The sequence below is a fragment of the Psychrobacter sp. 28M-43 genome (genome assembly GCF_014770435.1).
In the GTDB taxonomy this organism is placed as follows: Bacteria; Pseudomonadota; Gammaproteobacteria; order Pseudomonadales; family Moraxellaceae; genus Psychrobacter.
The window spans coordinates 2478648-2940020 of sequence record NZ_CP061739.1; the positions used below are offsets into that span (position 1 = coordinate 2478648).

Here is a 461373-nt window from a genome sequence, read left to right on the forward strand (position 1 = left end):
CAGCGGCCGCACTGCTACCAAGGCTATCGCTAGCTGCATTATTAATTGCAGCGCCTGTGCTACTTACATCATTTAGCGAAGCTGATTCTAATGTCGAGGTCGCGCCAGCACTGTTGATAGATTGATTAGCAAGTAAACCGCGTAACATATCGGCGATATGACCAGCACTAGCATACTTTAAACGAAAGACACGTAAACCACTTAAACGTCTGGTCGGCGTAGTATCCAATTGATTGACCATTTCTTGGACTTTGGCAATCATTTCAGGACTGCCCTTGACTAGCAGTCTATCGCTCGACGTATCAGCAATCACCTTTAGCTGATTGTTGCCACCTTGAGCTTGTCCACTACCCGCACTTGAGACTAAGGCGCTAATCAACTCCATCATACGTTCGGCATCGACGTGGCGTAGCGGTATCACTTGCAAGCTGTCATTCACATTGCTGTCTAAATCACGGATAAGGGCCGTCAGTTGATTAAGGCTGTCTGCTCGATCGGACAAAACCAGCGCATTGACACCAGGTACAGCGGCCGCGTGAGCCGACTGCGGCATTAATGGGCGAATAACCCCTAACACTTCTGCAGCTTGGGTGTTGGTCAAATAAATAACTCGAGTGGCGAGCGATTCGCCAACACTATCACCGCGTAAATCAACCGCCACACCAGATTGCTTAGCGATATTATCTGGTACCAGTTTTGTCGTCGTTCCCGATTCAATCGCGGCGATACCATTCACTTGCATCACGCTCAGAAATAGCTGATATATCTCATCACGGGACAGGGCTTTGTTGGAGATGACCGTGACGTTGCCATTGATACGCGGATCAAGTACAAAGTTTTGATCCGTGATGGTCGCGACCTCATTGATAAAGGCTTTGATATCAGCGTCTTGCAAATTGACTTTCCAGCTCTCAGCATTGGCAAGACCAACACCAGCAGCCCATAATGGCACTGCCAGACAAAGTGAACGACACAGGCGCATCAAACCCTGCAGGCTACGGTACAAAGGCGTGGCTGAAAAATTCTGAAAACTTACCATATTGATGATTACCTACAGTGATATTGCTTACTATGTGCTGAGTTTTTTAAGGAGCAATTTTGCTAAAAACCTACCTTGCTAGAACTGCTGGCGAATCGTAATAACTTGCTCACCACGTTGAACCTCTATCTGCGCTTCACCTGCTTGCTGTACTTGCTGAAGTACACCAGCATCTTGCGCAGGGTTATTACCCACGCTCTGTCCGTTGACAGTTAGTACTTTATCGCCTGGCTCTAGCCCTAAACGATTACGTAGGCCAGCAGGCATCGCCGCTGTGACTTGATAGCTTTCACCTGATGCCATCACCCCCATCCTACTTAGATAACTGGCAGGGTTTTCTTGCAAGGCCGTAACCGCTTCTTCGATAGCTGATTGTGGATTACTTGAAGTGTCTGCGCCAGTTGTCCCCTCTGCCTCAGGAACAGCGTTTTGTACTGGCTGGGGCGCTGTAGGCAACATGCTATTATTTGGCAAACGCTGATTACTTATTCCGCTTGCTAGCATATCACTTTGGTCTAATGGCATCGCCTCTGGCATTTTAATAACGGTTTCTTTATCGTTAGCATCAGCGATAATGACTGAATTCCAATCAACAGCCACGAGCGTATAATCGCTGTCTTTTAGCCCATCACCGATGCGGTAATTTTTGACTTCGCCATTGACATTCAATAAGGCGGAAGACATGCTCTCAGGCATGGCTAGCAGTACGCCTTTGAGCTCAATGTTGGGAGGTGGTTGCACGGCTGCAGTGATAGGATCGGGATCAGCAAAGATTGCAAATAAGCCACTATAATCGTTGGTAGATTTGGCACTATTTTGTAGAGTTGCTAAAGGCAATGCAGGTGCTAAAGGCGCTGCTAGCAATAGCCATAAAAGGCGGGCCGCTGTCCAGCATAACCAAGCAATGGCTAACAATAATAGCCAACCTGAAAAGCGATTAAGAGTATTGATAATAGGTTTTAGGCTTGCGGCGATATTAAGCATTTAGTTCGCCCCCAAACCAGCTAACAATGGCTGGCGCACACTGACAACTGGCGTATCTTGAGGGGCTTGTCCTTTATACTCAGGCATGTTCTCTAGCAAGCGCTGCGTCAGACTGACATCGAGCATATTATCGCTGTCGAGATACAGATCTCCCAAACGCTTATCTTGATTATTCAATAAATTGATATGCAGCAAATCTCTATTGTCTTTTTGCTCTGTACTAAGCTCAGCTCTTAGAGCAGGCATCGTAATATAAAAAACTTTGCCACCACTAGGATAGCCTACCTCACCACCAATCCAAGTCAATTGACCATCCGCTGCACTAAATCCGCCAACATCTTTAGCAGGCTCACTATTAGATGCGTCATTTTTATCAGACTGGCGCGTTAACGATACATTGTTTACTTGAATAGGGGTATTTGGCAGCTGCCAGTTGACCATACTCGCTAGCGTCTCAGGTGCAATTTTCCCACTCATGTTGTCAACTTGCCATGAGTTCAAACCAAGTTTAACTTGCCCATTCAGACGTGTCTGTGCTGAGTGGATATTAACATCCGCACCTAGCTTACCTATGAGTAACTGCCAAGGCTGCCATGACCATTCTGCCATACCTGTAAGCGACGTCGATGACATAGGCAATTGCCAAATGGCAGCACCTTGCCATACGTTGCCAGATACATGCTGGACATAAGGCGTATCTGGCGCGTATTTCTCAAGTAACCATGCTGCTGGCATTTGCAAAACAGCAAATAGCGCAAACAACACAAACCCCACTAGCCACCAGAGCTTACGGGGACGTTTATGAGAAAACTCAGATACTTGGGCCACAGTCGTACAACTCTTATATAAGACAAAAACGTCATTATCATAACAAACAATGGCATATAGATGACAGAAAAAAAGCCAGTATCTTTTTGCCAAAATACTGGCAGTAAAGATACTGGCTTTTATTTTCTCGAAAGCAGCTCTATCTATCGCTAAATGATTGTAAATAAACCATTATCAATAGCAATTTCAAGCTGGCTCACAGAAAGGTATTTTATAAGAAAACAGCTAATTAAATAGCAAAATCTTCGATATCACGACCTGCTGCTAGCGCTTCAACCAACCACGTTGGCTTACGGCCACGTCCAGTCCAAGTTTCACTATGATCATCAGTATTGCGATATTTAATACTGCGTTTTTTCTCTAACTTTTCACCAGCTTTCAGTATCTCTTCGATCGTTGCATTGCTATCTTCTGCAATCTGCTCGAACTGCATATAGGCATCATACAAACGTTGATGTTGTTTTTTAGCGATAAGTTGTTGAGCGTTTTCAGTGATAGCACGTAACTCATCTACGTTCAAATTTTCTAAATCAATTGCGTTATTTTTGCTCATAATAAATCCAACTATAAAATAAGAGTGTGGCCTCTATTGAGGTATTGTTTTTCGTGAAATAATGCAGTGAACAAATTATTCATTAGCCATTAAATCTATTCATCAAATATAATTAATTCTAAAGAATATTTAATTTCTAATAACAGCCCGAACAATCCATTATAAATAGAAAATATATAGCGATAGATGCTCATTGTATCCATTTTAAATAAAATTAGTTTTAGATAAATCTAAACACACAAGTCATCATTCTTTATATATTACTATTATAGCTTCGAAATCACTTTCTAATAATAAAATAAAATTCTAGTATTATAACTACTGCTAGAATTTCACAATACTATTTCGACAAAAATCTACTGTTAAAATAATAGAGTAGTAAGTCAATGCACTATACTCTCAAATACTGCTAATCTTGAGGGATAGTTTTGCATTAGCTCTATAACTTGCTATGTCGTTCCTATAGTGCTTTCTGAAGAAGTTAACCATTTCATATAAAAATCTATTATCCAAATAGCTTTCGATTTCTTAATAAGAAACAAGTAAAACTTTGGCTATTATCATCGAAATTTATTTTATTTATATACGATCAATATATTAACTATACGCCATATAAAGTCAGTATAGCAATTTTTAAAACCAAACGTCACTAATCATAATTATTTTTTGGTATAAACGGTCAATATAGAGTATAGAAGGTAGTAAGTATACTAGCTAATGTAATAATTAATAGTATTAAACCAGTACTAAATAAACTTAAGTTTAATCGTTTAAATATTAAGAGTATATTATATAAATTAAAAACATTTTTAATAACAAATTAGTTTAGTTATGTTAAAAAGCATCAATTTAATTATATTTTTGGATATAGTTAATCCTTTATAAAAGAGCTACAGCGTTAACCTCGCTTAAAGTATGACATATACATCTGCACTCAGTTGCCTTAGATCTTTTTTAAATTGAATCAACTATAGCAAGCATTAAAAAAGCCCTGCAGTTGCAGGGCTTTTTTAGCATTTTTACATTCTATGTCTTATCATCATCAGAACGGAATATCATCATCTACAGGGCCGTCTGGCATTGCTGTAGGCTTAGATTGTGCAGGTTTCTGTGCTGGCTGATTGAACTGGTTTTGCTGAGCAGGCGCTTGATTATTAAAGCTATTCTGACCACCTTGAGCAGCTGGTTGGTTGTAGCCGCCTTGATGTGCCATCTGATTATTTGCTTGCTGACCAAAGTTATTTTGATTGTTTTGGCCACCTTGATTATTATAGCCGCCACTCTGACCTTGGTTTTGACCACCAAAGCTATCTCCACCTTGACCACCGCCAGTTTGACCATCAAGCATCTGCATTTGTTCAGCACGAATCTCAGTAATATAACGGTCTTGACCACTTTGGTCTTGGTATTTACGTGTACGCAAACTACCTTCGATATAGACTTTGCTGCCTTTGCGCAGGTATTGCGCTGCGATTTCACCTAGACGGTTGAAAAGTGCGATACGATGCCACTCTGTCGCTTCTCTTTTTTCGCCGCTTTGTTTGTCTGTCCACTGCTCTGATGTCGCAACCGAGATATTGGTTACGCTACCGCCATTGCTGAATTGGCGTGCCTCAGGATCTGCCCCGAGGTTACCGATGATGATAACTTTATTGACTCCGCGCATGATACCGTCCTTTTACTTATGAATAATTTAATAAACTGTTTTAATCGTTATCTGATAGCATCATTTGATACTATCGATTGTATAATTTTACTTTAACCAATTTTTATCGAAATATCTATAGGCTACCTATGGTGCACGTCAGTATATGTCGCTTAGATACTCTATCTTGGTACATTAGTCGTATTGTAGAGTTCAATAGATAATAGATAAATATGCTGCTATTTTGCCATTTTAAGACGCTGAAGAACACCGTCTACCTTTATCAATATTGCATAGCACCTAACTTATTATCAAATGATTTAGAAATTTCTAGTTAGCATCGGAAGGCTTGCGATGCATGCTCAATGTCACGCTACCCAGCTCTACGCCAAATTTTTTCATCACTGAGCGATTGAGCATGACATCCTCATTGATAAGAAACATCCAATCATCGAACGTTACTTTGTAGGTTTTGTCCTCGACAGGTAACTCTAATAAGTAATTCCAGTGCAACGTATTGCCAACCACTTTCCCTGTTGCCTCGCCAATAACATCACCTGCCACACCTTTCCAGCTGCCATCTGTCTGCTCAGTCAGACGCCATATACGCTGCGATTTCGTGCCATCTGCCCACGAGAACTTCTCGTTTAAGATAATGACATCATCTCCCTCATGGGTTGCATCAATGTCGACATAAAAGCGCTTTTTGACTTCGCCATTTCGACCTTGGAACATACCCCAACCATCGATTTGACCCGAAAAAAACTCATGCATGTTGAGCGTTGGTGTGGCGTTCTGATATGCCTGAATATTTTGCGTAGCGCAACCAGAGGTCAGCAGCATGGCTGATAAACCAAGACCTACGGTTAACTTGGCTATTGAGCGATGCACCTTCTTTCTACCCTCGATGACACTACCAGACAACATCTTAAATTTACTCATATTAATTCCTTTTAAATAGAGATAAATAGTTAGTTTCTACTTATTGATACTGATGGTTTATGAGATTGCTGTCTGTGCAATTTTTGCTATTTGGCTTCACTTCCGTATACAACTACAAGTATAAAGCTGCTATATATCTAGCGGACTCTGCGCCAAACTCGATAGCTGCTGACGTGAATCGTCCGTCAACTGTGTTTTATCTAACTTTAGATAGGCGACTTGCTCTTTTGCCATGACGACCAGCTCGTCAACGCCATCTACTGCTAGCATTTGTCGTGACCAATCTTGGATATTGATATCTTTGGGAATAGTAACCGTTGTGCTCGATAGATAAGGTGGCTGAGAGATGGGAATGATGATAAGCAATGCGGCACCCATAATAATAGCCAGTATGCCCCATGCCAACAAATTAGGTTGGCTTAATAACAGGCCGCCCATTGCCCCGCCTACAAATGCACCAAAGAACTGACTAGAAGAATTAAGCCCCATTGCGGTCGCTTTGTTGGCGACTGGTGCGCGCTTAGATATCCATGAAGGAATCGTCGCCTCAAGTAGGTTAAAGCCCATAAAGTACAGCAGCAAACCCAATATGATACCAACACCGACCTGACTACCAAGCGCGAGTATTGCTAAAGCGGCGGTCATTAATGCAATTGCACCCAAAAACACCTGACGCATTTTGCGTTTCTTTTCGGCGATGATAATAAAAGGTATCGCGATGGCGAAACCAATAAACAATAGTGGCAAATACACCATGCCTTGCTGACGTACTGACAAGCCAAGTACGTCACTGAGCTGGTGCGGCAATATCACAAATATCGCCGTCATCGTTAGGTGTAGCGCAAAGATGCCGATATGTAAGCGGTTAAGATCACCAATCTTGAGGACAGTAGCCAACTGTTGACCAATGGTTTTGTTATCTAGATTGTGCTTGAGCACGCGCATAGGTGTCGGTACTACTACTAATAGCAGCATCGCCAATATAGCAAATCCTGATGTTAGCCAAAACAGTCCAGAGATACCGAGCGAGCCGACTAATAATGGCCCAAAAGCAAAAGCCAGCATGATAGAGGTCGCAATCGTCAGACCCATCGTGGCCATCGCTTTGGTACGCATTTCCTCACGAGTCACATCAGCCAGTAACGCCATCAGCACAGCAGAGACCGCGCCACTACCTGCCAGCGCCCGACCAATGATCACTTCGTAAATATCTGTCGCATTTGCCGCAATCATGCCGCCGACAGCGAATAGTATCAATCCCAAAAAGATAATAGGCTTACGCGGAAATTTATCAGCAGCCAAACTCATCGGTATCTGAAAGATGGCCTGCCCTAATCCATAAATACCAACGGCCAACCCAATCAAAAACGGCGTCGCGTGTGCGTAATTGTCACCGTAGACAGAAAATACCGGCACAATCATAAACAAGCCAATCATACGTAAGGCAAAGATGCCACCGACTCCGAGGATTGCCCGTTTCTCTACGCTATTCATACTTGCCTCACTGGTTGATCATTGCTGGTTGCTCATTGCTATCTTTCGCGACTAACACTTGCGCCATACCATGATTTATCACTACTGGTTTATCAAGGCATTGGCCTATAAATCAAGCCCCCTAGTATAAGACATTCGCCGTTTGGTTGCCGAGACTTTTGTCTTACTGGTGCAGTAACGTATGCGCCCTCAACCCAAGCCATTCATATTACGAGATTATTTTGTTACCAAGTGCATCAGATGTACAGTCATGCCTTGAATAATGCTGTCACCATGACAATAAAGTAAAACGTTATCAGCACAATTAATGGCTAACTCACCATATCCACGTAACGACGAACGCTTCTATAAAATGACATTTTTGGTCAAAACCATAACAAATGATGCCTGTTACTTAACACTGATTTGATTTAGATTTGCTTAGTCCTATAAAAAATCATCATAGGAGCGACAAGCAACATAAAGCCAAACAACAATAGAAAATGAATAACTAGGCTGGCATAACTTTTACCTTATCAATATATGTACCTTTTATAACGACACTATTTATAACGACTGTTTTGTTTATAACGTTACCCTTTATAACAACGCTACTTATAACAACACTATTTATAACAACATCATAAATTTAGAATTATTCACGTTTTAACCAATCATTTTATTGATCTGTACTTACTTTTTGATTTGAGATATTTCCCAATCCCCTTTTAGCAAATAGGAAACCTGTAACCGATGGCACATGACCATATCGCAATACGCGGCGCACGTACTCATAATTTAAAAAACATTGATTTAGACATCCCACGAGATAAATTTGTGGTAATCACTGGCCTATCTGGCTCTGGTAAATCTTCATTGGCATTCGATACGCTATATGCCGAAGGGCAACGTCGTTATGTCGAAAGCTTATCGGCATACGCGCGTCAGTTCCTCTCGCAAATGGAGAAACCTGACGTCGATAGTATCGAGGGTCTATCCCCCGCGATTGCTATCGAGCAAAAATCAACCAACCATAACCCACGCTCGACCGTCGGTACGATTACCGAAATTTATGACTATCTGCGCCTGCTATATGCACGCATCGGTACGCCATATTGCCCTGAGCACGGTGAGCCAATGGTCGCGCAGTCGGTCACTGAGATGGTCGATCAGGTCATGGCCTTGCCAGATGATACTAAGATTATGATTTTGGCACCGGTCATTCGTGAGCGTAAAGGTGAGCATACCGTCTTGCTTGAGCAGCTGATTGGTCAAGGTTTTGTCCGTGTGCGCGTCGACGGCGATGTCTATGACACTGATGAGCTACCGACCCTAGATAAAAAGAAAAAACATACCATCGAAGTGGTAGTCGATCGATTTAAAGTTCGTGATGACTTGGGCAACCGTGTCGCTGAGAGCTTAGAGACGGCGCTACGTTTGGGACAAGGACTGGTCACGCTGCATTTTATGGATGGTAATCCAAAAGAAGGCGGTGACGAAAACCAAGTGATGTCAGCCAAGCATTCATGCCCTGTCTGTGATCGTGCGGTGCCTGAGCTTGAGCCACGTATGTTCAGTTTTAACAACCCATACGGTGCATGCCCAAGCTGTGATGGCCTCGGGAAACGTCAATATTTCGCCGCTGAAAAACTGATTACTCATCATGAGAAGTCACTTAACCAAGGCGCAATCAATGGTTGGGACAAACGTCATGCGTACTATTTTGGCTTGCTTAGCACGGTCTGTAAGCATTTCAAAATCGATATGGATGCGCCGTGGCAAGATCTGTCAAAAGAGCAGCAAGACCTAATCATGCAAGGCTCTGGTAAAGAAAAGCTGACTTTCAACTTTACTGATGAGCGCGGTCGCAAAACGAATAAGACCGTACCGTTTGAAGGTGTGCTTCCTTATCTAGAGCGTCGTTATGCCAAGACGCAAAGTAACCTTGTGCGTGATGAGCTGGCAAAATATCTGGCTGATACTACTTGTAACGTCTGTGACGGCGCGCGCCTGAATGAAATCTCACGCAATGTCCGTGTTGATGATCAGACCATTGCAGAAATCGTTAAGCTGTCTATCGGTGATGCGGCAGATTATTATAAAACGCTAAAGATTGGCGGCCATAAAGGTGAAGTCGCCGAAAAAATCTTTAAAGAGATTAATGAGCGCTTAAACTTCCTCGTCAGCGTCGGGCTTGATTATTTAACACTAGCCCGCTCCGCCGAGACACTATCGGGTGGTGAAGCACAGCGTATTCGTCTGGCTAGCCAAATCGGTGCAGGTTTGATGGGTGTCATGTACGTACTTGATGAACCATCAATCGGTCTGCATCAGCGTGACAACGATCGTCTGCTAAAAACCCTAACGCGCTTGCGTGACTTGGGCAATACAGTACTGGTCGTAGAGCATGACGAAGATGCGATTCGCCAAGCAGATCACGTGATTGATATCGGTATCGGTGCAGGCGTACATGGCGGTCATATTATCGCTCAAGGTACGGTCGATGACATCATGGCAAACAAAGAATCGCTGACTGGGCAATATATGTCTGGTAAGAAAAAAATCGAGATTCCAACTGTGCGTCATAAAGCCAAAACTATCGATGTAGAAGTCAAAGGTAAGGCCAAAGCCAAGAAAGTACCGATGACTATCGAGCTAAAAGGCGCGTCAGGTAACAACCTACACGATGTAGATTTGACCATTCCTGTTGGTATCATGACTTGTGTGACGGGTGTCTCAGGTTCGGGTAAATCAACTTTGATTAACCGTACGCTTATGCCATTGGCAGCGACACAGTTAAACAACGCCTCAACGCTGATTGCCGATAAATTTGAAAGCATTAGCGGTCTTGAGCATTTGGACAAAATGGTCGATATCGATCAAAGCCCAATCGGTCGTACGCCGCGTTCAAACCCAGCGACTTATACTGGCGTGTTTACCCCTGTGCGTGAGATGTTTGCCCAGACGCAAGAAGCGCGCGCCCGTGGCTATAAGCCTGGTCGCTTTAGCTTCAACGTAAAAGGCGGACGCTGTGAGATGTGCCAAGGTGATGGTCTTATCAAAGTTGAGATGCACTTCTTGCCTGATATGTATGTGCCGTGTGATACCTGTGAAGGAAAGCGCTACAACCGAGAGACGCTAGAGATTCATTATAAAGGCAAAACCATCGCTGATGTGCTCGATATGACCGTTGAAGATGCCGTTGAGTTCTTCTCAGCGATACCAGCCATCTATCGTCGTCTGCAAGCACTGATGGATGTCGGTCTGAGCTATATTCGCTTGGGTCAGTCTGCGCCAACACTATCAGGTGGTGAGGCGCAACGTGTCAAACTGGCGCGTGAACTTGCTAAACGTGATACGGGACAGACGCTTTATATCTTGGATGAGCCAACCACTGGTTTGCATTTCCATGATATCGATAAGCTGCTCAATATCCTGCATGCTCTACGTGATAAAGGTAATACTATCGTCGTCATCGAACATAACTTGGATGTTATCAAGACGGCCGATTGGGTAATTGATCTAGGCCCTGAAGGCGGTAAAGGTGGCGGTATGATCATCGCTGAAGGTACGCCTGAACAAGTGGCTGAAGTCAAAGAATCCTACACGGGTATATTCTTAAAGCCAATGCTTGAGCAAGGTATGAAAGAAGTCAGCTAATACCCTTAGTCCTGATTGATAAAAGGCCACTCTTTATAGGGTGGCCTTTTTTATTGGTTGGTATAAGGCAAAGCGCAAACTGTAAGCTATGAATGGAAATCGATATATAAACTAAAACTTAAGTTACTTCGCTATGTTACCTTTCTTAATATTTATTAAAAATACTTAAAAGTTAAATGCGTTAATATTTAACTGGTGAGATATGACACGTAAGCGCATACGATATAGAAACAACTGGTTAATAACGGTATAGCACGTACGAATTGACGCTACCCACTCTTGTACGACCCCTGAAACTCTTAAGGACTTCTTATGAAAAAGTTACTATTTATTGTATTAGCATCTACTGTTGGCGTTAGCGCCTGCGCATCAAGCGGCACGTCAAATGGCGCAAGCGATCGCAATCATCAAAGACCTGCGATGTCCGCTGATATGAAACAAGCGATGGATGATTGTGCTCAACGAGCTGGCGTAAAAATGTCTAAAGAGAGTCGTCCAAGTAAAAGTGATATGAAAAAACTAGAAGCCTGTATGACGGCTAAAGGCTATAAAAAACCTGAAGGACATGGTCAAGGCCGTCCGCAATAACTAATACTTTTTAGATGACTGATGATGAAAGGCTACTCTTTAGGGAGTGGCCTTTTTTTGTTGGATTAGGTTTGGTTGATGTTGACATATAAAAACACTAAGCGAAAACTTGCCTAGGGTTTCATTTGATTAAGCATAAAATATTTAGTTGTTTGAGAGTAAGTCATAATTTTCTGAAAAATCTGGATGTATTTTATCGACCGTCTCAAAAAACTCTTCTTTTGTTTTAGACAGTTTCATAATAGTAGTAACAGATGATACTAATTGCATTAGTTCTGGATGACCTTTGTCCGGAGTCAATACCTGATGTAATCTAGTGCCTTTATTACCTAGTTTTTTAGCTCTATTTTTTAGCTCTGGCAAAATTTCAGGCGCTAGTTTTTTGTATATAACTTTATTAGTCACATGTCCAAAAAATCCTGGACGCTTTACCTTCCCATTTTCAGGGGGATATGGCATGTCGTATAATCTAAACAATTCTTTATAATAGTCGTCAGGAAAAGTTTTAATCCAAGCTTGCAACTCATTATCTACGAACTTTTCGAATAGCTTAGCAAGTGCATCTTTTTTACGAGCTTCCTGATAGCCTGTAACTTCATCGACTAAACTAGTCATTCCTACTTGCGATAATGCTCTCACTAGTATTTCCGCTTTTTTAGCGGTGCCTATTTGAGACGGGTGCAATTTCTCCTCTTCTCTAGCTTTTAAATAAAGATCAGCAACTAGTGGAAGAATATTCGCATCATAACCGCTTTGAATATTACCTTTTAAATCGACATACTCAATCTTCTTAATTACTTTCCTTAAGTCATCAGATACAAAGGGCTGAAGATTTTTAGCATCCATAAAAGTAGGAATATTGACTAATCTTGCATTTCCTCTTCCGGGTCTATCAAGCGCATCAAAAACAGCGTTCTGTCTAATAACACGTACATCCCCTTCAATTACTGCTACATCTAAACTATTATCTCCGATCTTTATCTCACCTTCATAACCTGCTTTAGGCAAGCTAGCTCTATGTTTTCTTGCTTCTACTCCTTTCATAGCACGAGCCTTACGCTCTGATGTTGTCATTTTTGAAGCCGTTGCTTTACCACTGTTTTCGCGTCCCATACTTTTCAACTCCCTATTGGATAAAATTTAATTATATATACAAGTAAATTACTTGTAAAACTAAATTTTAAGTTAATTACTTGTATGATTGTATTACAAGTGATTAATCGGCAAAAAGCCAGCTCGTAGATTAGCTTGACGAAGGAAACCCAACAATCCAATATTAAGCTAAGTTAACATTGAATCTGTCGTAGGTTGGGTTAACGAAGGAAACCCAACTGTCTCGTATTCATCAAAACCAATTCGTTGGGTCTCATCCTTCGACACCAACCTACAATTTAAACGTGGAATCACCTACAATCCGTAGGTTGGGTGGAGCTTGCGACACCCAACAAAATTAAGTAATATCAGTTATTAGTTATAATTTGTAGAATAGCATGCAGTATCGAAGGCACTATCAAAAAGGAGCAACCTACTTTTTCACTATCAACCTAGCTGATAGGTCTAGCGATTTGCTAATCAAAGAAATTGCAACACTTAGACACTCCTTCAAACTTGTTAAACAAAAACACCCTTTCTACATTGATGCCATTGTTATCTTGCCAGACCATTTGCATATGTTATGTACTATGCCAAATAATGATGCAGACTTCTCTAAACGAATAAAACTCATTAAATATTACTTTTCTTATAACATTGCCAAAACAGAATCTATTTCGAGTAGTAGACTTAAAAAAAGCGAGCGTGGTATTTGGCAACGTCGATTTTGGGAGCATTGCATTCGCGATGAATCAGACTATCGAGCACATATTGATTATATTCATATGAACCCTATTAAACATGGGTATGTTAAACAGGTTAAAGACTGGCCATATTCCTCATTCCATCGATTTGTGACGGATGGCTTGCTTCCTATTAATTGGAGCGGATGAGGATATTTTTTTAAAGTAAATGTTGGGTGTCGCAAGCTCCACCCAACCTACAAATTAGACATTTTTCAGACTTAAGGTAATTAACGTTTAACCTAAACAAACTCCTTCTCAACATTCATCAACCGTGCATCTACCGTACGTTCTAGCTTTTCCTCAATTTGACTACATTGCGACTCAACCTCACGTTTAGACAGGCCAACGATCACAAACGTCCATTCGCTGGCATCATGCCGATCACGCTCGCCGCTCTCACAGACCGCAACGCTTGGCGTATTGCCAAAGCGCGCATGCAAGCCGCCCATACGGTGGCGTTTCTCTTTTAGCGAACCACAACTGGGCAATGAAAACGTCAAAGTCAAAATAGCGATGTGCATTTTATACTCCTTGCCAAAAATTTTTATAATAACAGCCAACATAATATTCGATAATGACTGATATTGTCTGCGCGTCAGCACCTATACCCTTTATAATAGTGTATCAATACCAACCAACCTGCGTATCTAACTCATGACCTCTATCAGCTACGTAAAGCAGCAACGCATTACTCGACTATGTGTACGCTGCGGATTACTCCTTATGCAGTATGGCGCTGAGTCTGCTGTGGTGGTGGACTTGTCCAAACGCTTGGGGCTTGCCTTGGGGATGAATAGCGTCGAATGTTCGCTGAACTTCAATGCTATTACCTTGACGACCATCTGTGACGAGCGCTGTATCACCACTACCAGAGACACCATCAATCAAAGCATCAATGTCAATTTATTGGTACAAATCCAGCAAATCGTCAATAAAACCGAAGCCACTGTCGATCATAATGACTTGATTAACCGCACTACCCTCGCCTTTGATGAGTTGGATAAGACCGTATATCCAACATGGCTCGTAAGTATATTTGTTGGTGCGTCTTGTGCCGCATTTGCTTATCTGAATGGTGGTAGTTGGTCGATTACGGCGGTGACATTCATCGCGGGTATGGTAGCGATGTTTACTCGTATCTATCTCTCCAAGCACCACTTTAACCCTTTTATCACGGTCATTGTGACCGCTTTTATTGCCTCACTAATTGGGGCAACGACCTATTATTTTGATATTGGTAATAACGCCGATATCGCTGTTGCCTCTAGTGTGTTGCTCCTGGTGCCTAGCTTTCCTTTGATTAACTCTTTGTCCGATATTCTAAAAGGCTATGTCAATATTGGCGTTGGGCGTGCGGTCTTTACCTATATGCTCACCTTATCCGCGTGCGTCGGTATCGTGATGGCATTGGTTTTACTGCGCATACAGCACTGGGGGTTTTAAGATGTGGTTTATTGAGACCGTCGTACTGTCTTGTATCATCACCCTTGGTTGGACGCTGATGTTTAGCGTACCCAAACGCTATATCTTACCGTGTCTGCTGATGACCGCATTTGGCTTTGGGTTAAAGACAGCGCTTGTTTATCAACACATTCATATTGTAGTTGCTAGCTTTTTTGGCGCGATGCTTGCCAGCTTTTTGGGTGTGTATTTTTCTAAGAAATATACCCTACCGCCCAAGGCGCTTATCTCGCCTAGCGTCATCTGTATGATGCCCGGTATCGCCGCTTATAAGGCGATGGTCAGTATGGTACAGATTGGTTACTTTGGCTTTTCAGATGAGTTATTTAGCCAAATGATGGTGTATTTGTTTGAAGCGCTGTTTGTCACCTCAGGATTGGTGCTTGGCTTGTCTATTCCAGGGCTGTTATTTTATAGACGTCGTCCTATTGTATAAATGGGTTTGAGTGAATTTAAATATCTAAATGCTAGGCTTTTCTTAACCAAGCACCGTTTATAGTCAAGCGATTCAACATACGCTAACCATAAAAAACTTGTAAGATGGATGATAAGACCCATTACAGTAGAGTCGGAAACAGCACCAATAACAATTTAATAAAGAGACCGTATTATGACCAAACATTATGACTATATCTCTATTGGCGGCGGTAGCGGCGGCATCGCGTCACTCAACCGTGCAGCCAGCTATGGCAAAAAATGCGCCATTATCGAAGCCAACCAACTGGGCGGCACTTGTGTGAATTTGGGCTGTGTTCCCAAAAAAGTAATGTGGTATGGCGCGCAAGTCGCTGAAGCTATCCATAAATATGCGCCAGACTATGGTTTTGATGTCGATGTTAAAGGTTTTGACTTCCAAAAGCTGGTACAGAGCCGTCAACAATATATTGAAAATATTCACCGCGCTTATGACAATAACTTGGCTAAAAACGGCGTAGAAGTGATCAAAGGCTTTGCTAAGTTTGTTGATACCAATACCGTAGAAGTAAATGGCGAGCTGATTACCGCAGACCATATTTTGATTGCTACCGGCGGTCATCCTATTCAGCCAGATATCAAAGGCGCAGAATACGGCATCGACTCTGACGGCTTTTTTGCCTTGAATCATTTGCCAAAACGCGTGGCGATTGTAGGTGCTGGCTATATCGCTGTCGAGATCGCAGGCGTGTTAAACAGTCTGGGTGCCGAGGTGCATTTGTATGTACGCAAACACTCGCCACTACGTACGTTTGACCATACTATCGTAGAGACTTTGCTGATAGAAATGGAACAAGCTGGCATCACATTACACACCAACACGGTGATCCGTGAAGTCAACAAAAATGACGATGACAGCCTCGATTTAACCACTAACGATGGCGGTGAAGACTGTATCGATACTGTCGATTGCTTGATTTGGGCCATTGGTCGCGCGCCATCAACTGACGGTATCAACCTGCAAGTGACAGGGGTCGAGACAACCGAGACGGGTAAAATCAAAGTTGATAAATTCCAAAACACCAACGTCGATGGTATTTATGCGGTTGGCGATATTATCGAAAACAGCGTAGATCTAACGCCCGTAGCGATTGCCGCTGGTCGCCGTTTATCTGAGCGTTTGTTTAACAACAAACCTAATGAGCACTTAGACTATACGTTGATACCGACCGTGATTTTTACCCATCCAGCTATCGGTACGATTGGCCTGTCTGAAATCGACGCGGTAGAACGCTATGGCAAAGAAAACATCAAGTGTTATACCTCAAGCTTTACCGATATGTATAGCGCGGTCACTCAGCGTCGTCAAAAATGCACCATGAAGCTAGTATGCTTGGGCGATGATGAAAAAGTTATTGGCTTGCATGGCATTGGTTTTGGCGTTGATGAGATGATTCAGGGCTTTGCCGTCGCTATTAAAATGGGCGCGACTAAAGCTGACTTTGATAATACCGTTGCCATTCATCCAACTGGCTCGGAAGAGTTTGTGACGATGCGTTAAGCTTAATGGACAGTATTACTCTTATTCTTAGCTATTATAAAAAAGGATGCCATTTGAGCGTCCTTTTTTATTGTCAGTCATGACGCAAGCATATATTCTCGTATACCTAAAACGTCTTATAACTTTTATATCGCCCTGATAACTACTGTATTTTCCTAATCATTATTTGCATTGAAAAATTTAAAGCAAGGCATACTGACAGCGCAATCCCGATGCTGTTATGATGCGATTAATACTGACCGTTGAGAGATGACTGTGTGGCAGGTGTACTTATTTATATTACCGATTGGGCTTGGCATCATGACCTTGGCAGCAAGCCTATTGTTTTTGTTCGCTTATCTAATGTCGGATGATAATGCCACGCGCTTGCCAGCATTTAACTGGTTCAAGCGCTTAATCATTGTGGCATTTGTGCTGCTGAGTATTGGTCTGTTTATGACCTTTGGTCATTTTTGGGGTTGAGCGAGATAGAATATTTTTTATTGTTTTTTACTAAGCCAACTTGGTTAGCTAACGATTTTTTCGAGTTCTAATAGCTCTAAATCATCACGCTTTGGCTCGCCATTATTGCCATCATTTGGAAACGGCATTTTATTGCCATTGAACTGATAACCACGGCGCTGATAGTACGCTAAAAGCTCAGGACGATGACTTAAGATAGACATGGTCAGACGGCTAGGCTGATTCAGTGACTGTAAATGACGATCTGCAAAGGTCTCAGCCGCTTGTAAAATCACGTTGCCGACACCCTTCCCTTGTAACACAGGATGTACCGCAAACATGCCGATATAGGCTTTTTTGTTCGAGTCAGCATCGGTTTTGATATCGACAGCGATACAGCCAATTATCTCACCTGTTTCTTCTCCATCACGGTCGCCCGTTGTGGTTTTCGGATAGACAAAGTAATAGTGATTAAGGTCGTTGATAACAGCAGCGAGCTCCGCTGATGTAGTCCTGATACCACCGATTAAGTCGGCCTCATTGGTCCAACCTGCTGTCTCGCGATAGCAGCAATTCAATAACTGCTCAAGTGCGCCAATATCATCTAATGTCGCTTCACGTAGAAATACCGACTCTTTATTAAAGTGGTCTGTTTTTACATTGCTGTTATTTATATTATTTTCGCTCATATTATAACTTTTCCTTTTCCGCCTATGTATAGTTACATTCAAATGATTTCGATACAAGAAAAACGAATGCAAGTTATACATTAGTATACTTAACGAAGATGACGATGTAGCAGATTTATATGAATTTGACTATAAAAAAACTGGCTTAGATCACTAAGCCAGTCTAGGGTATGTCATTACTTAGATTGTGCAGCTTAAAATGAGAAAAATTGTAGATAAACGAGGAAAAAATTGCCGTTAATATGAACATATTTGCAAGATTTCTGACAATGTTTAGCAAAATTTAGCCATTTTAAGACCACTAAATGTATTTATGTGCTAATTGATGACATGCCCCAGATACTAATAATTATTGCTTGATAGTACTAGCGCGATAATGCATGCGCTTGCTCAATAATGTCAAACCCTGCATTAAGCTGCGCGCGCGTCGGTGTATGACCACGGCGTAATAGCTCAGAGAAGGCGACCAGCTCTTTATCACGTCCAAGCGTACTTGCTGCACTAGCCCGTGTATCCTCGCCTTCATCATCAAAATAGTATTCGATATAATCATGCGTATCTGGCGTACCAAGTAGGATATTGTGATCTGGTGTCTCGGCATGACCGCTATAGCGTAGGCTCTTGCCATATTGCATGGTCCAAAAGAAAGGAATACGCGCCTCTAATGAGTCAACACTGTCGTCATTTAGGATTGCAGCAGCTGTGACAATGCCATGCTGCAGCGCCACGCGCCAATGCTCGATACGCATGCGACCCATTTGGTTGCTAGCTTTAGCGATATCACCTAGCGCGTAGACGCCATCGCGCAGCTGTAGATGCGCATCGACTTGCACACCATCTGGATCGTTGACTTCGCTCAATATCTCTGTACGTGGAGATACGCCAGTACCCAATATCACGATATCGGCGTCAATATGCTCACCATTCGCCAGCGTGACACCGCCTACATTTGAGAAAGCCTGATTATTATTATCTCCATCCTTGTCCATTTGACGGTCAACCTTAGTAATTTCATTGACGGTTGCGTCAAACACAAAATTGATGCCCTTCTCTTCATGCAATTTAATTAAGGCGTTACTCACCGTTTCAGAGACAATATTGCCCATCACACGGCTACCTTGCCCAATCACTGTAATAGAAGCTGTCGTACCAGCTTGTGCTAATGCCGAAGCGGTCTCCATACCGATAAAACCTGTACCAATGATTACCACGCGCTGATCATGACTGGCCGCTTTAATTAATTTGGCATCACTCATGCTACGTAGCGTATATACGCCATCTATCTCAGCACCTGTAATAGGTGGTAAGTTTGGTTTAGCGCCAGTGGCGACGACCAAGAAGTCTGCAGTTTGTCGCTCGCTGTTGCCATCATTATCCTCTATGACGACGGTCGCTTCATTGGGTAGCACTTCGCTAACCGTTTGGTTGAGGCGTAACTCAATATTGTTATTATCCGCCCAGTCAACACCGCCCAATAGCAGCTTATCCTCGTCCATCTTACCTGCCAAAAACGCTTTGGATAATAAAGGTCGGTTGTAAGGAGCCTTATCCTCTTTACTAATCAACGTAATCTTGCCGCCATAGCCACCCTGACGCAACTGGTCGGCCGTCATAAATCCTGCACCGCCACCACCAACGATAATAGTATGGGTGTCAGTTAATTTGTCATTTTCGACCTGCCCCGTTACCTGCCCCGTTACCTGAGCTGAGGTATCGACTGTCAAATTATCACCATCATGAGTCAGCTCATACTGGGTCAAACCTTTTGTCGCTATCGGCTCTAATAGGGTTCCATCACGACTATCAAAAGTTGCATGATGCCAAGGACAAACTACCCGATTGCCACAGCGTAATCCATTACCCAAATCCGCACCTGCATGTGGGCACTTACCATCGAATGCACGGAACTCATCGTCATCTCGAGTGATTAAAATGATACTATCGTCTTCTTGCTTATATGATTTCATGCCACCGCTTGGAATATCCGCTTTACTGATGGTGACTGTGTTGATCGTTGCGTCGGTCATAATGCTTCCTTAACAGTTATAATGATGTCTAATGACAGCAGGTTGAAAATGACCGTAACCAACCAGACAAATTCAACTTATCCTATTGTTTTTAATATGCTATGCATTGATAGTAGCAAGAGCGCCTCGCACACGATGTTTTTTTGTATGTTTGCTGCGTTGCAAAACGTAATTATGCAAATTTTCTTTCCGCACTCCTTTTACTTCTAATCATCATTAATAAACAAAATAAAAGACGACCTTATGACTTCTCAAGACAACCAAAACGAAATCACTATTACTTCTCAAGATAGTTTAGATAGCCAAGCTGCTACTATAAATCCAACAGCTAATGATCAAAACGTTAATGAACGAACAGCCAGTGAGCAAATTGACCTAGCTCATATGGATATCGCCGCTATTACAGATACTGCAAATTTGCCACAGCCAAGTTTGCAGCCAATACAGCAAGCGACTTATAAAGCCAATACGACTGATTTTATCGTTAACGAGCTATTGCCATTAGATTTCACTGGTGAAGGTGAGCATTTGTGGCTACATATCGAAAAATCAGGCATGAATACTGCTTATCTGGCGAAACTACTATCAGAGTGGGCAGACATTCCATTACGTGATGTTGGCTACTCAGGGTTGAAAGACCGTCACGCGTTGACGACTCAGTGGTTTAGCCTTCGTATACCAAAAAAACAATTACCGCCTACTGAGTTTGCACCAGTGGACATTGGCGAAAATGAGTCTGTCACTATCCTTGCGCAGCACTGGCACAATAAAAAACTCAATCGCGGTACGCACCGTGCCAATCAGTTTGTTATTACTTTACGTGATATTCAGTTTGCGAGCGCTAGTGACGAAAATAACGTATCACCCGAGCAACTACTATCTGCAAAAGAGGCCGTCGAGCAGCATTTAACGCGCATTGGTGAAAATGGCGTACCCAATTATTTTGGTCCACAGCGTTTTGGTCGTCAGGGTAATAACGTCAGAGAGGCTTTATCACTGTTTTCTCGTCCGCCGCGAGAGCCTCGCCCACAACCAAAAAAGAGCAAACGTAAGCGTGCCCCGCGCGAGCAAAATACGATGGAATTGTCTGCTGCACGTAGCTTGATATTTAATGAAATATTGGCAGCGCGAGTACGTGATAGTAGCTGGAACACCGGCCTAGCAGGCGAAGTATTTAATTTAGATGGTTCAGGATCGATATTCACTAGTGAGACACTAGATGATACGTTGCATGCTCGTATTGATAGTGGCGATATTCACCCAACTGCTGTGCTATGGGGCACGGGTAATGATAAAGTTACCGGTAGCGCTGCAGATTTAGAGACCGAGGTAGTACAACACAGCCCACTACTTATGCAATTGGCAACTGGATTAGAGCAGCGTGATATTAAGGCGCAAAGACGAGCGCTACGCCTGCCGATTGAGGCGTTAAGTTGGGAGTGGTCGGACGATCAGACGCTAGTATTAAACTTTACTTTGACGACAGGTAGCTTTGCCACAAGTGTGCTCGCAAGCTTGGTGCAGCAATTAGCGTCCTGATTGGATGGATTAATGAAACTGGCATCTAAATTGGACTAAGCAATAGAATATCAGCCATGCCGATAATACTTATACAGTGTTAGCGGCATGGCTGATCGTTAATAAATTAATGGCTAACGGCTTTTGTAAAGCGATTGCTTACCGCCTTCTTTTTCGGCCCACATCTCATTTGCACTGACAACTTGATTGCGACCACGGTGCTTGGCTTCATATAAGGCTTTATCCGCTATGCTAATAAGTCGTTGGCAGATATCACTAGGCAGCTTTTGCATTGAGGCGATTTTGCTTTCCGCGCGCTGAGTAGCAATTGGCTTGATAAGAGGTGACGTTCGAGCGACAGTCTTTTGCTGTGTGATCGTTTTGTAGCCTTGCGCAATACAATCTCGCTCTTCATGAGTTAAGGTATACAATCCAAAACTTGCTGTCACATTAAAATCAGCCAGACCTTCAATCTTCATGACATGCTCAGCAATATTGAGGCGTAATTGCTCGGCAATCATCATAGCACTATCATGCTTCGTATCTGGCATTACAACCAAAAACTCTTCGCCGCCGTAGCGACTAACGATCGACTCATCTGTTAATGACTGCGATAGCGTCTGTGAGATTTCAATTAGAACCTGATCACCTACATCGTGACCATAGTTATCGTTAATCTGTTTGAACCAATCCAAATCTAACAGCATGACGCTTAAATCTTGATATTCTCGCACAGTAGCCAAGGCATACTTCATCTTTTTCAGACCGTAGCGACGATTTTTAAGCTGGGTAAGCTCGTCCTGATTGGCATGTCGTAAGGTCTCAAACCGACTATCATCTAATACCAATAGCAAAGCACGGAACATATAAACGATAAAAATCGCTTTTGGCAGCGCTAAATATAAATGCGTCGACCGCCAAAAAAATGCGGATGAGCGCTGTAGCTCGTTGATACTATCCCAATTTAAGACGTTGTTCTCAAAAGCCAACGCAGCAACCATATTTTCAGCGGCCATAATCTCGTTATAAGTTAGATAGTTATGACTCTCAAGCATGGGATGAATAACGGTAAACTGGCGTAAATTGGGCAAACTGATACCAAAGTAAGGTGACATGATCGCTAATAGCATCAAGATAATATGCAGCCAAAACATACGCCAAGCATAGCGGCGCCTGATCAACATCATACCTAGCATAGCAGCGCCGACGAGCGACACGCCTGCAAACAGACTGCTGTACCCTATCATCACAATAACAGTAGAAATGTAGGCGGTGTAAACCAAAACCAAAGCTATCTGCCATCGACTTAAAACAATTTCATTGTCATTGCTCGAATGAAATAAGCCTTTGACCATGCATAAAAAGAACAGTCCAACAAAGCTAATCCCAAGCCATAATGGATATAAATAATGTATGTTCACATAGGTGTTTAACGCATCCTGCTGCCACCAGACATACAAGCACCAGAACCAATGCAATGACACTTCTAACACGATAAATAAGGCCATCAGCGATGTTCGGTCAGCAGCCTGCCACTCAAAAATCATTTGAGAGATTTTGTTGTAACCTAGATGGGATATCGATACAGCCATAGAAGGGCTACCGCAGAGAGTATAAATACATTAAAAGGTATAAATGCGTTGAATATATAAGTGCTAAAACCAAAGCCAAATCATATTATCCGCTCTGAAATTTTCATATCAAGTGTTACAAGTTCTTGCCTTATTATCAATCTATTTTACGCATTTATTTCCCAATAATTTCTCTATGAATGCAATTTTGTTTACTTACCCATTCTTAGCCTTATTCATCATGATAAATAAGGCCCTATCGCTACTGAAAATAACCTTATTAGAAGTAACTGTAACAAGGTAAATCCTATTCACTAAGCAAGCGTTGCAAAAGATTCCCAAACTCCTTGCTGATCATTATTTAAAGTAGGAACATCGCCCAAACGTCGCCAAGGCATGTTACTACCATGAAAGTCACTACCAATAGATGCCGCAAGACCATGCTCAGCAATGCTACGGTCGACCATTCTGCGAGTACTAATTGGCTCACTAGTGGCTGGTAGTTCACAAGCATCTCCGCCAAGCTGCGCAAACTCTTCGATCAGTTTACGCACGCGTGTCGCTGATAGTTGATATCGCGTGGGATGTGCGAGCACCGCTTTGCCGCCGCAAGCATGAATCAGCTCGATACCATGCTGCATCGTTAACGCCTCGATTGCTACATAAGCAGGTTTATTATCTGCTAGGTACTTATCAAAGGCTTTTTGAACGGTTTTGACTTCACCGCGCTCAAACAATACCTGTCCAATATGGGCGCGCCCGACTGCTTGTGGGTTGCCGCCTGCTTTATCGAGCACTGCTTGCCATAGCTCATCATAATTAATATCTAATAACTCACTCAATTTTTCAGCGATACGCTGACCACGAGTGGCTCGACTGTCTTGCAGTTGCTGCAACGTTGCATGCATTTTTTCGCGATCAGTAAAGTCCAGTCCAAGTACGTGAATAATTTTATTGGTGGATTTGTTCTTTCCGTAACCACCGCTTAACGTATGTTCACAGCTGATTTCAACACCATTAATAATTTGCATATCGCAGGCACTGGCAGCGTCTCTTGCCTCATCAATCCCTGCCAGCGTGTCATGGTCAGTCAATGCCAATACATTGATACCCGCTGCATGGGCACACTGTATGACCTCGGTCGGTGCGTAGGTACCATCTGAACAAGTACTATGGCAATGTAAGTCAATTTTCATAAGCTGAGCCTTAAAGTGTTAAATAAAATAAAAGTAGAATAAAAATTAGGTAGCAGACAGTCATTGTTACGATTATGTGCGTTGTAGTTTGTCTTGACGATTCTGTAGATTTAGCAGTTGTCGGTGCTGTATTCGTGTTTATATTTGGCCAGTGGCATGATCATCAGCCGCAATAAGAAAGTATTACTCTGTAGGTTGCGTATATCGCATGATTATCGTGTTGATTGCTTTTTTTTGGTGCGGTAGACGTGTAAACTACCCCATACGTTTTTGTTGGATATACCCTTTGCTATGAAAGCATTATTAGACTTTATTCCCTTAATTGCCTTTTTTATCGCGGCGCGTTATAACGGTATTTTAGCAGCGGCAGGGGCTTTGCTAGTCGCCACTATTATCGTTTACGCCATTCATTTTATTCGTCAAAAAGGTAAGTTTGATAAGCAGCAATGGGTTGTCCTATTATTAACGATTTTATTCTGCGGCGGCACATTACTGCTGCGTGATGATATTTATTTGCGTTGGAAGTCGCCCATTATCAATGGTATTTTTGCATTGACGCTATTCATCAGTGCCGCTATTAATAAGCCATTGATGCAGCTTGCTATGAAAGAGGTATTTACCCTGACGCTTAGCGGCTGGAAAAAGCTGACCGTTGCTTGGGCATTGTTTTTTGCCCTAATGGCTGTACTACATTATATCACAGCGTTCACAATGTCAGATGAAGCATGGATCAACTTTAAGACCTATGGCTGGATTCCGATTATGCTGGTGTTTGTCGTGGCTCAGTTTGCCGTGTTGAAAAAGCATCTCAACCCTGCGCTGACGGACAAAGCCACTAAATAGTTTCTGTTGCCTTGTCATAGCAGCAATCACTTTGTCGCTATGATCTTTATACTAAGCTCATTACTACTTTTTTATTATTCACTAAGGAAGTCTCATGTCTTTATTTGCCATCATTGGTCATGACGTGGCTAATAGCAGTGCACAACGTCTGATCACTCGTACTGAACATATTGAACGCTTAAAAGCGCTACACCAAGAGGGACGCCTCGTTATCGCAGGTCCAACGCCTATCGAGCATGGAAAAAGTGATATGTCTGGCAGCTTAATCATTGCAGACTTTGACTCTATCGAAGCGGCTCAAGCATGGGCAAACGATGAGCCTTACTTACGTGATGGCGTGTATAGTCATGTCGATATCAAACCATTTATTCAAGCATTGCCAGCACCAACTGATAGCAACAATCAAGTAGCTGCATCGTGATTCAGAGAGTCTCTTTTTCACCTACCCGTTTCTACAAAAGTGCCCTGATTGGTCTTATGTTAGTGATAGCTGTTTCGGCGCAGGCTGCACCCACTGCGCCCATAACACCTGCTGTCGATGCAACCGATCCGACAGCAGTGCTGCCGTTGACTGGGCCAGTAGCGGCGCGCGCTTTACCAACGAAAAACTCAGCGCTAGATATCAATGATACCTTGGCGGCACAGTTGCAACCATCTACTAAAGCATTGTCAGCTGCCAATCAAGAACTGCTCAGCCGTAATGCACAGCTGCAGCGCCAAGTGAACGACTTGCAGACCCAAGTAAATGTCTTGGTTTACGAAAGTAAAGGACAATTGTTTCTATACGGTGCGTTTACCGTTTTGATCAGTCTATTAGTCGGTATTTTTGTCTCGTGGTTAGTATTTGTCCGTCGTGAGCGCTGGTAGTGTAAGCTTTGCTAGCACTGACTTGCATTACTCTACTTCGCTACGTCTAACCAAATGTCGATATCATTGATCCGTCACTGCTGACCGTTTAGCTACCGTTCCTGATATTCCTAAGAAGTGCCTCATGTCTACCGCTAATCATCAAAACTCTGAACACTTAAACGTTATCACGCCTGCCAAGATTGACTGGCAAACGGATGATACCGGCAATATGGTGCCAGTATCAGGTGAGTTTGGGGATGTGTATTTTTCTCATGCAGATGGTTTGGCAGAGACGCGTCACGTGTTTCTAGAGCACAATCAGTTACCAGAGCGTTTGGCACACCTTGCACCAAAGCAATGCTTTACGATTGCTGAGCTAGGCTTCGGAACTGGGCTTAATCTACTAGCGACGTGGCAATTGTGGCGACAATTACGTGAAACCAACCCACAGCTAGCAACGGCTCGTTTACACTTTATTACTACTGAAAAGTTCCCTATACCGCTAGCAGATCTGACGCAGATACTTGCGCTATGGGGTGAGCGTGCGCCTGAGCTAATGGCATTTATTAAGCCACTTTTGGCTGCATATCCGCCCCTAATTGCAGGCTGTCATCGTTTAAGTTTTTCTCATGATAACTTAACTGTCGATATGTGGCTTGGTGATGCAGCAGAAAGTCTAAGCAAACTGGTATTAGACCATTCTAACCAGCATACGCCTTGTATTGATGCTTGGTTTTTGGATGGTTTTGCGCCCTCTTGCAACAGTACGTTGTGGGCTGACAGTATCTTTGCACAAATGCAGCGCCTATCACGCCCTCATACGACTGCCGCTACTTACAGCTGTGCAGGTATCGCCAAGCGTGGACTAAGAGAGCATGGCTTTCAAATTAAGAAAGTCAGAGGTTTTGGTCGAAAGCGAGAAATGCTAACGGCCATTATGATCGATATAGAAAGTAGTGACCTTACTAGCGATAATAAAAGTTGTGATAATAAAAGCCACGATGCAAAGCAGAAAACAACTTACAGCACATTCGATAATACTGTCGTCATTGGTGCAGGTGTATCAGGGTTGCTCACAGCTTGGTCGCTTGCCAATCGTGGTATTACCGTCACCTTATTAGATAAATTAGCGCCCTTGGCAGGTGCATCAGGCAATCCTAGAGCGTTACTTGCGCCCAAAATGACGCCGATTCACCATGTTGACGAGCATCTGCATACTATAGGTTATCTCCATAGCAGCAGGCTATATCGAGACCTTAATCAAATAGCTGTACAGCTTAATACAGCACCGGTACTTGAACTGACTGGCGCCCTTGATTTACTCATAAAAGCCAATATCGGTACGGAACAAATTGCCGACTATCCTGACGAGATGGCGACCACCCTATCGCATGAGCAAGCACAGGTTACTAGTGGCCTAAAAGAGCAGAACTTATCAGAGAACTTGTACTTACCTCAGTCTGGTCTGGTCAACCCGCAAGCATTAAAAGACATCATACTGACTCATCCACTCATTCGCTTTCAGCAATTAGAAGTGAATAAAATCAACGAGATTGAGCAGCAGGTTCGTATCGAAGGTATTGATGGAAACCGTAATAATGTCACTGTGACTGCTGATAATATCGTCATTTGCGCGGCTTTTGAAAGTCATCAATTGGATCAGCGTATTTTTGATTGCCGTAAAATTCGTGGGCAGCTGTCTTGGTTTACGCCAACCCCTGAGCAGTACGCTAAGCTGCCTAAAATACCACTCAAATATAGTGGTTACTGTACGCCATTCACTGCCCAAGCAGATGACGGACAATTAAACGATTTTACAGAGTGCAGCCCTCAGTTTCTACTAGGGGCAAGCTTTATACGTAATGATACGGACACTGATATACGTGACGAGGAACATCAAATTAGTCGTGATAAGCTCATTACCGCCATTCCTGAAATGGCATCTGTCATTCCGGCAGATACGAGTCTATGGCAGGGACGAGCTGGCATTCGCACCCAAACGCCTGATTACCATCCTATCATTGGACAATTGGCAAACAGTCAGCGGATATGGACAATGAGTGCGATGGGCGCAAAGGGTTATGCATTAGCACCTATTTGTGCTGAAGCATTAGCAGATATGATGCTAGGGTCATTTGCACCACTGTCAGAGGCAATGCTCGCACGCCTATCACCCAATCGTACACGTTTACAGACGCCGCTTGTTTAATATTGTGGAAATTAGTTCTCGTGTAAATAACAACAATGCCCTCTACGGTTTATTCTGTCTTATGATATCTTAATTTGATGTCGACTCTAATAATGAGATATACCCTATGAGCTATTACCAAACCACTCTTACTCTACCCGCCTATGCGCGTGGCATTCATATCATCACTCCGAGGATTGAAGAAGCGATTTCTCAGCTGTTACCTCACTCTGCCAAGGTAGGGTTGGTTCATCTGTTTTTGCTGCATACGTCAGCCAGTCTTGCGATCAATGAAAATGCTGATCCAGATGTCCGACTAGATACAGAGGATTGGCTTAATAAAATCGCACCAGAAGATCAGCCAGAGTATCGCCATACCTTAGAAGGCTCAGACGACTTGCCAGCGCATCTCAAAAGCATGATGCTTGGGGTTAGTTTGACTATACCGCTTGTCGATGGTGAGTTAGGTCTAGGCATGTGGCAAGGTATTTACTTATGTGAGCATAGAAACCTGCAAGAATATGGCGGACAGCGCAAGCTGGTGATTACGGTAAATACGTAATAATATACTGTCAATAAATAGCAGGTTGACCCTTGCAAATTACCACATTTACGTAGAGCGCCATTAACGGATAAAGCTGATTATGAATACTTCTCTCTCAGAAAAACTAAACTTACGAAAATCTAAACTGCTTTATCGTACGGCTCCTGCTATTTTCTTCAGCCTGTTGCTACTGACTGCTTGTCAAAAAGATCCAGAACCTGAAGCAACTGATACAACTACAGCTGAAACCTCAACGCAAACCACGCCCGTAACGACCAATATCAACGTTGATGCAGCCGAAGATAGCAACGTAGATGATGCTCAAAATGTAGCGCAGACCGATACTGATTCAGAACGTGATATGAGCTTAACAGAGTTAGATAAAGATCTTGGTGATACTACGCTCACTGCAAATGCTAGCGCTGAAAAACCTAATCCAGAACAAGCTATCAAAGGCGCACAAATCACTGATGTCCGTTATAAAAGTGCAGCAGGTGAGAGTTTGTCCGTGGTCTTTGAGACGTCGGCAGCTGGTATGCTGAACGCGATCATTACTCGTCCCAACCAGCCAAAAACAACCTTAAGCGCACCCGAAGGCCAAGGCAATAATCCTACCTATCAATCAGCTGACGGTAGCATCCAACTCGTCAGTCATGCTGGTGGCGGCACTATCGACCTTATCCGAAACAATAAAGTCACTAGCTTTGATGCCGTTAGTGCTGAAGCAGAAGTCATCACTGAATAAAACCTGCTTCGCCTTCTGTTTTAATACCCTATTTAAAACCATAAAAAAGGCGGCAAACGTTATTGTCGTTGCCGCCTTTTTCGTTTCTGTGTATTGCTCTCTACTGAATTGTCTCTACTGAGCTATCTGATGAGTGATTGTATTCACCCAAACCCAGTCGATTGCCCAAAAAGTCCGACCAACCAACTTATCAATGTCCATATCCCCCAGCCGACAAATACAATGACTAGCAGTCCAAGAAAATCAGGGATATGCAGATATAACCAAGCAACGATTGGATTGCGCCAAAAAAACCCAAAACGGCTTTGCTTCTGCTTGTCTTCTAATGATTGGTGCAGAAACGGTCGATCCATATGCATGGTTTCGGTAATACCATACTCATGATGTAGATGCTCGTGCACGATACCCAGTGCCTTACGGCTAGGGCGAATAAAAATATCTAATAGCGTACCAATGCCAGGTACGATACCAACGACCATATCAATAAGTGCTAATCTAACCGCTGGCGTCATTTTATGAGCAGGCACACCTAACTGACGCCCTAATATAAATGCATAACTGGTCAACGCCAATCCTGCCAAATCTCCTGCGAGTGGAATGGTCGAAAGCGCCGCATCCGCACCCATTCCTTGCTTGGTAAAAGGCACTCGTACTAGTGAATCCATGGTGTTAGCAAATTTTGCCAGTTTACGCTCAGTTGCGATAACTTGCTCGCGAGTCAGCCCATTTTCGGCAAGTTTAGCTTGATAGTCTAAGACTGAGGCATTCGTATCAGACAGTTTCTTTGATTTGAATCTCGGTAATTTATCGAAATTATCCATTTAGCGTCGTCCATATGCAAGTAACTGCGATGAGCGCAAAGACATAGCGCCCTACCCAGATATTGGCCAAGAACGCCTGAAAGCAGGCCAAAGGGTTACGACTGGCACAAGCGCTGTTTTGTTTGGCAAACATCATCGCAACTAGCGCCAATCCAAATACTGGGGTTACGCCTAATGTGGTCGGGGCAAAGTAATGCCACATAACCGCGCCCATCGTCAGCAAAAATAGCATCTGTAATATTGAGATGATAATCACATCATAACGACCGAATAGTATCGCTGTTGATTTCACGCCAATCTTTAAATCATCCTCACGGTCAGCCATGGCGTACTGGGTATCGTAGGCCACTGTCCAACACATATAGGCTAAGAATAGCAGCCAACACCAAATATCGGGAGCACCTTGCACCGCCACATAGGACATCGGTATCGCCCATCCAAAAGCAGCTGCTAAAAATACTTGCGGCAAATGCGTATAACGTTTCATAAATGGATAAATAAATGCCAATACAACAGCACCAAGCGACCAGTAGAATACTGCTATAGGCAGAAAAAATAGCAGACTGGCGCTTAATAGCACCAGTACTAAGAATGCAGCGATGGCTTCTTTGCCAGATAAGCGTCCATCTGCTAACGGGCGGCCTTTAGTGCGAGTCACATGACCATCTACTTTGCGATCAGCAAAGTCGTTAATCGCACAACCAGCCGCTCGCATAAATATTGCACCAAGGGCAAATATCGCAAATACTTTGATACTTGGTAACGCTGCCGTCATTCCTTGCTGCTGCGCTTGACCCATTGCAGTGAGTAGTACGCCCCAAAGCGTTGGCCATAAGAGCAGCTCAATGCCGACTGGCTTATCAAAACGGGTTAGCTGGATGTAGGCTTGTAGCTTGTCTTTAAATGTCATGGCTTTTTATTATCATTGTTTGAATACTTTTTATGTGCGCTTATATACTTAGCTCAGAACAACTAAATTAATTTTTGAAGGGGCTGGTTACTGAGTTTTAATAGACTAATTACTAAGTTAATGGCCTGGCTACTGAATTTGTTGCCATAATTTATTCGCTTCGATCAGTGATAGCTCAGGATATTGCTTGCGCAAAGCTTTCAGCGCTGGGACTTTGTCTTTCTGTTTAGCTTGCTGACGTAAAAATGTCAGTTGCTCTTGTGGATTACTCAGTTCTTTTAACCGTGCCTCAAGCCGAAGAATTCGAGTACGCAGCATGATATTAATCAACAATAGAATTGCACCCATAACCCAAATGATTAACGCTGACATTCCTTGCTCCTAAAACCATTAATTCTGCACATATAAGCTGATTAATTGCGTACATTTATACTCGTACATTAGTTATCACAAACAGCATCTGTCAGACAAAATACCCATCAAAGCGTACGGCTTCATTATGCCAGCTTTCGCTAGCAGGCTCGTCAGCGAGCAGCGGTGCATACTGTGGACGCTTTACGACCACGCGACCTTGACCTTGCGTACTTTGTTTAACAACGACCTGCGCACTACTTAGCAGTTGTCGCTCTTCATCTAACGTTGGTGGGCGAGCCAATTGATGCAGTGCTTGCATATGCTTACCGACTTTTGCCCCTTTACCTGTCTTACTATCTTGATAGCTATCCTCTGGAAACATCGGATCCAAATAGACGACATCGACTGCCATAGCATCGTCTATTGCGGTGCTTGCTTCTAGATTCGCAAAATAACTGAGCGCATCAGCATTAATAATCTGTAGACGGCTCATGAGCTTTTGCCAATTGGGTAGCGCACTCATACGCTGCTGCTCTACAAGTAATAGCAATGCCATCAACGGCTGTTGCTCAAGCATAGTAACTTGGGCACCAGTACTGGCCAATATCAAACTATCATGCCCAAAGCCAGCAGTTGCATCAATAATGTGACTATCTGATGTGATTTTGGCCGCTTGTAATAGCAGCTCAGACTTACGGCCAGCACTCACTACACGGCGCTGCAACTTGTCCCACTCAGGTGCCACACTAAGCCCATCACTTAACCATGATAGCTTGTCTTTATCATCTAATAATAAAATAGGCTGAGTAGATGCTTGGCTCAACTGCTGACGGTGCTTTTGAGTTAATTTCTCTGTAGCGACTTTAATATCTAAGATAATTGGTAATGTATGCTCAGCTATCAATGACTGTAGACTCTCAACCTGTGCTTGCTGGCTGTCATTGACGTAGAATAACTGACAATGTACAACAACACCTGTCTCGTCATACGTTTGGGGCACATCGGTCATAACCATCATCCTATTTGCTGATTATTTTCACTATAAATTGCTGGCGTGTTAAATCATAACGCAAATCTAGCCAGCCATTTGATAACCAAAGCCCCAAGCGGCGACCAACACAATAACACCCGTGATAATGCGCAACCAAGCAAAAATAGTAAAGTCACGGCGACTTACCCATGCCACAAGTAAGCGGATACAGAGTAGCGCTACTACAAATGATACGATGGTTCCGATACCTAGCACCAGCCAGTCTTCACTGTTGGTTAATACGTCACCATGTTTGATCAAATCTAATAATGCCGCGCCTACAATGACAGGAATACCCAAAAAGAAAGAAAACTCAGCAGAAGCCTTACGTGATACACCTAACCACAGCGCGCCAATAATAGTGGCACCTGAGCGTGACGTCCCTGGTATAAGAGCTAAACATTGGAACAAACCAATCATCAACGCAGTTTTTATGCTGACATCTTCCGCTTCTTCTGCAATGACCGTTTTAGGACGCTTTTCCACGTAAAATATCAGTAGACCGCCGATGATGAGCATAATGGCAACGACGATAGGATTAAACAAATAAGCTTTGATTTCATCGGCAAAGGTAAAACCAACAATCATCACAGGAATAGTAGAGACAATCAGACTCAGTCCCAACTGTCTAGGATTGGTCATGCCCTCTGCTTTGCCAGTCAGTAAGCCCATCAGCGCTTGCCACAATCTACCCCAATAGTCATAAATCACTGCCAAAATAGCGCCAAGCTGCACAACAACAACAAATAAATCAACTTTTTCTTTAGTCCAGAAACCCATCACATCTGCTGATAAGATCAAATATCCCGTACTAGAGATGGGTAAAAATTCAGTGATACCTTCAACGATACCCATGATGACAGCTTGAACGAATAAAACTATATCCACAGTGACTTTCCTAGAAACAGACTGGCCTAAAAAAACTGGCCTAAAAACAGACCTATTGGCTGTCCTATATTAACGTTGATTTTATATTGGTATGCACTTGCTAAACACTAAAAAGCTAGCTGCTATCAATTGACGCTGCAAAAAGCATATTTATAAAGCTATGCTTTACCTTGCTCTTTAAGTGTTTTCCAAGCTTGATTACGTAGATATTTTGGCAATGCCTGTGATGCTTCCGTACCACCATCGTTTGCAAACTGAGCAATACCAAGCTGCCCAATGACAACCGCATCTGGCCAAACATCTTCATGGCAGTCTTGCTGATCATGTCGTGCCAATAGCGGCGCGCCATTACCAACGATAGGCAGGTTGAGCTCTGTTTGGCTATCATAATCTAATAGCTGCTCTGTACTATCGCCACCATCAGCCAAGACTGGCTGCATAATGCTATAACCTAATTGGTCGTCAGTTACCAACTCATACTGTCCAAAATAGACTTGCTGCATACGAGCATCAAGGGCACTGTATAGATGTGCTAGACCATACTTCTGATACGCGCATTGTGCGATTGCTTGCAGGCTTGAGACGCCAACACAAGGCAAATCATGCGCTACAGACAGAGCCTGTACCACTGCCGTATTAATGCGGATACCACTAAACGCACCCGGCCCGCGATTGAATATTAAAGCCTGTATATCAGCAAGACGTAACTGCGCCTCAGACAATGCAGCATCAATCATCGGTAAAATCTGTTGAGTCTGCTGACGCTTACCTGTTTCGGTATGGCTCGACAATACCTGTCCGCTCGAATCTAAAATCGCGATCGAACACTGATCGAACACGGTATCCATTGCTAAAAACATCACAACCTCGGCTTTTACTTTTGGCGTTCTAAATTGATTTATCAGATTTTACTATTTTTTTATAACGATCTATCATTCATGTCCTATAATAATCTAGACAGAGTGAAGCAGCGCCTATCATAGCATTTAGGGTACACGAATTTTATTAATTTCTATATTTTTCACACTTTATCCATCAGTGTTTATCTACAACTGATAACGATAAAAAGCCCCGAAGCTTCATTGGCTTCGGGGCTTTGCTCAAACTTCTTAAAAATAACTAGTTGTTATCTAAAAGCGGGTTTTGAACTTCTTTGGTGCTTGGTTTTGCATTTCTTGCATTTGCTTTTGCATCTCTTCGGTGCTTGGCATGTTGTTTGGATCCAGTCCCATCTGCTTGGCCATTTGTTCTGGATTCACGTCTTTAGCGCCACCTTGCTGACCGCCACCAAACAATGGACCGCCGCCACCGCCAGCACTACCGCCACCCATGAGGCCTTGCATAGACTTCATCATTTTACTGATGCCTTCAGGCTTTGAGATCATTTTCATCATCTTTGCCATCTGCTTGTGTTGCTTGAGCAAGCGGTTAACATCTTGAATCTCACGGCCTGAACCTGCAGCGATACGGCGCTTACGACTTGGATTAATCTTGTCAGGGTTTTTACGCTCAAATGGTGTCATTGAATTGATCAATGCTTCCATCTCACGTACTTTTTCTTCTGGCTTAGCATCTTCGACCGCTTTTTGCATGTCTGAGCCGCCCATACCAGGCATTTTGTCTAAAAATCCTGCCATACCGCCCATGCTCTTCATCTGCTGGAACTGGGTCAATAGATCTTCAAGGTCGAAGTCACCGCCCTTTTGCATCTTTTTCGCCATTTTTTCGGCTTTATCACGGTCAATTTTTTGCTCAACTTCTTCGACCAAACTCAGTACGTCGCCCATACCAAGGATACGCTGAGCGATACGCTCAGGGTGGAACAGCTCTAGCTCATCTAGTTTTTCACCGCGACCCAAGAACTTAATTGGCTTGCCAGTGATAGCGCGCACAGAAAGCGCCGCACCGCCGCGAGCATCACCGTCAGTCTTAGTTAAGATAACACCCGTCAATGGCAATGCATCATTAAAGGCTTTTGCGGTATTGGCGGCATCTTGACCCGTCATTGCATCGACGACGAATAGCGTCTCAGATGGGTTAACCGCAGCAGTTAGCGCCTTAATCTCATCCATCATGGTATCGTCGATATGTAGACGACCCGCGGTATCAATGATCAGAATATCTTGATATTGGATTTTGGCTTCTTCAATCGCACGCTTTGCGATATCAATTGGATTTTCATCTGTGCTTGAGTTCACAAACTTAGCATTCACTTGACCGGCTACTTGCTCAAGCTGTTTGATAGCCGCTGGACGATAAACGTCGGCAGAAACTAGCATCACTTTTTTCTTTTGACGCTCTTGTAAATATTTGGCCAACTTACCTGCTGTAGTCGTTTTACCTGCACCTTGCAAACCTGCTAGCAAATAGACAACAGGCGGTTTACCTGTCATCTCTAACTGCTGATTGGCACTGCCCATCATTTCGGTCAGCTCGTCGTGTACGATTTTGACAAAGGCTTGGCCTGGCGCCAACTCTTTTAGCACCTCAGCACCAAGCGCTTGTTCTTTGACGCGTTTTACAAAATCACGAGTGACAGGTAGTGCTACATCGGCTTCTAACAACGCCATACGCACTTCACGTAACGTGTCTTTGATATTGTCTTCGGTCAACTGCCCGGTACCGACGATGTTGCGTAGGCTCGACGATAAACGTTCTGTTAAGGTATCAAACATAAATAACTCTCAATTAAAATGGTTTTCAATTAAATAATACGCAATTAAAATAACTCTAAATCAAACCATTAAAATGGTTCATAAATAATATTAGGATACGCTATAAGATATTAGGATATTGCATGACAAGGGACATGATAAAAGAATTATATTATCAATACTATAGCATTAACATGATTCAAAACTTATAGTCGTTTCGCAAAGGACACAGCGCTTATAATTGTAGTCAACTTTTTATAGATGACATATTTTATGTTTTGCGCTATGCAGCACTACCGATCATTTATAAGTTATAAGCAAGATGGTGCTCAATTGGCACCCATTTTATGATAAATTGGACGATTATTCTAATCATTCTGATAATACCACTTTAGCGACACATTGAGCGGCAGTTTATGCTCAGTATAAGATGAGGCTTTTTATCTGTGCACTTTGCATTCTTATTTGCTAGCATGGCTTATGTCTTAGTCAGTATCCATATTGGTTGGGCGCTGGTTCAGGACAAACCTATCCACAAAAGCTTCAGTTTGGGCTTATTGCTGGTTGGCATGGCTGCACATGCGGCACTGCTATATCCATACGTTGTGACGCTGTATGGTTTGAATTTCAACTTATTCAATATAATCAGTCTGACCAGTTTATTTTTCTTATTCTTTTACCTGTTGTTCTGTTTATATCGCCCTATTCTTAGTCTTGGTATTTTGGCAGCACCCACTGCGTTGATAGGTATGACTATCGGTTATGTCGGCCGCGCCCCTTATCAACCACTAACGGATGTCAGTATCGGACTTGAAATCCATATCATATTATCATTAGCTGCCTATTGTGTGCTGTTGATGGCGGCGGTACAAGCGCTATTTCTACGTCTACAAATACGTGAGCTCAAGCATCATACCATTCACCGCTTTTGGGTCAATAAGCTACCCTCCCTGCAAAGTATGGAGAGTTTATTATTCGATATGCTCTTGGTTGGCTTTGTATTGCTCAGTATCGCACTGGGGATTGGATTTATATACGTAGAAGATTTGATGGCACAGCACATCGTACACAAGACTGTTTTTAGTTTGCTGTCGTGGTTATTATTTGGTGTACTACTATTTGGTAATTGGCGTGCAGGCTGGCGAGGCAAACGTGCGGCCAATATCACTATTTATGCCTTTATTCTATTAGCCATTGGCTTTGTTGGTAGCAAGTTCGTCTTAGAAATGCTCCTATAAAATATATGTTCAAAAAAGGCGGTCAGCAACACTAGTTACTGACCGCCTTTTTCTATTCTTAGCAGACTCACTACTCATTTTTCTTAGTTAAATACGACTGTCTTATTACCCGCCACAATCACACGGTTTTGCACATGCCAGTTTACGGCACGTGCTAATACGTTGCGTTCGATATCACGGCCGATAGCACGCAGCTCTGTTACCCCTTGGCGATGCGTCACACGGTGTACGTCTTGCTCGATGATAGGCCCTTGATCAAGCTCTGCTGTGACATAGTGCGCAGTTGCACCGATAAGCTTAACACCTTTATCATAAGCCTGACGATAAGGATCTGCGCCCACAAATGCCGGTAAGAATGAATGATGGATATTAATAATCTGCATTGGCCAACGTTTGACAAAATCTGATGACAATATTTGCATATAGCGCGCCAATACCAGCAAGTCGTTACCTGCCATCAGCTTATGGATTTGCTCTTCTGCCTCTACTTTATTATCCTTGGTCACTGGCACATGATGAAAAGTAATGCCAAAATTTTGTACTGCTTGCTTTAAATCAGGATGGTTGCTGACCACGCAAGTAATCTCGCAATCGAGCAGTCCACGCTGATGTCGCCATAATAAATCTAACAACGCATGATCAAACTTAGATACCAAAATACCGACTTTGGTCTTCGTTGCATTATTATGTAGACGCCAATCCATATCGTGTCGCTTAGCAACCGTATGCGCAAAGCTGGCCTCAAAATTCTCGATAATATCGCTCAATCCTGCCAAAGCAAACTCTAAACGCATGAAATATTGACCGCCTTCATGCGCCGTTGAATACTGGTCAAGCGTAATGATATTAGCGCCATAACGATGAATAAACTCAGAGACTGCTTGTACGATACCTGCCTGATCTTTGCATTTGATGAGCAACGTGGCTGTATCAATAGCGCTAGGAATCTGTTTGCTCTGAGAAGCTATGGTCGATAATGAAACCGTTTTAGTGTTGTCTGACATAATTCGCCCAATATAAAAATGATGACTTATCGCTGAAAAATTGCTGACAGCGTAGTAAACCAGTTATTTTAATCTTTTTTGCGGTGCTTTGCTGAGCGAGTTGGTTGTTTTTGGTTATTTAGGATGATTTAGTTGTTTAGAAGAATAAAGCAAAAACCCCTGACATGTGGTCAGAGGTTTTTAGTTTATCAAACAGGATAGATTTTCTAGAAAATTCGAATTGTAGTATTTTTTGACGTTGGTGCTGGGGTAGTAACTGATAGCTTAATACTATCACCATTAGCACAACCTTCAGTTGAGACGATATAACTAACATCATCGCTACCTTCGAAGAAGTTCTGATTCGTAGTACCATCTACTCGATTTAATGCAACAAGCGCAGGTACGGTCATATTACCATCTGTAATTTCTGGCTCACAAGTGAGATCATTATCAGTATTATCTTTAACGATTAGACTCAGAGCAGTTCCTGAAGGCATAGACACTGTTTTCAAACTGCTACCATACATCTCAAATAAGATAGAACCTGGCATTACTTGAAAGTTGTAAAAAGTTGGAGTGTCATTAGCAAAACCCATAATAACTTGTTTGCGTAATACTGTTGATAATGAATCATCACATGTGGTCTCAGTTTCATTAGGTTCAACTACAAAATTTGGTAAATTGGGCTGAGACAAAGTACTTGCAGAGCAAGACTCAGTTTTTGAACCTTCAGGTAACGCCCCTCTTCTATAGACAAACTCGCCCGGAGTATATTTTAGATCTTCGTCATCATCGCGGAAAAAATGACCGATATTGTCTAGTAGTTTATCTACTCCTGCAGTGTATACGTTATCTCTGTTCAAATCCGAATACGCTTTATCCCCTTCTACATAGGCAATAACACTCACTCGACCATTTGCAGGTCTAGGGTTTTGCGATGTGAATGTTACCGAACAGTTACCACCAACAGTTGCACAATTGGGTGTCACTGTCCCGCCTTCAGATACGAAACTTACTACGGTTCCATCGGGAACAAGGTTACCTTGGCGATCCGTTAGATATGCTGCTATATTTGTAGTATCGATGGCATTATCAGCCAAGACATTTTTGCCTATTGCTAATGTGACACCATTTTGAGTAGGACGGCCCGTCGCTACAGATATATTTTTCGCCAATGCAAAAGTATTAATATTTGATTTTAAGGAAGCTTTAATTTCCACTGGTCCTGGAATGTTCCCAGGATATAGATTTACCGTTACTTTTCCTGAAGCATTACTTCTTATCGTTTGCGTGCTACGGTTGTTTGGTGATATGAATGCAAAGTCAGACGGCGATGACTCGTTTAAACTAAGCACTACTTCTTGATTTGCTGCAGGCACACCACTAGCGTAGACAGTAAACTCTACTTGGCTAGATGAAGACGAGCCGCTGTTTTTTGCACCCAATATAACTGCATTGGTAGTTGTATATACAATAGAGCTTGCCTCGATAGCTTTAATATTGACATTAATACTTTGCGAGGAAGAAGTGCTATTTGCAGCAACTGCAGTGATCGTTTGAGTACCTTCACATAGCTTACCGTTACTATCAATAGCATTATAAGTTGTGCTTACATTCCCTTGATTAGAAGAGCTTACGCTAGCCTCTTCAAACGAACCACATGTTGATGACAGATTAACAGTCACATCATTTTGAAATTGATCAGTTACTGTGTCTTTGGTTTGCAATGTAACAATTGTAGAACCGCCAGACTCCAAAAGACTTTCACCCGTAGAAAAATTTACTAACGTAATATCAGCTGCTTGTAATGAATAGTTATAACTAGCAGTGGTTGCACTCACATCGTCATATGTTGCTGTCGCAGACAAGCTGTAACTACCAGTATCAGTAGAAGATAATGGTACGACAGATGTTGTTGCTACGCCTTCAGCATTAGTCAGTACGGCTCCATTAGATGTACCAAACCTAACTCCTTCGCCACTAAATGTCACTAAAGCACCACTTACACCATTACCTTCAGAGTCTGTAACAACAACTCTAGCCGTAACACCCGACATAGAAATTACTCTAGTCAGATTAGAATTCGCGTCTAGTAGAGATACCGTACTAACATTCAAAACGTCTCCAATATCCCCACTACCTACGCCACCGTCGCTAGTACCTACACTTACACCTAAATCAGGCGCTGGCGCAATCGTATCAGTGCCATCACCACCACCACAACCTGCTAATGCTAATGCGCAAGTCAAAGAAGTGAGCTGAAACAACTTAGAAGTAAGGGGTAGAGAGCTATATGACATTTTTTGACTCCGCATGAGCAGTAATTTATCTGAGCAAATAAGCAAAAAATCATTACCCAGAATCAAAAGAGATTGGTAATGATACATAGATTTACAGTAATACTGGCGTATTAACAGATTGTATTAAATATATAACAGCAACTTTACTGACTTTTGTTATAACTTACAACTAAAAATTAATCTTTACTATTAAACAATCAACAACATAGAGCGCTCATTTCAGGGTATAATAGCCCTCCTTTAATTCGACAGTTATTGTAAAAATATTTGAGTATTCATCTGTTTTATGGTATAAATGTCGGCTTTAAAATTTTCTGAATTGGTCAGCCTGTTATTTGCCTTTAGATAGCAGCAAAACCAGCTCAACCTTCATATAGTTTTGTTTGGTGCAAAGCTGCCGCTTGCTGTGTCCATGCCGCAAAAACGTGCAACTTGCCCAGACTGGTATGAGAAAAACTCATACCTCATAGATTAGGAGTTCGCCATGTCTCGAGTTTGCCAAGTGACTGGAAAGCGCCCTATGGTGGGTAATAATGTTTCGCATGCAAACAACAAAACCCGTCGTCGCTTTCTACCAAACCTTCACAACCATCGTTTTTGGGTAGAGTCTGAAAACCGCTTTGTACGTCTACGTGTGTCTACCAAAGGTATGCGCATCATTGACAAACTTGGTATCGATAAAGTGTTAGCGGATCTACGCGCACAAGGTCAAAAAGTTTAAGTTAAAAATAGCAGCTGGATGATGACTCTCATCATTTAGGCTGCTGTTTTGCTACATTAATTGTGGCAACTCACTCTTTGAGACACGTACCTATCGTTTGAAGACCCCTCATTTACAGGAAAGCTATCATGAGAGATAAAATTAAATTAGTATCAACAGCTGGTACTGGGTATTACTACACCACTACTAAAAACAAGCGCACTATGCCTGGCAAAATGGAAATCAAAAAGTTTGATCCAAAAGTACGCCAGCATGTGATCTTCAAAGAAGCTAAAATCAAATAACTGCCATCATTTGTAGAAGGTGTTTTTATAAATACTTTCTATAAAGACGTTATTTGAACAAAAAAAGGGCTTATCAATTGATAAACCCTTTTTTTTATGGCTGTAGTTTCATGTTGCTAAGCTACGTCTTCAATTATTCGCTTTAATTAGTGCTCAGAAACAACTAAAAATTAGCTGTAGTGTTTTGGTTCTTTATCATATACATGCGCATGCCACTTACTCATTTGCTTTTGCATAATGACCTGAATCGCAGCATGAATCATATGTTGACCAATGGCTTGAGTATCGCTACCAAGTAGTTCTTTTAGCTTGTCAGAAAAATCAATAGTCATCAGCGGCGCTTCATCTTGTTCAGCATCACGCAATAACAACCTACCGTCATCAGCTTCCACCAGCTCTAACGTGGTTTCTTTGGCAAATCCTGCAAATTGGTCGGTATTCTCGTTATCTACTTCTATATCATTATCGATATCGTATGGCATTAATCTGTTCCTTATTATCCCGTTTAGTACTGGTAGAGAAACTAGTCATTGCAAAGCAGTCATTTCTTAAAAATAAACTCATTCGGCAAATCTATCGTCTTACAGTAACGCGGGTAAATCTGTCTTACTCATACAATGGACGCTTTAACATTGAAATTCAAGGGCTGTCACATAAGTCTTCGCTATAAAAGCAAACTTGAATGCCATGTCATTTGTATATATTAGTGCCAATAACGTAACTTTCCTAATGTAAATAAGAAGGCCACAAACATTCCAAGGTAATAAACCAGCTTTAGCTCAAGGCTAGGATCACGATATTTAAATGGCAGTGCAACGGTGGCAGTCGCAGTGGGCAATATCAGCAGCATAAGCAGCCAGTTTTCAATGACATTTAGCCAACCTTGTAAATCGGTTCCGTGACGTAATGACGCCAATCCCATTAATAAACAAGCGATAATTAAGCTGGTAAATAAGCCATTTGGTAAGTCTTTAGGATAGATAATTTTAGCAATACTGGCTGGTACGATTCTCATATAAAATTCCAGTCATGCTTGTAGAACATGGCTTAATGATTAAAAATATAAAATATTACGACACTGTATAGGCGTGAATAAACAATATAGATGCGAGTAAAAAATACAGGTGCGAATAAACAATACAGGCGTGGAAAAGCATTATATTTACAGCGAAACTACTTAACTATAAGTACCCATCAGCCATAGCATCGATATACAAGAGGTCAAATAACCCAAACTAATCGCATTCCAACTCTCGATATGCAGGCCTTTAACTTTATTGAGTATGCGAGAGCCTACCCAAAAAAACAGCGGAATGCCTAGCATAAATGCAGGCACAATGACCGCAGCATGACGCAGTACGGTTTCGACGTCATCACCTACCATCAGACGAAAGCCATAACCTGCCAAACTAAGTACCAGTGCAAACATGGCTAAGCCAATAGTGATACCTCTAGGCACCAAACTGCGCTGCGGTGTTTCACTTTCAAGTGACTGCCTTGCCTGCTGATTCAACGCTTCATGAGAGTTTACTTGCTCAGAAGGTTCTGTTGAACGGCTAGAATTGTTTGTGTCCATATTTCACCTTTACGTGACTGACCGTTATATAGAATTGATTCAATTTAAAAGAGATACAAGGCAACTGAGCGCAGATGTATACGTGATACTTCAAGCGAGGTTAACGCTGTAGCTCTTTTATAGAGGATTAACTATATAGTCATAAGTTATACAGCACATTCTAATATTATTATGGCATGGCTAATAGCGTTTATTAACCATATCACACTCGCTAGCTGTTGTTGGCTAATAACAACTCTGCGCGCATCTCATCGATAGCCGCTTTATAATCTTCTTGATTGAATATTGCAGAACCCGCAACGAACATATCAGCGCCCGCTTCAGCAATCGCACGTATATTACTGGCTTTGATACCGCCATCAACTTCCAATCGAATATCTCGACCACTGGTAATGATACGCTGACGTACCTGACGGACTTTATCCAAAGTACTATCGATAAACGATTGACCACCGTAGCCAGGGTTCACACTCATCAATAAAATCTGATCTACTTTATCCATAACATAATCAAGATAATGTAATGGTGTCGCTGGATTCAATACCAAGCCACACTCCGCGCCGCCATCTTTGATCAACTGAAGTGAGCGATCGATATGAGCGCTGGCTTCAGGATGGAAGGTAATGATACTAGCACCCGCTTCCAAAAACTGCTCAATCATACTATCGACAGGTGAAACCATCAGATGCACATCAATTGGCGCTTCAACACCATAGTCACGCAACGCCTTACAAATCATGCTACCAAACGTCAAATTGGGTACGTAATGATTGTCCATTACATCAAAATGAATCACATCGGCACCCGACTCTAGTACCTTCTCCACTTCTTCGCCCAACCGCGCGAAATCAGCTGAGAGTATCGACGGTGCAATAAGATAAGGTTTAGCAGGACTGTTCATAATTGAGCTACCTAATTCATGTTTATATAAGATACTGATAAATTAAAAAGAAAATTTCAAGCGGCTCACATATGCTGAGAGCCTTTTATATAATGATGTTAAATACTTAATGGTTTAGCGCTGCTTATATTGAGTTTTGCAATAAGCACGGCCAACTTCGAAAGAGCGCTTTGCTTCATGCTTGGTAGCGCGATTGCTCACTCTCTGACGCCATAAGCGAAAAGATGACGGCTTTAGCTCTTGGCGCATGAGTTTGATAACCCCAGTCTCATCGAGACCATAGCTATGCTCTATAGCGCCAAATGGCGTTCTATCTTCCCACGCCATCTCTATCACGCGAGATATTTGCACATCATCAAGTACTCTATCGCCAGCGTCGTTGACGGTTTTTGCAATCAGCTCGTCAGACTTAACTTGAGACACTTCATCACTATAATCAATGTTACGTTGTTTGTTTTGTAGAGCAGCATCCATATCAGCTTGCATAGTCGCTTTTGTAGAGCTCGTATCTGCTGACTTATTCTTCGAATTAGAAGCGGTCAAATCTTGATAACTTGCCATAAAAATCACCTGTTGAGCATGAATGGGATAGCGAAAAATGTATCACGGTCATCTGAAAGACATCTTAGCTCATTTGAGCCATATGCCAATGATGTTCGATATGATCATTAATTACCGTTTGGATAAAATAATAGCTGTGGTCATGCCCGGCTTGGTAGCGTAATGTTAAGGGCTGTTTGGCTTTTGCACAAGCATCTTGTAGTTTAGATGTCTGTAGCTGGCCTTCTGCTAAGAAGTTATCAGCCGCGCCTTGATCAACCAAAATGCTCGAATACTGCTGACCAACCTTTTCAATCATCTGTGAGGCATCGGCTTGCGCCCATAGAGATTTATCATCACCGAAATACTCTGTATAAGCGGCTTGCCCCCATGCAGACTCACTCGCCGCACATACTGGCGATAAAGCCGATACGCTGACAAACTTACTTGGGAACTTAAACCCTAGCAATAATGCGCCGTGACCACCCATTGAGTGTCCTGTGACACCGATGCTGTGAATAGGAAACTCTGAACGTAGTAAGTCATATAGCTCATCAACGATATAGCTTTGCATATTGAAGTTATCTGACCACGGCGCTTGGGTCGCATCAACATAATAGCTAGCGCCTTGCCCGACAAAATAGCGATCATCGTTTGGTACATCGCTGTCTTCACTACTTCTAGGCGAAGTATCAGGTGCGATAAGTATCATACCAAGCTCGCTGCATTTTTGCTGAAAATGCGCTTTATGAGTGACATTATCAGCATTACATGTCAAACCTGATAGGTACAATATCGCAGGACAACGTCGTCCAGCCAAGGCTTCATCAGGTAGATAAATACTAAACGTCATAGAGGTTTTGGTAGATGTCGACTCGTGACTATAATAATGCTGCTCACCGTTAAAGCAGCGATTCACGCTTTTTTGGGTAAGCTGTTTATTGGTAGATAAACTATGACTATAGGAATTTTGCATGAGTGATATCCTTTTATTCAAAATAGAACCAATGGTGATGTTTAATAAATGCTCATCATCTAATAGTAAATCTAATATTGGCAGTTATTAAATGCCAAATCATACTTTGTATGTATTCAGCTATTCAGCAGCTATCTCTACTTCGTCTACCGACAGATTAGTAGCGCTGTCAGGTAGAATATTAACCGTTGTAGAAGTAGCATTATTTGTAATACTAGCAACGGATGGGCGCGCCTTATCAAACAATACTTGCTCAAACGCAGGCAATGCCGTCTCCATTAAGCTACCAATGACCATTTGCGGCTCCGATGGCTCAAAGCCCATGGCGCTCTCACGCTCATTGACCCGTATACTGGCATCCTTAAAAGCCGACTCAAAACTGGTATTCCCTCGTAGACTTTCAGCAAAAAACGCTTGGCCAAAATAGGTCATTTCAGCTGTGTTTGTGCAGCCAAACGATGCTTTGTCAGCGGCTGATGCAGTAATAACTACCGTGGTTGGCGATGCCAATTCGTCAATAAACGAACCTGAGTAACAGGCAGACACCACAATCACACGCCAGCGGATACCAGATGCGTCTAGCGCGTCACGCAACCATGTAGCATCTAAATTATCCATCGCAAGCGGTGGATTTGCCAACTGAACGATATCCTGATTACCATGTGAAGACAACGTCAAAAACAATACATCTTCATCAGCATTCATCTGCTGACCGATTTTCTTTAAGCCGCGCAAAATACTGGTCTTAGTAGCAATTGGTTCGTCTAACCAGCTATAAGTATTGTTAATCAGCGATAGTGAATGCCCACTGGTACCAAAGCGCACATCAAACAGCTCGCGCACCTTGTTAATCTCAGAGCGAAAGACGTTTTGATCAGAGAATCCTGCGACTCCCATAAAGTACCAGTCGGTTTTGCCATCGATACTTGAGTCTATACTATCCAATGCTTGCTGTAATAGACGTGGCTGCTGATACAGTGCCGCCTCTTCTAATACAGGCTCTACAGGTATTTGCTTAAAGATCGGCTGATCAGCGACATTACGTTGCCAAATAGTCAGCAACGCTACCGCGCCAACTAATACAATGATTCGCTCCCACCATGGTATACGCAGACGTCGGGAAAATATCCAAAGTAACGCTAGCGTTTGCCATAAGAACAATACTAAAAACAGTACTGGTAAGAACGAATAACTCCAATTTGGCAACCAACCATAGCTACCAAAAAACTGCACCAAGCTCTGTAATAGGGCTGACAATGTATCAGCAACCAGCCAAAGTACTACTGGTACAAATACCAATGCTTGGTTGCTGGCTCGCCGAGCCAAAATGATACCACCAAGCAAAATAATCATCGGCCAGATCAAATAACTGACCAATCCTTGCTCATTAAATATGCTGCCACTTTCAGCAGCTAACCATGAAAATAAGACATTACTACCAAGCGCCAATAGTGCAAATACGGCAAACTGTACAAAAGTAGGTTTAACCCAAGAAAAAGCCCGTGTTGAGCCCACCAGCATCCATAAGGTTGCAATAATATTGGCAGCGAAATTGAGCGAAAAACGCTGAAGCGAGACGGTTTTTAACGACGTAAGTGACAAAGACTTAGACCTCTAGCCAGTCGAGAAAAATAAAATGACTCAATGATAATTATCTTAATGTAACAGCCGCGCGGTGCAATCAATTGACGATTTTTTGTACAGCATGCAGACATCGATTTATATTGAATTCACGATGGAGTGATTATAGAAGATGACTAGCACTGCTTAATATTTTAGCTCGCTAATCTATCGCGATTGTAACGGATTGTCGGTTAAGAGGATAAGGCTGATTTGTAAAATTCACTCAAATTCGGCCAAAAATTCAAATAAAAAAGGAGGCCTCTTATATAAAGCCTCCCTTTTTTACTCATTACTAAACATTATCTCATCAATAGCTCATTGACGCGTTTTAGGTAAGCGGCTGGATCGTCTAGCTGACCGCCATCTGCCAATAACGCTTGATCAAAGATCACTTGCGCCAGATCATCAAACTGCTCACTGCTCTCAAGCTTCTTGATGAGTGGATGATCAGGGTTTACTTCTAGCGTTGGCTTACTTGCTGGTACGTCCTGACCCATTTGCTGTAGCATCTGAATCATTTGTGGTGATAGCTCACCTTCACCAACGACCAAACAAGCTGGACTATCGACTAAACGAGTAGACACTTTGACGTCTTTAGCACGCTCGCCCAATGCAGCTTTTAGTTTATCAACAACAGGCTTTAGCGTTTCTTGGGCTTTCTCCGCTTCCGCTTTTTCTTCATCATCCTGCAAGTCGCCTAGGTCTACTGCGCCTTTCGCGATGTTTTGCAGCGGTGTCTCATCGAATGAGGTCAAGAAGTTCATTGCCCATTCATCAACACGGCTAGTCATCAGGATAACTTCGATGCCTTTTTTCTTGAATAACTCAAGTTGCGGGCTGTTTTTCGCAGCGGCTAGATTATCAGCGGTGAGGTAATATATAGCTTTTTGGCCATCCTTCATACGGCCTTTATAGTCTTCAAAGCTTGTCACCAGACCATCTTGCGTGCTGGTGGCATAACGCAATAACTTGGCAATACGTTCTTGATTGCCTGCGTCTTCGCCTAGACCTTCTTTGACAACATCACCAAACTCTGCATAGAATTGGGCAAATTTCTCTTGCTTGTCACTGTCTTCGCTATTAGCAAGGCTTGCGAGTAAGGTCAAGATACGGCGAGCGTTACCATCACGAATAGATTTTACATCACGTGACTCTTGTAATAGCTCACGGCTCACGTTCAATGGCAAGTCTGCTGAATCGATCACACCTTTCACGAAACGCAAATACATCGGTAGCAATTGCTCAGCTTCGTCCATGATAAAGACGCGCTTCACATAAAGCTTTAGACCATGCTGCTGCTCACGAGTGTATAGATCAACTGGCGCTTTTTTAGGGATATATAGTAGCTGCGTATACTGTACGCGACCCTCTACACGGTTGTGCGTCCAAGTAAGCGGCGCATCCATGTCATAAGAAATATTCTTATAAAAATCGACATACTCATCATCTTCAATTTCAGAGCTAGAGCGAGTCCATAGTGCACTGGCTTTGTTGATTGTTTCCCACTCATCAGTGAGTACCATCTCGCCACCAGCAGGCGTGTCGTCGTTCTCGTCTTCTTTTACATCTTCTTGCCAGATCTCTTTACGCATTTGAATCGGCAAACTGATATGGTCAGAGTATTTATTAACCAAGCGCTTGATTTTGCTGCGATCCAAGTAGTTATCTTCACCCTCGCTATATTCTTCTTTTAGATGCAAAGTAATCGCCGTACCGCGCGTGTCTTTGGTAATAGGCTCAACAGTAAAGCTACCAGTACCATCTGATACCCAGCGCACGCCTTTATCAGCAGGCTCACCCGCTTTGCGTGATTCGACACTGATGGTATCAGCCACAATAAAACCTGAGTAAAAACCAACACCGAACTGACCAATCAATTGACCGTCTTGTTTCTGTGATTCAGACAATTTATCCAAAAATGCTTTGGTACCTGATTTAGCAATCGTACCTAAGTTTTCGATTGCATCGGCTTCGTTCATACCAATACCATTGTCGGTAAAGGTAATAGTTTTGGCGGCTTCATCGACAGCGATGCGGATTTTTAATTCGCCATCATCTTCATAGAGGCTATCATCATTTGTGCCTTCAAAGCGCAACTTATCACAAGCATCCGACGCATTAGATACCAACTCGCGGACAAAAATATCAGCGTTAGAATATAGTGAATGCGTTACCAAATGCAGTAACTGCGCCACTTCCGCTTCAAACGTATGTTTTTTTAATTCTGGATTCAGACCTTCAGCTTGAGTTGCTTCACTCATAAAAACTCCTTTAAATTCTATGAAAGACCTATTATCAGATAACAATATACTCACTAAAGCCGTTCTCGTAATGTTAGAGAACTTGCCGTATGTAATACCGTTAAACTGTCTATACTAATAGGGGCAACGAAAAAAAATTCAAGCTCAAAAGCCCTATTCAATAAAAAACACCGCGCTTGTTTACTAAGGCGGTGTTCTGGTGTCAGTTATTTGCTTACTAGGCTATTTACTTGCTTCGCATTTAATTGCTCAGTTATTTTCTGATATAGCAATCAACGCGCAAATAACAGCGACTATTCTGAATATGCTTCTATCAATATATCCCAGAGAGTCGTCAGCTTTTTTGAAAATTGAGTATGGGTTTTCATAGTAACCTCTATGTCGATTAACATCGGCTTGTTAGTAATATTATCTTTTTAGTAATATTATCTTTTTAGTAATATTATCTTTTTAGTAATATTATCTTTTTAGTAATATTATCTTTTTAGTAATATTGTCTTGTTAGCTACTATTAAAACCATTTCTCTATTATTTGTATAATTAATTGATTACAACGTATTATTTTATTTTACAAAACTATAAACTGACTGACTCTTAGCCTTTTAACGTGGCATCGGACGAATAGTAAGGATTTGCTCACTACGACCAAAAGGGCCGTATACATCGTGCAATACCGCACTGGTCAATCCGATACCATCATCGCCATATTGTTGTACAGCCTCGATACCGAGCCAGCGACCTTTTGGCGAGCGATGCATATGGATTTGCAAATCAGTATTGGGAAACATCCATTCTAACTTAGATAAACCAAGACCCAATCTTGGTACAACACCATTGGCAGTATCGACCATACCTAATAGATGCACCAAGTCATCAGTCGGCTCGCCTTCTACCATGTCTAGATCATTGGTAATCCATACCATACCACGACCAGATCGACGGTCTTCTGTCGCTACTAGACGTACGCTTTCAATAAAGCCGCCCGGCCAGCCTTTCATACCTTCCCAAACTGGTAATTCTTCAGGTTTATATTCTGCTGGTTGATCTTCAAGTCCGGCAATCTCGCTGGTATCTTGAGTAATTAGTCGCCACGCTCTTGCAATGATAGCATCGCGGCCACGGCTACTCATGACCGCTTCGACCAGCTCAATAGTCTTACCCGGTCGGATACAGCGAGTAGTGATAGTAAAATCGTCAAGCGGTATTAGCCCCAAGATATCGAGGCTCACACGTGCGATACGGGTATTAGGTTGTGGCGCGAAGCTGTTAATCTCGGCTGTTAATAGGCCTGTTGCTGGCGCCATGTGCTGCTCATGCTCATTCCAAGCACCTTGAGCATGCTTGGTTGGCTGATAATGCGCCACACTGATACCGTCTTCTTGTAATTCTCGTTTAATAAACTTGTAATAAGCAGTCATAGCTATCCTATATTTGGCACTTTCATCTGTATTTTTTATTTAAGCTTGTACTTTTTATTTGTGGATAAGCTCTTGTTTTCTTAGCGTGAGAATACGGCGCGCCTTTTGTAAGAAAAATAACAAACAGATCATGACTACTGCGAGCATCGCATAAAAAAAGCTTTTTTCTGCCATAAACTTCATGATATTCATAAACAATACGAAAACCACTGCTGCCATCACTAGCATATTGAGTTTTAGTTGCTTATTGACTTCAGCGAGCGTGGCCTCTGCCAATACAAATCTGGCTTTTGGTTCTTTCATGCGACCTTATCCATATCAATGATGGTTCATACAAATATAAATACAAACACGAATATTAGTTACTTACCGACCTGAGTGACAGGTATCCGCAACGCTTTTGGCAGACTAAACGTCACATTTTCTTCAATACCAGATAGCTCACTAGGTAGATCGCCACCCCAGTCTTGCAGCTGTTGCAATACTTCTTGGATCAACACTTCGGGCGCGGATGCACCAGCGGTCACGCCTATACTATGCACACCATCTAACCAACGCTTGTCCATCTCACTGGCATTATCGATTAAATACGCTCGGCAATTCATACGCTCAGCCAGCTCACGCAAGCGATTAGAGTTTGATGAGTTTGGCGAACCAACTACCAAGACTACTTCACAGCGACTGGCCAAATCTTTTACCGCATCTTGGCGGTTTTGAGTGGCATAGCAAATGTCGTCTTTGCGAGGGCCTTGGATACTAGGAAACTTTTCACGCAGCGCATCGATGACGCGCGCAGTATCATCCATCGACAAGGTTGTCTGAGTCACAAATGCCAAGCGTTCGGCATCTTGTACAGTCAATGCAGCCACATCACCTTCATCTTCGACCAGATGAATCTGCCCACCATGGCGACGATTAAAGCGCCCCATAGTGCCTTCTACCTCTGGATGTCCTGCATGCCCTATCAACACCGCATCCATCCCATCTTGCGCAAACTTTGCCACTTCGATATGTACTTTAGTCACTAACGGGCATGTTGCATCAAAAACAGTAATATCACGGCGACTAGCCTCATCTTCAACTGCTTTAGAAACCCCGTGAGCAGAAAAGATAACAACAGATCCATCTGGCACTTCGTGAAGCTCTTCAACGAATACCGCACCACGATTGGCCAAGTCTGACACCACAAACTTATTATGCACAACTTCATGACGGACATAAATAGGCGGCTCGAAACGTGTCAATGCTTCATTAACAATCGCAATTGCACGGTCCACACCAGCACAAAATCCACGGGGATTGGCAAGATAAATTTGCATAAAAAGGCCTATCATTGGATAATTTATAGTTAAAACGTATTTTTGAATTTTTTATTCAAAAGTTGGGGCGAAATCAATGCTCTACTTTAGCATAATTTGCTTTTGTCGCTCTCTAAAATAGCTGTCTGCTCATAGCAATATTTTGTAGGCAAACCTCAGCATACTTACGACATATTGCAAAACCAGCTTTAACTTGTATAAAAGCAGTTTATAATAATGCATCTATTATAATTTCTATCGCCATACATGATGGCGTTTTTTATTTTTTCCAGTCTTTGTTTTTGACTGAGGCACTGCTTAACTTTTTATCAACACGCATTTATTACAATACATTTTACGAGTTACTAAGACACCTTCTATTAGGATAAATTGTATGACAGGTTCATTATTCATCGTTACTGCCGCTTCAGGTACTGGCAAGACCTCACTGGTTAAGCAATTGCTTGCTACCACCAATGACTTGACTGTCAGCGTCTCTCATACCACTCGCGCACCACGCCCAGGCGAGATTGACGGTCAGCACTACCATTTCACAGATACCGATAGCTTTACCAATGGTATCAATGCGGGTCTATTTCTAGAGCATGCTGAAGTATTTGGTAACTATTATGGCACGTCAGAGGAAAGTGTACGTACTCAGCTAGCGGCGGGTATCGACGTTATTTTGGAGATTGACTGGCAAGGCGCGACGCAAATCAGAAATATCTTTCCCGATGCCATTATGGTTTTTATTCTACCACCTAGCATTGCGACATTACGTCAACGTCTCTCAACCCGCGCGCAGGATTCTGTAGAAGTTATAGAGCGCCGTCTAGCTGGCGCGGTCACCGAAATGGCACAATACGTGAATGCTGACTATGTAGTGATCAATGATAATTTTGACGTAGCATTAGCTGAGTTAAAAGCCATTATCGTGGCCGACAGACAGACGCTTGGTCGTCAGCAGCAGCGCTATCATCGCACGATTAGCAACTTGCTAAACACTCAGGTAGAAGAGTAAACTAAGCACAAGCAGCTAATCTCGTAAGTAGATATAAAAAGCAACTACGCGGCTTGGCAAAAAATGCTATAATATTTAGCTATCCCCCTTTATATTTTTGATATTATTTTTATTGAGTGGCGGGCAAGGTCCGTTACTAATAGAAACAACCGAGGTAGCTATTTATGGCACGAGTGACGATTGAAGATTGTTTGGATAATGTTGATAATCGCTTTGAGCTAATTTTGGTCGCAAGCAAACGCGCCCGTCAATTGGCCAAAGGTATTGCCGAGCCGTTGGTTGACGTTGATAACGACAAGCCTACAGTATTGGCACTACGTGAAATTGCCGCTGGCAAAATCACACGCGACATCCTAAATCAGCCAGAGCATAATTTTGCTACTAGCTCATTAGATTTAGCATTGTCAGGCGACCACAGCTTCTAATAAGTTGTTTTGATAAGATGTATTTTATAGAGCCAATAGCGTTTTTATAAAATAAGTACACATCTTGATCAACTATAGAGACCACAGCATAGGCTGTGGTTTTTTGGTTGTAATAATAATGTATTGGCTATTTTGGTCACCATTTATCCCCAAAATAGACCACTGAGTGAAATTTTTTCATCGCCCATACGCTTATCAGTTGACATTGAAAGCGATTTGCGATTAATTAGAGAATGGCGTACTCATCCTTAAGTTTTGTATGGTAGGTCATTATTTAGCCTCCATTTGCTTCGGTAAGTGGCCCAACAAGTAGGTCATGGAAAATAGGATCATCATTTTATGAGTCAAACCCTACCCAAACTCAGTCATCACCTCGTCGATGATGCTCAATATAATTTACTACGTTCGGTAGGTTATCTCACTGCTGCTGAGCGCCGTGATATTGTTGATGCTTGTGAGTTCGGAGATATTGCGCACATTAAAGACAAGCGCAAATCAGGGGAACCTTATATCACGCATCCAATCGCTGTCGCTGAGATACTAGCGGGCTTTCGCTTAGATCGAGATACCATCATTGCAGCAATTTTGCATGACACGGTCGAAGACACCGAAGTTAGCGATGAGCAAATCAAGCAGCGTTATGGCGAAATTGTATCAAGACTGGTCGATGGTGTGACCAAGCTAAAGTCCTCTTCACATAACAAACAGCAGAATAAAGCGGCCACCTTTCATAAAATTTTGACCGCCACCCTTGCCGACCCGCGTGTACTCATTATCAAGCTTGCTGACCGTCTACATAATATGTCTACGCTTGACGCGGTACGTCCTGAAAAACAGCGTACTACAGCTCAAGAAACCTTGGATTTTTATGTGCCATTTGCACGATTAATGGGTCTGAATGATATTGCTGACTATATCGAAGTATTGTGTTATCGCAATTTAGACTCTGATATGTACAACAAGCTGTCTGATAAACTGCTACAGCATGGGCTTGGACGAAATTTTCAAAGAGAGTCGATTCATCGTTATTTGAGTATCGTACTAAACAACTTGGATCTCAATGGTCTAGTCAAAGTCTTAGACAATCGTGTGGTCATATATCGTCAGTTTTTCCGCAATCGCGGTGAAATTAATGCGCTACTGCGTCACTATGCGTTTGAAATCGTCCTCGACAATATCGAAGCATGCGACAAGCTGGCCTATTATTTAATCAAAAAATATCAGATTGATGATACCCATATTGCGGATAATATTCGTCGACCGCTGCCAGGTGGTAACCAATCCCTCACCCTCATCTATGAGCGTGACAATGACGTGGTAAAGGTCACTATATTGACTAAGCAAATGCAAAGCGCTGCGAGACTTGGTGTCATCGGGGCAGAGCACGCGTCTGATGTTAGTCAATCGGTTATCCAAGCATCATTGCGCAACATGAAAGATTTGGTCGACGAAGACAATCTAAATGAAAACAGTCCTGATTTCTCAGCAGCAGTCTCTACCATCAATGAGCTGATGGATTATCTGCACTCTAGTAAGATCATTTGCTACAGTCCTCAAGGGCGTGCTTACGAGCTTCCACAGGGTGCAACGGCACTAGATTTTGCCTACGCGGTCGGGCCTATGATTGGTAACGTTGCCGTTGGTGCAAATATCGACGGTAAAGCTGCAAAGCTTGGTACCGTGGTAAAAAATGGACAGTCCGTTGAGATAGAAGTGAATAGCCACTCAGAACCAAAAGCGGAGTGGCTAGGATTTGTAGTGACTAACAAAGCTCGTGAAGAGATTTTACGTTGGTTCAAAGACTTGTCTGTCGCTGACAAACAACACCATGGCAGGCAAGCATTAGATCGTGCGCTCAGAACGCATCAGAAAAGTTTTGACGACTTGACAGATGCTGACTGGAAAGACCTGACTGAATGGCGTGGCCTAACTGAAAAAGATGCGTTATTTGAACAAATAAGCTCAGGTACGCTACTTCCTCAGCTAGTAGTGACACGTTTATTTAGCGATGAGCTGAGCGACCTACAGGCGAAAGTACATAGCGATGACATGACCCAACCGCAACAGCTGATTGCAAATGCTGCTGGCGTCGAGCTTGATTTTGCTAATTGTTGTCATCCAATATATGGCGACCCTATCGTAGGGCATTTATCGCGTCATGGTTTGGTCGTTCATCGTCATAAGTGTTTCTCACTGGATGATATCCGTAAGGACAATCCTTATCAGGTCATCCAATTACGTTGGCGCAATGACAATGCAGTCAAACAAGGCGACATCGGCGAGCATGACCTAAAAAATAGCGGCAAGATTCGTTTTCCTGCTTATTTAAAGCTCTCTATTGCGCTTAGTGACGAGCAAATCAGTGAAGTTATCTATCACTTACGCCAGCTCAATATGGGTGTGGAAACCGTTGATGTTCGCAATACTGATACCATCATTCATATTGTAGTACGTAGTCGCAATCACTTAGCACAGGGCATTCGTGAACTACGCTCGCTGCTAGGTTTCCCTAACATTATACGGTTATATCAATTATAATAAGCGCATTTGCTGATTTGCATCACTGATATAGTCGTGATGCAAATAGCTAAAATAGAACTGCTATTCTAGTAGCAATGAATCACTCACATAAAATATAAAAGGGATACCCCATGACTCGTCAAACCATCCAAACTGATAAAGCACCTGCAGCAGTTGGCACCTATTCTCAAGCTGTAAAAGTCGGCAATACTGTTTATATCTCAGGTCAGCTTGGTTTTGATCCTGACACTATGGAGCTAAGAGAAGGTTTTAAAGCACAGGCTGAGCAAGTATTTGAAAACATCAAAGCTATCTGTGAAGCAGCTGGTGGCAGTCTAAATGACGTGGTCAAATTCAATGTATCTTTGACTGATTTGAGTGATTTTGCCGTCTTGAACGAAGTGTTTGTCGCCAATCTAAGCGAGCCATACCCTGCCCGTGCTGCCGTCCAAGTAGCTGCTCTACCTAAAGGTGGTGTGGTAGAAATTGAGTCTATTCTTTATATTGAATAAGACGATATTTGATGCTTAATATTAGGTACTAATTGTTAAGCGCTCATTATTAAGTGCTAGTTTTAGCAACAGCCTATAAGTTATATCACCATAAGCTTAGCATCATGCTAAGCTTATTGGTCTCCGTTCTATTATTCTGATCTCATGTTCACCTAATAAGACTGTGAAGCCGTTTATGTTGGTACAAGTTGCTCTGCCCGTTCCCCTTTATCGGGTGTTTGACTATAGCTTACCAGCTGATATGCTTGCTTTGCCAAACAGTGCGATACCGCAAATTGGCAGCCGTGTTGAGGTTTCGTTTGGTCGTCAGACTCTGATTGGCATTGTGATTGCTCATATTTCACAAGACGATAGCAGCGTACCTGTCAATAAAATCAAACCTATTAATAAATGTCTAGACGCTGAGCCTATTTTGGACGCGGACATGCTCAAGCTTGCCTATTGGTTAGCGCGCTATTACCACTATCCACTTGGCGACGTGTTAGCAGTTATCCTGCCAAGCCTTGTCCGTCAAGGCAAACCATTAGACTTGCTGATTACCCATTGGCGGATTTTGCCTCATATCACTGATGATGATTTTCGAGCCAATGCCAAGAAACAAAAGCAACAGTTCGACATGCTAAAGCTACATGGTCAGCACGGTGCAAGCGAAGATGTATTGCTACTAGAAGGGATGCAACGAGCATTTTTAAAGACGCTAGAAGACAAAGGGTTAGTCGAGCGCTATATTCAGCCAAAACAAGCACCTACTCCAGTCAAACTGGCAAAAATGCCACTTGATCTCAATGAGGAGCAGAAACTTGCTGTCGACGCTATTATTGCTGCCCATGAGTCCGATACTTATACTGGTTTTCTGCTCAACGGCATTACTGGTAGTGGTAAAACCGAGGTCTATCTGCAAGCGATGCAAGCTGTACTAGAAGCTGGTAAACAGGTTCTTATTTTAGTACCAGAGATTGGTCTCACACCGCAAACGCGGGCAAGATTTGCCAGTCGGTTTGCCGCCCATATTGTGCTATTACACTCTGGCATGACTAACACTCATCGCTTACAAGGTTGGCAAGACTGCCGTACGGGTCATGCACAAATCGTAATCGGTACACGTTCAGCTGTGCTATACCCCTTTGCAGACTTAGGCCTGATTGTTGTTGATGAGGCGCATGATGGCTCGTACAAGCAACAAGACACATTGCGTTATCATGCCGCTGATGTCGCTCTCTATCGAGGTTTGCAGTACAAAATCCCAGTGATACTCGGTACTGCCACACCTTCTCTCGAGCATTTAAAACTGGTCGATGATGGCAAACTGGCAGAATACCAACTGCTTACTCGTCCGGGCAATGCCAAACCTGCAACCATGCAGCTGATCGATGCTCGCTTGCAAAGCACCCATCAACAGGCACAAGATGACGGTGCGCGCTATGATACAGGGCTGACGGATGCCATGATCGGGGCGATACGGCAAACGCTAGAAGCTGGTGATCAGGTATTGATCTTTTTAAATCGTCGTGGCTATGCGCCTGTTCTATTGTGCGAGGCTTGTGGCTGGCAAGCAGATTGTCCGCGCTGTGACGCTCACCTGACCGTTCACTATAATAGCCAATCCCAGCGAAACAGTTATTCAAGCAACTCTTATTTGAAATGTCATCATTGCGATTGGCAAGCCTATATCCCTACCGTATGCCCTGATTGTGGCAGTCAAAATCTGGATGCCAAAGGTATGGGAACGACAAGGCTCAGTGAAAATCTACACGCAATCTTTGCTAACCCCCAAACCAGCAAAGAGCTCTATCCAATTATTCAAATAGACCGTGATACCACAAGACGCAAAGACAGCTGGGGAAATATTTATGAGCAAATCAATAAAGGCAACCCAGCTATATTGGTCGGTACACAGATGGTTGCCAAAGGTCATCACTTCCCCAATGTCACGCTGGTTTGCTTACCCAATGCCGATCGCGGATTTCTATCAGCAGACTTCCGCTCACCAGAGCATACTGCACAGCTCATGATTCAGGTGGCTGGCCGTGCTGGTCGAGGTGACAAAGCTGGCCGCGTATTGATTCAAACGTTGCAACCTGATAACGAGTTACTATTGAAACTGGTCAAAGACGGCTACTTGTCATTCGCGCGCGAGTTATTGCAAGAGCGTCAAATGATGGGCTTACCTCCTCATCGACATGCTGCATTGATACGCTGTGAAGGCAAAACATTAGCAGCTACTACTCAAGCGCTCAAGGATGCTATTGCGCATTTGCCGAAAGCTCATAACCTCGCTGTTCTCGGTCCTATTGATGCGCCCATGAGTAAAAAGAACAGTCGCTATCATGCTCAGCTTTTGCTATTGGCTAAAGACCGCCGTCAATTGCACCATGTGTTGGGACAGTGGTGGCAGCCAGTGCTTGCCCTACCAAGCGCTAAATACCTTAAGCTTACTTTGGACATTGATCCTGTCGGTTGGTAGTTCTCACTTAGTTCTCAACAAATAGGTGTGTATCTTTCTGCTCCTCCTCTCATCATGTTTACTTCGTCGTTACAGCTTCTCATGCTTGGCTATGTTAAATTTATAACCATCAAATGGTATGCGGCAAAGGCTCTACGCCTACTCTACCCATAGCAAGCATCACTTATTAGTAAACGTCACTTATCAGTAAACATCATCTATCGAACGCAACTATCAGCGAATTTGAGTATTATTATGAATGCAAATAATCCAAACTCTGACGAGCACAATCATAGCCAACAGCATGATAATACGGATGTGCCTAAGTACGTTCGCGAAGATGAAGAAAATAACTACACTCAGGGAAATCAAGGCCATCACGATCATGATGAGCATCTAGAACAGACAACCACAGCACGAGATACCAAAGGCTATCAGCGTACGTTGTTGTTCAGCTTTATTATCATTACTGGTTATATGTTTATCGAAGCCATTGGTGGTTGGCTTACCGGTAGTTTAGCCTTACTATCTGATGCAGGGCATATGTTAAGCGATGCGATAGCGCTCGGTGCCACTTTGGTCGCGTTTAAAATTGGCGAAAAAGCGGCCACTCACCAGAAAACTTTCGGCTACAAGCGCTTTGAGATATTAGTTGCTACGGTAAATGGTGCAACACTTGTCATAATCGCTTTGATGATTTTTTATGAAGCGATCAAACGCTTTAACTCACCGCCAGAAATTGCGACCCAAGGCATGCTTATCGTGGCCACTATCGGCATGCTGATCAATATTTTGGTCGCTTGGCTAATGCACCGAGGTAGTCAAGGTGGCGAGTCACACGGCCATAATCATAGTCATGGTACGGATGATGCCAAGGTCACAGAGCAGAAACCTAATAATGCAGAACCCGTTAACCTCAATATGCAAAGCGCCTATTTGCACGTATTGAGCGATTTGTTAGGGTCAGTGGCTGCGATTATCGCTGCACTGCTCATGATGGGTTTTGGTTGGGTATGGGCAGATGCAGTGGCATCAGTAATCGTTGCTGTGCTTATTTTAATCAGTGGCTACCGCGTCGTACGTGATTCTGTGCATATATTAATGGAAGGAACGCCTGCCAATATATCGCTAGTCGATGTGGAGCAAAAATTACTCGAAGACTCTCAAGTACAAAAGGTACATGACCTACATGTTTGGAGTATTACTAGCGGACTTAATGCACTCTCTTGTCACGTGGTAGTCGATGGTGAAATGAGTATCCATGAATCAAATATTCTAATTGCCAGTCTCGAGCAAAGACTGCTGGAGCTTGGTATTCATCATGCTACTATTCAGGTTGAAAGCTCGTCTCATCCACAGAATATCTCACATAGCGATGCATTGGTATGTGATATTTCGGGACAGCTACCTGATGGTAATAGTCATATTGGTCATAACCATTAACGATACATTTTCAGCTAAGTGATTGAATAAAGGAGTTAGTAACTCGAATCATAACCTAGAAAATACAAGTATATGCATCTGTTACTGGCTCATACTAAAAGTTACGTAGAATTAGAACTAGAATCTAGATCACATTAAAGCAGTCGTGATTTGCGACAATCTTTTGTTTTATTCAACTTAAAAAAATTAAGTCCGAATCGGCTTATGTGGTTATAATAACTATTATAAAGTTTTGTTTAGCATCCCAGTTAATTTTTATAATTATACTTTTTGGTATTTTCACTCTATCTATTGATGATACAACACTATGTCTAGACGCTCAGCACCCTTTGTCGCCCCAGACTATATCGATGATCCTGCATCAAAAGATGGCAAAAAACACGCCAAAGTTTTGTTATCAACGCTGCAAGAAGACATTGCAAACTTCCGTAATGAACAGTTCCCACCTGATATTTTGCGACAAATCCGCGATATGCCTATTTATGAAGGTAACTTAACCGAAGTCCAAACGTATCAGCAACGTTGGCAAAACCTGCTTGAGCGCGCAAAGGATTTTTATCCAGCGGCCAACATGCCACCTGACTATCTACCGCTTCCAGCCAGTCTTGAAATACCGCAATTTATCTATCATGTTCAGCGCTTACATTTGACTAAGACACGTGCTAAAGAGTCCAAAAGCTTTGGATCAGTAGGCGCCCTGACCGATAAGTGTGGTCAATATACGGATGATGAAATTGAGCGCATGACAGCGATATTAGACACTAACGATGAAGCTCGACTGGTAGCGCATCGTGAATTTATCGATTTGCGTGCTTATGTTTTTTGTCGTGATAGCAAGGGTGAGATGCTAGAGCCTGAGCGGGTACGCTTTTATCGTACTGGTCTCATTGTACATGCTCTGCCTGATTTTAAGATTGTAGATAGTCGCCAGACACCACGTAAACGTCGCAACGATGCTTATAATAATCCGCTTGCAGACAATGGTGTGTGGAAAATTTATCGCAAAAAATAATAGATACTAGCGCGATATTGTTTTAGCCATACTTATTTTAGTCACGTCCATTTTATATTGTGTATTTTATTCAAATTTTTAAGGAGCCCAGATGTTCGCTGCTGCCGCCGGCTCACCAAATCTCATGTTGCAAGCTACTATCTTTTTGGGAGCAGCATTGCTCTTCGTACCCCTTGGTAAGCGCTTCGGCATTGCAACGGTTTTAGGCTACCTCATCACTGGACTCATATTGGGCCCAAGTGGCTTGGATGTGGCAGGCGACGCTGAAAGTCTATTGCACTTTTCAGAGTTTGGCGTGGTCATGTTGCTGTTTATTATCGGGCTTGAGCTCCAACCTTCGCGGCTCTGGGCATTGCGCCGCTCTATATTTGTATTGGGCGGTTTGCAGGTCGGTTTGACTGGTACGCTACTGATGTGGCTCCTACATCAATTTTTCTCCTTACAACTAGATACCGCCTTTATCGTTGGTTTTGGTTTAGCGCTGTCTTCTACCGCGTTTGTACTACAGATACTAACTGAGAAACAGCAGCTTTCGAGCACGCATGGTCGAGAAGCTTTTACTATTTTATTATTCCAAGATATTGCGGTCATTCCATTGTTGGCAGTCATTCCGTTTTTATCAGGGGTGCGTGAGCAAAGCTACGACTTGATTTATTTTGGTAAGGTATTTGCTGTCTTTGCCGGACTGATTTTCGCCAGCCGATATGTGGTTCGACCCTTCTTTAAATTTGTGGCTTCTAGTGGTGCCTCAGAACTACTGACAGCGGTCGCGCTATTTATTGTGATGGGCGTGTCTATCTTAATGGGCCAAATTGGCCTATCAATGGCATTAGGTGCATTTTTGACAGGTGTGTTGTTAGCAGATTCCGAGTATCGCCATGAGTTAGAGGCCAGTATCGAACCTTTTAAAGGATTGTTATTAGGTCTCTTCTTTATGTCGGTCGGTATGCTTACCGACGTCAAACTCATTCTGGCAGAGCCTATCTTTATCATTGGCTGCGCGCTCGCCTTGATGTTTATCAAGTTTGCAGTGATTGCAGGGATTGCAAAAGTATCGGGCAATCGCTGGCCGACCAGTATCCGATTGGGCGTAACCCTAGCTCAAGGTGGTGAGTTTGCCTTTGTCCTATTCAGTGTCGCCACTGCCCAAAATGTCTTACGACCTGAGCTTGCTAACACCCTTAACCTTGTGGTTACCATCTCGATGGCGCTGACACCTCTGGCATTCTTGCTATTAGAAAAAGTAGGTGAGCCATTATTTGCCAAGAGCAAGCCGAGCCGCGAATACGATACCATTCCCGATCATGAGCATCAGGTAATTATTGCAGGCTTTGGCCGCGTCGGTCAGATTATTGGCCGTGTACTGCGCATGCATAATATCGAATTTACCGCCATCGAACGCTCTGCAAACCGAGTAGATTTTGTAAGAAAATTCGGTAACCAAGTATATTATGGCGATCCAAAAAACCCCGAGATTTTACGAGCGGCAGGTATTCAAAAAGCGCGGGTGTTTATTCTTGCCATCGATGACTTAGAGCGTTCTATCACCACCGCTCAATACTTACGTAAAAATTATCCTGAACTGATTGTATTGGCAAGAGCGCGCGATCGTCAGCACTATTATCGTTTGCGTGAGGTTGGCGTGCGTCATATTTGGCGTGAGACTTATTTGTCGTCTTTGGACATGTCACGCGAATCATTACAATTATTAGGTATCTCACCAGAAAAAGCGCGAGAAACAGTAAAAACATTCCGTGACTATGATGATGACTTGATCGAACGCCAACAAGCTATCTATGATGATGAAGCCAGCATGATTGAATCCGCACAATCAGCAATGGCTGAGCTTGAAAGCTTGTTTGATGAAGACATTGGTAAAGCACGAAAAATGGATTTGACCGATTTTTATGAGGCGTTAAAGAGCCAAGCAACACCAGTTGAGGAAAAGAATGATACTGCAACGGACTCTAAGCATTAGCTCTCAGTACTAGCAGCATCTACAAACACTCGTAAAGCACAGCCCCTAATCAGCTATGCAGTTTTTAGGGGCTTGTTTTTTATTCAGTGAGCTGGTGCAATCCCAGTTATCACTATCTGGTATATGATAAAAGACCAGCGTCTGCTCGTTTAAGTAGCGTATTGGAAACGTCACGTTTTGAATCGTTGCCACTACCGCACAGTCGGTTTCTGTCACGCCAGCGGCCTGCGTATCGACATGCATACGTATTTGCTGCTGCTCGGTACTCAGGGGCAGATTTACTGGGCACTGCCCTGTCTGCTGATAAATCAACGCCACTCGATTTTGGGCATTCTTTGCAATATCATAAGCATCAAACAAAACTTCGTTTGCTTTTGGCTTGGCAATAATCGGTAAGAACTGCACCTTAATCACCAATAACGAAAATGCAAAAAAACCAAACCCTAATGCCAGTCCAAATAAGCTAACACTACCTTCTCTTTGCAGATGCGCCTTCTGTGCTGCCTCATCTCGCGGATGATCATTTATCGCATCAGCGATTTCACGCCTTGCCATTCGGTAGTAATACGCATCTGTCCAACGTGCCACCATAAACGACCAAAACAGCCAAATAACGGCAGCAATACCGATACGTGTTGCCATTTGATAAGCGTCTGGTACATAGGACATCGCTATAAATTCAAAGGCGACTAGCATTAATGCCACATTAATCTGGATAAAAGACCACCCTGCGACACTATAGACGATCGCATCCATATAGCGCTTGCGATATAGCAACCAAGGAAAAGTGATTAAAAATGCAGCCCAATGCCATTTTGGTGACAGATAACCTTGCTGATCAAACTGCTCAAAACGTTTGAGATAATAACGCTGGGTACGATTACCGATGAACCACTTGTCTAACTGCTTACGTTTAGCAGGTGTTAACGACTCTTGATAAAATGGTGGCGGTGAATCTGTCTCGATAAATAACATGGCAACACGCTCTACTTACTGACTCTTAGGAAAAGCATTTGAAAAATACCATTATATGATAACGCTAAAACCCGTGTGTAACAGAGAGAAACCACAGCACTGACCAGCAAATACGCGAAAATAGGATTGTCCGTTCACAGTTGTATGGATTTGACTTATAATAAGCAAACATCACCCACCTAATTAAGCCTTACGAATCCTATGAGTCAACATTCTGATATCAATGACAACGTCAATAGTACCGATACTACTGATGAGCAAACCCTTAATAGCACAAGCGAGCCTATCGATATCGATAACAGCACTAGCCAAGAGATAGAACCGACCTCTGAGAAGCATATCCGCATCGTCAATACGTTTATGAAGCGCCGTACGCACATGAACAAAAACGCCGAGCTTGCATTAACTGCTCCAGAGTTTTCTGAGTATTTGGTCAATAACAGTTTTGGTGATGGCGATCTTACCGGTATTGACAACTTACGTACGTTATTTGCTGATAGCCCTAACGGTCCAGATGCGCCGCTTACGGTAGAGATTGGTTTTGGCTTGGGTGATTCGTTTATTGAAATGGCGGCCGCTGACCCTACTCGTAATTTTGTCGGTGTAGAAGTGCATGAGCCTGGTATTGGTAAATGTGCGTATATGGCTGGCACCCAAGATTTGAGTAATGTGAAAATCATCAATGGTGATGCCATTCAATTGCTCAAGCAGCTACCAGAAAACCATATCGACCGTATTCAGCTATACTTCCCTGATCCATGGCAAAAGAAGCGTCACTATAAGCGTCGTTTTGTCAGTCCTGAACGTATGACCATCGTTACGCGCAGCTTAAAACAAGGCGGCTGGTTCCATACAGCAACTGACTGGGAGCACTATGCATTTTGGATGGTTGAAGTATTGGATGGTTTCGCTGGACTGACTAACAAAGCAGGTACAGGTAACTTCACTGAACGTCCTGACTTTCGTCCAATGACTAAGTTTGAGCGTCGTGGCCTCGATCGTGGGCATGGCGTCTGGGATTTGATCTATATCAAAGACTGATTAATACAGCTCTACTTTTAAGTGTTTTGACAAAGCGGCTATCTGATGTAGCCGCTTTTTTGTGCCCTTCTATAGGCTGTAGAAAATATCTCTAAAAATACTAGACATCCTATACATAACTATGTCTACTGACATCTTAGATGTATATCTTGAGTCACACTCCTGACTTTTAATGCCTATAGTATGATTATGCATAAAAAAAGATAAATTTATAATTTGTGAAACATAGCGCTCATAGCGTTGTTTGTAGACAAAACTGCTTCTCTAAAGTGATTAGAAACGAAATATAGAATCCATTCCTAATACTAATAATCTACGTAAACTTATGTATTATAAGGCTTTACAGAGTTCTCCCCATAAGCTGTGGATAACCCTGTGCATAAGTCACTACTTGACAACTTTATAGCTAAGCAACTTAAAGGATAAGGTAAAATCGTTCATTTTTTGTACAATTTATAAAACCTTTAAAATCAGTTACTTACATTAAATTTATACACATAAAAAATTATTTTAAATAATTTCTAAAATAATTTAATTCTTAATAATGTTTCACAATCAGCAAAAATAAGCCTTTTATTTGTTGTGGACAACTCCCAAATCTATTGACAAGCATAGTCATTATCAGGTTCAAAACAACAGCGAGCTATAGCATCATTTTTGTAGATTTTTAACCTCATGCCATACGACAGATAGTGTCGTCTAGCATCCCTCAACGCTCATTATAGTGCTTTGCTTTTGTTATAATTACCTTATCAAATCAACAGTGTTAAGAAGTTGAGTCAAGTAATTAGCACGCCAAGTCTGACTTAAAAACAACGATAACGACAGTGTATTACGGACTTATTTTTACTTCTCTCGCTATTTAATTTTACTGTATAGTAGAACGATACATTCGATACTACTACCTATACCAGTCACGTAACAACCTATTTTTTGATAAAACAGCCAAACAATAATTGCCGACTTCATAACAGTCAGTATGCGTTTGCCAAAAGTTTTAACCGTACCAATATTTTATTTATAGCATCAACTTAACTACCGAAAATAAGGAATCCAATATGGACGACAATAAAGCCAAAGCCCTCAAAGCGGCATTAGGTCAAATCGAAAAGCAATTTGGTAAAAACACCATCATGCATCTAGGCGATGACTCGGCCATTATGGATGTCGATGTGGTCTCTACAGGCTCTCTAGGATTAGACATTGCGCTTGGTATTGGTGGTCTACCAAAAGGCCGTATCGTTGAAATTTACGGTCCAGAAAGCTCAGGTAAGACGACGATGACCCTGCAAGCTATTGCAGAATGTCAAAAGCAAGGCGGTACCTGTGCCTTTATCGATGCTGAGCATGCGCTTGACCCTGTCTATGCTCGCAAGCTTGGGGTAAACACTGATGACTTATTGCTTTCTCAGCCTGACAATGGCGAGCAAGCACTTGAAATTACCGATATGTTGGTACGCTCAGGTGCAATCGACATGATCGTAATTGACTCAGTAGCTGCATTGACACCACGTGCCGAGATTGAAGGCGAAATGGGCGACTCGCACATGGGTCTACAAGCGCGCCTAATGAGCCAAGCCCTACGTAAAATCACTGGTAACGCCAAACGCTCTAACTGTATGGTGGTGTTTATTAACCAGATTCGTATGAAAATTGGTGTTATGTTCGGTAGCCCTGAGACTACGACTGGTGGTAACGCGCTGAAATTCTACGCCTCTGTACGTATGGATATTCGCCGTATTGGTGCGGTCAAAAACGGTGATGAAATCATCGGTAACCAGACCCGTGTCAAAGTTATCAAAAATAAAATGGCACCACCTTTCCGCCAAGCTGAGTTCGAAATTACTTACGGTGAAGGTACGAATCACTTAGCCGAAGTCATCGACTTAGGTGTGGAGATTGGGGCCGTTGGCAAAGCAGGATCTTGGTACAGTTATGGCGACGAAAAAATCGGTCAAGGTAAAGCCAACTCTGTGCTTTTCTTAAAAGAGAATCCTGCCATTGCTCAAGAAATCGAAGACAAGATACGTGACGAAAAGCTTGGTACGAAGAAAAATAGCAAAGCCGATGAAACTGAAGAAGCAGAACAGGCTTCTGAACCTGTACAATAATGGTTTAATGATTAACCGTTGTCAGTAACTATGATTTATTATGAAAATTAAAACCTTAGCTGAAATCCTAGCTGAGTCGGGTGCCGACTCAGCTGGTTCTGTTGATAGCAAACCAAAAAAACTATCTAAGAACTCTTATACTAAAGAGCCTAAAAAACTAAGGAAATCCAGTAAACGGACTGTCCGTTCAAGTAAAGATGATTCAGTCACGAATGACGCTACTATTGATACAGCGTTTTTTGAAGACTCCTCCCCTAAGTCAAAGAAAACTTCTAAATCTAAAAAACGTAAAAAGTGTTTTCACCCAGCGGCTAATTTTACCGCTGAGCCTAGTGACACCCCTACATATCAACCCCCTGAAGCGCAAACCATCAAAGAGATGCTGGCAGAAGTCAAACTCGACATTCAGAATGACGAAATTGACAATAGCTTAGCAACAGATAAGGGTCGTAGCACTGAGCCATTTCCGAAAAACTCAGAAAATGAAGCTGAACTTTTTGCTATCAATGGTAGTGAAACAGACAGCCAAAACGATAACATACCAGCCGCGCTCAAAGCTTACTTACGAACCCCTGAACAAAAACAAGCAGAAATCGATGCGATCAAAGCAGAAAGTCGATTGCGTTGGCTCGCATTTTATTATTTATCACGCCGTGAATACGGTAAGGCTGAGCTAAAGCAAAAGCTGATCGACAAAGAGCAAGACCCAGAGAAAGTTGACGCACTGCTAGATGAGTTTGAAGAAAAAGGTTATCAGAGTGATTACCGCACTACCCTAATGCTGATACGTGAGAATATTCGTAAAGGCCGCGGACGTGGTCGGATCAAACAAGAGTTCTATCGCAAGAAGATTGCTATGCCAGGTAACATCGATGAGCTAATCGATATGGCAAATACTGAGTCTGATGAATTTAGTGAGTTTGTAGATGATGATGCAGACAACTTAGTCCATGGTGTAGATTGGCTAAAACTGGCGGTGATAGCTCGTACCAAAAAATACGGTAATGAGATACCAGTTGAGCAAAAGGAAAAAGCTAAGCAGCTACGTTTTTTACAGTATAGAGGGTTTAATACCGATATCTGCTTTGCCGCACTTAACCATACTACAGAGTCGCTAGACGAACGATTTTAAGGGCTTACTATCGCTATCCCTGTCAAACGGTATTTATCGACAGTCATACTCTTGTGATAGACGTAAAAAAGAGCACGTTATATAACGTGCCCTTTGATCAATACTATCAATTATTTTAATCTACATGACTTCTAAGAATTCAGTTAGAAATTTTCGAATTCTAAGCTGACAAACTACTTAAAATTACCAAGACGGCTAGATAGCTGGCTAATGATTTGATCTATCTCTTCATTGGCTTCAGACTCATTATCTAGATTACCATTAGGCGTTAGCTGATTCATAACCTCAGGCAACAGCTCAGCAAGTCCCTGTCTTACCTCAGTTTCATTAGCACCAGTATGAGCGGCCACTTGCTGAATTTCATTTTCGTCAAATAAACGGTTAATTTCGTTTGGATCTAAATTATCATTTGCTTCATTATTACTCATCCAAGAGCGTGCTTGACCTTCATAGCCCATACCAGTGATTTTCGACAATGCACCGCTCAAACCACCGTTACGTTTGATCCAGCTAAGAACCATGGGCATCAATGCTGCAACGAGCATACCTTTACCACCAAACCCACTATTAGTACGCTGACCACCTAACACACTACCTAAAATATCACCTAGTCCGCCAGCACCTGAACTCATACCGCCGCGCTGACTACCGCCCGTGAGACCACCAATGATGTCATCTAAGCCAAAACCATTATCTGCTTGACGGCTATTTTGTTGAGGGCTATAACCACCTGCCTGACTGCCACCGCCCAGCACACTACCTAAAATATCACCTAGTCCGCCAGTCTGCCGTGTTTCAGTACGTTGGTTAACTGGATTGCGCTGAGCGTCGTCTGGATTCATTGCACTACGTGCCACTTGGCTCACTAAATTCCCTAATAAGCTCATTATCTATTCCTCTTTTTATCGTATTGTTTAGTACAAAAATACTGCTAAAATTTATGAAACCTCATATCTGCCTATATGTTCTTTAATAACGGGACAGCAGAATTACGAGTTTTATTTTCTATTTTTAATATAACAGATTTTAATATAACAAACCTCTTTGTCCTTGGAGTTAGCTATTTTGTTATGACGTGTAGGGATTTCTCATCGTAAAAGGAGAAATATAAGACCAATAAATACTCAGCTATCTAATATTACCCTTACTGATATTGGTTAAAATATTTAATTGTCGCCATTGCTCAGAATTTACTTGGTCGCGGAATATAGTAGTCGAAAACGATCTTTGATAAGGTTCAACGATATCGAACTCGATACTCATTGCCCACTTATAACAATTTATATCGACTAACTCTGCTTGCCATAACTCATCGCCGCGACCCGTTCGTATCAGTAACTGCCATTCTTTATCGTCACGCTGACTGAGCGAAGGCTGACCAATATGTAATAGTATCGGTCTCGATATAATCAGATAACTTGCAACTGCTGCCGAGACTATTAAGATTAGTAAATACTGCCACAAAGTCAAAGATGCAAACCATGCCAATATCATCATAACGCCAGTCAAGCCTACATATAGCAGCGCGCGTACATAACTGGCAGGCTTGATAGCTGTATCAATACGTAGCGAAGTTACTGGCGTCATATAAGCGTACCATGGGAAACGTTAGATATTGTACTGACCCATTCTTTAAAAGCTAAACCAAGTCTTTGGTATGGCGCCATGTTTTTATCTTATTGACCAACGCCCAGATGTCATCCTCTTCTGGACGATTTTGATTGGTAAAATAGTCTAGCAAGTCTGGGTCTTCATGAGTGAGCATTTCTGCAAATGTTGCTTGTTCAGTAGCATCTGCTGTCAGATATAGCTCTTTAACGTAAGGATCAATATAAAAATCCAATTCTTTTAATCCGCGGCGAGCTTGATAAATGATACGGCGCTGTTCATTGGTTGGTTCTGGCTGAGTTGTACTTGTCATAGATTTACTCTTATTAATTGAGATAGTTTTATTGGTTTAGATAGTTTTATTGGTTTAGATAGTTTTATTGGTTTAGATAGTTTAAAAATAGACGTTAAGCATAGCGTATAGAATATTTATAGTCTTAAAATCTCACTATGCATTCGGACATGTAGAATGAAATTAACAACGATATGCTGACAGTTGACTCCATAATGCCACTGCTTGCTGCATCATCGCCACATTATGCGTACGAATGATACTTGCGCCTTGTTGTAGCGCAAACAACCCAGCTGCCGTTCCTGCCGAATCACGTTCCGCCGCTTGCGTCGTACTTACGGATTGCACCCCACTTTTGGTCAATACTTCTGCTAAAAATCGCTTACGAGAAATGCCAAACATCATCGGCAACCCTAATGTCTGCAAGCTACTCAGCTGGCTTAATAATGCGCAGTGATGCTCATAGTTCTTAGCAAAACCAAAACCTGGGTCGATAATGATATTGCTTTGTTTGACGCCGATGCTAACTACTTCGTTAATACGGTCGAGCAGCTCTGTACGCACTTCATCGATCACATCATCATAGTGTGCCAGATTATTCATTGTCGTTGGCTCACCGCGCATATGCATTAGCATAACAGGTATATTAAGCTTAGCCGCCAGCTCTGCCGCACCAGTACGTTTCAGTGCTCGTACATCGTTCCAAATGTCAGCACCTTCATTAAACGCTGCCTGCATGACTTCAGGGCTGCTAGTATCAATCGATAACCAAATGGCATTACCACAGTGCTGACGAATGGCTCGGACCACTGGTACAACTCGCTGTATCTCATCATCAGTTGCCACAGTTTGCGCATTTGGACGAGTAGATTCACCACCGATATCAATAGTAGTAGCGCCTTCATTTATCATCTGCTGACAGTGCGCAACGGCTTTGTCTACTGCGTTAAATTGCCCACCGTCTGAAAATGAATCTGGCGTTACGTTCAGGATACCCATGATATGCGGCTGCGACAAATCTAAGGTTTTATCACGGCTAAATACTTGGTAGTTGGGTAAAGGTTGGAATAATGACATGAATAATCCATCACAAGTAAAATTTATAATGCAGCTTTAGGACGTGTTGAACATTCGACCATGGCACTGACAGAGACTATTTTTTAGACAGTTCGACGTTAAAAATAGTAAGTTTAGTCATTCTAAGCGTGTATTTTTAACAATGAAATGGCAAAAAAGAGTCCTGTTTTCTTCTGTTAATATTAGAGCTGAGCCTAAAACTGCCCCCAGATCCATACAAGCAGTACGTTGCAAACCTATTTAAGGCTGGAGCATTACCGTCACTTTATGCCTTGTCTGGAAAGGTTTTAGCGATTAGCAGTGCCTATTTGTGAATGTTCAACACGCCCTATTTATTGTTATCTACGCTTATAATACCAGTAAATCTTATGGGGTTCTAAACCCTTCATAAAATGATGACAATAAAAAAGCCCTTTATCATAAAGGGCTTTTTATAAAACATGAATACGCTAGCACTTACATCGCTGGTAATGGTGGCGGTGTAGCACCCGTTGCTTTAACATCGTTTTTTGACAAGTTTACTTCGTTATGCTGGTAAACTCTAGGTGGACGCGGTTCTTCACCTGCTAAGATATCTTGCAGTTGGTCACGATCAATAGTTTCCCAGTTCATCAGCGCATCAACCATTGCATGCATTTTGTCTTGGTTAGCTTCAATCAATTCACGAGCGATATCATACTGCTCTTCTAGCATACGACGCACTTCTTCATCAACCTTCTGCTGCGTGGCTTCAGAGATAGTACGACCACCACCACCGAAATATCCTTGCGAGTTGTCGTCATCTTCGTACACCATGATACCGAGTGCATCAGACATACCGTACTTTGTGACCATTGCACGTGCCATTTTGGTAGCACGTTCAAAGTCGTTCGAAGCACCCGTTGACATCTGATTGATAAACACTTCTTCAGCGATACGACCACCGAACAAAATAGCAATATCGCTCAGCATTTTCGACTTATACATACTGGTTTGATCATGCTCAGGCAACTGCCAAGTCACGCCAAGGGCAAAGCCACGCGGCATAATAGTAACTTTATGCACCGGATCTGTACCTGGCAATAGCTCAGCTACTAGCGCATGACCCGCTTCATGATATGCAGTTGCACGGCGCTCTTCTTCGCGTATCACCATGGACTTGCGTTCAGGACCCATATATAGCTTGTCTTTTGCATCTTCAAAGTCATTCATATCGACGCTGGTCTTGTTGCGACGCGCGGCGAACAATGCAGCTTCGTTTACAAGGTTGGCAAGCTGTGCACCACTGAATCCAGGCGTACCACGAGCAAGAGAACTGGCATCTACACTAATTGTGTTTGGCAGTTTTTTCAAATGGACTTTTAGGATTTGTTCACGGCCTTTGATATCTGGCAAGCCTACTTGTACCTGACGGTCAAAACGACCTGGACGCAGTAATGCTTTATCAAGCACGTCAGCACGGTTAGTTGCGGCAATAACAATAACGCCTTCATTGCCTTCAAAACCATCCATCTCGACCAATAATTGGTTCAATGTTTGCTCGCGCTCATCATTACCACCGCCCATACCGGAACCACGATGACGACCGACTGCATCAATCTCATCAATGAAGATGATACAAGGAGCGCTTTTCTTCGCCTGTTCGAACATATCACGGACACGAGATGCACCAACACCAACGAACATTTCAACAAAATCAGAACCTGAAATTGAGAAGAATGGCACTTTAGCTTCACCAGCAATGGCTCTCGCTAACAAGGTTTTACCTGTACCTGGAGGACCTACCATCAAGATGCCACGAGGAATCGTTGCACCCAGTTTGGTAAATTTGTCTGGATCACGTAAGAACTCAACCACTTCAACAACTTCTTCTTTGGCTTCTTCACAACCGGCCACATCTTCGAAGTTAACGTTGATTTGATCTTCGGTCAGCATTTTCGCTTTTGATTTACCAAAGCTCATTGGGCCGCCGCCTTTACCGCCAGCGCCGCCTTGCATATTACGCATAAAGAATAAGAACAGACCAATAATCAATAGAATTGGGAAGCTGGCTATCAGTAGTTGCATTAGTACGCTTTGGCGCTTTGGTGCAGTTCCTTGAACTTCGACTTGGTTCTCACGTAGCATTGGCATGAGCTGGTCATCTGACACAGCTGGTCTAATGGTCTCAAAAGATGAACCATTTTTCTTTTCGCCGGTGATCTGTTCGCCGTCGATCTCGACACTGGCTACTTGGTTTTCTGACACTGCGGTCACAAACTCAGAGTAGTTAAGGTTATCCGGCTCAGAGGATTGATCAAAGCCGCTAAACACCAGCACCAAAACGCCGATTACCACCAGCCACAATAAGGTATTTTTTACCATGTCGCTCACTAGTTATTCCCATCCCTTACTTATTGGTGTGTTTATTAAACACGTGACGTCTATAAACGTATTGCTCATTTTTAACGAATATCCCGATAATAAAAAGCTACTAAATTAAACTTATATGATTTATAGGTAGCATAAAAATTGTTTTTATAAATAATCAGTATGAGATAAACATAGATATACGATCATTGAGCTTGTAAAACGCTTATTATCAGACGACTTTGCCTAAAACGTATGCTAAAAACAAAGGTAATATACCATGATATGTGGTGCTAACCCGCATAATTCAAGCAGGTTTCACGATTATTCATTTAACAATTGACGTAGCTTTTATATCGCGATAATAACACTTTATGGTGGTTTACCTTCACGCTTACAAGAGCAGCAACCTATTGATGTTAAAACTATTTAATCGCTATCCAAAACATCTCTTTTGAGCGTGGTCGTGACGCACCTGGCTTTATACTACGAATCTTACTAAAATCCTGCTGCATCTGCTTGCGTAATTCTTGTGTACCCTCGCCTTGAAACACTTTCATAATAAGTGCGCCACCTTCTGGTAAGGTTGCAAGCGCGAAGTCTACAGCCAACTCACATAAGTACATCATACGTGGCTGATCGATAGCACTGTTCCCAGCGGTATTGGGTGCCATGTCAGACAATACGACATCAACTTGCCTATCACCCACTTCTGCCATAATGGCGTCAAACACTTCAGCTTCACGAAAATCACCCTGAATAAAGGTCACATCAGGCAAGGTATCCATCGCCAAAATATCAGAGGCAATCAAGATACCATCGTCACCTACCAATCGACCAGCGACTTGTGACCAGCTACCAGGCGCACTGCCCAAATCTACGACCGTCATGCCTTTTTTGATCAGGTTGGTTTTTTCATTAATCTCTAATAATTTATAAGCGGCACGGGCACGGTAGCCATCTTTTTGAGCTTTTTGTACATAATGATCGTCAATATGCTCTTTCATCCAAGCACTGCTGCTCTTTGATAGTTTTTTGTTTTCGATACGCGTGGCCAAAATACCTGCTCCTATTGCTTTACTAAATCTAGCTGCTTTAATTGCTCTATCACTTACAAACTGATATTAATCCGTTGCGGATTATTCTAAATACGGTGTTAATCAGATTTTTTATTCATGGTTGGTTGCAAACTGACCAAATTCTATTAGTTAAATAACTGTTTTATAAGGCAGTAGCGTTTATAATGTACCAAACATTCAGTTTAACATTTTCGTCACGTAAAATCGTGCAAAATCCTGCTGATCTCATGCAAGATGGTCACAGATTATCTATAATGATCAATAACTGTTTTTGACAGTACCATTTTTATTTTTACCAACACTTAGGAATTCTATGCAACTCGATAACGCTACCATCAAACGTCTAAAAGGCATCGGTCACGAGCTAAAGCCTATCGTTATGATCGGCAACAAGGGTATTACCCCAACCATTACTGAAGAAATCGATCGCGCTCTAACAGATCATGAGCTTATCAAAGTGAAATTGCCTGCTGGCACGAAAGAAGAGCGTGACATCGTTGGCGCTGAACTTGCTAAAGCGGCTAATGCGTCTTTGGTTCATTCTATTGGTCGTATGGCATTATTACTACGCAAAAACCCAAATGCCAACCCAAAACTGTCTAACCTAGCACGTCACGCGCAGTAATATGTCATGATAGACTGGCATTAAGTGACTGGGTTTTATGTTCACTTATATCATAGCCAAACGATAATGAAATACAAAGGCCGCGACGCATCTTGCTCGCGGCTTTTATGTTCTCCGATAGTCTCGGTTATACTTACCATATAGTATTAGTGTCCTTAATCAGTATAATTTCTCTTGTCACTATCACCTCTTTATTATTACCGTCGAGATGTACTTATAATGAAACAAGCTTTTAACCTCCGTCTAGCCACCGAGACGATAGCGAAAGATGCTCAGGAATTAGGCGTGTCTATAGAAGAGCTTGAGAATATCTCTATCAAAGTAAGTGCAGAGATCATCCAGCAACCAGCTTTGCAACTAGTGCTGACCTATCAAGTGACTCTGCCTAGCCAAATTCTAGCCAATCAATTCAATTGGCCAACATGGCAACAAACTCAAGTAAATTTCACTGATTACCTATGGGAAGAAACCTGCCTTGAATGTTTTATTGCTGGCAGCAAGATTGTGGGCTGTAAGACTGATGGTGAAGATGTCGTAGCATCTGACCAGACCGAACCTCACAAGATACCACTTCAGCAAGCAACCGCTTATATAGAGATCAATACTAGCCCTGACGGCCGCTATGCACTCTATCAATTTGAGAACTATCGTAACCCTGTGACACTACCGCCAGTACCGTTGTACGAGACCGACGGAACCACATGCGCATCTATTAATTGGCATAACTGTAAAGAGCTAGCAGATATATCAGGGGAGAACCCGTTATCTAGCACTCCAATGGTAGCGCAGACAGCCTTTCGTTATGAGCGCAGCTTTAGCCTGCCTATAACTCAACTACCGAATCAACAATACGCTATTGCAAACATGAGGATCGAACAAATACATCCTTGTGTCATCTTATGGTTTGGCAAAACTGACTTATACTTTGCCTCGGGCCATGCCTCTCCGCCTGATTTTCACAATCGTGATTATTGGCCAAAATTTGAGCTTTGATTTGGTTATATGAGCTGTACTCACTTAGGCATCCCAGTTTAAAGCACAAAAAAAACCCAGTAATGTCATAAAGAGCATTACTGAGTTTGGAGAAAACTTTAGTCTTATTTAACTGATACTTACTTCATTTAACCGATCTTTATTTGTCAGCCATCGCAAGGTAGATACCACGATCTGATGCATCATCAACATACTGCGAATCACGCCATGTCGTATAGCTGTATGTACCGCTATAAGGGCTGATGCTGTTTTGACGGAAGTCAGATACCCAGTCATTGCCATCAAAAATCTGAATATGACCATGTGGACGGCTTGACGTGCGGTTATAGACAACGACATCACCAACTTGTGGTGCCATGTCGTTACTGATTTTGGTAAAGCCGGCTTGGGCTAGCGTGCCACGAGAGGCGTACTGATAGGCTGAAGGGTTAGGCGTAAATTCGTAACCTGCTGATTGTAATGCTTTACGCACATAGCGAGCACAGTAGCCAGAGCTTCTAGATAGAGCGACGCGAGAGGCATTTGCTGCTGCAATAGCAGGAGCAGAGTTGCGGTCAGGTACGCGGCTTGCTTGCTGCTGACGTTGCTCATAAGACAAACGACTGGTCAGTGAAGCGAGCTGATATTCTTTTTGCTTAGCATGAGCGCTTAGATTGTCAATTGCTTGACTGATCTCATCGTTGCTATATACATGTGCACCACTGTTAGTGCTATAGATATTGCGACTAGAACCATAGTTCGCAGAAGTAGAAATATTTGTGATGGTATGACTCAAGGTATTATTTGGTTGAAAGGTTGTTTCGGCAGCACCACTCGTCTGTGCGATACCCATTCCCAATACTGACAAAATTAATAAAGCTTGTTTCATAAATTTACTACCTATTGTTAATACAAGTCTGCTCGTCATCCGTAACGAAGCATCAATTAATTTAGAGGATATAATCATCAAATAGACGTGATAAAATCCCTATTACAACGGTTCATTCTTTTCAAATAGTGACTAGTGCCAGTAGTACTTCCCACCTAGTCAACTATCTTATAAGCCATCTGCTATATATTGCTTTTAGCATGTCTGTTATGAGTATCGAGTTTGTCACCTATTAGATGAGTACTTACGATGTCAAAAAAACAGCCTAATCGGCTTGCCCAGCTTATAGATCATCAAGCATTTGCTGGTAGCGCGCTACCTCAAACCCTTGCTAACAACATGCGACTATATATAGAAGCAACCAACGAGATAAAAGAGCTATTGGTAGACTGTCTACCTGAAGAAATACTCAATACCTGTTGGGTTGTAGGCTTATCACCTGAGCAGTTGATATTAAGTGTTAGCTCAATGACAGCAGCAAATCATATTCGCTATTTACATAGCTCGTATTTGCAAATACTAACAGAGCAGTCAATTACATTTAAACAACTCAAGCAAATTCGCGTCGTTGTGGCTAAAAACTCTACTGATAATTATTCATCTAAACAATCATCACTGCACTTACCAAATTCTCGTAAAGCCAATGAAAATCAGGCGCTTAGCCAGAACACAAAACGGACTATATCACAGGCCGCAGAGCATGTCACCACTGATGAAAATCTCAAAAAAGCTCTTTTGCGTTTGATTAATCATTAAAAATACTGACCATTAAATGTAAAGTTATGTAAATAAGAGCAGGTGATGGCATTGATAAAGATGGATTTTTGTAATGTATCAGATAAAAAAAATCCTTCGTTAGCTACATCCAGATTATGGATATAGCTAACGAAGGATTTAAAAACCATCTACAGCTTTTGTATTATATGCCTTAACAGAAAATTCATATAATCATATAGATAATATATTCAAAATTTAGCATATTATATAAATGTAATTATGGGCTTCCTATGTAATATTGCGTAAATGTTTCGATACTTCCTGTATATTCCTGTATTTATCCTTCAATAACCAAATCACTAAGTGGTAAATACTCGATAGGACAGGTTACATTGTCATCAAAAGTTACAATTTCAAAGTTATCTTCGTCAGATAGTATTTCACGTACTAATAAATTATTTAGAGCATGACCAGACTTATAGGCGTTAAAACGACCTAAAATTGGGTAGCCAATCAGATGCAAATCTCCCAAAGCATCTAAAATTTTATGACGGACAAACTCATCGTTAAAACGTAAGCCTTCTGCATTAAGTATGTTGGCATCATCGATAACGATGGCGTTTTCCATACTGCCACCTAATGCTAGGTTATTTTGACGTAGCGCTTCTATATCACGTAAAAATCCAAAAGTACGCGCAGTGCTTAATTGTTCGATAAAGTTCTGTGTAGAGAACTGCAACTGTGCATGCTGAAAGTTCTTATCAAACGCAGGATGATCAAAATCAATTTCGAAATTTAATTCATACCCTTCATAAGGACGTAGCTCTGCCCACTTATCTTCTAGCTTTACTCGTACTGGACGTATAATTTTAATAAACTTTTTGGCCGCTTCTTGCTCACAAAATCCTGCATCTAGTAAGAGCGCAACGAAAGGCGCAGCGCTACCATCCATAATTGGTATCTCTGAAGCAGAGACCCGAACTAACAGATTGTCTACTCCTAGACCAGCGATGGCACTAAGCAGATGCTCAACCGTGCCCACTCGCGTACCACCAAACACTAAGTTCGATGACATCATCGTGTCTTGTACTAAAAACGCACTCGCTGGAATTGGTTGACTACCTTCTATATCAGAGCGCTCGAAAACAATACCAGTGTCAATCGGCTGTGGATGAAACTCCAAGTCAACAGGCTGACCACTATGTAGACCAGTACCCGTAACGGCTATTGCTGTTTTTATGGTTCTTTGGTTCATGGTTGTCTTCTCACATATTTTGTTACAATTGACATAGTGTACCATTACCGACCCCTTATTCGCTATATATAAAAAGCGCTAATTTTCTTATCTCCTTGATTGATAACACTTATCGTCAATATTCTATTGCTGATTTTTACTTTATATGGCCTACCTAATGCTATAAAACAACGAGGCTCATATACGTTTCGACAATCATATACATATAGATTACATAGAAAATTGTCATAATTTTTCTTATACAAGACGTTTCATTTTTCCTTAACCACAAAAAAACCAGCGTTAAAACGCTGGCTTTTTCTTACTCACAGTAAATTAGAAGTACTATTTATTCTGTTGACGCTTTAAATAGTCTTGAATACTGTTTGTTTTCGTCTTAGGCTGCTCTTGAGGTGCACTTGCACTAGGACGTGCAACGCTATCTTGATACTGCTGAGCTTGAGACTGCTTCTGACTATTTAAAGCGCTGGTATGCACATTAGGATCAACAGGTTGCGTGCTATTAACAGAAGGTACTGGCTGCTCTACTACTTCTGGCTCTTGTCCAGCATTCTCATCTAACGTTAAGCCAGTTGCGATAACGGTTACATGTAAGTCGTCACCCATTTTTTCATCAATCACAGAACCGTAGAAAATGTGAGCGTCGTCGATGTCAGTAATTTCTTCGACTATTGCACTGATTTTGCTCATCTCATCTAGTGACAATGATTCTGAAGAAATAACGTTAACCAATAGGCCTTTTGCATTTTCTAAACGCAAATCATCAAGTAGTGGTGATCTGATGGCTTTTTCAGTCGCTTGACGCGCACGATCATCACCGCTGGCACGGCCAATACCCATCATCGCATGACCTTTCGCAGTCATTGCCGTACGGATATCGTTAAAGTCGATGTTGATCATACCTTCGCTAGCAATGGTTTCCGCAATACCTTGAACAGCATGCAGCAATACATCATCCGCTTTTTTGAAAGCATCTTGCATAGAGATGTTGCCGTATACACTCATTAATTTATCATTTGGAATCGTGATAATTGAGTCGACAAAGTTAGTCAGCTGCTCAATACCTGCTTTAGCAGCTTTGATACGCTTACCACCTTCGAATTTGAATGGCGTGGTCACAACCGCAACTGTCAGCACTTCCATTTCTTTAGCAATACGAGCAACAACTGGCGCTGCGCCTGTACCAGTACCGCCGCCCATACCAGCAGTGATAAATACCATATCCGAGTGCTCAAGCAATGCGCGAATCGCTTCTTCTTCGCTCTCTGCTGCTTCACGACCCACTTCTGGATTTGCGCCTGCCCCTAGACCACGGTTCGTTTTTGCACCCAGTTGCAGTTTGTGCGGTGCAGTAAGACGATCTAGCGCTTGTTTATCTGTATTGGCACAAACGAACGTTACACCTCTGATGCCTTGCTGTACCATATGTTCAACTGCATTACCGCCGCCGCCACCAACACCGAATACAGTGAAGCTTGCTTGGCCATTGTTTTGAAGCTGATTATCATCTGGCATGGTGTATTTTGACATAAAAAAGATTCTCCAGTTGCAGATAGCGTGTAAGTCGATACATAGTAACGCACTCATGTGGCGCGCTATCGACATACTATATATAAATGTATTTAAATAAAACAGGGTATGGCTAAAATCGATCAGTATAGACAATAATATGTCATTATTACTTAATACTTTATTTTTAAAACTAATTTATTCGCAATGTTACTTTATTTTCTTGCTTAACCAACTTAGAGGTATTCCATAATGTATGAATGCTCTAGATATGAGGTTAAACAGATCTATAATATTTTCTTTAAAACATTTGCAAACCGTTGACCCGCACTCCGAAACACGCCTGATACTCGATTGTTTTGAATCGCTTCAGGTTCGCTTTTTTCGCTACGGCGGAATTGCTCACTTTGACTATATAGCAATGTGCCAAAAGCTGTCTGATAAGCACGGTCATTCACTTGACTATTTAATAGCTTAAATGACTCATCATTATCAAAATGATTATAAGCGCTGATAGCAGGATGGGTGTTTGTTAGTACGACAGGCATTTTTAGTAGCTTTTTGGCAAAGGGTATCATACCTTTAATCGTACTACCGCCGCCAGTCAACACAATTCCTTTATCGATATAGCCTATCAAACCTGCTTCGTGTAGTTGACGCGCTACTTCAGTAAATATCTGAACGTAACGAGCTTCAATGATGCGTGCTAGGTTATAGATACCAATATTGATTTCGTCACCCGATCCTTGAGGCTTGAATAAAAAGAAGGCGCTTGGATCGACACTATTAACATCAGCTGTACCATGAGACTTCTTCAGCTTTTCAGCTTCAATCATGGAAATACCAAAATCAGCTGAAATATCCATTGTCACTTCATGACTGCCTGTTGCTATACAGTGTGTAAAAATCAGCTTATTCTCTTTATAAACACAAATGCTGGTCGTACTGGCACCGATATCAACCAAGCAAACGCCTTGCTGGCGCTCCTCAGTCATCAAACTATACTCAGCGCTGGTCACTGCATCGAAAACAATATGATCAATGCCGACGTCACAACTTTGTAATAGCTTTTGGATATTCTGACGGCTGGCAACAGGCATCATCATCATGTGGTACATTACGGTGATATTGTGTGCCATCATCTCGATGACATCATCCACCATAAAATCTTGCTCATCGACATAGATACCTTGCTGACAGCAATGCATCAAATAATAATCAGATGATAAATCACGCGATTTTGCATTGGCCAATGCTTGTACCATATCTTTGGCACGTACGACTTCATCTTCTACTTTGACCTCTCCAGCACTGTTTTTGCTGGATAGCTCAGGGGTCGCAAGCGTTAACCAAACACTGTGCACACGGCAGTTAGCGGTGTCTTCTGCTTCTTGAATGGCTTGCTTAATAGCACCTTGCAGACGTTCACGATGCTTTATTTGACCTTGATAAAAATCGCTGTTTTTAACTTGTCCTACGCCCAAAATACGAATGTCTTTTGCAGAGACAACATTGCCTATGACGACATATACTGCCGTGGCACTTAGATGGACAACAACCAGATTTTCATTATTTTTCATGGTACCAGACAAATTATCGCTAAATAGAAGAGCAAGTAATGCTCTTCTATTGAATCATTAAAAAAAGCGTTACTAATACGCTATGATGTTGTACATGTTTTCTTCAAACTAAATAAACCGTATTAGCTCACATCGGTTATGTATAGATGTAATGCTTACTTAGGCTATTCTGATTCAGCACTCTGTGTCACGTTCCAAGCGATGGTAAAGCCATTTTTGTATCGTAAATCTACAGACTGCATGTCATCTCGACGCGTCCTTAACTGATTGCCAAGCAGTTGGCTTAGATTCAGTAGTTTTTGCGCCGTATTTTCATTGTCGACAATCACACGTAATCCATTGTCAAAGCGGATTAGCCAAGTCATTCTCGGTGACAGAATGATATCTTCGACCTGTATACCAAGCGGTGCATACCAATCATTAACTTGCTGCATCTGTTGCATAATAACTGGCGCTTGAGACATCTCACCCTGTAAGGTCGCAAAACGCTCTTGTGTTAAATCTCTACTATCAGCAGGAACAAATACCGCCCCTTTTGCATCGACCAAACGTTCTGTACCAAAATTGGCAACTGCCTGTTTGGGTAATGCGTTGACGACGATGCCACGTTGCCAATCACGAGAGATACTCACTTGGTCTACCCAAGCTAAACCCATCGTGATGTCTCGCAATGCTTGCAAATCAGAAGTAAAAAAGCTACTTACTTGTTGTTGTTCCATCACATCTTGTAATGAGCGATACTGAGCAGCAGACAAACCTTGATTACTGACATAAATATTTGCTGGCGGCGCATCACGCAGCGCTTTGCCGCCCATCATTAATATTAGCACTAGCAAACCTAAGACAAGTACCATAAATAGATACTTTACCGTTGCCGGTATTTGGATCTTAGATTTTGGGCGACCGGCTTTATCACTCATCAAGTCAGTTACCTCGTTGACAGTTTGAGCCATAACGACCTTTGTCCCTATATTTGCATAAAACTGATCATGCTATTTATTGATATAAATCTGCGTATTTTTGGCAGAAGCTTATTAAGTCGATATGTTATCAAATTTTATTAAAAATATAGCTTATATACAGCGATTAGGCTCATTTAAACGTAACATTTTTCTTAAATTATGAATAAGTGATCAGTTGTATTCACAAAACAACATAAATATCACCGAAATAGACCTATTCTTACAATATTAACGTATTTTATGGTTAAACAATAGCCAAACACCAACTAGCAGCAGCGAATTTACACAAGTTTACATGAAGCTGTGGTATAGCAGCTCTAGTGACACAAAGAGTCGTCACTATCTGCTCAATTTGGTTGATTTAACAGTTATAGCGTTTGTGCCAAAATATGCCAACATAGTGCATCAAAATCTAGTCCGCGAGCTTTGGCCGCCATTGGAACCAAACTATGACTGGTCATACCTGGTACGGTATTAATTTCAAGCAACCAAAAATTGCCTGCTTCGTCTTGCATGGCATCGATACGTCCCCACCCTTTTGCATCTACTGCACGAAATGCTGCAAGGCTTAAATCTTGCAAGTGCTTTTCATCAGCAGCGCTCAATCCACAGGGGATATAGTAACTGGTATCGTTACGATTATATTTGGCTTCAAAATCATAGAAATTAGTGATATCAGCTGGTTCGAGACGAATAACTGGATAGGCTTCGTCATCGATAATTACAATCGTAAATTCGCGACCTGTAATCCAGCGCTCAGCCATCACCGCATCACCACATTCCACTGCAGTTGCATAAGCGGCAGGCAGCTCATCAAGATGATTGACCTTAGTCATGCCAATACTTGAACCTTCATGAACTGGTTTAATTATAAGTGGAAGACCTAACATATTAACCACTTGCTGCCAGTCAGTATCAGCTGTCAATAATGAAAATGGTGCAGTTGAAAGGCCGCAACCTTGCCACAATTGCTTGGTACGTACTTTGTCCATACCTAGTGCAGAAGCTAGAATACCTGAGCCTGTTTGCGGTATGTCAAACCACTGTAATACGCCTTGCAACAAGCCATCTTCGCCGCCACGACCATGTAACACATTAAACACGCGGTCGAATTTGCGTAGCTCAGTGATGTCTTGGTGCTTTGGATCAAAATGAGTGGCATCAACGCCTTGGTTTTGGAGCGCTTGCAATACTGCCGCACCACTGTCCAAAGACACGCTACGCTCATTGCTACTGCCACCATAAATAACGGCTACTTTGCCAAATTGACTGGCATCTTTTGCATGAGTCGTCGTGTCTAAAGATGTATCGTTGATAGCTGCATTTTGAGTGCTATTATTGTCTTTATTGTCTTTATTGTCAGTTGTCATGAGGATCATCCCTAAATTTTAGCTTACTTAATATAAAGGTTATTGGCAGCCAAATCGATAGCAATTTGCCCAACATTACCAGCGCCTTGGGTAATCAGCATATCGTTGGCTTTTAACAAACGCTGCATAACAGGGGCTAGATTGTCTTTATCAATAATAGTCGGTTCAACTTCACCGCGCAAACGGATACTGCGCGCTAGTGACTTGGTATCAGCGCCCGTAATCGGGTTCTCACCTGCTGAATAAACATCTAATAATAATAGCTCATCAACGCTCGATAGCACTTCTACAAAATCATCGTAGCAATCACGGGTACGGCTATAACGATGCGGCTGAAATAGCATCACTAAACGACGATCAGGGAAGCTTTGGCGAGCGGCTTTGATGGTCGCATCAACTTCTTTTGGATGATGACCATAATCATCAATCAATAAGACATTGCCATCATCGATATCGACAGAGGCATGCTGCTCAAAACGACGACCCACGCCTTCAAATTTCTGCAAGGCACGCTCAATCGCTGCATCATCAACGCCTTCATCGGTCGCCATCGTGATGGCAGCAAGCGCGTTATAGACGTTATGTGTACCAGGAATGTTCAACGTCAGGCGTAACGGCTCACGGTCACGGCGCAATACGGTAAAGTGTGTCTTGGTTCCTTCCGTTACCAAGTCTACAGCTTGTACGTCATTGAACGGCTCAAGACCAAAGGTCAATACTGGACGACCGATATCATCGATCATTGCATACAACTCAGGATCGTCACCGCAGACCACTGCCAAACCGTAGAACGGCATGTTTTGTAGAAACTGGATATAAGCGGCTTTTAATTTATCAAAGCTGTTTTCGTAGGTTTCCATATGGTCTTGGTCGATGTTGGTCACAATCGCGGCCATCGGATGCAATGACAAGAATGACGCATCAGACTCATCAGCCTCTGCTACCAAGAAACGGCTGCTACCCAATGCCGCGTTTTTGCCTGACGCATTTAACTTACCGCCGATAACATAAGTAGGATCTAGCTGCCCTTCTGCCATCATTGTGGTTAGTAAACTCGTCGTTGTCGTTTTGCCATGCGCGCCAGCAACTGCGATACCATGACGATAGCGCATTAGTTCACCAAGCATATCGGCGCGGCGTACTACTGGCAGACGAGCTTCAAGCGCCGCTTTTACCTCAGGGTTGCTACGATCAATCGCTGATGAGACAACGATAACGTCAGCATTGGCAATGTTTTTGGAGTCATGGCCAATCGATATCTCAATACCAATCTGCTGTAAACGCTTAGTCACTAAGCTTTCTGCGATGTCAGAACCGCTGACCTGATAGCCTTGATTGTTCATAACCTCAGCGATACCGCACATGCCTGAGCCACCAATACCGATGAAATGCAAATGCTGAATGCGGCGCATTTCTGGTATTTCAATCAAACGCTTAGGTAGAGCTTTCGCAGAGGTAGGCATAAGGATCTCTCTTTATTAAAGGTCAATAAAATTTAGTAAATTCAAATAAGGGGTATAAACGACAGACTATAGCGCTTGCCAAATGATGTCGGCAACTTGCTTACTCGCACTACGGTTGGCCAATGCATGGCCTTTTTTTGCCATGGCTAAGCATTTCTCTCGATTGAGTAAGCCAAGCTCATCACTGAGACTTTTGGCAGTTAGCTCTGACTGTGGCAATAAAACTGCAGCATCATGGGAGGTCAACGTGCGTGCATTAGCCGTCTGATGATCATCCACTGCATGCGGTAGTGGTACAAAAATAGCGGCTATTCCGACATTTTGAATTTCGGTCACGGTCAATGCACCTGCGCGGCAAACGATGATATCTGCCCAGTTATAAGCTGCAGCCATATCATCAATAAAAGGCTGTACAGTAAACCGATGGTTGTTTAGATTTTGCTCGCTATAAGCCGCTTGCGTGGCTGCTTCATTGTTGCGTCCACACTGGTGTAGGACTTCAAATGGTTGATCTAGTAATGCTAACGCTTTTGGTACTGTATCATTTAATATCTGAGCGCCAAGTGAACCGCCGACTACCAACAGTTTAAGCGGTGAACTATCATTTACATCGTAGCGTACCGTTGGCTCTGCGACACCAGTGATGGCATTACGCACAGGATTGCCCACTGTCTCAAGCTTGGCATCTTGCTGACTATTAGCAAAGGTATTCTCGAACGCTTGTAACGTTTTGGTCGACAGTTTAGATAGGTAGCGGTTGCTCATGCCAGCGATGGCATTTTGCTCATGGATGATCAAAGGCGTATTAGTCATGCGCGCAGCGATACCGCCAGGTGCAGTGACATAACCACCGAACCCAACGACCACATCGATCTGATTACTACGAATCACTTTCACGGCAGCCATCGTTGCTGATAGCAGAGTCATTGGTAGCTTCAATAATCGACCAATGCCTTTACCACGAAGCCCTTGCATATTAATAGCATGAAAAGGATAACCTGTTGGCTCAACCAACCCATTTTCCATACCGTTTGGCGTTCCTAACCAATGAATCACCGCACCGCGCTGGGTCAACTCGTCGCTCACTGCAAGCGCTGGAAAAACATGCCCGCCCGTACCAGCTGCCATCATCAATATATGCGGTGTTTTCATGAACGCCTGCCTATCTTTACTTTATTTATATGAAGGGTTTATCTCACTGCTGCAGTGGCAATTATGAAAAATAATGACCTAGCCAAAGCCCGCATAGTATAGAGGAAATCATTGTCTTATATACAGTATTTTATGCAGTAGAAATAACAAAAATCCAAGCCATGATCGGTCACAGCTTGGCGTCGTGTAATGCTAATAAACGGTAAGAAAACCCAATGACTAACAATACCTCAAAATATGGGTTTTACGTAGTCAAAATATTCCTGAACTCAAAACTTTCCTGAACATAGCTAAAGCTATGCAGTAAATTTATTCTCAATCGCCATGATAAAATCGGTCGCGATATCTGTACCGCATTGATCATCAATCTCACGTACGCATGTTGGGCTAGTAACGTTAATCTCAGTGATACGTCCACCGATCAAGTCTAGACCAACGAACATTAGGCCTTTTTCTTTGACGATTGGGGCCACAACTTCTGCTACTTGGCGTTCGATATCAGTCAATGGCATAGCAACACCGCTACCACCAGCTGCTAAATTACCACGGGTCTCGCCTTTGGTTGGAATACGAGCCAAACTATAATCTACTACGACACCATCGACGATTAACACGCGCTTGTCGCCCTCTTTGATTTCTGGCAAATAACGCTGCGCCATGATAGGCAAAGTTTCAAGCTCAGTCAGCACCTCTAACGTCACTCCGATGTTTGGGCTATCAGCAGTCAAACGGAAGATACCAGTGCCGCCCATACCATCTAGTGGCTTGACGATTACATCCTGCTGTTCAGCAATGAACTTACGAATGTGTGCTTGTTTGCTAGTCACAATCGTTGGACTCATATAATCGCTAAACCATGTCGCAAATAACTTTTCATTGCAGTCGCGAATCGCTTGCGGATCATTGACTACGAGCACGCCTGCTGCTTTGGCATGGTCAAGCATATAAGTGGCATAAATAAAGCGCATATCAAACGGCGGATCTTTGCGCATCAAAATTACGTCATAGTCGCCGACTGGCCCTGTGCTTTTATCACCCAATGTATAGAAATCTGCAGGATCACGCTTTACTGTAAGCGGCTGCGTATCAACCATCAACTGACCACGGTCCAACCACAGGTCATGAATCTGACAATAACCTAGCTGATGGCCACGGTCTTGAGCGGCCCACATCATAGCGAGACTGGTGTCTTTTTTATAATTGACCCGCTCGATAGGATCCATAATAACGAGTATTTTTAGCGATTTTTCTTGTTTTTGTTGGCTCATGATAAGACTCACTTACGTTATATTGTTGATATGAAACAAACTTATTAAACAACATCAGTGCCCAACTATACGCCGTACTGCTCACGGTAGTGTTGCATTTTGGCTAACTGGGTCGCGCCTTTATGCTGGCCGTTTTGTGCACCATGGTCATCGGCCAAATAACTGATCAAATCATCAATATCAACCAATGCACGTACGGGCACTTCTAGTGTCGCGGCAAGCTCTTGAATAGCAGAGTGCTCTGCTTGACCTTTTTCTTTACGATCAAGTGCGACGAGAATACCAGCAACGCTTGCGCCTGCTTGCTCTAAAATCTCGACCACTTCGCGCATGGCTGTACCCGCTGTGATGACATCGTCAAGCACCCAAACGGCCTTGCCACTTACGTCAGCACCGACCAAATTGCCGCCTTCGCCGTGAGTTTTGGCTTCTTTACGGTTATAGCCCCATTTGGCATTAATGCCATGATGTAGCCATAACGCTTGCGCTGTCGCTGCGACAAAAGGAATACCTTTATAAGCCGCACCAAAGATGACCAGCTCTTGCGCATCAGCACCATCATTTGCTGCACTCATTTGTTCAGCCAAGGCATCTGCATAACCACGTGCTAGTAACGACAACATCTCACCAGTCGCAAGCAAGCCTGCATTAAAAAAGTATGGACTGATACGACCAGACTTTAGGACAAACTCACCAAACTTAAGCACTTGGTTGTCTAGAGCCAGTTGAATAAATTGATGAGATGAAAACGTAGGGTCTTGAGGGCGTGTTACATGAGACATTATGACATTCCTATCAGCAAAAAGAGGGGACAAAAAATTTGCATTATTGTACGCATTATTGATCAGCTTGACCAACCATTGATCTCATAATCCTGCATATTGGCATAGCGAGTCAGCAAACCACTACGCGATGAGATATTAAAATAGCTTTGTCCATCTGCTCGGACTTGTATCTCCCAACCCAAATGATAAGCGGCAACAATAATATGACCAGCAAATAGTCGAATCTGACGATATGCGTGGCGCTGTGACGGCTCACAAATGATCTGACTGAGCAAATAGCTACGCATATGCTGACATATTTCTGCGGCGCTATAACTATGATTGATACTCTTACGGGTACTACATTGCTTCAGCACATGGACGGCCACACTACATGCCATGATATCCGTGGCCAAACTGCCCTCGCCTGTTTCAAACTGCTGCGGTTGTAGTATCACTTGCCAATCGTCGGCATACAGACTATTGAGCAGCTCATCAGGATTATAACGTTTGGTCAATGCGCGCATAGATGATGCAGAATTTTGAGCTTTGCTGTCATTATTTGAGTCATTATCTGAATCGTTGTTTGACTCAACCCCTGTAGCGCTATCAGTCGGCAAAAACCCATAACGGTTCAGTTTTGGATAAGCCCGAATTGCCTGTTGAATATCCGACATGTCTAACAATGTCATATCCGATAATGTCGGTATTAGTGGCTGCTCACTATGATTCTGATAAAAGCTATCCGGCAATTCGATAAGCTGTGCCGCATTCAGCAACGATAAATGCTCAGCCAGTGCTTCTGAAGCAATCAGCGACCACTTCGATAAGCTGTCTGCATTGGGCTGATAGAACCGAGTCGAGTTACCATAAAGCCTGCGCAGTTGACCATTTAGGCGACGAGCAGGCTCAGGTATATCACTTAATGGTCTGGCAGGATCAAGAGGAGACTGTTTGGGATCAAAGTTAGGATGTACGATCGCAGGTTGCTGTGAATCAGCTAATATAGACGATTGCTCAGCCTTTTTTTGGACGTGACCTTCTGCCAGCTGCCCACCTTCTGTTGCCAGATTAGCATGGGATAAACGGTCATCAGAAGTAGAAGGCTGGGACATGAAATCTCCATAGACTGTAAAATAAATAAGAACGATTACACCAAGGGCTATTTTACTCTTTAGGGCTCAACTCTAAAGGCTTACTCTTGATGATTCAAAATATCACGGTAACCTGTCTGCCAGTCAGCATAATCAAGCCAAGCTAACGGAATGTTGCTGTGCAAGCGTTTTCCTGTCACTGAGGTTTTTGTATTATCAATAGTAGGAGGTGTCTCGCCAACCTGCTCACTAAGCCAAACCCCTAGCTCAAACGTAGTAACAGGTCGATAGTCCGTCGCTAGATAGACAGGCTTTGGTACTTTTATCGTCAACACTTTGGCGAGGATATTGACCAAGTCGCGATCCATAATACGGTTGCTCCAATGCTCAACTGGCACTGGTTCTTTATTTTGCTCACGAGCCTTGCGTAGTCGCATTAAGCGCTCGCGACCGTAGATACCACTGGGGCGAATAATAATGGCTTTATCACCAAAGCCTTGTTGCAGTGCTTGTTCTGCTTGCAATATGAATTTCGAGGCTTCACGCGCAGGCGTAACAGGTGCAGTATGCTCATCAATCCACTCACCATTGTCTTGACCATAGACACCAGTAGAAGAAATGAATACCACACGTTCAAGTTTAATAAGCTGTGGAGCAAGCGTTGCTAAATGCTGACTAATCGCTAGATAACTGTCGTGATAACCGCTGGTCGAGTACTCGTCAGGGGTGACGATAATCGCAATATGAGTAAATGCTTGTAGCTGCTCAGCCCTCAAAGTCAACGCATCAGCCTGTAAGAAATCTGCACTATCTATCAAATCATAATGGTGGCGCTCACTACGAGCAAGCCCAGTCACACAATAGCCATCTTGGGCAAGTTTATTGGTCACTGGTAGGCCGATATCACCTTGTCCAATAATTAGTAAATTTCGCGTACTCATAAAGCATGTTTTCCTTTATACAACTTCCTTTATACAACTATGACAGCGCTTAGAAGCCATTTTTTTAAATTAATACCTAAATCAACGGCTAACTCAGTGTCTAAACCAATATCTAAATCAGTGCCTAAAAATACCGTCTGTACGATAGCTGTATATCATCATTGGCATCGATACGTTCTTGCCATTCGTAATTGGCATTGATACGTAGTGCTTGTTTTTTATCAATATCGTATTGCAGTCCTAAGCTTGAGATTGGTTGCCAATAATGGCCACGGACATTGGATTCATCGCTGCTGCCATGATACCAATATGGCAATTGCAATTCAGCTTGCGCGCGTAACTGATTGTTAATCTGGTAACGGCAGCCTGCATTGATACCTGCGCCTAGACGAAAGCCTTTATTGATACCACGTCCTACTTGCCCCGTACCTGCCAAAAACGTATAGCACAGTTGCGGCGGCATCTCACCAGTACCTGCAGCTGGTGTACCAAATGCCCATGACCAGCCTTTTTCGTAACCCACGCTACCGACCAAATGATCCGTACCTACCTCTCGCGATCCATCATTTACTCGCGTCGCCTCGATATTGGCGCCCCAAGTATTGCCTTTTTTGGCAGCATTAACAGGGTTAAAAGAGCGGCCACGAATCAAAGTGACGTTTTGCAATACCACACTGTCTGGCTGATTCGGCTTACTGTCATCTGTGTCATACAATCGTAATGTCGCAGCCAGCCCTTCTAAATTAAAAAACTGTGGATACCCTGAAGCGTGGTCAAGCGTATCATGAAATCCCGCTCGAAACCCAATATCCATATAGTCATCGTCACCACGCTGCCCTATACCTATCGTGCCCAATTGTAGCGGATGCCTGTCTATTGGATTATTATCCCATACGTCGATTTGACGCTTGAGCAGTGTTTGCCCATCAGCTGACATGCTCGATACAGGGTTGAGCTGCGCAGACTTGATCTCATTCACGGTTTGTTTGGCACTATTGTGATAGCCCAACTGCGCGCGCTGTTGTTTTTTCTCATTGATCTGAGCTTGACGTAAGGTATTATCAGCAGGCGTATAAGTGGTACTTGCCAGCAACTGCTCATCATTTAATAGCTGAATCACGTCAGAAGGCACGACTGCGTAAGACAATTGGCTCAGTAAGTTTTGCTGCGGACGGACCACATCAATAAGACGCAGAATCTCAGAAGCACAATTGTCCGTGGTAAAGTAATAAGGCATTTTTAACGCTTTGGTTTCCCAAACGTGGCGCATAATCTGCTGAACTTCCGCTGGCGTCAGACTCAACTGATATGTCCACGTATCACGTTCATCATCTTGCAGGTATTTCGCTAGCATCTCTGGATAAGGGTCAATTTCGATAGCGCTGTTGTAGCTACCAATCATTGACTTAGTAGCATAGACTGGGAAACTATCGTTTGGATCACCGTCTACCGTATAATTCAGCGCATAAGCCTTATCAATTTGGTTTGGATCAGCAATGCTCGCTTTTGAGTCAATGCGTAGCAACGTATGAGCAAATGCAGAGAGCGGATTGTCCAAATACTCCTGCGCAAACATAATAGATAGCTGCTCAGGCGCCAATGTCGACATCCACTCATCCAATTCTGGACAGTCAGCAGATAGACTTGCAGCATCGATCGATAGCACCTCTGTCAACCATGCCACTCGCGCTGGAAAACGACATAAGACAGAATTATTATTGGTATCAGTTTTTGCTTGGTTGTGCTCAGTTACTGATGATGCCAACTCTTGTGCAAGTGCCGCGAGCATCGCATCCAACTCTGCACCTGAATCTCGTTGACCATTTTTACTTAAGAAAAAGCTTGGATCATCAACCAAACTCTCGGTTTTCTTTTTACCGAATACACTGTTTTTATCATCGTAAAAATACAACAAGCGTCGCCATGTTGTATGCTGTGCCAATTTGTCTGCTTTTACTTGTTGACGCCATGTCGATAGCAGCTGCTCTGTCTTTAAGCTTGATTCAGATAAAGTACTATTTTGAATATTAGGTTCAGCACTATTAATATTATCCGGCTCGGATAATGCATCTGAATTAGAATAAGTAGGTGCTATGCTAGTAGGTACGATGCTAGATGCGTCAGGTGACAATGCATCTGATTCAAGGACGGACAGTGGCGTTGGTAGAAATGCCTGTGTTTGAGCCGAGAGCAATAACCCTGCTACAGCTAATGGCAGACGTGCTCGCAGGCCAATGGTCATTAGCGTACAATCGATAGGTATGGACGTCAGTTTTATAGACATGAGGTAGAATCTCGCACGTTATTATTCATACGCTATCAGCGTTATTAAAGTTTCTGGGTCAAAAAACCAAACACATCGCCCACTATCATTTAACTATTTAGATAGATTGTTTATCACACCATTATCAATACTAGTATAAAAAGAGAGCATTATGTCTGCATCATTGCCAAACTCATCATCTACGTCGCCAATGACTATCAAAGATGGTCTACTATCAGCAGCCATTTGGCTAGCCTCACCTAATTACAATGTAAGGCCAAAAGGTTTAAGTATTGACGCAATCGTCGTACACAATATCAGCCTACCACCGAATGAATTTGGTGCCTGCGACACTAGTGGCACACATTATGTGAAAGCATTATTTACTAATCAATTGGACTGGGATGCTCATCCTTACTTTCAAACAATCAAAGGCGCAGAAGTATCAGCGCATTTATTTATCGAACGTGATGGCGCTATCACTCAGTTTGTCAATTTCAACGAACGGGCGTGGCATGCTGGGCGGTCTAGCTACTTGGGTCGACCTGAATGTAATGATTATAGCATTGGCATCGAACTTGAAGGGTCGGATTTTGTGTCCTTCACCTCTGCTCAATATGAGAAGCTAGCCGACGTAATTGCCGCCATCTATAAGGCCTATCCCAAAACACGTCGCCACTTGACAGGCCATAGCGATATCGCGCCTGGGCGTAAGACTGACCCTGGTGATTTTTTTGAATGGGCAAGGTTGCGCCAGTTAGTTGCTAATGCAACGAAAAACGATGCACCGTCACATAAGTGATTTCCACACTCAATCCATTTATCTCAATGATGAAAGTGATATAATTCGTCAGTTTTTCATCCATATCACATCAGCATATAACTCAATATACAACTTAGCAAGATAGGTTCTCATGGCAAAAAGTCGGTTATTTCGTTCAACCATGGTGGTCAGCAGTATGACCATGTTATCGCGTATTTTAGGTTTGGTACGTGATGTTGTATTGCTAGGGGTTTTTGGTGCAGGTGGTTTGATGGATGCCTTTTTGGTCGCCTTCAAAATCCCAAACTTCTTACGACGACTGTTTGCAGAAGGTGCGTTTAGCCAAGCTTTCGTGCCAGTACTGTCCGAATACAAAGAAAAGTACAGCTTGCAACAAGTGCAGATTTTGGTCAGTCGCACCTCGGGCGCATTATTGCTAGTGTTATCGATGCTTACGGTGGTGGTCATCTTAATCGCACCTTGGGTGGTGACATTGTTTGCCCCTGGGTTTGCCGATCAACCCAACAAATTTGCCATTACCGCTGAGTTATTGCGTCTTACCTTTCCGTATTTGCTATTCATCTCTATGACAGCTTTTGCGAGTGGTATTCTACAGAGCTACGGTCGTTTCGCCGCGCCCGCCTTTGCGCCCGTGTTATTGAACCTATGTATGATTGGTGGCGCACTGATTTTTGCGCCGATGTTTGATACACCCATTATGGCGCTTGGCTATGCCGTTGCTATCGCAGGTTTGCTACAGTTTTTGATTCAACTGCCGCAGCTTTGGCAACAAAAGCTGCTTGTCGCGCCAAAGATTGACTTCCAGCACGAAGGTGTTCGTCGAATTTTGAAACTGATGTTACCTGCTATCTTTGGTGTCTCTGTCACTCAGATAAATTTACTATTGAACACTATCTTTGCCTCATTAATGATTGGCGGTTCCGTCTCTTGGCTCTATGCAGCTGAACGTATGAGCGAGCTACCATTAGGTCTGATTGGCGTAGCGATTGGTACCGTCATATTACCAAGCCTATCAAAAAGTGAAGCTCAAAAGGACGACGTCAGTTTCAAAAAAACCATCGACTGGGCAGCACGTCTTATCATCTTGGTCGGTGTGCCTGCCTCAGCTGCCTTATTTGTACTGGCAGATGTATTGATGCAAGCGCTGTTTTTACGTGGTGAGTTTACCTTACGTGATGCCCAAATGAGCTCACTGGCCCTACGTAGTATGGCAGGCGGTATCTTAGGATTTATGCTTATTAAGATTTTTGCCCCTGCATTCTTTGCGCGTCAAGACACCAGAACCCCTGTTAAAATCGGCATCATCTCTGTCATCGCCAATATGATCTTTAGTGTTATTTTTATCGGGATATTCTATTTCTTAGAGATACCGTTACATGGTGGTCTGGCATTGGCTACGACTGGCGCTGCTTTTGTAAATGCAGGCTTGCTATATTACTTCTTGCACAAGCGTGATATTTTCCGTTTCGGTCCGCATTGGAAAAAGCTGTTTACGCAGTTTGCTATCTCGACTGGCTCTATGATTGGCGTGCTTTATTTTATGCTGCCTTACTTTCCTACCGATCAGGCTCAGTGGCAACGTATCGTCGCGCTGATTATTATGTGTGCCGTCGGAGCGCTGGTTTACGGTGTAGTATTGCTAGCAACTGGTTTCCGTCCGCGTCAGCTAAAGCACGGTTAGGATAAAGTAAAAGTAAATCCATGACGGGCTTACGAAACCAAAACAAGCCTGTTATGAGAAATGACAATGCTCGCTGCTGATAATTGTCATAATAGATCACTAATGAATACATGACATTTGAGGTTTGATATGACAACGAAACAGCCAATCTTCCAGCGCTTACCAATTTTGCTAGCAACTGGTGTACTAAGCACTGGATTACTTATTAGCGGCTGTAGTAACAATGAGCCGGCTGAAACTGCTACCGAGAATGAAGATGTGGCAGCGACCGTTGATACCTCAGAAGACGCTTCATTGGATAATGATACGACTTACCAAACGATGACCGATGACAGTGGTAGCGAAGCAGGTGAAATTGCAGATAGCGCTGAAGATAAGACAGCGATTGATAGTGATAATATTAATCCAGTCACTGATGTGACCAAACAGAAAAGCCTAGTAACCAATCCAACTCAAACCGGTACGCCAGAGGATACTGTCAAGCAAGCACTAAACAGCTTATATTATGGTGACGTGAAGGATGCGGCGTCATATTACCAAGTTGATATGGCAAACTTCGAAGAAGAGCTTGCCAATACCCAGTCTGCGTTTCAGCAAACGGTGGATGGCGTTACGATTACCGATACCAAATACAACGATGACAAAACTCGTGCCACCATCACTGGCGAGCTGATGCTAAAAGGACAGAGCGAACCTGCACCACTGACCTACCAGCTACAGAAGATAAAAGGTCAATGGAAGATTTTGGGTTAGAGCATATTGATTTAAATCATTTCAGGCGCTTTATCTGAGATATCGTCTGATGTCACTGATTTACCAAGCATCACAACATCAGCGATGAACCCTTCCATATCGCAAACTTCGGGCATATAGCCCCATTGTTCAAAGCCAAGCTTACGAAATAATCCTAAGCTTGGATGGTTATGAGCAAAGACAAGAGCGATGATATTTCGAATACCTAGACTTGGTGCTTGCGTCAACATCCAACGGGTTAGCAAACTGCCTAATCCTTTGCCTTGATAATCTTGATTTAGATAAATGCTAATCTCAGTACTGATATGATAAGCCGTACGTGCGTACAAATCACTAAAACTGCCCCATGCGACTATCGGTGCCTTTGTTTGATCTATGTCATCTGATGGTAATGCCTTGACCACATATATCGGTCTAGTTGCGCTATCCAAATGCTCTTCAAACCAAGTGGCACGCTCTTCTAGCGTAACCAATGCAAGATTGGCTGTTGCTTGTTTGCCCGGTATGCTTTGATTATAAATGGCTAAGACTTCTGCTAAATCTTCTTTACTTGCACGCTGCACAACGAACTGATCGGTGAGCTGATATGTCGATAGTTCGGTTGGTATAGTATTTAAGGCAGCAGCAGACATAAGATCTCCATCGTTGTCGAGATTGTTGTTAGGATTGGTATTAGCATCATTGGCAATAAAGAATAGCCACCCTATGCGCCATAGTTGCATTACACGTAGACTATAGGATGTTAGTGTGGCTATTTTACTTTATAATGGCTGGTTTTAGACACATCAATTTTAAGCATAGATGTGTTTTTTCGTTTTTTATTTGGTCTCATCATAGCTGAAAACTTATGAAAACCTATTTTCTTGAGCAACTGATTTCGTCGCCACACATCTCATCTACGGACACTGTCCCAGTAGAGTTGGCATCTTGCGTGCTAACTATCGGCAATTTTGACGGTGTGCACCTTGGTCACCAAGCCATGCTAGCCCAAGTTCGTGAGATTGCACATACCCAAAATTTGGGTGCGGCGGTCATGATATTTGAGCCGCAGCCACGTGAGTTTTTTGCACCTGCTAAAGCGCCTGCGCGCCTGACCAATCTGGCAGAGAAGCAAGCACTGCTAGCAGAATATGGTGTTGAAACATTGATCGTAGCAGGTTTTGATACAGAATTTCGCTCGCTATCAGCACAAGCGTTTGCCGATATATTAGCCAAGCGTTTGAACGTCAAAGCATTAGTGCTAGGTGATGACTTTCGCTTTGGCCATGATCGTACTGGCGACAGTCAGTTTTTGCGTGGCTATGGTTTGGATGTGACCAACCTGCATACGGTCACTGATAGTAGTACTGATAGCGACATTGTTGATAGCGACAGTATTGATACGACCGATAACGACGCTGCCCGTATCAGCTCTACTCGTGTTCGTGATTTACTATTGGCAGGTGATATTCAAGCAGCCAACCGGTTACTTGGTCGTGACTATGCAATCACTGGAGTGGTTGTGCGTGGCGACCAAATAGGTCGAACGATAGACTTCCCTACCGCAAATATCGATTTGCAACGAATAAAACCTGCCTTACATGGTATTTTTGCAGTCGATGTGGTGAGCTTAGATGACAATGGTAATGTGATCGCTAATGGTTTGACTGCGCTTGCCACCGATGGTCATACAGGTGTTGCCGGATTGCGTCCGCATAGTTTGTTCGGCACGGCTAATATTGGCAAAAGACCTTCTGTTGATAAAGGTGATGACTGGCGACTAGAAGTCCACTTTCCACAGTTGCAAGCTGATTTATACGGACTGAACTTACACGTACGTTTCCTACACTTTTTGCATGGTGAGCGTCGCTATGATGGATTAGAAGCATTAAAATCTGGTATTCATCAAGACGTTGCAGACTTACTTGAGTGGCGCGACAAGCAAATTTGATGTTTAGTGTTACTCCAGACATAAAAAACCCCGCGATATTAAGACTATCGCGGGGTTTTTTATGTCTATAAATCTTTATGCGTCAGGATGCAAACGGACATTTAGCTCATCGATGGTCTCTACCCATGCGGCATCTTTTTGCCATTCTTCTTGCAGGAACATACGCTGATTGTCTGTCCAAATGCTAGCCTCTGTTAGTTTTTCTTCGCTAGCTAATTGGTTTGCTGCGATAAAATCATCAATTGCTTCATTAGAGCTGTCTAGACCTAACTGAGCAAATAATTCATTCATACTGTATTCTGGTTCACCCAACATAACTTTCTCCTTAAATGGTACGAATAGGATCGTACTTATAGTTTAATGTGCTTATTATTCAAATTGACACATTCATTGTAGCAAGCTTTAGTTTAATAGCTGTTAATCAACGTTTATCTAACGTTATCAATTGTATTAACGGTAAACTGCTTTTATCCATTTAAGACAGTAAGCTAAATTGCTCTCATTTGCCTATTTCTTATAGACATAAAAAAAGCCCTCATATTTCAGAGGGCTTTTTTATACTACTTAAATCATAGCTTACTGAATAGCAGCTTAGATTTACGGTAGTAAGTGTGCTACTGCATCACGCTCTTCACTAAGCTCTTGCTCAGTGGCAGCCATTTTCTCTTTCGAGAAATCTGATGATACATCAACGCCGTCTACAATAGACCAGTCGCCGTTAGTGCATGTGCATGGGAATGAGTAGATCAAACCTTCAGCAATACCGTATTCGCCGTTTGAGTAAACGCCCATAGATACCCAATCGTTCTCATCAGTACCTAGCGCCCACGTACGCATGTGTGCGATAGCAGCGTTGGCAGCAGAAGCCGCAGATGATGCACCGCGAGCTTTAATGATCGCAGCACCGCGCTGTTGTACTTCTGGGATATAAGTCGCTTCGTACCATTCGCGATCAACTAAATCTAGCGCAGGCTTGCCGTTTACCGTACAAGCGGTTAGATCTGGATACTGAGTTGACGAATGGTTGCCCCAGATGATCATTTTTTTCACGTCATTTACAGTACTGTCAGTCTTGCCAGCCAACTGTGCCATAGCACGGTTATGGTCTAGACGCGTCATTGCAGTGAAGTTGCGTGGATCAAGATCTGGTGCATTGCGCTGAGCGATAAGTGCGTTCGTGTTGGCAGGGTTACCGACTACCAATACTTTTACATCACGGCTAGCGACTTCGTTCAATGCTTTACCTTGCGCTGAGAAAATCGCAGCGTTGGCTTCTAGCAAATCTTTACGCTCCATGCCTGGGCCACGAGGACGTGCACCAACCAGTAAAGCATAATCGATATCTTTGAATGCGACATTAGCATCGTCAGTTTGGACGATACCAGCCAACAATGGGAATGCACAGTCTTCTAGTTCCATGACCACACCCTTTAGGGCGTCAAGAGCTGGCGTAATTTCAAGTAATTGCAAAATAATCGGCTGATCTTTACCTAGCATCTCGCCAGATGCAATACGAAATAGCATCGCGTAGCTGATATTACCAGCGGCACCAGTGACGGCAACACGTAAAGGCTGTTTCATTGACATTGAATACTCCCTAATTAATTATTAGATAATTCTAATGAACGATTATCATTTTAGATATCGACTTGTTTGCCGCATAGCAGCATGTATAAACCGAGAGCTAGTGTAGCACTTCATCGCAGTGACCGTCTAGATACAGTCATAGACCCATCAGGGATTATATTGTTACATTTTATACGAGAGGAGTTCTATAGAGGCTAAGCGCTTACGGATAAAGCGCTAGAGGGCTTTGGTACATGATAACTAAAGCATATTTTCACTATGCTATACGTAGATATAATGGTCAAAATAGGCAATTTGCACCATTAAATTCGGCTAAGTGAAATGGAAAACGGTATCAAAAAAGAAGTTTGAGCAGGTAAACAAGCAAAGGCTATCGTCCACCTGAAATGATAAATTTACTGCCACAACTATCTACAACGTCATGACAAGTGCCAAAGTCACTACCTTCATAACATACGTGTATATCAGTGAGTATCGATTGGCGACGGCTGCCTTCTTGACAGATGAGGTCCACACTATTGGAAGACATACCACTATTGAGACGGGTCATTTGACTGATAAATCGTGATTTGGAAACAGTATAACTATTACCCGTATTTAACTCGTTCGGTAATTTTAATCCACCTGCATAATTGGTAATCTGGCGGAAGTAACTGCTGGCGCTAAGCGGACTACAAGCTCCATAACGTTGCCACGTTTGGCTACGTACCGTTGTGTCAGGCATGATGCGGTTAACGACTTTTAGTTGCAGCGGGGTAAGGCGTGGCTCACTACCACGACCGCAGCGCTCGCCATATCCCATATCCAGACCAGATACAGTCAACGAATACCCTTCTAAACACTGGCGCATACGTGCCCGCGTCGGCTGCATATTACACAATGCTGGGGTCATCTCAATCATCAATACGCGCTGACCAGTCTTAACCGTGTTAGCCGCCTGTACTGGCAGCAGTACAACACCTTGTATAAGCAGTAAAGCGCCGAAGCTCATCGTTGCTTTAATACTACCTAAACTGTGTTTACTAGCCAACCCTGCACGCAATTGCACCATAGAATTAGCAGCCTTGTTGCTCAGGTTTGTATCTGTCTTTGTATTTGCCTTCGATAGAGAGCATATCCGATTAGATAACGAATATTTGGTTTTTGGCGACGTAGACTGACTAAAATATTTTTTGATCATAGGACTGAAGGCAGTTAGTTAGCAATGATAAGACATAGGCTATAACTTAAATCATTAGACGCGATACATAAAACACGCATTGACCTAAGAACAAGACTGAAAAATAGGGTTTCCCATTAAGGCAATGGTAACAAAACGTTTTTTTTAATCTATAGCAAAAACGTAAACGTTGACGACATCGTCAGGAATCTCGATAAATGTTGATAAAGTACTGAAGGATAAAGACTGTGAAATTTACCTTAGCCAAATGAATGCTACTTTGGCAAATCAGAGTTGATCAATTGACAATTAGCAAAGCAAATTAGCAGATAAAAATAAACCACTAACAATGAATCATTAGTGGTTTATCAAATGCAAGTTCAGTGATCAAAATCCAGCTGGCACCGTACCCATACGCTGAGTAATCGGCTGACCACGACCCAACAGACTGCTATAAATAGTGGCGTTTTCCATTACGTGTTTGACATAGTTACGTGTCTCAGGAAATGCAATCGACTCTACATATTGATCTGCGGCCAGTGAACCATAAACTGGCTGCCAGCGTTTGGCGTTATTAGGACCAGCGTTATAGCCTGCGGTTGCCAGTACTGGCTGATAATTGAGTTTGCCCAAGATATCACCCATATACCACGTACCATAGCGGATATTGGTATCACCACTGTTGGCACGGCTCGCACTATACGTCTCGCCTAGGTTGCGAGCGATATATTTTGCGGTATCAGGCATGACTTGCATTAATCCACTCGCGCCTACGTTTGAGCGCGCAGAAGATACGAAACGGCTTTCTTGACGCATGATACCGTACGCCCATGCTGGATCAATACCTGCTGACTCACTATAACGCACAACTGCGCTTTGATGCGGCATCGGATGCGAGAGTGCGAGACTATCCACTCTATCAGTATTATCAACGGCATAAATCGCTCGATCGAGCCAACCCATATCATAGGCTTGACGAGCAGCGGCAATAATCAAATTGTCATCACGATTATCACGAGCTTGCTTCACCGCCCAGTTCCACTCGCGGTTGGCATAAGCACGACTAGCTTCAGAGTTATACAACGCAAACGCACGAGCAAAGTTGGCATCTTGCATGACGCGCGCGCGATCAGCGGTACTGACATTAGGCAAATTACTACCGCCTAGGCGGCTAGCATCAAAACGCTGCCCTATTTTATCTTTTGCCATTAAGCCATAATAGTCATTGCTCTTTGCTAAGTTCTGATACATTTTTTTGGACGTATTGCGCTTACTACTATCGCTTGACTGCTCATACGCACGAGCAAGCCAATACTGCCACTGGGCTTCTTTTTGGGTTTCGCCGTCCATTTTTGAGATAGCTTCTACCACATCATCCCAACGACCGAAGCGAATCGCCGCCATAGCGTAGTCTTCTGCTTCTTCAAAATTAAAGTCATTGTCCAAACTGTTGCGGAACCAATCCACTGCTTCAGCGTTAAAGCCATCATCAGTGTTGTGATTCATACGCTGTACGCCAAGCGTACGATAAGCATAGCGTCGCGTTTCGTCATTCAACAATTTGACAGCGCGCTGATTGTCTTGTTTGATATCAAAGTCTAACTGTAGCGCCGCCTCACGATAAGACTTGTCAGCCATACGGCCGATTGCATACATATATAGGTATTGATTGGTTTGGCTAGCAGGTTCACGACCAAAACGGCTAAAGAAAGAAGACGGATTTAGCTGAATTTCACTGAGCGCCGAATAAGCAATTGGCGTACCAAGACGCGATGACAATGCCATAATATCGCCTGTCTTGCCTTTACGTAGCATACGCTTAAGACGAGCCGCACGATCTTGATTACTAATTAGCGCGTTATTGTTCATCTCCATCGCTAGCTGATCGCACAATGCTGGTTGCTTTTTGGTGGTCAGCCAAACATCAGATTTGGCTGCCATGGCACGCATGGTGTCACCACCATTATTAAACCCAAGCGCAACCGCACAGCGCTCACTGGCATCCGCATTGGTAATCAAATTGGCTACCTGTCTAACTGAGGCATAATCATTCGATCCTGCTTTGGTCTCCGCAAAATCAGCCACTAATTTCTCAGCCATAACCGTATCTGGATACTGACGCACAAACTGTGAAACAGCTGCTGAACTCTGTGAATTAAGATCTAAATTCATGCGCCAATAGGTCGGATACATCGCAAACAAGCCACCGCTCATGACTTGCTCATAGTTATAGAGCGCACTCACATCACCGCGATCGGCAGCGATAGCGGCTGCCATAAATGAGTCGATACTGCTGTCTTGTTGATAGTTACTTTCTTGTTGGTAGCTTTCCTCATCGCCCCACGTCAACTCGGCACAAGCGACTTGTGACACACCAAGTGCACTTACCGCTGTTGCCACGCTCAACGCGCTCAACCGTAGCGTACCTACTGTGATTCGCTTTGACGCGTGTTTTTGACTGATAGACTCTTCATCCTTGATGCTATGCGCAACACGCAACTTTGTCATACTGACTCTCTTTATGATATCTCTACAAATATGTGAATAACGGTTCGCTAAGTACCGCCAAGGGTATAGCAATCATCATACTATACTCATTGTGCTTTCAACTATCTCCTTTACCTTTTGTTAATAAATAGGACAGCACGGTGTAACATAGAAGTGATAACGAGCCGCAGTTTTTATGAATAGTAATATGAACGCCAGTAAATAATTGATACTGCTATGAATTATTTATCATATTGATACCTCATCGCTCGTGCTAATTTTTCACATTGGCACAGGGTTGTGATAAAATACGCCACCTGTTAATCGGCTACTCCGCTATATTTTTGGTCAATCATGGACTTATCCTTATGAGTGTTACTGTATTCAATCCCCGCATCGATGACGATGCTGTTGCTGAGACGACTGTCACCGCACGTGCTGTCACTGCACTCAAAGAAGCAAGTTCAGCCCAAGCGCCCGTCGAAAAAGCAGCGACAAAAAAGGTCTTTGTCACGACCCAAGGCTGTCAGATGAATGTCTATGATTCTGGCAAAATGCTAGATGTATTGGGTGACTCGCATGGTATGGAAGTCACTCATGACATCGATGAGGCCGATGTACTGCTGATGAACACCTGCTCTATTCGCGAAAAAGCGCAAGAAAAAGTCTTTTCGGAATTGGGTCGCTGGCGCAAACTGAAAGAGAAACGCCCTGATCTCGTCATTGGTGTTGGTGGTTGTGTGGCCTCACAAGAAGGCGATAATATTCAAAAGCGTGCGCCTTATGTCGACATGGTATTTGGTCCACAGACACTACATCGTCTGCCAGAGCTGTACGATCAATCAAACGAACAGCGTGAAATCGCGCCTAAGAATCGTATCGGCACAATTGATGTGTCATTCCCTAGCATTGAGAAGTTTGACTTTTTGCCAGAGCCAAGAGTAGAAGGCTACAAAGCATTTGTCTCTATCATGGAAGGTTGCTCAAAGTATTGCTCATTCTGCGTGGTGCCTTATACGCGCGGTGAAGAATTATCACGTCCACTAGATGATGTATTGGCTGAGATTGATAGCCTTGCCGCTCAAGGTATCCGTGAAATCAACCTATTGGGTCAAAACGTCAACGGCTATCGCGGCGAAAAAGACGATGGCAGTATTTGCCGTTTCGCTGAGCTGTTGCACTATGTCTCGCATGTCGATGGTGTCGAGCGTATTCGCTATACGACCAGCCATCCGCTAGAGTTCACTGATGATATCATTGATGCATATGCCCAATTGCCAGAGCTAGTATCGCACTTACATCTACCGGTTCAGAGTGGCTCAAATGCTATCTTGGCAGCGATGAAACGTAACCATACGATTGACGTTTATATTAATCAGATTAATAAGCTAAAAGCCATTCGTCCAGATATTCACTTGTCGAGTGACTTTATCATTGGCTTCCCTGGTGAGACCGATCAAGACTTCCAAGATACCTTAAACTTGGCAAAAGAGTTGAACTTCGATCACTCTTACAGCTTTATCTACTCTAAACGTCCAGGCACGCCAGCCGCTGAGTTGCCAGATGATGTGAGTTTCAAAACTAAAAAAGAGCGCTTGGCAGAATTCCAAAAAGTCATCATTGACTCAACGCTAGCGAAAACGCATGAGATGGTCGGCACCACGACACGTGTGTTGGTGGAGCAAGTTGCCAACCGCCATCCTGACTGCTTAATCGGCACGGCGGATAATACCCGTACCGTTATGTTCCCTCATGATGTTGAGAAAATGGATGAGCTGTTGGGTAAACTTGTGAGCGTACGTATTACCGATTTCGTCAGCCCGCACATGGTAAAAGGTGAGCTAATCGAAGTATTGGCCTAGTGGTTAAGGTAACAATGGTTAAGTTATAAGTTTGAGTAAAAATAAAAAAGCCGTTCACTATCATAGCGAACGGCTTTTTTGTGGGTGAATATTAACTATCACTATTCTGATAACCAATCTGTCTGCCGTAACTGCTGCTTGGTCTCGCGGCGACGTTTTTTTCGGACAATATCGATATCCTCTTTTTCATGGATGCCACCCTTTCTGAGTAGTGGATCCAGAGCCAAATAGTTGCGCGGCTTGACTGTACCTAGCGAATGCTGTGTACCTGTCATATTTTGACGTTCTCTAAAAGTATTTTCATCTTACCTTACAGTCGCTTATATCATAAAACTATTGATGACTTCAGCCAATAAAGCAGCGGCAATAAGGATAAATATCACCCCGCAACCACGATTGAGCCAAGCTAAACGATTACCAACATCAAGCCAACTTGCCAGCTTTTTGCCACCTAGTGTATATACGATTTGCCAAATCGTTTCACTCAAAAACAAGCCAATGGTCAATAGGACATATTGTGGCCATAGTGGCGCACTAAAATTGATAAATTTAGGAAAAAATGCCGCAAAGAACAAGATAGCTTTCGGATTAGATAATGACACCCAAACACCAGTACGAAACAAGGTCGTATTGCTCGGCGCTATTTTAGTAGCAGCGCTAGAGAGCGAACGCGGCTGTGGTGTACTGGGTACGCCGTCAGTGGCAGCATAGTCTGCTGCTACCTCGGCACTCAACTCTTTGGCATCACTCATCAAGCTACCGTCGCCAGCATCGCGCCAAGAGCTGATACCCAAATAGATTAAGTATGCCGCGCCCACGGCTTTGATGATCGTCAACAGCCACGGTGACTGGCGACTGATTACGTCCAAGCCAAGCAGTGTCGATAGCAGTAATACAAACAAGCCAAGGCTCAGACCTGCTAGCGTCCATAAGGTTCGTTTGACGCCATAGTTCATGCCGTACTGGAATGCCAGCAGCATATTAGGACCAGGGGTCGCTGAGATAAAAAACGTACTTGCGAAAAATACTGCAAACAGATGCCAAGACATCAACCCACCCCTACTTTGTCATGTGTAAATGGTTCTAATACGAACGGCTATACGACTTAAATACGCGACTAAAAAATAAACACCGCCATTAAGACGGTGTCACTTATACCTATATATCAAAAGGTCTCGCAAAAATTATTAAAGAAACTACGCGCCTACTACTGGATAATTATGACTGCATGGACGGTTGAGTCGTACAGCTATCTAACAGCTTCTTTAAGAATGCATCACAGCGTTCAATTTCGCTAAGCTCTACATACTCATCCGCTTTGTGCGCCTGTTCAATACTACCAGGGCCACAAATAATTGTTGGGATGCCTGCATTGGTAAACTGACCGCCTTCAGTCGCGTAAGCCACTTTATGACGCTCATCATCTCCTGTCAGCGCAGCGATCAATGATTGCAACTCAGCACTATCGTCATCTGTCATTGCTGGGACGCTTTCTTCTTGCATCAGCTCAATGCCAGTCTCTGGCGCACGTGCTTGCATTTGGGCATTTAGCTCAGCGACTTTTGCCTGAATGGGCGCTAGTATATCGTCTTGCGTCATGTGCGGCAGGTTACGATAGTCAAAAGTAAACTCGCATAGGTTGGGCACGATATTGGTCGCTGTACCACCATGTATGGTACCTACTGACAATGTCGAATAAGGCACTGTAAATAATGCATCGTTATCATCACGAGCACTCAGCTCTTCAGCAAGCGTATCTACATAGCCCACCAATCTGCTGGCGTAGCTAATCGCATTGACACCTTGTGCAATCAGTGACGAATGCGCCGACTTACCATGTACACGGCAACGATAAACCGCGATGCCTTTGTGTGCAACTACCATGGCCATGTTAGTCGGCTCACCAACGATACAATAATCAGGCGTGATACCGCGTGCTTTTAGGTCTGCCAAAATCAATGGCGCACCCAAACAGCCAACCTCTTCATCGAACGACAATGCCAAATGCAACGGACGACGTAGCTGACCATTGTTTGACAACTGCACGGCTTGCGGCAATATCGTTAGCGCACAAGCGATAAAGCCCTTCATATCACACGCACCGCGTCCATATAGCTTATCACCACGTATCGTCGCGGTAAACGGCTCTGAAGACCACGCTTGTCCATCGACAGGTACAACGTCAGTATGACCTGATAAGATCAGACCGTTATTGATAATATCAGCGTTTTCACCAGCTGGTACAGTCACAAACAAGTTAGCTTTGGTCTTAGCTTCATTAAAGGTTAAATCAACTGTAAGGCCCAACTGTTCACAGTACGACTTTACATCGTTAATCAAAGCCAAATTAGAGTGACGACTGACCGTATCAAAGGCGATGAGACGTGTTAGCCAATCGAGACTCTGAGTAGGATGCTCAGCATTTTTCAGCTGGACATCGCTGCTACTATCAACATTATCGCTATTACTACTGTTATTTTGGATCATAAAATATCCTTACTACAATTTTCAGAACTATGATGTGTCAGAGCTGACTTACGATGGATTGTCATGATTCATCACATCAACCACTGGCGGCATTGGTTTTGGTAGCTTGCCTTCTGCCTGTAGCTCTTTGGTTGTTTTGGCATCGATAGACAAACCCGCGATGAGCGCGATATCTTTGACAGCCTTACGTTTACGCGTGGCAAAGCTTACTGGTACCATACGAGCAAATTCATAGATATAAAGATAAGACTCTTCGCCACCTTCAAAATCTTCATCATCTTCGAGACGAATTGCGCCAATCTTAGCCAAATCAGATAGCATCTCGTTTTCTTCACTGGTCAAACCACAATCAGTAATACCGAAACCCGTCATAAAACCGTTTGCCCACTGTTTCAACGCCATCACGCGCTCGTATAAATCATGTTCATCATCTGGGATGAGCGGCATATACGCGTAGGCATCATCTTTGTCTTTTAGCTGAAAAACGATGTCTTCCGCTTCTTCTGTCAGCAAGGTCAATGCAGGCTCTGGTAGCGGGGCAAAGCTGAGCTCTTCAAACACCTTAGCCCAAGTTGCTTCGTCGGGTGCATTACAAGCCGTCATAAGCCCTGTCATCATGCCATGCACTTCGCTGATAGACACGTCCGTCCAATCATCAAACGCAGTCAGCCAAGTATTCCAGCCAGAGATATTATCATTCATAATAGATGTCCTAGTAATTGATTACTGCTCATAAAATAAAAATAGTCGCGATAAAATGTCATAGACAAATCATCGATAAATAAAAGTAAAAAGACAAAGCCTGATGCTTGTAATTACTTTGTTGATATAGATATTATGCGGTCACCTATGGCATTATTAAATGCAGCGAACAAAATTCATTCACGCTTACTTGTTAAGGATAAAAACTGACTATGTATGATCAACTTAGAATATTAGAAAAAATGGTACTCGACATTAAAAAACAGTATCAGCTTGTCAGTGCTGAACTTAGCAGCTTAAAACAACACCCTGTTACTGATTCAAAAGAATTTGCCGCACTAAAAACCAAATTAGACAACAGTCATAACGAACGTGACGGTGCCAAAAAACAACTGAACGATCTTGATAAGCGCTATCAAAGTCTTGCAGAAGCGCACCATATGATCGGTGAAGAACAAGACAAACTGCAAAAACAGATCAGCCAATTACAACAACAAAACAGCGAGCTGCAACAACACAATAATGAGCTAAAGCAGCAGTATAGCGATATCAAACAACAAAACAGTGAGCTGCAAAAGAAGAACCAATTGGCAGCCGAGCGTACGCAAGTCGTATTACAGCGCCTAACCCGTATCGATCAAGCAGAAGGCTAACGTTTTCTTGTAGCATATAGCAAAGACGTACTGCTTATTAAACTGCCAAATGCTATTTGTAAAATCTGATATCACTCATTTCACTGACCAGACATTGTAGGATTTATCATGACCGATGACCAAAGCAAATCGATAGAAAAACAACCAAAAAATACTCAAGCGCCAAGTGCACCAGTAATAAGTGCGCCAGTACCACCGCAAAAAACAGCACCAGCGGCATCAAATATATCAAGCGCCATGGCACAATCTAATACCAAGACACCTAAAGCACCAGAACCACAAATCAAGAAAGTCGATATTGCGATTGCTGGTGTTACTTATCCAATCTTTTGTCCAGTACATGAGCAAGAAGAGCTACTGTCAGCGGTTTCGTATATCAACAACTATGCGCTCGATTTAAAAAGAGATGCGCCAAGCCTCAGCCAAGAAAGCATACTGGTACTGTGCTGCTTAAACTTGTATGAAAAAATCCATGCCAATCAAAGAAGTGATGAAGATCGTTTGCAGAAAGACAAACAGTCTGAGGCATTGCTGAATAAAATCATGAAAGATGCTCATTCTATTCTATAGATGCATCGTACTGTACTAAACTCATAAGCGCCTAGCCAATAAAGTTAGGCGCTTTTTTATGGTCAATCATTTATCTATTTATGCATAAGGCGTGTAGGTCTTGCCTGCGTGAAAGTCTGCCTGATGCTCATAATTGCAAAAAAATAACTCTTGGTTCGCTTCAACATTGCCATCGGTAGCTGTACTTGGTTTGGTTTCAAGTACACCGCGATATTCAGCCAAGCTGTTGCCACAGAAATTGCACTGACGCGGAGTGGTCACATCCCCTTCTTTTGGCATCATACTCTTAGGTGCACGCGGGTACATAAACTTATAAAAAGCCCACATTGAAGCCCAAATAATAAGGATGACGATAATAACAGCAAACACGGCAGTGCTCCTTCGATTACGGGTAAACGCGAGAAATAACGAAATCTATTAAATAAGATTATTTGATGCGTTTTGATAGCATAAATTTTACCGTCAATAATAGCGATAATACAATGCCTTTACCGTTTAATTGCTGATTGCGTTAACGGACGAGTTATATCCACTAGATAAACCTACTAACAAATCAGTCAACTGTACAACAAAAAAACCTGGCCATGATAAGCCAGGTTTTTTATCAGAAGTAACCGTCAAGTTAAAACAATAATCAAGTTAAAGTAATAATCAGCTTTTATCAGGGTTACAGCTGTAGCTCACTGATATCAGCTACCGTCAAGAACAAGGCGCGAACCTGTTTGAGCAATGCCAAGCGATTGTTTTTAAGCGCAGCATCTTCACTGTTGACCATTACTTGATCAAAGAACTGGGTCAACGGCTCATCTAAGCTAGCCAGCGTTTGCAATACTTGCGTATAGTCTGCTTGCTCAAGCAATGGTTGTACCACTGTCTGTGCTTGCTTCACATTTGCATATAAATTTTGCTCAGCAGGTTCAGACAGTAGCGCTTCATCGACTGTATCAGCCACGCTTACTTCTGACTTGGCCAATATATTAGCAACGCGTTTGTTTGAATCCGCCAACATCGACGCCTGTGATAGCTCGCTAAATGCTTGCACTGCACGGATACGCTGATCAAAATCAAGCGGCATATGCGGGTTAATCGCTTGTACTGCTTGAATCGTATCGACGCTAACGCCCTGCTCTGTATACATCGCACGATAGCGCGAGTTTAGGAAGGCCATGACTTGGGTAAAAGTATCACCCATTTTGGCAATCTTACTACCTTCAGCATCGCTATAGCCTTTAATCGCTTGCTCAACGAGCGCAACCAGATTAATCGGCAACTGCTTTTCGATCAAAATACGTAAGATACCAATAGCAGAACGACGTAAGCTAAACGGATCCTTTGAACCTGTCGGTGCTTGGTCAATCGCAAAAATACCAACCAATGTATCCAAACGATCAGCCAATGCTAAGCAAATACCAATCGGTGTCTGTGGCAATACATCACCACTGAATTTCGGCAGATACTGCTCTTCTAAACTGGCGGCAACCGCTTCTGGCTCATCGTTTAGACGCGCATAATAAGTACCTGCGATACCTTGTAATTCAGGGTATTCGCCGACAAGCGAGCTGGCCAAATCTGCTTTAGACAAAATGCCCGCACGTACGGTTTCATCGACATTGATATCGTGGCCTTGCTGCTGCATCAACGCGGCGATGAATGCTGCCAATTTAGCAATACGCTCAGACTTCTCCCAAATCGTACCCAGTTTGTCTTGGAATACGCGATTTTTTAGGCTTTCTGTGAGCGCAAACAAGGGCTGCTTTTGATCTTGTAAGAAGAAAAACTCTGCATCAGCCAAACGTGGACGTACAACTTTTTCATTACCTTCAATAATCTGGTTAGGATCTTTTGATTCAATATTGGTAATAAAGATAAAATACGGCTGCAATTTGCCAGTCTTATCCGTCAAGCAAAAATACTTTTGATCCGCTTGCATGGTCGAGATAAGCGCTTCTTGCGGTACTTGTAAAAAGCGCGCTTCAAAGCTTGCTCGTAGCGCAATTGGGAAATCGACCAATGCGGTGACTTCGTCTAACAAATCCTGCGGTACGATGGCATCAGAATTGACTTCATCTGCCAATGCTTTGACTTGGTTTTTGATCAGCATTTGACGCTTATCAAAATCTGCCACTACTTTTAGACCACTTAGTAACTCTTCATAATCATTGGCATGAGCAATGTTATGGTAGTCAGGGCTGTGGAAGCGATGACCACGCGTTTGCGTACTAGTCTGATGACCTTGGATAGTAGCATCGATGACAGTATCATCCTGCATCAATACTGCCCACTGTACTGGACGCACAAACTCGTTACGGCTAGCACCTGAGCGCATACGCTTAGCAATTGGCAAATTATCTAGCGCGGTCTGGAAAATAGCAGGCAGTAACTCAGTAGTCGCTTGACCACGGATAGTCTGCTCAAAACCGACATAGTCACCTTTATCGGTATTAATCGTCGTAAGCTCGCTGGCTTCAATACCCAAACCTTTGGCAAAACCCATGGCCGCACGTGTTGGGTTACCCTCTGCATCAAACGCCGCTTTAATCGCTGGTCCGCGTTTTTGCTCAGTGCGATCAGGCTGCTTATCGCTAATACCTTGAATCTGAATTGCCAAGCGGCGCGGAGCAGCAAAGGCTTTGATGCTATCAAAGGTAATATCTGCTGCTGTTAATTGCTCAATAACACTGGCTTGTAGCGCATCACGTAATGGTTTTAGGCTCTTTGGAGGTAGCTCTTCACACCCCAGTTCAAATAGAATAGTACTCATGACAATCTCGGTTTATTAAGAATTTTTTATATAAAAATTGAATGAATTATAGCAAAGTCGTGGCCATCAACAGTTGATGATATTATCATGGGACACTGTTTTCATATTGTGAAGCCATTAATGATAAACCATGAAAGACTACAGACTCTAGTTAAACAACTCTATAATACCGTTAACGAACTGGAAAATATGTTTCCTGGTCGACACTTCACCCCAGACGGTCATTTAGTGGGTAGCTTGGGTGAATGCTTGGTAGCAGATGCGTACGATCTGAAACTATTACCTGCAAGTAACAAAGGCTACGACGCTATAACGAAAGACGGTTTAAAAGTTGAAATAAAAGCCACCCAATCTAAGTCTGTTTCCTTTAGAAGTGAACCTGAACACGCAATTATTATTAAAATAATGCCAGATGGCACATTTGAAGAAATATATAATGGCTCAGGCTTACTTGTATGGGAACAATTTGCAAATAAAAAGCGACCTAGCAATGGTCAGTTTCAAATCTCTATTACTAAACTCAAAGCACTCAATGAAATGGTTTCCGACCATGACCGAGTGCATAGGATTAATATCTAGAATTTAAACTACTTATTCTCACCATCTTCTTTTGGCAAATACTTATCAAGCGCGGCTTGGCGATGCTCTTCATCAGCCAACGGGAAGCCCAGTTTGGCACGAGCTTCTACATAACCAAAGGCAACCTTACGAGCAAGCGTACGCACACGCAGGATAAAACGCTGACGCTCAGTCACTGAAATAGCGCCACGTGCATCAAGCAAGTTAAAGGCATGAGATGCTTTTAATACCATCTCATAAGCTGGCAATGGCAATCCTGCATCGACCAATTTGTCGGCCTGTTGCTCATAGAAATCAAACATCTCGCCCATCATTGGTACATCAGCGTGCTCAAAGTTGTAGGTGGACTGCTCGACTTCGTTTTGATGAAAGACATCGCCATACGTGACACGGCCAAACTCACCATCTGCCCAGACCAAATCATAAACGCTATCAACGCCTTGTACATACATGGCCAAACGCTCAAGCCCGTAAGTGATTTCGCCAGTGACTGGGAAACATTCAATGCCACCGACTTGCTGGAAGTACGTAAACTGCGTGACTTCCATACCGTTTAGCCAAATCTCCCAACCAAGTCCCCATGCACCAAGCGTTGGCGATTCCCAGTTGTCTTCTACAAAACGCACATCATGCACCAATGGATCAATACCAATGGCTCGTAGTGAGTCCAAATACAGCTCTTGGATGTTCGGTGGGTTTGGCTTTAGCACGACTTGGAACTGATAATAATGCTGCAGGCGGTTCGGGTTATCACCATAGCGCCCGTCAGTAGGACGACGTGATGGCTGTACATACGCTGCATTCCAACGCTCAGGACCTAACGAGCGCAAAAACGTCGCGGTATGAAAAGTACCTGCACCGACTTCCATGTCGTAGGGCTGCAATACCACGCAGCCTTTATCGGCCCAATAATTTTGCAAAGTTAAGATTAAATCTTGAAAAGTCATCGGTTGAGAGTCTTTATCTTGTGTCATCGAGGTTATCGCTTGGGATGTCATAGTTTCGGTTTTCATAGTAAAGCCACTGTGAAATGAGTATTATTAAATAAATCTCTGATAGCGCTCGCGCGACCTATTCGGCAACGACTCTATCTGCCTGCTCACCTTACTAAAAATTGACTATTTTATCCATATTTACATCAACTAAATTTGCATAGTGAGCATAAAACCTCGGTTGTATAGCGTATTTTTAGGCAAATCATCATGGAAGTCGCACTAATACAATAAATAAAAAAATACCCAAATGCGCTAGCATTCGGGCAGGAGGAAAATTGTATCTTGGGCATCCTGATTGATCAGGCTTTTTATTTTTTGGAGGTCTACTGTTTTTAGCAACTACGTCTAACTTAAACTTGACTCTTTAACTGGTTCAAAAAACCTAATTTTAAAAATGCCTATCAGGCTCCTATTATTGATAAGACTGACTATTGGCTTTTGGCATAATTATCCATAGGATGATATAAATCAAAATGCCTGGTACTGCTGCGCTTAACGATGAGATGATTACGAATAATACTCTCACCCATGTTGGCGACCAACCAGCATACTCTGCAATGCCACCCATCACACCTGCTATCATGCGATTGTTTGGTGAGCGATGTAATTTTGCTAACTTAGCCAAATCAAATACCTCTCTATTTTCTATTCTTGTTTATTTTTTATTCTATTTTTCTGATTGTCTTACGTATTTAGCCAAAACATTATCTTGCTTTGCTAACTTACGAATTAGTATATCAATAATTCAGGATTTATCTGTTGAAGGTATAGCAGTACTTTGTGAGTTTATGCTACTCAAGCTTACCCTAATCTGTCATCGCACCTTGCAAGCCCCTGATTTTAAATAGTTATTTCAAAATGTTTCAAAACCACCTTTGTTGCTATAACATTGCAATTTAGCTTTACATATCTTGTTACTTTTAATTTAATCAAAGAGATAAGCTCGCTTCATAACGCTAAAATTTAGTTAAACTTTTGATAGTCTGAATAATCTTTTAACTAACCAATTTTGCTCATTTAAGAAATTCTCAATCAAAAAACGTGCGATTCCGTGTACGTGCGATATACCTTATTTTTACAATAACCCACCTGCAAATACTCCAAAAGCTTTATACCATGCTGATAAGCAACTTAAGTTTTCAGACGTTCTATGATGAAAGTTATAACACTGCTCAACTGTTATTTAAAAACACCTTTACGAAGAGCATTAGAAGTAAAGAACATGGTTGGTATTACGATTCTTAATAGACTTCTGATTTGGATCTTGATAGATGTCTAGTTTGGATCCTTTAACTTAGACAGCATCAGCCATATTTTTTGGAATAGAGATAGAACACTAAGATTAAAATAAAAAAATAATAAGGATAACTATGTACGACACTGGACTGATGATTGGACATTTCGAGTCGCTGCATTTAGGGCAGATGCGCAGCATATTGGATGCAGCAGGACAAGCCAAAACCTTGCATATCGTTATTATGGCGCATCCATCGCCTCATCCAGATTTTACTATCACCTTACAAGACAAAGCGCGCTGGCTACAGATGGCCTGTGCCGATTTACCCTTTATTCATATTCATACTACTCATGAGATCGAGCTACCGCTGCACGAACATCTGTATAGTGCCAGTGATGATGTCAGTATCGATGTCGCTGCTAGTAATGCCAAATTGCAACGCTTAATGGACGCACTATCACTATCAGCAGAGACTGTATTGTTTATGGCGGAAAACCATCCGCTCACTCGCAATGACATACAAGAGCAGCTGCTTTTACCAGTCGTTACTACGCCGCTACAGTCTGAATTTGACTCTTATGCCATCGCTCATGATCCAGTCGCCCATTGGTCAGAACTTCATCCGCAAGCGCGCGTCGACTATACCAAGACTATCGCTATCGTCGGCGGTGAAAGCTCAGGCAAGACAACGCTAGTCCATAAGCTTGCCAACTATTATGGTGCCAGCTTTGCCCTAGAAATGGGCCGTCTGTATGTCGGTACAGATTTGGGTGGTAGCGAGGTTGGATTACAGTACAGTGATTATGGCCCTATTTGTCTCGACCATGCTGAGGCAATCCGAGAAGCTAAAGCCAATGCAACTGCCCCTATCACCATCGTTGATACTGACTTTGTCACTACGCAAGCATTTTGTGAAGAATACGAGGGTCGCACGCATCCTTTTGTGGCTGCTTGTATTGATGAGTTTCGTTTAGACCACACCATCATGCTAGATAACAATACGCCATGGGTCGATGATGGTATGCGATCTTTGGGTACGCCTGAAGCGCGTGGACGCTTTGAGCAGCGTTTGATAGATATTTTTGCGCGTCACGATATTACGCCGCATATGATCGATCAGCCCGACTATGACGCTCGCTACCAGCAAGCATTGTTATTGATTGATCAATATATCTATGGCAAAAAATCATAAACTGTACTGAGCATATTTATAATAATTTATTCACTAGCACATGTTATTCAACTAGCACATGTTATTCAACTAGCACATGTTATTCAACTAGCACACGTTGTTTAACTAATACATGACAGTTAGCACTATATTGATATCAGTATTTACTTTAGGGGAAAAGCGATGCGTATTCAGCTATTGGACAACATCACCGGAAAATGGGCGATGCAATGGATTATCATTTGGTTTATTTGCGGTGTCATTGCCTTATCCGCAGGTTTTTGGCTCACGACAGACCATACCACGCTTGACTGGTTTTATTTAGCGGTCTCGTTCATTGGTTTGGTTTGCGTGGTCTCGTTATCATTCCGCAAAAACGTCATGGGCAATGGCTTTGGTATGGGGGCAACGGCTGGCGAAGTCATTGTGCAGGCAACGTCTGGCGCAGTTGGTTTGATGCTTGCTCCACTATTTAACTTTTTTACCCATGTTTACGGTATCTTTTATTGGTCCAAACACACCGATCCTGATGGCGACATGATACCCAAATCAGCGAGTAAAGCTGTTTGGTTAATCACTGCTGCATTTATTATTATTGGCCTTGCCTTGTTTCCCACGATAAATGATTTATTAGCAAGCTATGGTTATGCGGTGGTACAGGATGATAGTAGTCTGTTTTTGGGATTTATCTCTTTCTTTTGGATTAACGTCATTGCCTTTGTTCTTTCTATTACCGCTCAGGCAGCTATGATTCTGCGTTATTCGTTTAACTGGTGGTTGTGGATTATCGTCAATTTTGTCTGGCTCATTGTGAATCTGATGTCTGGCAACTATATCTTTGCTATTCAGACTATGGTGTATCAAGTAAACGCCTTTATCGGCCTTTATGAGTGGCATCGCAGCGAGCAAGGATAATGCGTCTCCTATAGAAAAACCCCTTGGAAGTTTGAATAAAATCTTGCTGATATAGTATCAATAGTACGATTGAAATTGACTGTGCCGTCTATCAGATAACGTGGTAGACAGGCGCAATTAGTGCTACAACTGATATTAACAATTGTCTTCATACTGAGATTAGTAGCGAGTCCATTAGCTAGTATGAGTTACTCATCTTATTTACTAACAGGGAGGTTAGTATGTCTCGTCAACCAAAAATGTCCAAACGTACGCTAGAGCAACCGCAGGGGAGGTTATCGTACAGGCAACGTCTGGCGCAGTAGGCTTAATGCTTGCTCCATTATTTAACTTTTTTACCCATGTTTACGGTATTTTTTACTGGTCGAAGCACACCGATCCTGATGGCGACATGATACCTAAATCAGCAAGTAAAGCTGTTTGGTTGATTCCCGCTACCTTCATCATCGTTGGTCTTGCCTTGTTTCCCACGATAAATGATTTATTAGCGAGCTATGGCTATGCGGTCGTAGAGGATGATAGTAGTCTGTTTTTGGGATTTATCTCTTTCTTTTGGATTAACGTCATTGCCTTTGTGCTTTCTATTACCGCTCAGGCAGCTATGATTCTGCGTTATTCATTTAACTGGTGGTTGTGGATTATCGTCAACTTTGTCTGGCTCATCGTGAACCTCATGTCTGGCAACTATATCTTTGCTATTCAGACTATGGTGTATCAAGTAAACGCCTTTATCGGTCTTTATGAATGGCATCGCAGCGAGCAAGGATAATATGTCTCCTATAGAAAAACCCCTTGAAAGTTTGAATAAAACCTTGCTGATATAGCACCCATAGTACGAGTGAACTTGACTGTGCCGTCTATCAGATAACATGGTAGACAGGCGTAATTAGTGCTACAACTGATATTAACAATCATATTCATACTGAGATCAGTAGCGAGTCCATTAGCTAGTATGAGTTACTCATCTTATTTACTAACAGGGAGGTTAGTATGTCTCGTCAACCAAAAATGTCCAAACGTACGCTAGAGCAATGGCTTAGTGAGTACTCGGTCAGTCATCAAAACTTGGTCAATAAAAAAATCCATTGGCTATGTGTGCCGACGATCTTTGTCAGCCTGCTAGGTATGGGCATGTCACTATCCGTGTGGTTTACCTTGGTATTAAGCGCATTGGTATTATTATTCTATATGCGTTTATCTACGCCACTGTTTTTAGCCATGGGGATGTTTATTCTTATCTGTCTATCAGTGATGGCAGCGATGCCATGGGGCTTTAAAGCGTGGGCAGCGGTATTTGTCGTTGCATGGATTGGCCAGTTCATAGGGCATAAAATCGAAGGCAAAAAACCTTCTTTCTTTAAGGATCTACAGTTTTTGTTAATTGGTCCAGCATGGGTGGCTAACAGTTTGATGCAGCGTAAATAGTTGTCAATCTCTGCGTAATTTCTGCAGGAACCTAGCTTAGCTGTAGGCTATTGATAACCTCTACAATTCTCACCCTCAATAAGAAAATATTACCAATAAAAAAACGCCACCCAGAAATTACTGAGTGGCGCTTTTTGTTTTACGTAAACTTTTGGGGCTATTAAGATTTTAGGACTATATAAAATAGACTACCCTATCTTACGCACCAAAAACTTTCATACGCTCTTCGACTGGCTTAAATGCTTTTTCACCCGCTGGCTGCTCGATCGTTCCAAATACCAATTGTGCATTTAGCGTCCAGTCTTTATCGATATCCCAAGCGCTAGCTACTTTTTGATCGATTACTGGATTGTAGTGCTGTAAGTTTGCGCCAACATCGATACTGGCTAGTGCCGTCCAGATAACATACTGATGCATGGCACTGGTTTGACTTGCCCAGATTGGGAAGTTATCAGCATATAGTGGCGCTGCTTCTTGCATGCCTCTGACGACTGCTTGATCTTCAAAAAACAGCACCGTACCAGCACCGTTACGGAAACCATTGACACGCTCTTTGGTCGATTTGAACTTCTCTTCGTCACCAACGATTTCGCGTAACGTATCTTCGGTCATGTCCCACAACTTACGATGGTCATCGCCAAACAATACAACGATACGCGTCGATTGCGAGTTAAAAGACGATGGCGTATGCAAAATAGCATGCTCAACTATTTTTACGATTTCGTCGTTAGCTACTGGCAGTTGGTTGCTTAGCGCATAGATAGAACGACGTTTCTCTGCTAGCTGCTGTAGTGTTGTTAAATCTGACATAGTGTTTCTCCATGTTGTTAGTAAAATAGTTATTAATAAGAGTAATTTTTAGCGTTAATATTTATTGGTAAGAGTACTTTAATTGATAAAGCACTTTGCTATCCGATGACTACATAAATAGCGGTACTTCCATCACTAGCACACGGCTAGCTACTGTTGCGTCCATCGTAAAGCTCTGAGTATCCCAAATGCAAAGGCCGTCACGAATAGACAGGACTTGGCCATCTATCACGACTTCACCACTGATGACAAATACGTAGACACCGTTGTTAGAGACATTTAACTGATAAGTTTGCGATATACCTTCGTCAAAACTACCCATGCTAAACCAAGCATCTTGATGAATCCAAACACCTGCATCATCGGCATTAGGTGATAGCACTTGGCTAAACTCGTTAGGTCGCATGATATCACCCATATGCACTTGCTGATAACGCGGTGCGACATCCATTTTGTTTGGTATCACCCAAATCTGCAAAAACCTCACAGCCTCTGCATCGTCACCGTTCATTTCACTATGGATAATGCCTGTACCCGCTGACATCACTTGAATTTCACCAGTTTCTATGACGCCCTCGTTGCCGATACTATCGCCGTGAGCGAGCTTGCCGGATAGAGGAATACTGATAATCTCCATGTTACGGTGCGAGTGATTGCCAAACCCCTGACCGCCAATGACAAAGTCATCATTAATAACACGTAAGGCACCAAAGCCCATACGCTCAGGATTATGATAATTGGCAAAGCTAAAGGTATGTCTGCTTTTAAGCCAGCCATGATTGGCATCGCCACGTGAGTCTGCTGCATGATAGATTGTTTTCATAATTTATCCTTAGCTATCAACAGATTAATCCTCTATATACTTATTATCGATTAATCTATTTAAACAATGGGCTTATTATAATTATTAATTCTACATAGATAAACAACGCTAAATGCAATTAACTATTCTTTTTTATAGAACAATCAGAGCGGTTTTAACGCACTACAGATCTTTTACATATATTAGCACAGCTAATTTTATATAAATTACTTTAAGTTATGCTTATATAAAAAACTGTCTGATGTTGAGATTTTCTGTGAAAATGTTCATGATGCTCTTTATTTGAAACTACCCCTTTATGATTGTTCTTCGTAAGCGTATAAGAGGTAGATCAGCTACTGCTTGCTTATCGCTTATTGTCTATTGAGTAAGCACCCGCACCATGAGCAAAAATCATCAAAAACCCACCTGCGATCGAAATATTTTTCATAAATGAGATCATCTGTGATTCGTCAGTCCAGAACTGATGAAAAATAATAGCTGACACGATGCTAAACCCGGCAAACAAGAAAGCAATTGGGAGAGCTTTATAACCTAGCAAGATAGCGATACCACCTAGTACCTCAAACGCGATTACCAATGGTAATAACATACCAGGCACACCTACTGACTCCATATAGCCTTGAGTAGTCGCATAATCTGTGATTTTACCAATGCCTGCAAAGATGAAAATGATTGATAATAATAGACGACCGAGCGGTGCGCTAAATTGCTGTAATTTGTCCATAATGATGCTCCAAAAGTGTGTTTGATCATGTCTCTAAGTAGAGAATAGCGCGATTATAGGCGTTGACTAGCATGGGATAAACAGCAATAATCACAAATATAAGTTCTTGGGGTAAGAACAATCATGAGGCATCGATAATGGGTCAATTAGAAGACATGGCGATGTTTGTACGCATTGTTGAGGCAGGTAGTATTACCAAGGCTGCTGAGCAGTTAAATATTGCAAAATCAGCCGTCAGTCGCCGACTTAAAGAATTGGAAGAGCGTTTAGGCAGTCAATTAATTAGCCGTACTACCCGCCAATCTAAATTGACGCAAGCTGGTGAGCAATATTATCAGCAAGTGAATAATATCTTGCGTGCGGTTGACGCTGTCAATGAGCATGCTACTGACGCTCCTATGCGTATTGAAGGTACGCTAAAAATGACAGCGCCGTTGTCCTTTGGACTCATGCATCTGAACGATGTAATTGATAAATACGCCAATAAACATCCCAATCTGAGATTCGATCTGGATTTTTCTGACCGACGTATCGATTTGATTGAAGAAGGTTATGAGCTGGCCATTCGAATCGGAGAGCTACAAGATTCTAGCTATCAAGCAAAAAAGTTGGCATTGATTCGTTGTGTGATTTGCGCCAGTCCTGATTATTTGGCAAAAATGGGCACGCCTGAGACGCTAGACGATTTAGACAACCATGCGCTGTTGCAATACAGTCTCGGTCAAACCAATAGTATAAACTTGGTGGATACAGAAGGCAGAAGTCATCATCGTACGATAGATGCCAAAATCAAAGCCACCAATGGTGAGTTCTTAGTGGACTTAGCAGTTAAAGGTCATGGCATTACTTTTGTGCCGACTTTTATTGCTTATAAACAACTGGCGCTGGGCGAGCTGGTACCTGTCTTCAAACACTATCAACTGCCAACCCTAACCGCTTATGCCGTTTACCCAAAAAATCGTTTTTTGTCACAGCGTTGTCGTTACTTGATTGATTTTATTGCCGAGCAATTCGGTGATAATCCGTACTGGGATCAGTATTAGCCCATGTTTCTGTTATTCCTAACGATATCAATTGCTATTGATTTTGGGTCACCTTCCCCTCTTCTACTCTACTAATCGTCAGCCCCGTAAACCCGAATAGCAGCGTCAATAGCAGCGACAAATAGCAGAAGAACGCATAAGGCAAGTAGTCCAATACTGGCACCCCTAACGCCTGACTGATAAACACCCCGCACACACTCCAAGGTACCAGCGGATTAATCACCGTTCCTGCATCCTCAATCGTCCGCGACAAATTCTTTGGATGTAAGTGTAAGCGCTCAAACGTTAACCGAAATGCCGTACCTGATAGTAGAATACTCAAATACTGCTCACCAATCAGCACGTTAATGCTCAGTGCCGACATCGCTGCCGCAAAGATAGCTCGCCCTGATGTCGTCAGTGTGTCTTTAATACCAGATAGCAGTGCTGGTAGAATCCCTAGTGCCGTTAGTAACCCGCCCAAACTCAATGCCAGTATCACAATCGCCTGAGTGAAAAACATACTCTGTACACCGCCGCGCGACAGCATACCACCCACCTCACCTAACTCTAATGACTCAGCAGGTGCATAGCCTGCAAACAGATAGCCGCCCAGTTGACCAAAGCTTGGTGAACTGTGTACATAAGTAATAATCAATGCCGCGGCAATCGTACAAATAATCGTATAAATCGCATTGACGCGAAACAGTGCCAATCCGACTAATACGATAAAGGGTAATACCGAATATCCATGTACCAAACCACTGTCTATTAACTGACCTTGCAATATGGTCACTTGACTTAGATCAGCACTGGTCGTCTGTCCGGAGAACATCCAAAATAAGATCACCGTCAGTATCCACGCAGGGACTGTTGTATACATCATATTGCGAATGTGCTCAAACAGATCGATACCAACGACAGAAGACGCAATCGTACAAGTATCAGACAAAGGAGACATCTTATCACCAAAGAATGCACCTGATACCACTGCCCCCGCCGCTATCGCCACATTGGCATCAAAGGCATTACTCATGCCAATAAACGCCACGCCCAAGGTAGCTGCAGTCGTCAAACTACTACCCAAAGCAATACCAATAATAGAGGTCAAGATAAAGGCAGAGATATAGTAATACTCAGGCGAGATAAGCTGAAAGCCTACATACATGAGTGTAGGTATAGCACCTGACATCATCAAAGCCGCAACCATCAGTCCGATAAAGAAGAACAAATAGATGGCACCAATACCGCGCATGACACCTGAGGCCATTTGCGCTTGCATGTCATCAAAGCTGAGTCCTTTGTACATACCGATAGCCAGTAACACACAAATAGCTAGAATAAGAGACAGGTGCGGCACCCAGCCAAAGCCTATCATGGTGATGCCCATGATACCGATGACGATGGCGGATATGATAAAGGCGAGCTTGGCGCTGATTAATGTAAGCGGTTTTGGTGGCATTGGATGCCCTTATGTTGCTATAGGTTTAATTCGTTCAGGTATTAGTATGTGCGCATCTGTTTTTCAATAGTGATAATTTCTGTCTTGCTGATAGTTAGCGTCGGGCGTTACTTTCTATATTTCCACTATTAGCTGACTTAGGACAGATTTTACACATAAAAAAAAGCCTCACTGTGAAGTGAGGCTATTTGCGCTTTTTCAAGCCATATTTGGAGCGGGAAAAGAGATTCGAACTCTCGACCCCAACCTTGGCAAGGTTATGCTCTACCACTGAGCTATTCCCGCTTAGTATCAATCCGTAGTGTTGTTAACAACTACTCCGTCTCGATAGGCTGGCTATTTTAGCAAATATTCTGTGGGTGTCAACACCTTTTTTAGAATTTATTTCTAATATTTTTAGCTAAATGCCCTTTTTATCGGATAAATCAACATAAGCAATTGATTTAAAAACAGGAATTAATTTCAATTAAATGAAAAATATTTCACATTAATTATAGAACTTTAAGTCTGAGCTCTACTTCCTTTAGCTTCATAGTGGTCATAAGACAATCGATAAAGTAAAAACTCACTATTTACACTCTAATAAAAAGATATCGCACTTACAATCATACGCTTTATTGTTACTTTTCCTATCTTGGTTTTAGGTGGTTAACATTATTATACTTATGTCCAATGGCAGTTAAGGTAGACTTTTACTGTTTAAGCGGATAAATGAGCACTACTAAAAGATTAATAAACACGGCTCCCACATCTGCTGCACTATTTTTTAACTTGTTTGACTTTATGTTTTTCCATCTTATAGAGAGGATATTTTTATGAAGAAGTTATTAACCACGACAGTGATGGCCGCTTCGTTGTCAGCACTCACCTTAACTGGTTGTACCAGCACTACCAATTCTGGCGCAGTTGGTGTTGATCGTCAGCAGTTGCTATTAGTGTCTAGTGAGCAAGTATTGGCACTGTCTGCCCAAAGCTATGCCAAAACAATACAAGACGCAAAATCAAAAGGTGTGCTAGATACCAACACTGCTCAGCTAAACCGCTTGAAAAATATTGCGAATCGCTTGGTTGGTCAAGTTGGCGTCTACCGCGCTGATGCAGCCAAATGGCAATGGGAAGTACACACCATCAAGTCTAACGATTTGAATGCATTTGTGGTGCCAGGTGGTAAGATCATGTTTTATTCAGGCATCATCGATCGTCTGAACCTCACTGATGATGAGATTGCTGCCATCATGGGTCATGAAATCTCTCATGCACTACGTGAGCATTCGCGCGAGCGTCTATCACGCGAGTATGCAACCCAAACTGGTATCGGTCTTGCGGCCAGTATATTTGGCTTATCACAAGGACAGGCTGAGTTAGCTGGTACTGCGGGTAATTTAGGCTTGAGCCTACCCCACAGCCGCACTCAAGAAAGTGAAGCTGATCAGATCGGTCTTGAGCTGATGGCACGTGCAGGTTATAACCCTCAGGCGGCTGTTACGCTTTGGCAAAAAATGCAAAAAGCAAGCCAAGGTGAGCCACCACAATTCCTCAGCACTCACCCAACGAGCAGCAGCCGTATCGCAGAGTTACAGTCATTGATGCCAAAAGTTACGCCTCTATATCAACAGTCGCGCCGCTGATAAGTAGCTAATTAGCGACTTTTAAACTTCAGCAGTACGCATTTAGATATCATAGAAGCAAAGTGCAGCCAAAGCGTTGTGCTTTGCTTTTTTTAGTTATAGCCAGACATTACAGGCTTTATAATTGACAAGCATTGTAGTTGATAAGCACTGTAATCGGCAGGGTTTGCAATTGATCGATTTGGCAATCGCACTCTATCCCGCTTATTGTGTCTGTTATAATACCGATAAATATTATTTGCAGATTGCCCAATCAAATTGTACAAAATACATTGAAGGATTGTTATGAGTACCACACCTACTGCCGACGCACTTCATGCCGAATTACAAGCGCTTGTGCCGCAGCATATCGAACTGATCAATGAGTCGATGTCGCATGCCGGTTACTTTGAAGGTAAAGAAAGCCACTTTAAGCTCACTATCGTTAGCGATGCATTTGAAGGCAAAAGACTGGTCGGGCGTCATCAGCTGATATATGGCCTAGTAACGCCTTTGCTCACCTCGCAAGGCGGCCAAGTGCATGCCCTCGCTATCCATGCCTATACTCCGACAGAATGGCAAGGTCAAAGCCCTGCGAGTCCATTATGTGCTGGTCAAAACAAATAGCCGACTGGATTTGAATCGCAACTACATATTTTAAATTAGCCTATATACTGCAGTTTTAGAGGGAGCAATATTCAATGAAACATCTACATATGCTGATGGCAGCGCTGACAGTTGCGCTATTTTTATATCAAAGCTACTTAGTACTCAGCGCAGATAGACGCGCACCACGAGCAGTCAAAATAGCCACACATATTATCTATGCCCTGCTTATCCTGTCAGGTGCAATGATGCTAATGCAATTGATGGGTGCCAACGCTCCTGTACAGTGGGTGTTTGCCAAAATCATCTTACTGATCGCTGCTATTAGCTCAAGTATCAAAGCGTTTAAGGTTGATGCGACACCTGTGCAAAGAAAAACAGGTATTCTTATCGCTGCCGTTGCTTATATCGGGATCGTAATACTTGCCTTTGCCAAACCAGCAAATTTATTTTAATAAGCGATTTTCTGTTTTAATAAGCAACCGTTTTAGAAAGCTGTCGATATGTTGATGACATGATACGAAAATTTTTCATCATCGATGGATTTTCAATATCTTAATCGCGCTATTTTTGCTATCTTAAATAGATATAAATACAATCACTTAGCCACTGGAGCCATTATGAAAACGTTTACGACAGCGACACTACTAGCTGGCATTTTTGCGCTCTCAGGCTGTGCCTCTACTGGTAACATCACCCCGCAATATGTACCGCCAAGTACTTATCAAAATTATAATTGCCAAGCACTTGGCCAAGAGTACACTCGCGTCAACCGCTATGTCGAAGCGGCTCGCAATGAGCAATCGACCCTATCGGCATCAGGCGTCGGTGTTGGCGTCTCTGCTGGACGCTGGGGTATTTCGCCGAATATCAGCTTTGGTCTAGGCAAGAGTAACAGTACCAAAGCACGTGATGCAAAATTATCGCGTCTCTACGGTGAGCGTGATGCAATTGTCCAGTCGGCGCGCATTCAGCGTTGTAGCTTTGCCAATGGCATCAAGATTTATGGTGAATAAGCTTAAGCAAGTGCAAAGCTATCTACACGGCTAAAACAGTGTATGACACCGTAAAATAGTACATGACACCATAAAGTAGTACATGAAATAGCAAAAAGCCAATATGCATATCACATACTGGCTTTTTTATTGCTACGGTTTTTTATAAGAAAACATAGGTATTTGGATAAATAGCTTGGAGAAAAAGTAATCTAGCCTGACTAATACTACGATTGTAAGCTTTGCACCCATTGGATGATTTGATGACTTGGTAGCGCACCTGATTGACGTGCGACTTCTTTACCATTTCTAAAAGCAACCATCGTTGGTAAGCTGCGAATATTATAAGGCGCGGCTGCCTGCTCGTATTTATCCGTTTGCACCTTGGCAAAGACCACTTGTGGCAATTGACTAGCAGCGCTCTTGAACTCTGGCGCCATCATAATGCAAGGCTGACACCAACTCGCCCAAAAATCCACGATAGTCAGTACATCGTTCTTTTGGATAATCTTATTTGCTGTTTGCGCATTGAGCTCATGCGGACTAGCAGTCAATAATGGCTGACCACATTTACCGCATTTTGGCGCAGCGCTTAATCGTGCAGCAGGCACACGGTTGGTTGCTTGGCAATGTGGGCATACTAGATGAAAACTTTGCTCACTCATTATTTAATTCCTATTTTAATTATTTTGTTATTTCAAATACTGTTCATGAACCATTTTATATAAAAGCTAGTTACGTTGCTCGCTGTAGTTATAGTCGTCGTCGCGTTGATTGGTAAATAATTTTAGCATAGTTAATTGGGCTTATCCTTTATGTCAGTTGCTGTGCCACACCGCTATACACATAGCTCATTGGTCTTGGGCCGGGCAAATACGCTTCGCTCAACTCGTCAATAGCAAACCCACCTTCTCTGATAAGCGCTGGAATATCGCGATCTAAATGACATCCTCCCGCTATAGGTTTCCAAAAAGGCGTCAATCGATGCTGCCAACGCTCAACAGAAGAATCTGGTGCCAGTCCGTGCTCACAAAATAATAAGCGTCCGTTAGGTTTTAGCACGCGCGCCATTTCTCGGAGTGCCGCTACTGGATCATCAATACTGCACAAGGTAAAAGTCATCACAATCGTATCAAATTGATCCGTATCAGCATGGATACCTTTTACATCGACGGCTATCACTTCAACCGGAATGCCAATGTCAGCTGCACGCTCACGAGCCAGCGACTGCATTTGAGCCGCTGGATCCACACCGATAATAGAAGAGACTTTATTAGCATCATAAAACTGCAAATTCAAACCGCTACCAATGCCAATCTCCAACACCTTACCGAGCGCTTGCGGAACAATTTTAGAGCGCGCTTTCATGACATTGCCCGTACTACAAGCAATATCTATCATCTTTGGCAACACATAGCGCTCGTAAGGGTTCATCGCTTTCTCCAGTTATTGCCGCACTTAGCGCTTGCAGTTGGTCATACATAGCATCTAGAAATGGACAGTCTACAGGTTAGCATTCTTATAGATATCAATCATACGATACTTGCGTAGTGCTGCATCAGGTAATGATCTTCAGTTATTAAACTGTTTAACTTATCCACCGAGGACATTGATCGGAACTTTTAGATAACGTGTACCGTTGTCTTCTGGCTCTGGAAAATGTCCTGCATCGATATTGATTTGTACAGCAGGAATGATAAGGCGAGGCATATCTAGAGTCGCATCACGGCGCTCACGCATCTGCACAAACTCTGCTTCGTTTATACTGTCCTTAACATGGATATTTTCTAGTTTTTGCGCGGCTACTGTCGTCGTTGGGCAATGCTGACGACCTTTGCTTGGATAATCATGACACAGATACATGACGGTATCTTCAGGAAGTGCTAGCAGCTTCTGAATAGACTGATAAAGCGTTTTGGCATCGCCACCAGGAAAATCACAGCGCGCTGTACCGACATCAGGTGCGAACAATGTATCTCCAACGAATACCACTGTTTTCTCATTATCAGCGGCTAGATAAGCCATATCGGCACGTGTGTGACCGGGTACATACATCGCAGTGATAGTAATATTGCCAAGCTCTAAGGTCTCGCCTTCGTCTGTCAAGATATCAAACTGGCTGGCATCAGTGCGGAAACTCGTGTCAAAGTTAAAAATTTGCTTAAAGATTTTTTGTACTTCGGTGATATGCTGACCAATGACTAACTGTCCACCAAGGCTTTCTTTTACATGGATGGCCGCCGATAAATGATCTGCATGCGCATGGGTCTCGATAATATACTTGAGCGCCCAATCTTGCTCACGTACAAACTCAATCACTTCATCGACACTGCTGGTATTAGTTCGGCCTGACTTAGCATCGAAGTTCAATACAGGATCGACAATGGCACATAATTTTTGCTCAGTATCAGCAAGTACGTGGGTATAGGTTTCTGTATCGCTATCTAAAAAAGAATGAACTTGCATGGCGGCCTCTTTGATTATTTATACATAAGTTATTTATACATATTTTGGTTATAGGAATTTTTATCTTTAATTAACCCTTAAGTATGATATTCAGTCGTATATAATGCGTTCCTACGACTTATCTGATGCCACCAATATAACAACCACCATACAATTTATCAATTTATATAATGTAATTAATGATAACTTGCTATGTGGCGTGATATCATTGATAATCAACTATATATTGTTCAAAACATCATGGCATTTGTTACCATCTAATGTAAGGAATTTGTTCTGACTACTTCTATTTCAGCCGAAGGTACACCTACTCGCAGCACCACTGACGATGGGTCATCTGATACTGCAGATTTAGTACCTGCCGATCTTGCCAAGCAAATGCAGCAAGCATCGCTACAAGCCAGCCAACTACTAAAGTCGCTATCGCACCCCGATCGCCTACTTCTTCTCTGTCAATTGACCCAAGGTGAATATTGTGTCGGTGAGCTGGAGGATTTGGTCGGGGTTGGACAGCCGAGCTTATCGCAGCAATTGGGTATATTGCGTAAAGACGAGCTGGTCGCCACACGCCGCGAAGGTAAGCAAATTTACTATAGTATCGCAAGCGAAGATGCGCTAGCTGTACTCGATCTACTGTATCAACGTTTTTGTGCCAAAGCAGAATAACGCCGCCCTCGCCTAATTATTTATACTATCTACTGTGGTGATTGATATGTCCTCTATCGTCGCTCGTCTGATTCCAGCTTGGCTGCGTCAATACCAGCTCTCAGCGTTGCCGACTGATCTCGTCGCAGGCATAGTGGTGGGCGTGTTGGTCATACCGCAGAGCTTAGGTTACGCAGTGCTTGCAGGACTGCCGCCTGTCTATGGCCTATATGCAGCGATCGTACCTGTCCTCGTTTATGCGTGGCTCGGCTCTAGCAACGTGCAAGCTGTAGGACCGGTTGCCATTACCGCTATTATGACAGCCAGTGGCCTACTGCCATATGCCGAGCAAGGCACTGAGCAGTATGCACTGATGGCCAGCCTATTGGCACTGATGGTAGGTGCACTGCTATGGATTGCAGGCAGATTAAAACTTGGCTGGATCATGCAGTTTATCAGTCGCGGCGTGTCCGCAGGGTTTGTAAGCGGTGCAGCGGTCCTTATATTTGTCAGTCAGCTCAAATATCTGACCGACATTCCAGTCACTGGCAATAGTCTGATTGGGTATCTATCTACCATGCAACGCTATGCCAGCCAGCTGCATCCATTGACCTTAGCGATCGGTATTACCGCATTTACGCTATTGGTTGCCAATCGCTATGCAAGTAAGTGGATATGGCAGACGTGGCTATCATCGTCATATGCCAAATGGGCAGAGCGCTTATTTCCGCTTATTTTACTTGGCGTCGCTATTGTACTCAGTATGGCACTGCATTGGAGCACACATGGCGTTGCGACCATCGGTCGTATTCCACAAGGGCTGCCGAACTTTACGTTACCGCATATCTCAGACTTACAAGAGGCGCTGAAGCTCTTGCCGACAGCAGGATTGATGGCACTTATCGTATTTGTGTCGAGCAGCTCAGTTGCCAGCACCTATGCTCGCTTGCGTGGTGAGAGTTTTGATGCCAATCGCGAGCTGACTGGACTTGGGCTGGCCAACCTGTCTGGTGGACTGTTCCAAAGTTTTTCGGTTGCAGGAGGCTTTTCGCGTACGGCTATCAATGCCGACTCAGGCGCTAAGACACCACTTGCCAGTCTCGTCACCGTACTGGTAATGATGGCCGCGCTCATAGCCTTTAGCAATGCGCTTGCTCCACTACCCTATGCACTACTGGGTGCAACTATCATGGCCTCCATCATTGGCCTGATAGATATTGCGACGTTGAAATCTGCATGGCAGCGTGATCGCTTAGATGGTGCTAGCTTTTTGGCTGCGTTTGTCGGTGTACTTATATTTGGACTAAACACGGGGCTGGTCATTGGTCTAATGGTGTCATTCGCCAGTCTCATCTGGCAGTCGAGTAAGCCACATGTGGCTGTCGTTGGGCAATTGGGCGGTACAGGACATTTTCGTAATATCAATCGCCATGACGTCGTAACTTTTGACAACTTATTGATGTTGCGTATCGATGAGAGTCTGTTCTTTGGTAATAGTGAATCTGTACATCGACGCATCCTCAATGCCATGCAGCAATATCCCGATGCCAATGAAATCATATTGATTATGGCGGCCGTCAACCATATAGATCTGACCGCTCAAGAAATGCTTTGTACCTTAAACCATGAATTGGCGTTACAGAACAAGCGCTTACACTTTAGCTTTATCAAAGGTCCTGTGATGGACATCATCGGTCACACCCCATTGATTAGTGAGCTATCAGGGCAGGTCTATCTGAGTACCTTAGATGCTGTCGATGCATTAAAATAATCTATAGTTTGACCGTAATGAAGTCGCTGATACATTAATTTCACTCAATCTCAATCACTATTGTCGCCTACAACACAATATCGCTATGATAGCGCCTGTGTTATGCTAGACGCACTAAATAGGGAATCAATTAACCTATAAATCCGCCTAAAGAATGCTGGTGTATAGTCCTTTGATATTCTTAGCCCAACCCTCAATAATAAATATACTTTAACAAATATAACTGAACCTATTTTATGACCGATGATTTAACGATTTATAAGCAAATATATCCAAGCCAGTGCGTTAAAATTGCTGAGCTGGGTTATCGCTCAGTGCTTAATATTCGCCCAGATGCCGAGATTGAGACACAGCCTAATAGCTGCGATTTGGCAACGGCTACTGAACAGGCAAACCTAGCGTATCAGCATCTGCCATTTGATGATGAGCGTCTAAGTATGCTGACGGTTGAGCAGTTTGCCGATTTTTATCACTCAATGCCCAAGCCTATATTAATGTTTTGTGGTACTGGGGCACGCGCCAAGCTACTGTACCAAAGCGCATTGATGCAAGGTCTGTTATAACAACCGTCGCTCTAACCAACACGTTTTATAAACCCAACAACACCAATAAAAAAAGGAGCTCTTATGAGCCATGAAGTTAGCTTTACCGGACAAATCACGCCTGACCAAGTGCCTATGATTGCCGAAAATGGTTTCAAAACCATTATCAACAACCGTCCTGATGGTGAAGAGCCAAATCAGCCAACCAGTGCCGAAATCGAAGCAGCAGCCAAAGAAGCTGGACTTGCTTATAAAGAGATTTCTTTTGCAGGTAATGAGCTAAATCAAACTCACGTCGAAACGTTTGCAGATTTCTTTAATCAAGCTGAGCAGCCAATGCTGATCTTTTGCCGCACAGGTAACCGCTCAAACGGTATCTATGAAGCAGCTAAGCAAATGGATTTACTAGATGACTAGTGCAACATAAGTAGACTAGAAAGTTAGCGTATTTAGCCCACAGAATCTTGTGGGCTTTTTATTGCGCTTATCATTATGCTCAAAGCGTCATTAGCCACAAACAACCTAATCACTACCTAGTCACAGCCCAATCATTTCCCGATAGCTGCACAGCAACCTCAATAGTCACGACAAGTGGGTTACTATACGAGCGTAATACCGCTATTATCATTTGATAGGCTTGATCTAGCTTAGTGGTTAAGACACTTCATTAGCTAGACGATTAAATACCAAAACACATGGAATGTGAGCAGCTGTATAGTGACCAATGTTGCCCCGCTGCTATTTACTTTCAAAACGCCATCTTGGTATGGCATTTTAGTTTTACAAGGAATGTTTGATGAATAATACCGCGCTAGCATTACTGCCACTAGCCCTTGCCTACATTATGTTCACTCTAGGAGCAGGGCTAAAACTGAGTGATTTTAAGGTCATTGCCAAATATCCAAAAGCGTTCTTTGTTGGCTTAATCAATCAAGTTGTGTTGGTACCGTTGGTTGCGCTCGCAGTCGTATTGGTGACGGCTCCGCCACCAGCCATTGCTTTTGGGATTATGCTGATTAGTTTTTGTCCCGGCGGCGTCACTAGCAACATGCTGACCTACTATGCCAAAGGAAATGTCGCTCTCTCTATCGCGTTGACCGGTGTGGTCAGCATACTATCGGTAATTACATTACCTATCTTAATTACGTTGGCTTTTGATCACTTTATGAAAGATCAGGCGAACTCTATTAGCGCGATAAAGATTGGCCTAGTCATGTTCTTATTGACCACATTGCCCGTATCTCTTGGTATGCTTGCTCGCCACAAATTTACTGGCTTTATGGTACGTCGTAGCAGTCTGCTTAACGGCTTGGCCAGCGTATTTTTTGTCTTAATTGTCTTCGCTGCTATTGCCTCTAACTGGCAACTACTACAATCACAGTTCACTCAAATTGGTTTAGAACTTATCTTTATCATCGCTATTTTATTTGCTATTAGCATCTTAATCTCTAGAGTCCTAAAGCTCAGCTGGTTTGATACCAAAACCATCTCGATAGAAACCAGTATCCAAAATAGTACAACGGCTATTACCTTAGCTCCTATCATCATGGGTGTGAGCACACTGCCCGTTATCGCGCTGCCTGCTGCTTTGTACGGTGTGCTGATGTATGTCGTTGCGCTGCCCGTTATTTTCCTAATCAAAAACAAAAACTGATGATAGCGAATGTAAGAAATAAAAAGCGCCCTTCTCAATAAGTGCCCGTCTAAATAAGCGCCCTTCCAAACATTGGATGGGCATTTTTTTGTAATATGATTTACATGATAGAGACGTGGCTCGGGTTATAGACTGGTCAATACTCAATATTGAGTACATAATAAAATGCTACTGTTATCGCTTAATAGGACTCTATAATGCAAAAACCGCTATTAATTATTGGCAATAAAAACTACTCCTCTTGGTCGCTACGAGCGTGGCTGTTGCTTAAAGCATTTAATGTTGATTTTGATGAGCAGCTTGTTGAGTTGTTTCATCCATCAGCACGTCCAACGCTCGAAGCGCATTCGCCAACGGGTAAAGTACCTATTTTAGTCTATGGTGAAAAACATGATAAAGTAACCGTTTGGGACACCTTAGCTATTGCTATGCATGTTAATGAGTACTTTACGGATATTGATATTTGGACAGGCATTGTTAAATCTAACGCTGAAAAACGCAATAATAACCAAAGTAGAGTAAATAGCGCCTATTGCCAAAGCATCGTGGCTGAGATGCATTCAGGATTGACAGGCATTCGTAATGAAATGCCGATGAATATACGAGCAACGGCTAAGATACAACCAAGTAGTGTTTGTTTGGCTGATATCGCTCGTATCGAAGACATCTTTGCCGATTGTTTAAAAACTCGCTCAGCAGACAGTTTCTTATTCGGAGATTTCACAACAGCTGATGTGTTTTTTGCTCCAGTGGTGCTGCGATTACAGACTTATGCTGATGCATCTAATATTACTTTGCAACCACTTACCAAGCAGTATTGCCAAACTATGCTAAATCATCCACACATACAGGCGTGGCAACAATCAGCACTGACAGAAACTCGAATTATTGAAGAAGATGAAGCAGGCGAGATCATGTCGATAGTTGGCGTATTGGCGAATAACCATTCATTTTAGGCATAAATAATATCTTGCATAAAAAAACCACTTTAACTCAGTTAAAGTGGTTTTTTTTATAAGACATAAAGCGTACGGTTACTACTGTTTTTGGTCTAACGCTTCTTTCACTGCTTTTTTACCCCATGCGCTCAAATCGAGATCCAACTTCTCATACTCTTGCGCATCAAATAACGGCTCTTTAACCCCTGATTTTAACTGACTTGCAAAGTCGTCAAGTAGACGCTTAGCTCGTGGAAATAACATTATCAAGGCCAATAAGTTTGCTAGCGCTAGCACGCCCATCAACGGATCAGCGAAGAAGAACACTGCGGTTGCTGCAGGAGCCACTGCGCCCAAGAATAATACCGCAATCACCACAACTCGCAAAACCAGAGTCGCCATTTTAATATTCTTTTTAATCAAGAAATTAATGGCATTTTCACCCATATAATAGTTATACATAATAGAGCTTAGGGCAAATAGCAATATCGATATGGTCAGGATATACTGTGCCCAATCCCCAAGCTGGGTCGTTAGCGCTTGCTGTGCCAGTACAATACCATCGACTTCAGCACCTGGTTGATATACGCCGCTCAATAAAATCATAAATGCGGTGGCACTACATACGATTATCGTATCAATAAACACAGACAGTGACTGCGAGATACCCTGACTAACAGGATGAGTGGCGTAAGCGGTGGCGGCAATATTAGGCGCAGAACCCAAACCTGCTTCATTAGAGAATAAACCACGCTTCATACCTTGCTCAATTGCCACACCAATACCACCGCCCACGACAGACTCAATGCCAAAAGCATTTTTGACAATCATTACCATTAGTGCAGGCAGTTCTGTAAAGTTAAACGCGATAATAATAAGTGCCATACTGATATAGATTAATGCCATAACAGGAATGACAACGTCGGCTACTTTTGCAATGCGCTGAATACCGCCAAAGACAATAAATCCGCCTGCAATTACCAATACCACACCCGTTATCCAGCGGGCAATCCCAAAGCTTTCAAGTGCTGAGCCTGCTACCGTGTTGCCTTGGAACGCCACAAACCCGATAGAAAAAGACAGTAGTAGCGAGATCGCATAAATAACAGCAAGCCAGCGATAGTCTTTACCTAACCCATGTAAAATATAGGTCGCAGGGCCACCGCGAAAGTTACCATCATTGTCTCTACGCTTGTAAAGCTGGGCTAAGCTACATTCCACAATGCTGGTCATCATGCCAATTAAGGCCACAACCCACATCCAGAATACCGCTCCCGGACCCCCTAAAGAGATGGCAACAGCAACACCAGCAATGTTACCGCCGCCTACACGTCCACCGATAGAAACGAGCAACGCCTGACGGGCAGAGATTCCGTCGTCTCCTACTTCATCCGTTTTGAACACACGGAACATACGTTTAAAATATCTAAACTGAGCAAACCTACCTACGATGGTAAATAATAGACCAAAGATAATTAGCATAGGCACGAGCGCCCAGCCCCACGTTAGATCCCCGATTAGGGCGAAAAAAGCTTCAATGTATTCCATGCCTACTTTCCTTATAGTTCATGACGCTATGATAGGTTTTATTGCATACATTATTGCATCAACAACACGAGTTTGTAATGCAAATGTCGAATTTGTAACGTAAATACTGATATTTTCTGAGTGAAATCGCGTTATTGGCTCACGCAAATGGCTATTTCTTAAATATTAGGATTTTTTCTATATAGGCGTATTTATGCGATAGCATAAAAAAACCACCTCAACCGAGGTGGCCTTTTATACTGAAACTACACTGAACAGCTTACTGCATGACTAGGTATTCAAAGGCTGACAATGCCGCTTTACTACCTTCACCCATCGCAATGTTAATCTGCTTAAATGGTACGGTGGTTACATCACCACAAGCGAAGATACCTTTACGATCTGTACGGCAGCGCTCATCGATTTCGATCTCACCAAAGCGGTTTAGATCAACGAAGCCTTTGATGAATCCAGTGTTTGGTACTAAACCAATCTGTACAAACACCCCTGATAAATCACGCTCATGAGTCTCACCTGTGCTGCGATCTTGGTAGACGATAGATGATACTTTGCCATCAGTCGCTTTGATCTCTTGTGTCGCTGCACCGGTAATAAACTCGATGTTTGTTTTCTCTTTGGCTTTATTGATCAGTACTTGGTCAGCTTTCAACTCATCAGCGAACTCGAGTACAGTAACGTGATTGACGATACCTGCCAAATCTAGTGCTGCCTCAACGCCTGAGTTACCACCGCCGATCACTGAGATATCTTTACCTTTAAAGAATGGGCCATCACAATGCGCACAGAAAGCCACGCCTTTACCGATATTTTCTTCTTCGCCCGGTACACCAAGCTTTCTCCACTGAGCACCTGTCGCCAAGATAATACTACGAGTATTAAAAGTCTCACCAGTGTTTAGGTGGATACTGTAGTTCTCTTCTTCAGTCTCACCGATTTCTTTAACACTCACATGCTCTTTTAGTGTGATGTTGTATTCGGCCAAGTGCTTGACAAAGTTAGTCGATAAATCTGTACCATTGGTTAGCGGCACTGAAATCAAGTTCTCAATGTCTTGCGTGTCTTTCACCTGTCCACCGATACGGTCAGCGACCATTGTAACTTTTAAGCCTTTACGCGCTGTATAAATAGCAGCAGCCACACCTGCAGGGCCAGCACCGATGATAGTGACGTCTTGCTGCTCTAATTGCTCAGCATCGTCTTCTACTTCTGACAGTAAATCAGGGAACTGCTCTTGCAATTTTCCAATCAATTTAGCAGTGTCGATCAGACCATTAGCAAATGGCTTACCGTTTAAAAATACAGCTGGTACGCCTTGGATTTTGTTCGTCTCTACTTGCTCTTGGAACAATGCACCATCGATCATTTCATTGCTGATACCATCATTTAATAGCGCGAACTGGTTCAATGCTTGAACGACTTCTGGGCAGCTATGGCATGACAGTGACACGTAGGTCTGGAACTGTAGCGGCTTATTAAAGCGCTTAACTAACTTTTGGATGCCTTCGTCCAACTTTAGCGTATGACCACCCGCTTGCAGAATCGCCAAAATCAATGACGTAAACTCATGACCACCTGGGATACCGCTAAATACGATACCAGTGTCTTTTGATGCGCCATCAATGTGACTGACTACTTTGAAACTAATCGCACTAGGCAAACTATCGTCAGTTGCTTCTGCATCGAAATTGATTTTGCCTGTTGTTCCAGCAATCTTGGTCAAAAAATCTACCAATTCTGCACGTTTTGCATGCGTACCATTACCTAATACAAAGGTAATTGGGCGTGTCATGTTTTCGCTATAGCTCTTAACGGCATCTAATAAATTCTGATCTATCATGTTTGTTCCTCATTATGACTGAATATGTAACGGCAGCTGTCATGCTACGCGTCTAAATATGAAATGGTTGGTGTTAATAATTTTGTATAAAAGGTTATATATATAGTGGGCTCTTGCCCTTTGATGTGTCTATTATCAAGCGTTTAGCGAGTTTCGGCAAGCTGAGAAACTCAAACTTTATGTTTTATAAAACCAATCGTTTATTGTTTTAAATAATTAAATACAAATACACAAACAAATGATAGTGATGGTACATGGTCTATTTTTTCGCTACAATCGAATGGTACTGATAGCAATATGCATTATCAATATCGTGAAGTAACTACCTTTATTACCATTAAACTTTCACCCCTTCCAAATAAAGTCTCACCATCATAAGCGTCTTAACCATAACGTGCTTACGCTTATTCTAAGCTTGTACTAAATAACAAGGATGACAACATGACAATGACAGACACATGGCAAGATCACAGTGATATTATCGATGAGCTCAAGCAAAAGGACACGCATTTTGCGAGTATCTTTGACGAGCATACGACTCTAGATAGGCAAATCAATAAGCTTGAAAACGATGTAGTCAAGCATGCCAGTCGCGACGAAGAAATCGAACAGATGAAACGACGAAAGCTACAGCTTAAAGACGAGATTTATAAAACCATTGATAAAAATAAGGCACAGTCTCGCGCTTAATATTGCGTCTATACTTAGAGATATGCTAAAAAAATAATTCTAACAATACCTATGTTTAAGACGTAAAAAGACCCCATCAACTTATGTTAATGGGGTCTTTATTTGTAGCACTGCCTTAAATCAGGTGTTTAAGATACAGCGCTACTTTTATCTAAGTATGAAATACCTACTTAGATTTTACCAACTAGGTCAAGACTTGGCTTCAATGTGTCGCCGCCTTGTTCCCAAGCTGCTGGGCAAACTTCGCCATCGTTTTCGCGAACATATTGTGCTGCTTTCACTTTACGTAGCATGTCTTTTGCACTACGGCCGATACCGCCAGCATGGATTTCAGCTACTTGGATCAAGCCATCAGGATCTACTAGGAATGTACCGCGCTCAGCCAAGCCTGCTTCTTCAATCATGACGTTAAAGCCACGAGTGATTTTACCAGTAGGATCGCCAATCATTGGGTATTGTACTTTACCGATAGCTTCTGAAGAATCATGCCATGCCTTGTGCGTGAAATGCGTATCAGTAGATACTGAATATACTTCAACACCAAGGCCTTTTAGCTCGTCATAATGAGCGGCCATGTCTTCTAGCTCAGTTGGGCAAACAAACGTGAAATCAGCTGGGTAAAATAGGAAAATCGCCCAGTTGCCTTTTACGTCTTCTGAAGTGATGGTTTTGAAATCACCGTTTACGTATGCATCTGCTGAAAATTCTGGGATTTCTTGATTGATAATAGACGCCATTGTTGGCTCCTCTATAGTTAAGTAAATTGAAAATTATTTATATGGTTTTTTCAATTAGCCCTCTAGCTCTCTGGGCTACCTGACAAACTATACGCGAATTCTATAGTTAATCCAGTTAAAAGTTTTTAATGTGATGTTTTGTTTTATTAAACTTGTTAAACTATTATCTCTACATTTTATCATTGGTGCTTAATTGGTAATTTGCTGCCTTATAAAGGTTGACCAAACATAATAAATTGCATTAAAAACCCATTAAAAGAGAGGTTTTATGATTACTTTACGACAACTTGAGTTTGCCCTAGCCGTCGCCAAACATCGTCATTTTAAACGTGCTGCTGAGGATTGCAATATCTCACAGTCTGCACTGAGTTTGGGTATCGCAGAATTAGAAAAACAGCTAGATACTCAGATTTTTGAGCGCAATAATAAACAGGTATTGATTACCCCTATCGGTCAAGACATTCTCACGCGGGCGCAGCGAGTGTTTTCTGAGGTCAGCGATTTGACCACACGTGCTCATAGCCATCAGACGCCACTTGCCTATCCTATGACTGTCGGTATTATTCCGACAATAGCGCCTTATTTGCTACCAAAAGTACTGCCTGCGCTGCGTGCTCAATATCCAGAGTTCCGCATGACTATCGTCGAACAACAGACAGAGCGTTTGCTTGAGCAAGTACGCTACGGTCATATCGACACCGCTATCATTGCGCTACCTTATGCGGTAGATGGGCTACACAGTTTTGAGTTTTGGAGTGAAGACTTTTTTGCCGTGTTCCCAAAAGATGACATACATGCCAAGCTCGATACCATCAATGCTGACGAACTGGCGACTGCCAACCTGATGTTACTTGGCGAAGGACATTGTTTAACTGACCAGACGCTGTCTGTCTGTCATTTCGACCGTACACAAATGAAATCAAGCTTTTCAGATGCCAGTCTAAATACTTTGATTCAAATGGCACTTGCCAATATGGGCACAACGCTAGTGCCTGAAATGGCGCTCGATCAGCTACACCTGCAAAACCAAAATGCCGTCGCCATACCATTGGCTGAAGACGGGCCGCATCGCCATATCGCCTTTGTCACCCGTTTGAACTATGCGCGTGTCGATGATGTTAGCTTGCTTGGTGAGGTGTTTAATAAGGCATTTAAAGATGCGGTAACTAATAAAGAATAATCAAACCATTTTTACCACGGTCATAGTGAAAAAATAACATATGAAAGCTGTCTCACATAAGCATAATGAGCTTGGCAAGTGCTTTGCACAGCATTTGTCAACTATGACCAGTGATATCTCGCCAAAGCAAATAGATAGGCTTTGGCAGGATATCGTGACGCGCTATGGCGAACCACAACGTGCTTATCATACACTCAATCACATTGAGCAGCTATTGGTACAGTTTGATAATATTAAGCACGTTCTGGCTGAGCCGCATATCATTGCATTGGCACTGTACTATCATGATGTGATTTACGACCCAACACGCTCCGACAACGAGCTAAAAAGTGCAGAATTTGCGACAGATGCTTTGAGGCCTTATCTCAATCCAAAGCAATGTCGACAGATCCACGCTCTCATTATGATGACGGCTAATCATCAGATAGATATGTTGGTAGAAAGGGACAAATATAACGATGCGGCATATCTGTTAGATGTGGATTTAAGTATCTTGGGCGCGCCGTGGTCTGCATATGAACAGTATGCAAAGGCGATACGCCAAGAATATAAATATGTCGCCGATGACAACTACCGTGATGGGCGCACTGCAGTGTTACAAGGATTACTAGCACATCCCAAACTTTATCTGACTGATCATTACTATAATCAGTTAGAAACACAAGCTCGAGCTAATATCAAGCTCGAGCTTACTTCGCTCGCAGCTTTATAAATAGCTCACTACCCTGCCGTGCTAGATGTGAATTATAGCTAGGTTGCATAATATTAATATCAAAATGACTTTGAAAACGCTGTTGGTACTCTTCCTTGCTGCCGCCGAATGGTGGTTCTTCTCGTCCAAAATCCGTGTCAAATAACAATCCAACCAGCTTACCTTGTGGCTTTAACAACCTTGCCATCTGTTGCACGTATTCATCACGTCTCGATGGATTAATCGCACAAAAAAACGTCTGCTCAAGTATCCAATCAAATTGATATTGCTCAGCTGCCAAGCTAAAAAAATCCGCACAGATCAGATGTTCAGAGGGAAAATCAGGATAGCGCTCTGCAAACGCTTCAATCGGTGCAGGGGCAAAGTCAACCAGCGTGACATTGGTAAAACCTTGCTCATATAAGTAACCCACTTCATAGGCGTTACCTGCACCTGGCACTAGTATCGCCTGATTTTTTGCGCTTTCAGGTAACTGGTCAATATAAGCTTTGAGCGGTGGTGATACCTGCCCCATATCCCAACCGATGCTGTTCTTCTCATAACGCTGCTGCCAAAACTCCGCTTGGTTGACGTTTTCCATATAACATCCCTGTATATAAACCTGTTGATTAAATGAAACAATTTGTACCGTTATTCCTTATCATATCAGGCTTATTCAGACGTGTCCTTATTTTAAAAATAATAACGGAAATGGGATGATAAGCCTCTACACAGTGAAAGTTGCTCAGATGATATTGAGGTGCTTACTAGAACTATTTAGCTGATTAGATGGTTAAATAGTTAGATGATACGTTTAGTCCAGCTGCCCTGTTTTGCCCGCTAGGATATTATGCCATTGCTGATAATCTGGCATCGCTGTTGCAACCGTTTGCCAAAACGCTCGGCTATGATTGGCATGATGCAAGTGGCACAGCTCATGAACAATTACGTATTCGGTGCATTCGATAGGATAGGCAGGAAGATAAACCGATAGCCAAATTCGTTTTGCGCGCGTGTTGCAGCTGCCCCAACGTGTGTGCATTTTTTTTAACCGTATTTCATTGGCGTAAGCGCCAACGATTGGCTGCCACTTTTCAAATAGTGCAGGAGCGACTTCGGAGAGTTGTTGCCGATAGTAGGTGATTTTTTCATCAGGACTGAGCGTAAATGATTGCTCTGTACCCCATAATAAAACTGAATTATCAGCAGCTGAAGGGTCAGACGACCTGCTCTGTCTACGTTTGTATTGCTCTAATACTTGCGGGTGATTTGCAATAGCCCACGGCACCCGCTTAGCCACAGCATGCAACATTTGTGATGCGCTGACATGCATCGGTGCAGAGACCATCAACGTATGGGGCTTTAAGCGAAAATTGATATTTTTAACACGCTTTTGACTGATATGTAGCTCGATGCCTGCTTGTGCAAGCCGCTGTCTGACAGTGTCTAAATTGGTGTCTAAGCTAATGCTCTATCTCCTTGGCTGACTATTACTGTCATTCTAGTAATAGTCATTATTAATCGCCATGCCTATTCGTCTGTCGCTCTTGTTCAATGTCACTTATTATAACGCTTGTAAGTGGTTGTCAAACGACATCATGTGCAGTTGACTGTCTTTGATAATCCGCTCATGAGGTTCAACGTCGTTTACGTCCAACTTTACTTCTGGTAAAGCATTTACTCTTAACGCAGTTAACTGCCCTTGACCATCACTGACGATAAATCCTGTCGGCTCGGCATGTTTATCAGTTTTACTCATTGAAGCACTAGAATTAGCTAACACCGAAGCCCCTGCACAATCTGGCAGACTTACATCATCAATTAGCTTGCGAGTATGCAAATCATAAATCGCCGCACAGCCACCAATCGGTGTGGTCACACACAGTAAGTTACGCTCACTATCCACCGCCACACTAGCGATATATTGGTGGAAACGTTGCCATTGATTGTTTGGCATAGTGAGTGGTGTAAAGCTGGCGTCACCACGTTTATGAGTCAATACCAATGGGACATTGATATGTTTTTCACCTTGGAACTGAATACCGACCATCACTGTGCCGTCATCGTGCATGGCTAAGTGGCGCACACTCATCTGATTATGCTCGGGAGTCACTTGCTCAAGCAGTGTACCATCATGACGATTCAGATAAACCAGTGATGGTCGCATGGTATCTAGATTTAGCTCTTCGCGTGAAGCCTGCTCGGTTTTGATACCACCATTTGCAATGACGAGCGTTTCGCTATCAGGATGCATAATCAGTTCATGCGGGCCGATACCATATGAATCAAACTCTGCTACTTTTTGATAAGCATCATGGGCATCATAGATACCAATTTTGCCTGCCAAACTCACTGTGTCGTTCTCAGTTACATAGAGCAAGCTGCCATCTAAACTGTAGCAAGCATGACCATAAAAGTGACGGTCTACATCAGCTGTAATCGCATGTTGTACTTGCCCATTTGACGTATTAAGCACCCAGAATTTTTCGCTTGGACGGCGACCCATGACGACGACATCACGTCTTTGATCCACATTGCTATGCTGAGTTTGAGCTTCATATATATTGACAGGCAGAGGCTGAACAACGATGTCATGGACACGCTCAGGCATAGTCGTCTGCCAAACGATTTGTCTGTCAGCATCAATACCTACCACACCAAAGTCGTGCTCATTCTGGCTTGATGTGGCATGATCTTTTGGCAGTGATGCGACGCCACTGACCCAACTGACTGGTCGTGCCAGCATCGTTGTCGTATGCATGACAGCAAAGTAAGGCGTGTTACTTTTACCATCACCTACAGCATGATAAGCCTGCTTCCATGTTGCCGCTGCTTGCTCACAAGCATAGCGCAAGCGCGAAAGCTTCGGCATTGAATCAGGGCCAGCTCGTAATACCTGCAACTGTGTACAAATACCATCTACATAATCTTGCAGACTGGCATCTGGATGCTGCTGCTTACGATAACGATGGTGAATACCGACCAGCGCCGCCGTACCCACTGCTGTCAGCACTGAAGTCGTCAAAAGCTCATGAGCTGACGAAGTTCTCCCAGACCGATTAGACCTGTTCATCTGGTCATGAGTCTGGACTGCTGACACTGCTGTACCCGCTTCGATAGTAGACATTGTCTAATCGCCATCAGTGCTGTTAAAGCCCACACGGATACCAAGTGCTGGGATTAACTGGCGTTTAATCAGACGAGTGACATCAGTCAGATGATCGTACAACGCTTGTTGATCGTCCTTATTCGCTTGTGATAAATCTTCTGGCATTTGTGCCAATAATGCGGTTGTATCAGCAAGTGCAGTTGATAAATTATCTGAAACTTTGTTCTCGTCATTGCTGCCAAGAATAGCTGTCAGTACTGGGTCAGTCATGGCTTTATTAATCGTATCTAACTTAGCATTGATGATAGCGCGGCTTTGACCAGCAGTAGCAGCAGGTAAATGACCTTTTGCTTTACCTGTTAGACCGAGTGGCTGATCAATAGCGTTAGACTTCATAGTCTCAATCAATGACAGTAGAGAGTTAATCCACTGATTTAGGCCTCTATCGCTTTCTGCTGTTTTGTCTATCGCCAATAAATCAGTCGCGTTTTGCTGCCAGTTTTTCTCGATGGCTTTTAGACGCGTGCTCAACGCACTACTAGCGCTAATCACGTAAGCACACTGACCAGCGTCTAGACTGTCATTGGCAAACAATGCCTCTTCCAACCCTGGTACACCTTGTACGATAGCACTCTCGCCAGCAAGCTGCTCTGGCGTTAGTTTTGGATTGGCTGCGATTAAGTCAGCCACGCCACTATGTACGAGTCCGCGCTCGTCAGGATAATAGTTAATGTATAGATTGCTCATGCTAGCAGTCGCAGGACCGAAGTTGACCATCTCAGCACTCGACCATGCTTGTGCCAACACTAGCCACTGTGCACGTAATGCTTGTAGCTCATCGCCACTTACTGGAGCTTGGGTACAATGCTTCTGCGCCAATTCGTTCAACAGATCGCTTTGCTTGGCCACATCAGCATACGCAGGAATCACGATATCGTCTGCCACATGCGTCAAATACGTTTTTGCAGTCTCAGGGCTGATATCTACTGCAACGATTTGCTCAGTACTTGCTTTGCTGTTCTCTACTGAGCTGTCAGTAGCTGCACTGTCTTGCACAACTTTTTGGCTGTCTACATCTGCAGTTTTGTTGTCATCGGCAGGTTTGACACAACTGATCAACAGTCCAGCACTCAATGCAGATAGCGCCATTGCCAAAGCGTGGTTTATTTTCATAGGTTTCTCGGTAATGTTATAGGTAGTAATTTATAGCGTTTTTATACTGATTTTATAATAGCGACTTTATTACAGTGATTTTATTATAGCGACTTTAGGAACGCATTAAGCTCTGCGCGACCTTGTTTATCTAATTTCAATACTTGTTGCTTTTGCTTTTCGGCTTCTCCGCCATGCCACAAAACAGCTTCCATCAATGTACGGGCACGGCCATCATGCAAAAACGTCGCTTGAGGATCAACTGTCTGCGCAAGCCCTACGCCCCAAAGTGCTGGTGTACGCCATTCATAAGAATTGGCTAAAAATTCAACTTGGGCATCTTTTGGTGGTAGTTTGCCAGCAATCGTACGATCAGCGAGATCATCGCCCATATCGTGCAATAGCAAATCTGTGTAAGGATAAATCACTTGTCCATGCTGCTCAAGATGATCATCGTCAGTTTTTGGCAACTGATATCTTGGCGTATGACAGCTTTGACAACCCATGTCATAAAAACGCTTTTTTCCCGCTAGCACAAGCTTATCATCTGCATTACGGCGATGCGGCACTGCTAGATTGCGAGTATAAAATTCTACAAATTTAGCAACCTCATCGTTTACTTCAACAGGTGATTTACCATTGCCCTGTTCATCAGCACCTGTCGCTGCATTTAGGCATGCGGTCTGCGTTGGCATACATGACTCGTTAGGACGGATGTTGGACGTCAGACCCATGTCTTCGTTAAAGGCACTTTGGTTTTGGGTAATCAGCTTAGTTTGACCTGCTTTCCACCCAAATCGTCCAAGCGCACGCTTGCCCGTTTGCGGATCCATGACCCAGTTAAATTTACCACTGATATCACCATTGCTACTGTCGCTGGCTTGCTTTTTAATATCATCATCAGGTATTTGCTCTAGTAGCCCAAGTCCAATCATTGGTAGCGCCACACGCGGTGATACCATCATGTCATCATCAAAAGCACCGTAACCAGGTTTGGTCAAATTAAACGTTGGCACACGCAGCGTCTCGACATATCCGTCAGCAAAGGTCACTGGTTTATCTGTCCACTGCACCGCAATTCTTGCTTCAGCAGGCACGCCCTGAATACCGCGATCTTGTAGCTGCCCACCATACATAGGATGAACCACTTTTTCAATCAGCGAATCCTGTATCTGCTGGCGCTGCTCATCAGTCGTCGCTGGCATAGACAGACGAATCAATAAACTATCAGCATCGTCATCGGCAGTCATCGGCGCGTGACCTCGCCCGTCTTTGACATGACAAGACTGACAAGCGGCCACATTGAATAATGCGCCCAGTCCATCACGACTATCAGTACTAGCAGGTGCAACGACCCATGGCTGCTTGAAGAATGCGTTACCAATAAAGAACGACCCTTTGCGAGAAGCTGCTAGGTTTGATGAAGGCTTCGAGTAGCTCTCAGCACTGCTAATGCTAATACCAGAGTCACCGCCCTGCTTGATCTCTTGAGGGTCAAAGCTTACCAACTGCTGCATCGGCACGCCTGCCAGTGCTTCTATATTTTTAGTGTGTTCGGACGACAGCGATTGGCTGTTTTCACTGCTGCTTTCATTACTTGAGGCCTGCTCTGAAGCATCGCTAGAAGTGTCATCAGAAACGCTGTCAGATGGTTGACACGCACTGATAGCCATTGCACTGGCGATAATTAACGCAAGCTTAGAGGGTATATGTCGTAGGATTTGAGTAGCAAGAGGAAAATCAGAGGGGTTAACATAATTGGCGTTCATAGAAATTCAGTGCCTTAGCGCTAGAGTAGAACCATTAAAATTTTGTCATACCATCTCATTATATGTCGTCACAATCATTGCTTATCGACATATAATGGGGTGGTACACCGGCCAATTGGCTTATTTAATGCTCGTAAAAATGCGTTGCCAACGGTGGCTGACAACGCACGTATTATATCTAATCTAAGTATCTAATAAACAGCGGTTACTGACCTACAACGACTAATAAAACGTCGCAAAGCCAATGAAAGGCTTTTAAATAAGTGCCGCTAGCTTAAATTTTTCTTAAAACTGTGACCCTGCATCTGCGTCTAGATTATCGATACCAACTGCTTTTGCAGCGTTTTCGATACTGGCCGTCAGCTCTTGTAAGCTAGTGATGCCCGCTTCAACCCATCCACGACGGACGTTTTGTTCTTCAGCAGAGATACCTTCTTGGCTGGCTTGACCGACAGTTGCAATCATCTGGTCAATCTTAATGCCGTCTTTTTCGCCTTTTTCAACGATAACGTTGAACGCGCCTTCTACTTTATTGAACTCAGCAGCCAATTTATCAGCAGCTTCTGTGTGGCCGTTATCCGTTAGATAATCTTTGATACCGTAGCCGCCCACTGTCTTACCAGCGACTGTTGTATAGCTACCATTAAAGACGTTTTGGATACCGCGCGCATTATTGGCATAGCTCAAATGAGTCAAATCACTAAAGCATTCGTGCTCATCTTCAGTAGAGCCAGTAACAAAAGCGACCTGCATACGCTCAGAAGCAAGCTCTCCTAATGCTAGACTGCCCATTTGATACATAATTTGGCGCAGACCATTATCATATTTGCGCGCTATCAAATCACTACGCAAAGTATTTTCAGTATCAGGCTGCCACTGGGCTTCCATCGCGGTCAAATCATCGACCAATAGTTGAGTTGCAGCAGTTAAGAATTCACCACGGCGCTCACAGATACCGGCATCTTCATTGACGGTCTCACCACTAGTACACTGTCCGGCTTCAGTCACATAATCAGTGACTGGGCGATTACCTGCGCCTTCTCTTACGCCATTGTTGTCTTGACCCCACAGCATAAATTCAATCGCATGATAGCCAGTCGTTACATTGGCTTCACTACCACCGATTTCATTCATTTCTGCAAGTAGCTCAGGTGTGATTGTACTGGTATCTTGCTTGATACTACCCACAGTAATGCTGTCGCTATTGATGATGTTCTCTTGGCTGTTATATTCGCCTTCATAGTCGTCACCGACATAATCAATCAATGCTTCATCAAGTGGCCAAGCATTGATCTGCCCTTCCCAGCTATCGATGCTGTTGATAGCACGTTTGTCATTGGCAGTCACAAAGCCTTCATCAAAACGGAAAATTTCAGTTTGTGAATATGGCTGACGTGCTGCTTTATAGGCAGCCTTTGCAGCATCAAGGTTTTCTTGTGTTGGAGTGGCTACGTAAGTTTCTACCGCAGTTTGTAGCGCTTTGGCCGTGTCCAACGAGTCTTTATAAGCGGCGTGTGCCATATTTGCATAACTGATAATCAATCTATCAATATGTGCTTTTTCGGCAGCAGTCATCTCTGTATTATCAGCCGTCTCTGTGTTTGCTACTTCTGTTTGTGTTTCTGTCGCAGCATTGGTGTCTTCATCGGCTTGCTTTGTACAGCCCGACACCATTAACAATCCTGCAAGTGCAACAGCTAAAGTAGTTGGTAAAAGCTTACGGCTCGTTACTGTGGTAATCGTCATACATATCCTCAAGAAATATAGCAAAAAATTCGTTTTGGTTAAGTAGCCTCAATTATTTTGATAATCAAGCCATGTTACAGCAGGCTATCTTAGCCATGCACATTGACTCTCAGTGCGCACGATAAGACGTTTAATATTGCATTGATAGCAAACACTGACAAATTATAGTGTTATTGATAATCATTATCAATATTTAATTTAATATTAACTATATCTATCAATCATCACTGTTTTATTCAAACTGAAAACACAAAAAAAGAGCCAGCATATTGCTGACTCTTTTTGAAATACATGTGCTCAAATATCTAGCACATACTTAATAGCTATTTATTAGTTTACGCTCTGTGGTGCGTTAACTGTTAGCTCAACACGGCGGTTTTGACCACGGCCATATTCAGTGTTGTTGTCTGCGATTGGACGTGACTCACCGTAAGCAACAACGTTTACGCGGTTTGAAGCAACACCGCGAGCTGTTAAGTAGTTAGCAACTGAGTAAGCACGATCACGTGACAGACCCATATTGTAAGATGCTGAACCTTTGCTATCAGTGTGACCAGCGATAGTAATTGTGTTTTGGTTATACTGGTTCATCGTTGAAGCAAGCTTATCAAGCGTTGGCTTGAATGATGAGCTAAGGGTTGCATCATCAAATGAGAACGTGATGCTACCTGGCATAACCAAATCAATGTTACCAGTGGTTGGGTTTTGCTCAACAGTTACGCCTGTACCAGCCATTTGCTGCTCAAGTTGGCGAGCTTGACGCTCCATGTAGTAACCAACACCTGCACCTAGTGCTGCGCCGATAGCCGCATCACGACCAGTTTTGTCGCCGCCTGTTGCTTTTGAAATAGTTGCACCACCTGCTGCACCAACTAAACCACCTAGAGCAGCTTTATTTAGACGCTGTTGTCCAGTGTTTGGATCTGTTGTACAACCACTAAGTGCTAGACCTGATGCTACTGCTGCAATCATTAAAGTATTACGCATAATATTTCCTCTTAAGTTTAAAAAATCGTGCTTTTTATAAAGATTGTCCATTAATCTTTTTTAAGTACTTATCTACATTCCCCATTATTATGGCAACTACAACCTATCTCTGTGTAATATTTTGTCATACCTATGTATGAGAAGTGCAGGTTATATTTCAATGATTTTATAGGTCAAATCTTCGTGCCTTGCTACCACTAGTCACGTTTACAGCCGTACACTACAACATGTTTCTGCTAAAATTATATTGCTGAATTTGTCGGCTTTAAATAGTCATAATTTAAAGCTTTACGTTCATAATATTCTTGACTTGATGACTAGGACAAATTCAGCGACATACGGCTTATTATTAATCAGATAGACTGAAAAGGATTGAGCATGCGATTGACATCTACCATTCGAAAAATGCATAAACGTTCGCCTAAACTGGGCAAAGCTGTGTCGCTTGCAACGGCCACTGGTGTCATCGCCGCCAATAGCTTCGGTGGTAGTATTCCTTTATGGCTAATGGGCGTTGGTAAGGTCATTACTGGCGCCTCTATTGCAGACAAAGCCGTCATCAAAATTGCTACTCACTGGATCAGTAGCAACAGTGCCTTGATCGATAACATGTTGCCTCGCAAAGATTGGCGTATCAACCTACCGGACGATATTCATACTAATGGTAAATACCTGCTAGTGAGCAACCACCAATCATGGGTCGATACCAGCATCGTGCAGTATATTGGCGAAAAACGCTTGCCACTTACGCGATTTTTTACCAAGTTTGAGCTGATCTATATCCCTATCGTTGGTCAAGCTTTTTACTTTTTAGACTTTCCAATGATGCGCCGACACTCAAAAGAAGCCATTGCCAAAAACCCTGCGCTAAAAGGCAAGGACATCGAAGAAGCCAAACGTGCCTGCGCCCTACTAAAAGACAAACCGTTTACCTTATTAAATTATTTGGAAGGTACTCGTTTTACCAAAGCCAAACAAGCTCAGCAAAAATCGCCTTATACGCACTTATTAAAACCTCGTGCAGGCGGATTATCATTGGCTATCAGCGCACTAGGTGAAGATATCGATGGCATACTAGACATGACCATCGTATATCCTGATGGTGTGCCAAGCTATGGGGATCTTTGGAAAGGCAATATCAAACGCTTGGGCGTTGATTTGCGCTACATCGACATACCAGATGCCTTGTTCGAAAGTATCAAGCAAGGTGGCTACGAAAATGATGAAGACACAAAAGCTCAAATGTTCGACTGGGTTGAACAGGTGTGGCGTCAAAAAGATGAACGCATCAGCACTATGTTGGCAGATTTTGAAACCAATCCTAAAACGTAAAATGCCTAATGAGAATGCTCAGCAATACTAAATTGGCTGACCGTCAACTCTTATAAAATACCAAGCACAGTCTATGCAAGCGTACTAAGTAGTAAATATCGATAATGAGATAAAAAGTTATTGGGCAATAAAGTTGCGGGTACAAATGTCACAATAGTCATATCTTACTTTTGATGTTTGCTGTTAAAACAGCCATGCATCATAAGTAAATTTTAATCAAAGATGGGTTGTTTTTTAGCCTTATTCATTGATAATGTGACTAATCATGAACTCATAGATTTTCGATGTCTACTTTCATAGTAAATGGTAGTAAATATCGATTTCTGACCCATTCTTTGTGCCATTTATTACTTATAAGGTATGACTGTGCCCACCTCTACTACTAGCTCGCCGTTAGCTACCGAATCTGTTTTGAGTCAGCCTCCTTATCCAATAAGTGATGAGCCGCCAAAACCGAACCATCCAAAGCCGAGTCGCTTTAAGCTCACTTACGATATTGTCATGATTATTGCCATCAGTATTGATCTGCTATTGATCAGTATTGATGCTATTTTGATGAGCAATTTTAGTAGTAATGCTGCAGAATGGCTAACCATCAGTGAAGCGCTCAATTGGTATCAAACAACCCTACATGATCCTCTACGCACTGCTGGAGGATTTTTTACTATCTTTTTGGTCGTTGAGTTGCTATTGCGCTGGGCGATTGCCATCAAACAAAAAGTCTATTATCGCTGGTTCTTTTTTCCCTTTGTTCATTGGTATGAAGTATTAGGCTGTTTTCCGCAGCTACGTGCTTTACGACTGCTGCGAGCGGTGGTTATTGGACGACGTCTATATCAGCTTGGCTACCAAGTACTGCCCCAGACGTGGATCAATCGAATCAAGTTCTATATTGACCTACTGTTAGAAGAGCTCTCCGATCGCGTTATTTTGACAGCGATACAAAACTTTCGACAAGAGCTAACCAGTTCAGACACGCATAAATCATTCATTGAGTCGACGATTGCAAAAAATCGAAATGAGATTGAAGCGGCCGTATTATCCGTGCTGCGTACAGAACTTGCACCGAAGCTGCAGGAACTGACTGCCTCATCAGGTGGCGGCAGTATATTGGCGAGCGAAATGGGTAATGCTATTGAAGAAGGATTGGCCAACACACCTGAGTTGCGCCGCTATCTACGCATGATACCGATCGCGGGCAGCCTTATTGAATCACAGCTACATCACGTCGGGCACAATATCGGTGAGAACGTCGTAAATGCATTAAACAAGCGACTTTTAGACCCTAAGCGCTTGGATATATTAATGATGGAAATTGCTAGCGGTATTGCGCAAATAGATACCAATAATACAGCGCTAGATACCTTAATTTCTAGTATCATTGATGACAGTTTGACTGCGTTTGAAGCGCAAGTAAAAGTGCAGCAATGGAAGCACCAAGATATGCTAAATCTATAGTTTAGCTATCTAATAGCATGATGTAATAAGAGACATAATACTGTGACAGAATTATTTTTAAGGGTTTGTATATGACAGTTTCAGCTAACGATAACCAGACTGCACCAGCGCTAGCTTTCTATGGCAAGATGCTGACGTTTTCACGCGTACAGTTTAGTACAAGCGATCTAGCAGCTATAGAAGCTCAGCTAACTGAAACGCTCAGCAATAAATCGAGCAATATTCCTATCCTTATTGATAGTGACGTTGAGCAGGATTTATCAGCACTAGTAGAGCTGTTATGGGCATGGGGATTGCAGCCTATTGGCGTGGTGACAGGTATGCTTGATGCGCAAGCACGTGAGCAGCGCTTAGCGATATTCCCAGCAGATGGTAAGCGTATTGAGCGTATTTTACCAAGTAAAAAAGCCCCCGTTCCTACCCAACCATCACCAGAAAACGATAACGCCGAAGCAGTTAATGCTCATAGCGTCGATGATACTTCTACCACGAGCGAACCTGCTACTGAAACCACACTATCTAATATGCCCAACGAGACATTGGTAAGTACTCAGCATATTACTAGCTTAATCTATGATCAAATGCTGCGTTCAGGACAAAGCCTCAATCACGTTGGTGGCGACTTAATTTTGACCAGTAGTATCAATAGCGGGGCTGAAGCGATTACTGATAATAGCTTACATGTATATGGCCGTGCACAAGGGCGTTTGGTGGCAGGCGCAACAGGGGATAAAGATGCCCGTATATTCTGCCAAGTTTTTAATCCGTCACTGGTGTCAGTAGCAGGAACCTATTGCTTACGAGACAACTTACCTGAGCATGTCATCGACAAGTCAGTGCAAGTAAAATTTGTAGAAGGCGAAGGCCTAGTATTTACCGTGATGGATGAAGCTTAAGACGCTATTAAAAATAATACACCGTGAAGTGACTTTATAGAAAACTAAGGTAGTTAAGCTGCTCTATTCGACAAGCCAAAAAACATAGTTATAACCCTACTAATACCACGCAGAGAGGCTAATTGAGCGATACATAGGTTGTTTTTCTGCTTTAGTATCGAGCTGCTATAAATTTTTGTTTATTTATGCTAGGCTAGCTTCGAAGATAGTGTATATATGTTAGGTGAATAACATGTAATTTTGCTATTTATATAAAAGATATCCCATTGATTCATAGGAGTGTGCCATTGTGGCGAAGATAGTTGTAATCACTTCAGGTAAAGGCGGTGTGGGTAAAACCACGACAAGTGCTTCTTTTGCCGCTGGTTTGGCGTTACGTGGCTATAAAACGGTTGTTATCGACTTTGATGTAGGTCTACGTAATCTAGACTTAATCATGGGTTGCGAAAACAGAATTGTTTATGACTTCGTAGATGTCATCACTGGAAATGCGCGTTTGTCGCAAGCACTTGTCAAAGACAAACAGCTTGAAAACTTATATATCCTGCCAGCCAGTCAGACACGCGATAAAGACGCACTGACAGACGAAGGGGTATCAGAGGTAATGGCTGAACTCTCTAAACAGTTTGACTATATCATTTGTGACTCGCCTGCCGGTATCGAGCGCGGTGCACAGCTAGCGATGTATCATGCGGACGAAGCTATTATTGTCACTAACCCTGAGATCTCTTCAGTGCGTGACTCAGATAGAATCATCGGCATTCTGCAAAGTCAGACGAAAAAAGTAGAAGAGAACCAAGGCACTGTTCGCGAGCATTTGATTATCACTCGTTATAATCCTGAACGTGCTGCTGCCAATGAGATGATGGATATCGATACTATCTCAAATGATATCCTAAAAGTTCCACTACTTGGGGTTGTTCCTGAAAGCCATTCAGTGCTTGAAGCGTCCAACCATGGCGAACCAGTTATTCATTATACCGACTCTGTTGCTGGTCAATGTTATGAAGACATTGTCGCCCGATTCTTGGGTGAAGAGCGTCCACTACGTCATATTGACGTGAAGAAAAAGAGTCTATTACAGCGCTGGTTTGGGGGATAATGATGACTAAGAAAAAAGGATTTTGGAGTAGCCTATTTGGTACTGACGACAACAGTAACGCAGGTAGCGCAAATTTAGCAACTGAGCGTTTAAAAGTTATCGTTGCTAGCGAAAACAGATTGAACAATCGCTTAACGGTTGATCGTATCGAGAAAATGAAACGTGAAATCTTAGAAGTCGTGAACAAATACGTTAACGGTGTGCAGATTGATGATGTCAATATCAACCATCGTTCTGAAGACAGCTTAGATGTGTTAGAGATGAATATCAATTTGCCTGAGCATAAGAAATAACGTTCTAACAGTACGTATTTCTACAATGGATAAAAAAAGCCCCAAGTTTGATACTTGGGGCTTTTTAATGTTTATCGATTATTTCATACGGGCAATAAGATTGTCTTTTTTGACAAACTGATGGTATAACGCGGCTGCTATATGCAAGACCGTAAAACCAATAATCATTGGCCAGATAATCTCAGTATGCAAGTTATTGTAAAAACGAGCCAAGCTTCTATCTGGGGTTACGAATACAGGGATCTGAAAGATACCGAAAATATCAACCGGTCGACCGCCATATACTGCCATCAGTAAGCCAACCATTGGCATAGCAATCAGTATGGCATAGAGAGCAAAATGTGACAGCTGAGATATGAGCATTTGCCATTTTGGCATGGCTAACGGTGGTGGTGCCTTAGTAAAAACGCGGTTGATGACTCGGGCAATCATCCAAAATAGCAGGCTCACACCGAACGCTTTATGATATCCAATAAACAGATTGCTATCTAAATTCTCATATAGCAGTATCATTATCCATGTGGTTAACAGTAAGGCTGCACTAATCCAATGAAAAATACGGCTACTAACCGACCACTTTGATACATTCGAGTTGGCATTATTCATGAGTGACTCTACTACCTTTATCAGGAATTATCTCTAATCAGTTTTATTAGCCAGTTAATAACTCTTCAATAGATGAAGTCATTAACATTACTGGCTCACTATTTATAGAATGGAGAATACCTTAAATACAGGTGAGAATCTAGCCATCTAAATCAATCAGGTGATAGGCAATTTTATCCAAATCTGGCACTAAATAGATTTCGTCATCAATCATCACTGTTTGATATAGGTAGGATGAGACGTCATTTTTATCGAAATACTCTTCCCTACCTTCGATATTAGCACCACTAAGTTGTTCAGGTGTCTCTACGTCTTTCACTTCAGAAATTCGTGCTTGCAGCTGACGCAAATCACCTGCCGTCTGTAAGGCAAAACGGTGGTCAGTCGTATTACCTTCCAAAACAACCATTTTGTCTGGGGTTTGATCTTGCAGTAGCAAATGAAATACAGCCAAATCTTGCTGTTGCCAGTCGTATCTAGAAACTTGCTGCTGAGACTCATCCACACTCAAAATCAGGTTACTTGGAATGATCCAGTCCGGCTGGTTAACGGCTGGAACAATAGTGACGTCAAGCATACCGTTGTTGGTAGTCAACAGACTCACAGCCTCAAACGAATGTTTTAAAATTTGTGTCATACGTCACTCGCAATAAGTTAATGTGAACGGCTAGCTGCCCTTTCACCAATGTAATCGGTTAGTTTTTTTGCTAAATCGGTAGGGCTACCAACAAAGTTGCAATAGCCTGAGTCAATGATAGCCTGAGGCTGACTTGGACATGCACTCAAGCTCGGATCTTGTGCCCATAATTGACTGTTATTGTCTTGGATTAAGTCTAGATACTGAGAGCCATCATTACCCATACCTGAAAATATAATATTAATAAGCTCGCTACCATGAACATCACTGGTATTTTTGAGCAGCTGCCCGATTGCAGGCTTATATTCACCATGCCAATCTTGATCCAATAGTATCACGCGACCTGTTGAATCACAGACAACTTGCTTATCAATAGGAACTATCAGACACTCTCCTGCACGTAGCCGCTGTGAAGAAGCGATAATCTTACAGCGCCAGTCATTATGACGGTTAAGTATGCGGGGCAACGTACCAATCATAGCTTGATTGAAATGATGTGCCAATAAAATACAAATTGGCAGTGTGGCTGGCACATTATCTAAAAATTCTTTAACCGCGCTAGGACCACCCATAGAAGCACCCAAAAATACGACATAATGCCAGTCAGTATCAGCACTCTTGTAAATTGGAGCATCTACCAGTATTGGCAAGTCAAGCAGTTGAGCAAATTTACGCTTTAACTTACGCTGCCATTTTGCATATTCTTGGGATTCATTTAGATACGGAGCTTGACTGAAACCCACTAGTACTGCTGCTGGTTTAGATGCCACCGTCGCTATTGCCACACTGTCATCATAATCACTGTCTATCAGCCAAATATCGATAGCTGAATTAGAAAGCTCACCTGTTTCCTGCCACTGTGCTCGTGACACACAGCCGACTAGCATAAAGCCGAACCCACGTACCGTATCTGAAAAAGCCATGCGCTGGCGGTGGTCTTCTGCCACCACCATCACTTTAATATCGTTTCTATTTTTTTTTCGCAGCGCTAAAACACGTGCATTATCCTTCATTAGTCAGGCTGACCCCTTCACCTAGTAATTTTTGCATTTTATCAAGCAGCTCTTTTTCTTGGAATGGTTTACCCATATAGTCATTCACACCAATCTCTAAGGCACGCTCACGATGCTTTTCGCCAGTACGTGATGTTATCATAATAATTGGAATTTGCTTTAAACGATTGTTATGTCTGACTTGAGTGGCGACCTCGAAGCCGTCCATACGAGGCATTTCGATATCAAGCAATATCATGTCTGGTGTCATATCTTGCAATATTTCAATTGCGTCAATACCATCTTTAGCGACTGCCACATTGAACCCTTGACGCTCTAAGAAACGTGAGGTTACTTTACGTACCGTCACTGAATCATCGACGACTAGAATAGTAGATTTAGACTCTATACGTCCTCTTTTAGCATCAGCAGCTTTCGTAATATTCTTGACCAATTGCGCATTACGCATAAGAGCAATAAGATCTAAGATGAGCATGACCGAGCCATCACCCATGATAGTAGCAGCTGAAACCCCTGGAATATTTGATAACTGTTGGCCTAAAGGTTTGACAACAACTTCTATGCGCGAACCTGCAATCTGATCCACTTGCAAAGCAATATTCTGTCCGGTACGGTTTTTAATAATGATAAGCGGTAAGCTAGTATTGGTATTTACGACCAACTCATTTAACTTATTGCCTGATAAAATTTCATTTAGATAACGTACTCGATACTCAGTGTCTTCAAAATTCAATGTGGCATCATTTGATTGATAATAGTCATAGAGCTTTTCTGGGTTCACTCGAACCACGCGCTCAATCTGTACCAATGGAATCGCATAGTAGCGATCTGCCGCACGAACAACCAACGCGTCAGACACGGCTACTGTCAATGGTAGGCGCATTGTGAAGCTTGAGCCTTTACCCAACTCTGAAACGACGGATACCGCTCCACCTAGTTGGCGAATCTCACTAATAACAACGTCCATACCAACGCCGCGTCCAGAAATCTGAGTTACTTGCTTACTCGTACTCAATCCAGCGTTGAAGACGTATTGCATAATATCAAGGTCTGACAAACTATTATCGTCCGCATCAATTAGACCCTGAGAGATGGCTTTACTACGTACTGCTTCAACATCAATACCTCGCCCATCATCTGTTAATTGAATGACAATTTCACTACCTTCACGACGGACCTCAAGCGTAATACGACCGCTACGCTCTTTGCCTGACTTCAGACGAGTTGACGTGGTTTCAATACCATGGTCGACAGCATTACGTAGCATATGCTCAAGCGGTGACGTAATGCGCTCTAGGATGGTTCTATCCATCTCGTCATCAGCATTAATGATGGTCAGTTCAACAGACTTATTAAGCTCATTAGCTGTTTGACGTACGATACGTTCCAGACGTGGCGTCAAGCGCGTAAATGGCACCATACGTGAATTCATCAAACCGTCTTGCAGTTCCGTCTGGGTACGAGATAGCTGTAGTAGCAGGCTTTCGCTATCACGTGTCTTTTCTAATAATGTATGGTTAATATCAACCAAATCCGAGGCTGACTCTGTTAAAGATTTAGACAGCTGATTCAAAGATGAGTATTGATCCATTTCTAGAGGGTCAAAGTCTTCATTATCGATAAGCTCCTCATCTATCTGAGACAAAATCTGTGCTTCTAGCTCGATCTCCATACGACGTAGCTGATCTGCCAAACGTTGTACTGTCGTACCCATCTCTTCAATACTGTTTGTTAAACTACTGATACCCATATCGATACGAGCACGGTTAATCGCTGACTCACCAGATAGATTAATCATGTGCTCAATCAAACCACCTGAGATACGAATCATCTCATTGCTACTAGCGCTCTGATCTTCCTCGTGAGTATCTCTAAGCATAGACGGCATTTCACTGATGTCTTTTGCAAGATACTGTGAATCTTGGTTTTCTTTGGCAATCAAGATTGCTTCACGCTGGGCTTGTATAGACTCTTTAGGTATCGTTTTTAGGCTATCAGGGTTTCTACCAAATTGCTCCAACGCTTCAATCAACAACGTAGGCGTTGGTGGGTTAACATGTTGTTGAAGAATAAATACTGCATCAGCTAGCCAGTCATGACTCGCAACCAGTAATTCTAATACTTTTTTGGTGGCTGGACGTCGATTACTGACAAAGTCTGTATAAACTGACTCCATTTCATGAGCCAAGTCAGCAATACCAGAGGCAGTGACCATTCGTGCGCCACCCTTTATAGTATGCAAGTCACGTTGGAGTGCTTGTAACGCTGTGGTATTACTTGTGTCTTTTAAGAACAAGTGCAGATACTTATTACGATTGGTAAGCTCTTCTGCCTCTTCTAAAAATACTGCCAATATATCAGGATCAGGGAGTCCGTTAGCCCATGATTGCTTAATCATGCTATCCAGACTTAGGGTACTCAATGCCTCGTTATCACTGTCAACAACATTGGCAGCAATGCTACGCTCTGTAGGTGCAAAATGATTTTTCGGTACTGGTATGACTAGATCGACTGCCTCTGGTAACATTTTTGCTTTTTCAAGCTGACGCAACTGTTCAATTAACTCTGGAGTAAAGAAAGATTTCTTATGACTCACAATATGCATCACTTGTAGTGACATCGTGTCTTGCACCATTTGCATGATTTCAAGCCACTGCGCGGTTGGCGCTCTTCGGTTTTCTACAAACGACTCATAGACACTTTCTGCTTCGTGAGTCAAATCACCAATACTACGGATACCAGCCATCCGTGCACCACCTTTGATCGTGTGCAAATGACGCTGTAGAACTTTCAGCGCATTGGTATTTGTGATATCGGCACGCCATTTATTGAAACTTTCATCTAGTGCAGTATCAAGCTCTTGTGCTTCTTCTAAAAATATTTCTAATAGCTCGATATCAGTATCAATAGTCTCAAACTGTAGCTCAGTTGCTGGAACAACTCTAACGGTGAAGCCAACGTCCTCGTTTTCATCCTTTTCTTGATAAATACTCTGTAGATCATCAATGACTTGTTTATCTATTTTTAAGGAAGTACTTCCAGCTAAGGCATCAAATAAGCCAATTAGCTGAGCATGACCTGCATGCAATATCGCTTGAATGTCTTGATTTTGAGCTATATCGATATGATTACTTAAATAACGATACGCATTACCCAGCTCATCTAAAATTGTGACGAATTTTGGAAATGCTTGCGCTTTTTCCTTGAGAGAAGCTATTTGAAAGACTTGCTGCTCTATATAGTCTTGAATCTGCTCTATCTCAGTATGATTCAACGCATCATCTAATTCCCACTCAGCATCGAGCAACGTATCAATGTTACTGTCTAATAACTCTTCTATCGTCGGTTTTTTATTCGTTGTAATGGTAGTGTCATTAGCCACATATTGCTCACCAAGCATGGCCTGCAATGATGCTATGTCATGCTGACTCTGCGAACCATCGTCCTCTGTTGATACATTGTGCGGTTCTATATTTTGCTTATAATTATTTAGATAACCATTTATTAATGTGGCCGACTGGGCTAATGCTTCTAAGTGCTGAGAATTCATACCTATATCTTGTTGTTGTAATGACTCCAAGCTATGCTCGATGGTCGCACTGACTTCACTGATAGCGACCAAAGCACTAGAACCCGAAGCGCCGCGCAAAGTATGAAATGCGCGTACGATTTCATCTGTAATTTCTATATGATGCTGTTCTGTATTGTCTTTGACAAACTGTTCAATACAATCAAGCAGCTCTTCCGCTTCATCAATAAATATCTTACAAAATGCTTGTTCTTCCTCAGTTTGAGGGGTAAGGACAACCGCTGCCTCGGCCATTTTTTCATTGACCGAATGAAATGTCTGTAAGGTAGAGTCTATAGCTTCATTACTATTATCATCATAAGCATTGCCAGTCTCAGCTGTATCAGACAGTGGCATTGTTTCTTCAATCTTATCTATAGAACTACTTACTGACTGTGCAAACAACGCAGAATAACTAAACCCATTACCTTGCTGTTTGCTATACGCATCAGCACACGCAATCCATACTGGAACTACAGCTGGATAGTTTTGAGTACCCTGTTCAAATGCTATGAGCATCTTGGGGTAAGCTGCCAGTACATCTGTAATTAACTGACATATATCAGCTGAGATAGCGACACTGTTATCTAGAATACGGTTAAGCATGTTTTCTATAGACCATGCTAATTCCGCTGTATAGTTAGCGCCTACCATGCGGCCTGAACCTTTCAAGGTATGGAAACCACGGCGAATATCTTTCAAGCCCTCTAGATCGGTCGAATTTTTCCGCCAACTTTCATACAACGGCACAATTTCTACCAATACTTCATTGGCCTCTTCTATAAATATCTCTTTGATATCAGGATCTGCATCATTGGCATCAGCTGGTAGTTGATTAGTCTCTCTAATAAAAGGTGCAAGGCTCTCTGGAATATCCAATGTAGATAGATATTCGTTGGTATTTGCTTCGTTGTTATTCGAGTCAGTAACCAACTCAGTACTATCTTTATTAGAATCGTTATCAACATCATTAATTTCTAGTAGCGATTTTTCTAATTCTGCATCATCTGACATAACCTCTTTAGGAGCAAGTTCAGCTAGCGTCAGTCCAGTGTTGACCGGCTGCTGATTCATAAGATTGCTACTTTGTAAGATAGCAATCGCAGGATCAAAACTTGGTGGTCGCTGCGCTGAAAAATCTGCTACCAATGCTGGTAGAATTTTTGTGGTATCAACCACTAGATTTACCACATCATCTGTTACTGGCAATGTTTTATCTAATAAACGATTGAGTAGGTTTTCGATTGACCATGCTATCTCGCTGATACTAAAGGCACCAACCATACGACCTGAGCCTTTTAGAGTGTGAAAACCTCTACGCACTTCAGTCAATGGTGTTAGGTCTTGTGAATCTTGCGCCCAGATAGGAAGAAAATCTTCAAGATCAGTGATGATTTCAGTCACTTCTTCAATAAAGATATCATGGACATCTTCATCTGTTTCAAAGTTATCAGGCTTTACGTGTTCACGAGCCTGCTTTAGTGCATCACTTTCAATACTGTTGGACAGACTCGCATTATCTTGTTCAACTATATTTGCATCGTCTAAATTGATAACAGGGCTGATCTCACCACTATCATCGTAACGTACAACATTCGTCGCAGCTGATTCTTGAGCTAATACAGTCTCGTTAATCGTTTCTGGTGAATCGATGTCAGTATCAAGAAGCTGTGTTGCTCTGGCTGTATGTTCGTTTGCTAAAGTAAGCAACTGCTGATCGAAAACCTGCTGCGCAAGATAATCAAGTAATAGCTCCATAGACGTTAAGCTCTCAGCCAACGCCTGCACCAAACTCCAGCTCGGGGTAGTAATATTACGAGTAGTTAACTGTGTAAATAAACTACCGATATCATCCATAGTATGACGAATTTCTGGCAATTCCATATCGTCAAAAGCTTGACCAATACTGGTAAAATCAGTAGACGCTGGTAATAACCCAATATCTTGATGTTGTATATAATCGTTGAAATTTTGCTTTATCTCTTCTACTGCAATTCGAAGCTCACGTAGACCATCATCGGTAGGAATAGAGTCATGTTTACCTATTAATTCTGTCTCATTGCTGCTTATCACTTCAGGCACAGTAGCGAAAGAGGTCGCCTCACCAATCTTAAGTGAAATAGTTTGCTCAGTACTATAAATAGCGTTATATAACTCTTGCAGCTTGCGTTCAATTTGCCACTGCTCTTGCGCAAAACTTGTTTCTGATACGAGAGACTGTTTTAAATCTGCAAGGATTGATTCCACCTGAGACACATAGTAAGTCCAGCCTCGGTTTTTGAGCTGTTCTTTGATATGTTGTAAAGGAGCTACCAAGCTATCTGGCTCATCCAGTTTGAAAATAAGCGCATCAAGCTGAGTTAATAATTGCGGTAAAAAACGAGACGCTGTCGTGGTGCTTTGAGATACTTTATCCAAAATAGACTGGGTACGTTTGCTACTGTGCGCTAGATAACTCAATTCGACATAGATTGCGGTGGTCAATCTTACAACTATAGTTGAAGGTACTTCATTTGACTGGGCACAAGATTCTATAACTTGATCAAGCTGACCTAATAATGGTGCATAACGCTCAGGAAGTGGCGTCTCGTTTTGGGCCAGATCACTTAGCAATAACTCAGTCAAACACCATAGTCTTTGTAAACCACTATCTTGTGCTGTCTGCCTAAGATACTGGCTAGCTTTTTCTAAGGTACTGAGTGCTGATGACTGATTTGTATTAGTGATTAGTAATGCTTGTACTTGCTGACGCCATACGAGTAGCAACTGCTGACACTGTTCACTTGTCAAGCTAGCAGTAGCTTGTTCTGTCGGCACGGCGGCTTCAATACTATTGATAATATTTTCGTTATTCGCATGATCATTCGTGTATTCATACTGAATATCGCTAATGTTTATAGGAATGTCAGTTTCTATATTTCGTTGAGACAAGGTTTGGGTCAGCTCATCAATTGCTCTACTTATTAGACCTATATGATAGATTCCTGTACGCGCATACTGATTAATCTCTCGTTGTAATAATCGATGAGAGAACTGACCTATACGGCGCTCTTTAATAGAAAAATCGTCACAACTTTGTAATCCTGCGAGTTGACTCAACTTACTAGCAACACCCGCTAATAAGGGAAGTTTAAGTATGATGAGCGCACCGCTAATCTGATGATAACTTGTTATCAGCTGTTCATGGTCGATGCTAGATTCACCTAATTGCCAACCGTCAGATATCTGTGTTAACTGCTGATTGAATAATGGTAGCAACCACTGAAACGTCACGATGTCATTGGGCTGGTTTTTCATAGGTTTATCCTAACTCGTCTATGCACTAATTTAGGCACTAATTTTTTGCCACACATTAACCTGTGGGTGCGCAATACGGCGCATATTTGAAGGACGCCAGAACAACGCCTCACCTGGAGCCAATATAATATATCCCTCTAACGCGCACTGCTCTGATAACCGTGCCAAAATATCACGCTGATCAAATTTACGAAAATATAGCAGCATGTTTTGGCAAATAATCACATTCTGAAGATGCGTAGTGGGTGGTTTTTTTTCAATGATATTGTGTATAGAAAAATTGACATATGGCTGCAATACAGGCGCTACCTGCCAATTTTCCTGCATACTATTAGCCGCTTCTGGTATGCTAGGCTTCGATCTATTTAATGTACTCTTAGATGGCAGCGGCTGAACAAACGGCTGACACGATTGCGGGATTAAAGTTTGCTGCCTGTTATCATATTGCCCCAACCGTGCGCTTTTAATAGCCTCTTCGCTGATGTCTGTCCCTAATATTTCATAGCCTTGACATCGCTGTGCGGCCAAGCTCATGGCCAATGACCAAGATTCTTGTCCACTTGCGCAGCCAACACTCCAAATACGAAACAAACTATCAATGTTGTCCGCTTTACGATGCTGCAATGCATATTCTGTGACAAAGTCAATAGAGGGTCTATGTCGAAAAAACCGACTCTCATGAATGAGTACTTTGTCTAACAACTGCTGACGCAACTCATTATTTTTCGATAGTTGATACCATAATTGTTGAACGCTCAATCCGTTCGACATCGCTGTACAGTCAATTGCATTGGCCAACCACTGTAGCTGTATGTCTGGCAGCACAAATCCAGTCTCTTGCTCTATGTACTTCTGCCATCGTTGCACATCCAAACTGTCGACTTTCATCAAAGTATTACCTAATGTCAGATCAACTGTATAAGCAGATGATTTGGCTTACCAACATTACTTAAGCTAGACAAATCACCTACTATAATTACGGTTTCTTTTTATCACTCTTACAGCAGCAAATTTGTTCAATATGCAGAAAAATAAAATGCTACCAATCTCGCTCTAAGAGAATAACTAATCACTAAACGCTTTCTTTCAATGCGCCTTCCGTATCTAACACTTCATAATCTACTAGCTCATCGTCGTTCGATACCTTAAAGCCCGTTACCGATTCCTGTAGTGCTGCTGCCATTTCACTTAGCTCACCAATAGAACGGGCTGTTGCCATCGTTCCGGAAGACGTTTGTGAGGTAATATCTTGAATGATGTTCATGGTATGAGAAATATGACCCGCAGACTCAGCCTGTTGTAAGGCAGCGTTTGAGATGTTTTGAATCAAGTCAGCCAAAGTATTAGAAACGCTCTGTACTTCTTCTAGTGCTTCACCCGCATCTTTCGCTAAGCGTGCGCCGCGTACAACTTCAGAAGTTGTTGACTCCATTGACATAACCGCTTCATTGGTATCAGCCTGAATAGTTTTTACCAACGTTTCAATCTGCTTAGTAGCATTAGCTGAACGCTCAGCCAGACGCTGTACCTCATCAGCAACAACCGCGAAGCCTCGGCCCGCTTCCCCTGCCATAGATGCCTGAATAGCGGCGTTCAATGCCAAAACGTTGGTCTGGTCAGCAATATCGTTAATTAGTCCAACGATATCACCAATCTCTTGCGAAGATTCACCAAGGCGCTTAATACGCTTTGACGTTTCTTGAATCTGATCACGAATAACGTTCATACCCTCAATAGAGCGTTGTACAACTTCTGCCCCGTTATGAGAAATAGCAACTGAACGCTGGGCAACCGTTGCAGATTCCGCAGCATTGTTTGAAACCTGATCAATTGAGACAGTCATCTCATTAATAGCGGCTGATACACCAGCAATCTCTTGTGCTTGGTGTTCAGAAGCTTCGGCCAGTTCAACAGCATTCATCTGCGTTTGATCTGAAGACTGTGAGACTCGGTCAGCAGTGCTGTTAATAACCAGTACCAACTGTCGTAATTGGTCAATTGCAAAGTTGACTGAATCAGCAATCGCCCCTGTAAAGTCTTCTGATACAGTCGCATTGACTGTCAAATCACCTTCTGCCAAATCACCCAACTCATCAAGCAGACGTAAAATAGCGATCTGGTTACGTTCGTTTTCTTCTTGAATTTGACGCGCTCGCTCAGACTCAGCTTCTGCTTCTTGACGACGACGCAAGGTTTCTTTTTCAATAAGCGATCGCTCTGATCCACCACGGTTTTTCAGTAGCTGGTACAAAGCAAACAGAATCCCTAATGCGCCGATTGCAAATACAGCCGCTGGCAAAATAACGGATTGATTGAAACTATCGAAATACTGACTTACCGATGATAGCGAGTTAACTAGCCAAATCAGACAAGCCAAACTTAATAGAACAAAAAATCCTAACAATAGCTTCCAAGTACTATCAGCGTCTTTGCCATCTGCTGATGTTTTAGCCATACCAGCTACAGGTTTTTTTATCACATCACTCATCTTGCGTCTTCCTTTCAAACAGTCATCAAAGTCTAATTGTGGCTGACTTTGACAATCGTATTGTTATCTAAACAATGATTAGCAAAGCCTGTATAAATGCTGACATCGAACCCTATTATGTCAGTCGCTATTTCTCTGTCGTTACTTAACAGACAGGTATTTTATAGTTAATAGCTATATCGCAGCATCTGAATACTGAGGATCCTGTGCGAGCAAACTTGGCATAAATACATACCAGTCTTGGTCGTTTTTGAAAAACTTGCCATGGTTATAAGGCGCAAATGGCGACTCTGGATCTATGGCTTCTGGACGATACTGTTCTTGTGTGAACTGTTCGATACCAAGTACTTGATCAACCAGCAGTCCTGAAAAGTTATTGTCATAATCAATAACGATAACTTTCCGTTGGCTCATTTGTGTCAAGCGACTAGGTACTTGCAAAAAATGCGACAAATCCGTTAAAGGTAATAGTCGCCCACGAATGTTGGCAATACCTAGCATCCATGGCTTTACTAGAGGTAGGCTAGTATATTCTGGCATAGATAATACCTCTGATACCTGACCCATAGGGGCAACTAAGCGCTGCCCACCAATTTCAAATACCACACCTTGCCAATCAAACTCTTGGCCACCGCGACGACCGCTTTTGCGCGCGCGTGCCAAATCTGCTAAACGCAGAAGCTCGATAAATCCTCTAGAAGCCACAGGTTACTCCATCACTTTGCGAATCATATTGACCAATCCACTTTCATCAACTGGTTTGTTCATATATTCTTTGGCGCCTTGACGCTTGCCCCAAACTCTATCTGTCTCTTGATTTTTGGTACTAATCATGATGACAGGGATATGAGCAGTGGTTTTACCGCGGGTAATCTTACGCGTGGCCTGAAAACCATTCATTTCAGGCATTACCACATCCATCAAGATCACATCTGGTAAATGTTCAGCTGCCATCTGGCAACCCTGCTCACCATTGGTCGCTTCCAACACTTGGAAGTTATTTTTAGCAAGCATATCGCGAAATTTCGCCATTTCTGATGGCGAGTCGTCAATGACTAAAACGGTAGTCATAGGAGGTTCCTTTATGTTCTAAAATATCTGTGAAGATATATTGATATATGGTTCAGATAAAATGATCAAAAATAGCACTTATAAATCGACTGGTAGCCATTCTTTAATCATAGTTATTCAGTATTGAATAATCTGGAGCGATAATATCAATCACTCCCTGTAAGTCTATATTTATTCGATTAACGGTACTGATTAATGGCATCAAAAAGCTCATCTTTACTAAATGGTTTGGTCAGATACTCATCAGAACCCACAATACGACCACGTGCCTTATCAAATAGACCATCTTTAGATGACAACATGATTACCGGTTTATTGGCATAATCAGGGTTATTTTTTATCAGCGCACAAGTCTGATATCCATCTAGACGTGGCATCATAATGTCGACAAAAATAATATCTGGATTGTTATCTACAATCTTTGCTAACGCATCAAAACCATCGATAGCGGTCACTACTTCACAGCCCGCTTTTTGTAATAAAGTTTCTGCAGTACGGCGAATGGTTTTTGAATCATCAATTACCATTACTTTTAAACCTTCAAAATTATTTTCCATTCTCATTGTCCTGTAAACGACTATTTGTTCGTAACGCTATCTAACAATACAAAATTTGCTTGGCTATTTTAAACTTTTATATCATCTATTGTCAGATTGATATAAGTACCTATATTTGCATTGTCTGCGTTGAAATTTGTTATAACAGCGAATCTTCTACAATTGATGCCTACTGACTAATCGCGGTATCAATATAGCGTACTATACGCACTTTATAATTATTAATCTTACAAAATCTAGCGTTATTTAAGTGCCTTGGATAGGTTAACTTACCCTTCAAATACCTAATAAGAAAGTCAAATATAAAAATTATTCCAACTAACTATAAATCCAATTTTTAATATATATATATAGATTGAAATGTGAATAGAAGGCAGCGCTATTATATTTTTATATTGTATATAACTGGCAATGATATTACTGAATAATTTTCATTTGTAATAAAAATGTATCAGTATATTTTATAGTGTTTGTTTTAACATAGTTATTATTGCTTTTCCAGTAATTAGCAAAATTATGTTCGAACTCATTGGTATCACAATAGCTGTTCTTATCTATTAAAGATGTAACTTCAACTCTGCCTAGTGTTTGGATCATCATCTTTCTTAAGTTTAGTAAATATTTTACAGTCGTTCCACCGAGTTACAATTCACTATATAATGATATGACGATTACAATGGTGACTGCTATGACAGCTTCTAAATACTTAAGAAAAAGCCTCTATTTATTCAGCATGCTATTTATCGCTGCTTGTCAGCCGTCACCTATAAACGAATCAGCCGTTACTGATACTGAAGAAGAGACCGCTGACACGCCACTTATCATCACAAGCGACAGTGTCACAATGACACCAGAACATATCTTGAGTATCAAACCTTCAAGATATCAGCCGAGTCTCGGATTACAAGGTAATATCGAACCTATCAAGCAGACCACATTTGTTGCGGTACATCCCATTCGTATAGAAGAGACACTGGTTAGTGAAGGTCAATGGGTAGAAAAAGGCACGCCATTGCTTGTCTTTAAACGTACGGGCACGGCTAGCAAAGCTGAAGATTTGAAAAAGCCTGAACAAGGTAATTCAGAATCAGGGGATACTAATCAGAACAATCAAGAAGATACGCAAAACTCTGATGCTAACTCTGCACAAGCTGCGCCAGACGCAGACATTGCTGTTGTAAGAAAAACTGATAGTAAGAGTGATAAAACGTTAGAAGCAAATTCTGCGATAGATACTGATAGTAATATCTCTACTAATCAGGGTGCAGACGTTAATACTGCTAAACAAGATACGCAGTATAATTCGATTACCATTCATGCCAGCTTTTCGGGTCGAGTAGAAAGCTTATCTGCTAATGCAGGACAACAGTTAGGGGCGCGCACGTCTCTACTACAGATCAGTGACGAGACCAAACTACACTTTATGGCTACCCTGCCTATACAAGCAAAACCACAGCTTTCCGTTGGTCAGACAGTTAATTTTACCGCCGAAGGTATCTCAGACAAGTTTACGGGACAGGTCAGCAAACTGGTATCGACCAGTCAGCCCAAAAAGCTCTTGGTCTATGTTAATGTCATCGACAACGAAGTAAGTCGTGATAAGTTACTGCCAAATATGAAAGTCACAGGGCGCGTCAATTATGGTCAAATAGATGTTGGCACTATCGTACCTAAGCGCGCTCTACATGACGTCGACCTAACAGAGTTGCAAACTCCTCCTTATATGCCGCTACAACCATTGACTGCAAATGTTTGGATTATCGGACAAGATCAGCGTTTAACGCGCCAACCTATTGAAGTAGTTGAATACGATCCTACTACGCAGCAGTATTTGATAGCAGGTGTGAGCAATGATAGCTTGATTTGTTTGGCGGACTTACCTGTTGATTCTAAAGGTAAAAAAGTCATTGTGTCATAATAGCTTATGCTGACAGTTACATTGCGTAGAAACATTAACAAAGCTTCTCTTGTTTTGTAACAGCATAATTAGGCAATATGGCCCTATTATATATAGCATTATCCGAGTATTAAAATACGATTACATTTAATTATGCGCTATTCTGTATATTTGAAAACATAGAGGCTTAATAGTTTAATTATTTATTATTTCCAACAGCTCATCATTACCGAAAACGTTATATTTTTATAAATCACAATAACAATTAGAGGACATCCCATGAGTAAGCAGATTTTATTGATTGAAGACGATCCAGATTTAGCTGAGCTGATCAGCGATTATTTGACCATGAACTATTATGACGTGCATCATGCTGGTCTTGGTCAAGAAGGTCTCGACTTATTAGACACCAAAGAGCGCGATATTGACTTGGTTGTATTGGATCTTATGCTACCTGATATGGACGGTATGCAAGTATGTCAAAAGATTCGTGGCAACAAGAACAACATGACCAATAAAGTGCCTATTATTATGCTAACCGCAAAAGGCGATACAACCGATCGCGTATTGGGGCTGGAGATGGGTGCTGACGATTATATCGCCAAGCCTTTTGAGCCACGTGAGCTTTTAGCTCGTATTCGTGCAGTTATTCGTCGTCATGAGCAACCAAATCAAGCCGATAGCCAATCAGACAGCTTAACCTTTGGTCGTTTGAGTGTGTTCCCTGATAGTCATGAAGTCACTATCGATGACCAACCAGTACGTCTAACCACGCATCAGTTTCAGTTGTTACACTACTTTGCCACTCATTCCGGCAAGGTGTTGAATCGTGAGCAACTCTGGCAAGCGATGCCAAATGATGACAGCTCAGACAATATTGACCGTGCAATTGATGTACATATCTCGCGTTTACGTGCTTTGATCGAAGACAATCCACGCCAGCCAAAGCGTATTATTACCGTACGCGGCGTCGGCTATCAATTTGCCACTGATCAGGTGTAATCATAAAGGATGCCTAATTAGCTGACTCATGGTGTAAACTCTATACCATGAGTCGGTACAAGCGTTTAATAATAGAGATCGTTTAATGCAGCAATTGGGTTTTCGTTCCGTATTTGCCAAACTATTTGCCAGCGTTATGCTGGCACTTACTTTATTTGCTGTGGCAATGGTGCTGTTGACTCAACTTGTCCATGACAAAGACGCTGGTATTCGCTCAGAGATATTAGCCACGCAGATTTTGGGTCAAATCGATCCATTCTTGCACGAATTAAATATTTCTATCAGCAAAGACAACCGTTTACAGTCGCGTTTTATGCTGGCTGTCGTTAAGAAAAGCTTCGATATTTTTGATGAATCACTGCAAGCAAAAATGGGATTGTATGACAGTGAAGGTCGGCTGCTCATGCAAACTGACAACAGTGACCTACCCCTAGAGCTTCCCCCTACTCCTTCTTTGTTCTCACGTGTTTTTCCGTCACTTGCAGATACATCACCTACCAAGCAAGCCCAAGTGTATAGCAGTACAGGTTATACCTTATTATACGAATCACGTTTAACGCCTAAAAAACCTGTCCTTTCTGCAGCCTTGAACTTGTTCACTGGTACGCTACTACTTTTGCTTATTATGGCAGGTGTACTATGGTTGATTGCACGGACGATGACATGGCGTATTGACCAGTTAAGCCAGCAAATGACTCAATTAGGTGATGGTGATTTTACGGTGCGAGTAAATGCGCGTGGTAATGATGAAATCGCTGCACTAGCACGCGGATTCAACCAAGCAGCACAAAAAATTGAACACTTAATTGATGCCAATAACTTGCTACTGGCACATGCCTCTCATGAGCTACGCACACCGATTACACGTATTCGTCTACAGATTGAAATGATGGATATGCTAGCTGGTGCGCTACCAACTGATACCAAAGCAAAGTTCGATAAACGGGCACAAGCGATCAATAGAGACTTGTCAGGTCTTAATGACTTAGTAGAAAGCATATTACTGGTTAGTCGTTTGGATGCAGGTCATGCCTTACAGCAAGTTGAAAACTTAGATTTATACGATTTGGTAAACCAAGAACGTCAGCACTATCCTGAAGCCACGCTCATTGGTGAGCACATCGTGATAGATGGTCAATCATCAATGTTGACTCATTTGATTCGCAACTTACTTACCAACGCTATGCTACATGGCAAGCCACCTGTTACGGTATTGCTATATGGTGTTCAGAGCATAGAAGAAGCCGGAACTGTGCCTGACTATCTATTACAAACAGTACTATGCAGCAGCTTTGTCGATTACAACAGTTTAGACTTTGACGATTATGAAGAAAACGCTGATGCCAAAGTAATTGAACACCAAACCGCTAAACATGAAACTACTAGTTCGGTTGATAAAAATAAATCAGAAACGACTGACTCAATAGCAGATCTACCAACGCCGACTATCTATAAAAACGGTGAAGACATAGCTGCCAGCAATGAGAATAACGATAGCGATGATGACACCAGTATTGATAACGACCTTTCAGATGACAGCTTGATAGACAATGCTAGCAAACCCCAACCTACTACTGGTGAATCATCACTACTTGCTGACTATTATAGCTTTACCAGTGAATTAACTGACAGAATTAAGAAAGTTATTTGGAAGGCTGTTCCGGATTCTACTGAGCCTGCTAGCGACACTGATACTACTAACAACACTGGCTTGGTTGAAGTAGCATCCACAAACTCTATAAACAATGTAGAAAGCGACAATACTGACATTCTCATCGAGAACAGTGCTCAAAAATCAGATAAATCTATTACTGATACCGCTACTAAAAATAACGGCTCAAATAATACGAAAGATGATACCAAATCTAACAGCTCAAACAATGAGAACTCAGGCGCAGTCGTGCGTAAAGAAGGCTTATTTGCTAAGCATATGAAGAAAGCCAAAACTGAACCTGAACGTCCTTTACCAAAATATGCTGTACTGGCGGTAATTGACGAAGGCACTGGCATTCCCGAAGGTAAGCGAGAAGAAGTCTTTAGTCCATTTGTACGTTTACAGCAAAAAAACAAAGGCTCTGGATTAGGGTTATCTTTAGTCTCACAAATCGTTACCGCCCATCAAGGACGCATTATTACAGATACGCTAAATGGTCATACTAGATTTTTGGTGACTATACCCATTCATCATGATCCTCATTACAACTATCACGAGTAATCAATCCCCATCGTTGTATAGATAGCTATCGAGCTGTCGCCTTCACACTTGCTATTTTAACTGCTTATTCTTAATAGCTATTAATCATAAGCCGGACACGTATGTGCATATCCAAAGTGCCCGATAATATGCTATATTACCGCCCCTTATTATACGGTTATTGACTGTTGTCGTTTTGACCAGCTTCTTACATATTGAAAGAGGCCTGATGACGCGTTCTTAACCATTAAAAAATTTATTAAATTTTGAGCCCTCCATGAATGACATGATTGTCTTAAACGATGTGACCAAAAGTTTTTTAAGCGACCGATCAATCAAAGACAAAGACGGCAAACCACATTGGTTTACCGCTGTTGAGCCGACATCTCTGACTATCAAACAAGGCGAAATCTTTGGTCTAATGGGTTATTCAGGCGCAGGTAAATCTACCTTATTGCGCCTAATTAACATGCTTGAACGTCCAGATTCGGGTCAAGTCGTGATAGACGGTACTGACCTAACCACGCTGTCTGCTAGTGAGCTACGCATTGCCCGTCATAATATCGGTATGATTTTTCAGCAGTTTAATCTGATGTCTAATCAAACGGTCTTTGATAACGTGGCATTTAACTTAAAAATCTCGGGTTATCCAAGTCGTGACATTCATAAACGCGTCATGGATTGTCTTGCGATTGTTGATTTGACCGATCGTGCTGGCCACTACCCTGCGCAGTTATCAGGCGGACAAAAACAGCGTGTGGGTATTGCTCGCGCGATTGCCCCTAGTCCAAAAGTATTGTTGGCCGATGAGCCAACCAGTGCACTTGATCCTGCAACGACCCGTAGTTTGCTGACTTGTCTGCGCGATATCAATGAGCAACTTGGCGTGACTATCGTCATCGTGACCCATGAGATGAGTGTTATTCGTAGACTTTGTGATCGCGCAGCGTTATTGCATCAAGGACAACTATTAGAAGTTGCGGATGTGCGAGATGGTCTGATTCAAGCAACTACCCCGATTGGCAAAGGCCTAGTCGTCGAGGACTAATGAGGCAGGAGAAATAGATATGTTAACTGGTACTGAATTATCCGCCTCTATAGACAAGCTACTTGTGTTACGCAAAGAGATCGTGAGCGCGTTTATTGATACGTTTGTGATGCTCGGTATTTCGACCACGGTCGCAATCGTCATCGGTGGACTGTTTGGCGTATTCTTGTTTTTATCTAGTGATCGACAGTTTTTGCAAAACAAGACGTTGTACGGTGTGCTTGGCGGTATTACCAACTTTATGCGTGCTTTCCCTTTCGTGATTTTGATGATTGCGATGAGTCCATTTACTAAGGCCATCGTTGGTACGGGTATCGGACCAATTGCTGCATCATTGGTACTTGCTATCGCTGGTTCGTTTTATTTTGCGCGTTTGGTCGAGCAAAATTTGCGTGAAGTGCCGCGCGGTATTATCGAAGCAACCGAATCTATGGGTGCACGACCTTTTACCATTATTAAAGTATTACTTAATGAAGCACGCTCAGGTTTAGTATTGTCAGTCACTATTCTTTGTATCAGCTTGCTCTCTTATTCAGCGGCGGCTGGTATGATTGGTGGTGGCGGTTTGGGTGATTTGGCCATTCGTTATGGCTATTATCGCTATCAAACCGAGGTAATGATTTTTATCGTGATTGTACTATCCATCATGGTCATCTCGATTCAAGCCTCTGGTAACTGGCTCGCCAATCGTTTAGACAAACGTTAAACCGCTTTAGAGAATACTTGACTTTACGAGCGACTAGGTTTATTTTTGGCAACACTCAACCCTTATCTCAGCTCTTACAACAAAAGCAGCATTACTATTTATAATGTTGCTTTTTTAATGTTCAGACGATAAACGTTTTACTCAATCCCATTCATTATTAAGGACATATTATGAAATTAACAGATATCAGCCGTCAGTTAGCTACCGCATTTGCCGCTGTTGGTGTATCAGGTTTAGTCTTAGTTGGTTGCAGCAATTCATCAGCGCCAGAAGCGACTAAAGAGCCAGTAACCGAAGGTGCCACTGCAGAAACTGCCGCTAGCGATATCGATCCTGATCATACCAAAATCGTTATCGGTACGACTGAAGGCGATTTTGCTGATATGGTTCGTAACCAAGTAAAGAGCACGCTTGAAGCTCAAGGTTATGAAGTTGAGTTGATTGCCTTTACTGACTATGTCCGTCCTAACCTTGCATTGGCTGAAGGCGATTTGGATATCAACATCTTCCAGCACAAGCCTTATCTTGATAATTTCAAAAAAGAAAACAATCTTGATCTAGTAGAAGCATTCCAAGTACCAACGGCTCCGCTTGGCATTTACTCAGGTAAAAAGACTAGCCTTGATGCTGCATTCAAAGGTATGAGTGTTTCTGCACCAAACGATCCTAGTAACTTTGCACGTGCTTTGGTTATGATGAACGATCTTGGCTGGATCAAATTGAAAGACAACATCGATCCATTGACAGCATCAAAAGCAGATATCGCTGATAACAGCAAATACGATATCGAAATCGTTGAACTAGAAGCTGCTCAATTACCACGCGCGCGTGATGAAGTTGACTTTGCAGTTATCAACGGTAACTATGCTACTGACTCTGGTATCAAATTGACCGAAGCCTTGTTCCAAGAGCCAAGCTTTGCTTATGTAAACTGGTCAGCGATCAAATCTGCTGATACTGGTAAAAAATGGGTTGAAGATGTGACCAACGCTTATAACTCAGAAGCTTTCAAAAAGTACGCTCATGAAACGTTCCCTGGCTACAAGTACCCAAAGATCTGGGGTACTGACCACAGCGCACACATGGACACTGCTGCTAAAACTGAAAGCGCTGACGCTCCAGAAACTACAGAAGCTGCTGCTCAGTAAGACTTTAAATCAAAAGTACCTAGTTTTTTAGGTGTTATGATTAATAGAAACGCCCATTAATTAGAGTGATGGGCGTTTTTTTGTCTTTAATTTTGGGAGTGCTGTTTTCCAATACCGTTATTAAATGACTAACTGAGTATTAAATAACTATCAAATAACTATTAAAAATCACGTTACAGCCTGTTTGTCCTTTGTAGGAAACCGTCACTCACGCTTCCACTTGTCCTTGGTTTTTCTTATAGTGGACGGGCTCAATAGTAATTTACTCGTTAAACCATACTATTGATGACATTTAAAACTAATGAAAATTATAAGACACACATAATAAGGATAACAATATGAGCGCTAAAAACTATAATATTCGTACCGCTGGACAAGCAAACATCCCAATTCTAGGGCTAGGTACTTGGCAGTCAACTGGGCAAGATTGCGTAGACGTGGTCAAAAAAGCGTTAGAAATGGGCTATGAGCATATCGATACTGCTCAGGCTTATGGTAATGAAAAAGAAGTTGGCGAAGGCATCAGACAGTCAGGCGTGGCTCGTGATAAGTTCTTTTTGACTACCAAAATTTTTCCAGATAATATGAAGTTTGAGCCAGAAAAACTGGTCGCAGCGGCGAAACGTTCTTTGGAAGACTTGGGTACAGACTATGTTGATCTGTTGCTATTGCACTGGCCTGATGACCGCGTGCCATTATCTGAGACCATTCCTGCGCTGTGTGAACTACAAAAGCAAGGCTTGACGCGTCATATTGGTGTTTCAAACTTCAATATTGCTAATATCACTGAAGCCAAGAAATATGCTGATGTGCCTATCGTCGTCAACCAAGTAGAGTTTCATCCCTTTATTAAGCAAAACACATTGCAGACCTTTTTGAATAATCATCATATTCTACTAGAGGCCTACTCGCCATTAGCGCGTGGTGATGTATTCGATAACGAAGTAATTAAAGAGATTGCAGATAAGCACAACGTAACGCCAGCACAGATTTCACTAGCATGGATCTTATCAGACAAGTATCGTGTGGCTATTCCGAAAACGTCTAACCCTGATCACCTGCAAGGCAATCTAGATGCCATCAAGGTTGAGTTAAGTGCAGATGAGTTAGAAAAAATCGGTAACCTAGCCAGCTCTGACGGTCGTAAAATTGAACATCCTGACTATAGCCCAGTATGGGATGACTAACAGGATTAATAAGTACGATTAATTGATTAACCAAACAAAGCTCAATAAAAAGCCACCGATAATCGGTGGCTTTTTTATATGGTATGAAAACTCACAATCATTACTGTTGTAGCGTTTCGGTCTCATGAATCTTCTCAGCAGGATTGTACTGTTCAGAAGTAGGTATCGCTCCGCTGCGATTATTTTCTTTCATAGATTTAGCAACTTCTGGTGGCATATAGTTTTCGTCATGCTTAGCCAGTACTTCACCAGCGACGAAAGTATCGCCTTGCATTTTACCCGTGGCCACGACACCTGAGTTTTCAGCAAATAAATCTGGCAGAATACCTTGGTAAGTCACTGGCACGGTTGATTGAAAATCAGTAATCGCAAACTCAACATTTAATGGATTGTCTGCTGCACGCTGCACACTACCGGCAACCACCATACCACCAGCACGAATACGTTTGTCTTGAGGCGCTTCACCTTGGGCAATAGCGGTTGCATCAAAGTAGTAGTCAGTTTGCTGCCCGATGGCATAGATAACCAACATAACTGCTATTGCTGCACCTGCCAGCGTAAACATAACCCACGTCAGTTTTTTCCGACGAACTGCATTCATACCACTACCCCATTAATGAGTCACTGTTTTATAAACCATAATCAATCTATAAAGCAGAAAAATTTGAAGAAACCACCATTAGAAAAACGTTCTAAAAATGTCTTTCTAATCGTACTCTTCTAATCGCTATATGGTAGCATTTTTCAGATAAATCAATAAGCCTCATCACTGCCTATAAGGTCATATTTTTGTCAGTGTAAGGATACGGCTCCTTACGCTAAAACCATGATATTAAGATGATTTTTATTCCGCTTGTTTAGTTACAGGCGTTGAGGTTTTGGTGGTTCGCTGTGCTTGTCGCGCTTGCTGGATTGTCAGCTGTTTAATAAGTGACTGTCGTTGTTTGCGGCTATAGATAATAAACGCCAACATCACGCCGATCGTTATCGCCCAGCACGACCACACAAAAACCCCATGCTTACCCATGGCGAAAAACTCAGATACGCTATAAAAGTAAGGCTGCATAGTATTTTCCTAGCCGTTATTTGTGTTGACCACGAATGTATTCTTTAACCCACGCTTTGCCTTGATCACGGTATAAAATCAGCGTGTTGGTACGATAAATCGCTAATGTCGCAACCAGTAAATAGCTGCCAATAATCATCAGTAGCAAAGGCATCCACATATCTGCCGACATCTTCGGCGCGGCTGTCAAACTAAAGGTCGCGCCTTGATGCAAGGTATTCCACCACTCTACTGAGTACTTGATAATAGGTAGGTTCACTGCACCCACAATAGATAAAATAGCGGCCGCTTTACCGCGATTGGCCGTATGCTCAAAAGCAGCAAACAGTGCCATCACGCCCGCGTATAGAAACGCTAATATCAACATTGACGTAAGGCGTGCGTCCCATACCCAGTAAGTACCCCATGTTGGCTTTGCCCAGATAGAGCCGGTAAGCAAACTAATGACACATAGCAAAAAGCCCATTGGGGCAAGTGCCTGCGCGACCAAACTGGCCGTCTTAATCTTCCATACCAAATAGATCACCCCCAAGACTGCGAGAGAAAAATAGATAGAAATGGCAAGACTGGCCGCTGGAACATGGATAAAGATAATGCGATAGCTATTGCCCTGAAGATAATCAGGCGGCGCAAAAGCGAGGCCCCATACGCTACCAATGAGCAAACAGAGACTGGCCAATATCGCTAACCACTTAACCCAAGGGCTAAAGATACGAAAAAACTGCTTGGTACCCACAGTGGTCAAGAAACCCTGCCAAATGCGCTGCCACAAGCTAGGGGATGAGACGTTATTCAGGTTGGGCATGGGAAGAAACCTATTACACAGCTTACTGGCTATAAATGATGCGGTCTACCAAAGCACCACTATCAACTCACCTGCTGGCGTTAAACACTGGATAGAATCTACAAAGAGCTGTTTACGTATTCAATTGACTATTATAGCAAAATTGCCAGTTTTCACCACGATGTTAATACATGTGATGCAGATAACTAAATTTCGATGACTGGATTTAGATGGCCAGGTTTAGATAACTGGGTTTAGTTAATCAAATTTCGACAACTGGACTTTAGGATTGCAACAAGCAAATCGTTTAATTAAGCCATGACATTTTTAAAGTTGTAGCAATCACCCATGGCATAACTAGGACAGAAACAATACTTCCTGCTAGTAATAAGGCTAGAATAGGCAAACCGTTCAGCCCAGAGGCAAATAAATCAACCGCACCTGTAGCAAAAATCAATACTGGCAACTGCATCGGTAAAGCAATCAAAGGCACCAATACTGCCCCATTCTTTAACGATAGCGTCAAGCTACTGGCAATCGCGGATAGCATTAGGAGCATTGGGCTACCTGTCACGATAGAAGCCATTAATATCCACGCTTCAAACCAACTAAGCTGAAATAAAGGCACGGCAAGCAAGCTAAGCGCTGCCACAATACCACTGCTAAAAATCCAATGAATGACCAGTCTAATCAGCACCCATAGCGGTAGTGACGCTTTGGCCACGACCAATTGCGCAAGCGTACCATTATCAAGCGCAGGCTTGAATAATCCATCAACGCCCATTACCAATGACAGCAACGCAGCAATCCACACTGCTGATACGCCCAGACGCTGCAATAGCGCAGGCTCACTACCGACTGCCAGCGGAAACAAAGTAATAATCACTAAGAACAATACTAATGGATACAACCATTGCACCGCTCCTTGCTGCTTGACTTGCCATTCGCGCCGCCATAGCTGCAGGAAGCCAATACTGCGAGGCACTGCGACAATAGCATTTGGACTTTTATTCATGGCTGCTACTGACCCTACTTGTATTGGACTGTCTGTCATTATTTGACCTTGCACATATATTAATGGTACTGATATCAATCAAACTTATACCATGTAATCTGACAAATCGAGCACTTGATTGGCGACACCGACTGTTTGATGGCTGGTCATTAGTATCGACCCGCCAGCCTGTGCAAAATCGCATAACCGCGCTTCCATACGTGCCACCATATCGACATCTAGCGCAGTGAAAGGCTCATCAAGTAACCAGAGCGGTGTCACATCAGGAGTTAGTAGGTACAATCGCGCCAACGTGATGCGCCGCGTTTGCCCAGCGGACAGATGACTTGAGCTGATCGTTTCAAACCCTTGTAGCCCAACCCATGTGAGTGCATCGTCAATATCAGCAGCGCTTGGCGTGATGCCATATAAGTTCAGTAGAAACGTCAGGTTTTGTGCCACTGTCAGATTCGGATGAATGCCTAACTTGTGCGAGACATATAAAGGCTGGATGGGCAGGCACGATTGTCCTTGATAAGTAACTTCACCTGACAAAACAGGTAACAATCCAGCCAACTGCATGAGTAACGTGGTCTTTCCCGTCCCATTTGCCCCGATTAGATGGCAAATACTACCTGCAGATAGCTGCAACGCAACTCCTTCGCACAGCGGTATCTCACCGCGCTGAACCGTCAGCTCCTCAAGTGCAAGTAAAAGCGTATCCAAAACCGTCATCAAAACCTCTGGTTATTTATCAAGCAGCAATCAATATTCATCACAAACAAAGGCAATGTTCGTGGCATAATACCCTATGCTCGCTACAAACACACAGTATAACAAATTGTCGATTACTCTGACTTCAAAAAGTACAACCTCAAAAAATTACGACTTTAAAATATGACTTTAAAACCTATGCCGACTTCACCAGATAGCCAAAAACCTAATACTGCTGCAGAGACTAAAAATGACAACGCAGACACTAACTTGTCAAAAGAGCCATCAGCCAGCCGTTTGACAGTAGATAGCTTGATTGAAGCTCAAGTTAACTTTATGCAGCAGTGGTTGCACAATCAAGCTGAGCCACTAGCGATGGAAGGTTGGCAATGGTTTGGTGCGCAGCCTTTAAGCAAATATATTACCTGTGACCATTTACAGCAGCTGATGAAAGACTGGCTGTTAAATCAGCAGATGACTGAGGTGATGCGTACCGATATCCGTGATATTTTGCACACCATTATTTATCACCCAGTCAATGACAACGTGCCTTTGTCTGAGCTGGTCGATGATGCCCAAGTTGAAACGCTGGCCAACTATATCGGTAGCCATGAGCAGCAGCGCAACATATTGATTCATACGCTGGTCGGTAACGAAACCTTTGCAGATTTATTGACCCAAACACTCTATCACGCTATCAACGACTTTATGGAAAGCACGCTTGATAAAGCAGGTGGCGTTGGTAAATTGATGAAGCTTGGGCGTAGCTCTTTCGAAAAGGCGACCAACAGAAACCTCGATGAAAAACTGCAAACCTACTTGCATCGCAATATCAAAGATTTGACGCGCAAAGCCGAAGCCAATGCCCAAGAACACTTATCAAATGAAGAAGTGGCACGCCTGATGGTAATGGGCTGGGATCGCATCAAAGACCAACCGATTAGCGAGCTACAAACCTACTTAAGCGATGAGCCTGATAATAGTAGCATTGACCATATCGAAGCCAGTATCCAACAAAGCTACAACCGCCTGCGACTGTCACCATATCTGCACAGCTTAGTTTCGGCAAGCATCGACACTTGGTATGCCAATCATCAGTCTGACACGATGGCGACCATCGCAGCGAGTTTGCACATTGACGAAGCGGCCATGAAACAGTGTAGCACTACACTACTGCCTATCGTGTATGATGCTCTTGAGACGCCTTGGTTGACGGCTCATATTCGTGAAATGCTAGCAGCGTTCTATGCACAGCCTGCTATCAAAGAAGGTTTGGCATTCACTCACGATTAATTTATAACCCTTACTTGTCAGCATACTATTATGAGTCAACGCAATAAACTCAGCTTGTGGCAAAAAATCAAACGGTTACTGACTGCTTCCGCACCGCAGTCAGTCGTCGATGCTGCAAGCGAGCAAGGGCGTGCATCACTTGCTGACAGCGAGATTAATAATACAAAAAATATATCGGCTGATATCTCTCTTGAATTAGAGGCGAATCAAGGCAGCGAACAGGATAACCCTCAATCACAAGCGCAAGCACAAGCGCAAACAAATACATCTCAACTCAAAACCGATAACTTAAAAACCGATAGCGCAAATACAGAACCTCAAAACCAAAGTGACACGCCTATCGTCGACTGCTTAAAGCAATACTTCAATGACAAACAATGGCACTACACGCATTATCGACCCAAAACCAACGACAGCCAAAAATCGCATCATTTATCCTTGAGAATGCGTCATAAGCAAATAAACTGTGGCTATCTGTTTCGGGTGCAAGAAAAAAACAAACTATTAGCCATCTACGGCATCTTGCCATTTTTGATACCAGAAACTCATCAAAGTGCCGCGATGCTACTCATCACCCAAATCAACTATGACATGCTAGTCGGTAATCTAGAGATGGATGTCAACGATGGTGAGATACGCTACAAAAATGCTATCGATGTCGAAGCAGTCGGTATAGATAATGAGATTATTGAGCATTTACTACAAAGCGTGGTTGCGATGACTACGGTCGCCAACGAGCTTTTTGGCAACTTGGTTAATAATCAAGACCCTGCCGAAGACATGCAAACGCTACTTGTCGAGCTACGTCAACAGTCAGACGCGCGGACATTCTTTTTACCGACTCAGTTTGTTCAATAGTTCAGTCCGTTCGATAACTCAGTTTGTTCAATAGTTCAGTTCATTCGATGAACTGGTTTTTCAATCAAGCCATAATCTACGATAGCTGATACTTATCCCTTTATTCTTCTATCCAAAAAACCATCAATACTAAGCTAGAAATCTTATGCTAAAAATTGCCTACTCTGACGTCTTTCGCTATTCCGTACCAGAAAAGCACCGCTTCCCCATGCAAAAGTACATTATGATTCCTGAGCGTCTACTGGCAGAAGGCACTATCAGCCAAGATAACTTCTTTGCCCCTGCTCGCTTGAGTGAAGATGAGATTTTGACCACGCATACCGCAGAGTACTGGTATCAGCTTAAAACCCAAACACTGCCGCGCAAGGCTGCTCGTGCTATCGGATTTGAGATGACGCCGCAGTTGGTAGAGCGCGGTCGTTATATTGCTCATGCAACGTATGAGTGCGCGCTATATGCTCAGCAATATGGCGTGGCTATGAATGTTGCAGGCGGCACCCATCACTCTTTTGCTGGTCATGGAGAAGGGTTTTGCGTATTTAATGATGTTTGTATCGCTAGCAACTTACTATTAAATCGTGGACAGGCAAAGAAAATCTTAGTTATCGATTTGGATGTTCATCAAGGCAATGGCAACGCCAGTATCATGGCAGATGAGCCACGCGTTTTTGTCTTTAGCATGCATGGTGCAAAGAACTACCCGTTTCGTAAGCAAGTATCAGACTTAGATATTGAGCTAGACAATGATACCGGTGATGCTGAGTATTTACAGATACTAGAAGATACGCTGCCACGCTTAATCGCTGAAGTTGCGCCAGATATGGTTTTTTATCAGTCTGCTGTCGACGTGCTCGCTACCGATAAGCTCGGCAAACTTGGTTTGACACAAGCAGGATGCAAGGCGCGTGATGAATATGTTCTGCAGCAAGCAAAAGCCGCCAATACCCCTGTCGCTATCGTGATGGGTGGCGGCTACTCAGAAGATATCGAAGATGTGGTCGAAGCGCACTGCAATACCTTTCGTTTGGCACAGCAGATATTTTTTGAGGAATTGGTCTAATAAAATATTGCTGAAAGGTGGAGACGATTCCAGAGTTGGAATGGCTCATACACCCTAGCTATAACAATGCCGTAATGCCTTGCCAGCCAACGCGTATTCCAAGCACGATTAAGATTAATAAAATAAGCTGACGAAAACGCGCTTGCGGTAAATAGCGACGCAAACGGATTCCAACCAAAAGAGTCACTATAGACAGTACACTCAAAAAAGTAATCAGCTGCCACTCACCACTGCTCAGTGCCATGATAGGCTCACGCAACACGATAATTTGAGCAATCTTTCCTAAGAAATAGCACATGTTACCGACTTTGGCGATGGTGTTTTTATCGTCACTAGCAGACAATAAATACATCATCAGGATAGTCGACATCGCATTGGTCGAGCCCCCGATGACGCCTGCACCAAAGCCAACGGCAATCAACATAGGCTTGGTGTTTGGTAGACGGATTTGTTTGCCGAGTAAACTACTCACAACGTAGAAGGCAATGACCGCGGCCAACAATAAGAGGATATAAGCGCTATCAACCCATAGCAATAGTTTCGCACCTAAAATGCTACCTAGTAAGCTAGTAAGCGCAAGCAACCAATAGCGTCTGCCATAGTAGATAAAGTTTTGCCAAATGGTGCGTTCACCGCCTACTAGCCACGTCATCACATTAACGACTAGCGAGGGGAAAATCACTAACACAATGGCGTGTTGCAATGGGTACATACTAGCAAGAGCAGTGGTCGTCACTAGCGTTGCCCCAAGTCCGCTAATACCATGCAGCAGTGAGGCAAGCGCAAAAATGACCGTCAGCACTAGCATCTGAGTGCTATCGTTACCAGCTATATTCATCATATCGGTCACACCGTTTTAGGCTTAGCGTCTGTATCTACACACTATCTACATGCTAGCTATCAGATTTAGCGCCTGTAGCTCTAACTATCTTTACGTTGACCAATTGCTTGACCGATGATGCTAGCTAGTTGCTCAGCAATTTTATCTTTACTGGTCTTCTCAAGTGTTACCGCGTCACGCTCATAGCGCTCAGAGAAAAACACCTGCATCGCATTGTCATCACTAGCAAAACCAATATCTGCACGTGAGACATCATTGCAAGCAATCATATCCAAATCTTTTGCGACCAATTTACCACGGGCATAACGCTCGACATCTTGCGTTTCTGCTGCAAAGCCAACGACAAATAGCTCTGGATGTGCAAGAGAAATCGTCGCTAGAATATCAGGGTTTTTAACCAGACTGAGCGTCATGGCATCTTGTGTCTTTTTAATTTTTTGCGGTGCGGCTTCTTCCGTACGATAATCTGCCACGGCGGCGGTCGCAATAAAGATATCTGCTTTCATAAATTGGTTGTCATCATAAGACTGTAGCGAGTCATTATTGTCATTATGGTCGCTTACATCATCATCACCGCAACCACAGTCGCCATGATGGTGTTCGTGAGTATGGGAATGACTATGATCGTGCTCATGATAATGGTCATGCTCATCTTCAAGGACAAATTGAAGCTCGCTATGCGTACCTTCCACACATTGCTGCGCGGCTACCAGCATATCTTCGGCAGACAGCACATCGATTCGTGTGACATTAAGCGGCGTGGGCAATGCCACTTTACCACCAGCGATTAAGACAACGTCTGCACCAGCAGCCACGCAGGCACGTGCCAATGCAAAGCCCATTTTTCCTGAAGAGTGATTAGACAAATAACGCACAGGGTCAATCGCTTCTACCGTTGGACCTGCGGTAATGACCACTCTTTTGCCTGCCAGCAATTGCGGCGTCGTATTCATCGCTATGAATAGTAACACCTCATCTAATAATTGCTCAGGCTCAGGCAATCGCCCTGCTCCGACATCACCGCACGCTTGCTCACCACTAGCTGGCTGGATAATTTGATAATTCATATCACGCAATGTTTGCACGTTTAGGTTGACTGCTGGATGCGCCCACATCTGCTGATTCATGGCAGGAGCAATAATAACGGGCGCTGTAGTGGCAAGGCACACTGTGGTCAATAGATCATCAGCCATACCCATGGCCAGACGCGCAAGCGTGTTGGCTGAAGCAGGTGCAATCACGATTAAGTCGGCCCACTTAGCCAGCTCAATATGTCCCATGCCTGCCTCGGCTTGCTCGTCGAGTAACGAGACATGCACTTCGTTACCCGTCAACGCTTGTAGCGTCAGCGGTGTGATAAATGCTTGTGCGCCTGTCGTCATGATAACGCGCACATCAAAGCCTGCCTTGACTAACAAGCGGGCAAATATAGCAGATTTATAAGCGGCAATACCGCCAGTAATAGCAAGCACAATATTGGACATAAGCGTGGCATCAACAAAAAAGTGAAAAGATAAAATTGCGCTTATAGTAACAATTATGAGATAAATTGGGTAAGATTTTCCGTATCTATCTCAGATAACGAGTATCAACCCATTTTCAAGGAGTGACAATGGCGATCAAAGACTGGCATGAGGATGACAGGCCACGCGAAAAACTTTTAAAGTTTGGTGCAGCTCATTTGTCTGATGCCGAGATACTGGCCATATTTTTGCGTACGGGTACTCAGTCTCAATCAGCGATTGAATTAGCGCGGCATTTGATTGATCAGTTTGGTAGTTTAGCCGAGCTATTGGCCGCCCCTCAAAAGACGGTTCTTGCCTGTCATGGTATTGGCCCTGCAAAGTACGCCCAAATATTAGCCTCACTTGAGATGGGTACGCGTTATCTGGACAGTCAACTCAAAACTGGGCAAGCACTAGGACGTTCACAAGCAGTCAAAGACTATATCAGCACCCAGTTGCGCGGCGAGCACCGTGAAGTATTTGCGGTACTCTGTCTGGATAATGCCCTAAATCTTTTAAACTTCGAGATATTATTTACAGGTGGCATCTCATCATGCTCGGTATGCATCAAGCACGTACTTCGGCATGCACTAAGCCATGCTGCTAGCCAACTTATCATCGCGCATAATCATCCTCATACCGATGCCAAGCCATCGACCGCTGATAACTTATTGACCTATGAGCTAAAAAAAGCCTGCGACCTATTAGATATCTCGCTTGTCGATCACATTATCGTTGGACGAAACGATACTTTGTCTTATGCCGAAAGCTGCCTTGCCCCTTTTGGCTAGTTTTCGATAATAGCTAGCTACGTGTTTCGACTAGACATATGACTAGCCTGCAAACAATTATGTTTGATACATATCATCGACAGAGCGTAGCATTTTGGCTCTTGATAGTTATCGACAACTGTTTCATATTAGTAGCCATTCTTGCCATTTATTTGTCAATTACTTACTAGACCGTTAATACTAGTACTTAAGAGATGTAGAACCGAGCATTTATGGATTAACAAATCATTCGATTTACTTGTAAGACAGTGAGTGGCAAGACAAAAAATAATTATAGTTAGCTCTTTCATTCATATACTTTTCGCATTTTTTATTCAGCGCTTTAAAGGAGATAGTCATGGCAATTGGCTTGTTTATTTTGGCAGTCATCATTCAGTTAGCCGTGGTCTTGGCCATCTTTTTGTTGTCCTTATCACGGGTAACCGGTAGCATCGTCGCCCTGATTACGGTTATCGTTACCGCAATTATCAGCCCATGGTCGCTCATTCTGGGTATACCAATGGCGCTACTGTGTTTGGTCTTACTCGTTGCACCGCTTCGCCAATCGTTAATTACTAAGCCCGTCTATAAGGCGTTGGGCGGTGCGATGCCGAGTATGAGTGATACAGAGCGTGAAGCGCTTGATGCGGGTACTAGTTGGTGGGAAAAAGAGTTGTTCATGGGTGCGCCGAACTGGGATACCTTTGCCAATTATCCTTATCCGCAGCTTTCAGAAGAAGAGCAGAGTTTCATCGATAATGAAGTAGAGACCTTATGTGCCATGCTCGATGAATGGCAAATCCAACATGAAGATAAAGATTTATCACCTGAAGCATGGCAATTCATCAAAAGTAATGGTTTCTTAGGTTTAATCATTCCAAAAGAATTTGGCGGCTTAGAATTTAGCTCTTATGCGCAAAGCCGTGTAATGAGTAAAATCGCTTCGCGCTCGCCAACTGCCGCTGTGACCTGTATGGTTCCCAACTCGCTCGGCCCTGGTGAGCTACTGATGCATTATGGTACGGACGAGCAAAAGCAGCGCTGGTTGCCAGGTCTTGCAAAAGGTGACGAAGTGCCTTGCTTTGGTTTAACTGGCCCTGAAGCCGGCTCTGATGCAGGCGCGATTCCTGATACAGGTGTGGTCTGTTACGGTATGCACGAAGGCGAGCAAATGCTTGGCCTACGCATGAACTTCTCTAAACGCTGGATTACTTTGGCACCTGTCGCCACTGTCGTTGGTTTAGCATTCAAAATGCACGATCCTGAAGGTCTGCTTGGTAATCCTAAAAAAACCGATTATGGCATTACTTGTGCCCTCGTTCCAGCTAACCACGAAGGTGTCGTAACAGGGCCACGTCATAATCCAATCGGCTCGCCATTTATGAATGGTACGGTTGATGGTAAAGATGTCTTTATTCCATTAGATTACATCATCGGCGGTGTTGAGAACGCTGGTCGCGGCTGGCGTATGCTGATGGAATGCTTGGGCGTTGGACGTGGTATCTCTCTGCCAGCTCTATCGACATCAGCCAGTGAAATGACTTACCTATCTGTCGGTGCATTCGCCAAAGTTCGCGAACAGTTCAAGATATCAGTAGGTAAATTTGAAGGTGTACAAGACGCTACTAGCCGTATGGCGAGTAACACTTATATGTTAGAAGCGTTCCGACATTTGGTCACTTGCGGATTAAACCAAGGTGGTACGCCCTCAGTCATGACTGCCATGGCAAAATACTATGCGACTGAAACCATGCGTAGCGTCGTCAACGACGGTATGGATGTGGTCGGTGGTCGTGCTGTGCAAATGGGTCCGCGTAATTTCTTAGCGACACCTTATCAAGCGATTCCTGTTTCTATCACGGTTGAAGGCGCCAACATTTTGACCCGCTCGCTCATGATCTTTGGTCAAGGTGCGATGCGTTGTCATCCTTATTTATTCGACGAGCTTCAGTTACTACAAAGCGAAGACAAAGCGGCTGCTACTGAAAAGTTTGATACCCTTTTCTTTAAGCATTTGGGCTACACGTTTAACCGTGGTGCAAAAGCCTTTGTCGCAGGTTACATCGGTGGTAGCGATAAGGCGCCGAGTTTCGCAGATGCTTTTACCCGTCCCTATTACAAACACATTAACCGTTTAAGTGCGAGCTTTGCCCTAACTGCTGACATGGCATTAGGACTATTAGCAGGAGATTTAAAGCGTAAAGAGATGCTCTCTGGTCGTTTAGCAGATATTCATAGTCATCTATTTATTGCGACTGCTATTTTGCAGTTCTATGAGCATGGTAGTAAGTCAGAGTCTGAGCGACTGCATGCCGAAGTTGCGCTACAAAACAGTTTGTATACGATTCAAGAAGCCTTTGTGTCATTCTTTGCCAACTTCCCGAATCGTATGGCAGCCAATGTGGTTAGCTTTGTGACTTTCCCAAGTGGACGTATCTTTACTCCAGCAAGCGATGAGCTGAAACGCCAGTTGGGTGATACTTTCATAGATGATTTTGCAGCCAACCCGTTCCGCGATTATCTTAAAACCATGGTTTATTACAATACCGATGCAGACGATGTAACTGGTCGTATGGAGCATGCTTATCAGACGTTGGTCGAAATCGAACCATTGTGGCAGAAGTTCAAAAAGGCAGAGCATCAAGACAGCTTTGAAGGTCTAACCTTTGAAGACCATGTGGTACACGCCAGTCAAAATGGCGGCATTACCGAAGAAGAAGCAGAAGTTCTGATTCAGTATAACGCCATGCGTTTTGATTCGTTATTGACTGATACGTTTGACGAGCATCTATCGGAAGCGCTAGAACGTGATAATCCACATGCGCTTGAAAATGCAGTTCATCAACTGACTGATTATGCACAGCTAAAAAGACAAGCGCAGAGTAAAAACGGTATCGCTGTGGATACCGATGCAGCTGACGTTGAGGAGCTAGCCACTAACGAACCAACTATTAACGATCTAGACAGTACTGCAAATACAGACGACCATACTGGCGATGCCAATCCTAATCATGGTTATGAAAGTGATGGCGATGTAGAGTTGGTCAGTGAGCAAGATACTGTCAAAGAAGTAAATTCTCAGACAGATTTTGAAGAGTCAGAGCCTGAGATAGAGGCGCTCGATCATCGCCATCGTGATGCTGAATCACATCTTAACGAGCGTATGGGCAATAATCACAATCGTCATATTGCACCACCTGATGAGATAAATGCTGAAGCAAGTGATAATGATATCAACCCTTTAGAACGCCAATCACCTCTATCACGCGAAGAAGACGATAAGGTTTAATAATTTATTCTGTTTCTAACATTAGCATTAGAAACTAAATATTATTAGATTTATAGTAAAACTTTTACTTTTTATTAGCCGGATTATCTATAAACGATAGTCTGGCTTTTTTTGGTCTATTGAAAACCTTAAGCTTAATTAATCATATTCCTTCCTTTGCATTTTGATAATTTAAAATCAACGGTTTGATATCAATAGTTTGACATATTTGCTTACCCTAAAAACTCTTTCATGAATATTTTGTTTCATATGGGAAACAAACCGTTTAGAATAAATATTGACTATATTATGGGCACATAGTTGTAACGAGGAATGTACATTTAGAATAAAATCAGAAAAAAATCTTGCAGTGCCCTTAGCTATTCTTTTATATTGTCCACGAAAATGTGACATCGAGCGACAATCACGGGAACTTAATAGTCATAACAAGCTTTGTAGTAAGGCTGATAAGTACAATCATGTTGGCTAATGAACACTTACTATAAAGCTGTTATGCACACAAAGGATATGAATTATGTGGAAGAATTTGGGACTGACGGGCAAGATCATTGTTGCCATGGTGCTCGGTATTGGACTGGGCCTATTTCTAAACTACTCAGGATTGAACGGCGAAGGTGGCTTTGTTAACACTTACATCACCAATGGCTTCCTTGCCATTGTTGGTAAACTATTTGTCAACTCGCTAAAAATGTTGGTCGTACCTTTGGTGCTTATCTCACTGATTTGCGGTGTATGCGGTATTGGTGATATTCGCCTACTTGGACGTATTGGTACCAAAACGTTCATTATTTATATGATAACCACTGCACTCGCTATTGCGACTGCGATTGGTCTTGGCTCGCTATTCGGTATCGGTAAAGGCATGAATATCGGAACGGAAGCCGAGTTTGAAGCTGCGTCAGCGCCGCCTCTACTAGATGTGTTCTCTAACATTATCCCATCGAACCCCATCAGCGCGATGGCAAATGGCGATATGTTATCGATCATCTTCTTTGCTATTTTGATCGGTGTCAGTATCTTGATGGTAGGCAAACCTGCCAAAGGCTTAGTGCAGAGCCTAGAGCTTATCAACGAAGTCATCTTAAAGATGGTCACGATCATCATGAACCTTGCACCATATGGTGTATTTGCGCTATTGACCAAAGCAATGGCAGAGCTAGGTTTAGACTTGATTTGGTCACTACTGGGTTATGTCGCGGTATTGGTCGGTTCATTGGCCTTCCACTTCTTTGTCACCATGATGATTGTACTTAAAGTATCTTCAGGCCTGTCTATCAAGACGTTCTTGGCAAAAATGCGTGAAGTACAGATCTTTGCTTTTAGTACCTCAAGCTCGAACGCGACGATTCCTATTACCTTGCGTACGGTTACCAAACGTATGGGTGTGAACAACTCAGTTGCGTCGTTCACTGTTCCTTTTGGTGCTACCATCAATATGGATGGTACGGCTATCATGCAGGGTACTGCGACCATCTTTATTGCCAACATTTACGGCATTGATTTGGGCGTGACTGAATACTTAACCGTCATCTTGATGTCAGTACTGGCGTCTGTTGGTACGGCTGGTGTGCCTGGTGTTGGTCTAATCATGCTATCTATGGTATTTGCTCAAGTGGGTCTACCAATCGAAGGTATCGGTCTAATCTTGGGTGTGGATCGTATCCTTGATATGTTACGTACTGCTGTAAACGTCGGTGGTGACGCTGCTGTTACTACTATCGTGGCAAAATCAGAAGGCAAAATGGATCTGGCTATTTACAATGATCCTAACGCTGGTGCAAAAGATGTATTTGATGGTCATATCGATGAAGACAATGAGCGTGAGTTCTCTGAAGTCTTTAGTGATGGCATCATGGGTAGTGAATACGATGATGTTGATCGTCGCCGCTAACCCACGCTTGTTAGATAGAAGTGCATAAAATAAAAAAACCTCAGTCAAATTGGCTGAGGTTTTTTTTTATGATTAATAACCAGTAAATAACAATGGTTGATACGGTTCTATCAATGGCTAATTAGCCAAACACATATTTGGTCAACATCGCCAGACAGACCAATACAATTACTGGACGAATCAATTTGCTACCGCCTTTAACCACCATATGTGAGCCAAAATAGGCACCGATGGTTTGTCCAACCATCATCGCTAGCCCCACTTTCCACAGTACGTTGCCACCCAAAATAAAGAATATTAACGAGCCAATATTGGTCGATAAATTCAATACTTTAGCCGCGCCTGTTGCTTCGATAATTTGACGACCCCGTAATGCCACATTGCCAAGCGCAAAAAACATACCAGTACCTGGACCAATATAACCATCATAAAAACCAATCAACGGTGCCACGACTTTTTGCCATTTGCCCTCTGAGATACGTGGTGCAGCCTCTACTTCACCCAATCTAGGGGCAAATAACGTATAAATACCGATAGCAGCGATTAAAAATGGAATGACCTTTTCAAGCAAGTCAGGTGGTGACATCTGTACAGCGATAGTGCCGATAACGGAGCCAATAAAAGCGGCGATGATAGCTACTTTGATACGTTGCGGTTTGACGACCCCTTTCCTAATCATAGTAATAGACGCAGCTAATGCGCCTGATGCCGCTTGTAGTTTATTGGTACCAAGCGTCAATACTGGTGGGATATTGGCCAGTAGCATGGCCGGGATGGTCAACAACCCGCCGCCGCCAGCGATAGCATCAATAAATCCTGCCAATGCGGCCACCGCAGTAAGCATTAAAATAATCTCTAACGAGAAAGTTAAGTCCATGACACTGACCTGCAAAATATGATAAGAAGAGAAAAGGAGTTCTGAGACAAGGCTAAAATGTCGTTATCGATAAGCTGACAGCTTACCAGTGCTAGCAAAAGAAATAATGACACGTCGCACAGCGCTGCTCATTATAAAGATAAAACCGTAAAAAAAGCCAAAAACGTAACAAAGTCTGCTAAATTTGTCTAATAACGTTCCGAATATGCTCAGCCAAATAGCGACTTATTAAAAAGATGTAACGACTTACAACTATTGTGCTCGTCAAATCCTCTTTATAATATTGCTATTGTGAATATAAAAAAGTAGACCGTTGGCACTGGCTCAACGTATTTTGTTGTCTATATTGATAAGAGTATGAGAAACTGTTTCTGTCTATTTGCTACCTCAAAATTATAGGTAGCGCAGACATTGATGGATATTTGAGGTTATTTAGTAAATTGTATTTAGCGAATGAGGATGATATGGCAATACGAAGGATTAAAGCATTTTTTGAATTTGAGGCAGCAGGCGGTATCGTCTTAGCATTGGCTGCCATTGCTGCAATGATCATTGCCAACTCCCCTCTTAATGTTTGGTATGAAGGTTTTATTCATGCACCAGTCGCCATTCAGATTGGTGAGTTTGCGATTGCCAAAGACGCTCATCACTGGATCAATGATGGTCTGATGGCGGTTTTCTTTTTCTTGGTTGGATTAGAGCTTAAGCGTGAAGTACTCATCGGTGAGCTGTCCAACGTCAAGCAGATAATACTGCCAGCAGGTGCCGCACTTGGCGGTATGGTTATGCCGGCGATTGTCTATCTGCTCTTTAACTACAATGAGCCTGAGTTTTGGAAAGGCTGGGCCATTCCTGCTGCGACAGATATTGCCTTTGCACTCGGTATTTTGAGCCTCTTAGGTAATCGCGTACCAAACTCCCTAAAGGTTTTCTTAGTCTCTATTGCTATCTTCGATGACATTGGCGCGATTCTGATTATCGCTTTATTTTATACCAGTGAGCTGTCGTTAGAGTCATTAGCAGTAGCTGGTCTATGTTTACCGTTCTTATATGTTCTTAATCGCCGTAACGTTACCAACATCACGCCCTATCTACTCATCGGTCTGATCATGTGGATTGCCGTACTCAAGTCTGGTATCCATGCAACATTGGCAGGTGTGGTATTAGCACTGTTTATCCCGATGTTCGACCGTACTGATCCTGAGCACTCTCCGCTTGAAGAGCTAGAGCACGATTTACACAATACCGTCGCCTTTGGTATTTTACCAATCTTTGCTTTTGCCAACTCGGGTATCTCTCTCGAAGGCGCAGGTTTTGCTGAGTTATTCCACTCAGTGCCGCTAGGTATTGCCGCTGGTTTGTTTATTGGTAAGCAGTTAGGCGTTATGTTCATGTGCTGGCTAATCTTTAAGCTTGGTATCTCAACCATGCCAAAAGGTATGGACTATAAGCAAATCTACGGTGCAGCTCTATTGTGCGGTGTTGGTTTTACCATGAGTTTATTTATCGGTGGTTTGGCGTTCGCTGGCGACACCACTATGTTTGATGAGCGTTTGGGTATTATTATGGGTTCAATCGTCTCTGGTATCGCAGGTTACATCATGTTGAAAATGAGCTTGAAAGACAATGCTAGTGGTACATCGGTCGACTTGACTCGCCCGCATTAATGAAACGTAGAGTGGCTTATAGTGGTACTGCTTAATATTGTTCCCACTTATAAGCTGCTCTATTTTATTTGTATGTACGTTATCAGGGTATTTATAAGTGACCTAGCAATCAATGACAAGACTACATAACGTGATTGATTGCTAGCGTTATTTATTTATGTTCATAGTTATTATAGTTATCACAGCTATCGGAGCTAACCATGTACCGACCTATATACCATGCTGTACGTCAACTGGCATTAGGGTTATCTGTTTTCGGTAGTATCTATCTGCTAGCAAGCTGTGCAACACTCTCCAAGCAAGAATGTCTCATCGGTGACTGGCAAGCTATCGGCTATAACGATGGCGTGGCAGGTTACCATTCAGATCGCTTAGCATCTCATACAAAAGCTTGTGCCAAAGCTAGCGTCGCACCTGACTACCAGGCATGGGAACGCGGTCGTAAAATTGGTCTGCAACAGTACTGCACCATCAATAATGCCTATAACATTGGTAGACGTGGTCGTCAGTTGAACAACGTTTGCCCGATCACTATGGCCAACACATTGCAAGCGGCTAATCAAAAAGGGCTAGATTATTACGCCTTAGACAGTCAGTTAGACAAAGACAATCGCCTCCTAGATACTTATCAATCAGAATTCGATAAGTTAGAAAACGGTGACATGCTAGATTTTGCTAATGAAAAAGAAGCCCGTGCACGGCTGCTATCTCTATCTGATGAGATTCGTGATACTAAACGCCGTATCCGAATAACACAGCAGCAATTAGATTCATTGAACCAATCCAGTAGTTTTTATAAATGATTGTGATGCGAAGCTATCGCAATGCAAGTTTTACGTTCTAAGGCATGTCCTCACTCCGAGAATGGTACTTGATAACTATGGATAAAAAAATCATCAATACGGCAAGTACTCCAACTGACAAACCTGACTTTCCATCATCGAACGCTCCATCATCGAACGCTCCATCATCGAACGCTTATCAGCGTCATGGACGTACCACTGCTATCGATGACCACAGCGATTTGCAGGTTTTAAAACGCATTAAACGTTATCTATTACCAAAAGACTTTACGATCTCGCCTGCTCTACTTGATGAGATCGTGGCAGGTTACGATATTGGCGATCCGATTGCAGACGCGCTAGCCGCTCAAAGCATAAAATTTGCGAAGCCTTTACAGCATACTATTCTAGTCGATAGTTCAAATAATAAACTTACGAATAATGACCTTGCAACCAATCCATCATTTAACGCGCTCACTGAACAATTTAGCAGCCATCCTGACTGGTTCGACCCAAAGCTTGCCCAAATAGGTGCGATTGCCTATCGGCGATATCCGTTGATGCTCATTTGGCTATTGCGTAACGTTGCTCTAATGGCAGGCTATAGCATCCCTGCCCTATCACTGCCGCTCATTCAGACGGGCGCACTGATGCATGATGCACTACCGCGACTGATGCGTACTTATGCCTATATCTTGGCTGTGTCTGAACACCCCTCATCTAATGTGAGCACACGCAATCAAAACAAACCTATCGAGCAAGTACTAGCCATTGGTTCTGAGGGCTGGCGACAATCTATCCAAGTACGTCAGATACATACCTTGGTACGGCAAAACTTATTAAAAGGGAAAGGCAATGCTGCTACAGGCGTGATACCAAATGCCGAGCAACATCATAACCCTGACGGCAGTTGGAATACTGACTATTGGGGCATCCCTATCAATCAAACCGATATGATTGCCACCCATTTGCAGTTCTCGTTACTGATTATGCGCGGTCTACGACTACTGGGCGCACGTATTAGCACAGAAGAAGCTGAAGGTATCCTGCATCTATGGAACCTTGCCAGTTATTGGATGGGTGTTGATTTAGATCGCTTACCAAAAGATGAGGCCGCGTGTTGGGAATGGCTCTATACCTATCTATCGATACAGCAGCTAGACTTTAAGATGGGTCAGCCACTAGCAAAAGCATTGCATGATTTACCGCGTCAGCTGATGGGTGAAGACAATCGCCGTGGACGTTTTGTTGAAATGGTCAACGCCAGTGTCACCCGCACTTTGGTCGGTGATGATATAGGCGATGGGCTGGACTTACCAAAATCAAAGATACGCTTTGGCGTGTTGTCTTCGGTGCCGATTCTTTTTGCACTTGATACTGCAAGGCAGCATAATGCATCCGTTGCTCATAAGCTAGAAGCATTCCGTGCCAAGCGCCAAGACAATATGAACTGGTGGTTGAAAAAGAACGATGATTATTATAAGTAGATGACCATAGTCATTCCACTATAAAAGCATTACTGCGTTAACCTCGCTTGAAGTATCACATATACATCTACACTCGGTTGCCTTGTACTACTTTTAAATTGCATCGACTATATTATAAATAGATAACATATATCAGCGTTTGTTTTCGACGCGGTAATACCATTCGAGCTGTCGATCAAACCCTGTTTCTAATAGGTTGGCAATTACCCGTCCTGTTAGTCCCCATACTGTCTCACCATCGACCTGCCAGCTCGGCGTCAGTATGGTAGCCATTTGCTCCTGCATCTTATACTCAATTTCATACTCTACCGTTGGTTGAGTGACTAACGATTCTAAATCTGCCCAAAAGATACGGGATATTTCTCCCGCTTCAGGTACGAGTACCAGACCAGGAGCGATGAGTGCCACGATTGGGCGTACGCTCATACCACTTTTTGAAGTTTGGATGGGTAGCTGACCAAGCAACTGGACTTTATTGGGTGGTAGTGCTGTTTCTTCACAGGCTTCACGCAATGCAGTAACGACATTATTACCATCGCCTACCTCGTACTTACCCCCGGCACAGGAGACCTCCCCCGCATGACTGTTCATATGGGCAGCTCGGCGTGTTAATAATAATTTAGGTCTGCGCTCATGAGTAATAGCGACCAGTATTGATGCATCGGCAATCGGTGTCTGATATAGGCTGTCTAATACACGGCTACTATAAGAGGCGTTATGAGCTTCGTACATCGCTGGACTTGTCAACGCATTTAAGGTCTCATGTTGCACTCGCTCAGCTAATTGACGAAGCGTCGGATGACGAATAAAAGTAGGTACAGCAACTGACAGGTTATCGAAGCTTATAGCCTCCGGTGGGAATAACATTATAATTGCCCTATATTTTTATCGTTATTAAGCGGTACAAACAGCATCTTTCTTATTTTCTATTATTAAAATCGCGACTAGTAAATAAAACCAACAATCTTTTTATTTGTCTCGGCCACGCGCCTTGTCAGCGGCTTTGATATCAATAATTACTGAACACTCACTAGACTAGCGCAATATAATAGTGGCTGCATGCTATTTATGTGACTGATTCATTGCTTATCAATGCTCAATAACGGCCTTGTTGACCAATAACAGTAAGCCTATCTGTGAAATGATGCGTTACTGTTATCGTGATTCTGTCCGTCGATAATATGTGCTATCTTAAGACAATAGCTGCTCTTTAGAATAATATCTTATATAGTCGATCTTATATAAGTCAGGTACGTTTAAGTCAGATGCATTTAAGTTAGGTTTATTGTCAGGTTCACTCAGTTTACTGCTTGTCGCACTTACCTTACCGTCCTTGTATCTAACTTATCTCGAAACGACGACAGCAGCACTTCAGAATATAGGTCTTATAACCTATAAAAAACATCATACACAATAACTTTTATAACAAGGTAGTTGATATGCGCTATTGCCTCCAATGCGGTCATGAAGCAGAACGAAAAATCCCACCTACGGACAATATGCCGCGTTTGGTATGCCCCAATTGCCACTATATCCACTACGAAAACCCAAAAGTTATCTGTGGCTCGCTGGTGGTACATGAAAATAGAGTACTACTCTGCCGCCGAGCGATTGAGCCACAATATGGGCTATGGACGATACCTGCAGGTTTTATGGAAAATGGCGAGACCATGGCTGAAGGCGCAGCACGCGAGAGCTATGAAGAAGCAGATGCCATCGTATTGAATCCGCATTTATACTGCATTTATGACTTGCCAGATATTGGGCAGATTTACTCTATCTATCTGGCCGATCTAAAAGATGGCGCGTATGGTATTGGCTCAGAAAGTCTCGACTGTGCACTGTTTAGCGAAGAAGATATCCCATGGGATACACTGGCGTTTGAAGCCATTCGCCGTACTTTAAAAAGCTACTTTGCTGATCGTAAGCAATATAACGAGTTGTCAGAATTTCCGATTCATCAAGACAAAATTGGCAAAGATTTGAGTATCAAACGATATTAGTCAATTACCTAACTGCAAAAAGCCAAGCATGATGCTTGGCTTTTTTGTGCTTAACTTCTAATCAAAAACAAACCTAACTGTCTTAGCTCTTAATTCTACATACTTCAAAGCCTAGGCCTTTTACTGCCTCTTCTTTGTCATAAGGCGCTAGTACTGCACGTACATGCTTTTGCCCTTGCAGATATTGCTTAGCAACGCGCTGCAAATCAGCGACCGTGACGGCCAATATCGACGCACGCATTTTACGCTGCCAGTCAACACCGCGATGATGCAGGTTTGCAAAGCACGCTTTGATCGCCTCACCTGCAGGAGAGCCCGGCTTATCCATACCTGAGATAATACCTAAGATAGCTTCTTCCAATTGCTCATCGGTTTGTGGCTCGTTTAATAGCCATTCGATACTGGCGTCAAAGTGAGCAAAGGTCTCAGCGCATTGTGGATCACGATAGCTAAAGAACTTAAAAGCACAAGCGTTGGCATCGTAACCTGCGCCGCCACCATAGGCACCGCCGCGCTCACGAATCGCACTGTGCAAATAACCGTTACGTAAGTAAGGCGCTAATACCATGAGTGCAGCGGTATCAGGATGGTCAGCAGCAGGTACAGTATAAGCACTAGCGTTATGATAGACATTGGTTGGTACTAACCATGCTAAATCTGCAGCCTCGAGCGCTGCCCCATTTTCTAATGCTTTGACTGTATCAGTCGCACCATTTAACGCAGTATCTAATTGCAGGTTTGCAAACTCACTTGGGATATTTGCTGCCACGTTCGTTAGCTCATTAGGAGCCGTCGTCGCTTGGCTGTCTTTCCAGCTATCAACGATTAAGCTACTCAAGCGTTCGGCTTGCTCTGCTTCACAGATAATAACGGCATGCTTAGGCAAACTGATCAGACGTTGATGTAAATCCATCAAGCTCGTAGCCAGTTGATCCCATTGCACGTCGTCAGTGCTAGCATGTGCCAAGAAATCCTTAAGTGCGTTCAATGCTGGTAAACCGCTGCGCACATATTCCAACTGCGCTTGGCGACTCATACCGCGACTGGCGGTTTGCATGGCGTAAGAGTGACCAGACCCTGCAAGGTTTGACTGCCAACCTGCTTGACGCTGTTGCAAGATTTCTTTGATACGGTCATGCTCAGAAAAGATACTGTGTTCCATGACTTCTTTGAGTAAATCAATCGCTTCAGGCTTACGATTCAGCGCACGCGTTGCCACGACAAAATAACTGCTAATCTCTTGGCTGTCATCAACGTTGGTACGTTGACTAATACGAGCGGTCACACCAGAAGAATGCGCGGCCTGCTTGGCTTGCATCTCATGAGCACTAAGCGAGTCAGTACCTAGCTCAGACAATAGACTTAAATAAATAGGCAACAATGGATGATTGATTACATCATTGACTGGTAGCTCATCTGCGCTCGCATTACCAATTGCTTCAGTGAGTGGAACAATCACTTGATAGTAGTAAATGCCATTAGTGCCAGCTTCATACTCAAATAGCGTGCTGTCTTGCCCGCTCAGACGCACCTGCTTTTGGGTGCCTTCTTTAAAGCTGATATCCGTTGGTACGTCTTCTAGACCCACTTTTGGTAATAAGCTTAAATCATCTGGCGCAGCTTGACGCGCAGCCAAATCTAAGGCTTGTTGCTTCAAGATAGCTTTGTCATCAGCAGTCAAGTCCATTGCGATAGTATCCAAACGAGTCTGCTCAGCTGCTGCCAAACGGGCTGTTTTTTCGCTATCAGGCGTCATCGTTACGCGTACACGATGCTGATTGTCCAATAGATGCGTCTTAATCAAGTTCGGTAGCCATTGCGGATCAACGACTTGCTCACGTAGCCACTGTAGGTGCTCGTCTACTTCCCAAACATCGATAGGGTTGCCGTCATGAATGGCGGTACTAAAGCCCTCTAGCATAAGGTTTAGACCATAAGGAATGCTATCGCCGCCGATATGACGCTGATCAATCTCAATCTGATGCAGAATGGTTTCGATTGTCTCATCATCAACTGGTGAATTGGCTACTTCGGTTAGCAAGTCGATAATACCTTGCTCTACCGCTTCGGCGTGCTCAGGGTTAGAACCGCGTAGACCCGTATAAAAGACCATTTCATAATGGCTGTCATCAAGACCCAATAGTGGACTTGGCGCTTTACCTAGTGGATGACTGTCAAGATAAGCACGCAATGGCGAGCCTGCATGCTCAATCAATACGCCTTCTAATAGACGTAGTGCCAAACGCTGCTTAGGATCGGTAATTGATGGTAGTAACCAAGCAACCACGTGATGCGTCTGATCTGGGCCTGCTTCGTCAGCAGTGTAAGTATCAACCGCACTGATTGGTGCAGACAAACGTTGCTCTGGACGCGATACATGCTTTTTGCCTGCTTCAAACTGAATCAAAGCATCTTCGTGTATCTTCGCTTGCGTTTCAGCAACAGGGATATTACCGAAGCTCATAATCACACTGTTTGACGGATGATAATGGCTCTGGTGAAACTCGGTCAACTCAGTGTGCGTCAAGTCAGGAATATCGGCAGGATCACCGCCTGAATTATAATGATAGGTCGTCGTTGGGAATAGATGATGAGCAACCGTATGATATAGCTGATCAATCTCGCCACTCATCGCGCCTTTCATTTCATTAAAAACGATACCTTTAAACTGCGGCTTGTCATTTTCATCAAGCTCCACGCGAATGCCTTCTTGGGCAAAATCGAGCGGATGGATATTCGGGAAAAACGAGGCGTCTAGATAGACAGCGAGCAAATTAAAGTAGTCATTTTTGTTTTGCGTCGCGTATGGATAGGCCGTCCAATCAGCTGCGGTCATCGCATTCATAAACGTGTTTAATGAGCGTTTAATCATTGAAAAGAACGGATCACGTACTGGGAACTTGTTCGAACCACATAGTGCCACGTGCTCTAAGACATGTGCCTCGCCTTTTGAATCCATTGGCTGGGTGCGAAAACCGACCAAAAACGCATTTTCATCACTTGGATGGGCCAGATGATAATGCATCGCTCCTGTTTTTACATGCTGACTGATCAGCACATCCATCGATAGCGCCTCAATATGGCGATGCTCAATCAGCTCAAATGCTGGATGCAAGGTTAAATCAGCAGTAAATGGCGTGTCCGTCATAGTTATCCTTATCGCTTATCATGCGTATAGTGCCCTGACTGTCAGGGAAAATAGAGTAATAAATTGGCTAAAAAAGAGTTGGCTTAGCGCTATTAGTGGGGCTGCAACATGGATAAGTCAAGGCAGCAGTCATGCAATAATCCACCACATAATCTACACGGCTATCAACTTTAGCTATCAGAGCCTTATAGTTACAAATCTATAAATACCCACAATTTTATTATGGATTTATTACTTAACAAAGGTGATTTGCACTGCTACTATAAAGTTAACTATTAACAGGAGTGGAGTATCTTATGAGCTACCAACACGTTCTACTGGTCACTGACTTACTATCCGATGCGGACAAAGTGGCGCTAAAAGCCAAGCGTATCCTCGCAGGCTCTCCTGAAGCCAGACTGTCTGTCTTGCATATAGTTAAAGATGACATGGTGCGCTTCGGTTATGAGCTCGTGCCTGCCTCTAGCCTCTCGGGTGATGTCGATAGTGAAAAGTGGCAAGAAGCACGGGCTAAGCTGGCGCGATTTTTGGCACGCAACGAGCTAGAAGCAATCAACTCTGAGGTCACCGCTGCCATCTCTAATAGCAAAGGTATTATTAACTATTGCCGTGAAAAAGACGTCGACTTACTTATCATTGGACGCCATGAGCGCCATGGTATCGCTGCTTGGTTAGTAGGAGCCACTGCCGATAGTATCTTGCCAAATGTCCCTTGCGACAGCTTAGTGGTGAAGCTTGATCAGCCTGTCTTGGAATAATTGGCATCGCTCTCATCCGCTGCTAAAGACGACAAGCTTTACTTAACAGCGCCCTAGAGTAGTGCTATAGTAAATACTATCTGACATGAGGAAGACGCTATGAGTTACGAACATATTTTACTGGTCACCGACTTACTCTCTGATGCAGATATAGTCGCCCAAAAGGCCAAGCGCATCGTTGAAAACCGTCCAGGCTCTAAGCTATCTGTTTTGCATATTGTCAAAGACACCATGGTTGGCTTTGGCTATGAGCTGGTGCCTGCCTCTAGTTTATACGATGAGATTGATGATGAACGCTGCCAAGAAGCACGCGCAAAGCTGGCGCAATTCCTTGAACGCAATCAGCTAAATGCAGCAACGTCGGAAGTCACGACCGCCATTTCTAGCAGTGAAGGTATCGTCAGCTACTGCCATAAACACGATGTCGATCTATTGGTCATCGGTCGTCATAAGCGTACCGGTATCGCTGCATGGATCAGTGGCGCGACAGCAGATAATATCCTGCCCAATGTACCTTGCGATAGCTTTGTGGTGCGACTGGACAAACCTGTTTCAGCATAACAATATGCTTTGATTGTCTTATATTATCTAGAGCATATCCTAAACAAAAAAGCGCAGCGTCACTTTCAACGCTGCGCTTTTTTATGGCTGATAGTTTTTAGAGTCATCGCTTAATCTTGTTGAATAATATCTATAAAGGTTTGCCAAATGGGGCTTTGGTGACGGGCTTTATGCCAGACCAGCCACCATGTCCTTGATAAATCAATTCCCGCCACGTTCACTTGTACCAGCTCACCTGTTGCCAATTCCGTCTCAATCACATGCTGCGATAGACAACCAAGACCAATATCTGCACTTACCATGTGCTTAATGGCCTCAGATTGATGTATCGCCTTTACCACTTCTGCATTAGGTAGATACTTAAGCAATTGCTCGTCGATAATCTGCCGTGTGCCTGACCCTGCCTCACGTACCAGTAACGGTAATTGCGCTAGCTGATTAATGGTCAGCTGATAGCAGTCCTCATCTTGGCTATAGGTAGCCACATTCTTTAGCCATTTGCTATCACGCTTGGCAAATATCATCAGCGTATCGGTACGCCATTCACGCTGCTCAATAGCTTTCATATCTACCGGACGCGGCATTCCTTCTACCAGCGCGATATCGATATTTAGTTGCTCAACCTCGCTTACCACTTCTTGCGTATTGGCAATATACATATCAACGTTGGCATCGGGTAGCGCTTCATATAGCTTGCCAAGTAAAGGTGGCAGCACGTAATTACCGATAGTGGTACTAGCACCGATGTGAATCTGTCCGGCTTGATATTGATGATAATGCTCTAACGTGAGCGACTGACCCAAAATCGCCTGTGCCTGTATATAAATAGGATGGGCATTAGGGTGTTGATTGAGCCTGCGACCGACGCGCTCAAACAGCGGCATCTGTAGTCTAGACTCTAACTCTGTCAGTGCGCTACTGACCGCTGATTGTGATAAATGCAGCTCCTCACTGGCGCGACTGGTGCTACCTGTCTGATAAATACTGACAAAAACAGCAAGCTGCTTAAGCGTAATCTTTGGCACTGTCTGCACTGATTTTTTCATAATGTTGATAATGCCTATGTTGCTTTATGTCAGTTTTTAGCTTGTCTTGTTCAATATGCATATCTTTTTTTGCTTCTCATGCACGGTACATCGACTTCTATCATTAACACTAACCTAAAAAATCGATAGCTTATATCTTATTAATCTGTTTTTATTATAAATGTAGCGGGCATATACTGTCTATTCATAAGCTTATGCTTATCTTAATATAAGTAAGAGGATGCCGCGTCATGCACACACTCGTCCAATCGGTCAGCAACTCCGTTCATAACTACACCCCCAATCACCGTCACTTGACGGGATTGGTAATTGTTCTGATTGGTAGTTTGTTTTGCTTATGGTTGGACAGCAGTTTGGATATCTGGTCAAACGGGCGTATCGTTGGATTGTCCTCTCTAACGCTAGCGATTTTGCTAGGCATGATATTAGGCAATACCATCTATCCTAAATTCGCTGAACGTTTAAACGGTGGCGTTTGCTTTGCAAAGGGTCAGATATTGCGACTTGCGATTATGTTCTATGGATTTAAGCTAACCATGACGCAAGTTGCGAGCGTCGGTATGCCAGCGATTATGACTGATGCGCTCGTACTGACATCAACCTTTTTACTGACCTATTGGTTAGGTACTAGATGGTTAAAAGTCGATAAAGAAACGGTTATCTTGATTGGCTCAGGGGCAAGTATTTGCGGTGCTGCTGCCGTTATCGCCGCAGAGCCTGTGGTCAACGCGCAAGCTCACAAGGTCACTATTGCAGTGGCAACCGTGGTGGTTTTTGGCACTATCGCGATGCTACTGTATCCTTTTTTATATCATCTTGGTTGGTTACAACCTTGGCTAAGCGCCCAGCAATACGGCATGTACACTGGCTCAACCGTACATGAGGTCGCACAAGTCGTGGTCGCGGGCAATGCAATCAATACTGAGATTGGCGATACCGCTGTCGTGACCAAGATGATACGCGTTATGATGCTCGCGCCTTTCTTACTCGTGTTGTCTTTTGCGCTAACCAAAGAGCGCACCGTAAATAATACCGCTATAGAAGATAAAAGCAGAAAAAACGAAACAGCCTCATTTATGACTCGTGTTAAACAAGTTAAAGTGCCATGGTTTGCGTTTATCTTTATCGGCATTGTGTTGATACATACATGGGTGCCGATGTCTGAGAGTATCGTACGCAGTATGGTGATGCTAGATGATGTACTACTTACGATGGCTATGTTTGCATTAGGTCTGACCACTCATCTAAATGCGATCAAGCAAGCTGGCGTTAGACCGCTTATTTTGGGTGCTATTATGTTTGGCTGGTTAATACTAGGCGGTGGTTTGATTAATATTGGCATTAGCTTTATATAATAATTCGACTGTTCATTTTTAGCTTATTACTTCATTGCACAATATAAAAGGCCTCCAACTATCATGGTCGGAGGCCTTTTTGCATTGGTCGCGGTCTAATATGATTAGCCAAAACCTTTAATATTTGATTAGTACTAATTTTAATACCAGTGTCTTAGATACCAATCTCTTAAGTACTAATGCTCTAAACACTAATACTGTAAATACCAAGTCTCTAAATACTAAATAGCAGACGAAAAAAAACGAACCCGAAGGTTCGCTTTTCTACATCTATTCATCTATCTGTCTATAAAGACAAATTAGATAGCAACGATGTTATGTGCTTGTGGGCCTTTTTGGCCTTGAGTTACAGTGAACTCAACTTCTTGGCCTTCAGCCAAAGTTTTGAAACCTGAACCAGTGATTTCGCTGTAATGAGCAAAAACGTCTGCGCCAGTTTCTGGAGCGATAAAACCAAAGCCTTTAGCTTCGTTGAACCACTTAACTGTACCTTTTTGAACGTCTGACATAGTATAATCCTACTTTTAAATTTATTAATGGTCTAGTGACCGGTAACGCTTGCAAATAGCTACTGAACGATAAATATTAAAACGAAGGATTATAACTAATACTACGAGGTAATGATTTGGTGCAGAACTGCTCTTAAGCTTGGGCGTATTATAAGGGGTACATCCTAGTATCGCAAGTCTTATCTCATGTTTCGTGTAACCAGAGCCGTTTATTGGCTGATTTTGGCACAAATTGCAACGGATTTAGGCATTTGGTAAACGAAACAAATATATCGCTACCCCACTACAGACAGCGGCTACCGCCCATGCCATCCACATCATATCGGCAGGTAAACGATAAAATAACATAATTGTTGATGCTGCCATCATAACCGTCGCTAAACACTTGGCATAAAGCGGAACGGCATGGTTTTCTTCCCAATCACGGACGAATTTGCCAAAGTATTTATGATTAATCAGCCAAAAATGAAAGCGTCGAGAACTACGTGCCCAGCAACCTGCTGCTAGCAAGATAAAAGGCGCGGTGGGCATCACTGGCAACAATATACCGATAATACCCAAGATAAAAAACAGCCAACCAAGCGTCACAAAGGTCCAACGCAGCATTGGGCTGTTGGATTGATCGGTCTTAGGTCGGTAATAGAACGCTTTTTTATTATCGGTCATATAAATTGTCGGTCGTGTAAGTTGTCAGTTATGCCAAATGTCGATTGTCTAGAGTAGCGCCTATTATGTAAGCAGCGGCATAGAAGGCTAATCATGCAATATCGCCCGTCTGCGCACAAGACTATTTATATAAGGTTTTTGCTATTGATAGGTATGTTTGGTTAGTAATTGGGTAAGTACCAATAATAAATGCTGCACTCTTTTATTAATACGTCGATTGAAAGCGCTTATAAAAAGCCGTCACAAATGAAAACTGTTATAAAGAGCGATTATCGAACATCAGTCATCACCTACCATCCTCATTCCCGATACGCTTGCATCACGTCTTGTAAGTCGTCTATGATGACGCAGTAGCTATCGATAATAGCCATTCACAGTACGGATTCATTAGCAGTACTGATCAAAAATAATGCAATACCAATCAATCTTGTCGGGGTGCTTTGATTTAACGCTGTAGACACAGCCCACATCATCGCTGAGACATACCCGTGAACCTGAAGCAGTTAGCACTGACGTAGGAAACAAGCGTGACACGCCCTCAGAGGTCTATAAATAAGAGCAGTCTATAGATATGATGTACTGGTAATGATAACCATATCAAACGCCGAGCATCTGACAGTTAGCATCGAGGCTTCACTTTTCTTATTTGGCCTTTCTTGTTTTACTTAATCGTATCAGTCTGATTGTTTTCCATAATCAAAAAGGAAACAACCATGCAGCCGACTACCAAACTTACTCTGACCCTCGAATGGTTTTTAAACCCTGATCATCTGCCCTTTATCGCTGGTGTGACCACGGGGGCGTATGAGCAGGCAGGGCTTAATATCACCATTATCGAACCAGATGACCACTATGATGGCTTTGCCGAATTACAGAACCAAAGCATCGATCTGCATGTCAATGAGCCTATCCATCTGTTTGAGCATTACGCGCCTAATCTACGTGCGCTAGGCTGCTTTTTTGAGACCGATGGCGGCATATTGATGCAACGCGCTAGCATGGACAAGCTAAAAAACAATCAGCCAATCCGCATCTGCACCCCTGCTGCTGAAGAAAAAACCAATCGTATTGGCTTTGAGATATTGGCTCGCTATGCCAAGAAAAATGGCTTTAGTATCAGCCGTGATAATGTGAGCTTTGTACAAAAAGACTTTTATCATATAAAAAACCTGCAAGAAGACCCAAGCCTAGATGGTGCATGGCTATGCTTTTATAACTTTGAGGGTGTTGAAGCGAATCATGAGGGTTTAGAGTTTACGTTTATCGATCAACACCTGTCACCTTATCCGAACTTTTCAGCGTTAGAAATCCTCACGACTGAGGATATCTATAGTGCAAAAAAAGACGCGATAAATACCTTTATTCAAGTGACCAACCAGATGACAGAGCTGTGTAAAAATGAGCCAGCCACCGCCCACCGTATGTATTACGACTATAGTAAAACCGAAGCAGATACGCTGATGGATGCGATTATTGATAATACGCTAGGTAGATTGATCACGCCGATCAAGCCTGATGCAAATAAGTGGGAAAAGCTGCGTGAGATGCTAGCCGAAATCGATATCGTGACCTTGACTGATGAGCAGTATCAATCGCTGTGGGCGCTATAGAGATTTTAGCAGTTAAGATATTTTAAATAACAAAAAACCGCCATGGCATTTACTGTGGCGGTTTTTTATTTAGCTGTAATCGAATAGTGAGGTTAGCGCAGTAATATTTTTATAGTGAATTGACTATACCAAGTTGCTTGGCTTCTTTTAGCCACATTGGGAACTCTTCTAGCATGTTTTCATACAACGCTTCTTCGCTGATATCATCCAAATCATCGAGTTCAAAAAAGTCGCAATTATCAATCACGCGCCCTGTCATGTCGTCTAGTTTTTTTAGGATGCCATAACCACGACCACCTAAGCCCACGAACTGCCAAAATATCGGCAGTTTCGCCGCTTCCGTCATGACTCTTGTGATACCGCGATTGTCATTCACCCCGCCATCACTGATAAATAGCACGTAGATAGGCACATCTAAACCGTCCTTTTGGTAAAACTCCGTCACGGCTTTCATGACCTCTGCTTCGTTATTGATGCGCGGGCCAAGTGCCCATTTGCGCCAACCGCCATGAGCATTGTTAATAAAACCGTCATAGTTGCTCAGCCCAATCTCACCCAAATACTGCGGATCTCGGGCAAACGCCCAGCAGTCTAGCGCTTGGTCGTCATCGAAGCTCACTGCCAATGGTAATATGCGATTGACTACCTCTTGCACGCGGCCTTTTTTGTACTGTCTGTTCATTGAGCCTGAGGCATCTAACACCAATGCTACCTTTGCGGTCAATTGCTGCAATTGGCGTTTTTCAAGCGATATCGTGGCTTTTTTAGCCAGATTGACCAGTTTTGGCGCTTTGTCTAGCATGACCTTTTCTAACGACGGTTTTGCTTGAACTGGCGCTACGGTCTCTTCTACTGTAGAGCTACTCTCTTCTACGTCACCACCGAAATGCTGCACTATGGCGGCAAGTCCACCATTAAAGCCTTGCGCAACGTTAGATACTCGCCAAACGCCACCCTTACGATACAGCTGCATGAGCATACTGGCTTGCTGCTGGGCAAAGTCTGCTGCTTGATACGCTGCCTGTACTTTTTGCGACTGCTGCCAAATGCCAATCTCTAATGACTGAATTTGATTAAGCGGCGTGTCAGCTGATAATACAAAAAACAAGCTGTCTATATTCGCAGCCAGTTTGGATAAGTTAACTTCAAACTCGGCTTGGATGCTGCTAGAGGATGTTGGCTGTGACTCATAATGGGTGAGCTTGATTTGCCCACATGGTGAGGTTGGCTGATTATAAAACACCATGTAATCATCATTGATCAGTTTGCCCGCTGCGTCTAAGGCAAAGCAGCTGATGTCCATCTCGATTGGGCTTTGACGAGTGAATTTGAGCGTGATGGGTGCGGTATCGTCAATAGCAAGGTTGCTTAGAGGCGCGCGTTGTCCGACGGTGAGATGGTTCATGGTGTTCCTTACGTTAAAGTGTTATTCCTTTGAAGATAATAGACTAATTACTGATGTTAAAACCCCTATCACATTGCAAGATGGTGCATCTTTCATCTTATATGAGCTATATTCCGGATAATAAATATTACATACGATTATATTTTGAATATTTTTTTAAAAATCATAATTTTAAAGCTTCATCATCCCCAAATGATATAACTTCGTGTACAACTCGAATGATCTAAATATATCAATAGAAAACGAAAGCCTTAAACTACTCTCTATTTTATCAGAGCTATGATTTTTTCCTTCAAATTCATTTGAATTCTTTAAAAATATAGCTAACAACTTAGTGAAATCATGGCCGCAACATATTTGTTCCAACTGAAAATTACTACCATCCAACTCTATTAGCTTTTTCTTCAATACATCAATACCAATATTACTACTATCTGAACGATGGATTAGTTTATATATCAAAGCATCTGTATCTAAAGTTAATTTATTATTATCATACTCAATACAATCATCATAGCTTATATTTTTAAACTTCAGATCGTAATTATTCACATAATTTAAATATCTTATTTCACCTATTTTCTTACAAACCTCAAAAATAGTTGACTTTAATCTTGCAACATCAATTAAGCTCTCTTCAATTGAATGGTTCTTATATTCATTAAAAACTCTATCAAAAGACTCTGATGATATCATTATAATTTCCATATCATGAAAATCTGTAAGATAAACTTTATTAATCTCTCTTTCAGTTTTCTTATCAAGTATATGATCAAAATCAGCATCAGCTACAGCATGAATAAAATTCTTTTTTTCAATTGGGAAACCACTCATCACCTTTAAAACATTATCTTTACCTGTCACAGATCTAATTTTCACCTCTTCTTCATTGATAAAATTTTTGAATAATTTTACATCTGTCTTCCCTTCAATTATTAAATTATTTTTCTTACCATCAGGGTGATTAAAGCTCATTAAGATAGAATTAATGATATTCCTAGGTTTATTTGATGCTTCTTGAATCGAACTCATTTGTGACACCTTAAATGCTAAGTCTTCTGATTTCTTCTAAATCCATGACTAAATCCCAATAATCACCAATAATTTGTGGTGAGTGCGTAGCAATCACCGCTTTAGCATTATTCATTTCAGTAATCATTTTTAAATCATCAAGAAATTGCTCTTGCCATACAACATGTAAAGAAATCTCAGGTTCATCTATCAAGACAATACTATGCTCTTTCGTATTAAAAATAAGCTCATAAATAAGGACAACCTGATGTTGTTCTCCTGAAGAAAGTTGAGATAGATTCAGTATATTTTCTTTTCCATTATCGATTTTACCTTCGATCTGCCGAACAAAATAAAAACCCTTTTCTGAGTCAATCTTGATTTTCTTAAAAGACAATTTAGTATTTAGAATACTAGAAAATAAATTTATCTTTTTATAAATATCATCAAACTTTTGTAATTTTAATTTGGTATCATTAAGATATAAATTAAGAACAGAAACATAAATATCATCAATATTATTAGCTGTAATTAATTTATCCACACTAGTATTCTTTGGAAGAATATCAAACCTCTTTAAATTTTCACGGTTTCTTTGAATTTTATTAAGTTCTTCGACGATTTCTTCTTTAGTAATATCTTGACTATTATTTTTTTTAGCTAACAGTCTTTGTGGAAAGGACGAGTCCAAATCCTGAGAAACTACTGAGAAATCTAAACTAGATTGGACTAGATGATTTTTTAACTCTTTTGCATAAGTATCAATTGCTTGTACATAAGAATTAAGGTTTTTATGAGGTGACTTATTAATACGTTTCAATAATCTTTGATCTTGAATAAAATAACTTGTGTGGTTTGCAGAGAAGTTACCTAACCATTCAGGTAAAGAACTTCTAATTGGTCTTGTTAAGTCAAGATCTTTAAGTAATTGCTCAAATCCTGAAACTTCTCTAGTTTTAATATTTACCCACTCATTTGGGCCTGCTTTTCGTAAGTTAGGTATCTCAGAAAAAATACTTGTAAGCTGTCTTTTGAACTTACTCTCACTTAAAGTATGCTCATACCCATTAAAATTAAATCGTAAATTAAAGACATTATTAATTTCATTATCTTGATCATTTTCATCAATTATACTGTTTTCGAAGTAGAAAAAATCATCATCTAATAACTGTTGTTGAATAAATACATTTTTTTTCTTAGCTTCTTTTGCAAATATCTCTTTAGATATCTTAAGAGTCCCAGATTCTGTTTCAAAAATAATTTCAGAAAAATCTAGACTAAAATAGTATAGGTAGTCATAAGTAAATAGTGAATGTATTATTTTAAGACATATAGTTTTACCATATCCATTTGGTGCAGTAATAATATTAATTTCATCTTTAAAATCAAGATTATAGTCGAACAATCCAAACAGCTTTTTAATGCTAATACTTTTAATAAACATACTCTATCACCTCTATATTTCGTCGGGAATATCTTACTATTGCATTATATCTGATCAAAAAATCGCACTCTAAAGCAGTGTGATAATAGCACACAAATATTTAGTATTTATTAGAACTAAAAGTTAGTTAGAGAACTAACCAGTAGACAATAAAAAACGCCATCACAAATGTGACAGCGTTCTTTATTACTATAGATATCTACTTTCAAATTACAACGCTTTCAACTGCTCCATCTGCGCCGTCATCGCGGTCAACTGCCCTTCTAGCTCAGCCAATTTCGCCTTCTCAGCATCGACCACTTCCGCAGGTGCTTTACTGACAAAGCCTTCATTACCTAGCTTACGCGCGATACCATCGGCTTGCTTTTGTAACTTTTCATGTGCTTTGTCCAGACGCGCCAGCTCAGCCGTTGGATCGATTAGCCCTTTCATCGGTACGAGTACGCGTAGCTGACCGACCATACTTGATGATGACAGTGGTACTTCATCGCCTTCTTTGACGATCTCTAAGCTCTCAACTTTGGCAAGCGCTTTGAACTGGTTTTTGATACGGGATAGACGCGCTTCTTCGTCGCTAGAGACGTTTTGTAGGAGCACTGGCAGACGTACCGCATTGCCCAGTTTCATCTCACCACGGATGTTACGGACGCTCGCGATTAGCTCCTGTAGCCATGCCATATCCGCTTCGGTCTGCTCACTGATTTGGCTGGCATCGGTCTGTGGATAGTCAGCAACCACGATGCTGTCGGTGTTTTTGCGACCTAGTAGCGGTGCGATGGTCTGCCAGATTTGCTCAGTCAGATACGGCATGATTGGATGGGTGAAACGTAGCGCAGTCTCTAGTACGTGCAGTAGTACATAGCGGATTTGCGCTTTACGCTCATCAGACACTGAGTCATCATTTAGACTGGCTTTGGCAAGCTCAACGTACCAATCACAGTACTCATTCCAGATAAACTCATAGATATCTTGGCTGACCATATCGAGACGATACTGAGCGAAATGCTGATGAATGTCTTTGATGCTAGAGTTTAGACGACTCATGATCCATTTTTCTGGTAACTCCCATACATCAGGGTTTGCCGTTTGGTCGATAGGCTTGGCGTTGCTGTCACCATCGACACAGTTCATGAGGACAAAACGGCTAGCGTTCCAGATTTTATTACAGAAATTACGATAGCCCTCGACACGCTTTAGATCAAAGTTGATATCGCGACCAGTACTGGCTAGTGAGGTAAAGGTAAAGCGCAGTGCATCCGTACCATACGCTGGGATACCCTCTGGGAACTCTTTACGCGTTTGCTTTTCGATTTTGGCCGCGTCTTTTGGGTTCATCATATTGCTAGTGCGTTTTTCGACCAACGCTTCTAGCTCAATACCGTCGATAAGGTCGATCGGATCTAAGACATTACCTTTTGATTTTGACATTTTTTGACCATTGCCATCACGTACTAGACCATGCACATAGACGGTCTTAAACGGTACTTGCGGCGTGCCATCTTCGTTTTTCACGAAGTGCATGGTCATCATGATCATGCGGGCTACCCAAAAGAAGATAATATCAAAACCTGTCACCAATACGCTGGTCGGGTGGAAAGTGTCCATCACGCGTGGATCGGCGTTGACGTCTGCCCAGTCAAGCGTACTGAACGTCCATAGACCAGAGCTGAACCACGTATCGAGCACATCATCATCTTGGCGCAGTTTTACATCGTCGCTTAGATTGTACTTACTACGTACCTCGCTTTCGTCACGGGCGACATAGATTTCACCTGTCGCATCGTCATACCATGCAGGGATACGATGACCCCACCACAGCTGACGGCTGATACACCAGTCTTGTAGATCGGTCATCCACGCCATATACATGTTTTTGTACTGTGCAGGGACGAACTCAATGCTGCCGTCTTCTACTGCGTCAATCGCAGGCTTGGCAAGCTCTTTAACTGCGACATACCACTGATCGGTCAACCACGGCTCAACGATCGTGCCACCACGCTCAGCACGCGGAGCTTTTAGTGCATAGTCTTCGATATCTTCTAGCCAGCCCTGCTCGCCTGCTTGCTCTACAAGGAACTTACGCGCAGCAAAACGCTCAAGTCCTGCGTACTCGCTCGGCGTGGTCTCTAACTCTGGCTCACGTGTTTGCAAATCAGGGTAGACTTCCATCGCTGGCAAGATATTGGCGCGCTCATCAAGGATATTAATCAATGGCAAGCTATGACGACGACCCAATTCATAGTCGTTAAAATCATGCGCTGGAGTAATTTTGACACAACCTGTACCGAAGTCTTTTTCGACATAATCATCAGCGACGATAGGCACGACACGGCCCGTGATTGGCAAGGTAATGGTTTTTCCGACCAAGTGTGCGTAGCGCTCATCGCTAGGATTAACTGCGACAGCGGTATCACCAAGAAGCGTTTCAGGACGCGTGGTGGCTACGACTAGATAGTTTTTACCATCTTGAGTCGTTAGGTCTGTATCGGTGAAATGATAGCGAAAATGCCATAGACTACCTTTTTCGTCGTGGTTTTCTACTTCTAAATCAGATAGCGCGGTTTGGAACTTTGGATCCCAGTTGACTAGACGCTTACCACGATAAATTAAACCATCGTCGAACAGGCGTACGAACACTTCTTTTACTGCGTTAGACAGACCATCATCCATGGTAAAGCGCTCACGCGACCAGTCAACTGAGCTGCCCAAACGGCGAATTTGGCTGGTGATATTGCCGCCCGACTCTTCTTTCCATTCCCATACTTTATCGATAAAGTCTGCACGCGTCATATCACGGCGCTTGATACCTTGCGCTTCCAGACGACGCTCAACAACCATCTGGGTCGCGATACCCGCATGATCCGTACCTGGTTGCCACAGCGTATTATCGCCGTCCATGCGGTGATAACGGGTAAGCGCATCCATAATAGCGTTGTTAAAACCGTGACCCATATGTAGCGAGCCAGTGACGTTTGGCGGTGGCAGCGCGATAGAAAACGACTCGTCTTTGTCAAAAGTCGGCTGAAAATAGCCGCTTTCTTCCCAACCTTGATACATACCTGCTTCGACTTCCGCAGGATTATAGGCGCTCTCTAATTGGCTTAGCGCCGCTTGGATCGACTGGGTCAGGTTGGTTTTCGCATTGCTATCAATGCTGGTATCGGTATTAGGATTGCTCATAATAGGGTGATCTTATTGTTGATAATGAATGTGGTCAAAATGAGATAGCGCAAAACGCTATAAAAACAGGAAAAATAGTTGATAGTGTGATTTTAACGCAGATAGGCAGATTTTGTTAGATGGTAAGGCAATTTATAAAGCCTGAAGGCGATTTATTACTCAAATTGTTAATCAATTAACAACAGCAATCCGAAGAATGGGAAATATAATAGAGATTACTTATGCAGCAAAATCATTAGCCTATAACCAGCGAGCCAACCGTGTCCCAAGATACCGAATATGACCATGATTCTCAGGCTAATCTATCAGACAGCGAGCGTCTGAGCGTGAACACCACCCCTCCTATGCCTAAAGATAATCATACGCTAGAAGAAAACAGCGATTCTTCTAAAGACATTGAGGTAAATAAGGACGCAGACGAACCTATCAAAGCCACCGAAGACCTAGAAAACGATGACCTGCCAGAAGAAATCAGCGACGAAGACAAAGAAACCATCAAAAAGGTCGCCAGTGATGACAATCTAAGCCAAGCGAAAAGCTACGCCAGTATCTTAGTCGAGCAAGTTATCCACGCAAAAGAAACCTTTGAGCGTTCACTTGGCTCGCTATTTACCAGCGCCTTTACAGCTGGGCTAGAGATTGGCATCAGCTTTTTTATGATTTTATCAGCGTTTGCCTTGCTCAATGACGTGATACCAAGTCGCTATGCCATGGTGCTGTCGTCACTGCTGTATCCAATCGGCTTTATTATCGTGGTGATTGGTCAGTCGCTATTATTTACGGAGCAGACATCCCTCTTGAGCTTGCCTGTCTTAAATAAAATTGAGCCGCTGCACAAACTTCTGCGGCTATGGGGCATCGTCATCGCTGGTAATATCGTTGGCGGCTGTATCTTTGCAGCATTAATGATCGGTCTGGGACTGCATATGCATCTGTTTACAGACCACGCTATCGATGTCTATGCCGAGCACATCCTAGGTTTTGAGTGGTGGGTTATCTTTGGCAGCGCCGTGCTAGCAGGCTGGATGATGGGCGTGGCCGCATGGCTAGTGACCTCTGCACGAGATACACTTAGCCGTATCGTACTGGTGACGCTTATCACTGGTAGTATTGGGTTTTTAGGCTTGCATCATAGTATCGTGGGCAATATCGAGGTATTTTCAGCGCTGCTGTATGGCAATACCGTCAGTCTCTGGCGATACTTGGTATTTTTAGTCGTGGTACTGGTGGGCAATACGGTAGGCGGTGTGGTGTTCGTCGCGGTACTCAAAAACCGTACGTTCTTATTTGAAATTGAAAAAGTAAAAGAGCAAGCTGCCGAGGCAAGAGCGAAAATGGACAGACGAAGATTCTAAGCTTGAGCCAAACTGATTTGAGCTAAAACTGATTTGAGCTAAACTGATTTGAGTTAAAACGAGCATTAAACGCAAAAGCCCATAACACGCTTCATTATACAAAGCGGATTACGGGCTTTTTTTACTAAACCATACACTGTTGATTTTTTACCAATACTGTCTCAACTGGCGCAACAATGCGTTACTACGGTTATCTTAAACCTCTTACATTCTACGTGCTGCCAATACACTGCTTTCTATCTCTGTTCTTTTTGCTTTATTGTGCTGGGCAGTAAATACTCTGACCATGATACCAGCGGTCAAGAACATGATTAGCGTATAGATAGCTGGCGTCATCGACATCTTATAGTTAGCCAATAGCGTCAGTGCCATAAACATTGAAAGCGTACTGTTTTGTAGGCCGACTTCCATAGTAATCGAGCGTCTTTGCGCAGGATTTAGACCGAACCATTTACTGGTGTAATAACCAAGTGCCATCGTCGAGACGTTCAGTATCAATGCCACAGGGCCAGTAGCGATTAATGCTTCAACGATAATGTCTCGTTGCACATAGCTTAAGAAAAGTACCAAGAAGCTCAAAAATATCACGCCAAAACGAGATACCATCACCTGTCCTTTATCTGCCGCGTTAGGGGCATAGCGTTTGATCAACATACCAATACTGACGGGTAAGATAGTCAGAGCAATTAGGCTGATCATGGTCTTGACCACTGGCAACTGAAACTCACTACCTGCACCCATAAAGTACACGAGCGAAAAACTGAGGACGATAGGAATGGTAAATACGGTAATAACACTGGCAATAGCGGTCATGGTGACCGAAAGTGCGACGTCACCTTTGGCTAAATAGGTAAATAGATTTGATGTCGTGCCACCAGGACACAGTACCAGCAACATGACTCCAACGGCATACTCTGGCTCGAGAGACATAGTGGTTGCCAAAGCAAAACCTACCAATGGTAAAAATATTAACTGGTTGGTCAAGCCTATAGCGACTGCTTTAGGGTATTTGACGACTCTCTTAAAGTCATTGGTAACTAAGGACAATCCCATTCCCATCATAATCAAAAAGATACTAATGGGAATGACTTTTGCATTTATAAACGTGACTAACTCAACACCTTCCATAACTACATCCTTGTAGATAGAGCCCTTACACGGGCAGGTTTATGACAACCTCGTCATGCTCAATCAGCCAATCCTGCTGATATCTTGGGTAAAAGCCACCGACGTTGTCAGCTCTTTATATGATACTTTTCCATACAGTCGTGTTTTTTAAACCGACAATTTTTGATAAAACTGGTTACTACGAACCGAAATAATAACGGAACGACAAAATTCAGTATATCGTTGTAAAAGTGTATGGTTTTGATTTTTCTGACTACTCATCAGTCAATTATAGGTTTTTACACTTGAAAATAAACTAGAAATGATTTAAGCGGGAATGTTGTGATTTATAGCAGATGTAGAGTGAATATGGTCGATACTGATAACAGCTGTACCGTAGGCGATGGCTTCGACCATACTGCCTAATTGGTTGACATTGGTTACCTCAAGACGTAACCCGTAGATATGCGTGTAGCCTTTGGCTTTTGCCTCAGTCCGCATACGAACAATGGCTTCGCGGCGGGCACGATCTAGCAAAGTCTCATAGGTGGTTAAGTTTTTGCCAAAGACACTTAATACGCGAGCGATGATCATTTTGAAGTAGTCTTGAGCGATGACGACACTACCCAGCACCAGCTCACCTTCACTACCCGCCGCTAACTTGGGACGGTATAAGCGTTCGCTTGAGACAGTAATATCGCCCAATGCTTGCTCTGCTACGCTTAGCTGTGCTAAATGCTGACGCTCATGGCGTGACCCGAAGAACCAGCCAGCCGCGAATAAGAAGACAAACGGCCCATAGTTGATGAGCACTTGCGTGAGTGAATCATTCATAGCACGTTTCTCATCATAAAAAGCATCGGTGCTTTTAACATTATAGGATTTAGTATTGTAGCTTTTAGTATTGTAGGATTAACCAAAAGGATTGAAACGCGGTAAATCATCGGGTGCGACTTGGGTCTGAGTATTTGTGTTTTGACTAGAATGATTATAACCATCGCTTGGCGGGTTTTGATACTGCTGCTGTGATATCGGCGCAACCTTGACCGCCGTACCATAGACAAACAGCTCTGACGCACCTTGGGCGATGCTAGAAGTTGAAAAACGTAGACCGACCACCGCATCAGCACCTAACGCCTCTGCTTTGACAATCATGCGATCGATTGCTTCTTGGCGTGACTCTTCTAATAGCTCGGTATAAGCCGTCAGCTCGCCGCCAACGATGTTTTTTAACCCAGCAAACAAATCTTTACCGACGTGCTTTGAACGCACGGTACTACCGTACACCACGTCTAGGCGTTCAGTGATTTGATAGTTAGGTAGGTGTTCAAGATTAGAGAGTTGCACAGTCATAGTATGACCTTATCGGTGACTAATAAAATACAGGGTAAATCAAAGCACTGTAATACAGCATAGGCAAAATAGAAACAGCACTGCTAATAGCGCTGTTTCTTAGCATCATTAATCGTTGGTATGAAATAGTAAGAATAATTCAGTCAAATTACCTTCGATGCTATTGGCCATTTGTACCATTTTGTCTTCGTCTTTACGCATTTCAGACAGCTCTGGATCTTCATCATCGATACCGCTTAGTACGATCATTGGCAAGGTCAATACTGCGACGTCTTCTGCGGTCTCTTGATCTTCAAACCAATCGCTTGCTTCGTCACCATACATGGCATCGACAAAACCGATTGACCAAGCAACGATGTCTGACTCGTCAGAGAAATCAACCGCCACTTCTTCGTTACCAGCATCTTCACCAAATGGTAATTCAATAGGCGTCTCGTTTTTTAGCTCAGCCATGATTGAATCGCGCCAGCGTTTGATGCCATCGATAACGTTGTCTGGAATCTCACTTACGTGACCTTCGAACAGGGCATCCATCCAGTTAGGCAATGGACGACCGATAACCGTCGCTGTCAAAAAACCATGCGCTGCGACACTATCTAGCACAAACTGGCTTTCTTGATTGTCCAAATAGTCTAGTAATTCATCAAAACTTAGTTGGTTACTCATAATTTGGTTTTCCTTAGCAGATAGATGTCATCAATCGCAGTGGGCGATCGGTTAAATAAAAGAGGACGAGTACTTAAGTAGAGACTAAAGGCTGCTTGATTGATCAAACTCAAGCAACCTCTATCAGGTAAGTATTATCGAGATGAACTGGTTGCGAGCAACCTAGAAAATTAGAAAACAGCAGGCAACCAGTTTGATTGGTTAAATGATTTTAGTCATTAAAATAGCCACTGCCGTTAAAGTAGTTACCGTCATTAAAGTAGCTACTAGAGCACTTTAGTCCACTGAAACGACTGATGCCGATAAATTAAAAATCGTCATCATCCCAATCATCGCCGTCTTCATCGAAGTTGTCTATGTCGTCTAGATCGTCTTTTAACTCTTTAGCCAAACGCTTTTCTTCTAGCAAATTATCGATTAGCCGACGTTTTTCAAGACTACTTAAACGTGTACGTACGCTCGTCTCAGCTTCTTCAACCATCTTTGCATCATCATCGTCGACAAAATCATCATCAAAATCGTCGTCAATATCAGCGTCACTCATGACAAACTCCTATCATTTTTAGGCAAGGGTATTAAGAATACATCAATATATATATGCCTTATAAAGTCTCTATTGAATGTTGTCAATCCTTTTTCGCAATATGGTACATTTCATCTCTACGATTAAGATAGTCTAGTAGGCTATATAACAGACAATTGTAATATAAATGACCAAATACAGTCGGCATTAAATGTGCAGATCGTCCTCATCTTCAATCATAAGAACTGCGTTGCGCACATCAGCCAAACGCTGAATCAAGGAGTCGTTAGCACCATCAAATATCGCACACTCGCGCTCATAGACAGTGGTTGGGCGCATGATGTTATGTACTTGTACGTGATTGCTGATTTGCTTGAGACCAGCATTTGGCAATAGTATCAATAGCTGCTCTTTTTTGCCGATACTCTGGAGCAAGTGAGTCATTGGCTCTGACTGCGCCTCATCACTCACGCCCGCTTTCGCTGGCAAAGCAAAGCGCGACAGCTCAATATGCTTGTCGTGGATAATTTTGTTGAGCATTAAGTATAGCTTGGCAAGCATCACGCCTGCGAGTGCCACTTTTGCATGACTATTATCAGCCTTTAGTACCACACTTGCGCCATTGTCTTCGAAGTGCGCTTCATTCATCGCACTCACGCCCAGTAGCAATGGTTGTCTTAGCAACTCAGTCACGGCTTGATTGAGCAGCTGGGTGCAGAGTGATAGATAAGGCAGACGCTGCGCAGGTGCAAGGCGTTCAAGCATATTGAACTCATCATGGAATACGACTTGAACTTTGACGCTATCAACAGACCGTGTGGCAGATAGCTTAGACGTATAACTGGCAGCTTGAGAAGTGACACCGTCTGTATCTGCTATCTCGCTTTCGCTACCTTCACTCGCACTCGCTAGATTGTCAGTATCGCTACCTGCCTCTTGGTTTTGCTGGGTTCTAAGGTACTCGTTCACTTCATTATGTACATTAAACTTGCGGGCATTAGTCACCTCGTCATCTGCTGCGTTTGCAGTATTATCCGTCGCTACTTGACTGTCTGCTAAATGAGACGCTGATTGACCCGTTGACTGGCGCTCAAGTTCACGGTCGTAGCCGCGTTGATCGACTGGTCTATATTGGTCACGATACAGCTCTTGGATATCTCGACTTAACGCATTGATTTGCTCTTTGGTCGGACGAGCGAGGTAACCATAAATCAACCAAAGCAGTAAATGCAGCAGCATAGTACCGATGACAAACGGCCATTGCATGGCGATAATTTCGCCTTTACTGACGTCTTTCAAAGTCAATGCAACGCTACCAATAACTGCATCGCCATTGGTGGCGATTTGACGAATGGTGTCACCTTGCTGCATCGGCGCATTGCCTACTGGCACCAAGATATCATCGTTGTTGTCTTTAATCAGTATCCGTGTGACGTCTTGCTCGCTGGTATAGCGGTTGGCAATAACGCTTAAACTCACACGGTCTTTATTTTCTAAAGACAACCTTGCTTCATCAATCAGCTGGGCGACCATCTGCTCGCCTTTTAACGCACGACTATTGCTCAGCTGTTGGTCAGTACTAATGACCAATAACAGCGTCTGCAAACAAAAACTAACCAGAAGAATAATGGCAAACAACCCTTGCCGCGGCGCTAAATACGTCATGATATGTTAAACTTTTTTGGAGAGAAGAAATTAAAAAACGAGGCTACTGCTCATTTTTTGGCTAATTTTTAAACAATTGTGATGTGCGCCAACTGTGCTGCGCACATAGTTGTAAAGCGATACAGATTATTAACGACTATCGACAGCACTATTACATCTAAGACACTGTTGTATCTAAAGCACTACTGATGACATCATTACTATGACTACCGTTAATACAGTTGCCAACGTTACTACCTTTTGCCTTGCTATCTTTTGCGAAGGCGTCGTTAATAAGAAAGCATCGTCAAGCAACAGCCAGCTTATCTCATCTACTATATCACCATAATAAGCCTTATAGCGTGAGCGCTTTATAAATTTATCATAATAACTTTACTGCATTTTCTACGGCATCTTACGCCATAAAATCTGTTCTTTAGCATCATTGTTACTTTGCGCGTCATCTATAGGCGCTGCCCAGTAAAACTGTTATTATTCCTAATCTTATATGAGCATACAAGGGACAATTGAGCCATGCCAAAAAATACATCTTATTCGTTACCAAAAGACAGCAAAGCATGGCAACAAGCCGTTGATTCTATTGCGGCATTATTACCCGAAGATACCAATTTGCAAGACTTTGATGCGCTACAGTCGCTACCTGTTTTTGCGCTCATCGTAGTACTGCCGACTCAGGTATCTGCGTTAGATATTCATCAATACGTTCAGTCGTGGGTCGATGAACAGCCAAGCTGGCATCTAGTGACCGTTGCCGAAGATACTGACGCTAGCTTCGTCAATATCACAGTATCTGATACCGAGCCTACAGCAGCGGACGCACAGCGCCTACCCTTTACCCATACTCAGGTCTACCGTTATCTGCTAGTGCCAGTCACTGACACACTAATGCACCCTGGCAAAAAAACCGCAGCCGCTCACATCATTGATGATCAGCTGACCGCTCGCTTGCGTCGTGACCTAACTGAAGAATACAACAATACACGCAGTGCAGATAGCACAGGCAACATAAACGTCGTGGACTGTCATATCCTGTCTGTCGGTCATATGCTACGGACGCACAAACTTGCCTGCTTTGACATGGACTCGACCTTGATCGAGCAAGAAGTCATCGTAGAGCTAGCAAAAACGGCTGGGATTGGCGAAGAAGTTGAAGCCATCACTGAAGCAGCAATGCGTGGTGAAATTGATTTTGATGAATCATTTGCTCAGCGTGTGGCCTTACTAAAAGGCACCTCTACTGACGTGCTGGATGATATCTGTAGCCGATTAACATTATCGACTGGTGCGCGCACAACGATTAGTGCGCTAAAAGCACTGGGCTATCATACGGTGCTGGTCTCGGGCGGCTTTACTTATTTTGCCCGTTATATCGCTGAGCAATTGGGTATCGATGAAGTGCATGCCAATGCTCTAGATATCGAGGAAGGTGAAGTCACTGGTCATGTACAGTGGCCTATTGTCAACGGTGCCAAAAAAGCCGCTATCGTTGAGCATACTGCTGAGCGCTTAGGCATTGAGATGTCACAAGTGGTCTGTGTCGGTGACGGTGCTAATGATTTACCGATGATGGCATTAGCCGATCTGGGTGTGGCCTATCATGCCAAACCAATCGTTCAAGCACGTGCTGATGCCGCTATCAACGTGACAGGGCTTGAAGGTACTTTGTACGCTCTTGGCTATCCTGCACTGGCGCCTACTGAGTAATTGTAGGACGCTTTATACCATTTAATAAGCTAGGTTAATGTTTTGTCATTAATCTGGCTTTTATGCTTTAGAGCGTGGCCTAAACAAGAAAAGTAGCGTAGATAGTACCGATATATTAACCAGCTATTTGACGATATCTGGTAAAATTTGGCCATTTTTAGTTCAGTTAAACGACTATCAAATGAATTGCAGACATGCCTTAGTACGTGATGATAATTAATAAAATCTGCTATGCACACTGATGTTTAGCTAACGCCTGTTTTCATCTAATGCTTACTTTTAGATAACACTTATTTTTAAATGATAAAGGAATGCCCATGACGGCACCACAATCTCCACGGCCAATTCAGCCGTCAGCGCCAACACCATTAGAGCAAGATAAGGTACCTTTACGTACCGATAGCCCTAAGCAGCTGGTAGGTATCTATGTTAGAGGTATGGCCATGGGAGCAGCTGATATTGTGCCTGGCGTCTCTGGCGGCACTATTGCGCTGATTGCAGGGATTTACGAGCGCTTGATTAACGCACTTGGCAGCATCGGCCCCAATCTTTGGACGATATTTCGTCAGGAAGGTGGCATCAAAGGATTCGCGGCAATTTGGCGACAAGTAGACGCGACATTTCTATTGTGTTTGCTACTAGGCATTGCCACTAGCTTTGCGACCTTAGCCGGTATCATTAAGCATTTATTGGACAACCAACCATTGCTTATTTGGTCATTCTTTTTTGGACTGGTCGTCGCAACGGTATTTATCTTACTTAGTGAAATTAAGCGCTGGAATATAGGACGTGTCGCACTGTTTGCGACTGGGCTTATTGCTGCCGTAGTCATCAGTAGTATGCCGTTACTCACGACCACGCCTAGCTTACCGTATTTGTTTTTTGCAGGGGCAATTGCTATTTGTGCCATGATCCTACCAGGGATATCAGGGTCGTTTATTTTGCTATTGCTAGGCGCTTACGATGCAGTATTAGAAGCAGTCGATACGATGAATCTGAGTGCCATTTTCACAGTCATTGCGGGTATGGCGACTGGGCTATTGCTATTCACGCGCGCACTTAAGTGGCTGCTCTCGCATTATTATCAGGCTACCTTGGCATTGCTGACAGGCTTTATTGCAGGCTCTCTAATAAAAGTATGGCCATGGAAAGTAGATGCGCTAGGCTCACTAAATACTGAAGCTGTCCATAATGTCATGCCATGGCAATACCCTACTGGCGCACAGTGGTCAACGACAGTAGGACTTATGCTACTCGGTGCTATTCTAGTTTCGCTATTATCGTGGTGGGGTAATCGTACCAATCGAGGCTAAGTATTTAGCAAACTAACAATCCTGTTTGCTAGTTTGGATTGGTTTGCTAGCTAATAAATATATTCCTAGACTAGCAAAACCATTTCCGTACTACTCAAAATAAGCGCCACCCCTCACGGCGCTTAGCCTAATATCTAGCCATCAAATATCGCAAAACAAGCCAAAAAACCAAACGTCAACGGTTGTCGCAAAGTCGCCTGCACCCTCTTCAGCTTTACTCAATAACCTCTCATAATAGTCTCATTGGAATTCACCTTATGAATAGCGAGATGAATGATGTTAATGACTATATTTTCTTTTATCGGTGTAGAGGCATGGAGCGGCGCGGCATGGCTTGGTTATGGACTGCTAGCCAGTTTAGTAGTGGTGCTCGCCTTGTCGTCATATCGTTGGCTACTGCTATATCTGTTTGGCGGTATGGCTTACTGGTTCACCGTTGAGTTGATTCAGAATATACTAGCAGGTCGTCCTATGTTGATGGAGCTATCATCATGGCATCGCTATATCATCGCTATGGGCATCAGTTGGTTACCATTAGCAGCTTGGGTACTGTATCGGGCATTACGCTATGATGATGTGAGCCAAACAGTTAGTCAGCAACGTGAGCTAGAAGCCGCACGCTATATCGAACACACACCTGTCTACGATGATAACTATCAGCCACGTTTCCGTTAAAACTGTCCTATTTATATCTCTGTTTGTCTATATCAATACCTTGCTTACGTCAGTGACATCGAATGTTACAAGATACTTAACGCTCTCTACTTAACTCCTAAAGAGTTGACACCCTATGATAGTTTATAATCCAGTTATATATTTGTCATAAAAACTGGTATAAAGTACGCTTTATTTTTATGCCTCATTTCTTTAGGAGTTCTGCTATGTTTACTGTTCCTGTATTAGATATCAAATCTGATCCATTAGATGCTTTATTGGCTGTCGTTGGCTATCGTTTGTCTATGTTAGCTGATAGCGATAACGAAGATGTCAAAGCGTTATTCGCTGATCGTCAAGTTACGATTGAGTTTGCTAGTACTGAGTCTGATATCGCCCGTTCTTTTAGCTTTGACAATGGACAATTCAGTCAACAAAGCGGCCATGCAAAAGAAGCCGACTTGACCATCACTTTCAAAGACTCTATGACTGGCGTTAGACTGCTAACCAAAGGTAGCTTGCCTGCCTTTATGACTGCTGTACAAGAAGGTAACTTGAGCATTGAAGGCGACTATAGCCTAATGATGTGGTTCAACAAACTTGCCAAGCATATCGTTCCAGCTATTCCAGAAGAGTGCAAACCATATATCCAAAAAGCCAAACCTTACGCTTATAAAGCACAGAAATTTGCTGAGCATTGGGTTGGTATCGCCAAGCACAAACTTGGTAAATAAAAAGAATGGTGCACTGAGCGGTAGTCATTGGTAGAATGGATGATATAGAACTAAATAGCCAAACGTATAGTTACTATTTATGTGCGCTACTGTGACAATTATACATACTGTCTAGCAGTGTTCTGATTTTCTAAAAAGGTTGCGGTATACTATACGGCAACCTTTTTTGTTACCTTATAAATGACAATAGATAAAAACATTGGTTTTATTTAATACCCTCTAATTCTTATAAAAGGACTTACCTTATGGCAGGATTGCTTAGCATCTCCGAACCTGACGCCACCCAGCCAACTGATGTAGCCACTCAGCCAGATACGACCAAGAGTGATTTTTTGGCCAGTCTAGCCACAGACGCGACTCAAACTGATAGTAAAATAGCCACCACGTATAGCCGTGAAGAAATCGCGCAACTGTTTGATTTACCTCTAATGGACTTGCTGTTACAAGCACAAACCATCCATAGAAAGCATTTTACTGCCAATGAAGTACAGATCAGCACGCTACTCTCTATCAAAACGGGCAACTGCCCTGAAGATTGCGGCTACTGCTCACAGTCAGGTCATCATCGCGACACAACCAAACTACAAGCAGAAAAGCGCATAGAAGTTGATAAAGTCATCGCAGCGGCCAAACGCGCCAAAAACAGTGGCTCATCACGCTTCTGCATGGGTGCCGCGTGGAAACACCCAAGTGCTAAAGACATGCCTTATGTGGTTGAGCTGATCAAAGAAGTGAAAGCATTGGGACTTGAGACTTGTATGACACTGGGTATGCTCGATACCAATCAAGCGACACAGTTGGCCGATGCAGGGTTAGATTACTACAACCATAACCTAGATACTTCGCGCAGTTACTATGAACAAGTCGTTAGCACGCGTAGCTATGATGAGCGTTTAGACACGATAGAAAACGTGCGTAACTCTGGCATTAATGTCTGTAGTGGTAATATCGTTGGTATGGGCGAAAGCCGTGATGACCGCATCGATTGGGTACTTGAGCTGCTAAAAATGCCAAAAGCGCCTGAATCAATTCCAGTCAACTTACTGGTGCCTATTGCAGGTACACCGATTGGGGACAAAGTATTGGCCGAAGGTCAGCTGTCTGTACTTGAGTGGATTCGTACTATTGCGGTCGCCCGTATTTGCTGCCCGACTAGCTACGTGCGCCTATCTGCTGGTCGCGAAAGCCTATCTGATTCTGAGCAAGCATTAGCCTTTATGGCAGGTGCTAACTCATTCTTTTATGGTGATAAGCTTCTTACCACTGGTAATGCAAGTCAATCAGGCGACGATAGACTCTTGCGTGAGCTTGGCCTTACCAAACAGTTTGCCGCACCAAGAGCGCCTAAAGTACTGCCTGTTATGGATGCGATGAATGGTCATCAAACACAAGTTGTATTGGCAGAGTAGGCCCACGCTAAAAAATACAAGCTAAGCAAGAGAAACTATGATGGCAGATTATTTTAACTGGATTAAAGCGGCGCACATTATCTCGATGGTCTGCTGGTTTGCGGCGATATTTTATTTGCCGCGCCTGTTTGTCTATCATGCGATGAGCGACGATAGCATCAGCCATGAGCGCTTTGCCATTATGGAGCGCAAGCTATATCGCGGTATCATGACCCCATCGATGATAGCGACATGGATTTTTGGTCTATGGATGTTAGGACTGGGCTGGGATGTCTATAAAACCCAAGGTTGGCTACACGTCAAATTGCTATTAGTAGTGCTGCTGTCAGGCTATCATGGCGCTTGCGGCTTTTATCGTAAAAAGCTGATAGATAATCCACACTATAAAACGCATAAATTCTGGCGCTGGTTTAACGAAGTGCCTGTCTTCGCCTTAGTGATTATCGTTATTCTCGTCGTGGTAAAACCGTTTTAGATTCAGAAAAACCATTTAACCTGTAAAGCAAAAGCGTCCGCAACTTCAATGAGTTGCGGACGCTTTTTTATTCAATTATAGAACAGGTTGTCAAACTGGAGATATCGAACACTAAACACTAGGGCGCATAATTTGATAAACATTGCTTAAGTCATAAACGCGATAACGAGCTGGTTCACGGCGATTTTCGCCAGCATAACTCAGTATCAATGCCTGCTTGGCACGCTCATCGACCCAACCGACAAACAGTCCACTATGCTCGACGCCATTGTAACCATGATTGATATAATAGAGCCAGTCGCCTGCTTCAATCTCACTGCTACTAGCATAGGGCCCTTGCGCATAAGTGCCTTTGTGTATGGTATTACGCGATACCCCTGCCCGATTAAATACAGCATTTAAATAATCCCAGCAGCCACCTTGAATAATCGTGCGCTCATTAAGTGCCATTTTGCGGGCGGTACTGACCACCTCACGTGCTGCCATACTACTCTGCGTCTCGGCATTGCTCAATAGCGGTAGATACTCGCTATCGACATTGTCATAGTTGCCTGATAAAAACGCTGGTAAGACTGTAGGTGCTGAACGCTGTACCTCAGGATAACGATAGGACGTATTCATCGTTGGTTGAATAGATTTTTGGGCAATAAGCATACTCATACTATCTGCATGGGCTTGCCCTACCATGCCGCAGGTAAATAGGAATAAACCGCACGACGCGGCGACTGATGGTATAGACAAACGCAGCATGACTAACTCCTTGTCAATAGATCTCAATGACAGTATCAATAATAAGAAGGATAAATTTTATAATCCTACTTATAAACCATTTGCGCACAAATCTGCAAGCACTATTCGCTTGCGTCAGGTGATAGACGGTATGAATATACTGATAGATGACAATATTGTAGAGGCACATCCAGTGAAATTTAAAATGACACTTGAGTTTGAAATTCAGATAATACGAAGACAATAGCTATGTTTTCATAAAGTATGAAATTGAGGAAAGATACTAATTACTCTTCATTTTAATATTTACATGACGTTTCGTTAGCGCTTGCCCTTCTAAGATAGCTTTCGCAGCTTTTGCTTCTTGAGCACTCTCAAAACCGGTAATATGATATTTGCAAACGTCACTGCTATCGACAATCTGTAATTGCTCGCCAATCAGCGTTATCTTATCACCATCCGTTAAATTAATATGCTCACGCTTACCTAGATTGTCATGGACCAACTCGCCAGCCCTTACCCACAATGTACCGCTGCTAATCATACCGCTCATGGCTTTCTTATGCTGTTGGCGCTTTTTATTAAAAATAAAGCTACCAATAATAAGCAGTGCAAGCGCACCGATGGCTAAACGCTCAGGCAACAAACTCATCGCCATGGCGACTGCGACGGCCCCTATCAATAGTGCAGAACCAAACCAAAACATGCCATTATCAGCAGCATTTGATTGCCCTTGTAAGGTGATTTTGGCGCCATCATCAGTCAGCTTTAGCATGTGTTGTTACCTATTACGTAATGTACGAATATTTTCTATTAAAAAACTGCCTATTAGCAGCTAACAGGCAGTTATTGACACTAAAAACAAAGAAAGTGTGTTATATCTAAGCGCTAGTCTACCAACCAAGCGCCGTCTGTTGCATTTTAATCAATTCGGCAATGCCTTTTTCAGCTAATGACAGCATAGCATCTGCTTGAGCACGAGTGAACGGCTTTTCTTCAGCAGTACCTTGCAGCTCAATGTACTCACCTTTTTGGGTCATCACGACGTTCAAGTCGGTATCGCAGCTAGAGTCTTCTTCGTAGTTCAGATCCAGATATGCTTCGCCATCTTTCATACCAACAGAAACCGCAGCAACCAATCCGATTAGCGGATCTGCTTTAAGTTTTTTGGCCTTTTGGATACTCTCTAGCGCATCGATAAGCGCAATCGCAGCACCAGTGATACTAGCCGTACGAGTACCACCATCCGCTTGCAACACATCGCAATCAAGATAGATGGTGTTTTCACCAAGTTTACTCAGATCAATCATGGCACGTAAGCTACGACCGATCAAACGCTGAATCTCTTGCGTACGACCTGATTGCTTACCGCGAGCCGCTTCACGCTGATTGCGCGTGTTGGTCGCACGTGGCAACATACCATACTCAGCTGTGATCCAACCTTTGCCTTTACCTTTGAGCCAACGCGGCACACCAGACTCTACACTGGCAGTACATAGTACCTTGGTATCGCCAAAACTTACCAATACTGACCCTTCAGCATGCTTCGTATAATGGCGCTCAAAGCTGATCGAGCGAAGTTGGTCAAGCTCACGATTGTCAATACGCATAAAAATTCCTAGTACAATGTTATAAAAGCAGTGTCATAAAAATACCTATCAGTCGTTAGCAAACACATTGATAGGTATGTAGTCGACTAAAATCTTAAGATATCCTAACGTGACAACGGCGCAATAGCAAGATTCGCACCTGCCATTACGCCACCATTATCAATAGAATGTCAGATATAAACTATTCTAACCCTTCCATCTTACGCAATTCCTTACGTAGGATTTTGCCAACGTTCGACTTTGGTAATTCGTCAACGAACTGTATATGACGTGGGCGCTTATAGCCAGTTAGTTGTTTTTTGCCATATTCCAATAGCTCTTTTTCAGTCACATTGCCTTTTTTAACCACAAACAGCTTTGGCTCTTCGCCGCGATCATCGTTTGGTACACCAATAGCACCGCATTCTACGACTGCTGGATGCTCACTCATCGCCTCTTCGATTTCGTTTGGATAGACATTAAAACCAGACACCAAAATCATGTCTTTTTTGCGATCGACAATTTTGATAAAGCCTTTTTCGTCCATAATGCCGATATCGCCCGTTTTTAAGTAACCGCTAGCCGTAAAGGATTCAGCAGTTTCTTTCGGACGATTCTGATAACCAATCATAACCTGTGGACCTTTTACACAGATTTCACCGCGATCGCCCATGGCTACTATATTTTCGTCATCATCAATGAGTACGATATCAGTACTAGGTGCAGGAATACCGATTTTTCCAGTAAATTCTGCAATAGTCATCGGATTAAAAGCTACGACAGGTGAGGTCTCAGACAAGCCATAACCTTCAACGATAGGCAGACCAGTGATTTTGTGCCACTCTTTTGCTACGCTAGGCAATACTGACATACCACCGCCGATAGACGCTTTTAGGTTAGAAAAGTCCAAATCAGCAAAGTTATCTTTGTGTACTAAGCCATTAAACAAGGTATTTACGGCAGGGATAAACGCTGGCTTGTACTTGGCCATCTCTTTGATAAGTCCATCAAGATCGCGCGGATTCGGAATGAGTAGCGAGGCATAACCTTGATACATGCTACACATACCGCAGACCATAAATGAGAATACGTGATATAGCGGCAGTGCGGTCAAAATCACATCTCTACCATCTATATCATCATCAAATGCACTGTTCATCAGCGCGCTGACCTGTAACATGTTGGCGACTAGATTGCCATGAGACAGCATCGCGCCTTTCGCTACTCCCGTCGTACCACCAGTATATTGCAGCAAGGCCACATCGCTCAAGTTTAACTCAGGGCGTTGGTACTTACTGGCTGATTCAGCATTCAGAGCATGCTTGAAACTCACGCTATTCGGTATGCTATAAGCAGGAATCATCTTTTTAACATGACGAGCCACGAGGTTGACCACGGCTCCTTTAATCGTACCTAACATATCACCAATGGTACACAACACTACATGCTCTACCTGACCTTTGTCTTCGGCATCTTGATAGGTCTTAGCAAAGTTTTCAACGATAAATAGCGCTTTCGCACCACTGTCATGCAACTGATGTGACAGCTCACGGCTGGTGTATAGAGGATTTACATTGACCAATACCATCCCTGCACGAATGATACCCAGAGCGACCACTGGATACTGCAAGACGTTGGGCATCATTACCCCAACTTTATCGCCTGCGACCAGTCCTATTGACTGCAAATAGCTAGCAATTTGGCGACTATATAGATCTAATTGCTTAAAAGTAATCGATGAGCCCATGCAGATATAGGCAGGTTTTTGGCCATAACGGCTAAAATTACGCTCGAACACATCAAGTAGAGAGGTATTGTCTTCTGGCATCTCGATAGTAGCATCGATGCTATAGCGCTCATAAGCGCTCAGCCACGGACTATCACTGTCGATGGTCGGCATAGTAGGAAAAGCATTACTTTGATAAACGTCGTTAGTAGTATTGGCTTTATCATCAGTTGCAGCGCTATTATCTATCGTTTTTTTATTAATATTATCCGTCATAATTTTCCCTAAATGTTACTGTTAAAAACATTGAATATGCTAATGGAAACACCATTTTTTATGATTATCGCTGACAGCAGAAGCTTATGAATAAGAAATAGATAAGTATGATCGGGTTTGTCATTCATAAGCTTTGCAAATTAAATGGCGACACTAAGTCCATGATAAATAATACTACCACTCAGCACGACCAAGTCGAGAACAATATTTACTATCATGATTTCGCCTGTTGTTTTGAGCAAAACCAGTACGATTTTTTGGATAAAAACAAAAATACGTCGATGGGCACTATAGCAGTTTTAATAGATATTCTCTATTAATAGTAGCTGTCATCCGCAAATGTCAAAAGCGATAAAGACAAAAAAATGATAAGACAGCATGGTTGCAGCCTTATCATTTTTGATTACTACTTTAGTTACGACAGTATCTAATCGAGCGATACTTTCACATGTACCTTTAGTTAATACACGCAGCTATCAAACAACTCTCTAGGTACGTGTATCAGCAAATTAACCGTGGTTTTTTTCTTCAAGTACGCGTAGATCTTTACGCAAAATCTTACCAACGTTCGATTTTGGCAGCTCGTCAATAAACTCAACACGACGAGGACGTTTATAACCTGTTAGGTTCTCTTTACCGTACTCAAGAACTTCTTCAGTGGTCAGACTAGGATCGTTACGGACAACATAGATCTTAGGAATCTCACCGCTTTTCTCATCTTCAATACCGATGACACCACATTCTAAAATCTTAGGATGACCAGCCATGACTTCTTCGACTTCGTTCGGATAAACGTTAAAACCAGACACCAAAATCATATCTTTTTTGCGATCAACGATGGTCACATATCCATTGTCAGCCATGATACCGATATCACCAGTACGGAAGAACCCATCTGCTGTCATCACTTCGGCAGTAGCATCTTCACGGTTCCAGTAACCTTTCATGACCTGTGGACCACGAACACTAATCTCACCGCGCTCACCAAGTGCTACTTCATTACCTGCATCATCCAAAATCGCCACATCTGTTGCTGGCATCGGTACACCAATGGTACCTGTGAATGTCTTGCTGTTACTAGGGTTAGAAGTCGCTACTGGTGCTGTTTCAGACAGGCCGTAACCTTGAATGATAATATTACCAGTTACTTGACGCCATTTCTCTGCTGTTGGACTTAGTACTGCCATGCCGCCGCCCATCGATTGACGCAGCTTGCTATGATCCATCGCGATAAATTCTTCGTTGTTGGCAAGCGCGTTGAACAACGTGTTTACCGCTGGGAAGAACGCTGGTGGATTGGCTTTATATGCTTTTAACAAGCTATCAAGATCGCGTGGATTTGGTACTAATAATACAACACAACCGCGATACAGACCGAACATACCACATACGGTGAATGAGAAAATATGATACATCGGCAATGCCGTCATAATCACAGGTTGCTCACCTCTTTGATCGAAATCATCAAAAGCGGTGCCCAAAAAGGTATTAGACTGAATTAAGTTTGCCACCAAGTTTTTGTGCGTTAGCATCGCGCCTTTCGCCACACCTGTCGTACCACCGGTATACTGTAGGACAGCGATATCATCAAGCGTGATATTGGTTGGGCGCTTATATTTACTAGCGGTGACTTGCTTTAATGCACTTTTGAAACTAACGCTATTAGAAATACTATAGTCTGGTACCATTTTTTTGACATGGCGGACGACCGTATTAACCATAAAGCCTTTGAGCGTACCCATCAAATCGCCCATACCCGTAATCACGACTTTATCGACCACATTGCGACCGATGTCTTGATAGGTTTTGGCAAAGTTTTCGACCATGATTAGCACTTTGGCGTCTGAATCAGTCAACTGATGCTCGAGCTCTCTGGTAGTGTACAGAGGGTTGACGTTGACTAAAGTAAAGCCTGCACGTAGTACAGCGATGACAGAGATTGGTAACTGCAAAATGTTGGGCATCATGACCGCAACTTTATCGCCTTTGACCAATCCTAATGACTGTAGATAAGCGGCCATTTGACGGCTGTATAGATCTACTTCTTGGAAGCTTAACGATGAACCCATGCAGATATAGGCAGTTTTATCAGCATTTTCAGCGAAGCTTTTTTCGAAAATATCGATAAGTGACGTATTGTCGGCTGGCAACTCAATGTCATACTCCAGACCAAGTTCTTCATACGTTTTTAGCCAAACTTTATCGTCACGACGGGTTAAGTTTCCTTGATTTTCCATAATCTTTTCTCTCCTAGTAATAATACATTACCGTCAACTCACGCCAATCACAGTGTGATAAATATACAAAAGGTCAGAGTCTTGCCTATCGTTATGATAGAAAGCAAGGCTGCGACATATTTGTATAGTGCTGAGCGAACAATATAGCGGTAAATAGCCCTTTGTTCATTAACATACACACTTTATACATAGTACTCAATACAAAAGATTGTTACACCAGTTCTCAAATAGGCTTGACGCTCAATATCCCTATAAATATCAATATATTAGATATAAAATATCAGTCAAGCTATTAGAAAATATGACCCTTGACTTCTGCTTCCTAATGACCATCCCGACACGATATCTGTTCACTATCGGCTATTTTTTAGCGCACTCGCCAGCTCAGTCAACGTCACAAAGTTGCGACGAGTACCATCAGTATCGCTACTCGGTCTATCTGCGATACTACTGCTTGCAAGCTTGGTACTATCACTGTACTGCCAGTCATTAATATAATCGCTTTGAGTCAAGCGTTGACCAAATCCTGCTACTGCCATCGCAAACTGAGTATCGATACTGGCTTTGTTTAAAGCGTGGCTAGCTTTATTAATAGGTTGGCTAATCAGTTTGGAGCTACCACCTGTCGGTTCTTTATAACGAATTTTTAGATAACCAAGCTCATTAGAGTTCTGTTTATTATTCGAACTAGTACTAGCATTGCTAGCAGCATAACGGCGATCGCTATATAACCCTTTTTGACCTTTTGGTGTTACCTCAAACAAAGCGATAACTGCCTTACCCGCCCCAAGCTCACCTGCATCAATTTTGTCATTATTGAAATCTTCTTCAGCCAGTACGCGATTTTCATAACCAATCAAGCGCCACTCACTTACCACATCAGGATTAAACTCAACTTGGACTTTTACATCTTTAGCAACAGTGTTGAATGTCGCTGCTAACTCATCCCCAAAGACTTTTTTCGCTTCAGTTAAGCTGTCAATATAGCTGTAATTACCATTGCCGTTGTCCGCCATCTGTTCCATCATGTGATCATTAAGATTATCGCGACCAAAGCCAACGGTAGACAAAGAGATACCGCGATCGCGATTGGCTTTGACCAAATCAAGCATATCATCGACATCACTAATACCAACGTTAAAATCGCCATCCGTTAACATCATGATTCGATTGATACCATTCTTCTTTAGACCCTGCTCAGCTTGCCTGTAGGCCAATTTAAGAGCATCTTCCCCATTGGTTGAGCCTGATGCATTCAACCCCTCGATTGCAGCCAATATTTTTGCTTTTTGGTCACCATTGGTCGCAGGCAATGCCACACTAGTACTACCTGAATAGGTCACGATGCTGATACTGTCTTGGGCGCGCATTTGCTCTGTCAACAACTTAAGCGAAGACTGAGCCAATGGCAGCTTATCGCGCGACGACATAGAGCCTGACACATCTACTAAAAATACGAGATTGGCAGGTGGCATAGACTGCTTATCCGTTTTTTGCGACCAGCTACTATCAACGGCTTTGATACCAACTTTGACGATTTTATTATCCTGATCTACTCTATCCCAAGGTGAATCCACTACTTCAGTTGATACAACAAACGGGGCACTACCTAAGCGTTTGCCATCATCAAATTGATAGTTAAAATAATTAATCAATTCCTCTACCCGTACGGCATCAACAGGTGGTAATTGACCCTCGTTTAAATAGCGGCGCACATTGGCGTAGCTGCCCGTATCGGTATCGATAGACAGGGTGGATACCGCCATATCCGTAGTTCGATGTACAGGATTGGCTGCGTTTTTTTGATAGTTGTCTTTTGCCTCTGGCGTGACTATGATGCTCGGTAATGGGCGTACGATACCTGTCTGCGCCGCAGAACGTATCATCATCTGTTGGCTGATGACTGATGGCCTAATACTGGGTGACGCCATGATAGACTCTGACACCACTGCTGCATCTTGATTGACTGTGCTGCTTGTCTCGGCTGGTAGCGTTTTGCTCATTTGTGCAGGGCTACAGGCTGTCAATCCTAGACTGGCTATAGCAGTAATCAACAGCACATTTCTAGTAGCGTTTTTCCCTAGGTGCTTACTTTCGTTTTTTAGCATTTTAGAGGCGGAAATTTTAGATAGAGGGTCAAATGACATAACAGAAATTCCTTATTGTAAGATAATTCAGTAGCGACTTGTCCGTGTCAATATATGGTTAACGCTATTTAAATAGGCAAATCAGCCGCCTTATTCAGTCTATTAGCTGTCATACTTTCAGTTATTAATTTTGCATTAAAACTATTCTGTACCTACTTTTTATAGACTAATAATAGATAAAATATCCTAAATAAAAACGATTAAACCTTAAGACATCTATTACCCATATAAAAAACAAATATTAGATTTACTATACTTAACTTAATCTATAAAAGCTATGAGTCACCACACTATAAAAGATCCTTATAAGCGCTTGTTTTAAGCACGTCACGAGATGTCGTATATTCTGACATACGTCTTTTTAATTGGTGCAATATCCTTTACGATAGCACTATCCTATTTGTATGCTTGAACCAACTATCTATACCTATTAAAACTGATAAGTGAATCCTATTTTATGTCTGATGTTATTGATCATACGATCGCCCCAATTATTTCCAATGAGCCGATGGACACTCGTTCAGTCGCAGAGTTCACTGAACAAGCCTATCTCAACTATGCCATGTACGTCATCATGGATCGGGCGTTGCCAAATATCGCTGACGGTCTAAAACCTGTCCAGCGTCGCATCGTCTATGCTATGAGCGAGCTTGGGCTAAAGTCCTCTGCCAAAGCGAAAAAGTCTGCACGTACGGTCGGTGACGTATTGGGTAAATACCATCCGCATGGTGATAGCGCTTGTTATGAAGCCATGGTACTGATGGCACAGCCGTTCAGTTATCGCTATCCACTTATCACTGGTCAAGGTAACTGGGGTAGCCCAGATGATCCGAAATCTTTTGCTGCGATGCGTTATACCGAAGCCAAAATGTCGGCTTATGCCAATACGTTGCTCGCAGAACTGGGTCAAGGCACCGTCGATTGGCAAGATAACTTTGATGGTACGATGCAAGAACCGACCACCCTACCTGCCCGCCTACCTAATATTTTATTAAACGGTACAACAGGTATCGCGGTTGGTATGGCAACCGATATTCCACCGCATAACCTTAATGAAGTGGTACGCGCGGCCATTCGTTTGCTCAAAAACCCAGAGCTGTCGGTTAAGCAGCTTACCCAATCGATACCTGCGCCTGACCTACCAACGCCAGCGGAAATCATCACTAGTAAAAAAGATTTGCAAGCAATGTACGAGACTGGACGCGGCAGTTATAAGATGCGCGCGACCTTTCATGTTGACCCTAAAGAAAAGAACCTTGTCATCATTGATGCCCTTCCTTACCAAGTGTCAGGCAACAAAATCCAAGAGCAAATTGCTAAGCTTATGACCGATAAAAAGCTGCCTTGGGTGACGGATATTCATGATGAATCAGATCATGAAAATGCCTGCCGTATCGTCCTTGAGTTGCGCTCAACGCGAGTCGATGTCGATCGTGTCATGAGTCACCTGTTTGCCAGTACTGACCTAGAAAGCAATTACCGCGTCAATATGAATATGATTGGCTTAAATGGTAAGCCGCAGGTGAAAAACTTAAAAGAAGTTTTGGAAGAATGGTTAGTCTGTCGCCGCTCGGTGGTCACGCGCCGTTTGCAATATCGCCTCGATAAAATCGATAAACGCTTGCATATCTTGGCAGGTTTACTGATTGCTTATCTGAATATTGATGAAGTGATTCGCATCATTCGTGAAGAGGATGATCCGAAAGCAACCTTGATGCAGGACTATGACCTGACTGACATTCAAGCCAATGCTATCTTGGATATTCGTTTGCGTCAGTTGGCAAAATTAGAAGAGATTGAGCTGCGCCGCGAGCAAGATGAACTTGCTGCCGAACGTGCCATCATTCAAGAATACTTAGACAATCCAGACAGTTTGACCAACTTGATGATCGATGAGCTTACTGCCGATATGAAAGAACATGGCAATGAGCGTGTATCACCATTGGCAGAACGCGAAGAAGCACAAGCACTGAAAGAGTCAGATCTCGTACCGAGTGAGCCGGTCACTGCCATCTTATCGAAAGCGGGTTGGATTCGCGCAGCCAAAGGTCATGATGTCGATGCTGCTGGTATGAGTTACCGCTCAGGTGACAGCTATCAAGCGCACGTGCGCGGCAAATCTAACGAGCGAATCTACGTGCTCGACAGCACTGGACGCAGTTACAGTATCGATGCGCATAATTTAGCGTCTGCGCGTGGTCAAGGTGATCCGCTAACCAGTGTGTTAAAGCCGCCAGCAGGTGCCAGCTTTGAGCAGCTATTAACGGGTGATAACGAGCAACGTATTATCCTTGCCAGCTCAGCAGGTTATGGTTTTATCAATACCATTGGTAATCTCGATAGCAATCAAAAAGCTGGTAAAAACGTCATTAACCTAGCAACTGATAGTCGCTTGCTCCCTGTTGCACGTATCGACGCACCAGTAGAGACGGCCGCCAATGCCGAAGGTGAAAATAGTAATATACGTGTGACCCCTGATCATGTTGCTGTCGCGACCAATGCAGGATATCTACTAATATTTGCCCTTGATGATTTGCCTGAACAAGCTCGCGGTAAAGGGAACAAACTTATTAAATTAAAAGACGGGGAAGAAGTACTTGCTATCACACCACTTAGTCAGCAAGACAGCCTTGTCATTACTGCTGGCAAACGCCATGTGACACTCAAGCCAAATGATTTGGCTAACTATACGGGTGTTCGTGGTAATCGTGGTGGTCAGTTGCCAAGAGGCTTTCAGAATGTGACGAGTGTTGAGATTGGCTAGTTTGACTAGTTAAATTTTGGAAATCCTAGTTCAAAATCTAGCTAATAAAATTAAACAGCTCCTATTAAAAAGCCGCCTACACAAACGTATAGGCGGCTTTTTCACGCTAATCAGAATAGTGAACTTATTTAAGACTTATTAGATACAGCATACTCAAATATCACTTTCAGGAAGCTTGTAATCTGAGTACTGTTCATTAGATAAGGATTAAAGTCAGCACCTGCTGAGAAACTTTTTAGGGTATATTCTTCGTCTTCTGCACTTGATGTTAAATATTTTATTAAAAACCCATCCCACCTACGTTCTTCTATTTCCTCAATTTCACTGAGGTGGGGTACTAGGTAAGAGTACTCACTGATCAATTTTACTAGTATTTCATTGATAAGAGGTCTTGGACCTTCAATATTTTGAATAAAGTAATTGTCATTCACGACAAGCGCTGAGGTTACACCACTTTTTTCATTATTCCTTCGCCATTGCTCAAGTAGACGAGCCAACCCTATTCCATTATTACTGTCACTATTTCTGCCAATATACGTTAGGCTTAGAGTAATATGCTCACCCTGTCTTTTTCTATTTTCTAAAGGCTGGCTGGTAGTGATATGCATAAGAAACCTTACTTATAAAAAATTATCTAAATCAAAAGATACTTTATAGACGGCTTTTTTACACCAATTAAAATAGATGACTCTTATGGTATAGAAATGCTACTCACTTAAAACCTATCGGATTCAGCACCTTCAAATATCGCTGTCAAAAAGCTTTCAATCTGAGTACTTTTCATTAGATAAGGATTGAAATCAAACCCTGCTGAGAAACTTTTTAAGGCATACTCTTCATCTTCGGCACTTTCCGTCAGGTGTTTGGTTACGAATCCATCCCATCGAAGCGCTTCTATCTCTTCCACCTTAACAACATTAGGAATAATCTTGAAATGCTCATCAATTATCTTCGCTAGAGCAGCGTTGACCGCCGGTCTTGAGCCTTGAATGTTTTGAACAAAGTAACCGTCATTGATCACAAGCGCTGCAACTAACCCACTTTCCTCAAAGTATCTTCGCCATTGCTCAAGAGCACGAGTCAATTCTATACCTGTTTTCATTTCGATATTTTTACCGATATACGTTAGGCTAATCAGCAGATGCTCGCCATGTCTTTTCCTATTTTCTGAAGTTTGACTTGTCGTTATTTGCATAAGAAAATCCATTTATATAATAGGTATATAAATTAATATACACTTTATCATAAAGTATAATCAATAAAACTCTTGGGAATTGACCAGCTTCTTATCATCCATAGCTTAAAATAACATGGCAAAAACAAGTATCACTAGGTCATTTTTAGTAGTTAAGTCCTGCAAAAGTCAGGTATAAATAGTCACTTATGAACATCCGCCAATATTTTATCCAGTTGCTAAGAAAACATCCTGTACCGATACTGCTAACTTACTTTCAACAAAAAGCCGCCTATACAAACGTATGGACGGCTTTTTGTTGAAAGCTAGGACAAGTGACTACTAACAACTCTAAGAGGCAAATATTTAAGAAATAAATACTATTCATTTAAAATTAATTAGATTCAGCATTTTCAAAAACCGCCTTCAAGAAGCTTTCAATCTGAGAGCTTTTCATTAGGTAAGGATTGTAGTCAGAGCCTGCTGAAAAGTTCTTTAGGGCATGCTCTTCATCTTCAACGCTTGAGGTTAGATGTTTAACTAAAAACCCTTTCCATTGGCGCGATTCTATTTCCGCTATATTCACAATATTAGGGACAATAGTGGAATGCTCGTCAAGTATCTTTTCCAAGGCAGTATTGATAGCAGGTCTTGTTCCTTGAAAACTTTGAACGAAATAACCTTCGCTAATGACTAAAGCTGAAACGATATCGTTTTCTTCAAAATATCTGCGCCAGTACTCAAGTGCGCGAGTCAGCTCAATCCCCGAATCTAGATCGACATTTTTGGCGATATATGTCATGTGAATAAGAATATGCTCGCCATGCCTTTTTCTATCTTCTGAGGATTGGCTTGTCGTTATGTTCATAAGAAACCTTATTTATAAAAAATTCATTTAAATCAAGGTATACTTTAAGATAAAGTATAATTAATAACATTTTTATCATTTGCTATGATTTTTTTAGATTTATAACATAGAAGTTTCAATGATATAGCATACCGATATCTATAGTAGTAAAATTATACTACAAAGTTGTCACGTTCAGTATCTTGGCATTATTCCAATAGTTAACAAGCCTAATCTATATTCTCCTATAGCCCTGCCTCAACGCACTTATATGACTAAGTCATGTTTACTTATAGACTAAACTCTACAAGCATTTATCAGGGTCTGTCATGTTTATTAAGTTAACGTATTTATAGGTATAAAAAACACAACTTACCTTCAATAAAAAGCCGTCTACGCTATGTATAAATAGTGTTGTATAGACGGCTTTGTTGCATACTAACTGTTGCATATTAATTGAATAGCTAACGTATCAATACCGACCCATCTCAACTGTTGTCTCAGCAAGTACCGAGTCGCCTTGCCATGCTTGTACATCTACCGTATACAGATGGTTTTTGCCGCCAGAACAAGGCGGCTTATATGCACCGCCTGCCTCGCCTTTACGGCTGCGGTATTCTGCGACCATCTCAATACCTACTGGTACTTCGTAAGTATGACCAAATACTCGTGGCACTTCTGCGCTCGTAGCACCCTCTGGTAATGCGAACTCCACGATACCATGTCCACCATGTTGCATACGTTTGTTGCTTACATCGTTGTAGACGAACACCAAGCTTTCCGCGCCTGCCGGAATGTTTGAAACAGTCATGCTAGGCGTGGCTGGACTTTTGCCATCATAGTTTAGACATTGCTGCCCCTCAGGTATTTTTTTACCATCCCAAGCAGCATCATTAAATTTAACATCCATTGCAAAAGCATTGGCAGATAAGGCCAAGGTTGCCAAAACTGTAACTGATTTTAAGGTGAAAAAGTTCATACTTGTTCCTTTAGGTAACTGATGCATTAATAACGATAGTCCATCTTATTTCGTAGATTATTTTTGATAATTGAATATAACTTTATAATAAATAGACACGATTAAGTTAATCATATCGTTTAGCATTTTTGTTAATCCTCTGGACAAGCAATGAGCGGTTCTACAGGCTACATGTAAATACTGTCTCAATAAGCATACTTGTAGCATCATAGGTTACTCGATAGGTATTTATCTGATTGGGTATGTTGTAGTAGTATCTGAATCATTGTATCTACACGATTAAAAATAATAGGATCATCATGTTTATCGAAGATAAGATTGCCAAAGAAAGTATGACTACTAAGATTTCGACCCCCAAAATCATCTTTTTTGACATCGATGATACCTTGAGCCGTAATGGCATCATCGCTGAACACAATAAAGCGACGCTTGAGCAGCTTGCAGATACCGATATTAAACTAGTGATTTCGACTGGTCGTTCTAAAGCCATACTGCCTGAAGACATTTTAGCGTTGCTTGATGCAGATATATTGGATGCCATTATTTGTATGAATGGACAATATAGTTTTGATAAAAGCGGCCGAATCAGCCACTACCCGTTAACGGCTGAACAGACAGATAAAATCGTGCGTCTGTGCCAGCAGAGTGATTTGATTCATAAGTTTGACTCTGCCACTCATATCGCTTGGTCAGGTGAAAATGAACGTTTACGCGAGTTCAATGCGTTTACGCCCAACTCGATCCTTGACCCTGAGTACTACAAATTAAATACTGTCTATCAGTGCTCGGTATTTTTTAACAATCAGCAAGAAAAGATGCAGGATATCGACTTTGCCCAATATGATTTAAAGCTGGTACATTGGCATCAGATTGGTGCCGATATATTGCCAGCAGAGGCATCAAAAGCTCGCGGCATCAAAGATGTATGCGAGTACTATGCGGTAGATGCAAGCGAGTGTATTGCATTTGGTGATGGTATGAATGACTTAGAAATGTTCGACTTGGTTGGATTTGCTGTAGCCATGGGAGATGCACAGCCAGCTTTAATAGAACGCGCTGACTTTGTCACTGGGACGATTGAAGAGTATGGTATTCAAACCGTGCTTAATCAGTTAGCAATGAAGTCATAAGACTGTTCAGGCACATAAAGCCATTAATATTTATTTAAAAAAAGCCCCTACTAACCGAGTAGTAAGGGCTTTTTGCTATGGGCTAATTTTATATAAACGATTCAAATAAAAACTGTAGCGGTGATGACTCCAATACCTTGACGATCATTTTTTCTTCTACAAATCCAATAGAGCATTAAGGCATCAGTTAAGGCCTCAATTAAGGCATCGTCAAGCCACCATCAACAGCGATAGACTGTCCAGTAATAGCCATGCTCAAATCAGACGCCATGAGCAATACTGAATTGGCAAAGTCAGCTACTGAAGTCGCTTGGCGCAGCGGTGTTGTAGTCGCGATATAATCAAATACCTCTTCAGTGGTTAAGCTGCTTGCGTCGGTAGTTTTTAATAATCCACCTGCCAGCAAATTAACTCGAATACCATACTGCCCAAGCTCGCTTGCTAGATTGCGAGTCAGTCCAATCAATGCTGATTTAGCCGTGGTGTAATCATAATAGGTAACCACTGGGTTGTAGACAAGATTGGTCGATATATTGATAATTTTACCTACTTGCTGCGCTTTCATTTGCGGCAGCACCGCTTGCACCGTGTTGACTGCGCCTTTGACGATACCGTCCATTTGTTGCGAAAAGTGCGACCACTTGACCGTTTCAATACTGGTGTACGCAGCGCTTGGATTAAACTGATAATTCGGCAAGGCATTATTGACCAATATATCGATACGTCCATAACGAGTGATGACTTCAGCTGCCATGGCTTGTACTTGCTCAAGATCGGTCACATCCGCCTGATAAGCAAATGCTTGGCCACCTGTCGCGATGATATCAGCCACTACCGCCTCAGCAGCCTGTTTACTATTGAGGTAGTTGACGCAAACGATAGCACCTGCTGCCGCCATTTGCTGTGCAATCTGTGCACCAAGCCCACGACTGGCACCAGTGACTATGGCAACTTTATCCGTAAGCAATGCCGGTATAACTGAGTGGCTTTTATCCAAGCCGTTTTGAGTTGAGGTGCTTTCGGTCATTGTGCTGTATCCCTTATTATTATGGTATGGTTGGTGTCTTAGAGCCAAAGGCTGATATCTGCTTAGATGATGTTCGCCATACTTCGGCCTGCGCCAATCATAGCATGGTTATATACTATGTTTTTTCGATTCGAGGTTAGCAGCTCGCTAGCAATTCTACTCAGAATTAGCTGTCACTAAGTTAGTTTACTACCCATCTCATTAGCCCAACTGGCTATTTTTATTAGTATTATTAAGCATTGCCTTAATAACAACCCTTTAAATTGTATAAATGAATGACCATAATAGTTTTATTGGCCTTATTAGGCTTTTATCTTTTTGGCTTTTTTATTGTATTTTTCTGATTTGCATTATCTTTATTTAGGAGAGATATTTTGACCCATTTATCATCGTCCCATCCAACTACTCACACCTTAGCTAGTATCGGTCACATAGTGCCAAAAGCATTGTTAGCGGCGGCTGTCGGCCTGGTGCTTGCCAGTTGTAGCAACTCTGACAATGCAGCGGATGGCAGTGCTGCGGCGAGTAATGAGACGCTGAACCTTTACAACTGGTCAGAGTATATGCCGCAAGAAATTCTTGATGGCTTTGAAGAAGAGACTGGCATCTCAGTTAATTACACCACATTTGACTCTAACGAAGCGATGTATGCCAAGCTCAAACTATTGGATGATTCTAGTCAGTATGACTTAGCGATTCCATCGACTTATTACGTCGAAAAAATGGCGAAAGAAGGACTGCTACAAGAGCTAGACAAATCAAAACTGAGCAATTTCAAAAACCTTGATACCTCATTTACTAATACCAAAGTTGATCCTGATAACAAATACTCTATCCCTTATATGTGGGGCAGCACAGGTTTAGCCATTAACGGTGACAGTGTCGATCCGAAAACTGTCAATAGCTGGAATGACCTATGGGATCCTAAGTATAAAGGTCAAGTGATGCTGACCAATGACGTGCGTGAAGTATTTGGTATGGCACTGCTGACCCTTGGCTATTCAGGTAATAGTAGTAATCCTGACGAAATCGAAGCCGCTTACGATAAGCTCACCACGTTGATGCCAAACGTCAAAACCTTTAACTCTGATGCGACACGTATGCCATATATCGAAGGTGAGACTGCGCTTGGTATGACATGGAATGGTGAAGCAGTCATGGCCAATGACGAAGGCCTGACTAGCTTGGTTTATAAGTATCCAACCGAAGGCGCTATCTTATGGATGGATAACTTTGTCATTCCAAAAAATGCCAAGCAAGTTGATGCAGCACATAAATTTATTGATTACTTGTTGCGTCCTGAAAATGCAAAAATCGTTAGCGAAGAGATTGGCTACGCATCACCAAACATAGCAGCACGTGAGCTGATGGATGAGAGCGTCCAAAACAATCCAACGATTTATCCCTCTAAAGAAGTATTAGCAAAAGCTGAGTTCCAAGAAGATGTAGGCGATGAGGCGTTGCAAGTGTATCAACAGTACTGGGATAAGCTAAAGACTGGTCGTTAATAGTTTTAATTTAGCATTTTAGAATAAAGTAATTTTTTAAAATAAAAACGCTGATCCTAAATGGTCAGCGTTTTTTTGTAGGTTATAAATGTAAATCCGTCTCGCCGCCCTGCTCTTTCATTCGGCGCTGCTCGCGGCGTTGATAGCCCAGACCAGATGCAGCAAACCAATGCGGCTTCGATGTTTGCAGTAAATCACTCAGCTGCTGCAACTGAGTCTGCAAGGTTTGGGTCAGCCAAAAATAGCCCTGCCACTCAAACGCTAGGTGCTGTACGCTTGGATACTCTGAGACGGCAATACGTGTAATGGGTCGGAATACTTCATCACTTGGACTACGTAATACCGCTGCCATGTGTTGCATCGCTTGGGTTAGCTCATGCTGATAATGTACCAATAGAACATGGTTTTCTTCATCAATTTCTATATTCGCTAAGCGCGGAGCCGCACTTAACAATAAATCAATCGTCCCGATAATATTACGGTGGGTACGTTGAATCGTCTCTAGCGTTTCTTTTTCGATTCCTGACTCACTTGCTGTCGCCGCAATATGTGGGCGCACGGCTAGCAGACGTTTATTGATCTGCTGTAACGCTGTGATCAACGCTCTATCAACGGGTACTTCCTTAACAGGAAAAGCCACTGGGTTTAGCTTTTGAACAGAGTCGTCCACTACTCCATCCGTTGCGTCAATATGATGACCTACGCCTGCATAGAGGCTACTACAAGCGTCAAGATTGCTACTCAATAAGAACCGCCACATCAAGGTCGACTTTAGCGGTAAAATCAGCGTCACTGCTACCGAAACGCCTGTCCCCAGTAGGATATTTAGCGCGCGGTAGATGCCGTCTTGACCAATGCTATTATTGCCTAAATCAGAGACAATCATCAACATAGTGATACCCGTTAACAGTCCTGTATACCCGAGCTGTCTGACGGCTAGATAGCCAATAATGCCACTGAGCAGACCAATGAGGGCATAGTCCACCCACAGCCATGCGCCTGCGTTCTGATTAAACCATAACACCCCAAGCGCAGTACCAATACCTAATAAAGTACCGATTACGCGCTCTTTAGCCTTGGTATAAATAGCGCCTTGGTATTGCAATAACCCTAGAATGATAAATACGGTAATAGTCGTCCATTCACCGTGCGGAAGATTGGTGATTTTATTGACCAATAGGGCTAGTATCACAGCCGTACCTAGGCGTGTGGCATGTAGGATATCTGCATGTTGGTAGCGAACATAGGGTTCGACAAATGGAGCAGTGATACGCTGATAAAGGGTGGGTTTCACGCAAGGCTACTCTTTTTGGGTGGAATGTTTAGGTGAGACATTCTAATAAAGTATTATTAAAATATCTCAATAACTAGCGGTAAGTATAAGTTAATATTCTATCAGCAAAATGACGGGCAAAAAATAACGCCTTTTACCTATTATTCACAGGTAAAAGGCGTTATAAAAAATATCCTAGCACACTATATTGATATCTACACTATTGAAGACTATTCACCAAATGACTCATCGAATTACTTATCAAGATCTGCATTAGTGTTAATGAATAATAGTCTATTGCGCTAGCGTATTACACTTCTAGGTAGTCTAGAATACCTTCCGCAGCTTCGCGGCCTTCCCAAATCGCCGTCACAACCAAGTCAGAACCGCGCACCATATCGCCACCAGCGAAGATTTTAGGATTTTGAGTCTGGAATTTGAAGGTTTGCTTTTCGGCTGCTAATACGCGACCAGAGCTGTCCATCCCCACTTTTTGAGACTCAAACCAATCAGCAGGACTTGGTCTAAAACCAAATGCCATGATGACTGCATCACATGGGATGATCTCTTCAGAATTAGGAATTGGTTCAGGGCGTTGACGACCACGGTTGTCTGGTGCGCCTAACTGAGTAGTAACAACTTTTACGCCGTTAACTTTACCGTTTAAGCCGATGATTTCGGTTGGCTGACGATTAAATAAGAACTCGACGCCTTCCTCGCGAGCATTGACCACTTCACGGCGTGAACCTGGCATGTTTTCTTCGTCACGGCGATAAGCACAAACTACTTTTTCGGCGCCTTGACGGATACTGGTACGGTTACAGTCCATTGCTGTATCGCCGCCACCAAGTACCACCACCTTTTTACCTTTAAAGTCGATGTACTCTTCAGCGTCTTTTTCCCAGTCATTGCAACGGTTCACGTTGGCAATCAGGTAATCTAGTGCATCGTAGACGCCTGTCAGCTCTTCACCAGCGAAGCCGCCGCGCATATAGGTGTATGTACCCATACCCATAAACACTGCGTCATACTCAGCCAATAGCTCATCAATGGTGACGTCTGTACCAATCTCTGTCTCTAAACGGAATTCGATACCCATGTCTTCAAAGATCACGCGGCGATTGCGCATGACGTCTTTTTCCATTTTGAACTCAGGGATACCGAATGTCAGTAAGCCACCAATTTCAGGACGCTTATCAAAGACGACTGGCTTGACACCATTTCTGACCAGGATATCTGCGCAACCCAGACCTGCTGGTCCTGCGCCAATGATAGCGACTTTTTTATCTGTCCAAACGACTTCAGACATATCTGGACGCCAGCCAAGTGCAAACGCAGTATCGTTGATATATTTTTCAACATTACCAATGGTCACTGCGCCAAAACCATCATTTAACGTACAAGCGCCTTCACACAGACGATCTTGCGGGCAAACTCGTCCGCATACTTCAGGCAAGGTATTGGTACGGTGGCACAATTCAGCTGCCTGAAATATCTGACCTTCTGTGGCCAGTTTTAGCCAGTTAGGAATATAGTTGTGTACTGGACATTTCCATTCGCAGTACGGGTTACCACACTCAAGACAACGGTGCGCTTGCTGAGCAACGGCTTCGTTTTCGAAAGGCTTATAAATCTCAACAAACTCTGTTGAACGCGTTGCAATGTCTTTTTTGGTTGGATCAAATCTCGGTACATCTAAAAACTGGAAGTTATTTTCTAAGCGTTTTGCCATGGTGCTATCTCTTTTATATAAGGCTCTTTTGCAGTGGGTGGCGACAGTCAGCGATGTTTGGTTGTCTAAAATCTAAGACATATATCGCTGCTGTCACGTACCTGCTGAAAACCTGTGAGTTAAAACGTCTCTAAAAACGGAACGCTGGCTAACCTGATTAAAGCGACTGCCGATCCATCAATACAATCCATCAATGCATTCCATTGATACGATAGGCAGTCATGTATCGGCTATTGTGGGTCGGCCATGGTAGTTTTAAGAAGGCTTGCAATGTTCGCCGCTTTTGGCTTAACCAAATAGAACTTACGAACATAGTGCTCAAAGTCGTTCAGAATTGTCTGACCCCATGCACTGCCTGTTTTATCTACATGAGCTTCAATCACTTGTTGCAAATGAATACGATGCTCTTCTGTTTGCTCGCTTGAAATACGGTTTAGATCGATTAGCTCATGGTTGCAACGGTCAAAGAAGTCGCCTTCCATATCGAGTACATACGCAAAACCACCCGTCATACCAGCACCGAAGTTGAGTCCAGTACGGCCAAGAATCGTGACGATACCGCCAGTCATATATTCACAGCAATGGTCGCCTGTGCCTTCGATGACTGCATGTGCGCCAGAGTTACGGACGCCAAAACGCTCACCTGCTGTACCAGCAGCGTATAGCTTACCGCCAGTTGCACCATAGAGACAGGTATTACCGATGATTGCCGTTTCTTGTGCTACAAAGTTTGAGTCTTTTGGCGGATAAATAACAATCTCACCACCAGCCATGCCTTTGCCCACATAGTCATTGGCATCGCCTTCAAGCTCGATATTTAAACCGCCAGCATTCCACACGCCCAAACTTTGCCCTGCAGTACCAGTTAGACGAAGCTTAATTGGCATATCGCTCATGCCAAGGTTGCCCCAGACTTGCGCAATCTCACCAGAAATACGGGCACCGATAGAGCGGTCACAGTTACCAACGAAATAGCTATAATCGCCGCCCGCCCCTTTGCGAATGTTCACAAGCATATCGCTAATCATCTGCTCAGCAAGCAAGCCTTTATCAAACGGCTCATTACGCTCAACCTGACAAGTTTGTGCTTTGCCCACACTGGCTGGGTGACTAAATAGCAATGGTGTTAAATCAAGATGACGCTGCTTGTCCGTATTACCTTCTAAGATATCAAGCAAGTCAGTACGACCGACCAGCTCTTCCATACTACGAACACCTAGCGCCGCCAACCATTCACGCGTCTCAGTTGCGACAAACTTAAAGAAGTTAATCAGCATTTCTGCTTCGCCAATGAAATGCTCATCACGCAACTTGGCTTTTTGAGTAGCAACACCTGTCGGACAGTTGTTTAAATGGCAAATACGTAGGTACTTACAACCAACTGCAATCATCGGCGTGGTACCAAAGCCAAAGCTCTCTGCACCCAAGATAGCAGCTTTTACTACATCCAATCCTGTTTTTAGACCACCGTCAGTCTGGACACGTACCTTATCACGTAACCCATTCACTCGTAGAGACTGATGAGTCTCAGCCAAACCTAACTCCCATGGCGAGCCTGCATGATGGATAGACGATAGCGGAGACGCTGCCGTACCACCGTCATAGCCTGAGATAGTAATCAAATCGGCATAGGCTTTTGCAACGCCTGTCGCGATCGTACCCACACCTGGACGTGAGACCAATTTAACCGATACCAATGCATCTGGATTGACTTGTTTCAAATCAAAAATCAGCTGTGCCAAATCTTCGATAGAATAAATATCATGATGCGGCGGCGGTGAAATCAAGGTCACACCTGGCACCGAATAACGCAAGCGTGCAATCAGCGCGTTGACTTTACCACCAGGTAGCTGCCCACCTTCACCAGGCTTGGCACCTTGAGCTACTTTAATCTGCATGACTTCAGCGGAACGAAGGTAGGCAGGTGTGACCCCAAAACGACCAGAAGCAACTTGCTTGATCTTTGAGTTGCGCAATGTGCCATAACGCGCAGGATCTTCACCACCCTCACCAGAGTTTGAACGACCACCGATGGTATTCATAGCCATCGCAATTGACTCATGCGCTTCAGGAGATAGCGCTCCTAATGACATGCCAGCTGAGTCAAAACGCGTCAAGATTTCAGAGATATCTTCCACTTCATTGACATCGATACTGTTGTCAGTTTTCAGTTGCAATAAATCACGTAAAGTCGCGACCGGACGGCTATTAACTAGATCAGCATAATTGCGGTAATTATCGTAATCACCTGTACGTACTGCGGTATGCAGGCTGTTAATCACGTCAGGGTTAAAGGCATGGTACTCTTTATTAAAGACAAACTTCAGCAGACCGCCCTGATCTAGAGGGGCACGACGCTTAAACGCATTAGCAGCCAATTGAGCTTGATCAGCGGCAAGGTCTGCAAAGGTAGCGCCTTTGATACGACTTTGTACGCCTTTAAAGCATAAACTGACCACTTCTTCTGATAGGCCAACCGCTTCAAATAACTGCGCGCCACGATAAGAAACAATGGTAGAGATACCCATTTTTGATAAGATTTTTAGCAAACCTTTATCCAAGCCTTTGCGGAAATTAACACGGGCTTGAATCGGATCACCAAGTAACTCACCAGTAGCGACCAAATCATCAATGACATCATATGCTAGATATGGATATACACAAGTTGCACCAAAGCCGATCAATACCGCTATTTGATGCGAGTCACGGGCAAGGCCCGTCTCAATGATTAAGTTAGCATCGGTACGAATACCTTGCGCGATTAGATAATGATGCACAGCACCAGTAACCATAATAGCATTGGCGGGTACTTTGTCTGCATCGATATCTTTATCAGACAAGACAATCAACGTATTACCTGAGCGAATGTTATCTGCCACTTGCTCACAGATAGCGACGATAGCATCAGATAGTTCTAAAGTACGGTCATAGTTCAGATCAATACGAGCCATCTTGAACGCTGGATCATCCAAGGTTTCAAGCTGCTGCATCTTGCTGGCTGACAATACTGGCGATGACAAAATAATACGATGAGCGTCTCTCGCAGATGGCGCAAATACGTTAGTCTCAGCGCCTAAACAAGTCTGCAGCGACATCACAATTGATTCACGTAATGGATCGATTGGCGGATTGGTCACCTGTGCAAACTGTTGGCGAAAGAAGTCACCGACATGGCGAATTTGCTGCGATAGTACAGCCATTGGCGTATCGTCACCCATTGAGCCGACTGGTTCTTGACCATTTTCAGCATTAGGGCGAATGATTTCTGTACGCTCTTCATTGGTGATGTGATACATCTTTTGTAGCGCTTTTAGCTTATCACCACGGCACGCTTGCGTTGCCAACGTCTCTTCTAGACGTTCATCATCACGAACACGCGTTGCTTCTTCACGCAACCATTTACGATATGGATGCGCCGTTTTTAGTAAAGTTGCAATAGCGGTCGTATCTAGAATTTGACCAGTCAACGTATCAATGACCAGCATTTGACCAGGTCCAACGCGACCTTTTGCTAATACATCTTGTGGCTCGTAATCCCAAACGCCCACTTCTGATGCAACAGTGATATAACCATTCTTAGTGGTTACCCAACGTGATGGGCGCAGACCATTTCTATCGAGCATACAGACCGCATAGCGTCCATCTTGAATGACTAGACCTGCTGGACCGTCCCACGCTTCCATATGCTGTGAGTAAAACTCATAAAACGCACGCAGATCCATATCCATGCTATCAACGTTCTGCCACGCTGGCGGTACCAAGATAGACATCGCATGGAACAGGTTCATACCACCTGACATAAGCACTTCAAGCATATTATCTAAGCTAGATGAATCAGAACCGGTACTATTTACAAGTGGTGTCAGCTCATTCAAGTTAGGCAGCTTGTCTGATTTTAGCTTTGGCGTACGGGCTTTAGACCAGTTGCGGTTACCTGTGATGGTATTTAACTCACCGTTATGCGCAAGATAACGGAATGGCTGTGCCAGTGGCCAGCGCGGTAAGGTATTGGTTGAGAAACGCTGATGGAAGACTACGATATGTGATGCCAAACGCTCATCTTGCAAATCCAAGAAAAACGCTGGTAAGTCTGAAGGCATTACCAAGCCTTTATAAATAATGGTCTGACAACTCAATGAACAGACGTAAAATAGCTCATCATCCGTCAAACGCTGCTCTGCTTTTTTGCGCGCAACAAATAGCTTACGGTTGAAATCATCGGCAGCTAGATCATCTGGCGCATTAACAAACACTTGCTTAAAGTCTGGCAATGTCTCACGACCAATCTCACCAACAATACTCAAGTCAAGTGGTACATCACGCCAGCCAGCCACTTCTAATCCTTGGGCTGTAATCTCATCGCTTAATACTTGTTGGCTATGCGTGGCTTTATCGCTATCTAAATTAACGAACACCATACCGACAGCAAAGTTGTCCGTAATGGCAAATTGCTGCTCGTCAGCAATCTGTTTAAAGAAATCGGTAGGCGTCGCTAATAGTAAGCCACAACCATCACCAGTTCTACCGTCAGCAGCAACACCGCCGCGATGTGTCATACAACTTAAACTATGAATGGCAGTTTTCACCAAATCATGGCTCGCTTCACCCTCAATATGGGCAATTAGGCCAAAACCGCAATTATCAGAAAAATCATCTGGCGTGGCCAGGTGTGTTTGTGAGGAAATCATTGACATAGCTTGTCCTTTTAAGTAGACGGGCAACTTACATTTCCAATGCGGAGTATAAGTTGGTACCCGTAAGCAGAACGGGCTGATAGTGGATATTCGTGTGTTCGAATTGGCAAATAGTGCAATGCTCGATAGACATCATACTCTAAGAGAAAGTAAAACCCTTGACCCTCCTGGTCGTTAGCTGATGTCTTGACATGTGGTCCGTGTATCAAAAGATAGTAAGTAGCAGCCCTTGGCAACGGGAGAATCTACGCCCTTCAATGCCAGTTACTCAATCAGTGATATCTAATGCCGTTCATTTAAGCATCATTTGTTATGTTGTCATGTCTAGCATTGAGAGCTAAGCATACAATGACTTAATAACGGTGCACTTGTTTATCTTGAATATCTGACGCTCTGTATTCAAGCACTTTGTTTACCCTAAAAAGAGTGACAATAAGAGAGGTTGCGTCACTTACGATAACCTCATTATAGATAGTAAGTAACCGCGCTTGAGACAATAATATTTAGTAAAGAACTCTAAAAACTAAGAAAAAACCACTAAATAGTTGTTAAATAGACACTTTTTACGATAACTATACAGAACGTCGCCCACAGTTATATTAGTTAATGATTGTCGAAAAATCTAGTCTTTTCTATCGATTCATCAGCCATAAATTGTAAGAGGACTTATTACTATTGGTTATGAGACAAATAAAACTGCTATTAAAATTTTAATGCAAACTATATAAATGACATTTAGCAAAAGGCTTTGATAATACTTAGCAGTAGTAGCTTGCCTTTTATGATGACGATAAAACTATTTTGTATAGTGCTAAAAAAACCCACTAACCAAATAGCTAGTGGGTTTAATTAATCAAGCAAAAGCTAATTACTCTTGTCTTCTATTAGCGCTTTTATACTGTCGCTATTATTTTTGGGAGGATTAGCGTTAGCGCTTTTGCCATTAGCATTTGAATTATTGTTCGTGCTACTAGGAGGCTTAGGTGTTGGCACGACTGGTGGCTTCTTACTAGTAGCGTTCTCCGCCGATGCCGCAGGCTTTTTGTTTTCTGGCGCGGGTTTACTTGCGTTGTTTTCGTCTTTTGGCGATGCTTCAGATATTGTCTGCGTCTCACCACCAACCGTACGCTCTTCACTAACAGATAAGGTGGCAGAGGTATCTACCGACTGACGAATACTCTCTTGAGTGGTGCTACTATTGTTGCTTTCTTGGTTACCTCGATTATTATTAGCACTGGCTGCTTGAGCAGCGGCGTCATCAGCTTCTTCTTGCAAACGAGCTGGCACTTCGCGCTTAGTAGGTTTCAAATCAACAGCACGTGTACGCTTCGTACTCAAATCTTTTACTGGATCAGGACGCTCATAATTATCAATAATACTGACATACCGATTAATCTCTTCTGGCAGTACACGTACATTCGTAGGTAACTTAAAGTCTATTAACTTTGCTGCTCCTACCGCTTCTTGCGGGCTACTCATAACCCCATAAGTCAGCATATAACGGACTTGTTTTTCATCATCAAGATAACGGAAATAAGCAAATTTATCACGATCTTGACGGCCTTCTAAGTAACTAACAATCACATCGTTTTCAGCGACATTCATTACTTGAACAGTCCACTTGCCTTTATTAGCCAGCAGATAACGCTTATCTTTGAACTCATCAGGATAATCGCGCAAATCTCGAATCGTTGCATCAAAGTTAATCGGTTGTACATCCGTATCTAATTCATGTAGCGATTCGACTTTTAGTGGTTGCTCAAACTCTTCATTCAAAATCTCTGGCGCTGATATCGGTGCATTCTCAATTTTGGCACCCATGGCTGGCGTTTGACTAAACATCCATACTAACGCTGTGACCACCCCTAAAAGTAGGGTCACTATTAGCCAAATCAGTGCTTGACGACTGTATGATTGGCTAGCAGTACGCGTTTTTGTTTTTGATGTTGCCATGAGGCGGTCCTTGGTAAACACATGTTTTACAGCATGGTATAAATGCTTATTCAAACAGAGGTACAGCTAACCAGTCGGCTATAAGTACGAGATTTTAGTATAAATATATAAACGATAAATTCTTGAGACGTTATGCGCTATGTTTTGACAAAACTTCATGTAATAACTGGCTGTCAAACTCATTAGTCATTACCGCATCGCCTATTGATTTTAACAAAATTAGGCGGATTTGTCCGTGTTTCACTTTTTTATCGTGTCCCATTAAATCTAGAGCAGTGTCTACACCAATAGCTGGTGGCGTAATAGGTAAGTTTGCCAATTCTAAAACACGCTTAATACGTACAACTTCATCATCAGTTAACCAGCCAATCTTTTGCGATAGCTCAGCTGCTTGTACCATACCAGCCGCTACTGCTTCGCCATGCAACCAATTACCATAGCCTTCATGTGTTTCAATTACATGACCAAAAGTATGACCAAAGTTCAATAGCGCGCGCACACCGGACTCTCTTTCGTCTTGTGCCACTACATCGGCTTTGTACTGACAGCAGCGCTTTACAGCTTCACCAAGTACTGCCAAGTCAAGCGCCATCATTGCAGGCAAGTTTGCCTCAAGCCACGTTAGAAATGCCTCATCCATGATAAGGGCATATTTAATAATCTCGGCCACTCCAGCCGATAGCTCACGTGCAGGCAGTGTCTTAAGCGTACTCATATCGGCAAGCACCATTTGCGGCTGCCAAAAAGCACCAATCATATTTTTACCTTGCGGATGATTGATACCCGTTTTACCACCAACACTAGAATCTACTTGTGACAGTAGCGTCGTTGGAATTTGAATAAAATTGACACCGCGCATAAAACTGGCAGCAGCAAAGCCAGTCATATCTCCGATTACACCACCGCCAAGGGCAATAAGTGTCACATCACGATTGAAGTGTTCTGTCATTAGCGCATCATAAATCTGATCAATACTTGCCTGATTTTTGTATTGTTCGCCATCTGGCAGTGCGCACACCTTTACCGTAAACTGCTCTGCTAGCTCATCTTCTAATGCTTTTAAGTATAAAGGCGCCACAGTGTCATTAGTGACGATTAAAACCTGACGACCATTGATATAAGGCGCGATCTGCTTCGCCATACTGCTATGTTCAGTCGTAGATTGTTCAGTAATGACAATAGGATAATCATGACTTTGCGTCTGAACTATTAGGCCATCATGAAACGGCATTACCATGTGATACTCCTAAAGCATTTTCGATGAGGTAAAAGTAATTGAGTCTGCATATCAATCGTAGTAGCCAGTCTATGACTAGTCTTCTTGGTGCACTGATGCGTCGGTAGTGCAGTCGACGAATGATTCTAGCTGCTGCATCAATTGATTGACCATATGGCGTGGGTACGTGTGACCAGTAGGCATAATAATATGGGCGACTTGGCGATAGAGTGGATCGCGAGCACTATACAAATCTTGCAATATTTTTCTAGGATTAGGCTGCTGCAATAATGGTCGAGACTTGTCTTTAGAGGTACGTGCCAGCTGCACCTCGACAGGTGCATTAAGATAAACGACGATGCCACGCTGTTTTAGAAACTCTCTGTTTTCAGCACACATAACTGCACCGCCACCGGTCGCCAATACGATTTGAGAGTTTTGGGTCAATTCATCAATGGCACGCGTTTCACGCTCACGGAAACCTGCTTCACCTTCTTTGGCAAATATCCAAGCAATGTCGGCACCTGTCTGCGATTCAATATACCAATCGCTGTCTACAAAAGTGCGACCTAACTGCTTGGCAAGCAGTTTTCCGATTGTCGTCTTCCCTGCTCCCATCGGACCCACTAAAAACACCGACGGTAATTCCTGCCCCATAATACTTACTCAGCTAAATTAGGTATGATACAACGTCATTGTTATTCTGGCTAGTAATGAGCCGTGATTATTGTGAGTAAAATTTAGAGCACACCATTCATCAGTACATACATAAATATTGCAACGCTAAACCCACTAATTTCGCGCATAAAAAAAGCAAGCACTATGGCTTACTTCTTTTAGTAACTAGCTAAACAATTTATGATTAGTTCAGACGGCTTGTACCGTCATTAATAAGTTTCGGAGTTACGAAAATAAGTAGCTCTTCCTTACTATTACTACGTACATCACGACGGAATGCACGACCGATATAAGGCAAGTCCCCTAAGAACGGTACTTTATCTACGCCATTACTAGTGCGATTTTTAAAAACACCGCCTAACACCACTGTCTGACCATCTTCAATAATAACATTGGTTGATATAGAATCTTCAGAGATGGCAACCTGATTATTAATGATTGTCGGCGTGCCGTTGGTAATGACCAATTGCAAACCAATTTTACCATCAGGTGTGATGTTTGGTGTAGCTTCTAGACTTAATGCAGCCTCTTTAAAGCTGGTTGTCGTCGCACCACTGGCTGATGCTTCTTGATACGGAATCTGAGTACCAGAAGAAACTTTCGCTGTCTGCTTGTCTGCGGTTAAAATTTTAGGTGTGGAAATGACTTCACCGCGGTTATCCGCTTGCAGTGCTGACAATTCAAGATCTAGCATCACATCAGACATACTGAGCAAACCAAAGGCGATACTACCTGCTGGGTTAGAAACGCCTAAATCAACGTTTAAGTTATCAGGACGAGTAATATCATAAGAAGGGTAAGAGACTGTTTGACCATTGACGGTCGTCGTCTCTACATCAAAATCTTTCAAATCCCATAAGGTTTGATCGCTACCGCCAACCAATAAGCTACGGTTGTTGGCCGCACCGTTTGACAATATACCCCAACGAACACCAATCTCTTTACTGAAGCTATCAGTTGCACTGACGATACGTGCTTCGATCATGACTTGGCGAACAGGTATATCAATTTTGCTGATTAATTTATGGATGTTTTCGATACTGTCAGCAACGTCTTTGATAATCAAAGTATTGGTACGTTCATCAACCGTTACCGTCCCACGATTGGATAACAACGTATTATTATCATCGCTATTTGCTAGGCCACTATTATTGCCGGTCGCGCCGCTACCTTGCGAAATAAGCGTTAAGACATCTTGTGCTTTTGCATAGCTTAAACGAATGTACTCAGTACGCAGAGGTGCGTAAGATTGAACAGCTTGCTGCGCTTCTAGTTCACGTGCTTCTTGCTCAGCGAGCTCAGTAGAAGGCGCAACCAAAATCACATTACCATTTTCACGCTTGCCTAAGTTTTTGCTTTTCAAAATAATATCGAGGGCTTGATCCCAAGGAACGTTAATCAAACGCAAAGTGATGTTACCAGCGACAGAGTCACTTGCCACGATATTCATCTCAGTAAACTGCGCCAAAATATCTAAGACACTACGAACCTCAACATCTTGGAATTCCATAGATAGCGGTTCGCCGCTATAGACTCTTTCTTCCAGCGTCGGCTCACGTAACAACTCAGGTTTCTTGATACTGATATTTAACTGGTTACCTGATTGGTAGGCTTGATACTCATAATCGTCATTCATGTTAATGGTAATGACGCCATTCTGTCCTTGGTTTTTGGTATCAATACTACCAACAAGACCACTGTTAATATTCAATCGGCGTAACAAGTTTCTCGGAACCGTACTACCAGTCAAACGTACGACAAGTTTATTACCTTGGCGCTGCACATCTACTGGAATAGCTTCGTTGGCAAGTACCATACTGACATTACCGCCACCATCGTTACCTGCTGAAAAATTGACTGCACTTAGCCCATCATAACTATACTGCTTACTTACTTGCGAAGCAGCCAATTGAGGGTTCAAAAGCGGATTGACTCTGACCACCATCGTACCAGCTGGCACTTCGTTCTTCACAACAACCTTGTTCGTGGTACGTACAGGTGCCACTGGTACGGTAGAGCTCTCAACAATAGGCGTAACGACTGCAGTCGTTGTCATACTATTATTGTTATTGAGCACATCTTGAATCGGGTCGCTGGTAATGACGGGACGATTAGGGTCAGTGATGGTTAGCAATAAATCATTGCCTTCAATCGCTGTCGTATAATTGCCTGACTCTTTTAAACCAACGATGAGGCGCGTGGTACTGTCACTACTTAGCGTAGTAACGTCATTAATCGCACCGATGTTATATTCGTTAAAGCGGCTAGCAAGCCCATTCTGTACTTGTTCGAAATCTAGGACTAAGCGACTAGGATCATTAAGCTGATAGGCTGCAGGCAATACTGGCAATCCTGTAAACCCCAAACGCATTTGCGTCACTGCAGGTGCGGTCTGTACTACAGAGACATTATCGATGCGCTGTGCAGCATGAGCACTATTAGTCACAGCCACCATACTGACTGCCAGTGCTGAAATGGCAAAAGCAGAAGACATGCGGTTGCTCATCATCATTACCTTGTTATTGCGTACTGTCATTATTTATTCCTCAAAAAATCTGCCGACTTAGCTTATAGGGGATACCAGCGACTGGGGTTTTTCTACAAACCCTGCGCGGCTATCTGGCACAATTTCAATCAAGTTAACCTGGGTCGGCGTGATTTCAACAATACGGCCGTCATTCAATCCAAGATAATCGCCTACTTTAACACTGGCCACTGAACCATCAGGACGTTGTATCAATGCATATCGCTGACCTTCGGGCGAAATCACCACGCCTCGGAAGACCAATTGCGACAGTTCATACTGCTCAAGCGGTTCTTTGATTCTGTTGATATCTGGTCGTACACCATCTATAGGAGTGGTCGGGCCTTGTACATTGACTAAACTCGGTGGCAAAAATGGACTACGCTGCGAGCTTGCGCTATATACAAAATCTTCTACCAGCTCGGCTTTAGGCGGCGGCTCAATAGGCTGTGCAGGCTGATTACGGATATCGGTCATTGCCTGCTCTGCCATACCTATACGGTCACTACACCCTGTCATAGATAAAACAGCGACACTTAAAACCAGTAGCATGGGCATTCTTTGAATACTCATTAGTTGCCTCCTGCATTTGCATCAGTAGCGGCGGCGGCATCACCTTCAGGAGCCGCTTCTTTAGAGCGATAAGTCTTAGTTTGCAAGACTAGATTAAGCTCTGGCAAAACATCTAACGTAGGCTGCGGGTTACTGACTTCAAAATCATGCATCGTAATAATTCGAGGAAGTGCAGCAAGGCCACTGATAAAGCTACCAAACTGATGGTATTCACCCAAAGCTGCAATACGTATTGGCTGCTCAATAAAGAATTCATTTTCAATTTCAGGCTCTACTGAAATATCTTGGAAACGAATATTGCTACCAACGCCTGTCATGTTTATACCTTCTACCAATTCTGACACACGTGTATCTTTCGGCAACTGATCTAACAAAGTATTAAATTCAGTTTCCATTTGAACCACTTGCGCTTGATACGCTTTTAAATGACGTGCGCGAGATTCTTTTTCGCGGTAGCTATCGAGCAAGGTCTGCTGTTGGCTTTCAGCCGCATTAATCTCATCGATTTTACTACTGATGGGTAATGCCCATGACAACGCTGCAATGAAGGTAATGATAAGTCCAACGACTGTCACTTTTACAGGTAATGGCCAACTGCCATAATTTTCTGAATCTAGCGACTCAAAACTACGGCGAAACTCATTTAAATCGAATTGCTTTTTTGGCTTTAAAGCAGATTTTTTGGTTTTAGAGAGGCTCTTTTTGCGGATAAGCTTCATAACGCACCTCCAAGACCAGTATCGGTGTCAGTAGTCGGAGTTTCCGACTGTACTCTAGTCGTTACTACAAACTGTACGTAACTGTCTTCAGGATAAACAGGTCGCGCCTGCTCACCAGTATTCACCGTATTACTGAGGACTGGAGCAGCCTCATAAGCGCTAATATTCTGCTGAATATTACTTACTGCTGAGTTGCCCATCCATTTACTATTATCAAGATTACGAATCAGGCTGGACACAATGTTTGGATTATCCGCTAAGCCTGTCAAAGTTAGCGTATCACCTTCACGTTTAAGGTTATTTAGATACAGTGCTGGTGGAATAGCTTTAGCAAGATCATCCCATAAACGTACAGGCACAGGACGTCGCCCCTGCAGATCTTGAATGACTTGCATGCGTGAAATAATGTCTTCACGGCGCTGCTCTAAACTGTCAATCTCGGTCAATGCGGTGTCTAAGCGAGTATTTTCTTGTTCAATCAATGCGTTGGCATCAAGCTGTTCATCAAGTTCATTATTGAAATAACTCCATGAAGCAAAAGCTGCTAATAGTGTCAGTAATGTCACCGCCACTATCAACGTCATAAACTCTTTGTTACGACGTTCACGCTCTTCTTGTCGCCAAGGTAAAAGGTTAATACGAGCCATTAGTCAAAGCTCCTTAACGCAAGACCGCATGCAGCCATTAAGCTTGGCGCATCAACTGCCAATTGCTCATTGTCAATATTTGGTGCAATAGTCATATTGGTAAAAGGGTTGGCAACACTGACAGTTACACCCAGCTTTTGTTGTGCCATACCAGCGAGACCTGCAATAGAACTGCTGCCCCCTGCAAGCACCACATGATCGATACTGCTATATTGACTTGATGAGAAATAAAACTGTAAAGAGCGAGTGATCTGTTGAATAGTATTTTCTATAAAAGGGGTCAGTACTTCAGGATAGTAATCATCAGGTAAGGTACGTTCGCGTTTACTTAGTGTCGCTTCTTCTGCTGATAGGCCATAGCGATTTTGTATTGCCTCGGTCAGCTGAGCACCGCCAAATAACTGCTCACGACTATAAATAAACTCGCCATTCTTAGCGATATATAATGTGGTCTGATTATGGCCGATATCTACCAATGCTACTAGTTCGGGTACATTTGGTAGACTATCTACCATCAATCCAAACGCACGCTCGATTGCATGAGATTCGATATCCATGACTTTCGTTTGTAAGCCACCAAAGGCTAAAGCATCGACACGTTGGTCGACGTTTTCTGAACGAGAAGCAGCAAGCAACACCTGAACCATATCTTCACTAACCAAAGACGGTCCTAATACTTCAAAATCTAGATTGACGTCTTCTAATGGATAAGGCACATACTGGTCAGCATCCAAACGTATTTGCGCCTCACGCTCTACATCGCTGAGTGTCATATCCATATCAATGATTTTAGTGATCACTGCGGAGCCAGAAACCGCTGTCGCAGCATTGCTACCCGCGACTTGGCAGCGTCTTGCCAAGCTCGTTATAATATTACCGGCAGCTTCTGTATCTACTAGAATCTTATCAACCACGATACCTTCCGGTAGTCTTTCAATACCATAAGATTTTAGGTGGAACATGCCTTGCTGACGCTGTATGTCAACCAACTTTACTGAAGTGGCACAAATATCCACGCCAATCAAATGTCGACTTTTGGAAGTAAATAGCCTCACTAGCTCTATACCTTATATTAAGTGTACAATCTGGTAGTTATTTGTAATAATTCAATACAATACTTTACTTAATTGATAGATTCAAGCATTTAAAAATATATTAAGACCAACTTACACATTTATTATGACCTGCCTATTTTGTTCAATGTATAATAATATTGTCTGCTACAAATTCTAACTAATAAGTCTTATTATGGCCAAAACAAATGCTACCGCTCGTCTCATTCGCTTTTTGGTGGGACTCTTTATCGCTTGCCTAGCATTGGCAGTTGTTCTAGCACTTGCTGTACCTATTGGTTTTTATGGGATGGCCATGTATCTATCGCCGACCCTACCTAGTACGCAAGAGATTAAGACGGCTAAATTAGAAATGCCATTACAGATTTATAGTAGTGATGATAAATTAATCGGCCAATACGGCAATCGTTTATCGTTACCAGTTAGTTTTGATGAGATTCCTGAAGATTTAACCCATGCTTTTTTAGCAGCCGAAGATGCTTCTTTCTTTCAGCATAGCGGAATTAGCATTAAAGGTCTTGGTCGCGCTGTCACCGAAGCAGTCACTGATGACGATGGTCAAACCGGTGGCTCTACCATTACGATGCAGGTCGCTAAAAATTACTTCTTAAGTCCAGAACGTACTTTAAACCGTAAACTAACAGAGTTGTTTTTGGCCCGTAAGATCGAAGACGAACTGAGTAAAAACGATATCTTGACACTATATGTCAACAAAATCTATCTAGGCGAAGGTGCCTATGGCATTCGCGCTGCAGCCAAAAAATATTATAGTAAGTCATTAGACAATCTAACCATTGCTGAAATGGCGATGTTAGCAGGTCTACCAAAAGCCCCTTCTAAATACAATCCTGTTGCCAATCCTAGCCGTGCATTGACTCGCCGTAACTGGATTGTTGGACGCATGCATGAGCTTGGCTATATTAATAAAGCTCAGTATGACGAGGCGGTAAACTCTCCTATAGGTATCAACCTATATAAAGAAAAGCTCGATGTAAATATGCCTTATTTGGCAGAAATGACGCGAGCTTCTTTGGTCGAACGTTATGGCGATCAAGTCATGCACGGTGGTTGGCGCGTACGTCTCACAGTAGACAGCAAAGCACAAACAGATGCAGAAGCAGCAGTAGTAACAGGATTGATTGCCTATGAGCTTCGCCATGGTTGGCGCGGGGCTGAAGCAAATGATGAGCCTCTCGAAAACTTCCGGCGTTACAACAATATGTCTCCTGCTAAGGTGACTAAAGTCAATTCTCGTAGTTTTAATGCAGTCCTACAATCTGGTGAAGAAGTGACCGTTAATTGGTCTGGTATGAAATGGGCACGTAAATATATTTCTGCTGACCGTATTGGTTATTACCCTAGCAATGCCAGTCAAGTCGTTAAGAAAAACGATATCGTTCGTGTGATACCTACTTCGAATGGCAATTGGCAACTAGGTCAAATACCTAAAATTCAAGGCAGTTTGGTTTCGTTGAATCCAGAGACTGGTGCTGTCAATGCATTGGTTGGTGGCTTTGATTTTAATCACAGTAAGTTCAACCGCGCTCTACAAGGCTGGCGTCAACCTGGCTCAACCATTAAGCCACTTGTTTATACGGCCGCTTTAGAAAAAGGTTATCGCCCAGATACCATCGTTTCTGACCGAGCTATTCAAGTAGGTGACTGGAAACCGAAAAACTCTGATGAACGTTTCTTAGGTGATATCACTTTACGTCGTGGTTTATATTTGTCGCGTAACCTCGTATCTATTCGCTTGTTACAAGCTATCGGTATCTCAAGTACGCGCAACCTATTAGATGAATTCGGTCTTGATAAAGAAAAGCTACCAACAACCTTGTCATTAGCACTTGGAGCAGGACAAGCCACACCATTACAAATGGCCACGGCTTACTCAACCTTCGCGAATGGTGGTCATCGTATCCAACCTTACTTTATTGAACAAATTTACAATTATAAAAACGAGCTGTTGTTTCAGGCAAATCCACGTCAAGCGTGTGCACTGTGCTTTAACGAAAAACTTGAGAAGGTTAATAGCAGCTTAGTTGAAGAGTATGAGAAGTCAATTGAAGCGCTTGATGATAGCAGTAATAAAATAACTACCGATAATTCATCATTAGAAGGTAATGATGGTAGCGAAACAACAGATAAAGAGCTTGATTTAACGGTATATAACGCAGGTCCACAATCAGACCGCCTAAAAGCGCCAGCCGTACAATATGTGAGGGCCAAACAAGCACCACGCATCCTGCAACCGAGAGTCGCTTTTGAGATGGCCGATATACTACGCGATGTAGTCCAACGCGGTACAGCGGTAAGAGCAAAAGCATTAGGACGTGATGATATCGGTGGCAAAACTGGTACCACCAATCAGGCCAAAGATGCGTGGTTTGCAGGGTTCCATCCTACCAATGCAACAGTAGTATGGATGGGATTCGATCAACCATCTACTATGGGACGCCGTGAATACGGTGGTGTAGCAGCGCTGCCAGTCTGGATGGACTTTATGAAAGCTCAGCTCAAAGACACGCCAAGCCAATGGGTATCTATCAATAACCGCTCAAAATCCAGAAAACAACAGCAAAGTATCATAGAGATGACTGATGATGGCATCCTAGTTGATGATGACGCCAAGAAATCAGCAAAACCAGTCAAGACTCAAACCCAGCAGCGTAAGCCTTCAGCTCCAGAGCCTACTGAAGAAACTAATCCTCCACTATCAACAAAACCAAGCAGCAACCGTAGTGATGATAGCGTACCGGAAAATCCATTAACGGTGACACCCGTTGAAAGTATGCCACCGATGCCAGAGTGATAAACAAGACCATTCTTAATTAATAAGAAAAAGGCTTATTCAGTAATGACTGAATAAGCCTTTTTTATGCGTTGTAGATTATGATCTACCCTACTTAATCATATTTTCAAGTGGTTCAATAAATAGCGATCAAAGAATAAATTTTCTAGTGTGCTTACTATTAGAACTCGACCATACCTGCACGCAATTGTTCAATCAGTTCTAAAAGCTGATTGCGCCATTCTCGTATTGTAGTCTCATCAGGCAGCCATTGATTAGATAAGGTGACAACATTGACAATTAAGTCTGGCGACGCTGATTGGCTGCTTGGTGCTTCATCGACGATAGTATCTGGCGGTACTGCATAAAGACAACGCTGATAAGCACGTTCTATATTGGCGATAAAACCTTGCTGTTGTAATTGCTGTAAACGCTGAATCTCAGGAGATATTTGGGTACGCTCGCTCAGTGCTTGTTCAATATCGAGCAAAGTTGGCGCCGTCATATTTAAGCTATAGAAATGACTGAGCTCCTGAATAAATGCTAATAAAGCACCATGCAAGTGAAAAATAGCAGTCTCACAATGTGCTTGGTATAACTGTTTGTCATTGGTACTTCCTGCAGATTGGCAAGATAAACGACAGAAATATAACTTTTGATTGGTTCGATCTGCTTGATATTTGGCGACGCGAGTTTTACCTGCCATTTGCTAATTATCCTTTTATAAGTAGTGAATTAGAGCATATTTCCAGTGTACTATTTTTTTAGATGATAGCACCATGCCTTTCTTAGTTTTTTATACGCACAAAAAAGCCAGCAACTTAGGCTGGCTTTTTTATCAAATTAAGAATGAATCAAAATACTCAATACGATTAATTATCTTGATTTAGCTCTTGAGCAAATGCTTCATCAAAGCTTGCAAAGTCTTTGCTATCAGTGCTTGCAGTCATATCAAACGCTGCATTCAAATCTTTATCTTGTAGCTTCTGATCTGCTTTTTCTTTACGTGCTTTATGATAAGCAAGACCAGTACCTGCAGGAATCAAGCGACCAACAACCACGTTTTCTTTCAGACCACGTAGCTCATCTACTTTACCAGTCACAGCAGCCGCAGTTAGTACACGGGTTGTTTCCTGGAAAGAAGCCGCTGAGATAAAGCTTTCAGTTGCTAGACTTGCTTTGGTGATACCTAGTAATTGACGCTCAAACTGTACTGGGAATTTATCTTCCGCTTCTAGCTTCGCATTCAATGCTTTGATATCTGCATACTCGACCTGATCACCTTTAAAGTGACTTGAATCGCCACCGTCAGTGATTTCAACTTTACGCAACATCTGACGAATGATAACTTCGATGTGCTTGTCGTTGATTTTTACACCCTGCAAGCGATAAACGTCCTGTACTTCGTTGACGATATAATCAGCAAGTGCAGTCTGACCTTTCAAACGCAAGATATCATGTGGATTCTGTGGACCATCAGCGATCACTTCACCACGTGCTACTGTCTCGTTTTCAAAGACGTTGATTTGACGCCATTTCGGGATTAGCTCTTCATGTACTTCACCATCTTCATTAGTAATAATGAAGCGGTTCTTACCTTTGGTCTCTTTACCAAAGCTTACCACACCAGTCATTTCTGCCATGATGGCGTGATCTTTTGGACGACGTGCTTCGAACAAGTCAGCAACACGTGGTAGACCACCGGTAATATCTTTGGTACCAGAAGACGCTTGTGGTACACGGCCTAGAATCGAACCTGCTGCTACTTTTTCACCATCGCTTACGCGGATGATAGTTTCAGCTGGTAAGAAGTAAACCACTTCTTTGCCTTCGTCAGTGTTCAAGATAATCGCAGGACGTAAGTCTTTTGCTGAGCTTGAACGGTCACGAGTAGCTAGAATCTCAAATGAGCTCATACCCGTCGCATCATCAACTTTTACTGTTGCAGTCATACCATCAGTGATGTCACTGAAGCGTGCTGTACCAGCAAATTCTGTGATGATTGGATGCGTATGCGGATCCCATTTAGCGATAGTTTGACCGCCTTCAACTTGCTCTTCGTCTTTCACAAGTACGCTTGAACCGTACGGTACTTTATAGCGCTCACGCTCACGGCCAAGCTCATCGGTCAATGCGATTTCAGCTGAACGCGATACGATGACTAAGTGACCATCGGTATGCTGTACTGTTTTCATGTTTTCAAAGTGCGCTTGACCAGCATTACGTACAGAGATGCTGTTGTCTACAGAGGCTGAGCTCGCTGCCCCGCCTACGTGGAACGTACGCATGGTTAACTGAGTACCCGGCTCACCGATAGATTGAGCTGCCATAACACCGACTGATTCGCCGATATTCACTTTATGACCACGTGCAAGGTCACGACCATAACACTGTGAACATACGCCATGTTCGATATCACAAGTAATTACTGAACGTACCCAGATATCATCGATTGCGTTGTTATCAAGGACGTTAACCCAGTACTCATCGATCAATGTACCAGCTGGAATCAATACTTTATCAGCATCGTCATTATAAGTAACGTCACGAGCAGTCACACGACCCAGTACTAGCTCACCTAGCTTCTCAATGATTTCACCACCTTGGATATGTGGTTTCATGAGTAGGCCTTCTTCAGTACCACAATCATCACTAGTGATAACCAAATCTTGTGCCACATCAACTAGACGACGAGTTAAGTAACCTGAGTTAGCTGTTTTCAGTGCTGTATCCGCTAGGCCTTTACGTGCACCGTGAGTTGAGATGAAGTACTGTAGTACGGTCAAACCTTCACGGAAGTTAGCTTTAATTGGGGTCTCAATGATTGAGCCATCTGGTTTCGCCATCAAACCACGCATACCAGCCAACTGACGAATCTGTGCCGCACTACCACGAGCACCAGAATCTGACATGATAAATATCGAGTTGAATGACTTCTGCTCGTCTTCTTCACCTTGTGCGTTGATAACTTTATCTGTTGCCAAGTTGTCCATCATCGCTTTAGCAACTTTGTCATTGGTACGTGACCAGATATCAACTACTTTGTTATAGCGCTCACCAGCAGTTACGAAACCTTGCTCGAACTGATCTTCGATTTCGCGAACTTCGCCTTCTGCCACTTCAATGATTTGCTTCTTAAGTGGTGGAATAACCATGTCGTCGATACCGATAGACACACCAGATAGCGTTGCTTGAGCAAAACCAAGATACATCAATTGGTCAGCAAACATAACACTTTCTTTTACGCCAACTTTACGGTAGCAAGAGTTAATCAAACGAGAGATGTTTTTCTTCGTCATCTCTTGGTTACACTCATCAAACGTCATACCTTTAGGCATGATGTTCCAGATAAGTAGACGACCAGCAACCGTATCTTTGATACTGATTTCTTTAGTCTCGTTACCGTCTTCGTCAATTTGCGTCTCAGTAACACGCACTTTGATTTTAGCGTTTACATGTAGATCGTTTGAACCAATTGCACGCAATGCTTCATTAACGGTAGCAAAAATCATGCTCTCGCCTTTGGCATTGATAGACGAGCGACTGATGTAATATAGACCTAGTACAACATCCTGAGATGGTACGATGATCGGATCACCGTTCGCAGGTGACAAGATGTTGTTAGTAGACATCATCAAGGCACGTGATTCAAGCTGTGCTTCTAGCGTCAATGGCACGTGAACGGCCATTTGGTCACCATCGAAATCGGCGTTGAAAGCAGTACAAACAAGTGGATGCAACTGGATGGCTTTACCTTCGATCAATACTGGCTCAAATGCCTGTAGACCCAAACGGTGAAGTGTTGGTGCACGGTTAAGAAGTACTGGATGCTCACGGATAACCATGGCCAGCATATCCCACACTTGTGGCTCTTCACGCTCTACCATCTTTTTAGCAGCTTTAATCGTAGTCGCTAAACCATGAGATAATAATTTGTTATAAGTAAATGGCTTGAATAGTTCAAGTGCCATTTTCTTCGGTAGACCACACTGATGTAGACGTAGTGTTGGACCTACAACGATAACCGAACGACCAGAGTAATCGACACGCTTACCAAGTAAGTTCTGACGGAAACGACCTTGCTTACCTTTGATCATATCTGCCAAAGATTTCAATGGACGCTTGTTACTACCAGTGATGGCACGACCGCGACGACCGTTATCAAGCAACGCATCTACTGACTCTTGCAACATACGCTTTTCGTTACGTACGATGATGTCAGGTGCGCTTAGCTCAAGCAGACGCTTAAGACGGTTGTTACGGTTGATCACGCGGCGATATAGATCGTTTAGATCTGACGTCGCAAAACGGCCGCCTTCTAGCGGTACTAGAGGACGCAAATCTGGTGGTAGTACTGGCAAGATGTTCATTACCATCCACTCAGGCTTGTTATTAGAATCACGGAATGCTTCTAATAATTTGAGACGCTTAGACATTTTCTTAAGCTTGGTCTCAGAACCTGTTTGTGGAATCGCTTCACGTAGCTCATCAATTTCAAGATCGATATCGATGTCTTTTAATAGGTCTTGAACTGCTTCAGCACCCATCTTAGCTGTGAATTCATCACCGAACTCTTCAAGCGCTTTGTAATAATCTTCATCATCAAGTAACTGGTACTTTTCTAAGCTAGTTAGACCAGGCTCAGTAACGATATAGCTTTCAAAATATAGAACGCGCTCGATATCACGTAGCGTCATGTCTAGCAATAGACCGATACGGCTTGGTAATGACTTTAAGAACCAAATATGCGCCACAGGACTGGCTAGGTCGATATGACCCATGCGATCACGACGAACTTTAGCAGTGGTAACTTCAACACCACATTTTTCACAGATAACGCCTTGGAACTTACGGCGCTTATATTTACCACATAAACATTCGAAGTCTTTTACTGGGCCAAAGATTTTGGCACAAAAAAGACCATCACGCTCAGGCTTGAACGTGCGATAGTTGATGGTTTCAGGCTTTTTTACTTCGCCATGCGACCATGACTTAATAACGTCAGGTGAGGCTAAAGTAATTTGAATGCTATCAAACTCTTGGTTACCGTTGCCGGTAGGGCTTTGCATGATATCGAGTAAATCTTTCAAGTTGCTTCTCCGTTATCTTTATAATCATCTGACAGCGTACCATTGACGCAGATAAGATGAATGAAGGCAATGAATAGGGTTGAGACAAATCACTAAAAGCAGCAGCAATAAAGCAGACTGCCTTTAGTGGACAACTAAGTTAAACAACGGGCTAGTTGCTTTGTTTTAACTCAATATTAATACCCAGTGATTTGATTTCTTTGGTCAGTACGTTAAACGACTCAGGCATGCCTGGATCCATATACTGCTCACCATCAACGATGTTTTTGTACATACGAGTACGGCCTTCAACGTCATCCGACTTCACCGTTAGCATTTCTTGCAACGTGTAAGTCGCGCCGTATGCTTCTAGTGCCCACACTTCCATCTCACCGAAGCGCTGACCACCAAACTGAGCTTTACCACCCAATGGCTGCTGCGTTACTAGAGAATAAGAACCGGTTGAACGCGCATGCATTTTGTCATCAACCAAATGGTTAAGCTTGAGCATGTACATGTAACCAACGGTTACTTTACGGTCAAACTTCTGACCTGTACGACCATCATATAACGTCTGCTGACCATCGCGATCCATTCCAGCAAGCTCTAGCAAGTCTTTAACTTGGCTTTCTCTTGCGCCGTCAAATACTGCTGTGCCCATCGGTACACCGCCACGTAAATTGTCTGCTAGCGCCATGATGTCATCATCACTCAAGCTATCAAGATCAACTTGCTCACCGCCTACTTGGTTATAGATTTTGTCCAAGAAGTCACGTAGCTCTTTGATTGCTGCTTGAGATTTGAGCATACCGTCAATCTTCTCGCCCAACCCTTTCGCTGCCATACCCAAATGCGTCTCTAGAACCTGACCGATGTTCATACGAGATGGTACACCAAGTGGGTTCAATACGATGTCAACGGTATTACCATTTTCATCATAAGGCATATCTTCAACTGGCATGATGCGCGATACAACACCTTTGTTACCATGACGACCAGCCATCTTATCACCAGGCTGAATACGACGCTTAACCGCTAGATATACTTTAACGATTTTTTGTACGCCGTGCTGTAAGTCATCACCAGCAGTCAATTTGCGTTTTTTCTCAGCAAATTTCACATCGATGTCTTTTTGCTTATCAACCAAGTAATCAGCAATTTGCGTTAGACGCTCAGAGATTTCTTCTTCTACTGGCTGAATATCAAGTAATGTCTCAAGGCTCATATCTTTCATATCAGCCAATGCCATAACTGTACCAGCTTTTAGACCAGCACCGCCGCTGACTTTTTGGCCATCTAATAGATTACCAATACGGCCACGTGCTGCTTCTTCAAAGATACGTAGCTCTTCTTTCAAATCTTTGCGATAGCTATCAAGCTGCGATTTTTCAATCGCTCTTGCGCGTGCGTCTTTTTCGACGCCATCACGAGTGAAGACCTGTACATCAATAACCGTACCTTTACTTGAAGTTGGTACGCGTAGTGAAGTGTCTTTCACATCAGCCGCTTTTTCGCCAAAGATAGCCCGTAGTAGTTTCTCTTCTGGCGTTAGTTGTGTTTCACCTTTTGGCGTCACTTTACCAACCAAGATATCACCAGCGTCAACTTCAGCACCGATATAGACGATACCTGCTTCATCAAGACTTGATAATGCTGCTTCACCAACGTTTGGAATATCAGCAGTGATCTCTTCTGTACCTAGCTTGGTATCACGAGCCACACAAGTCAACTCTTGGATATGAATAGTAGTGAAACGATCTTCTTTAACTACTTTTTCAGATAACAAGATTGAATCTTCGAAGTTGTAACCATTCCACGGCATAAATGCGATGCGGATGTTCTGACCTAGTGCTAGCTCACCAAGATCCGTTGATGGACCATCAGCCAAGATATCACCCAAAGCAATCTCGTCACCTTGGTTAACGATGATACGTTGGTTGATACAAGTGTTTTGGTTAGAGCGCGTGTATTTGATCAAGTTATAGATATCGATACCCGCTTCACCAGCAGTCATCTCGTCTTCGTTTACACGAACAACGATACGTGATGCATCAACATCTTCAATCACACCGCCACGCTTAGCGATAACACAAACACCAGAGTCACGAGCAACGTGACGCTCCATACCAGTACCTACTAACGGCTTATCAGCACGTAGTGTAGGAACAGCCTGACGCTGCATGTTCGAGCCCATCAAGGCACGGTTAGCATCATCATGCTCTAGGAACGGAATCAGACCTGCTGCAACCGATACTACCTGACTTGGTGATACATCCATATGCGTCACTTTTTCTGGCGGCATACGAACAAATTCACCGTAGCTACGTACACTGACCATCTCATCAGATAACGCGCCATCTTCAGTCATCGGAGAGTCAGCCTGTGCAATGACAGTACCCACTTCTTCGATTGCTGATAGATACTCAATAACGTCAGTAACTTTACCATCAACCACACGGCGATAAGGCGTTTCTAAGAAGCCAAAGCTGTTGGTTTTAGCAAAAGTCGCTAGTGAGTTGATTAGACCAATGTTTGGACCTTCAGGAGTCTCAATAGGACATACACGGCCATAATGCGTATCATGTACGTCACGTACTTCAAAGCCTGCACGTTCACGAGTTAGACCACCAGGTCCTAACGCTGATACACGGCGCTTATGGGTAACTTCAGACAACGGGTTGTTCTGATCCATAAACTGTGACAACTGGCTTGAACCAAAGAATTCTTTAACTGCAGCCGCTACTGGCTTAGAGTTAATCAAATCTTGTGGCGACAAGTTGTCTGATTCTGCTGAGCTTAAACGCTCTTTTACGGCACGCTCAACACGTACTAGACCAACACGGAATTGGTTCTCTGCCATTTCGCCTACTGAACGAATGCGACGGTTACCAAGATGGTCAATATCATCGACATCGCCGCGACCATTACGAATCTCGATAAGCTCTTTTAGAACGTTAACGATATCATCGTTGGTCAATACACTGCGTTCGCGCTGGATATCAGGATCATCAGTATTGTCAAATTCTAAACCAAGACGACGGTTGAACTTCATACGACCGACGTTTGATAAGTCATAACGATCTGCATTGAAGAACATGCTCTCAAACAGTTTCTCAGCAGTTTCGACCGTTGGTGGCTCACCTGGACGCATTACTTTATAGATTTCGATCAACGCTTCTTCACGGCTTGAGGTACTATCAGCACGTAGCGTATCAGCAATATAACTACCTTGGTCGATATCGTTAGTGAACAGAATGCTGAACTCTTTGATGGCACCACTGGCTTCAAATGAGTTCAATTTTACCAATAATTCATGGTCGATTGGCGTGTTCGCTTTAGCGATGATTTCGTCGTTAACAACGATGTCTTCAGCTAAAATACGCTCATATAGGTACTCATCAGGCACAGCAATCTTCGTCATACCTGCTTCTTCAAGCTGACGGATACGGCGGGCGTTGATGCGTTTGCCCTGCTCTACGATAACGTCACCTTCAGGTGATACGATATCAAACTGAGCCATTTCGCCACGTAGACGATCAGCAACTAAATCAATCTCAAACTGCTCTTCGCCTTTATAAACAGCCACTTTATCAAAGAATAAATCTAGGATTTCAGAAGTTGTTAGACCAAGTGCGCGTAGGATGATTGACGCAAGTAGTTTACGGCGACGGTCAATACGAGCAAATACTAAATCTTTTGCATCAAATTCAAAGTCTAACCATGAACCACGGTAAGGGATGATACGTGCGTTATAAAGCACTTTACCACTTGAATGCGACTTACCTTTATCATGATCAAAGAACACACCAGGTGAACGATGTAGCTGAGATACGATAACACGCTCAGTACCATTGATAATGAAAGTACCGTTAGCCGTCATCAAAGGCATCTCGCCCATGTAAACGCTTTGCTCACGGATATCTTTGATAGCAGCTTTGCTATCTTTGTCTTTGCTGTCTTTGTCTTTGATGATCAAACGGATTTTGACACGCATAGGCGCAGCAAACGTTGAACCACGTAAGATACACTCACGCTCATCAAATTCAGGCGTGCCTAAATAGTACTCAACAAATTGTAGCTCTGCGTTACCAGAGTGACTCTCAATTGGGAAAATAGAGGAATACGCAGCTTGCAAACCAGTATTCTCACGAGCTTTCGGCTTTTTGTGCTCTTGCAAAAATTGCTCGTAAGAATCTACTTGAATAGACAGTAAATAGGGAATGTCCATTACAGTGGGCAATTCAGCAAAACTTTTGCGAATACGCTTTTTTTCAGTATAAGAATATGCCATCGAGAGTCCTTACAGTAAACGTGGAAACAAATTAAAAGCGTGGCCAGTATGCATAAATACGATGCAAACGTGACGACGTAAACGATAATATAAAACGGGTTTTCGTGTTCAGTTCATGTCTTTTCTGTCAATTACTACTTTACTCTTCAGTGCTTACCTAGCACACTTCACTTAATCTCGTCGTTGCTTGCTAGATTCATGGTAAGTGAATCAGTCTATATGACTGTTGCAACCAAAAAATTCAATATTATATAATCTATAACACATTGCCTATCAGGCTTAATTTACAAATACCTTGCTGGGAAATAATGTCTATTAAGATTGCATCCATACCACTTGCCATCTAGACTACTTATTACCGAACCATGTTCCCTACACATACAAACTGTCTATGAGACTGAATATTGACAGTCATGCCACACCAAGTAGGCAACTTATGATCAACAGCTTTTTTAAGAATACCGCTTTTTTCAGGATTAATAATCGGGGTAACTATAACTTTTAGAATCAGTATAAACTATAGTGTTGATAGGAAAGCATGCAGACACAAAAAAATGCCAAACATCTACAGACGTTTAGCTCATATTAACTGATTTCAAAAACTGGCATGTGTGCTTGCATGTATATCGTCTGTCCTTTTGATGGGTATCCACCGTGATGTTGCATACGTATGTTGGCAGACACAAAAGGTCAAGCTACGAATTATAGTAAAAAAAAGCTGGCAATGCAAGGCATTACCAGCTTTTTTTCGTACAGTGTTAAACTTATTTTAGTTCAACAGTTGCACCAGCTTCTTCAAGTTTCTTTTTCAATTCTTCAGCTTCAGCTTTAGATGCGCCTTCTTTGATTGGAGCTGGAGCGCTTTCAACCAAATCTTTCGCTTCTTTTAGGCCAAGACCAGTAGCTTCACGTACGGCTTTAATTACGCCAACTTTCTTCTCGCCAAAGCTGGCAAGAACTACGTCAAACTCGTCTTTTTCTTCAGCAGCAGCAGCAGCAGGACCAGCAGCAGCAGGTGCAGCAGCAACAGCAGCTGTTACGCCGAATTTTTCTTCCATGTCGCTGATTAACTCAACGATATCCATTACTGACATTTCAGCGATTGCATTTAACACGTCATCTTTAGATAGTGCCATGAGAACTCTCCGTTATCTGATAAAAATTAATTGATTCTAATATCGCCTTGATTGCTTGCCTAATGTGACAATAAAATGCAACCAAAATTAGCGATGTTAAAGTTACGTTAAAACAAGCAATTAAGCAGCTTCTTTTGCGTCTTTGATTGCCGCTACAGTGCGAACGAACTTGCCAGGAACAGCGTTCATAGTCTGGACAAGCTTGGTCACTGGTGCATTCATAGTAGCCATCAAGATAGAGATTGCTTCGTCGCGAGTTGGTAGCTTCGATACGCGCTCTAGCTCTTCTGGACCATAAACTTCACCACCGACTGATACTAATTTGGTCTCTAAAGCTTTGTTATCTTTGCTGAAGTCGAAAACGACTCGAGCAGCAGATCCCAAATCTTCCATAGAGAAAGCCAAAAGTAGTGGACCAGTCATACGGTCTGACATGCTCTCAAACTTAGTGCCTTCAAAAGCGCGTTTTGCTAGTGTATTTTTTACCACTTTCAAAACAACACCTTTATCACGAGCTTGTTCGCGCAGCTTAGTAAGCTGTGCAACACCAATACCGTGATATTCGGCAGCTACTGCTGAGTAAGCATTAGCAGCAACTTCAGACACTTCAGCCACAACTTGTTGTTTTTGTTCTAGCGTTAATGCCATAAGTTGACTCCTTTAATCTTATCAATCGACTTATAATAAAAGTGCCAAAAACAAGGTTTTTATGCGCTCAAACTGTAAGCTAAGACTGACTTGATACGACACATTACCAGTGGATTCAATTAATAAAAAAAGCATCTACTGGTAACGACTGATTACGGCACCGTTATCAGAATGACGTTGAGTAATAGTTTGAAGGTTATAAATAACCTTATCGCCCTATTCGCTCGTGTCTTAAACTGTGTGGGCCACCGTCTGCGTAGGACAACTAAGATTTTCATCTGTCGTCGATTAACAAAAGTGACTTATTATCATAAGCAACTATCCGAAGATCGCTAACTATGACTCTAAACTACTCTCTACCTACGGTCTTAGACAGCGTAGCAAATACTACGCTGACCTAATTCTTTAAAAACTGTTTGTGTTTATCACTCAAAATATTTGAAGATAAAAACTTTAATTATTTAGCAGTACGATAAGGAACAGCGTCGATCGTTAGACCTGGACCCATCGTGCTAGACAAGGTAATTTTCTTGATGAAAGTACCTTTAGAAGTAGCAGGCTTAGCACGCTTTAGATCAGAAAGAATCGCTTGAGCGTTCTGCTCGATTTGATCAGCAGTGAAACCAACTTGGCCGATAGTTGCATGGATGATACCAGCTTTATCAACACGGTACTGAGCCTGACCAGCTTTCGCGTTAGTCACAGCTTCAGCAACGTTTGGCGTTACCGTACCAACTTTAGGGTTAGGCATTAGACCACGTGGGCCTAGGATAGTACCTAACTGACCAACAACACGCATTGCATCTGGAGCTGCGATAACAACATCAAAGTCCATGTTACCGGCTTTGATTTGCTCTGCTAGGTCTTCAAAACCAACGATGTCTGCACCAGCTTCTTTAGCGGCTTCAGCAGCAGCGCCTTGAGCAAATACAGCAACGCGTTTGGTTTTACCAGTACCAGCAGGTAGGTTGGTTGCACCACGAACTACTTGGTCAGATTTACGTGGGTCAACGCCCAAGTTTACTGCGATATCGATAGACTCTTTGAATTTTAGCGCTGGCAAATCGTTTAGGATTTGAACCGCTTCTTCAATAGTGTACTGTTTTTCGTTATCAATACGGCTTTGAATTTCTTTTTGACGTTTGGTTAGCTTAGACATTATACACCCTCCACGGTAATACCCATTGAACGTGCAGTACCAGCGATGGTACGGACAGCAGCGTCAAGATCAGCTGCAGTTAAATCTGCATTCTTAGTCTTAACGATGTCTTCTAGTTGTGCACGGTCAACTTTACCAACTTTAGCAGTGTTCGGTGTACCTGAACCTTTAGCAATACCAGCAGCCTTACGTAGTAAGTATGCAGCTGGTGGTGACTTCATGATGAAGGTAAAAGATTTGTCGCTGTATACTGTGATCTCAGTTGGGATCGGTAGACCTGGCTCTTGGCCTGAGGTCGCAGCGTTAAATTCTTTACAGAACGCCATGATGTTCACGCCTTTTTGACCCAAAGCTGGACCAATAGGTGGTGAAGGATTTGCTTTGCCTGCAGGCACTTGCAGTTTGATGTAACCATCAATCTTCTTAGCCATGATACTCTCCTAAATGGGTAATAGCGCCAAATCAACGTGGTACATACCTAATTGACTAACAGCTCCCCGGTTGATGAATTTTTTGCTAATTTAGTCTAGTTTTTCAACTTTACTAAATTCAAGCTCAACCTGTGTAGGTCGATTAAATACGTTTACCGTTAGATGTAGTTTAGACTTCTCATAATCCACTTTTTCTACTAACCCTTTAAAGTCAGTAAATGGACCATCGATAACCAACAACTCTTCGCCCGGCTCAAATAGAGTCTTAGGACGTGGGTCAGTTTCAGTCTGGTTCAAACGGTTTAAAATGCGATCAGCTTCTACTTGCGTAATCGGTGCAGGCATCTCAGGCGTACCACCGATGAAGCCCATAATACGAGGACAGTCTTTTACGATGTGCCAAGTATTATCGTTCATTTCCATTTGGATCAATACATATCCAGGAAAGAACTTACGCTCACTCTTACGTTTTTTGCCGTCTTTCATTTCAACGACTTCTTCAGTAGGAACCAATACATCACCGAATGACTCAGCAAAGTCACTACGATTAATACGATCAGTTAATGAACGTTGTACTTGTTTTTCATATCCTGAAAACGCTTGGACAATATACCAACGCATATCACGCTCCTGATCATTATAAATAAGTCGTTATGAGTAAATGTCTCGCTAATAGTCACTAATACGTGCTATTAACCGATAAAGATACCAACGAACCAATTAAAAAAGTTATCCAATAACCAAATAAAGAAACCAGCAATCGCAATCACAACAATCACTTGCCATGTATATTGAAAGGTTTCGTCTTTACCTGGCCACGTCACTCGGCGAAGCTCAACGGCAGCGTCTTTTAACAATATTTTAAAAGCACGGCCTTGATGCGTTAACGCCAAACAGACTAATGCAAATACAACAAGTGCGACAATAATACCAATACGTACCCAGACATCGTTGGCAGGTTGCCAATAGCCTGGTAAATATTGATTTACTAGAGTCGCACCGATTAATACAGCTGCGGCAAGTAGCCACAAAATCAAATCTTTTATTGAGCCAGTCTTAGCCACTTCAACAGCAGTAGTACCGCTAGCTGAAACATGCTTATTTTTAGACAGCATTCCACCAGCAACCGCCTTGGCATCAGATAACTTAGTCTCGAGGTTATCTTGATCATTGCTCATAAAGAACTCGCTTCGGAGATGGTGGGGTACAACAAAGATGTGATAAGAAGATGGCAGGCGATGTAGGACTCGAACCTACAACCCTCGGTTTTGGAGACCGATGCTCTACCAATTGAGCCAATCGCCTATGGGTGTAAAGGACAGCATTATACAATATTTAGCATAGAATGCAAGCCCTTGACGGCAAAATTATTAATTTTACCTGATTTTGCAATGCCGCAATCTAAAATAACTGCTAGCGTTAAGTGCAGCGATAATATAACAAGCTATGCCACAGATTACAATATGTTATCTAACAAATAATTGTCTCTGTCACACATATAGCCAATTCATTAACACACGCTAAGTCTAACTCTATTTTAGATCGTGCTTTAATACTTCCCTAATAAAAAAAGGCCACCCTAAATAGGATGGCCTTTTTTATGACTAATTCATAAGCTCATTACTGAGACTTAATGATTAGTTCAATACGTTAGCAACAACACCAGCGCCTACAGTACGGCCGCCTTCACGAATAGCGAAGCGAAGACCTTTGTCCATAGCGATTGGGTGGATAAGCTCTACGCCCATCTCAACGTTATCACCAGGCATTACCATTTCAGTACCGTCTTGTAATTGGATTGCGCCAGTTACGTCAGTAGTACGGAAGTAGAACTGTGGACGATAGCCGTTTAGGAATGGTGTGTGACGACCACCCTCTTCTTTTGACAATACATATACTTCAGCGTCAAACTTGGTGTGAGGAGTGATTGAACCTGGCTTAGCTAGTACTTGGCCACGTTGTACGTCTTCACGCTTAGTACCACGTAGTAGTACGCCACAGTTTTCGCCTGCACGACCTTCGTCAAGCAGTTTACGGAACATCTCTACACCAGTACAGGTGGTTTTTTGAGTGTCACGGATACCAACGATTTCGATCTCGTCGCCAACTTTAACGATACCAGATTCAACACGGCCTGTTACTACAGTACCACGACCTGAGATTGAGAATACGTCTTCGATTGGCATTAGGAATGCTTTGTCGATGTCACGCTCTGGCTCTGGGATATAAGTGTCTAGTACGTTTAGTAGTTCTACAACAGCTGGTTGGCCGTATTTTTCTTCTGAGCCTTTTAGGGCTTCAGTAGCAGAACCTTTAACGATAGGAGTGTCATCGCCTGGGAAGTCATAGTCGTTCAATAATTCACGAACTTCCATTTCTACTAGCTCTAACAATTCTTCGTCATCAACCATGTCACATTTGTTCATGAATACGATGATGTACGGTACGCCAACCTGACGTGAAAGCAAGATGTGCTCACGAGTCTGTGGCATTGGGCCGTCAGTTGCAGATACGACTAGGATTGCGCCGTCCATCTGTGCCGCACCAGTGATCATGTTTTTAACATAATCGGCGTGACCTGGGCAATCTACGTGTGCGTAGTGACGGCTGTCTGTGTCATATTCTACGTGTGAGGTGTTGATTGTGATACCACGTGCTTTTTCTTCTGGTGCTGAGTCAATAGACGCGTAGTCTTTGGCTTCGCCACCAGAGGTGATTGCAGCTACGGTTGCGATTGCAGCGGTAAGGGTTGTTTTACCATGGTCAACGTGTCCGATTGTACCGACGTTGACGTGTGGCTTGTTACGTTCAAACTTGGCCTTTGCCATGGGTATTTCCTCTTTTTTTGGGGTTCAAGACTTAACTCATATAAATATGATTATTAAGACGATTTTGACCACATTAAGATAATTGTTAAAAGGTTGCACATACTAATGTGCAGATATTATAAGAAAATCGCGGCCAATAACAAGTCTTTTAACAAGTTATTGGCGTATTCTTTAGTGACAATACACAGACGTACTCTATATTGTCACTTTCAGTAAGTTTTATTTACTCGTCATCATCTTTAGAGTTGAACTTAGAGATGATTTCAGCAGCAACTGATTTTGGAATTTCAGCGTACTTTTGGAATTCCATTGAGTAAGTTGCACGGCCTTGTGACATAGAGCGCATTTGAGTGGCATAACCAAACATTTCCGCTAATGGTACTTCAGCACGAATCTGTTTAGTACCGCCAGGTAGGTCTTCCATACCCTGTACCAAACCACGACGACGGTTAAGATCGCCCATGATGTCGCCCATGTAGTCTTCAGGTGTTTCAACTTCTACTTTCATTACTGGCTCAAGTAGCGCTGGATCAGCTGCTAAGAAGCCTTTTCTGAAGGCCATAGAACCAGCCATCTTAAATGACAATTCATCAGAGTCAACGTCATGATAAGAACCATCATACAAGGTCGCTTTTACGCCAACTACTGGGTAGCCTGCAAGTACGCCGTTTTTCATGCGCTCTTGAATACCTTTATCAACAGCACCGTGGAATTCTTTTGGTACAGTACCACCAACAACTTCTTCAGCGAATTCATATTCAGTGTCGCCAGCTGGATCAAGTGGCTCAAGACGTAACCATACGTGACCAAACTTACCACGACCACCTGTTTGACGTACGAATTTGCCTTCTTGTTCAACAGTGTTACGAATCGTCTCACGATAAGCAACCTGAGGTGCACCGATGTTTGCTTCAACGTTGAATTCACGCTTCATACGGTCAACAAGAATCTCTAGATGTAGCTCACCCATACCACTGATAATCGTCTGACCAGATTCTTCGTCAGTGTGTACACGGAACGATGGATCTTCTTTTGCCAAACGGCCAAGAGCGATTGACATTTTTTCTTGGTCAGCTTTGGTCTTTGGCTCAACAGCTAGAGAGATAACTGGATCTGGGAATTCCATACGCTCAAGAGTGATCACGTTGTCTTCATCACATAGCGTATCGCCAGTAGTCACGTCTTTCATGCCGACTAGAGCTGCGATATCACCAGTACGAATCTCTGCAAGCTCTTCTTGAGAGTTTGCCATCATCTGTACGATACGGCCAACACGCTCACGCTTCATTTTAACTGGGTTATAAACACTGCTACCCTGCTTCATTACACCAGAATAAACACGTACGAAGGTTAAGTTACCAACGAATTTGTCATTCATGATTTTGAACGCTAGTGCTGAGAAAGGTGCTTCATCTGATGCTTCACGGCTGCCTTCGCTTTCGTCTTTGTCATCAAGAATACCTTTAATAGCAGGTACGTCGATTGGTGCAGGTAGATATTGAATAACGGCATCTAGCATCTTCTGTACACCTTTGTTCTTAAAGGCAGTACCACAAAGAAGCGGAATGATTTCGTTATCGATAGTTAACTGACGAATAGCACCGTGAATTTGTTCTACAGTCAATTCACCGTTTTCTAGGTATTCGTTCATCAACTCTTCGTTTGCTTCAGCAGCGCTTTCTACAAGGTGCTCGCGGTATTCTGCTGCTTTTTCTTGTAGTTCAGTTGGGATTTCGCGCTCATCATACTGCATACCTTGAGACGCTTCGTCCCAATAGATAGCTTTCATGGTTACTAGATCAACAACGCCTTCGAAGTCATCTTCTTTACCGATTGGGATAACCAATGGTACAGGGTTACCGCCTAAGCGAGTTTTGATCTGTTCGATAACACGATAGAAATCAGCACCAACACGATCCATTTTGTTTACAAATGCAAGACGTGGTACTTTATATTTGTTCGCCTGACGCCATACGGTCTCAGACTGTGGCTGAACGCCGCCTACTGCACAGTAAACCATGCAAGCGCCATCAAGTACACGCATAGAACGTTCAACTTCGATCGTGAAGTCAACGTGACCTGGGGTATCGATGATGTTGATACGGTGTTCGTCAAACTGTTTAGCCATACCTGACCAAAAACAAGTTGTTGCCGCTGAGGTAATAGTAATACCACGCTCTTGTTCTTGCTCCATCCAGTCCATAGTGGCTGCGCCATCATGTACTTCGCCAATTTTGTGGCTAACACCGGTATAGAATAAAACACGCTCTGTAGTGGTTGTCTTACCAGCATCGATGTGCGCTGAGATACCAATATTGCGATAGCGTTTTAGGGGAGTTTTACGAGCCATAGTGTTTTCCTAGGAAAAGTCGTGTATATAATAATGTATTGTGTCTCTACCTCATACTCTATGACAAAGCGTTCAGCTTCGTAATATTACTTACTGATTATTGAGCCTAATACGGACAAAAAAAGAGCAAATACTAAGAATAGTGCGGCATCAAATTTGGGATGCTCTCCAGCAAAAACTGTATTTGTTAAGAGAGACATCTGGATAGATGTCCGCCACCTCAGTCATCAATAAATAACATTTATATATGACCGAATGATGATGGCGGCAATCAATAGAATAAACAACAATGTAAGATTAAATGGCATGAGCCTCTAATCTCAAGCTACTATTAAAAAGTAGCTTAGAAACGGTAATGAGAGAATGCTTTGTTAGCATCTGCCATGCGGTGAACTTCGTCACGCTTTTTCATAGCAGCGCCTTTGCCATCAGCAGCATCATTCAATTCGCCAGCTAAACGCAAAGCCATTGATTTTTCAGAACGCTTAGCAGCAGCTTCAGCTAACCAACGCATAGCCAATGCAGTACGACGGGAGGGGCGTACTTCCATTGGTACTTGATAGGTTGCACCACCAACGCGGCGAGCTTTTACTTCTACCATTGGGCGTACATTTTCTAGCACTTCTTCGAAGAAAGATACTGGATCTTCAACTTTACGCTTCTCACTTACTGTCTCAAGTGCACCGTAAACGATACGCTCAGCAGTAGATTTTTTACCATCACTCATTACATGGTTGATGAATTTTGCAACAGTTTGGCTACCAAACTTAGGATCCGGTAGGATCTCACGGGCAGCAACGACGCGACGTCTTGGCATAATAAATTTCCTTATCTTCAGGAGTGTCTAACATTCACAACATCGACTACTTATCATTAGGATATAGCAGTGAGTTATCAGTTAGCCTTACTGCATGGTGGTATGTTTTAAGAGCAAATCCCAGATATATATTTATATAAAAGCGATATTACTACTGACACCAAACCCATGCACAGTTATTGGGTAGTGCAAAAAGCTTAGTTAATAACGTTCAGTTATTAAACTTTAGGCTTCTTAGCACCGTACTTAGAGCGACCTTGCTTACGGTCTTTAACGCCTGCGCAATCTAATGCACCGCGAACAGTGTGATAACGTACACCTGGTAGATCTTTTACACGACCACCACGGATTAGAACAACACTGTGCTCTTGTAGGTTATGACCTTCGCCGCCGATGTAGCTTGATACTTCATAGCCTGAAGTCAAACGTACACGACATACTTTACGCATGGCAGAGTTAGGTTTTTTTGGCGTGGTAGTATATACACGAGTACATACACCGCGACGCTGTGGGCACGCTTCCAACGCAGGAACTTTTGACTTTTCCTTGATGGTTTTGCGACCTTTACGAATCAATTGGTTAGTTGTTGCCATAAGGCATCCTTCTCCCGTTTGGTATAAAACAAAAAAATGGGCCAATGCACCATCTATCTGACAATAATTGCAGATTTCGGGGCACCCATTTTTAGGACAGTGTATTATAAAGAGTTGTTGCTGCTATTTCAACCACTTATGAATGGTTTCGCTTTACAACATTTGATAGATATGCATTCAGCCTCCCATTGTATCACTTTATAGATTTTTCGCCGAAAAATAGCGTAATAAATAAAGCAAACAAAGTGAGCTCAAGCATCATTAAGAAAAGATGTTTAACATTGAAATGGTACTTGATAGTAACTAAGTGGTGGTATTTATCCTAATTTTCAAGTCGTGCTGCTCAATCAAACCAAGATAAATACCATCGTACTTATAAATATATAACCCAACTAGCAAATTATATGTCTATTACTTGGCTTTTTTATCAGACGTTTGCTTGTTTGCGTCTTTTTTACTGCTAGTTTTTTCTTTACTAGCTTCTTCTTTATCAGAGACCTTTTCTGAATCACTGCTTTTTTCTTTGCGCTCTGTGTCTTTTTTCGCCTCATCAGTATCAGCCTTTTCTACTTTAGCCTCACTGCTGCTGTCATCAGTAATAGCACGATTGGCCAACTTTGCTTCTGGTGCAAAGGTCGCCTGAGCAACGCCAATCACTTCGTCAATCAACTGGCTGTTATAGTGCATGCCGATCGCTACTGTGGTGACAGGAATAAAACGACGAACCCATGATAAATTAATCTGATCTAAATCAATACCTACTTGACTTGCGACTTTGTCTATTTGCTCAGCATAGAAATTTACATTTTTATTTTTTAGACCGAGATTTTTAAGTTCACTATGCAGTCCATTGCTCTGAGCATTATCAAGCAAACCTTTACCGATACCTAGACCAGCTAGTAACGCTTGTTTTTCTTGCATTTTGCTCAAATCAGCGTTTGATAGTAGTTCGTACGCCATCTTGACGCCTTGCTTACCTGTTAGCGGCTTGTTATATACAGCAGCAATCTGATAAACCGTACGTAATGAAACCAGTAATAGCCATAGTGTATCAGCAAGCAAGCCTGGTAGACCTGCTAAACCTGTCAAACCACCCATCATTGCAAGTGCACGGTTCTGGTTAGCAATATCAGTAGCGAGCGCATAACGCTCTTCGTCATCTAAAGTAGCAATATTGGCAAAGCGATGCTCATTAGGTAAGTCTAGTTGACTCCAGTTCGCAGCGAGGTTGGCCACTTGGGCAAATGCGCCGTCAACTGTCGATTGAAAAAAGCTATTTGGCACGACTTTTTTGGCATATTTACCATAAGTAGCAAAGCGTGGTCCTAAAAGTTGCTGCGTAGCCTTTAGTGTTTGCTCACGAAACAAATCTTGTTGGTAGTCTTCATCGCCTAGGTCTACGGCTTTGTATTGACGCGGTTTGCCTGTTTTGGCGTTTACGCTATCAATCATAGCCCCTACGCGCTCTAAATTGTTTCGAGTGAAAGAGCCAATGGTATTGATGCTTTTAGAAAGAGTACTACGCTTTGCCATCGTAATGTCCTTAATATGATGAGTTGGTTTTTTAATGTAATTGTATTTTAATATAATAGTTAATTATTAATAATAATGAATCTATTATTTTAGCCAGTTATCGTAACTGGTGTCAGTGCGAACAATGTTATTAGAATCACAAATTTTGTATCTAAAGTATAATTCCGTCCATAGTCAGTAGCTAGTCTTACTTCTCATCTCTTTACTCAAAACTCAGTCATAAGTGTTATTTTGTCGTTATTTTACACTTGTCCAAAGATTTTCAGTGCTTGATACGTTATCATGTGCCGTAACTGAGAGCATAATTGTACACTGAGTTTATATTGCCTCTGATAGACCGTTAACAGAATTTCGTTACCTAAATTCATGCTATCGTTATCTACATAGACTATTTTTTCATTATAATGCTCGAATTAACTCATAGTTAAACATCATATATAGATTTACCACGATTATTGCAACCAACTGCTAGCAAGTCGTTACTTATAAGGAATAGCATATGCGCCGCGTCGTTATTACTGGAGCAGGGATTGTCTCTTGTATTGGACATGATTTAGATACTGTCACCACTGCCTTAAAAGAAGGTCAGTCTGGCATCACATTTAATGATTCTTATGCTGAGCACGAGTTTAAATCACACGTGAGCGGTAGTATCAATCAATCAGAACTTGATACCAGTGGTATCGATCGTAAGCTGAAACGGTTCTTTAGTGACGCCAGTCTCTATGCTTATGTTAGTGCGCTAAATGCGATTGAGCACTCAGGACTATCGCTTGATACTATCAATAACAACCCACGAGTGGGTGTAGTGGCAAGTTCGGGCGGCGCATCAACAGAAAATATCGTCAATGCTATCGATGCTATGCGCGAAAAAGGTCTACGCGGTGTCGGCGCAATGGCAGTACCAAAGACAATGGGCAGCTCAGTATCAGCTGCTTTAGCAACTGGCCTCAAAATCCAAGGCGTCTCCTACTCTCTCGCCTCTGCTTGCGCGACTTCAACACACTGTATCGGTCATGCTGCTGAGCTTATCCAATTGGGTAAAGCCGATGTGATATTGGCTGGTGGTAGTGAAGCTGAGCATTGGACGCAGTCTTGTATGTTTGATGCAATGGGCGCAGTTAGTACTCAATATAATGACACACCAAAACTTGCTTCAAGAGCCTATGACAAAGACCGTGACGGTTTTGTGATTGCTGCTGGTGGCGCGATGGTAGTTGTAGAGAGTCTAGAGCATGCTCAAGCACGCGGTGCCAATATTTTGGCTGAAATCGTTGGCTATGGTGCCAGCTCTGATGGTGCGGAAATGGTTGCGCCAAGCGGTGAAGGTGCTGTTCGCTGTATGCAACAAGCCTTGGCTGAAGCGGGACTAGAAAGTGTCGATTACATCAACAGCCATGGTACTAGTACGCCGCTAGGCGATATTACTGAGCTTAAAGCGATTGCTAAAGTATTTGATAATGACGTCAGTAAAGTACCTGCTATCAGCTCAACCAAATCAATGACAGGTCATAGCTTGGGCGCTGTTGGTGCACAAGAGCTGATTTATTGTCTACTAATGCTACAGGACGGCTTTATCGCTCCAAGTATCAATGTTGACAACCTAGATCCTGCTGCTGAAGGTTTCGATATTGTCACCGAAATGCGTGAAGCAAATCTTGAAACCTTGATGAGTAATAGCTTTGGCTTTGGTGGTACTAACGCTACGCTGATTATCAAAAAGTTTGACGCTTAACCCATGCTTGTATCAAACCACAATACAACTGAGCAGACAGATTCTGTGCCATCGCCAGCTAGCAAACCTAGCTGGCGTTTTGGTGATTTGTCTGCTGCAGAGCTGATGCCTGAGCTACAACGTCACTTGCTCGACCAAGATATTAAAGCAAACTGGCAACTTGTTTGGCTTAATAACGATGGTCGACCCGTGATCGGCTTACTCCCAAAAGTCAGCTGGTCTGTTTATCCCAATGATGAGCAAGCTCTTAATAGTTCACCCAATATTTATAAAGTGATTAAAAGTTGTCGCAGTACTGACGTGCGCCGCGATACTAATGTAAATAGCGCTGATAATAGTTATGCTGGCACGACAGCTTATATGAGCTATCTAGAGTGGCAAGAAGAGCTAATCGCTTATAGCAATGCTCAAGAAGTTAATCACGACACGTCATATATCAATAGCGAAGAAAGCTCGAAGTCCAGTTATCATCATGGGCTAATCGGTTTTATTGGTTATGATATTGCAGCTCTCGAACTCAGCCCTGCCGATAGGATTGAATTGGCAATGCAGCCGTCTGCTTCGTTGGGACATTATGATATTTATCTAACACCTACGGCACATGCTGATACAGGTTGGACGTTAAAAAGTCATCTAACTAACGATGATGCTTCTGAGAATATTGGTCATAAGACAAACGATAACCTCGTAACCACTCTTACCTCTTACCTAAATGAACTGGATCAAAAACTGTCTGATAAACATCTCAATCAACCACAGTTTAAAGATGTATCAAACATCACTCCCCTAGTTTTAAGTCCGCGATGGAGTAAGCTTGATTATCAACAAGCATTTAATCGCACACAAGACTATCTACAGCAAGGCGACTGCTATCAAATAAACCTGACACAGAAATGGTCTGGCAGTTTAGCGTGTAAAAATAACGATGTTCAATCAGCCTTTTCGCTTATTGACTATTTGCCCGCACTGTATCGCAATACAAAAGCGCCTTTTGCAGGATATGTGAGCATTGATAGCAATGGTAGTGATTACCTAAATAGAAGCAGTAGCTTTAACGCAGACAGCAATCATTTTGAATTGTTAAGCTGCTCACCTGAGTTATTTTTTACATTCACTAGAGAAATTGACACTGGCAAACACTCTATTCGCACCAAGCCTATCAAGGGAACCATGCCGCGAGGTACGACTAACGAGCAAGATGAGCTGTATAAACAGCAACTGGTCAATAGCGAAAAAGACCGTGCCGAAAATGTCATGATTGTAGATTTACTGCGTAATGATTTGGGCAAATACGCCAAAATTGGCACTGTGAAAGTACCACAGTTATTTGCGATTGAGAGCTTTAGCAACGTGCATCATATGGTGAGTACTATTACCGCTGAGCTAAAAACTGATACTCATCCGTTGGCTGTATTGTTTGGTAGTCTGCCTGCTGGTTCTATCACTGGCACACCAAAAAAACGCGCTGTCGAAATCATCGCTGAACTGGAATCTACGCCACGCGGTGCCTATTGTGGCACTATGGGTTATATGAACTTTGATGGTAGTGGTCAATGGAATGTTTTGATTCGTACATTGCAAGTCAATGCTTCGTCAAATGGCAGCCTTAATAGAGAAAGGCACATCAACCTGTGGGCAGGTGGCGGTATTACGGTCGCGTCTGATTGTGATGCTGAATACCAAGAATGCTTAGATAAAGTAGGTAACTTATTATCAGTACTGGCTCAAAAAACCTAAGATAGTAAATTAAAATGCTCTAATTAATCTAAAGCAAAAAAAAGCCTGCCAACGTTACGTTAGCAGGCTTTGTTTCTAAGACTTATCGTTAGTGTTTTACGTGATGAGTAAAGAGACTTACCTACCAATATCCTATATTAAGCTATCAACCTAACATTATTCAGCAGCAACGCTAGCATCGACTTGCAAGGCTTTTAGAGCATCAATCAAACGGTTGTTCTGCTCTGCCGTACCGATAGTAATACGCAAGTACTCTGCAATACGCGGCTTATCAAAATGGCGAACAATAATACCTTGCTCGCGTAACGCACTCGCGACAGCACTTGCATTGCCATCTTTTGGACGAGCGAATACGAAGTTTGCATGTGACGGTAGGACTTTATAGCCCAATGTAGTCAGTTCTGCCGTTAGCGACGTACGTAAATCAATGACTTGCTGACGGGTCTGCTCAAAGTACTCAGTATCTAACACACTCGCAGTCGCCCCAGCCTGAGCCAACTTATCCAGCGGATAGCTGTTAAAGCTATTTTTCATCCGTGTTAATGCTTCAATCAATGATGCATTACCAAAAGCCATACCAACCCGCAATCCAGCAAGCGAACGTGATTTTGAGAAGGTTTGAGTCACGATAACGTTATCACACTCATTGATTAAACTCACCGCTGAGACTGGCACGTCTGCATTGCTTTCATCCATCTGAGCAAAATCGATATACGCTTCGTCAATAACAATGACCGCATTAGAATGCTCACTCGCAAGTTTACGAATATCAGCAAGCGACAGCAGTAAGCCCGTTGGCGCATTAGGGTTGGCGATGATAATGCCGCTACAAGGCTGACGATAAGCATCAGGGTCAATGCTAAAATCTTCCTCTAGAGGAATCTGTACAAGCTCTACACCGAACGTCTGCGCATATACTGGATAAAAACTGTAACCAATATCAGGTGATAACAGCGGACGCTCTTTTAAAAAGAAGCTCGCAAATACTAACGCCAAGACTTCGTCCGAACCATTACCGACAAATACTTGATTGATATCAAGGTTGTATGACTGTGCCAATGCAGCACGTAGGTCATTAGATTCAGGAGCAGGATACAAACGTAACTCATCAGCTTGCTGTTCCAAAACCTTGGCAATAGCCTCCCCTACTTTTGGCGAGGGTGGAAATGGGTTTTCATTGGTATTTAGTTTGCATAGATTGTCGTGTTGCGGCTGCTCACCTGGAACATAAGGTGACAAGTTGCGCGCTTTAGACGACCATAGTCTGGTGTCTATCTTTGACTCACTCATAAATTATCCTACTATTAGCCACAAAGACTATTAAAAATAAATATCAAAAGTAAAAGCTAAAAATTCAAAATCAACTACTGATAACGATAACGAGCTGAACGCGCATGGGCTTCTAAGTCCTCACGCTGCGCTAAAATATCAGCTGTCTCAGCCAAAGGCTTACTACCGGATTCACTGCAATAAATGATAGATGATTTCTTTTGAAAATCGTACACACCTAACGGAGAAGAAAAGCGCGCTGTGCCTGATGTTGGCAGTACATGATTTGGCCCTGCACAGTAATCCCCAATAGCTTCGGGCGTATGACGACCCATAAAAATAGCGCCGGCATGACGAATATCATTCAACAGTGCATCAGGATTATCAACGGATAACTCTAAATGCTCAGGAGCGATACGATTGATAAGTGCCATACCTTCGCTACGATCTTTTACCAAAATCAGTGCACCGCGGTTCTGTAATGAGTCACGTGCGATGTCTGCTTTTGGTAGCTCAGCCAATGCTTTTTCTATCTCAAGTGCTACTTCGGTGAGCTGCTCTTCGCTAGTCGTCACAAAGATAGCTTGTGCAATACGATCATGTTCAGCTTGAGACAATAGATCCATCGCTAGCCAGTCCGCTCTATCTTGTGCTTCGCCTTCTGCATATACCAATACTTCTGAAGGTCCAGCAATCATATCGATACCAACTTGACCAAATACTGCGCGTTTGGCTGCAGCGACATATTTGTTGCCTGGTCCTGTGATTTTGTCCACGGCTGGAATCGTTTCAGTGCCGTAAGCTAAAGCTGCTACTGCTTGAGCGCCACCAATAGTGAAGACGCGATCGACTTGGGCCAAATGAGCCGCTGCTAATACTAACGGATTGAGCACGCCTTTAGGCGCTGGTACGACCATGATAACTTCAGTGACGCCAGCTACCTTAGCAGGAATAGCATTCATCAATACTGACGATGGATAAGAAGCCAAACCGCCTGGTACATAAATCCCAACGCGATCAAGTGGCGTGACTTTCTGACCCAATCGGTTGCCTAGCTCATCCTCATACTGCCAGGTTTCTTGTACTTGGCGCTCATGGAATGTCTGTACCCGAGTCGCTGCTGTGGTCAACGCTGTCTTCACTTTTTCATCAAGATTGGCAAACGCTTCAGCAAGCGCTTCTTTAGACAACTCTAACTCTTGCATCGACGTTGCTGGATGCTGGTCAAACTGCTGAGTCAATGCCAATACGACGCTATCACCATCAGCACGTACTTGGGCGATGATATTATCGACGGTATGTAATAGTTCAGCATCATTGACTGTTTCAAAGGCAAGCAACTGTGTCAATTGACTATCAAAATCGGCATCTTGGGTACTTAACTGGCGCATGACCTAATCCTATATCTGAGCATAAAGTAGTGCTAAAAATGAACGGTTTGGAACTAAGTAAAGTAGGTTTATCTTTCAAAGTATTGCGACTTATTCAATGTCTTCTTGTCTGAATTTTACGGTGATTTTATGTTTTCTCAAGCTAAGACAACAAAACCAGTTTAGCACGCTACGTCACTCATAGCCTGCTAAACTGGTTTAAAAATTTGTATAACCATGCTTTATATTACCAATGACTTGCACTGGATAATTAGCTATTGGCGATACTATTTTTAAAGCTATCTAAGATTGGTTCTAGTAGTGCAAATTTGCGCTTATAGCTGACTTGATTGACGATCAGACGTGATGAAACATCACAAATGTGATCGCGGGCTTCAAGTCCATTGGCGCGTAATGTATTACCTGTGTCGACCACATCGACAATCAGATCGCCCAAGCCGACCAACGGCGCAAGCTCCATCGAGCCATAAAGCTTGATGACATCAACCTGCTGACCTTGGCTTGCAAAATAAGCACGAGCGACATTGACATATTTGGTCGCGATACGCAGGCGACGATTTGGCAGCGGTGCATCTTTCACACCCGCAGTCATCAGTTTGCACTGGGCAATCTGCAAATCGAGTAATTCATAAACATGATTGGCACCATGCTCAAGCAGCACATCTTTACCTGCCACCCCAAAGTCAGCAGCACCGTGTTCGACATAGGTCGGCACATCGCTGGCACGCAAAATCAATACACGCACATTTGGATTTGAGGTTGGAAAAATCAGTTTACGCGACGCTTCAGGATCTTCTAGTAAGTCAACGCCAGCTGCACGTAGCAGTGGCATGGTCTCTTCTAGAATGCGGCCTTTTGATAAAGCCAAGGTTAGACCTGAAAACTCATCGTTTACTTCATTTAATAAACCGCTGGCTGGTAAAGATTTGCTTGTCTCAGTCATAGTGACATCGTGTCCATGTGCAGTCCCCTATTAAAAGGGGAGTTTTTAATTTATAACGTAATATGGGTAACAGTCGATATTGAGTCAATCAATATTAAGCGTTGGTATTAATACGCTCGATGTTCACGCCTAAGCTACGCAGCTTGTCTTCAACATGCTCATAACCACGATCGATGTGGTAAATACGGTCAATTAAGCTCTCGCCTTCAGCAGTTGCCGCTGCCATTACCAATGACATAGACGCGCGTAAATCCGTCGCCATGACTGGGGCTGCGGTAAAGTTTTCGACACCTCGTACTACCGCAGTGTGACCATCAACCTGAATAGACGCGCCCAAACGATTAAGCTCTGGTACATGCATATAGCGGTTTTCGAAGATGTTTTCGATAAAAGTACTTGTACCGTCCGCTAAGCAAGCAATCGCCATGAGCTGAGCTTGCATATCCGTTGGGAAACCAGGATGTGGCTGAGTACGGATGTCAACTGCCTTTGGACGACCTTTCATTTGTGCGCGAATCCAGTCATCACCACTCGTGATAGTTGCACCCATGTCTTCGAACTTCTCTAGCACTGGCGTCAATAATAGAGCAGATGTTTTTTTGGTCAACACATCGCCACGTGTCATCAAGGCACCAGCAAGGTATGAGCCTGTTTCGATACGGTCAGGGACGACTGAGTACTCACAGCCGTGTAGACGCTCTACCCCTTCGATCGTCATCGTTGATGTACCGATACCGCTTATTTTGGCACCCATTGCAACCAACATATTGGCCAAATCAACCACTTCTGGCTCTAACGCACAGTTGCCTAAGACAGTCGTACCTTTGGCCAATGCTGCTGCCATGATGACGTTTTCAGTACCGCCAACGGTAATCATATCAAATGAGAAATTACAGCCTAATAGCTTGCCACCTTTTGGCGCTTGGGCCTTTACATAGCCATTTTCTACACTGATTTCAGCACCCATCGCTTCAAAAGCTTTTAGATGCTGATCAACAGGGCGCGAACCAATCGCACAACCACCTGGCAATGAGACTTCAGCTTCGCCAAAACGTGCCAGTAACGGCCCTAGTACCAAGATTGACGCGCGCATGGTTTTTACCAAATCATACGGGGCATAAAAGTTATCGATACTCTTGGTATCGCAAGTGACCGTATCATCTTGCTTCTGGATTTTGATACCCATGCCACCGATCAATTCAATCAACGTTCGCACGTCTTGTAGTGACGGCACGTTATGCAGTGTCGTTGGGGTCTCAGCCAATATCATAGCTGCGAGTAACGGCAAAGCGGCATTTTTGGCGCCTGAGATGGTGACTTCCCCTGCGATACGACTACTACCAGTGATTAAAAATTGATCCATAAAGGTGACAACCTAGCGATGAGTATAGAAAATTATGAAAACCAGAACTACAGTACTCAACCATGCATATGGCCGATTCAGTAATATCTAGTCATATAGACAGCTATTTGATTAGCCTTTTGATTGAACGTCCCACTCAGCAGGCGTCAGCGCTTGGATATTGAGTGCGTGAATATCGCCACTCGCAATCTTATCATTGACTAACGCATATACTGCTTGCTGACGTTGAACCGCGCGTTTGCCTTCAAAGCTGGCATCGACCACGCGTACGTCAAACTTATTACCTTGGTTGGCAGCTTGAATAAAAGCGTCTGGGAAGTGAGTCTGTAAAAATGCGATCAAATCGTCAGCGTTCATGCTCATAGAATAGTCTGCCTTAAAGTTTAGAATAGGGTATAGATTTAAAGTGATGACATTATAACAAGAGTTTGCATATCTTACAGTACTGTCTTACTCAAGTGTGTTTAAGCATTGAGACAGTACTATCAATTAAATGGTCAAAAGTCGCCGATATGCATAGTGATAAGCTATTTGAGCGTTTTATCCAAGTAGGTCAATACTTGCGCACGCACATCATTGACCCAGCGTAGCGGCGGTGCCATCGCACCAATACTGGTCGCATGACTGGCCCCTTCGATTTCGCCCGTTTCAACGGTTACGCCTGCTTTTTTAAACGCTTCTGTCATTTTTATTGTATTCGTCACATGTACAATTTTATCTTTTTCAGCGGTTAATAATAAATACGGTGGCTGTGCACCTTTAATCTGACGATCTGGCATCACCTGATCAGGCGTGGCGTTAGAGCCAAACGCTGTTGCACTACTGAACTTACGGAAATCATAGCTATAAGGACCCGCAATCCCAATAACGGTTGCAATATCTGTTGGCTTAATGCCATAAGGCGCCAAAAAGTCTTCGTTGGCAACGGCTGCTACTGCATTAAACGCGCCAGCAGAATGCCCCATCACTGCTAGGCGTGACGGATCAGCATGGAGACTGGTCGCATTTTCAATACTCCAAGCAATCGCTTGAGCCGCATCTTTGACATAATCAGGATAGACATGCTCAGGCGCTTTACGGTAATTAATCACTGCGGTGACGTACCCTGCTTTGGCTAGGCTCTGACCGACAAAGGCATATTGTTCTTTATTGCCGCTCTCCCATGAACCACCATGGACAAATACCACCATAGGATAGCTAGTGTTGATAGTACTCTGAGATTTCATTGCTTGTGCTAGCGGTTTTGGATAATAAATATCTAGATCTTGTGAGGGCTCGTCACCGTATAAAATGTCTTTGCTAACCCCAACGCCACCACTAGAAGTAATCCCATTGACGATAGCCAATGGCGATAATGCCTGTGCGTTTTGCGTGGCTAATGCGATACTGCCCAATGCCAATATTGCCGCACCACCAAATCTCAATGTTCGCGTTTTCTTATGAGCAGGTTTATTGTGTATACCTATATTACCAATGGCACTTGTGTCTTCATTTGGTTGTATATTTGCCTGTGCATCCTTCATGACCAGTATCCTATTATATTTATTTATCAATCAGTAGTAACAGGCTAACAGCGATAATGGTTCATTCATTAGCCAATGATGTTTTTGGTATTGGTATCATTGACCAACACGCTGACTCTGCTACGTTTTACTATTGATATAGTACTCACTGGCTGAAGATTTCTCGTGCCTTTACTGTTATCACTATTTAGGCTTATTGTGATTAACGCCATTTATCGCATGATGAACTAAGGATGTTTACTGATTCTGATAAAGGTCGATATAAGGGCTTGAAGACGGCTGCGCAGTAGTGGCCTCTTCTTCCGTTATGACAATAGGCGTTGCCGTGCTGATAGTGGTATCTTGGGCAGCTGGCACTACTGCAGGATTGGCCAAATTATTCTCATACATGATGTCATCATTATTTATTTTCACCCCTCTATCGTCAACGACAGTTGTCAGCAATACCAACTCAGTGACTCCAACAGTACTATTGGCGATATCAATCAGATGACTCTGCTGAGTAGGTGTCATACGACCCATAATGTAGACCACACCATTATTGGTAACGGCTTTAATTTGTGAGGCACTCACACCATCGCTGGCGGCTATTTTGGCCAGCAGCTTTGAAGTGATATAGCCATCATGAACCGTTGAGCTATACCCTTTTGATGCACTCACTTCCATCTCATTGTAGACACGGCGTACATCTGGCATAGAGCTAACGACTTTTTCTACTTCTGCTTTGAGCGTTTCAGTTGGCACTTCACCTGTGAGCAGCACTTCGCTATTGAAGCTATCGATACCCATACGACTGGTTTGCTGCAGGTCTTCTTTTAACCCGTATATATTGATTTTGGCAGTATGTTCAATACTACGATCGAGCAGACGCTGCGGAATCGTGCGCTCAGTCATTGGTACACCATAAGTCCCTTCTGTACTGTTAGTCAGATAGTTGGTGGCACAACCTGTACTGACAACGCAGGCAGCAATCATAATGCCAGTCGTAATACGGCGTGATGAACCAAAAATAGCAGTGCGCAAATGCATCGGTGTCATTATTTACCTCTTAGAACATGGTTGTGACAATTTTATAAATTGAGCAAATCTTAATCTAGGCCGTAGCTTCATTGTAAAGAAAACACGCTCTAGTAGTGACGAGCTAAACGTAGCTGTAGGCTAATACTGTATCTAATTTATAGGAACTTGACTATAACCGCTACTTTACTTAATTTTGGCCATCAGCGGTTAGCTTTTTAGTAACGAACCTTACTTGTCAGATGTGGTTAGATGCTTCATTTGGCAGCATCTATCTCACTTATTCTATTACCAAGCACTGGCTATAAAAGCATTTTGAATCCATTCTGGTTGATGGTCTAACTGCTCATTTCTTGAATTTGACTTACTCATCGTGTTGTAAGCAATGACATCAAACCGGCAGTCATAATGAGCATACTCAGGATACTGCTGCAAAAAGGACTGCGCTGTCTTAATAACTTTGCGCTGTTTGCTTGCTGTCACACTGAGTGCCGCATCGCCATAATTCGAAGACTTGCGCTGACGAACTTCAACAAATACTAATGTTGACCATGCTGAACCTATTTCAATCATGACCAGATCCAGCTCACCTATCTTTGGCTGTTGCCAATTTTGCGCGACTAACCTTAACCCTTGCGCTTGTAAATACTCACACGCCTGCTGCTCAAACTGACTACCTTGACGCTGTTTTGGTGAGGTTAAAATTAAAGGCTTATGGTTCGGCATAAGGTTAATTGGTCTGATTAACATTTGAGAATTATCATAGCACAACATGCTAAACTAGCCACTTCTGCGCGTTCTACTCTCACAATCTATCGATTTCCTTACTCATTATTTGACTGAAAAACTATAGACAATGATTGTACATACTAGCGCACTATTATTTTCTAACGTCTTTTTAACGACCCGAGGTTTTCATGTCTACCCCTACTGCGATGCCAGCTTGTCTCTATATCGTTGCCACGCCGATTGGCAACATGTCCGACATGACATCGCATGCAATTGATGTCTTAAAGCAAGTCGCCATTATTGCCTGCGAAGACACCCGCACCTCAGGTAAACTACTGTCACATTTTGGCATCGATACCAAAGGCAGCAAAGGTGACGAGACAAAAGACTCAGAGACTCGTCCTGCCAAAAGCAGTATCGAAAATGATGACACGACAACAAAGCAAAAAGGTCACAATAAGCTATGGGCCTATCACGAGCATAATAGCGCCATTCAAACGCCCAAAATTATTGAAATGATTGAACAAGGTCATTCGGTTGCCTTGATTAGTGATGCGGGTACACCTCTGGTCAGCGATCCAGGCTATCAATTGGTGCAAGCTGCACATGAAGCAGGCGTGACCGTATCACCTATCGTTGGGGCTTCTGCTGCAATTGGCGCATTGTCAGTAGCAGGGCTACCCTCTGATCGATTTAGCTTTATTGGGTTCTTGCCAGCCAAAACGCATGGTCGTCAAAAACAGCTGAGCGATCTAATCGCACGTACCGAAACTTTAATCTTTTATGAAGCGCCGCATCGCATCGTATCTAGCCTAGAAGACATGGCAACGATATTTGGTGCAGACCGCGCAGTGACTTTTTGCCGTGAATTAACTAAGACGTTTGAGACGGTACATAAGAGCACCCTTGGCGAGTTGGTTGAGTTTGTCAAAGCAGATGACAATCAGCAACGCGGCGAGATTGTCGTGGTCGTCGCTGGCGTCGGTGTGGCAAAAGATACTGACGACATCAGTACGCACGATAAATTGCTACAGCGTTTGCTAGAGGATTTGTCGGTCAAAAAAGCAGCTGCACTGGCCTCTGATATTACTGGTGTGAAGAAAAATGCACTTTATCAGCGTCTACTAGAGTTGCAAGCAGACTAGATTTTTAATAGTAAGAAAGATAACCGTTTATAAATGAATTGAGGAGAGATAAGCAATGTACGATGTAATGGCAATAGGCAATGCGTTGGTTGATCACGAATATGTGCTATCAGATGCAGCACTAGAAGAGACCGAGTTGACCAAAGGTAATATGACGCTGGCAGAGTTTGAAGAGCAGCAGCAACTACTGGCTTACTTTAAACTGGCTGAGATTGAGCCATCAAAGCAAGCAGGCGGCGGATCAGCAGCCAATGCGATGTTTACCTTTGCCAGCTTAGGCGGTAAGCCTTTTTATGCTTGCCGCGTTGGTGATGATGATCAAGGGGCATTTTACCTCAGAGACTTGCACGAAGCAGGTGTCGCAACCTCAGACAAATCCATCCATGCAGGCGGTGTGACCGGCTCATGTGTGGTTGCCGTTACCGAAGATGGCGAACGCACCATGCAGACTTATCTTGGTACCTCAAGTGAGATTGCCGCTGACAATGTTGATTTTGACGCATTGACACAAGCAGATTGGCTATATATCGAAGGCTATCTGGCGATGTCTGAGAGCATCCAACCAGCGATGACTCAATTACGTCAACAAGCCGGTATTCATAATGCAAAAATCGCAGTGAGCTTTGCTGACCCTGCGGTAGTAAAATTTGCCAAAGATGGTTTGCTTAATATGCTCGGCAACAAAGTCGCAGTGATATTCTGTAATAGCGAAGAAGCTAGACTGTTTACAGATAAAAAACAAGTCAAAGCAGCAGCGCGTGCCCTGCTTGAATATTGCCAAATTGCCGTCGTCACTGATGGTGCTAACGGTGCAGTAATCGCCCATCAGTCTAATAACGAGGCAGAAGTTGAAGTGCATGACGTTGCAACGCCAGCAGTGGCCAACGTCATCGATACCAACGGTGCAGGCGATAACTATGCTGGTGCTTTCTTATATGCATTATCGCAGCAGTATAGTCTGCCCGAATGCGGTCGTCTTGCCAGCGAAATATCAGCACAAGTTATTCAACAGTTTGGACCGCGTCTTGCCTCGCAGGATTATCGAGATATCGCGCAGCGTGTACTGTCTGCTTAATTGTTAAACACATCTGTTGGACGCAAAACAAAAAGCCCATATCAAATCGATATGGGCTTTTTTTATATCATTCAGACTTGCTTAAACAGTTTGCTCAATTTAATAAGCGCTCTTTATTAGGCAGAAGCTAATGCTTGGGCGAGATCGGCTTTGATATCTTCGATATGTTCGATACCAATCGACAGTCGTACCATATCTGTACTAACGCCTGCATTTTCTAGCTCTTGCTCATTTAACTGACGATGGGTGGTCGTCGCTGGATGACAGGCCAATGATTTCGCATCACCGATGTTTACCAAACGAGTTATCAGTTGCAGCGCATCGATAAAGCGCGCTCCTGCTTCCAGTCCACCTTTAACACCAAAGGTCAAAATAGCAGAAGGCGTGCCTTTCATGTATTTTTTGGCAAGCTCGTGCTCAGGATGGTCAGACAGACCCGCATATTTAACCCAAGCAACTTTATCATGGTCACGCAGATATTCTGCAACGGCTTGTGCATTTTGCACGTGACGCTCCATACGCAGACTTAACGTTTCCATACCTTGCAAGATACCAAAGGCATTTAGCGGACTAAGTGCTGCCCCAGTGTTACGTAATGGCGCAACGCGAGCACGGGCAATAAAGGCTGGCGCGCCTACGTCTTTGACGAAATTTACCCCATGATAGCTATGATCTGGCGTATTCAACAGTGGAAAACGCTCAGGATAATCGCCCCAAGCAAACTTGCCACTATCGACAATCGCACCACCAATTGACGTACCCGTTCCACTCATATACTTGGTCAATGAGTGAATCACGATATCTGCCCCGAACTCAAACGGACGGCATATTGCAGGCGTCGCCACGGTATTATCAATCACGACAGGTACACCATATTCGTGAGCGACATCACTGAGCGCTTGAATGTCCACGATATTACCTAGTGGGTTACCGATACTCTCTGCAAACACCATTTTGGTTTTATCATCTATGAGATCACGAATGGCTTCTGGGTCTTTATGATCGAAGAAGCGCACTTCGATACCTTGACGCGGCAATGCATGGGCAAACAAATTATAAGTACCGCCATATAGCGTTGATACAGCGACGATATTGTCGCCTGCTTCGCAAATGGTCTGAATCGCATAAGTGATGGCAGCCATACCAGAGGCTACGGCAAGCGCACCGATACCGCCTTCTAACGCAGCCACACGCTCCTCTAACACCGCGTTGGTTGGATTCATGATGCGAGTATAGATATTGCCTGCGACTTTTAAATCAAACAGATCTGCACCATGCTGAGTATTATCAAACGCATATGAACTGGTATGATAAATAGGCACGGCGACTGCTTTGGTCGTTGGCTCTACACTATAGCCAGCATGAATCGCTAAGGTCTCAAGACGTTGAGGGGTCTCTAATGGTTGGGCTGTCTGCTGGTCTGCTGATCCGTCACTCATAGTACATTCCTTTATTTTGATAAAAGATGATTTGTTGACGACGTATCGCTCAAAAACCACCTTAAAAACTGTCTGCTAAATCATAGCAATAAAAAAAGCTGAGTTCATCATAACTCAGCTTCTTTATTAAAAGAATAGCAAAATACTCATCTCTTCATGACAAATATTCATAAGCAGCAAACCAAATAGGCATATCTATACTAGAGATAATGGCCACCTTTAATAGCAGCCACTTTGCTTTTAACTATTTTTTATTTTATTTGTAGTAAGCATTCTCTGTACGAGTATGGTCAGTTTCATCAACCACTTGGGTCAATTCTGGAATTTGCTGTTTTAGCTGCACTTCAACACCTTGACGTAGAGTCATATCAACCGCTGAACACCCTTGACAACCACCGCCGAATTTCAATACAGCGGTTAGACCAATGCCTTCTTCATCAATCAGCTCAAGCAATTGTACGTCACCGCCATGCGCTGCCAAGCCAGGGTTGATCTCTGACTGCAATACATAGTTGATACGCTCTTCGACACTGGCATCAGCGCCTACTTTAGGTACTTTAGAGTTTGGTGCGCGGAAAGTCAGCTGACCACCAAAACGGTCTTTATTATAATCGATGACCGCGTCTTCTAGATAAGGTACTGACGCCGCCTCAATAAAGGCAGAGAAGTTTTCATACGTAAAACGCAAATCAGCGCTGTCTTCTTCGCCCGGCTGATTATAAGCCATGCAACACTCTGCACGCGGCGTACCAGGATGCTCAACGAAGATACGCACACCGATACCATCGGTATCTTGCTTAGACAACAAATCTGCTAAGTAGCCTTGAGCTGACTCAGTGATAGTGATGTTGCTTTTCGCTTCGACTTGCTCGGTATCTAGCGCTGATTCATAGCCAGCAGTTTGGTCTAGTTGGTTATCAGCTTGGTTTTGCTCACTCATAATGTTTCCTATGCGTTATGACACAAACGCTATATCTATTATGGCTACTGTGTCGTGAATTTGGATTTTTAAAATGTTTACGATTTATATAAGACATGCAGACTGGCAATGATTGGTATTTATTATTGTATGACATTGGTCGACATGAGTATAAAGTTTAATCCATCTATAGCAGTCATTATACCTGAATCAAGCATCAATTCCGACCACGCTACTGCGAATTGAACCGTGGCTGTTGCAAATGGTCGTCATTGGTTTTTTTAATGATGCTAACAGGTGGCAAAGTAACTCAATATTTAAACCATGACAGATAAACACGCTGAATGACTATGTTGGCTGCCAAGTTATTCTCTATATAAAGACAGCTGTGCCATTTATCAAGCGCACTCAGCGTTTTCGATATGCCATACCGTTCACATCTAGTCCGAGCAAGTCATCTAGTTTTGACGTAGTATTGTTAATTTGAATGATTGTGCGCAGTAGCGTTATGAGCATGGTAGCTTTTAATCGCCTTGTATTATAAGTATCAACTTGTATAAATATCGACTTGTATAAAGATTACGTATTTTTTGGATAGGATCATTTTATGATGACACGGACGTTGCACCTAGTAACTACCAAGGATGATGAGAAAATTGCCGTTTGGAAAGTAGTCGATAATCCAGATAAAGATACGATAGCTAACACGTCAGAAAACAGCCTGCCTGACATCACACCGCAAAACATATTTTTGACACATGGTACGTTTTCTGACAAGCAAACTTGCCTCAAAATCGCCGAATATTTTGCGGGGCTTGGTCATCATTGCTACATCATGGAATGGCGCGGACATGGTGATAGCTCGCTACCGAAAGAAAAATTCAACTTTGAGACCATCGCCACTTACGACTATGAAGCGACTTTTCGCTATTTCTTTGAAGAATTAAAATTCGATAATATACATTGCGTCACTCATAGTGGTGGCGGTGTTGGCTTGACCATGTTTCTCGTTCAAAACCCAAGCTATATCGATAAGGTCAATAGCATCAGTATGTTTGCCTGCCAAGCTTTTGGGGCAGCGCAAGACTCGACCAGCCACGCAAAAATCCTTACGGCCAAGATAGTTACTCGATTGGTCGGCTTTATACCCGCTAAGCAGTTCAAGGTAGGCCCTTTTAACGAAAGCTACTATACGATGACCCAGTGGTACGATTGGAATTTGCGTAAAAATTTTAAAAGTAGCTTTTTAAAAAAGGCTCATTTTGATAAAGGCAGGACGAATACAGACGAAGTGAACGAAAGCATTAATCAGCAGAAAAGTACTGGTGATGACTTTATCGACTATCGACATCATATGGCTCAGATTACCATTCCCGTTTATTCTATTAGCGCAAAAGGCGATACCTTCATCTCCCCTACTTGCGGCTGTCGTTTGTTTTTTGATGGCTTTAACAATTCAACCAATGTCTTTCGAGAGTACTCGCTTAGTAATGGCGATTTAGATGACTATACACACAGTCGCATTATGATTAGCCGCAATGCTGCTACAGAGATTTGGCCAACGGTGACGGCATGGATAGAGAAGCATGCCCGTTAAAGCATATGTATCGATTGGACGGTTTCGATAATGACACACCCCTAAACATCTTTATACTTGTCAGAAAGTCATAGGCTGTGTCAGTATTAGCGTCATTAATTTTTAATCAATAAAAATAAGTCGTAGGAAGTTGGCGTCTATGAGTGAATTATCAGAGCAACATTCAGATAAGCAAAACCTAGATCAAAAAAGCAGTAAGCACTATCGTTATCTGGTCTTTATCGGACGCTTTCAGCCATTTCATGCTGGCCACAAAGCCGTCATCGATGAGGCATTAAAACGCTCAGACGAAGTAATTATGCTGATCGGCTCAGCCAACCTGCCACGTAGCTTACGCAATCCGTTTAGCGTCGCTGAGCGTGCCGCAATGATCAAAGGCGCCTACTCTGAAGAAGAAGCCGCACGCATTCACTGTGTTGGCTTAGATGACGCACTCTACAATGACACTCGCTGGCTACAGTATGTGCAAGCAGGTGTAAAATCTGTCACTGGTGACTTGCAGACAGATATTGGCTTGATTGGTCATTCAAAAGACAGCTCATCTTACTATCTGTCATTGTTTCCCAACTGGGACTCTGTGTCAGTGCCCAATTATCATAACTTATCAGCCACGCCGATTCGCGACAGCTATCTGATGGGTGCTACGCCGACACCTGAGCGTACGCCAGAGTCGACGCGTAACGTCCTCGATGCATTCAAACAAACTGACGATTATCATCAGCTGCATGAAGAAGCAGACTTTATTGATAAATACAAAAGACAGTGGGAATCAGCCCCATACCCGCCTACTTTTATGACTGCCGATGCATTGATTGTACAGTCGGGGCACATCCTACTGGTTGAGCGCCGTAGTATGCCAGGGCGCGGACTATGGGCGCTACCTGGTGGATTTTTGAATCCAAAAGAGACGCTGTTTGATGCTTGTATCCGTGAGCTACGTGAAGAGACTCGCCTCAAAGTGCCTGAGCCAGTACTGCGCGGCTCTTGCCATAGCCAACATACCTTTGACGATCCATATCGCTCAGCGCGTGGTCGTACCATTACTCAAGCGTTTTATTTTCAGCTCAAAAACGATCCAAAAGGTCTGCCAAAAGTAAAAGGCGGCGATGATGCGACCAAAGCATTTTGGTTACCATTGGCTGAGCTCGATGCGAAGATGATGTTTGAAGATCACTATGCAATTATTACTAAAATGGTTGGCTTGTAGTTCACTGCTAATCGTTTTTTCTAGTAGCTTTCTTTAGTAGTCTTTTTTAGTAGATTTTTCTAATAGCTACTTGAGCAAATTATCATCAAAACAGCTATCACTAAATATCGCACTAATCATTTGATACCAACGCCGATAGACGGCAATCAACCGCCGCCACTGTTCTTTTATTAAAGCAGCTGCGGCACTTCAAAGCAGAGGAGTTCTGTGATGTATACCAGTAATCTAAAAAACTTAATCTTAAATAGCGACAGCTATAAGACCTCACATTGGGTGCAATACCCAAGCGGTAGCGAGTATCTGTCAAGCTACATTGAGGCGCGCAAGGGCGACTACGATGTGGTGTTCTTTGGCTTGCAGGCCTTTATCAAAGAATACTTAAGTACGCCTATTACTCATCAAGATATCGATGAAGCTGAAAAGGTCATTCAGGCGCATGGCCTAACCTTTAATCGTGCTGGTTGGGAGCATTTGATTGAAAAACACGACGGCTATTTGCCACTACGTATCCAAGCCGTACCAGAAGGCAGTATCGTGCCTGTGTCCAATGTAGTCTGCCAAGTGATCAATACCGATCCTGAGTTTTACTGGCTACCCAGCTATATCGAAACAGCGCTATTGCGTGCTATTTGGTATCCATCTACGGTCGCTAGTGTTTCTCACTATTGCAAAGACATTATCCGTCAAGCGTTAGAAAAATCATCGGACAATACAGAGTCCCTGCCTTTTCGCTTGCATGACTTTGGCGCACGCGGTGCATCAAGCCAAGAAACGGTTGCGCTTGGTAGCTTAGCCCATTTGGTCAACTTTGCTGGTACTGACTCGATGACAGCGCTTATAGCTGCCAGTCGCTGGTATCAGATGGGTGATGATATGCCTGCATTCTCTATTCCAGCGGCCGAGCACAGTACGATGACAGCTTGGGGACGTGATGGCGAGACTGCTGCTTTTCATAATATGATTGAGCAGTTTGGCGGTAAAGACAAAGCCTTTTCGGTCGTTTCAGACAGTTATGATTTATGGAATGCCATCGACAATATCTGGGGCGACGCCTTAAAAGACGAAGTCAAAAATATGGGCGGTACCTTGGTTATTCGACCAGACAGTGGCGAGCCTACCAAAGTCGTCCGCGAAGCGTTGGAGCGCTTGGCAGTGAAGTTCGGTACGACGGTAAACAGCAAAGGCTATAAAGTGCTGCCCGACTACGTACGCATCATCCAAGGTGATGGCATCAGCTCGCAAAGCTTAAGCAAAATTATTGATGTAGTAATCAAAGCAGGCTTTAGCATAGAAAACGTGACGTTTGGTATGGGCGGTGGTCTATTACAGCAAGTCAACCGCGACACCATGAGTTGGGCGATGAAATCTAGCGCTATCTCTATTGATGGCGCATGGAAGGATATTTATAAAGATCCTGTTACCAGCCGCTCAAAACGCTCAAAAAAAGGACGATTGGCACTGATAAAAGACGACAGCGGCCAGCTAACAACTGTCAAAGAAAATGAGATGGTCGACCCGACTGATAATCTATTACGCGATGTATACGTCGATGGTAAATTGTTAATTGAAGACAGTCTTACGACTATTAGGGAACGTGCGGGATGGTAAACACTAGTAAACTAACATCAGTCGCAAAGGACGTTTTACTTGCCCCTGTCTACCTCTATCAAGGTCGAAAAATCAAGCGTGATACGGTTCGCTTGCCTGAACCACATGGTGAAAGGCACGGCGTGATTGACCTACCTCAAGCGAACAATATGGTATCAACGCAAGACGCTAAGACATTTAACCTTATGGTCGTTGGCGATTCAGCAGCGGCAGGTGTAGGTAGCCAGACCCAGCAGGAAGCGTTGGTCGGTAAGCTACTCCCGATACTGGAGCAAAACAAAGCTATCCAATCAAACTTTGCTCGACTCAATTGGTCATTGCAAGCGACAACAGGTCATACTAGCTTTGATATTCTACGCAGGTTATATGTCTTACCTGCTCCTGAGCAGTCTATCGATGTGATGTTGCTAAGCGTAGGGGTCAATGATACAACGTCCAATGTCTCTGTGCATAAATGGCAACAGCAAATTGAAGACATCACCAATATTGCACAGCGCAAATTTGGCGTACGAGAATTGGTTTTTTTAAGTTTGCCGCCGATGGCGCAAATGCCTGCAATCCCCGCCCCGCTCAATAACTTTGTGGGTGCAAAAGCATCGGTACTTGATGGGATATTGCAGCAAGTCTGTGCGGCTCATGCTGGTGTCACCTATATGGCAACCGACTTTACGCGGATGCTAGAAGAGCATGCAAATGGCTCGGCTATCGATATCAATGTGATGTTTGCCAGTGATGGATTTCATCCTAGCAGTCTGATGTACGGCTATTGGGCGCAGCAAATCGTAGAGACTATTATTCAGTTACTAGATTCTATTCAGTTATTGGACTCATCTACTACTGAGTTTGAGCGCTAAAAAACTGGATAGAGTATCATTTAGATTATAAAAAATTAAACCCAATAAAAAACCGCTGAATAATCAGCGGTTTTTTATTGCTTAGCAAAATACATTTACACCATGAGTGTAAATTATTCAGCAGCGTCTGCAGCTTTCTTGCTACGGCCACCAAATGCGCCAAAGCGTTTGTTGAAGCTTGCAACACGACCTTCAGTAGAAGTTTTACGTTGCTCACCAGTATAGAACGGATGCGACGCACTTGAGATATCAAGTGGGTAGTATGGGTATTCTTTACCTTCGTATTCACGAGTCGCTTTAGTCTTAGCAGTTGAGCGAGTCAAAAAGAACACGTCAGCGTTAGTGTCGTGGAATAAAACTTCTTGGTAATTAGGATGGATATCTTTACGCATAATATACTCTCTAGGTCCGATGTATGTACAACGTCTAAATACAGCATCAGCGATGATGTATCAAACAAATAATGACATACGTAACTGAGGCACTAAGGACATTACAAGTATGGCAACTGCGTCACTGGCTTATTCCAGCACCCAACACCACCCTTCTGTTCGCTTAGCCTTTCCCCAGCGGGAAAATTAAACCGCGATTTTAACGGTTTTTGACGTAAGACGCAAGGAGCAGTTGTGATAGAGATATGTGATAAGTTGTCACTGAAAGCTCGAGAGTATTGAGATAGATGATTGGTTTTAGTACAGTAATAAAGTTAGTTAAATTAATCAATAGTAAATACTGTTGTAGATAATCTAACTAAATATAACCTTAGCTTTTAATCATATATAGTATACTCAAAGGGTACAGCTACGCGATACAAAATCCATTTCAACATCGCTACTAGCAACTAATTTGCTTCTCAACCACTCATAACTTAATTAGATTAAATAAGGATCATTTAATGATAAATACTAAAATAAGCACGGCCACCAAAGCACTATTTATTGGCTCAGCGTTAGCAGTTACTACCATAGCAAGCGCTGCACTACCAACTCAGTGGGAATTAGACGACTCACATACTCGCGTCGGATTTTCTGTGAGTCATATGGGATTCTCGACCACTATGGGTCATTTTAGTGATGTTGAGGGCATGGTGAATTACGATATCAAAGCACCAAATCAAACCAGCATGAACTTTACCATTGCGACTGACAGTATCGATACCAATTGGGATGCTCGTGACAAGCATTTAAAAACGGATGAGTTTTTCAATGTAGCAAAATATCCAACCATGACTTTCAAATCTACTCAGGTCAAATTCATCAATCCACAACAGGCTAAAGTAACGGGTGACTTTACTTTGCTTGGTCAAACCAAACCACTAACCTTAGACGTCACGATGAACAAAATCGCTAATAGCCCTCTTACCAAAGAGCCAGTCGTTGGTTTCCGTGCCACTGGTACACTTGATCGCGCCGCGTATGGTATGACCGCTTACGCTGACGGTATCACGACCAACGTCCCTATCCAAATCGATGGCGAGCTAGTAGAAAAGAAATAACAGTAAGTTTATAGCTCTCTAACAGTTTTCGACAAAAACAAAAAAGCAGCCTACCCTCGTTTATAGAGGCAGGCTGCTTTTTTATTTCCTATAGATTCGTCTACGCTCTAATTGTATATTCATTATTTTACATAAAAGGTTTTTATATACTTGAAGGCTTCATACTTTGTTGTTATATTCATATATACGGATTTACGAATATATAACGCAACACTGAGGGAGCAGCAACGTGGATACAGTACAAGTTGATTACATAGCGATAGATGCTGAGTGGGATAAGAAGGTATCAAGTCATCATTTTGATATATACCACTTATCTGGTTGGATTGCGGCCTCAGCTGTTATCGACAAGGGCAAACCTCAAGGCATCATCGCTCACTATAAAAACAAGGAAGTATTGTTACCCATCATAATTAGACAAATTGACTCAGAGCACTGGGATGCTACTTCTACTTATGGTTACGGGGGCCCGTTGATGGACAAAACCCTCACTGATGCCGAGTTAGACATTGTACTGGATGAGATAAGAGCTTTTCTTTGCGAGAGAGGCTGCGTGTCCTTATTTATGCGGTTGCACCCGATTATTAATAAAGAATGGATACCCACAGTTGGCAAGGCACTTACTCACGGACTGACCTTGATGTCTGATTTGAGTAAGTCCGAAGAAGAGCATTGGAGCGAGACGCAAAATCGACATCGCCGTGGTATCAAAAAAGCCATAAAAATGGATGTCGTGACAAAAACAGAATACTTGACTAGGCAAAACGCCATAGTGTTCTCAGACATTTATAAAGAGACGATGCGACACGTCAAGGCCAGTGATTATTACTTCTTTGATGATGATTATTTTTTTAATTTGCTTGAAAACCTTCAAGAAAGAATACTGTTGATAACCGCCTATCAAGACGATAAGGCAATTGGGTCTTCTATATATACGCTCTGCCAAGAGTCAGGCATTATGCAGTTCCATCTTGGCGGTACGCTGAACGCCTATACACATCTACAACCTTCTAAACTTATCACTCATGTCGCGCGTAATTGGGGACGAGAGAACCGTTATGAAGTGCTACATCTTGGTGGCGGCGTTGGTTCCAATTTAGATTCTTTATATGAGTATAAGAAAGGCTTTAGCTCACAAGAGTTACTATTTAAGACTTACAGGCTCATCGTCAACGCAGCGAAATATACAGAGTTGGTGACGGATATCTGGTTCACGGAAAGTGATCTGCTCTCAGACTTTTTTCCTTTATATAGAAAACAGCCTAGCAAAGAAGAAGTGTTAGAGACCATTCAGGTTGAGCCTTTAGCAAAGGTGACATAGTACAGATTACATCTAATACTAGTGAGTATACGTGCGCTGCTGTTGATTACAGTAGAGAATAACACCAAACAAACAAAAAGCAGCCTGCCTCTGTAATTGAGGACAGGCTGCTTTTTTATCTTAACGTTTTCGAGTTAGTTTATATCTAACACCTGTTATTTACTTGGGATAACGTGCCAAACGCCAAGTTTATCATCACCGTCTTTGTCACCAACTTTTGTGTCATTAGCGTAGAAGTATAAAGGCTTACCGTTCATTGCCCATTGATATTTGCCATCTTCACGCTTGAATGCAGCGAACTGACCTGAGGCTTTAGCATCACTAGGCGCTTTGAAGATTGGCCACACAACTTGGCAGGCTGCACCACAATCTGACTGGTTCATAGAATCTTTATCAAACGTATATAACGTCATATGGTTAGTAGAATCCACCAACACCCCATTCTTACTAGTGACTGGCGCTGTATTATTGTTGGTTGCCTGTACTTCATGCGTGCCCGACATATCATTACCGACTACGTTTTTTAAGGTAGTACAGCCAGTTAGTGCCAATACACCTGTTAGTGCCGATAGCATCATTATATTTTTCATCATAACTTCCTTGTAATTTTAGTCGTATTTTTCATAGCGATAAGCCTGTTGTCGTTTACTTTATCGACTGTCCCTTTTGTCAATTCTGATATTTGTAGTTTTGAACAGTCATCAAAACAGAACCTACGCTTCTTGTTAAGCAAAATAAATATAGCATATGGTTTTATATTATCTTGATAATCAATATATACGCTTACAAAAGTGGTCGAATTTTACAAAACAATAAAACGAGCTTATTTTTGATTTCACAAGTTTGCCACCTCTCTCGTTTACTCTATTTTCACACAGGTTCATTTGTCTGAAAAAATTCACACATATAGCGACTCGTTGACAAAACTCATGCATCTTCTTACGTATTTCCCATCATATTGCCTGTAGTTCTTCGTAAAATAAACCTATAGAGATGAAGAATGGCTAAACAATAGAAAAGATGACTATTGAAGTTCAGATTTGTGTGTTGAACTTAATTACCTTCGCACGCATATCAAGAAATATAGAACATTGAATAAATATACCGAGCACGGCCTAATACAGATGCTATTAAGGATACAACGACGACAATGACTCAGTCTTTTGATAAAAACTACGCTCAACCCTTTAATCGTGACGCTCATTCTGAGGTGTTATCTTACGGGGCAAAAAACATTCAACCTAAAAAGCGTGTTGGCATTTTGGGCGGTGGTACTGCGGGATCAACGATTGCGATTCGACTTGCTGCGTTAGGATTAGAGACCTACTTATTTGAGAAGAAAAAATCACTTATTGATGGACCACCTATGTGTCATTTGCACGCAGGTGGTAACTTGTACCGTGAAATACCGGACGAGGATTGCGTAGCACTGCTTAAGCAGTGTATCGATATTTTGCGTTTGTATCCGCATACTATTGACGTTCGTCCTACTGTGTTTGCCGTACCGACACGTGACGAGGGGCTGCCTGAAGATTTACTACCGCGTTTAGATATTCTGACTGATGCTTATCAAGAACTGATCGAGCAAGATGCTAATAATAAGGTATTGGGCGAGCCTGAAGATTACTATCAACTTTACAGCCATGAGCAATTAATTGTGCTGTCTGAACGTGAGCAAGTCGCTGTACCAAGTACAGTTGATGAATGGATGATTCCGGTCGCTAGATACTTAGATTTGAACAAAGTTAAATTTCCGTTAATTGTTGTCCAAGAATATGGCTGGAACATTTTTCGTTTAGCCGCTTCTGCCAAGCTTGCACTTGAAGAGTACGACAATGCGCATGTATTTACCGAAACTGCTGTGCAAAAAGTCGTTCCGGTAGATTGTGAGAACTGTACCAACGCTGACCATCATGTCACCAAATGGCGTATCGACTATCAACAGATCCATAGTCAAGAACATGACTCTCAGCCTGAGTCTATCGAAGTTGATTACCTAGTCAACGCTTGCGGATTCCGTACGGGTGTTATTGACGATATGATTGGTGTCGAAGTCACACGTATGGTCGAGTTCAAATCGTCTTATGTGACTCATTGGGGCGATGCTGGTGGACAGATACCAGAGATTATCGTCTATGGTCAACGAGGTACGCCAGAAGGCATGGCGCAGCTTACTCCCTACCCTGGCGGATACTTTCAGATTCATGGTATGAGTAAAGCCATTACTCTGTTTGATGATGGTCTTGTCGCATCAAGTGAAGACAGTGCGCAGCCAAAACTGCCACAGCAATATATGCACTATATTGAAGACGGTTGGGATAAAGCGCCCCTACAGGCACGTAGTCAGCAAGCGATTGAGTATGTAGCGGAGTTTGTACCGACATTTAACAGCGCACGTACTGTTGGTAACGCACTATATGGTGGACAGCAGATTCCTGGACAAGATGATACGCTGCGAGTCGCTGACGTGAGCTTATACTCTAATATACGCTATGCCCGTGCAGAAAACGTCAAAGCATCTTCGACCTTGATTGCCGCTGATCAAATCGTTAATGAGCTGACAGATCTAGGTTTGATAGAGAACGATACACCTCTGAATCGTAGTCGCTATGCCCATGAATGGTCGTACCTTGTCCATAACGATAGCCTCGCTGTCGATGAGGTTGCACGTGAGCTCGCTAAGCAGCGGGGATTCCCAATCGCGATGGCTCATGTCAATCATAGTATTCGTGAAGTAGCATTGGACGATCTCACGCCTGCTGATGCCTAATAGGCATGATTCGCTGATAGGTTGTTAATACATATAAAAAAGGAGCAGATAACCGAGATTTGGTTATCTGCTCCTTTTTTGCAATAGCTTTTAATATTTAATCATTTGCTGTGTATGAATAGCGATACGGCTTAACTATTACTGCCTGCCATTTTCTCTGTATCCACAGCATCATCTATGGTCACTACTGTTTGTAGCATATCGATCGCTTCGCTGATGGTATTGCACACCACTAGACGATCTAAATCTTCCTGCTTCATAAAGCCTTGCTCAGTGGTATATTTCAAATGCTCAATCATACGGTCATAAAAACCATTGATATTTAGAATAATCATTGGTTTTTCGTGCTGGTACAATTGACGCCACGTAGCAATTTCCATAATCTCTTCTAACGTTCCTAGCCCGCCTGGTAGCGTGATAAAGGCATCAGCATACTCTGCCATGACGGTCTTACGCGTGTGCATAGTGTCAGTCAAATGCAAGCGAGTCAGCTGCTCATGAGCGATTTCGTGCTTGAGCATAAAGGTTGGAATCACGCCCACTGCTTGCGCGCCGCCATTGATTACTTCATCCGCAACTGCGCCCATCAGACCGATACTAGCACCACCATATACTAGCCCCATGCCATTATTTGCTAATGCACTGCCGAGTTCGCGTGCTGCCTGTTCATATACGTCACCATTGCCCAAGCGTGAACCGCAATACACAGCCACGAGCGGCATGGACAAGGCAGACTTGTCGACTGCTTTTTCGATATTTGTAATGTCTTTGCTTGTGATTACGTCATAAGTATCATCGTTGATTTTCATTTGCATATAGCTTCCTTAATTACCTGTCAGTTTTTATTGAGTGCTTGTTATTAGTGAAGGCTGCATACCGACACCTATCATTTATATTGTCATGCACATGATTCATAAGACAAACTCGCCAAGTCATACGAAACTTGGAAGTCATATTTGCGCAACTGTCTTGCCAGCATTTATCTTAACATAAGCAATGCTACCACATAGTCACAACGATTTATCACTACGCAACGACTACACTTTCAAGATGCGCATTTATTGTTCATCATAGCTCGATATTCATTATCTACTAATAAAAATACTAAGGTATACTCATGGATAATCACAATGCCTCTCCTACCGCCGAGCCATCAAGCTCTGTGATTAATAGCAATCTCACTAATAAAAGTAATGTGCATGACGCGAGCAATATTGATATTTACTCATTAAGCATCATGACCGATCGCAACCAAGCATTGGCAGCCACTGTCTATCGCCCTAAAGATGCGACAAAAAAAGCAATCATGATGGCACCAGCCACAGGTATTAAGCGTCACTTTTATCATAATTTTGCGACCTATCTAGCAGAAAGCGGCTTTGGGGTGCTGACCTTTGATAACGAAGGAATTGGTGAGTCACTATCGACCGATCTGGCAAAATGTAGCGCTACCTTGATCAGTTGGGGTCGCCACGACATGCCAGCTGTACTTGATGCCTTACAAGATGAGTTTCCTGAGGCTTCTTATCATCTTATCGGTCATAGCGCAGGTGGTCAGCTCATTGGCTTGATGCCCAATTATCAGGCGATTGGCTCAGTGTTCAATGTCGCTTGCTCGTCAGGGCGTATCAAAAACATGGGCATGCCATATAAACTCAAAGCTATGGGCTTTATGGATGCGTTTATTCCATTCACTAATTTAACACTAGGCTATACGCCGTCAGACAAAATCGGTATGGGTGAGCCGCTACCACGCGGAGTAGCGCGTCAATGGCGTGAATGGTGCAATGGCGCAGGCTATATCAAAACCGCATTTGGCAAAAGCATACACACGCATTTCTACGATGAGCTCAGTATGCCAGCACTGTGGCTTGGCTTTAGCGATGACGATATCGCCAACAGTGAAAACATGGACGATATGATAAGGGTATTTACAAAAATGCCCGTAGAAAAGCGTTTCTTAGACCCTGAGGATTTTGGACTAAATCATATCGGTCATATGCGCTATTTCAGCAGTAAGACCAATATCAAAGCTCCGCAGCTATGGCAGATGGCGGTGACATGGTTGCACGACCAACCATAACCTTATCGTCACGTGGCCTCTTATATATTGGCTACGTAATAACTTAGATTACTTTTTTGCGTTTTCTGCTTCATCCAGTTTTAAGCGTTTAGTCAGTGCCGAATACAGCGACGGCTGCATATTATGAATATTGCCTATCATCCATTTAACATAGCTGATAGGCACATCTTTGATAGGCTTGCCTTTATGCTTACCAAACGGCATCTTGTTCACAGGAGTCGCCTTATTGGAGATAGCATGTGCCGCTGCAAAGTCTGTCGGCGCAATTTCTAGACGCTCGCAGCATGCTTGATACAGCAGATAGCACATTCGAGCATCGCCAAGCGCGTCATGAGCGGCAATCGTCATTACACTCGCCTCACCTTTACCCAATAACTGCTCGATACACTTAGACTGACCGTAAGCACGCCATTCTGGAAAGGCTGCCCGCGCTAGTCTCACTGTACAAATCAGCTTAGCAGAAGGACTGCCAATCACTCGCCAATCAAAACGTACGTTATGACCAATCAAGTACTCTGGTAATTCAAACTGCTCCAACTCAAAGCGCTCAAGTCCAGCCACATCATCATCGGTAATACCATGCACCTTTATGACAATAGGTGAAATAGATCGACCACTATTAAAGTATTTCATCCACTCAAAACCAGTTGCTACATTGATAGTAGCAACTTGGATGGGTCTGGGATCACTGCCCTGATCTGTTTCGGTATCGATAACCAGTGCTGTTTCGCGCGTGGCAGAAATATCAGCAGGCTTAAAAGCATCATTCATAAAGTATTACCCATCAGTAGCAACTGTCTATGCTCAGCAGAAATGTTAAGTAAATAAACTATATTTGCTGTCTATATCCTTAACCATAAAGATATCTATGGGGGTAAAAACGATAGATAACAATGCGATACATACGTTATCAGACGAAGCTTTTATAATAAAATCTCAAATGATATAAAATATATATGAGACATCAATGCTAGCAGATGGAAACAACCAGCCTCCCAGACCTTCTCTTTTCAGTCGTTTAATAAGCCTATTGATTAAGGCTACTGTATTGCTAGCACTGTTATTTGTCTTCGATAAACTACTACCTAGTATCAGCCAACAGACGCAGTCATTTGTGGTTGCCAAATGGCAACAATTAAGTCTATTGCAACAAGAGCTGCCGACCGAAAACAGCTTGCCCAGTCCACTACCAGAACGAGACCTGACAGACACTTGGGGCGCGGCACGTAGCCAAGGCCGCTCCCACGAAGGCATCGATATCTTTGCACCGCGCAATACTCCCGTGCAGTCGACTACGCAAGGTGTGGTAAGCAAGGTTGGTGAAAACACATTGGGTGGGCGCGTGGTCGTGGTGGTAGGGCCTGGTGGCGCAGGACATTACTATGCTCATCTAGAAGACTATGCTGACATCTCTCCCAATGACTGGGTCAATCAGGGTGATGTAATAGGTTATGTGGGTGATAGCGGTAATGCAAAAGGGACACCGACACACGTACATTATGGTATCTATATTAATGGCAGTGCGGTCAATCCTTATCCGCTTTTGCAAAAGGATTAACGAATACAGAAAAGTATATCGTTGCCCCGAGCTGAAGTAGTGCTAAGTTTGCATTAATCACAAAACTGAAGCCGAAAAACCAACGCTAATACAGACTAGAAATCATATTAATTGGCTGTGACAGATCTGACGTAATTTGAGGGAAATACCACACTAAATGTCGACCCTTCCCCTTCTACTGAATCGATTTGCAATTGCGCTTCGTGCTGGTGTAATACATGTTTTACAATCGCTAGTCCCAACCCCGTACCACCTGTCGCACGGCTGCGACCTTTGTCGATACGATAGAAACGCTCTGTCAAACGGGCGATATGCTCTGACGCAATACCGATCCCATCATCTTCAACCGCGAAACGGCAACCATCAGACGTCCTTGTCCAGCTGATAGTGATATTGCCACCCTTTGGCGTATATTTGATCGCATTGATTACCAAATTGGATAGCGCACTATTTAAGTACATCTCTGACCCGTACAGCCCATCATACGTATCTATATGCAAATGAATGATGTGTTTGTATGCTTGGTTGTAGGCCTGTGCATCGTCGTAGATATTGGTTAGTAGCTTAGTCATATCTATATAATGCAGCTCGTGTGACTCTTCGATTTCAATCTTAGACAGTAGCAGTAAGTCGTTCACAATTCTGTTCATACGGGCAGTTTGCTGCGTCATCAGCTCAAAACCGCGACGCCATTGCGGCGGCATATCTGGCTGATCGGAGAAATTTTCCAGATAGCCCATCATCACAGTTAATGGTGTTCTAAGCTCATGCGAGACATTCGCCACAAAATCTTGACGCATTTGCTCTAAATGCCGCAGGCGGGTCACGTCATATACAAACAGCAGTTTTTCATCACCGAAAGGAGTCAGTTCACACTTCAAGTAGCGACTAGGATCTCGCCATGATTCTATATGGACGCCATCGTTGGGTATCGTTGTACCTTCATAGTACTGGCGGAACTCAGGTACAGTAATAAAGTCAAAAATATTTTGACCTTTGTCCTCTGGCTGTAGCAGCAATAAGTCTTGTGCTGCCTGATTCCACCACTCTAAACCGTCAGTATTATTGAGCAAAATCACTGCATCACGCAGGGCTCGTAGTGCACTGCCGATTTTTTTGAGTTGCTCCGCTGTACTTTGAGTAGATATTTGCTCTAGTAGAGCTGATTGCTCACTTTGTGCTGGCGCTATCTTGTCCATTTTTTATCCTTACCACTATCCGCTGCCTCAATATTGCTGCGGCATTATATGTACAAGATTAACTTGGCTCAATCAGGCTAGAAAATCGGTAGCCTGTTCCACGTACCGTCTGTATCAATGTATCACAGTCATAAGGTCGCAGTAATTTACGTAGACGTTTGATATGCACATCAATGGTTCGGTCTTCGATATATACATTGCCGCCCCATACCTGATCGAGCAGCTGCGTGCGTGTATAGGCGCGCTCAGGGTGACTCATAAAAAATGCCAATAGGCGATACTCTGTGGGCCCAACATCAACGATTTTACCTGCAGCTGTCACGCGCTGACTCTTAGTATCTAGACTTAACTGTCCAATTTCGATAGGTTTGTCGCTGCTCATCGCGCTACTGCGGCGTAGTACGGCTTTGATTCTAGAAATCAGCTCACGAGTCGAAAAAGGCTTGGTCATATAATCATCTGCGCCTGCATCAAGACCATGCACCTTACTGTCTTCTTCACTTTTTGCCGTTAGCATAATGACTGGTATTTCAGAGAGTAGCTCATCGTTTTTGAGCATACGACAAAAATCCACACCGCTCTTGTCACCTGGCAACATCCAGTCTAACAGTATCAATGACGGTCTATGATCGACCACTTGCTGATGCGCCTCTGACACATCTGCCGCTTGCAAGCTATCAAACCCAGCCATCTCTAGCGTCATGACAACCATTTCACGAATCGCAGGCTCATCTTCAACAATCAAAATTTGCTCATTATACATAGGACATTCTCGGTGTTAGAGGACAAAATCTAGCATGTAAAAAGGCGATATATACTCACCAGTCTCTACCTATTAAACGGATTAATTATGACAGCTTGATGACACTCCAAAATCAGATTTCTAGTAAAAAATTGAGCGGCCCATCATTGACGCTCGACACTTGCATATCAGCACCAAACTGACCAGTTGCCACGTTCGGGTGCTTAGTTTTGGCATAGTCGACCAGTTGTTCAAATAACGCTTGCGCCACAGCAGGTGCCATCGCACCACCAAAGTCTGGTCGGCGCCCTTTGTCTGTTTTTGCCATCAAGGTAAATTGTGAAACTAATAATAGCCCACCAGCAACCTGCTGAACGTTTTTATCCAGTTTACCAAATTTGGCCGGATCATCGTCATTTTCAAAAATGCGATAGGTCAATATTTTATCAATCATACGCTGGGCAGCGGCAAAATCGTCTTCGTGCCCCAAGCCAATATATGCCAATACCCCATGCCCAATCTCACCGATACACTGTTGATCGACGACCACACTAGCGTGCTTCACCCGTTGTATGAGTGCTTTCATTTACTAATTCCTTAACAGATTATGGCCATACAATAATATGCTGTCCATGATAAAATACCGTCATTAACTTAACTATTATTAGGGCGTGTTTGATATTCACAAATAGGTACTGCGGATCGCTAAAACTGTTCCAGACAAGGCGTAAAACGACGATAATGCTCATGCCTTATCTAGATTTACAACGTAGTATGGCGCAATTTTATCCACTGTCAGTGCCATGGTCGAATTTCCAACACGCCCCTATTACATTACACCTTATTTTGGTAGCCTTATTATGAATGTATTTACCACCTTACAACAGCTTGTGCCGCAGCAAAAGCTCAGTAAAGTCGCTGGACGTTTGGCCGCCAGTCGCCACCCTTATGTCAAACGCACCTTTATCCGTAGCTTTGCCAAAGCTTATAATATCAGCTTAGACGAGTACGAACGCCAAAGCCTTAACGCTTATGAGAGTTTTAATGACTTTTTCACTCGTGAGTTAAAAGAAGATGCTCGTACTATCGACGCCACTGCAAACGGTATCGTGAGTCCTGCGGACGGTATTATCTCTCAGCTAGGACAAATCGAAGACCACAAACTACTACAAGCCAAAGGTCGTCACTATGATGTCGGCCAACTACTTGCTGATAGTGAAGATGGCAGTTATTTCGCTGATGGTAGTTTTGCGACTATCTACTTAGCGCCTAGTAATTATCACCGTGTGCATATGCCATTTACTGGCACATTAACCAAGACTCGCTATGTGCCTGGCACCCTGTTTTCGGTCAATAATACTACGGCGGCTAACGTGCCAGACTTGTTTGCGCGTAATGAACGTCTGGTCTGTATGTTTGATACCAAGTACGGCAAAGCAGCTGTTGTGATGGTTGGTGCTATGATCGTCGCTGGTATTGAAACTGTCGCCACTGGCAAAATTGCTCGTACTGACGACATATTCGAGTCCAATCATGACATGCAGTTTGCAGCAGGCGAAGAGCTTGGACGCTTTTATTTGGGCTCAACGGCTATCGTAGTATTACCAAAAGCAGCAAAGGCTGACTGGATAGATAGTATGCAAGCCAACAGCGTCGTGCAAATGGGTCAATTGCTAGGAATGGCAAACGCTCAATAACACGCCTGTATAAGAGTACTGAAAATATCAGCCCAGTTAAGCGTAAATCATCATGCTTTATTGGGCTTTTTTTATGTCTGTTACTTATGCAGACTTACGCGTCAATTAACCAGCCTTGCTGAGTTGCGTATTCAATATTATGTGAGAGCCAATCATGGATAGGAGGAAAGCTGTCTTTGATAAATGCATGCGCACCTGCCACTTGCGAACGCGTAACACCAAGCTCAATCCACGTTTTACCATCGGTATTTAGATTGAGTAAAAACGGCAATAAGCGATCGACCACTCTGAGCAACTGGCTCTCTTTGCTACTTCCTGTTTCTTGCGCTTCCCAAACCTCGCTTAAATCACTAATGCCATTGCCTCGCTCACGTTGCAATCTGGCAATGCCTGCACGCTCTTCGACGTGTGCATCAGTACGCGTATCGGCATACAAAAAAGTATCGCCCGCATCAATCTCACCCAAATCATGAACCAATGCCATCTTCAGCAATTTTTCATGATTGACATCTAGCGCAAATAATTCAGCAATCGACCAACAGGCCATCGCTAAATGCCAAGAATGTTCGGCAGAGTTTTCTTTGCGAGTGGTCTGTGTCACATAGCTTCGGCGATTCACGCGTTTGAGCGCATCTAACTCCAATAAGAAATGAGTGACATCATCGATATCGATATGTGAAGTAGATTCGGAATGAGTGAGTGATATAGAGCTGGCTTGCGACATTGATTTTCTCTGGCTTTCTCTAGTTATTGGTTTTAATGCTTATAATTTCTGGCGATTTTAAATTTCATTGCTCAAAGTATTATGGTTAGTTTGCTATCTAGCAATGGTTAAAAGACTATTACCGTTATCAAAAAAATAGCGCTTATTTTACCAAGCGCTATCTATTATAAATTAGAAGATAAATGGTTAAATTGAATCTCTATTTATCCAAGTCTTTGAGCAACTAAGGCTTAGCCACTTACTTGATCAAATTAATAATGGTTTTAAATGCAGGATCTTCACTGCTGCGGCATAGCTCAAACAAGATTGATTCGACAGTACTAATCACCCCACCTGCACGGCGAATACGGCGAATTGCTTGCTTTTTATCATAAGGAAAACGAGAACCCACGGCGTCACCAATGATGACAGGCTGCATACCATTGTCCAATAAATCTAGTGCCGTTTGCATGATACAGACATGTGCCTCAGCACCAAAAAGCAACACGGTACTACGGTTCTGCTGAGCCAAATGATGCCATGAATCATTGTTGTCGCAGGCACTAAACGTAACCTTTTCAAAGCTTTTGGCATTGTCTCCTTCGAGTACGTCGCGCAGCTCTGGTAAAGTATCGCCCAAGCCTTTTTTATATTGTTCATTGAGCATGATTGGAATATTGAGCGCTTGCAGCCCTTTAATCAAGGTAACGGTTTTTTTGACGATATTTTCGTGATCGTAGATATGCGGCGTTAAGCGCTCTTGCACATCGACAATCATCGCTTGGGTATTCTCACGAGCGATTCGATAGGTGCGATCATTAATCATAGTAGACATAGTACACTCCTTGTACGGCTGACAGTTGCAACTAAAAACTATTTTAGAATTATCATAAACAGTGCCATGGTTCATCTTTCTCTTATTTAGTCATAGTTTCATGAATGCGTCAATGGAGATAATTTTTAATCTCCGTAATACTGTGTTTTTCGACTCTATGATTTACTAACTGGCTAACTATTAATTTGACCATAAAAAAACCTCCAGCCATGATGACTAGAGGTTCTTCGTTAGCGAGTAGCTGTTTATTGAGTGTTCAAATAATCTTGTTTATATAAATAAGATTACACACGCTCAATAATAGTAGCGATACCTTGGCCAAGACCAATACACATCGTCGCTAGACCGATTTCAGTATCTGACTGCTCCATCGCGTTTAGCAATGTCACTGTGATACGAGCGCCTGAACATCCTAGTGGATGACCTAGAGCAATGGCACCACCGTTGATGTTAACGATGTCTTGCTTGTCAGATAGGTTCAGGCCTTTTAATACTGATAGACCTTGAGCAGCAAATGCTTCGTTTAGCTCGATGGTTTGCATGTCATCAATGCTCATGCCAGCACGCTTCAATGCTTTTTGGGTAGCAGGTACAGGACCATAACCCATGATAGCTGCATCACAACCAGCCACAGCCATACTACGGATACGGGCACGTGGCTTTAGACCTAGATCTTTGGCTTTTTGTGCGCTCATTACTAGCATCGCTGACGCACCGTCAGATAATGCAGATGAAGTTGCCGCTGTTACTGTACCGCCTTTTGGATCAAACGCTGGACGTAGCTTTTGCATTTGCTCCATCGTTGCATCTGGACGAATCACTTCATCAACCGTACATAGTTGCAGACGACCAGCAGCATCATGACCTTCGATACCGATGATTTCATTGTCGAAACGACCTTCAGTAGTTGCAGCCCATGCACGGCGATGTGACTCAAGACCAAACGCATCTTGCTCCTCACGCGTGATGTTGTTCATACGACCTAGCATTTCAGCAGTCAAGCCCATCATGTTTGACGCTTTTGCATAATGCTTAGAAGCAGCAGGGTTTAGATCAACACCGTGCATCATGCCGACGTGACCCATGTGCTCGACACCACCGATGATGAATACGTCACCTTGGTTGGTCATAATTTGTGCAGCGGCAGTATGTAGTGCCTGCATAGAAGAACCACATAGACGGTTAACCGTTTGGCCACCAGCAGTCTTTGGGATACCAGCTAGCAAACCGATGTTACGACCGATGTTCAAGCCTTGCTCTAGCGTCTGGTTGACACAACCCCAGATAATGTCTTCGATATCATTGGTATCAAAGTCATTACGTTCTACTAGCGCACGTACTAGTTCCGCTGACATGCTATCAGCACGTACATGACGGAACATACCGTTTTTGGTTTTGCCCATTGCCGAGCGTACGCCATCTACGATGACCACATCTTTTGGACTTAAAATTGTCATACCATATTCCTTTTCAATTTTTATTGTCAGTGTAGTCAGCCCAATTTACGACTATTACCTCATTAATCTCGCTCAAAGTACAATAGGTACATTTGCGCTTGATTTACTCGTACTAGCGTTAAATTGAACCAACTATAATCGTACGTTCGCTATTGGAGACGATTCATGTCTCAATTGCTTTCATGCAAAATAGCAAACGTACTGCACTTCATCCTAGTAATGACTGACTATTACGCTGTTGCGTAAAAAGTCTCGCCTGCGGCTGCCATGTCGCGAATCTTTTGTGGCGCTTCATAAGCTTTACCAAGATGTGCGTATTTTTCACATAGTGCCAAGTAGTTATCTAGACCCATTTGGTCGACATAACGGCAAGGACCACCACGGAATGGAGGGAAACCTACGCCCATAATCATCGCCATGTCGGCCTCGCTTGGTGTGCTTACGATGTTGTCTTCTAGGCAGCGAACCGTTTCGTTGCAGAAGGCAATCATAGTGCGATCAATGATTGCTTGATCGTCAAACGTTTGCTTTTCGCTGTCAGTCGTGGCTTTTAGCAACTCGTAAGTGGCTTCATCAGCAACTTTTTTTGGCTTGCCGCGCTTGTCCATTTCGTATTTATAGAAACCGATACCGTTTTTCTGACCTAGACGCTCATTGTCATATAGATGCTGGATAGCACCTTTATAATCAGGCTTCATGCGATCAGGAAAACCATCAGCCATCACTGCTGCGCCATGTACACCTGTATCTAGACCGACCACGTCGATTAGATATGCAGGGCCCATTGGCCAGCCGAATTTTTCCATCACTTTATCGACATGAGCAAAATCAGCACCTTGCTTAAGTAGCAAGTCAAACGCGCCAAAGTATGGGAACAATACACGGTTTACGAGGAAACCTGGGCAGTCGTTAACTACTACTGGCACTTTACCCATTTTAGAAGCAAGTGCAACAGTAGTCGCGATGGCTTCTTCAGATGATTTCTCACCGCGGATAACTTCTACCAATGGCATACGATGTACTGGGTTGAAGAAATGCATACCGACGAAGTTTTCTGGACGCTCAAGCGCTTCTGCTAGGAACGTAATAGAGATAGTCGAGGTATTTGACGCTAGGATACAGTCGTCTTTTACTAGACCTTCTACTTCTTTAAGTACCGCACGCTTCACGTTTGGATTTTCTACAACCGCTTCGATAACGATATCAGTCTCAGCAAAATCACCGTAGTTCAAAGTAGGACGGATACGGCTTAAGGTTTCACCCATTTTTGCTGGGGTCATCTTGCCGCGTTCTACCATTTTGCCAAGCAGTTTGCTTGCTTCGCCCATACCAAGATCTAATTGCTCAGACTTGATATCTTTCATGATGATTGGCAAGCCTTTGCTGGCTGCTTGATAAGCGATACCGCCACCCATGATACCAGCGCCTAATACAGCGGCTTCGCTGATGTCATGTGCTTGTTTGCTGTGTTTTTTGGCCAGTTTTTTGACTAGCTGATCGTTTAAGAATAGACCAACCAAGCTTTCTGCTTGTGGCGTCTTAGCGGCTTTTGCAAAACCAGCAGCTTCTACTTCGATTGCTTTGTCACGTGATAAATTAACGTGCTTTTCAATCGTTTCGATAGCGATTGCTGGTGCTGGGTATTGCTTAGGATTGGCTTTAGCGAAAATAGCACCTTTAGCACTGTTGAACGCCATTGCTTGCTCAAGCTGGTTTAGCTTAACTGGAGCCAGTTTTTCTTCACGTTTTGCTTTCCAATCAAGCTCACCTGAGATACATTTTCTGACTAGATCAATTGCTGCATCTTGTAAGTCATCAGCAGGTACAGTCGCGTCAACCAAGCCTAGCTTCAATGCTGCCAATGCTTTCTTTGGGCTACCAGTCGCGATCAGCTCAAGTGCGTTATCGATACCGATGATACGCGTACTACGAACTGTACCGCCGAAACCTGGGAAGATACCTAGCTGAGTTTCTGGCAAACCGATGATGGCTTTGTCACTCATGACACGGTATTCACAAACCAAAGTCATTTCACAACCGCCGCCCATCGCCGCGCCATTGATAGCCGCAACTTTAGGGAATGGTAGGTCTTCAAAACGATTGAAAGCGTCATTAACATGAACGACCCAATCTTTGATCTCGCTTTCTGATTTTTTGAAAGAACCGACGAATTCTGTGATATCAGCACCAGCGATAAACACGCCTTTGGCTGAAGTAACGATAAGACCTTTTACGTTGTCGGCTTTTTCTAACGCACTAACTGCTTCACCAAACTGTTTGTTGGTTTCGGCATCAAATTTGTTCACGCTCTCATTTTCGGCGTTGTACTGCATGTTGGCGATGCCATCCTCTAGCATTGTCACCGTGATGCGATTTCCTTGGTATACCATTTGAAACTCCTTTCTATATAACGAAAGCTACGTTTTGAATTAAAATAAATAGCCAGTTACTGTTAGTAAAATGGGTAATAGCACTGTGCGCTTGTCATGTTATAAAAACAAACATATAACCAGCGCACCAGTGAAGATGTCTTTATTATCCAGCACTCATCATGATGCACTTATTTTGCGTCTCTTACATGACATCATGTGACGCTTCATTTATATACCGCTGTTGCAGGTACTGATGTTCAAAATATTGACTGAGACTTGGTCTAACACTCGGTATCGACGATTGAACATCCTGAGAAAAAACCCAGTAGGGTCACCATCAGACCATTTTCACGTCAATTAGTGTAGGGGATTATGCCCCTAACTGTCACAAGCTAATACCATACTCGCAAGTCACTCTTAAATCACTTGCAGGCATTTACCTTACGCTAAAAGTGTTTTAGTGAATAAATGTATACTGAATTGTTAATTTAGATTTATTTCGTGTTGCTGACTTCATGCATTCCATCTTTGGAATGACAGTCCGTTAGCGCTACTGAATAAATGCTACTTGGTCAGTGCTAGCTATTCAGTGTAAGCATTCAGTACCACTTTTCTACGGTAATAAGATTAACGTGCCAGCCTAGCTTGCTCTTTTATCAGAACATATTCAACCAGAGAGTAACATCATCCATCGGTAACGAAATCTTGTCGTTATATTGCAGCTAAGATTGCTCTAATTTTGAATAGACTTTGGTAGAAAAATGCAAAAAACAATCAATTGATACCGTGTGTCACATAAGTGATATGACCTATCATGCTACACTAATAGCGTTTTTATCTTATCCCTAATAAGTTTTACTGTATCCCTGATAAATGGTTGGATTATGACTGTTTCCCTTACTTCTAGCACTACCTCTACTGGCTTTATCCCTTTTGACTTTGTCTCTTTTCAAAGCACTGAACAATTTCATGGTGCTGTGCGCGAGCAATTGGCGCAAGATATTGAGGTGTTGTTTGATTATGCCAAGCTCCCTAGCCCGCTGGTAGATGCTTGCCGCTATGTGATGAAGGGTCAAGGCAAACTGGTACGTCCACTGATGGTTGCCAGCGCTTTTGCCAGTATTAATAGCAGTAATAATGAACGTACAGATGAACATAATTATGATATCGACACTCTCGATACTGATCTGGACGCGCTACTAGAAAACGACTCAGACTATGATATGTCGCGCCGTGCTGCATTGGCCGTAGAGCTACTACATACCTACTCACTGGTACATGACGACCTGCCGTGTATGGACGATGATGAGCTTCGCCGTGGTCAGCCGACTGCGCATATAGCCTTTGATGAAGCGACGGCTCTGCTGGCAGGAGATGTATTGCAGACACTAGCGTTTGAAGTACTAACTGCAGAGATGCCAACTTTTGCGCCATTCGATGCAACTATCGCAAGTCAGCTCATGGCAATATTTGCTCCGCGCGCCAGACGCATGGTGTCGGGTCAAATGCTAGACCTCAATGCCGAAGCCAGTGCCAATATCGCGCAGGATGATTTGGAAGCCATCCACCGTGACAAGACAGGGGCGTTGATTGAAGCGGCGATGCTCATGGGCGGCGTCTGTGCTGGTGCAACGGCCCCACAGCGCATGGCATTGCAAGAGTGCGCGCAATATATCGGTCTGGCGTTTCAAGTCCAAGACGATGTGCTAGACGTCACCATGACGACAGATACGCTTGGTAAGCCTGCAGGTAGCGATGAAAAACTAGACAAATCTACCTATGTAAAACTAATGGGTGTCGATGAGGCGACTAGCTATGCGCAATCACTGTTTAATGACGGACGTGCAGCCATTTCTCATGAACTACATAGTCGTGAGCTTAGCGACAATGAAGATAACATTGGCACAGACAATGATGCGCTACTGGCACTGATTGAATGGCTCTGGTCACGTAAAAAATAGCTTGTCGAATAGCAGTCGAAAGCAGATATCGTAGTAAATTCCCTTACCCAAAACGGCATTGAGTGGTCAACATGGACAGTTCCCCTACCCCGCGCATTTACCTCGGCACTGGTGGCTATAGCGATACCGATTTGCTCGGTACACTGTATCCCACCGGCACCAAAAAAACCGACTTCTTACGTGAATATGCCAAGCAATATGGCGCAGTCGAAATCAACAGTACCTTTTATGCGCCCATCGGACAAAAAGCCTTTGCTGGGATGGTTGATAAAGCTTATGTACAAGCTGAAAGCGAGTTAAAATTTGCTGTAAAACTGCATCAAGACTTTACTCATGCACGTAAAGGCACTGCCGAACACGCACAGGCATTTCTAAACGCTTTATCTCCACTTATCGAAGCAAATGCTTTGGCACCTTTATTGCTTCAGTTCCCACATGGCTTTGATCGTACTCGTGAGCATCGACTATATCTGGCTAATCTCGTTAGCTGGTTTCGAGACTATCCGCTCGCCATTGAATTTCGTCATAACGGCTGGCACACGCCGCAAGTGGTCGATAGTTTCCAGCAGCAAGGTTTAATTTGGTGTAGCGTTGATTATCCCAAGGTAGGCGGGTTACCACCATCGCGATTGATATTTACTGAGCGCACTGGCTATCTGCGTATGCACGGCAATAACCTAAACTGGTGGGATGCGATGAGTGCGGCTGATCGTCATGACTATCGTTATAGCGAAGCTGAGATGCAGGACTGGGCGCAAGCAATCGCCAATCAACGTCAGCATTTTGATACGTTCTATATTTTCTTTCAAAATACCGTCAATGCACATGCCTATTATAATATTGCGATGCTGCGAGAGGCGTTGAATAAGTTTGGGTTTGAGGTTTTGTGATAGATATAATTAAAAATTAAGCTACTTATATAGAAGCCATAATACTGCGGAATTTAAAATATAAGGAAATAGAGTGTACGCAATAATAACTGAAAATGATGAATCTGCTTGGGCTGATGAAACTGGCATCCTTTACCACTTTCCTAAAAGATATTTAAGATATCTAGAACCAGGCACTCATGTTATTTACTACAAGGGAGGTCTTAAAAATAAATCTTTCTCGAAAGATAGACTATCTGATGCTCCTCACTATTTCGCTATCGCTAAAATCGGTAAGACCTACCCAGACAAAGAAAGTAATAAAAATGACTTTTTTGCTACCATTACTGACTTTATACCCTTTGAAGAAGCAGTTTTAGCAAAAGATGATTCAAATTATCTAGAGATAATTCCTGATTCGAGAAAATCTAACTATTGGCGCGATGGAGTAAGAGCTATCGATGAAGAAACTTACCATCTTATTATCTCTAGAGTCACTCCTAAGAAAGTTTCAGAGCAAAAGAAGGCTTATATTTCAGATGAAACTGTAGGAAAATTTCAGGATTCACTTGAATCTTTCAGTGAAGGCAAAAAATCAAAACGCTATGTAACTACATATGAAAGAAATCCTAAATACAGAAAACAAGCGATTGCTATTCACGGTAACTCTTGTGCTGCTTGCGGATTTAACTTTGGAAGTTTCTATGGAGAATATGCTGAAGGGTTTATTCATGTCCATCATATAGTTCCTGTATCGGAATTTGAAACACCCAAACACATAGATCCCGAAACCGATTTAACTCCTCTATGTGCGAATTGCCACTCTGTCGTTCATAGAAAAAAAGACAAGACATTATCAATTCTTGAAATAAGAAATCTAATAGCTGATAACTCCATTTAAGTATTATAGCTGTGCTTGAAACTCTGTATTATTGATAAATACTGTATAAGCATAATTACCCATTTGCCAAAAAACATTTAGTTATCAAGGCCTACCTTCAACGAACACCTTTATTTTTGTTCATTACATCCGCATAGACACAATAGATAAACTTATCTAAAAACAAGCCTACAGAATCGCTCTACTTATTGGTTTTGCACACTGGTAACTTATGTCCTACTAATCAAGAGACATCAGTCGAAACGTAATATAAGCGTACTGATATTCACTCATAATATTGGAGAAAGTATCGATGACAACACTAAAAAATAAAGTCGCGATTGTAACCGGTTCATCAAAAGGTATCGGCGCGCAAATAGCCTTATCACTTGCAGAATCAGGGGCTAAAACCGTCATTAATTATGCAAATGATGATGCCGCAGCGAATGATATTGTAAGTCAGATTAAATCAGCAGGTGGTGAAGCTATCGCTGTGCAAGCCGATGTCAGTAATGCCAAACAAGTCGAAGCAATGTTTGATGCCACTATCAGCGCGTTTGGTAAGCCAGACATTCTGGTTAATAGCGCAGGTATAATGATTAATAAACCTATTGCCGAGACCACCGATGAAGACTTTGACCGTATATTTGCTATCAATGTAAAAGGCACGTTCAATACATTGCGTGAAGCTGCGACTAAACTCAATGACGGTGGCCGTGTCGTAAATCTCTCAAGTACGACCACTCGTATGCTGCTACCTAGTTACGGCACCTACTGTGCGACCAAAGGCGCGGTCGATCAGCTGACCCGTATATTTGCCAAAGAAGTCGGCGAGCGTAACATCACGGTCAATGCAGTATCTCCCGGCCCTACTGATACCGAGCTATTTCATCAAGGTAAATCGAATGACACGGTAGATAGACTTGCTAGTATGTCACCGTTTAATCGTATCGGTGAACCAGTCGATATCGCCCGTGTGGTAGCATTTTTGGTCAGTGAAGAAGCAGCTTGGGTTACTGGACAAAATATCGGCGCAAACGGTGGTATCGCCTAATATCGTAATAGCGATGCTCTATCAAAAATATGTTTTAATCAAATATCGAAATAGAAAGCTATATAGAAAGTTATCACACAAAAAAAGGACACCTCTCGGTGTCCTTTTTATCAATCAAATACTTAGTCGTTCAAGATTACTCTTCAACGCCAGCATCTTGACCTTTATATTTTGCGTTTGCGTAGTCCCAGTTCACTAGCTTGTCTAAGAACGTGTCAACATAGTCAGGGCGACGATTACGGTAGTCTACATAGTACGCGTGTTCCCATACATCACAAGTCAATACCGCTACTTGGTCATGTGCAAGTGGGGTGTCAGCGTTAGCCGTTTTGGCGATTGATAGTTTGCCACCGACTTTGTCAGCGACTAGCCATGCCCAACCAGAACCAAACTGAGTCAATGCTGCATTTTTGAACTCTTCACGGAACTTGTCATAACTACCGAAATCTTCTTCGATTTTTGCTTTTAGGTCACCTGTTGGTTCGCCGCCGCCGTTCGTTGGCGTCATGCAGTTCCAGTAGAACGTGTGGTTCCATACTTGGGCTGCTTGGTTGAACATACCTTGCTTGCTGTCATCTTTAGCAGTGGCTGTGATGATTTCTGGCAATGTTTTGTCTTCTAGACCAGAACCTGGCAACATGTCTTTTAGCTTGTTTACATAAGCAGCATGATGCTTGTCATGATGATACTCTAGCGTTTCTGCACTGATATGTGGCTCTAGCGCGTCTTTTGCATATGGTAGGTCTGGTAAAGTAATGTTTGACATAATTATTTTATCCTTGCTGTTTAGCCGTTAGTTTATAAAAACTTGCTTATAGAAACTGAATTTTACGCTATTTTTACACCGCAAAAAACACTATAAAATAGCGGACTAAATTGGCTGAGTTTATTGTTTGAAATGAACTTTATCGCTTGATACACGGTACTGCTCAATACAATATCACGTATCATTATGAATCCAAAATTAACCTAGCGGTTAGTTATTGCTATTATTCTTCGCCAAAAAGCCAAGTCTCTGACTTTATAGACTTTTGTTAACTTAATATTCACAAGCTATAAGATATAATTCACTGTAGCTTGGTATCTATTATAGCAATAGTGACCAATAATATCAGTTACCAAATGTTATAGCCCGTACAATCTGTATAGCGATTGGTTATTTATTAAGCGGTAACTGCATTCACTCTAAACTCATGCGTTATCATAATTAGTATAACTACTTCAACCGACAAACAATTTACCGATTAACGCTATAGAAGGTAAATAAAGCCTACTCGAATAATAGCTCTTCATCATCTTTATATTACGGAATAACTCTATGAGCACTACTGATACCTCGTTAACTGCTACCCATCCGACATCTAGCAACCAATGGGTACTGGCCAGTAACAATAAAGGCAAATTGGCTGAGTTTAAACGGCTATTTGCCGAAGCGAATTTGGACGTGACGATTGTCCCGCAAGGTCAGCTCGATATCGAAGACGCCATCGAGGATGGTCTAAGCTTTGTGGAAAACGCCATTATCAAAGCCCGTCATGCGAGCCGTATCAGTGGACTGCCTGCTATCGCTGATGATTCAGGACTGTGCGTGCCTGCACTAGGTAATGCGCCAGGTATCTACTCTGCTCGCTACGCTGGTGAGCACGGCAACGATAGTAAAAATAACGCCAAGCTCATCACCGACTTGCAACCTATCCGCGCAGCGAGTCCAGATGCTCCGATCAAAGGTATGTTCGTTTGCGTACTGGCAATGGTGCGTCATGCTGATGATCCGCTACCGATTGTCGCCCAAGGATTATGGCATGGCGAAATCTTGGATACGCTACATGGTGACGGCGGTTTTGGCTATGATCCATTGTTTTGGTTACCTGACTTGCAAGCCAGTGCGGCTAGTCTAAGCGCTGCTGATAAAAACAGCATCAGCCATCGTGGTCAGGCAATCCAGCAGCTATTGGCGCAGCTACCTTTATAAGTACTTTATAGCTATTCTATCCATAAGCGCACTTGATACTCATATTGCGCTTGCAACCTTATCGCTGTTTCTTATCTGTTATCTCATTTATCGAATACGAATCTGGCTAAATTTTTGTATAAAATTAAACCATATAAGAGCAAGCAACATAAGGAAACATGCCATCAAAGAGATAATTTTTACTTTAATAAACAGATAGATTATACTGTTCTACTTTTAAAATTTTGTTGAAATCCGTTATTTGGCTGTATAATTCACCAAAAAGCGTTATTATGCGGTGCATTAACGGTTTATTATCGATATTTGATAGCATGGACAACCTCAGCAGGTTCACCTTTTAGTATCAGCAGCGATTGCTACTGGCACTGAATTTGACGTTGTGCGCTATCGCTATCCCCTATTTATTTCAACGGCAGCCCGTCGTACATGCCCGTAATTTGAGGCGCGGTCTGTCTATTACAATTTAACCCTAAGTACTATTTCATTAATCAAACGTACTACTTAATCCTAAAGGTGTAATTAACATGGCTACAGATTTACAAGTCACAACCAACAAGCTATCTAATAAAGAAACCCAGCTAACGGTTAAAGTGCCCGTTGAAAAAATTCAAAACAAAGTTGAAGGCCGTATTCGCCAAGTTGCGAAAACTGCCAAGATTGACGGTTTCCGTAAAGGTAACGTCCCTATGTCACACATCCGCTCTCAGTACGGTGCTGGCATTCAACAAGAAGTTATCAACGATGTGATCCGTGATACTGTGTTTGAAGCGATCAAATCTGAAGACATCCGCGCTGTTGGCATGCCTAACATCGACGACGTAAAACTTGAAGACGATTTCTTGGTATATCAAGCCACTGTTGAAATCTTCCCAGAAGTTGACGTGCAAGGTATCGATGAGATCGAAGTTGAGCGTCACACTGCACAAGTGAGTGAAGAAGACGTTGACACTATGATCGAAAACCTACAAAAACAACGTGAAGAATTCGTTGAGAAAAAGGGCATGGCTGCAAAAGACAACCAAGTGACTTTTGACTTTGAAGGCTCTATCGACGGCGAAAAATTCGAAGGCGGCTCTGCTGAAGACTTTAAACTAGTTATCGGTAGCAACCAAATGATTCCAGGTTTTGAAGCTGGTATCAAAGGCATGAAAGCTGGCGAAGAAAAAACTATCGACGTGACTTTCCCAGAAGATTACCAAGCTGAGAACCTAGCTGGTAAAGAAGCTCAGTTTAAAATCAACGTAAAATTGGTTGAAAAATCTAAGCTACCTGAAATCAACGAAGAGTTCCTTGAGCTATTCGGCGTAAAAGAAGGCGGCGTTGAGAAGTTGAAAGAAGACGTACGCAAAAACATGGAACGCGAAATCAAAAATGCTGCGCGTAGCCAAGTTAAGCAAGCAACTTTTGACGCATTGCTAGAAAAGAATGAGTTTGATGTACCAAACGCGATGCTAGAGCAAGAAATCGAGCGTCAACGCAACATGATGATGCAACGTTTTTCTCAGCAGTTCGGCGCGAATGCTGATAGCTTCGATAAAGACATGCTGCCAAATGAGCTATTTGAAGAGCAAGCGCTACGTGCTGCCCGTCTTGGCATCATCGTTGCCCGTGTTATCGATACTAAAGGCTTAGAAGTAGATCAAGAGCGTGTTGAAACCTTCATCAAAGAAGCCGCTGAAAACTACGAAGATCCAGCAGAAGTTATCGAGTACTACACCAATGACAAGCAGCAGCGCGCTAACATTGAGTCTGTTGTACTAGAAGACCAAGTAGTAGATTACTTGATCGCTCAAGGTAAAGTAACTGACAAAGAAGTTAGCTACCAAGACTTGCTAGCGGCTCAGCAACAACAGCAGCAAGCAATGTAATTGATACGACAAGCTGTCTTTTTAGATATGCTGTAGTCAGTTATCAAAACTAAAATGCGCCCCCGACCTTTTGATCGGGGGCGCATTTTTTATGGCGTTCGCTAGCTAAGTAAGTTCAGCAACAAACATCGAATCTATAAACATCGTACTCGTACTATAAAGCGCGCCTTACACCAAAACAGGCGCAAATACGGCGCTTAATCCTAGCAGCACTAGCCCACGCTGTAACCACAAGCTATCGCTAAAGCGTTGCTGCAACTGCTGACTAATCAGCGTACCAACTGCATATAGCGCTAGCATCGTGACCATCATTCCTGCATAAAATCCTAGCTGACCGCTCACACCGACATTCGCTGGTACTTCCATCGCGTGTGCCATGCCATGAAACACTGCCAAACCACCAAAACCAAACAATGACAGCTGCTGAATACTTGGCGTGCGTGCTGTATGGGTCTGAGCAGAGAATGCTTCTTGTCTGCTTTTTTGGCTCATTAAGATCATAGCCAATACGACCACTGATAGCGATATGGCAAACTCAATCAATCCAGATGATGCAGCAAACCCAACACCGCCAATCAGCACACCAATAGTGCCCAATACTGCACCTAACGATAACCCTGCCGTCAATGACATCATGCCTAAGCGCTGCTTTTGTAGCCCATAAAACAGCATGCCCATACCCACTGCCAAAAACAAATGATCAAGGCCAGTCACTGGATGCATCAGACCTGCTTGCAACGTACCCAAAAACGATGGCGCTTGCGCGGTAGTCGAATGAATATGCCCTGAATGTGCTTGCGCCAATGATGGTAGTATTAGTGAGGTCATCATCACAGCCGAACCAGACATGATATGACGAGCTGAGAGCACTTGTGAAAAGCGAGAGCTTTCGGTGTGAAGACCTTTTGTACACTGTGTCATGCGGATTTTCCTTATTCTTTATATTTTAATGGTAAAAGCTCATCTATTCTTTAGGCAAGCATGCCATGTTCTTTAATAAAGGCGATAATCTCATTTAACCCATCGCCTGTTTTCATATTGCTAAAGACAAAAGGTTTGTCGCCACGCATTTTTTTGGCATCGCGTTCCATCACTTCCAGCGAAGCACCAACCATTGGTGCAAGGTCAGTTTTATTGATAATCAACAAATCAGACTTGGTGATGCCAGGGCCACCTTTACGAGGTATCTTATCGCCTGCAGAGACATCAATGACGTACAAGGTCAAATCAGACAGCTCTGGGCTAAATGTCGCGGCTAGATTGTCGCCACCTGACTCAATGATAATCAACTCCAACCCTTCAAAAGTTGCTTGTAGCTCAGCAATTGCAGTCAGATTAATAGAAGCATCTTCGCGGATAGCCGTATGCGGACAGCCGCCCGTCTCTACACCGCGGATACGCTCAGCGGGCATAGCATCATTGCGGGTTAAAAACTCTGAATCTTCTTTGGTATAGATGTCATTGGTCACCACAGCCATATTGACCGTATCGCGCAGGTTTTGGCATAGCCTTAAAGTCAAAGCAGTCTTACCACTACCAACTGGCCCACCAATACCAAGGCGTAAGCACGATAAAGTAGAAGACGGTTTCTGGCTCTCGCTATCAGTCTGTACGTCTAATGCAGTGTGAGAGTTTTGTGGTTTAAGCGGAGTTAGAGACATATTAATTTCCTAAAACAGTTTGTATATTAATAAGTATAAATAGAAATGAATTTATAGCTATGAGCGGAACAACCGACTGTATTGCTCCTCATGCATGCTTGAGAGAATAGCCAAATTGGGTAAATTATTCGAGATATTAAGCGATTCATAGAGGTCTTGGCATAGCTGCTGACAGTCCGACTCTTCACTATTACCTACAGTATTGGCCGTGTTTGTCGACATAACTAGAGCATCAAAAACATGCTGTACGTCATCGCTTAGAGCATCGACCTGAGCACCCAAATCGCTTTGTAATTGCCACAGAATACGCTGACCTGCCATCTGTCCTAGCGGCACTGTCTTCACAGCAGCGAGCACCATGTTCTCTAATTGCGCAAATCCATAAGTAGTCATTGACTGCGCTAGTGGCAGCTGCCAATGCTGAGCAATATGAGCAAATAGCGGCAAAAATCCATCTTCAGGTATTTCGGCCGGTATGCCAAGACTCAGGACTTCGTTGAGCCAAGACACCATGGCTTGTGCCAACTGCTGCGACTCCAGTACAAACTCTTTACTTTCTAGGCCAGCGTGATAATCATGTGCTAAATTTGCTGCTAGCGCTTCATGACCTTGGCTGAGTGCGCACATTATCAGCCCTAATACAGGCAGCTCGTAGCCAATCACCGCAAGCGCTAGATAGTCCTGCATAAATGTAAGCGTACTAGCTTCATCAGAGACAACCCCTGACTCAATCGCTGACTCCACACCTTGCGAATAGGTATAGCTACCAATCGGCAAATTGCTCGATGCCAGCATCAGTAGCTGTCCAAGTTGGGCAGATTGAGCAGGCTGAGCACTGGTATCAACCATCATTCGAACGACCTACAAGCGCATCATGATGACTATGGCTATGTCCGTGGCTGTGGCTTTCATCATGGCTATGGTCATGGCTTTCCTTATGACTATGAGAGTCACTATGCGAATGTGCATGGGAGTGAGAGTGGCCATGCGCATGCCCTTGGCCCGTTTGATAAGCGCCGGTTTCAGGCTCAAATGGCACTGACGTAGACTCGATATGTAAACCAAGATTTTCTAACATCTGTGCAAGTACATGATCATTTTCAAAATACAGCGAATAGCCTGCCTTACCCTGATCAAAACTGTGGTCAAACATCAATGGCACATGACGATTGCCCAAGTGATAAGCGCCTTTCATTAGTAGAAAATCATCTGCAGCAGTCACCTTAGTCACGGCTTGTGGCTTGGCGATAACTTGCATCAACTCTCCAGCTGCATTGATAAGGACATCATCGCCTTTTAATACGCCTGTACGAGGCAGGTCAACACCAACTGCCTCACCTGAAACAGTAATGGCTCTAAAGCGGGAATGCTGACGAGTATCAAAATCCAATAGCAGGTAATCATCGGCTTGATACTGTTCTGCCAATTGGGCTTTTTGCATATCGCTAAGCGTACTTAAACGGGTATTAAATATTTTCATTATTCTTCTCTGGCTGTTGTTGCTCAAACTATTGGTCAATAGTATTGATGGTAAAAGTGTTGGAAATAAAGATAAGATATCACTCAAGAAACCAACTGACCATTGGCATACATGGTTTATAGCTCACTGTCTGTGCTAGAGATCCTATAAACGTGCATCATAAGCTTTAAAATAAGAAGTAACGCTGTGCCATGGGTAATACATCAGCTGGCTCGCAGGTCAGTGTCTTACCATCGGCACGTACTTCATAAGTCTCAGGATTGATATCCATATCTGGGCAGTAGCTGTTAAAGCGCATATCGCTTTTACGAATTTTACGAATGCCATGTACTGGCTGAATGACTTTGGTCAATCCAAGCTGCTTATCTACTTGTTTATCGATAGCCGCTTGCGACATAAAGGTAATGCTGGTTTGGGCAACCGATTTTGGATATGTAGCAAACATAGGACGATAATGCACAGGCTGGGGTGTGGGAATAGAGGCATTGATATCGCCCATCGGTACCGCAGCGATAAGACCACCTTTGATAATACACTCAGGTTTTACCCCAAAAAACTTGGGTGACCATAGCACCATATCTGCCCATTTTCCCACTTCGATTGAGCCGACCATATCGCTAATACCATGAGTAATTGCAGGGTTTATCGTATATTTTGCGATATAGCGCTTGATACGAAAGTTATCGTTGTCCGCGCTTTGGTCATAGTCTGTCAAAGTGATGTACTGTTGCTCATCTTCAATGTTCGCCGTTGCATCTGGCACTAGATGGCCACGTTGCACTTTCATTTTGTGCGCGGTTTGCCATGTACGAATGACGACTTCACCCACCCGCCCCATCGCTTGTGAATCACTACTCATCATCGAGATAGCACCCAAATCATGCAAGATATCTTCTGCGGCGATGGTTTCTTGACGAATACGGCTCTCAGCAAAGGCCACATCTTCAGCAATAGCAGGACTTAGGTGATGACAAACCATCAGCATATCGAGATGCTCATCAATGGTATTGACGGTATATGGTCGAGTGGGATTGGTAGATGATGGCAAAACATGCGACTCGCCAATAGCCTTTAGAATATCGGGCGCATGGCCACCACCTGCCCCTTCAGTATGAAAAGTATGGATACAGCGGTTTTTAAAAGCAGCAAGTGTACTCTCTAGATAGCCACTTTCATTTAAAGTATCGGTATGAATGGCCACCTGCACATCATAGTCGTCAGCGACACTCAAGCAATTATCAATAGCTTGCGGGGTGGTACCCCAATCTTCATGTAGCTTTAGCCCCACGGCACCTGCTTCGATTTGTTCAGCAATAGGTTCTGGTACACTTACATTGCCTTTACCCAGTAGACCAATATTCATAGGGATACTGTCGGTAGATTTTAGCATTGAGGCAATATGATATGCCCCTGGTGTACAGGTGGTGGCAAGCGTACCTTGAGCTGGTCCTGTCCCGCCGCCCAGCATCGTCGTTACCCCTGACATAAGCGCTGTTTCACACTGCTGAGGCGCGATAAAGTGAATATGACTATCAACGCCACCTGCTGTGAGGATTTTACCTTCGCCAGAGATGATTTCGGTAGCACCGCCAATAGGAATATCAATGGCAGGCTGGATATCAGGATTGCCCGCTTTGCCAATGGCACTGATACGACCATCCTTGATACCGATATCTGCTTTATAGATGCCTGTATAGTCAACGACTAATGCATTGGTAATAACTGTATCGGCAACTTCCGCGCCTAGTAATTGTCCTTGTCCCATACCATCACGGATAACTTTACCACCGCCAAATTTGACTTCTTCACCTTTGATTTCAACAGGCTTGCTACTACTCTCACCACTTTGCGACGTATCTGCTTGGTCAACAGCAGTATCCTTATGACTGGTTAAATCTGCTTCAACCTGTAGCCAAAGCTCGGTATCGGCTAAGCGAACTTTATCGCCTGTGGTAGGGCCAAAATGCTCAGCATACATACGACGACTGACTCGCTTCTGCGAAGTAGCAGTTACCTTTTTATCAGCGGCGCTCTCTGATGTTTTTTCTGGATGAGCTGCGCCCATGACACGCCCAGCAAAACCATATACATCTTGTTTGCCAGCGTATGCTACCAATTCCACTTCCCGCGATTGCCCAGGCTCAAAACGTACGGCGGTGCCAGAGATAATGTTGAGACGAAAACCCCGAGTCTGCTCTCTGTCAAAACTCAAGGCATCATTTACTTCATAAAAGTGATAATGCGAGCCGATTTGGATAGGTCTATCACCAGTATTGCTGACACTGATGGTCTGTACCTGTCGACCTTGGTTTAAGATAATATCGCCATCTTGGATATGGTATTCACCTGCTTGCATGGTAGCCGCCTTATTTTATAGTGAGCATTTCAGTGCTATAACAATGGTATACAGCGTTACACGATGGGATTATGTACCGTGACCAGTTTGGTGCCATCAGGAAAAGTCGCCTCGATTTGCACTTCATCTACCATCTCTGCGACACCTTCCATCACATCGTCAGCCGACAGATAAGTGGCGCCCTCGCTCATTAGCTCGGCAACTCTTTTACCATCTCTTGCTCCTTCCATCAGCAACATACTGATATAAGCGATGGCTTCGGGATAGTTAAGTTTGACACCGCGATTTTTGCGACGCTCAGCCACCATACCAGCGGTAAATAGCATGAGTTTATCTTTTTCTGTTGGGGTCAGGTGCATGACAATTCCTTGTTGTACTTATCATTATATTTATAGCAGATTAGGGAGTTTCAAAGCATTAGATGTCGATTAAAAATCGTCGCAATATATCTTAATTTTATTATTAAAAGTGGCCGTATTAAGTGTCCCAAATACGTGGACGACAATGCTCAAGTTGCCACCAATGGTCTCGCAAGATTTCTCTCAGCTGGTAAAACGCTTCAAAACAACTACGTACATCTGAGCCAATATAGCGGATATTGATCGCTTGGCAATTATGGGTGCAGTAGACAGGTAGGTGTGCTTGAGCAATGACTTGACGCAATGCTACTACGGTATTGTCTAGATAGCGGGTTAATGATTGCTTGATAATTGCTTGGGCCGTTTCGGTCGATTGCGTGGTTTGTGACGCGGAGAGTGCAAGATTATCATGGACGTCGCTTAAGCTTGGGACTGCCCAAAACGATCCATAAATATGCTGGTTCGCTAAGCCTAAATTTGAGGTAAACCAGCGACTTTGTGCTGCATGCGCTACTCGCTCAGCAACGATAACCTTGCCATCTCGGTAGATATTTAATCCAGTATGATAATGCCCTTGCAAAAACTGCTCGTCGTAAGCTTGCCGCCCAAATACGCTAATCTCCCATGTCAGTAGACTAGATGAATCCGTCAAATCGAAACGGCTCACTGCATGCATATTGGCTTCGTTATAAATGATACTCTCTTGCGGCAGCCATTCTAAACGGGTATGTGCTGCGAGGTTGGCTTGTACGTGTTGGCTTGCATAGGCAGCTATTTCATTTTGCCCCATATTTTGGTGAGCATCGTCGCTGCCTAACGAAGATTTATGTTTTTGGCTGACACTGTCTTTGCCGTACCATTTACCTGCCCCTGGTGTGGTGATAACAGAGTGGCTACCACTATCTAAATCTAGGTCTATGGTCAGCGTATCGCCGCCTGCGATACCAGCTGGTGGATACAGCATCAGTATGTGACAAATACCCTGCTGTACGCTTGGCTCAGGATATAGAGCACGCTGTACCATCAAGGCACCTGTATGCTTACGATGATAAAGCCGCGTTTTTGAGTTATCAGCCGTACCCTCTTTGGCCGTACTTGTACTGCTAACAGTGTCAAAGCTTAATGCTAAAGAAGAGGCCCAGCTCATTTTATATACTCATTTACCAATTAAATATGTTTCAGTATTTTATATGACAGCTATCATTTGCTATCCGTTAAGAACTCTATTGCCAATCGTTAATTACAGTTCATTAACTACAGCAATGTCAGAATAGTAACGGAGGAATACAGCGTACACCATTTATCGTGCCTAGCGCACCATGATAAATAAAAGCGTCAATGTTTTTATTGATACAAGCATTGTGCCAACTCTTAATAGCAGATAACCAAATAAAAACCTTACCATCTCAAAACTTTGATTTGTCTGTGCTTTTTCTTTTTTGGATTAGACGATAAAAATAATCGTATATTTCCAACTATTGTCTAAACGTTTTTTAAGCTTCAGTCATTTATAAAATCAGCAGATATTTGCACCAAAACAGTACATTTTGTCCATAACAGTGCATTTTTTAGCGTTATTGTTAGCGCAATACCCTCTGAGGACATTAGATAAGCAGAAATACTAAACGCATAACTATTTGCAGGCTTAGTCAGTAAGATAGGTGGATTATAGGGCTATTAATCAGGTATTCTATGTTAAAAAGTCAGGTTAGACATGATTTACGCTATTTGTATCGATACAGACACTGTCGATACAGATACTATCAATATCTGTACGACTTGATAATAGATAAGATAGTATTTATCTACTTCTAGACGTATTTTTAGTATAAGTTTCAATATAAGCAATGAGTCCTAGCAATATCGGAGGGTCACTTTTTCACCTATTTTATGCACAAACCCGTTTTATAGGCTTGAATAGTGAGCGCAGCCCCCTTATAAACAACCCATTAGTCAAAAACTACTAGACAATAAAATCATTCAATCCATTTTTATTTTATACATTTATCGATAGGACTTTTCTATGACAGATTATGATCGCATCACTGCCAACCCGCATTTTGATATGCTGATGAGTGCGCACAAAGAAGTACAGACCACACAAGCGGCATTAGTACCTATGGTGGTTGAACAGTCCTCACGCGGTGAACGCTCGTTTGATATTTTTTCACGTCTATTACGTGAGCGCGTTATCTTTTTGACCGGTCAGGTCGAAGACAACATGGCTAACCTTATCGTCGCCCAGTTGCTATTCTTAGAAGCTGAAAACCCTGACAAAGATATCCATTTGTATATCAATTCACCAGGTGGCTCAGTAAGCGCTGGTTTGGCTATTTTTGATACCATGAACTTCATCAAACCTGAAGTATCTACTATCTGTATGGGCGGTGCTTACAGCATGGGTTCATTCCTATTGGCCGCTGGACAAAAAGGCAAGCGCTATTCACTTGCTAATGCTCGCGTTATGATTCACCAGCCTTCAGGCGGCGCGCAGGGTCAAGCAACGGATATCGAAATTAATGCTCGTGAAATCCTTAAAACTCGTGCACGTCTAAATAGTATCTTAGCTGAGCGTACTGGTCAGCCAGTAGAGAAAATCGAAAAAGACGTTGAGCGTGATTATTGGTTAGATGCACAAGAAGCCAAAGAGTATGGTTTGGTTGACGAAGTATTAGAGCGTCGCCCTGAGTCTTTGTAATCTAAGCATTAACGTGATGCCTCTTAATTGAGAGTGCAATCATAAGACCTTTTATAGTTTATTTGCCGTACGATAAACCGTTATCAATGTCATACCTGACCTATTGAAAGGTATGACCATTGAATTGGTACGATAATTGACATACTACAAATAAACTAACCAGTTTTAAATTTTAGGAGCGCCTTTTATGGCAGAAGATAATACCCCGCAGTGTTCGTTTTGCGGTAAAGCCAAAAGCGATGTACAGCAACTGATTGCTGCTGACGATGCCAATATCTGTAATGAATGTATCGAGCTATGTACTGACCTGATCGCAGACAGCGCAGAGCACGGTGATGACGATAGCGAAGTAGACACTTCTTGGGTCAATAAAAAACTACCAACGCCAAAAGAGCTGCGTGCCAAGCTTGATGAATATGTCATCGGTCAGGACGCTGCCAAAAAAGCATTGGCTGTGGCCGTCTATAACCATTACAAACGTCTAAAAGTTAGCCAAACGCTAGCCAACGACAGCAAAAAAGCTAAAATCGGCGCTGACGATGCAATGGTAGAATTGGCTAAGAGTAATATCTTGCTAATCGGTCCGACTGGTTCTGGTAAGACGCTACTTGCGCAAACCTTGGCTCGTCTGCTAGATGTACCTTTTGCGATGGCTGATGCTACAACGTTGACCGAAGCTGGTTATGTTGGTGAAGACGTTGAAAACATCGTACAAAAGCTCCTCCAAGCCTCTGACTATGATGTAGCTAAAGCTGAGCAAGGTATCATCTATATTGATGAAATCGACAAAATCAGTAAAAAAGGCGACAATCCATCTATCACGCGTGATGTATCAGGTGAAGGCGTACAGCAAGCGTTGCTAAAGCTAATCGAAGGTACTGTGGCTGCTATCCCGCCGCACGGTGGTCGTAAGCACCCGCAGCAAGAGCTGATCCAAGTTGATACCAGTAATATCTTAATCATCGTGGGCGGCGCGTTTGCTGGACTTGATAAAGTCATTCAGCAACGTACTGAAAAAGGCGGTATCGGCTTTAACGCTGATGTCAGCTCAAAAGATGACAGCCGTCGCAGCTCAGACTTGCTACAAGAAGTCGAGCCAGAAGATTTGATCAAGTTTGGTCTGATTCCCGAGCTAATCGGTCGTCTGCCAGTACTTGCGGCACTGCAAGAGCTAGATGAAGCAGCCTTGGTACAAATCCTGACCGAACCTAAGAACGCACTGGTAAAACAGTACAAGTATTTGTTCGATATGGAAGGTGCTGAGATTAGCTTTACCCAAGAAGCACTAGATGCCATCGCCAAAAAAGCCATGGAGCGTAAAACTGGTGCTCGTGGTCTACGTTCTATCGTAGAAAATGCGCTGCTTGAGACCATGTATGAATTGCCTTCTATGGAAAATGCTAAAACTGTAATGGTTGATGCGGACGTTATCAATGAAGGTAAAGTGCCTAAAATTGCTTAATTTATAATTGATATAAATAGTCCGTTATCATTAACGGACTACTAAAAAAGCGTCTGGCTAAATAAGCTAAGACGCTTTTTTTATGTCTATTATTTAATCAATTTGTCTGTTGGATAGCTTGCCTACTAGATAACTTGCCTACTGAAAATTGGCGACATTCATTACACCTGCTCCGAAATGACAGCAGCGTTTATTAATCGCTAGCAGACGTCAGTGCAAACCATGCTAATGTAGATAGACTGTTTTGACCTTTATACTTTATTTCTATATACCAATATATATAGTCCGTACAACTCATATGATTAATAAGACAAAGGATTGTTTATTATGCTCAACCATGTGACCGCTATGGCGACTTCATTGCGCCAACATTTACCGTTTTCTTCTAACCATGATTCATTGGATGACTCGGACGTTGCATTCTACTACCGAAACCATGTCGCTGCCATTACGGGCGCAGGCTCTGGTATGGGCCGTGAGCTGGCCATTCATTTAGCGAAAATGGGCTGTCATGTTGCACTATCGGACATCAATCCTGAACAGCTGGCAGCGACCAAACAGTTACTTGCCAATTATGATGTCAACGTCACTATGACCGTACTCGATGTATCAGACAATACAGCGGTGGAAGCATGGGCTGATAGTGTTATGAGCGATCATGGCAAAGTAAATTTCATCTTTAACAATGCAGGTGTCGCACTCTACTCTACCGTCGAAGGCAGTAGTATTAGTGAGCTTGAATGGGTAATAAACATTAATTTTTGGGGCGTGGTTTATGGTACTAAGGCGTTTTTACCGTTAATCAAAAACAGCGTTAAACAGAGCCAGTTTGGCGAGCATGGACATATTATCAATATCTCAAGTCTGTTTGGTTTGACCGCTCAGCCATCACAGTCTGCCTACAACTCTAGCAAATTTGCCGTACGCGGCTTTACAGAGAGCTTACGCCAAGAGCTAAATATCCAGAACTGCGGGGTATCAGCGACTTGTATCCATCCGGGCGGCATCAAAACCAATATCGCCAACAGCGCGCGCGGTAATGAGAGCGTCCATGATATTGGCATGAGTACTGGGCCCAAAGCCATCAGAAGTTTTAATAAATTCTTAAAATTCGATGCCAATGAAGCGGCTTGGATTATCCTACAGGCAGCAGCGACTAATCAGCAGCGCTGCCTGATTGGTAACGATGCCAAGATGATTGATGCCATCCAACGTGTATTTCCCTCACATTATAGCCAAGTGCTGAACGACTTCCATCAACTGTCCCGCAAACTAAAACCACGTCGTCATAAGAAGCTAAAGACGGTTGAATAATATTTTATAAACACTCCCTATTTCATGGGAAATTGATGAATTTATATATAAAAAGCCCAGCTATAGTTGTAGCTGGGCTCTTTTAAGCGTTGTTGTTGCTGATTAAGGATAAGACTGAGTTTTGAGACTGTTAATGATATTTTAAGTCAATACTTTAGAGATTAAGGCAATTTCATATCACCAGCGACCAACCAGCCCATACGGCGCATGATATAAGCCACTAACCCTGCAATCACCGCAGGCAATATAAACATCAGGAGAATAATCGCTGCCCATAATTGACCAGTGCTCATAATTGCTTGTGACGCTTCAATCACCCCAAACACACCGACCAAACCAGCCGTACCCATGCCCGCACCTGTCGCCGTACAAGCTAAACCAAATCCGACAGTCGCGATAGGGCCAACAATCGCGCTAGCAATGACAGCGGGCAATAAAACAATGGGCTTTTTTAGTACATTGGGGATTTGTAGCATACTGGTGCCCAAGCCCTGAGAGATGACGCCACTAACGCCATTGTCTTTGAAACTTGCAACAGCAAAACCAATCATATGCGCTGCACAGCCTACCACTGCTGCCCCGCCCGCCAAGCCACCAAGCCCAATAGCAATACAAATAGCTGCACTTGACGTTGGTAGGGTCAATAAAATACCAACCACTACAGCGATGACGATACCCATTAGCAGGGGCTGTAATTCAGTAGCGGCATGAATACCCTGACCGATAGCAGCGACCCCTGCTACGATAGGCGGATTGAGCAGTGCGCAGACTAATAGCGCGACGCCGCACACCACTAAGGGCACCAATAAAATATCAAGCTTCGTCTTCCCAGCGATCCAAGTACCAGCACGATAAGCAAATACAGAAGTCAGATAAGCACCGATTGGATTGCCTGGCAGTGCTACAAAAGTTGCAGGTCCACCCACTTGCGGCGTAAAGAGCGTACCCGCCATTAGTGCTTCGGAATGGGCACCAAGCATACCCGCTACGAGGCAGCTAAGCATCACTAGCGTTGGCGCTTTGAGATAATAAGCGATACCTACGCCGATACCAGCACCCATTAATATCGAGGCAAGCTTTCCGACCGCGACCAATGCTGACAAATCTAACCAACCACCGATTTGCGAGATAATCAGACCTGCGATCAACGTGACAAATAGCCCTAAAGCCATACCAGTAAAAGCATCGATAAAGTATTTTTGAAAGAACGCTTTAATGATGCCTGCTTGCGGTGTTACTGAGTTAGATACGGTCATAACCATACTCTTAATGGACGTTTAATAGGATAAAACAGCTAGAAAGCTTTTGATAAAATAAAGAGATAAAAAAAGCGTCATTACGACGCTTTTTTTAATAAACATAATAACTGTAAACGACTGAATCTAGCGGCGCTGTTCAACGATAATAGAGTCTATACCATTGTTCTGTAGGCGCTGCTGTGCCGTCGTTACTGCTTGACGGTTATTCAAAGGACGCGAGATGACTTGATAAATTGGCAAGCCATTACCCGTCGTGTTTTTGACCACGCGAGCATCGACACCCGCCATCAGTACTTGCGCACGGCGACGATCCGCTTCATCTGCATCACTAAAGCTATTGATCTGCAAGATGTAGGTCGCCGCAGGTTTAGCAGCTTGGATACTTGCCGTACCTGCTGCTGCATTGTTGTTACGAGTTGTAGCGTTGCTAGTAGCAGGCGGCGTACCATCATAGGTTGCATCTTCTTCAACGACAACGATATCCTCACTCGACCCAGCATTATTAGTACCAGCAGGTTCGACAGGCGCATTTTCCGAACCACCGAAGCTGCCCGTACTTTCTGTACTGCCTGCATCGCTCTCTGGTTGAGTCACGACGACGTCTGGTTCAAACGCACCGATATCACCTATTTGATCATTATCAATGTCAGCGATATCTTCGTCAGGGATGGTTGCCATCTCTTGATTAGGTAGAATATCGTAGAACTCATAATCGCCATTATCGGTATCAGTATCCACACGTGGCTGTACTTGGCGATCAGGATCGTTCTCAGCACTACCATCAGCGGGGCTGAAATTGAATAATGGTGAGAGGTAGATAAATACCCCGATCATAAGGGTCAATACGGCCCCAACAAACATCCACAATAAGCCTGATACGCTACTTGATTTGCGCTTTTCTGTTGCGCCTTTAGGTTTTTTGGCTAGCATGGATCTCGTTCTCCCTACTGAATTTAACTATCATCATCGAATTAATGCTATCAGCTGTCTATACTCATGTCACATATTAGAAAAGTACTACATGCTAGACGGTGCAGACAAGCCTAGCAGACTAAGCCCATTTGCCAGTACCTGTCTAACAGCTTTTGACAAGCGCAATCGTGCTTGCATTAAGTCTAGCTCATCCTGACTTGGCGTTTCACCTGATGTTAGGCTCATAGGCAAGATACGATTGGTGTCATACCAACCATGGAACAATGCCGCGAGCTCTTTTAGGTAATTGGTCAAGACATGTGGCTCGTAACCAGTCGCTGCGCGAAGTAACGTCGCTGGATATCCTGCTAACAGTTTAATCAGCTCGTCTTCATTTGGCGCACTTAGCAAGTCCTGATGTGCCAAACCAACAGCATCATCTACGGTCAAATCGTAGGTTGCTAGTTTTTCTAACACACGGCAAACGCGCGCATGAGCATACTGAATATAATACACTTGATTGTCTTTACTTTGTGATTTGGCAAGTTCTAAGTCAAAATCAACATGCACTTCAGGCTTACGCGCTACATAGTAGAATCGTGCAGCATCGTTACCGACTTCTGCACGTAGCTCACGCAAAGTCACAAACTGACCAGAACGCGAAGACATTTGTACCTTTTCACTACCACGCCATAACGCGACAAACTGTACAAGCACCACATCAAGGCGTTCGGCATCGATACCAAGGGCTAGTAGAGCGGCTTTTACGCGTGGGACATAACCATGATGGTCTGCGCCCCAAACGTTAATGACTTTATCAAAGCCACGATCAAACTTGTTTTTATGATAAGCGATATCAGAAGCAAAATACGTCGACTGGCCATTGGCACGGCGTACAACACGGTCTTTCTCATCGCCAAAATCAGTCGATTTAAACCAGATGTTGCCGTCTTTTTCGTATAGGTAGCCTTTGTCATCTAGTATCTGTAGGACAGGCTCAATCTCGCTATCGATAGATCTTTCGCTAAACCAGCATTCATAGCTCACGCCAAAGTCATTTAAGTCGTCTTTGATATCTGCCAAAATACTGCTCAATGCCGCGTTTAAAAATAACGCGTAGCTGTCACCTAGCAAAGACTTACTATTGGCAATCAAGCCATCAATATGCGCTTCTTTATCACCTGAGATGACGGTTTTTTCGCCATCAGCATTAATCTCAAACTGAGCATCTTCTGGCACATCTTTGGCAACGTCTGCAAAGCTATGTACGTAGCTATCGCTATGCTGTGTTTTTAGCGTCTGGGCGATGTCACTGACATAGTCACCTTGATAGGCGTTAACTGGGAAAGTTATCTCTTCATCATTTAGCTGTAGATAGCGCAAATATGTACTGGTGGCTAAGATGTCCATTTGACGACCAGCGTCATTGACATAATATTCACGCGTGACGTCATAGCCGATCGCTTCTAGCAGGTTAGCGACACTCATGCCAAATGCAGCACCGCGACCGTGACCGACGTGCAGACTGGACGTTGGGTTAGCAGAAACGAATTCAACTTGGACTTTTTGACCGTCAAACTGATTACTTAAGCCAAAGCGATCTTGCAATGTGAAGATATCGTCCAATACAGAAAACTTAGCTTCCGAGTTTAAGAATACGTTGATAAACCCTGGGCCCGCGATTTCTACTTGGCGAATATCTTGATTGTCAGGCAATGCGCTAACGATTTTTTCAGCAAGTTGACGCGGATTGGCCTTGGCAGCTTTCGCTGCTGTTAGCGCGATATTACTGGCAAAATCACCGTGACTTAAATCTTTCGTACGGGTAATTTGACTGTTGTTTTGCCAATCGCTTGGTAGCGTACCATCTGCTTGTAGGGTTTGAATTGCATCGTTAAATAGGGATGCAAGCGTATCAATTTGGGCTTGTGACATAGGAATTTGAACTCAATTAAATAAACAACAAAAACGGTGCGAATGCGAGCAATCGATAACGGCTTATTATAATAGCGACCGACATTGCAGGGATAGAATAATGTAAAAAGATAAGTAACCTGTAAATATAACAATCTTTGCGCTTTATTGCACCATTTGCGCCAAAATTAGCACTAAAATCTTACCGTTATCAGGATTTGGGCTGACTAATATCAATGATGCAAAACTGATAGATAACTCATAACGTGAATTGTAGCGTTACTGTTGCTCAATACTGGGCAGTCGTTTATACCTGACTGCTTCCACGTTATAATGATGGTTTGTACGGCTCTTCTAAAATATAGAAGACGCGTTACTACTCTATTATAGGATTACGCCATGTTTGCTATTGCCGCCAGTACTGTCACCAGTTGGGGACTGTACGTCTTGTTGCCGATATTCATCGCTTTCTTGTTTTTTATTATGTGGGATATCTCTAAAAAGTCTGATGCTGGGCGCGCTGGTACTTTTTGGATATTCTTAGCACTTGGTGCAGGTTCTGTTGGTTTTATTCTAAAGATAGTCATGGAAGTCGCTTTCAAAAAATGGTTAATCTAAGTGGCCATTTTTATCACTATTCTTTGATATCTCTTAGGAAATGAGTAGCAAAACTAAAAATGTAATATATGGCTTATGACTGCTGCGCTTTATAAGGTGTCAGTCATTTAAATCAAGGCCTTTTAAATAAAGGCTTCTTAGATCAAAATCTTTTAAATAAAAGAAGCTATTGAGCCTTAGCGTTATTCCCTATGACCTGACTCACATACGTTGGTAGGTCCCACGCCCCACCAGCAAAACCTCGGCACATTCCCGTACTAGACTCTTTGCTCTTAGCAAATATCTCACCATTCCACGTCCATGCAGTACGATTCCAGCAGTCACCAATGCCTCGGTCTTTGTGAATGGCGGAAATCTCACCATCAAAATAATCATTTCCTGCTGTCGTGATAAGGGTAGGCTTGCTAGGTTTTGCATTATCAATGAGCCAATAGCCGTTACTGGAATTGTAAGCACCTAGCCAGCAACTATGCGCGGCTAATGTATAGCTATCATCAATCGGTATAAAGTCCCAACCAAGCATCGTAGAGCCATACTCTGACATCCGCTGATATGTTTCAGTTTTTGGGTTAATCAGCTCACAATCGCCCATTATGTCCTTGGACCCTATAAGCTGCTCAGCATTAATATCGACCCACTTATCAATATTTTTCTGAAAATACGCCAGCTTTGATGGAGCAAGTGTTTTGTTATCTTTTGCTGAATACACAAATGCTTTTTTAATGATTGGTTTTGGTAGAGCTGCTTTAGGACGTTGACGATTTGGATTATTCTTACTGACCAATGCTATCGGTGTCCCTACCCGACCTTGTACATCGTCTAGTTTGAGCAACACTGCTGACATGCCTTTATCGCTAATCTGCCAGTAGTTGTCGCCCACTCTAATCTCTATCTTGGTCGCGACACGAGCATGATCAAGCAGGGCCTGCGTCTGCTCGGCTGACAAGTCGTATAGTAGACTGTCTTCTTTATTGGGTTGCAGCACACCATAGTTTTTATTGTTTAGCCACAGCTCAGCCTTATCTTTGGACGCTTTTGATGCCAGCTGAATTTGCGCCTTTGGTGTGGTAATTTTTGGCGATACGGTGAATAGCACTGAGGCGGGCTTATCTATTGAGGCGTCGCTTGAGTAGCCAGCCACTCGGCAAGTATGCGTATTATCACAAACCACTTGCCAGTCGTCTTGTACAAATCCCCAGCCTTCAGACGGTGTGCCGTATCCTGCCATAGCAGGTAGCGATAGCGAACCGATCGTAGCCATCATTAAAGCAGCTGACATTTTCATTATTACTTCCTTGTATTGTTATTCTACTCAACGCTATTTTTTTGCAATCAAAGTTGCACGCATGGGAGCAGGATACCCTTCGACGGTCTTAGTCGAATCATTAGGATCTAAGAAGTCTGCTAACGAATGATAGGTCATCCACTCGGTTTGTCGTTGTTCCTCAGTCGAGGTGACTGCTACATCGACGCAGCGCACATCTGAAAATCCTGCTTTCTCTAGCCAACCAGTTAATGCCGCCACCGATGGCAAGAAATAGACGTTATTCATCTGAGCATAACGGTCATGCGGCACCAGTACAGTCTTGGCATCACCTTCAATCACCAGCGTCTCAAGCACCAGCTCACCGCCTTTAACCAACTGCCCGCGCAGCTGTTGTAAATGCTCAAACGGTGACTGGCGATGATAGAGCACACCCATACTAAATACGGTGTCAAACAGTTGGCTATGCTCAGGCAATGCTTCAAGTGGGACAGGAATATAATGCGTACGATAGCGGCCCGTCTCATGAGCATCTGCTGCGCCAACAAAATGACGAATCGCCATAAACTGATGGTAAAACAAGCACGATGGATCAATGATAATGACGGTATCCGCCCCTGCGCCAGCCATACGCCAACCATGATAACCAGAGCCACCGCCCACATCCAATACACGCCGACCATCTAGCCTACTCAAATGCGGCGCAACACGTTGCCATTTCCAATCACTATGCCACTCGGTATCGATCTTAATACCTGACTCATCATCGCCGATTTGACCGCCAATCTGAAAAGGCCCTTTGCGCCACGGCATCAGCTGCTTTAATAACGCCGTTGTTTGTTTGCGCTGAGACTCATTTAGATCTGCCTCAATCGTCAATGTATCACTATTGAGATCGAAGTGATTGACCGTCAAACTTGGTAAACGCGCCACAGATGCTTGATAAGCAGGTGCATGCGCATAGTTAGCTTTATCTTTTATATCACCTAACCATGTTGGCAGTCGCGTCAGCCATTCGTAAGCACTTGGGTACTGCTGAGATAGTTCTAATAGGGTTAAATATAGTTCGCGTTCGGCGTGCGTGATTGTGTCGTTGAGCATAAAAGCAGATTACCGTATTGATTAAGGAATAACTGTGTTAAAAGTGAGGATTATTTAAACGCCACAATAGAGACAAAGTTCAAAAACTGAAACCACGTTAGATGACGCTTAAAGCCAACCTGATCTAACCGTGCATGATGCTCATCTAGCGTATCCGTAATCAGCACGTTTTCTAGCGCATTACGTTTGCCACTGATTTCCATTTCGGTATAGCCATTGGCACGTTTGAAATCGTAATAACGCTCAACCAACCACGCATCGTATTGCTCATCAAAGGCGTGGGTTTTTTCCGTTAATACTAATATACCGCCTTCACTTAATGCGGCGTAAATTTTCTCTAGTACCGCAACTCTATCGGCTGCTGGCAAAAACTGTAGCGTCAGATTTAAAATCACCATGTCGCATGGCTCAAGCTCAACGTCGCGGATGTCTGCAGTAATGACTTCGATATCATGCTCAGGATAATTCTCACTCAATAACGTCGTGGCCTCGGTCGTCATCGCGGGCGAAATATCAATCGCCTTAATCTGCAAGTCTTGTGGGTCGAACTCACCCGCTAGCGTCATACTGGCGGCACCAAGCGAGCAGCCCAAATCATAAATACGGCTAACGCGCTGACCACTATCGCTCTGCTGACGATACTTGCAGTGACGGCGGGCAAAAATGGGCAGCATAGCCAATACCTGACCATAACCGGGTACGCTACGACGAATCATATCGGGGAAACAAGCCACCACTTGCTCATCAAAAGAAAAACGCGCCGCTTTATCTAATGGCGTGGTAAACGGTTTATCAAAAAGGGTATCATGTTTGATAATGGCAGGCTGGGATTGGCTCATGGGGCGACTCATTTTTTAGAATAGAACGTAAATAAGAAAGTACTTGGCAATTTTGCTCGAGCTATTCATCGATAGCAAATCAACGTAGCAAAAGCCCATTATAACATTACTGTTTGTTACTTATCGCCACCAGATCCCCTGCTAAGCTAAACGACATTGTTTGATAGATAACACTTAGACAAACAACGATGATTTTATATTTATAAAAATAGGAAAAAATTATGCAAACAATCGTATTAGGCGGTGGCTGCTTTTGGTGCACCGAATCCGTCTTTTTATCCGTGAAAGGCGTGCAGTCTGTCGTTTCAGGCTATATGGGCGGTGATGCGGTATCAGCCAACTATGAAGCCGTATGCGGTGGTGACACTGGACACGTCGAAGTCATTAAGGTTGAGTTTGATGAGACGACCGTCCCGTTGGAAGTCATCCTCGACGTATTTTTTGCCACACATGATCCCACCACGATGGATCGTCAAGGCAATGACGTTGGCAGTCAGTATCGCAGCGTGGTCTTTTACACCGAAGACAGTCAAAAACCAACGGTCGACCGCACGATCAATAAACTGCGTGACATGGGCGTTAATGTCGTCACAGAAGTACATCCTGCCGTTGAGTTTTACCAAGCGGAAGATGCGCATCAAGACTTCTTCAACAGAAACCCAGGACAGGCTTATTGTAACTTTGCGATACCGCCAAAACTTGCCAAACTGCGTAAAGAATTTAGCAAATATATGGTTAGTTAAATGAGGGTTCGCTAAATTGAATAAGACATTATTTATTCAAAAAGTTTCTTAGCCCAATGTTAGATATCAGCCAAACACTTATACTATAGGTGTTTGGCTTTTTACTATTTATACATTTGACATAACCAATCAATATTATTAAAGCTAAATCTATATATAAAAACTTGCAAATAGAGGATCACAGCATGAACCCTGAGTTTTGGCAAAAACGTTGGCAAGAAGGTCGCATTGGATTCAATCAATCTATGGTCAATCCATTATTAACTGAGTATATTGATCACTTAGATTTAGCAGCGGGTAGCCGTGTCTTCGTTCCGCTTTGTGGTAAATCTATTGATATGGTTTGGCTAGCGACGCAAGGCTATGACGTGGTGGGCGTTGAATTGGTCGAAACAGCCGTACAAGATTTTTTTGCTGAGCAAAACATCGAACCTACCGTCTATCAACAGGCAGACAATCCAGCGATTAGATACTATCAAGGCCAGTTGTCGGGACAGACCATCACTTTATGGGTCGCTGATATTTTTGCACTGGCCGCTAAAGATATTGGTTCTATTGATGCAGTATATGATAAAGCGGCATTAATCGCCCTACCAGACGATATGCGTGTGAGATATAGTGAGCAAGTGCGGAAACTTAGTAGCGATACCAGTAAAGTTAATGGTGCTAACAATGAAATAACACCGCAGCTTTTACTCACGCTAAATTACGATCAGCGTAAAAGGAATGGATCACCCTTCTCTATTAACGCCAACCAATTAGAGCAGTATTATAGCGCTCACTACCAAATCAGTGAGCTAGCAAGCGTGCCTTCTTCTATAGGTTCTGCACCTGATATCACCGTCACAGAACAGGTTTGGCTATTGAGCAATAAATAAAAACTCATATAACCTTTAACAAGCTGCTAAATGGTAATGGAGACATTGAATGAAAATGATAGTCAGTCTAATGAGTGTAACTGCTATTCTGCTAGTTGCTCTGGCGGGCCCATTGTATAAGTTTGGCGTTGTAGAATTAGGCACTGCATTTGCGGGGTTTAAATTTGGGTTATTTGCTGGTATCGCAGCATTGGTATTGTTAGCTATACAGCTATTATTTAAACGCAATACAGCCAGTATTGGGAGCGCACTAGCCTCAGCCGTACTTGCTGCTACTGCCATAGCTATTCCGCTTAGCATGATGAATACGGTCAAAAATGTACCGCCTATTCACGATATTTCTACCGATCTGGTGAATCCGCCTGAGTTTGTCAAGATTGCTCCACTACGTGCAGATGCACCAAATCCCGTAGAGTACGCAGGTGCAGGAGTGGCTGAACAACAACGTACTGCCTACCCTGACTTGCAGACATTGACCTATACTCAATCGAAGCCTGAACTGATCAAAGCAGCCAAACAAGCCATAGAAAATTTAGGGTGGGAGCTAGTCAATATTGATGTAGACAAAGGCATCATCGAAGCAACAGAGACGACTGCTTGGTTTGGCTTTAAAGATGATGTGATCATTCGTGTGACTGATAACGATAGCGAGCGCTTAGTTGATGTTCGTAGTAAGTCACGAGTTGGACAGAGCGATTTGGGCAAAAATGCGGCGCGGGTTCATAAGTTGATTGATGAACTGAATAGTGTGCTAGCCAAATAAACAGGTTATACCTTCTCAGGAATAGTCCTCGAGTTGAAATAATGTTTAACGCTTTGCATTTTAAGCTCTATGAAATCCTCTTCTAATCTCACGGCAGCGTCAATTTATCGTAACCATTTATAACCTTGGTACTTCGACAGCTTTTCTTTACTGTTTAGATTGGTTACTCTACGTTAATATCATTTTTTGCCTTTCGATAATTATTTTAACGTTTATAGGATATTTTCATGCGTTTGACTCCTTTTTCTACTTTGTCGCTGCTTAGTGTTGCTGTCGGCATCAGCCTTGCTACCACTGCTCAAGCCGCGCAGCCGCCAGCACCTGACTTATCCAATAGTGAGTTTCAGCAGTGCTTAGACAATCTAAAAAACTCTAGCAAATTCAGCGGTGTTGATGGTTATACCTTTAATAACTATCGCCCAAGCCAGCCTGATCCTAGTGTCATTCAGTCACTGAATTATCAACCAGAGTTTCAAAAAGACGTCTGGGACTACTTGTCAGCATTGGTAGACAAAGAGCGTGTCGAGGATGGTATCCGAGCCAAGCGTCAATGGGGCTCTACACTACGTCAAATTGAGTCGCGTTATGGCGTAAAAGCTGAACACGTGCTCGGTGTCTGGGGCGTAGAGTCTAACTTTGGTCAGACGTTAGGTAAAAAACCATTATTTGAGTCTTTGGCGACCTTATCTTGTTTTGATCGTCGTCAGAGCTATTTCCAAGGTGAGTACGCCAATGCGCTAAAAATCGTGCAAAACGGTGATATCGCACCAAATGATATGACAGGGTCATGGGCAGGTGCTTTTGGACAGACGCAGTTTATGCCGAGTACTTTCTTAGAATTGGCAGTAGATTTCGATGGAGATGGGCGTCGTGATTTGGTCAATAGCGTCCCTGACGCACTCGCTTCTACGGCAAACTTCTTGGACAATCGCGGCTATCGTACTGGCGAGCCTTGGGGCTATGAAGTCAAACTACCTGATGGATTTTGGGCCGCATCTAATCGTAAAGATAAAAAATCGATAAGCCACTGGCGCGACCAAGGTCTAACGTTGGCTAATGGCAGTCCGCTACCGTATGACTTGAGCAGTGCAGGCTTATTATTACCCGCTGGTATGGAAGGCCCTGCTTTCTTGGTCGGTAAAAACTTCGACACTTTCTACTCTTATAACGCATCAGAAAACTACGCGCTGGCTATCGCACACTTATCAGATCTAATCACTCGCGAAGACAGCAGCAAAACAGACTTTATCACTGCGTGGCCGACCGACGATCCTGGTATCAGCCGCCAGCAGGCCAAAGACATTCAGCAAGCGTTGCTAAACGCAGGTTATGACATTGGCGGTGTAGATGGCATCATCGGAGATAATACTCGTACCGCTATCCAGCAATACCAGACTAGTCGCGGTATTTTCCCAGCTGACGGACGCGCAGGTCAAAAATTCTATCGCGCTATCGTTGGCAATGCAGCACCGAGTCAAACTCAATACGGCCAGCCTGCAAACAGCAAACCTCTGAATCCTGCACCTGCCGATCGTATGGGACAATTAATTCAGCAGCAAACGACTGCTCCTAGTAGCTACTCATCTCAACCATCAGTGAGCTCATCAACTTCTGGCAATACACGTTATCGCCGCGTTACTGACGCCGATGGCACTATCAAACTTGTTCGTATAGACCAAGGTTCATAGTAGCAAGATAAGTAAGACTATTTAGACGCATCAAAAAAGCCACGCTAACAATAGCGTGGCTTTTTTATTTATAGATAGTTATTAATAGAAATTGTCTAATTGACTCAAAATACCTGTCTAGACAATAGGTGGTGGCTTAGGTTGACCATTGTCGCCATTCCAATTTTCACGAGCTTTGTCATCTAGATCGGCAGCCGTTTTTGGCTCCCACTTACCATTTTCTTTCCAAGTCGCATCACCCCAATCTTCATCTTCGGCTTTACTGTCTAAATCTTTGTAAGCCTTGCTAGGATCTATACCGCGGCGTTTCATATCTGCTACTTGCTCTTCTAACGTATGAAACTGATCAGCATCATGCATAGACTTTTCTAGACCATCAATCTCTCTTTTTAACTCGTCATTTTTAGCATTGCTCATCGTACGCTCTCCCTAATTATTAATATTATAGTTGTCATTTTCAAACAGCTAACGTTGTTAGCATAGTTAACTGACTGACTTCATTATTACGGGTCTGAGGAATATTCACAAGCATTGCACGTATGCTTTGTATTACAAAACGTAGTCGTGATGCCAGAGTGGACGTTTTAGATGGCTATTATTGAGCACGCTAGCAAATAATTACTAGTCCTGTTTGTTTGTACTTGCGGTATGATTTTACAGTAGGTTTTTTGCGTAGAAGGTAAGTTTCCAAAGCTCCTGTGAGACCCGCGTACCATATGTCATCAGTTGTATCCAGTTTGCACCGACTAGCTTACGTTGCAAATTATTGATATCAGCTTGAGAGATTTGGCAGCGTGAAACAGCATGAACGTTTGGCATATCTTTTTTGATGTCTACTTCCGCTTTAGCGGTAATCAAACGATTAATGGCATTTTTCAAGCCATAACTCGAAAAAGTAGACGGTATTCTCATGAGGGTCATGAGTATCTCGTGCCAAGAGAGTGTGAGTGATCTGGTCACGTCCGTTAGATTGCCGCCCTCATAAGCTTGAGCACTATATTGAATCTCAAAAAACTCCGTTAACTCAATTGGCTCACTAACCTTATCCGCTATAAAGTCTTCGTCATCAGAACTGTTTTTCTCTACCTCGGTAGTACTAGGTAATATATCGACGGTCTTCTCATACACAATCTTTTTACTAGTCGCATTCTCTTCGTCATGCGCTCTGACCCAGCCACCTATCATTTTATTATTGGCGACTGCATTATAATGAGCCTGTACCAGTAATGGCTCAATATCTTCTTCCGTATCATAGTAATGTAGTTGATTATCTTGCTTGGTGACTAACTTAATGAACTCTTGGAGTTGTCGGCTGATGACAGCGTCTGAAGAGTGGTTTTTAACCAGCACAATTAGCGGCTTAAGCTTCGCTTTGGCATTTAGATAACTCAAATGCATCTGGCTAACGCCGTTTTTTTGCACAGTCCCGTAGCTGTCGCCAACGATCATGACTGCGTAATCACAAGAGTCAATACACTGGCGCCCATAAAAAGAGGCTTTAGATAATTTACTAGAAACATCATAGGTCAGAAATGCGCGTGCCTGAAAAAATATCGCTAAGCTGTCTAGAACCAACAACTGGTCATTGTCAGCGCATATAATATGAATATGATAGCGACGATTCGGCACAATTACCTCTAAGCGTATGTCGTGACATAAAAAGGATAGGATGTAAAATAGAACACAAAAATCTTGTCTTGCTCAGCCTAGCATACTCTTGGCTTGAAAAGATGCACTCAATTTATTTTAACTGAGTCAGCGTGGCATACAGCGTATTGATATCACTAGCTTTGATAATAACTAATGAGAGTAGTATTGCAATGCCATTTCTGTACCGAGTAAGCGCTCAACTAAAGCGCATAGTCTATCACTATATTTAGTGGCGTGAAAAGTTAATGGTAGTCTAGTAATGGTATTTTTATTACTGGTTTTTTGTGACAGATTTTCTTGTTTTGCACTCATCAATGATGCAGACAAGTTGTTTGCAATCAATAGCTGTCTAACTCGTTCAGCAATCGCTTGACCAGAATCAATGACTTGTATGGATAGCTGCTGCTGTGCAATCTCATCTAACAAGAATGTCTTAAAAAATGGATAATGCGTACATCCTAACACTAACTGATCAACACCTTCATTAGCAAATACTCGTACCTGTTGACGTAATCTTTCAGCGGTCTCGTCTTGTTCTGACATACCTGCTTCTACCCAAGGTACCAGTTGCGGATCAAAATACTTAGTGACTACTGTGTTATTAGGTTTAGCAAAATTGACAATAACATCATTTAATAAGGTGCCATTCAACGTCGCTTTGGTTGCTAGCACCGCTACATGACCGCTCTTACTCGCCAATACCGCAGGCTTTAATGCAGGGACAAGACCCACAATAGGTATATGTGGATAGCAGCGTCGGGCGGTATCTAGCGCATATGCTGAAGCACTGTTGCAAGCAATAACTATTAGCTTACAGCCTTGCTTATGTAACCACTCTACGGCTTTTAGTGTTAGCATTTCAATATCTTCGCTGTCGCGATTACCATAAGGTACGTTCAGCGTATCAGCGTAATATACATAACGCTCAGTAGGCAGCTGCTGTGCTAAATGCAAATAAACAGACAAACCGCCAACACCAGAATCAAACACGCCAATGGGCGCACTACGATTTTTATCGCTTACAATTGTATTACCAGCATGTTTATTGACATCTACTAGATCCATAGCCTTGAGACTCTGGTCAACAGATATATCGACACACGGTCTGAGTTTTTCGACTGTCTGGTTTTTGATATTCATCTTTATGCTAATGCCATTATCATATTATTCATCAATTTTATTACTCAGTTAAATGCGCTATATATATGTTGCGTATAGGGCGTTACTCTACATCGGCTCTCTATCGACTACCTTTATACGATAATAATTTTTCAACCCAATAGATAATCAAGCGACATTATAAAATTATAGCACTCATCGGCATACAGCAATTAATAGATAGACATAATACCTAATCAGTAGGCATCGATAATGAATAAGACTGGCCACCACTCTGTAGCGTCAATATCGTCTTACCATTGTCTTCTGATAATGCTCCAATTTCAGTCAGGTGATAAAAAGTATTGCGACCGATAAGTGCGGTTAAGCCATTTCTAACCATCATGTATGGGCGTACCTGTTCTGTAGACGCTAATTCCTGAGAATCTGCAACATCGTCAGCGGTACTCACTTGATTCGCTTGATCGCTTTCACTAAAGTCACTGTTATTAAAGTCGCTTTCACTAAAGTCGCTGTCATTAGAATCGCTCTTATTAGAATTATACGCCTTTAATACAATCGAATGCTCATCGTCTAAGCGAACCACATCCCCTGTCGTCGTTGTAAACTCTAACCAACTCATATCATCTTCATAGACAATACCGACATCATTGATCAGAAGTGGTGCATCTTCAACTTGGATACGGATTTTCTGTACAGGGGTCTTCAAAAAGTACTCAGTAGTGCCATTACTCTCTTCTTTCCATAGTATCGTGGCAAACAAGCTGACCAGTGACTCACGGGTCATTTGTCCGCCTTCATGCCACCACTCTCCGTTTGCTTTGATAGTCAAATCCATATCAGCAATATCTTCAGGATGCCATTTTTCAAGCGGTGGTATCGCACGCCCTTCGCGAGTCCCTTTAGCAGACTTAATATACTGGCTTAATGCATCTAAATTATCTAAGCTATCTAGGCTAGAAGTCTTACTGATCGGGGCTTCCGCTATTCTTTCATTGCTGTCTTCAGTGCTGTTTTCAGTGCTGTTATTATCGTTATTCATTATTAATTCCTTTATTTAGTATTCAAAGTTTGGCTTATCTATTATTACTATAAATTTTTGTTTCAGGTATGATGAAACTTTATCGTTATAACAACCTCATTTTCTTAACATTACCTTAGCATCGATACTCATAAATGCGTATCGTGTTTGTAGGACTTTTCTTTTATAATGAGTAACGATTTTTTATTGAAATGGTCAAGTGAGTGTTTTATTGATGACACATCTTACGTTATGCGTTGATATCCTTAGATAAATTGGCATCAACCATGACGAGTCAATTGATGCCGCAAAGACAGTTTTATCGGGCAGCCATATGTCTGAGTGACGTTAGCGCCGCAAGTCTATTATTCAGTTGTTAAGCTAATGATGCCCTGAGATAAGCCACTAAAAGTTTAGGAGTAGGTATGCAAGAGCAAGACAATCAAACGCCAGTTATCGATGGTAATACTGTGAATGCTGACGCACCAGTAGCGACAGAGACCGCAACGCTAAATAAAGCAGAACCAGTCGTAGCGCCAGTTGCCGCGGAACCTGAAGTCGAACGCGAATCAATGGAGTTCGATGTCATCATCGTTGGTGGTGGACCTGCAGGTCTGTCTGCTGCCATACGTTTGCGCCAGCTCGCTATTGAAGCTGGTAATGATGAGTTTATGGTTTGTGTGGTCGAAAAAGGCTCTGAGTTTGGTGCCCATACGTTGTCTGGTGCAGTCATCGAGCCACGTGCTCTAAATGAGCTGATTCCTGACTGGAAAGAAAAAGGCGCACCGCTTAACGTGCCAGCGACAGAAGATCGTTTCTATTATTTAAACTCTGCCACACGCTCAACTAAAGTGCCTGACTCTTTGATTCCAGGTCCGATGCACAATGATGGCAACTATATTGTCTCGCTAGGTAATGTCGTTCGTTGGTTGGCCGTACAGGCAGAAGAGCTTGAAGTCATGATGTTCCCAGGCTTCCCTGCCGATGACATCTTATACAACGACGACGGTTCGGTCAGAGGTGTGTTAACGGGTGATATGGGTGTGGCCGCCAATGGTGAAGCCAAGCCGAGCTTTGAGCCTGGTTATGAGCTTCTTGCCAAATACACTATTTTTGCCGAAGGTAGCCGTGGGCATTTAGGCAAACGCTTAATCAGCCGTTTTGATCTAGATAAAGACTCTGATCCTCAGCATTATGGTATCGGTCTAAAAGAGCTATGGGAAGTTGAGCCTGAAAAGCATGAGCAAGGTGTTGTCATGCATGGTCTTGGCTGGCCATTGACTGAAACTGGCTCTACTGGCGGCTGGTGGTTATACTTTGATGAAAACAACCAGGTAAGCTTTGGTCTTGTGGCTGATTTGTCTTACCACAACCCATACATGTCTCCATTTGATGAAATGCAGCGCTTGAAAACGCACCCTGTTATTAAAAACGTTCTAGAAGGCGGTAAGCGCATTTCTTACGGCGCACGTGCGTTGACCAAAGGTGGTCTAAACTCATTACCGAAGTTCACCTTCCCAGGTGGCGTGTTGGTAGGTGATGACGCTGGTTTCTTAAACCCAGCAAAAATCAAAGGCACACATACCTCGATGAAGTCAGGCATGCTCGCAGCCGAAGCTATCTTTGAGGCACTGCAAGCTGACCGTCAGCATGATGAAGTGGTTGCTTATAGCACAATGTACAAAGAGTCATGGTTGTATCAAGATAACTATGAGTCGCGCAACTTCTCACCTGCTATTCACCGTATGGGTCTGTTCATGGGCGGTGCTTTCACCTTTATCGAGCACAATTTGTTAAAAGGTAAAATGCCATTTACTTTACATGATAATATCCCAGATTACGATCAGTTGGAGCGTGCTAATCATGCTTATCAACCAACTTATCTTAAGCCTGATGGTAAGTTGGTATTTGATAAATTGTCGTCAGTATTTATCTCTAATACTAACCATGCAGAAGATCAGCCAACGCATCTAAAACTTACTGATCCGACGGTACCTATTTCAATCAACTTACCGTTGTATGCTGAGCCTGCACGTTTATACTGCCCAGCCGGTGTGTATGAAGTGGTTAAAGACGCTGAAGGCGCTAAGTTTGTCATCAACGCGCAGAACTGCGTGCATTGTAAGACCTGTGATATCAAAGACCCTTCACAGAACATCACGTGGGTAACGCCAGAAGGTGGCGGTGGTCCTAACTACCCAAACATGTAAATCAGGATAATTCTGGTTTGAGCTGGTACAGTTAATATCATTAAAACTGCGCTCCAATAAAAACCGCCCTTCTCTTCATAAGAGTCGGGCGGTTTTTTAATGCTTAGAACAAGCTAGTTTTACCAATCAATGCTGCTTAATCTGTCCAAGCATCACGGTTAGCTTCATCTCTGAGTTTCACAAAGTTATCAGGATCAAACTTAATCTGATCGCCTGTTTTACCCTCTTTTACCTGACGCTCATAGTCACGTAGTATTCTTAGCGCTACAGGAGACAACAGCAAGATGGCCACTAAGTTGACCAAGGCCATCAGACCCATAGACAAGTCAGCGAAGTTCCATATAGCAGGTAAACTGGCAACCGAGCCGATAAATACCATACCCAACACTAGAAAGCGGAAAATCATGATCATCACTTTGGCGTTTTTGGCACCAGAGATAAACTCAAGGTTTGACTCACCGTAGCTGTAGTTGGCGATGATAGACGTAAATGAGAAGAAAAAAATCGCAATCGCCACGAACACCACACCTAGGTCACCCACATACTGTGATAAGGCTAGCTGAGTTAACTGAATACCTTCTTGCTCGACATTAGGGTCGACTACGCCAGACAAGATAATAATCGACGCCGTCGCGGTACAAATGATAAGAGTATCCATGAATACGCCAAGCATTTGCATAAAACCTTGCACTGCTGGGTGATCAGGATGACTCTTCGCCGTTGCTGCAGCATTCGGCGCTGAACCCATACCTGCTTCGTTAGAGAACAAGCCGCGTTTGATACCGTTAATCATTGCCTGCGCAATACCATAACCGATGACACCGCCTGCCGCCTGCTCAAAACCAAATGCTGATTTTACAATCAACGCGATCGCTGCTGGGAATTGACTGAAGTTAGTCACGATAATAAATAGTGCTAGCAAGATATACAAGATAGCCATCACTGGTACGATTTTACCCGCGATACGAGCTACTGAGCGCAAACCACCGAATACTACTGGCGCTACCAGTACTACCAGTACCAAACCTGTCATCCACGTTGGCACACCAAAGGCTTCATTGGTCGCTTGAGCGATGGTGTTTGACTGTACGCCATTGAATGCCAAACCAAAGGCCACTAACAAACATAATGAGAAAAACACGGCAAGCCAGCGTCTGCCTAGGCCTTTTTCAATGTAATAAGCAGGGCCCCCGCGGTACACATTATCGTTGTGCGGTACTTTGTACGCCTGTGCTAAGGTTGACTCGATAAAGCTGGTCGACATACCGACCAGTGCCGTCATCCACATCCAGAATACAGCACCTGGTCCACCTAGATAGATTGCGATTGCCACACCTGCCAAGTTACCAGTACCAACACGCGCGGCCAGCGACGTCATCAATGCTTCAAACGAGCTAATACCACCATCTTTGCGTCCTTGGTTGGACACGCGTAGTAACTTCCACATATGACCAAAATGACGGAACTGAATAAAACGTGTCACGACGGTGAAGTAGAGACCCGCACCAATTAGTAAGAACATCAGTAGTCCATACCAAGGGTTACTAGCAATCAGCCAGTCATTGTTACCCCAGATAATACCGACACCATAATTTACGATGTTATTAAACCAACCTACTATCCCTTCGTTCATATGGGCTCCTTATTCATTCTTTATACGCGTTACTTAAATTTCATATCGATATTATATTTTGATTGCCATGGTCTATATAAGCCTCTGCGCAAAATATCTGATACCAAAAAGACACGTGCATGATATAGATATTGAGCGACATGCGACCATCACGTTTACTTATCAACTTAATATAATTATTTTTAAAATAAATAATGCTTATGTTTTATCTTATATAGAATAGATTAAGTGATAATTTAATCGCACAAATTACACGGTTGCCGTACCGTTTCCGTAACGTTAGGTTTTTTAATGAATGCTAAGCAAACTAATTGTTAGCAATTTAATTATTATTCATGTGCAGTAGTTTGCAATTATCTTTATTAAACCGTGCTAATATAAATTCTATATCCGTTTAGACTGTTTTATGGTTATCGAAGCTATTAATCAGTACAAGAAGCTATCAAGCAGCACAACAGGTTAGCGTGTTAAAAAGATTAAAACTCTTGTCAGGAAGACGAGATTGTTAAAAAGACACTGGATAGTCCACCCTTCTGTCTTCCTCAAGAAACGTTATTTTTGCCATTCGATGGTTTAAGTCAAAGCGATGCTTAAATAGTTAACTACTTTTATTTGAAGTAGAGAACTACCGAGCATTAAACGTACTATCACGCATCACCGTTTTCACTATATAAAGCAGTACCTGACTATTTTTTATACTTTTCGTGGTAAGAAATAATTGCAGTTCTTTTTATATGGTTGATATTTTTTAGGTAAGACAAAAGGAGTTGTCCTATGGAAAACCACAACGATCCATCTGGATATTGGCGCGCCAATATTCGTCTCATTCTCGGCAGCTTGGTTGTTTGGGCGCTATGCTCATATGGCTTTGGTATCTTGTTTCGTCCATTGTTAGCTGGTATCAAAATCGGTGGTACTGATCTGGGCTTTTGGTTTGCTCAGCAAGGATCCATTGGTATATTTATCATCCTAATTTTCTTTTACGCTTGGCGTATGAATAAGTTAGATAAACAATATGGCGTAGACGAGGAATAGCCCCATGAGTCAATTTGTAATTAATCTTATTTTTGTGGGTCTATCCTTCGCTCTCTATTTCGGTATCGCGATTTGGGCTCGTGCTGGTTCAACCAGTGAATTTTATGTTGCTGGTGGTGGTGTCCATCCAGTCGTTAACGGTATGGCAACAGCTGCTGACTGGATGAGTGCGGCGTCATTTATCTCAATGGCAGGTCTTATTGCTGCTAGTGGTTATGGCGCTTCTACCTATTTGATGGGTTGGACTGGCGGTTATGTTCTGCTAGCGATGCTTTTAGCGCCTTATTTACGTAAGTTCGGTAAGTTCACGGTTCCTGATTTTATCGGCGATCGTTTTTACTCAAAAACGGCTGCTATGATTGCTGTGGTCTGTTTGATTACCGCATCGACCACTTACGTTATCGGTCAGATGACCGGTGCTGGTGTTGCATTCTCGCGCTTCTTAGAAGTTGAGAGCAGTACTGGTCTTATCATTGCGGCTATTGTTGTCTTCTTCTATGCCGTACTTGGTGGTATGAAAGGGATTACCTATACGCAGGTTGCACAGTATGTGGTTCTGATGATTGCCTATACTATTCCTGCTGTCTTTATTTCACTTGAGTTGACAGGTAACCCGATTCCAGGCCTTGGTTTGTTCTCAAACCATGTCGAATCAGGTGTCCCTATTTTGACTAAGCTTAACCAAGTTGTGACTGACTTAGGATTTGCCTCTTATACGGCTGATGTTCCTAACAAGCTAAACATGGTGCTATTTACCTTGACGCTAATGATCGGTACAGCAGGTCTACCACACGTTATCATTCGTTTTTTCACTGTACCTAAGGTTGCCGATGCACGTTGGACAGCAGGTTGGACACTGGTATTTATCTCGCTACTATACTTTACTGCTCCAGCAGTAGGTGCTATGGCTCGTCTAAACCTAATTGACACCGTTTACCCACAAGGGGTTGCAGAAGCGCCTCTAGAATATGATCAACGTCCAGACTGGATGATGACATGGGAAGAAACAGGTCTTATCAAGTATAACGATCTAAACAATGATGGTCGTATTCAGTTGTACAGTGATAGTGGGTTAGGTGCTGCTCAGATCGCCCTTAATACTGCTCAAACTGACGGTGGCGATGTTGCTGCAGCAACTGCAGCGGTAGAAACCGCTCGTATTGCACATGATGCAGAGCTTGATGGTCGTTTTGCTAACGCTGGATGGGCAGGTAACGAGCTTGATGTTAACGCTGATATCTTAGTTCTAGCGAATCCAGAAATTGCACAGCTTCCACCATGGGTTATTGGTCTGATTGCTGCAGGTGGTTTGGCAGCAGCACTATCAACCGCTGCAGGCCTACTGCTCGCAATTTCATCAGCCATCAGTCATGACTTGATCAAACGTAACTTAAACCCAAATATCACTGATAAACAAGAGCTAAAATATGCTCGTATCACTATGGGTGTGGCGATTGTAGTAGCAACTTACTTAGGTATGAATCCGCCAGGGTTTGCCGCACAGGTCGTAGCACTGGCCTTCGGTATTGCTGCCTCTTCATTGTTCCCTGTGTTAATGATGGGTATTTTCTCTAAACGCATCAACAATCTTGGCGCTATCGCCGGTATGTTGACTGGTTTAATAGTCGTTCTTATCTATATCTTTATGTTCAAAGGTTGGTTCTTCATCAGTGGTACAGCGAACTTCCCTGATACTGAAGAGTACTGGTTATTTGGTATCTCACCACTATCATTTGGTGCAGTTGGTGCATTGCTTAACTTCATCGTAGCATTCGCTGTATCTTATGCTACTGCGCCACCACCAGCACATATTCAAGAGCTGGTTGAGAGCGTACGTTCTCCACGTGGCGCAGGCGGTGCGGTCGACCACTAAGCTCACAACTGAGGATATATCTTCTGTTACTATATATCACTCACAGGCAGTAGCTGCTTGTGGGTGATTTTTTTATCCTATAGCTATAATAACTAAATTTTAGATTTTTACTTTATCTAATAGGTTCAATTAGACACATCTAACGCATTAAGGAATATTTTATGCTTTTTGAGTTTATCGCTACCATCGCTGCCGCATTTGGTATGGCTGGACTAGCACTTATCATAACTCACCTCAGCAAACTGGCAGGCAAACGTGCACCTAAATGGCTGATTCCCTTATTTGCTGCTATTGGGATGTTTGCATTCCAGATAAACCAGGAATACAGCTGGTATGGTCAACAAGTGCGAGATCTGCCAGAAGGCGTAGAAGTTGTCAAAACAGCAGAAAGCAAGGAATGGTTCCGCCCATGGTCTTATGCTAAACCACAAATATTACGTTTTATCGCTGCTGATACTGGAAATGCTAGTGTGCAAGTAGACAACCCAAATATATATTTATTCAATTTATATTTATTTGAAAGACGAAGAAGTGTAGAGAAAGTTCCACAAGTTATCGATTGCACTACTCCTGCACGAGCGGACTACGTGATACCAGAAAAAGGTAGCACGTTGACGGTGGATGAACATGTTAAACAGACCACTGCATGGCGAGAGCTAACTACAGATGACCCTTTATTTATCAAAATCTGTACTGATGAAAGCGTCTGATCCAATAATGCTTAGTATGATAATGTTGATTGATTAAATGCTGACATCCAGTTGCGTTTAATAGCGTTGAGAAGCTGCTGAATAAGTATGCTTTGAATTGGCGCCCAGCAATAGCCCCGCACACAAACCACCAAAATGTGCCGCAAATGAGATGCCTTGTTGCGGCATCAATCCTTGCTTAATGGTCAGCCAATAACCAGTTCCCATGACGATACAAGCAATCAAATAACCCCAACGCCGCGCAAATATAGCCCCGCCTATCATATAACCTAACATTGCAAAACAAAGCCCTGATGCGCCAATATGGATAGAAGATGGCGACCCGATAACCCAAGTGACCAGTCCTGAGGCGACCACCAGTTTAATTACCGTGCGATAAGCATTCTTCTCAAACAGTCCAAACAAAAACAAAATCTGTAATAGCGTCACCGTATTGCCAGTCAAATGCGACAAATTGCCATGCATGGTCCATGAAGCAAACACCCCTATCATACTACCTACATCTAAAGCACGCGGTACGATACCAAAGATATTCCACAGTCCAAATAAGGCCACTTCATTTAGAAAAAACATGCCCCACATCGGTATAAGCACAAAAGCATATAGTCCGATGACCTGCTTTATCCGTACCACAATCAAATTAAGCAATTGCTGCCAATTCATATACCATCCTATCCTTATTATCTAGATTTTTTATGCCTACTTAGTGATTTACAGCAAACAAGGGACGCACAGCAGGTTTGAATGATAGCAAAGATGCATCTTCATCAGCAGTGAGATAGTTGTCACCATGTAATAACGATGTCGAATGATAAGGAACCAAGGCCGTAGGAATAAAGCGACGTGCCGCATCAATGTGCTTGATTGAATCATCAAAGAAGATATGCGGCGCAAATGTTCTGAGTACCGCTGTTTTCTCTAGTCCTCCCAAAAAAAATGCCATATCAACATTTACGCCCCACTCTCGCAATGTCTTGATAGCACGTAAGTCAGCTGGTGCATTACGCGCGGTCACCAGCGCAATTTTTATTGGCGAGTATTTTAGACCAGCGGGTAGGCGCTCCTGCAGATTTGACAATTTAATCAATAATTCAGCATAAGGGCCTTTTTCAATTGGCAAATCACGCATTTGTACTTCACGATCATGAAAGGCTCGTAGCCCTTTTTGTTTGTATAGCAATTCACCTGAATCATCAAAAAGTACCGCGTCCCCGTCAAAGGCAATGCGCAGCTGCTCAGTATCCAGCTCATAAGTATTCACAGGCGTAGCGTCTAGTATGGCACAGGCACAGATATTGGCATCCGCAACTTGCTGGGCATCGTCGCGATTGGTGGTCAAGAATAGATCAACGTTAAAGTCTTTAATATAAGGCGCAACAGGGCTACCTGAAACAAAAGCTGAACGAGAAATATTAATACCATGTTCTAGAATTGCATTAAGCACCTGAATACCAGTGTCTGGGCTGCTTTTTGAGACAATAACGACTTCGACCAATGGTGTTTCGATGTCTGAATCTTGTCTATCACTATTATCACAATACTTATTTAGGTTTAGTAATGCTTTAATTAGCGGATAACCTGCACCAATATTCAAAGGATCATTTTCACGTTCGGTCATGTACTCCCTAAACTCTTTTATAGCACTTGTAGGTCGTTGCTCTAGCAGCTCTAGCAAATAGTTTTCTGACTCAGTCAAATCAAAAAGTGCCGTCGCAGAAATTGCGACGATAAGCGTATTACTAAAATCGACAGCCATGACTATCTCTACTTATAAAGTTATATAGGAAAATGAATAAAAACCAGTTTACTACATTCGTAAGCCTTTATAACACTAAGAAAAGTTATCACCATGCAGCGTCATAGATTGTGAGTTTGTAAAATATCTCTCTCTTAATTCTTTGACAAAATATCAGCCAATAAAAAAGCCACACTGCTTTATTAGCAATATGGCTTCATACAATAACGTTATACATGAGGTTTTAGATTCAGCCTACCCCAATAGCACAAGTGAGATCGCAGGGAACATCACCAAGATAACCAAACGAATCACATCAGAGACAATGAATGGTGCCACCCCGCGGAACATATCACTCAGCTTAATGTGCGGTGCCATCGCCTTAATCACAAAGATATTCATCCCCATCGGCGGCGTAATCAAACCAAGCTCCACCGTCAATACCGCAATGATACCAAACCATACTGGATCAAACCCTAACGCTAGAATGATTGGATATACCACAGGTATGGTGATTACCAGCATCGCTAACGCATCCATGAACAGTCCTAATAGGAAGTACATGAATAGAATACAGATTAGGACAATCATTGGACTGACGGCCAATCCACCGATCCAAGATGCCAAAGTATAAGACAAACGTGAGACTGAGATAAAATATCCCAATGCCTCTGCACCCAATAGCATAAAGAACACCACTGCAGAGAGTGCTAGCGTCTCAATCAATGATTGCTTGAGACCATCTAAACGCATGCCTTTAGCAAAGGCATAAGCCCAAGAGACAAACGCCCCTACTGCAGCGCCTTCTGTTGGGGTAAATAGACCAAAGAAGATACCGGCAATAATCACGATAAAGATAAAGCTGAATGGTATCAGACCAGTCAGTGACAGTAGCTTGGCTTTCCAAGACGTTTTCTCACCACGTTTTGCCAAGTGCGGTTTCCAGCGTACCATCACCATGACCGTGAGTGAGTACATCACCATACCGAGCATACCCGGTAGGAACCCAGCGATGAACATGTCACCTACTGACTGCTGGGTTAAGATGGCATAGACCAGTAAGGCAATACTGGGCGGAATCATGATACCAAGCGTACCACCAGCAGCTAAGATGCCGCAGGCAAAGCCTGGCTGATAGCCGTACTTCTCCATTTGCGGTAGCGCCACCTTAGTCATGGTAGACGCAGTGGCAAGTGATGAGCCTGAGATAGAGGCAAAGATACCGGATGAACCAATACCGGCAATACCAAGACTCCCCCTTACACCGCCAAATATGGTTCGGGTAGCTTCAAACAGTTTACCTGCCATGCCGGAGTGAGTCGCAAACACGCCCATGAGAATAAATAAGGGAATGGCACTAAAGTCATACTTTGCTAAGACATCGACTGGGATGTCTTTGAGCATTTGCAGAGCACCACTAGGCGCGGTAACCGCACCAAAACCGACTAAGCCTACCCCTAACATGGCAAGTGCAACGGGTACTCGTAAGACGACAAGCAGGATCATGACAACTAGGCCAATCGCACCGATAATTTCTGGACTCATGCGCCTGTCTCCTCGGCGTCAAAGAATTCGCCTGTCTTAAAGATGTTGATAGATTCGATCAATGAGCGAATGGCCAGTAGGATGCTTAAAAATGCACTAACCATATAGATAGGCATCATAGATATTCGAAGGTCTTGGGTGACTTTGCCATACTCTAAGGCATCAATGGCGCTCTCGTAGAGTCCCCATGAGAAGACGATGCCGATGACAAAGAAGCCCATCATAAAGATACCCATAAGGTAGCCTTTGATAGACTGGGGCATTTTCTGGGTGAAGACGTCGACGATGATTTGTGAGCGTTCGACAAACGCGGCAAAGGCAGCGAGTAATGCAAATAGCATAAAGTAGGAGACGATCTCTACACTGCCTTTGACGGTAAAGCCAAACTCACCGCCGGTGAGTTTGAATACGTAGCGTGCGACGACGTCGAGCATGGTGGTTAGGACGATGATGATGAGACTCACCCCACCGATAAACTGGCATAATCTAGAGATTAGGACGCTGAGCTTGACTAAAAATGCCATGTGACACCTCCAATTAGGTTAGACCTTACAGGCAGCACTGGCAGCTTTTGCTTTTTCATAGACACCATCGGCATCTAAACCCAAAGCGTTAACATCACTTAGATATTTTTGGGTTCCTCTTTCAAGTGGCCCTTTCCAATCTGGATCATTTAGCGGATCAGGAATTTCGACAATTTCATCACCTTTATCTTTAGCAGCTTGAATTGCCATCTGGTCATGCTTATCAAATACTTCACCAACTTTACTGGCCAACGCCATTCCTGAGTTTTTATCTAAAACTTGTTTTAGATCGTCAGGTAAGTTGTCATATTTGTCTTTGTTCATCGTGACCATAAGCGCTGAACTATAGAAAGGAATATTGGTATGGTATTTGGTAATCTCATCAATTTTAAATGCTGTTACCGCCTCCCAAGGGAAACTTAAACCATCAACGACACCTCGCTGTAGAGAGGTATACATATCGTTTGCAGGTAAACCGACTGGTGAAGCACCTGCACTTTCGATAATGTCACCTGCCACAGCTGAAGGACGGCGAATACGCATACCTTTCATATCTGCAGGCGTACGAATTAACTTATCCGTTGTATGAAGTGCACCAGGTCCGCCGCCGTACATAAATAGTAAATGAGTATCTTCATACTCACTCGCCAAAGTACCGTCATCATATAGAGTCTGTAGCATACAGCCCATTTGGGTTGCTGAGTTTGATAAACCTGGAAGCTCAGTAATCTGAGTCAAAGGAAAACGACCATTGGTATAACCATGCGCTTGTGAACCGATATCGATAGTACCTTTGGCAGCAGATTCGTAAGTAACGTCTGCTTTAGCAAGGCCCGCCGATGGATACAGCTCAACCTTTAGGCGGCCGTCAGAATCTGTTTCTATCTGTTTTGCCCAAGGCTCAAAAACTTCTTTACTGATAGATGAGGTTGCTGGCCAAAAATGCGAAAACCGTAGCACGGTAGTTTCTTGAGAAGTCGATGATGAGCCATCAGTCGTATCAGCAGATTGGTTAGAACAGCCAAAAAGACTAATAGCGGCTAAAGCACCAATTGAAAAAAGAGGAGCTAACTTCATTATCAATTCCTTTTGATAATTATGAGAATAGGAGTAAGGTATTACTAGCAGACAATTTGATTCATCCTAGATTAAATTGGCTACAAGGTTTAGATATATTTTTTACATACCTGTAATAAAAGTACTGTTTAAAATTAGCAGCTATAATGATAGAAGTCAAATCATTTTGAGCAGATTATAGAGGATATATTCATATTATAGATATATTTTTGATACTTGAATTGTCTATATAGATAGTAGTAAAAAGTAAGTAGACTAAAATAATTTCTCATAAAAAAGCTCTCAGCCTGTTATCCAGTTGAGAGCTTTTTTGTGTAAATATTTTATGAGCTTATAGAAGCTGCTCTAGGCAGTTATACAGATAATAATAGTGATAAAGCGTTATTCTTCCATTTGCCATTTATCATCTACCCATACAGCATCGTTATCATCTAGATGCACATGCCATTCTGCATCAGTTACCACAAGGCGAATCTCGGTCAGACACTGTAACCAATGCTCTAAGGTATACATAAGATCTTCTACATCCATACTAGCAGGTAGCTTTGTAGCTCCTGCTAATATGACCTCTGACTCACTATCATCATATGCATAGAGATCGAAAGTCTCTGCATCATCTGCATGCTCAAAATTTTCATTATATTCATCGACTATTGACGCAATATTTTCTTGCTCCTGTTGAGTCAAGAGAGTAGAACGTTCAGCAGTATAGTAGAGTGAAACGCCCATAATGTGCTCCAAAATAAATGAGAGATAGTAGATTCTAGAAGTGAATAAATAATATCACATCAAACTGATTTGTAGGAAGTTTTGAGTTTTGACCGAAATATCTAGCGTTAAACTTTCTGACATCGAGCACTGGCACCAAATATAATTATTTTACTGAATAAGATTGATGGCTGTTAATCGAAGCATTATCACCAAACTGCTGACAAAGAAAATCCCCCGACAAGCTAATGTCGGGGGATATTTCAGAATAGAGAGCTGACGATGACCTACTCTCACATGGGCGAACCACACTACCATTGGCGCTACGATGTTTCACTTCTGAGTTCGGGAAGGGATCAGGTGGGGCCATCGCGCTATTGTCGTCAGCAAAGGGGGTTAGATATGAGTCTGTTATTGTTTTTATTGACATCAAGTTTGAGCTTGTTGTCGATCAACTTGTAACCTAACTGAATCAAGGTTAAAGGTGATATCGAAATATTCTTTCTTTATTCTATAGCCTGAGCTATACAAGATAGATTAATTAGACTTGTATACAAACCACTTGGGTGTTGTATGGTCAAGCCAAACGAGCAATTAGTACAGGTTAGCTACACACATCGCTGTGCTTCCACACCCTGCCTATCAACGTCCTAGTCTTGAACGGCTCTTTAGGGAAATCTAATCTTGAGGTGGGCTTCCCGCTTAGATGCTTTCAGCGGTTATCCCATCCGAACGTAGCTACCGGGCAATGCCACTGGCGTGACAACCCGAACACCAGAGGTTCGTCCACTCTGGTCCTCTCGTACTAGGAGCAGATCCTCTCAAATTTCCAACGCCCACGGTAGATAGGGACCGAACTGTCTCACGACGTTCTAAACCCAGCTCGCGTACCTCTTTAAATGGCGAACAGCCATACCCTTAGGACCTGCTTCAGCCCTAGGATGAGATGAGCCGACATCGAGGTGCCAAACACCGCCGTCGATATGAACTCTTGGGCGGTATCAGCCTGTTATCCCCAGAGTACCTTTTATCCGTTGAGCGATGGCCCTTCCATACAGAACCACCGGATCACTAAGACCTACTTTCGTACCTGCTCGACTTGTGGGTCTCGCAGTTAAGCGCGCTTTTGCCTTTATACTCTACGACCGATTTCCGACCGGTCTGAGCGCACCTTCGTACTCCTCCGTTACTCTTTAGGAGGAGACCGCCCCAGTCAAACTACCCACCATACATTGTCCTCGGTATTGTTATACCTGAGTTAGAACCCCAACATGACCAGGGTGGTATTTCAAGATTGGCTCCACCGAGACTAGCGTCTCGGCTTCAAAGCCTCCCACCTATCCTGCACAAGTCAGGTCAAAGTTCAATGTAAAGCTGTAGTAAAGGTTCACGGGGTCTTTCCGTCTAGCCGCGGGTACACAGCATCTTCACTGCGATTTCGATTTCACTGAGTCTCTGCTGGAGACAGCGCTGCCATCATTATGTCATTCGTGCAGGTCGGAACTTACCCGACAAGGAATTTCGCTACCTTAGGACCGTTATAGTTACGGCCGCCGTTTACTGGGGCTTCGATCAAGAGCTTCGCTTACGCTAACCCCATCAATTAACCTTCCAGCACCGGGCAGACATCACACCCTATACGTCCACTTTCGTGTTTGCAGAGTGCTGTGTTTTTAATAAACAGTTGCAGCAGCCTGGTATCTGCGACTGCCAACAGCTCAAGGAGCAAGTCCTATCACCATCAACAGCGTACCTTCTCCCGAAGTTACGGTACCATTTTGCCTAGTTCCTTCAGCAGAGTTCTCTCAAGCGCCTTGGTATTCTCTACCTGATCACCTGTGTCGGTTTAGGGTACGATTCGTTTATAACTATTGCTTAGAAGCTTTTCCTGGAAGCATGGTATTTGCCACTTCGCTGTACAAGTACAGCTTGCTATCAGATCTCGGTATAAAATAGCCCGGATTTACCTAAGCTATAAACCTACATCCTTTCACCTGGACAACCAACGCCAGGCTGACATAACCTTCTCCGTCCCTCCATCGCATTATAAACAAGTATCGGAATATTAACCGATTTCCCATCGACTACGCCTTTCGGCCTCGCCTTAGGGGTCGACTCACCCAGCCCCGATTAACGTTGGACTGGAACCCTTGATCTTCCGGCGTGCGAGCTTTTCACTCGCATTATCGTTACTCACGTCAGCATTCGCTCTTGTGATACCTCCAGCATGCTTTACAACACACCTTCACAGGCTTACACAACGCTCCCCTACCACTTGAAAACAAATTCAAATCCGCAGCTTCGGCTCCTAGTTTGAGCCCCGTTACATCTTCCGCGCGGGCCGACTCGACTAGTGAGCTATTACGCTTTCTTTAAAGGATGGCTGCTTCTAAGCCAACCTCCTAGCTGTCTATGCCTTCCCACCTCGTTTCCCACTTAACTAGGAATTTGGGGCCTTAGCTGGCGGTCTGGGTTGTTTCCCTCTCCACGATGGACGTTAGCACCCACCGTGTGTCTCCCGGATATCACTCATCGGTATTCGGAGTTTGCATCGGTTTGGTAAGTCGGTATGACCCCCTAGCCGAAACAGTGCTCTACCCCCAATGGTGTTCGTCCGAGGCGCTACCTAAATAGCTTTCGGGGAGAACCAGCTATCACCGAGTTTGATTAGCCTTTCACCCCTATCCACAAGTCATCCCCTGGCTTTTCAACGACAGTGGGTTCGGTCCTCCGGTGCCTGTTACGGCACTTTCAACCTGCTCATGGATAGATCACTCGGTTTCGGGTCTATACCCTGCAACTAAACGCCCTATTAAGACTCGGTTTCCCTACGGCTCCCCTAAACGGTTAACCTTGCTACAGAATATAAGTCGCTGACCCATTATACAAAAGGTACGCGGTCACCCAACAAGTGGGCTCCCACTGCTTGTACGCACACGGTTTCAGGTTCTATTTCACTCCCCTCACAGGGGTTCTTTTCGCCTTTCCCTCACGGTACTGGTTCACTATCGGTCAGTCAGGAGTATTTAGCCTTGGAGGATGGTCCCCCCATCTTCAAACAGGATTTCTCGTGCCCCGCTCTACTTAATATGTTAACTCTAATGTTTCGAATACAGGACTATCACCTACTACGGTCAGCTTTCCCACGCTGTTCTTCTACATTAGAATTAATCGGCTTCTCCCCGTTCGCTCGCCGCTACTAGGGGAATCTCAATTGATGTCTATTCCTAAGGGTACTGAGATGTTTCACTTCCCCTCGTTCGCTTCCTAATAAATTAGGATACCTACCTTATGGTAAGTGGGTTTCCCCATTCAGAAATCTCCGGATCACAGGATATTGCCGCCTCCCCGAAGCTTATCGCAGGCTGTCACGTCTTTCATCGCCTCTGACTGCCAAGGCATCCACCATGTGCGCTTCATTACTTGACCATACAACCCCAAGTAGTCTTTCGACTTCTAAGTGTCATACAATCTAATTATGATAACGATATCACCTATGTTTATACGCTTGATTCAGTTCTCTTTACTTTTTTTAATAACTCACCCCTGGGATAACAACTGATGTCGTTAAGAGGTGAGTTATTAAGGTTAAGAAGTGCGCGTGAACACGCTCTTCTTAACCCAGACTCATATCTATGTTTTTAAATAGTCTCTATGCTCTCGTCGAGTCACAGATTCTGTATAAAACAGAAAGAAGTAATCATTAACAATCACTTATTTCTATTTAATACCTATTTATTTATTGGCATCTAAAGCTTACTTAACCGTCTTAGTAGTGGTGGAGCCAAACGGAGTCGAACCGTTGACCTCCTGCGTGCAAGGCAGGCGCTCTACCAACTGAGCTATGGCCCCATTGTAAAATGGTGGGTCTAGGTGGACTTGAACCACCGACCCCCGCGTTATCAACACGGTGCTCTAACCAGCTGAGCTACAGACCCTAATACGTTTGTTAAAAACGTAAGCTTAAACTAAAGAACAACTTGTTGTGAATTCTTGCTGACCGAATGCGTCTATAAGGAGGTGATCCAGCCGCAGGTTCCCCTACGGCTACCTTGTTACGACTTCACCCCAGTCATCAACCACACCGTGGTGAACGCCTCCCCGAAGGTTAAGCTATCCACTTCTGGTGCAATCAACTCCCATGGTGTGACGGGCGGTGTGTACAAGGCCCGGGAACGTATTCACCGCGGCATTCTGATCCGCGATTACTAGCGATTCCTACTTCATGGAGTCGAGTTGCAGACTCCAATCTGGACTACGATAGGCTTTTTGAGATTCGCATCACATCGCTGTGTAGCTGCCCTCTGTACCTACCATTGTAGCACGTGTGTAGCCCTGGTCGTAAGGGCCATGATGACTTGACGTCGTCCCCGCCTTCCTCCAGTTTGTCACTGGCAGTATCCTTAGAGTTCCCGGCTTAACCCGCTGGTAACTAAGGACAAGGGTTGCGCTCGTTGCGGGACTTAACCCAACATCTCACGACACGAGCTGACGACAGCCATGCAGCACCTGTATTCTAATTCCCGAAGGCACTCCCGCATCTCTGCAGGATTCTAGATATGTCAAGACCAGGTAAGGTTCTTCGCGTTGCATCGAATTAAACCACATGCTCCACCGCTTGTGCGGGCCCCCGTCAATTCATTTGAGTTTTAACCTTGCGGCCGTACTCCCCAGGCGGTCTACTTATTGCGTTAGCTGCGTCACTAAGTCCTCAAGGGACCCAACGACTAGTAGACATCGTTTACGGCGTGGACTACCAGGGTATCTAATCCTGTTTGCTACCCACGCTTTCGAGCCTCAGTGTCAGTATGATGCCAGGAAGCTGCCTTCGCCATCGGTATTCCTTCAGATCTCTACGCATTTCACCGCTACACCTGAAATTCTACTTCCCTCTCACCTACTCTAGCCTAACAGTTTCAGATGCAGTTCCCAGGTTAAGCCCGGGGATTTCACATCTGACTTATCAAGCCACCTACGCTCGCTTTACGCCCAGTAATTCCGATTAACGCTTGCACCCTCTGTATTACCGCGGCTGCTGGCACAGAGTTAGCCGGTGCTTATTCTGCAGCTAATGTCATCGTCTCCGGGTATTAACCGAAGAGTCTTCTTCACTGCTTAAAGTGCTTTACAACCAAAAGGCCTTCTTCACACACGCGGCATGGCTGGATCAGGGTTTCCCCCATTGTCCAATATTCCCCACTGCTGCCTCCCGTAGGAGTCCGGGCCGTGTCTCAGTCCCGGTGTGGCTGATCATCCTCTCAGACCAGCTACAGATCGTCGCCATGGTAGGCCTTTACCCCACCATCTAGCTAATCCGACTTAGGCTCATCTAATAGCGAGAGCAGTAAACTGCCCCCTTTCTCCCGTAGGTCGTATGCGGTATTAATACGAGTTTCCCCGTGCTATCCCCCACTACTAGGTAGATTCCTAAGTATTACTCACCCGTCCGCCGCTCGACGCCTGGTAGCAAGCTACCATCGTTTCCGCTCGACTTGCATGTGTTAAGCCTGCCGCCAGCGTTCAATCTGAGCCATGATCAAACTCTTCAGTTTAATCTTGCTATGAAGCTCTTTAAAGAAGCTTCTAAACTTGGCTCATTTAATCTGGCAAAATCGCTAAAAATTATGTTCGTAATGAATTAACTTTGAGTTTTTCTGCTGTCTTAAATGATAATTTTTATAGTTAATAATCTTCCCGAAAAGAAAAGATAGTCAACTTTATTTTTTAGCATTCTGAATCAGCAAAAATCCACACAAGTTGTTCTTTAGTTATGCTTTTAAATAATGTCTGACACTGTCGTCCAGTGCTAGTATTTCAAACTAAACAAGTCAGCCAATGTGGCTTATCCTATTTAGCGAGCTGACCATCATATCATGTTTTAATAGTCTGTCAACTTCTTTTTTTAATTTGTTTCAACAAGTTAACTGGGTTATTAATGTGTAATCTACACACTAGCTACTTCCAGCTCGTCTTGATGAGGTGCGTATTATAGACGGTTTAACTTTTGTGTCAACCCGTTTTATTAATGTTTTTGAACTTATTTTAGTAGATGAATAAATTGTCACCTTTTTCAATGGGTTATTGTTTAATCAATTTTCAATAGATTTAAAGACTGACTATAGATGTGATATTTACTGTACTTTCTAACATCAAAAACGTTTAGCTTTGTTAGATAAATACCTTTTACTATCTTTGAGTTTTGTCTCTTATTAGCGCAACCATTTCTCTATTTGCACTTTATAACTTACCCATCTTTTCAAAAAAAGCTTTATACGCCGCTACTTTCTTATCCAACGATAACGGATAGGCACGTGAAGTGGACGGTAACCTATATAAGGTTAGATTATTCACATCAGCTTTCTGGTTATCTGTACTCTGCCATTGATAAGGGTAATCCATACTTTGATTGGTTTTCGGATGCTTTGATTTGGCAATTGGCTCGTCTAATAACCCAAGTAGTACTTCGGTTGCCTTGCCTCCTGTTGTGAACAATGACTCTACCTTTGGCACTTGCGGCAAAATAATATCTAGATCAACAGGTGTGACTACCGTTAGATTTTTATCCGAAGCATTACCCGTCTCACGGATGGCCTGCTTTACTGTCGGACAAGAAGCAATGCCACGTTCAAACATAAAATCTCGAATATGCTCAGGGTCGAATCGTTTCTCATCGCCTACTCTAAAGTAGTCAGCATCATCAAAAAATACTCGTCCATATATCCGCCACATATCATTATAAAAATTGGGATAATGAAAGCTCATCGCCCATTTATCAGCAGTCGGTGGGAACGTACCCATCATCATGACTGTTGCATTGGGCGGTAAGACAGGCTCAAAAGGATGGGTTTCAAGCTCTGTGGCTTTGTCATTAGACAATTTCGATTCAGTATCAGCAGTTTTTTGGGTGCTTGGTGTTTTTATAGTCATGATATTCTTCATCAGAAAAGCGGTTTTTTTGGTATCATAGCAAGTCTAAACACTACCTCACTTATAATTACGTTATATAGTCAAACTTAGTCGGTTCAATCAGTTGACTTAAGATAGCGCGATATCATTTTACTTAGCCTGAATTGCTTAGGCTTTGATGGCAGCTGTGAACGCAAATATTGTCATTGCGATAAATGAGCACTGTCGAAAAGTAGTTAATTAGCTTGATTGTGAAGGGTTTCACTTTACTATTTATGAGCTAAGGATATGGTTAAAGTGCGGTAAGTGTTTGTATCTTTTATACTAATAGCAACCGCAGTAACTGCGCAAGCATCAGACAAGAAACCAAGAGAGTACTTATGAGTGACTTAAACAGCGATTTAAAAATTACGGTAATCGATCATCCACTAGTCCGTCATAAACTCAGCCTTATGCGCGAAAAAGACTGTAGTACTTATAAATTCCGTACATTGACCAAAGAGCTTGCGCGCTTGATGGCTTATGAAGCAAGCCGTGATTTCGAAATCGAAACTTTCCCAATGGAAGGCTGGTGTGGCGAAATCACTGGTGAGCAAATCATTGGTAAGACGGCGACGATCGTACCGATTTTACGCGCAGGTATCGGCATGCTTGATGGGGTGCTCGACTTGATTCCTACTGCTAAGATTTCTGTGGTCGGCCTACAACGTGATGAAGAAACGTTACAGCCAGTACCGTTCTTTGAAAAATTCGTGAGCCACATGGACAAACGTCCTGCGCTAATCATTGATCCAATGCTAGCCACAGGCGGCTCAATGGTTGCGACTATTGAGATGCTAAAGAAAAATGGCTGTACTAACATTAAAGCATTGGTATTGGTCGCTGCACCTGAAGGCGTACGCTTGGTAAACGAAGCGCATCCTGACGTGACTATCTATACTGCTGCGTTAGACAGCCATTTAGATGAGCACGGTTATATCATCCCAGGTCTAGGCGATGCTGGTGATAAGATTTTTGGTAAGCAGTTATCGAATAGATAAGTCTCATTAGGGTAAATAAAGCCGTCATCAAAGTTATGATAAAACCAGACAACATCAATAATAAGGACAGATCATGAACATATTGATTACAGGAGCAAGCGCAGGTTTTGGTAAAGCGTTGGCAGAGCGTTTGGTTGCTAACGGCCATCGTGTGATTGGTTGTGCCAGACGCCTTGATAAACTGAATGCTTTGGCAGAGACTTTAGGTGAGGCTTTTTTACCCGTGGTTATGGATGTGAGTGATACAGCTGCTATCCCGCAAATCATTGCTGACTTGCCTGATGATTTTAAACAAATCGATGTTTTGGTCAATAATGCAGGATTGGCACTAGGTACAGAGCCTGCTCACAAGGCCAGTCTAGATGACTGGATGCGTATGACTGATACCAATATCAAAGGCTTGATGGCGCTGACCCATGCGGTCTTGCCAGCGATGGTAGCTCGCGATAGCGGTTATATTATCAATGTCGGTTCGATTGCTGGTAACTGGCCTTACTTTGGTGGCAACGTTTACGGCGCAACTAAAGCGTTTGTAAAACAGTTCAGCTTAAACTTGCGAGCGGATCTGATTGGTGCCCAAGTGCGTGTGACCAATCTTGAACCTGGTAATGTGGCTGGTACTGAGTTTTCAAACGTGCGCTATCACGGTGACAATGACAAAGCGGCAAAGGTTTATGACGGCTTTAAAACCATGACAGGTGAAGATATCGGCGATATTTTGTTATGGCTAATTGAGTCACCTGCTCATATCAACGTTAACCGTCTAGAAGTAATGCCAGTCGCCCAGACCTATAATGGACTGACGATTGCCAAGCAAGATTAATATTAACTGTTCGGCTAGTTATAGTATTAACGTTGATTATCAATATATCACTTATCAATACCGAACCTGTTAGCGTAATTCATAAGATCGAAGCAATATAGAGTCATCTATATTGCTTTTTTTTATGTCTTCAATAGCTTGCTCATTGACCAAACACAAATCCTGAAAGTCCATAATCAATACTTCGTTACGGAGACGTTCGCTAGTACGTTTATTGTGACGTATCGCAAATCCTAACACTTGCTTACCAGTGATGGTTATCTGATTAATAATTAACCTTGAATTATTTATGTTCAGCTTCTGAGCACTTATGATTGCCGTTGCTGGATTCACCGTAGTGGTTAACGTCTTAGTCTGTCGTACACTTTTGGGCATATCTCCTGCAAAAAACAATACCTGACCTAATGGTAAATACTGCGCATGCCGTACTAATTTTTGAAGGAACAATGCAGGCATATCTGTGTTAAAACTGTCTTCTGTCTGCTGATAAAATGCGGTAAAGTTACGATGCAAATAACGCCCAAACACCGTAGTATTAATCCATTCTTGATATACATCGTCTGCCAATAACTGCTTGGTAAAAGCACTGGCATCAATTGTGACATCCTTACTCAAAGTAGCAGACAACATCGACAGTAAAAGCGCTTGCGGACTGGTAAATGTCTGCTGCTGCCATACTTGTGGATATAGGCTACTATCGAGTAATGGCAAGGTTAATCTACTCATGCACTTGTATCCTCAACGATAGTTTTCAGGCGCTACATAACACTGGTATCGTCACACTAACGGCTTTTACCCTTAGCCAAATTCTATGCTATGGTCAGGCGACAGCTTTAATATAGCAGTCTTTTATTCGCGGTATAACTATTTTGTAGCGGTGTACTCTACCGTCATACTTTTTTAGCTAAATTGACCGAGACAGCTTGAAAAATTAAAGAGATATCATTCTATGAAAAAAGACCTCATACCCTTTCCTACTCCCTACCAGCTAAAGACTATTACTGTCCAAACAGCTGATGGAACGCTGCTGCCCGTCTCTGTCATTGGCAAAGGTAAACCTGTCCTATTAATGCACGCCTTTGGTATGGATGCAAGGCAATTTTTGCCATTTATTTTACCGCTCATTCAGCACTACTGTTTTTACTTGCCTCATTTTAGAGGTTTTGGTTTGGCCAGTGACCTAACGTTGCCAACGTTTGATTTTATTGAGCAATATGCACAGGATACCCAAGATGTGTTTGAGTACGTGAGTAAAGAAACTGGTGTTGAGGCTTTTCCTGTTGCCGCGATATCTATGGGGGCATTGGTCATGTGGGCGTATTTTCAGCGCTTTGGCACTCAGCGCGTGAGTCACTATCTGAATATTGACCAAGCACCGATTATCCATAATCAGCCAGACTGGCAAGGTGGCGGTGTATTTGGCACACGACAAACCGAATTGTTTGCGCAATTTACACAGCTAATTACCGACACTACTCCTTATCTACAAGCCGAGCAAATGGTTGACTTCCGTCACCTGCCCTATCGATTAAAAGTAAATTTATTAGACATGGAGCGCTCTTTTTCTCTGCTCTCTGTCAGTAGCAAACCTTCGCAATTATTGGTAAAAGCCCTCAGTTATCGGGCACCGCACAAAATCTCATTAATGGAACACGCGACTTGGCAACATAAACTGCGTTGCCTATCTGCTTATGTTGCGCTGCCCTACGATTATCGAGACGTTTTGCCCACTGTCAACATTCCGACTACCTTACTGATTGGTGCGCGCTCGCAGTTATATAATGCAGAATGGCAACAGCGTTTGACTACTCTGCTGCCCAATGCACACAGTATTATGTTGCCAACATCAGGGCATGCTGTACCGATGGATGCACCAGTTAGTTTTTATAAAGTATTGAAAGAGTTTCTGAACGCTTAATTATGGGTTTTTAATAATGCACAAAAAAAACGACCTCAACGGGTCGTTTTTTTTTGCGCTAAATTCAATCTAAATCATTGGCTAAGTATTAATCATTTAATGGTTTAATCAATTCAAATCGCGGAATTTCCTTACCGTCAACCGTGACCGTCTCAGCGAACATCGCAAGCGGACGTACCCACACGCCATACTCACCATATAAGCAACGATACACCACTAGCGATTCTTCAGTTTCTGAATGCTGCGCTGTATGCAATACTTGATACAAACTACCTTTATAGTGGCGATAGATACCGTGGGAAATGGTTTTAGTCATAGCAAACTCCTACTATTAAAAAATGGCTACTAAGTATCGCTTCATAAAAAAGGTCGACAATTACTGCCGACCTCGCTCTTAATCATTTTTATAAATTATCTAACCAACCGTCACTTTCGCATAAGCCTTTTTACCTGCTTGAATCACGACCGTCTGACCTGAGGTTAGACTAAAGCCACCATCCACGACTTCGCCATCTACTTTTACCGCGCCACGTTTTACCATGTCTTTGGCAGCTGAGTTGTTTTTAGCAAGCTTAGCTTGGTTCAGGATTTGAGTGATAAATAACGCATCTTGCCCTTCTAGATCTAACATGATTTCTGGCAAGTCAACTGGTAGCTCGCCATCTGCTAAAACGTTACCAGCAGATTTGTGCGCATTAGCAGCGGCATCAGCATCATGGAAACGTTCGATTAACTCTTCGGCTAAGATACGTTTGATTTCTTGTGGGTTACGGCCCCCTTCCATGTCTGCCATCAAGCTTTCCACTTCTTCCATTGGCTTAAAGCTTAAAAATTCGAAGTAACGATGGATCAGTGTGTCCGGCATCGACAGAATTTTTTGATACATAGTGCCTGGTGCATCATAGATAGCGACATAGTTGCCCAGCGATTTGGACATTTTATTGACACCATCTAGCCCTTCTAAGATTGGCACAGTGATACAAACTTGTGGTTCTTGGCCATAGCGTCCTTGCAGCGTGCGACCCATTAGCAAGTTAAAGGTCTGATCGGTACCGCCAAGCTCAACGTCAGCTTTTAGGGCGATAGAATCGTAGCCTTGTACTAAAGGATAAAGAAACTCATGGATTGAAATGGGCGTTTGTGATGCATAGCGTTTAGAGAAGTCATCACGCTCAAGCATACGCGAGACGGTTTGCTGACTGGCAAGCTGAATCATGTCAGCAGCGCTCATGTCATTGAACCACTCAGAGTTAAAGACCACGCGAGTCTTTTCTTTGTCCAAGATTTTAAATACTTGCTCAGCATAAGTGGTTGCGTTGGCTTTGATTTGCTCATCGGTCAATGGTGGACGCGTGCTGTTTTTGCCAGAAGGGTCACCAATCTTGGCGGTATAATCACCGATTAGAAAATAAATCTCATGACCCAAATCTTGAAAATGCTTAAGCTTATTAATCAATACTGTGTGACCCAAATGCAGATCTGGTGCGGTAGGATCAAAGCCAGCCTTGATACGTAGTGGACGATTGAGCTTTAGCTTAGCCACTAAGTCATCTTCAGATAATATCTCTTGCGTACCGCGCTGAATAAGGGCCAGTTGTTCTTCTAGGGTGTAAGTTTGATTGGTCATGATGCTCTCTATATATCACTTTAATTGGGATTTTTATGAATGACGGTTACTGGCTCAACACCTTAGGAAGTTTAGAACCTCAAAAGGTTGGAAAAAATGCTAGAATTTGACGGATATACTAGCGTTTTTTAAGGTAAATTGCCATGACCAACCCCGCATCGATTGCTGATACTGACCATAATGCTCTCGCAGACTTGCTTATGAATAATGGTTTGGATAACCCTTCAGACGATATTGATGATTTGACCTCTGATAATTCGAACTATGCCACCCTGACCGATGCCCTTGAGCAAACAATATTTGAAAGCTTTGATGATGGCTTATATATCGGCATGATGTCTGGCACCAGTTTGGACGGTATGGATGCGGTTCTTTGTCAATTTAATCCTGAGATGAGCAACGAAGACAATACCCAACCGCCGATGCGACTACTGGCGACCTATAGCCAAGATTTTCCGCTACGTCTGCGTGAAGTACTATCGGCATTATGTCAGCCGAATGGCGTGAATCAACTCGTACCAGATGCCGATGAACCAAGCAGTGAGTTGGATTGGTTCGGCTGGGCAAGTCGCGCGTATGCTGAGTTCGCGAGTGAAGTGGTCAATACCCTATTGCAGCAAGTAAATATCGATGCTGAATCAGTGCTAGCGATTGGCTGTCACGGACAAACCGTACGTCATCGCCCGCAAATGGGATTCACGTTACAACTGGTCGATGCCAATATCATCGCTGAGCGCACAGGTATCAGCGTGGTCAGTGATTTCCGACGTCGTGACATGGCAGTTGGGGGTCAAGGTGCGCCTTTAGTACCTGCGTTTCATCAGGCACTATTTGCCAATCCTGATAGTACCCGTGTGCTATTAAACTTAGGTGGTATTGCTAATATAACCGTCTTGCCCGCCAATGAAAAAGATCAAGTTGTTGGCTATGATACGGGTCCTGCTAACTTATTATTGGATGCGTGGACCTCATTGCATACAGATAACTCTTATGACGCAGGTGGCGCTTGGGCGCAGTCTGGAACACTCATTGAGCCATTATTACAGCAACTTTTGGCACATCCGTTTTTTGCTCAGTCTCATCCAAAAAGCACCGGTCGTGAGGACTTTAACTTAACTTGGTTGCAAGATGAGCTACAGGCTTTTGAGCAAGCTAATGCTAACATTAGTTATTCAGCAGCCGATGTACAAGCAACCTTAACTGAGCTAACGGCTATCAGTGCCAGTACGCAAATCAACATGTTTGTCAGTCATTCAAAAAACAGCTCAGTTTATGTTTGTGGTGGCGGGGCATTGAATGACTATTTAATGACACGCCTGCAAGCACATCTACCCTATTGCACAGTAAAAACTACTGAACATTTAGGGCTTGCGCCAACATGGGTAGAGGCCGTTGCTTTTGCATGGCTATCCAGACAAACATTGATGGGCGAAACTGGTAATTTACCAGCGGTAACTGGTGCCAATAAAGGCGTGGTGTTAGGGCAAGTTTGTTTTGCCTGACCAGTTATATTTTAGTTTACATACGTGCACCTATGTGTTTTATAATAACTTTAAAAACGCCATCCTCTTAGGACCCGTAAGTATAGGACATATCGCATGAGCCAACACAGCACCTCACCTATCGACCAAGCCACCAATGATGACACAAATAATATGACCGCAGCACCTGTACATAAATCGCGTCAAAAACCCCCTCATTACGAGCGCTCTGATGACAAACGTGTGGTCGTGACAGGTATGGGTGCCATTACGCCGCTCGGTCTAGATGTTGATAGCTCATGGAGCAAGCTACTCAATGGTGACAGTGGTATCTCACCAATTACGCATTTTGATGCCACAGGCTACCGCGCGCAAATCGCAGGCGTCATCAAAGACTTTGATGCCAAGCAATATATGAGCGCCAAAGATGCACGCCGCTATGATGAGTTTATACACTACGGGATTGCGGCTTCTTCTATGGCACTACAACATGCTGGTCTTATCGATGAAGTCAGTGCTGATGATGCGCCAGTACAAGGTGTTGACCAAGATCGCTTTGGTATCATATTGGGCTCAGGTATTGGTGGTATCCAAACAATCGAAAACAGTCGCGATACCCTACACGAAAAAGGTGCCGCCAAAGTTTCGCCTTTTATTATCCCAGGCTCTATCGTTAATATGGCAGCAGGATTGGTCGCGATTAAACACAACTTAAAAGGGCCAAATCTTGCAACATCAACAGCTTGTACCACGGCGACTCACGCTATCGGTCTTGCTGCGCGTTTGATCGCCTACGGTGATGCCGATGTCATGTTAGCAGGCGGTAGTGAAAAAGGCTCTAGCCCACTTGGTATAGCTGGCTTTAGTGCTATGCATGCACTCTCTACGCGCAATGACGAGCCAACCAAAGCCTCACGTCCGTTTGATAAAGGTCGTGACGGGTTTGTCCTTGGTGATGGTGCTGGTGTAGTGGTATTAGAAAGCCTTGCTCATGCCAAAGCGCGCGGTGCAACGATATTGGCAGAGCTAGTCGGTTTCGGTATGAGCGATGATGCCAGTCATATTACTGCACCACCAGAAGACGGTAGCGGTGCGGCAAGAGCGATGCAAAATGCACTAAACGACGCTGGTATCGAGTCATCAAGCGTCGGTTATGTCAACGCTCATGGTACGAGTACCCCTGCGGGTGACGTGGCTGAGTCTATTGCTATCGAAACTGTGTTCTCTCCTGTAAAAGATAGCATCCTAGTTAGCTCAACCAAATCGATGACGGGTCACTTACTTGGTGCCGCTGGCGGAGTTGAAGCCATCTTTACAGTACTAGCGCTACAGCATCAGCATGTGCCGCCTACGATTAATCTAGATGATGTCGAGGACAACTGTAACCTTGATTATGTGGCTAATCAATCGCGCAAAGTTGATAACTTGCAGTATGCAGTGTCTAACAGCTTTGGCTTTGGTGGTACCAATGGCTCATTGGTATTTGCTCGCTGGCCTGTCAATCAATGATAGCTATCCATCTACAGCGCAGCGCATGGTAATGAATGCGTTGTAACGTTGGTGTCAGATTTGCTACGTTTGTCCACTTGCAGCCCCTTATCGTACTTGCGTATGATAAGGGGTAATTTTTGGAACCTTTATGGAAGATACCATGTCAAGCTACTCATTTTCCCATCAGTTTTATCAACGCTGGACGTGTGCACCTGAGCCAGTACGCGCAGCGATTACCCAAGAACTAAAAGACATCACTACCCTGCTGCAATCTGACACCTCATTTGAAGACTTCACTTTTAATACTCATGATTTAGATGCGCATGTAGACGAGCTATATGACAACTACAATGCTGAGCAAGCCATTGCGAAAGCAATTACAGACAAACAAGAGCAAGAAGACGCAGCAGCTGCAAAACAAAAGCTAGAAGCCGAACAAAAGCAAAAAGAAGCAGAAGAAGCCGCACGCAAGGCAGAAGCGACTCGAAAAGAACAAGAAAAAAATGAGCAGTCAGCGTTAGAGAAAAATAACGACAAAGAATTGGCTGCTATCGACGTAGCTAAAGTAAACACAGATAAAGTCGTGGCAGATAGCGCTGTTACTGACGATTTTGTTACTGATAATTCTAGTGCAAAGACAGAAAAAGATGCATCAGAAGTCGTAAATACTGAAGGCAATGCTAGCGATAATAAAAGTGCTGATAACAAAACCATTAGCGAACAGGCACATACGCTTAGCGATAACCATATTAAAGATATTAATAATAAAGCCAGTGCAGCGATTAATTTGGTCTTAAAAGACGCTAAACTAGATGCAACACACCAACAGCTAATCCGTGAGCTGGAAACACAGGTTGATGACTATCTAAGTGAGCAAATGATGCTAATGTCTGAAAACCTAAAGTCTTGGCTACGGGCTGAGGTAACCCAACACTTTAGCGAGCAGAGTGATTCAACTACTAATAACGAAGCTGCTAAGAAAAGTATTCACTAACAGTGCGTATTTTTCAGTATTAAACCTACAGTTAGCAACAGTTGCTCAGTATTAAGTACTAAATAATGGACACTAAAAAGCCCCGTAAATTATTTACGGGGCTTTTTAGTACTTTTAGTTAATGTTTTGAGCTTGGTATTAAATGGCTTTGGTACGTTCAGTCAACCATTCAAGCGCTGCACCTTCAACACGATCTTTTAGCTCTACGAAGACTTGGCTATGATAGTCATTTAGCCAATTTATCTCAGTTTGATCCAACAGTGACGGCTCAATCAGACGCGTGTCAATTGGGCAGTAAGTGATGGTTTCAAAGTTTAAGAAATCACCAAACTCTGTCTCAGTAGGCTTGGCAACTGGCGTATTTACTACCAAGTTCTCGATACGAATACCCCATTTACCTTCGCGGTATAGACCTGGCTCATTACTAGAAATCATACCGACTTTCATCGCGCGCTCTTTTGGCGTGCTTGCGCTATAGGCGATGACTTGTGGGCCTTCGTGCACGTTTAAGAAATAACCAACGCCGTGACCCGTACCATGACCATAGTCCATCTGTGCTTGCCACAATGGCGCACGGCAAATAGCATCGATCAACGGTGAGGCGATACCATCAGGGAAATGGGCACGAGCCAGCGCAATGTGGGCTTTTAACACAATAGTAAAGTCGCGTTTATGCTCGGCAGTGACTTGTCCAATACCAACTACGCGGGTGATATCAGTCGTACCGTTTTGATATTGTGCGCCTGAGTCAATCAGTAGCAATCCGCCTTCACCCTCGGCCACATCAAGGTAGCTGAATTTTTCTGGCGTTGCACGGTAATGTGGTAATGCGCCATTTTCGTTAAAGCCTGCGATGGTCGGGAAGCTTGGCGAGACATAATGCGGCTGACGACTGCGCACATCTATCAGCATGCTATCAACATCTAGCTCACTTAAACGCTCGCCGTTTGCTAGACGCTGCTCAAATGTGGCAAAAAACTCAGCTAAGGCAGCACCATCTTGACGCATCGCTTCACGGACATGATCGATATCTGCATCTGATTTTACAGATTTGAGTAATGTGCTAGGTGCCATTTGCTCAATGAAGCCAATATCGTCTGCCATTTTTGAGAGCGTACCTACTGCGACTTTGCTCGGATCTAACAGTAGTAAATCGTCTGGCGTTAATGCACTCAATGCCTCTTGCACAGCAGAATAGTCAGCCAGTGTGATACCGCTGTCTTTTAAACTCTGTGCAATATCTTCGCTTACTTTATCAGTATCAACAAACAACGTTGCTTTGTCTGCGTCAATCAACATATGTGATAAGAATACCGGATTATAATCAACATCAGCACCGCGCAAGTTCGTCAACCAAGCGATATCGTCTAAGCTTGAAAGTAAATGATGGGTCGCACCCGCTTCTGCCATGCCTTCGCGTACTGCAGCCAGCTTTGAGGTGGCAGACTGAGCAAGGAACTGCTCATCATGCGCGTATAATTTGGCCGCTGGTAGTGCTGGGCGATCTGTCCAAATCTCTGTCAGCACATCACGCTCAGTGATCAAAGTAATGTCATTGGCATCAAAAGCATTTAACAGGCGATCTTGCTCAGCGATAGATAGTACGTTGCCGTCTACTGCTACGCTATCCCCTTCTTGCAAATGATCGGCTAGCCAGTCGATATGATTTGGCTGACCTGGCGCAAGCTTTTCTAAGGTAATACCTGTGCCTTCTAACTGGTCGGCAGCATGTACCCAATAACGGCTATCCGTCCATAGACCTGCAAAATCAGCAGTCACGACCAGCGTACCGACAGAACCAGTAAACCCTGATAGCCATAAGCGTGCTTGCCAGTACTCTGGTAGATATTCAGATAAATGGGGATCAGCAGAGGGTACGATAATTGCGGTGAGATCTTGCGCGACTAAGGTGCTACGTAAATTAGCAATACGTTCGTGAATGGCTTGTTTATTCATTGAATGTGTCCTTATAGAAGTTATAAAAATTTGATGTTGGAGCGATTATTTACAATCGTCTTGTTCTAATAGTCGTCTTGTTTGAGTTCTTGATACCGCTTTAGTTGTAATAAGATATTTATCATTGATAGCAATTATTCAAGCAAGCAACCTATCTACTTATTTAGCTATCTAACTGTGTTTGCGTTGATAACTGCTTCTGCTTATCGAGCATAAAAAATTGAATTAATATAGGCTTCTAAAACGCTGTACTGCTGTTTATCGTGAGCTATCATTAGATGTTTGGGTAGATAGTAAGCTTTCAATGGCTTGTGCCAAATATCTCACTAACTAAAACAATAAAACGTGCTACCAGTAATGGTAACACGTCTCATCATGTGTCACTTGTACTGTTGTTAATCACAAATGTACATCAGATTATCTTATTGCTTGGCCAATTGCTTCTCTCGCTCGCTTTCTTTAAGCATCTTATTAATAGGTTTTGCTAGTATCAATAATAGTACAGCGGTAACTACCAAGAAGATGGTCATGGTAGTAAATAGACCTGGTAAGCCTTCGATTTTGTCAGCAGATACATGCCCACCAAAGAAGGCTGCAACCAAATTACCCATAGCAATAGAAGCAAAGAACAACCCCATCATTTGCCCTTGCATACCCTCTGGCGCCAATTTAGTCATGGCAGACAACCCAACTGGGCTTAATGCTAACTCACCTAGCGTCAATAATAATAAACTACCTACCAACCATAGCGGCGATGCCAAGCCAGCACCAGGCGCTAAAATGCTTTTTGAGGCAAAAATCATCAAGGCAAAACCTGCAGCTGCCAGTAGCATACCGAGTGCAAACTTAGCCATACTGCTAGGCTCAAGACCGCGGTTACCAAGCTTGACCCAGATGATGCTAATGATAGGTGCCAATATTAAAATAAATAGTGGGTTCAATGACTGGAACCAAATACTTGGTATCTCAAATCCTAAAACATTTAGATCGGTATAACGATCGGCAAATAAGTTAAAAGACGTTGGCTGCTGCTCAAAGCTTGACCAGAACAGCGTCGAGCCAATGATTAAGACAAAGCAAATTAGTAAGCGTAGTTTGTCTGTCTTATCCAATCGTGGTGAGATAAACATAATAGCAAAATACAAGATGACGACCGCAGCAATGATATACGTCATATACTCTGCAACCATCTCAGGATTGAACGATATCATACCGGTAGACACTAATAGCACTGCGGCTACTAGCAAGGCGACAAAACCACCAACCCAGCGACCGATATTTTTGTAATGGTCATTAGATTTTTCCCACTCAGCAGAAATACCTTTAGCGCGTGCATAACGCGTTAAGTTCTTTTGCGCGAAAAAACGATAAATCAGTAATGAGACAAGCATACCCAATCCGCCAACGCCAAAGCCGACATGCCACATGCCTTTTTCTTTGAATACGCCGACGATAAGTGCTGCTAATAACGCACCGATGTTAATACCCATATAAAACAAGGTAAAACCACCATCACGGCGAGAGTCGCCTTTAGGGTATAAGGCGCCAACCATCACTGAGATACAGGTCTTAAATAACCCTGAACCCAAGACAATACAGATTAAACCAACAAAGAACAGCGTCATGCCAAACATCGCTGAAAGCGCGATACACAAGTGACCAAGGGCAATAATAATACTGCCCCACCATAACGCACGCTCTTGACCTAGCCAGTTATCTGCCAACCAACCACCTGGTACTGCTGCTAAGTATAACGAACCCGCAAAAATACCATAAATAGCAGAGGCAGTGACTTCATCGAAGCCAAAACCGCCACTGCTCACTGTTGCCACCATAAATAAAACTAATAGTGGACGAATACTATAATAGGAGAATCGCTCCCACATTTCGGTAAAAAACAATGAGCGTAAGGGCGCAGGATGTCCCATAAAGCCATTGTCTAGTGCTTCTAGCTCTGCTGCACTAGCCCCCGAATTTGTTTCTGTGCCCATAACTTTATTCCTTTAAAGATCATATTTGTAATGACCAAACCCCTGATTATCCAGATGGACGGTCATATAGGCGGAACATTGTTTCACTTGGCTATAATCAAGTAAAGAAAGAACTGGTCAAAAATTACACAAATACCCATAAAAAAAGCCCGCTCTCAATGGTTGAGAACGGACTCTTTTTATGGGTATCTAAGACAGTAATATTATGCTTATAGCACTGTTGATACAGACTTCATAATGCAGCTCATTTAACAATCGAGTGGCACTATTTTAGATTATTGACATAGTCATACTACAGCTTACTGTGCTGCGGTCTCGTCAGTAGCGTCGCCAGCATTCCCAGCATCTACATCACCATCCGCTTGCTCAGCTGTCAAATCAGCATCGGCAACAGCGGCTTGGCTTACAGTACCAGAGGCCGTTGCGGTACCAGCTTCTGCGGTGACAACTGCACTATCTGCATCTGCCGCTGGTGTTACGGTTGCATCTGCTGCATTATCAGGCACTGTAGCATCTGACGCTTCTTCTGTTGTTGCAGCTTCTGCATCGGCTGGAGCCGCTTCTTCTTCAGTAGCAGTAGCTTCTGCTTCATCTGCCGCAGCTGATGCTTCAGTTGTCTCAGCAGTGATATGCTCGCCTGCTGGACGCAAAAATGCAGAAACACCAATAAGTAAGACAATACCTAAGAACATGGCAATGCCACCTAAAGCGAATAACAGCTCTTTTTTTGGATTGTTATTAACGATACCTTCTGACATACCTTATCCACCTTGCACAAAATATTTGAAATATTGACCTATTATATCGCAATTTATACTGATTTGTGAAAACCCTTAAGTATTTAAAGGGTTTATTATCCACAATTTAAATATCCATTTTTGGCACTTGTGACAGCTAACTACTTAATCAGTTATCTATTATTCGCTATCAACACATCTTACTTAACAGTACTACTTAACCAAACGTACTGGAGTCTTCGGACGTTTACCCAAATAGCTAAGTATCAGCAACAGTGCCATGATAAACAAAATAGGAGATTGACCAAAGCGCATGAATGGCGTGTTGCCAACTCGCGCCTGGATATCACCGCGCAATACAGTACGCTCAAACTGCGGTGCACGCTCTACGATACGACCTTTATGGTCGATAATAGCCGTCACACCTGTGTTGGTCGCACGCATAAACCAGCGGCCGTTCTCTAACGCGCGCATCTGTACCATCTGTAGATGCTGTAGTGGACCTGCTGACGTACCAAACCAAGCATCGTTTGAGATGGTCAATAAGAAGTCCGTGCCAATGGCGTTTTTGCGCGTGGTATCTGGATAGGCCACTTCATAACAGATGGCTGCACCTAAATTATGCCCTCGCACACGTAGCGGCGACTGCTGATCACTGCCGCGACTATAGCTCATAATGTCTTGGCTGCCTGCCAGATTAGGCAGAATATCAAGCACTCCTTGGAATGGAATGTATTCCCCAAATGGCACCAGACGTTGCTTTTTATACAGCCCCTCTGCCTGTGCCCCTAGCGCTATCACGCTATTGTAGAACGGCGGATATTTATCTGTACTGGCATCAAACGCTGCTTCATCCTTATAAGGAATACCAGTCACCCATGTCGTGTCAGTCTCTTTGGCCATCGCGACCATTTCACTGATAAAACCAACAGCTTCTGTCTGAAACATAGGAATCGACGATTCAGGCCACAGCACGATGTCACGTCCCCACTCGTCACGGGTCAACGTTGCATAGATTTTTAGCGTCTCAATCTGATATTCGGTGAGCCATTTTAGATCTTGCGGGATATTGCCTTGAATCAAAGATACCGATAGATCAGGAGTGCCTTTTGGTTTGGTCCACTGCGGATTGATCAACCATAGCGCGCTACTAATGATTAACAATGCTATCGATGGAATCATATAGCCACCGCGGCGACGCAATAGCTCAACAATACTGGCAGCCAATAATACCGCTACAAAAGAAACCGCAAAGACACCAGCCACAGGCGCGAGCGACGACAACCAGTACTGCTCAGTAAAAGCATAACCAACGAATAGCCAAGGAAAACCAGTAAATAGCCACGTTTTCATCCACTCTTGGAGTATCCACAGGGCGGCAAAAGATAACGGCTGCTTGCCGACCACACGATTAAAGATGAGCGCCAAAAAGCCATGGAACAATCCCATGCCTAGACCCATGAGCGCAATCATAATCAGCGCAAGCCATGCGGGTGTATCGCCATAAACGTGTATCGAGGTGTATAGCCAAAACGCGCCAACACACCATAGCCCTGTACCGTAGGCCTGACCGATTAGAAAGGCGCGGCGACCTGTCATCGCTGGTACCAATAACGCATATAAGATGGCAGGTGATACCAAGGCAACGGGCCAAATGCCATAAGGCGCGAGCGCGAGTATGAAAGCTGCCCCTGCCAGCCAAGCTATTAGTACCGTCAACCCCATATGTAAACCTTTTGGCTTATCGGGGTTCAGACGTTTTTGCAAATCAACAGTAGACAGACGCATAGCAGTTATCCAAAACCATATTTTCTAAAATTTCTCAGCTGAGCGATGAGATAACACTCACGCAAAATCTGACTGCACAATGCTTTATGCAGGGCTACAAATAAAACCCACCCATGATACCAGTCAAAACCTACAAGTGGGTAAATTTGCGTAGCTAAAACCTCATTCTAAAGTTCAAAAGGCAGAAAGCAAAAAACACGATTTTTCATCGTGTTTTTATTAATTTGCTAACAAGTTTTATTCATTGACCAACTATCGTGACACTATAAGCAAGCTAGTGGCTGCCTATCAATATCTGTTGCTCAGCATTGGTTTTGGTCAGCTCTAGATTTTGGATAAATCGCCCTTCTACATCGGTAATGGTGATTTTCCAATCATCTATCACGACGCTCTCGCCTTCTAAATCACCAACGAAGCCAAGCGCTTGCATGACCAGACCGCCCATCGTATCGACATCGGTATCGTCAAAACGACTACCCAGCTCATCATTACAGTCTTCGATTACTGTAGACGCTTGAACACGCCATGTATTTGGTTTTTCTGGATCAGGGACAATGTTATTGATATCGCTGTCTTCATCAAAGTCATCATGCTCATCGACGATGTCGCCAACGATTTCTTCCAACAAATCTTCCATGGTGACCACACCACCGAAGTTACCAAACTCATCAACGACAATCGCCATATGTACTTGGGTGCGCTGCAATGAGCGTAGCAAGGTATCAGAACGAGCCGTCTCACTGATATATAACGGCTGGCGCACCAAGTCTCTGAGACGCTTACTGTCAATTTTGTCTTCTTGGTTGCGAACCATATGTACCAGAATCGGAATCAAGTCTTTTGCCAATAAGATACCGATGACTGCATCATCATCTTGACTGTCAAAAACAGGATAGCGTGAGTGAGTGGTCTCAAGAATGATGTCCATCACTTCGGCAAGACTGGTGCTCTCGTGCAGGCCAATCACTTGCGGACGCGGCGTCATGATTTCGCGGACTTGTGTCGCAGGCAAATCTAGCACGCCTTCTAACATATCGACCGTATCAGGCTCTAAAAACTGGCGCGAGTCTTGTACCAGACGAATCAATTCATCACGGGTTTCGGGGGCGGTCGATAGCCAGCGTTTTAAGCCGCGCATCGACCAACTACTCGGGCTGGGAGTGTCGTCAGACATGATGGTGTGATTTAACCTCTTTAGTTAATAAAAATTAGAATAGTATTCAATAGAAAAACGAACAATACTCAATAAAAAAACAAGTAGAGCCTAGATGGGGATAAAAGTCGCAAATAAAACAGCTGGTTTGTTATTAATTAATGGATGAATAACAAATTTGCTAGTACAAATTAGCTTCACTTTATCGCAAGGCTCACCGACATTCAACGACAAATTCACTCAAATTGTATTGTCAGCGTGTTATAAACTTTGCTATGGTCAAAGCCTTTATTTATCAAAGCAAACCCTATGTCGCTACGTTCCGTTTTTTCTCGCTTATTCTCGTCGCGTTCACGCAGTCGACTGTCAGACAGTCGTGGCTTAGAGAGCCGTGGTTTAGAAAGTGCTGACTTGAAACGCGAAACATTAGAACGTAAACAGCCAAAGCCTACATGGCGCCAGCGTCTTGTGACTTTTTTAATTGCCGTTACGTTATTGTTATCAGCGCTATGGTTATTACTCGCGATTTGGTATCAATACGGCGTCAGCTCAGTATTAACTTGGCTTGCGACAATAGCAATTGTAGGCATATTAGCTGCGCTGCTAAGTACACGTTATTGGGATGTCGTCACAAGAGTATTGCACAGTGACTCACTATCTAATAAAAAATCAATTAGCAAAGGCACAGCAACCAAACTACTTATCGGCGTATATGGCGCTATTTGGCTGGTAGGTCTAGGTTGGTTTTTTTCTATCGAACCAAAACAAGATCGAGAATGGATGGCTGAGGTCGACCAGCGGATCTCTTATGAGCGCGATGCGACTAACCCTGATTTAATTACCTTAACCAATGTTCGTAACTTTGATTGGCAAACTGAAGAAGACGCCACCGAGCACTGGGATACCCGTACGATTGATCTGTCTAAATTATCTGGCGTGGATGTGACTAACTCTTATTGGATGGGGCCACTTATTGCGCATACATTGGTTAGCTTTCGATTTGAAGATGATAGACCACTTGCCTTCTCATTTGAGATACGTAAAGAAGATGGTGAGTCGTTCTCTGCGCTGGCTGGGTTTTTTCGACGTTATGAGCTGAGCCTCATTGCTGCAGAAGAGCGTGACATTATCTATACTCGCAGCAATGCGCGTGGCGAGCAGGTTTATTTGTTTCCTATTAGCAATTTGCAACAGCATGAAGTGAGGTCGCTGTTTGAGTCTTATCTGACTGCGGCTGATGATTTGAACGCTAAACCTGCTTGGTACAATACACTGATTAGCAACTGTACCAATATTATCTTTTATATGGCGCGTATCGTCAGTGGCGATCGTTTGCCATGGGATTATCGAATTTGGGTCTCTGGTTGGTTACCGAACTATCTATATGATGTGGGCATGTTGGATGCGGCTCCAGAAAAGGACAACCAGCCTTGGTCAATGAACACGTGGTATGAGCGTACCCATATCAACCCAAAAGCAAAAGGCTTTGATAATCAAGTCAACTCACAGTCTGATATCGATAGAGATAAAAACAGCCGTAAATTCTCACAGCAGATTCGTCAAGATATTCCGATACCAGCATTGGCTAACTCGCAAGCCAGTGCTGAAGCAAAGGCCAAATCTACTGCTCAGGTATCTAACTAACTGTAGACTAAGGGTTAACCCAGTTAACCACCCGCGTTTCCATCTCTTCATCAGACATACCGATTTCCGTGACACAGCGACCGGCGACGCCCACGTTGGCCGCTCGCATTTGTTGTTGTGTTACCACAGCATCCCCAGTCAATAATAAATGCCAACTTGGTAAGCCCTGCCCTTTATACAAACGCTTATAAGCGCAGTGCGATGGTAGCCACATCATCTTGGGTAAGTTGTCCATAGTCAGCTGAATACAGTCTGGTACGTGCTCCTGACGCGTTGCATAGTGACTGCAATATCCCGTCGCGCAGTCCATCAACTGGCAGGTGACATCGGTATATTCGACCAGCTCCTCATCCACATTGCCGCTTTCATCTTCATCGATGTACTTAATCAAGCAACAACTGCCGCAACCATCACACAGCGCTTCCCACTCGCTATGGTTTAGTTCTGTTAACGCAAATCGCGACCAAAACTGCGGACGTAGTGGCTCGGACTCATACTTAGAGTCAGCATCAGCATTAGAATCGACATCGGCACTATCAGGGCACAAACTCACCGATTGCGCAGGCTTGGCCGTCGCATCGAGATCTAAGTTCAAGTCAGATTGGTCATTATTTTTGTTTAAAAAATTTATAGTCATAAAGTCGCAGTAGCATTTTGATAAAGAGCGTTACAGTATTATAGCTGTTTTTGCTAGACATGGGCGTTAAGGTAGTACGAGTTAGAAAAACGAACCATCACAATGACGAATAATTAAAACTCACAACATAAAAAAGGACAATAATATGTCAATTAAGACGTTTGAATTAATCAGTACTACCGAAAACGGTGTAGAACTTATCAGCTATGTAGCACTACCAGAAAACGCTTCAGATGAAAACCCTGCAGCAGGTATCTTGGTTGCACCAGAATGGTGGGGCGTAGTCGATCATCCAAAATCAGTGGTTGAGCGTTTGGCAGAGGCGGGCTATGCAGCAGTCGCTATGGACGTTTACGGTGAAGGCAAACTAACCACTGATGCAGCGCAGGCAAACATGTGGATGGAGCAAGTACTGGCCGATCAAGACATGCTAATGGCACGCTGCCGCTTAATCCTTAATGATTTTAGCGATCAGCTATCCGTCGATGGTGACAACCTAGGTGCAATCGGTTACTGCTTCGGTGGTAAAGTTGTACTAGATATGGCTCGCGAAGGCATGCCACTAAAAGCCGTTGCCACGTTCCATGGTAACCCAACGCCAAAACAGCCAGCAGACAAAAACTTTGCAGCAAAAGTGTTGGTTGCTCATGGTCGTGACGACTCAATGGTATCAATGGATGCTATCGAAGGTCTAAAATCAGAGCTAGATGCAGCCGATGTTGATTACACTATCGACGTTTATGACAATGCCAAACATGGCTTTACCAATCCGCATGCCGATGAGCGTGCAGCCAAAAATGAAGTAGATCTTGGTTACAATGAAGCCGCTGCTAAACAAAGCTGGGAAAATATGATTGAGTTTATGAAAGCCAATTTGGCATAAAAAAGATCTGGTATAAAACTCATCAAGAAGGGTAGCTTAATTATTAAGCTACCCTTTTATTTTGAGCAGCATTTTAGCACCTGTCTTTTAGCCCAGTAATCAGAGTAGTCTTGTGCTTCTTATCAAATCACGTCATTATCACTTTACTATAAACTGGATTGAGTGACGAAGATGTTGTATCTAATGGTGACCCAGTTGGGCTGGCTGGCTTTTACGATTTTATTGATCGTAGTGGTCGCGTTATTTACTAGGATAGCTCGAAAAATCGAACATTTACGCCGTGATGTGACGACGCTGCAAACTGAGCTTGAGCAGCAAAGACAGCGTAGTATGTCGCCTCCATCTACACCTTTCGTCGATAAAAGCAACTATGCACGCAACACTGCTACTAACGATCATGATCTTAAAGACAATGTTCCTAAAGACAGTGACGCTAAAGACCATGATGCTAAAGAAATAGCTTTTGACTCACAACACTCTTCTCCAGATAATCAGCTGCATGTATCACCACCACCGCTTCCTACCGTTGCTTCAAACTCAACCATACATGCAGCATCAAGTATCTATGACGATAAACCTATAGACAATAACGCCTCGATAAATACGCAAAACACAGCACCTACCGCACCGATTGAGCCTGATGAACGCTCATTGCCTATCGTGACCTCACTGATTCATTCAATCAAAAACTGGTTTTTCGGTGGCAATTTAGTCGTGCGAGTCGGCGTATTGGTGCTATTGGTAGGTGTGGTGCTCCTGCTTCGCTTATTAAGCGAATATATCGAGATTTCGATTGCCACAAAGCTGATAGCAGTTGGCGTTACAGGGTTAGCATTGGCAGCACTTGGGTTAAAGCTGACTGCAAAACGTTTTTCATATGGGATTACGCTACAAGGTGCAGGCTTAGCGATTGCGTACCTAAGCACCTTTTTCGCATACAGTGTTTATGAAATCATTCCGAGTTTACCGAGCTTTATCGGACTTGGGTTATTGTCTGCCATTACCATTGCCCTCGCCGTACGTCAAAACGCCTTTCCATTAGCATTATTGGCATTATCTGGTGGATTTTTTGCACCGATTTTGACCAGTGACGATACTGGCAGCTTGGTCACGTTATTTAGCTATTATCTACTGCTAAACGTCACCATTGCCGTCATTGCTCATTATCGACCGTGGAAAATATTGAATCTATTCGGTGTGACTGTGACATTTGGCTTGGCATACTATTGGGGTATCAGCGAAAACCTGAGCGCCGTCATTGAAACGCAGCGCTGGTCATTGGTAGCATTAGTAACCTTACACTGGCTGCTTTACTTATTTGTCGCCATTCGTTATGCACAGCAAATCATCACTTATAATGCGCTAAACGAAAAAGACCTCAGTTATGCTGATAATGTAGATGACACAAAACACTTGGACAAAGGCCTTGTAGGCAGCTCCTATGTATTCCCCATTGATACGGGTTTACTGTTTTCAGTACCGCTACTGGCTTTTGGTTTATTTTCCGCCTTACTAAACGACATCTCTAACGCCCTCACGATTACCAGTGCCATTTTGGCTACGGTTTATCTTGGGATGGGCTGGCTGTTCATCCAGCGCAGTAAACGCTATGCTTTAATCACCGAAGGCATGCTAGCGTTAGGATTAGGATTTTTTGCGCTCGTTATTCCGTTGGCGCTAGATGCTGAATGGATTGCTTTTGGTTGGTCAGTACAAGGGTTAGCGCTAGTATGGTTTGGCAGGCGTTCGCTGCGGTCGTGGTCGGTATTATTCGGCTTGCTATTACAGCTCGTCAGTATTGGTATGCTAGTGACGACAGCGATATTCTCTATCCAAGACTATCCCGTTTTAGCCTTTAGTATTTCAGCGCTCAGTTATCTAGCGACCGTCTTTATATTACGCGCTAGCAACTCCCATGCTGTGCTGCTTAATAGCTTAGATAGTAGTAACAACCTTAATAACCTTAACAGTAAAAGCGCTACAACATCCTCGGTCATACAATCACAATCCTCAGTAATAAAAACACAAACATTGGACAGCACATCAGATCCATTAACTAGCTATGCCCATGCGCTGGGCGTCAGTATGCAAGCGACGCAGCAATGGCTGACCTCCATCGATAGTCAGAGCCGCGTATTCAAATTCGTTTGGCATAGCCCTAGATTCATCAAATTTTTGACATTGACCGCGATGGCTTGGATGCTACAAGTACTGATGCTTGATTTGCATCATTGGTTTGATATCTGGCAATCAAGCACGACGGTAATTGCACTAGCAGCACTCATCAGCTTGACCGCTTATTGGGTTATCAATCGCTATCGTCCGTGGGCGGAAATCAGACAGCTTAGTCATGGATTGCTAGCTTTGTTCTACTTTATGCTAATACTGCAACTACCACAAAAGTTTGAGCGAAATTTAACATGGGCAACAGCGGAATGGTTGGTATTCGTAGGCTTAATAATCGGTTGGTTAGTCATGGGTCAGCTATGGCTAAAAACATGGTCTGATGATAACAATCCATCACGCCACACTGATGCAAGCTGGCTAGGTACGGGCATCTTACTTGTCGCTGCCGCGGCGCATTATGGCCTACCAGACTCTGATGGCGTGATGGCTTTCTTGTTTTCAGCGACACTCATATTAATTGGGTTATGGTTAAATCATCGTTATCTCAGTCAAAATGAAGAAAGTACCTCAACCAATAAAGTTTCGGAACAAGGTCTACTGTACTGGTTTGATTGGCAGCAGGCACTATTAGGATGCGCTGCCATCTTTGCTCCCATTGCTTTACTGTGGGTAGTTCTTACCAATTGGTCTTATGACGGTGTGATTTGGGGACTGTCTTATTTTCCATTGTTCAACCTATATGACATCACATCATGGCTGACACTATCAGTTGGTTTTAGTCTGTACTACATCAGCCAACGCAGCCACAATGAAACCATTATCGAGTCGGGTGCAACTACCAAACCTAAGCGTATATTTACTGCTGAGAATTTACTAATTATATTGGGTCTGATCAGTTTTTGGTTGATTTCCAGTATGTTGGTCAGAACGCTACATGCCTTTATTGGCACACCACTTTGGAATGACTATCAAGGCGGCGCATGGCAAAGCGAGCAAGTACAAACAGGACTGACGATTTTATGGACGCTCTTGGCATTGGTCGCCACCATCATGGCGAGTCGCTACTGGCAACGCGCGCTTTGGTTTATGGGTATTGGACTATTAGGTATCGTCGTACTCAAACTAGTCTTGGTAGATTTGTCACAGACTGAGGCAATTTGGCGAGTGATATCCTTCCTTGGCGCAGGCAGCTTAATATTATTAATTGGCTATCTCGCCCCATTACCACCCGCGCACGAGGTAACAGAAAACCAAAATCAAGCGTAATGACAAAGCTGGTTGGGTGAAATTGTGCCGTGAGCAAGGTGGTTCTGTAGTAAACTGGACACCATTAGAAAGTAAACGTTGATTGTTTTACTTTTAGCATTTTTTATAAAAGGTTATGAAAGCAGATGGATAAGAGAGCAAGTATTCAGTGGTTCCCTGGGCATATGAACAAAGCCCGTAACGAAATCAAAGAAGTCATGCCGCAGATGGATTTGGTCATCGAGGTCATCGATGCGCGGATTCCATATAGTAGTGAAAACCCAATGGTCGCAGCACTGCGCGGCGAAAAACCTGTTATCAAAATCCTGAATAAAGCTGACCTTGCCGATCCTGAATTAACTCAAGCATGGATGGATTATCTCGAGCAGCAAGATGGGGTCAAAGCCATCGCTTGCGATACTGAAAAAGCCAATGATGTAAAACGCATCATCGCCATCTGTAAGCATCTCGTACCCAATAAAGTCGGGACTGGTCGTCAAATCAAAGCAATGATCATGGGTATCCCAAACGTTGGTAAATCAACGCTGATCAATACGCTAGCAGGTCGCGCTGTGGCAAAAACAGGCGATGAGCCGGCCGTGACCAAGTCACAGCAGCTGATTAAACTAGACGATGACATTATGCTCTATGACACGCCTGGTATGCTATGGCCAAAAGTCGAAAACGAAAACTCAGGCTATCGTTTAGCAGCGACAGGCGGTATTCGTGATACGGCTTTTGACTTCGCTGATGTAGCAAGCTATACCGCTGAGTACCTAATGCAAGCCTATCCTGAGCTGCTAAAAACCCGCTATAAAATTGAAGAGCTGCCAAAGACCGACTGGGAGTTTTTTGAAGTGGCTGGACGTAATCGCGGCTGTGTACGCGCGGGCAATCAAGTCGATACCTACCGTATGTCTGAGATTCTCATTAACGAGCTGCGTAGTGCGAAGATTGGTCGTATCACGCTAGAAACACCAGCGATGACTGAAGCGGAAGAAATCGTCGTCGCTGAACAACGACTCGCTGCTGAAGAGAAGAAAAAAGCAAAAGAGGAAGAAAAACGCTTACGTCGTCTAAAAACGCGGAAGAATCGGAAGTAGCTAATTCTCAATTTGAGTTATACCTATAATTACAGGGCAGATCCTTAGAATAAACGGTTAAATATAAATATGAATAAAAAATATCAAGTTTTTATCAGCTCAACTTATGAAGATCTCAAAGAAGAGCGCGACCAAGCTATTAAAGCCGTATTAGAAATGGGTCATATTCCTGTAGGAATGGAAATGTTTAGTGCTGGAGACGAAGAGCAGTGGCAACTTATTGCTAGACAAATTGAAGCTACTGACTACTACGTAATAATTGTTGGTCATCGCTATGGCTCTGAAACTGACGAAGGTATTAGTTATACAGAGAAAGAATATGACTACGCTAAGGAGTGTGGTGTACCTACATTAGGGTTTGTTATAGACAATAAGGCGCTTTGGCCTCATGATAAAACTGATAATGATACTATTAAGAAAGATAAGCTAGATTTATTCAAAACAAAGGTAAAATCAAAGTTAGTTCATTTCTGGTCTAGTAAAGAGGACTTACATGGAAAGGTCTCAATTTCTTTAATTAAAACCATGAATACTCACCCAAGGATTGGATGGACTCGTTCTGATGAAGCTATAGGTCCTGAAATCACCAAAGAAATATCTAGATTAAGTACAGAAAATGCTAACTTAAGAAAGGAAATTGAAAAATTTAAGAAGATTAGTGACAAGCAGGCAAATAAAACGGGTGAAGTCGCACGCATCATGTTTGAAAACACGCGTACTGTATATGTCCGAGAAGAATCAGGTATTAACTGGGAAGATTGTGATAAGTATAAAACTGAACTCTTCTCCATATTTAATTATATTGCCCCTAGTTTAATAAACGAAGGTAGTAATCTGAGAATCGCGCAAGATATAGCTTTAAATTTACATGGTACTAGCTACTATCAAAATATCCCGATTCCCACCAATACTATTTCAGATATAATCGCTGATTTTGTAGCACTGGATGTAATTGAGCCTTCAAGAAAGAAACATGCTGTAAGTGATAAGGAAAAATATTGGACTCTAACTAACTTTGGTAGAGATTTTATAAAAAGCGCAAGAAGATCTGCACTAGAGAGTAGACGAAATGATGAAGAAAGCGAGCAAAAAATTATAAATGATGATTGATTCAGCGAATTAGATCTTAGCTTATACATTAACTATTACTATATTTTCTGTATATATATTCAAATTATATTATCTATATTTAGGGAAATCATTGCACAATCAATTTAAGCACAGTAAGAGAGATATCGACAGCTTCGCTCCACGCCTACTCGATTGGTTCGCCGAAAATGGTCGCCATGATTTACCTTGGCAACAGCACCAAACCGATACGCCCAATCCTTATATCGTATGGCTATCCGAAGTGATGCTTCAGCAAACACAAGTAACCACAGTACTGCCCTACTTTGCACGTTTTATGGCATCGTTTCCAACCGTGCAGGATTTGGCCACAGCAGAATGGGATACCGTAGCAGAGCATTGGGCAGGGCTTGGCTACTATGCACGCGCACGTAATTTGCATAAAGGTGCTAAGCAGTTGGTTGAGGTAATCGATAAAACGGGCGAGTTTCCGCAGACACTAGCAGGATGGGAGGCGATTTCAGGCGTTGGGCCATCGACTGCTGGCGCGATTATGGCGATGGGATTACATCATTATGGCGTTATCTGCGATGGTAATGTCAAACGAGTACTGACACGTTGGGCCGCTATCGACGGCGACATCACTAAATCTGCTACCACCAAAGATTTATGGGCACTGGCAGAGCGACTGACACCGACAGAGAACTCAGGATTGTTTGCGCAAGCCATGATGGATATGGGTGCGACATTATGTACCCGTAGCAAGCCTGCGTGTCTATTGTGTCCATTAAAAGAAGACTGCCTAGCCCATGCGCAAGGGCGCGAGACTGATTATCCTGTCAAAGCAAAAAAGCAGCCCAAACCTAGTAAATTCAGTAATGCCCTGCTAATCGAAAGTGTAGATGGTGACATACTATGGCTACAACGCCCTGACAATGGTATCTGGGGTGGATTGTGGAGTTTGCCATTACAGTTTGTGGAAAAAATTGATGGTAAAGCGAACACTAAGGCTACTGTTAAGAAGACGCTAGCTAGCGATGAGAAGCCATCAAACACAGTAAACGATGTCCGTAGTAATGAAAAAGTATACGAAGCAGAGTTTACTACCGCTGAGCAAATCATTAATGAATGGCTCATAAAAAATGAGATGGTCGCAAAATCAGTTAGCAATACCTTGCTTGATGACGCCCCTATTAAGCATTCACTGACGCACTTTCACTGGTATCTGACCCCGCGTAAATTAACAATTAATGCGACGCAGGTAACTGAGCTAAATCAGACATTAGCAGCGGCTGAAATTGACTTTAAATGGCTAACCGAACAAAAAGCGCAAGACAGCCTAGGGCTACCTCGCGCGATGGTTAAAATCTTAGAATAAGAAGTTGGAATGAAAAAAGCGACTCATTATTAATAATGAGTCGCTTTTTTATGATGACAATCTAAAGGCAGCTGAGCCTACAGCACTCTAAGATTTCGGCACACGCAAGCGCATCAGACCTTCTTGTTGCACGGTGGCGACCAGTTTACCATCTTGCCAAAACTGACCATGATTCAAGCCTTTCGCATTAGACGTGGTATCGCTCCACATGTCATAAAGCATCCATTTGTTCAAATCAAAATCACGATGGAAATGCATCGAGTGATCGATACTGGCAGCTTGTAAACCACTGGTCATAAAGCTAACACCATGTGACATCAGCCCTGTACCAACCAAATAAAAGTCCGACGAGAATGCCAAGAGCGCTTGCTGAATAGCCACTGGCTGATTGCCCAATTCACGAATGCGTAGCCAGTTTGCTTGCTTGGGTTTCATAGGTTCTGGGCTAATCGGATTACGCGGTTTCACTGGCTTAATCTCGACATGACGGCGGCGCATAAATCTTGCTTTTAGCGCTTCTGGCACTTTTCCGACATTCTCTTCTTTTAGATCTTGCTCTGTCAGCAAGTCTTCTGGCGGTGGATAGACAGGCATGTCTTCTTGATACTCAAGTCCATCTTCCATCGGTGAAAACGAGGCAATCATTGAAAATATCACTTGCTCAACAGGCGGCTTACCACGTACTTCTTTGTACTGGATAGCCGTGACTTCACGTGCAGACAAGCTACGACCATCACGCAATCGACGGACTTGGTATATCACTGGTTGGTTGATATCGCCACCACGCAAAAAATACCCATGCAATGAGTGACAAGGTTTGTCTTTATCTAATGTATGCGCCGCTGCCATAATCGCTTGAGCGAGCACTTGCCCACCAAATATACGACTGCCCACATAGTCATGGCTTTTACCCTCAAACACATCAGGGGTAACTTCAATAAGCGCGATAGTAGCCAGCAGCTCATCAATCAGTTGTAGATTATCGGACATGACGATATGTTTCCTTATTTTTATCAAAAACGCTCAGCATCTGATGATATTGATGCCATATAGCCATCATATTTGAATGTAAAATAATGCGAGATCACTGGTTAAGATCTGTTGAAAGAGACCTTAAAATAAACATACAGACATCGTTAGCGATGTTATCACCGAATATTTATTTTCTATAGAAAAGGTAAACATCTTACCCAATATTGGTGGCTTTGACTAGTTACTGTCGGCTTACTCATAAGTATTGCTTGTCAGTTTTTGCCAAACAAATCGCAACTAAAGAGCAAAGCAAGCAATCTCAACCATAAAAAAACGAGATGTATAATAACACCTCGTTTTTGACAAATACGCCGATGTTTATGGCTTAACTGCTACGAGTACGCGAATAGAATCCGGTACTAATGATAAATTACCAAGCGCTTGCTCACCTTGAGCTTTGAGCTGCTCTAAACGCTCAATCTCTTCAGGACGTACGTTTGGATTGATCGTTTGTAGATGTTTTAGACGCTTAATTTCGCGTGACCACTGCTGGCTAAAGCGGCTACTTGCTTGCTCACCAATCTCAGCGATCTGCTGACGAGCAATGTCTTCAGCTTCGTAATAACGCTGTTCAATCACATCGCCGCGTACTTTAATGACTTGGCGGGCACGGTTTTTATCCAATCGCTCAACGTGCGGCATAATCATCTCAGCACTGATACGAGCCGATAAATCACTGCCCTGCTCACTGATAAAGACACGGATATTTTGTGTGGACAAAGTCGCTGGCAGATTGAGTACTTTTGGCGCAATCGCTTCAACACGGAAATTCACCTCTAGCAGCACCATACCTTGCGGAACAGCGGCACTTTTTAGCATAGCAACTGTCGTATTACCAAAGGTGCTAGTGCTGGCTAGCTCATAAATCGCACGCATCAATGGATGCTCGTGAGTGATGAATTCGATATCTTCACGCTGAAGTGCTTGCTCACGCTCGAAGGTCAACGTCATACCGTCTTCATCACCAAGCGGCAAGCCATCGATATAGTCACTGATCTCGGTGCTATCGATAGGTGCAATCACCCACGAGCCATCACGCTGAATATTGTGATCGATATTGGCAGACGCAAAGAAACGCTCGATGAAGTGCGGCAGCAAATTGTTACCATCAAAGTCACGCATAGCATCAGCGATACGACCTGCAACACGCGGACGGCATGAGTTGTACTCTAGCAGGCGATCACGACCAGCTTGTAGCTGTGCTTCTAGTCCCAAACGTGTCTGTAGCGCCTCGTCAATAATGTCTTGCAAGATGACATTATTTTCAGCGGTATCAGCACCCTCAAGCATTGGCTTAAGCTCTTGGATATATTGCTCTTGTACGCTTTGGGCAGTTGGCGATATCTGATTGAACATGTTCAGCGCATCGTTATACCACTGATACAGACGCTCTTGCGCTGTACCTTGCACATAAGGCACATGTAGCATGATTTGCTGCGTCTGACCGATACGATCTAGACGGCCGATACGCTGCTCTAACGTATCTGGATTAGCAGGTAGATCCCATAGTATCAACTGACTTGCAAACTGGAAGTTGCGACCTTCTGAACCAATTTCTGAACACAGTAGTATCTGCGCACCTTCACTATCTGCAAAGAATGCGGCCGCTTGGTCACGCTCAAGCAAAGTCATCTGCTCAGTAAAGATAGCTGTTTTGATACCGGCATGCAGACGCAATACCGCTTCTAAACTCTCTACCGTCGCACCACTACGAGCAATTAATAGGACTTTTTGATGCTTAAGCTCACCGCGCAAAATATCAATCAACCAAGAAACACGTGGATCATCTTCTAGCCAGCCACCGTCTGGTTGGTTTTCTTCGCCCCATAGCTGCTCACGCAACTTACCATTGGTTTGATAGCTGTCTTTCCATGCCTCAGGAAGTGGCAATGGATATGGTTGGCTGCTACGACCATAGAATCCTTTGACACTCTCACGAGTATTACGGAACAAAATACGACCTGTACCATGACGATCTAGTAGCTCGTTTAGTGCATGTGTACGCAGTTTTTCATCTTCATTGATTGAAGATAACTCATCAACACTAATGTCTAGTAAGCTACTTAAAGCAGCGATTTGACCTTCATTCAGTGGCTTTTCTTCTATTAAGACACTAGCAACTGCTGCTGTCTCTGCAAAAGCTTCTTGGCCATCGATAAACTCATCCAAATCATCAAAGCGATCTGGATCAAGCAGACGCAGACGGGCAAAGTGGCTTTGCGCACCAAGCTGCTCTGGCGTTGCTGTTAATAGCATCACACCCGGCGTTTCTTCGGCGAAATCCGCAATCAGGTCATACTTATCATTGCCGCCCTGTGCTTCATCCCAATGCAGATGATGCGCTTCATCAACGACCAATAAATCAAACCCTGCATCCATCGCTTGGTCGTATAAGTCTGGGTGGTCGAGTAACAGATCCATACCACCAATAATACATTGCTCAGTGGCAAAGACATTTTGTTCAGGATCGTGTTCTTTAATAGCCGCAGTACGCACCAAATCAAACAAGGCAAAGTTTAGGTTAAAGCGACGACGCAGCTCAATCATCCATTGATACTGCAAGCTATCAGGTACTAAAATCAACACACGCTCAGCTTTGCCTGTTAGCAACTGCTGGTGAATAATCATGCCCGCTTCGATGGTTTTACCAAGGCCAACTTCATCAGCCAGTAGTACACGCGGTGCGATACGCTTACCGACTTCATGTGCGATATATAGCTGATGCTCGATGATATCGACACGTGCACCCATTAGACCTTTTAGTGGATGACCTGCTAGCGCTGACTGCATGCGCAGGATATCTTGACGCAGCTCATACCAATCACCACGTTCAATACGGCCAGCAAGCAAACGCTCAAGTGGCTTGGCCAACGTGATATTGGCAGCAAGGCGGGTTTCCATGATGCCGCGCTCGTGCTCATCGACACCATATTTGAGTACACCCATCACCTCGTCAACAGCATTGACCGTATAGCTTTTGCCATCTTGATCGTAGATGCTATCGCCTACTTTAAACACCACGCGCGATAATGGCGCAGAGTTTTTTGCGTAGACGCGTGTCTCTTCACTTTGCGGAAATAAAATATGCACACATCGGTCGTCAACATCGATGACCACACCTAAGCCAAGCTCAGACTCCGTATCAGATAAATAACGTTGACCAACGGCGAATTCAGTACTGTGCAATGAAGCAATAGAGATAGTCATAAGGCGATGTCTTTTGTACTCAAATAATGAAATTTAGATAGCAATGGTAGATTGTGATAGCGGTAAGATTACAAAGAACATAAATCGTCAATAGACGCAAAATAAATGTCGTAATCTTAGTAGAGCCAGCAGCTCAGTCACACCATTATATAACGTTAGCGGGTAGATGAGTGCGTTAAGTTGAATTTTCAAGAGGCAGCTTGCGATAGCTATGACTTTATAAGCTATTTAATCGATACTATGTTAGACAAATACACGATTGTTGAATAATAAAGATTGTCCTTCTTTATCAGCAGCTTATATCTATTCGATCGATATTTGGCCGATTCGTTTTTGACTAAAAATACCAACGTGCTACATTAAGCCGATAAGGATTCATGCGATAGCCATTTATTCGCTAATTATCTATAAGACAACAATAAGTAAGGACTAGCCATGCAAGCCGTTTTTTTAGATAAAGGTACTTTTTCTGAAGGTATTGACCTGCCCGCGCCAATGGGTGTGAGCGATTACATCACTTATAATGACACGCCAAAAGACACGGCTGTTATCATTGAGCGTTGCAAAGATGCTGACATTATTATCACCAATAAAGTGCAAATCGGTGCAGAAGTCATAGAGCAACTACCAAAACTTAAGCTTATTCAACTGACTGCTACTGGCATGAATAACGTTGATCAAGCCGCTTGCGATAAGCACGGTGTTGCGCTGTTCAATGTCGCTGGTTATGCGGTCAAAAGCGTGCCCGAGCATACCTTTATGTTAATGTTAAATGCAATGCGCGCAGGCATCCATTACCATCAAAAAGTCGCTGATGGCACGTGGCTGGCAAACGGTAATTTTTGTCTGCTGGATATTCCGTTGATAGATTTGGAAGATAAGACACTAGGTATCATCGGTATTGGCACCATCGGCAAACGCGTAACCGAAATTGCTCGTGCCTTTGGTATGACCGTACTATGGGCAGAGCACCAAGGACGCGAACCACGCAGCGACGACTATACCGCGTTTGATGAAGTATTAGCGCGTGCGGATGTGATCAGTCTGCACTGTCCATTGAATGAACAAACTGAGCATCTTATTAATAAAGACACTCTGGCGAAAATGGTTAAAAAACCGCTCATCGTCAACGTCGCACGTGGCGGCATCGTTGATAGCCAGGCATTAACTAACGCGATTAATAGTGAGCAAATCATCGGCTATGCTAGCGATGTGTTTGAACAAGAACCAATCGCTGACGATGACCCGTTGCTCAGTATCAGCGACCATCCACGTGTTATCTTTAGTCCACACAATGCATGGGGCAGCAAAAGCGCCCAAGAGACCTTATGGCAGATGTTAAGCAAGCAAGTGGCCGATTTCATCGACAACCATCATTAATAATTACCAATATGCTAACGACTAAATCGTAACCAGTCGTCTTTTATCTTGCGATACTTAAGCATGATTCGATCGCTTAGATAGTTGTTGGTCACAAACCAAGGATAGCGATCGCCTTGCTTAGGTAGCTCGTCTTTGCCGCGTCTGACATAACCAGACGATAACGAACCCATTACAGTATCTGCTTGAGCATAGGCTGTCATATCGGCAGTCTGTGCTTGTGGTAATGCGACTTGATAGCGATTTTTGTGCATATACCCCAGCAGCCTCACTACATATTGACAAGCCAAATCGATTTTTAGTGTCCACGAAGCATTGGTATAGCCAAACAGTGCTACCAGATTAGGTATGCCTTCTATCATGACCGCTTTGTAGGTCATACGCGTGCCAATATCGACAGCTTGACCATCGATATATACCGCAGCCCCGCCCAACATCTGTAGCTTTAAGCCAGTCGCAGTCACGATGATATCAGCGTCGAGATGCTGGCCAGATTGCAGCATAACTCCTGTCTCAGTAAAGTGGCTGATTTGATCGGTCACTACTGTTGCGCGTTTGTCCTGCAGGGCTTTGAATAAATCACCGTCAGGTACCGCACATACTCGTTGATCCCATGGATTATAGTCAGGCATGAAGTGTTTACTATCAACGCCGCTACCCTTTAACTCTTTTTTCACCCCATTTTTTAAGACTGCTTTCATCACCTTGGGTGCATGAGTCGCAACTTTGTACAGGCCTTGCTGTCTCAACACATTGCGCGCACGCAGTACCGTATAAGCTTGCTCTTTTGATAATGGTGAAAACTTGCCTGATAACCAGTCAATAGCATGATCATCACCCGGCACGCTTGCCACATAGGTCGGCGTACGCTGCAGCATCGTGACATGACTCGCACACTGATTACTATCTTTATCTACTAACGCAGGTAGCAACGTCATCGCCGTGGCACCACTACCAATAACGACAACTTCTTTATCATTATAGTCTAGATTATTCCAATGCTGTGGATGAACGATTTGACCGTGAAAATCCTCCTCTCCATCAAAATGAGGGCGATAGCCTTGCTCATAGTCATAATAACCCGTGGCACCTACGATAAACTTGGCAGTCTTAACAAACCTCTCACCGTTTGCATGATTTTTGATGGTTGCTGACCACTGTTGATCCTCACTAGACCATGATATCTGCTGAACTTCATGCTGATAATGGATATGTTCGGTCACCCCAAACTCACGTGCCGTATCAGCGATATAACGTTTGATATCATCGCCTGCTGCAAGCATTCTATAATCAAGCCACGGCCTAAAGTTATAGCCAAAGGTCAAGGCGTCAGAGTCAGAGCGAATCCCCGGATAGGTAAATAAATCCCATGTACCACCCAAATCAGCACGCTTTTCTAAGATAGCAAAGCGCTGTGGAAGTTTTTGCTTATTAGTCGGCTTTACCTGCTTTTGCTTTTTTAGAGCTTTATGACCGAATAGGCCTTTATGCTGTTGCTGTAAACGGCAAGCCATGCCAATACCTGCGATACCTGCACCGATGATCAATACTTCATAGTCGGCTACTTTATCCGTCTTTGACTTTTTACCTTTAAGGCGGTTTTTGATAGCCTGTCTGGTAATGGTGATATCAAGCATACTTTCATCCTTGTGTTTGCATGACTGGCATTTTATAACTGGTTTTAGAGCCGTTGTTTATCGCATCTATTAACAGCAAGCGGCAAAGTCTACTTCTTAAAATGGGCAGCGACTCTCCCAGTCCATCCAAGCGCCCAGTACCGGATGCTTTAAACGCAATTGCTGTGCATGTAAGTTGAGCCTCGGGGCTATCTCTAGTGCAGCACCTTCCGCATAAATCGGATCGCCAATCATCACATGATCGACGTGCACCATATGTACGCGTAGCTGATGACTGCGACCCGTGACTGGCTTTAGCATGACCCGAGTAACTGCCTCGCCATTACAGGTTTCGTGAGCCACAACTTCATATAACGTCAGAGCATGTTTTGACCAGTCATGGTCGACGATATGACGCGGTTTGGTACTTGGCTCATAGCGTACTGGCACTGATATCTCACCAGTTGCGCCGACCTGCTCCCACTTACCAAAAACACGTGCTTGGTATTTCTTTTGCGGTAAACGCTCGATGAATTGCTTACTGATATTGGTTTGCGCTGCTGCATTTTTTGCAAAAATAAGCAGTCCTGAGGTGTCCATATCTAAACGGTGAATCAATTTGACGGCTGGATTGGCACGCTCAAGACGAGCAAGCAGACTGACTTTGAGTGTTTTACCATCGACGCTTAATAGGCCTGCAGGTTTATCAACTACCCAAATATCATCGTCTTCGTAAACCGTAATTTCTTGTGCAAAATTTTTAAAAAACTCAAGCGGATAAGTGCTTTCTTGGGCATTGAGGGCATTAACTTCTTCATCGGTAAAAGGCATAAATTTAACTACTTATGTAAATTGGTTTTAAGATATGGATTTTTGGTGGCTAATACTTCAGACACGACAGCTATATTTGGCACGATAGCCATTTTATGAAAAACGGTTATTTGGATAAAAAGGCAAAACTTTGATTGATTTTTAACGTTATTAATATCGCTAGCTACTAATCACTAACTACTATATAAACAAAGTATAAAATACGACTTCTATAGTGCTGAGATACATACTTTGATAAGGATAATCGTATTAAATAACAGATTAGACACTCTTGTGCTGCACCGTTTCGATTTATTGTGCTAATACTAGTTGTTAAACAATTTAACCAGCCTGTATCTGTCAAATTAGGGCAAACATGTTAATATAATGGCACATTTTCACCCCTTCTAAACAATTCTTTGACCACCAACTGATTTATTATTAAACCAATATATAGGTTGATGAGTGGTGATAGAAGTAATAAAACAAGAGAGATAAAATTATGTCAGACCTTATTGTACATACTACCGACACAGACTTTGATCAAGACGTTCTACAATCAGACGTACCTGTACTAGTAGACTTCTGGGCACCATGGTGTGGTCCTTGTAAAGCCATCGCTCCTATTTTAGAAGATCTAGCGACTGAGTACCAAGGTAAAGTTAAAATCGTTAAAGTAGACGTAGACAACAACCCACAAGCGGCCAGCCGTTTTGGTATTCGTAACATCCCAACGCTATTTGTATTTAAAGATGGCGAAAAAGTTGATTCAGTAATGGGCCTACAGCCAAAAGCTGAATTGGCTAAAGTATTAGACAAGCATTTATAAGTTACATTTGCCAGCTCTAGATTACCTTGATCGGGTAAAATAGAATAACCGAGAAAGCCATTATCTAACCAAGATAGTGGCTTTTTTGCTTGTTTTTTGTGCAAAAAACTCGATAATGTGACTTTTTTGGCAAAATTTATTGACAACGCTATTGTGAAGACCGTATAGTCTGCTGACAAGAGAAAACCAACTGTTTTCCTAAGTATCTTGTCGCTATTCTCCTCGTGTTTATCAACAAAAACACAATCGTCATTATAAACACCATTGCTGAACAAAATGACTAAACGCAATTACTGATATTGAGTTTTTGACGCAGACTCTTATGTAGCCTTTTTTATCCTTATTTCTTATTACCTTGCATCCAATGATGGCAATGCGTACATAAGCAGACATATAAAACCAAAACTACATAAACTACAGCGCTGTGCACACACCCATATCATCATATTACCGTTATTTTAATCACTGTCGTGACTTGTGCTGCTAATGGCATCTCTCATCTGATCAATTGCTAATGACCTATCTATGAATCTTACTGAATTAAAGAAAAAATCAATCGCTGAGCTATTGGCTATCGCCAAAGAAATGGGTCTTGATAATATGGCGCGTAGCCGTAAACAGGACATTATCTTTGCTATTCTAAAAACCCATGCGCGTAACGGTGAAGCCATCTATGGTGACGGCGTACTTGAGGTTCTTCCTGATGGTTTTGGATTTTTGCGCTCATCAGAAGGCTCATATTTAGCCGGTCCTGATGATATTTATGTCAGCCCAAGCCAGATTCGCCGTTTCAGTCTAAAAACTGGTGACAGTATCGCTGGTACGATTCGTCCACCAAAAGATTCTGAGCGTTATTTTGCATTATTAAAAGTTGGCGAAATCAACTTTGATACGCCAGATCGTTCACGTCATAAGCTTATCTTTGAGAACCTGACGCCCCTATTCCCAACTGAGCATTTAAAACTTGAGCTTGGTAACGGAACCACTGAAGATTTGACTGGTCGTATCATCGATCTAATCGCTCCGATTGGTAAAGGTCAGCGCTCTATCATTGTCGCACCGCCAAAAGCGGGTAAAACGATGTTGCTACAGACCATCGCGCAATCAATTACTCGTAATAATCCTGAATGCTATTTGATTGTACTGTTGATTGATGAGCGCCCAGAAGAAGTCACCGAAATGGTACGTACGGTACGCGGTGAAGTGGTCGCCTCTACCTTTGATGAGCCGCCACAGCGTCACGTACAAGTCGCTGAAATGGTCATCGAAAAGGCCAAACGTTTGGTTGAACACAAGCAAGACGTGGTGATTTTACTTGATTCAATTACGCGTCTAGCACGTGCTTATAATACGGTTATCCCATCATCAGGCAAAGTATTGACGGGTGGTCTAGATGCCAATGCTCTAGAACGTCCAAAACGTTTCTTTGGTGCTGCGCGTAACGTGGAAGAAGGTGGTAGTTTGACCATTATTGCCAGTGCATTGATTGATACTGGTAGTAAGATGGACAGCGTTATTTTTGAAGAGTTTAAGGGAACGGGTAACCAAGAGATTACGCTTGAGCGTGACTTGGCTGAAAAACGTGTATTCCCTGCGATTAATATCAAAAAATCTGGTACACGCCGCGAAGAGCGTCTATTGGACGAAGACAAACTGCGTAAAGTATGGATTTTACGCAAACTACTTCAACCGATGGATGGCGTACAAGCTACTGAGTTCTTATTGGATCGCCTAAAAGAAGCGAAAACCAATGATGAATTCTTCGAGCAAATGAAGCGTAAATCACAAAACTAATTCTTAGTCAGTTTGCTAGACATATTCAGCTTTGATTCAATATTAAGACTACCTATAGGTAGTCTTTTTTATAGCAGTATCGAAGTATTAATAGTAGTATTAAAAATTAATAGTTAAGCCAATTAAACTATGCTGCTCTATCATTCACAGCTATTGCCGATGATACAGTACGGCAACATCGCTTACATCTCGTTTGCAAAGTTTAGCGTTTTTACTACGACTATATTATTAGTAACCGACTATTATGACAGACAGTAGGAATATACTTGAAAATATCATGGACACAGTATTTTGAAGGTATTGCATTTTAAACTTGATGACTTAATAGGTGATAATATGAAATTTGCTAAAACGATCGCAATGACTGCAATTACTAGCTCAGCATTAATCATGACTGGTTGTAACTCTTATAGCGGTATGAGCAATACCGCTAAAGGTGCTACTGCTGGCGCAGCAGCTGGTGCTCTTATTAAGAGCAAAGGCGACAGCAAAGATATCGCTCGTGGCGCATTGGCTGGTGCAGCGATTGGCGGTGCTGGTGGTTATGTTCTTGATAACAACTAAATCTTTCTACGCTGATATTATTTGACAATTGATTGAGTAATATCAGATAAAAGATAATAAAAAAGCCTGCAATTCATTGCAGGCTTTTTTATGTCTTAATTTTTATTATAAGTCCATGCACTAGACTTATAATAAAAAACATCATTAGTAAAATACATTGTTAATCAAATACACGATTATTAATATGTATGGGCATTAAAGTACACCACTGAACGTATCGCAAGATTGTACATTACCGCTTTCTAGACCACGGGTGAACCATTCGACACGTTGTTGACTGGTACCATGAGTAAAGTTATCAGGCACTACTGCACCACCACTCGCTTTTGCCAGACGATCATCACCGATTTGACTAGCTGCATTCACCGCTTCATCAAGATCACCAGCCTCTAAAAACTGTACGCGCTCTTGATTGCGCTGTGCCCATACACCGGCAAAACAGTCCGCCTGTAACTCTTGCAATACTGATAGCTTGTTAGATTGTGCTTGGGTCACTTGCTGACGAGCTTCATTAACCTGTTGGCTAATGCCCAATAGCGTCTGAACATGATGACCTACCTCATGTGCTATCACGTAGGCCTGTGCGAAATCGCCAGCCTTGCCTTGGTTCTCTTCACCACCAGAGCCTTGCTGATCGCCTGAAATGCCAAGATTCTGACGCATCTCTACGAAGAATGACGTATCCAAATAAACAGTCTGATCCCCTGGACAATAAAATGGACCTGTTGCAGAGCTAGCACTACCACATGCCGAACTGACCTGGCCATTAAACAAAATCAATGATGGCTCTTGATAAGTGCTACCAGCTTCATTAAAGATTTGATGCCAGACTTCTTCTGTATCTGCCAATACAACTTTCACAAACTGCGTATCTCGGTCTGTGCTAGTTGCAACCTCAGTAGATGATTCACTACCACCGCCTGTGACCGCTTGGCCTGTCTGTAATGCGGTCATTGGGTTTACCCCAAATACCAACCATAGAATACCAGCGATAATAATACCGCCAATACCACCGCCAATCATCTTACCGCCACCTGTGCTAGAGCGCACATTCGAACTGCCTCGTCTACCTTGCCATTTCATAATTCTATTCCTCAAATATAGATTGATTCACTATTTCTATTAACTACTATCTCTACTAGCCACTACTTTTATTAATTATTACTTATGTTATATATTATTTGGCCAGCTAATTCACGCTATGACCTAGTCTACTATCCTAAAAGCAAGTAGAAACCTATAAAATTGCTAACTTAACTAGGATTTATGTAATACAGGACGATAATCGGACTATTTAATTCAATTCTTACCCATAAGAACGGGGCTAATATCGACAATTCAAGATAATAAATAAGAACCAAAAAAGCTCTTAATCCCTCTGATGTCATTGATTATACGTCGATTAATCTGGCTTCTTGTATTAAAAAGTATATCGAATAGAGAAAATAAAATATTATTTTAAATTTTATTGTTACTTAATTGTACAGGCTATTTCTATTTACTTAGAAAACCTATAGAATGCGTGGAAGCTGAGTAGCTGTGACTAAGACTAGTTGAATTCTGAGAAATCTCGGATTTCGACCTTTGTTGCTGCTACTGCTCATTTCATTTTTCCGGAGAAAACCATATGAAACTTAAATTACTTGCTCTAGCTGGTATCATGACTGCAACTATGGGCCTTACTGCCTGTGATAGCAGCAAAGAAAACGCTGCTGAAGATTTATCTGACGCGCAAGAAGAAGTGCAAGACGCTTCTGAAGAGCTAAACGAAGCTGCTGCTGAAGGCGAAATGACTGCTGATGCTGACGCTGCTGTTGCTGGCGCTGAAGCTGACATCGCTGATGCTCAAGAAGCAACTGCTACTGACGAAATGGACGCTGAAGTTCCTGTAGACGGCGACACCACTAGCGTAGACGTAGCTAGCGAAACTGATACTGCTGCTGTTGAAGCTTCTGACGAAGTAGTAGTTGAAGAAGCTCAGTAATTTATTGTTCATACAATAGATAAACTGTAGTAAAAAAAAGAGAGCCTATGCTCTCTTTTTTTATGTCTATAATTTATGATTTTAGTAGGTTTCTACTTTATAGATAACTCTAATATACGATGCGTGCTGCAATATCTAAATATATAGATGTACGCAAAAATAACTAAGTGCAAATACGCACTAGCATTCTTATAAACTCACGATAAAACAGACACACTATCGTTCAGCGCAGTGCCAAACTAAGTATTAGCTATCAAACAAACGCTCATCAACCTTTTGACGAAATTTTTGCCCTGTCTTGAAAGTAACCACACGGCGCGCGGATACTGCAACAGGCTCCCCTGTTTTCGGGTTACGGCCTGGACGGCTGTTTTTATCTTTAAGCTCAAAGTTGCCAAAGCCTGAAAGCTTGACCTCTTTGCCATCAATCAAACTCTCTGACAGCTCATCAAAAAAGTTCTCCACCAGACAGCGGCCTTCTTGGCGTGTTAGGTTTAGGTGACTCATCAAATGCTCAATCATGTCAGATTTGGTTAAGGTGCTCACAGTACGACTCCTATGCTATGTCGTGATGTCGAATATCATGGTTTAGCGGTATGAGGGTTAAGGCTAGCTATTATAAAGGTTTTTTGACCGTTTTTTAACAAAGTCTTTATTAAAATCCTTTATTAATAACCACTTAACTTATTCTATGAATAGCAATGCTCCGTAGCCTCATGGTAAAAAGGCTACAGAGCATTGGGTATAATACTTACTAAATGTTAGCTGTCGCGCAGCTGTACTGAATGCTGGTCAGTTAGCGCTTGTACCACTTCATCTGTGGCAGTTTTGACGGCTTCGTCAGACAACGTTTGCGTACTATCTTGCCATATCAGTGCAAACGCTAGTGAGCGCTGACCTGCTGGTACTTTGTCACCTTGATAAACATCAAATAACCAAAGATCAGTCAATAGATTACCTGCCGCAGCTCGCACGGTTGTCTCTAGCGTCTGCAAACTGATGTCACTGTCTACCAAGATAGCAATATCGCGGCGTACTTGCGGGAACTTGCTTGGTGTCGTGATAGCATGCTGCTCACGTGCAATAATCAATAGCGGTGCTAATGACAATTGAGCGACCCATGTAGTAGGCAGGTCTAATTGCTTAGCAGTATTTGGATGCAACTGACCCAACCAACCAACATATATATCATCGATATATAACTCAGCGCTTTGTCCTGGATGCAGGAAGCTTAGCGTACTACGCTCGTAGCGGATACGTGCGCTATCGATTTGAGCTGGTAATAGCTGCTCAATATCATGCTTTAGGTCATAAAAATCTAAGGCGCGGTTTTGATAAGCTTGCTCGCTCCATATATCACCAACTGCGACTAAAGCAATACTTGGCGTTTGTACTAAGTCACTAATACTTTGTCCAACAAAGCTAAGACCAGTTTCAAAAAAACGTACACGTGGCTGTTGACGATTTAAATTATATTGCACGCAAGGCAATAGGCTCGATAGCAAGGTACGACGCATAACCGCCAAATCACTAGAGATAGGATTAGCCAGTGCCAACACCTCCCCTAGCGCTTCGTCGTCAAGTAATGCTTCTAGTTTTGCATCACTAAAGCTAAAGCTAATCGCTTCCATATAACCGTTGTCGACTAATGATAGCTTTATCTCATGGGTCAAATCTGCAGTATCATCATAATCCATGCTGACTTGCAAATGTGGCAGGACGCTTGGAATCTTGTCATAGCCATAGATACGAGCAATCTCTTCGATTAAATCCTCGCGGATACTCATATCAAAACGGTAAGATGGCGGCTTACAAATCAGTGAATCGCTCTGCTGCTCTACGTCAAAACCCAATTGGGTCAAGATACGTACCATCTCAGTTGGTTCAATATCAATCCCAATGACATCACGAACTTTGGTTATTGGCAATGTAATCGGTGCGCGTGCTGGCAAATGCTCAAGGTTTTCGGCCGTGACTATTTGACCTGCTTCCCCGCCAGTGATACTGGTGATTAAATCACAAGCTCGTGCCAACGCCAATGCTGGCAATTCAAAGTCGACGCCACGCTCAAAACGCTGTGATGCGTCCGTATGTAACCCAAAACGGCGTGCGCGCGCAGCGATAGCGAGCTGATTAAAGAAAGCACTTTCCACAACGATATTGGTAGTGCTATCAGTGACACTGCTACGCTGACCACCCATAATACCAGCCAGTGCCAAGGCACCTTTATCATCAGCAATCACAAGCTCATCACCGGTCAAGGTAACGGTTTGCTCATTCAGCAAAGTAATGGTTTCATCAGGCTGTGCCAAACGTACAACGATATCACCTTCGATCGTGTCTGCGTCAAACGCATGTAACGGTTGACCCAATTCCATCAACACATAGTTGGTCACATCGACCAAGAAGTTGTGTGAACGTAGACCAGACTGTACCAGCGCATCTTGCATCCATTTCGGCGTATCGATGCTACGGTCAATATTGCTAATTGATTGCAACAGATAGCGAGGACACGCTTCCTTTGCATCGACTGTCACAGCTGGTGTTGCGGCAGTGCCAGCGGTATTGGCCGAGATTTCTGGCATTTGTACAGGTAAGTCGTTAATGACAGATATTTCGCGAGCGATACCACGTACGCTAAAGCAGTCACCACGGTTTGGGGTGATTGAGATATCCAATATTTGATTATCTAAACCTAGATATTCACGAATATCTGTACCAACTGGTGCATCTTCAGGCAGCTCAAGCAAGCCATCTATATCATCGACTAAATCAATTTCAGAAGCGCCACATAGCATGCCATTTGAAGCCACACCGCGTAGCTTACTCTTTTTGATTTTAAAGCCCGCTTTACCATTACTAGCGTCATCGCTTGGTAATACCGCACCAACGGTAGCAACCGGTGCTTTCATACCGACGGTCACATTAGGCGCGCCGCAGACAATTTGTAATGGCTCAGCGTCACCGATATTTACTTGAGTGACACGTAATTTATCTGCACCAGGATGCTGCTCAACGCTGATGACTTCACCGACAACCACACCGCTAAAAGCACGGGCAACCGCATAGCGATCATCAATCTCAAGACCTGCCATAGTCAACTGTTCGGCTAACTGTTCGCTAGTATTTGTAGGGTTTACCCACTGACGTAGCCACTGTTCGCTAATTTTCATAAATATCTCGGATCAGAATTTTATAATAAAGATGTTGGAGTAAAGCTTGGCGAATTCGCTTGCTATAGTCAATCTTATATAAATTAGATACAGCGTCAGGCTCGCTCAGTCTACGATTTGTAGCACTTTCACTCGCCTTCCTTGCATCTAAAATAACTTAAACTGACTATAAGGAAAACTCTAGCCGAATTGCTTTAAGAAGCGCACGTCATTTTGGAAAAATAAGCGCAAGTCATCAATACCGTAATACAGCATCGCAAAGCGCTCGATACCCATACCAAAAGCAAAGCCAGTGTATTTGTCGCTATCGATACCGCAATTGGTCAATACTTGTGGATGCACCATGCCGCAGCCCATCACTTCAAGCCACTTGCCATTGTCATCTAAGATATCCACTTCTGCAGACGGCTCAGTGAACGGGAAAAATGACGGACGGAAACGTACGGTCAGCTCTTTGGCAAAAAACGCTTCTAGAAACTCACTGATTAAACCTTTTAGCTCAGCAAAAGTGCTCGACTCGGTGACCATAAGGCCTTCTAGCTGATGGAACATCGGCGAATGAGTTTGGTCTGAGTCATTACGATAAACACGACCTGGGCAAATGATGCGAATCGGCGGTTCGTTCTTTTCCATGGTACGAATCTGGACAGGACTAGTATGCGTACGCAATAGATAATGCGCATCAAAATAAAAGGTATCATGCATCGCGCGCGCAGGATGGTGCGACGGGATATTCAACGCTTCAAAATTATAGTAGTCGCTCTCGACTTCAGGACCGGTTGCGACATTGAAACCCGCTTGAATAAAATACTGCTGCATACGCTGAGTAATCATGGTTACTGGATGCAGATGACCTTTTTGACCACCGCGAGCAGGCAAAGTAATATCAATGCTCTCGGCCTCCAACTTGGCATTGAGCGCTGCGACTTCTAGTTGCTGCTGTTGGTCTGTTAGTGCTTGCTGAATGCGACTACGCACTTGATGCAACCAGCCGCCATAAGTTTTTTTATCATCAGCATCGAGCTTGCCCATCTGCTTTGACCAGCCCGTTAACGGACTCTTTTTACCAGTCAATTGCACACGCAAATCTTGCAGTGTGCGCGCATCAGTTACTTGTAGGATTAGAGCTTCAGCAGCACTCGCGAATTCGGTAAGCTGAGCTTCGCTAAGCTCATTGAGCTCTGAAGACAAGGTCGGTAGCGCCGACAAGTCGTTGGTGGCAGCAGGGTTAGTCATAAGACGCATTATTCCTGATTTGAACGGACTATTAATTGTAGGGATTTGACCAAATATTGCAAACCATTTATCCAGTTATGTTTATATAAAAGGTTGATATAAAGGCTGGTTAGAAGAATGGCTTGAATATTTAGACGATGATAAGCGTATTTTTACTCGACAAAGTTCAATATAGAGCACGCTTAAAATAATTTAATATAAAAAAAGCCACCGACCAGCGGTAGCTTTTATTAATATCGTACTATTAATCAATATTAGTCCTATCCATTTAGACAATTGCTTATAAATAATTATTTAAAAGCATCATACCTAAAGGACGGTTAATATTTAGGCCAATTCCGCTTTTGCTTTTTCGACCAATGCTGTGAAAGTCGCTGCATCATGCATAGCGATGTCTGCTAGAACGCGACGATCGATCGCGATGTTTGCTTTTTTCATACCATTGATGAAGCGGCTATAGCTTAAGCCGTTTAAGCGTGCACCAGCATTGATACGTGCGATCCAAAGACGACGGAAAGTACGTTTCTTGTTGCGACGGTCACGATAAGCATATTGACCAGCTTTGGTCACTGCCTGTACCGCTACGCGGTAAACACGTGAACGGGCACCGTAGTAGCCTTTTGCGCGCTTTAAGATTTTTTTGTGACGGCGATTTGCCTGTACACCACGTTTTACACGGGCCATAATTTACTCCAAGATTTTTTAATCACTGTTAAGCGAGTGATGATGCCGTTAAATAACAAACATCATTGTCAGATTGCAAAGTCAAATATTTTCAATCAAAGATAGATGACGGTAGGCTATTAAATGTATGGGCACATACGACGAACTGCTGCTTCGTCAGACTTGTGCACCAACTTAAGACCACGCAATTGGCGAATACGCTTAGCTGATTTCTTGGTCAAAATATGGCTTTTGAATGCTTGCTTACGCTTGAAGCCATTCGCTGTTTTTTTGAAGCGTTTAGCTGCGCCGCTTCTGGTTTTCATCTTAACTTTCATGATGATTTGCCTCTTTTTCTGTTTTAGAACCTGGTCGTCAAATAGTCATGCTGAATAATCGTTATATAAATAACCACTAAACCTCTATTTGCCTCGAGGTGGGAGGCGCTATTTTAGCAGATAGTGCCTTGTTTTGCCAAGTAAAGTTTTGGCGAGGTTTTAGTAGACAATAAAGACAAGCAACCAACATTAAATAAGCGATAGCAGCTCTCTTAAAAGCCTTAATAAAACGGCTGATTTTTATTCAAATAGATTGAATGTCAACCTAAGCTGTGCTTAAGTAGAGACTGAGCTATATCTTCATATAAACACCATTAAAACAGCTTATTTACCATGAATACTTAGGCTGTAATGTATAGTTATAACGATAACATTGCTGCTAACCTACGGCATGATAAATAGAACCATATTTGGCCATCACTCTAGGAGATAGTGTGTCAAAACAAGAGTTAGTATTCGACGACGACTTGTTTGTTTTTGAGACAGTGATGCGTGTGCGTCATACGGAAGCCGACGCAGGACAGCACATGACGGTCGAATCTCTGACAGCGCTATTATCCGAAGCACGGCTGAGGTTTCTATACGCTAAAGGTGTTAAAGAAATCAACGCAGACCATCAAGGCTTGATTATTGATAAAGTGCAGCTAGATATTGTAAGCCGTATCCGCGTACGAGAAGAGCTATTATTTGAAGTTGGTGTCGAGCCAATATATGATAATGGCGGTAATATAATCCTAAAGGTCACGCGAATGCACACGGGCGAGATAGTAGCAAAAGCGTGCCAGCATTTTAGAGGTTACGACTTCAACCTCAATAAAGTGACTAAGCTTGACAATACGATCAAAGAAGCGTTGTATCCTCATTTATTTAGACTGTAGAATCGCTTGTTATCAATAGTGTGCTGTCATTTAGCATAGTTGCACTCTATAGCGCATTTAGCTGACATCATATTGCTAGCTGTTAGTATATTGCAGAGCATTTCAGATAATCTCCCCGCTTTAATCATAAGTAGTATAATTGCTTATCACTCTTTTCCACTTTCTACCTATAAGACGACAAATACATTATGACTTTACCTGCTTGGCTGACTGCCGTAACTTTTAATAATGATGGTTTGATTCCTGCAATTGCTCAAGATCATCAGACAGGTCGTATTTTGATGATGGCGTGGATGAACGCTGAAGCATTACAGCTCACCGCACAAACACAGACAGCGGTTTATTTTTCACGCTCACGTGCCAAGCTGTGGCATAAAGGTGAGTCATCAGGTCATACGCAAACTGTGCATGATATTCGTCTAGACTGTGACGCAGATGTGATTGTGCTTAGTGTCACTCAGGCTGGCGGCATTGCTTGCCATACGGGACGCGAGTCGTGCTTTTATCAGCGTTTGGATTTATCAGGTCAAACGCCTGAATGGCAAACTGTCGATAAAGTATTAAAAGACCCTGCGGATATTTATCATTCTCATGAATCTACTAGCGACACTTATGAAACGGAAAACACTGGTGCGAATACTGACTCTGATACCATCCAAGCACAAACTGATACTGCTCAAGCACAAGTCGATAAAGCCTCTGTATTGCAGCAACTTGATAGCGTATTAGCAGAGCGTAAAAAAGCCGATGCCGACAGCTCTTATGTGGCCAGTCTATATGCTAAAGGATTAAATAAAATATTAGAGAAAGTCGGTGAAGAGAGTATAGAAAGTATCATCGCTGCCAAAGATTTTGCTAACTGCGATGAGAGTACAGACAAAGCAAGCTATGATGAAGCGCGTCATGAGCTAATCTATGAAGTCGCCGATGTCTGGTTCCATACCTTGGTTGGACTGGCATGGTTTGATATAGAATCGGATGCCGTGTTAAACGAGCTAGGCAGACGTTTTGGGTTGTCCGGTATCGATGAAAAAGCCGCTAGATAAGCATAAATAAAAAATAAACGTCTATTTTATTTGATTATTGTTGCTTTCACCTATTTGTAATAAGTGCAGGTTATAATATAGCTCTGTTTTATCTCGCATTATATGTCGATGCTTTTTGTTTGCTAGATAGACCTTTTTGCAAACTCAAAGCAGGCATATAAAGACTGAAAACCAAGTCACAAACCAGGTCACAAGGATACCATTATGGGTAGTTTTTCTATTACACATTGGCTGATACTATTAGTCGTTGTCGTTGTCGTGTTTGGCACCTCAAAACTCAGAAATGCTGGTAAAGATTTGGGCGGTGCTGTCAAAGGCTTTAAAGAAGCTGTTAAAGATGAAAATACAGAGCATGCCAAAAAACACGCGGTTCTTGACCACGATGCGACGGCACACACTGAAGAGCGCTCAACCACCAAGGTTGATGATAAGCATAACGTATAGCATCTAAACAGTGACATCGGACCATTATGTTTGATATCGGGTTTTCTGAACTACTTCTTTTCGGCGTTATCGCCCTAATCGTACTGGGCCCAGAAAAACTGCCGCAGGCAGCGCGCACGGCTGGGCAATGGTACGCCAAAATTCGCCGCACAGTCTCAACATTGCAGTCTGAAATAGAGGCTGAGCTTGACTTGGCTGAGACACGTCAGCAAATGCAAAAAGAGCTCGCCAAAATTCGCCAGACCGAAGCTGAAATGAGGCGTGAGATGGCTGAAATGCGCGGCAATATGAAAGCTTTTGAAAGCTCGCATAGTCCTGCTTCGCTAGATTCTGAAACTGCTACGAATGCTGAAAATAGCAAGGGTGACGAAGCTCATAAAAATAACCACACACAAAAGCAGCAATCAGCCACGCCAAAAGCATTCGACTATGCTTATGCCACTGACGAGCAGCCAGATACATTAGAAAATGGCCAATTATCGAAGCGCGGTCACAGCGGTGATAATATAAATGATCCAAATGTAGATGATGCAAATGTGAGTGACAACGCCAAAGCAGCACCAGTTGTTCAGACCATCACTACCCGACCGTGGGAAAACATGTGGTTTCGGCTAGGCGCTTATGACAAAGCACGTCGGCTCCCAATGCCGCCATATATGCCAAACTATAAAGCTGACGCCCTACTCAACAGTCCTGCCAACATGCAGACTTCTGACCATAAGCAGGAGACTGATTGATGCCATTATTCAAGCGCAAAAAAAGTCGTCAAGAGAAAATCGCTGTTTCTGCCATTACTGACCAAGATGTTATTGATCAAGATACTATTGATCAAGATGCCTTTAATAAAGACACCCTTAATCAAGGTGCTGCAGCAACGACCAATACCACTCAAGATAAAAAATCAGATGATGCTTTAAGCCCTTTGGCTGATATGCCTATTACCGAGCACTTGATTGAGCTGCGTCGGCATTTGATCAAAATATGTGTGGCAGTACTGATAATATTTTTAGGTTTAGTTGGCTATTCGCGCGAGCTATACAACTTTTTATCTGACCCACTGGTTGCGCAGTTACCCGCCAACTCGACCATGATTGCCACCGATATCACGTCAAACTTTATGGCACCGATACGTCTGACCGTATTTGTAGCTGCATTTTTGGCGATGCCCTACATTCTTTATCAAATTTGGTCGTTTGTAGCGCCCGGTCTGTATAAGAAAGAAAAGAAAATCGCTATTCCAGTGCTGCTATCTTCTATATTTCTGTTTTATGCTGGTGTGGCTTTTTCCTATTTTATTGTGCTCAAAGGGGTCTTAAAATTCTTTATCATGTTTGCCCCGCAAAACGTACTACCCATGACGGATATCGACAGCTATCTCAGTTTTGCCTTAAAATTATTTATGGTATTCGGCTTAACGTTTGAGATTCCAGTCGTTACTTTGCTATTGATATTGGCAGGTATTGTCTCCATTCAGAGCTTAGAAGAAAAACGTCGTTATATCATTGTGGGCTGTTTTGCTGTGGCTGCCGTTGTCACGCCGCCCGATGGCGTATCGATGCTCATGCTAGCGATTCCGATGTGGTTGTTGTTTGAGCTTGGTTTGTTTTTGGCGAAGATTTTAATCAAAGAAGAGCCCAGTCCTACTCTCGTGTCGACAGACAAAGAATAAAACACTTATCAGTCTAATCCAGACTAAAATAAAGTTATTGATTACATATAGCTATGCGTTAAACTACCATTACACCGTTTTATTCTTGCCTCATTAGTAAGCTGATTGCTTATTATCACGTTTTAGCATCACCATCATCTATAAGCCATTGTTTACCCAGTGGCTTTTTTTGCCCCTTTTATTTTTAATCAATTTTTGTATTTAGGTAGCTTTATTATGTCCGCATCTATGCCAGCTTATATGAGCGATCCCACTGACGAGCAGCTGAGCGCGCTGAATATGGCGATGGATCACAAGTCGTTTAAAGTGGTTGCTTATGCGGGCGCCGGTAAGACAACGACGCTCAAGCTAATCGGTGAGCGCTTACGTGGCCGCGGACTATATCTGGCTTTTAACAAAGCGATTGCCAATGATGCTCGTTCAAAGTTTCCGCCACATGTAGAATGCCGTACTTTTCATTCACTAGCTTATCGTCATGTTGCTCGTGATATTACCGCCAAGCTATCTTTGCCACGATTTTCACCCAAGCGTCTCGGTGATGATTTGGGACTACAGCCTGTGCAAGTACGTCGACAAATGGATGGGGTTAATAAATACATTACGCTGACACCCGCACGATTGTCTCGGTTCGTCAGCGACGCAGTGAGTAATTTTTGCAGCACGCATGCCAGCTATCCTGCACCAAGGCACATACTACTCCCAAGCTGGCTCGATGACTCAGATGCAGAGCAGCTGCGCGAGATGCTCTACCCTGCTGTTGAGCAGCGCTGGTTACAGTCGATTGATGCGCGTCACCCTGCTGGTATTGGCCATGATATTTATCTCAAGCTCTGGGCGTTGTCTAAGCCTAGTATTCCAGCGGACTTTATCTTGTTCGATGAAGCACAGGATGCCGATCCCTTGATGATGGGTATCTTGACCCAGCAGTCGAGACAAGTCATCTATGTGGGCGACGCGCATCAGCAGATTTATGAATGGCGCGGTGCGGTCAATGCGATGAAAAAGCTGCCATTACCGCAGACGTTATTGACACAGTCTTTCAGATTCGGTGAGCCGATTGCAGAAGTGGCCAATACCCTATTAAAAGCACTACAAGAGGACGTACCGCTAAAAGGCAATCCGAATAAACAGTCCTCTACCGATAAGGGCATGGTACACAGTAAGAAAGATGCTATTTTGTGCCGTACCAATGCTGCTGCCATGTCACAACTATTGACAGGATTAAAGCACGGGCATCGCGTGGCGCTACAAGCGGATACCGACCGTATGCTCAAATTCTGTCAGGCTGCCGAAAACTTAAAAAATGGTAAATCGGCTTACGGTGTACCTGAGCTGGCGTATTTTTATAATTGGGGTGATGTGCAAGAGTATGCCGAAACTAATGAGGGTAGCGATCTCAAAACACTGGTCAAGCTCGTCGATGACCATGGTACTAATGTACTAAGCCAAGCAGTCAATAGTCTGACCAGTATTGAAAACGCTGACTATGTCATCTCTACTGCTCATAAAGCCAAAGGGCTTGAATGGGGGAAAGTACAACTAGATGATGACTTTTATTATGATGTGACCACCAATGCGGTCAAGATCAGTCCAGAAGAGTTGCGCCTACTCTATGTCGCCTGTACTCGCGCGCAAAGCAATTTGGATATTCATAATATTAAAGACTTGATATCAGGATTACAGACGGGCAAAAAAGTGATTTTTGGTAATACCTAATTACTTTCAACCTCTGTCAGCCTCAAGTTTTATTCAATCTCTTATAGCGACCCTTTAGCAGTGAATCACCAGCATGAATAATAGCCAACAACTTCAAACGCGTCAAAATACTATCAATCAGTTATTTGCGACTCCCGTGCGTTTGCTCGCACCTATGGAGGGCTTGACCGATCCATTAATGCGCCAAATATTAACCCAAATTGCGTCTGACTTGGGGCGTCCTTATGATTGGTCAGTCAGTGAATTTATCCGTATCACTCAACACGTCTTGCCTGCGCATGTGTTTTATAAATATGTGCCTGAGCTACATCATGATGCCAAAACGGCTTCTGGTACGCCTATTCATGTACAGATTTTGGGTAGCGAAGCGCAGCTTATGGCAGAAAACGCCGCATACGCTTGCGAGCTCGGTGCGCCTGCTATCGACATCAATTTTGGTTGCCCTGCCAAGACGGTCAACAGCCATCGCGGTGGTTCAGTATTGTTAGATGAACCTGAAACCATGTATCAGATTATCAGTGGCGTACGCCAAGCCGTTCCCGCTCACATACCAGTATCAGCTAAGATTCGTCTGGGCTATACCGATACCAGTCGCATGGATGATATTCGCGGCGCAATTAACGACAGCGGCGCCGACTGGCTGACCATTCATGCACGCACTAAGACCCAAGGCTATAAGCCGCCTGCCTATTGGGACAAAATCCAGAGCTTTAATGCGCTCGATATTCCAGTCATTGCCAATGGAGAAATTTGGAACTTTGAGCATGCGCAAAATTGTATGACGCAAGCAGGTACACCGCATTTAATGCTAGGTCGCGGCGCAGTAACGCGTCCTGATTTAGTGGCACAGGTTGATAATGATACTGAAAAAAGTACTAACAGCATAGAGAATACGGCTACATTGTTATGGCAAGATTTGATTGCGCATCAGATTAAGTTTTTGGAAGGTGAGGCAAAGAACGATGTGGTATTGGTCGGTCGCTATAAGCAATGGTTAGGGATGCTCACCAAAGGCTATGTTGAGGCACAAACAGTGTGGGAAAGTATCAAACGAGAGAAAAATAAAGCGGTGATTATTCGTGCACTACAAGCGAGTGTTCAAGAATAATCACCTATTCTGATCTGATGTATTTGATAAGTATGGATGGGTGGCGCTATACACTGACTCGTATCGCTAAATAAAATAGCATTAGACAACATGCCATTGATAGTACCCAGAGGATAGAGCGGAACGTTGCCAAATTAGTAATATACGCCACACAAAAACCAATTCGTATCATCACATACAGCCAAGCCAATACGTTAATAATCGACTGCGGTACAAAGAAAAGCATCGCTACCAATACTGCCGCCAAAAACACTGGCAAGGTTTCATAGCTGTTTTGTTGTGCTGCATTAGCACGTGCTGCCATGCCTGTCGCATTTTGAAAAAATTCGCGAGGATGTGCATTATTTCTGATTCTAAAGCCACCAGATACTTTTGCAACGATTGACACCGCCCATGGCAGTAGACTTGCTACCACCATAGCCAAAATGGCAGACGCCACTTTGTCAGTTACCAACTCAAAAAATGCACTTATCATTATATAAGTCCCTAGCCTGCAACCACTTTAAAGTCATGGGTGATATTGACCCCACCTGCTACTAACATACGGCTGGCAGAGCAGTATTTTTCTGCTGATAACTGGATGGCTTTTTCGACTTGTTTTTCTTTGACATCTTGACCAGTAACAATGAAATGCATATGAATATCGGTATAGACCGCTGGTACGGTTTCAGCACGCTGGGCGGTTAGCTCACAACGTACATCCGTCACTGCTTGGCGTGATTTTTGTAAAATCTCTACGACATCATAACTGGCGCAACCACCTAGTCCTAGCAAAATCAGCTCCATTGGGCTTGAGCCTTTCTCTTTATCAGCATCGATTTGTACATTATGTCCTGATGGTGACACACCCATAAAGGCTTTGTTTTCTTGCCATATGACGCTTGCTTTTGATTCTGACATTGTAGATGTTCCTTATTTTAAATGGCGTATTGCCTATTATTATTGTGTGAATAATATATTGCCCAGCTAGTGTAGCATAAGCCAAAGCAAGATTTTATAGGCTCATTGTTTTGCTGCTAACTCACCAGTGAAATCTGTGCTTTTATCACTTTATACATATCGGAATATTGGAGTTCGATAGTTTACTGAATAATCGTATGTCCATGCGCCTATTACTACTCTTCAATGCTTGCCTAAAAATGTCGTATAAAAACCTACAAAAGTTTGCTTATAAATAGTTGATTTTAAAAGGTAAAACTCGTGAAACATTTTATAGCAAAATACTGTTACACATTTTGCTTGTTTCTTGGTTTAATAACGGTAATGAATCTTGTTTTGAGCGGATATCGATAACAATCACCTTATAATAATTACGATTGCTGTCACGGTTTCAAGTCAAAACAAGCTATTTTTAAACAAATTAAAAGGTTTAGTCATGATAGATGCAGACGGCTTTCGCGCCAACGTCGGCATCATCTTGGCAAATACACAAGGGCAGGTTCTGTGGGCAAAACGTATTGGTCACAACGCTTGGCAATTTCCGCAGGGTGGTATCGACCGCGGGGAGACGCCGATGGATGCAATGTATCGCGAGCTCTGGGAAGAGGTCGGCTTACATCCGCGTCACGTAGACTTATTGGCAGTCACGCAAGACTGGTTGCGCTATCGTTTGCCAAAACGTTACGTACGTCATGGTCAGCATCCCTTATGTATTGGGCAAAAACAAAAATGGTTTTTGCTACGCTTAGATGAGCCAAATACTCAACATATCCGCTTTGATGAAGGGAAACCTGAATTTGACCATTGGCAATGGGTCAGCTACTGGTATCCACTCGGACAAGTGATTCACTTTAAACGAGGCGTTTATCGTCGTGCCTTGCAAGAATTGGTACGCGAACTCCCCCTAAAGCAAGAGCTGATCATTCCTGAGCAAAATAATCATTTGCTTATGTAATGAGTCACTTAATAGTACGATGCAAAACACCCACGATAGTAGCTAGAATGTTAGCAATTACCGTGGGTGTTTTTTTATTATCTACTAACAGTCATTGTCATTGTCAGTGACTATGATTATGATTGTCAAACTCTCGGCTAATAATATCAGCTATGTAGTTTGCTCCCGTATCTCTCTCTTTGCGCAACGTTAAGATGCTTTGAGTGCGGGTACCATAAGTAGGTTTACTAGTTTCAGTGTCGCCAAAAGCGACAGGTTCAATATAAACAGACGACAGCATCTGCTCCACTTCAAATGCCACGCCAGTCACAGGCAGTTTGTCTTTTGGTGCTTTGATACTATCTGACAAAACGTTAAAAGCCGCCGCTTGCCAGTACGCAGGCGAGCTATCCTCTGCAATCAATGGCAGCACCTCTTGACGTAGTCGCCCGCGCAACCGCTCTGTCTTAAACCAGCTGTCCTCTGGTTGACCATTAGAGATAACATGCAGACCTGCATATAATGGCGTGGGTGCATGACCGCGATTATTGACGATTACAGCTTGCGCAGCGTCACCAATGATCAGATTAAAACCCGCATAATCCTGCAAATCAATCTGCCGTGCAAAATCCATCGGACTTAGAGTCCCTGTTAAGAACTCAGTGACCAGTGCGCCCCGCGAGCGCTCATCACTGCTTGCTTGCACTCCATCACGGAAATTTAATACTGCAGCCCAACGACCATTTTGTTCATAATACTCTGGACTCTGCGCTGGTGACGCTTGCTGATGAATGCCTAACCACGTGCCACCGCTTTGTTTATCACGTCCAGCATAAATAGGTTGATCAGACCACTGGTGGAGCGGCTCAGTTGGACGCTGCAAAAACTCATCACGATTAGACAGTAGTACCAGTGGTAACTCATCAAATAATTGCCAAGCAATAGCGACAATACACATAGCTTTCCTTTTATAATAATTTTCGTTATGCGAGTAATTCTTAATAGAGGCAAAGATATTATTCCAGACTTTACCTATTGATAAGGTAGCCTTTATAGATAGTAATTATTAATTGCCAGTCAATAATTTATTGGCAGGATAACTAATTTGGGAGGTTGAACGTATTACTTGTGATTGCTTACTTGGTAAGTCAAACTCCCACGCTACCATGCCTTGATTGTCATTCCAATCTCGCTCAGTGACAGGCGGCGTATGCGTCACCGCAACTTTTAAACTATCGTCACGACTGATAGGCTCACTGCCCAGTACTTGCAAGCGTACGTTGCGATTGTGCTGATTGGTAAACTGATAGGCCTTGGTAGTCGTCAGTGTTTGCGTACGGTTTAGCACACCTTTTTCACCTTGCTTATCTTCATTGGTCAGCTCTTTTACGAGCATATTTGAGTCACGACCAAATCCAATCCCCTGCTCTTTTAGCACTTGATAATTATAACGCGACTGACCTACATAATTGTCATCACGGTACAACTGTAGCGAACCATCGACCCAGTCCGGCGTCAAAAACGGCGCTGATGCATACCAGTAGGCAGCAGTCTCAACACTTGGCGTACTGCGAATCCAGAGCTTACTATTACCTGCCTGCTCCCCAATCACTGTTCGTACGCGTCTCCCGTCACTCGGAATACTGACCAACTGCGGTAAACGATACTCGATGATGCCATTCTTGTTTTGGCTACTGACTGTAAAATTAGGTAGCGGTGCCATAGCTGCCCCTGCTCCTTTATTATAAGCAGGCTCTTCCATCATAACAGGGGACGCATCCATCATAGGTAGCTCACGTCTTACTCGAGTATCTTCGCTCTCTTCATACAATGACAGACGCTGCACATACGGCAGTTGCCCCGTCGTACTTTGATTGGGGTTCACGGTGCTGAGTGTCAGAGGTACGTTTGTCCAGTTCTCGCCAGTTTGCTGAGCAATAATCGCAGAGGCTGTAATACTTAATTGGTCACTGTTTGTGTTTAGACGAGCTTGATACGCAGGCTCCCAACCTGCACCTTGCACTTGATAATGCAACTTAATACTACTCGGCGAGCGGCTTGCCGTACGTACACTCACCCGTGTCACCTTGTTAAAGGTCGATGTCGCGCTGCCTGCCATCAGTTGGTTCAATGCGTCTTGGGCACGCGCTTGTCGCTGTTGAATCTCTAAAATTCTTTGGTTAATACTGGTCGCTTGAGTTTCTATATCGCGGGCATTATTGGCAATCGTACTATCTGTATTGACTTGCGTGGCTTTGGTCAAATTCTGCAAGTAGGCCTTTGCTAACCGTGCTGCTTCTAATTCAGCATTGATATTGGCTAGGGTATTTTGTTGGGTCTGTACTTTGGCGTCACCTTGATATTGGCACTGGGCTGCCTGCTCACCTGTCAACTCTTCAATACTAACTTCCCCAACGCTAACATTACTCGTCGCTTGTACACTTAGACTTTCTTTATCCATATAAGGTGACAAGCACGAAAACACCACCATTTGCTCACCGCTACCTGTGATTGGCAATGCGCGAGTTACGCTCGCCAGCCCCTGATAAATGGTCACTTGCTCTACGCTACTGGTGGCCGCTTGTGCCGAAGACAATCCCAAGACGGCACTACTACCAAGTACAAATGGCAAGATAGCAAATCTAGTCATTTGGTTAAGTGGCGGTAATACGCTGCCATGGTCTGTTGAGACAGACGAATCCGTTAATTGTGCGTTCATACATCATTCCTTAGCAGTAAAATCCATCATGGCAGCCACGCATTGGCTCAACGCGCAAAATAGTAACTATCTTAGAGATATTACCGTAGCCGTTTTGCAGGTCTTTGGCAATAAATGCTTTTGGCAAACAGCATTTTTAGTAAACAGCGCCTTTATCGATAAATCTCTTCATATGATAGCTATGCAATTTTAAAAATTTGGTTTTCTGGATTGCACCATTTTTTTGTTCATCTCCCCTTTATGGTGCAATTTATTAATCATCCTGCACTAAATTAATGAATATATTAATCAGAACTTAATTATTGCTCAATTATTACTCGATTATTGGCTTTTTTAACTTGGCACGGAACTTGAACTCTTAATAGGTGTTCAGGAACATTATTTTACCTTTTGTATTTATTAGGAGATGTCCATGTTTTCGTTACCAATTTTAGCCAACACTCAAGTAGTAGACCCTCAATCACACGGAAAAATCAAATCACGTTTTTCGTTACTAGCGGTGGCCGTCGTTGGCAGCTTAAGTCTTATTGGTTGTCAAAAACCTGCCGAAACTGCTGCATCAACAGAGACCACAACTGAAACCAGCACAGAAACAACGACCGAGCCTGCTGCTGATGGCGACACTATCAAAGTCGGCATACTACATTCGCTGTCTGGCACCATGGCCATCTCTGAAACCTCTCTAAAAGATACCGCGTTAATGACGATTGATGAAATCAATGCCAATGGCGGCGTGCTCGGTAAGCAACTCGAACCAGTCGTCGTCGACCCTGCTTCTGATTGGCCATTGTTTGCTGAAAAAGCACGTCAGCTACTCACTCAAGATAAAGTAGATGTTATCTTTGGCGGTTGGACATCGGTATCACGCAAATCTGTATTACCTGTGGTTGAAGAGTTAAACGGGTTGATGTTCTATCCAGTGCAGTACGAAGGGCAAGAACAGTCAGAAAACATCTTTTACACTGGTGCAGCACCAAACCAGCAAGCCATTCCAGCGGTAGAGTACTTGATGAGCGAAGAAGGTGGCGGTGCAGAGCGCTTTGTGTTGTTAGGTACTGATTACGTCTATCCACGCACCACCAACCAGATTTTAAAGGCGTTTTTGAAATCAAAAGGCGTGGCTGATGCAGACATCATGGAAGAGTACACACCATTTGGTTTCAGCAATTATCAAACCATCGTATCTAACGTTAAAAAGTTCTCAACGGGCAAAAAGACCGCGGTTATCTCGACCATCAATGGCGACTCAAACGTTCCGTTCTATCGTGAACTGGCGAACCAAGGTATCAAAGCGTCAGATATTCCAGTCATGGCATTCTCAGTCGGTGAAGAAGAGCTACGCGGTATCGATACCAGTCTGCTACAAGGGCATTTGGCGGCGTGGAACTACTTTATGTCGATCAAAAACCCAATTAACAGTGCCTTCACCAAACGCTATAAGCAGTATGCATTGGATCAAAAACTACCAAATGCTGAAAAAGTCGTGACCAATGATCCAATGGAAGCTACTTATGTCGGTATCAATATGTGGAAGCAAGCTGTCGAAAAAGCAGGTACGACTGATGTAGACAAAGTGCGTATCAGCATGGCGGGACAAACGTTCGACGCACCTTCTGGCTACACGCTAAAAATGGATGAAGAAAACCATCATCTATGGAAGCCTGTCATGATTGGTCAAATTCGTGCCGATGGACAGTTTGATACGATTTTCAAAACACCAGAAGTTATCCAAGCCCAGCCATGGAGCGAGTACATTCCTAAATAGGCTATTCCCTAAGTAAATCAGTACTGAAAAGCACTTGGATAGTAACTGAATAGTAGGCGGATGGATAAACGACACTGATAACAGTCCTAACGCCTACTTTTCATATTTATTTTTAACACTTATTCTCAACTTTTAAATAACACCAAACCTTATCAATACTTCTCTCGCTTAAAACGCTAAGCGGTAGAAGCTAAAGGTTTGTTGTCTGTGAAAAACAGGGAGCCGCACATGCAGCACCATACTTTACGCCCGTTTGTAGGGCAAACATCGTCCAAAAGTGGTAATAACCCACAAGCATCAGCCAGTGAAGTCATGCAGCATGCGGCTCGTTTTTCAATTTATGCGCCTCTGCGATTACTTGCATTGATGGCATTATGCATAACAACTTTTACAACCACGGCGTATGCCGATCATGATGGTCAGGTACATGACCACGATACGGATACCGCTCATAGTGAGCAGTCGTTGCTCACGCCTGCGAACAAATCTATCTCTATTCAAACCATCTCAGATACCTCAGCAGCAACTACAAACTCAGGTGATGCCATTCAACAATTTGTGGCGGGTGATTTTAGTAAGCGTCAAGCCATGCTAAGTGATTGGCCAGGATCCGTTGAGAGTTTAGATAGTTTGGTTGAATTCATTGCCAATGATGAGCTATATCAAGGCAATGGTGGGCAAACTTATTTGCTTAATAAAGATGACCAGCTATTTACTTATCCTGATAAAAAAGAGACTGACGATTGGCCAAGTGATTTATCACAAATCACCCTGACTAATGCCCTTCGCTCAGCGCTCATCTTTGGTCAAGCCAAGGTAAAACTAGCATCTGACAAGCCAGCACAGCGCCTACAAGCTGTAGAGATTTTGGCCGATAATATTGACCAAGTAGATCCAGCCATTATCACCTCTGCTGCAGCGAATGAGGACAGCGCTAAAGTCAAAAAGGCACTAACGGCACTACAAGCTCGTATAGATTTCAAAAACGGTGACCTGCCCACTCAGATTGCAGCAGTCAATCTACTTGCAGATAGTGATAACCCACAAGTTTTGGTCGATATTGAATCTGCCCTCGCTGCGGATAACTTAGATACCTCGCTCAAAGCTGCACTTATCGATGCTGAATCTAGCGTGTCACGTCGTATCGAAATCAGCACATGGACCGGCCATATCTTCACCGGTATGAGTACCGCCAGTATTTTACTGCTCGCCGCACTTGGTCTCGCCATTACCTTTGGTCTACTTGGCGTTATTAATATGGCGCACGGTGAGCTGATTATGATCGGGGCTTATACCACTTATATGGTGCAAAATGCATTTCAAGCTTACATGCCAGATATGGCAGGTTGGTATTTGCTTGCGGCTATTCCAGCTGCATTTTTAGTCAGCGCTGTCATCGGCATGATTATTGAGCGCATTGTTATTCGTCCACTATATGGTCGTGAGCTAGAAACCTTACTAGCGACCTTTGGCGTCAGTTTGATTTTGATGCAATTAGTACGGATGATTTTTGGTGCGCAGAACGTCGAAGTCAGTAACGTGGCATGGCTCAGCGGCGCGTACCAAGTGTCATCAAGCCTCGTACTGCCTTACAACCGTATTGCCATTATTGGTTTTACCGTCATCGTCGTGGCACTCTTGGTGTACTTACTTAACAAAACCCGCTTTGGTCTGTTTATACGAGCCGTTACCCAAAATCGCCAAATGGCACGTGCTGTCGGTATTCCTTCTGCACGTATCGATATGATGGCATTTGGTTTGGGCTCTGGGCTGGCTGGTATGGCTGGCTGTGCACTTGCTCAAGTCGGCAACGTTGGTCCTGATTTGGGTCAAACCTATATCATTGATACGTTTTTGGTCGTCGTCGTTGGCGGTGTCGGACAAGTATGGGGCGCAGTATTGGCCGCCTTGGGACTTGGTATTAGCGGTACGGTACTTGAGATTGGTATCGGTGCGGTATTGGCAAAGATTGTATTGTTGGTTCTTGTGATTCTGTTTATTCAGAAACGGCCACAAGGTTTATTTGCACTCAAAGGCCGCTTTGTCGAATAAGGAGACTCCTATGATACTGACCAAATTACTGTCTGATACGCCGCGTAGTGCTGTTTTAATTGGCTTATGTTTTGCCATACTACTGATACTGCCTTGGCTGCATCTTATGCCGGAGTCTTCAGCTTTTCACCTTTCAGCCTACTGGATTACCCTAATTGGTAAAATCATGGCGCTAGCGATGGTGGCATTGGCACTAGATCTTGTCTGGGGCTATGCCGGTATTTTGAGCTTGGGTCATGGCTTGTATTTTGCCTTAGGTGGCTATGCGTTTGGCATGTACCTAACACGTGAGACTGCTGTCGACGCGCTTCCTGATTTTATGCGTTTCTTGAGTTGGACTGAGATGCCATGGTATTGGGCTGGCACGCAGCACTTTTGGTGGGCAGTCGTACTGGTCGTATTAGTACCTGGCTTGGTTGCGTTTATATTTGGTTTCTTTGCTTTTCGCTCCAAAATCAAAGGCGTTTATTTTTCTATCATCACCCAAGCCATGGTCTATGCAGCAGCCTTGCTATTCTTCCGTAATGAGACAGGCTTCGGTGGTAACAATGGCTTTACTGGTTTTACTACCCTTTTAGGTTATGACATTACTGCTGCCTCTACCCGCTCTATGCTGTGCTTTGTCACAGCCTTAGCATTGTTAGTCTCTTATATGGGTTTGCGTCATTTAATGAATCAGCCTTATGGTCGAGTACTCGGTGCCATTCGTGATAGCGAAAACCGCTTGCAGTATCTAGGCTACCGTACGTTGTGGTACAAGCTATCCGCTTGGGTGCTGTCCGCAGTCATCGCTGGTATCGCAGGTGCGCTATACGTACCGCAAGTAGGCATTATCAATCCGAGTGAGATGAACCCAGTGAACTCAATTGAGATAGCCGTCTGGGTAGCGACTGGTGGTAGAGGAAGCTTAATTGGCGCGATCTTAGGAACTGGTGTGGTGAACGCTGTAAAAACCTACTTTACGGTCGCCTACCCTGAATTTTGGCTGTTGATATTAGGCGGACTGTTCGTCGTCGTGACGTTGTTTTTACCCAATGGCATTATGGGCTTGTTCGATCGATTTAAAAAGGAGAAACAATAATGCTAAACGATAAGCCCTCATCGACTGCACAATCGACCAAGGTGCTGTCTGAATATGATCATACTGATGGACGTGACGGTCTCAGTCACCCAAAAAAATCAGGCGTCGATTTTAGCCATGGTATCGCTCTGTACTTAGAAGATGTGAGCGTTTGGTTTGACTCGTTTCGCGCACTTAACAATCTGTCGCTCTATATCGAAGAAGGCGAGCTACGCTGTATTATCGGCCCCAACGGCGCTGGCAAAACCACACTAATGGATATCATTACAGGTAAAACCCGCCCTACCGAAGGCAGCGTATTTTTTGGTCAAACCCACAACCTTGCCAGCTTATCTACCGAACAAATCGCTGAAGCAGGTATCGGCCGTAAGTTTCAAAAACCTACTGTCTTTGAGAATTTTACGGTAATGGATAACCTATTACTTGCCGCGCCAAAAGACAAACGTGTGGTCAAAAGCTTGTTTAATAAACTCAATGCTGATACTCGCGATACCCTTGACTCCACCTTACAGCAAATTCGCCTGACTGATAAGATCAACAAGCCAGCTGGTTTGCTCTCACATGGGCAAAAGCAATGGTTAGAGATTGGCATGCTACTGATGCAGAGTCCCAAACTGATTCTGCTTGATGAGCCAGTGGCAGGTATGACCGATGCAGAAACTGAGCATACCGCCGAGCTGTGTCTACGCCTCAAAAAGAACCATACTTTGGTCGTGGTTGAGCATGATATGACCTTTATCGATGCCATCAGTGAAAAAGTCACGGTATTGGCACAAGGAGCGATTTTGGCCGAAGGTACATTAGCGGAAGTACAAGCCAATGAAGCAGTAATTGAATCCTATTTAGGTCGATAGCCGAACGAATCATCTAGACGAGCCAAACGAATATTCCCTTTGAAATATTAAAAAAGTTTTAGAGTTTAGGAGACAGCCATGTTACAAGTGAACGATATCAACCAGTATTACGGCGGCAGTCATATTTTACGAGATGTCTCGTTTACAGCACCTGTAGGCGCATGCAGCGTGGTACTTGGACGTAATGGCGTGGGCAAAACCACGCTACTTAAGTGCCTGATGGGGATACTACCGATTAAATCAGGAGAGATTTTGCTCAATGATAAAGACATCAGCAAGATGTCTCCCGAGCAACGTGTTCGAGCAGGACTGGCTTATGTACCACAAGGCCGCGACATTTTTTCGACACTGACGGTAGAAGAGAACATATTAATTGGTATGGCAAAGTTTTCACGCAGTAAGGCCAAACATGTACCTAAATATTTATATGATATTTTTCCCGTACTCGATGAGATGAAACATCGACGTGGTGGTGATTTGTCTGGTGGTCAGCAGCAGCAACTTGCTATCGCCCGTGCCCTAGCCTCCGAGCCGACTGTGTTAATTTTAGACGAGCCAACTGAAGGTATTCAGCCCTCTATCATTAAAGACATTGGCCGAGTCCTACGTGACTTGGCTGACAAAGGTGATATGGCCATTGTGCTGGTTGAGCAATTCTATGAATTTGCTGAAGAGCTAGCTGACAATTACACCGTACTATCACGTGGTAAGGTAGTCTCACAAGGCGCAGGCGATACGATGGTCGAAAACAAAGTGCAAGATCTGGTCGCCATCTAATTTCTTTTAATAATAGATGTAATAATACAAATTGGTAGTGAACGCTCGATAATGCTAAAAATGGCACTTTTATCTCAAGCTGCTAGCTACCAAGATTACATATAATCACGAAAACACTCCTTAATTAAAGTCACTTTTTTCACCTCACTTCTTATCTTTTTTTACTCTTAGCCTATACATTCTGTACCATCTCAAAAACTCAAATTACTCACACCCCCTGATTGGCGTCATAGCAATTATGTATGCCCAGCGAACGAAATTTGCTATTATAGTCAGCATTTTATTATCAATATTATGATGCCCTTATGATGATTCATCCTCAGTACGATCCTGTAGCATTAGCAGTTGGACCTGTTGAAGTCCATTGGTATGGGCTGATGTATTTGTTGGCATTTGCCGCCGCCTACGGACTGGCATGGTATCGCAGTACCAAGCGTGAAGGCTGGACGACAGATATGGTCTCTGACCTAGTGTTCTTTGGCGCACTTGGTGTGATATTAGGTGGCCGTGTCGGCTATGTATTGTTTTATCAGTTCAGCGAGCTACTCCAAAACCCTGCCTATCTGTTCAAGGTCTGGGAAGGCGGTATGTCATTCCATGGTGGCCTGATTGGTGTCATGTTGGGTATGCTGTATTTTGCCCGCAAATATAAAAAGACACCTTTCCAAGTGCTCGATTTTGTCGTTCCCTGTGTACCAACTGGTTTATTGTTCGGACGTATTGGTAACTATATCAATGCCGAGCTATGGGGCCGCGTCTCTGATGGTGGCTACAACTGGTTGACCTACTTCCCGCAGGCCGCTAGTGTTGATATGCAGCAGCTACAAGCCAATCCTGCGCTGCAAGACCTTATGACTGAAGTCAATGGTCAGTACCTGTTGCCTCGTCACCCGTCGCAACTGTATGAAGCCCTTGCAGAAGGTCTACTGTTGTTTCTATTCTTGTGGTGGTACTCATCAAAGCCCCGTCCTCGTATGGCAGTGACCGGTGTCTTTATGCTTGGTTATGGCTTTAGCCGTTTCATCATTGAGTTCTTCCGCCAGCCAGATATCGACCAAGGATTCATCTTGCTAGGTTGGATGACCAAAGGTCAGATACTAAGCGCCCCAATGATAATTATCGGTCTGTTCTTGATTGGTTACGCCTATAAACGCGGCATCTACGACTGGGGTAAGCAAGCTGCTTATTAAGCCTACCCTTTTGTGATAAAGGTTGATGACTTAAAATAGGGTCTGCTATCAAAACGCTTATCCTAGCAATACTTTCAATAATGACAGTGTATATATCGACTATCCATCTAGCCTGTATGCGCTGTCAGCAGTAACTAAAGAGCATTTTATGATCAATGGCATCCAAAGTAATAACGAGCAGGCATATCTTGATTTGCTACGCCACGTTCTCGACAATGGCACCGAAAAAGGCGATCGTACTGGTACTGGTACGCTTAGCCATTTTGGCGCACAGCTACGCTTTGACTTAGCAGAAGGCTTTCCACTGCTAACGACCAAAAAGGTTCACTTTAAATCTATCGCTTATGAGCTATTATGGTTTTTAAGTGGCAGCACTCATGTTGACTATCTACAACAGAACAACGTTCGTATCTGGAATGAGTGGGCGACAGCAGAACAGACCGCGCGCTTTAACAGACCTGCTGGCGATTTGGGTCCTATCTATGGTCATCAATGGCGTAACTATGGCGCGACCAAAAATGAAGATGCCAGTTATAACGCTGATGGCGTCGATCAAATCGCACAAGTCGTTGAACAGATAAGGACCAATCCGAATTCACGTCGTTTGATTGTTTCTGGCTGGAATCCAGGTGAGGTAGAGCAAGTAGCCCTACCACCATGTCATACGTTATTTCAGTTCTTTGTCGCAGACAATAAGTTGTCATGCCAGCTGTATCAGCGTTCTGCTGACTTATTCCTAGGCGTGCCTTTTAACATTGCGAGCTATGCGCTATTGACTCATATGATCGCGCAGGTATGTGGTCTAGAAGTTGGAGAGTTTGTTTGGACGGGTGGTGATTGTCATATTTACCAAAACCACCGTGAACAGGCCGAGCTACAGTTAACACGCTCGCTATATAAACTGCCGACATTGTCTTTGAACCCTGAAGTAAAAGACATATTTGCGTTTGAGTACGAAGACATTAGCGTCAATGACTATGAGTCGCACCCTGCTATCAAAGCCAAAGTTGCCGTATAAAGTTAGTCTGGTTAACTACACTGAATCAGAGCAAAATTTAAGAATATAATAAAAAGGATATATTATGAGCTATGCCCATACCGAAGTTGCCCAAATCGCTGCTATTAGTAGCAATCGCTGTATCGGCAAAAACAATGAGCTACCGTGGCATATCTCAGCAGATTTGCAACATTTCAAAAGCATGACGACCAAAGAAAACGATAGCAAGATTCAAGGTATCGTAATTATGGGTCGTAAGACATTTGAGTCGATGGGTAGTAAACCATTACCAAAACGCGTGAGCTTCATTGTCACGACACAGATGGATTATGCTGAGACAAAAGGTCTCGCAGATAGCAGCAATGCTTATGTGGTACACAACCTAGATGATGCCCTGACACAAGCAGCTAGCCTAGCACATGGCGCGCATCTCGATACGATTTGGGTGATTGGCGGTGAGCGCGTATTTAGTGACGCTTTGATGTACACCGACCGTATTGAGTTGACTCATGTAGATACTGATATTGCAGACGGCGATGCCTTTTACCCTGAGCTGCCAGAACGCTTTAAAGTAGCAGACGAATCTGAGCAAATGCACGATGAGAAAAGCGATTTAAGCTTTAAATTTACCACTTACAAAGTAGAAACTGATAAGTAGTAAAAGCCTATTAAAAAAGGGGCAGTCTTGGATAATTTTACTTATCCCAGACTGCCCCCTTTTTCGTTTACTCTTCACAAAGTCTTATTTGTATACAATCAATAAAAACTGCTGCTTGATACTATCTAATCTATTACTCGTGCAATACTTTATAAACCGTTTTTGCGAGTACTGGTCCGATGCCTTGTACGCCTGCCAACTCTTGCTGTGAAGCGCCAAGTAGCTGCTGCATACCACCAAAATGATTGAGCAAGTCACGACGACGTTTCTCACCCAGTCCCGGTATTACCTCTAGCACTGATGACGAGCGACGCTTATCGCGTTTTTTACGGTGAGCAGTAATTGCAAAACGATGCGCCTCATCACGAATATGCATCAGCAAGTGCAATGCTTTGCTATCCATCGGTAAATCTAACGGCTCATGATCGATAAAGTGCAATACCTCAAGCCCAGCCTTGCGCCCTTCCCCTTTTGCCACACTAATGAGCAAGGTGTCGCCAAGAATACCCAACTCAGTTAATACTTCTTTGGCAATGCCAAGCTGACCTTTACCACCATCAATCAGTAGTAAATCCGGCAACGGCTGCTTCTTATAACGTCGAGTCAGTACTTGTTTCATCGCTGCATAGTCATCGCCACCTTGGATATCATGAATAGCATACTGACGGTAATCGCGACGGCGCGAGCCACCTTGGTCAAACACCACACAGCTACCAATGGTCGCCTCACCCATCGTATGTGAGATATCAAAACACTCAATGCGATCAATCGTCCGATCGGTGACAGTCGCCAGTACGTCTTTTAGTGCGCCAAAGCGTGCATGCAGCTCTAAATAATCGCCAAGCTTGGTTTTTAATGCATTACTGGTATTCAATGTGGCTAAGTCTAGCCACTCTGAACGGTGCTCGCGGACATTGGTCTTGATGACTACTTTATTACCAAAATGCGTTGCCAATGCTTCACTCACTGCCACCTGATCTGGTATCTGATGGCTCAATATGATTTCAGCTGGCAGATCGTCGGTCACTTGGAAATAAAATGACGTAATAAAAGCTGATAAATTGTCTGCTAGCGACTCACTACTATCCACATCTGGGAAATAGTTTTTTCCGCCCAATACACGGCCGCCACGTACCGTCAGCACATTCACACAGGTCATGCCAGCCTGACTAGCAATCGCAATCACATCTGCCTCACCTTGTACGGTATAGACCGCTTGCCTTGCTTGTACTTCACGTAGCATGGACAGCTGATCGCGATAAAATACTGCTTTCTCAAAATCTAGTGCTTCAGCTGACGCTTCCATCTTTTCAATCAGCGTACTATGGATATCGCTAGAGTCGCCCTTTAAAAAACGAATGGTATTATTCACGTCTTCTGCGTACTCTTCTGGCGATACCAAGCCGACACAAGGCGCACGGCAACGTTTGATCTGATACTCAAGGCAAGGACGCTGACGCTGCTTAAAAAAGGTATTGGTACATTGACGCATTTGAAACATTTTTTGCATCAATACCAGCGTTTCTTTTGCCGCATGTGCAGAGGGAAACGGGCCAAAGAATCGACCCTTTTGGTGATTACCCTTGCCGCGACCATAAGCCAACCGTGGATAAGGCTTATCGGCTGAGATAAACACATAAAGATAGGATTTATCATCACGCAGCAGCACATTATAAGGTGGACGATGCTCTTTGATCAGATTCTGTTCAAGCAACAGCGCTTCGGTCTCACTACGCGTAATGATAGTCTCAATATTATGAATCCGCGCCACTAGCGCCCGTGTCTTTGGATGATCTATCGTTTTGGCAAAATAGCTATTTACCCGACTTTTTAGCGACTTAGCTTTACCAACGTATAATATATCGCCGTTCTTGCCCAGCATCTTATACACCCCTGGCAAGTTAGGCAGGCGCTTAATCAGATGCTTAAGACGGACTTTTCTATCATCGACAGGACTCGATTCTGAGACATTAACCATAGAATTTATTGCTCTTAAAAACCTTAGTAATACTGCTAGTTATGGGGCGGGAGTCATTGTTTTACAAGCTAATTATTATCGCAGCGCTACCCATAAAAAAGCCAGCTTTTGCCGGCTTAGTTTGTTCTATTATTGTTTATTCGATCACATACTATTAATGACGGAAGTTAGCCATCAGTGCTGGGATACCCGGCAGCATACCAACGATAGCCATAACACCTGTCAATACCACAAACATAATACCCGGTATGATCCAGCGGCTCATCTTAGTCAAATTAGCGCTACGTTCTTTAGAGCCAATCAAGCCCAAGTTATCAAGCAACAACGTGAGCGACCAACCAAAGGCTGGGTTAACCAATGCCGACGCGAATACCACGATAGCAGCAGATTGCGTGGTTTTACCTTCGCGCGTCATCTCCATACCAGCTTCTAGTAATGGAATAAATACCCCAACGATCAAGGCCACACACATCACTGGCTGCCAAATGGCCAAATCCATCGGATAGCCCCAAACACCTGCGATAATACAAAACAATGCCGTCAATAAAGCACCGGCAGGAATCGGACGTTTGGCAATCGCTGCAGGAACAATATACGTTCCCCAAGATGACGCAAAATTGGCACCACCCAATACAGAGCCGACTACCTGACGAAATGAAGCGCTGGTCATCGTGTCATCAATATCCATAAGCACTTTTTCAGTACGCTTAGGATAGCTGATTTTTTGGAATACTTGATGGCCCAAGAAATCTGGCGACCACATTGCCACGGCCAAAATAGCAAACGGCAATACTACAATGAAGCTTTCAATCGTCGGCAGACCTAACATCCAACCTGTGTTTTCGCCCCACCAATACATTGGATTCATGTTTGGTAGACCTGGTGCTGTTTTGAACTCAAAAGGTGCGCCCAATGCAAAGGCAAGACCACCACCTAACACACAGCTTAGCGGTACCGCGAGCCAGCGTTTTTGCCAATGCTCAAGCAACGCATACAGCAGGATAGTCGCCAAAATAATAAAGAAAGCGATATGCGACATGCCAATCCCTTCTGCCCAAGCGAAGAGGTTTTTGACCTGTGACGTGGTACCGATAAAGCCCAAGTAAATCAAGAGGCCACCGCAAACACCTTTACTGGTCAAATTAGCCAGTAGACTCCCCCCTTTACTAATCGCAAGGAGCAGACCAAAAGCACCGATAAGCAAACCAAAGGCCATCGGGTGCCCACCAGCTGCTACCACAATAGGAATCAGAGGGATTAATGGGCCATGAGTACCTGCGAGGTTGGCCGTCGGCAGTAGAAAGCCCGAAAATAAGATAATAAAGAAGGAGACGATCAATAGCTCATAGCGTACGTTTTCTAAGACAAACGCATCACCTAAGCCGAGTGGGCCTGCAAAGGTTGCTGCAATGGCGCCCACCATAACAACTTTACCGATGGTCGCGGCCATTGCTGGAATAGTATCTTCGTATTCAAAACGGTAATCACGGAATGGTAAATTAGGACGCCAGCGTTTCGGCTGCATGATTTGTAATTCATGGTTTAAATAAGCATCACGACTGTCGAAACTAGAACTGGGCTTATGCAAATCTACATAACTGCCTTGTACTTGATTGTCGTGGGTTACGTTCGAGGTCGGCGTATTAGACCCTGAAGAGGGGGTCTGAGGGTTACTCATCACATTTCCTTGTGTCGATTACGTCTTTGATTGACTGCACACGCTCTGCTCTAATGGTATAGACCAAAGCGCCTATTACAAACTGCGAACTATTGTATGCCAAGACTTGATGAAATGCGAACCTCAAACCATTTAAAGATACTATGTATCTCATTATAATATATAAACTAAAGTTTCTATTTGAGACAAAATTGACCTTAATATAAAACCATGAGGAAAAAATCTCTCTTTTATAGATGTTGAATTAGGATAAACGACCATTTTATTGATAATGATTTGCAACTAGATGATTTTTTATCACATAGATGAATAGCAAAGATAGTTATAATAAATAACGATCTTTACTTATAAGTGGGCATAAATATGTAATTTTGGTTACGCTTTAAAGCTAGCGGGCTGGGTGCTTTTTAATTATGATAAATACTTTTTATCGATTTATTTCTCAGTGATACTGTTTAAAACCGCATTATTGATACAATCAAAAAATTGAGAAAAGGCAACAGGACAAGTTTATGAGCGTATTACCTACCAATTTTGAGACTTTGAAACGTCGGGCCAAGCAAAGCATCATGCCATTGCTGACACCGCATTTATTAAAGCTGCGCCTTAATACTTATGCACCATACATTGGTGCAGGTATCAAAATCGATCATATCAGTCTCGATCAGGGTTTGTGCGTAGTAAGCATGGGACTAAACACTCTGAACAAAAATATCGTCGGTACTCAGTTCGGTGGTAGCTTATATTCAATGGTTGACCCTTTTTATATGCTTATGTTGATGCATCAACTGGGTAGTAATTACGTGGTGTGGGACAAAAGCTCACACATCGATTTTGTTGCACCTGGTAATAGTAAAGTCACTGCTCGCATGAAAATACCTAGTTCTGAAATCATCACTATTCAAGAGCTGACAAAAGAAGGCGAAGCGGTATTCCGTGAGTATAAAGTCGACATCGTGGATGAGCAGCAAAAGCTAATTGCGACCGTTACCAAGACGTTATACATTAGACTACGCAAATACAGTAAGTCCAAAGAGCAAGTCAATCGCATCGATACATTTGATGCTCCATAAACTTTGGCTGATAACTGATAGTATTAGAGCTGATAAAACTTAAATTATTAATGCTATACATACAAAAACCCCAATCTAGCTTTCGCATAGATTGGGGTTTCGTCTTTTTTGGTATGGCCCGCTTATTTATAAATAAACCTATGAATAAGGGCTTGTATCTACTATTACCTTGTCTTGAGCCAATCCTAAATTATAGGACTAACTCAAAACGGCAAACTTGTGCTTAGATACCAGGTGCAGTATCAACTGCATCAGGTACGCCAGCGTCAGTTTTTTTCTTAGCAACTGGACGAGCACCAAGTTTTTCGCGGATACGTGCTGATTTACCAGAGCGCTCACGTAAGTAGTATAGTTTCGCACGGCGAACAGCACCGCGACGTTTCACTTCGATGCTCTCGATGATTGGTGAATGCAATTGGAATGCACGCTCAACGCCAACGCCGCTTGAGATTTTACGTACGGTAAACGCTGAGTTTAAACCGCGGTTACGCTTAGCAATTACAACGCCTTCAAAAGCCTGTAAACGCTCACGCTCACCTTCACGTACTTTTACTTGTACCACAACGGTATCGCCGGGTGCAAAGCTTGGGCGCTCAAGCAATTGAGCGTTTTCGATGACCTGAACCAATGGATGCTTGTTGCTCATGAGAGTTATCTCCTCACATTAGATAATAGAGGCTTGACGCATATCACCTGTTTGTAATAATTAATCGCATCTCTTTATAGTGAGACACAACGTAAATGGGTTATAACCAACGGCCACTATGCTATGACTCGTTTTATTATTGCTCAAAATTCTGTTTCTTAACTGTTTATCAAACTTAGTCACGATAAATTTAGATTTTAAAAATCTACTTTTTATCTGCTTTGGCTAATGCTTTCAACCACTTCGCTTGCTCTACCGTTGGGGTAAACGCTTGCCATAAGTCTGGACGACGCGTTTGCGTACGATTGACTTGCTGACTAAAACGCCACTTAGCGATATTGGCATGGTGACCTGAAAGTAATACCTCAGGAACCGCCATACCCGCAAACTCATGCGGCTTAGTATAGTGTGGACAGTCAAGCAAGCCATCGACAAAAGAGTCTTGCTCCGCTGACTTATCATCACCCATGATATCGGGCAGACGACGTATCACACTATCCATCAGCACCATTGCTGGCAACTCGCCACCAGTCAACACGTAATCACCTAACGATACTTCCATATCGACATATTGTGATAGTAAACGCTCGTCAATACCTTCATAACGACCGCATAATAAAATCATGCCATCGTAATCAGTCATATTGACTACGCTACTCTCACTAAGCGTCTGTCCTTGCGGTGACATATAAATCACCGGACAGTGCTCACTATCGACACGGCAACCATGTTGACTGGCACGCAATCGTGCATCCTCAATGGCTTTCGATAATGGCTCAGCCATCATCACCATCCCAGGACCACCCCCATAAGGGCGCTCATCAATACGGCGATAGTTATCGGTGGTATAATCACGTGGATTAATGCATTCAATCGTAACTTGCTCTTGAGTCACTGCTCGGCCCGTGATTCCAAATTCACGAATCGTGGCAAACATCTCAGGAAAAATACTAATTACGGCAAAATACATCTGATGTCTACTTGCGTTAAGGCTAAAACAATCGGTGTAAGTAATAACAACGTCTGACTAAAAAGCCAGAAACGCTATCAGTAATCACTCGGCCATGCCACAAGCACTGTTTTTTCAGTCATATTGACTTCTATCACAGTTTGCTTATGCCATGGAATCAGGCGTTCTTCATTGTCTAAACTGTCTGAATTTGCCGTTACACGCATGATATCATGGGCACCGGTTTCAAACATTTCAGTGATATTACCTAGATACTCATTCTGCTCGTTCATCACGCGCAGACTGACCAAATCCGACCAATAATATTCGTCTTCAGCTGTTTCAGGTAGGACGTTTTGTTCGACCCAAACGGTAACACCGTTCATAGTCTCAGCAATATTACGATCAGGAATCTGCTCAAATTGAGCCACAATTCCTGTTCCTTGCTCACGCCAAGCCTTCACAGTTAAAGGTTTCATGCCAGTGGCAGTTTTCATCCACCATGGCTTCATGTCGAATATTGCTGTACGGTCATCCGTATCACTGAATACCCAAAGCCAGCCTTTAATGCCGTAAGGCTTCTTAAGCTGACCAATTTTCATAAGGGCACTAGCGTTTGGAACAGATGACATAGCAGCTAACCTAACAATGATTAAAACAGCAATTGCAAAAACAATTGCGTCAAAAGCGATAAACAGTTAATGGCGCACCCTGGTCAGACCAGTTACGCTATGTATTCTAAAGTCTACTGAGTCATGTCATAGTTTTGCTACGAACGTCTCAGTAACAACCAAAACTTAAGCAGTTGCTTCAGTTTGAGCTGCAGACTTGTTGTAAGCTTTTGCTAATGAAGCAACGCGATCTGAAGGTTGTGCACCTTTTGCGATCCACGCATTGTACGCTTCCATGTTTAGGCGTACTGCTTCTTCAGACTCTTTAGCGAGTGGGTTAAAAAAGCCGATGTTTTCAATATAGCGACCGTCACGCGCGCGGCGTTGATCAGCAACAACTACTTGATAAAATGGGCGTTTCTTGGCACCGCCCCGTGCTAAACGAATAACAACCATGTGAATTCTCTCTTTCGCAGGTATACCAAAAAGGGCATAATTATATCACAGTCTTTATTTGTTGAAAACATAAACTGTGCATATTTAATTATTTATTAACAATAGCTTAAATGACGACCTAAGTAAAATATAACTGATGATAATGGCTTATTTTTAAAGTTTTTCTTTAGGTTCTATAGGTTACTATCCCTCTCTCTGAAAAACAGATGATTGCTAGATACACCTATCCTTAAGCTTAACTTTATATCTATTCCAATAATTATCCGGCTCGTTCGTCGATTGCATACTGTATCAGTACTATTTATTGGTTATGCTATTCTATGATATACCGCCATAAATTAACGTATATACTCGCCTTAAGGCAATCGTATTTAAAGAGCTACAGGCTATATCACACTAACTTTTCTTTTACTCTGCTGGACACATATGATATCTCCAAACCCAAAACCGCGTCGTAAAGGTTGGCTGCCACGCTCTTATTCCAATACTTGGCTAACGACCTTGATGGTTGCCTTTATCGTGCTTATCAGTGTGAGCTTGTCAATTTTGTTCTTTTGGCGCAGTCTATATCTGCCAGAGTTAAAAAATCATGCGCGTTATTTGACGAGTGAGGTGCAGCTGATCAATAGCGTTAATAAAGATTGGCAAGGACGGCCCGAAGTACGCCAATGGATTTACCAGCACTCTCATGTCGTCGTAGTAAATAACCCTAGTGACTTTCCAGAAGTCGCTGACAAGCCGTTCGTGAGCTTTTTTACGGACGTACTACAACGTGAAATCGGTGCACAGCTTGGTCGCCCTGTAGAAGTCTATTTTAAATTTAAGCCAACACCGCAGCTATGGGTACAAGACAGCCGTGATGACAGTTTTTGGGTGCGTGAGCCTGTCGTCTACTATTCGCAGTATAGCCCGACGTTACTGGTGCTATTTTTGATTGGACTGCCTATCCTATCGCTACTAACGATTATTCTATTAGCCCGTCAGTTGAATCGCCCGCTACGCTACCTACAACGGGCGGCTACTAACTATATTCGTCTTGGTCATGCAACCACACTGCCAACGCAAAAAGGCCCCACAGAAATACGTCAAGTTAATATGGCGTTTAACCGACTGTTCACAACATTGAATCAGGCGCAAAAAGAGCGAACAATCATGCTTGCCGGCATCTCACACGATCTGCGGACGCCGTTGACACGTATGCGCTTAACCGCAGAAATGCTACCAGATGATTTTTTCCGTGAAGGGCTGATTTACGATATTGAGGATATGGATGCCATTTTGGAGCAGTTCATCTCTTTTATGAAAGATGGTTCTGATGAGCCAGTCAGCTTGACCAACCTAGACACTATATTTAATGAAATCATGGTGCAGTTTGCGCCAATGAAGTTTGTATATGAGTCAGAATGCGACAAGGTCGTCCCTGTACGTCCATTATCCATCAAGCGTCTGATTATCAACTTGGTCAATAATGCCAATCGTTATGGAAAGCCACCTATTTATTTATCAGCAACGGTTGTACCGACATTTATAGAAACTGTCGAAGACGAAGATACGGATGTGGTCAGCGAAAATGTGGTGAATAAAGAAGCTCAAGAACAGCTAGTGATTTGTGTACGAGATTGCGGTGATGGCGTCGCTGACGATCAATTAGAGCGAATTATGCAACCGTTTGAACGTGGAGAGACGGCACGGACTACTCAAGGTAGTGGACTAGGTCTTGCGATTGTTGATCGTATTGCACGATTACATCATGGTACTGTTGAAGCCATCAACCACCCTGAAGGCGGGCTACAAGTATGCGTACGTATTCCCCTACTCTCCAAAGTCGCTGGAGATACTACGCTAGCGGCTGATGTAGAAGAGGTATCTGAGGTAGACAATACGGTACCAAATTCAAAATAGTGATGAGACTTTAATCTGAATAAGCAAAGAGGTCAACGCTAGTATTTGCTACCAATAGCCGGCGGAATATACTCAGCACTGTTAGTAAAAGCTAGTGGCTGGGTAATTTCAGCCTGAGCTGTTTGTAGTGTTTGGGTCGTTGACGGCTGTTTTAAGAACAAATAATAGCCTAGCGTAATCGCATTCAACACTACCAAGCCACCAAATAAATATGGCATCCTATGCCCTCCTATGACATTGTCCAACTGTCTTAAAAATAGCGACAAGTGCGTCACCCAGCTATAAATCTGTATCCTGTTATACCATTAAGATGACGCTGATTGTCTTTAGTATCATGACTAATAATTATGGCCTAGCCTGATGATTTAGCCTGATAGCTTGCTCTTATAGCTTAGCCCTATAACTTGGTCTAATCTGACAACTTAGTATCGAAGTCGCGCTCGCTTTTCTCTTGGGTCAATTCATCAGCAGCAAGAATTTGCGTTAATGGTTTGATAGGCCATGTCATCACAAACCTTGCACCGCCTAATTCGCGACTCTCATCTACCTTCATACTACCATTAAACCAAAAGGCAATGCGCGATACAATAGACAAGCCTAGACCATAGCCACCTGACGCGCGTGTACGGCTGTCATCTAAGCGTGAGAATGGAATGAACACTTTTTCACGATCTGCTTCAGGAATACCATGTCCATCATCTTCGACACTGACGAAGGCATTACCTTTTTTGACACCTGCACTAATGATAATGGTTGTTT

388 protein-coding genes, 4 tRNA genes, 3 rRNA genes and 2 pseudogenes (2 of these 397 running past the window's edge) are annotated in these 461373 nt (G+C 43.1%); 161 read left to right on the forward strand and 236 right to left on the reverse strand.

Going from position 1 to position 461373, the window contains the following annotated elements; translation table 11 throughout:
• The 7 genes from gspD to IEE84_RS10360 form a co-directional block, all read right to left on the reverse strand.
• Nucleotides 1–1039, reverse strand: partial view of a type II secretion system secretin GspD gene (gene gspD / locus IEE84_RS10330; protein WP_191114116.1) — the beginning only. It extends 1205 nt beyond the left edge of the window; 1039 of the gene's 2244 nt are visible here — the first part of the coding sequence; it begins with the start codon at nucleotides 1037–1039; the stop codon falls past the left edge of the window.
• 78 nt (nucleotides 1040–1117) lie between these two features.
• On the reverse strand, nucleotides 1118–2023 hold the full coding sequence (locus tag IEE84_RS10335) for a type II secretion system protein N (RefSeq protein WP_191114117.1): 906 nt from the start codon (nucleotides 2021–2023) through the stop codon (nucleotides 1118–1120).
• The gene (gspN, locus tag IEE84_RS10340; protein ID WP_191114118.1) at nucleotides 2024–2851 is read right to left on the reverse strand and encodes a type II secretion system protein N; all 828 of its coding nucleotides are present in this window, start codon (nucleotides 2849–2851) and stop codon (nucleotides 2024–2026) included.
• A 229-nt stretch (nucleotides 2852–3080) separates the two neighbouring features.
• Complete coding sequence (locus IEE84_RS10345) at nucleotides 3081–3404, reverse strand: H-NS histone family protein (RefSeq protein ID WP_101204384.1); 324 nt, start codon at nucleotides 3402–3404, stop codon at nucleotides 3081–3083.
• 1042 nt (nucleotides 3405–4446) lie between these two features.
• Nucleotides 4447–5070 carry a single-stranded DNA-binding protein gene (gene ssb, locus IEE84_RS10350; RefSeq protein ID WP_101204383.1) on the reverse strand — a complete coding sequence of 208 codons (624 nt, stop codon included), beginning with the start codon at nucleotides 5068–5070 and terminating at the stop codon, nucleotides 4447–4449.
• A gap of 309 nt (nucleotides 5071–5379) precedes the next feature.
• Nucleotides 5380–5991 carry a DUF3833 domain-containing protein gene (locus IEE84_RS10355; protein ID WP_191114119.1) on the reverse strand — a complete coding sequence of 204 codons (612 nt, stop codon included), beginning with the start codon at nucleotides 5989–5991 and terminating at the stop codon, nucleotides 5380–5382.
• A gap of 129 nt (nucleotides 5992–6120) precedes the next feature.
• Nucleotides 6121–7485 carry an MFS transporter gene (locus IEE84_RS10360; protein WP_160022262.1) on the reverse strand — a complete coding sequence of 455 codons (1365 nt, stop codon included), beginning with the start codon at nucleotides 7483–7485 and terminating at the stop codon, nucleotides 6121–6123.
• 732 nt (nucleotides 7486–8217) lie between these two features.
• Here IEE84_RS10360 and uvrA point away from each other — a divergent pair.
• Together uvrA and IEE84_RS10370 are read left to right on the forward strand one after the other, a co-directional pair.
• Nucleotides 8218–11124 carry an excinuclease ABC subunit UvrA gene (gene uvrA, locus IEE84_RS10365; RefSeq protein ID WP_191114120.1) on the forward strand — a complete coding sequence of 969 codons (2907 nt, stop codon included), beginning with the start codon at nucleotides 8218–8220 and terminating at the stop codon, nucleotides 11122–11124.
• 312 nt (nucleotides 11125–11436) lie between these two features.
• Complete coding sequence (locus IEE84_RS10370; RefSeq protein ID WP_191114121.1) at nucleotides 11437–11712, forward strand: hypothetical protein; 276 nt, start codon at nucleotides 11437–11439, stop codon at nucleotides 11710–11712.
• Between the two features lie 144 nt (nucleotides 11713–11856).
• Here IEE84_RS10370 and IEE84_RS10375 read toward each other — a convergent pair whose 3' ends face one another.
• Complete coding sequence (locus IEE84_RS10375) at nucleotides 11857–12825, reverse strand: P63C domain-containing protein (protein WP_191114122.1); 969 nt, start codon at nucleotides 12823–12825, stop codon at nucleotides 11857–11859.
• A gap of 377 nt (nucleotides 12826–13202) precedes the next feature.
• Here IEE84_RS10375 and IEE84_RS10380 point away from each other — a divergent pair, with 377 nt between their 5' ends.
• Nucleotides 13203–13697: an REP-associated tyrosine transposase gene (locus tag IEE84_RS10380; RefSeq protein WP_191114123.1), complete on the forward strand. Its 495-nt coding sequence runs from the start codon at nucleotides 13203–13205 to the stop codon at nucleotides 13695–13697.
• Between the two features lie 92 nt (nucleotides 13698–13789).
• Here IEE84_RS10380 and IEE84_RS10385 read toward each other — a convergent pair whose 3' ends face one another.
• Nucleotides 13790–14071 carry a DUF503 domain-containing protein gene (locus tag IEE84_RS10385; protein WP_191114124.1) on the reverse strand — a complete coding sequence of 94 codons (282 nt, stop codon included), beginning with the start codon at nucleotides 14069–14071 and terminating at the stop codon, nucleotides 13790–13792.
• Nucleotides 14072–14204: 133 nt separating this feature from the next.
• Here IEE84_RS10385 and IEE84_RS10390 point away from each other — a divergent pair, with 133 nt between their 5' ends.
• The 4 genes from IEE84_RS10390 (at nucleotide 14205) to IEE84_RS10405 (ending at nucleotide 17448) form a co-directional block, all read left to right on the forward strand.
• Complete coding sequence (locus tag IEE84_RS10390; protein WP_191114125.1) at nucleotides 14205–14993, forward strand: threonine/serine exporter family protein; 789 nt, start codon at nucleotides 14205–14207, stop codon at nucleotides 14991–14993.
• A gap of 1 nt (nucleotide 14994) precedes the next feature.
• Entirely contained in the window at nucleotides 14995–15447 is a 453-nt protein-coding gene (locus IEE84_RS10395; RefSeq protein WP_165596871.1) for a threonine/serine exporter family protein, read from the forward strand.
• A gap of 174 nt (nucleotides 15448–15621) precedes the next feature.
• Nucleotides 15622–16986, forward strand: a complete 1365-nt coding sequence (gene gorA, locus IEE84_RS10400) for a glutathione-disulfide reductase (protein ID WP_191114126.1) — start codon at nucleotides 15622–15624, stop codon at nucleotides 16984–16986.
• 264 nt (nucleotides 16987–17250) lie between these two features.
• Complete coding sequence (locus IEE84_RS10405; protein WP_224737769.1) at nucleotides 17251–17448, forward strand: hypothetical protein; 198 nt, start codon at nucleotides 17251–17253, stop codon at nucleotides 17446–17448.
• Nucleotides 17449–17492: 44 nt separating this feature from the next.
• Here the strand turns inward: IEE84_RS10405 and IEE84_RS10410 are convergent, their stop codons facing one another.
• Nucleotides 17493–18116 (reverse strand): GNAT family N-acetyltransferase, encoded by a 624-nt coding sequence (locus IEE84_RS10410; RefSeq protein ID WP_191114127.1) that lies wholly within the window; start codon nucleotides 18114–18116, stop codon nucleotides 17493–17495.
• Nucleotides 18117–18481: 365 nt separating this feature from the next.
• Nucleotides 18482–20143: an FAD-dependent oxidoreductase gene (locus IEE84_RS10415; protein ID WP_224737770.1), complete on the reverse strand. Its 1662-nt coding sequence runs from the start codon at nucleotides 20141–20143 to the stop codon at nucleotides 18482–18484.
• Between the two features lie 384 nt (nucleotides 20144–20527).
• Between IEE84_RS10415 and truD the strand changes: the two genes are divergently transcribed.
• A complete protein-coding gene (gene truD / locus IEE84_RS10420) occupies nucleotides 20528–21682 on the forward strand; it encodes a tRNA pseudouridine(13) synthase TruD (RefSeq protein ID WP_416383491.1) in 1155 nt (384 codons plus the stop codon).
• A gap of 113 nt (nucleotides 21683–21795) precedes the next feature.
• Here the strand turns inward: truD and IEE84_RS10425 are convergent, their stop codons facing one another.
• Together IEE84_RS10425 and IEE84_RS10430 are read right to left on the reverse strand one after the other, a co-directional pair.
• Nucleotides 21796–23253: a GGDEF domain-containing protein gene (locus tag IEE84_RS10425; RefSeq protein ID WP_191114129.1), complete on the reverse strand. Its 1458-nt coding sequence runs from the start codon at nucleotides 23251–23253 to the stop codon at nucleotides 21796–21798.
• A 293-nt stretch (nucleotides 23254–23546) separates the two neighbouring features.
• Nucleotides 23547–24428 carry a PHP domain-containing protein gene (locus IEE84_RS10430; RefSeq protein WP_191114130.1) on the reverse strand — a complete coding sequence of 294 codons (882 nt, stop codon included), beginning with the start codon at nucleotides 24426–24428 and terminating at the stop codon, nucleotides 23547–23549.
• Between the two features lie 291 nt (nucleotides 24429–24719).
• Here IEE84_RS10430 and ispZ point away from each other — a divergent pair, with 291 nt between their 5' ends.
• The 6 genes from ispZ (at nucleotide 24720) to IEE84_RS10460 (ending at nucleotide 29597) form a co-directional block, all read left to right on the forward strand.
• The gene (gene ispZ / locus IEE84_RS10435) at nucleotides 24720–25271 is read left to right on the forward strand and encodes a septation protein IspZ (RefSeq protein ID WP_191114131.1); all 552 of its coding nucleotides are present in this window, start codon (nucleotides 24720–24722) and stop codon (nucleotides 25269–25271) included.
• Between the two features lie 94 nt (nucleotides 25272–25365).
• The gene (locus IEE84_RS10440; protein ID WP_191114132.1) at nucleotides 25366–25692 is read left to right on the forward strand and encodes a YciI family protein; all 327 of its coding nucleotides are present in this window, start codon (nucleotides 25366–25368) and stop codon (nucleotides 25690–25692) included.
• Nucleotides 25693–25748: 56 nt separating this feature from the next.
• Nucleotides 25749–26138, forward strand: coding sequence for an SH3 domain-containing protein (locus IEE84_RS10445; protein ID WP_224737771.1), 390 nt, complete (start codon nucleotides 25749–25751; stop codon nucleotides 26136–26138).
• Nucleotides 26139–26262: 124 nt separating this feature from the next.
• Nucleotides 26263–28329: an FAD-dependent 5-carboxymethylaminomethyl-2-thiouridine(34) oxidoreductase MnmC1 gene (gene mnmC1, locus IEE84_RS10450; protein WP_191114134.1), complete on the forward strand. Its 2067-nt coding sequence runs from the start codon at nucleotides 26263–26265 to the stop codon at nucleotides 28327–28329.
• A 106-nt stretch (nucleotides 28330–28435) separates the two neighbouring features.
• A complete protein-coding gene (locus tag IEE84_RS10455; RefSeq protein ID WP_191114135.1) occupies nucleotides 28436–28870 on the forward strand; it encodes a secondary thiamine-phosphate synthase enzyme YjbQ in 435 nt (144 codons plus the stop codon).
• An 82-nt stretch (nucleotides 28871–28952) separates the two neighbouring features.
• Nucleotides 28953–29597: a hypothetical protein gene (locus IEE84_RS10460; RefSeq protein WP_191114136.1), complete on the forward strand. Its 645-nt coding sequence runs from the start codon at nucleotides 28953–28955 to the stop codon at nucleotides 29595–29597.
• Between the two features lie 143 nt (nucleotides 29598–29740).
• Here the strand turns inward: IEE84_RS10460 and IEE84_RS10465 are convergent, their stop codons facing one another.
• The 7 genes from IEE84_RS10465 to ffh form a co-directional block, all read right to left on the reverse strand.
• A complete protein-coding gene (locus IEE84_RS10465; RefSeq protein WP_191114137.1) occupies nucleotides 29741–30418 on the reverse strand; it encodes a DUF4112 domain-containing protein in 678 nt (225 codons plus the stop codon).
• Entirely contained in the window at nucleotides 30411–31328 is a 918-nt protein-coding gene (ubiA, locus tag IEE84_RS10470; RefSeq protein ID WP_191114138.1) for a 4-hydroxybenzoate octaprenyltransferase, read from the reverse strand. The genes IEE84_RS10465 and ubiA overlap by 8 nt, the downstream gene beginning before the upstream one ends.
• Before the next feature lie 129 nt (nucleotides 31329–31457).
• Nucleotides 31458–31700 carry a hypothetical protein gene (locus tag IEE84_RS10475; RefSeq protein WP_191114139.1) on the reverse strand — a complete coding sequence of 81 codons (243 nt, stop codon included), beginning with the start codon at nucleotides 31698–31700 and terminating at the stop codon, nucleotides 31458–31460.
• 91 nt (nucleotides 31701–31791) lie between these two features.
• Complete coding sequence (locus IEE84_RS10480; protein ID WP_191114140.1) at nucleotides 31792–32691, reverse strand: class I SAM-dependent methyltransferase; 900 nt, start codon at nucleotides 32689–32691, stop codon at nucleotides 31792–31794.
• A 66-nt stretch (nucleotides 32692–32757) separates the two neighbouring features.
• Nucleotides 32758–33600 carry an undecaprenyl-diphosphate phosphatase gene (locus IEE84_RS10485; RefSeq protein ID WP_191114141.1) on the reverse strand — a complete coding sequence of 281 codons (843 nt, stop codon included), beginning with the start codon at nucleotides 33598–33600 and terminating at the stop codon, nucleotides 32758–32760.
• 158 nt (nucleotides 33601–33758) lie between these two features.
• Nucleotides 33759–34460 carry a tRNA (adenosine(37)-N6)-threonylcarbamoyltransferase complex dimerization subunit type 1 TsaB gene (gene tsaB, locus IEE84_RS10490; protein ID WP_191115464.1) on the reverse strand — a complete coding sequence of 234 codons (702 nt, stop codon included), beginning with the start codon at nucleotides 34458–34460 and terminating at the stop codon, nucleotides 33759–33761.
• A gap of 270 nt (nucleotides 34461–34730) precedes the next feature.
• A complete protein-coding gene (ffh, locus tag IEE84_RS10495) occupies nucleotides 34731–36275 on the reverse strand; it encodes a signal recognition particle protein (RefSeq protein ID WP_057761369.1) in 1545 nt (514 codons plus the stop codon).
• 452 nt (nucleotides 36276–36727) lie between these two features.
• Here ffh and IEE84_RS10500 point away from each other — a divergent pair, with 452 nt between their 5' ends.
• A complete protein-coding gene (locus IEE84_RS10500) occupies nucleotides 36728–37492 on the forward strand; it encodes a cytochrome C assembly family protein (protein ID WP_191115465.1) in 765 nt (254 codons plus the stop codon).
• Nucleotides 37493–37575: 83 nt separating this feature from the next.
• Here IEE84_RS10500 and purU read toward each other — a convergent pair whose 3' ends face one another.
• Both purU and IEE84_RS10510 read right to left on the reverse strand, forming a co-directional pair.
• Nucleotides 37576–38496: a formyltetrahydrofolate deformylase gene (purU, locus tag IEE84_RS10505; protein WP_224737772.1), complete on the reverse strand. Its 921-nt coding sequence runs from the start codon at nucleotides 38494–38496 to the stop codon at nucleotides 37576–37578.
• A 206-nt stretch (nucleotides 38497–38702) separates the two neighbouring features.
• On the reverse strand, nucleotides 38703–40865 hold the full coding sequence (locus IEE84_RS10510) for an Ig-like domain-containing protein (protein WP_323969758.1): 2163 nt from the start codon (nucleotides 40863–40865) through the stop codon (nucleotides 38703–38705).
• Nucleotides 40866–41262: 397 nt separating this feature from the next.
• Between IEE84_RS10510 and rpmB the strand changes: the two genes are divergently transcribed.
• Nucleotides 41263–41499, forward strand: a complete 237-nt coding sequence (gene rpmB / locus IEE84_RS10515) for a 50S ribosomal protein L28 (protein WP_057761372.1) — start codon at nucleotides 41263–41265, stop codon at nucleotides 41497–41499.
• A gap of 128 nt (nucleotides 41500–41627) precedes the next feature.
• Nucleotides 41628–41783 (forward strand): 50S ribosomal protein L33, encoded by a 156-nt coding sequence (rpmG, locus tag IEE84_RS10520; protein ID WP_010201403.1) that lies wholly within the window; start codon nucleotides 41628–41630, stop codon nucleotides 41781–41783.
• A gap of 170 nt (nucleotides 41784–41953) precedes the next feature.
• Here the strand turns inward: rpmG and IEE84_RS10525 are convergent, their stop codons facing one another.
• From IEE84_RS10525 to ispH, 11 genes are all read right to left on the reverse strand, one after another.
• The gene (locus tag IEE84_RS10525) at nucleotides 41954–42265 is read right to left on the reverse strand and encodes a hypothetical protein (RefSeq protein WP_191114142.1); all 312 of its coding nucleotides are present in this window, start codon (nucleotides 42263–42265) and stop codon (nucleotides 41954–41956) included.
• Nucleotides 42266–42486: 221 nt separating this feature from the next.
• Complete coding sequence (locus IEE84_RS10530; RefSeq protein WP_057761376.1) at nucleotides 42487–42798, reverse strand: hypothetical protein; 312 nt, start codon at nucleotides 42796–42798, stop codon at nucleotides 42487–42489.
• Between the two features lie 162 nt (nucleotides 42799–42960).
• Nucleotides 42961–43359, reverse strand: coding sequence for a hypothetical protein (locus IEE84_RS10535; protein ID WP_224737773.1), 399 nt, complete (start codon nucleotides 43357–43359; stop codon nucleotides 42961–42963).
• Nucleotides 43360–43570: 211 nt separating this feature from the next.
• Complete coding sequence (gene rpe, locus IEE84_RS10540) at nucleotides 43571–44260, reverse strand: ribulose-phosphate 3-epimerase (RefSeq protein WP_057761380.1); 690 nt, start codon at nucleotides 44258–44260, stop codon at nucleotides 43571–43573.
• A gap of 114 nt (nucleotides 44261–44374) precedes the next feature.
• Nucleotides 44375–44587 (reverse strand): TIGR03643 family protein, encoded by a 213-nt coding sequence (locus IEE84_RS13195; RefSeq protein WP_057762609.1) that lies wholly within the window; start codon nucleotides 44585–44587, stop codon nucleotides 44375–44377.
• Between the two features lie 298 nt (nucleotides 44588–44885).
• Complete coding sequence (gene fghA, locus IEE84_RS10550; RefSeq protein WP_057761382.1) at nucleotides 44886–45776, reverse strand: S-formylglutathione hydrolase; 891 nt, start codon at nucleotides 45774–45776, stop codon at nucleotides 44886–44888.
• A gap of 120 nt (nucleotides 45777–45896) precedes the next feature.
• Nucleotides 45897–47378 (reverse strand): C13 family peptidase, encoded by a 1482-nt coding sequence (locus IEE84_RS10555; RefSeq protein ID WP_191114143.1) that lies wholly within the window; start codon nucleotides 47376–47378, stop codon nucleotides 45897–45899.
• A 320-nt stretch (nucleotides 47379–47698) separates the two neighbouring features.
• Nucleotides 47699–49660 carry a molecular chaperone HtpG gene (htpG, locus tag IEE84_RS10560; RefSeq protein ID WP_191114144.1) on the reverse strand — a complete coding sequence of 654 codons (1962 nt, stop codon included), beginning with the start codon at nucleotides 49658–49660 and terminating at the stop codon, nucleotides 47699–47701.
• 602 nt (nucleotides 49661–50262) lie between these two features.
• Entirely contained in the window at nucleotides 50263–51078 is an 816-nt protein-coding gene (locus IEE84_RS10565) for a thioesterase family protein (protein WP_191114145.1), read from the reverse strand.
• A gap of 54 nt (nucleotides 51079–51132) precedes the next feature.
• The gene (locus tag IEE84_RS10570) at nucleotides 51133–51381 is read right to left on the reverse strand and encodes a hypothetical protein (RefSeq protein WP_102092783.1); all 249 of its coding nucleotides are present in this window, start codon (nucleotides 51379–51381) and stop codon (nucleotides 51133–51135) included.
• A gap of 59 nt (nucleotides 51382–51440) precedes the next feature.
• Entirely contained in the window at nucleotides 51441–52397 is a 957-nt protein-coding gene (gene ispH / locus IEE84_RS10575) for a 4-hydroxy-3-methylbut-2-enyl diphosphate reductase (RefSeq protein ID WP_191114146.1), read from the reverse strand.
• Between the two features lie 373 nt (nucleotides 52398–52770).
• Between ispH and gmk the strand changes: the two genes are divergently transcribed.
• From gmk to IEE84_RS10615, 8 genes are all read left to right on the forward strand, one after another.
• Nucleotides 52771–53397 (forward strand): guanylate kinase, encoded by a 627-nt coding sequence (gmk, locus tag IEE84_RS10580; protein WP_102091897.1) that lies wholly within the window; start codon nucleotides 52771–52773, stop codon nucleotides 53395–53397.
• Between the two features lie 164 nt (nucleotides 53398–53561).
• Nucleotides 53562–53822, forward strand: a complete 261-nt coding sequence (gene rpoZ / locus IEE84_RS10585) for a DNA-directed RNA polymerase subunit omega (RefSeq protein WP_057761396.1) — start codon at nucleotides 53562–53564, stop codon at nucleotides 53820–53822.
• 339 nt (nucleotides 53823–54161) lie between these two features.
• Complete coding sequence (locus tag IEE84_RS10590) at nucleotides 54162–56360, forward strand: RelA/SpoT family protein (RefSeq protein WP_057761397.1); 2199 nt, start codon at nucleotides 54162–54164, stop codon at nucleotides 56358–56360.
• Nucleotides 56361–56473: 113 nt separating this feature from the next.
• Nucleotides 56474–56854: a RidA family protein gene (locus IEE84_RS10595; RefSeq protein ID WP_057761400.1), complete on the forward strand. Its 381-nt coding sequence runs from the start codon at nucleotides 56474–56476 to the stop codon at nucleotides 56852–56854.
• A gap of 175 nt (nucleotides 56855–57029) precedes the next feature.
• On the forward strand, nucleotides 57030–59318 hold the full coding sequence (locus IEE84_RS10600; RefSeq protein ID WP_191114147.1) for a primosomal protein N': 2289 nt from the start codon (nucleotides 57030–57032) through the stop codon (nucleotides 59316–59318).
• Nucleotides 59319–59552: 234 nt separating this feature from the next.
• Entirely contained in the window at nucleotides 59553–60740 is a 1188-nt protein-coding gene (locus IEE84_RS10605; protein WP_191114148.1) for a cation diffusion facilitator family transporter, read from the forward strand.
• 307 nt (nucleotides 60741–61047) lie between these two features.
• Entirely contained in the window at nucleotides 61048–61752 is a 705-nt protein-coding gene (locus tag IEE84_RS10610) for a hypothetical protein (RefSeq protein WP_191114149.1), read from the forward strand.
• 91 nt (nucleotides 61753–61843) lie between these two features.
• Nucleotides 61844–63730 (forward strand): monovalent cation:proton antiporter-2 (CPA2) family protein, encoded by a 1887-nt coding sequence (locus tag IEE84_RS10615; protein WP_191114150.1) that lies wholly within the window; start codon nucleotides 61844–61846, stop codon nucleotides 63728–63730.
• Nucleotides 63731–63775: 45 nt separating this feature from the next.
• Here the strand turns inward: IEE84_RS10615 and IEE84_RS10620 are convergent, their stop codons facing one another.
• Nucleotides 63776–64705 carry a DUF2628 domain-containing protein gene (locus IEE84_RS10620; protein ID WP_191114151.1) on the reverse strand — a complete coding sequence of 310 codons (930 nt, stop codon included), beginning with the start codon at nucleotides 64703–64705 and terminating at the stop codon, nucleotides 63776–63778.
• Nucleotides 64706–64906: 201 nt separating this feature from the next.
• On the opposite strand from IEE84_RS10620, the gene trmB reads away from it, so the two are divergent.
• The 3 genes from trmB to IEE84_RS10635 all read left to right on the forward strand — a co-directional run bounded on the left by trmB (nucleotide 64907) and on the right by IEE84_RS10635 (nucleotide 68989).
• Nucleotides 64907–65746, forward strand: coding sequence for a tRNA (guanosine(46)-N7)-methyltransferase TrmB (gene trmB, locus IEE84_RS10625; protein ID WP_191114152.1), 840 nt, complete (start codon nucleotides 64907–64909; stop codon nucleotides 65744–65746).
• A 1058-nt stretch (nucleotides 65747–66804) separates the two neighbouring features.
• A complete protein-coding gene (gene recA / locus IEE84_RS10630) occupies nucleotides 66805–67857 on the forward strand; it encodes a recombinase RecA (protein WP_101205782.1) in 1053 nt (350 codons plus the stop codon).
• Between the two features lie 40 nt (nucleotides 67858–67897).
• Nucleotides 67898–68989, forward strand: a complete 1092-nt coding sequence (locus IEE84_RS10635; RefSeq protein ID WP_191114153.1) for a regulatory protein RecX — start codon at nucleotides 67898–67900, stop codon at nucleotides 68987–68989.
• 173 nt (nucleotides 68990–69162) lie between these two features.
• Here IEE84_RS10635 and IEE84_RS10640 read toward each other — a convergent pair whose 3' ends face one another.
• The 6 genes from IEE84_RS10640 to IEE84_RS10665 form a co-directional block, all read right to left on the reverse strand.
• The gene (locus tag IEE84_RS10640) at nucleotides 69163–69876 is read right to left on the reverse strand and encodes a YidB family protein (RefSeq protein WP_102092773.1); all 714 of its coding nucleotides are present in this window, start codon (nucleotides 69874–69876) and stop codon (nucleotides 69163–69165) included.
• 241 nt (nucleotides 69877–70117) lie between these two features.
• Nucleotides 70118–70576 carry a protein YgfX gene (locus IEE84_RS10645; protein WP_191114154.1) on the reverse strand — a complete coding sequence of 153 codons (459 nt, stop codon included), beginning with the start codon at nucleotides 70574–70576 and terminating at the stop codon, nucleotides 70118–70120.
• 52 nt (nucleotides 70577–70628) lie between these two features.
• A complete protein-coding gene (locus tag IEE84_RS10650; RefSeq protein WP_057761419.1) occupies nucleotides 70629–70910 on the reverse strand; it encodes an FAD assembly factor SdhE in 282 nt (93 codons plus the stop codon).
• 162 nt (nucleotides 70911–71072) lie between these two features.
• The gene (gene folP, locus IEE84_RS10655) at nucleotides 71073–71966 is read right to left on the reverse strand and encodes a dihydropteroate synthase (RefSeq protein ID WP_191114155.1); all 894 of its coding nucleotides are present in this window, start codon (nucleotides 71964–71966) and stop codon (nucleotides 71073–71075) included.
• 456 nt (nucleotides 71967–72422) lie between these two features.
• Nucleotides 72423–74318: an ATP-dependent zinc metalloprotease FtsH gene (gene ftsH / locus IEE84_RS10660; RefSeq protein ID WP_224737777.1), complete on the reverse strand. Its 1896-nt coding sequence runs from the start codon at nucleotides 74316–74318 to the stop codon at nucleotides 72423–72425.
• Nucleotides 74319–74719: 401 nt separating this feature from the next.
• Nucleotides 74720–75352 carry an RlmE family RNA methyltransferase gene (locus IEE84_RS10665; protein ID WP_057761424.1) on the reverse strand — a complete coding sequence of 211 codons (633 nt, stop codon included), beginning with the start codon at nucleotides 75350–75352 and terminating at the stop codon, nucleotides 74720–74722.
• A gap of 334 nt (nucleotides 75353–75686) precedes the next feature.
• On the opposite strand from IEE84_RS10665, the gene IEE84_RS10670 reads away from it, so the two are divergent.
• On the forward strand, nucleotides 75687–75998 hold the full coding sequence (locus IEE84_RS10670; RefSeq protein WP_057761426.1) for a YhbY family RNA-binding protein: 312 nt from the start codon (nucleotides 75687–75689) through the stop codon (nucleotides 75996–75998).
• A 219-nt stretch (nucleotides 75999–76217) separates the two neighbouring features.
• Nucleotides 76218–76991 (forward strand): DOMON domain-containing protein, encoded by a 774-nt coding sequence (locus IEE84_RS10675; RefSeq protein WP_191114157.1) that lies wholly within the window; start codon nucleotides 76218–76220, stop codon nucleotides 76989–76991.
• 139 nt (nucleotides 76992–77130) lie between these two features.
• Here the strand turns inward: IEE84_RS10675 and IEE84_RS10680 are convergent, their stop codons facing one another.
• Complete coding sequence (locus IEE84_RS10680) at nucleotides 77131–77859, reverse strand: CHAP domain-containing protein (protein ID WP_160022325.1); 729 nt, start codon at nucleotides 77857–77859, stop codon at nucleotides 77131–77133.
• Between the two features lie 249 nt (nucleotides 77860–78108).
• On the opposite strand from IEE84_RS10680, the gene IEE84_RS10685 reads away from it, so the two are divergent.
• Nucleotides 78109–78615, forward strand: a complete 507-nt coding sequence (locus IEE84_RS10685) for a hypothetical protein (RefSeq protein WP_191114158.1) — start codon at nucleotides 78109–78111, stop codon at nucleotides 78613–78615.
• Nucleotides 78616–78913: 298 nt separating this feature from the next.
• On the opposite strand, the gene lpxC is transcribed toward IEE84_RS10685, so the two are convergent.
• From lpxC to IEE84_RS10745, 12 genes are all read right to left on the reverse strand, one after another.
• The gene (lpxC, locus tag IEE84_RS10690; RefSeq protein ID WP_057762614.1) at nucleotides 78914–79831 is read right to left on the reverse strand and encodes a UDP-3-O-acyl-N-acetylglucosamine deacetylase; all 918 of its coding nucleotides are present in this window, start codon (nucleotides 79829–79831) and stop codon (nucleotides 78914–78916) included.
• Between the two features lie 324 nt (nucleotides 79832–80155).
• Entirely contained in the window at nucleotides 80156–81361 is a 1206-nt protein-coding gene (gene ftsZ / locus IEE84_RS10695; protein WP_057761433.1) for a cell division protein FtsZ, read from the reverse strand.
• 266 nt (nucleotides 81362–81627) lie between these two features.
• Nucleotides 81628–82920: a cell division protein FtsA gene (gene ftsA / locus IEE84_RS10700; protein ID WP_057761435.1), complete on the reverse strand. Its 1293-nt coding sequence runs from the start codon at nucleotides 82918–82920 to the stop codon at nucleotides 81628–81630.
• Between the two features lie 164 nt (nucleotides 82921–83084).
• On the reverse strand, nucleotides 83085–83873 hold the full coding sequence (locus tag IEE84_RS10705) for a cell division protein FtsQ/DivIB (RefSeq protein ID WP_191114159.1): 789 nt from the start codon (nucleotides 83871–83873) through the stop codon (nucleotides 83085–83087).
• 377 nt (nucleotides 83874–84250) lie between these two features.
• The gene (locus IEE84_RS10710; RefSeq protein WP_224737778.1) at nucleotides 84251–85252 is read right to left on the reverse strand and encodes a D-alanine--D-alanine ligase; all 1002 of its coding nucleotides are present in this window, start codon (nucleotides 85250–85252) and stop codon (nucleotides 84251–84253) included.
• A gap of 23 nt (nucleotides 85253–85275) precedes the next feature.
• A complete protein-coding gene (murC, locus tag IEE84_RS10715; protein WP_160022333.1) occupies nucleotides 85276–86715 on the reverse strand; it encodes a UDP-N-acetylmuramate--L-alanine ligase in 1440 nt (479 codons plus the stop codon).
• Between the two features lie 66 nt (nucleotides 86716–86781).
• Nucleotides 86782–87867 (reverse strand): undecaprenyldiphospho-muramoylpentapeptide beta-N-acetylglucosaminyltransferase, encoded by a 1086-nt coding sequence (murG, locus tag IEE84_RS10720; protein WP_191114160.1) that lies wholly within the window; start codon nucleotides 87865–87867, stop codon nucleotides 86782–86784.
• Nucleotides 87868–88163: 296 nt separating this feature from the next.
• Complete coding sequence (gene gshB / locus IEE84_RS10725) at nucleotides 88164–89135, reverse strand: glutathione synthase (RefSeq protein ID WP_191114161.1); 972 nt, start codon at nucleotides 89133–89135, stop codon at nucleotides 88164–88166.
• A 65-nt stretch (nucleotides 89136–89200) separates the two neighbouring features.
• Nucleotides 89201–89917 (reverse strand): orotate phosphoribosyltransferase, encoded by a 717-nt coding sequence (gene pyrE / locus IEE84_RS10730; protein ID WP_191114162.1) that lies wholly within the window; start codon nucleotides 89915–89917, stop codon nucleotides 89201–89203.
• 62 nt (nucleotides 89918–89979) lie between these two features.
• Nucleotides 89980–91014, reverse strand: a complete 1035-nt coding sequence (locus IEE84_RS10735; RefSeq protein WP_191114163.1) for a hypothetical protein — start codon at nucleotides 91012–91014, stop codon at nucleotides 89980–89982.
• 80 nt (nucleotides 91015–91094) lie between these two features.
• Nucleotides 91095–91934 carry an SDR family oxidoreductase gene (locus tag IEE84_RS10740; RefSeq protein WP_191114164.1) on the reverse strand — a complete coding sequence of 280 codons (840 nt, stop codon included), beginning with the start codon at nucleotides 91932–91934 and terminating at the stop codon, nucleotides 91095–91097.
• Nucleotides 91935–92058: 124 nt separating this feature from the next.
• A complete protein-coding gene (locus IEE84_RS10745; RefSeq protein ID WP_191114165.1) occupies nucleotides 92059–94218 on the reverse strand; it encodes an Lnb N-terminal periplasmic domain-containing protein in 2160 nt (719 codons plus the stop codon).
• A 151-nt stretch (nucleotides 94219–94369) separates the two neighbouring features.
• Between IEE84_RS10745 and ampD the strand changes: the two genes are divergently transcribed.
• From ampD to IEE84_RS10760, 3 genes are all read left to right on the forward strand, one after another.
• The gene (gene ampD / locus IEE84_RS10750) at nucleotides 94370–94999 is read left to right on the forward strand and encodes a 1,6-anhydro-N-acetylmuramyl-L-alanine amidase AmpD (RefSeq protein WP_191114166.1); all 630 of its coding nucleotides are present in this window, start codon (nucleotides 94370–94372) and stop codon (nucleotides 94997–94999) included.
• A gap of 112 nt (nucleotides 95000–95111) precedes the next feature.
• Nucleotides 95112–96662, forward strand: coding sequence for a murein biosynthesis integral membrane protein MurJ (murJ, locus tag IEE84_RS10755; protein ID WP_057761456.1), 1551 nt, complete (start codon nucleotides 95112–95114; stop codon nucleotides 96660–96662).
• A gap of 129 nt (nucleotides 96663–96791) precedes the next feature.
• Nucleotides 96792–97415 carry a hypothetical protein gene (locus IEE84_RS10760; protein WP_191114167.1) on the forward strand — a complete coding sequence of 208 codons (624 nt, stop codon included), beginning with the start codon at nucleotides 96792–96794 and terminating at the stop codon, nucleotides 97413–97415.
• An 11-nt stretch (nucleotides 97416–97426) separates the two neighbouring features.
• Here the strand turns inward: IEE84_RS10760 and IEE84_RS10765 are convergent, their stop codons facing one another.
• Nucleotides 97427–98137, reverse strand: a complete 711-nt coding sequence (locus IEE84_RS10765; RefSeq protein ID WP_224737779.1) for a GNAT family N-acetyltransferase — start codon at nucleotides 98135–98137, stop codon at nucleotides 97427–97429.
• A gap of 125 nt (nucleotides 98138–98262) precedes the next feature.
• On the opposite strand from IEE84_RS10765, the gene ribF reads away from it, so the two are divergent.
• Complete coding sequence (gene ribF / locus IEE84_RS10770; RefSeq protein WP_191114168.1) at nucleotides 98263–99345, forward strand: riboflavin biosynthesis protein RibF; 1083 nt, start codon at nucleotides 98263–98265, stop codon at nucleotides 99343–99345.
• A 75-nt stretch (nucleotides 99346–99420) separates the two neighbouring features.
• Here ribF and IEE84_RS10775 read toward each other — a convergent pair whose 3' ends face one another.
• The 4 genes from IEE84_RS10775 to IEE84_RS10790 all read right to left on the reverse strand — a co-directional run bounded on the left by IEE84_RS10775 (nucleotide 99421) and on the right by IEE84_RS10790 (nucleotide 104599).
• The gene (locus IEE84_RS10775) at nucleotides 99421–99660 is read right to left on the reverse strand and encodes a DUF2789 family protein (RefSeq protein ID WP_191114169.1); all 240 of its coding nucleotides are present in this window, start codon (nucleotides 99658–99660) and stop codon (nucleotides 99421–99423) included.
• A 282-nt stretch (nucleotides 99661–99942) separates the two neighbouring features.
• Complete coding sequence (locus tag IEE84_RS10780; protein ID WP_191114170.1) at nucleotides 99943–100932, reverse strand: malate dehydrogenase; 990 nt, start codon at nucleotides 100930–100932, stop codon at nucleotides 99943–99945.
• A 370-nt stretch (nucleotides 100933–101302) separates the two neighbouring features.
• Nucleotides 101303–101983, reverse strand: a complete 681-nt coding sequence (locus IEE84_RS10785) for a T2 family ribonuclease (RefSeq protein WP_224737780.1) — start codon at nucleotides 101981–101983, stop codon at nucleotides 101303–101305.
• A 495-nt stretch (nucleotides 101984–102478) separates the two neighbouring features.
• Nucleotides 102479–104599: a lytic transglycosylase domain-containing protein gene (locus IEE84_RS10790; protein ID WP_191114171.1), complete on the reverse strand. Its 2121-nt coding sequence runs from the start codon at nucleotides 104597–104599 to the stop codon at nucleotides 102479–102481.
• A gap of 347 nt (nucleotides 104600–104946) precedes the next feature.
• Between IEE84_RS10790 and miaB the strand changes: the two genes are divergently transcribed.
• Nucleotides 104947–106440 (forward strand): tRNA (N6-isopentenyl adenosine(37)-C2)-methylthiotransferase MiaB, encoded by a 1494-nt coding sequence (gene miaB, locus IEE84_RS10795; RefSeq protein WP_191114172.1) that lies wholly within the window; start codon nucleotides 104947–104949, stop codon nucleotides 106438–106440.
• A 101-nt stretch (nucleotides 106441–106541) separates the two neighbouring features.
• On the opposite strand, the gene IEE84_RS10800 is transcribed toward miaB, so the two are convergent.
• The 4 genes from IEE84_RS10800 to IEE84_RS10815 form a co-directional block, all read right to left on the reverse strand.
• Complete coding sequence (locus IEE84_RS10800) at nucleotides 106542–106715, reverse strand: hypothetical protein (protein ID WP_191114173.1); 174 nt, start codon at nucleotides 106713–106715, stop codon at nucleotides 106542–106544.
• A 45-nt stretch (nucleotides 106716–106760) separates the two neighbouring features.
• Nucleotides 106761–107489, reverse strand: a complete 729-nt coding sequence (locus IEE84_RS10805) for a LysE family translocator (RefSeq protein WP_191114174.1) — start codon at nucleotides 107487–107489, stop codon at nucleotides 106761–106763.
• 169 nt (nucleotides 107490–107658) lie between these two features.
• Nucleotides 107659–108927: an acetylornithine deacetylase gene (gene argE, locus IEE84_RS10810; RefSeq protein ID WP_224737781.1), complete on the reverse strand. Its 1269-nt coding sequence runs from the start codon at nucleotides 108925–108927 to the stop codon at nucleotides 107659–107661.
• A gap of 48 nt (nucleotides 108928–108975) precedes the next feature.
• Nucleotides 108976–109629 carry a UPF0149 family protein gene (locus tag IEE84_RS10815; protein WP_191114175.1) on the reverse strand — a complete coding sequence of 218 codons (654 nt, stop codon included), beginning with the start codon at nucleotides 109627–109629 and terminating at the stop codon, nucleotides 108976–108978.
• 212 nt (nucleotides 109630–109841) lie between these two features.
• On the opposite strand from IEE84_RS10815, the gene IEE84_RS10820 reads away from it, so the two are divergent.
• Together IEE84_RS10820 and IEE84_RS10825 are read left to right on the forward strand one after the other, a co-directional pair.
• A complete protein-coding gene (locus IEE84_RS10820) occupies nucleotides 109842–110282 on the forward strand; it encodes a hypothetical protein (RefSeq protein ID WP_057761479.1) in 441 nt (146 codons plus the stop codon).
• A 108-nt stretch (nucleotides 110283–110390) separates the two neighbouring features.
• Nucleotides 110391–110852, forward strand: a complete 462-nt coding sequence (locus IEE84_RS10825; RefSeq protein ID WP_191114176.1) for a cell division protein ZapA — start codon at nucleotides 110391–110393, stop codon at nucleotides 110850–110852.
• A gap of 78 nt (nucleotides 110853–110930) precedes the next feature.
• Here IEE84_RS10825 and IEE84_RS10830 read toward each other — a convergent pair whose 3' ends face one another.
• Both IEE84_RS10830 and glyS read right to left on the reverse strand, forming a co-directional pair.
• Nucleotides 110931–111221: a hypothetical protein gene (locus IEE84_RS10830; RefSeq protein WP_224737782.1), complete on the reverse strand. Its 291-nt coding sequence runs from the start codon at nucleotides 111219–111221 to the stop codon at nucleotides 110931–110933.
• 298 nt (nucleotides 111222–111519) lie between these two features.
• On the reverse strand, nucleotides 111520–113613 hold the full coding sequence (gene glyS, locus IEE84_RS10835) for a glycine--tRNA ligase subunit beta (RefSeq protein WP_191114177.1): 2094 nt from the start codon (nucleotides 113611–113613) through the stop codon (nucleotides 111520–111522).
• A 120-nt stretch (nucleotides 113614–113733) separates the two neighbouring features.
• Between glyS and IEE84_RS10840 the strand changes: the two genes are divergently transcribed.
• Nucleotides 113734–114192, forward strand: coding sequence for a DUF6998 domain-containing protein (locus tag IEE84_RS10840; RefSeq protein ID WP_191114178.1), 459 nt, complete (start codon nucleotides 113734–113736; stop codon nucleotides 114190–114192).
• Nucleotides 114193–114200: 8 nt separating this feature from the next.
• Here IEE84_RS10840 and glyQ read toward each other — a convergent pair whose 3' ends face one another.
• Together glyQ and IEE84_RS10850 are read right to left on the reverse strand one after the other, a co-directional pair.
• Entirely contained in the window at nucleotides 114201–115190 is a 990-nt protein-coding gene (gene glyQ / locus IEE84_RS10845) for a glycine--tRNA ligase subunit alpha (protein ID WP_224738019.1), read from the reverse strand.
• 409 nt (nucleotides 115191–115599) lie between these two features.
• Nucleotides 115600–115812, reverse strand: a complete 213-nt coding sequence (locus IEE84_RS10850; RefSeq protein ID WP_057761485.1) for a PspC domain-containing protein — start codon at nucleotides 115810–115812, stop codon at nucleotides 115600–115602.
• A gap of 745 nt (nucleotides 115813–116557) precedes the next feature.
• Here IEE84_RS10850 and nadR point away from each other — a divergent pair.
• From nadR to IEE84_RS10870, 4 genes and pseudogenes are all read left to right on the forward strand, one after another.
• Complete coding sequence (nadR, locus tag IEE84_RS10855) at nucleotides 116558–117616, forward strand: multifunctional transcriptional regulator/nicotinamide-nucleotide adenylyltransferase/ribosylnicotinamide kinase NadR (RefSeq protein WP_191114179.1); 1059 nt, start codon at nucleotides 116558–116560, stop codon at nucleotides 117614–117616.
• Between the two features lie 162 nt (nucleotides 117617–117778).
• On the forward strand, nucleotides 117779–118510 hold the full coding sequence (gene pnuC, locus IEE84_RS10860; RefSeq protein WP_191114180.1) for a nicotinamide riboside transporter PnuC: 732 nt from the start codon (nucleotides 117779–117781) through the stop codon (nucleotides 118508–118510).
• Between the two features lie 259 nt (nucleotides 118511–118769).
• Nucleotides 118770–119279, forward strand: a pseudogene (gene pnuC / locus IEE84_RS10865) (nicotinamide riboside transporter PnuC); the annotation flags it as partial.
• 221 nt (nucleotides 119280–119500) lie between these two features.
• Nucleotides 119501–119935 carry an Mpo1 family 2-hydroxy fatty acid dioxygenase gene (locus IEE84_RS10870; protein WP_102091859.1) on the forward strand — a complete coding sequence of 145 codons (435 nt, stop codon included), beginning with the start codon at nucleotides 119501–119503 and terminating at the stop codon, nucleotides 119933–119935.
• Nucleotides 119936–120133: 198 nt separating this feature from the next.
• Here the strand turns inward: IEE84_RS10870 and IEE84_RS10875 are convergent, their stop codons facing one another.
• The 3 genes from IEE84_RS10875 to IEE84_RS10885 all read right to left on the reverse strand — a co-directional run bounded on the left by IEE84_RS10875 (nucleotide 120134) and on the right by IEE84_RS10885 (nucleotide 122295).
• On the reverse strand, nucleotides 120134–120745 hold the full coding sequence (locus IEE84_RS10875) for a nitroreductase family protein (RefSeq protein ID WP_057761493.1): 612 nt from the start codon (nucleotides 120743–120745) through the stop codon (nucleotides 120134–120136).
• A gap of 109 nt (nucleotides 120746–120854) precedes the next feature.
• Nucleotides 120855–121568 (reverse strand): pirin family protein, encoded by a 714-nt coding sequence (locus IEE84_RS10880; RefSeq protein WP_191114181.1) that lies wholly within the window; start codon nucleotides 121566–121568, stop codon nucleotides 120855–120857.
• A 346-nt stretch (nucleotides 121569–121914) separates the two neighbouring features.
• Nucleotides 121915–122295 carry a DoxX family protein gene (locus IEE84_RS10885; protein ID WP_191114182.1) on the reverse strand — a complete coding sequence of 127 codons (381 nt, stop codon included), beginning with the start codon at nucleotides 122293–122295 and terminating at the stop codon, nucleotides 121915–121917.
• Between the two features lie 137 nt (nucleotides 122296–122432).
• Between IEE84_RS10885 and IEE84_RS10890 the strand changes: the two genes are divergently transcribed.
• A complete protein-coding gene (locus IEE84_RS10890; RefSeq protein ID WP_191114183.1) occupies nucleotides 122433–123338 on the forward strand; it encodes a LysR family transcriptional regulator in 906 nt (301 codons plus the stop codon).
• 34 nt (nucleotides 123339–123372) lie between these two features.
• On the opposite strand, the gene IEE84_RS10895 is transcribed toward IEE84_RS10890, so the two are convergent.
• Together IEE84_RS10895 and IEE84_RS10900 are read right to left on the reverse strand one after the other, a co-directional pair.
• On the reverse strand, nucleotides 123373–124779 hold the full coding sequence (locus IEE84_RS10895; protein WP_191114184.1) for a Na+/H+ antiporter NhaC family protein: 1407 nt from the start codon (nucleotides 124777–124779) through the stop codon (nucleotides 123373–123375).
• A gap of 210 nt (nucleotides 124780–124989) precedes the next feature.
• A tRNA-Gly gene (locus IEE84_RS10900) sits at nucleotides 124990–125064 on the reverse strand.
• Nucleotides 125065–125594: 530 nt separating this feature from the next.
• Between IEE84_RS10900 and IEE84_RS10905 the strand changes: the two genes are divergently transcribed.
• The 4 genes from IEE84_RS10905 to IEE84_RS10920 all read left to right on the forward strand — a co-directional run bounded on the left by IEE84_RS10905 (nucleotide 125595) and on the right by IEE84_RS10920 (nucleotide 128008).
• Entirely contained in the window at nucleotides 125595–126407 is an 813-nt protein-coding gene (locus IEE84_RS10905; protein ID WP_057761502.1) for a M48 family metallopeptidase, read from the forward strand.
• A gap of 285 nt (nucleotides 126408–126692) precedes the next feature.
• Nucleotides 126693–127013, forward strand: coding sequence for a BolA family protein (locus tag IEE84_RS10910; protein WP_191114185.1), 321 nt, complete (start codon nucleotides 126693–126695; stop codon nucleotides 127011–127013).
• 74 nt (nucleotides 127014–127087) lie between these two features.
• Nucleotides 127088–127447, forward strand: coding sequence for a SirB2 family protein (locus tag IEE84_RS10915; RefSeq protein WP_057761505.1), 360 nt, complete (start codon nucleotides 127088–127090; stop codon nucleotides 127445–127447).
• A 165-nt stretch (nucleotides 127448–127612) separates the two neighbouring features.
• A complete protein-coding gene (locus IEE84_RS10920) occupies nucleotides 127613–128008 on the forward strand; it encodes a hypothetical protein (protein ID WP_191114186.1) in 396 nt (131 codons plus the stop codon).
• Nucleotides 128009–128214: 206 nt separating this feature from the next.
• Here IEE84_RS10920 and trxC read toward each other — a convergent pair whose 3' ends face one another.
• The 3 genes from trxC to IEE84_RS10935 all read right to left on the reverse strand — a co-directional run bounded on the left by trxC (nucleotide 128215) and on the right by IEE84_RS10935 (nucleotide 130453).
• Nucleotides 128215–128652, reverse strand: coding sequence for a thioredoxin TrxC (gene trxC / locus IEE84_RS10925; RefSeq protein WP_191114187.1), 438 nt, complete (start codon nucleotides 128650–128652; stop codon nucleotides 128215–128217).
• A 148-nt stretch (nucleotides 128653–128800) separates the two neighbouring features.
• Nucleotides 128801–129421, reverse strand: coding sequence for a class I SAM-dependent methyltransferase (locus IEE84_RS10930; RefSeq protein ID WP_191114188.1), 621 nt, complete (start codon nucleotides 129419–129421; stop codon nucleotides 128801–128803).
• A gap of 159 nt (nucleotides 129422–129580) precedes the next feature.
• Nucleotides 129581–130453: an MBL fold metallo-hydrolase gene (locus tag IEE84_RS10935; protein WP_191114189.1), complete on the reverse strand. Its 873-nt coding sequence runs from the start codon at nucleotides 130451–130453 to the stop codon at nucleotides 129581–129583.
• 378 nt (nucleotides 130454–130831) lie between these two features.
• On the opposite strand from IEE84_RS10935, the gene IEE84_RS10940 reads away from it, so the two are divergent.
• From IEE84_RS10940 to IEE84_RS10965, 6 genes are all read left to right on the forward strand, one after another.
• The gene (locus IEE84_RS10940; protein WP_057761516.1) at nucleotides 130832–131119 is read left to right on the forward strand and encodes an ArsR/SmtB family transcription factor; all 288 of its coding nucleotides are present in this window, start codon (nucleotides 130832–130834) and stop codon (nucleotides 131117–131119) included.
• A 46-nt stretch (nucleotides 131120–131165) separates the two neighbouring features.
• The gene (locus tag IEE84_RS10945; RefSeq protein WP_191114190.1) at nucleotides 131166–132869 is read left to right on the forward strand and encodes a SulP family inorganic anion transporter; all 1704 of its coding nucleotides are present in this window, start codon (nucleotides 131166–131168) and stop codon (nucleotides 132867–132869) included.
• A gap of 236 nt (nucleotides 132870–133105) precedes the next feature.
• Nucleotides 133106–133432 carry a protein tyrosine phosphatase family protein gene (locus IEE84_RS10950; protein WP_057761519.1) on the forward strand — a complete coding sequence of 109 codons (327 nt, stop codon included), beginning with the start codon at nucleotides 133106–133108 and terminating at the stop codon, nucleotides 133430–133432.
• A 63-nt stretch (nucleotides 133433–133495) separates the two neighbouring features.
• The gene (locus IEE84_RS10955) at nucleotides 133496–133828 is read left to right on the forward strand and encodes a protein tyrosine phosphatase family protein (RefSeq protein WP_057761521.1); all 333 of its coding nucleotides are present in this window, start codon (nucleotides 133496–133498) and stop codon (nucleotides 133826–133828) included.
• 379 nt (nucleotides 133829–134207) lie between these two features.
• Nucleotides 134208–135065, forward strand: a complete 858-nt coding sequence (locus IEE84_RS10960) for a bile acid:sodium symporter family protein (protein WP_191114191.1) — start codon at nucleotides 134208–134210, stop codon at nucleotides 135063–135065.
• A gap of 197 nt (nucleotides 135066–135262) precedes the next feature.
• Complete coding sequence (locus IEE84_RS10965) at nucleotides 135263–136021, forward strand: glutathione S-transferase family protein (RefSeq protein WP_191114192.1); 759 nt, start codon at nucleotides 135263–135265, stop codon at nucleotides 136019–136021.
• Nucleotides 136022–136102: 81 nt separating this feature from the next.
• On the opposite strand, the gene IEE84_RS10970 is transcribed toward IEE84_RS10965, so the two are convergent.
• Nucleotides 136103–137551, reverse strand: a complete 1449-nt coding sequence (locus IEE84_RS10970) for an alanine/glycine:cation symporter family protein (RefSeq protein ID WP_191114193.1) — start codon at nucleotides 137549–137551, stop codon at nucleotides 136103–136105.
• Between the two features lie 259 nt (nucleotides 137552–137810).
• Entirely contained in the window at nucleotides 137811–139388 is a 1578-nt protein-coding gene (gene ahpF / locus IEE84_RS10975; protein ID WP_191114194.1) for an alkyl hydroperoxide reductase subunit F, read from the reverse strand.
• A gap of 441 nt (nucleotides 139389–139829) precedes the next feature.
• Between ahpF and IEE84_RS10980 the strand changes: the two genes are divergently transcribed.
• Nucleotides 139830–140078, forward strand: coding sequence for an HP1242/YdcH family protein (locus IEE84_RS10980; RefSeq protein WP_057761532.1), 249 nt, complete (start codon nucleotides 139830–139832; stop codon nucleotides 140076–140078).
• A gap of 170 nt (nucleotides 140079–140248) precedes the next feature.
• Here IEE84_RS10980 and ahpC read toward each other — a convergent pair whose 3' ends face one another.
• Nucleotides 140249–140815, reverse strand: a complete 567-nt coding sequence (gene ahpC / locus IEE84_RS10985) for an alkyl hydroperoxide reductase subunit C (protein ID WP_191114195.1) — start codon at nucleotides 140813–140815, stop codon at nucleotides 140249–140251.
• Between the two features lie 268 nt (nucleotides 140816–141083).
• On the opposite strand from ahpC, the gene IEE84_RS10990 reads away from it, so the two are divergent.
• Together IEE84_RS10990 and IEE84_RS10995 are read left to right on the forward strand one after the other, a co-directional pair.
• Nucleotides 141084–141995 carry a hydrogen peroxide-inducible genes activator gene (locus tag IEE84_RS10990; protein WP_191114196.1) on the forward strand — a complete coding sequence of 304 codons (912 nt, stop codon included), beginning with the start codon at nucleotides 141084–141086 and terminating at the stop codon, nucleotides 141993–141995.
• Between the two features lie 40 nt (nucleotides 141996–142035).
• On the forward strand, nucleotides 142036–142707 hold the full coding sequence (locus IEE84_RS10995) for an HD domain-containing protein (RefSeq protein WP_191114197.1): 672 nt from the start codon (nucleotides 142036–142038) through the stop codon (nucleotides 142705–142707).
• Here IEE84_RS10995 and IEE84_RS11000 read toward each other — a convergent pair.
• The 7 genes from IEE84_RS11000 to IEE84_RS11030 form a co-directional block, all read right to left on the reverse strand.
• Nucleotides 142685–143287, reverse strand: coding sequence for a methyltransferase domain-containing protein (locus IEE84_RS11000; RefSeq protein ID WP_191114198.1), 603 nt, complete (start codon nucleotides 143285–143287; stop codon nucleotides 142685–142687). The two genes, IEE84_RS10995 and IEE84_RS11000, sit on opposite strands and share 23 nt — an antisense overlap.
• 213 nt (nucleotides 143288–143500) lie before the next feature.
• On the reverse strand, nucleotides 143501–144154 hold the full coding sequence (locus tag IEE84_RS11005) for a M48 family metallopeptidase (protein ID WP_416383492.1): 654 nt from the start codon (nucleotides 144152–144154) through the stop codon (nucleotides 143501–143503).
• Between the two features lie 96 nt (nucleotides 144155–144250).
• Entirely contained in the window at nucleotides 144251–145813 is a 1563-nt protein-coding gene (locus tag IEE84_RS11010) for a DUF1513 domain-containing protein (RefSeq protein WP_191114199.1), read from the reverse strand.
• A 3-nt stretch (nucleotides 145814–145816) separates the two neighbouring features.
• Nucleotides 145817–146968: an imelysin family protein gene (locus tag IEE84_RS11015; protein ID WP_191114200.1), complete on the reverse strand. Its 1152-nt coding sequence runs from the start codon at nucleotides 146966–146968 to the stop codon at nucleotides 145817–145819.
• An 83-nt stretch (nucleotides 146969–147051) separates the two neighbouring features.
• Nucleotides 147052–148716 carry a di-heme oxidoreductase family protein gene (locus tag IEE84_RS11020; protein ID WP_416383468.1) on the reverse strand — a complete coding sequence of 555 codons (1665 nt, stop codon included), beginning with the start codon at nucleotides 148714–148716 and terminating at the stop codon, nucleotides 147052–147054.
• A 285-nt stretch (nucleotides 148717–149001) separates the two neighbouring features.
• Nucleotides 149002–150462: an imelysin family protein gene (locus IEE84_RS11025; protein ID WP_191114201.1), complete on the reverse strand. Its 1461-nt coding sequence runs from the start codon at nucleotides 150460–150462 to the stop codon at nucleotides 149002–149004.
• Between the two features lie 330 nt (nucleotides 150463–150792).
• A complete protein-coding gene (locus IEE84_RS11030) occupies nucleotides 150793–151449 on the reverse strand; it encodes a YiaD family glycine zipper/OmpA-like lipoprotein (protein WP_057761553.1) in 657 nt (218 codons plus the stop codon).
• Between the two features lie 378 nt (nucleotides 151450–151827).
• On the opposite strand from IEE84_RS11030, the gene IEE84_RS11035 reads away from it, so the two are divergent.
• The 5 genes from IEE84_RS11035 to minE all read left to right on the forward strand — a co-directional run bounded on the left by IEE84_RS11035 (nucleotide 151828) and on the right by minE (nucleotide 156530).
• Entirely contained in the window at nucleotides 151828–152781 is a 954-nt protein-coding gene (locus tag IEE84_RS11035) for an acyltransferase (protein WP_191114202.1), read from the forward strand.
• 360 nt (nucleotides 152782–153141) lie between these two features.
• Nucleotides 153142–154239 (forward strand): hypothetical protein, encoded by a 1098-nt coding sequence (locus IEE84_RS11040; protein ID WP_224737783.1) that lies wholly within the window; start codon nucleotides 153142–153144, stop codon nucleotides 154237–154239.
• A gap of 71 nt (nucleotides 154240–154310) precedes the next feature.
• A complete protein-coding gene (minC, locus tag IEE84_RS11045) occupies nucleotides 154311–155135 on the forward strand; it encodes a septum site-determining protein MinC (RefSeq protein ID WP_191114204.1) in 825 nt (274 codons plus the stop codon).
• Between the two features lie 289 nt (nucleotides 155136–155424).
• On the forward strand, nucleotides 155425–156237 hold the full coding sequence (gene minD / locus IEE84_RS11050) for a septum site-determining protein MinD (protein ID WP_057761560.1): 813 nt from the start codon (nucleotides 155425–155427) through the stop codon (nucleotides 156235–156237).
• Between the two features lie 2 nt (nucleotides 156238–156239).
• Nucleotides 156240–156530 (forward strand): cell division topological specificity factor MinE, encoded by a 291-nt coding sequence (minE, locus tag IEE84_RS11055; protein WP_057762631.1) that lies wholly within the window; start codon nucleotides 156240–156242, stop codon nucleotides 156528–156530.
• Nucleotides 156531–156608: 78 nt separating this feature from the next.
• Here the strand turns inward: minE and IEE84_RS11060 are convergent, their stop codons facing one another.
• The 9 genes and pseudogenes from IEE84_RS11060 to pilG all read right to left on the reverse strand — a co-directional run bounded on the left by IEE84_RS11060 (nucleotide 156609) and on the right by pilG (nucleotide 169767).
• Nucleotides 156609–157136, reverse strand: coding sequence for a cytochrome b (locus IEE84_RS11060; RefSeq protein ID WP_191114205.1), 528 nt, complete (start codon nucleotides 157134–157136; stop codon nucleotides 156609–156611).
• 139 nt (nucleotides 157137–157275) lie between these two features.
• Nucleotides 157276–157773 (reverse strand): hypothetical protein, encoded by a 498-nt coding sequence (locus IEE84_RS11065; protein WP_191114206.1) that lies wholly within the window; start codon nucleotides 157771–157773, stop codon nucleotides 157276–157278.
• Between the two features lie 17 nt (nucleotides 157774–157790).
• Complete coding sequence (locus IEE84_RS11070; RefSeq protein WP_224738022.1) at nucleotides 157791–158726, reverse strand: chemotaxis protein CheB; 936 nt, start codon at nucleotides 158724–158726, stop codon at nucleotides 157791–157793.
• A gap of 49 nt (nucleotides 158727–158775) precedes the next feature.
• Nucleotides 158776–165651 (reverse strand): Hpt domain-containing protein, encoded by a 6876-nt coding sequence (locus tag IEE84_RS11075; protein WP_191114208.1) that lies wholly within the window; start codon nucleotides 165649–165651, stop codon nucleotides 158776–158778.
• Nucleotides 165652–165681: 30 nt separating this feature from the next.
• The gene (locus IEE84_RS11080) at nucleotides 165682–166539 is read right to left on the reverse strand and encodes a CheR family methyltransferase (RefSeq protein WP_191114209.1); all 858 of its coding nucleotides are present in this window, start codon (nucleotides 166537–166539) and stop codon (nucleotides 165682–165684) included.
• 184 nt (nucleotides 166540–166723) lie between these two features.
• Nucleotides 166724–168010, reverse strand: a pseudogene (locus tag IEE84_RS11085) (methyl-accepting chemotaxis protein); the annotation flags it as partial.
• Nucleotides 168011–168313: 303 nt separating this feature from the next.
• On the reverse strand, nucleotides 168314–168844 hold the full coding sequence (locus IEE84_RS11090; RefSeq protein WP_160022438.1) for a chemotaxis protein CheW: 531 nt from the start codon (nucleotides 168842–168844) through the stop codon (nucleotides 168314–168316).
• A 3-nt stretch (nucleotides 168845–168847) separates the two neighbouring features.
• Nucleotides 168848–169210, reverse strand: a complete 363-nt coding sequence (locus IEE84_RS11095; protein ID WP_057761573.1) for a response regulator — start codon at nucleotides 169208–169210, stop codon at nucleotides 168848–168850.
• 179 nt (nucleotides 169211–169389) lie between these two features.
• Entirely contained in the window at nucleotides 169390–169767 is a 378-nt protein-coding gene (gene pilG / locus IEE84_RS11100) for a twitching motility response regulator PilG (RefSeq protein ID WP_057761576.1), read from the reverse strand.
• Between the two features lie 688 nt (nucleotides 169768–170455).
• Here pilG and IEE84_RS11105 point away from each other — a divergent pair.
• From IEE84_RS11105 to IEE84_RS11135, 7 genes are all read left to right on the forward strand, one after another.
• A complete protein-coding gene (locus IEE84_RS11105) occupies nucleotides 170456–171685 on the forward strand; it encodes an efflux RND transporter periplasmic adaptor subunit (protein ID WP_191114210.1) in 1230 nt (409 codons plus the stop codon).
• Nucleotides 171686–171943: 258 nt separating this feature from the next.
• The gene (locus tag IEE84_RS11110) at nucleotides 171944–172666 is read left to right on the forward strand and encodes a response regulator transcription factor (protein WP_057761578.1); all 723 of its coding nucleotides are present in this window, start codon (nucleotides 171944–171946) and stop codon (nucleotides 172664–172666) included.
• A gap of 85 nt (nucleotides 172667–172751) precedes the next feature.
• Nucleotides 172752–174881 (forward strand): ATP-binding protein, encoded by a 2130-nt coding sequence (locus tag IEE84_RS11115; RefSeq protein WP_191114211.1) that lies wholly within the window; start codon nucleotides 172752–172754, stop codon nucleotides 174879–174881.
• 256 nt (nucleotides 174882–175137) lie between these two features.
• Nucleotides 175138–175908, forward strand: coding sequence for a methionine ABC transporter ATP-binding protein (locus IEE84_RS11120; protein WP_057761581.1), 771 nt, complete (start codon nucleotides 175138–175140; stop codon nucleotides 175906–175908).
• Between the two features lie 19 nt (nucleotides 175909–175927).
• Nucleotides 175928–176614: a methionine ABC transporter permease gene (locus IEE84_RS11125; RefSeq protein ID WP_191114212.1), complete on the forward strand. Its 687-nt coding sequence runs from the start codon at nucleotides 175928–175930 to the stop codon at nucleotides 176612–176614.
• Between the two features lie 170 nt (nucleotides 176615–176784).
• Complete coding sequence (locus IEE84_RS11130) at nucleotides 176785–177762, forward strand: MetQ/NlpA family ABC transporter substrate-binding protein (RefSeq protein ID WP_191114213.1); 978 nt, start codon at nucleotides 176785–176787, stop codon at nucleotides 177760–177762.
• Between the two features lie 338 nt (nucleotides 177763–178100).
• Nucleotides 178101–178949, forward strand: a complete 849-nt coding sequence (locus IEE84_RS11135; protein WP_191114214.1) for an aldo/keto reductase — start codon at nucleotides 178101–178103, stop codon at nucleotides 178947–178949.
• A gap of 100 nt (nucleotides 178950–179049) precedes the next feature.
• Here IEE84_RS11135 and ccmE read toward each other — a convergent pair whose 3' ends face one another.
• The 5 genes from ccmE to ccmA all read right to left on the reverse strand — a co-directional run bounded on the left by ccmE (nucleotide 179050) and on the right by ccmA (nucleotide 182528).
• Nucleotides 179050–179550 carry a cytochrome c maturation protein CcmE gene (gene ccmE, locus IEE84_RS11140; protein WP_191114215.1) on the reverse strand — a complete coding sequence of 167 codons (501 nt, stop codon included), beginning with the start codon at nucleotides 179548–179550 and terminating at the stop codon, nucleotides 179050–179052.
• Nucleotides 179551–179793: 243 nt separating this feature from the next.
• The gene (ccmD, locus tag IEE84_RS11145; RefSeq protein WP_057761592.1) at nucleotides 179794–180015 is read right to left on the reverse strand and encodes a heme exporter protein CcmD; all 222 of its coding nucleotides are present in this window, start codon (nucleotides 180013–180015) and stop codon (nucleotides 179794–179796) included.
• Between the two features lie 16 nt (nucleotides 180016–180031).
• The gene (gene ccmC / locus IEE84_RS11150) at nucleotides 180032–180820 is read right to left on the reverse strand and encodes a heme ABC transporter permease CcmC (protein WP_057761594.1); all 789 of its coding nucleotides are present in this window, start codon (nucleotides 180818–180820) and stop codon (nucleotides 180032–180034) included.
• Between the two features lie 286 nt (nucleotides 180821–181106).
• Nucleotides 181107–181814, reverse strand: a complete 708-nt coding sequence (locus IEE84_RS11155; RefSeq protein ID WP_160023583.1) for a heme exporter protein CcmB — start codon at nucleotides 181812–181814, stop codon at nucleotides 181107–181109.
• Between the two features lie 84 nt (nucleotides 181815–181898).
• A complete protein-coding gene (ccmA, locus tag IEE84_RS11160; RefSeq protein WP_191114216.1) occupies nucleotides 181899–182528 on the reverse strand; it encodes a heme ABC exporter ATP-binding protein CcmA in 630 nt (209 codons plus the stop codon).
• A gap of 162 nt (nucleotides 182529–182690) precedes the next feature.
• Between ccmA and IEE84_RS11165 the strand changes: the two genes are divergently transcribed.
• The 3 genes from IEE84_RS11165 to IEE84_RS11175 all read left to right on the forward strand — a co-directional run bounded on the left by IEE84_RS11165 (nucleotide 182691) and on the right by IEE84_RS11175 (nucleotide 185718).
• Nucleotides 182691–183800 carry a hypothetical protein gene (locus tag IEE84_RS11165; protein WP_191114217.1) on the forward strand — a complete coding sequence of 370 codons (1110 nt, stop codon included), beginning with the start codon at nucleotides 182691–182693 and terminating at the stop codon, nucleotides 183798–183800.
• A gap of 30 nt (nucleotides 183801–183830) precedes the next feature.
• The gene (locus tag IEE84_RS11170; protein ID WP_191114218.1) at nucleotides 183831–184658 is read left to right on the forward strand and encodes a type III secretion system chaperone family protein; all 828 of its coding nucleotides are present in this window, start codon (nucleotides 183831–183833) and stop codon (nucleotides 184656–184658) included.
• Nucleotides 184659–184803: 145 nt separating this feature from the next.
• Nucleotides 184804–185718 carry a histone deacetylase family protein gene (locus IEE84_RS11175; RefSeq protein WP_191114219.1) on the forward strand — a complete coding sequence of 305 codons (915 nt, stop codon included), beginning with the start codon at nucleotides 184804–184806 and terminating at the stop codon, nucleotides 185716–185718.
• A 58-nt stretch (nucleotides 185719–185776) separates the two neighbouring features.
• On the opposite strand, the gene IEE84_RS11180 is transcribed toward IEE84_RS11175, so the two are convergent.
• Both IEE84_RS11180 and coaBC read right to left on the reverse strand, forming a co-directional pair.
• Nucleotides 185777–186559, reverse strand: a complete 783-nt coding sequence (locus tag IEE84_RS11180) for a sulfite exporter TauE/SafE family protein (protein WP_102091816.1) — start codon at nucleotides 186557–186559, stop codon at nucleotides 185777–185779.
• Nucleotides 186560–186639: 80 nt separating this feature from the next.
• Nucleotides 186640–188043 carry a bifunctional phosphopantothenoylcysteine decarboxylase/phosphopantothenate--cysteine ligase CoaBC gene (coaBC, locus tag IEE84_RS11185; RefSeq protein ID WP_191114220.1) on the reverse strand — a complete coding sequence of 468 codons (1404 nt, stop codon included), beginning with the start codon at nucleotides 188041–188043 and terminating at the stop codon, nucleotides 186640–186642.
• A 128-nt stretch (nucleotides 188044–188171) separates the two neighbouring features.
• On the opposite strand from coaBC, the gene radC reads away from it, so the two are divergent.
• The 3 genes from radC (at nucleotide 188172) to IEE84_RS11200 (ending at nucleotide 194014) form a co-directional block, all read left to right on the forward strand.
• Nucleotides 188172–188855, forward strand: a complete 684-nt coding sequence (gene radC, locus IEE84_RS11190) for a RadC family protein (protein WP_102094064.1) — start codon at nucleotides 188172–188174, stop codon at nucleotides 188853–188855.
• 337 nt (nucleotides 188856–189192) lie between these two features.
• Nucleotides 189193–192123, forward strand: a complete 2931-nt coding sequence (locus IEE84_RS11195; protein WP_191114221.1) for an acyl-CoA dehydrogenase — start codon at nucleotides 189193–189195, stop codon at nucleotides 192121–192123.
• 514 nt (nucleotides 192124–192637) lie between these two features.
• Complete coding sequence (locus IEE84_RS11200; RefSeq protein ID WP_057761609.1) at nucleotides 192638–194014, forward strand: dicarboxylate/amino acid:cation symporter; 1377 nt, start codon at nucleotides 192638–192640, stop codon at nucleotides 194012–194014.
• A 121-nt stretch (nucleotides 194015–194135) separates the two neighbouring features.
• Here IEE84_RS11200 and IEE84_RS11205 read toward each other — a convergent pair whose 3' ends face one another.
• Nucleotides 194136–194891: a TSUP family transporter gene (locus tag IEE84_RS11205; RefSeq protein WP_057761611.1), complete on the reverse strand. Its 756-nt coding sequence runs from the start codon at nucleotides 194889–194891 to the stop codon at nucleotides 194136–194138.
• Between the two features lie 464 nt (nucleotides 194892–195355).
• Here IEE84_RS11205 and nhaA point away from each other — a divergent pair, with 464 nt between their 5' ends.
• From nhaA to IEE84_RS11220, 3 genes are all read left to right on the forward strand, one after another.
• Nucleotides 195356–196558 (forward strand): Na+/H+ antiporter NhaA, encoded by a 1203-nt coding sequence (nhaA, locus tag IEE84_RS11210; RefSeq protein WP_191114222.1) that lies wholly within the window; start codon nucleotides 195356–195358, stop codon nucleotides 196556–196558.
• A gap of 200 nt (nucleotides 196559–196758) precedes the next feature.
• Nucleotides 196759–197361, forward strand: coding sequence for a DUF2799 domain-containing protein (locus IEE84_RS11215; RefSeq protein WP_191114223.1), 603 nt, complete (start codon nucleotides 196759–196761; stop codon nucleotides 197359–197361).
• A 77-nt stretch (nucleotides 197362–197438) separates the two neighbouring features.
• Nucleotides 197439–198827, forward strand: coding sequence for an oxygenase MpaB family protein (locus tag IEE84_RS11220; protein ID WP_191114224.1), 1389 nt, complete (start codon nucleotides 197439–197441; stop codon nucleotides 198825–198827).
• 132 nt (nucleotides 198828–198959) lie between these two features.
• Here the strand turns inward: IEE84_RS11220 and IEE84_RS11225 are convergent, their stop codons facing one another.
• Complete coding sequence (locus IEE84_RS11225) at nucleotides 198960–199694, reverse strand: NUDIX hydrolase (protein WP_191114225.1); 735 nt, start codon at nucleotides 199692–199694, stop codon at nucleotides 198960–198962.
• A gap of 572 nt (nucleotides 199695–200266) precedes the next feature.
• On the opposite strand from IEE84_RS11225, the gene IEE84_RS11230 reads away from it, so the two are divergent.
• On the forward strand, nucleotides 200267–200830 hold the full coding sequence (locus IEE84_RS11230) for an NUDIX hydrolase (RefSeq protein WP_102091805.1): 564 nt from the start codon (nucleotides 200267–200269) through the stop codon (nucleotides 200828–200830).
• Between the two features lie 82 nt (nucleotides 200831–200912).
• Here IEE84_RS11230 and IEE84_RS11235 read toward each other — a convergent pair whose 3' ends face one another.
• Nucleotides 200913–203978 carry an insulinase family protein gene (locus tag IEE84_RS11235; RefSeq protein WP_191114226.1) on the reverse strand — a complete coding sequence of 1022 codons (3066 nt, stop codon included), beginning with the start codon at nucleotides 203976–203978 and terminating at the stop codon, nucleotides 200913–200915.
• 296 nt (nucleotides 203979–204274) lie between these two features.
• Here IEE84_RS11235 and IEE84_RS11240 point away from each other — a divergent pair, with 296 nt between their 5' ends.
• Complete coding sequence (locus IEE84_RS11240; protein WP_191114227.1) at nucleotides 204275–204736, forward strand: universal stress protein; 462 nt, start codon at nucleotides 204275–204277, stop codon at nucleotides 204734–204736.
• Nucleotides 204737–204835: 99 nt separating this feature from the next.
• The gene (locus IEE84_RS11245; RefSeq protein ID WP_057761630.1) at nucleotides 204836–205297 is read left to right on the forward strand and encodes a universal stress protein; all 462 of its coding nucleotides are present in this window, start codon (nucleotides 204836–204838) and stop codon (nucleotides 205295–205297) included.
• Between the two features lie 110 nt (nucleotides 205298–205407).
• On the opposite strand, the gene IEE84_RS11250 is transcribed toward IEE84_RS11245, so the two are convergent.
• Nucleotides 205408–206343 (reverse strand): LysR substrate-binding domain-containing protein, encoded by a 936-nt coding sequence (locus tag IEE84_RS11250; protein ID WP_191114228.1) that lies wholly within the window; start codon nucleotides 206341–206343, stop codon nucleotides 205408–205410.
• A gap of 230 nt (nucleotides 206344–206573) precedes the next feature.
• On the opposite strand from IEE84_RS11250, the gene IEE84_RS11255 reads away from it, so the two are divergent.
• On the forward strand, nucleotides 206574–207698 hold the full coding sequence (locus IEE84_RS11255) for a YeiH family protein (RefSeq protein WP_191114229.1): 1125 nt from the start codon (nucleotides 206574–206576) through the stop codon (nucleotides 207696–207698).
• Between the two features lie 299 nt (nucleotides 207699–207997).
• Here the strand turns inward: IEE84_RS11255 and IEE84_RS11260 are convergent, their stop codons facing one another.
• Both IEE84_RS11260 and IEE84_RS11265 read right to left on the reverse strand, forming a co-directional pair.
• Complete coding sequence (locus tag IEE84_RS11260; protein WP_045453470.1) at nucleotides 207998–208207, reverse strand: cold-shock protein; 210 nt, start codon at nucleotides 208205–208207, stop codon at nucleotides 207998–208000.
• Between the two features lie 243 nt (nucleotides 208208–208450).
• Nucleotides 208451–208873, reverse strand: a complete 423-nt coding sequence (locus tag IEE84_RS11265; RefSeq protein ID WP_102094045.1) for a YbaN family protein — start codon at nucleotides 208871–208873, stop codon at nucleotides 208451–208453.
• A 713-nt stretch (nucleotides 208874–209586) separates the two neighbouring features.
• Between IEE84_RS11265 and IEE84_RS11270 the strand changes: the two genes are divergently transcribed.
• On the forward strand, nucleotides 209587–210483 hold the full coding sequence (locus IEE84_RS11270; protein ID WP_191114230.1) for an ABC transporter substrate-binding protein: 897 nt from the start codon (nucleotides 209587–209589) through the stop codon (nucleotides 210481–210483).
• Nucleotides 210484–210592: 109 nt separating this feature from the next.
• On the opposite strand, the gene IEE84_RS11275 is transcribed toward IEE84_RS11270, so the two are convergent.
• From IEE84_RS11275 to IEE84_RS11290, 4 genes are all read right to left on the reverse strand, one after another.
• Nucleotides 210593–211888, reverse strand: a complete 1296-nt coding sequence (locus IEE84_RS11275) for a VWA domain-containing protein (protein WP_191114231.1) — start codon at nucleotides 211886–211888, stop codon at nucleotides 210593–210595.
• Between the two features lie 171 nt (nucleotides 211889–212059).
• Nucleotides 212060–212920, reverse strand: a complete 861-nt coding sequence (locus IEE84_RS11280) for a hypothetical protein (RefSeq protein WP_191114232.1) — start codon at nucleotides 212918–212920, stop codon at nucleotides 212060–212062.
• Between the two features lie 10 nt (nucleotides 212921–212930).
• Complete coding sequence (locus tag IEE84_RS11285) at nucleotides 212931–214343, reverse strand: AAA family ATPase (protein ID WP_191114233.1); 1413 nt, start codon at nucleotides 214341–214343, stop codon at nucleotides 212931–212933.
• A gap of 210 nt (nucleotides 214344–214553) precedes the next feature.
• Entirely contained in the window at nucleotides 214554–217523 is a 2970-nt protein-coding gene (locus tag IEE84_RS11290; protein ID WP_191114234.1) for a valine--tRNA ligase, read from the reverse strand.
• A gap of 260 nt (nucleotides 217524–217783) precedes the next feature.
• Here IEE84_RS11290 and IEE84_RS11295 point away from each other — a divergent pair, with 260 nt between their 5' ends.
• Nucleotides 217784–218878: a formate/nitrite transporter family protein gene (locus IEE84_RS11295; RefSeq protein WP_191114235.1), complete on the forward strand. Its 1095-nt coding sequence runs from the start codon at nucleotides 217784–217786 to the stop codon at nucleotides 218876–218878.
• A gap of 204 nt (nucleotides 218879–219082) precedes the next feature.
• On the opposite strand, the gene IEE84_RS11300 is transcribed toward IEE84_RS11295, so the two are convergent.
• The 6 genes from IEE84_RS11300 to IEE84_RS11325 all read right to left on the reverse strand — a co-directional run bounded on the left by IEE84_RS11300 (nucleotide 219083) and on the right by IEE84_RS11325 (nucleotide 224192).
• Nucleotides 219083–220006 carry a bile acid:sodium symporter family protein gene (locus tag IEE84_RS11300; protein ID WP_191114236.1) on the reverse strand — a complete coding sequence of 308 codons (924 nt, stop codon included), beginning with the start codon at nucleotides 220004–220006 and terminating at the stop codon, nucleotides 219083–219085.
• A gap of 306 nt (nucleotides 220007–220312) precedes the next feature.
• Entirely contained in the window at nucleotides 220313–220819 is a 507-nt protein-coding gene (locus IEE84_RS11305) for a YbjQ family protein (RefSeq protein ID WP_191114237.1), read from the reverse strand.
• 78 nt (nucleotides 220820–220897) lie between these two features.
• Nucleotides 220898–221338 carry a YbjQ family protein gene (locus tag IEE84_RS11310; RefSeq protein ID WP_057761652.1) on the reverse strand — a complete coding sequence of 147 codons (441 nt, stop codon included), beginning with the start codon at nucleotides 221336–221338 and terminating at the stop codon, nucleotides 220898–220900.
• Between the two features lie 108 nt (nucleotides 221339–221446).
• Nucleotides 221447–222004, reverse strand: a complete 558-nt coding sequence (locus IEE84_RS11315; RefSeq protein ID WP_101206057.1) for a UPF0149 family protein — start codon at nucleotides 222002–222004, stop codon at nucleotides 221447–221449.
• A 307-nt stretch (nucleotides 222005–222311) separates the two neighbouring features.
• Nucleotides 222312–222548 (reverse strand): PA3496 family putative envelope integrity protein, encoded by a 237-nt coding sequence (locus tag IEE84_RS11320; protein WP_057761656.1) that lies wholly within the window; start codon nucleotides 222546–222548, stop codon nucleotides 222312–222314.
• Nucleotides 222549–222734: 186 nt separating this feature from the next.
• On the reverse strand, nucleotides 222735–224192 hold the full coding sequence (locus IEE84_RS11325; protein WP_191114238.1) for a hypothetical protein: 1458 nt from the start codon (nucleotides 224190–224192) through the stop codon (nucleotides 222735–222737).
• A gap of 513 nt (nucleotides 224193–224705) precedes the next feature.
• Between IEE84_RS11325 and serB the strand changes: the two genes are divergently transcribed.
• From serB to hemJ, 6 genes are all read left to right on the forward strand, one after another.
• Entirely contained in the window at nucleotides 224706–225896 is a 1191-nt protein-coding gene (gene serB / locus IEE84_RS11330; protein WP_191114239.1) for a phosphoserine phosphatase SerB, read from the forward strand.
• Between the two features lie 317 nt (nucleotides 225897–226213).
• Complete coding sequence (locus tag IEE84_RS11335) at nucleotides 226214–227209, forward strand: DUF368 domain-containing protein (protein WP_191114240.1); 996 nt, start codon at nucleotides 226214–226216, stop codon at nucleotides 227207–227209.
• Between the two features lie 282 nt (nucleotides 227210–227491).
• Nucleotides 227492–227884 carry an AciT family ciprofloxacin tolerance protein gene (aciT, locus tag IEE84_RS11340; RefSeq protein ID WP_224737784.1) on the forward strand — a complete coding sequence of 131 codons (393 nt, stop codon included), beginning with the start codon at nucleotides 227492–227494 and terminating at the stop codon, nucleotides 227882–227884.
• A gap of 206 nt (nucleotides 227885–228090) precedes the next feature.
• Nucleotides 228091–228597: an SCP2 sterol-binding domain-containing protein gene (locus IEE84_RS11345; protein ID WP_102090478.1), complete on the forward strand. Its 507-nt coding sequence runs from the start codon at nucleotides 228091–228093 to the stop codon at nucleotides 228595–228597.
• 374 nt (nucleotides 228598–228971) lie between these two features.
• Nucleotides 228972–230006 carry a biotin synthase BioB gene (gene bioB / locus IEE84_RS11350; protein WP_416383493.1) on the forward strand — a complete coding sequence of 345 codons (1035 nt, stop codon included), beginning with the start codon at nucleotides 228972–228974 and terminating at the stop codon, nucleotides 230004–230006.
• 40 nt (nucleotides 230007–230046) lie between these two features.
• Nucleotides 230047–230481, forward strand: a complete 435-nt coding sequence (hemJ, locus tag IEE84_RS11355) for a protoporphyrinogen oxidase HemJ (RefSeq protein ID WP_057762639.1) — start codon at nucleotides 230047–230049, stop codon at nucleotides 230479–230481.
• Nucleotides 230482–230592: 111 nt separating this feature from the next.
• On the opposite strand, the gene IEE84_RS11360 is transcribed toward hemJ, so the two are convergent.
• The 6 genes from IEE84_RS11360 to IEE84_RS11385 form a co-directional block, all read right to left on the reverse strand.
• A complete protein-coding gene (locus IEE84_RS11360; protein WP_191114242.1) occupies nucleotides 230593–231231 on the reverse strand; it encodes a hypothetical protein in 639 nt (212 codons plus the stop codon).
• 262 nt (nucleotides 231232–231493) lie between these two features.
• The gene (locus IEE84_RS11365) at nucleotides 231494–231985 is read right to left on the reverse strand and encodes a hypothetical protein (protein ID WP_191114243.1); all 492 of its coding nucleotides are present in this window, start codon (nucleotides 231983–231985) and stop codon (nucleotides 231494–231496) included.
• Nucleotides 231986–232103: 118 nt separating this feature from the next.
• Nucleotides 232104–232820 (reverse strand): ribonuclease PH, encoded by a 717-nt coding sequence (rph, locus tag IEE84_RS11370; protein ID WP_057761673.1) that lies wholly within the window; start codon nucleotides 232818–232820, stop codon nucleotides 232104–232106.
• Between the two features lie 181 nt (nucleotides 232821–233001).
• Nucleotides 233002–234801 (reverse strand): AMP-binding protein, encoded by a 1800-nt coding sequence (locus tag IEE84_RS11375; RefSeq protein ID WP_191114244.1) that lies wholly within the window; start codon nucleotides 234799–234801, stop codon nucleotides 233002–233004.
• Nucleotides 234802–235310: 509 nt separating this feature from the next.
• Complete coding sequence (locus IEE84_RS11380; protein ID WP_191114245.1) at nucleotides 235311–237038, reverse strand: AMP-binding protein; 1728 nt, start codon at nucleotides 237036–237038, stop codon at nucleotides 235311–235313.
• Between the two features lie 353 nt (nucleotides 237039–237391).
• Nucleotides 237392–239185 (reverse strand): vWA domain-containing protein, encoded by a 1794-nt coding sequence (locus tag IEE84_RS11385; protein ID WP_191114246.1) that lies wholly within the window; start codon nucleotides 239183–239185, stop codon nucleotides 237392–237394.
• A gap of 457 nt (nucleotides 239186–239642) precedes the next feature.
• Between IEE84_RS11385 and parC the strand changes: the two genes are divergently transcribed.
• Nucleotides 239643–241949, forward strand: a complete 2307-nt coding sequence (gene parC, locus IEE84_RS11390) for a DNA topoisomerase IV subunit A (protein ID WP_191114247.1) — start codon at nucleotides 239643–239645, stop codon at nucleotides 241947–241949.
• 128 nt (nucleotides 241950–242077) lie between these two features.
• Here the strand turns inward: parC and IEE84_RS11395 are convergent, their stop codons facing one another.
• The 4 genes from IEE84_RS11395 to IEE84_RS11410 form a co-directional block, all read right to left on the reverse strand.
• Nucleotides 242078–242557, reverse strand: a complete 480-nt coding sequence (locus IEE84_RS11395) for a BLUF domain-containing protein (RefSeq protein WP_191114248.1) — start codon at nucleotides 242555–242557, stop codon at nucleotides 242078–242080.
• A 107-nt stretch (nucleotides 242558–242664) separates the two neighbouring features.
• On the reverse strand, nucleotides 242665–243144 hold the full coding sequence (locus IEE84_RS11400; RefSeq protein ID WP_191114249.1) for a BLUF domain-containing protein: 480 nt from the start codon (nucleotides 243142–243144) through the stop codon (nucleotides 242665–242667).
• A 373-nt stretch (nucleotides 243145–243517) separates the two neighbouring features.
• A complete protein-coding gene (locus IEE84_RS11405) occupies nucleotides 243518–243991 on the reverse strand; it encodes a BLUF domain-containing protein (RefSeq protein ID WP_191114250.1) in 474 nt (157 codons plus the stop codon).
• 451 nt (nucleotides 243992–244442) lie between these two features.
• A complete protein-coding gene (locus tag IEE84_RS11410) occupies nucleotides 244443–244949 on the reverse strand; it encodes a hypothetical protein (protein ID WP_191114251.1) in 507 nt (168 codons plus the stop codon).
• Nucleotides 244950–245248: 299 nt separating this feature from the next.
• On the opposite strand from IEE84_RS11410, the gene IEE84_RS11415 reads away from it, so the two are divergent.
• Complete coding sequence (locus IEE84_RS11415; RefSeq protein ID WP_191114252.1) at nucleotides 245249–246079, forward strand: HAD family hydrolase; 831 nt, start codon at nucleotides 245249–245251, stop codon at nucleotides 246077–246079.
• A 199-nt stretch (nucleotides 246080–246278) separates the two neighbouring features.
• Here IEE84_RS11415 and IEE84_RS11420 read toward each other — a convergent pair whose 3' ends face one another.
• Nucleotides 246279–247106: a 3-oxoacyl-ACP reductase gene (locus IEE84_RS11420; protein WP_191114253.1), complete on the reverse strand. Its 828-nt coding sequence runs from the start codon at nucleotides 247104–247106 to the stop codon at nucleotides 246279–246281.
• 374 nt (nucleotides 247107–247480) lie between these two features.
• Here IEE84_RS11420 and IEE84_RS11425 point away from each other — a divergent pair, with 374 nt between their 5' ends.
• The gene (locus IEE84_RS11425; RefSeq protein ID WP_191114254.1) at nucleotides 247481–248614 is read left to right on the forward strand and encodes an ABC transporter substrate-binding protein; all 1134 of its coding nucleotides are present in this window, start codon (nucleotides 247481–247483) and stop codon (nucleotides 248612–248614) included.
• Between the two features lie 82 nt (nucleotides 248615–248696).
• On the opposite strand, the gene IEE84_RS11430 is transcribed toward IEE84_RS11425, so the two are convergent.
• From IEE84_RS11430 to pilM, 11 genes are all read right to left on the reverse strand, one after another.
• The gene (locus IEE84_RS11430; protein ID WP_191114255.1) at nucleotides 248697–249908 is read right to left on the reverse strand and encodes an FUSC family protein; all 1212 of its coding nucleotides are present in this window, start codon (nucleotides 249906–249908) and stop codon (nucleotides 248697–248699) included.
• Between the two features lie 289 nt (nucleotides 249909–250197).
• Nucleotides 250198–251619, reverse strand: coding sequence for a glutamate synthase subunit beta (locus tag IEE84_RS11435; RefSeq protein ID WP_191114256.1), 1422 nt, complete (start codon nucleotides 251617–251619; stop codon nucleotides 250198–250200).
• Nucleotides 251620–251849: 230 nt separating this feature from the next.
• Complete coding sequence (gltB, locus tag IEE84_RS11440) at nucleotides 251850–256313, reverse strand: glutamate synthase large subunit (protein ID WP_191114257.1); 4464 nt, start codon at nucleotides 256311–256313, stop codon at nucleotides 251850–251852.
• Nucleotides 256314–257177: 864 nt separating this feature from the next.
• The gene (locus IEE84_RS11445) at nucleotides 257178–258266 is read right to left on the reverse strand and encodes a hypothetical protein (RefSeq protein ID WP_191114258.1); all 1089 of its coding nucleotides are present in this window, start codon (nucleotides 258264–258266) and stop codon (nucleotides 257178–257180) included.
• 130 nt (nucleotides 258267–258396) lie between these two features.
• The gene (aroB, locus tag IEE84_RS11450; protein WP_191114259.1) at nucleotides 258397–259503 is read right to left on the reverse strand and encodes a 3-dehydroquinate synthase; all 1107 of its coding nucleotides are present in this window, start codon (nucleotides 259501–259503) and stop codon (nucleotides 258397–258399) included.
• Nucleotides 259504–259578: 75 nt separating this feature from the next.
• Nucleotides 259579–260139 (reverse strand): shikimate kinase AroK, encoded by a 561-nt coding sequence (gene aroK / locus IEE84_RS11455; RefSeq protein ID WP_191114260.1) that lies wholly within the window; start codon nucleotides 260137–260139, stop codon nucleotides 259579–259581.
• 205 nt (nucleotides 260140–260344) lie between these two features.
• Nucleotides 260345–262696: a type IV pilus secretin PilQ gene (locus IEE84_RS11460; protein ID WP_191114261.1), complete on the reverse strand. Its 2352-nt coding sequence runs from the start codon at nucleotides 262694–262696 to the stop codon at nucleotides 260345–260347.
• Between the two features lie 27 nt (nucleotides 262697–262723).
• On the reverse strand, nucleotides 262724–263257 hold the full coding sequence (locus tag IEE84_RS11465; RefSeq protein WP_160023655.1) for a pilus assembly protein PilP: 534 nt from the start codon (nucleotides 263255–263257) through the stop codon (nucleotides 262724–262726).
• A complete protein-coding gene (locus tag IEE84_RS11470) occupies nucleotides 263257–263976 on the reverse strand; it encodes a type IV pilus inner membrane component PilO (RefSeq protein WP_191114262.1) in 720 nt (239 codons plus the stop codon). The genes IEE84_RS11465 and IEE84_RS11470 overlap by 1 nt, the downstream gene beginning before the upstream one ends.
• Entirely contained in the window at nucleotides 263973–264623 is a 651-nt protein-coding gene (locus IEE84_RS11475) for a PilN domain-containing protein (protein ID WP_191114263.1), read from the reverse strand. The genes IEE84_RS11470 and IEE84_RS11475 overlap by 4 nt, the downstream gene beginning before the upstream one ends.
• The gene (gene pilM / locus IEE84_RS11480; RefSeq protein WP_101204296.1) at nucleotides 264623–265678 is read right to left on the reverse strand and encodes a type IV pilus assembly protein PilM; all 1056 of its coding nucleotides are present in this window, start codon (nucleotides 265676–265678) and stop codon (nucleotides 264623–264625) included. The genes IEE84_RS11475 and pilM overlap by 1 nt, the downstream gene beginning before the upstream one ends.
• 193 nt (nucleotides 265679–265871) lie before the next feature.
• Between pilM and IEE84_RS11485 the strand changes: the two genes are divergently transcribed.
• Entirely contained in the window at nucleotides 265872–268508 is a 2637-nt protein-coding gene (locus IEE84_RS11485) for a penicillin-binding protein 1A (RefSeq protein WP_191114264.1), read from the forward strand.
• 160 nt (nucleotides 268509–268668) lie between these two features.
• Here the strand turns inward: IEE84_RS11485 and IEE84_RS11490 are convergent, their stop codons facing one another.
• The 15 genes from IEE84_RS11490 to IEE84_RS11560 all read right to left on the reverse strand — a co-directional run bounded on the left by IEE84_RS11490 (nucleotide 268669) and on the right by IEE84_RS11560 (nucleotide 289342).
• Nucleotides 268669–269193, reverse strand: a complete 525-nt coding sequence (locus tag IEE84_RS11490; RefSeq protein ID WP_191114265.1) for a DUF6586 family protein — start codon at nucleotides 269191–269193, stop codon at nucleotides 268669–268671.
• A 166-nt stretch (nucleotides 269194–269359) separates the two neighbouring features.
• On the reverse strand, nucleotides 269360–273577 hold the full coding sequence (gene rpoC, locus IEE84_RS11495; protein ID WP_057761718.1) for a DNA-directed RNA polymerase subunit beta': 4218 nt from the start codon (nucleotides 273575–273577) through the stop codon (nucleotides 269360–269362).
• Nucleotides 273578–273728: 151 nt separating this feature from the next.
• Nucleotides 273729–277847, reverse strand: a complete 4119-nt coding sequence (gene rpoB, locus IEE84_RS11500; protein WP_191114266.1) for a DNA-directed RNA polymerase subunit beta — start codon at nucleotides 277845–277847, stop codon at nucleotides 273729–273731.
• A 764-nt stretch (nucleotides 277848–278611) separates the two neighbouring features.
• Nucleotides 278612–278983, reverse strand: a complete 372-nt coding sequence (gene rplL / locus IEE84_RS11505; protein WP_057761722.1) for a 50S ribosomal protein L7/L12 — start codon at nucleotides 278981–278983, stop codon at nucleotides 278612–278614.
• 120 nt (nucleotides 278984–279103) lie between these two features.
• Entirely contained in the window at nucleotides 279104–279631 is a 528-nt protein-coding gene (gene rplJ / locus IEE84_RS11510) for a 50S ribosomal protein L10 (RefSeq protein ID WP_057761724.1), read from the reverse strand.
• A gap of 457 nt (nucleotides 279632–280088) precedes the next feature.
• Complete coding sequence (gene rplA / locus IEE84_RS11515) at nucleotides 280089–280790, reverse strand: 50S ribosomal protein L1 (RefSeq protein ID WP_057761725.1); 702 nt, start codon at nucleotides 280788–280790, stop codon at nucleotides 280089–280091.
• Complete coding sequence (rplK, locus tag IEE84_RS11520) at nucleotides 280790–281221, reverse strand: 50S ribosomal protein L11 (protein ID WP_057761727.1); 432 nt, start codon at nucleotides 281219–281221, stop codon at nucleotides 280790–280792. The genes rplA and rplK overlap by 1 nt, the downstream gene beginning before the upstream one ends.
• A gap of 90 nt (nucleotides 281222–281311) precedes the next feature.
• Nucleotides 281312–281842, reverse strand: coding sequence for a transcription termination/antitermination protein NusG (gene nusG / locus IEE84_RS11525; RefSeq protein ID WP_057761729.1), 531 nt, complete (start codon nucleotides 281840–281842; stop codon nucleotides 281312–281314).
• 71 nt (nucleotides 281843–281913) lie between these two features.
• Nucleotides 281914–282399 (reverse strand): preprotein translocase subunit SecE, encoded by a 486-nt coding sequence (gene secE, locus IEE84_RS11530; RefSeq protein WP_057761731.1) that lies wholly within the window; start codon nucleotides 282397–282399, stop codon nucleotides 281914–281916.
• Between the two features lie 51 nt (nucleotides 282400–282450).
• A tRNA-Trp gene (locus IEE84_RS11535) sits at nucleotides 282451–282526 on the reverse strand.
• A gap of 332 nt (nucleotides 282527–282858) precedes the next feature.
• Nucleotides 282859–284049 (reverse strand): elongation factor Tu, encoded by a 1191-nt coding sequence (tuf, locus tag IEE84_RS11540; RefSeq protein ID WP_057758488.1) that lies wholly within the window; start codon nucleotides 284047–284049, stop codon nucleotides 282859–282861.
• A gap of 223 nt (nucleotides 284050–284272) precedes the next feature.
• Nucleotides 284273–286399 carry an elongation factor G gene (gene fusA / locus IEE84_RS11545; RefSeq protein WP_057761733.1) on the reverse strand — a complete coding sequence of 709 codons (2127 nt, stop codon included), beginning with the start codon at nucleotides 286397–286399 and terminating at the stop codon, nucleotides 284273–284275.
• 343 nt (nucleotides 286400–286742) lie between these two features.
• Nucleotides 286743–287216, reverse strand: a complete 474-nt coding sequence (gene rpsG, locus IEE84_RS11550) for a 30S ribosomal protein S7 (RefSeq protein WP_057761735.1) — start codon at nucleotides 287214–287216, stop codon at nucleotides 286743–286745.
• 218 nt (nucleotides 287217–287434) lie between these two features.
• Nucleotides 287435–287809 (reverse strand): 30S ribosomal protein S12, encoded by a 375-nt coding sequence (rpsL, locus tag IEE84_RS11555; RefSeq protein WP_011281154.1) that lies wholly within the window; start codon nucleotides 287807–287809, stop codon nucleotides 287435–287437.
• Nucleotides 287810–288220: 411 nt separating this feature from the next.
• A complete protein-coding gene (locus IEE84_RS11560; protein ID WP_191114267.1) occupies nucleotides 288221–289342 on the reverse strand; it encodes an EcsC family protein in 1122 nt (373 codons plus the stop codon).
• 499 nt (nucleotides 289343–289841) lie between these two features.
• Here IEE84_RS11560 and IEE84_RS11565 point away from each other — a divergent pair, with 499 nt between their 5' ends.
• Complete coding sequence (locus tag IEE84_RS11565) at nucleotides 289842–291077, forward strand: beta-ketoacyl-ACP synthase II (protein WP_102091614.1); 1236 nt, start codon at nucleotides 289842–289844, stop codon at nucleotides 291075–291077.
• Between the two features lie 3 nt (nucleotides 291078–291080).
• Nucleotides 291081–292814, forward strand: coding sequence for an anthranilate synthase component I family protein (locus IEE84_RS11570; RefSeq protein WP_191114268.1), 1734 nt, complete (start codon nucleotides 291081–291083; stop codon nucleotides 292812–292814).
• 156 nt (nucleotides 292815–292970) lie between these two features.
• On the opposite strand, the gene hisC is transcribed toward IEE84_RS11570, so the two are convergent.
• The 8 genes from hisC to IEE84_RS11610 form a co-directional block, all read right to left on the reverse strand.
• Nucleotides 292971–294104 (reverse strand): histidinol-phosphate transaminase, encoded by a 1134-nt coding sequence (gene hisC, locus IEE84_RS11575; RefSeq protein WP_191114269.1) that lies wholly within the window; start codon nucleotides 294102–294104, stop codon nucleotides 292971–292973.
• Between the two features lie 74 nt (nucleotides 294105–294178).
• Entirely contained in the window at nucleotides 294179–295474 is a 1296-nt protein-coding gene (hisD, locus tag IEE84_RS11580) for a histidinol dehydrogenase (protein WP_191114270.1), read from the reverse strand.
• Nucleotides 295475–295724: 250 nt separating this feature from the next.
• Nucleotides 295725–296417 (reverse strand): ATP phosphoribosyltransferase, encoded by a 693-nt coding sequence (hisG, locus tag IEE84_RS11585; RefSeq protein ID WP_101205353.1) that lies wholly within the window; start codon nucleotides 296415–296417, stop codon nucleotides 295725–295727.
• Between the two features lie 94 nt (nucleotides 296418–296511).
• Nucleotides 296512–297780 carry a UDP-N-acetylglucosamine 1-carboxyvinyltransferase gene (gene murA / locus IEE84_RS11590; RefSeq protein ID WP_114701832.1) on the reverse strand — a complete coding sequence of 423 codons (1269 nt, stop codon included), beginning with the start codon at nucleotides 297778–297780 and terminating at the stop codon, nucleotides 296512–296514.
• Between the two features lie 111 nt (nucleotides 297781–297891).
• A complete protein-coding gene (locus IEE84_RS11595) occupies nucleotides 297892–298143 on the reverse strand; it encodes a BolA family protein (protein ID WP_102091608.1) in 252 nt (83 codons plus the stop codon).
• A gap of 164 nt (nucleotides 298144–298307) precedes the next feature.
• Nucleotides 298308–299303 carry an alpha/beta hydrolase gene (locus IEE84_RS11600; protein WP_191114271.1) on the reverse strand — a complete coding sequence of 332 codons (996 nt, stop codon included), beginning with the start codon at nucleotides 299301–299303 and terminating at the stop codon, nucleotides 298308–298310.
• A 237-nt stretch (nucleotides 299304–299540) separates the two neighbouring features.
• Complete coding sequence (locus tag IEE84_RS11605; protein WP_191114272.1) at nucleotides 299541–300341, reverse strand: BON domain-containing protein; 801 nt, start codon at nucleotides 300339–300341, stop codon at nucleotides 299541–299543.
• Nucleotides 300342–300608: 267 nt separating this feature from the next.
• The gene (locus tag IEE84_RS11610) at nucleotides 300609–301094 is read right to left on the reverse strand and encodes a YraN family protein (protein ID WP_191114273.1); all 486 of its coding nucleotides are present in this window, start codon (nucleotides 301092–301094) and stop codon (nucleotides 300609–300611) included.
• A 143-nt stretch (nucleotides 301095–301237) separates the two neighbouring features.
• On the opposite strand from IEE84_RS11610, the gene rsmI reads away from it, so the two are divergent.
• The gene (gene rsmI / locus IEE84_RS11615) at nucleotides 301238–302194 is read left to right on the forward strand and encodes a 16S rRNA (cytidine(1402)-2'-O)-methyltransferase (protein WP_224737786.1); all 957 of its coding nucleotides are present in this window, start codon (nucleotides 301238–301240) and stop codon (nucleotides 302192–302194) included.
• A gap of 55 nt (nucleotides 302195–302249) precedes the next feature.
• On the forward strand, nucleotides 302250–303269 hold the full coding sequence (locus IEE84_RS11620) for an adenosine kinase (RefSeq protein ID WP_191114274.1): 1020 nt from the start codon (nucleotides 302250–302252) through the stop codon (nucleotides 303267–303269).
• Between the two features lie 116 nt (nucleotides 303270–303385).
• Here IEE84_RS11620 and IEE84_RS11625 read toward each other — a convergent pair whose 3' ends face one another.
• Both IEE84_RS11625 and nfuA read right to left on the reverse strand, forming a co-directional pair.
• Nucleotides 303386–304708 carry an O-acetylhomoserine aminocarboxypropyltransferase/cysteine synthase family protein gene (locus IEE84_RS11625; protein WP_191114275.1) on the reverse strand — a complete coding sequence of 441 codons (1323 nt, stop codon included), beginning with the start codon at nucleotides 304706–304708 and terminating at the stop codon, nucleotides 303386–303388.
• Between the two features lie 256 nt (nucleotides 304709–304964).
• Nucleotides 304965–305648: a Fe-S biogenesis protein NfuA gene (gene nfuA / locus IEE84_RS11630; RefSeq protein ID WP_057761762.1), complete on the reverse strand. Its 684-nt coding sequence runs from the start codon at nucleotides 305646–305648 to the stop codon at nucleotides 304965–304967.
• A 586-nt stretch (nucleotides 305649–306234) separates the two neighbouring features.
• Here nfuA and IEE84_RS11635 point away from each other — a divergent pair.
• The 4 genes from IEE84_RS11635 to IEE84_RS11650 all read left to right on the forward strand — a co-directional run bounded on the left by IEE84_RS11635 (nucleotide 306235) and on the right by IEE84_RS11650 (nucleotide 310893).
• Entirely contained in the window at nucleotides 306235–307224 is a 990-nt protein-coding gene (locus IEE84_RS11635; RefSeq protein ID WP_191114276.1) for an alpha/beta fold hydrolase, read from the forward strand.
• Between the two features lie 139 nt (nucleotides 307225–307363).
• Entirely contained in the window at nucleotides 307364–308431 is a 1068-nt protein-coding gene (locus IEE84_RS11640; RefSeq protein WP_191114277.1) for a bifunctional nicotinamide-nucleotide adenylyltransferase/Nudix hydroxylase, read from the forward strand.
• Nucleotides 308432–308641: 210 nt separating this feature from the next.
• Nucleotides 308642–310039 (forward strand): nicotinate phosphoribosyltransferase, encoded by a 1398-nt coding sequence (locus tag IEE84_RS11645; RefSeq protein WP_191114278.1) that lies wholly within the window; start codon nucleotides 308642–308644, stop codon nucleotides 310037–310039.
• A complete protein-coding gene (locus IEE84_RS11650) occupies nucleotides 310033–310893 on the forward strand; it encodes an SGNH/GDSL hydrolase family protein (RefSeq protein ID WP_191114279.1) in 861 nt (286 codons plus the stop codon). The genes IEE84_RS11645 and IEE84_RS11650 overlap by 7 nt, the downstream gene beginning before the upstream one ends.
• Before the next feature lie 113 nt (nucleotides 310894–311006).
• Here the strand turns inward: IEE84_RS11650 and IEE84_RS11655 are convergent, their stop codons facing one another.
• Nucleotides 311007–311285 carry a type B 50S ribosomal protein L31 gene (locus IEE84_RS11655; protein ID WP_057761772.1) on the reverse strand — a complete coding sequence of 93 codons (279 nt, stop codon included), beginning with the start codon at nucleotides 311283–311285 and terminating at the stop codon, nucleotides 311007–311009.
• Between the two features lie 503 nt (nucleotides 311286–311788).
• Between IEE84_RS11655 and IEE84_RS11660 the strand changes: the two genes are divergently transcribed.
• Both IEE84_RS11660 and IEE84_RS11665 read left to right on the forward strand, forming a co-directional pair.
• Nucleotides 311789–312388 (forward strand): YceI family protein, encoded by a 600-nt coding sequence (locus IEE84_RS11660; protein WP_191114280.1) that lies wholly within the window; start codon nucleotides 311789–311791, stop codon nucleotides 312386–312388.
• 229 nt (nucleotides 312389–312617) lie between these two features.
• Nucleotides 312618–313709: a GNAT family N-acetyltransferase gene (locus IEE84_RS11665; protein ID WP_191114281.1), complete on the forward strand. Its 1092-nt coding sequence runs from the start codon at nucleotides 312618–312620 to the stop codon at nucleotides 313707–313709.
• Nucleotides 313710–313864: 155 nt separating this feature from the next.
• Here IEE84_RS11665 and IEE84_RS11670 read toward each other — a convergent pair whose 3' ends face one another.
• Complete coding sequence (locus IEE84_RS11670; protein WP_224737788.1) at nucleotides 313865–314302, reverse strand: COG4315 family predicted lipoprotein; 438 nt, start codon at nucleotides 314300–314302, stop codon at nucleotides 313865–313867.
• Between the two features lie 557 nt (nucleotides 314303–314859).
• Between IEE84_RS11670 and IEE84_RS11675 the strand changes: the two genes are divergently transcribed.
• The gene (locus IEE84_RS11675) at nucleotides 314860–316479 is read left to right on the forward strand and encodes an FAD-dependent oxidoreductase (RefSeq protein ID WP_191114282.1); all 1620 of its coding nucleotides are present in this window, start codon (nucleotides 314860–314862) and stop codon (nucleotides 316477–316479) included.
• A 131-nt stretch (nucleotides 316480–316610) separates the two neighbouring features.
• Here the strand turns inward: IEE84_RS11675 and IEE84_RS11680 are convergent, their stop codons facing one another.
• Nucleotides 316611–317294, reverse strand: coding sequence for an LOG family protein (locus tag IEE84_RS11680; protein ID WP_057761780.1), 684 nt, complete (start codon nucleotides 317292–317294; stop codon nucleotides 316611–316613).
• Between the two features lie 422 nt (nucleotides 317295–317716).
• On the opposite strand from IEE84_RS11680, the gene IEE84_RS11685 reads away from it, so the two are divergent.
• Nucleotides 317717–318562, forward strand: coding sequence for an alpha/beta hydrolase family protein (locus IEE84_RS11685; protein WP_416383494.1), 846 nt, complete (start codon nucleotides 317717–317719; stop codon nucleotides 318560–318562).
• A 48-nt stretch (nucleotides 318563–318610) separates the two neighbouring features.
• Here the strand turns inward: IEE84_RS11685 and IEE84_RS11690 are convergent, their stop codons facing one another.
• Nucleotides 318611–319333 (reverse strand): putative quorum-sensing-regulated virulence factor, encoded by a 723-nt coding sequence (locus IEE84_RS11690; protein WP_191114284.1) that lies wholly within the window; start codon nucleotides 319331–319333, stop codon nucleotides 318611–318613.
• 196 nt (nucleotides 319334–319529) lie between these two features.
• Between IEE84_RS11690 and IEE84_RS11695 the strand changes: the two genes are divergently transcribed.
• Nucleotides 319530–320120 (forward strand): M23 family metallopeptidase, encoded by a 591-nt coding sequence (locus IEE84_RS11695; protein WP_191114285.1) that lies wholly within the window; start codon nucleotides 319530–319532, stop codon nucleotides 320118–320120.
• 107 nt (nucleotides 320121–320227) lie between these two features.
• Here the strand turns inward: IEE84_RS11695 and phoR are convergent, their stop codons facing one another.
• The 3 genes from phoR to dtd form a co-directional block, all read right to left on the reverse strand.
• Nucleotides 320228–321319 carry a phosphate regulon sensor histidine kinase PhoR gene (gene phoR / locus IEE84_RS11700; protein WP_191114286.1) on the reverse strand — a complete coding sequence of 364 codons (1092 nt, stop codon included), beginning with the start codon at nucleotides 321317–321319 and terminating at the stop codon, nucleotides 320228–320230.
• 58 nt (nucleotides 321320–321377) lie between these two features.
• Nucleotides 321378–322082 (reverse strand): phosphate regulon transcriptional regulator PhoB, encoded by a 705-nt coding sequence (phoB, locus tag IEE84_RS11705; RefSeq protein WP_057761786.1) that lies wholly within the window; start codon nucleotides 322080–322082, stop codon nucleotides 321378–321380.
• A gap of 112 nt (nucleotides 322083–322194) precedes the next feature.
• Nucleotides 322195–322647: a D-aminoacyl-tRNA deacylase gene (gene dtd / locus IEE84_RS11710; protein WP_191114287.1), complete on the reverse strand. Its 453-nt coding sequence runs from the start codon at nucleotides 322645–322647 to the stop codon at nucleotides 322195–322197.
• 274 nt (nucleotides 322648–322921) lie between these two features.
• On the opposite strand from dtd, the gene asd reads away from it, so the two are divergent.
• Nucleotides 322922–323758, forward strand: a complete 837-nt coding sequence (gene asd / locus IEE84_RS11715; protein WP_191114288.1) for an archaetidylserine decarboxylase — start codon at nucleotides 322922–322924, stop codon at nucleotides 323756–323758.
• A gap of 94 nt (nucleotides 323759–323852) precedes the next feature.
• Here the strand turns inward: asd and IEE84_RS11720 are convergent, their stop codons facing one another.
• The 4 genes from IEE84_RS11720 to fadB all read right to left on the reverse strand — a co-directional run bounded on the left by IEE84_RS11720 (nucleotide 323853) and on the right by fadB (nucleotide 329143).
• Nucleotides 323853–324482 carry an HD domain-containing protein gene (locus IEE84_RS11720; RefSeq protein ID WP_191114289.1) on the reverse strand — a complete coding sequence of 210 codons (630 nt, stop codon included), beginning with the start codon at nucleotides 324480–324482 and terminating at the stop codon, nucleotides 323853–323855.
• A gap of 238 nt (nucleotides 324483–324720) precedes the next feature.
• Nucleotides 324721–325296 carry an isochorismatase family protein gene (locus IEE84_RS11725; protein WP_101205330.1) on the reverse strand — a complete coding sequence of 192 codons (576 nt, stop codon included), beginning with the start codon at nucleotides 325294–325296 and terminating at the stop codon, nucleotides 324721–324723.
• A 284-nt stretch (nucleotides 325297–325580) separates the two neighbouring features.
• Entirely contained in the window at nucleotides 325581–326753 is a 1173-nt protein-coding gene (gene fadA, locus IEE84_RS11730) for an acetyl-CoA C-acyltransferase FadA (protein ID WP_191114290.1), read from the reverse strand.
• Between the two features lie 230 nt (nucleotides 326754–326983).
• The gene (gene fadB / locus IEE84_RS11735; RefSeq protein ID WP_191114291.1) at nucleotides 326984–329143 is read right to left on the reverse strand and encodes a fatty acid oxidation complex subunit alpha FadB; all 2160 of its coding nucleotides are present in this window, start codon (nucleotides 329141–329143) and stop codon (nucleotides 326984–326986) included.
• A gap of 866 nt (nucleotides 329144–330009) precedes the next feature.
• Here fadB and IEE84_RS11740 point away from each other — a divergent pair.
• The 4 genes from IEE84_RS11740 to IEE84_RS11755 all read left to right on the forward strand — a co-directional run bounded on the left by IEE84_RS11740 (nucleotide 330010) and on the right by IEE84_RS11755 (nucleotide 333889).
• Nucleotides 330010–331086, forward strand: a complete 1077-nt coding sequence (locus IEE84_RS11740) for a polyprenyl synthetase family protein (protein WP_191114292.1) — start codon at nucleotides 330010–330012, stop codon at nucleotides 331084–331086.
• A 71-nt stretch (nucleotides 331087–331157) separates the two neighbouring features.
• Entirely contained in the window at nucleotides 331158–331976 is an 819-nt protein-coding gene (locus IEE84_RS11745; protein WP_191114293.1) for a DUF72 domain-containing protein, read from the forward strand.
• A gap of 73 nt (nucleotides 331977–332049) precedes the next feature.
• Nucleotides 332050–332856: an HNH endonuclease gene (locus IEE84_RS11750; RefSeq protein ID WP_191114294.1), complete on the forward strand. Its 807-nt coding sequence runs from the start codon at nucleotides 332050–332052 to the stop codon at nucleotides 332854–332856.
• A 292-nt stretch (nucleotides 332857–333148) separates the two neighbouring features.
• Entirely contained in the window at nucleotides 333149–333889 is a 741-nt protein-coding gene (locus tag IEE84_RS11755) for an SDR family oxidoreductase (protein WP_191114295.1), read from the forward strand.
• A gap of 136 nt (nucleotides 333890–334025) precedes the next feature.
• On the opposite strand, the gene IEE84_RS11760 is transcribed toward IEE84_RS11755, so the two are convergent.
• On the reverse strand, nucleotides 334026–334655 hold the full coding sequence (locus IEE84_RS11760; RefSeq protein ID WP_191114296.1) for a superoxide dismutase: 630 nt from the start codon (nucleotides 334653–334655) through the stop codon (nucleotides 334026–334028).
• Between the two features lie 552 nt (nucleotides 334656–335207).
• On the opposite strand from IEE84_RS11760, the gene rdgB reads away from it, so the two are divergent.
• Together rdgB and tig are read left to right on the forward strand one after the other, a co-directional pair.
• On the forward strand, nucleotides 335208–335861 hold the full coding sequence (rdgB, locus tag IEE84_RS11765; RefSeq protein WP_191114297.1) for an RdgB/HAM1 family non-canonical purine NTP pyrophosphatase: 654 nt from the start codon (nucleotides 335208–335210) through the stop codon (nucleotides 335859–335861).
• Between the two features lie 524 nt (nucleotides 335862–336385).
• The gene (gene tig / locus IEE84_RS11770; RefSeq protein WP_102091742.1) at nucleotides 336386–337729 is read left to right on the forward strand and encodes a trigger factor; all 1344 of its coding nucleotides are present in this window, start codon (nucleotides 336386–336388) and stop codon (nucleotides 337727–337729) included.
• A gap of 168 nt (nucleotides 337730–337897) precedes the next feature.
• Here tig and IEE84_RS11775 read toward each other — a convergent pair whose 3' ends face one another.
• From IEE84_RS11775 to IEE84_RS11805, 7 genes are all read right to left on the reverse strand, one after another.
• Nucleotides 337898–338650, reverse strand: coding sequence for a HupE/UreJ family protein (locus IEE84_RS11775; protein ID WP_191114298.1), 753 nt, complete (start codon nucleotides 338648–338650; stop codon nucleotides 337898–337900).
• A gap of 50 nt (nucleotides 338651–338700) precedes the next feature.
• Nucleotides 338701–339390, reverse strand: coding sequence for an urease accessory protein UreG (gene ureG / locus IEE84_RS11780; RefSeq protein WP_191114299.1), 690 nt, complete (start codon nucleotides 339388–339390; stop codon nucleotides 338701–338703).
• Nucleotides 339391–339447: 57 nt separating this feature from the next.
• Nucleotides 339448–340242 (reverse strand): urease accessory protein UreF, encoded by a 795-nt coding sequence (locus IEE84_RS11785; RefSeq protein ID WP_191114300.1) that lies wholly within the window; start codon nucleotides 340240–340242, stop codon nucleotides 339448–339450.
• Nucleotides 340232–340870 (reverse strand): urease accessory protein UreE, encoded by a 639-nt coding sequence (gene ureE / locus IEE84_RS11790; RefSeq protein ID WP_191114301.1) that lies wholly within the window; start codon nucleotides 340868–340870, stop codon nucleotides 340232–340234. Before ureE ends, IEE84_RS11785 begins: the two co-directional genes overlap by 11 nt.
• Before the next feature lie 166 nt (nucleotides 340871–341036).
• Nucleotides 341037–343226 carry an urease subunit alpha gene (gene ureC / locus IEE84_RS11795; protein ID WP_191114302.1) on the reverse strand — a complete coding sequence of 730 codons (2190 nt, stop codon included), beginning with the start codon at nucleotides 343224–343226 and terminating at the stop codon, nucleotides 341037–341039.
• Nucleotides 343227–343282: 56 nt separating this feature from the next.
• Complete coding sequence (gene ureA / locus IEE84_RS11800) at nucleotides 343283–343585, reverse strand: urease subunit gamma (protein WP_057761815.1); 303 nt, start codon at nucleotides 343583–343585, stop codon at nucleotides 343283–343285.
• Between the two features lie 118 nt (nucleotides 343586–343703).
• The gene (locus IEE84_RS11805; protein ID WP_191114303.1) at nucleotides 343704–344732 is read right to left on the reverse strand and encodes an urease accessory protein UreD; all 1029 of its coding nucleotides are present in this window, start codon (nucleotides 344730–344732) and stop codon (nucleotides 343704–343706) included.
• 924 nt (nucleotides 344733–345656) lie between these two features.
• Here IEE84_RS11805 and clpP point away from each other — a divergent pair.
• The 3 genes from clpP to IEE84_RS11820 all read left to right on the forward strand — a co-directional run bounded on the left by clpP (nucleotide 345657) and on the right by IEE84_RS11820 (nucleotide 349059).
• Nucleotides 345657–346283, forward strand: coding sequence for an ATP-dependent Clp endopeptidase proteolytic subunit ClpP (gene clpP / locus IEE84_RS11810; protein ID WP_197411852.1), 627 nt, complete (start codon nucleotides 345657–345659; stop codon nucleotides 346281–346283).
• Nucleotides 346284–346470: 187 nt separating this feature from the next.
• Nucleotides 346471–347745 carry an ATP-dependent protease ATP-binding subunit ClpX gene (clpX, locus tag IEE84_RS11815; protein ID WP_057761822.1) on the forward strand — a complete coding sequence of 425 codons (1275 nt, stop codon included), beginning with the start codon at nucleotides 346471–346473 and terminating at the stop codon, nucleotides 347743–347745.
• Between the two features lie 468 nt (nucleotides 347746–348213).
• Nucleotides 348214–349059, forward strand: a complete 846-nt coding sequence (locus IEE84_RS11820) for an SDR family NAD(P)-dependent oxidoreductase (RefSeq protein ID WP_267443169.1) — start codon at nucleotides 348214–348216, stop codon at nucleotides 349057–349059.
• A 161-nt stretch (nucleotides 349060–349220) separates the two neighbouring features.
• On the opposite strand, the gene IEE84_RS11825 is transcribed toward IEE84_RS11820, so the two are convergent.
• From IEE84_RS11825 to argS, 3 genes are all read right to left on the reverse strand, one after another.
• Complete coding sequence (locus IEE84_RS11825; RefSeq protein ID WP_191114304.1) at nucleotides 349221–350315, reverse strand: PTS sugar transporter subunit IIC; 1095 nt, start codon at nucleotides 350313–350315, stop codon at nucleotides 349221–349223.
• A gap of 126 nt (nucleotides 350316–350441) precedes the next feature.
• A complete protein-coding gene (locus IEE84_RS11830; RefSeq protein ID WP_191114305.1) occupies nucleotides 350442–351248 on the reverse strand; it encodes an SPOR domain-containing protein in 807 nt (268 codons plus the stop codon).
• A gap of 87 nt (nucleotides 351249–351335) precedes the next feature.
• Nucleotides 351336–353165, reverse strand: coding sequence for an arginine--tRNA ligase (argS, locus tag IEE84_RS11835; RefSeq protein ID WP_191114306.1), 1830 nt, complete (start codon nucleotides 353163–353165; stop codon nucleotides 351336–351338).
• A 378-nt stretch (nucleotides 353166–353543) separates the two neighbouring features.
• Here argS and IEE84_RS11840 point away from each other — a divergent pair, with 378 nt between their 5' ends.
• Complete coding sequence (locus IEE84_RS11840) at nucleotides 353544–353762, forward strand: DUF2788 domain-containing protein (protein WP_057761830.1); 219 nt, start codon at nucleotides 353544–353546, stop codon at nucleotides 353760–353762.
• A 166-nt stretch (nucleotides 353763–353928) separates the two neighbouring features.
• Here IEE84_RS11840 and IEE84_RS11845 read toward each other — a convergent pair whose 3' ends face one another.
• The 3 genes from IEE84_RS11845 to cmoA are packed head-to-tail and all read right to left on the reverse strand — an operon-like array spanning nucleotide 353929 to nucleotide 356978.
• Nucleotides 353929–355047: a DUF1176 domain-containing protein gene (locus IEE84_RS11845; protein ID WP_191114307.1), complete on the reverse strand. Its 1119-nt coding sequence runs from the start codon at nucleotides 355045–355047 to the stop codon at nucleotides 353929–353931.
• A gap of 33 nt (nucleotides 355048–355080) precedes the next feature.
• The gene (gene cmoB / locus IEE84_RS11850) at nucleotides 355081–356127 is read right to left on the reverse strand and encodes a tRNA 5-methoxyuridine(34)/uridine 5-oxyacetic acid(34) synthase CmoB (RefSeq protein WP_191114308.1); all 1047 of its coding nucleotides are present in this window, start codon (nucleotides 356125–356127) and stop codon (nucleotides 355081–355083) included.
• A gap of 50 nt (nucleotides 356128–356177) precedes the next feature.
• The gene (gene cmoA, locus IEE84_RS11855; protein WP_191114309.1) at nucleotides 356178–356978 is read right to left on the reverse strand and encodes a carboxy-S-adenosyl-L-methionine synthase CmoA; all 801 of its coding nucleotides are present in this window, start codon (nucleotides 356976–356978) and stop codon (nucleotides 356178–356180) included.
• 209 nt (nucleotides 356979–357187) lie between these two features.
• Between cmoA and msrA the strand changes: the two genes are divergently transcribed.
• From msrA to IEE84_RS11875, 4 genes are all read left to right on the forward strand, one after another.
• Complete coding sequence (gene msrA / locus IEE84_RS11860; RefSeq protein ID WP_191114310.1) at nucleotides 357188–357709, forward strand: peptide-methionine (S)-S-oxide reductase MsrA; 522 nt, start codon at nucleotides 357188–357190, stop codon at nucleotides 357707–357709.
• A 185-nt stretch (nucleotides 357710–357894) separates the two neighbouring features.
• Entirely contained in the window at nucleotides 357895–358587 is a 693-nt protein-coding gene (gene tmpT / locus IEE84_RS11865; protein WP_191114311.1) for a thiopurine S-methyltransferase, read from the forward strand.
• Nucleotides 358588–358636: 49 nt separating this feature from the next.
• The gene (locus IEE84_RS11870; protein WP_191114312.1) at nucleotides 358637–359350 is read left to right on the forward strand and encodes a DUF1499 domain-containing protein; all 714 of its coding nucleotides are present in this window, start codon (nucleotides 358637–358639) and stop codon (nucleotides 359348–359350) included.
• Nucleotides 359351–359577: 227 nt separating this feature from the next.
• Complete coding sequence (locus IEE84_RS11875) at nucleotides 359578–361038, forward strand: lytic murein transglycosylase (RefSeq protein WP_191114313.1); 1461 nt, start codon at nucleotides 359578–359580, stop codon at nucleotides 361036–361038.
• 117 nt (nucleotides 361039–361155) lie between these two features.
• Here IEE84_RS11875 and IEE84_RS11880 read toward each other — a convergent pair whose 3' ends face one another.
• From IEE84_RS11880 to IEE84_RS11895, 4 genes are all read right to left on the reverse strand, one after another.
• Entirely contained in the window at nucleotides 361156–361455 is a 300-nt protein-coding gene (locus tag IEE84_RS11880) for a hypothetical protein (RefSeq protein ID WP_057761845.1), read from the reverse strand.
• Nucleotides 361456–361692: 237 nt separating this feature from the next.
• Entirely contained in the window at nucleotides 361693–362667 is a 975-nt protein-coding gene (locus IEE84_RS11885) for a DUF4062 domain-containing protein (RefSeq protein WP_191114314.1), read from the reverse strand.
• A 171-nt stretch (nucleotides 362668–362838) separates the two neighbouring features.
• A complete protein-coding gene (gene murI, locus IEE84_RS11890; RefSeq protein WP_191115481.1) occupies nucleotides 362839–363753 on the reverse strand; it encodes a glutamate racemase in 915 nt (304 codons plus the stop codon).
• Between the two features lie 286 nt (nucleotides 363754–364039).
• On the reverse strand, nucleotides 364040–364849 hold the full coding sequence (locus IEE84_RS11895) for a DUF1285 domain-containing protein (RefSeq protein WP_191114315.1): 810 nt from the start codon (nucleotides 364847–364849) through the stop codon (nucleotides 364040–364042).
• A gap of 551 nt (nucleotides 364850–365400) precedes the next feature.
• Between IEE84_RS11895 and IEE84_RS11900 the strand changes: the two genes are divergently transcribed.
• Nucleotides 365401–367038: an electron transfer flavoprotein-ubiquinone oxidoreductase gene (locus tag IEE84_RS11900; protein ID WP_057762658.1), complete on the forward strand. Its 1638-nt coding sequence runs from the start codon at nucleotides 365401–365403 to the stop codon at nucleotides 367036–367038.
• 136 nt (nucleotides 367039–367174) lie between these two features.
• Here IEE84_RS11900 and IEE84_RS11905 read toward each other — a convergent pair whose 3' ends face one another.
• Complete coding sequence (locus IEE84_RS11905; protein WP_191114316.1) at nucleotides 367175–368671, reverse strand: alanine/glycine:cation symporter family protein; 1497 nt, start codon at nucleotides 368669–368671, stop codon at nucleotides 367175–367177.
• 774 nt (nucleotides 368672–369445) lie between these two features.
• On the opposite strand from IEE84_RS11905, the gene IEE84_RS11910 reads away from it, so the two are divergent.
• The 3 genes from IEE84_RS11910 (at nucleotide 369446) to IEE84_RS11920 (ending at nucleotide 372289) form a co-directional block, all read left to right on the forward strand.
• Nucleotides 369446–369706, forward strand: a complete 261-nt coding sequence (locus IEE84_RS11910) for a DUF4212 domain-containing protein (protein WP_101205298.1) — start codon at nucleotides 369446–369448, stop codon at nucleotides 369704–369706.
• 4 nt (nucleotides 369707–369710) lie between these two features.
• A complete protein-coding gene (locus tag IEE84_RS11915; RefSeq protein ID WP_191114317.1) occupies nucleotides 369711–371579 on the forward strand; it encodes a sodium:solute symporter family protein in 1869 nt (622 codons plus the stop codon).
• A gap of 161 nt (nucleotides 371580–371740) precedes the next feature.
• The gene (locus IEE84_RS11920) at nucleotides 371741–372289 is read left to right on the forward strand and encodes a hypothetical protein (RefSeq protein ID WP_191114318.1); all 549 of its coding nucleotides are present in this window, start codon (nucleotides 371741–371743) and stop codon (nucleotides 372287–372289) included.
• Nucleotides 372290–372346: 57 nt separating this feature from the next.
• Here IEE84_RS11920 and IEE84_RS11925 read toward each other — a convergent pair whose 3' ends face one another.
• The 12 genes from IEE84_RS11925 to IEE84_RS11980 form a co-directional block, all read right to left on the reverse strand.
• Nucleotides 372347–372952, reverse strand: a complete 606-nt coding sequence (locus IEE84_RS11925; RefSeq protein ID WP_191114319.1) for a rhomboid family intramembrane serine protease — start codon at nucleotides 372950–372952, stop codon at nucleotides 372347–372349.
• Between the two features lie 40 nt (nucleotides 372953–372992).
• Nucleotides 372993–374045, reverse strand: coding sequence for a 5'-nucleotidase (locus tag IEE84_RS11930; RefSeq protein WP_191114320.1), 1053 nt, complete (start codon nucleotides 374043–374045; stop codon nucleotides 372993–372995).
• Nucleotides 374046–374279: 234 nt separating this feature from the next.
• Nucleotides 374280–375569: a TRAP transporter large permease gene (locus tag IEE84_RS11935; protein ID WP_102093493.1), complete on the reverse strand. Its 1290-nt coding sequence runs from the start codon at nucleotides 375567–375569 to the stop codon at nucleotides 374280–374282.
• The gene (locus IEE84_RS11940; protein WP_191114321.1) at nucleotides 375566–376093 is read right to left on the reverse strand and encodes a TRAP transporter small permease; all 528 of its coding nucleotides are present in this window, start codon (nucleotides 376091–376093) and stop codon (nucleotides 375566–375568) included. The genes IEE84_RS11935 and IEE84_RS11940 overlap by 4 nt, the downstream gene beginning before the upstream one ends.
• A gap of 18 nt (nucleotides 376094–376111) precedes the next feature.
• Nucleotides 376112–377170: a TRAP transporter substrate-binding protein gene (locus IEE84_RS11945; RefSeq protein ID WP_191114322.1), complete on the reverse strand. Its 1059-nt coding sequence runs from the start codon at nucleotides 377168–377170 to the stop codon at nucleotides 376112–376114.
• Between the two features lie 381 nt (nucleotides 377171–377551).
• Nucleotides 377552–377899: a hypothetical protein gene (locus tag IEE84_RS11950; RefSeq protein WP_191114323.1), complete on the reverse strand. Its 348-nt coding sequence runs from the start codon at nucleotides 377897–377899 to the stop codon at nucleotides 377552–377554.
• Nucleotides 377900–378152: 253 nt separating this feature from the next.
• Nucleotides 378153–378266: ribosomal RNA gene (rrf, locus tag IEE84_RS11955) — 5S ribosomal RNA — on the reverse strand.
• A 185-nt stretch (nucleotides 378267–378451) separates the two neighbouring features.
• Nucleotides 378452–381307 (reverse strand): 23S ribosomal RNA (locus IEE84_RS11960).
• A gap of 347 nt (nucleotides 381308–381654) precedes the next feature.
• Nucleotides 381655–381730 (reverse strand) — tRNA-Ala (locus IEE84_RS11965).
• A gap of 9 nt (nucleotides 381731–381739) precedes the next feature.
• A tRNA-Ile gene (locus IEE84_RS11970) sits at nucleotides 381740–381816 on the reverse strand.
• A 75-nt stretch (nucleotides 381817–381891) separates the two neighbouring features.
• Nucleotides 381892–383430, reverse strand: a 16S ribosomal RNA gene (locus IEE84_RS11975).
• Together the 16S, 23S and 5S rRNA genes with 2 tRNA genes alongside form the textbook arrangement of a ribosomal RNA operon.
• 685 nt (nucleotides 383431–384115) lie before the next feature.
• On the reverse strand, nucleotides 384116–384682 hold the full coding sequence (locus IEE84_RS11980) for a DNA glycosylase (RefSeq protein ID WP_416383495.1): 567 nt from the start codon (nucleotides 384680–384682) through the stop codon (nucleotides 384116–384118).
• Between the two features lie 482 nt (nucleotides 384683–385164).
• Here IEE84_RS11980 and upp point away from each other — a divergent pair, with 482 nt between their 5' ends.
• Together upp and IEE84_RS11990 are read left to right on the forward strand one after the other, a co-directional pair.
• The gene (gene upp / locus IEE84_RS11985) at nucleotides 385165–385824 is read left to right on the forward strand and encodes a uracil phosphoribosyltransferase (protein ID WP_057761878.1); all 660 of its coding nucleotides are present in this window, start codon (nucleotides 385165–385167) and stop codon (nucleotides 385822–385824) included.
• A 73-nt stretch (nucleotides 385825–385897) separates the two neighbouring features.
• Entirely contained in the window at nucleotides 385898–386647 is a 750-nt protein-coding gene (locus IEE84_RS11990) for an SDR family NAD(P)-dependent oxidoreductase (RefSeq protein WP_191114325.1), read from the forward strand.
• 69 nt (nucleotides 386648–386716) lie between these two features.
• Here the strand turns inward: IEE84_RS11990 and IEE84_RS11995 are convergent, their stop codons facing one another.
• Complete coding sequence (locus tag IEE84_RS11995; protein ID WP_191114326.1) at nucleotides 386717–387373, reverse strand: hypothetical protein; 657 nt, start codon at nucleotides 387371–387373, stop codon at nucleotides 386717–386719.
• A 223-nt stretch (nucleotides 387374–387596) separates the two neighbouring features.
• Here IEE84_RS11995 and IEE84_RS12000 point away from each other — a divergent pair, with 223 nt between their 5' ends.
• Nucleotides 387597–388565 (forward strand): alpha/beta fold hydrolase, encoded by a 969-nt coding sequence (locus IEE84_RS12000; RefSeq protein ID WP_191114327.1) that lies wholly within the window; start codon nucleotides 387597–387599, stop codon nucleotides 388563–388565.
• Nucleotides 388566–388653: 88 nt separating this feature from the next.
• Here IEE84_RS12000 and IEE84_RS12005 read toward each other — a convergent pair whose 3' ends face one another.
• Together IEE84_RS12005 and tyrS are read right to left on the reverse strand one after the other, a co-directional pair.
• Entirely contained in the window at nucleotides 388654–388881 is a 228-nt protein-coding gene (locus IEE84_RS12005) for a DUF1653 domain-containing protein (protein ID WP_191114328.1), read from the reverse strand.
• 99 nt (nucleotides 388882–388980) lie between these two features.
• Nucleotides 388981–390192 (reverse strand): tyrosine--tRNA ligase, encoded by a 1212-nt coding sequence (tyrS, locus tag IEE84_RS12010; protein ID WP_191114329.1) that lies wholly within the window; start codon nucleotides 390190–390192, stop codon nucleotides 388981–388983.
• Nucleotides 390193–390335: 143 nt separating this feature from the next.
• Between tyrS and IEE84_RS12015 the strand changes: the two genes are divergently transcribed.
• From IEE84_RS12015 to IEE84_RS12025, 3 genes are all read left to right on the forward strand, one after another.
• Nucleotides 390336–391694, forward strand: a complete 1359-nt coding sequence (locus IEE84_RS12015) for an anhydro-N-acetylmuramic acid kinase (protein WP_191114330.1) — start codon at nucleotides 390336–390338, stop codon at nucleotides 391692–391694.
• Nucleotides 391695–391847: 153 nt separating this feature from the next.
• Complete coding sequence (gene fabF, locus IEE84_RS12020; RefSeq protein WP_191115482.1) at nucleotides 391848–393182, forward strand: beta-ketoacyl-ACP synthase II; 1335 nt, start codon at nucleotides 391848–391850, stop codon at nucleotides 393180–393182.
• 130 nt (nucleotides 393183–393312) lie between these two features.
• A complete protein-coding gene (locus IEE84_RS12025) occupies nucleotides 393313–394158 on the forward strand; it encodes a hypothetical protein (protein WP_191114331.1) in 846 nt (281 codons plus the stop codon).
• Between the two features lie 138 nt (nucleotides 394159–394296).
• On the opposite strand, the gene IEE84_RS12030 is transcribed toward IEE84_RS12025, so the two are convergent.
• The 5 genes from IEE84_RS12030 to IEE84_RS12050 all read right to left on the reverse strand — a co-directional run bounded on the left by IEE84_RS12030 (nucleotide 394297) and on the right by IEE84_RS12050 (nucleotide 401804).
• A complete protein-coding gene (locus IEE84_RS12030; protein ID WP_191114332.1) occupies nucleotides 394297–396114 on the reverse strand; it encodes an aminopeptidase P family protein in 1818 nt (605 codons plus the stop codon).
• 422 nt (nucleotides 396115–396536) lie between these two features.
• Nucleotides 396537–398105, reverse strand: coding sequence for a peptide MFS transporter (locus tag IEE84_RS12035; protein ID WP_191114333.1), 1569 nt, complete (start codon nucleotides 398103–398105; stop codon nucleotides 396537–396539).
• A 299-nt stretch (nucleotides 398106–398404) separates the two neighbouring features.
• On the reverse strand, nucleotides 398405–398863 hold the full coding sequence (locus IEE84_RS12040; RefSeq protein ID WP_191114334.1) for a hypothetical protein: 459 nt from the start codon (nucleotides 398861–398863) through the stop codon (nucleotides 398405–398407).
• Between the two features lie 192 nt (nucleotides 398864–399055).
• On the reverse strand, nucleotides 399056–400630 hold the full coding sequence (lnt, locus tag IEE84_RS12045) for an apolipoprotein N-acyltransferase (RefSeq protein WP_191114335.1): 1575 nt from the start codon (nucleotides 400628–400630) through the stop codon (nucleotides 399056–399058).
• A 274-nt stretch (nucleotides 400631–400904) separates the two neighbouring features.
• A complete protein-coding gene (locus IEE84_RS12050; protein WP_057761902.1) occupies nucleotides 400905–401804 on the reverse strand; it encodes a CBS domain-containing protein in 900 nt (299 codons plus the stop codon).
• Nucleotides 401805–402092: 288 nt separating this feature from the next.
• On the opposite strand from IEE84_RS12050, the gene IEE84_RS12055 reads away from it, so the two are divergent.
• Nucleotides 402093–403427 (forward strand): Lnb N-terminal periplasmic domain-containing protein, encoded by a 1335-nt coding sequence (locus IEE84_RS12055; RefSeq protein ID WP_191114336.1) that lies wholly within the window; start codon nucleotides 402093–402095, stop codon nucleotides 403425–403427.
• Nucleotides 403428–403434: 7 nt separating this feature from the next.
• Here the strand turns inward: IEE84_RS12055 and IEE84_RS12060 are convergent, their stop codons facing one another.
• A complete protein-coding gene (locus tag IEE84_RS12060; RefSeq protein ID WP_224738023.1) occupies nucleotides 403435–403974 on the reverse strand; it encodes a YcgN family cysteine cluster protein in 540 nt (179 codons plus the stop codon).
• A 235-nt stretch (nucleotides 403975–404209) separates the two neighbouring features.
• On the opposite strand from IEE84_RS12060, the gene IEE84_RS12065 reads away from it, so the two are divergent.
• From IEE84_RS12065 to mutY, 5 genes are all read left to right on the forward strand, one after another.
• A complete protein-coding gene (locus IEE84_RS12065; protein WP_101204912.1) occupies nucleotides 404210–404947 on the forward strand; it encodes a dienelactone hydrolase family protein in 738 nt (245 codons plus the stop codon).
• A gap of 171 nt (nucleotides 404948–405118) precedes the next feature.
• Nucleotides 405119–408340: a DUF2339 domain-containing protein gene (locus tag IEE84_RS12070; protein WP_191114338.1), complete on the forward strand. Its 3222-nt coding sequence runs from the start codon at nucleotides 405119–405121 to the stop codon at nucleotides 408338–408340.
• A 125-nt stretch (nucleotides 408341–408465) separates the two neighbouring features.
• Entirely contained in the window at nucleotides 408466–409422 is a 957-nt protein-coding gene (gene ylqF / locus IEE84_RS12075) for a ribosome biogenesis GTPase YlqF (protein ID WP_057761911.1), read from the forward strand.
• Between the two features lie 69 nt (nucleotides 409423–409491).
• Nucleotides 409492–410532: a DUF4062 domain-containing protein gene (locus IEE84_RS12080; protein WP_191114339.1), complete on the forward strand. Its 1041-nt coding sequence runs from the start codon at nucleotides 409492–409494 to the stop codon at nucleotides 410530–410532.
• A 91-nt stretch (nucleotides 410533–410623) separates the two neighbouring features.
• Complete coding sequence (gene mutY, locus IEE84_RS12085) at nucleotides 410624–411868, forward strand: A/G-specific adenine glycosylase (RefSeq protein ID WP_191114340.1); 1245 nt, start codon at nucleotides 410624–410626, stop codon at nucleotides 411866–411868.
• Nucleotides 411869–411955: 87 nt separating this feature from the next.
• Here the strand turns inward: mutY and IEE84_RS12090 are convergent, their stop codons facing one another.
• The gene (locus IEE84_RS12090) at nucleotides 411956–412858 is read right to left on the reverse strand and encodes an acyl-CoA thioesterase (RefSeq protein WP_057761915.1); all 903 of its coding nucleotides are present in this window, start codon (nucleotides 412856–412858) and stop codon (nucleotides 411956–411958) included.
• A 360-nt stretch (nucleotides 412859–413218) separates the two neighbouring features.
• Nucleotides 413219–416107, reverse strand: a complete 2889-nt coding sequence (gene rapA, locus IEE84_RS12095) for an RNA polymerase-associated protein RapA (RefSeq protein WP_191114341.1) — start codon at nucleotides 416105–416107, stop codon at nucleotides 413219–413221.
• 435 nt (nucleotides 416108–416542) lie between these two features.
• On the opposite strand from rapA, the gene IEE84_RS12100 reads away from it, so the two are divergent.
• Entirely contained in the window at nucleotides 416543–417487 is a 945-nt protein-coding gene (locus tag IEE84_RS12100) for a D-2-hydroxyacid dehydrogenase (protein WP_191114342.1), read from the forward strand.
• Nucleotides 417488–417501: 14 nt separating this feature from the next.
• Here IEE84_RS12100 and IEE84_RS12105 read toward each other — a convergent pair whose 3' ends face one another.
• Together IEE84_RS12105 and IEE84_RS12110 are read right to left on the reverse strand one after the other, a co-directional pair.
• A complete protein-coding gene (locus tag IEE84_RS12105; RefSeq protein WP_416383497.1) occupies nucleotides 417502–419001 on the reverse strand; it encodes a flavin-containing monooxygenase in 1500 nt (499 codons plus the stop codon).
• A gap of 219 nt (nucleotides 419002–419220) precedes the next feature.
• Entirely contained in the window at nucleotides 419221–419934 is a 714-nt protein-coding gene (locus IEE84_RS12110; protein ID WP_191114344.1) for an RluA family pseudouridine synthase, read from the reverse strand.
• A gap of 481 nt (nucleotides 419935–420415) precedes the next feature.
• On the opposite strand from IEE84_RS12110, the gene trxA reads away from it, so the two are divergent.
• From trxA to IEE84_RS12125, 3 genes are all read left to right on the forward strand, one after another.
• The gene (trxA, locus tag IEE84_RS12115; protein ID WP_057761928.1) at nucleotides 420416–420742 is read left to right on the forward strand and encodes a thioredoxin; all 327 of its coding nucleotides are present in this window, start codon (nucleotides 420416–420418) and stop codon (nucleotides 420740–420742) included.
• A 525-nt stretch (nucleotides 420743–421267) separates the two neighbouring features.
• On the forward strand, nucleotides 421268–422536 hold the full coding sequence (gene rho, locus IEE84_RS12120) for a transcription termination factor Rho (RefSeq protein WP_055125334.1): 1269 nt from the start codon (nucleotides 421268–421270) through the stop codon (nucleotides 422534–422536).
• A gap of 336 nt (nucleotides 422537–422872) precedes the next feature.
• Nucleotides 422873–423100 (forward strand): hypothetical protein, encoded by a 228-nt coding sequence (locus IEE84_RS12125; protein WP_057761930.1) that lies wholly within the window; start codon nucleotides 422873–422875, stop codon nucleotides 423098–423100.
• 195 nt (nucleotides 423101–423295) lie between these two features.
• Here IEE84_RS12125 and ypfJ read toward each other — a convergent pair whose 3' ends face one another.
• A complete protein-coding gene (ypfJ, locus tag IEE84_RS12130; protein ID WP_191114345.1) occupies nucleotides 423296–424183 on the reverse strand; it encodes a KPN_02809 family neutral zinc metallopeptidase in 888 nt (295 codons plus the stop codon).
• 544 nt (nucleotides 424184–424727) lie between these two features.
• On the opposite strand from ypfJ, the gene IEE84_RS12135 reads away from it, so the two are divergent.
• On the forward strand, nucleotides 424728–425084 hold the full coding sequence (locus IEE84_RS12135) for a hypothetical protein (RefSeq protein WP_165598186.1): 357 nt from the start codon (nucleotides 424728–424730) through the stop codon (nucleotides 425082–425084).
• A 246-nt stretch (nucleotides 425085–425330) separates the two neighbouring features.
• Here the strand turns inward: IEE84_RS12135 and IEE84_RS12140 are convergent, their stop codons facing one another.
• The 5 genes from IEE84_RS12140 to rpmI form a co-directional block, all read right to left on the reverse strand.
• The gene (locus IEE84_RS12140; protein ID WP_057761935.1) at nucleotides 425331–425630 is read right to left on the reverse strand and encodes an integration host factor subunit alpha; all 300 of its coding nucleotides are present in this window, start codon (nucleotides 425628–425630) and stop codon (nucleotides 425331–425333) included.
• A 215-nt stretch (nucleotides 425631–425845) separates the two neighbouring features.
• Nucleotides 425846–428257 (reverse strand): phenylalanine--tRNA ligase subunit beta, encoded by a 2412-nt coding sequence (gene pheT / locus IEE84_RS12145; RefSeq protein WP_191114346.1) that lies wholly within the window; start codon nucleotides 428255–428257, stop codon nucleotides 425846–425848.
• 180 nt (nucleotides 428258–428437) lie between these two features.
• Nucleotides 428438–429493 (reverse strand): phenylalanine--tRNA ligase subunit alpha, encoded by a 1056-nt coding sequence (gene pheS / locus IEE84_RS12150; protein WP_191114347.1) that lies wholly within the window; start codon nucleotides 429491–429493, stop codon nucleotides 428438–428440.
• 327 nt (nucleotides 429494–429820) lie between these two features.
• On the reverse strand, nucleotides 429821–430177 hold the full coding sequence (gene rplT, locus IEE84_RS12155) for a 50S ribosomal protein L20 (RefSeq protein WP_011281252.1): 357 nt from the start codon (nucleotides 430175–430177) through the stop codon (nucleotides 429821–429823).
• 119 nt (nucleotides 430178–430296) lie between these two features.
• Entirely contained in the window at nucleotides 430297–430494 is a 198-nt protein-coding gene (gene rpmI, locus IEE84_RS12160) for a 50S ribosomal protein L35 (protein ID WP_057761939.1), read from the reverse strand.
• A gap of 434 nt (nucleotides 430495–430928) precedes the next feature.
• On the opposite strand from rpmI, the gene IEE84_RS12165 reads away from it, so the two are divergent.
• The 7 genes from IEE84_RS12165 to IEE84_RS12195 all read left to right on the forward strand — a co-directional run bounded on the left by IEE84_RS12165 (nucleotide 430929) and on the right by IEE84_RS12195 (nucleotide 437355).
• Nucleotides 430929–431372 (forward strand): thioesterase family protein, encoded by a 444-nt coding sequence (locus tag IEE84_RS12165; RefSeq protein ID WP_191114348.1) that lies wholly within the window; start codon nucleotides 430929–430931, stop codon nucleotides 431370–431372.
• A gap of 188 nt (nucleotides 431373–431560) precedes the next feature.
• The gene (gene hisIE, locus IEE84_RS12170; protein WP_191114349.1) at nucleotides 431561–432418 is read left to right on the forward strand and encodes a bifunctional phosphoribosyl-AMP cyclohydrolase/phosphoribosyl-ATP diphosphatase HisIE; all 858 of its coding nucleotides are present in this window, start codon (nucleotides 431561–431563) and stop codon (nucleotides 432416–432418) included.
• Nucleotides 432419–432622: 204 nt separating this feature from the next.
• Nucleotides 432623–432862, forward strand: a complete 240-nt coding sequence (gene tatA, locus IEE84_RS12175; protein WP_057761945.1) for a Sec-independent protein translocase subunit TatA — start codon at nucleotides 432623–432625, stop codon at nucleotides 432860–432862.
• Between the two features lie 26 nt (nucleotides 432863–432888).
• Complete coding sequence (tatB, locus tag IEE84_RS12180) at nucleotides 432889–433599, forward strand: Sec-independent protein translocase protein TatB (RefSeq protein ID WP_191114350.1); 711 nt, start codon at nucleotides 432889–432891, stop codon at nucleotides 433597–433599.
• A complete protein-coding gene (gene tatC, locus IEE84_RS12185; RefSeq protein ID WP_191114351.1) occupies nucleotides 433599–434531 on the forward strand; it encodes a twin-arginine translocase subunit TatC in 933 nt (310 codons plus the stop codon). The genes tatB and tatC overlap by 1 nt, the downstream gene beginning before the upstream one ends.
• Before the next feature lie 216 nt (nucleotides 434532–434747).
• A complete protein-coding gene (locus IEE84_RS12190) occupies nucleotides 434748–436247 on the forward strand; it encodes a UvrD-helicase domain-containing protein (RefSeq protein ID WP_191114352.1) in 1500 nt (499 codons plus the stop codon).
• Nucleotides 436248–436320: 73 nt separating this feature from the next.
• Nucleotides 436321–437355 (forward strand): tRNA dihydrouridine synthase, encoded by a 1035-nt coding sequence (locus tag IEE84_RS12195; protein WP_191114353.1) that lies wholly within the window; start codon nucleotides 436321–436323, stop codon nucleotides 437353–437355.
• 46 nt (nucleotides 437356–437401) lie between these two features.
• Here the strand turns inward: IEE84_RS12195 and IEE84_RS12200 are convergent, their stop codons facing one another.
• Together IEE84_RS12200 and IEE84_RS12205 are read right to left on the reverse strand one after the other, a co-directional pair.
• Nucleotides 437402–437830, reverse strand: coding sequence for an MAPEG family protein (locus IEE84_RS12200; RefSeq protein WP_416383469.1), 429 nt, complete (start codon nucleotides 437828–437830; stop codon nucleotides 437402–437404).
• Between the two features lie 11 nt (nucleotides 437831–437841).
• A complete protein-coding gene (locus tag IEE84_RS12205; RefSeq protein ID WP_191114354.1) occupies nucleotides 437842–438255 on the reverse strand; it encodes an OsmC family protein in 414 nt (137 codons plus the stop codon).
• 475 nt (nucleotides 438256–438730) lie between these two features.
• Between IEE84_RS12205 and IEE84_RS12210 the strand changes: the two genes are divergently transcribed.
• On the forward strand, nucleotides 438731–439249 hold the full coding sequence (locus IEE84_RS12210; RefSeq protein WP_057761956.1) for an RNA pyrophosphohydrolase: 519 nt from the start codon (nucleotides 438731–438733) through the stop codon (nucleotides 439247–439249).
• A gap of 103 nt (nucleotides 439250–439352) precedes the next feature.
• Here IEE84_RS12210 and IEE84_RS12215 read toward each other — a convergent pair whose 3' ends face one another.
• Nucleotides 439353–440186: an NRDE family protein gene (locus tag IEE84_RS12215; protein ID WP_191114355.1), complete on the reverse strand. Its 834-nt coding sequence runs from the start codon at nucleotides 440184–440186 to the stop codon at nucleotides 439353–439355.
• A gap of 108 nt (nucleotides 440187–440294) precedes the next feature.
• On the reverse strand, nucleotides 440295–441947 hold the full coding sequence (locus tag IEE84_RS12220) for a DUF4139 domain-containing protein (protein WP_191114356.1): 1653 nt from the start codon (nucleotides 441945–441947) through the stop codon (nucleotides 440295–440297).
• Between the two features lie 412 nt (nucleotides 441948–442359).
• Between IEE84_RS12220 and urtA the strand changes: the two genes are divergently transcribed.
• From urtA to IEE84_RS12265, 8 genes are all read left to right on the forward strand, one after another.
• A complete protein-coding gene (gene urtA, locus IEE84_RS12230) occupies nucleotides 442360–443712 on the forward strand; it encodes an urea ABC transporter substrate-binding protein (RefSeq protein ID WP_191114358.1) in 1353 nt (450 codons plus the stop codon).
• 366 nt (nucleotides 443713–444078) lie between these two features.
• Nucleotides 444079–445764: an urea ABC transporter permease subunit UrtB gene (urtB, locus tag IEE84_RS12235; RefSeq protein WP_191115484.1), complete on the forward strand. Its 1686-nt coding sequence runs from the start codon at nucleotides 444079–444081 to the stop codon at nucleotides 445762–445764.
• A 10-nt stretch (nucleotides 445765–445774) separates the two neighbouring features.
• Entirely contained in the window at nucleotides 445775–446845 is a 1071-nt protein-coding gene (gene urtC / locus IEE84_RS12240; RefSeq protein WP_191114359.1) for an urea ABC transporter permease subunit UrtC, read from the forward strand.
• A 41-nt stretch (nucleotides 446846–446886) separates the two neighbouring features.
• Complete coding sequence (gene urtD, locus IEE84_RS12245) at nucleotides 446887–447699, forward strand: urea ABC transporter ATP-binding protein UrtD (protein ID WP_323969971.1); 813 nt, start codon at nucleotides 446887–446889, stop codon at nucleotides 447697–447699.
• A 78-nt stretch (nucleotides 447700–447777) separates the two neighbouring features.
• The gene (urtE, locus tag IEE84_RS12250) at nucleotides 447778–448476 is read left to right on the forward strand and encodes an urea ABC transporter ATP-binding subunit UrtE (protein ID WP_191114361.1); all 699 of its coding nucleotides are present in this window, start codon (nucleotides 447778–447780) and stop codon (nucleotides 448474–448476) included.
• Between the two features lie 305 nt (nucleotides 448477–448781).
• On the forward strand, nucleotides 448782–449666 hold the full coding sequence (gene lgt, locus IEE84_RS12255; RefSeq protein ID WP_114701786.1) for a prolipoprotein diacylglyceryl transferase: 885 nt from the start codon (nucleotides 448782–448784) through the stop codon (nucleotides 449664–449666).
• A 148-nt stretch (nucleotides 449667–449814) separates the two neighbouring features.
• On the forward strand, nucleotides 449815–450684 hold the full coding sequence (locus IEE84_RS12260; protein ID WP_191114362.1) for a thymidylate synthase: 870 nt from the start codon (nucleotides 449815–449817) through the stop codon (nucleotides 450682–450684).
• A gap of 64 nt (nucleotides 450685–450748) precedes the next feature.
• Nucleotides 450749–451321: a dihydrofolate reductase gene (locus IEE84_RS12265; RefSeq protein WP_102093125.1), complete on the forward strand. Its 573-nt coding sequence runs from the start codon at nucleotides 450749–450751 to the stop codon at nucleotides 451319–451321.
• 133 nt (nucleotides 451322–451454) lie between these two features.
• Here the strand turns inward: IEE84_RS12265 and uvrC are convergent, their stop codons facing one another.
• Entirely contained in the window at nucleotides 451455–453299 is a 1845-nt protein-coding gene (gene uvrC, locus IEE84_RS12270) for an excinuclease ABC subunit UvrC (RefSeq protein WP_191114363.1), read from the reverse strand.
• 154 nt (nucleotides 453300–453453) lie between these two features.
• Nucleotides 453454–454977, reverse strand: a complete 1524-nt coding sequence (locus tag IEE84_RS12275) for a DUF3360 family protein (protein WP_191114364.1) — start codon at nucleotides 454975–454977, stop codon at nucleotides 453454–453456.
• A 512-nt stretch (nucleotides 454978–455489) separates the two neighbouring features.
• Here IEE84_RS12275 and IEE84_RS12280 point away from each other — a divergent pair.
• The gene (locus IEE84_RS12280; protein WP_191114365.1) at nucleotides 455490–456050 is read left to right on the forward strand and encodes a DUF4442 domain-containing protein; all 561 of its coding nucleotides are present in this window, start codon (nucleotides 455490–455492) and stop codon (nucleotides 456048–456050) included.
• Between the two features lie 223 nt (nucleotides 456051–456273).
• On the opposite strand, the gene rplS is transcribed toward IEE84_RS12280, so the two are convergent.
• The 4 genes from rplS to rpsP all read right to left on the reverse strand — a co-directional run bounded on the left by rplS (nucleotide 456274) and on the right by rpsP (nucleotide 458712).
• Nucleotides 456274–456696, reverse strand: coding sequence for a 50S ribosomal protein L19 (gene rplS / locus IEE84_RS12285; protein WP_057761981.1), 423 nt, complete (start codon nucleotides 456694–456696; stop codon nucleotides 456274–456276).
• A gap of 205 nt (nucleotides 456697–456901) precedes the next feature.
• Nucleotides 456902–457666: a tRNA (guanosine(37)-N1)-methyltransferase TrmD gene (trmD, locus tag IEE84_RS12290; protein ID WP_191114366.1), complete on the reverse strand. Its 765-nt coding sequence runs from the start codon at nucleotides 457664–457666 to the stop codon at nucleotides 456902–456904.
• Between the two features lie 77 nt (nucleotides 457667–457743).
• Entirely contained in the window at nucleotides 457744–458277 is a 534-nt protein-coding gene (gene rimM / locus IEE84_RS12295; protein ID WP_191114367.1) for a ribosome maturation factor RimM, read from the reverse strand.
• A gap of 165 nt (nucleotides 458278–458442) precedes the next feature.
• Nucleotides 458443–458712, reverse strand: a complete 270-nt coding sequence (gene rpsP, locus IEE84_RS12300) for a 30S ribosomal protein S16 (RefSeq protein WP_021812802.1) — start codon at nucleotides 458710–458712, stop codon at nucleotides 458443–458445.
• Nucleotides 458713–459138: 426 nt separating this feature from the next.
• On the opposite strand from rpsP, the gene IEE84_RS12305 reads away from it, so the two are divergent.
• Nucleotides 459139–460614 (forward strand): ATP-binding protein, encoded by a 1476-nt coding sequence (locus tag IEE84_RS12305; protein ID WP_191114368.1) that lies wholly within the window; start codon nucleotides 459139–459141, stop codon nucleotides 460612–460614.
• A gap of 38 nt (nucleotides 460615–460652) precedes the next feature.
• Here the strand turns inward: IEE84_RS12305 and IEE84_RS12310 are convergent, their stop codons facing one another.
• Together IEE84_RS12310 and IEE84_RS12315 are read right to left on the reverse strand one after the other, a co-directional pair.
• Nucleotides 460653–460832 carry a hypothetical protein gene (locus tag IEE84_RS12310; RefSeq protein ID WP_191114369.1) on the reverse strand — a complete coding sequence of 60 codons (180 nt, stop codon included), beginning with the start codon at nucleotides 460830–460832 and terminating at the stop codon, nucleotides 460653–460655.
• A 191-nt stretch (nucleotides 460833–461023) separates the two neighbouring features.
• A protein-coding gene (locus IEE84_RS12315) for an ATP-binding protein (RefSeq protein WP_102093131.1) crosses the window boundary here: on the reverse strand, nucleotides 461024–461373 show its final stretch. 1348 nt of this gene lie beyond the right edge of the window; 350 of the gene's 1698 nt are visible here — the last part of the coding sequence; its start codon lies beyond the right edge, outside the window — the gene reads right to left on this strand; it ends in the stop codon at nucleotides 461024–461026.

Bases quoted from the DNA above. Each gene is read 5' to 3' on its own strand.
- IEE84_RS10335 (WP_191114117.1), bottom strand. From the start codon at position 2,023: ATGCTTAATATCGCCGCAAGCCTAAAACCTATTATCAATACTCTTAAT.
- IEE84_RS10345 (WP_101204384.1), bottom strand. From the start codon at position 3,404: ATGAGCAAAAATAACGCAATTGATTTAGAAAATTTGAACGTAGATGAG.
- ssb (WP_101204383.1), bottom strand. From the start codon at position 5,070: ATGCGCGGAGTCAATAAAGTTATCATCATCGGTAACCTCGGGGCAGAT.
- IEE84_RS10355 (WP_191114119.1), bottom strand. From the start codon at position 5,991: ATGAGTAAATTTAAGATGTTGTCTGGTAGTGTCATCGAGGGTAGAAAG.
- IEE84_RS10360 (WP_160022262.1), bottom strand. From the start codon at position 7,485: ATGAATAGCGTAGAGAAACGGGCAATCCTCGGAGTCGGTGGCATCTTT.
- uvrA (WP_191114120.1), top strand. From the start codon at position 8,218: ATGGCACATGACCATATCGCAATACGCGGCGCACGTACTCATAATTTA.
- IEE84_RS10370 (WP_191114121.1), top strand. From the start codon at position 11,437: ATGAAAAAGTTACTATTTATTGTATTAGCATCTACTGTTGGCGTTAGC.
- IEE84_RS10375 (WP_191114122.1), bottom strand. From the start codon at position 12,825: ATGGGACGCGAAAACAGTGGTAAAGCAACGGCTTCAAAAATGACAACA.
- IEE84_RS10380 (WP_191114123.1), top strand. From the start codon at position 13,203: ATGCAGTATCGAAGGCACTATCAAAAAGGAGCAACCTACTTTTTCACT.
- IEE84_RS10385 (WP_191114124.1), bottom strand. From the start codon at position 14,071: ATGCACATCGCTATTTTGACTTTGACGTTTTCATTGCCCAGTTGTGGT.
- IEE84_RS10390 (WP_191114125.1), top strand. From the start codon at position 14,205: ATGACCTCTATCAGCTACGTAAAGCAGCAACGCATTACTCGACTATGT.
- IEE84_RS10395 (WP_165596871.1), top strand. From the start codon at position 14,995: ATGTGGTTTATTGAGACCGTCGTACTGTCTTGTATCATCACCCTTGGT.
- gorA (WP_191114126.1), top strand. From the start codon at position 15,622: ATGACCAAACATTATGACTATATCTCTATTGGCGGCGGTAGCGGCGGC.
- IEE84_RS10410 (WP_191114127.1), bottom strand. From the start codon at position 18,116: ATGAGCGAAAATAATATAAATAACAGCAATGTAAAAACAGACCACTTT.
- IEE84_RS10415 (WP_224737770.1), bottom strand. From the start codon at position 20,143: ATGACCGACGCAACGATCAACACAGTCACCATCAGTAAAGCGGATATT.
- truD (WP_416383491.1), top strand. From the start codon at position 20,528: ATGGATATCGCCGCTATTACAGATACTGCAAATTTGCCACAGCCAAGT.
- IEE84_RS10425 (WP_191114129.1), bottom strand. From the start codon at position 23,253: ATGGCTGTATCGATATCCCATCTAGGTTACAACAAAATCTCTCAAATG.
- IEE84_RS10430 (WP_191114130.1), bottom strand. From the start codon at position 24,428: ATGAAAATTGACTTACATTGCCATAGTACTTGTTCAGATGGTACCTAC.
- ispZ (WP_191114131.1), top strand. From the start codon at position 24,720: ATGAAAGCATTATTAGACTTTATTCCCTTAATTGCCTTTTTTATCGCG.
- IEE84_RS10440 (WP_191114132.1), top strand. From the start codon at position 25,366: ATGTCTTTATTTGCCATCATTGGTCATGACGTGGCTAATAGCAGTGCA.
- IEE84_RS10445 (WP_224737771.1), top strand. From the start codon at position 25,749: ATGTTAGTGATAGCTGTTTCGGCGCAGGCTGCACCCACTGCGCCCATA.
- mnmC1 (WP_191114134.1), top strand. From the start codon at position 26,263: ATGTCTACCGCTAATCATCAAAACTCTGAACACTTAAACGTTATCACG.
- IEE84_RS10455 (WP_191114135.1), top strand. From the start codon at position 28,436: ATGAGCTATTACCAAACCACTCTTACTCTACCCGCCTATGCGCGTGGC.
- IEE84_RS10460 (WP_191114136.1), top strand. From the start codon at position 28,953: ATGAATACTTCTCTCTCAGAAAAACTAAACTTACGAAAATCTAAACTG.
- IEE84_RS10465 (WP_191114137.1), bottom strand. From the start codon at position 30,418: ATGGATAATTTCGATAAATTACCGAGATTCAAATCAAAGAAACTGTCT.
- ubiA (WP_191114138.1), bottom strand. From the start codon at position 31,328: ATGACATTTAAAGACAAGCTACAAGCCTACATCCAGCTAACCCGTTTT.
- IEE84_RS10475 (WP_191114139.1), bottom strand. From the start codon at position 31,700: ATGTCAGCGTTAATCATTTGGGTTATGGGTGCAATTCTATTGTTGATT.
- IEE84_RS10480 (WP_191114140.1), bottom strand. From the start codon at position 32,691: ATGACCGATGTGCCCCAAACGTATGACGAGACAGGTGTTGTTGTACAT.
- tsaB (WP_191115464.1), bottom strand. From the start codon at position 34,460: ATGTTTTTAGCAATGGATACCGTGTTCGATCAGTGTTCGATCGCGATT.
- ffh (WP_057761369.1), bottom strand. From the start codon at position 36,275: ATGTTTGATACCTTAACAGAACGTTTATCGTCGAGCCTACGCAACATC.
- IEE84_RS10500 (WP_191115465.1), top strand. From the start codon at position 36,728: ATGGCTTATGTCTTAGTCAGTATCCATATTGGTTGGGCGCTGGTTCAG.
- purU (WP_224737772.1), bottom strand. From the start codon at position 38,496: ATGTCAGACAACACTAAAACGGTTTCATTATCGACCATAGCTTCTCAG.
- IEE84_RS10510 (WP_323969758.1), bottom strand. From the start codon at position 40,865: ATGTATCATTACCAATCTCTTTTGATTCTGGGTAATGATTTTTTGCTT.
- rpmB (WP_057761372.1), top strand. From the start codon at position 41,263: ATGTCTCGAGTTTGCCAAGTGACTGGAAAGCGCCCTATGGTGGGTAAT.
- rpmG (WP_010201403.1), top strand. From the start codon at position 41,628: ATGAGAGATAAAATTAAATTAGTATCAACAGCTGGTACTGGGTATTAC.
- IEE84_RS10525 (WP_191114142.1), bottom strand. From the start codon at position 42,265: ATGCCATACGATATCGATAATGATATAGAAGTAGATAACGAGAATACC.
- IEE84_RS10530 (WP_057761376.1), bottom strand. From the start codon at position 42,798: ATGAGAATCGTACCAGCCAGTATTGCTAAAATTATCTATCCTAAAGAC.
- IEE84_RS10535 (WP_224737773.1), bottom strand. From the start codon at position 43,359: ATGGACACAAACAATTCTAGCCGTTCAACAGAACCTTCTGAGCAAGTA.
- rpe (WP_057761380.1), bottom strand. From the start codon at position 44,260: ATGAACAGTCCTGCTAAACCTTATCTTATTGCACCGTCGATACTCTCA.
- IEE84_RS13195 (WP_057762609.1), bottom strand. From the start codon at position 44,587: ATGGCGTGGGAAGATAGAACGCCATTTGGCGCTATAGAGCATAGCTAT.
- fghA (WP_057761382.1), bottom strand. From the start codon at position 45,776: ATGCAAAATTCCTATAGTCATAGTTTATCTACCAATAAACAGCTTACC.
- htpG (WP_191114144.1), bottom strand. From the start codon at position 49,660: ATGAGTGAAGCAACTCAAGCTGAAGGTCTGAATCCAGAATTAAAAAAA.
- IEE84_RS10565 (WP_191114145.1), bottom strand. From the start codon at position 51,078: ATGACTGCTTATTACAAGTTTATTAAACGAGAATTACAAGAAGACGGT.
- IEE84_RS10570 (WP_102092783.1), bottom strand. From the start codon at position 51,381: ATGAAAGAACCAAAAGCCAGATTTGTATTGGCAGAGGCCACGCTCGCT.
- ispH (WP_191114146.1), bottom strand. From the start codon at position 52,397: ATGCAAATTTATCTTGCCAATCCCCGTGGATTTTGTGCTGGTGTGGAC.
- gmk (WP_102091897.1), top strand. From the start codon at position 52,771: ATGACAGGTTCATTATTCATCGTTACTGCCGCTTCAGGTACTGGCAAG.
- rpoZ (WP_057761396.1), top strand. From the start codon at position 53,562: ATGGCACGAGTGACGATTGAAGATTGTTTGGATAATGTTGATAATCGC.
- IEE84_RS10590 (WP_057761397.1), top strand. From the start codon at position 54,162: ATGAGTCAAACCCTACCCAAACTCAGTCATCACCTCGTCGATGATGCT.
- IEE84_RS10595 (WP_057761400.1), top strand. From the start codon at position 56,474: ATGACTCGTCAAACCATCCAAACTGATAAAGCACCTGCAGCAGTTGGC.
- IEE84_RS10600 (WP_191114147.1), top strand. From the start codon at position 57,030: ATGTTGGTACAAGTTGCTCTGCCCGTTCCCCTTTATCGGGTGTTTGAC.
- IEE84_RS10605 (WP_191114148.1), top strand. From the start codon at position 59,553: ATGAATGCAAATAATCCAAACTCTGACGAGCACAATCATAGCCAACAG.
- IEE84_RS10610 (WP_191114149.1), top strand. From the start codon at position 61,048: ATGTCTAGACGCTCAGCACCCTTTGTCGCCCCAGACTATATCGATGAT.
- IEE84_RS10615 (WP_191114150.1), top strand. From the start codon at position 61,844: ATGTTCGCTGCTGCCGCCGGCTCACCAAATCTCATGTTGCAAGCTACT.
- IEE84_RS10620 (WP_191114151.1), bottom strand. From the start codon at position 64,705: ATGTTATTTATCGAGACAGATTCACCGCCACCATTTTATCAAGAGTCG.
- trmB (WP_191114152.1), top strand. From the start codon at position 64,907: ATGAGTCAACATTCTGATATCAATGACAACGTCAATAGTACCGATACT.
- recA (WP_101205782.1), top strand. From the start codon at position 66,805: ATGGACGACAATAAAGCCAAAGCCCTCAAAGCGGCATTAGGTCAAATC.
- IEE84_RS10635 (WP_191114153.1), top strand. From the start codon at position 67,898: ATGAAAATTAAAACCTTAGCTGAAATCCTAGCTGAGTCGGGTGCCGAC.
- IEE84_RS10640 (WP_102092773.1), bottom strand. From the start codon at position 69,876: ATGAGCTTATTAGGGAATTTAGTGAGCCAAGTGGCACGTAGTGCAATG.
- IEE84_RS10645 (WP_191114154.1), bottom strand. From the start codon at position 70,576: ATGACGCCAGTAACTTCGCTACGTATTGATACAGCTATCAAGCCTGCC.
- IEE84_RS10650 (WP_057761419.1), bottom strand. From the start codon at position 70,910: ATGACAAGTACAACTCAGCCAGAACCAACCAATGAACAGCGCCGTATC.
- folP (WP_191114155.1), bottom strand. From the start codon at position 71,966: ATGTCATTATTCCAACCTTTACCCAACTACCAAGTATTTAGCCGTGAT.
- IEE84_RS10670 (WP_057761426.1), top strand. From the start codon at position 75,687: ATGCAACTCGATAACGCTACCATCAAACGTCTAAAAGGCATCGGTCAC.
- IEE84_RS10675 (WP_191114157.1), top strand. From the start codon at position 76,218: ATGAAACAAGCTTTTAACCTCCGTCTAGCCACCGAGACGATAGCGAAA.
- IEE84_RS10680 (WP_160022325.1), bottom strand. From the start codon at position 77,859: ATGAAACAAGCTTTATTAATTTTGTCAGTATTGGGAATGGGTATCGCA.
- IEE84_RS10685 (WP_191114158.1), top strand. From the start codon at position 78,109: ATGTCAAAAAAACAGCCTAATCGGCTTGCCCAGCTTATAGATCATCAA.
- lpxC (WP_057762614.1), bottom strand. From the start codon at position 79,831: ATGAACCAAAGAACCATAAAAACAGCAATAGCCGTTACGGGTACTGGT.
- ftsZ (WP_057761433.1), bottom strand. From the start codon at position 81,361: ATGTCAAAATACACCATGCCAGATGATAATCAGCTTCAAAACAATGGC.
- ftsA (WP_057761435.1), bottom strand. From the start codon at position 82,920: ATGAAAAATAATGAAAATCTGGTTGTTGTCCATCTAAGTGCCACGGCA.
- IEE84_RS10705 (WP_191114159.1), bottom strand. From the start codon at position 83,873: ATGGCTCAAACTGTCAACGAGGTAACTGACTTGATGAGTGATAAAGCC.
- IEE84_RS10710 (WP_224737778.1), bottom strand. From the start codon at position 85,252: ATGACAACTGACAATAAAGACAATAAAGACAATAATAGCACTCAAAAT.
- murC (WP_160022333.1), bottom strand. From the start codon at position 86,715: ATGCCTACCTCTGCGAAAGCTCTACCTAAGCGTTTGATTGAAATACCA.
- murG (WP_191114160.1), bottom strand. From the start codon at position 87,867: ATGAAAACACCGCATATATTGATGATGGCAGCTGGTACGGGCGGGCAT.
- gshB (WP_191114161.1), bottom strand. From the start codon at position 89,135: ATGAGCCAACAAAAACAAGAAAAATCGCTAAAAATACTCGTTATTATG.
- pyrE (WP_191114162.1), bottom strand. From the start codon at position 89,917: ATGTCTCATGTAACACGCCCTCAAGACCCTACGTTTTCATCTCATCAA.
- IEE84_RS10735 (WP_191114163.1), bottom strand. From the start codon at position 91,014: ATGTCCCAGCCTTCTACTTCTGATGACCGTTTATCCCATGCTAATCTG.
- IEE84_RS10740 (WP_191114164.1), bottom strand. From the start codon at position 91,934: ATGAGTACGCGAAATTTACTAATTATTGGACAAGGTGATATCGGCCTA.
- IEE84_RS10745 (WP_191114165.1), bottom strand. From the start codon at position 94,218: ATGTCTATAAAACTGACGTCCATACCTATCGATTGTACGCTAATGACC.
- ampD (WP_191114166.1), top strand. From the start codon at position 94,370: ATGTCTGCATCATTGCCAAACTCATCATCTACGTCGCCAATGACTATC.
- murJ (WP_057761456.1), top strand. From the start codon at position 95,112: ATGGCAAAAAGTCGGTTATTTCGTTCAACCATGGTGGTCAGCAGTATG.
- IEE84_RS10760 (WP_191114167.1), top strand. From the start codon at position 96,792: ATGACAACGAAACAGCCAATCTTCCAGCGCTTACCAATTTTGCTAGCA.
- IEE84_RS10765 (WP_224737779.1), bottom strand. From the start codon at position 98,137: ATGCAACTATGGCGCATAGGGTGGCTATTCTTTATTGCCAATGATGCT.
- ribF (WP_191114168.1), top strand. From the start codon at position 98,263: ATGAAAACCTATTTTCTTGAGCAACTGATTTCGTCGCCACACATCTCA.
- IEE84_RS10775 (WP_191114169.1), bottom strand. From the start codon at position 99,660: ATGTTGGGTGAACCAGAATACAGTATGAATGAATTATTTGCTCAGTTA.
- IEE84_RS10780 (WP_191114170.1), bottom strand. From the start codon at position 100,932: ATGTCAATGAAACAGCCTTTACGTGTTGCCGTCACTGGTGCCGCTGGT.
- IEE84_RS10785 (WP_224737780.1), bottom strand. From the start codon at position 101,983: ATGGTGCAATTGCGTGCAGGGTTGGCTAGTAAACACAGTTTAGGTAGT.
- IEE84_RS10790 (WP_191114171.1), bottom strand. From the start codon at position 104,599: ATGACAAAGTTGCGTGTTGCGCATAGCATCAAGGATGAAGAGTCTATC.
- miaB (WP_191114172.1), top strand. From the start codon at position 104,947: ATGAGTGTTACTGTATTCAATCCCCGCATCGATGACGATGCTGTTGCT.
- IEE84_RS10800 (WP_191114173.1), bottom strand. From the start codon at position 106,715: ATGACAGGTACACAGCATTCGCTAGGTACAGTCAAGCCGCGCAACTAT.
- IEE84_RS10805 (WP_191114174.1), bottom strand. From the start codon at position 107,489: ATGTCTTGGCATCTGTTTGCAGTATTTTTCGCAAGTACGTTTTTTATC.
- argE (WP_224737781.1), bottom strand. From the start codon at position 108,927: ATGATCCAAAATAACAGTAGTAATAGCGATAATGTTGATAGTAGCAGC.
- IEE84_RS10815 (WP_191114175.1), bottom strand. From the start codon at position 109,629: ATGAATGATAATATCTCTGGCTGGAATACTTGGCTGACTGCGTTTGAT.
- IEE84_RS10820 (WP_057761479.1), top strand. From the start codon at position 109,842: ATGTATGATCAACTTAGAATATTAGAAAAAATGGTACTCGACATTAAA.
- IEE84_RS10825 (WP_191114176.1), top strand. From the start codon at position 110,391: ATGACCGATGACCAAAGCAAATCGATAGAAAAACAACCAAAAAATACT.
- glyS (WP_191114177.1), bottom strand. From the start codon at position 113,613: ATGAGTACTATTCTATTTGAACTGGGGTGTGAAGAGCTACCTCCAAAG.
- IEE84_RS10840 (WP_191114178.1), top strand. From the start codon at position 113,734: ATGATAAACCATGAAAGACTACAGACTCTAGTTAAACAACTCTATAAT.
- glyQ (WP_224738019.1), bottom strand. From the start codon at position 115,190: ATGACATCCCAAGCGATAACCTCGATGACACAAGATAAAGACTCTCAA.
- nadR (WP_191114179.1), top strand. From the start codon at position 116,558: ATGTACGACACTGGACTGATGATTGGACATTTCGAGTCGCTGCATTTA.
- pnuC (WP_191114180.1), top strand. From the start codon at position 117,779: ATGCGTATTCAGCTATTGGACAACATCACCGGAAAATGGGCGATGCAA.
- IEE84_RS10870 (WP_102091859.1), top strand. From the start codon at position 119,501: ATGTCTCGTCAACCAAAAATGTCCAAACGTACGCTAGAGCAATGGCTT.
- IEE84_RS10875 (WP_057761493.1), bottom strand. From the start codon at position 120,745: ATGTCAGATTTAACAACACTACAGCAGCTAGCAGAGAAACGTCGTTCT.
- IEE84_RS10880 (WP_191114181.1), bottom strand. From the start codon at position 121,568: ATGAAAACAATCTATCATGCAGCAGACTCACGTGGCGATGCCAATCAT.
- IEE84_RS10885 (WP_191114182.1), bottom strand. From the start codon at position 122,295: ATGGACAAATTACAGCAATTTAGCGCACCGCTCGGTCGTCTATTATTA.
- IEE84_RS10890 (WP_191114183.1), top strand. From the start codon at position 122,433: ATGGGTCAATTAGAAGACATGGCGATGTTTGTACGCATTGTTGAGGCA.
- IEE84_RS10895 (WP_191114184.1), bottom strand. From the start codon at position 124,779: ATGCCACCAAAACCGCTTACATTAATCAGCGCCAAGCTCGCCTTTATC.
- IEE84_RS10905 (WP_057761502.1), top strand. From the start codon at position 125,595: ATGAAGAAGTTATTAACCACGACAGTGATGGCCGCTTCGTTGTCAGCA.
- IEE84_RS10910 (WP_191114185.1), top strand. From the start codon at position 126,693: ATGAGTACCACACCTACTGCCGACGCACTTCATGCCGAATTACAAGCG.
- IEE84_RS10915 (WP_057761505.1), top strand. From the start codon at position 127,088: ATGAAACATCTACATATGCTGATGGCAGCGCTGACAGTTGCGCTATTT.
- IEE84_RS10920 (WP_191114186.1), top strand. From the start codon at position 127,613: ATGAAAACGTTTACGACAGCGACACTACTAGCTGGCATTTTTGCGCTC.
- trxC (WP_191114187.1), bottom strand. From the start codon at position 128,652: ATGAGTGAGCAAAGTTTTCATCTAGTATGCCCACATTGCCAAGCAACC.
- IEE84_RS10930 (WP_191114188.1), bottom strand. From the start codon at position 129,421: ATGAACCCTTACGAGCGCTATGTGTTGCCAAAGATGATAGATATTGCT.
- IEE84_RS10935 (WP_191114189.1), bottom strand. From the start codon at position 130,453: ATGCAAGTTCATTCTTTTTTAGATAGCGATACAGAAACCTATACCCAC.
- IEE84_RS10940 (WP_057761516.1), top strand. From the start codon at position 130,832: ATGCAGCAAGCATCGCTACAAGCCAGCCAACTACTAAAGTCGCTATCG.
- IEE84_RS10945 (WP_191114190.1), top strand. From the start codon at position 131,166: ATGTCCTCTATCGTCGCTCGTCTGATTCCAGCTTGGCTGCGTCAATAC.
- IEE84_RS10950 (WP_057761519.1), top strand. From the start codon at position 133,106: ATGACCGATGATTTAACGATTTATAAGCAAATATATCCAAGCCAGTGC.
- IEE84_RS10955 (WP_057761521.1), top strand. From the start codon at position 133,496: ATGAGCCATGAAGTTAGCTTTACCGGACAAATCACGCCTGACCAAGTG.
- IEE84_RS10960 (WP_191114191.1), top strand. From the start codon at position 134,208: ATGAATAATACCGCGCTAGCATTACTGCCACTAGCCCTTGCCTACATT.
- IEE84_RS10965 (WP_191114192.1), top strand. From the start codon at position 135,263: ATGCAAAAACCGCTATTAATTATTGGCAATAAAAACTACTCCTCTTGG.
- IEE84_RS10970 (WP_191114193.1), bottom strand. From the start codon at position 137,551: ATGGAATACATTGAAGCTTTTTTCGCCCTAATCGGGGATCTAACGTGG.
- ahpF (WP_191114194.1), bottom strand. From the start codon at position 139,388: ATGATAGATCAGAATTTATTAGATGCCGTTAAGAGCTATAGCGAAAAC.
- IEE84_RS10980 (WP_057761532.1), top strand. From the start codon at position 139,830: ATGACAATGACAGACACATGGCAAGATCACAGTGATATTATCGATGAG.
- ahpC (WP_191114195.1), bottom strand. From the start codon at position 140,815: ATGGCGTCTATTATCAATCAAGAAATCCCAGAATTTTCAGCAGATGCA.
- IEE84_RS10990 (WP_191114196.1), top strand. From the start codon at position 141,084: ATGATTACTTTACGACAACTTGAGTTTGCCCTAGCCGTCGCCAAACAT.
- IEE84_RS10995 (WP_191114197.1), top strand. From the start codon at position 142,036: ATGAAAGCTGTCTCACATAAGCATAATGAGCTTGGCAAGTGCTTTGCA.
- IEE84_RS11000 (WP_191114198.1), bottom strand. From the start codon at position 143,287: ATGGAAAACGTCAACCAAGCGGAGTTTTGGCAGCAGCGTTATGAGAAG.
- IEE84_RS11010 (WP_191114199.1), bottom strand. From the start codon at position 145,813: ATGTCTACTATCGAAGCGGGTACAGCAGTGTCAGCAGTCCAGACTCAT.
- IEE84_RS11015 (WP_191114200.1), bottom strand. From the start codon at position 146,968: ATGAAAATAAACCACGCTTTGGCAATGGCGCTATCTGCATTGAGTGCT.
- IEE84_RS11020 (WP_416383468.1), bottom strand. From the start codon at position 148,716: ATGAACGCCAATTATGTTAACCCCTCTGATTTTCCTCTTGCTACTCAA.
- IEE84_RS11025 (WP_191114201.1), bottom strand. From the start codon at position 150,462: ATGACGATTACCACAGTAACGAGCCGTAAGCTTTTACCAACTACTTTA.
- IEE84_RS11030 (WP_057761553.1), bottom strand. From the start codon at position 151,449: ATGCGTAATACTTTAATGATTGCAGCAGTAGCATCAGGTCTAGCACTT.
- IEE84_RS11035 (WP_191114202.1), top strand. From the start codon at position 151,828: ATGCGATTGACATCTACCATTCGAAAAATGCATAAACGTTCGCCTAAA.
- IEE84_RS11040 (WP_224737783.1), top strand. From the start codon at position 153,142: ATGACTGTGCCCACCTCTACTACTAGCTCGCCGTTAGCTACCGAATCT.
- minC (WP_191114204.1), top strand. From the start codon at position 154,311: ATGACAGTTTCAGCTAACGATAACCAGACTGCACCAGCGCTAGCTTTC.
- minE (WP_057762631.1), top strand. From the start codon at position 156,240: ATGACTAAGAAAAAAGGATTTTGGAGTAGCCTATTTGGTACTGACGAC.
- IEE84_RS11060 (WP_191114205.1), bottom strand. From the start codon at position 157,136: ATGAATAATGCCAACTCGAATGTATCAAAGTGGTCGGTTAGTAGCCGT.
- IEE84_RS11065 (WP_191114206.1), bottom strand. From the start codon at position 157,773: ATGACACAAATTTTAAAACATTCGTTTGAGGCTGTGAGTCTGTTGACT.
- IEE84_RS11070 (WP_224738022.1), bottom strand. From the start codon at position 158,726: ATGGTGGTGGCAGAAGACCACCGCCAGCGCATGGCTTTTTCAGATACG.
- IEE84_RS11075 (WP_191114208.1), bottom strand. From the start codon at position 165,651: ATGAAAAACCAGCCCAATGACATCGTGACGTTTCAGTGGTTGCTACCA.
- IEE84_RS11080 (WP_191114209.1), bottom strand. From the start codon at position 166,539: ATGAAAGTCGACAGTTTGGATGTGCAACGATGGCAGAAGTACATAGAG.
- IEE84_RS11095 (WP_057761573.1), bottom strand. From the start codon at position 169,210: ATGACTACCGTTTTAGTCATTGACGACTCGCCATCAGAAATGGCGAAA.
- pilG (WP_057761576.1), bottom strand. From the start codon at position 169,767: ATGGAAAATAATTTTGAAGGTTTAAAAGTAATGGTAATTGATGATTCA.
- IEE84_RS11105 (WP_191114210.1), top strand. From the start codon at position 170,456: ATGACAGCTTCTAAATACTTAAGAAAAAGCCTCTATTTATTCAGCATG.
- IEE84_RS11110 (WP_057761578.1), top strand. From the start codon at position 171,944: ATGAGTAAGCAGATTTTATTGATTGAAGACGATCCAGATTTAGCTGAG.
- IEE84_RS11115 (WP_191114211.1), top strand. From the start codon at position 172,752: ATGCAGCAATTGGGTTTTCGTTCCGTATTTGCCAAACTATTTGCCAGC.
- IEE84_RS11120 (WP_057761581.1), top strand. From the start codon at position 175,138: ATGAATGACATGATTGTCTTAAACGATGTGACCAAAAGTTTTTTAAGC.
- IEE84_RS11125 (WP_191114212.1), top strand. From the start codon at position 175,928: ATGTTAACTGGTACTGAATTATCCGCCTCTATAGACAAGCTACTTGTG.
- IEE84_RS11130 (WP_191114213.1), top strand. From the start codon at position 176,785: ATGAAATTAACAGATATCAGCCGTCAGTTAGCTACCGCATTTGCCGCT.
- IEE84_RS11135 (WP_191114214.1), top strand. From the start codon at position 178,101: ATGAGCGCTAAAAACTATAATATTCGTACCGCTGGACAAGCAAACATC.
- ccmE (WP_191114215.1), bottom strand. From the start codon at position 179,550: ATGAATGCAGTTCGTCGGAAAAAACTGACGTGGGTTATGTTTACGCTG.
- ccmD (WP_057761592.1), bottom strand. From the start codon at position 180,015: ATGCAGCCTTACTTTTATAGCGTATCTGAGTTTTTCGCCATGGGTAAG.
- ccmC (WP_057761594.1), bottom strand. From the start codon at position 180,820: ATGCCCAACCTGAATAACGTCTCATCCCCTAGCTTGTGGCAGCGCATT.
- IEE84_RS11155 (WP_160023583.1), bottom strand. From the start codon at position 181,814: ATGAATAAAAGTCCAAATGCTATTGTCGCAGTGCCTCGCAGTATTGGC.
- ccmA (WP_191114216.1), bottom strand. From the start codon at position 182,528: ATGACGGTTTTGGATACGCTTTTACTTGCACTTGAGGAGCTGACGGTT.
- IEE84_RS11165 (WP_191114217.1), top strand. From the start codon at position 182,691: ATGACTTTAAAACCTATGCCGACTTCACCAGATAGCCAAAAACCTAAT.
- IEE84_RS11170 (WP_191114218.1), top strand. From the start codon at position 183,831: ATGAGTCAACGCAATAAACTCAGCTTGTGGCAAAAAATCAAACGGTTA.
- IEE84_RS11175 (WP_191114219.1), top strand. From the start codon at position 184,804: ATGCTAAAAATTGCCTACTCTGACGTCTTTCGCTATTCCGTACCAGAA.
- IEE84_RS11180 (WP_102091816.1), bottom strand. From the start codon at position 186,559: ATGATGAATATAGCTGGTAACGATAGCACTCAGATGCTAGTGCTGACG.
- coaBC (WP_191114220.1), bottom strand. From the start codon at position 188,043: ATGTCCAATATTGTGCTTGCTATTACTGGCGGTATTGCCGCTTATAAA.
- radC (WP_102094064.1), top strand. From the start codon at position 188,172: ATGGCGATCAAAGACTGGCATGAGGATGACAGGCCACGCGAAAAACTT.
- IEE84_RS11195 (WP_191114221.1), top strand. From the start codon at position 189,193: ATGGCAATTGGCTTGTTTATTTTGGCAGTCATCATTCAGTTAGCCGTG.
- IEE84_RS11200 (WP_057761609.1), top strand. From the start codon at position 192,638: ATGTGGAAGAATTTGGGACTGACGGGCAAGATCATTGTTGCCATGGTG.
- IEE84_RS11205 (WP_057761611.1), bottom strand. From the start codon at position 194,891: ATGGACTTAACTTTCTCGTTAGAGATTATTTTAATGCTTACTGCGGTG.
- nhaA (WP_191114222.1), top strand. From the start codon at position 195,356: ATGGCAATACGAAGGATTAAAGCATTTTTTGAATTTGAGGCAGCAGGC.
- IEE84_RS11215 (WP_191114223.1), top strand. From the start codon at position 196,759: ATGTACCGACCTATATACCATGCTGTACGTCAACTGGCATTAGGGTTA.
- IEE84_RS11220 (WP_191114224.1), top strand. From the start codon at position 197,439: ATGGATAAAAAAATCATCAATACGGCAAGTACTCCAACTGACAAACCT.
- IEE84_RS11225 (WP_191114225.1), bottom strand. From the start codon at position 199,694: ATGTTATTCCCACCGGAGGCTATAAGCTTCGATAACCTGTCAGTTGCT.
- IEE84_RS11230 (WP_102091805.1), top strand. From the start codon at position 200,267: ATGCGCTATTGCCTCCAATGCGGTCATGAAGCAGAACGAAAAATCCCA.
- IEE84_RS11235 (WP_191114226.1), bottom strand. From the start codon at position 203,978: ATGACGGACACGCCATTTACTGCTGATTTAACCTTGCATCCAGCATTT.
- IEE84_RS11240 (WP_191114227.1), top strand. From the start codon at position 204,275: ATGAGCTACCAACACGTTCTACTGGTCACTGACTTACTATCCGATGCG.
- IEE84_RS11245 (WP_057761630.1), top strand. From the start codon at position 204,836: ATGAGTTACGAACATATTTTACTGGTCACCGACTTACTCTCTGATGCA.
- IEE84_RS11250 (WP_191114228.1), bottom strand. From the start codon at position 206,343: ATGAAAAAATCAGTGCAGACAGTGCCAAAGATTACGCTTAAGCAGCTT.
- IEE84_RS11255 (WP_191114229.1), top strand. From the start codon at position 206,574: ATGCACACACTCGTCCAATCGGTCAGCAACTCCGTTCATAACTACACC.
- IEE84_RS11260 (WP_045453470.1), bottom strand. From the start codon at position 208,207: ATGTCAGACGTTCAAAAAGGTACAGTTAAGTGGTTCAACGAAGCTAAA.
- IEE84_RS11265 (WP_102094045.1), bottom strand. From the start codon at position 208,873: ATGACCGATAATAAAAAAGCGTTCTATTACCGACCTAAGACCGATCAA.
- IEE84_RS11270 (WP_191114230.1), top strand. From the start codon at position 209,587: ATGCAGCCGACTACCAAACTTACTCTGACCCTCGAATGGTTTTTAAAC.
- IEE84_RS11275 (WP_191114231.1), bottom strand. From the start codon at position 211,888: ATGAACCATCTCACCGTCGGACAACGCGCGCCTCTAAGCAACCTTGCT.
- IEE84_RS11280 (WP_191114232.1), bottom strand. From the start codon at position 212,920: ATGAGTTCGATTCAAGAAGCATCAAATAAACCTAGGAATATCATTAAT.
- IEE84_RS11285 (WP_191114233.1), bottom strand. From the start codon at position 214,343: ATGTTTATTAAAAGTATTAGCATTAAAAAGCTGTTTGGATTGTTCGAC.
- IEE84_RS11290 (WP_191114234.1), bottom strand. From the start codon at position 217,523: ATGAGCAATCCTAATACCGATACCAGCATTGATAGCAATGCGAAAACC.
- IEE84_RS11300 (WP_191114236.1), bottom strand. From the start codon at position 220,006: ATGGAAGGTGTTGAGTTAGTCACGTTTATAAATGCAAAAGTCATTCCC.
- IEE84_RS11305 (WP_191114237.1), bottom strand. From the start codon at position 220,819: ATGAATGATTCACTCACGCAAGTGCTCATCAACTATGGGCCGTTTGTC.
- IEE84_RS11310 (WP_057761652.1), bottom strand. From the start codon at position 221,338: ATGACTGTGCAACTCTCTAATCTTGAACACCTACCTAACTATCAAATC.
- IEE84_RS11315 (WP_101206057.1), bottom strand. From the start codon at position 222,004: ATGAGTAACCAACTAAGTTTTGATGAATTACTAGACTATTTGGACAAT.
- IEE84_RS11320 (WP_057761656.1), bottom strand. From the start codon at position 222,548: ATGAGTGACGCTGATATTGACGACGATTTTGATGATGATTTTGTCGAC.
- IEE84_RS11325 (WP_191114238.1), bottom strand. From the start codon at position 224,192: ATGACGTATTTAGCGCCGCGGCAAGGGTTGTTTGCCATTATTCTTCTG.
- serB (WP_191114239.1), top strand. From the start codon at position 224,706: ATGCCAAAAAATACATCTTATTCGTTACCAAAAGACAGCAAAGCATGG.
- IEE84_RS11335 (WP_191114240.1), top strand. From the start codon at position 226,214: ATGACGGCACCACAATCTCCACGGCCAATTCAGCCGTCAGCGCCAACA.
- aciT (WP_224737784.1), top strand. From the start codon at position 227,492: ATGACTATATTTTCTTTTATCGGTGTAGAGGCATGGAGCGGCGCGGCA.
- IEE84_RS11345 (WP_102090478.1), top strand. From the start codon at position 228,091: ATGTTTACTGTTCCTGTATTAGATATCAAATCTGATCCATTAGATGCT.
- hemJ (WP_057762639.1), top strand. From the start codon at position 230,047: ATGGCAGATTATTTTAACTGGATTAAAGCGGCGCACATTATCTCGATG.
- IEE84_RS11360 (WP_191114242.1), bottom strand. From the start codon at position 231,231: ATGCTGCGTTTGTCTATACCATCAGTCGCCGCGTCGTGCGGTTTATTC.
- IEE84_RS11365 (WP_191114243.1), bottom strand. From the start codon at position 231,985: ATGCTAAAGCTGACTGATGATGGCGCCAAAATCACCTTACAAGGGCAA.
- rph (WP_057761673.1), bottom strand. From the start codon at position 232,820: ATGCGTATTGACAATCGTGAGCTTGACCAACTTCGCTCGATCAGCTTT.
- IEE84_RS11375 (WP_191114244.1), bottom strand. From the start codon at position 234,801: ATGACGGATAATATTAATAAAAAAACGATAGATAATAGCGCTGCAACT.
- IEE84_RS11380 (WP_191114245.1), bottom strand. From the start codon at position 237,038: ATGGAAAATCAAGGAAACTTAACCCGTCGTGACGATAAAGTTTGGCTA.
- IEE84_RS11385 (WP_191114246.1), bottom strand. From the start codon at position 239,185: ATGTCATTTGACCCTCTATCTAAAATTTCCGCCTCTAAAATGCTAAAA.
- parC (WP_191114247.1), top strand. From the start codon at position 239,643: ATGTCTGATGTTATTGATCATACGATCGCCCCAATTATTTCCAATGAG.
- IEE84_RS11395 (WP_191114248.1), bottom strand. From the start codon at position 242,557: ATGCATATCACTACCAGCCAGCCTTTAGAAAATAGAAAAAGACAGGGT.
- IEE84_RS11400 (WP_191114249.1), bottom strand. From the start codon at position 243,144: ATGCAAATAACGACAAGTCAAACTTCAGAAAATAGGAAAAGACATGGC.
- IEE84_RS11405 (WP_191114250.1), bottom strand. From the start codon at position 243,991: ATGAACATAACGACAAGCCAATCCTCAGAAGATAGAAAAAGGCATGGC.
- IEE84_RS11410 (WP_191114251.1), bottom strand. From the start codon at position 244,949: ATGAACTTTTTCACCTTAAAATCAGTTACAGTTTTGGCAACCTTGGCC.
- IEE84_RS11415 (WP_191114252.1), top strand. From the start codon at position 245,249: ATGTTTATCGAAGATAAGATTGCCAAAGAAAGTATGACTACTAAGATT.
- IEE84_RS11420 (WP_191114253.1), bottom strand. From the start codon at position 247,106: ATGACCGAAAGCACCTCAACTCAAAACGGCTTGGATAAAAGCCACTCA.
- IEE84_RS11435 (WP_191114256.1), bottom strand. From the start codon at position 251,619: ATGGCAAAACGCTTAGAAAATAACTTCCAGTTTTTAGATGTACCGAGA.
- gltB (WP_191114257.1), bottom strand. From the start codon at position 256,313: ATGTCAATGATTTCCTCACAAACACACCTGGCCACGCCAGATGATTTT.
- IEE84_RS11445 (WP_191114258.1), bottom strand. From the start codon at position 258,266: ATGGCAACATCAAAAACAAAAACGCGTACTGCTAGCCAATCATACAGT.
- aroB (WP_191114259.1), bottom strand. From the start codon at position 259,503: ATGGTAATGCCGTTTCATGATGGCCTAATAGTTCAGACGCAAAGTCAT.
- aroK (WP_191114260.1), bottom strand. From the start codon at position 260,139: ATGGGGCAGGAATTACCGTCGGTGTTTTTAGTGGGTCCGATGGGAGCA.
- IEE84_RS11460 (WP_191114261.1), bottom strand. From the start codon at position 262,696: ATGACAGTACGCAATAACAAGGTAATGATGATGAGCAACCGCATGTCT.
- IEE84_RS11465 (WP_160023655.1), bottom strand. From the start codon at position 263,257: ATGAGTATTCAAAGAATGCCCATGCTACTGGTTTTAAGTGTCGCTGTT.
- IEE84_RS11470 (WP_191114262.1), bottom strand. From the start codon at position 263,976: ATGAAGCTTATCCGCAAAAAGAGCCTCTCTAAAACCAAAAAATCTGCT.
- IEE84_RS11475 (WP_191114263.1), bottom strand. From the start codon at position 264,623: ATGGCTCGTATTAACCTTTTACCTTGGCGACAAGAAGAGCGTGAACGT.
- IEE84_RS11485 (WP_191114264.1), top strand. From the start codon at position 265,872: ATGGCCAAAACAAATGCTACCGCTCGTCTCATTCGCTTTTTGGTGGGA.
- IEE84_RS11490 (WP_191114265.1), bottom strand. From the start codon at position 269,193: ATGGCAGGTAAAACTCGCGTCGCCAAATATCAAGCAGATCGAACCAAT.
- rpoB (WP_191114266.1), bottom strand. From the start codon at position 277,847: ATGGCATATTCTTATACTGAAAAAAAGCGTATTCGCAAAAGTTTTGCT.
- rplL (WP_057761722.1), bottom strand. From the start codon at position 278,983: ATGGCACTATCTAAAGATGACGTGTTAAATGCAATCGCTGAAATGTCA.
- rplJ (WP_057761724.1), bottom strand. From the start codon at position 279,631: ATGGCATTAACGCTAGAACAAAAACAACAAGTTGTGGCTGAAGTGTCT.
- rplA (WP_057761725.1), bottom strand. From the start codon at position 280,790: ATGTCTAAGCTAACCAAACGTCAAAAAGAAATTCAAAGCCGTATTGAT.
- rplK (WP_057761727.1), bottom strand. From the start codon at position 281,221: ATGGCTAAGAAGATTGATGGTTACATCAAACTGCAAGTGCCTGCAGGC.
- nusG (WP_057761729.1), bottom strand. From the start codon at position 281,842: ATGCGTTGGTATATTGTCCAAGCGTTTTCAGGATATGAAAAACAAGTA.
- secE (WP_057761731.1), bottom strand. From the start codon at position 282,399: ATGAGCAATGATCAAGATAACCTCGAGACTAAGTTATCTGATGCCAAG.
- tuf (WP_057758488.1), bottom strand. From the start codon at position 284,049: ATGGCAAAGGCCAAGTTTGAACGTAACAAGCCACACGTCAACGTCGGT.
- fusA (WP_057761733.1), bottom strand. From the start codon at position 286,399: ATGGCTCGTAAAACTCCCCTAAAACGCTATCGCAATATTGGTATCTCA.
- rpsG (WP_057761735.1), bottom strand. From the start codon at position 287,216: ATGCCAAGACGTCGCGTCGTTGCTGCCCGTGAGATCCTACCGGATCCT.
- rpsL (WP_011281154.1), bottom strand. From the start codon at position 287,809: ATGGCAACAACTAACCAATTGATTCGTAAAGGTCGCAAAACCATCAAG.
- IEE84_RS11560 (WP_191114267.1), bottom strand. From the start codon at position 289,342: ATGGCAAAGCGTAGTACTCTTTCTAAAAGCATCAATACCATTGGCTCT.
- IEE84_RS11565 (WP_102091614.1), top strand. From the start codon at position 289,842: ATGCGCCGCGTCGTTATTACTGGAGCAGGGATTGTCTCTTGTATTGGA.
- IEE84_RS11570 (WP_191114268.1), top strand. From the start codon at position 291,081: ATGCTTGTATCAAACCACAATACAACTGAGCAGACAGATTCTGTGCCA.
- hisC (WP_191114269.1), bottom strand. From the start codon at position 294,104: ATGAGTGAGTCAAAGATAGACACCAGACTATGGTCGTCTAAAGCGCGC.
- hisD (WP_191114270.1), bottom strand. From the start codon at position 295,474: ATGCGCCAGTTAAGTACCCAAGATGCCGATTTTGATAGTCAATTGACA.
- hisG (WP_101205353.1), bottom strand. From the start codon at position 296,417: ATGACTGAGACAAGCAAATCTTTACCAGCCAGCGGTTTATTAAATGAA.
- murA (WP_114701832.1), bottom strand. From the start codon at position 297,780: ATGGATCAATTTTTAATCACTGGTAGTAGTCGTATCGCAGGGGAAGTC.
- IEE84_RS11595 (WP_102091608.1), bottom strand. From the start codon at position 298,143: ATGAGCATGAACGCTGACGATTTGATCGCATTTTTACAGACTCACTTC.
- IEE84_RS11600 (WP_191114271.1), bottom strand. From the start codon at position 299,303: ATGAAGGATGCACAGGCAAATATACAACCAAATGAAGACACAAGTGCC.
- IEE84_RS11605 (WP_191114272.1), bottom strand. From the start codon at position 300,341: ATGACACCGATGCATTTGCGCACTGCTATTTTTGGTTCATCACGCCGT.
- IEE84_RS11610 (WP_191114273.1), bottom strand. From the start codon at position 301,094: ATGTTGTGCTATGATAATTCTCAAATGTTAATCAGACCAATTAACCTT.
- rsmI (WP_224737786.1), top strand. From the start codon at position 301,238: ATGTCTACCCCTACTGCGATGCCAGCTTGTCTCTATATCGTTGCCACG.
- IEE84_RS11620 (WP_191114274.1), top strand. From the start codon at position 302,250: ATGTACGATGTAATGGCAATAGGCAATGCGTTGGTTGATCACGAATAT.
- IEE84_RS11625 (WP_191114275.1), bottom strand. From the start codon at position 304,708: ATGAGTGACGGATCAGCAGACCAGCAGACAGCCCAACCATTAGAGACC.
- nfuA (WP_057761762.1), bottom strand. From the start codon at position 305,648: ATGAGTGAGCAAAACCAAGCTGATAACCAACTAGACCAAACTGCTGGC.
- IEE84_RS11635 (WP_191114276.1), top strand. From the start codon at position 306,235: ATGATGACACGGACGTTGCACCTAGTAACTACCAAGGATGATGAGAAA.
- IEE84_RS11640 (WP_191114277.1), top strand. From the start codon at position 307,364: ATGAGTGAATTATCAGAGCAACATTCAGATAAGCAAAACCTAGATCAA.
- IEE84_RS11645 (WP_191114278.1), top strand. From the start codon at position 308,642: ATGTATACCAGTAATCTAAAAAACTTAATCTTAAATAGCGACAGCTAT.
- IEE84_RS11650 (WP_191114279.1), top strand. From the start codon at position 310,033: ATGGTAAACACTAGTAAACTAACATCAGTCGCAAAGGACGTTTTACTT.
- IEE84_RS11655 (WP_057761772.1), bottom strand. From the start codon at position 311,285: ATGCGTAAAGATATCCATCCTAATTACCAAGAAGTTTTATTCCACGAC.
- IEE84_RS11660 (WP_191114280.1), top strand. From the start codon at position 311,789: ATGATAAATACTAAAATAAGCACGGCCACCAAAGCACTATTTATTGGC.
- IEE84_RS11670 (WP_224737788.1), bottom strand. From the start codon at position 314,302: ATGATGAAAAATATAATGATGCTATCGGCACTAACAGGTGTATTGGCA.
- IEE84_RS11675 (WP_191114282.1), top strand. From the start codon at position 314,860: ATGACTCAGTCTTTTGATAAAAACTACGCTCAACCCTTTAATCGTGAC.
- IEE84_RS11680 (WP_057761780.1), bottom strand. From the start codon at position 317,294: ATGCAAATGAAAATCAACGATGATACTTATGACGTAATCACAAGCAAA.
- IEE84_RS11685 (WP_416383494.1), top strand. From the start codon at position 317,717: ATGACCGATCGCAACCAAGCATTGGCAGCCACTGTCTATCGCCCTAAA.
- IEE84_RS11690 (WP_191114284.1), bottom strand. From the start codon at position 319,333: ATGAATGATGCTTTTAAGCCTGCTGATATTTCTGCCACGCGCGAAACA.
- IEE84_RS11695 (WP_191114285.1), top strand. From the start codon at position 319,530: ATGCTAGCAGATGGAAACAACCAGCCTCCCAGACCTTCTCTTTTCAGT.
- phoR (WP_191114286.1), bottom strand. From the start codon at position 321,319: ATGGACAAGATAGCGCCAGCACAAAGTGAGCAATCAGCTCTACTAGAG.
- phoB (WP_057761786.1), bottom strand. From the start codon at position 322,082: ATGTATAATGAGCAAATTTTGATTGTTGAAGATGAGCCTGCGATTCGT.
- dtd (WP_191114287.1), bottom strand. From the start codon at position 322,647: ATGAAAGCACTCATACAACGGGTGAAGCACGCTAGTGTGGTCGTCGAT.
- asd (WP_191114288.1), top strand. From the start codon at position 322,922: ATGAATGTATTTACCACCTTACAACAGCTTGTGCCGCAGCAAAAGCTC.
- IEE84_RS11720 (WP_191114289.1), bottom strand. From the start codon at position 324,482: ATGTCGCAAGCCAGCTCTATATCACTCACTCATTCCGAATCTACTTCA.
- IEE84_RS11725 (WP_101205330.1), bottom strand. From the start codon at position 325,296: ATGTCTACTATGATTAATGATCGCACCTATCGAATCGCTCGTGAGAAT.
- fadA (WP_191114290.1), bottom strand. From the start codon at position 326,753: ATGACAATTTTAAGTCCAAAAGATGTGGTCATCGTAGATGGCGTACGC.
- fadB (WP_191114291.1), bottom strand. From the start codon at position 329,143: ATGGTATACCAAGGAAATCGCATCACGGTGACAATGCTAGAGGATGGC.
- IEE84_RS11740 (WP_191114292.1), top strand. From the start codon at position 330,010: ATGACTGTTTCCCTTACTTCTAGCACTACCTCTACTGGCTTTATCCCT.
- IEE84_RS11745 (WP_191114293.1), top strand. From the start codon at position 331,158: ATGGACAGTTCCCCTACCCCGCGCATTTACCTCGGCACTGGTGGCTAT.
- IEE84_RS11755 (WP_191114295.1), top strand. From the start codon at position 333,149: ATGACAACACTAAAAAATAAAGTCGCGATTGTAACCGGTTCATCAAAA.
- IEE84_RS11760 (WP_191114296.1), bottom strand. From the start codon at position 334,655: ATGTCAAACATTACTTTACCAGACCTACCATATGCAAAAGACGCGCTA.
- rdgB (WP_191114297.1), top strand. From the start codon at position 335,208: ATGAGCACTACTGATACCTCGTTAACTGCTACCCATCCGACATCTAGC.
- tig (WP_102091742.1), top strand. From the start codon at position 336,386: ATGGCTACAGATTTACAAGTCACAACCAACAAGCTATCTAATAAAGAA.
- IEE84_RS11775 (WP_191114298.1), bottom strand. From the start codon at position 338,650: ATGACACAGTGTACAAAAGGTCTTCACACCGAAAGCTCTCGCTTTTCA.
- ureG (WP_191114299.1), bottom strand. From the start codon at position 339,390: ATGTCTCTAACTCCGCTTAAACCACAAAACTCTCACACTGCATTAGAC.
- IEE84_RS11785 (WP_191114300.1), bottom strand. From the start codon at position 340,242: ATGATGGTTGATACCAGTGCTCAGCCTGCTCAATCTGCCCAACTTGGA.
- ureE (WP_191114301.1), bottom strand. From the start codon at position 340,870: ATGAAAATATTTAATACCCGTTTAAGTACGCTTAGCGATATGCAAAAA.
- ureC (WP_191114302.1), bottom strand. From the start codon at position 343,226: ATGCAAGCAGGTGAATACCATATCCAAGATGGCGATATTATCTTAAAC.
- ureA (WP_057761815.1), bottom strand. From the start codon at position 343,585: ATGCACCTGACCCCAACAGAAAAAGATAAACTCATGCTATTTACCGCT.
- IEE84_RS11805 (WP_191114303.1), bottom strand. From the start codon at position 344,732: ATGAGCTGGGCCTCTTCTTTAGCATTAAGCTTTGACACTGTTAGCAGT.
- clpP (WP_197411852.1), top strand. From the start codon at position 345,657: ATGAGTGCGCACAAAGAAGTACAGACCACACAAGCGGCATTAGTACCT.
- clpX (WP_057761822.1), top strand. From the start codon at position 346,471: ATGGCAGAAGATAATACCCCGCAGTGTTCGTTTTGCGGTAAAGCCAAA.
- IEE84_RS11820 (WP_267443169.1), top strand. From the start codon at position 348,214: ATGGGCCGTGAGCTGGCCATTCATTTAGCGAAAATGGGCTGTCATGTT.
- IEE84_RS11825 (WP_191114304.1), bottom strand. From the start codon at position 350,315: ATGACCGTATCTAACTCAGTAACACCGCAAGCAGGCATCATTAAAGCG.
- IEE84_RS11830 (WP_191114305.1), bottom strand. From the start codon at position 351,248: ATGCTAGCCAAAAAACCTAAAGGCGCAACAGAAAAGCGCAAATCAAGT.
- argS (WP_191114306.1), bottom strand. From the start codon at position 353,165: ATGTCACAAGCCCAAATTGATACGCTTGCATCCCTATTTAACGATGCA.
- IEE84_RS11840 (WP_057761830.1), top strand. From the start codon at position 353,544: ATGTTTGCTATTGCCGCCAGTACTGTCACCAGTTGGGGACTGTACGTC.
- IEE84_RS11845 (WP_191114307.1), bottom strand. From the start codon at position 355,047: ATGAAAATGTCAGCTGCTTTAATGATGGCTACGATCGGTTCGCTATCG.
- cmoB (WP_191114308.1), bottom strand. From the start codon at position 356,127: ATGCTCAACGACACAATCACGCACGCCGAACGCGAACTATATTTAACC.
- cmoA (WP_191114309.1), bottom strand. From the start codon at position 356,978: ATGAGTCGCCCCATGAGCCAATCCCAGCCTGCCATTATCAAACATGAT.
- msrA (WP_191114310.1), top strand. From the start codon at position 357,188: ATGCAAACAATCGTATTAGGCGGTGGCTGCTTTTGGTGCACCGAATCC.
- tmpT (WP_191114311.1), top strand. From the start codon at position 357,895: ATGAACCCTGAGTTTTGGCAAAAACGTTGGCAAGAAGGTCGCATTGGA.
- IEE84_RS11870 (WP_191114312.1), top strand. From the start codon at position 358,637: ATGAAAATGATAGTCAGTCTAATGAGTGTAACTGCTATTCTGCTAGTT.
- IEE84_RS11875 (WP_191114313.1), top strand. From the start codon at position 359,578: ATGCGTTTGACTCCTTTTTCTACTTTGTCGCTGCTTAGTGTTGCTGTC.
- IEE84_RS11880 (WP_057761845.1), bottom strand. From the start codon at position 361,455: ATGAGCAATGCTAAAAATGACGAGTTAAAAAGAGAGATTGATGGTCTA.
- murI (WP_191115481.1), bottom strand. From the start codon at position 363,753: ATGGATCTAGTAGATGTCAATAAACATGCTGGTAATACAATTGTAAGC.
- IEE84_RS11895 (WP_191114315.1), bottom strand. From the start codon at position 364,849: ATGAATAACGATAATAACAGCACTGAAAACAGCACTGAAGACAGCAAT.
- IEE84_RS11900 (WP_057762658.1), top strand. From the start codon at position 365,401: ATGGAGTTCGATGTCATCATCGTTGGTGGTGGACCTGCAGGTCTGTCT.
- IEE84_RS11905 (WP_191114316.1), bottom strand. From the start codon at position 368,671: ATGAACGAAGGGATAGTAGGTTGGTTTAATAACATCGTAAATTATGGT.
- IEE84_RS11910 (WP_101205298.1), top strand. From the start codon at position 369,446: ATGGAAAACCACAACGATCCATCTGGATATTGGCGCGCCAATATTCGT.
- IEE84_RS11915 (WP_191114317.1), top strand. From the start codon at position 369,711: ATGAGTCAATTTGTAATTAATCTTATTTTTGTGGGTCTATCCTTCGCT.
- IEE84_RS11920 (WP_191114318.1), top strand. From the start codon at position 371,741: ATGCTTTTTGAGTTTATCGCTACCATCGCTGCCGCATTTGGTATGGCT.
- IEE84_RS11925 (WP_191114319.1), bottom strand. From the start codon at position 372,952: ATGAATTGGCAGCAATTGCTTAATTTGATTGTGGTACGGATAAAGCAG.
- IEE84_RS11930 (WP_191114320.1), bottom strand. From the start codon at position 374,045: ATGGCTGTCGATTTTAGTAATACGCTTATCGTCGCAATTTCTGCGACG.
- IEE84_RS11935 (WP_102093493.1), bottom strand. From the start codon at position 375,569: ATGAGTCCAGAAATTATCGGTGCGATTGGCCTAGTTGTCATGATCCTG.
- IEE84_RS11940 (WP_191114321.1), bottom strand. From the start codon at position 376,093: ATGGCATTTTTAGTCAAGCTCAGCGTCCTAATCTCTAGATTATGCCAG.
- IEE84_RS11945 (WP_191114322.1), bottom strand. From the start codon at position 377,170: ATGAAGTTAGCTCCTCTTTTTTCAATTGGTGCTTTAGCCGCTATTAGT.
- IEE84_RS11950 (WP_191114323.1), bottom strand. From the start codon at position 377,899: ATGGGCGTTTCACTCTACTATACTGCTGAACGTTCTACTCTCTTGACT.
- IEE84_RS11980 (WP_416383495.1), bottom strand. From the start codon at position 384,682: ATGATGATGGGTACGTTCCCACCGACTGCTGATAAATGGGCGATGAGC.
- upp (WP_057761878.1), top strand. From the start codon at position 385,165: ATGAGTGACTTAAACAGCGATTTAAAAATTACGGTAATCGATCATCCA.
- IEE84_RS11990 (WP_191114325.1), top strand. From the start codon at position 385,898: ATGAACATATTGATTACAGGAGCAAGCGCAGGTTTTGGTAAAGCGTTG.
- IEE84_RS11995 (WP_191114326.1), bottom strand. From the start codon at position 387,373: ATGAGTAGATTAACCTTGCCATTACTCGATAGTAGCCTATATCCACAA.
- IEE84_RS12000 (WP_191114327.1), top strand. From the start codon at position 387,597: ATGAAAAAAGACCTCATACCCTTTCCTACTCCCTACCAGCTAAAGACT.
- IEE84_RS12005 (WP_191114328.1), bottom strand. From the start codon at position 388,881: ATGACTAAAACCATTTCCCACGGTATCTATCGCCACTATAAAGGTAGT.
- tyrS (WP_191114329.1), bottom strand. From the start codon at position 390,192: ATGACCAATCAAACTTACACCCTAGAAGAACAACTGGCCCTTATTCAG.
- IEE84_RS12015 (WP_191114330.1), top strand. From the start codon at position 390,336: ATGACCAACCCCGCATCGATTGCTGATACTGACCATAATGCTCTCGCA.
- fabF (WP_191115482.1), top strand. From the start codon at position 391,848: ATGACCGCAGCACCTGTACATAAATCGCGTCAAAAACCCCCTCATTAC.
- IEE84_RS12025 (WP_191114331.1), top strand. From the start codon at position 393,313: ATGGAAGATACCATGTCAAGCTACTCATTTTCCCATCAGTTTTATCAA.
- IEE84_RS12030 (WP_191114332.1), bottom strand. From the start codon at position 396,114: ATGAATAAACAAGCCATTCACGAACGTATTGCTAATTTACGTAGCACC.
- IEE84_RS12035 (WP_191114333.1), bottom strand. From the start codon at position 398,105: ATGGGCACAGAAACAAATTCGGGGGCTAGTGCAGCAGAGCTAGAAGCA.
- IEE84_RS12040 (WP_191114334.1), bottom strand. From the start codon at position 398,863: ATGTCAGAAGGTATCGTTAATAACAATCCAAAAAAAGAGCTGTTATTC.
- lnt (WP_191114335.1), bottom strand. From the start codon at position 400,630: ATGCGTCTGTCTACTGTTGATTTGCAAAAACGTCTGAACCCCGATAAG.
- IEE84_RS12050 (WP_057761902.1), bottom strand. From the start codon at position 401,804: ATGTCTGACGACACTCCCAGCCCGAGTAGTTGGTCGATGCGCGGCTTA.
- IEE84_RS12055 (WP_191114336.1), top strand. From the start codon at position 402,093: ATGTCGCTACGTTCCGTTTTTTCTCGCTTATTCTCGTCGCGTTCACGC.
- IEE84_RS12065 (WP_101204912.1), top strand. From the start codon at position 404,210: ATGTCAATTAAGACGTTTGAATTAATCAGTACTACCGAAAACGGTGTA.
- IEE84_RS12070 (WP_191114338.1), top strand. From the start codon at position 405,119: ATGTTGTATCTAATGGTGACCCAGTTGGGCTGGCTGGCTTTTACGATT.
- ylqF (WP_057761911.1), top strand. From the start codon at position 408,466: ATGGATAAGAGAGCAAGTATTCAGTGGTTCCCTGGGCATATGAACAAA.
- IEE84_RS12080 (WP_191114339.1), top strand. From the start codon at position 409,492: ATGAATAAAAAATATCAAGTTTTTATCAGCTCAACTTATGAAGATCTC.
- IEE84_RS12090 (WP_057761915.1), bottom strand. From the start codon at position 412,858: ATGTCCGATAATCTACAACTGATTGATGAGCTGCTGGCTACTATCGCG.
- rapA (WP_191114341.1), bottom strand. From the start codon at position 416,107: ATGACTATCTCTATTGCTTCATTGCACAGTACTGAATTCGCCGTTGGT.
- IEE84_RS12100 (WP_191114342.1), top strand. From the start codon at position 416,543: ATGCAAGCCGTTTTTTTAGATAAAGGTACTTTTTCTGAAGGTATTGAC.
- IEE84_RS12105 (WP_416383497.1), bottom strand. From the start codon at position 419,001: ATGGCTTGCCGTTTACAGCAACAGCATAAAGGCCTATTCGGTCATAAA.
- IEE84_RS12110 (WP_191114344.1), bottom strand. From the start codon at position 419,934: ATGCCTTTTACCGATGAAGAAGTTAATGCCCTCAATGCCCAAGAAAGC.
- trxA (WP_057761928.1), top strand. From the start codon at position 420,416: ATGTCAGACCTTATTGTACATACTACCGACACAGACTTTGATCAAGAC.
- rho (WP_055125334.1), top strand. From the start codon at position 421,268: ATGAATCTTACTGAATTAAAGAAAAAATCAATCGCTGAGCTATTGGCT.
- IEE84_RS12125 (WP_057761930.1), top strand. From the start codon at position 422,873: ATGAAATTTGCTAAAACGATCGCAATGACTGCAATTACTAGCTCAGCA.
- ypfJ (WP_191114345.1), bottom strand. From the start codon at position 424,183: ATGAAATGGCAAGGTAGACGAGGCAGTTCGAATGTGCGCTCTAGCACA.
- IEE84_RS12135 (WP_165598186.1), top strand. From the start codon at position 424,728: ATGAAACTTAAATTACTTGCTCTAGCTGGTATCATGACTGCAACTATG.
- pheT (WP_191114346.1), bottom strand. From the start codon at position 428,257: ATGAAAATTAGCGAACAGTGGCTACGTCAGTGGGTAAACCCTACAAAT.
- pheS (WP_191114347.1), bottom strand. From the start codon at position 429,493: ATGACTAACCCTGCTGCCACCAACGACTTGTCGGCGCTACCGACCTTG.
- rplT (WP_011281252.1), bottom strand. From the start codon at position 430,177: ATGGCCCGTGTAAAACGTGGTGTACAGGCAAATCGCCGTCACAAAAAA.
- rpmI (WP_057761939.1), bottom strand. From the start codon at position 430,494: ATGAAAGTTAAGATGAAAACCAGAAGCGGCGCAGCTAAACGCTTCAAA.
- hisIE (WP_191114349.1), top strand. From the start codon at position 431,561: ATGACTTTACCTGCTTGGCTGACTGCCGTAACTTTTAATAATGATGGT.
- tatA (WP_057761945.1), top strand. From the start codon at position 432,623: ATGGGTAGTTTTTCTATTACACATTGGCTGATACTATTAGTCGTTGTC.
- tatB (WP_191114350.1), top strand. From the start codon at position 432,889: ATGTTTGATATCGGGTTTTCTGAACTACTTCTTTTCGGCGTTATCGCC.
- tatC (WP_191114351.1), top strand. From the start codon at position 433,599: ATGCCATTATTCAAGCGCAAAAAAAGTCGTCAAGAGAAAATCGCTGTT.
- IEE84_RS12190 (WP_191114352.1), top strand. From the start codon at position 434,748: ATGTCCGCATCTATGCCAGCTTATATGAGCGATCCCACTGACGAGCAG.
- IEE84_RS12195 (WP_191114353.1), top strand. From the start codon at position 436,321: ATGAATAATAGCCAACAACTTCAAACGCGTCAAAATACTATCAATCAG.
- IEE84_RS12200 (WP_416383469.1), bottom strand. From the start codon at position 437,830: ATGATAAGTGCATTTTTTGAGTTGGTAACTGACAAAGTGGCGTCTGCC.
- IEE84_RS12205 (WP_191114354.1), bottom strand. From the start codon at position 438,255: ATGTCAGAATCAAAAGCAAGCGTCATATGGCAAGAAAACAAAGCCTTT.
- IEE84_RS12210 (WP_057761956.1), top strand. From the start codon at position 438,731: ATGATAGATGCAGACGGCTTTCGCGCCAACGTCGGCATCATCTTGGCA.
- IEE84_RS12215 (WP_191114355.1), bottom strand. From the start codon at position 440,186: ATGTGTATTGTCGCTATTGCTTGGCAATTATTTGATGAGTTACCACTG.
- IEE84_RS12220 (WP_191114356.1), bottom strand. From the start codon at position 441,947: ATGAACGCACAATTAACGGATTCGTCTGTCTCAACAGACCATGGCAGC.
- urtA (WP_191114358.1), top strand. From the start codon at position 442,360: ATGTTTTCGTTACCAATTTTAGCCAACACTCAAGTAGTAGACCCTCAA.
- urtB (WP_191115484.1), top strand. From the start codon at position 444,079: ATGGCATTATGCATAACAACTTTTACAACCACGGCGTATGCCGATCAT.
- urtC (WP_191114359.1), top strand. From the start codon at position 445,775: ATGATACTGACCAAATTACTGTCTGATACGCCGCGTAGTGCTGTTTTA.
- urtE (WP_191114361.1), top strand. From the start codon at position 447,778: ATGTTACAAGTGAACGATATCAACCAGTATTACGGCGGCAGTCATATT.
- lgt (WP_114701786.1), top strand. From the start codon at position 448,782: ATGATGATTCATCCTCAGTACGATCCTGTAGCATTAGCAGTTGGACCT.
- IEE84_RS12260 (WP_191114362.1), top strand. From the start codon at position 449,815: ATGATCAATGGCATCCAAAGTAATAACGAGCAGGCATATCTTGATTTG.
- IEE84_RS12265 (WP_102093125.1), top strand. From the start codon at position 450,749: ATGAGCTATGCCCATACCGAAGTTGCCCAAATCGCTGCTATTAGTAGC.
- uvrC (WP_191114363.1), bottom strand. From the start codon at position 453,299: ATGGTTAATGTCTCAGAATCGAGTCCTGTCGATGATAGAAAAGTCCGT.
- IEE84_RS12275 (WP_191114364.1), bottom strand. From the start codon at position 454,977: ATGAGTAACCCTCAGACCCCCTCTTCAGGGTCTAATACGCCGACCTCG.
- IEE84_RS12280 (WP_191114365.1), top strand. From the start codon at position 455,490: ATGAGCGTATTACCTACCAATTTTGAGACTTTGAAACGTCGGGCCAAG.
- rplS (WP_057761981.1), bottom strand. From the start codon at position 456,696: ATGAGCAACAAGCATCCATTGGTTCAGGTCATCGAAAACGCTCAATTG.
- trmD (WP_191114366.1), bottom strand. From the start codon at position 457,666: ATGTATTTTGCCGTAATTAGTATTTTTCCTGAGATGTTTGCCACGATT.
- rimM (WP_191114367.1), bottom strand. From the start codon at position 458,277: ATGTCATCTGTTCCAAACGCTAGTGCCCTTATGAAAATTGGTCAGCTT.
- rpsP (WP_021812802.1), bottom strand. From the start codon at position 458,712: ATGGTTGTTATTCGTTTAGCACGGGGCGGTGCCAAGAAACGCCCATTT.
- IEE84_RS12305 (WP_191114368.1), top strand. From the start codon at position 459,139: ATGATATCTCCAAACCCAAAACCGCGTCGTAAAGGTTGGCTGCCACGC.
- IEE84_RS12310 (WP_191114369.1), bottom strand. From the start codon at position 460,832: ATGCCATATTTATTTGGTGGCTTGGTAGTGTTGAATGCGATTACGCTA.